We start from the raw sequence: 461,373 nt of genomic DNA on the forward strand, positions 1-461,373 counted from the left end.
TTGGTAAGTGGCACCCAATCGGGGCTATGGGAGCCGCCTTATTCTTTGGACTGGCTCAAAGCTTGAGTATTGTGGGATCAAGCTTACCATTCTTTAAAGACATACCATCTGTCTATCTATTAATTGCGCCTTATGTTCTAACAATTATCGCATTAACTGGATTCATCGGTCGCGCAGATGCACCTAAGGCATCTGGTCAGCCGTATATCAAAGGAAACAGATAAAAGTTTGACGGTCAGCTATTATAATGCTGACCGTTTTTTTCATGTCAGGGACAGAGTAAAGATAGTTAAGTTGGAACTTTTACAAAAAAAGTACCTGCAACTTGCATGAATTTTCCTTTGACATGTATATTTTAAGGAGATGTTTAAAAGATTACGTATCTACAAACAATAACTTAATTAAGAATGCATTCCATATCGAGGAGGATTAATTCATGTCTATTGCATCCGACACAGTTACAGAAAAAAGCGGATATAAGCTGCATATTGTCCATACGGATAAATATAAAACAAACACGCTCGTGTTGAAAATGAAAGCTCCACTGACTAAGGATTCCGTTACATACCGTGCTTTATTGCCATATGTGCTTCAAAGCAGTACAAGTAAATTCCCAACTACGCCCGAGCTTCGGTCTTATTTGGATGATCTATATGGAGCGGGCTTTTACGTCGATGTGGCAAAAAAAGGGGAATATCAAGTCGTGAGCTTTACCATTGATATCGTCAACGAAAAGTTCTTAAGCGACCCGACCCCCCTTCTGGAAAAAGCTTTTGCGTTGCTTTCTGAAGTGATCTTTCATCCCAAAACAAATGGAGGGGCTTTTGATGCCAAGACTGTTACCAATGAAATCAGGTCATTAAGGCAACGTATTCAGTCAATCTATGATGATAAAATGAGATACTCCGCTACTCGTCTTGTCGAGGAAATGTGTAAAAATGAGCCATATGCTTTGGAGGCCAGTGGCAATTTAGAAGACCTGGAGACCATTACTCCACAATCACTTTATGCTTTTTATGAAAAAATGCTGGCTCAGGATGATATCGATCTGTATGTCATTGGTGATATTGATGAATCAGAAGTGGAGAAGCTGGCTGACCGATATATTTCCCTTCCGGAACGGGTTCCGGCCCGACTTCAAAGAAATACAGGGGATAAAGTTGAGAAAGAACAAGAAATCATTGAGAGTGCTGATGTGAAACAAGGGAAGTTGAATATGGGGTATCGGACGCATATTTCATATGGAGATACCGACTATTATGCCCTCCAGCTGTTTAATGGGATTTTTGGCGGCTTTTCACATTCAAAACTTTTCATCAATGTCAGGGAAAAAGCAAGCCTGGCTTATTATGCTGCCTCAAGACTTGAAAGTCATAAGGGACTCCTAATGGTGATGGCTGGCATCGAAAATGCTAACTATAAGCAGGCGATAGATATCATTCATGAACAAATGAAGGAAATGAAGCAAGGGAATTTTTCGGAAGAAGAATTGGAGCAAACGAAAGCTGTCATTAAAAATCAACTTCTAGAAACCATTGATGTATCAAGGGGATTAGTTGAAATCCTCTATCATAATGTCCTATCGGGGAAAGATATCTCACTTGATGAATGGTTTGAAAAAACGGAACAGACAACCAAGGAAGATATTATCAAAGTTGGCCAAAAGATTGAGCTAGATACAATTTACTTCCTATCTGGAACGGAGGTGCAAAAATAATGGAAAAAATTGAATTCGCCCAATTAAAAGAAGAGCTCTATCATGAAAAAATGGAGAATGGATTAGAGGTATATATTCTTCCAAAAAAAGAGTTTAACAAATCATTCGCCACGTTTACGACAAAGTACGGTTCAGTTGACAGCCATTTCAAACCATTGAACCAAAAAGGATTTACAAAAGTTCCGGATGGTATTGCCCATTTCTTAGAGCATAAGTTATTTGAAAAAGAAGACGGAGACGTGTTTCAACAATTCTCTAAGCAGGGTGCGTCCGCCAATGCCTTCACATCGTTTACAAGGACGGCTTATCTTTTTTCGAGCACATCGGATTTTGAAAGGAACTTAAACACATTAATAGACTTCGTCCAAGAACCTTATTTCTCCGAGAAGACCGTCGAGAAGGAAAAAGGCATTATTGGGCAAGAAATTAATATGTATGATGACAACCCTGATTGGCGTTTATATTTTGGTACGATTGCGAACATGTACCATCACCATCCTGTGAAGATCGACATCGCAGGCACAGTCGAATCAATCGCAGATATTACGAAAGACATGCTTTATGATTGTTACAATACGTTCTATCATCCAAGCAACATGCTATTATTCGTTGTAGGACCAGTGGATGTGGAGAAAACGATGAAGCAGATACGGGATAATCAAAACGGTAAAGACTACCGGGAACAACCGGAAATCGAACGGAGATTCGAAAAGGAGCCCGATACAGTAGCTAAGGATAAGGACATTTTAAAAATGAATGTTCAAACACCGAAAGTGATGATTGGAATCAAGGCCAATAATGTTTTTCAAACAGGCGAACAACTTTTGAAGCGGGAACTGGCAACGAATATATACTTAGAAATGCTGTTCGGGAAAAGTTCATCCCTTCATGAAGGCCTGTATGAGGAGGGATTGATTGATCAAAGCTTCTCGTATGATTATACCCAGGAACAAGGGTTTGGTTTCGCTTTAATTGGTGGAGACACGGCCAATCCTGAAAAATTAACAAAGTCTTTGTTGGAAATCCTGGAGAATTCTAAAAAAGGTACTGGTTTAAGTGAAGAAAGTTTGCAAAGAACAATTAAGAAAAAAATTGGTTCTTTCCTTCGCTCACTGAATTCACCCGAATATATTGCCAACCAATTTACGCGGTATGCATTCAATGAGATGAAATTATTCGATGTGGTAGCAGTTTTGGAAAAACTTAAAATGGAAGACATCGAACAGATTGCCAAGGATCTAATCTCCGTTGAGCGGATGACGGTCTGTGAGGTACTTCCTAAATAACATATAGAGGGGGCATGAAAGTGGAAAAGCGTTTTGCCCTTATAACGGGAGCTAGCGGAGGAATCGGCAGGGAAATTGCTTTAAAACTTGCGGAAGAAAATTATTCACTTTATTTACATTACAATAGCAATGAGGAAGCCATTCATGATCTAATTGAACAACTTCGTCCATTTCAGGTCGAACTCATCCCGATTCAGGCAGATTTGTCTACCGGGGACGGTTACAAAAAATTGGTGGAAAATATATTTGCTCTTCATGCCATCGTCCTTAATAGCGGGAATAGTTATTATGGCCTCATATCAGACATGACTGAGCAGATTGTCAATGAAATGGTTCAGCTACATGTGACCAGCCCTTTTCAATTAACCAAGGAATTGTTGCCTAAATTAATGTATCAAGAAAAGGCGGCCATCGTCGCAGTTACATCCATCTGGGGTCAGACAGGTGCTTCATGTGAAGTGCTTTATTCGATGGTCAAGGGAGGGCAAAATGCCTTTATCAAGGCATTAAGCAAAGAAGTATCATTAAATGGACTTCGTGTAAACGCCGTCGCCCCTGGCGCGATTTCAACTTCCATGCTGGAATCTTTTAGTGCTGAGGATTTGGAAATCATTAAAGGGGACATCCCAATGGGCAGGATGGGGAGTGCCAAGGAAGTGGCGGAAGCCGTTTCCTATTTACTTTCCGATAAGGCTTCTTATATAACCGGGCAAATCCTTGGTGTAAATGGCGGTTGGTACACTTGAATAAAATTTTTAAAGATGCATAATTTCATCGTTTCCTTCACAAAATATACTTGTACTATTTTGAAGGAAAGGGTGACCACACATGTCTGTATTAGACAATTGGGATCAATGGAAAAATTTCTTGGGAGATCGTCTTAATGAGGGTGAACGCCAAGGGTTGAATGATGAGACAGTAAATAGCTTGGCTTTCGAAATCGGTGATTACTTAGCTAAGCAGGTTGAGCCCCAAAACGACCAAGAAAAAGTGCTAGCTGATCTTTGGTCCGTTGCGAGCGATGAGGAAAAACAAGCAATGGCAAATGTAATGGTCAAGTTAGTCGAGAACAACGGAACAAAGTAAATATGTAAAGATAAAGGCCCCGTTACCCTTGTAATGGGGCCTTTATCTTGGTTATATAAAATATTCCGCTATCCTTCAATGAAAATGGAGATTTTTTATAGGGTTTTTCCTTTTAACTTATCAAGAAATACTATATTATAGAATCTAGACAGTAATAATTTAAAAGTAAAGAAGATGAAATAGTATGACGGATAAGTAATACTCGATGGTTGGATAAAAGCTTCTAGGCTTAAGGAGTGTTATCGTGGAGAAAAAAGAATGGTATTTTGAATATGAAATTCAAGTTAACCGTCCAGGTTTATTAGGGGACATATCATCTTTGCTGGGTATGCTATCCATTAATATCATCACTATTAACGGTGTCGACCAAGGCAGGCGAGGTTTGCTTTTAAGGGCAAACGACAGCCGAAATATAGAGAGATTTGAGTCCATTCTCCATACGATGGATACGATAAAGGTCATTAAACTTAGAGAACCCAAATTACGCGATCGGCTTGCGGTCAGACATGGCCGTTATATACAACGTGATGCTGATGAAAAAAACACATTCAGATTTGTTCGTGATGAATTGGGCTTACTGGTGGACTTTATGGCCGAACTATTCAAACAAGAAGGTCACAAGTTAATCGGTATTCGAGGAATGCCCCGAGTCGGAAAGACCGAATCGATAGTTGCATCAAGCGTTTGTGCGAATAAAAGATGGTTGTTTGTGTCATCTACCCTTCTAAAGCAGACGATTCGCAGTCAACTTATCGAGGATGAGTACAATAATGATAATTTGTTTATTCTAGACGGAATTGTATCAACCCGTCGCGCCAATGAGAGACATTGGCAGCTTATCCGTGAAATAATGAGGCTTGATGCTGTCAAAGTCATTGAACATCCAGATGTGTTTGTTCAAAATACGGAGTATACGCTCGAAGACTTTGATTATATTATTGAACTAAGAAACAATCCAGAAGAAGAAATTACATATGAAGTTGTGGACCAAAAAGATCAGTTTTCTGGTTCGGAATTTGGATCCTTTGACTTTTAAAATGGCAGGTGTTTTATTTGACTGAATTAGGTAATCGATTAAAAGAAACTAGGGAAGCCAAAGGGCTTACCCTTGATGATTTACAGGAACTGACAAAGATTCAAAAGCGGTATCTTGTAGGGATTGAAGAGGGGAATTATAGTATGATGCCCGGAAAGTTTTATGTGCGGGCATTCATCAAGCAATATTGTGAAGCTGTAGGTCTGGACCCTGATGAAATCTTCGAGGAGTTCAAGAGCGACGTGCCATCTGTCTATAGCGAGGAACTGCCTGAACAGCTTTCAAGGGTTCAAACCCGTAAGACGATTCCGGCAAAAGACTCCAAATTTGTAGAGATGTTGCCTAAAATCCTAGGTGTGATCGTGGTAATTGGTGTCGCTATATTGATTTGGGTGTTGGTTTCCAATAGTATGAGTAAGTCCAATGACAATGATAAAAAGAGCGATAAACCGAATGAAGTGGTTGGATATAACGAAAGTAATGAGTTTAACGAAAAAGAAGAAAAAGTAGATAAAGACCAGAAAGAAGAAACAGATACAGCTGATAAAAAGGATAAAGACAATGCTGTAGAAGAAAAAGAAGAAGAAAAGATTGAGCAGGATTTGACTGTTGTCAGTTCTAGCGGTAAAAATAGTACGTATGAGTTAAAAGGTTCGGATACTTTCAAATTGAAAGTTTCCTCTAAAGGTTCGCCATGGGTAGGTATTACAAATGGTGAAGGGAAATTACTTTTCCAAGGGACAATCAAGGAAAATGAAAGTGAGGAAATAGATTTTACTGAAGAAAAAGAAGCTGTCATTAATATTGGTAGAGCAAACGAAACGGAAATTTTTGTCAATGATGAAAAGCTTGAGTATACTATTTCACCCAATGATATGACTACGCAATTGGTTACGATACAATTTACGAAAGCGGAATAGTCATCTCTTAGATGACTATTTTTCTCTTTTCTATATGGAAAATGTCCATGTTAAACCGGCATACATCAATGATTTTGAGGTAAATTATACATAGGTAAACTTGGCCATTGGCCACATTACAATGATGGAAAGCGCATTGCCTAAAAGCAAGCGTATATTTTGGAGGTTAAAAGTTTGAATCTGCCTAATAAGATTACAGTAGCAAGAATCTGTCTAATTCCAGTTTTTTTAATCATCATGCTCGTACCTTTTTCTTGGGGAACACTTACTTGGGGAGAGTATACATTGCCGGTGGCGCATCTAGCGGGGGCTATACTATTCATCATAGCTTCTACTACGGATTGGATTGATGGTCATTTTGCAAGAAAATATAATTTGGTTACTGATTTAGGGAAGTTTTTAGACCCGTTGGCCGATAAATTACTTGTTTCGGCAGCATTGATTGTTTTAGTTGACTTAAATTTAATGTATGGCCAGTCCTGGATTGCCATCGTCATTATCAGTCGGGAATTTGCCGTTACTGGTTTACGCCTGGTTTTAGCCGGTACGGGTGAAGTGGTCGCGGCCAACCAATTGGGTAAAATTAAAACATGGGCACAAATTGTCTCAATATCTGCTTTATTGCTTCATAACCTGCCCTTTGCTTTTATTTCGCTTCCATTTGCCAATATCGCTCTATGGATTGCGTTAATCTTTACAATATGGTCTGGCGCCGATTATTTTGTGAAAAACAAGCAAGCTTTCATTAATTCTAAGTAACGAAGGGGTCGTTGATATGGATGCAGAAATCATTGCAGTAGGCTCTGAACTTCTATTGGGGCAAATTAACAATACAAACGGAAGGTTTTTATCGCAACAGTTTGCTGAAATGGGTGTCAATGTTTTTTACCATACTGTCGTCGGAGATAATGACCGTCGTCTGCAACAAGCCATAGAGATTGCTGAGTCACGGGCTAACTTAATTGTCTTTACTGGTGGCCTTGGTCCAACGAAGGATGATTTAACGAAGGAGACAATTTCTCGCCACATTGGGAAAAAGCTCGTTTTTGATGAGGATGCACTACAATCCATAGAAGCGTACTTTCAAAATCGCGGTCGTCCAATGACTGAAAATAATAAGAAGCAGGCTCTTGTCTTGGAAGGCTGTGATGTATTGCCAAACGACCATGGCATGGCACCCGGAATGGTCTTGGCTAAATCGGGAATCACATATATGCTGCTTCCTGGTCCACCAAGCGAAATGGAACCGATGTTCTTAAACTACGGATATGAAGCAATCATGAAAAGGCTTGAAAAGCATGAACGAATTGATTCGAAGGTTCTTCGTTTCTACGGAATAGGGGAAGCGGAGCTGGAAACGGTGATAGAAGATCTTCTCGTAGACCAAACCAATCCAACCATTGCCCCACTTGCAGCTGAAGGGGAAGTGACTTTAAGGATTACAGCAAAAGAATCGTCTAAAGAAAAGTGTGAAGAGCTTATTTTGGGAGCGGAGAAGGAAATCCTTAGTCGGGTCGGTCAATATTATTATGGAAGTGATAATACATCGCTGATAAAAGAACTGGTTAAAGAATTAACGGTCCGTAAGCTAACGATCGCGGCGGCGGAAAGTTTGACCGGTGGAATGTTTCAAGAACAGTTAACGACCATACCAGGTGCTGGAAAAGTGTTCAAAGGCGGTATTGTCAGCTATACAAACGATGCAAAGGCGGATGTGCTAGGCGTAAGCGAAGGAACCATTTCAACTCATGGCGTCGTGAGCGGAGAGTGTGCCATGGAAATGGCCTCTAAGGTACGGGAGAAGCTTGATGCAGATGTAGGTATCAGTTTTACTGGAGTGGCAGGACCCGATGAACAAGAAGGGAAACCAGTGGGTACTGTATTCATTGGCATTTCCTTACGGGGTGGGGACACTCGCTTTGAAGAGTTGAATTTATCTGGAAGCAGGGCGCAAAACCGAGTAAGAAGTGTAAAATATGGTTGCCATTATTTATTACGGGGTTTATAAGCGACATAAAAGCAGAGCTCAAAAGGCTCTGTTTTTTATGTCTTAGAAGTTTTCATTTTGTCGAATTAGGGAAAAGAAGAAAACAGTTTATTCAATAAAAAGGCATTTTATTAGCGGATATCTTATAGAAAAAGATAAAATCACGTAGACAAAATACTTTTTCATGAAGATTTAACCAAAAGAAAAAAACGAATGAATGTTCGACTTTTTGCTTGGCAAAATAGCAAAAAGAGTATATAGTTAAGATAGATTTTGAGACAAGATATTGACCTTGTCCTCAAAGAATGGCTAACGTAAGAACATCTTTAATCGGACTGCCGATTATTTGAATATAGAGGAGGAACTTAAGTGAGTAGTGATCGTCAAGCGGCTTTAGATATGGCGTTAAAACAAATTGAGAAACAATTTGGTAAAGGTTCTGTAATGAAACTTGGAGAACAGTCCGATCGAAGAATCTCAACGATTTCGAGTGGGTCTCTAGCGTTGGATGTAGCATTGGGAGTAGGTGGCTATCCGAGAGGCCGTGTCATTGAGATATACGGACCGGAGAGTTCAGGTAAAACGACTGTTGCCTTGCATGCAATAGCAGAGGTGCAAAAGACTGGCGGAACAGCTGCATTTATTGATGCTGAGCATGCCTTGGATCCAGCATATTCTGAAAAACTTGGCGTGAATATTGATGAATTGTTGCTTTCACAGCCTGATACTGGTGAACAAGCCCTTGAGATTGCGGAAGCGTTAGTGAGAAGTGGTGCGGTGGATATTATTGTTATCGACTCCGTAGCAGCACTTGTTCCTAAAGCGGAAATCGAAGGAGAAATGGGAGATTCCCATATGGGTCTTCAAGCCCGTATGATGTCACAGGCCCTTAGAAAACTTTCTGGTGCTATCAATAAATCAAATACCATTGCGATTTTCATTAACCAGATTCGTGAAAAGATCGGGATTATGTTTGGGAATCCAGAAACGACTCCGGGTGGTCGTGCCTTGAAGTTCTATTCGACTGTTCGTCTTGAAGTGCGTCGTGCTGAACAATTAAAACAAGGTAATGAAATCGTTGGTAATAAAACAAAGATTAAAGTCGTTAAAAATAAAGTAGCTCCACCTTTCCGTCAAGCGGAAGTCGATATCATGTATGGTCAGGGAATCTCACAGGAAGGCGAAATCATTGATATGGGTGCAGACCTGGATATCGTCCTAAAAAGTGGTTCGTGGTATTCATACAATGATGAGCGTGTGGGACAAGGTAGGGAAAATGCGAAATTGTTCTTGAAAGAAAATCAGGACATCGCTAAGGAAATCTCACAAAAAATCAGGGACCATTATAATCTAGATGGAGAGTTTGAGCTCCCGAAAGAGGCTGAAGAGGAGCATCTTGAACTACTTGATTGATGGTAGGAAAGGACCTAAGCTAATTATGCTTAGGCCTTTTCTATATTCCTTAAGATCGTTGAAATGGAAAAATTGCAAAAATTAAAGCGGTTTTGCAGCCCTCAATTATGTTAAACTGATACATAATTGCTATGCATAGTAATAAAACGAGAATAAACCTTGATACATAAGGGACAAAGGCTTGACAATAAAAATTCTCAACTATACAATTAATATGTATATTTTACAATTTTTCAAACTAAAATTTTGAAAATTAAGAGCTGTATATTGAATTTATGTGCAATGTACTTGCCGACAGTTCAACATTTTATGTAAAAGTTCATAGCAAGGGGAGGTGAAACGATGGAACCCATGACAATCATCTTCACTTTGCTTGGCCTAATCGTCGGTGCAGTTGTTGGTTATTTTATTCACAAATCAAAATTTGAGAGTAAAATAGCAGGGGCAAAGGGCTCTGCTGAACATATCCTTGAGGATGCAAAACGTGAAGCGGAAGCGCTTAAAAAAGAAGCCTTGTTGGAAGCAAAAGATGAAATTCACAAGGTTCGTTCTGAGTCCGATCGGGAATCCCGTGAAAGAAGGAACGAATTACAAAAACAAGAAAATCGATTATTGCAAAGAGAAGAGAATCTTGATCGGAAGGATGAAACGTTGGATAAACGTGAAAGCCTTTTAGAGAGAAAAGAGGAGTCTCTTAACCAAAGACAACAGCATATTGAAGAGATGGAAAGCAAAGTGGACGAGACGGTACGTAAGCAACAAACGGAGCTTGAACGTGTCTCTGGTTTGACTCGTGAAGAAGCTAAATCGATCATTATAGATCGAACAGAAAATGAGCTTGCTCATGATGTAGCAGTTATGATTAAAGAAAGTGATACCCGCGCCAAAGAAGAAGCTGATAAAAAGGCGAAAGAAGTCTTATCTCTAGCCATTCAGCGTTGTGCGGCTGATCATGTTGCAGAAACCACCGTTTCTGTAGTGAATCTTCCAAATGATGAAATGAAGGGACGGATAATCGGACGTGAGGGCCGAAATATCCGAACACTTGAAACGCTAACGGGTATTGATCTTATCATTGATGATACTCCTGAGGCAGTCATCCTATCTGGATTTGATCCAATTCGACGGGAAACAGCACGTTTGGCTCTTGAAAAACTAGTTCAGGACGGACGGATTCATCCGGCTCGTATTGAAGAAATGGTTGATAAGGCAAGACGTGAGGTAGATGAACATATTCGTGAAATTGGTGAACAAACAACTTTCGAAGTGGGTGTTCACGGGCTTCATCCAGATCTTATCAAGATTCTTGGTCGTTTGAAGTTCCGTACAAGCTATGGTCAAAACGTACTGAAACATTCTATTGAAGTGGCCCAACTTTCAGGATTATTGGCAGCTGAGCTTGGTGAGGACGAAGTACTTGCCCGCCGTGCCGGTTTATTACATGATATTGGGAAAGCAATTGACCACGAAGTGGAAGGTAGTCACGTTGAAATCGGCGTTGAATTAGCGACTAAGTATAAGGAACATCCAACTGTCATCAACAGCATCGCTTCACATCATGGTGACACAGAGCCAACATCCATTATTTCGGTGCTTGTAGCGGCCGCTGATGCCTTATCGGCTGCAAGACCAGGTGCACGAAGTGAAACGCTGGAAAATTACATTAGAAGACTTGAAAAACTTGAAGAGATATCCGAATCCTATGATGGAGTGGAAAAATCCTTCGCGATTCAAGCCGGACGTGAAGTGCGGATTCTAGTGAAACCAGAACAAATAGATGATCTTTCGGCTCATAAACTTGCTCGTGACATCCGGAAACGGATTGAAGAAGAGCTTGATTACCCAGGTCATATAAAAGTAACAGTAATCCGTGAAACAAGAGCGGTAGAATATGCCAAATGATTTGGCTTGGAAAACGAAGTGGTGAAAACCACTTCGTTTTCATTTTTTGTATGAACTTTTTTGAGGATGTCTGTGCATTCAACAGTTATACCAAACAAGTGAAATGTATATAGGAAAGGGTTTTAGTATGAGATTGTTATTTATAGGAGATGTAGTGGGGGCACCGGGCCGTGGTATGGTTAAAGAATACCTCCCAAGACTTAAAGAAAAATATCAGCCGCACATCACGGTAATAAATGGTGAAAATGCTGCAGGAGGCCGAGGAATTACAGAAAAGATTTACCGCAGTTTTCTGGAGTGGGGCGCGCAGGCCGTAACAATGGGAAATCATACGTGGGATAATCGAGATATTTTTTCGTTTATTGATGAAGCGGAATATCTTGTTCGTCCAGCCAACTTTCCCATGGGTGCCCCGGGTGAGGGTCTGAAGTATATAGCGCTAGATCAACAGGAAGTCGCTATCATCAATCTACAGGCCCGGACATTCATGCCAGCATTGGATTGTCCTTTCCGAAAAGCGGAAGAGCTCGTTCTGGAAGCCCAAAAAAGGACACCTATCATTTTTGTCGACTTCCATGGTGAAGCTACAAGTGAAAAACAGGCGATGGGCTGGTACCTTGATGGGAAGGTGACTGCGGTGGTAGGCACACATACACATGTCCAAACAGCTGATAACCGGGTTTTACCACAAGGTACAGCTTATGTATCGGACGTAGGGATGACAGGGCCTTATGACGGCATTCTGGGAATGGATAGAGAGGCTGTTATCCATAAGTTCTTGACGAGCCTCCCTGTGCGATTTGAAGTACCTAAAGCTGGCCGTTCTTTATTAAGTGCTGTATTAATAGATATTGATGAAAAGTCAGGCAAGGCGGTAAACATTGAGCGAATACTGATAAACGAAGATAACCCGTTTTATAACTAACTTAAATGGACATCAGTCGTGGCTGATTGTCCATTTTTCTTTATAATAGCTACGTGATTTTTACGAGAAAGATTCAATGAGGGAAAAAGTTGAGTAAGGTCTCCTAATAGGGAATCTAAAATCTGTTGTTGGACAATCCTGGTTTTCTTTGTCATACAAGTTTTACTAGCTGAATATAGTAGCAGTGGAAAGTGTTATAACTATTGAGCCAAGTTATAATCGGCAGGGAAAACAAGGAGGACTAGGAATGGAAATATTAAAGGTTTCAGCAAAATCTAATCCTAATTCTGTAGCAGGCGCACTGGCGGGGGTTCTCAGAGAAAGAGGGACCGCAGAAATTCAAGCAATTGGTGCAGGTGCGTTAAATCAAGCCGTTAAGGCAGTAGCAATCGCAAGAGGATTTGTCGCACCTAGTGGAGTCGACTTGATTTGTATTCCTGCCTTTACGGATATTCTCATTGATGGCGAAGAGCGTACGGCAATTAAGCTAATCGTTGAACCAAGATAAATTCATAAGTTTATGCCTGTTTGTCGGATGGCGAGCAGGTTATTTTTTGTATGTGACGAATAAGAAAGGTAGAGAAGGGGGATTGGATGGGTGATTTTTGATGCGCATTGTGATGTTTTGATGAAATTGTTTATAGATCCGGATATTTCCTTTGTGGATAGCGATAAGTTACATATTACAAAGCGTGAACTTATGGATTCAGGTGGAAAGGTCCAATGCTTTGCGATATACATTCCTGAACAAGTCCACTCGGATATGAGATTTCAGGCTGCCTTGGCGATGGTGGAAATTTTTCACAAAAAAGTCCTGGCTGAACCTGAAATGAAATTTATAAGGTCGAAGAAAGATATCGATTCACTGGGGGAAAAAGAGATAGGAGCTTTGCTGACATTAGAAGGCTGTGATTGCATCGGGGATGATGTATTAAAGATGAAAACCCTCCTTCAATTGGGGGTTACTTCGGTAGGATTAACATGGAATTATGCCAATCTGGTAGCCGACGGAGTTTTAGAAAAAAGAGGAGGCGGGCTAACGCGATTTGGAACGAATGTGGTGGGATTATTGAATGTGCAGTCGATATGGTGCGATCTTTCCCACCTATCGGAATCTGGGTTTTGGGACACCATAGAAATAGCAGACTTTCCGATTGCTTCCCATTCGAACGCCTATCGTTTATGCCCACATCCAAGGAATCTGAAAGACAGCCAAATAAAGGCTCTCCTAAAAAAGAATGGGACTATTGGGGTGACATTTGTTCCTCAATTTTTATCACAAGGTAAATCCGCGTCCATAAAAGACGTTATCAATCATATTGAACATATTTGTAGTTTAGGTGGAGAAAAACAAATTGGTTTTGGATCGGATTTCGATGGCATAGAAGAGATGGTCGATGACTTGGTCTCTTATAGCAATTACCAAAATTTAATTGATGAACTTGATAGGCTCTATTCCACAGAATTCGTAAAAGGCATTCTTTTTGAAAATTTCATTCGTCATTATCCTCGATAAAAAAGGAGAGGGCGAAATGGTGTTTTTATTCTGATTTTGTAGATAGGATTGAATATTCTGAAAATATAAAAAATAAAAGCAAAAAGGTTGCAATTTATGTATTTAACCGATAGAATTGAAAGCGTTTAGTACACCTTTTCTGTCATAGAACGATTATTTACATATTGAACGTTCTGAAGAGAGGTACAGGTAAATAGCAGTTATATACGAACGTTCTAAAGGAGTGTAAGACATGATCAATCAACTTTCATGGAAAGTTGGCGGACAACAAGGTGAAGGTATTGAAAGTACAGGAGAAATATTCTGTATTGCCCTCAATCGCTTAGGTTATTACTTGTATGGCTACCGTCATTTCTCATCTCGAATAAAGGGAGGACACACGAATAATAAGATTCGTGTAAGTACTTCTGAAACTCGTGCTATCTCAGATGATTTAGACATCTTAGTTGCTTTCGATCAAGAAACAATAGACGTCAATTATAAAGAACTACACGAAGGCGGCATCATTATCGCTGATGCAAAATTTAAACCTGTCTGCCCTGAAGATACAAAGGCAGAGTTATATATAGTCCCATTTACGGAAATCGCATCTGAATTGGGTACTTCTTTAATGAAAAACATGGTGGCAATCGGAGCTACCTGTGCTGTACTTGGCATGGAAATCTCCGTGTTCAATGATGTTGTTGATGAAATCTTCGGCCGTAAAGGTGAAGAAATCGTTAAAAAGAACATGGATGCGATTACTGCTGGTTATAAAGCCATGGAAGTATTGCTTGGTGAAAAAGTGGGCGCTATGGAACTTGAAAAAGCGGATGGTCAAAAACGTTTATTCATGATTGGTAACGACGCAATCGCACTAGGTGCAGTTGCCGGTGGATGTCGATTTATGGCTGCTTATCCGATTACGCCAGCCTCGGAAATCATGGAGTATTTAATCAAGAAACTGCCTAAAGTGGGTGGTACCGTCATTCAGACGGAAGACGAAATCGCTGCAGCTACGATGGCAATCGGGGCTAACTACGGTGGTGTTCGTGCTATTACAGCTTCTGCCGGACCAGGTCTTTCATTGAAAATGGAAGCAATCGGTTTAGCGGGAATCACAGAAACTCCGATTGTTATTGTAGATACACAACGTGGCGGTCCTTCTACCGGACTTCCAACGAAACAAGAACAATCTGACTTAATGGCGATGATTTATGGGACGCACGGAGAAATACCGAAAATCGTCATGGCCCCAAGTACGGTTGAGGAAGCCTTTTATGATACGGCTGAAGCCTTCAATCTTGCTGAGGAATACCAATGTCCGGTTATCATTTTATCCGATTTACAGCTATCATTGGGTAAGCAGACCGTGCAACCGCTAGATTACAGTAAAGTGGAAATCAGACGTGGTAAACTTTTGGACACGGAAATAGAAGGCCCTCAAGAAAAAACATATTTCAAGCGCTATGAAGTAACAGAAGATGGAGTTTCTCCTCGTGTCGTTCCAGGCATGAAAAACGGAATTCACCATGTTACGGGTGTAGAGCATGATGAAACAGGGAAGCCTTCTGAATCAGCTGCAAATCGTGTAGCACAAATGGATAAGAGGATGCGTAAGCTTAGCAATTTAGCGAACACATTCAATACACCCGTTTACAAAAATGCACCACACGCAGAGGCTGACTTGTTAATCCTAGGGTTTAACTCTACCCGGGGAACGATAGATGAAGCTATCGGCCGTTTGGAAACGGATGGAATAAAAGTGAATCATGCGCAAGTTCGTTTGATTCATCCATTCCCTGCTGATGAAGTTCTTTCTTTAGTGCAATCAGCTAAGAAAGTAGTAGTAATTGAAAATAATGCGACTGGACAATTGGCTAATATTATCAAGATGAATGTCGGGCATGTAAATAAAATTAAAAGCATCCTAAAATATGACGGCAACCCATTCCTCCCGCATGAAATTCACACACAATGCAAGGAGATGTTCGAATATGGCAACATTTAAAGAATTTCGAAATGATGTAAAACCTAATTGGTGTCCTGGTTGTGGGGATTTCTCCGTTCAGGCTGCCATGCAGCGTGCAGCAGCCAACGTAGGCTTGGAACCGGAAAACTTAGCTGTGGTTTCTGGAATCGGCTGTTCAGGTCGGATTTCAGGCTATATCAAATCTTATGGTTTCCATGGCATTCATGGTCGTTCGCTACCGATTGCCCAAGGATTGAAAATGGCTAACCGCGAGTTGACGGTTATAGCTTCCGGTGGGGATGGCGATGGTTTTGCAATCGGGATGGGACATACCATACATGCAATACGTCGTAATATCGATATAACGTATATCGTTATGGATAACCAAATTTATGGTTTAACTAAAGGACAGACTTCCCCACGTTCAGCTGCTGGATTTAAAACGAAATCTACGCCTGAAGGATCAATTGAGCGGGCAGTCTCTCCGATGGAATTAGCTTTGTCGGCTGGAGCTACCTTTGTCGCCCAAAGTTTTTCAACGGATTTAAAAGACTTAACTGCAATCATTGAAGCTGGAATCAACCATAAAGGGTTCTCCTTTATTAATGTTTTCTCGCCATGCGTTACGTACAATAAAATCAATACGTATGATTGGTTCAAACAAAACTTAACAAAATTAAGCACGATTGAAGGATATGATTCCACAAATAAAGAGCAGGCCATGCATACGTTGATGAAGCATGACAGTCTTGTGACTGGGATTATTTATCAAGATTCAACACGGTCATCGTATCAGGAATTAATTCCAGGGTATGCCGATGAAGCGTTGAATAAAGCTGATTTAACTCTAGATCAGGCTCATTTTGATAAACTTGTTGAAGAATTTATGTAAGCGTGAAAAGGTTCACCCCAAATTTGGGGTGAACCTTTTTTGTGGTTAATAACCAAGCGTTCTAATGAGGAGACAGCACGCTAGAAGATGGTGCTACCTAAATAGTAGGGCTTAGAAGAAACCGTTATTGCATCCGCAGCGGTTTCCTCGGTTACAGCATCCGAAAGAGAAGGAATTACAACGATTTCTTCTACAACAACAGTTGTTGTTATTGTTGTTATTGTTGTTATGATGATGGTGGTGGTGATGGTGATTGTTGTTGTCGTTGTGGCGGTCGTCGCGGTCATTGTCGCGTCTTTGACAACCCCTCACCGCACGACAGAAATCTCTTTCGATTCTGCTATTATCGTCGTTATTACGATGATGATCGTGATTATTATTGTTATTTCCAGAACATGACATATAAGTCACTCCTTAAATTGTTTTTGTTGTACGAGATATCTTATTCAAGAGCGGACAGGATGTTATAGGACTATGTCCTATATAGTGAAAATGTACGATAGACCTAGACTGTCGATAGTAGTGAAAAAGTTTTGGGTAATAAATTCAGGGTTTATTTTTATTATTTTATTACCTTTTTTGTGAATTTTTTCTAACAAGTGCTTAAGGAGCGACAGAATGATTGTTTCTTCCTGGTAAAAGCTTTATACTATGTTAATGTGGATATATCACACTTAAAAGCAAATATTTACTGGTAATTTTAAAGGTGAATTGGACAAAAATCATTGTAAACATGATGGGTCTGGAAATAGTTAGGATGATAAATAAACTAACTATTTTGAAAGGAGATTAACATGAACGAGAAACAAAGATTAGAATTACAACAAGTACAGAATGAAAATCCAGCGGACAAAAAATCCGAAAAGGATTACAGTAAGTACTTTCAGGCAGTTTATATACCGCCTTCCTTGAAGGATGCTAAAAAACGAGGAAAAGAAAATGTAGAATATCATGATGACTTTGCTATTCCTGAACAATTCCGAGGAATGGGAGAAGGTAAGAAATTTCTTATTCGTACATACGGTTGCCAAATGAATGAGCACGATACTGAAGTCATGGCGGGTATCTTTACGGCACTCGGATATCAACCGACCACTACAGTCGACGATGCGAATGTCATTTTACTGAACACTTGCGCAATAAGGGAAAATGCGGAGAACAAAGTATTCGGGGAACTAGGGCATTTAAAATCACTTAAATTGGAAAAACCAGATTTACTGTTGGGCGTTTGCGGCTGTATGTCCCAGGAAGAATCGGTCGTTAAAAGAATCCTTGAGAAACATCATTTTGTCGATATGATCTTTGGTACACATAATATCCACCGACTACCACAAATCCTAAATGAGGCATATCTTTCAAAAGAGATGGTCATTGAAGTTTGGTCCAAAGAAGGGGATGTGATTGAAAATCTTCCTAAAGTACGTAAAGGGAAAACAAAAGCATGGGTCAATATTATGTACGGCTGTGATAAATTCTGTACGTATTGCATCGTGCCTTTTACACGAGGAAAAGAAAGGAGTCGCCGTCCCGAAGACATCATTCAGGAGGTTCGTCATCTTGCGGCACAGGGCTACAAGGAAGTCACCCTCCTCGGTCAAAATGTGAATGCATATGGAAAAGACTTTACAGACATGGAGTATCGCCTTGGTGACTTGATGGATGAAATCCGTAAGATAGATATCCCGCGAATTCGCTTTACTACTAGTCATCCCCGGGACTTCGATGATCATTTGATTGAAATTCTTGCTAAAGGCGGTAACTTAGTGGATCATATCCATCTTCCTGTTCAATCGGGAAGTACGGAAACGCTTAAAATCATGGCGCGTAAATACACGCGTGAACAATATTTAGAGCTTGTTAGAAAAATTAGGGAAGCAATTCCTAGTGCATCTTTAACGACGGATATTATTGTCGGTTATCCAAATGAAACGGAAGAACATTTCGAGGAAACGATGTCTTTATACCGGGAAGTTGGATTTGATGCTGCTTATACGTATATTTACTCTCCGCGAGAAGGAACGCCTGCAGCAAAAATGCAGGATAATGTCCCGATGGAAGTGAAAAAAGAACGTCTGCAACGCTTAAATGCCCTTGTGAACGAAACATGTGCTTTGAAAATGAAAGAGTACAATGGGCAAATTGTAGAAGTTCTCGTGGAAGGTGAAAGTAAGAAAAATCCAGATGTATTAGCAGGGTATACTACGAAAAATAAGCTAGTGAACTTCAAAGGACCAAAGTCCGCGATTGGCCAAATCGTCAAGGTGAAAATCACCGACACGAAAACATGGTCATTGAATGGGGATATGGTTGAAGAAGCGACAGCGATAGAGGTGGATTAAAATGACAAAATATACAAAAGACGATATCTTAACAAAAGCGGAAGAGCTAGCTGAAATGATTGCCAGCACGGAAGAAGTGGATTTCTTTAAACGGGCTGAGGCTCATATTAATGAAAACCAAAAGATACGTGAAATGATTGCCAGTATCAAAAGCTTACAAAAACAAGCTGTGAACTTCCAACATTATGGAAAAGAAAAAGCATACGGGCAAGTTCAGGCGAAAATCGATGCCCTTGAAAAGCAGTTGGATGAGCTTCCAATCGTCCAGGAGTTCAAGCAATCCCAAGTCGATGTCAACGACCTTCTTCAAATGGTTTCTTCGCAAGTATCCAATAAGGTGACGGATTTGATAATTGAATCAACTGAAGGTGATATCCTTCGTGGTGAGACAGGATCAAAGGTACAGGCTGGTGGCGGAGGTTGTTCATAATATTTTCGGAAAGCCCTTCTGGATGCAGAAGGGCTTTTTTATGTTTCAAAAACCCTTATACAGCGCCCATTCGTGACACATATCCCAAAACTGGTGCATAAAATAACCTAGATTTAAACATTACAGCAGTTTTCAGATATTAAAAATTCTACGCACACTAGACTTTTACCACGCATAGGATGAATGGAAACTGTATGAGGAGGGTTCGCTAGCATGTCACAATATAGAGAGATAATAACTAAAGCGGTGGTGGCCAAGGGACGTAAATTCACAAAGTCCTCACACACCATTTGCCCGGCTCATCATCCTTCTAGCATTCTAGGTTGTTGGATCATCAACCATAAATACGATGCCAAGAAAGTCGGCAAAAAGGTAGAAATTCACGGCAGCTACGAAATCAACGTTTGGTATTCATATAACCATAATTCAAAGACGGAAGTTGTCACTGAAAAAGTACAATATACCGACGTGATTTCGCTAAAATACCGTGATCCAGATTGTCATGATGACCATGAAATCGTAGCACAAGCTGTCCAACAGCCGAATTGTTTAGAAGCATCCATCTCCCCATGTGGACAAAAGATCATTGTTCATGTGGAAAGAGAATTCTTTGTGGAGGTCGTTGGCGAAACGAAAATTTGCGTCGCTGTAAGCCCAGATGGCCGCTGTGAAGATGACTGGGGCTCAGATTTTGATGATGATGAGTTCGAAGATTTAGATCCGGATTTCCTTGATGAATTCGAAGATGAGTAAAATACTTTAATATAGTCAATACCGGATGACATTCCCTTCATCCGGTCTTATTTACGTTAAAAGAAGGACAGGCCAAATTAGTAGAGTATTTTATTACCCGCATAAGCTCCTCGGCGTCCTAAATCCCCTTATAAAAAGGAAAAAAACAGTATATTATGCATGTTTTCTTGTAATAGCGAATACAGGAAAGGTGCTATCCCGTATGGTATAATAAATGACATATATAAATAACAGATTATAGTTTGGAAAGGTTTTGAAAGAATGGCTGGATATACACCAATGATTCAACAATATTTAAAAATCAAGGCAGAGTATCAGGATGCCTTTTTATTTTTCCGTTTAGGGGATTTTTATGAAATGTTTTTTGAGGATGCATTGAATGCCTCACAGGAACTGGAGATTACATTAACGAGCCGGGAGGGTGGCACGGAAAATCGAATTCCCATGTGTGGCATTCCCTATCACTCGGCTCCCAATTATATTGATATTTTGATAGAAAAAGGCTTTAAGGTAGCCATTTGTGAACAGACAGAGGATCCTAAACAAGCAAAAGGGGTAGTCCGCCGGGAAGTTGTCCAGCTGATTACACCGGGAACCAAAATGGATAGTAAAGGACTTCGGGAAAAAGAAAATAATTACATTGCATCCATCACGTCCTTTACAGATGGGCCATTCGGCTTTGCTTACAACGATTTGTCGACAGGTGAAAACAAGGTCACGTTGATTGAAAGTTTTGAAGAGGTATTGAATGAGTTTGCAAACCTTGGTGCCAGCGAAGTTGTCATTGCAACGGATTTTAACGATGAATGGAAAAAGCAATTGCAGGAAAGGGGTGCCGCAGCACTTTCCCTTGAGGATAACTTAGAGCAAAGTGAGTCGTTCGTTTCTTTGTTTCGACTGTTGAAAGAAGATAAGCAAGCTCAAACGACTGCGCGTTTATTGAATTATTTATACCGAACCCAAAAAAGAAGCCTAGATCACCTGCAGCCAGTATTTGCATATGAAACGTCCCATTATATGAAAATCGACTATTATAGCAAGCGTAATTTGGAGTTGACGGAAACCATCCGTTCCAAAGGAAAAAAAGGGTCGTTATTATGGCTTTTGGATGAGACGAAGACAGCGATGGGAGGCAGGATGCTTAAGCAATGGATTGATCGTCCACTCATCAATCGACTGCAAATCGAACGTAGACAAAACCTTGTGGAAATATTGAAGGATCACTACTTCGAACGTCAAGATTTGCGCGAGCGCTTGAAGGAAGTATATGATTTAGAGCGTCTTGCGGGCCGGGTGGCGTTTGGAAATGTCAATGCACGTGATTTAATCCAGTTGAAACGTTCACTCCAACAAGTACCCATCATTCGTGAAATCGTCCAATCCTTGGGCTCCAATGGCGATATAACAGCTCTCGCCGAAAAGCTGGATCCCTGTGAGGAAGTGACCGATTTACTTGAAACGGCATTAGTGGAAAATCCACCGTTATCCGTTAAGGAAGGGAACATTATCCAAGATGGTTTCCACTCGGAACTGGATACATATCGAGATGCCAGCCGAAACGGAAAAACGTGGATCGCTCAGCTGGAACGGGAGGAACGGGAACGTACCGGAATACGATCATTGAAAATCGGCTATAACCGAGTATTTGGTTATTATATTGAAGTGACTCGCGCCAATTTGCATTTACTTGAAGAGGGACGGTATGAACGGAAGCAAACCTTGACCAATGCTGAAAGATATATCACACCTGAACTAAAAGAAAAGGAAGCCTTGATTTTACAAGCCGAAGAGAAAAGCATCGGTCTTGAATATGATCTGTTCCTCAGCCTCCGTGAACAGGTGAAAAGCTATATCCCACGTTTACAAGAGCTTGCGAAAGGCATCAGTGAACTTGATGTTCTCCAATGCTTTGCAACAATCAGTGAAGAGCGTCATTATGTAAAGCCGGTCTTTTCTGAAAATCGTAAAATAGCCTTACAGGAAGGACGCCACCCTGTTGTCGAAAAAGTACTGCATTCTCAAGAGTATGTTCCAAATGACTGTTTTATGGATAGCGACCGTGAGCTACTTTTGATTACAGGACCTAATATGTCGGGTAAAAGTACGTATATGCGTCAGATTGCGTTGACATCCATTTTGGCCCAAATCGGTTGTTTTGTATCGGCGACCTCAGCGGAACTGCCGATTTTCGATAAAGTGTTCACTCGAATTGGTGCAGCGGATGATCTCATTTCGGGGCAAAGTACTTTCATGGTCGAGATGCTCGAAGCAAAAAATGCCATCATGAATGCTACGGAAAACAGCTTGATTTTATTCGATGAAATCGGACGAGGAACTTCCACTTACGATGGTATGGCGTTAGCGCAGGCAATCATTGAATATATTCATGGAGAAATCGGTGCAAAGACACTCTTTTCAACACATTATCATGAATTGACCGTGCTATCAGAGGAACTTCCTAAACTGAAAAATATCCACGTAAGTGCAATCGAACAGAATGGGAATGTCGTTTTCCTTCATAAAATAAAAGAGGGACCAGCCGATAAAAGTTATGGTATTCATGTTGCCAAGCTTGCCAACCTTCCAAAACAGTTAATTGACCGGGCAGCTGCCATTTTAGCGCAACTTGAAAGTGATAATGAACAAGTGACGCAAACACCTTCACAGTCAGCTGTTGTAGTAGATATAGATGTTCCTAAAGGATCTAAAGAAAAGGATGGTACGGTTGTAAATGAAGCGTCGCAACTTTCCTTTTTCGGAGAAGAAGTTCCAAGGGAAAAAACCAGTTCATCAGCTAAGGAAAAAAAAGTGCTTGATGATATCAAATCGCTCGATATCCTAGAAATGACACCACTAGATGCGATGAATATACTCTATAAATTGCATAAGAAATTGAAATAAATAATTGAAGCGAGGCGATAAAAGTGGGGAAAATCATACAGCTAGACGAGTCTTTATCGAATAAAATAGCAGCTGGCGAAGTGGTTGAACGTCCTGCCTCAGTCGTGAAAGAGCTAGTGGAGAACGCCATAGATGCCAACAGTACCATCATTGAAATTGAATTGGTGGAGGCCGGACTTGGGTCCATCAGGATCATAGACAATGGAGATGGAATGACGGCCGACGATGTAGAAGCGGCGTTTAAACGTCATGCCACAAGTAAAATAAAAGATGAAAATGACTTGTTTCGGATTCGGACGCTCGGGTTCCGTGGTGAAGCCATGCCAAGTATCGCATCAGTTTCCCATTTTGAAATGAAAAGCAGCACGGGAGAGGGGCCAGGAACCCGAATTCTGCTTGAAGGGGGGATCATTCGTGAATTGGAGGCTTCATCAAGCCGAAAAGGGACGGACATCACGGTCTCCGAGCTTTTCTATAATACACCGGCACGATTGAAGTATTTAAAAACGATTCATACGGAGCTAGGAAACATTACGGATGTCACGAACAGGCTGGCTTTGTCACACCCTGACGTTTCGATAAGCCTTACGCATAATGAGAAGCGTATTTTGCATACAAATGGTAATGGAGATGTCCGGCAAGTACTGGCCGCAATCTACGGAATGAATATCGCCAAAAAGATGATTCCGATAGAGACGAGGTCTTTGGACTTCACTATAACCGGATATATCGTAATGCCCGAGGTCACCCGTGCCTCCAGAAATTACATTTCGACGATGATTAACGGTAGATTTATAAAAAATTATGTTCTTGTTAAGGCAATCCTGGAGGGATACCACACACTCCTTCCTATTGGACGTTTCCCAATTGCTTTGTTGAATATTGAAATGGATCCAATCTTGGTCGATGTTAATGTACATCCGTCCAAATTAGAGGTGCGACTTAGTAAGGAACAAGAGTTATATGCCTTAGTATCGGAAACGATTAAATCAGCTTTCAAGAAACTTTCCTTGATTCCAAGCGGTTTCACGCCGTCACAAAAGAAAGAGGAGCCTAAAAGCGAGCAGACGTCTCTCAGCTTAGACCATGTCGTAGAAAGAGGAAGGCAAGTTCTTGAAGAAGCAAAAAAAGAAGCATCCCTACTAAAGAATACCTTGATACGAGAAAAACAACAGCAAGAAGTTCCAGTGGAATCTATCGATGATAACCAGGATATTGATACCATGCATGAATTAATATATAGCAGTGAAGATGGAATGCAAATGGGAGAGGCCTCTATCCCTGTCATACCTCCAGAAGAAAAAAGGTCCTTGTTCGAATCCGCTGAAGGGTATACAACATATACAGTCGAAGAGGATGAGGAAGAAATAGAGGAGGAAGATGCTTCAAGCCGCATACCTCCTATGTATCCAATTGGACAAATGCATGGCACCTATATTTTCGCCCAAAACGAAAAAGGTTTGTATATCATCGATCAGCATGCTGCACAGGAACGGATTAAATATGAATATTTCAAAGAAAAGGTTGGTCGTGTCGAAAATGAGCTACAGGATATGCTCGTTCCGATCACGTTAGAATTTTCGACCGATCAATCAATTCGAATCAATGAATACAAGGATGAGCTAGAAAAGGTCGGCGTCTTTTTAGAGGAATTCGGTTACAATTCCTTTATCGTCCGGTCCCATCCACAATGGTTCCCTAAAGGAATTGAACAGGAAATCCTTGAAGACATGATTGAACAATTATTGTCGATGAAAAAGGTGGACATAAAAAAACTGCGTGAAGCGGCGGCCATCATGATGAGCTGCAAAGCCTCCATTAAAGCCAACCGCCACCTCCGTAACGATGAAATACAAGCCCTTCTTGATGAATTAAGGAGAACAACCGATCCATTCACCTGTCCGCATGGAAGACCCATCATCATCTCCTATTCAATTTACGAAATGGAAAAGATGTTTAAAAGGGTGATGTGAAAATGAAAAGAGAACCCCTTGTTATTAAGGGGTTCTCTTTGGGATAGGTACCAACATAATACGTAATATGTATGCTAAGGGAGGAGTTTCTTTGCATTTTGAACCGATTGATGTAACGAAGCATAGAACATTCATTATTCGATTTCGTAGGGACTCTTTCATCATAAGCTTTGGTTCTGATAAGGATCTTGGAAACGTAGAGGAATATCTGGATTGGGTAAAAATAAAATCGAACCGATATCCAGGTGGATTTGTCTTGGTTATGGAAGATGATGTGCCCATCGGTCAACTTGAACTTACAATTAAAGAATATAAGGGTAGTAAAGTAGGCTACGTAAATCTTTATTATCTCATTCCTGAAAAACGTGGAATGGGGTTAGGGAAGGAACTTCACCGATATGCTCTTCATTTCTTTAAAAAATATGGGGTAAAGGAATATCATCTACGCGTTTCTCCTACTAATAGAAACGCATTGTCTTTTTATCGTAAAAATGGAATGCAGGAAGTAGGGTTTGAATTAGAGGGAAAAGTGATAAGAATGAAAGGGAACGTGTAAGTTAAAAAATATACCTCCAGGGTAAGTTCATGTTTCTCAGCTAGTTCATTATTATTAAGGTAAAAGATGTAGAAAAAATCCCCTTCTCATTTTGAGAAGGGGATAGTCGTAGTCAATCTTCAAACAACTCATCCATCAAGTCATCAATTTCTTTTTTTAACTTTCTTGTTCCTTCTTTGGAGACAGTAATTGTATCACCATCGATAATCAGCATATCTCCGACCTTGGCCCCTTTTGGAAGGGAGCTTTTCGGAAAATCCTTCATATCGCCACCATCGATTTCCACGACAGCTATTTTACCTTCAAAGCGATCAATTATTCCTTGCTTCATTTATTTCACCGTCTTTACAGTAAGTTTCGTACCTGTAGAAGTAAAAATAATGTTTCCAGATTTGTCTGTACGATAGATTTTAGCTTTTATGGAATTCAAGCGTTTTACAACGGTAGAAGTAGGATGCCCATAGCTATTTTTTCCTACACTTATTATAGCGTATTTTGGTTTTGCTTTCTTAATAAAAGCTGAACTAGAAGATGTTTTTGCCCCGTGGTGCCCAACTTTAAGGACATCCACGCTTGGTACTACCTTTTTGGCAAGCATGTCTTTTTCGGATTTTTCTTCAGCATCGCCAGTGAACAAGAACGATTTTTTATTATGTTTAAGCAATAGGACGGCACTCCAGTTATTTAAGTCTTTCTTATAGTCTTTGACTGGAGCAAGGAATTTCAATGACGTATTCTTTGCCTTCGTTGTGACTACTACCCCGGTCTTTGCTTTCTTGATTTTTAGCCCTTTCTTCTTAACCGCTTTTAAAAAGTCTTTGTAAGCTTGTGTGGTATGGGAAACTTTCGGTGCATACACAGCTTTGACTTTCAGGTTATTGATTACATAGGCCAGTCCACCGATATGATCGGCATCCGGATGAGTCGAGACAACCGCATTCAACGTTTTTACCTTTTGTTTTTTCAGATAGGCAACGACATCATCGCCTTTTCCTTTTCCACCAGCATCAATTAAAATGTTTTCATTACCGGTTTGAATCAGGATGGAATCGCCTTGGCCCACATTGATAAAGTGTACCTTCACATTGGAAGCAGCAGCTTCAGTTGACTGGATTCCAGTAAATAAAGTTAAACATAGAACAGCCACTAATATTACTTTAAGTTTTTTCATCATTATATCACCCTAGCATATCTTATCATGGTTATTAAGAGAAAGTGAGATAATAAATATTTTAAAATAGTATTTTTTTATTCGTATAGATATTTATATGTTATTTTATGCATAAATTAATTAAAATATACCATTAATATAAATATAAGGATAATATTTTAGTTATTTATGTGATTTTATATTATTTTATTAGAATAATACTAATAATATGGTAAAACTGATGGGTTTTGATAGTAGTAGGGGATACCGTACCATTGGTTCGGATCGTGCCATGATTGATGGGAATGGTTATTCCCATTTCTGTTATAGGTTACGGGTGGGCCAATGAAAGTCGAGGGCTGGACGGGTGACACCGTTTTATTCCATTGGTTTTCATCTATGGAATAAGTGTGGGCCATGATATCCGCTGGCGTTAATTTCAAGATATCCGATCCCAGAATGACTTCAGGGGTAGGTGCATTAAAAATAGCAAGTAAATGTGTTTGGTCCATGGTAGCCACTTCATAATGCCACCACCCTTGTGGGACGTTCGCAACTTGGCCGGGAGTAATGGGGTAGTTTTGAATGAGCTTTGTATATGGATTCAGAATTGATACTGTAGCGGCCCCGGAGATGCAATAAACTAGTTCGGCTGCTTTTTGATGGTAATGAGGTTCGATGATATTATTGGCACTTAAGAATATATCGAGTAAAGAAGTGTTCTCCAGGGTGTTCAACTGTGAGATGCCCAATACATTTATATAGTTCAGATTATCTTTTTTTACTAAAGTACTTTTAGTTACATCGAAGGTAAATTGAGTCGAAGGTGATGCATAATCCATAGGTATCCTTCCTTTACGATGGTGTGGGTTTTGAGCAGAATATGCGGTTTTTCTTTAGAATGTGCAAATACCCATGATAAAGATTGTAGTTAGAAACCAAAGTCTTTCAAAATAATATTCTTATAAAATATCATTTAACTGAATTTTCCCTATTGTCTTATTTAAGAATAAGCAGAATTTTCCCATTGCATGAATAGAAATTACAGTGATATAATAATTCCTGTGTTTTTAAAGTTAAAAAGATATAGGAAGTGTCTAAATTGTCTAACAATTCGAAAGAGAGCAAATTCGTCCCGTACGTTTCTGCTTCGAAATCTTTACCCGAATTAACTGTCACTGCAATTATTCTAGGTATAATTCTTGCCATCGTTTTTGGAGCAGCTAATGCATATTTAGGTCTCCTTATTGGATTGACGGTTTCCGCATCTATACCCGCGGCGGTAATTTCAATGGCAATCCTGAGAGGGATTTTTCGACGAGATTCCATCTTAGAAAACAACATTGTGCAAACGATGACAACAGCAGGTGAGGCCATTGGGGCCGGAGCCGTTTTTACTATCCCAGCATTATTTATGTGGGGGATGGATGTTAGTCAAGCGTTAATCCTATTCATTGTTTTAACTGGTGGATTCCTTGGGGTCTTCATGATGGTCCCCCTTCGTCAGCTTTTAATAGTAAGGGAGCACGAAACATTACCTTATCCTGAGGGTACGGCATGTGCCGAGGTATTGAAATCAGGAGAAAAAGGCGGTTCTAGCGCTAAATTAATCGGAGTCGGTTTAGTAATCGGTGGTGTGGTTAAAGCGCTTGGAGATGGATTCAAGCTATTTAAAACGGAAGTGGAAACAGGCATCACTGGTTTTAAAAATGCAGTAGTCGGCCTTGATGCATTTCCTTCCCTATTGGGTGTCGGGTATATCATCGGTCCACGTGTTGCGGGTCAAATGATCGGTGGGGGTCTATTGGCTTGGGTCGTCCTTATACCGGCCATTAGCTTCTTTGGTAGTGGTAGCTCTACACCTATATTCCCGTCAGAAGTTCCTATCGGTGAACTGGACGCTTGGGGAATTTGGGATAATTATATTCGGTACATCGGAGCTGGAGCAGTTGCGACTGGGGGCTTAATCACACTGATTAAGACATTGCCCACTCTATTCAGTTCTGCTTTTGCAACGCTGAGAGGCGTGCAAGCGAATAAAGGTCAGCTTAAAGCCGGGCTAATTCGTACTGAAAAAGACATTCCTGCTAAATTCGTGTGGTTAGGGATGCTTATTGTTCTTTTGATTATTGCCTTTGCACCTGTAACGGAAGTAGGTATCATAGGCGCAGTTGCAATCGGTATTTTTGGTTTCTTATTCGTTACGGTCGCTTCAAGGATTGTTGGGATTGTAGGAAGCTCTTCATCCCCTACATCTGGGATGACCATTGCGACACTACTAATTGTAGCGCTTATTTATAAGGCAACAGGCTTCACTGGCATGGATGGCATGATAGCTGTAGTAACGGTTGCTGCAATCGTTTGTACGGCACTTGCAGTGTCAGGTGACGTTTCTCAAGATTTGAAAACAGGTTATATTGTCGGTGGTACGCCATGGAAACAACAAGTTGCGATGATGATTGGTGTCGTTGCATCTGCAGCTGTCATTGGCTTTACCTTAGTGTTAATGGATAATGCTTATACAATGGGTTCTGCAGAACTTCCTGCACCTAAAGCGGCCTTGATGAAAATTCTTGCTGAAGGTGTTCTTGGAGGAGACTTACCTTGGACCCTTATCTTCATCGGAACGGCGATTGCCATTACTCTAGAGTTCTTCGGTTTGAATTCACTTAGTGTGGCAGTTGGGATTTACTTGCCAGTTCATACGAGTGCGCCAATCATGATCGGTGGATTTGTACGTTACTTCGTTGAACGTTTTGCTAAATCTAAAGAAGCACGTAAAGCAAGAGTAGATAGAGGAACATTGTTCGCGTCCGGTTTAATCGCCGGTGAATCATTGATTGGAGTGCTTATTGCAGTCTTAATTGCAGTGGGAGTAAAAGTTCCAGCCGTAGCGGTGATAGCGAGCAACCTAATACCATTCTTACTTTTCCTTGCTTTAGCTGGAGTACTTTGGTTTGTATCTAGCAAAAGGAATAAAGAAGATGTTTCGTAAAAAGAAAACATCAAAGAGGAACCTGTTAACTATGGTTCCTCTTTTGGAAAGTCGTGTCACCCTAGAAATGGATTCTTCTTCGGACTTAGGATTTTTGATTATCCAGAGAACTAACTTCATCGAGAGACTGACGATTCGTTTCTTGAAGCAAAGGGCATTTCGTAAAATCAAGCTAGATAAGTTTGGGAGATTTGCCATTGAACAAATGGCATATCGCAAGAATGTCCAAGCGATTTCGGAAGCGATGATTGAACACTTTGGGGAAGAAGCCGAACCGGCCTTACCACGACTTGTGAAATTTTTTGAAATCCTTGAAGTTCATGAATGGATCATTTGGGAAGAAGAAAAATAACAAACAAGCTGAAGCATGCAAATCGCGCTTCAGCTTGTTTTTTTGCTTTTTCATTAATGAGGGGTAGCGAAATCAATAGCTAAAGGTGATTCGAAAAAATTTCTTAATAACGTCAGAGAGTAGGTTGTAGGGCTGATCGTCATGTTTTGTATTTGTAAAAGGAGCGTATTCTGTAAATGTTAACGTATATGATTTTATTCTTGATGGGTTTGTATGGGAAATGTAATAGGGACGCTAAAGAGGGTGACACCAGGCCTGAATTTAAAGTCCGGCAAAATGCCCTCAGTCTATACTTATTGTATTGCCTTGCCATACTACGGGGGAGGGGACCATGTTCTATCATTTATTAATTCGTCAATAGATTCCTAATCTATCAATTGGTGGAATTGAAAAATCCAGTTTCCGTCTAAGGACAGAAACTGGATTTTTCTCAGCGTCTACTTATTTACAAATGATTAAGTTCAGTGTTGAACTTAATAGACCAAATTGTAAAGCGCTTTGATATGAGTAAGATAACGGATGTTACTAGCTTCCTTCATTAAAGTGGCAGGTAAGCCTTTAAGTTCAGTGTTGTTAGCCCCAACTGTTGCTACACCATCTTTACGACCTAAGCTGGCAAGTGTTCCAGAATTGATAGGTGCGAATTTTTCTAGTGTTTTACCTTCAAATGCTGCATATAGGTTGTAACCGACTAGTTCGCCCATTTGCCAAGCGTTTTGTGCTGTTGGTGCGTATGGACGTCCACCTTCTGGAGGGAAGGCAACGGCACTATCGCCAACAACGAATACGTCATTATGAGACTTGGATTGAAGATATTCATTGACAGTTGCTTTACCACGGTCCACTTCAAGACCTGATTCCCCAACGATAGGAAGAGCAGCGACCCCACCAGTCCAAACAAGTGTATTAGCCGTGATGGTTTGTCCATCTTTCAATTCGATAACATTGCCTTTGACACCTGTTACAGGAAGGCTAGTTAAGAATTCGACCCCACGTTTTTGTAGACTTGTCATTGCGCGTTCAATTAATGAATCCGGTAATACAGGAAGAATCTTTGGACCAGCCTCGATAAGCTTGATTTTCAAGTCTTTGTAGTCTACGCCAAATTGTTTTGCAATTTTAGGGAAATGATCTACGATTTCACCGATTAATTCAACGCCAGTTAATCCACCGCCGCCGATTACAATCGTTGCGTCCGCTTCATTTTTCGTAATGGAATATTCACGAATGCGATCTTCGATATGTTTGTAAACTTTGTTTGCATCATGTACAGATTTTAATACCATGCTGTTTTCTTCAAGTCCTGGAATGCCGAAGAATCCTGTTTGGCTTCCTAAAGCAACAACTAAAGCATCGTAAGTTAGAGTAGAACCATTAGCAAGTTTAACTTGTTTTTTATCCACTGAGAAAGATTCAGCTTTGGAAATGACAAGGTCGATGTCTTTTCCTTTGAAAAGTTTTTCTAACGGAATGGCAACAGCTTGTTCAGAAACTGATCCTCCTGCTAGACGATGAAGTTCTGTGATAATTTGGTGTGTTGGGTATTGGTTAACCACTGTAACTTGTGCTTCATCTTTATTTAAGTATTTTCGAACCGTTAATGCAGATAGTAATCCGCCGTATCCTGCACCTAAGATGACGATATGTTTTGACATTTGTTAATCCCCCGTCCTAACTGGTTGAATGATAATAATAGAATTAGTTTTGGTTCTTACGTTCTGCAGAGATTTCAAGGAACGCACTTGCGAAACGGAAAAGTTTTTGCGCTTGTGGATCTTTCATCATACGTAGTAAACCGAAAAGACCAATGACTTCCGTACTTTCTTCAGCCCGGTCCTTTGCTTCGATTGCATTGGCAGCAAGGCCCTTTACAGAAGATACAACTGGTGTTGCCATTTCTGAAATAGCACTGACTGTATCATTTTTCAATACTTCATCAGTTGCAACAGATTGAGCAAAATCATATGACTTTGTCAAAATATTAACCAATTCCGTTAATTTTGGTAATTGTTCTACTAAATTATTCAGTGATTGTTGAACCTCAGGGTTTAAAAGTTGATCTAGGATATCTCTTTGTTCCTGGCTTGCAGAGATATTAAGTGTTTCGTTTTCAGGTTTTGATTTTGAGACTACATCTGCCATATCTATTTCCCCTTTGCGTTGAACTTAATTTGCTAATTAGGATGCAAAGTCACATTACTATCGAAGTCAGAAACTATAACTTTGAAAATCTCTTTAAAAAGTTATCGCTACTAGAGGCCCATACTGATATGTAGTTCCTTTGATAGAACCTATTAACTTACTGAACTCACGTGTCTCTATCCTAACACTCCTAATCATACGTCTACCGACTGTTAATTTCAAATAGTTTTTTACAATATGAATATAACTTAAAGTTATTATTTATGTTCGTGTAAGCCAGGGAACATTTTTCGTGGTATCATCGGGAAACTTGAATATCTTCTATATTCTCCATTTTTATGGTTTTTTTGAGAATTCACCTTAGAAATAGGCTTCATTCCTATAAAATACCTATAATTTTCTTACTTTTTTGTGTTTCTTTTAGTTTTTACGAATAAACTCTCTAAAATCAGGGTATAAGATATTACTTGTATTGGAGATGATGCCTTTGATCAAACGTCGATTATTAAAAGTTCATGGAGAAATGATTCAGATTTCCTCCAGATATTCTAAAAAGCATAACAAATGGAATTGTACGGCCAAACTTCCCAATAGTTCGCTTATCGCATATTGTCGAGATAAAAACAGGATACGTGCAGAAACTGTGTCCATGAGTAGGTTAATAATTACTTATGATGATTATAAAATCATATAATCAGGATGAACGTACTTTATAAATAGTAAAAGGGCACTCAATCATTTTTTTGATTGGGTGCCCTGGCCTGCCCTTTTAATTAACGCTTTATCTTGAAATTCCTTAAATGTTCATTCCCATCATGAAAGGATGTTTGTTTTTCCATACATAAAAAGCGGGGATCACTGGAGTAAGGATACATGGCTATCTTTCATATATCATCATATTAATAATCTCATGCATTATCAGTATCCTTTTTTTAAAAGAATATTTTGTATGTTGCTATAGTGATATACGTAATTGAAAGATGATTAGAAATCCATACAAGTAGAAAAGCTATCTGTTAATGCTCAGATGGCTTTTTTAATAGAACTAACTATAAAAAAAATAAAATTCAATACATTTGTTTAAAAGAAAGGAGATTAGTGTAAAAAATAATAGGACAAATTAACGCAAGTAATAAAAACGAGAGGGTTGAAGGATTTTGGAACATTCTAAGAATACAGTTGCCGAGTTAATCATTCAACAATTACAACTCATGAATGTGAAAAGAATTTATGGAGTGGTGGGAGATACGATAATTGGACTGATTGATGCACTGGCGAATCAAGAAAATATTAAATTCATTGCTGTTAAGCATGAATCGGTAGCCGCTTTAATGGCTTCGGCGGAGGCCAAGTTAACAGGGGGATTGGGTGTGTGTACCGCGACCATGGGACCTGGGGTCACTAATTTGCTTAATGGACTTGGTGATGCCTATTCCGATAAAGCACCGGTGTTGGCCATAACAGGGCAGGCTCCAAGTGATAAAATAGGAACGGATTTTCAACAATATGTGAATCAACAGGAACTTGTGAAGCCGTTTGCTTCTTATAGTGTAAATTTGACCAGCCCGGATGCCATTATTGAAGTGATGCACAAAGCGGCCCAAAAATCGCTTGGCCAGAGAGGGGTTACTCACCTTTCCATACCAAAGGATTTTTTCGATAAAAAAACGGAAGTGCGGCCAAGGCGTTTACCTTTACTTGTTAAAAGTACTTCCTCGCTGGAAGAAGAAAGCAAGAATCGGATTCTTGAGGTAATGAAAACAGCGAGACAACCTATGATACTGGCTGGAGCCGGTGCCCGTGGTGCTTCAGAAGCGATTGAGATGCTTGCGGATACGTGGGGTGCTGCCATTCTTACTAGCCTTGGGGGTAAGGGCGCTTTCGAGGCAAACTCTCCAAATCTTTTACAGGGCATCGGGGAAGGCGGCAATCCATATGCGAAGAGCGCCTTCCTGGAGGCTGACGTCGTATTGCTTGCCGGTGTTACTTGGTGGCCCGAAGGATATGTGCCAACCGATGCGAAGATTATACAGATAGACAGTAATTTTGACAAGATCGAAAAAAGCATACCCGTAGAAATCGGTATTAAAGGTAATACTGAAGAGGTTATTCCTCAATTGAATCTTGGATTAAAAGGGCACAACAAGAATGATGAGTGGGTCGGTCGTTGCCGGGAAGTGAAAGAATTATGGTCAGCGCAATTGGAACAGGAAGGCAATAGCGAAGGTTCTCCTATACACCCAGCAAGGATTATTCGAGCGATTGAAAGGACGATAGATCCAGATGCGATCCTGGCAATCGATACTGGGGATGTAACTGTTTGGACGAATAGAATCTTGCGCCAACAAAACCAAAGGGTTCTATTTTCAGGATATTGGAGAACGATGGGGTTTGGTCTTCCAGCTGCAATGGCTGCCAAATTAGCCGAACCGGAAAAACAAGTAGTAGCCGTTGTCGGTGACGGAGGCCTTCAGATGACACTTGCTGACTTACTGACAGCCAAACGATACGGCATTAAGATTACCATCATCGTACTCAATAATGAATCACTACAAATGGAACGGGATAAAATTAAAGCTGAGGGAGGGGATGAAGTGGGCGTGGGTCTGACAAATCCTGATTTCGTAAAGGTAGCAGAAGCCTGTGGATGGAAGGGTGTGCATGTCGAAGAGGATAACTCCTTGGAAGCATCCATCACAGAAGCTTTGCAGTCAGAGTTACCCGCTTTAGTCGATATCCGTACAGCTCAAATCTTTTTCCCTGAAACAGAATGAAAGGACAATTACGTACAGGGAAAATATATAGTGGAAGGAAGTTAGTAAAAAGAGGCATTTGACCAATGGGTTAAGTGCTTCTTTTTTTGCCAAATATATATAGAAAGGACCCATTAAAAGGTACTGTATCAAAAATAAATGATTCACGCTTCCTACTGAATTACCCCCTTCTTTAAAATGACCTTTGACAAAAAGAAGAGAAAGGGTTAAATTCTAATAATCGTATATTCAAATAATCAGATATACAAAAATAAAAAAAGGAAGTGCTTTTTTATGAAGCGAAATTGGCTTATTGATGGAAGATACAAAGATTATTCTCTTCAATCTTTACAAAAAGATTTTATAGCTGGACTCGTAGTCGGTGTAATTGCCATTCCATTAGGCATGGCATTTGCTATAGCTTCAGGTGTAAAACCTGAATATGGGATATACACGACAATCATTGCCGGAGTATTGATTTCCCTATTAGGGGGTTCGAAATTTCAAATAGGTGGGCCAACAGGTGCGTTTATCCCGATTTTATTTGGGATTGTAATGACATATGGGTTTGAAAACTTATTAATTGCTGGATTTTTAGCAGGAATCATCCTAACCTTAATGGGGATTTTTAAATTAGGCTCATTAATTAAGTTTATTCCCAAACCTGTAACGATTGGGTTTACCGCTGGGATTGCTGTCATCATATTTGTGGGCCAGGTTCCGAACTTTCTGGGATTGTCTGGTGTGGAGAAACACGAAGAATTCATTAATAATGTAAAGGAAATATTCATGCATATTCAAAGCATGAACATGTACAGCGTATTAACCGCAGGTATTTGTTTAATGGCTGTTTTAGGCACACCTAGGTTCTTTCCAAAGATTCCAGGGCCACTAATCGGCATTATCTGTTCGACATTGGTTGCCACTTTCTTATTTCCGGGTCAAGTAGCAACGATTGGTTCAACATATGGGGAAATTCCAAATAATTTGCCACAGTTCAAATTTCCTGAGATTACTTTAGATCGCATTCAACTTTTAATTCGACCCGCGCTTGTCATAGCCATGCTAGGAGCAATAGAATCATTATTATCAGCAGTCGTGGCAGACGGGATGTCCGGTAGTAAGCATAATAGTAATAAGGAATTGATTGGTCAAGGCGTTGCTAATATAATTACGCCTCTATTCGGTGGAATCCCAGCGACAGGTGCAATCGCAAGAACGGCTACCAATATTAAAAACGGGGCTGTTTCCCCGGTATCCGGTGTGGTTCATGGCATAGTCGTCCTCTTGGTTTTAGTGCTGTTTGCACCGTACGCCTCAAAGGTGCCGTTGGCAAGTATGGCTCCGATATTGATGGTGGTTGCTTGGAATATGAGTGAGAGGCATCTTTTCTTTAATATGGTCAAAATCAAAACGACAGATTCACTCATTCTAGTTATAACATTCTTATTGACGGTATTTGAAAATTTAACCAGTGCCGTAGAAGTGGGGCTTATTTTAGCCGTCCTTTTATTTATAAAACGAATGAGTGATACAATAGTAACTGAAAAAGTATTGCCTAATCCCAATAATAAACATCAACAGGTTGATAGCCGAGTAGTTACATCTACGCATGATTGTCCACAGATTAGTATATATAATGTGGAAGGGCCCCTCTTTTTCGGTGCAGCCCAAACTTTTGAACAGTCTATTATTGGGACAACCCATTCCAAACCAAAGGTACTGCTTTTAAGAATGGGACAAGTCCCATTGTTGGATACCACTGGTGAGTCTTATCTTTCTAACATCGTTCATCATTTTTCTAAACACGGTCTCGTTTTGATTTCTGGAATCAAACCACAACCTAAAACGCTTCTGATCAAAACTGGCTTATATGAAGTAATTGGGAAAGATCATTTTTTTGATCATACAGGAGTAGCGATTGATTACGCTCTTGAACAGTTAAATAGGAATAAGTGTCTTGGCTGCAAGCACTTTGCCTTTAGAGAATGTTCGGCTTTATCAGGGGATCTCACCAAAGGTATTGAGGAAAGAAGACGGGCCTTTTCCAGTTAATTAAATTGAAGAGGAGAATTATCATTGAATCTTGAGATGCAACAATTTAAAGCGGAGTTTTTTAAGGCACTTGCACATCCCTTGAGAATAAAAATTCTCGAGTTATTGTCAGAAGGAGATAAAAACGTAAATGAAATCCAAAATCTCATTGGTAGTGAAGGATCCGCAGTTTCCCAGCAGCTAACCGTTTTACGAGCGAAAAATATTGTCGTAGGAACGAAAGATGGAAATCGCGTGGTCTATTCACTAAGAGACCCCATGATTGTGGAACTTCTTTCAATAGCACGTCAAATATTTAATAATCACTTGGTAGATACGATTTCAATGCTAGATAAAATAAGTGAAAATGAGGAAAAGAATAGAAATAAGTTGTAACTGAGGCTGGGGGATGTTGACATAGCAACGTAAAGATGAACTATGTCAACACCTTTATTTTTCCTTTTTATTTGCAGAAAATACTGAAAAAAACAAACGAAATTATGTTAATATATTTTAAGAAAGTGGTATAGGATAAATATGGGGAATAATAATTATAGTGAAGTTTTCTTTTACAAGCAAGGAAATTTGACGAAAACGTACTATTTCCCCAAGAATTATGAAAGTCTACATGGTATAGTACAATTATAATTAGATATTGTTATTTATTGTAAAACGAGATAGTAAAGGGACTATTGAAAGACAACTGCAATCAACATATATCCTCGGAGTTATCCCCTGATTACATTTAAGTTTAGGCATATAGGTGGCTAATGTAGTTTTTTATTAAAACGAACTGGAGTTGATAGGATGAGGAAAATCACTGGATACGGCAAAGCAACACAGGAAGCGGTCAATAACTTTGAGAGGTATGTCGGTTTCGAGATTCCGGCTGATTATAAACATTTCCTCCTTGAATATAACGGAGGGACCACTACCGTTCAAAATGGTAAGTTTTATGTAGAGGCATTGGACACACTTGTATCGTTAGACGTGTTATATGGGTTGGATATCGATAGTGAACAGCTTGATTTACAAAAGTTGCATGAAAATAATAAAGATGGTTTACATACAAATTGCATTATAATCGGCAACGATACCTGTGCAGGAAAAATCCTGTTGATAAACAATGATGAAGAACAAGGAATCTTCTTTTGGGATCAGGGGTGGTACGCAGATCCCTCCAGTCAGGATGAAAATATTTATAAAGTGGCAGAAAGTTTCAAATCCTTTATCGAGGGACTAAAAATCCCTGAGGAAATTTAATGGTGTAAAGTCACTCCTTGATTGGTTAAAAACCAGTCAAGGTTTTTTATCGTGACTGACAATTCCATTCTGCATGCTTTAAGCAATTCATGGCAGAAAATCAATCTTTAGTAGAAAATCGAACAGGTCATTTAAGTGCTTCTCGTGGACTTGCGGGGAGTGATCCTCTTGATTTTATTGTCTTGTAAATGATTTCATCTATTGAAACTTCAACAAATTTCTACGGGGTGTTATAGTACGTAAAGGTTTGAAAAAAATGAAATCAATTAATAAAGCATGATAGCCGAAAAAAGGGGCTGTCCCAAAAGGTGTAATTACCCCGTAATTGAATAAATAGTAAAAGGCAGAAACGTTGATTTAACAACATTTCCGCCTCTTTGTTTTTGCGAAATTACTGGAATAAGGACTTATTAGACAGCCCCTTTCACACTTGTTGAAGTCTAGAAAAAGGAATATTTAGAACGTTGTGTCATTATCTTATTTATTCATTTTGTGATTAAATATACCTATGATAATCGATATAAAATAAGTTTACTATATTCCTTTCTCTGTAATTATAGTAAAATTATAGTATAATATCCGATTTTCAACTTCAAGAGATGGGGTATATAGAATTTTATGAAAAATAAAAAGGTAAAAGCATTCATTATAATGATATTCCTATTGTTACTTGGATTTGTCCTACTTAATATGTTTACTTCTTATTTAAATATCAAAAATACTGTTCAAAGGTCTGTGGCCAATCAAAATCTCTTGGTTGCTAAGTCTGTTGCTAGTACGTTGGATATAGAAGCCTATAAACGCTTTCTTAAAAACCCAGTAAAGAGCCAAGAATATGAGGATATTAAAGCCTATTTAGAGAATGTCCGTGAAAATGTTGGCGTTGTACACATCTATACTTTAAAAGTGGAAAACCCCCAAGAGTCAAGGACCATGATTGCAGGTCTCCCAGAAAACGTTAAAAGAGAACCTGAAATTGGGGAACTATGCACGGTCCCCGAACGCCAGGTCAGACAGGCCTATAAGGGAGAAAACTTCATCACGGATATTCTGGATGACCCCATATATGGGAAGTATATGACTGTAGGAGTTCCCATAAAGGATAAGGAAGGCTCCGTAATAGGTTTTTTAGGAGTGGATGCGAGTGCTGAAGATATTCACGCAATAAGCGATGAGGTTATCAATAGCAGCATTTTTAATCTGATTTATTCGGGCGCTTTTGTCATTATCCTGGCCATTGCTTTTACAATCATGCAAAGATGGTATCGAAAAGAGTTGATACGAGAGGTAGGGGATACTGAGGATACGTACAGGGCGGAGTTTCAATCTCTTATGGCATCTGTTCGTTCCCTAAGGCATGACTTCTCCAATCACATTCAGGTCGTACACGGTCTTTTAAAACTTGGAGAAAAAGATAAAGCATTAGAATACTTAACAGGTCTCTCTAAGGAGATCCATACCATAGAATCCATGGAAATGAACGTTACACACCCTGGGTTATCGGTGCTGTTGGAAACGAAAAGGCTGTCTGCCCAAAACTATAATATTGATATAAGCCTTGATATTTCTCCAGATTCTTTCGATACGATTAAGACGATAGATTTAATTAAATTGTTATCAAATATAATAGATAATGCCATAGAAGCTACGATTGAAATACCTGAGCAAGAGCGGCGTATGAATATCATTTGTAAAAAGGATAAAGGAAAATATACATTCACCGTTACGAATTCAGGACAGATGATTAGTAGGGGGGACCTGGAAAAGATTTATATAAGTGGATTTTCCACTAAAAAGAAAGAAAAAGGAAAAGAGCGTGGTCAAGGTCTGTTTATCGTTAAGGATCTAGTAAGAAGATATAACGGTGAGATATCAGTAGATTCGAATGAAGTAGAAACGACTGTAACGGTCTTAATACCTGTGGAATGAAGTTTTTACAAAGAGACCGCCCAAAATGTGAGATGCTTTATTTTGTTAGGGATGTTTAGGGGCATGAACCCGTTTATGGGATCATGCCTTTAGTCATGTGGATTTACAGACAGTACTCCAAGCGTTGAACCAGAACCTTCGCTAACTTGTTAGGAGATATATTCGCCGATGTGAATAAATGAGTGAGGAATGGATATAATGGTTAGATGTTTAACTGCTTTTGTGGCGTTTTGTGATAAGATAAAAAAAAATCATATAAGGCAGTGAATAAAGTTGACACAACAAAAAGGAAAACTTCTAGTCATTATTGGACCGACGGCAGTAGGCAAGACGAAACTGAGCATTGAGTTGGCCAAGCGATTTAATGGAGAAATAATTAGTGGGGATTCCATGCAGGTTTATAAGGGAATGGATATTGGAACTGCAAAGATCACAAGAGAAGAGATGGAAGGCATTCCCCATTATCTACTTGATATAAAGGGGCCGGATGAACCATTCAGTGCAGCTGAGTTTCAGAAGCAGGCAAATGCTTGCATTGAGGATATTCAGGGCAGGGGCAAACTCCCTATCATAGTAGGAGGCACGGGTTTATATATTCAATCGGTAATCTATGATTATCATTTCTCTGAAGCGCCATCCGATCCTCTATATAGGGAACAGCTCGAAAAACAAGTCAACGAAGCAGGAATCGATCCTGTTTTTGACCAATTGCGGAGTGTGGACCCAGAAAGTGCTAAAAGAATACACCCTAATAATGTAAGAAGGGTGATTCGTGCACTTGAGATTTACCACTGTACAGGAAAAACAATGAGTGAGCAGATGAATCAACAACCCACGGAAATGAAATATGATACATGCATAATAGGACTGACAATGGATCGGGACAAGTTATATGAACGTATTGACCAACGAGTTGATGGAATGGTGGAAGCCGGATTGATTGAAGAGGTACAATCTTTTTATGATCAAGGATTGAGGGATTGCCAATCGATACAGGCAATTGGTTACAAAGAGATATACGACTACTTTGAAGACCGGGCTTCGGTGGAAGAAGCGATCGATTCTTTGAAGCAAAACTCACGCCGATATGCAAAACGTCAATTGACCTGGTTCCGAAATAAAATGGATGTAATCTGGTTTAATATGACGGACATCGAAGGGTTTACAAAAAAAATAAATGAAATATCTGGATTTGTAGCAGGAAAGCTTTTCAAAGAAGGCGAATACATAAATTTAGAGAGAAAAGAGGAGGACTAAATCATGAAGCAATCCGTAAATATTCAAGACCAATTTCTTAATCAATTACGAAAAGATGGGACGTATGTGACGGTTTTCTTATTAAATGGTTTCCAAATCAGGGGCCAGGTTAAAGGGTTTGATAATTTCACTGTGTTATTCGAATCCGAAGGTAAGCAGCAATTGGTATACAAACATGCTATATCCACATTCGCTCCACAGCGTAATGTTCAAATTGATTACGAAGTGAAGGAATAACCATATACATGATAGCAAAATGACAGGCGGCCCACAGGGCGGCCTGTTTTTTTGTGCTAAGAGCTTGTATCTTTTTCAAGGATTCGATTATTTTACTTGTTCGTTTTGAATATATATATATGGAAGGAAGAATCATTTCTCGGGAAAGCGCAGGAAATGACAAATGAATGAAAGAAATGATGAATAGGAGATAAATTGTCGAAAGCCCCTTTATAGACAAGAAAGCTAACTGAAAAACCCAATATTTACAAAAGTAAATTAGACGGAGATATTGGCGAAGGGAAAACATATAATGACCCGAAAGGTCCGTGTGTGTTCATGTTAAATGAATGGTTTAAAAGTTTAGGGTCCAAGATGGAGAGGTGAAGACATTGGAACAACCGATCCGTATGAAAAATAACGGGCAAATCAATATCGTTTTTAATGCGGAAAATAGAAAATCACTACAGAAAGATTTGCCGGTCAAAGAAGTGTTGGTCCAAGAAATTCCCCAACAACATGTGGCTTTGAAGGAAATAGAAGACGAACTGAAGGCACTGGTTGGAATGGATGAGATGAAACGCATGATAAAGGAAATATACGCTTGGATTTACATAAACAAACAACGTGAGACCAGAGGGCTGAAGACTGGTCAGCAAGCACTTCACATGATGTTTAAAGGGAATCCAGGAACAGGTAAGACTACCGTTGCCCGATTGATTGGTAAGTTGTTTCAAAAGATGAATGTCCTTTCTAAAGGGCATTTGATTGAAGCGGAACGCGCCGATTTGGTCGGTGAATATATTGGTCATACAGCCCAAAAAACACGTGATCTGATTAAAAAGGCAATAGGTGGCATATTATTTATCGATGAGGCCTACTCTTTGGGAAGAGGTGGAGAGAAGGATTTTGGCAAAGAAGCGATAGATACGCTTGTCAAGCATATGGAAGATCGCCAACACGAATTCATCTTAATCTTAGCAGGTTATTCTCGTGAAATGGACTATTTCCTAAGTCTTAATCCAGGGCTTTATTCGAGGTTTCCACTAGTCGTCGATTTTCCGGACTATACAATCGATCAGTTAATGGAGATAGCTGGCCTCATGTTGCAAGAGCGTGAATATATTATGAGCCGGGATGCCGAAAGGAAGTTAAAGGAACATTTAATTGTATTACGTTCCGATCGTGGCGTGGTATCGTTTTCTAATGGCCGTTATATCCGGAACGTACTTGAAAAATCGATAAGGGCGCAGGCCATGCGCCTATTAATAGAAGATACGTTTGAAAAGGTCGACCTGCTTACACTGACCAGTCAAGATCTCGTTTTCGAGGATGATGAGAAGGAGTGACAACAGAAAGGCCCGCCATTAAACGTGGCTGGCCTTTCGCATTTATATTTTCGGGACCCATTTTTTATTAGGAAGGTGCCAATTGTAGGTGTAAGATAGCACGCGGAATAAAGTGACGAAAATAAAGAGTGTGTATAAATGCCATGCTTGTGAGAAAAGTCCACTGCCTAGAGCCAAACCTGCGATGATTGCCCAAACGGCATAGATTTCTTTTCTAAAGACTAACGGTTTTCTCCCGGCAAGTACATCCCTGATTATTCCCCCACCACAACCGGTTAGTGCCGCGGACACGATAATGGCGCTAATTGGATGATTTAGTTCCACTGCATACATGGCACCTTGGATAGCAAACGCAGAGAGTCCAATGGCATCACTGAAGTTTCCCCATCTGTCCCAATGCCTTGATAGATTGGTAGGGAAAAGAAAAACGATGGTGATTGAGACCAGGGCGACGGTGAAATAGAGGCTTTGATCCCAAAGCGCAGATACAGGCACGCCGATTAAAAGGTTTCGAATCGCGCCTCCCCCGAAAGCCGTAACAATTCCTAAAATATATACTCCTAAAATATCATACTCTTCTTCCATTGCAATGATGGTTCCGCTTATGGCAAATGCAATTGTACCAATGAAGGTTAATACTTCCCACGTCATATCCTTTTCCCTCTATGTCATTTCAGATTTATGGTAAAGCCAAACTTGATTTTAGCATGTTACGGGTGATATTAATATGGTTACTGGCCCTGTTTTTAGGAAAATTTTATATGTGGCCATTTATTTGGTATGATGGATGAAAATTGTTTAGGTGGTGTGTGAATTGGAACAGGCAATAAGAGAAACCGCTGTATTGATTGGTTGTCAAACAACAGAGGATGAGGAGCATTTCCGCTATTCACTGGACGAGCTGGCGTCGTTAGCTAAGACAGCAAATGGCGAGGTATTGATGACCATTACACAAAAAAGAGAACGGGTTCATCCGTCTACATATATAGGCAAAGGGAAAATAGAAGAACTACAAAACCTGGAAGCAGAATTGGAGCCTGATTTATTCATTTTCAATGATGAATTATCACCGAGTCAAATCCGGAACCTTTCTAAATTCCTCGAGGCGAGGGTGATTGACAGGACTCAGCTTATACTGGACATTTTTGCTCAGCGAGCCAGGTCGAGGGAAGGTAAGCTCCAGGTGGAACTTGCCCAGCTCCAATATTTAATGCCCCGTTTAGCCGGGCAGGGTACAGCCATGTCCAGATTAGGAGGCGGAATCGGTACGCGGGGACCGGGAGAGACGAAGCTCGAAAGTGACCGCCGTCACATTCGTGGGAAAATTGACGAAATCAAGCAACAACTAAGTGGAATCGTGAAGCACCGTGAGAGGTATCGTGAAAGGAGAAAAAGAAATAAGGCCTTTCAGGTTGCTCTGGTTGGTTACACGAACGCTGGTAAATCAACCTTGTTCAATCGTTTGACAGAAGCAGATTCTTTTGAAGAAAACCTGTTGTTCGCCACTCTCGATCCAATGACGCGAAAAGCGATTCTTCCTAGCGGCTTTACTGTACTAATGACCGATACGGTCGGTTTCATTCAGGATTTGCCGACTTCCCTGATTGCAGCCTTTCGCTCGACATTAGAGGAAGTGAAGGAAGCGGACTTGTTGCTCCACGTTGTCGATTCGTCTAGCTCGGATTATTTTAATCATGAGAAAACGGTTCACAACCTATTAAATGACTTAGATGTCTCTTCCATTCCCCAGCTAACGTTGTATAATAAGAAGGATAGGGTTCACGTCGACTTTTTAAGGTCTTCCAGTAATGATTCGTTATTAATCAGTGCCTATGACCAAAAAGACCTGGAAACAATCATGGAAGAAATTGAAAAGTACGTCATTGAGAAAATGATACCGTATAATGTTTTCTTACCTTCCAGTGAGGGTAAACTACTATCACAGCTGAAAAATGAAACCATTTTGCGCACTCTCTCCTTTAATGAAGAATCGGAAAGATATGAATGCAAAGGTTTTTGTCTAGCTGATCATTCAATAATTGGACAGCTAGAGAAATACTCATTATAAAAGGGGAATTTGGATGTATCAGCAATTAAAGCATGGAGAAGTCTTAAAAACAATCGCCCAAGAAGTCGAAGCGATGATTTTTCCATTACATAAGCAAGTAGATGAAAGAATCGAGACCAATCAATTTCGCGTATTGCAAAGCTATCAGAAGCACCGTGTGAGTGATTCGCATTTTAACCCAACAACAGGATATGGATATGATGATATCGGACGTGATACGCTCGAATTAATATATGCCGATGTTTTTGGTGCGGAAGCAGGACTGGTTCGTGCTCAAATCATTTCAGGTACACACGCCATATCCACTGCCTTATTTGGGATTTTACGTCCAGGCGATGAATTGCTATACATAACTGGAAAACCATACGATACATTAGAAGAAATTGTCGGGATCAGGGGTTCTGGAATTGGGTCCTTACGCGATTTTCAAATAGGTTATGATGCGGTACCGTTAATGGAATCGGGAAGTGTGGATTTTGAAGCCGTCAGACATGCGATCAATCCGAAAACGAAAATGATAGGCATCCAACGCTCAAAGGGCTATGCGACTCGTCCTTCCTTTACAATCGATGAAATAAAGGAAATGATTTCTTTCGTCAAGGAAATCAATCCAGAAATCGTTGTTTTCGTGGATAATTGCTACGGCGAATTTGTGGAAACGGAAGAGCCTTGTCATGTCGGGGCAGATCTTATGGCGGGTTCTCTAATTAAAAATCCAGGTGGCGGAATTGTGAAGACTGGCGGATACATTGTCGGTAAAAAAGATTTAGTTGAAGCGTGTTCCTATCGTTTGACGTCCCCAGGTATTGGAGCGGAGGCAGGGGCTTCACTATATAGCCTACAGGAAATGTACCAAGGATTCTTCCTTGCGCCACATGTCGTCGGGCAAGCGATAAAAGGTGCGATGTTCACAGCAGCCTTTTTAGAAAAAATCGGGATGAATACATACCCTCGTTGGGATGCAAAACGTACCGATTTAATTCAGTCTGTCCAATTCGATGATAAAGATAAAATGGTAGCTTTTTGCCAGGCAATTCAATATGCATCCCCAATTAATTCACATGTTACTCCATACCCTGCTTATATGCCAGGGTATGAAGATGATGTAATCATGGCTGCAGGAACATTCATCCAAGGAGCTAGCATTGAACTGACGGCAGATGGACCGACAAGGCCTCCTTATGTTGCCTATGTTCAAGGTGGCTTAACATATGCCCATGTCAAAATGGCTGTATTGACCGCGGTGAACTCGTTAATGGAGAAAGAATTGATACATTTGTAACATGAGATGGTAGCCGTTAGTTTAAGAAATACACTTCGTGAGAACCCAGCATGTCTGGATTCTCATGAAGAAAAATAGTCATAATATTCAATGGGTTACAAATCATTCAATTTTTATGAATAATTTATGTCATAAAAGGTAACATGAACTTGACATATTAAATACCATATACTATGATTATATCAAGATAAACAAAGGAGGATGCAAAGAATGAGCGGCAACAACATTCGGCGTTCTATGCCTCTTTTTTCCATCGGAATTGTGATGCAGCTGACTGATTTGTCTGCACGTCAAATTCGATATTACGAAGAGCATCAATTAATTACTCCTATGAGAACAGACGGAAACCGGCGCGTTTTTTCTTTAAACGATATTGATAGACTCCTTGAGATTAAAGACTTGATCGAACAAGGCGTCAATCTCGCTGGCATTAAGAAGATATTTACTGTAAAAGAACAAAATTTACCGAAATCACAAGATCTTGAACAGGCGGAGAAAATAAGACGTGACTTAAGTGATGACGAACTGCGTAAGCTTTTACGAGCAGAGCTTCTCCAAGGCACTAGAAATCGCACATCTCTCCGACAAGGTGATATGTCGCGTTTTTTCAAATGAAATATCAATATGAACTATTATTTAGGGGGAATTGAAAATGGCAAAGTTTACACGTGAAGATATTACTCGTTTAGCAAAAGAAGAAAATGTAAAGTACATTCGTTTACAATTCACTGATATCCTAGGAACAATCAAAAATGTAGAAATTCCAGTTAGTCAATTGGAAAAAGCACTTGATAATAAAATGATGTTTGACGGATCTTCCATTGAAGGTTTCGTACGCATCGAAGAATCAGATATGTATTTGTACCCTGATTTAGATACATGGGTGGTTTTCCCTTGGACATCAGAAAAAGGTAAAGTTGCTCGTCTGATTTGCGATATCTACAATACAGATGGAACACCTTTTGATGGGGACCCTCGTGCTAACCTAAAACGAATTCTCGCTGAAGCAAGAGAAATGGGCTTCACGAACTTTAACTTAGGACCTGAACCTGAATTTTTCTTATTCAAACTAGATGCTCAAGGCGAACCAACTCTAGAATTAAATGATAAAGGTGGATACTTTGACCTTGCACCTACTGACTTAGGGGAAAACTGCCGTCGCGATATCGTTCTTGAACTGGAAGAAATGGGCTTTGAAATTGAAGCATCGCATCACGAAGTTGCCCCAGGACAACACGAAATCGATTGGAAATATGCAGACGCTGTATCAGCTTGTGATAACATCCAAACATTCAAATTGGTCGTTAAAACGATTGCCCGTAAACATGGTTTACATGCAACGTTCATGCCAAAACCATTGTTCGGTGTGAATGGTTCAGGTATGCACTGTAACGTATCTCTATTTAAGGGAAGCGAAAATGCTTTCTACGATAAAGAAGGTAAATTAGAATTAAGCAAAACAGCTGAACAATTTATCGCGGGTATCATCAAACATGCACCAAACTTTACAGCGGTAACTAACCCAACTGTTAACTCATACAAACGTTTAGTACCTGGTTATGAAGCACCTTGCTATGTTGCTTGGTCCGCTAAAAACCGTAGCCCATTAATCCGTATCCCGGCTTCACGTGGAGTAAGTACTCGTGTTGAGGTACGTAGTGTCGATCCAGCAGCAAACCCATACCTTGCACTTGCGGTCATCCTAAAAGCGGGTCTAGACGGAATCGCAAATAACCTGACTCCTCCAGCTCCAGTGGACCGTAACATCTATGTCATGAACAAAGAAGAACGTGAAGCGGAAGGCATCATCGATCTTCCATCTACTTTATACGCGGCATTAGAAACATTAAAAGCGGATAAAGTCATCAAGGATGCTCTAGGTGACCATTTACTTGAACACTTCATCGAAGCAAAAGAAATCGAGTGGGATATGTTCCGCACGCAAGTTCACCCTTGGGAACGCGAACAATATATGAGCACGTATTAATTCTTTGAACCCTTGACGCTCTAAGCGTTGAGGGTTTTTATTTTGTGGGTGAATACTTTATATTTATGTTTACTTTTTAAATACACAAAACACCCACACTCACGACAAAACTTTGTTTATATATGCACCGAAATTGTTCACTTAACCTTTAGCCCTACTACATCAGTATTCACTATCAATTTTATGTCGCAGTTCAACTCTCAACTTATAAGTTGAGAGTTGAACTTTAATCTTAGTGAAAGATGTTATTCGTTTTTTCTTCGGTGATGCCGATAATAGGGGTTTATTTTAACTATATTATTTTTCCTTCTATTCAACTAACCGAGCAGGATAGGTAAATAAGAATAGGAGGAAAAAAGGATAATAAATAGAATATCAATATCAATCATATAAGCAAGAAAGGTAGATTAGGCTCAATATTTCAACTCTATTTTTAAGATCGCCCCTCATTTTTATAACATTAAAGAAAATATAAAATGTGCAATTGATGAACATGTAACCTTAACAAATGGGGATTAAGCAAATATTTACTCAAACAAACCTTGGAATTGCTTTGTTATTCTGTTAAAGGGCGCTTATCTGTAATTATGATAAACACCTTTGTTGAAAAAAATGATTAAGTCCTTAACAGTAATTTCAAATAATTGGTATTAAGTTTAAGGAGGCTCTAGAGTGCTTAACTTAGAGATTAGAAGGCCAAGAACTGAGGATATAAAAGAGTTAAATCAATTTTTTAGAACAGTAATAACTGATATATTTATTAAAGAAGGTATAGGGGATAAGCTAGAGGACATAGAAAACGAAATTGAAGCTAAGAAAACCTACTTAGAAAGTGACTTGGAAAGTAATGGTGAAAAACGATTTTTTCTGATTGCTTTAGATGGAGATAAAATAATCGGTACAATTGAATACGGTGCAGCAAGCGATCTTATAAGTAAATGTACAGATAATGCTTTAAAAAATTAAACGAGGTGGGTACAGTATTTGAGGATCCTGACTACCAAAGGAAGGGTATAGGTAATTTACTATTAAATAAAATATATTTGACGCTGCATAATAAGGGTATAGAAGAATTTTGTTTAGATAGTGGATATATAAGTGCACAAAAAATCTGGAAAAAGAAATATGGAGATCCTGATTATTTCTTAGAGAATTATTGGGACGAATGCTATCATCACATGATTTGGAGACTCATGGTCGATGATTTATTAAAATAACCTACCTCCTTTTATTGTTTTCTTTTCAGTATTTTATGGAACTTTTATTAGACTAAATAAGCTATAAGAAGCTGTTTGGTTATTCCATAAAAGGGCGCTTTAATGGCACAACTGAACTTCTATTTTATCTGACGGGCTTTATTTTATTTATATTAACTTTGATACTTTCTAAGTATGTTTCACACGACTCCTTATAAAGTAAAGTTAAAATTAAGTGTCATCATGAATTAAAAAGGTCAAGTAAGTTTAGGATGAAAGGGATTGTATGAATAAATCACATTTTACTTTACCTTTATTGTTATAATTACCTATATAGATAATAAAAAGGAAGTGAGCTCAAATGGATAATGCTAAGTACATAGAAGTGGTTTTTGAGAATTGTGAATCAATTGTCATTCCAACAGAGCGTGTTTTAGGTCTAACATATGCTGAACTAACACCTTTAAAGGATGATCATGCCTTAGAAAATTCTTATCATAGCAGCCGTATAGATTTAGAAATTTCATATACGCACCAAACAGAACTTGAATACTCCCCAACGGATAATGATGATCTTCTTGGTGCATATATTAATAATCCTACAAGTAATAAGGTGGAAGACAGACCTAATATTCTAGGGCGATTATTTAATTACCATGACATTATGTATATCCAACTATTAGATACAGATGAAAAGCCCCTAAAAAATATTTATGTACCTTGGTACGAAGAGGATCAATATGATAATCGCTATATGAAGATACTTAAAGAAGAAGGCTCATTTACAATTGAAATTAAACCTGAATAGATATGTAAGCAATTTGTTCTAGATGCTATACAATAAGTAATGATTTACGTGCATATATTACTTATTGTATACATCATAATGAATAAATTACATATTATATCCGAAAAAACCGTTTTTTTAACGGGAGGTGCAAAGGGTGAACAAGCATAAAGCCCGAGAGACCAGGGTTGTATACAGTTCGGCAATTTTCTATTGGTTATCATCTGAAAGCTGGTGTTAATTTCACTGATATTAAATATTACTTTCTTCCATATAAGAGTCCCCAAAACAAGCCTTTGTTCTTTCAACTATGCTAATCAATATTCGTTGAATTACCCACAGACTGCAGCTAATAATTTTTGAATATCATAAATACTTTTATCTTTTTTGAATTGTTTCGATACAGCTGGTGTTTGTGCACCTGAAATCCATATTTTTAATTCTGCGTCTAAATCAAAGTGTCCAGCAGTTTCTACGCTGAAATGGGAAATGCTTTTAAAAGGTATGGAATGGTATTCTACCTTTTTGCCAGTAATTCCTTGCTTATCCACTAATATAAGGCGTTTGTCTGTAAATACAATCAAATCTCTTATTAATTTAAACGCAGCATCTACGTCCTCACCATTCGTTAGAATCTGTTCTAGTTCTTTTGATGCTTCATCTTTACTTATCGTTGAGGCATTACCGATTAATCCATCTAAGAATCCCATGCTATTTCCTCCTTAAAACTTGGTTTTACTCTAAAAATCCGTGTTTAATTTTTGACTTATATTTAAAATAGGTAAAAAAACCTAAATAAATAGTAGCACTATTGAATTAGTATTGTAAGCGGGCAATTTTGGTCATTTTATCTTTAATTGGCAGTGTTGTTGAGGGGAACCGTATAACTTCCTTTATTCTTGTATTACTTTGATTATAAATACAAATGATCTATTTCTGACTAGTAATGACTCATTCAGTGGTTTCATTTATATTATCCTGACCAATATAAAAATTAGTGTATTCGTTTAGTACAAGTTATCACCTTACTTCATAAGCTACACTGTAAGTACTAAAACTAATTAAAGGTGGGATTTTATAATGAGTTGTAATTGTAGAAAGTGCCGTGAACAAAGGGAAGAAGTGATTACTAGCCCAACTGAAACGGTTGTTAATACCAGAGTGAATCGGCGGGTAGTGAAGCATATACACCCTACTGAAGTTATCAATGTAAATAGAACCATTGTAAGAAATGAACATTATTATCCTGTAAGGGAACGGGAAGTATATGAAACAGTGGAAGAAAGTTTCAACTGCGGAAGCAATGTTAATAACTCTAATCGTTGCAGACCGTTTTGGAATAGATAATTAACATGTAGGGCACTCATCAGAAATGAGTGCCTTTTCCCTTTTCAAGAAGTAGTAAGCTTTCAAAGAGTAAATCATACTATTATGTAATAATAATTTTTAGGCTGTCATTCTAATATGGGCCACCCCTGTATTATTCAAGTTCTTTAGTCGTGTATCACTGCTTTGAGAGTAATCAAATGACAGATGTACAAGCATTTATAGGGGTTATACATATAATTAATAGGAGGTGATAATTATGGTGAAAATATATATTGATCCAGGTCACGGGGGGAAAGATTCAGGCACTGTAGGAAATGGATTGAAAGAAAAAGATCTTACATTAAAAATTGCTAAAAGAATCAGGGAGTTACTTGCACGGTATAAGAATGTATCGACAAAGATGAGTCGTACAGGAGACACCTTCCCGTCCTTATCGGCACGGACAAACGAAGCGAACGCCTGGGGAGCTGATTTCTTTTTGTCCATCCATATTAATGCCGGTGGTGGACAAGGATATGAAGATTATATTTATACATCCACTAATCAGGTTACTAAAAAGTACCAGGATAATATCCACACTGAAATCCTGAAACTTGTGGATTTGAAAGATCGTGGACAAAAAACAGGAAATTTACATGTGCTTCGGGAATCCACTATGCCTGCTTTATTGACTGAAAATGGCTTCATTGATAATGTTTCTGATGCCTCTAAGTTGAAAAAGAGTGCTTTTATTGAAAATTTGGCTCAAGGACATGTCAATGGAATCGTTAAATCATTCAATTTGAAAAGGAAAGAGGAGGTACCAAGTAACACTCACACGATTGTAAAGGGTGATACTCTTTATAGCATTGCCATAAAATATGGAACAAGTGTGTCTAAACTTTTAGCTCTGAACCCTAAGGTTAAACCCAATTACCTTGAAATCGGTCAAAAACTGCGAGTGAAATGATAGCTCTGGATGGTGAATGAAACATTATCAAGTACTTCGAGATACCACACTACACACCATATCTAATCCCTTCTCTTATTGAGATTAAAGAAGTTGATTAAGTGAATTGTAGAAATGGCTGTCACATATGTAGATAATCTGAAAATATCGTTGGTGAAATCAAAAAGGTGCCGAAATGTTTTATCTTGGGCAATCCCATTTATTGAGAATGGTTGTTTTATGCTTATTATTCGCTTTTTATTCCAATAAATATAATGGTCACTCCTATAAAGATGCATGAAACTTTAAAGAGGGAAAGCTTTTCGGTCATCCCGAATAAGCCAACAGCTGTTGTACTAATAAGTATTATAGGTCCAACAAGTGCGAGGGAACTATTCACAACCAACGCTTTTTCGATATCATTAAGTCTTAACATGAGTATAGCTGCGAATATTTCTATACTTCCCGAAAGCAAACGAAGTAAACCCATTATAAGAACGGCTTTTTCAAAAGCTATAAACATGATTTTCCCCTCCGAACTTTTGGCACGTTTATCTTATGAATCTATTTTAAAAAATAGGACAACTTTATCCTATCCCGGTGGTCGTTCCATTTGAAAATACCCATCGTTATGGACTTTATGAAGGGGGTCAGGTGGAAGTCAGGTGACACGGTATCTTTCTTGGCTAAACAGTACGATAGCCGACAGATACCAATATATATATATAATAAAAGTCGGTCAGAAATTACGTGTTAAGGAGTATGTCAACGGAGAGAAAAAGTAGGAAATCTTATGAGTGTTGTACCAAGCGCTATATCTTTCATATTGACGGTATGTCCTCAATAGCCTAGGATGTAATGGTATTCGTTAGAAGGAGGGCCCCATATGACTTATAAAACGCTATTGCTTACGCTTCTGTTCTCACAGGGGTTATTCTTCGGTGGTCTACCTATTTTTCTTCAACTCCTATTCTATTTGAACCCTTGGGTGATCATGGTTGTATGGGTTTGTATTGTAGTCTCTGTGTTGATGATCGTCTTATTGGTCAGGGGGGAAACAATAAAACTACCCCGATTGTATTGGCAGGTAGCGATAAGTGGTTATAGTTTCTCTTTGCTAGTTTTACTTTTCTTCCGACCTGAAGGACAGGAATATTCGTATAATATTATCCCGTTATCTACAATCAGCCCTTATTTAACTGGTGATTCGAATTGGCTTGTTTCTTTTTATAATCTAAGTGCAAATGTAGGATTATTCATTCCATTTGGATTGTACCTGCTATCCAGAAAGGGAAAAAAGATGACCGGTATTCCAAGATTTCTTATTCCCTTTTTCTCAATCTCAATCATAGAAATATGCCAGTATGTTTTTCAAAGAGGAAGTTTGGATATAGACGATCTGATCTTGAACCTTATTGGGGTATATTTGGGATATTTCTTGTATCGTTGGTTCGTGAAAGTGATAGATATTATCCCCGCAAAGCGGAATGCATGAAAAACAAAAAAAGCCAGCTTGTCCATGATAGGAGAAGCTGGCTTTACATTTGTTAACGTAAGCCTTTCATAAAGCCTTGAATCTTTGGTGATATTGCCAATAGGATAAATCCTAAAATCAATGAAGTGATTCCGATAGCCCCGAAATAGACCATTTCCGTGTCCGCAGAGTAAAATCTTACAATTTGAGCATTTAATGCTTGTGCTGCTGCATTGGCTAAGAACCATAAACTCATCATTTGTGCTGAGAACGCAGATGGAGCAAGTTTAGTCGTAGCTGACATACCAACAGGTGACAAGCATAGCTCTCCAATTACTACAAGGAAATAACTAAGTACAAGCCATAATGGGCTAACTAATGAACCGGCTCCTCCAAAATAAGAGGGAACCAAAATTACTAGGAATGATAAACCAGCAAAGAATAGGCCAATTGAAAACTTTTGAGGTATAGTTGGCTGACGTTTCCCTAATTTAACCCATAACCATGCGAATAAAGGAGCTAAAGTAATGATGAACAATGGGTTTAAAGATTGGAACCATGCTGGTGAAATGTGAAAACCTGCAAATTCTAACTGTGTCCGTTTATCAGCATAATTTGCTAAAATAGTTGAGCCTTGTTCTTGGATGGCCCAAAACATGACAGCTGCTATAAATAAAGGAATATAGGCTAGTAAACGTGAACGCTCAACAGCTGTTGTTTTCGGACTACGGTACATCACAATAAAATACATGGTAGGAATAAGAATTCCAAGAATACCAACAAGGCCGATAAAGCTATTAAGTGTTAAGAGACCATTTGAGATAGCGATTGCACAAATGATGGCAATAATTAAAATAGCTAGCCCAATCTTGGTGTAAACAGATTTCTTTTCATTCGGAGCCAAAGGATTGACAGGGGTTATTCCTGCAAGTCCCAGATTTTTTTTCTTTGTAGCCATGAAGACGATTAATCCAATAAACATACCAACGGCTGCAATACCGAATCCAAGGTGGAAATTGTACTTCATTCCAACTGTTCCGACAATAAGCGGAGCAATGAATGCACCCGTGTTTATTCCCATGTAGAATATGCTGAAACCAGAATCTCGACGGTTATCGTCTTCTGCATATAGCTCCCCAACAATACTGGATACATTTGGTTTTAAAAGACCTGTACCTATAACGATTAGTATCATGGAAACAAAGAACATGGAAATGCTGCCCGGTATGGCAAGTGCAATATGACCAAGCATAATCAATATACCGCCGTAAAAAACGGCTTTCGATGTTCCGAAAATCCTATCGGCTAACCAGCCACCAATAATTCCGGACATATATACTAACGATCCATAGATGGATACAATGGCTAGAGATGTTTTTTCATCAAGACCTAATCCACCTTTAGATACCTCATAATACATATAGTATACAAGAATGGCCTTCATACCATAATAGGAGAAGCGCTCCCAAAACTCCGTGAAGAAAAGAGTGAATAGTCCTTTAGGGTTTCCGAAAAAACCTTTTTGAGGAATGCTATCCAAAATTTTCTGTTTATTTATTGATGACATACATTCTCCTCCTTTTATTATAGTATAATAACTTTTCTTAGAGCAGTTGTAAAGAATATTTAGTGTATTTTAATAATAGTTCATAATAAGTGGTGTTTATATCCCGTTTTTGTGAAATACAGGACTATTGAAATGGCATAAATAGGTAATGAGGTATATATTAGAGCCCTTTAATCACGTTGGATTGAAAACGCACCGTTCATTTGATATATAATCCATTAAGTAAATGATTTGGGGTTTCGAATTGCAAGAACCTTCAATAAGTTATGAAAATCCAATTTTAAATGGTTGTGTAGAAAAAATGATGATGAATAAAGGTTGAAATATTAAAAAAGTATGGTAGGAAATAGTGTAAATAATTGAAAATAGGAATATTGTCATATCGACAAAAGAAGCCAAAATACTTATTCTAGTATAGAAAGCAATTTAATTGTTTTCTTTTTTACCATGTGGTGCCGCCAGATAATTGCAGTTATCTGGCGGCATTTATTATTATAACCAAATAATAATTTTCAACCATTCTTACTGGATGGTTTTCTTTGTGGTAGGGAGAACGGAAGATCAAACACTAAAGGCCACCCTTTTTAGGGCGGCCTTTTATAGTACCTATATAGGTAGAAGTATATAAGCAGCCGATAAGTTTATTGCCTGAGGAGCTTAAGTGATTTTCATTAGTCACAAGTCTGTTCTATTAATAAAAAAATTTCATAAATTTTAGAGAAAGGAGGTGGTTATTTTTGGAGCTAATTTGGATGTTAATTGTTGGTGGAATAATTGGATGGCTGGGAAGCCTGATTTTAGGAAGGGATATGCCGGGTGGAATTATTGGAAATATCATTGCTGGATTTGTTGGAGCATGGCTTGGTACTGCAATATTAGGGCCAATCGGACCTGAAACAGAAGGGTTTTACATTGTGCCTGCGTTACTGGGTGCCATAATTGTAGTGTTCATTGTATCCATTATCATGAGAAATACAAGATGGAGGTAGAAAGCAGAGGGTATACGATTGAATAAATTTTCCAGAATCACGTGTAGATGGTTTAGAGAAAGCTGATCTATATGTGTCCATTATTGCTTGAAAATGCTGTTCAACAATACTGGACAGTTTTTTTGCGTAAAAAAATAGAGGTTTCGATTAAAGGATCGATCAGTGTTTACTCAATCCGAATGATTATCAGAGTTTCTAAAGGATACGAAAGCTGTTTTAAGTGCGGCGTAATTACCGATACTGGCGTATCCGTAAAACCATCCCATAAAAATCCCGGTAGTCAAGTTATGCCGATGGCTTATGAATATAGAAATGATTAAACCAAGACATAACGCAATAGTGGGTACGTAACTTCGGGGGATAGGAAAGAGAAACTTTATAATTTGGGTCAAAATCATGATAGTTGGGATAGCCATTACAGCATCCCAAAAATTCGTATGTATCGTCGGAAAATCCATAGTAACACCACTTTCAAAAAGAAATGTCTATTGAACTTAATTTCACCGGATATAAAAGAATTATACCTTGTTATTTTGACTCGGTTTGTTATTCAATGCTCTCTAGTAAAATATTATAATATTGCTTCTGTCATATACATAGGATGTAATACATAGACTTAAAACAAATAAAAAAAGCGCAATTTGTGCGCTTTTAGTGAATTTGCCTATATAGCCCGATCACTCTTCCAAGAATGGTTACATCTCTTAGAATGATAGGTTCCATATTGGAGTTTTCCGGCTGAAGCCGTATGTAATCCGGTTCCTTAAAGAATCGTTTAACGGTGGCTTCATCATCTTCCGTCATGGCCACGACGATATCTCCGTTATTGGCATTGCTTTGTTGTTTTACAATGACATAATCTCCATCATGAATTCCTGCTTCAATCATACTTTCACCCATAATTTCAAGCATGAACACATGATCATCATGTGGAACCATACTTTCAGGAAGAGGGAAGTATTCCTCTATGTTCTCAATGGCAGTTATCGGCATACCTGCGGTTACTTTTCCGAGAAGTGGTACGTTAACTACGTTTGTTTTTGGAATGTTATTAGATTCTTCTATATTTAAAATCTCAATGGCCCTTGGTTTAGTCGGGTCGCGTCTGATTAAGCCTTTGCTTTCCAAACGAGATAAATGTCCATGTACAGTCGAACTTGATGCAAGTCCCACAGCTTCGCCAATCTCTCTAACGGAAGGTGGATAACCTTTTTGACGAACTTCATCTTTTATGAAATCAAGAATATCCTGCTGCCGTTTTGATAGTTTAGTCATATACGCACCTCTTCTCTATAATTCTTTGCTATATTATAGCATGGCTCTCCATGCTATACAAACATAAGTTCGAATTTGGTTGTTGACTGAAACAAACGTTCGTATTATAATTCAATTATCAACTAAAAACGAACGTACATTCGCTATGGAGGGATATTAATGAAGACATTTTGCAAAAATAATATCTATACGATTCTATTAGCAGGATTTGTATTTATCTTGTCTATTTTATTCTCTTTCACATTAGATAGTAATCAAAATAAGGATTTCCTTTCGATTGAAATTAACGAAGGTGATACTATATGGGAGATTTCAGAAGAATATGGTCAAACCGAATTGACAAAAAAAGAATTCATTGGTTGGATAGAAGAGTATAACGGTGTAAGGGCGGATACGATTAAGGCAGGTCAAATCATTGTCATACCAGTTGAAAGTGAAAAAGTAGTCCAAAGTTTGGCTAGTAAGCAGTAAAGGTAGGTTCATATGAAAGCAGTCATCTATTGTCGGGTAAGTACAGAAAAAGAAACACAGGAAACCTCGCTAGCTAGGCAGGAAGAGGAATTAGTAAAGTTAGCAGAACATAATGACATGGAAGTCGTTTCAATAATAAGAGAGCAGGCAAGTGGTTACGAACTGAACCGTGACGGGATATTTGACATGCTTGATCTTTTTAAGACAAAAGAAGCGGATGTTCTCCTGATTCAAGATGAAACTAGGTTGGGAAGAGGAAATGCTAAAATTGCCTTGTTTCATGTTGTACTTAAAGAAGGAGTGAAGATTTTCACACTTTCTCATGATGGTGAATTAGAGTTATCGGACTCTGATGCCATGGTTATCCAAATTGTTGGTATTGTAGAAGAATATCAACGCAAACTACATAACCTGAAAATTAAACGTGGTATGCTTAGGGCCGTTGAAAATGGCTACCGCCCCCAGAAAAACCTGAAGAACCAAAGAAACTCCACTGGCAGGGATCGTAAAGAAGTACCCATAGAAGAAATTGTGAAACTGCGTTCGAATGGATTAACTTTTGCCGAGATTGCGGCAACACTGAGAGGCTTTGGCTATGACGTGTCAAAAGCAACGGTACACCGCAGATTCTTGGAATACCAGCAAGGTACACCGGAGAATCAATCATAGAACTTGTAATTTCACTTTTTTTTTAATACCATGTCAATATCCGTATATATAAAGGAGAAAAATTATGCTATCAAAAGAAAAAATGGCCCGTATCAATGAACTTTCTAAAAAAGCTAAGGGAGAGGGCTTAACTGTAGAAGAGGCGAAAGAGCAAACTTCCTTACGAAGTGAGTATTTGGAGACATTTAGACGTTCAATGGCTGATACGTTAGAAAATGTTAAAGTTATCGATCCAGAAGGTAATGATGTCACGCCTCAAAAAATAAAAAATATTAAAGAAAAAAAAGGTTTACATTAACCAATAAGGACTGATGATGGCCCCATAATTAGGATTACTCATGAGGAATGTAAAGTGAAAAAAGAGAATGCATCGATGTATGTATTCTCTTTTTTGGTTTAACCTAACCTTGGTAAATCCTTAATTAGTAGAAAATTGAATTAGCTGTGCAAGAAATGGTTATTTTAGTTGTGATATTAAGTTAGTCAATATAATATAAAGAGGTACACTACAGGAAGGGATGTTTTACACATGTTAGATAAATTAGATGCACTTTCTATTAATACAATTCGTACATTATCGATCGATGCAATTGAAAAGGCTAATTCAGGTCATCCAGGCATGCCTATGGGTGCAGCTCCCATGGCATATAAGCTGTGGACTGATTATATGAATCATAACCCGAAAAATCCTGATTGGTTTAATAGAGACCGTTTTGTTTTATCGGCAGGACATGGTTCCATGCTATTATACAGTCTCCTGCATTTATCAGGTTACGGCTTGACAATGGATGACTTAAAGGGTTTCCGTCAATGGGGAAGTAAAACTCCTGGGCATCCTGAATACGGACATACTGCTGGAGTAGATGCCACTACTGGACCACTTGGCCAAGGGATTGCAATGGCTGTAGGTATGGCAATGGCAGAACGTCACTTGGCTGAAAGCTACAATCGTGATTCTTATAATGTGGTTGATCATTATACATATAGTATTTGTGGGGATGGAGACTTAATGGAAGGCGTTTCAGCTGAAGCAGCTTCTTTAGCAGGGCATCTTCAACTAGGAAGACTTGTCGTTTTATATGATTCAAACGATATTTCTCTTGATGGAGATCTTAGCCAATCATTCAGTGAAAGTGTAGCAGACCGTTTTAAATCATACGGCTGGCAGTATCTGAGAGTGGAAGACGGCAACGATTTACAACAAATCGCAAAAGCCATTGACGAAGCAAAGACTGATGAAGCTCGTCCAACTTTAATCGAAGTGAAGACAGTGATTGGTTATGGTTCTCCTAACCGCTCTGGTAAGTCTGCTGCTCACGGTGCTCCTCTAGGTGCTGATGAAATGAAGTTGACAAAAGAAGCTTACAAATGGACATTCGAAGAAGACTTTTATGTTCCGGATGAAGTATATGCACACTTTAATGAAGCTTGCGTAGAAGCTGGAAATAAAAAAGAACAAGAATGGAATGAATTATTTAATAAATATAAAGAAGCGTACCCTGAGCTCGCTGAACAGCTGGAGCTTTCTATAAAAGGTGAACTACCTGCAGACTGGGATCAAGAAATTCCAGTTTATGAAGAAGGCAAGACATTGGCTTCGCGTGCTTCCAGTGGAGAAGTATTGAATGCATTAGCGAAAAAACTACCTAGCCTTATTGGAGGTTCAGCTGATTTAGCAGGTTCAAATAATACATCCATCAAAGGTGCTACAGATCTATTGCCTGGAAATTATAGTGGACGTAATATTTGGTTTGGTGTACGTGAATTCGCTATGGGAGCAGCATTGAATGGGATGACGCTACATGGTGGCATCAAGGTTTACGGTGGAACATTCTTCGTATTCTCTGATTATCTACGTCCATCCATCCGAATGGCTGCCTTAATGGGACTTCCTGTAACATATGTATTCACTCACGACAGTATCGCTGTTGGTGAAGACGGACCGACACATGAGCCTATCGAACAATTAGCCTCATTACGTGCCATGCCTAATCTTGGTGTGATTCGTCCAGCTGATGGTAATGAAGTTGCAGCAGCTTGGAAGGTCGCTATTGAGTCTAAAGATAAACCAACGGCACTTGTGTTAACACGACAAGGGTTACCGACAATCAAAAACACATCAGAAACTGCTTATGAAGGTGTGTTAAAAGGTGCGTATGTTATATCAGACGCTAAAAAAGAAGTAGCGGATGCATTGCTACTGGCTACTGGTTCTGAAGTTCATCTAGCTGTCGAAGCACAGCAAGCATTGTCGGAGGAAGGAATTGAAGTTTCCGTTATCAGCATGCCATCGTGGGATCGTTTTGAAACTCAATCCAAGGATTACAAACAAAGTGTAATCAACCCGGCTGTCAAAAAACGTCTGGCTATCGAAATGGCTTCACCATTTGGCTGGGACCGTTATACAGGGGATGAAGGTGAAATTTTAGCCATTAATCATTTTGGCGCTTCAGCTCCAGGCGGTAAAATTATGAAAGAATTCGGCTTTACCGTTGAAAATGTAGTAGCTCGTGTGAAAGAGATGCTTGTTAAATAATTGAGTAAGACCTGACTGACACCTATTTATGAGGTGTCAGTTTTTCTTATATTTCAGGTAAATGAGGACTTATTTAAAAAAATCCCATTCGACAAAAAAAGATGAAAATTTCTCCAGCAAACAACATATCTTGTTGTTTTGTCAAGATATAATAAGAATAATTAATTATCGATTAAATGTGTCAAATGGGTAAAGGTTTATAAAGGGTCATGGCAAAAGACATTACGTTTTAATATCTATTCGTAAATTGAGATCCTAGGGAGGTATAGGCAAATGAGGACCTATCAGATTTTTTTGATTGAAGATGAATTCGCCCATCATTATTATGGTAGGGAAAAGCTTTTCTTCAATTTGTTTTTGGAGTATATTCAAGCAAAGGGTGGACTAAGGAGTATTTTGCAAAAACAAATCGAATATGTCACCAAGACAGTTCCCGTAATCCAATTGCAGGCTGTTATTGAACAGCGGTTAAAGAAAAAGATGAATTTTTGGTCGCAAAACGGTAAATACTATTTAGAAAAAACAAGTGGAACAAGCAAGGCGGCCTTAACTATTGAGGGTGAATCCATAATACTTAAATCTGAAGGTGACGTTGAAGCGGAGACTGCTTTCTTTGAATGTATTCGCAAATGCGAACCAGGTTTTCTAGCCATTGATTTTGAACATGAAAAGTATGGTTGGTTAAAACCGATTAAAGAAAGAAAATTTGTCTAAATGGGGGACTTTTCGCTAGCGGGTATTGTATAATAATATTTGGTCTAGTACACTGATGTTAGACAACATGAAGGAGGAAATAGTATGTGGGTTTACATTCTAGTTGGCGTACTAGCATTGATTTTGGGAATAGTGCTAGGATTTTTCATCGCTCGTAAATACATGATGGATTACTTAAAGAAAAATCCGCCAATTAACGAACAAATGTTGAAAATGATGATGATGCAAATGGGTATGAAACCGTCCCAAAAGAAAATTAATCAAATGATGAGTGCTATGAATAAACAACAAACCAAATAAACCTTGTTATAATCAGGTTTTTTGATGGATATCTGTACCAAAATGAAGTTCAAATGGACAGGATAAGTCACAGACTGAATCCTTCCTTGGATTTTTCTTTTTATTTGGTTAATCCTTCATATTTCTATTCTAATACCACCTATTCTGTTGAATGATTAACAGAGAGGTGGTATTTTTTATGGTTTTTGAAGATGTTTTAGAAGAATATTTGTATCACTGTTTGGCACGAGGGTACACACAGAAGACAATGATTAATAAGCGTCAGGAGTATAAGAATCTAAAAATATATCTTAAAGATAAAAGGGCAATCACTGAACTAGAAAGTATAACTACCTTCGACCTTCGTGCCTATTTTAGAATAAAGCAGCAGGCAGGCTTACAGCCACAAAGTATAGTTACGATGTATAAGATGATTGCAGCCTTCTTTAATTGGTGTGAGAAGGAAGGATATTTAACGGAAAATCCAATTAGCAAAGTAGTAACACCTAAAGTGCCAAAGAAGGTGTTGAATGGATTCACAGTAGAAGAAGTACAATGTATGATAGAAGCCTTTTCCTATAAGACGTATATAGAAGCTAGGAACAAGGCGATGATTGCCATGTTAGCTGATTGTGGGCTACGAGCAATGGAAATAAGAAGTTTAACAGTGGAGAATGTAAAAGAAAAGACTCTTTTAATCTATGGGAAGGGGAACAAAGAAAGAATTGTTTTCATAAGTCCTGCGCTAAAAAAGATTCTAATTAAATATGACCGAATGAGGAAGCAATATTTTAAGGACAAAGTCATTAAAGAGGACTGTTTCTTCCTGACATACCTTGGAACAGGGTTATCTCATGTATCATTGTATAATGTCATAAAGGAAGCTGGGAAGCGTGCAGGGGTAGAAGATAAGAGAGTATCACCACACACCTTCAGACACTTTTACAGCGTTCAGAGCCTTCTTAGTGGTAAATTAGACTTGCACTCACTAAGTTTACTTCTTGGTCATTCTGATATAACAACTACTCAAAGGTATTTATCATCAATGAACAATGAACAATTAATAGACAAGGCTACCTCGTCTAGTCCGTTAATGAATATGAAAGGTAGTTGAATTAGTTAAGATTTCTGATATATATGTTTTGGAGGAGTAGCTCACTGGAAAGAAAAGGTGATGTAATTAAGAAAATATTTCATCTTTTTTAGAAATGTGGTCCACTTACATCAAGCGTGTGATGGCATATAATTAGTTAAAAAGCTGTCCACTTTATTTTAAAAAGGGAAATCGTGTCATGGAAGTACGGAACAAAGTACCGAAAGTACGAATTACACATTACGCATAATAACACCTTAAAAAAAGCCTTCCTAATTTAAAAGGGAGGCTTTTTTTGTAGGGATAATGTAATTAGAGCTGTAATACAACCGCTAGCTATGCTATTGGGGGTATCACTAAACTCATGGTTTCGTCTTCGACTATTTTTACTTCTCCAAGTAAGATTTTAGTTAATTAGCGAAAAATGTTATTTTTATATAATAAATATTTACGGTAGTAAAATGTTAATCAAATAAATAATGCTTATAAATCAGTGTATTACTGTATCGTATAGTCAGAAAACTCTGAAATTTATCTTGAAATTTAATTTTAATATAGTAAAATGATGTTGAGAGATTTCTCTTTTTCTTCAAAACAACAAGGAGGATAGTGAAAGGAGAGGTTAATATGTTAAAAAATATTAACTCAGGAGATTCATGCTCATTATATAAAACTTGTAAAAAATGTGGTTTGAATAAGTGGTATAAATTATTCGAATCAAATGGAAGAAAACCAGGAAAAAGAAAATCTTACTGCTATTTATGTAAGCGTAAACCAAGAAATCTTTCCAATTATTCTTTTAATACTAAGAAGTTAAAAAGACAAGAAATAAATGTCCAGTTATTAATCCGAAAGGGTAAGAGAATTGATTCAATCATTTCTTACGAAGATGCAGTAAAAATGGTAGATGCAAAGATGGCAGGAATAGTAAATGGAGAATTAATCCATCAATTATACAGTGGAAAAGTTTTTAAACAAATGGTCCTTGAAAGAGACAGTTATACCTGTTTTTACTGTAAAGAATATGGACTTACAATAGACCATGTAATGCCTAAGTCAAAAGGAGGAATTACCTCTTTTGAAAATTGCGTATGTGCCTGTAAAAGATGTAATAGCCAAAAGGGAAGTCTTAAAGTTGAAGAATATAAATATTAATTTAGGAAGAAGCTAGGGGTGGGTTTAACGCCTACTATATTAAAATTATAGGAGATTGTTAAACAATTAGCTGTACAGGTGCTTTTCAATTAATAAGAATATCTCAAAGGAGGTAAAGTTCTTGGCGAAGAAAGAATATACACACTCAAAAGGATTTAATGTTACTTCATTAAAAGGTATTTCTGGGATTTACTTTTTTCTAAATCAATATAATGATATTACATATATTGGTAAGTGTGATGATGACTTTAAGAAAAGAATTAGTAGCCATTCATATGGGCATCATGGAAAGTTAAGCTCAGATATAGATTATATGAGTGTAATTATTGCAGACCCACTAATTTATCCACTGCATGTATTAGAACACTTATTAATCTGGTATTTCGACCCAATTGATAACAATGCTTTTTGGATATTTAATAGGTGCACCGATGAAGAATCTGTAAAGAAAGTAGCCAAAGAATATGGCATTCATATATCAGGGTCTTTAGAAGAGTTTATTCTTTCATTTGATAGTATTCTTATTGAAAGAGAGAAAGAGGAAGATTTGACATACAAAAGGTATGGGGAAGAAGAGTTATTGTCCTCGAAAAGAGTGTTGTGTAATGGAAATAAAAAATGTCTCTGTTTACCCTGCCTTGTAAAGCGCCAGAAGGGATATTACTAATGGTTAATGTATTCCATTTCCATTCCATCAGAATAATAAAAGGGAATTGGGTTTTCAAAAAAAGGTTTTTTAAGAATACATGTATTTTGTGTTAGGAGAAATAGGTGAGTTACTAGCACCTTAACTCACACCAACATGGTGTAAAATATCCTGACGATACGAGACGACTTTTAGTGCTTTTCATCCAATAAAAATAACTTAACAATATATATTTCTAAAGTGAATCTCGAAACGTGTATATCCTTTTTTTATGCCTCTACCCCCTATTCATATGAAAGTGAGTGAACTGGTGCAAGAGTTACTAAATTAAGAGTCAAAGAGAAGGAGGGAATTACAAGTCCTATCGATAATTGGTAAACAAATAAGATAGAATCTAAACGAAGGATACTCTGAGATGGCACATCACTTTCTCTGAATTATCCCATGCTACATACAAATGTATTAAATCTTTTGCAATACTCTGTTGAAAGTAATATAATATAAATTAATAAATGAATAGGCTATTTAACCATAAAGGGGACAGCCTACATTCAACCGCCTCATAAGGAGGTACACATATTCTGTAAATCTATGATGAATTCATAGGGATAGATATATTTTTATATCTATATTGGACAGGGTTAAGTGTGCTTACTAACGAGGTTAGTTGTGTGTAGATTGCTCCTTTTTTTGTTGTCTAAGGAGTCGCTCACACAAATAATACCAAGGGTGGGTTGAAAGTAAAAAATGCTACAGAAGCAAACAGCGGTAAAGCTGTTTTTAGCGGTGGAATGGCTAACTATTTGTTATAGAGAGGTTATAAGCCTATAGCAATTAACGAGAATAAGAGAATACAACAAGCGAGTGTATTCCTGTATGAGAAAACACCCGCTTTGTTTCATGATAGAGCGGTACAACCAAATGAAAAAGCAGGAACCTTTGCAAACTAAAATAGAAAGGGGCACATTGACGATGCAGGATTATATTCAAAAACAAAACGACAAGCTAGAGCAGTTTGTATTAGAAATTAACAATGCTAGACCAACAATGGAGCAGAATAGAGAAATTGCACAACTGCTATTCGACTTATATGTAACAGAGCAGAAGAAGAGGCTTATTCAATATAGGGACAAGGAAAGGCAAGCACAGTATAGGACAGAAGAAGCGGGAAAAGGTTATTTAAAGAATGCTCGTTATGTTATTACTACAGCCGAGTTAGTGAAGCATGTACAAGGTAAAGCGGTATATGGAATATTTGCAGGAAAAGAACTAAGCAAGTTCTTGTGCTTTGACATTGACTATGGCTCATGGGAAAAGAGCGAGAAGTGGGCGAGAAGAATCGTAAACAGCATGCTAAGACATGGCATTAAACGAGAACAAATACATGTCTCTTACAGTGGTAAAAAAGGCTTTCATATAGACATGTTCTTCGAGCAAGCTATGAGTATAAAGATAATGAAGGTTTTTTATGAGCATATAGTTAAGGATATTGAAGCAGACAAACACAAGATAGAGTTCAGACCAACAAATATGCAAGGTGTAAAGTTACCTTTGTGTGTTCATCAAGGAACATATACATTAACATATTTTGTACCAAACAATTCCTTTGACTTAGTAGGAGCAACTTTGGACGCTAAAAGTACTATTACGTACTTGCAGAAGGCAAAAGAGGACAGAATAAACGCTCACAACTTCATAGACATGTGCAAGAAGCTAACGCCAAAAGCTAATACTACTGCGGTTGAACATAAGCATATCGAGCAAAAAGAGAAGTTACTGACACATGCTAAAGCAAACGTTACTAACACGTTCCAGTCTGTTGAGGACAAGATAGAATATTGCAAACAGTTATTGCTCCGAAGGAAGCTAGCCTACAAAGGCACAAGACACAATGCAACTCTGCTCACAGGTCAATACCTTAAGGGATTGGGAAGGACTCAAGAGCAAACGACTGTAGAAGTCAAAGCATTCATAACGGAAGCTTATGCGAATGACAGAAGCAAGTTTGGTGAAGACACAACTCTTGAGTATGCACTGGGGGAAGCTGAAAGGCTTACAGGGATAATATATGAAAAAGACTACAGCTTAAGCAAAAAAGGTCGCAAAGAATGGGAATTATTTGAGAGCGAGTTGACATTTATTCTAGAGACAGTCAATAAGACCAGTGAGAAGCGAAAGTTCCCACTAATTCAATTGCTATTTGCCTTCCTGATGGAAAGTAAGAAGCATGCAAAGAAGAGCAATGGCTATGTGTTTTATACTGCATATAGTACATTGGCTAAGTATGGTTGCACAGTAGAAAGGCAAGCGTTAAAGAAACAAATAGACAAACTTGTGGAGTTAGGTGTACTGGAAATAGCAAAGGTGACAGAGCAAGTAGGGAAGCACAAGACACCATACTACTTCAAGGTCAACATTCCAAAGGCAGAAGGTGACAGTAATAGTTTAGTATTTACTGCTGAGAGTGTCGAAGAAGACAAAAAAATAGCCTCCGTAATAGTCGTTCTTTTCTCAGAAGAGAAAGCAAGAAAATTAGTGTCTAAGAAAGTATATTATAAGCGTTTAAAACCAATTTACAAGGCAATGTAAAGAAAACTTACTATATCTAAATCAGTAAATAATATTATGAGAGCAGGACGGTAGCGAGCATGTGGAAATAGCTTGCGTGTCTGCTCTGTTGGTGTTCATGGCACAACTTTCCCTAAGTCTGACATAATAACTTATTTATTCATAAAAGGGGGTATTGTGGAGTGTATACGGAACAGTACCCCCTGCCTTTAAAGCCTTTAATTATTCGAATAAGGCATACATACCATGCTACCGTGCATCATTCCGTACTCATTCTAATAGAGGAGGAGATGAAGACGCATAAAGCATAGGTATGGGAGGGGGAGTTTCCACATATTAAGGGAGCAATTTTTGGGGACTGGACATAGGTTGGTTCATCCACTCTCCACAGAATTATTGAGTGTTCGAGAAGCCTTTTACAGTTAATTTCGCAAGCAGCGGTTATTCGAAAAGTTTCCTAAACCTGACATAATAACTTATTTATTCATAAAAGGGGGTGTTAGGACTGAAAGGAGTAGCACAACCACATGCTCTTTGGGTGTTATGGTGGCAGGCTTGCAATACAAATACAGCAGCAATATATAGATATGTCGCAGAAGCTTTTCGGATGTATACAAGGGGACAAGCATAGACCACCTAGCAAGGGAAATGGTTAGAAAAGTACAGAAGAAATTAAAGGACTTAGGTTGAAAGTGGAATGTTAAAGAGTCGAAGTAATAGTTTGTGGGAGAGAACAAGCAGAAGCACTTAAAAATTGCAAGACTGAAGGTATTGCAACAGCTGAAGGATTGGAGTAGATAACATGTTGAGGAGGGGCTTTAAATTGAGAATTTTAATAAATTGGAGCGGATGTTTGAACAATTGGTCGGAATTCAAGTCATCGTAACACAATAACTAATAAAACCCGTCTTTTATATAGTCTGCTACAAGATTATCAGAATGTAATGCAAGGGGAATGTTTTTTTATAATATTAACCATCTTGCATTTGAGAACTGTAGATAGTAGGCACATACACACATAACAGCTTTTTTTATGAGAGTAGCGTCAAAAGGGTGCTGCTCTTTTATATATCTATATGGTATGATTTTCCTAATCATTAATTTTAAAGGAGCAGTCTATATGAAAATTGCATCAGTTGCTGCACAAAATTAAAAGCCAAATAGCCTATCATTACTATAGTGAGGTTACATACTATGAACTCTGTTGATATATAATTATATTATTTATGGAAGGAATGATAAAAAGTATCTAAAATTCACGATTTTTCGGTTCACTTTCCTGAGGTAGCTTTATTTAATGATAATATAAGTCTAAATAGGGCTTATGAAGAATTTAAAAGGCTGTTCTTTAAAGAAAATATTGAAGCTGAATATCAAATATGGGAGTTTAAAGTGGATTCTAAACAGTATCTTCTGTCTATTCGAGATAAGGAAGTAAACTTACACTCACATTCTCTTATAGAGAAAATGGAAGGTGAGGGTTCAACTAGAGAATTAACCTTAAAATATTTTCTCGCAAAATATGGAGATACTTTTGTTGGATATAGAAAAAAATAGCCGTTTACTCCTATTCGAGTTTTAGAAAAGGAAAATCTAAGGATAATCCGTTGGAGAAGAGATATCTCAGTGTTAAAGATTTACTTGATAAAACTGAATTACAAATAAATCAATTGAATGAAGCTAATTCACTAATTACGCAAAATCAACAAAGTAACATTGGATTAGACATTGGAGAAGGTTTTTCAACGGAAGAGTATATTGAACTAGAATCAATTGTAAAAGCTGAAACTGAAGACATTGAAATAACAGAAACTGAGAAAGAGCAAATTATTAAGTCTCGAATTGGTCAATCCACTTTTAAAAAGGCTCTTTTAGCAGTTGAAAAGAAATGCAGATTATGTGGTGTCACAGATGAACGTTTTCTAGTTGCTAGCCACATAAAACCATGGAGTGAATCTAATAATCATGAGCGGTTAGATGTTAATAATGGATTGTTACTTTGTCCAAATCATGATGCCTTATTTGATAAGGGATATATTAGTTTTGACAATGATGGAAGAATTTTAATTTCAGAAAGTTTGGATGAAGCAACTAAGGTTTTTCTAAATATCAATGAAACTATGAAGATTATTTTGAATGAGGACCAGCAGGAGTATATGAAATGGCATAAGGAGAATGTATATAAAACTTAACAATCACAGTTGAAATTTTTAACATTGGGAATAAAGAAATTAATTTAATGAAATAGGTGGTCTTATGGCAAGTGATAATGAAGTTCTATTACATTTCTTAAAATCATTGTTCTCAACACATCAAATGGATTCACTTATGAAGCACGATAGATTTAAAACTAAAGGGTGGAAGTCATTTGAAGTTATTAAAAAATATTTATTAGAAGATGATGACAAAGGCAAGCTATTTCTGTACACTCCAAAACAGTGTAACGACATGATTGTGAAAATAATTGCAAATCCTCATTTAAATTATATAGATACACTTATAGCTACAACAAACCCTAACAGCATAGAGAAATATAAAGATACTTTTGTGCTAGCATCGAGTGAAGTAGTATTCTGTGAGATTTTTAGTGGAGAAGCAAGGAATATAATCCAGAGTTTTTTTAAATCTAGAAAAAGTCTTATTGGAGTATGCCAGTTGAAAAACTGTAATGTAAGAGAGACGTTGGAGACAGCACACTTAGAAAAAGACAGGAAAGAGATATTTAAAGAGAGTGCGTTAGAATCTATAGTCGGAAAAGATGGGGATTTAATCAAATTTGATGTATATAAAACTATGAAAACATATTTGTTAGAGCATCGAGCTAAAAATAGCGTCCGTTTCCTTTGTAAAAAACATCATATAGAGTTAGATGCATTAAAGAAACGGAGTGACAAAAAAACATTAAAAATTTTTAAAAAGCTAATTATTAATGATATGGATGAAATAGAAAAAAAGAAATTACAATCCTCTATAGTACCAGCTTTTCCATTAGGATTAAGTTTTAAAGAACTAGATAGTAATTCAGTAATAATTAAGTGGAAAAAAGACCATACTCAGTTTAATTATAAACTAATGCAAGATGGAAAGGTGATTTATGATAGGGGATATCAAGAGGCTGGAATTAAGATTTTTGGTTTAAATTCTGGTCAAACCTATGAATTTTCCCTAGTTACTTATAATGAATTTGCGGAAAGTCCAGTATCTTACTTGAAAATCAGAACAAATAAATAGAAAGAATAATTTTCAAATAATCAACTAAATGATGGAAGAAGAGATTTCTTCGGCTCTTACTAGAACATTTACTTGACGAAACTAATATATATTTGTTTCTTTGTTAAGAATAGCCTGGGTATTGAGTATTTTATTCGAAATTGGAGTTGAGTAGCATGAGCAATAATAAAGACGAATATATAAAGATAAATATTAATTTTAATGAACTCAAAAGGGTAAAAACTTTTTCTGATGAAGATTGCTCTAATTTGGATTACTCAAGTTCATTTGTTTATCAACTAGCTCAAGAAATACAAAATAGTAATCCCTCTCCTTATCTTTTATCAGGTTATAGAGGTGCAGGTAAAACAACCTTAATTAAAAAAGTAGAGGAGGAACTAGTAAAGCTATCAAATAAAGAAAAAAAAACTAGCATTTTCGTATATCTAAGCATCCCTAAATATCAAGATATCTCTCTTATTCTTCGAAAAATAAGCAGAGCTTTGTACAAGTCACTTTTAGAATACGAAAATAAAAATAAAGGATTCCAATTTGAGGAAAATATTAAGTCTAAAGTAGAAATGTTATATATGAAAACATTCTATGAAGTAACTGATTCTCATAAATTAATAAATAAATTAGAAAAACAAGTTACAATTTCAAGTGACTTTAATTTACAAAAGTTCTTGAATTCTATTATTCCCCCAATTTTAGTATTCCTAGTTTCATTATCAAACATTAATATTCCTACATACTTAGATATCGTATTTAAATTAATTTCCTTAATTTGGTTAGCGTTAGCTATTAAAATTAATTATAAGCATTCGAATATTACGCAAAAAGAAAAAGAAGATGTTATTAAAAGATTATATGACAATGAAATTGCAGAAGTAGAATTAATTGAGGTATTGAAAGAAATAAATAATGAAATAAGTGTAGTCTTAGTACTTGATGAAATAGATAAAATTGAAAATGATGACGAGGTTAATACTCTAGTGAATGAGCTTAAGCCATTGATGTTATCAGAATATGTCTATACTTTATTGGTAACGGGTCAAAATTTATTTTATCAATATCATTTAGCAAGTAGTAAAGATAATGCTGTAATATCAAGCTTATTTTCAAAGGTCGTTCATGTACCCATTCTAGATGTAGATATATTCGTAATGCAAATTAGTAAAATTTTTGAAGGTGAAGAGACTGAAAATAAAGATTTAATAAATTACTATATTAAAAATAAGATTTTTGAAGCAAATAGAATTCCTAGAAGGTTGTTTAGTTTAATTCAACAGGATGTAAAATGGGAAGACAATAAAGCATATTTAAACATAAATACTAAACAGGCTTATTATTTAAAATGGAACTCTGAAGTTTTTGATATTATAAGTGATATTGAAGATGAACTAAAACACGAATATGAGTACACAGATGGAATAATAGATTTTCTACTTAATCAACTCTACAACTGGGTTAAAAAGATTATTTCATTCGGTACTTTTACAAAAGAAACTATTTTAATAAGTAGTATAGAAGAGAATCATCCATTAAAAGGATTTAAAGCCCTTGAAGACTATATAGATATATTGCTAAATAAACTACTCCAATCTAATAAAATTATAGAGGTTAAATCTAATTCAGAAGAAGTGATATATCAGATTAAGTACAATAGAGAATTGCTAGAAGGTATGAAAGGAAAAACCAACTCCTTTGAAAGTGAGCATAATTTAAATTACAGGGATAAAGTATACTCCCTAGAAGAAATGATAAATAAAATATATTCCAATATTCGGGATAAGGATAATGTAGATGAAAATATCAGTATTAAAGAAAAACTGACTAGTATAGCATTATTAAATAAAGAAGATTCAGCATTAAACCATAATAATATACAGTTACCAAAGTTTGTAGAAAATATATTAAGCTTATTAGAGGATAATTTTGATTTCAAGGCTGATTCAAAATATAAAAGTGGTCTTAATAGAGCGAATAGTTATAAGGGAATATTATTGGAAGAGTATGTTTTATATTTAGTTAAGAAATACCTGCCAAATGATTTTGATGTAACTAAAGGTAGTGAACATAGAATATCTAGCAATACCCGTATCTTTTTTCCAGATATTATTGCAGATGGCTTAGAAAGTACATTTTTATTCGAAATTCAATTAACAAAAAATAAGAAATTAGCTAGGTCAAGGCTTAGAGAAATGTTAAAAAATATCGATAATAGATTAGGACTAGCTTTAGCTAATGAAAATAATAAAATTTTGTGCATTCTATTATTTGTTGAGGAAGCTATTATTGATGAAGAGGAAGCATTGAAAGAACTTCTAGGGAGTTATTACAATCAAATTAAAAAATACGAAAATAGTTTAATGGTAAAATTAGTATCAGGTTATAGTTCTAAGCAAATCAGAAAGCATTTGGATGAATTAAGGGAGTTAAGTATGAAGGGGATTAAACAAAAAGAAAAGTTTAATTTAGAGTATTGAAATATTAATAACTGTTATTGGTTAGTGATACAAATGCTAGTCCCTTTTTGTCTAATACAAAGGAGACATATTAAAAGTATAGCTTTTCTCTATAATCGTTATCGTGTATTTATACGGTTACGATAATAAACATTTTACAAATACAGTAGTGACAAGAGTTTTCGTATGTTCGGATTGTTACTGTTATCGAAAAAAATAGAATTATGCTAGTTTAATTGAAACATGAAGCTAACCTAGTATAGGCTCTCCCTTATTGGATATTGGAGCGGGTGAAATGAACATGGTTTGAACCCAAAACATGGTTGCACAATAACTAATAAAACTGTGATTTCATTAAGAGCAACCATCCGTTATACTCCCCCGCTCTTTTAATACTAAGCTATTTGAAAAATGATAATAGTTCTAGCATTAGGATAAAGCTATGATTCCGGGTCTTGGCTTATCTTCTTGTATTTATCTATGGTTTGTAACTTAGTTTTAATATAACCCCTTTATTGTTTGCTACAATAAGTTATAGTGATTGTGAAGAAATGTAGTTCAAGTAACGGGCAGGTTAGTGCAAGAAATAACAATTAGCGATGATATAAAAAAAGACACTGAAGTGTCTTATGTAATTTTAAATCATGCTCACCGATAAACTGTAATTTTATGCTCTCTTAATCCTATATCCAACAACCATTATCTCATTGGCTCAGTGCATCTTGACAAGTGTCCTTTAAGTTAAGCGATATCTGAAAATATGTGATTAAATAATTCCAGTAGTTTTAAGGAATTTTATTTCCTTTTCATACGTATTACAAGTATATGGAATTTCGAATAAAGGTATATTTTGTAAATTGGCATAAACACGTTTTAATTCGTCATTCTTTACTTGTGACTCAAATTCCGAAACACCACCGAATTTAGCTACAGGCTTATAATGCTGTTCGCCTTGACACTCAATAAGACATTTAATGCTATTATCTGAATCGAGAACAGCAAAATCATAACGCAATAACTTCTTATGTCCTACACCATATAAATCTTGAAAGTCAACTTCAACTCTATATGCTACATTATGTTCTCTCAGTATTTTTATAGTTCGCCATTGAAATGATGAAATGTTATGACAGTTACAATAAGTATCACAATAATATCCTTCTTTCGCTCTACGTCCATAGGCATCAATTTTTATTTTAAAATCTGATGATTTAAATTGATATTCTTTACCACACAGGTAGCAACGACATTTATATAGTTTAAATACTTTACATATGCCAGCACCCTTTTTTCTTCTATCATATACAACATACCCTCCCTCATAATTTTCATTAATACATTCTAATATCTCTAATGATTCATGTGTGGTATTGGAATAATCAATATCATAACTTTCATCCTTTACCCTGGGATATGAAGCTAATCTCTTTTTCTTACGCTCTTGCTTTAACGCACAATTTGTATCTTCTCTCTCGCCAAATCCTTCACAATCTCTCCATTTCTTTCTTAATAAATTAGTCTCATTAACATAAACTACTTTTCCACATTTACACTGACATTTGTAGTTCTTAGAAGACTTATAACTTCGTATCAGTCTGTCAAAAGCATCTACAGATTCAAAATTATGCCACGTGCTTTTTTCCCCATTTATAAATTTTTGCTTTTCTTGTTCAAAACATATAATTTTTTCTTTAGCAACTTCTTCTTGGTATGCTTCAAAACCAGCTATTACAGTAAAACATCCATGTTTCTTTCCAATAGGCAATACGCTGTCCATGTATTTCAAGTCTCCCCCGTTTATACTATAGACACTAACGGTGTATCGAATACTTATGTATTTTCTAATTTGTCTGTATACTATCATAAAATTATTTTATCCATTGGTAAAGGCATATGAATCACAATATAGATTAAAAAAATTAAGAAACATTAGCAACCATTACATATGTAAGGGGCAGGATAGTGAAAGCATACAAATTCGATATTTTTATATGACTCTAGAAAGAATTTTTCTACTTATTTTGCCGATAAAACGTATATAATATTGATATATTACTCTTGAGGAGGCTCGCAGAAACTAATAGTTTTTCATTATTCAAGAAAGCTTTTTCTTACAACAAACACTTTGCCTGCTTCTGTATTATCACCTAAGTTTGGTGTTGATTTTCCATAAATTAATACTATAACAATATAAATTAATGTAATTAATCCTATTAACAGCATATTAAATCCTTTAAAAGGTTCGAAAATGTTGAATAAGCTACTAATAGAACGGCAACCCAAAAATATCCAAACGATACATAAAAATAAACTTAATATTTGATTTATCTTTGAAACAGAAAAAGGATATTCATCGAATATATGTATCATTTTGGGATGTTCCATATTAATAGCTGTTTTATATAAAGGACCGATTACCGTATCTTCGAGCATATCTACATGTCTTTCCCAATTATTTTGCCAAAACTTACTTCCCCTGTTTACTAAGTACCAACTAAAAGTAAAAATAAATCCTAGACAATTAACCAAAAAAATAGCCTCTTCAGGAATATTTTTCGCAGTTAAAAGAGCAAAATAGCCTGCAAAGGCTACACCTATAAAAGTCCAAAAATAAGTTGCTCGTTTCCAGTATAAATCTATCTCAAATTTACGTATATCTAACGCATATTCTAAAGCTTTTTTTCTATCTACTTTGAAGGTCCTATCGTATGCAGATGTATCTTTTATTAATTTTCTATATGATTTAGCCATATCTTCACCCGCCCATATTTTTTCTGCTAATAAGCAGTAAAGTGTTTTTAGTTTTTAAAGTAATATTAAGAGAGAAATTTTTCTTATCGAGTTTGTTTTTGTTTTCTGACAAAAAAATTTGCATCCAACGTATATTATGGAATTCTTCTGTCATTAGTAGGGGGTGTAAAATGATATCGGTTTTGAAAAGAAAATGATAGGTATGATTTTTGCCTTTTTGAGAAATTTTAAACTAATTTAAAGGATTTTAAAAAAACTTAGAATTAGGATGCAGTATCCTTCTTTTATTTTATTGAACTTATGCTCTACAATAGAGTAAGTATAAAACAGGGTTAATATGTCTTGATTGTATTTGTAGCAATTTTAAATAGAAAAGATGTATTTCTAGAGTTAAAAAGGGTGGGTCATAATGCTAATAAATAAAAGTAAGTTTTATTAATAGGGAAGAAAATTTAATAAATACCATAACAATCAACAATTATAAGGTATAGTTCTTTTTTTTGTCCAAAAATATATATTTTTTAGGTGAATTGGTAGATAATTGATGTAAATTAGCTAATAATGTTAAAATCATGTACCATAATAATTATATATCAATTTTACTAAATTTTTTATATTAGTGCGGAGGGTAATTATGCTCAAAACACCTTTTGGGACATATAACGGGGACAGTTGGGAAGAACATTGCCAAACTTTATTAAAAATGAAATATGAGAATGAAGGTTATCAAGAGATGACGGCTCATACACATGGTGATTTAGGAATTGAAGGATTCACGAGAACTGGAATCATTTTTCAATGCTATTGCCCTGATGATGAATATGATTCTTCTAAACTTTATAATCATCAACGGGATAAAGTGTCGGCGGATTTACAAAAACTAAAAAAATATCATAAACAGTTACTGAAGTTCTTTCAAGGCGTCAAAGTTAAAAAATGGATTTTTTTGACTCCCAAAATAACTAATAAAGAGCTCGTTGCACATTGCCATAAAAAAGCAATCGAATTTAGGAATGATGATACTCTAAATGATTTATTAGCTGGTTCTTTTGACGTACTGGTCCATGATGAACTTTTTTATGGTAAAGAAATTATTAAGGCAAAGCAAATTCTTAATGAAAAGATAAGTATTGACGTGCCTGTTCCTGACCAGGAGGAAGTTATCAACTGGAAAAAGTGTCAAACATCATCAATTGGAATTTTAGACAAAAAAATTGGGAAATTGTTTGAACATCTAGAAGAACATGATAAAAGAAAAAAAACCAATATATTTATCGATTATCAGGTTCGTAACTATATTAAAGGACAAGAAATTCTCACTCATATGCAGCAAACATATAGTTCAGCATATGAAAAACAGGTGAAAATCAAAAGCTCCATTGCAACTCATTTAGAGGCTGAAGTATTACTTACAGATTTGACTCCTAAAGAGTTGTTGAAAGAGACTCTAGAAAAATACAAGAATGCCTTAGTTGGAGAAAAGTTTCATGATATTTTTGAATTCTCGGTATATAACGACTTATGTCATGAAGCAATAGCAAGTTGGCTAATTGACTGTCCATTAGACTTTGGAGGGTGAATTAAAATGGATTTACCATTAGATGAGATAAAAGAAATTAGATTTAGTAAAAAAAGAATACCTATTTCACCTGAGCTTCGCCCTATTTATAGGATTTCGCTAATCATGTTAATTCTTTACTTATCCTCGACTCAACAAAAAGCTTCTCTATTAAAGTTACAATTATTCAATTGGGCTCTAAAGAATGAAAGTCGTTATGATAGGTTACTTCAATTAAAAAAAACCAAGGATTTTCCCATAGTCCGCTTTGACCCATTTTTAAATAGAGCCTTGAACTACGGTGTGGCAATGGGATTTCTTTCATTCAATAATAATACAGGGAAATTCTCTTTAACTGAAAAGGGAATAAAGTTTGTGCTTAAAATTACCAGTGAAGATATATTTGAGGAAGAAAAGAAATTTCTAGGAAGTATAAAAAAAAGCCTGTCCGATAATTATATTTTGACATTATTCAAAGAGAGGTACCCTTCATGAATCGAATAAATATAAATCGTTTGAAAATTACCATCGATACAGAAGATGGCGTGTTTGGAACTGAAATCCCTTTCTTAGATGGATTTAATATATTAAGAGCCAGAAATACAAGGGGAAAAAGCTCGACACTAAATGCAATCTTATACTCATTAGGGATTGAAGAATTGCTCGGTGGGAAAAATTCCAAAACTATGAAACCGGCACTTAAAGATAAGTTGATATATAAGGAAAAAGAAGTAGCTATCTTGGAGTCAAAAGTGCAACTTGAAATTTCCAACCAACAGGGAGAAATTATTACCCTAACTAGATGGATAAAGTCGTCTGGTATTGATGAAAAATTAATCAGGGTTCATTTTGGACCTGCAATAACAAAAGTCGAAGAATTAATTTCTAAAGATTTTTACGTACATATGAAGGGTTCAGCAGTTGAGGAAGCAGGATTCCATACTTTCTTAGCATCGTTTTTAGGATGGAGTTTACCTGAAGTATCAACGTTTGAAGGTGGAGACAGGTTATTATACATACAGACCCTCTTTCCCTTATTTTTTGTTGAACAAAACAAGGGGTGGGGTAGTTTTTATGTACCTATATCAGGAAGCTATGGGATAAGGGATTTATCAAAACGTGCTTTTGAATTTATGTTAAATATGGATATAACTAAAAACGCAAAGGAACGAGAAGAATTAATGGTTTTAAAAGCGCTATATGTAAATAGATGGTTAGGATTAAAGAATTCTTTACAAGAAATAGCAGAAACAATAAATGGTGAGGTTACTTCACTCCCAGATAAACCAATCCTATTAGAAGTAATATCTCTAAATGTGTATGATAAGAACCGAAGACTCATATCTATTGTAGATAGAATTTTTGAATTAGAGAGCTCAATAAAAGAAAGAGAAAATTACAGCGTGAAAAGAATATCTGATGTAGCTGGAAAATATGAAAAAAAGGTTAAAGAACAAGAACTTCTTGTGCTGACTTTACAGTCAGAAATAAATTCTATTAGGCAAGATTTACATTTGGAAAAAAATAATATGCAAACCATGAGCGAAAATTTAAAACACTTGGAACTTGATTTAAAAAGAAATCAAGAAGCAGAAAAACTCTATAAATTGGGGGCGGAAATTGACTCGACTTTATCACATGGAATTTGTCCAACTTGCCACCAACATGTTGAAGATACGCTCATGCCTCCAGAATCAAGTATTGAGCCTCTGGATTTATCTGAAAACATAACGTTTATTAAAGAACAAATTAATACCTTGATATTCGGTGTTAAACAATCAAAAATTGTAATACAATCAAAAGAAACCAAGTTAGATACGGTTACAGAATTTCTTAATAATGCCAGAAGAGAACTAAGGCAATATAAAGCTGAATTAATTGAGAATCCTAAGTTACCTACACACGGAAATTTAGAAAAACTGGTAGAATTAAAGGTGCTTTTGAGCAAATTACAAGAAGCAGGTAACTCGTTCGAAAAAATAGAAAAAAATTTTGAACAATTTAAAAATGAATGGAGGATGTATTTATCTCGATTAGAAAACTTACCAAAACATTACTTTTCAGAATTAGATAAGAAAAAATTATATTATTTTGAAAAAGAATTTTTGAAATTATTAAGAGATTTTAGTTTTTCTAGTATCAATACTGAGGAAATTTCTATTTCACATGATAAATATACTCCGATTGTTAGTGGTTTTGATATTAAATTTGATTCTTCAGCAAGTGACAATATCCGTTTAATATGGTCATATGTAATTGCTATGTACAAAACAAGTTTAAAGTTTGAAGGAAATCATCCAGGATTGATGGTTTTTGATGAGCCCGGACAACAACAAATGTCAGTTAAGAGTCAGAAACAACTTTTTCAGGTTATATCAGGAACAAAGGGACAATCGATTGTGGGTACTTCCCTTGAGCCAGATGAAATAAAAGAAATGACAAAGAGTTTGAATGTAAATATAATAGATTTAGGAGAAGACTATATTATAAAGCCAATATCTTAGAAAGTTTTTGAATGCCTAAATGCAGAGACACCATTTTATACTTCCTCCTATACAGAGGTGGGATAGAATGGTGTTTTTTTATTTAACTGTGAAATGATATTTTTAGAAGATATGATTCCGATAGAATCAAGTGTTTAAAGATTATGAAGCACTATGCTCTAATGTGGGAGTTGCTATTGAAGTACTTTAGATGCAAAAACAGTATCAAACCAAATACATCAACAGTTGAAGCTGTAGCACCTACTACAGTTAAAATTGATGATGTTGAATTGGAAGTCACCAACGAATCAAAGAAGGTTAACCCATTAGGCGTGTTCCAAGGCATCCGCTTATTAACTGAAGTTTATAGCAGGAAGTAATCGTTACTCAAAAAGAGTAGCTGTAAAATCACTCTGAGGGGGGCTCTCTTAATAGGGCTCTCCTTTTTTGTGTGTTTAGTGATTGACTGAATATAGCGCTATACACACCGTTACACATACTAATAAAACCTGTCTTTTATATTGTCAGTTACAACATTACCAGGATGTTAATGCAAGGGATTATTTTTGAATAATCTCGCTCATATATGATATACAGACAAACGTTATAAAGTTTTTAATGTGAGAAGCATTTAATGTTGCTGCTCTTTTTTTGTATTAGTATGGTATGATTTTCCTGTACGTTAATTTCAAGAAATAAACTGTTTTGAAGATATATCAGTATCTTTCCCAAAAGTAAAATCTATTATGTTTTTTTGACGAGAGAAGGGTATAAACAAAACACATGTTGTTTAAGTTATTAAACCAGCAAGATTTTGACGAGTATGTTATCTGTTAATTTTGACTTCCGAATGGTGAGGTTAATTAAGTAATTAATATGGTGAGAGGGAGAACAGCATGATTGATATTATTGAATTTAAGGGTATTTTAAAAGAAATGTTGAAGGTAGAAATAGAAGAAGATGACGATAAGTTAACAATAGATATTGACAGTAAGCAATTCAGTATTGAAAAATCCTATTTTTTAGAAATCATAGATAAACTAAACTCAAAAAATACAGATGATGAGACCTTGATTTATGATGACCGCTATTATGAAGTACTTACTAGGGGAGAGAATTTCTACTCACCGAGGTTAATGCCTAATGAAACTATTAAAAAAGAAGATATACCAAATGGGATTATATATGAATATAAAGCTTGTTCTGACGAATACATAATTTTTATTATTAACAAGATACATGAAACTGGTCTTATAAGTGAGTTTAAGAGGATGAGGAAAGGACCTGGTTCTTTGTCTATGGCTGTTCGAAGAAACTTTGAAGATTCAAATAATCAACTAATAGACCTAATTCGAGTGATGATACCACGATTTGAGACAGTTAGAGTATCTTCCTCACACATTAAGTCTAGGATAGATTTGGAAAGATTGTGTAATTCATTTTTGTTTCAAATGGGGTACAACTTGAATTATGCAGTTGTAGAAATTAGGTTTCTTGATGAATTTTTAAGGACTAATCGATTATTAGGATTAAGAAGAGCAAGTTTAGAAGAAATGGAGGCACCTAAGAGAAAGTATACTTCAGATTTAATATATCATTATCAAATGGCTCTCTCTGCTGAAAGTCCTATGTTACAGTTTTTGTCTTACTATCACGTTATGGAGCATTTTTTTGAAAAAATATATAATGAAGAAATAGTCAAGATGATTGAGAAAGAAATTACTAGTCCACAGTTTTCAGCAAAGAGGGAGAAGGATATAAAAAAACTCATGAATCTTATATCGAAAAAAATCAGGGAAAGAGGAGACAGTTATTCTTTTAATGAACAAGAAGCATTGATGATGACACTAACTAGATACATAAATATAGAAGAATTAAGAACTAAATTAGATGAGTATGATGAAAAGCTGGTCCGGCATTATAAAGATAATGAAGTACTCTTCTCGAAGAGTGATAGAGTTGATTTAAATCAGATTGAGACAAAAACTTTTTCGAAACTTTCTAAAAGAATCTATAAAACAAGGAATGCAATAGTTCATAGCAAAGATGGGGAGAAAGCAAAATTCACACCTTTTACTGATGATAAGTATTTAATAAACGAGATACCTTTAATGCGATTTATTGCGGAAGACATTATAATTGGAACTTCTACACTTATTTAAAGTGTTTTCCAGAAAAAAGAATAAATTTAATGCTAAACAATCAGAAGGTAATAAAACTTTGATTTTTATGAAGATATAAGTGTTTTTTTATTGAATCATAGATGGTATTTGGTATTTAAATGTCAAACATATATGTAAACCATTTGGGTATCAGGCAAAGTAATGGAGGAAGGGTAATGAAACCAATTTTTTTATTTAGAAGAAGTCTAAGGACGGAAACTAGTGAATCTTATTTAATCTATGATAATGAAGGTTTAATTGGAGAAATTAGTTTGCACTTTCAACGGGCAGTTGAGGCAATTCTAGTCCTTTCTACAGAAATAGGTGAACATGGTGTTCTTGATTTGCTAGAAGAAATTGAAGATTCAATAGTGTCTATGATACAACCAAGAGAGGATTTTATAGTTACTGTATACCAAGGTAAGGAAATTGGATATTATTCTGATAATGTTTTCCACGACCCTGATGAGCAACTAATTAACAAGAAAGATTTGGAAAAAATATCGAAATCTTTAAATAGTGTAATTAATCGTCAAAAGATTGCGAAAGGTCAAATTAGTGAGATTGCGGTTTGTGAGTATTTTAAGATTATGGGATATGAAGCAAACAAGGCAAACCCTGACTATGACCATATGAAAATTGATGTAATTGCTGAGGATGGAGAACAAAAAATTTATACTCAGGTCAAACATGGACAGATAAATAACTCTGAAATAAAAAAAGTTGTAGAAAATGTAAGCAAGCTAACTGATGTAAGCAAGAAAAAATCTGTATGTATTGTTGCAGATATGTTCCCTAAAGATTCAGAGTTTATTCGTGGGAAATTTCAAGAAACGTTTGGAATTTCAATTATATTTATACATAAGTATCAAATACTACAGGTTGTCCCTGAGTTTAAAAGAACCATTGGATAGTAAATAGTATACTCTTAGCAAAAAAATATAAAAAAGATGTGTAAAATTATTTATGGTTGTGTTGTTTACATAAAAGTCAAGCAAACCCTACATTTAGATGGTCAAAAATATATGATAAAGAACAGAATGATTGATAAAGGAAATGTAACTAAACTGCTTTACACCTCACAAATCATTTTGAGTTAGCCATACATTAGTGTATGGCTCTTTTTCATGAGAAAATGGTGTGAAAAACTTGTTGCTGATACACAAACCTCTATTTAAGCTGTCCACTTATCATTTACCTTCTAGTTATTTGTACTTGAAATAAAACATAAGAGTCCTCCCCTTCTTTGTGGTGGTAACAGAACTTAATAGTATTGACACCTATTATCCGATTCAGAAGAATCAAGATATCAACCGATGACAAAACATAGCTACATAAATCAAAAGTGAAAATAATATGAAATACTGTTATGAAAGGGTGCCTACTGTAGCACAAGACCTTACTATACAAAATGAGCAACTGGAGAAAGAAGGATGCGAGGTCATTAATCATGGACAACAAAAATTCGGATATGTACGAGTAGGCAGTAAAGACAAAAATGAAGCACGACAAATGGATAGCATGTATGCTCTTGGAATTGATGAAAGTGATATTCATATTGATTAGCAAAGTGGTAAAGACTTCAATAGACCTCAATACCAAGCAATTGCGTTTGCGTAAAGGAGATACATTATACATTCATTCATTAGATAGGCTAGGTCGTAACAAAGAGATGATTCTAAACGAGTGGAATGATATCACACAGAACATTAAAGCACATATTGTCGTAATTGATATGCCATTATTGGATACACGTAAGTACAATGATTCAATCGGTTCTTTTGTAGCTGACTTGGTATTACAAGTATTATCATGGGTTGCTGAAGAAGAGAGAGCTAAGATTAAGACTCGTCAAGCTGAAGGCATAGCTTCAGCAAAGGCACAGGGTAAACACCTAGGAAGACCTAAAACATCTATTACATCTGAATTTGAACAGGCTTATAAACAATGGAGAGCAAGAGATATCACTGCAGTTGAAGCAATGAAAAAATCAAATTTGACTAAGGCTACATTCTATCGCAAGGTTAAGGAATATGAAGCTGACTAAGGGGACTCTTAAGGGGTCTCTTTTCATTTGTAATTGATATAGGTAGGGGGTATAATTCCACATATTCACTGGGGTCTTAGGCAGGAAATGGGATAGGCAAGCTTATCCACACGTCATGATTTTTCCAAACCTCATTCAATTAATGAAATATTGATTTTATTAATTGAAGGTATAAAAAAATATGAAGTGATAATTGAAAATAAGCTTTACATAGTGTGTTTATTATTTTCAATATAGTACAATTGAAGAAACATACTATATTGAAGAGCGGTGAAATTATTGAAGAGTAACTTTGCTTTTTTTGAAGGCAAATGGGAAGTGCTAGGGAAATTAGGGGAAAGTGCTGAGCGTAATGTGTATCAAGACCCTCATACATCGATTATGAAACTTCGATTGTTTGGTGAAACAATTGCGAAGGCTGTATTAGCTTCTGATAATATTCGTGAAGCTTACAATACATCTCAAGTAGACCGCATAAATACAATGAGAAGAGAAGGACTTGCAGAGCCAGAAATATTAGATATTTTTGATATATTACGTCGTAAAGGGAACACCGCTTCACATGAAGCAAACTATGGCAAAACAGAAGAAGCGAAAAGCTTATTAGAACTTGCATATCAACTATCCATTTGGTTTATGGAAGTGTATGTTGATTGGAACTTTTCCGCTCCTAAATATATAGAATTGTTGCAACAAGTTGATACAACCAAAGAGCAACTTCAACAAAAGATTGAACGACTTGAAAAAGAAATTAAAGCTAAAGAGAAGCAACTTGTTGAACAATTAGATGTAATAACAGATGATACTATTTCAAAAGATGTACGTGTAAAGCGTAGAGAAAAATCACAGCTTCATGTAAAGAAACATCGTCTTTCAGAAGCACAGACACGCATTATTATTGATGAGAAATTACGCTCTGTTGGTTGGATTGTTGATACAGAAAAACTCAGCTTCAAAAAGAATAAAACAATGCCAGAGAAGAATAAAAATATGGCAATTGCTGAATGGAAAGTTGGCAGCAAATATGCTGACTACGCTCTATTTATTGGATTGCAATTAGTGGGCATTGTTGAAGCAAAAGCGAAGCACCGAGATATTCCAGCAGCTCTTGAAAGTCAAACGAAAACATATGCACGTTTAGTAGAAGAAAAGGAAGGAATCGAATTACTTCCTGCAAATGGAGAATATAAAGTACCGTTCTTATATGCATCCAATGGACGACCATACTTAAAACAATTACAAGACCAATCAGGTATCTGGTTCTGGGATTCACGTACACCACACAAACATGCACATGCATTAGAAGGATGGCACTCACCAGAGGACTTACGTTTACTTTTAGATGTAGATGATACAGAAGCTAATGCAAAACTCGCAGTAGAAGATATTACAAAGTTTGGTTTACGTTCTTATCAACAAACTGCGGTACTAGCTGTTGAAAAAGCATTAATCGAAGGACAGCGTAAAATGCTACTTGCGATGGCAACTGGTACAGGGAAAACACGTACAGCGATTTCACTTATGTATCGACTGATTAAAGCGAAAAAATGTCGCCGTATCTTATTTTTAGTTGACCGTAATTCACTTGGGCAGCAAGCAATTGACTCGCTAAAGGATACGGAAATTGAAGGCTTATCATTTGCTAGTATTTATGATGTAAAGTCGCTAGAAGATATGACACCAGATGTTGAAACAAAGATACAGGTTGCGACAGTACAGGGAATGGTCAGACGCTTATTTTATAATGATGGAGAAAAGTTGCCTTCTGTTGGACAATATGATTTTATCATTGTCGATGAAGCACATAGAGGTTATACAAGTGACCGCGAAATGTCAGATGATGAGTTGTTATTCCAAAATCAAAATGACTACGTGAGCCAATATCGCCGCGTTATTGATTATTTTGATGCAGCAGTTCTTGGACTTACAGCTACACCAGCACTTCATACAACGGATATTTTCGGACTGCCGATTTATAAATATTCTTATACAGAAGCAGTATTGGATGGTTATTTAGTAGACCATGAGCCGCCATATTTATTTGAATCAGAGTTAGCTAAAAGTGGAATTTCATTTAAAAAAGGTGAAGAAGTTGAAGTGTATGACCCTGAGCAAGGCGAAGTGATTCTCGAACGCTTAGAAGATGAATTGAAATTTAATGTCGAGCACTTTAATAAACAAGTCATTACTGAACCATTTAATCGTGCAGTCTTAAATAGATTAACAGACTATATTGACCCAGAAAGTCGAGAAAAAACGCTTATCTTTGCTGCAACGAATCAACATGCGGATTTAGTAGTACGTTTACTAAAAGAAGCATTTGCGAATCGCGGTGATGTAGTATCAGATGATGCGATTGTAAAAATTACAGGTTCTATTTATAATCCAAATGAAATGATTAAACGCTTTAAAAATGAGCATTTACCAAATATCGTTGTAACAGTGGATTTACTCACTACAGGAATAGATGTGCCTACCATTACAAACTTAGTCTTTTTACGACGTATAAAATCACGTATTTTATATGACCAAATGTTAGGTCGAGCAACACGTTTATGTCCTGACATCGGGAAAACACATTTCCGAGTTTATGATGCGGTTGGTATTTACAATCAACTACAAAAATATACAGATATGAAGCCTGTTGTGAAGCAGCAACATTTCACGATTACTGATTTACATGAATCATTTACGCAAGCTGAGACAGAAGATGAAGCAGAGCATTTCCGTAATCAACTCGTTGCGAAAATTCAGCGCAAAAAGCAAAAAATAGATGATGCGGGGCAACGTCGCTTTGAAGAATTATCAAAAGGTGTACCACTTGATAAATGGGCGCAAGAAATTCAACACTATCGACCAGAACAAGCTCAAACAAATAGTATTTTGTTTGAATATGTCGCAACGTATCGGACACCTAAAGAGCTTCAAATTATTTCAAAGCATGAAGATGAAGTAAAGGATGTAACCCGTGGATATGGAGAAGGAAATGAAAAGCCAGCAGATTATTTAGATGGTTTTGTCCAATATATTCGAGATAACATGAATGAAATCCCAGCACTTCAATTAATATGCACAAGACCAAAAGAATTAACACGTAAAGATTTACGAGAGATTGTAACTCTTTTAGATACAAAAGGTTTCAAACAATCACATTTACAATCTGCTTGGAAGCAGGCTAAGAATGAAGAAATTGCTGCGGATATTATAAGTTTTATTCGTCAAGCCGCATTAGGGGAAGCATTGGTTGACCATGAAACGCGCGTGAAAAACGCGATGCAAAAAGTTTATGCATTACACGATTGGACAATAAGACAACGTAAATGGCTTGACCGTATTGAAAAGCAGTTGCTACAAGTGCCTGTTTTAGCACCCACGCCAGAGGAGGCATTCTCAGAAGAGCCGTTTAAAAGTAATGGTGGCTATAACGTGTTGAAACGTGAATTTGGTGACGAGATTGATAAGATTGTCTATGCAATTAATGATAACTTGTATATTAGTTGATGAGGTGACTAGATGATTGAAGAAGTATGGCAACGTATTGTTGAAAATGAAGGGAATATATTTAAGCAAATTCGAGGGAAACAGTTTAAGTATACAGTTGTTGGAACATCTATTAAATTAACAACAACGAATCAAAATGTAGCAAAATCTGAATTTGAAAAAGCTGTACCTTACTTGCCGTTAAGTAATACTGTTCCAATTCAACATTTGCGAGCACCTTCTTATATTTATGCTATTTTTACAGATAAACGAATAATTGAATAATCAAAAAAGGAGTCTAGTTCTGTGGACTCCCTTTTACCATCGAGCATTTTAACGAAACTGAGGTATAATAACATAGATGAACAGACATTAGGAGGAACATAATGAATAACGCAGAGATTGTTTCGAAGCTTTGGAATTTAGCGTCAGTATTAAGAGATGACGGTATTACATATCATGAGTATGTGACTGAATTAACATATCTACTTTTCTTAAAAATGATGCAAGAACAAGAAACGGAATCCATTATTCCAGAAGGCAAGCGTTGGAGCGACCTAGTTAGTAAAGAAGGAATCGAATTAAATCGATTTTATCGTCAACTACTACTTGATTTAGGTAGTGAAGATATTGAAAATGAAAGATTGCGTATGATATATAATGGTGCTTCAACTAGTATTGATGAGCCAAAAAATCTTGAAAAGATTATTAAATCAATTGATGGTTTAGATTGGTACAATGCCAAAGAAGAAGGATTAGGAAATCTTTATGAGGGATTACTCGAGAAAAATGCCAGTGAGAAAAAATCAGGAGCAGGACAATACTTTACTCCGCGTGTATTAATTGATGTAATGGTTCAACTAATTGACCCAAAAGTAGGCGAGCGTTGTAATGACCCAGCAGCAGGGACATTAGGCTTTATGATTGCAGCTGACCATTATTTAAAAGCAAAAACAGATAATTATTTTGACCTTTCACCAGAAGAAGCGGAATTCCAGAAGAAAGAAGCCTTTACGGGGATGGAGCTTGTTAAAGATACACATCGTTTAGCATTAATGAATGCATTGCTGCATGATATGGAAGGACGTTTAGAGCAAGGTGATACGTTATCAACAAATGGTAAATGGATGAAAAACTTCAATGTTGTTTTAACAAATCCGCCATTTGGTACGAAAAAAGGTGGCGAACGTGCAACACGTGACGATTTAACATTTGAAACATCAAATAAACAATTAAACTTCTTACAGCTTATTTATAACTCGCTTTTAACAGACGGTACAGGGCGCGCAGCAGTAGTAGTACCAGATAACGTCTTATTTGAAAGTGGTATTGGTACACAAATTCGTCATGACTTAATGAATAAATGTAATCTACAAACAATCTTACGATTACCGACTGGTATTTTCTATGCTCAAGGTGTTAAAACAAATGTCTTGTTTTTTACAAGAGGAAAAACAGACCAAGACAATACAAAAGATGTTTGGGTTTATGACTTACGTACAAACATGTCTTCATTTGGAAAACGTAATCAATTAACAATGGCTCATTTTGAAAACTTCATGAAAGCCTATGTAACAGCAGACCGTTCTGAGGTTAAAGATGAGCGGTGGAACAAATTCACTAGAGAAGAAATTGCTAAAAAGAATGACAGCTTAGATATTGGACTTATAGCAGATGCATCAATATCTTCCTATGATAACCTGCCAGACCCAATTGAATCAGCTGAAGAAGCAATTGTAAAGCTGCAACAAGCAATTGATTTGTTAACCGACGTTGTTGAAGAACTTCGTGAAACAAAAGAAGTTAAGGTGAATTTCTAATGATTAAGAAAAAGAAAACAATTGAAGAGTTGTTAGAAGAGGCGTTAGTGCCAGAGGAAGAACAGCCTTATGAAGTTCCAGAAAATTGGGTTTGGTCAAGACTAGGACATGTTTTTTTGCATATAAACGAGCAAGTACAACCTACAGGGGAAGAATTCTATATTGGTTTAGAGCATTTGTATAAGGGCGGCGGAATTAAAGAAGTTATAAATTCCGAGGGAATTAAAAGTAAAAAGGTAGTTTTTAATAAGGGTGATGTTTTGTATGGTAAATTACGTCCTTATTTGAATAAACATGCTATAGCCAGTATCAATGGTGTAGCTTCAACGGATATATTAGTTTATAGAGGCAAAAATATCGTGACTAACCATTTGTTAAATGAATATTTAAGTTTGCCACAAGTTATAAGTTATGCAAATGAGAATAGTAATGGGATTAATTTACCAAGAGTGTCACCGACGGTTATGAATAGTATGCCTTTTCCTCTTCCCCCTCTCAACGAACAAAAGCGTATTGCTAATAAGGTAGAGCTGCTTTTAGGTAAAATTGAAGAAGCAAAGCAATTGATTGAAGAAGCAAAGGAATCGTTTGAACTTCGAAGAGCTGCTTTATTGGATAGAGCATTTCGTGGAGAGTTGACGAAGAAGTGGAGAGAAGAGAATGATGGTTATGACTCGGTTGAACCTCTTTTAAACAAGATAAGTGATGAAAAAGAGATAAAAAATAATATTAAAAATGAAAAAGCATTAAAATTCCCAATAGAAATGCAAAAGCCTTTTGATATACCGGAAAGTTGGGAATGGAGAACTCTTCATCAAATTTGTTCAGATATAGCTGATATTGACCACAAGATGCCTAAAGCAGTTGAAGAAGGTATAAAATTTATTTCTGCTAAAGATTTACTCGATGATGGGTCTTTAAACTTAACTGTTGATATTAAAAGAATTTCAATTGAAGACTATGTGAGATTGTCAAGGAAGATTAATCCTATTAAAGGAGATATTATATATTCGAGAATAGGAGCAAAATTAGGGAAAGCTAGAATTGTTGAAACGGATGAACAATTTCTTGTTTCATACTCGTGCTGTGTAATTAGACCCTTGGTTGTAGATACTAACTTCCTTAATACTTACCTAGACAGTGGATTTGTTTTAAAACAGGCGCTATCATATACGAGGTCAATAGGGGTACCAGACTTGGGTATGAAAGATATCAAGAATTTCTTAATTCCAATTCCTCCACTGTCTGAACAACAAAAAGTCTCTGAATTAGTTTTAATGTTTCTAGAAAAGGAAAAAGAAACCTACTCAGTACTTAAACAGTTAGAAAAAAGTATACTTATTTTAAAACAATCAATACTCTCCAAAGCATTTCGTGGTGAACTTGGCACCAATGACTCTAATGATGAAAACGCCGTCGAACTTTTAAAAGAAGTTCTCCAAGAACAGGCAAATAGATAAAATTGAAGACATCCATTCTGGATGTCTTTTTAAGTAACCTGAAACAAGTAGCTAAATCAATTAAATTACTTTGCAATTGCAATCATTTTCACCTCGATTTATACTGAAAATGTCAGGCGTCTAAGTTCGTAAATTGACCGTTACGTTGAACAGTAGAAAAACACTGATATATAAGGTAGCTCATCTAGAAAGAGCAACGCCCTTCTAAGGTGTCGGTCGGGAGTTCGAATCTTTATTTGTCATTGATATTACCATAATACTGTTGACATTTGCTTGGAATTTTGATTAACTTCATATCATAGGTATTTAATAATCGTATGGACAATTACATAATTAGCATTGACTAAAACTATGTAAACATTAATATACATGCCGGGTTGGCGGAAATGGCAGACGCGTATGACTCAAAATCGTGTTTCTCAATAAATATTAAAAGGAAACGCCTTTATATGAGCGTTTCCTTTTTGAGTTTTAACTTTTTGTTTGTGTGGAGAAATATATAAAGCTTGAAATATTAGCATTTATGAATAATTGATAAAATATAGTTAAGGGACTTATTTTCTGTTAGGAATCCTAGGAGGTTTTTTAACAGTGAAAGGTAGTATCAAGAAAGATAAGAAAACGGGTAAGTATTTTTATGTAATCGATATGGGCATTGACCCATTAACAGGGAAACGGACACAAAAAAAATAAAAGGAGTTTCAATACTAAGAAGGAAGCGGAGCATGCTCAGAACACATAGAAAGTTGTTTAATCATATATGGAAAATCACGGTGACGGGCTGGAAATGATGTGATATCTCAGTTTTTGAGCGTGTTATTGTCGGAGAAAAAGCCTTTGTCAATTATCCGCATTCTCCAGTAAAAGTCATCGTCATTCCAAGAAATGTAAAAGTTATGATTGCCTATTGAAAGGCTGTAACCCCTGAATTATGGTTTCAGCCTTTTTTTATATCTATAGATTTTGAAAAGAGAAGAATGATTAACCTGACTTTCATTATAAAATGTTTTTGCGTAGACTTTCAAAAGCATTTATGGTATATTTTTCTTCAATAGAATAGGTGCGATTATAGAATAGTAAAACGTTGATATAACAGGGTCCTTCATGATGATGATGCAAATGGGTATGAAACCGTCCCAAAAGAAAATTAATCAAATGATGAGTGCTATGAATAAACAACAAACCAAATAAATAGCATGAAAATCGCTATGCACTAATTTTTAATCGATTGATTATGGCTATTATAGGATGAGCAAATCATAAAATGCATTACAGAGTAATCTTTCATCATAAATTTTTGTTTGCTTTATCTTTCATCGCGATCCGAAACCTCTTTCTCTGACGAAATCTACCAGAGAAGGGGGTTTTTTGTGTGAGGGGACCAGGCCCATATAAAAATTGATTATTAAGTGTACAGAAAGGAAAGACGTGATAGATAGGAATCCCATTCATAATGGGCGTTAAATGTAAAAATAGGTTGCCCCAAGATAAAAGGGGCAACCTGTGTGTATGTGTCATTTTATATTATTGTGCAGTTAATCCGCCGTCAATTACGAATTCAGCTCCTGTAGAATAGCTGGATTCTTCGGAAGCTAGGAAAAGAACGAGATTGGAGACTTCTTCTGGCTGTGCCACGCGTTTAAGAGGAATATGTTTGGCAAATTCTTTGATGACTTCGACAGCATCGCCTTGGGTTACCATCGGTGTTTCAATCACACCTGGGTGTACTGAATTCACTCGGATTCCATAACGTGAAAAATCAATGGCGGCTGCTTTTGTCATTCCGCGAACGGCAAATTTTGTATCCGTATAACCAATCGCACCAGCCACTAACCCGTTCATTGAAGAAATATTGACGATTGATCCGTTTTCAGTTTTCTTCATGGATGAAACAACGGTTTTCATTCCTAAAAATACAGATACTTGGTTAATTTTGACGATTTTAAGGTACTGATCCAAGGTAATATCTTCAATGGAGTTATTAAGGCTTATTCCTGCATTGTTTACTAGAATGTTTACTGGGCCAAATGTGTTTTCAGTCTCGGTAACGACAGTCTGCCAATCGGATTCGCTAGAAACGTCTTGTTTAATAAATATGGCGTTTTCGCCTAGTTCTTTCGCAAGAGCTGCTCCGGCTTCTTCATTTAAGTCGGTTAAAACGACTTTTGCGCCTTCTTCAATAAATTTACGCGCATGAGTCGCACCCATGCCGGCTGCTGCGCCAGTGATAATTGCTACTTTATTTAATAATCTTTCCATAAATAACACCTCATTATTATTTTTTTGATAGTCGAACTATCATTTTATGCATTTTTATTTTATACTATTTAACAGAATATATCAAGCAATAGGAGAAAGGACCGATGAATCGTGAGTTCAAATACTAGAGAAAAAAATAAAAAGCATCGGACAGAACAAATAATCCTTGCAGCGGAGGAATTATTTTCAGAAAAAGGATTATATGATGTACAAATGCAAGATGTCGCTACAAAGGCAAATGTCGGTATAGCCACCTTATTTCGTTACTTTCCTAAAAAAGAAAATTTAATCGTTGAGGTTGCTGTATTCATTTTAAGTAATTTCCAAGACGACCTAAAAAAGATTGCCGATTCAGAAAAGAACGCATACGAAAAATTTGAAGAGTTATTCGAATATTTTTTAGAGATCGCGAATGGACCAGCTAGAAAAGTCACCTTATTTCGTGAGGCTTTTGAAAGCTATTCCTCATATAAAAACGAGCCTCTAGAGAATATTGATTCCTATATCGACATACAAAAAGAGTTATCGCGTGAAATTTTCAAAATCATAAAGCAAGGGGTTGAAGATGACTCTCTCCGTTCTGATATAAATATGGAGCTAGCCCTTCAAACAATAACTAATTGTTTTAGCATATTTTCAACGAGAATCACTTTGCATGAAAAGGTAGCTATACCATCTTCGGGTATTACCCCCATTGACCAACAACAGTTTTTAAAAGAGATGTTCCTCCACTATATAAGGGCTTAAATTGGTTGAAACACCCTAACTGATACTGGGATGACATATCGATTTGATTGAGTGGCCTATTACTAGTGTTGACCGAATAAATAAAACGTATTATATTTCCTATTTCAATGGGAAAACCCTGAAAAATTCAGGTAAGGTAAGGTTTGAACGATACAATAATTCGGATACGGTTACACATTCATAACCATTTTTATAAAGATAAGCTAGTGTTGTTTCTAAAGCACGAACTGTTTGGGGGCGGTCACTCCAATCATGGAGTAAAATGATATCTCCGGGTCGCAAGGATTTAATGATGTGGTTTGATATTTTATTAGCTGGAGGCCTAGCCCAGTCTTTTGGGTCCTGATGCCAAGACCAGAGTACCACTTTAAATCCTTTATTAACCGCAGTATTAATGATTGTGTCATTATGGAAACCACCTACAGGACGATAAAGAGAGGGTTTATATCGTGCAAGGTCCCATATAATCTTATCCGTATCATCTAATTCCGATGATAGTTTATGAGCAGTTATATTCCTATCATATGGATGAGTATAAGTATGGTTGGCAATTTCATGACCTTCCTTAATCTCTCTTTTTAAAACATCTGGGTAGCTCTTCACTTTATTACCCGCTACGAAAAAAGTAGCTTTTGCATTATATTTTGCTAAAAGATCCAGGATCTGAGGAGTATAGTCTGGATGGGGCCCATCATCAAATGTAATGGCAACGATTTTTTCTTGAGTATTCACTTCCCAAATAACATTTCCTGTTTTTTCGTAAACTGCTCTGCTGTCTGTTGCTGCCTGGGACTCGTTATACGAGGCAGGAAACAACAAAATAATGAGGGATAGGGCAATAAATAAAGTTTTCACAATAGTTTCCTCCAGGAAATACGGTTATACATGTTATTATGCGGAGTTTGTCTTTATTTATTAATGATTAGGAATGAGAAGAAGAGAGGTAAGCAATAAGTGCACGTCATTGAGGAATGAAGATGAATATACGTCATATACTGAAACCAGTATCACTTTAGTCAAGTACCCGTTTTATAATGTTTTTCATGATAGATGTTGAGTAATTGGTCAAGCTGTTGACTAAGTTCGATGGCAAGATGTGAACTTAACCCATTTCGCTCCACTATAGTAATAAGTTCACTTCGTTTTAATTCGATTTGTTCAAGACATTCATTACTTTTTAACATAGCTATTCCTTTCTAATCCGAATGCATTGGCGTTTTTTTAGATTTGTTGTAAAATATGTATGAATATAACAATTATAAAGCCTTGATGAATTGTTATCAAATAAGTTTTTCACTTATGGGTAAAGATCATTTTAATTAGCTTTTTCAGGTGTCACGAAAAATTATCAATTCCAAAAATGTATTTTTTTATATAATTTGATACAATGTTTATAGGTTGTCTTACATAGGAGTGGAAGTCTTGGATGAAATTAATATTTTCTTAGCATTTGGAGCTGGATTTTTGAGCTTTATTTCTCCATGCTGCTTGCCGTTATATCCTGCTTTTTTATCATACATCACAGGTATGAGCGTGGGAGAAATCAAGTCGGATAATACTATGCTGCAAAAAAGAAGCATGTTGCATACGTTGTTCTTTTTGCTAGGTTTCTCGTTGGTATTTATAGCGCTAGGATTCGGTACTACATATTTAGGTTCTTTCTTTTCGGATTATAAAGAGTTAATTCGTCAAATTGGTGCCATCTTAATAGTCCTTTTTGGGTTATTCATAGTGGGAATCTTCCAACCGAAGTACTTAATGAAGGATAGCCGGTTTGAATTTAAGAACAGGCCTGGTGGTTACTTGGGATCGATTCTTATTGGTCTTGCTTTTGCAGCTGGGTGGACGCCATGTGCGGGTCCCCTTTTAGGTACTGTCATGACGCTAGGGGTAACAAATCCTAGTGCCGCTATGAACTATATGATTGCTTATGTATTAGGATTTGCCATCCCATTCTTTGTTTTATCCTTTTTTGTAGGGAAATTAAAATGGATAAAAACCTACAGTCAGTACATTATGAAAATTGGCGGTTATTTAATGATTGTTATGGGGATTATCTTATTTTTTGATTGGATGACTAAAATCATTGCCGTTTTAACTACACTATTCGGTGGGTTTATTGGATTTTAGTGCATTTTCATGTAAAAAAATATATTTTTTGAATTGTATAGGCTTTTCATTGAGTCTTTGGTCTCTTTTTTTATTCCTTTAGTTATAAAATTCGTTGATTTTAGGACTTAAGTTAGATATTCTAGGAATATATAACTTTGAATATCTTTTATTTGTTCTGCTTGTTGTTTGAAATGAGGAGGAGCGGCTATGGCCCAATTATTAGTAGTTGATGATGCTAAATTTATGAGAATGACACTTTCAAATATATTGACTAAAGCAGGCCATGAAGTGGTTGGTGAAGGTGAAAATGGAAAAGAGGCGATTGAACTATATCGAAGACTGAATCCCGATTTAGTCATAATGGATATAACAATGCCGATAATGAGCGGGCTTGATGCAGTTAAGGAAATAAAAAAGGAGTTTTCCTCTGCAATGGTTATTATGTGCTCAGCTATGGGGCAGCAAAAAATGGTTGTGGAAGCCATTGAGGCTGGAGCAAAGGACTTTATTGTAAAGCCTTTTGATGAGAATCGAGTCTTGGATGCCGTTAATAGGGTATTGGATTAAATACTCGCCTTGTTAATCTGATTTAGGTACTATATACTTTGTTTAAGGTTATAATTATTATATAGTTTTCTTAGTGTGTACCTACTTACTATTAGCTAAAAAGGATGAGTTAAATGATATATATAACAACAGGAATGGCTATTTTGATGGCTTTAGTTGTTTTTAAGTTGCGTATGAAGGAAACGGAAAGACCGGTGAATGCGAAAAAGATTATACTACCGCCTCTTTTCATGAGTACAGGAGCTTTGATGTTTCTTTTTCCGATGTTTCAAGTAACACGTTCTGAACTTTTAGAAGCTCTTATAGCTGGTATGTTATTTTCTATCTTATTAATCAAGACTTCGAAATTCGAAGTGCGTGATGAACAAATATATATCCAGCGTTCCAAAGCATTTATTTTTATTTTAATCGGTATTATGGTAATTCGTTTGGTAGCTAAATTGATTTTGGGAAGCACGATTGAAATTGGAGTGCTTGGTGGGATGTTTTTCCTTCTTGCTTTCGGTATGATTGTTCCTTGGCGAGTTGTGATGCTTTACCAATATAAAAAAGTCAAAGCAGCTTCTTTTAGTGAAGGTAAGATGATTTGACTTTTACCCAGTGAAAACCGCATGTTGACACATGTGGTTTTTTTGTTTGGTAAAAACACTTAGTTGTTCTATTCAAAATTAGGTTAGAGGAGAAATTCATTAAAAATCATAGTAATTTCATGCGAATTATATTATATTAATATTATTGTTGTTTATTTAAGGAGGAAACGGTTTATGTTACAAATGATTGTGTTAGGGATTATTTGTGGTTTACTATTAGGATTTGTGCTTCAAAGAGGCCGTTTCTGTGTTGTTGGTGCATATCGTGATTTGCTTATAGCGAAAGACGGGCGAATGTTTTTAGCTACGTTCATTGTCATTGCGATACAAAGCGTTGGTGTGTATGTACTACGGGATACAGGAATCATTCAATTTGGTAATGATGGTTTTCCTTGGTTAGGAACCATCCTCGGAGGCTTTATATTCGGTATCGGGATGGTTCTTGCAGGAGGCTGTGCGACAGGAACATGGTACCGGGCAGGAGAGGGTATGATCGGTAGTTGGGTCGCACTCTTCGGTTATATGCTTGGAGCTGCAATGACGAAGTACGGCGTGTGGAAAGCTACAGGGGATCATCTGGTTTCTTATCGTACGAGTGATACGTATATTCATGAAACGTTGAATGTGTCACCTTGGTTATTGGTCATTGTTTTGATAATCATAGTTGGTATCTTGGTCATCAGGGAATTTAAAAAGCCTAAACTTCCTATGTTCAAGATGAAACCGAAAAAAACGGGATTGGCTCATATTTTATTTGAAAAACGCTGGCATCCCTTTGTCACTGCATTATTGGTAGGACTTATTGCCATCGTGGCTTGGCCTTTAAGTGCGATGACCGGGCGAATGTTCGGTTTAGGGATTACTACACCTTCTGCGAATATTTTAACGTTCCTTATCACAGGAGATGACGCGCTCATCGATTGGGGTACATTTTTAGTATTGGGCATTTTCTTGGGTGCTTTCATTGCAGCCAAAGGCAGCGGGGAATTCCGTTGGAGACTGCCTGATATGAAAACATTGCGTAATAATGCTTTTGGTGGAATGATTATGGGATTTGGCGCGAGTATCGCCGGCGGGTGTACCATAGGTAATGGACTGGTTAACTCAGCATTATTTGCGTGGCAAGGCTGGGTCGCGATTGTCTTTTTCTTATTAGGAACATGGGTAGCGGCTTATTTCACTATCATCCGTAAGCAAAAGAGTTCAAGTGCATCTAAGGCTGCCTGAGTTTTATCACATTAATTAGAGGAGTGGAGTAAAATGGCAAAGGTATTAGAGACATCAGGAATGGTTTGTCCGTTTCCATTAGTAGAGGCTAAAGAAGCAATTGCAGGTATGACAAAAGGGGAAGAATTGATCATCAATTTCGATTGCACCCAAGCAACGGAAAGTATCCCTCGCTGGGCTGCAACGGAAGGTCATGAAATTACGGAATTTGAACAAGTCGATGACGCTCAATGGCGTATAATCGTTAAAAAAGGGAATTAATAGAAAAAATGTGCCGGGGATTCCCTAGCACGTTTTTTTTTATTTTGAAGCTAAATCGTTGGCGTTAAGCAGTCGGAGTGGTAACATAACTTTAATCTAATATACTAAGGAGTTGTTAATGAAATGGTTGATGAAGTTGTATTGAATGATGTTTCGCTGCAGGTCACAAATTTTCATGCCGAATCTATAAAGAACCCTGAAAGCGGAGAACTTAGAAAGATTAGTTTTGATTTTAAAGTAACGAGCGAGGAGTATCATGATATCACAACGCTGCTCTATCAAATGGTTTTTGATTTAAAGATTCCTGAGACAAGAGAAGAATACCGGGCAGAAATCTTCAACTATTCAACATCGCTTACGAATTTATATGAAGAAAATGCTGTGGGAGACTTTTCCCTTACGTTAATCGAAGTAGATTCTCAAGATTGATTCCATTACCAGCCTTGTAAAGAAATGGGTTACTGTCTATAATAATGGTAACGATAAATTAATTTATACATATGAGGTGGTTCTTTGCTAGGAGGCTGGTTTTTATGGTTTATCCTTTTTTGGGTAGTCCTTTTAGTAACGTTGATGAGCATTGGTGGCTTTTTCATGTTTCGGAAGTTCTTAAAGAGATTCCCGAAAGAAGACGGGAAATCAGATATGGATTGGGAAGAGTATTACTTGGAACAAACGAACCACTTATGGTCACAACAGCAAAAGGATTTACTTGAAGATTTAGTAAGCCCTGTACCGGAACTTTTTCGTGATGTGGCCCGTCATAAAATCGCTGGTAAAATCGGTGAATTGGCTTTGAAAGAAAAGGCACCGGATATAACAGAAGATTTGGTGATTCGTGGGTATATCATTGCCACACCCAAACGAGATCATAAGTTTTTACAAAAAAAGTTGACGGAACGACAAGTGAATATGGATCCCTATCAGCATTTATTTAGCTGAAGGCAGGGTGGGCATACTCTTTAGAGTGTGCCTTTTTTATTATGGATTGTGGTAATAATTAGAACGTTTGTACTCTATCAAGGCTTTCTTTTTAATATTTGATATAATAGTAGTAAGAAAAACGAGGACGGAGTGAAACGATGAAATTTATCCATACGGCCGATTGGCATTTAGGGAAAATTGTTCACGGGGTCCATATGACGGATGACCAACGTCATGCCCTGCTACAATTTATTGAGATAATCGAAGAGGAAAAACCCGATGCGGTGGTCATTGCCGGTGATCTTTATGACCGTTCCGTACCACCGACTGAGGCGGTTGAGCTACTTGATGAGATTCTTTATACGATCAATGTAAAAATGAAAATCCCCATTGTGGCCATATCAGGGAACCACGATTCGGCTGAAAGGTTATCATTTGGCTCATCATGGTACCGCCATAGCCAGTTATACATTCACGGGAAACTGACAAAAACATGTGAACCAGTCCATATCAAGGGTGTTAATTTTTACTGTGTTCCTTATGCAGAACCAGGGACGGTTCGTCACGTTTTCGAGGATGAAAGCATCCATTCCCATCAAGAGGCGATGAGAAGGATAACAGGGGCTATAGAGGAAAAGCTTAATCCAAACGAGCCGAATGTATTGGTGGGACACGCTTTTGTATTGGGTGGTAAAACGAGCGATTCAGAACGGGTTCTGTCAGTGGGTGGATCTGGTTGTGTGACAGCCGATTTATTCGATGCATTCGATTATACGGCACTTGGGCATTTACATAGCCCGGATGCAATTCGACATCAAAAGGTTTATTACTCCGGATCACTTTTAAAGTATTCATTTTCTGAAGCTAAACAAAATAAGTCGCTATCCATCGTTGAAATGAGAGAAGATGGTAACTTTGAGATTCGCTATCGGTCCCTGACCCCTAAGTATGATATGAGGGAGATTTCAGGCACGATGGAAGAATTACTTGACGTTACTTTTTATCAAAACCAAAAAGTAGACGATTATTTGAAGATTACCTTGAATGACGAGGGATCGCTCATCGATCCCATTAACCGATTGCGTCAAGTTTACCCGAATGTGCTTCATCTGGAACGGAAATGGGATCTGACCGATTTGAGACGAAAAAAATCATATTCCTCCGTAAAAGATGAAAGGAAGTCTGAAATAGACTTGTTTGAGACGTTTTATCAGGAGATGACAGATAGAGAGTTCGATTCTCAAAAGCAGGAACTGATGGTTTCTGTCATTGAAGCTGTCAAGAAAGAGGAGGCTTTGAAATGAGACCTCATATTTTGACGATGCAAGCATTCGGTCCATATGCGGGTAAGGAAATCATTGATTTTAATACACTGGGAGAACGGACCATGTTTGTCATTTCAGGAAAGACCGGTGCCGGGAAAACGACCATTTTTGATGGGATTAGCTTTGCTATATATGGGAAAGCGAGCGGTGAAGACCGTAGTGGACAAGATTTACGAAGTCAATTTGCCGAGGATGACGTCTTGACGGAGGTTTCATTGCAATTCACTCTCCGTGGAAAAACATATTTGGTTACCCGATCTCCACAGCAGGAACGAAAGAAGAAATCAGGAGAGGGTACCACAACCGTTAGTGCGAAAGCAGAACTATATGAATTGGTACAAGGCGAGGGGAGAAAGTTACTGGGAGCCAATGTTCGCGAGGTTGAAGAGAAAATCAAAGTACTCATTGGGTTGGATGCGAACCAGTTTAGGCAAATCCTGATGATTCCGCAAAATGAATTCCGTAAACTATTAACATCTGATAGTAAAGATAAGGAACAGATTTTGCAAAAGTTATTCCATACCGAATTATATAAGAGAATAGAAGAAAGATTAAAAGAGGAAGCATCACTTCTTAAGAAACAAAGTGAAAAAAGCGCACAGCGTCGCATTGAATTAATGAAGGGCATCAAACCGGGTGATCATGCGGAGCTTCAATCTTTATTGGAAGCAGCTGAACCAAATGAACAACAAATTCTTCCTTTGCTTCATTCGGTGATATCAACGGCTACAGAAAAGCATCAACATTTAGGTGAGCTTCTAAAGGAAAAGCAGAATGCCCGTGATCAGGTCAACCAAGAGCTATCCAAAGCGGCCGATTTATTGAATAGATTTGCTGAGAAAGACAGATTACAAAATGAAAAAGCAGACTTAGAAAACAGGCGCCCGGAAATTATGGAGTTAAAAGAACAAATGAAAATGGCTCATAAAGCGGCCTCTCTAGAAAAACAAGAGCAATATTACTTGCGAATCGGTAAACAGGTAAAAGAGGTGACGTCTGAACTTCAAAATTTAACCAAGCAGGCCGAACTATTGTTAGAGGAGCGCCTGAAGAAACAGGAAGTTTATGAGCAAGAGCTTAAAAAGGAAGAGGATCGAGAACAGGCATTACGGAATGTACATCAGCTTGAACAAGTGAAAGAAGCCGTTTTGACTTATTCAAGTCTTAGAGAACAGGTTACTTTAGATGAAACAGAGTGGAAGAAAAGTAAGCAACTCCGTGAACATAATGTTTCAGAGCTTGCTAGAATCGAAACGGACATGGAGAAAATCAGCCTTGAAAAGGCGGAAGCCGAAAAAGTGGCGATCCTTTATGGAGAGAAAGAAAGGGAGTTTGAAAGAAATCAACAGCTTCTTTCAAAACTTAGAAAGCTACATGCTGTTTATTCAGAATGTAAATGCATGATGGATGTCTTGGAAAATAAAAAGTCTACATTTCAAAAGATGCTCGATCATCATCTCCAGGAAAAAGAAAAACTAGAGGAAATCAATCAAAACTGGCGTGCCGGCCAGGCTGGTATGCTAGCATCCATGCTTCATGATGGTGAAAACTGTCCCGTCTGTGGTTCGATTGATCACCCTGAGCCTGCACTCTTGCATGAGAATATGCCATCGGATGTAGAATTGAAACAGCAGGAAAATATAGTGAAAATGGCCGATAAACAAAAAAGTCAGGCTGAAAGTGAATTTTACCAGGCAGAATCGAAATTCCAGGCACTCACAGACACCAAGAATGAAAGATACACAGATTTACAAAATGACGTTCCGGAGTTCGCTTCCGAGCTTATCGACGAATACTTGAAGTCGTATGAGGAAAAAGGAAGAGAGTTACAAGGGCATTTACAATCATTAATGGATAAGAAGGATGCAGGAAGCGAATTGGAGAAACGATTGATTGCCTTAAAAGAGAAGGGTACTCAATTGAAAGAGAACTTGGCATCTTTAGAGAAAATGGAAGATACTACAAAGACCAGGTTTATTGAGAATTCAACAAAGCTTACAGGCCTAACGAATTCCCTACCAGAAGGAATTCGTACTGAAGTAGAATATGCAAGGGCATTTGAATTGGCAGTCAGAAGGCAGAAGCAGTTACAAAAATCATTGGAAGAGGCACAAAAAGCCCTTCAATTGGTCAAAGAAAAAGAATCGGGCATCCATGCGAAAAAGGAATCGTTCGCAGGAAATATAGATGCATTGAAGCTTGAATTAAATCAAGAGCGTGAAAAGCTGGTTGTGGAAATGTCCAACCAAGGATTTGCTACTTATAAGGAATATACTGCAGCCAAAAGGACTGAAGAAGTGCTTGAATCTATGGAAAAACAAGTACAATTATACGAACAAAATTGGCAAAGTGTGATTAGCTTGTTTCATGATCTGGAAATGAAGTTAAAAGATGTACCAAAACCGGACTTGGAGGGGTTAAGAAAGACCTTTGAATTCATTGACGGTGAATTGGAAAAGTTGCGACACACACAGAATGAACTACAGGCTGAACAAAGGAATAACCAGGAAATCGAGCAGAAATTGGCATATATTAGAGAAGAGCAGAAAAGCCTGGATGAAAAATATAGCATCGTTGGGCATCTTTCAGAGATTTCAAAAGGCCAAAATTCATTCCGAATTACGTTTGAACGGTATGTCTTGGCTGCCTTTTTAGATGATATTCTAAAAGAAGCCAATCTGAGACTGTTAAAGATGACGAGCGGTCGTTATCAGCTATTGCGAAAGCTTGACCCAACTCGCAGGAATATTCAAAGTGGGTTGGAGCTGTCAGTATATGACCAATATACCGGACAGGAAAGGCATGTCAAAACGCTTTCTGGCGGAGAGAGTTTTAAAGCCTCGCTTGCCCTTGCTCTTGGGCTTGCAGATATTGTCCAGCAGAATGCAGGAGGAATTTCCCTGGAAACGATGTTCATAGATGAAGGTTTCGGTACTCTCGATCCTGAATCACTGGATCATGCCATTGAAGCATTAATGGATATCCAGAGTAGTGGACGGTTAGTCGGCATCATTTCCCATGTTCCTGAATTGAAAGAACGAATCGATGCACAGCTTCAAGTCACATCCACTCAAAATGGAAGCACCACAACATTTAATTTTGCTGGCTAATAAAAAAGAATGGCTCTGGAAGCAAGTAGCTTCTGGAGCCATTCTTTTTTATTTAAAGCTATTCGATCTGAATACTATCTTGGTCTTTACCGGGGGAATACTTATGAATACGAATCACTAATGATGGGTGGGTAAACTCGGCAGTGATCCTTCGTGAACAGATGGAAAAAGGGAAAGAAATTTTTCGTTGTGTAGGTGATGTAATCGCTTTATCTTTATGAAATAGCTTTTGAAAAGGTTTGTGAGGCTTTTCAACGGTAATCAAAATTTCGTTATCTTTTAAACGCACTTTAATATCCTTTGCTTCATGGTTTTCCAATATTGCTTCCACCATATACTCGTCATCACTTTCGTAAATGTCAATTGTAAATAATTGATGGTCCAATTTACTTGTCTCCGGATTAAGAAAAAACTTTTTCACCCATTCATCAAAAACCTTTACCTCATTCATCTGTACATCATGTAGTTTATCTTGCATGTGGATACCCCCGGTTTTGCCTTTGTTTGTATTATATGTTGGAAGTATCGAAAATGGTGATAATTAGGAAAACTTTCTAACTTAACTAAAATATATGTGGATTAGATACAAACACAACGGTGATTTTCTTTCAGTGCAATGATTATTATTTTTACGCCATACGAAGTGAAGACCGATAAAATTGGTGCTGGCAAAACCATTAATCGATACAAGCAAAATTAATGCACGAAACTAAAGAGGATTTAGACTCGTTCATGAAGAAGATAACAGTATAAACAGAAAAATCGAGGAGAGCAGTTTGACCTGCTTTCCTTTTTTTCTTTAAGAAGCTAGGAGGAACTGGAATGGAACATGAATTTGTCATTGTAAGTGCGAACCGTACGGCTATAGGTAAAATGGGAGGACAACTAAAAGATGTACAAGCGGGTCATCTAGCGGCAACGGTCATTAAGGATGCAATCGAGAGAGCAGGTCTGGCACCCGAGCAGATAAATGAAGTGATTTTTGGTGAAGTGCGCCAGTCGACCGAATCTTCAAATCTAGCACGTGTTGCCGCGTTAAGAGCGGGTATCCCTCCTGAAGCTTCGGCTTATACAGTAAACCGCCTATGTGCTTCAGGCATACAGGCAGTGATTTCCGGTGTTCAGCATCTAGCTTTTAATCCGGATGATATTGTCGTGGCAGGTGGAGCGGAAAATATGAGTAGAGCCCCCATTTACCTCAGAAATTCACGATTTGGAGAAGGAAACCCTCATCTAGTTGATTCTAATCTTGAAAATGGACAGCAGCCAACCGAAGTGTATGGAAAAGATTTGGGGATGGGGATAACAGCAGAAAACGTAGCGGAAACCTACCAAATTTCCCGGGAAGCCCAGGACGCCTTTGCTGTAGAAAGCCAAAGAAGGGCAAGAAAGGCGATTGAGTCTGGTTCCTTCGAATCTCAAATCGTTCCGGTTGAAATAAAGACTAGGAAAAGGACAACAGTATTTCAAGTGGACGAGCACCCAAGAGAAACATCGATAGAAAAACTGTCCCATTTGAAGCCCGTCTTCAAAAGTGATGGAACAGTCACGGCTGGTAATGCCTGTGGCCGTAATGATGGTGCCAGTGCTTTAGTTTTGATGACCCGCGAAAAGGCTTTTAATCTTGATATCAAACCGATTGCCAAGATTGTAAACTGGTCTACAGCTGGTGTCGATCCACGTTATATGGGAATCGGTCCCGTTCCCGCGATCGAGAACCTATTGAAAAAGACTGGACTGGCAGTTGAAGATATCGGACTGTTCGAGTTGAATGAGGCATTCGCATCACAATCATTGGCTGTTATACGGGAAGCCAAGCTAGATCCTGGTAATGTCAATGTCAACGGTGGAGCCATTGCATTAGGCCATCCACTAGGGGCAACGGGGGCGATTATCATGACCAAATTAATTCACGAGATGCAACGGCGCCAAGAGAAATACGGAATGGCAACCCTATGTATTGGCGGTGGACAAGGGATGGCCATTTTATTGGAATTGGCTTAATAGGGATTTGAAAAACTCTTCACTAAGCTTAACTCATTAAAACACAGAACTTAGCCACCGATTATACCTGCATTCTCTCTTAATATGCTAGTAAACCCATCCTTATTGTAGAAGGTTGGGTTTTTTGATTTTCTGGTAAATGAGAAAAATTCAAAAATGAATTATCAGTTTATGGATGAATCCTTTAAAACAAAGGCTTTATAACGAGTAAGATTCAAAAATGAATTTGATCACTCAAAAAAATTAGCTGTTTCCCCAGTGTGTGATTTGGCATGAAACTTGCATTGTTATATGTGTAAACCATATGTAGAAGAATCGGATTTGAGAAAAATGGAGGGGTTAAAGGTGCGAAAAACAGTAAAACAACCATGGGAGCAATGGTATGCAGAAGGAATGTCGTCATTACTTCTACCGGAAATTTCCGTCTATACACTACTGGACCAATCAGCAAAGAAATTCCCTGATCATACAGCCATTATTTTTGAAGACCATCTCATGGATTATAAAAGCCTGAAATCACAGGTAGATAAACTTGCAGGTAAGTGGAAAGAAATGGGGTTCGTGAAAGGTGAAAGAATTGGCCTTATGATGGCCAACCATCCTTATTTCATCATCAGTTATTACGCTGCACAAGCGCTGGGACTCATTGTTGTTCAACTGAACCCTATGTATAAGCCTAGGGAACTGCTCCAAATATTAGTGGATTCTAATGCTCTATATATTGTGTATGACCAATTGGCCGCTACTACCATTGAAGAAACAAAAGCGATATATGATTTTTCAATCTGCATGAAGACGGACGATGACCAATTAGACGGCCTATCCCTACGTTCTTTGATAGAAAATGGAGAAAAAATCAAGGAAGTTGAAACGATAAATCCTCTTGAAGATATTGCGGTCATCCAGTATACGGGAGGGACGACGGGGAAAATGAAGGGAGCGATGCTTACCCATTACAATCTGACTTCCAATGTTATACAGAGCTCTGAAATGTATGGGGATTTGATGGTGCCCGGAAAGGAAGTCGTGCTGGCAGCGACACCGCTTTATCATGTTTACGCGATGACAAGTGCCATGAATCTCGGAATTTATATTGGAGCTGCCATTCTATTATTTCCTAAATTCGAGATTCAAAATGTACTAATGAATATTCAAAAGTACCGTCCGACTTTTTTTCCAGGCGTTCCAAAGATGTACAATGCGTTCGTCAATCATCCTGAAATTGAAAAATATGGACTGGATTGTCTGAAAAATTGTTCTTGTGGCTCAGCACCCATGCCAGTTGAAGTCATTAATCGATTCGAGAAGCTGACAGGTGCTTCTATAGGAGAAGGTTTTGGGTTATCAGAAGCCTCTCCTTCCACACATCGTAATCCGCCCTTAGGTAAAAGGAAAATCGGGAGTGTCGGCATTCCTTTTCCTAGAACCGATTGTATGATCGTAGACGCGGACAATAATGAAGTGCCATCCAAAGGGGTGGGAGAGCTGCTTATAAAAGGCCCACAAATTATGAAGGGATATTGGAATAACGAGGTGGAAACGAGAAAAGCTCTCCAAAATGGCTGGTTGTATACAGGCGATCTTGCTTCAGTGGATGAAGAGGGGTATTTCTACATTGTCGGCAGAAAAAAAGAAATGATCATTATTAGCGGGTTTAATATATATCCGCAAGAGGTGGAAGGTGTCCTTTATCAGCACCCGGATATTCAGGAGGCGGCTGTGGTGGGGATACCGCATAAAGAATTAGGAGAGGTCGTAAAGGCATTCATTGTTCCAATGAAGGATGCCAACATTGACCTTGAGGAAATTGAAGGATATTGCTATACCCAGCTGACACCCTATAAGGTTCCGAAGCAATTTGAAGTAAGGGAGGAACTGCCGCGAAACACCGTTGGCAAACTATTAAAAAGGTTGCTTATAAAAGAGGAACTGGAAAAGAGGACAAAGAAGGATTGAAGCGGATCCAGCTTTTTAATGGAGGTAGTGGAAGCAAGAATCAATAGCATTCCAGTGGAGGAAATCGGGAAGTCGGAAGATATGCTTTTTTCGAAGATGAATGTTCTTCATTCCTCAGTGGCCAGGTACTACTGCTATATGTGACTGGAGGTTCTAATGAGATTCCTAGTTTCGTAATGGAATTCAACCAAGAAAGGCATTAATTCGACCACACAGCCAGATAATTCAACCAAGAAAGGCATTAATTCGACCACACAGCCAGATAATTCAACCATGGTAGCAAGTAATTCGACCATCAGAAGCGATAATTCAACCACCAAGACTATAAGACTATTTATTCACAAAGAAACGAGGGGATTCACATGCGTTGGTTTGTTCTTTCTCTATTATTCCTCGGAGCGGTCATTAACTTTGCTGATAAATCAATAATCGGACTGGCCGCTGTGCCAATCATGAAGGAATTCGATCTTTCCTATGCCGAATGGGGACTTGTAGGAAGCAGTTATTATTGGCTCTATCCTGTAACGGGCATTTTTGGAGCCGCATGGGCTGATAAGCTCGGGGCCAAGAAAGTACTGGGGTTCATCATGCTGACATGGACTGTTTTACAATTTGGTGTTTTGGCCATTGCTGCTTTGCCACTATTAATTATTTATAGAATCTTACTTGGGGCATTCGAAGGGCCATATAGCCCTATTGCTTATAGCCATGCGGATAAGTGGTTCCCCCCGAAACAACGGGGATTAGCCAACTCGGTTGTAGTGGGAGGGGGAACGGTTGGTGCGATGATTGTTGCACCGCTTCTTGTTTCCATGATTACCATTTTTGGATGGAAAGTGGCCTTTGCTAGTCTTGGAGTAGCAAGCCTTGTCTGGTTCTTCTTATTTCAATTTTTAACGAAGGAAAATCCCGTTCAAGTATATGAGAAGGTCCAGAAGAAAAAGAAAGAAAAGATGGAGAAATTCAAACTGAAAGACTTTCTCGTGCTTTTAGCGTCTTCAACCGCTTTATTTACGACACTTGCATATTTCTCAACGTATATTCTGGTCGTCTGGTTTTCCGTTTGGTTACCGATTTATTTAGTGGAAGTCGTAAATATGACACCCGGACAGATGGGCACGAGCATAGCAATCATTGGAGTCATTTCCGTATGTATTTATATGGGTGTTTCCATGTTATCGGATTACTTATTCAAGAAAAATCAGAATTGGCGTTCATCCAGGGTCTTGGTTGTAGCTGGAGCAATGATCATGGGTTCACTATTCCTATCTTCCATCATGGTCTTTCAAAATCCAATTTGGGTGATTTTTGCAATGTGCTTGGCTAAAGGTCTCACCTATTCCATATTACCGATTGGACCAACGATCATGATCAATGAAATGCGTGAACGCGGCGGACTGATGACAAGTATCTTAACGTCTTCAGGCAATCTTGCAGGCATTGTAGCTCCTCTACTAACGGGTTATATCATTAGTTTAGCGGCGGGGAATAAAATACTAGGCTATAACTTGTCCATTTTGTTCATGGCTGCCCTTGTTCTGGTATTCGGCTTATTGTTTGCCATGTTCGTTAAGCCAACTAAGTCAAAAGATGGGCAGGAAATCAGACCAACAGAAGATTATGATTTGAAATCTTCATAAGAGTTACCCAGCATAAAAAATATAAAAGAGGAGCGGATGAGGAAATGAATAGAGATGTGAATAGAGAGGCTGTCATTGTTTCAGCAGTAAGAACGGCGATTGGGAAGCAAGGGGGCGCACTAGCGACAGTACCCGCACACGTATTTGGGGCAGAAGTGGTAAAAGAGGCATTGAAACGCGCAAATGTAGCTCCTGAAATGGTGGACGATGTCATCATGGGGAATGTTTTAAGCGGAGGAGGCAATATCGCTCGATTAACCGCCCTTCAGACAGGTCTTTCCATGCAATTACCGGGTTTAACGGTCGATCGCCAATGTGGGTCCGGAATCAATGCGGTCAATTTGGCTGCACAAGCAATCTGGGCGGGTGATGGGGACGTATATATCGCTGGAGGAGTTGAGAGCATGAGCCGGGCTCCTTATTTGATGGATCGTCCGGATAAACCATATAGCTCTTCTCCACCAAATTTCAGGAAATCTCAGTTATCTCCAAAAGAGGTAGGCAATCCACCGATGGGAATTACCGCCGAAAATTTAGTTGCAAAATATGAGATCAGCCGGGAAGAACAAGATGAGTTCGCCATTGAGAGCCAGAAAAAGATGGCGAGAGCGATGGAAGAGGGACGCTTTACTGAACAAATTGTTTCAGTGAACATCCCGGTTCGAAATGGAGAGCCGGTAGGATTCAAAGTAGATGAACATCCACGTCCGCAAGTAACCAAAGAAGCGCTAGCGAAACTTCCTCCTGCATTCCTTGAAGGTGGCTCCGTAACGGCCGGAAACAGTTCGGGTTTAAATGATGCGGCGTCTGCTCTTGTCATTATGTCTAGGGAGAAAGCAGATGAATTGGGAATTAAACCTCTAGCGGTGATTAGAGCACACGCGGTTGCTGGTGTCGATCCCAACATCATGGGAATCGGACCGGTTCCAGCAGTAAGAAAGGTCATGGAAAAATCAGGGCTCTCGCTAAACGATATGGATATTATCGAAATTAATGAGGCTTTTGCGTCGCAAGTAATTGCCTGTAATCGGGAATTGGAAATGGATCCAGCCAAAGTGAATGTGAATGGAGGGGCGATTTCTCACGGACATCCACTTGGTGCCACAGGTGCAATTCTGATCACGAAAGCGGCCCATGAATTGAAACAATCTGAAGGAAGATATGCTCTCATTACGGCGTGCATTGGTGGTGGGCAAGGAATTGCCACAATCTTAGAACGGGAAGGTTGATTTTTCTTAAATTCGGAAGGAAATTCACTAGCATTTTTTTAATAGAATTGTTCCATTTGCGAATCAGACGAATTAAAAAAATCCACTATTAGGAGGCATTTGAATTATGACCATTACTTTAACGAAAGAAATGGAACAAATGAAAGCAATGATTCGGAATTTTGTTGAAAAGGAAGTAGAGCCTCTAGCCCAACAAATTGAAGAAGAGGATCTCATCCCACAACATCTTGTTGAAATGTCCAAAGAACTTGGATTATTCGGGATTAGCATCCCGGAACAATACGGTGGAATTGGCTTGAATACAGTAGAAAAGGCGACTGTATTAGAGCAGTTAGGCAGAACGCACAATGGGTTTGTTTCGTTAATAAGTGCTCATACCGGTATTGGAAGCACGGGCCTGGTAAGGCTTGCATCTGAACAGTTGAAAAATAAATATCTGCCTGAAATGGCGGCGGGTAATAAAATAGCCGCTTTCGCTTTATCCGAACCTGGTGCAGGTTCGGATGCGACCAATTTGGCGACGACGGCAGAGAAAAAGGGCGATTATTGGGTGATGAATGGTACAAAGCATTTCATCACCAATGGACCGATTGCTGATGTTTACACAGTTTTTGCGTTAACGGATAAAGATAAGGGGGCCAAAGGCGGGATAACTGCCTTCTTGGTGGAAAGAAATTTCCCTGGGGTCACTGTCGGTAAAAAGGACAAGAAAATGGGATTAAGAGGTTCGTATACATCTCAGGTCATTTTTGAAAATTGTATCATTCCTGAAGAAAATGTCATTGGTGAAGTGGGCATGGGGTATATATCAGCTCTTAGAATATTAGGGGAAGGCCGTGTCGGACTTGCCGCAAGGGCGGTAGGATCATGCGGCAAATTAATCGAGCTATCTACCAAATATGCAAAAGAGCGGATTCAATTCGGTAAACCAATTGCAGATAATCAAGCCATACAATGGATGCTAGCGGACATGGCAACAGAAACAGAAGCCGCAAAGGCCTTGACAATGATGGCAGCACAAAAGATTGATGAGGGGAAAAAGGTGATCAAAGAAGCCTCCATGGCTAAACTGTTCGCTTCCGATGTTTTTAATAGAGTAGCGGATAAAGCGGTTCAAATTCACGGGGGTATGGGGTATATGGCAGAATATCCAGTGGAACGCTTTTATCGCGATGCTCGCATTACAAAGATCTATGAAGGAACAAACGAAGTTCAACGGCTCATCATTGCTAGAAATGTTTTGAATGAGTACTGAATGATGTACTTTAGTATCAAGTGAAGGATTTGGGCATACAAAGTTGCTTGGTAAGGAAGCGAACTGGACAGCTATATGAGAACTGTTCAGTTCCAGACGTTGAAGGTATGATATGAGCCTTTTTAGGACCTATGTGAAGCAAGTGTGACTTATATAAGAGGGGGGAAGAATAATTTGCCAACCAATGTGGAGGATATTCGCAACCAATTCGAGAGCAGTCCATTCTTTGCATATATTGGATTTGAAATCATTCGATTTGAAGAAGGAAATGTCCGTCTGAAATTAAATATCGAGGAACATATGCTTAATGTAAATGGAACGCTGCACGGGGGTATTCATGCGACCATGCTTGACACCATTCTTGGGATAGTGATACGTTCTCTGACTAAAGCACGTGTTGTGACGACGAGCTTAACTGTTCATTATCTCGGCAGCCTGTCAGCAGGAGAAATATTTGCGGAAGCCAAGGTTCTTCAGCAGGGATATAAAACCGCTTTTGCAGAAGGAGAAATAAAAGATTCTGCTGGAAATCTCATTGCAAAAGGTACAGGGGTATTCAAATTGATTCGAGATGAATGAAAATAGTGATTGGCGGTGGAAAAAGAAGAAGGAGTGAAGCCAATGAATAGAGTGTGGCAGAAATCTTATCCGGAACATACTCCCTTTGAGGTAGAAATTCCTTTAATGTCTCTATACGAAATATTGGACCATTCGGCACGACAATACCCATCCACCAAAGCTGTTGTTGATGGAGAAAGGGAACTTTCTTATTTGGAATTGAAGAGAAAAATTGATTGTTTTGCAGGTTCATTAAACAAGTGGGGATTTAAAAAAGAGGATAGAATCGCATTGATGTTACCCAATTGTATAGAATACATCATTGCCTATTATGCTATCCACCGTTTGGGAGGCGTGGTGGTACAAGTGAACCCGATGTATACGGCAAATGAACTAGCCTATATATTACGGGATTCCAATGCAACATGGTTGATTGGAAATGATGAACAAAAGAAAAAGATAGTACAAACTGGTTTGGCAGATAGGCTCACGATTATTTCAGCAAATAGATTGCAGGAAGACAGCTACTATTCATGGATTGCAGAAGAGGAAAATGAACTCCCTGAGCTGGATATTAATCCAAAAGAAGATATTGCGTTACTTCAATATACAGGAGGAACCACAGGAAGAGCCAAAGGGGTCATGCTCACTCATTTCAACCTGATTGCCAATGTCATACAAGATTTTACCTATACAGCAAATGCCCTTCAACTGCAAAAACCGGGTGAGCGTATGCTTGGATTGACGCCACTGTTTCATGTATTCGGTAATGGCAGGATGAACAGTGCCGTTTATGCGGGAGCAACGTACATCACTCTAGAGAGATTTGAAATAAACAAGGTCGTCGATTTGATTAGAAAACATAGACCGACCATTTTTCCAGGTGTTCCTACCATGTATATCGCTTTACTAAATCATCCGGATTTGACAGCGCAAGATCTCAGCAGTTTTAAATACTGCAGCTGTGGCTCGGCGCCCCTTCCAGTGGAAGTTATCCATCAATTTGAGCGTAAATTCGGTGTGTCAATATCAGAAGGCTTTGGCATGTCGGAAACTTCACCTACCACCCATCGAAACCCAGTAAAAGGTCAAAGAAAGATAGGAAGCATTGGTATTCCCTATCCTAACACTGATGCCAAAATCGTCGATATCGAAACGGGGAAAGCGGAGCTGCCGTACAATCAGGCAGGGGAACTAATCATTAAGGGTCCACAGGTGATGAAGGGGTATTGGGGAAATCTAGAGGAAACTTCCATGGCATTAAGGGAGGGTTGGTTATATACCGGAGACATAGCCACAATGGATGAAGAAGGGTATTTCTTTATTGTGGGCAGGAAAAAAGAGCTAATCATTGCAAGCGGCTATAATATTTATCCGATTGAAGTAGAGGAAGTCATTTATCAGCATCCCGGAGTGGAAGAAGCTTGCGTATTTGGCATTCCGGATACCTATCGCGGGGAAACCGTCAAAGCTATAATCGTGCTAAAGAAAGGGGTAATTGCAACAGAACAGGATATCATAAAGTTCTGCAATGAACGTTTGGCTAATTATAAGGTTCCACGAGTGATAGAGTTTAGGGAACTTATGCCGAAGTCAGCGGTCGGGAAAATTTTACGACGGGTTTTGGTTGAGGAAGAAGGCAAGAGGACAAATAGTTTAAGGACTTATCGTCGATAGGCCTTTACACTTTACGCACGATTCACAATCCTGAAAGATCTTGGTCAGTACTACATATTCTACATTAAGGACAAGACGATGTTCATCATTGTTTATGTCCTATTTTTTATTACTAAGAATATATTTAAGAATAGTGCCTGGAAACCTATAATTGGGAATAGAGGGACTTGTAAATATAATCTTAGCCATAATACTGGTATGAAGTTATAATTAGAGGAGAACAAGTTAAGCTTTTTCAAATCAATGTAAAAGCAAAGGAAAGTTTAATTTAGGAATTAAGGAAGTGTAGGATGAAAAAACATATACCTAATATGCTGACTTTGGGAAATTTATTATGTGGGTTCTTATCGATAGGATGTATTATTACTGGTGATCTTAGAAATGCGACAATATTGATCTTTATCGCGTTAATGCTGGACGCATTGGATGGCAGGGTAGCAAGGATCCTTGGGGTATCTAATGAAATGGGGAAAGAATTGGATTCACTTGCCGATATCGTATCTTTTGGAGTAGCCCCTGCCTTTTTAGCCATACATACATATTTCAACGACTTTGGACAAGTTGGGATGCTAATCGCCAGTTTGTTCCCTCTATTCGGTGCATACCGATTAGCTCGTTTCAACATTACCGACCAAGCGGAATCCGTAAAATACTTTAAAGGGGTTCCCATCACATTAGCAGGCGGAATTGTGGCTTTCTTCGTCTTGTTTTCCGGGTCCGTACCATTATGGATATTTATTATCCTATATTATGGACTGTGTATATTGATGGTAAGTACAATGAAAATCCCAAGCTTTAAAAAAGTTGGCAGACCGAAGAATAGTGTTCTTATTACGTTGTTTTTATTCTATTCATTTTATTTAGTGGCTAAATCTAAATTTGAATCTGTACCGATATCTTTCTATATTGCTTTAGGAACCTATATAGTGTTAATTGTGGTGAGATATATTAAAGAAAAAGAACCCAAGTTCCCAAACAAAAAGAAAGTTAAAAAGCAGAAAATCAAAGTGATTCGTAAGAAAAGAATGAAACAATAAAAAGGCGCTGTCCCAAAAGGCATGGATAATGACTTCTGGGGTAGCCCTTTTTTTGATGACTAGAAACCGTTTTGTCTTTCGTTTTATTCGAACTAAAAGTGATAACTTGGCTTGACATTATACCCCTACAGGTATATTATCGGGATATAAGTTGTTCCACAGTTCTTTGTTTGTCTATATAGATAGGTGGGTGGGTATAGATCATGGAATACGATAAAAGTGTCATCAATCGGTTAAGAAGAATTGAAGGCCAAATTAAAGGTGTGCTAGGCATGATGGAACAAGGTAAGGACTGTAGAGATATCGTCACTCAGTTATCAGCAGCTCGAAATGCCATTGATAGGACGATGGGAGTCATTGTTAGCGCAAATCTTGAACAATGTGTGAGGGAGAATGTCATGAAAGGCGAAGATACAGATAGCCTTGTCAAAGAAGCTGTTGAATTACTAATTAAAAGTAGATAATATTGTCCAATAAATAACCCAATTATATAGACTGGCCAGCTCTCCAATTGGGTTGACTACTATTATTTTTTAGCTTATTATATACCCCTGGGTGTATAATGGAATAAAGGTAACTTTTAAAAAATACCCAATAGGGTAATTTAAATTCAGGGGGAAATACTAATGACAGAACAGAAAAAAACGACAATTATTTTATTTAGTGGAGACTACGATAAGGCAATGGCTGCTTACATTATTGCGAATGGAGCGGCGGCTTACGATCATGAAGTGACCATTTTCCATACATTCTGGGGGTTGAATGCATTACGAAAAGATGAGCCATTGACACTGAAAAAAGGCTTCCTTGAAAAGATGTTTGGCAAAATGATGCCGCGTGGTGCAGATAAAATGGGATTATCCAACATGAACTTTGCAGGCATGGGTCCTAAAATGATCAAGCATGTCATGAAAAAGCATAATGCCATGTCCCTCCCTAGTTTAATCGAAATGGCCCAAGAACAAGAAGTGAAACTAATCGCTTGTACAATGACCATGGATTTACTGGGCTTGCAGCAAGAGGAATTACTAGAAGGCATTGAATATGCGGGTGTGGCTGCTTATTTAGCTGACGCAGAAGATGGTAACGTCAACTTATTTATCTAAGGTAAGGGAGGAATCAAGCTATATTGGGTACACTATTAAATATCCTCATGATTGCTGTAATTGTCTGGTTCTTGTATCAACGATTTATTCCGGCAAAAGGGATTAAACAGATTACTACGATCGAATTAAGAACACAATTGAATAATAAAAGTAAGCAATATATTGATGTCCGGACACCTAATGAGTTTAGGGGAAACCATATCAAGGGATTTAAAAACATTCCCTTATATGAACTGCAAAATAGAGTGAAAGAACTCTCTAAAGACCAAGAAGTTTTCGTAATCTGCCAAAGTGGTATGAGAAGCAGTAAGGCAAGTAAGTTATTAAAAAAAATGGGATTCGAAAAGATCACGAATGTTAAAGGCGGAATGAGTGCTTGGCACTAATAAAAGGAGGAAGTCTGCTATGAAGGAAATTTCAACACAGGAAGTCGAAACTCTTTTAAATCAAAAGGCACCAGTGAATATTATCGATGTACGTGAAGTGGATGAAGTGAAAACGGGTAAAATCCCATCTGCCATGCATATACCTTTAGGACTAATAGAATTCAAGATGCAAGATCTGGACAAGTCAAAAGAATATATCATGGTCTGCCGCTCTGGTGGTAGAAGTTCAAAGGCCGTAAAACTACTTGAGGATCATGGGTACCAAGTAATCAATATGACAGGCGGAATGCTTGCCTGGAACGGACCAACCGCGTAATTTTTTTGAATAGTTAAATACCCCATGCAGTATAAATTGAGGAGGAAGAAACATGATTAAAACAAATTCTGTATTAGATGCAAAAGGATTAGCATGTCCGATGCCCATTGTCAAAACCAAAAAGGCTTTAAATGCCTTGGAGTCCGGTGAAGTATTGGAAGTCCAAGCAACGGATAAAGGTTCAACGGCCGACATGAAAGCTTGGGCAGAGAGTACAGGTCATCAATATTTAGGTACAGTCGAAGAAGGAACTGTTCTGAAACATTACCTTCGTAAATCAAGCGGAGAAGAAAGTATCGAAAAGAAACACCCGAACGTTGTTTCGAATGAGGAGCTTCAACAAAAAATAGAGGCAAATCCAAATATTGTTGTGTTGGATGTAAGAGAATCGGCAGAATATGCTTTTGAACACATTCCAACGGCGAAATCCCTTCCCCTGGGTGATTTGGATGGCAGTCTAAGTGAACTGGATAAAGAATCCGAGATATACGTGATTTGCCGTACTGGGAGCAGGAGTGACCTAGTTGCACAAAAACTTACAGAATCAGGATTTAAGCAAGTAATCAATGTCATGCCTGGCATGAGCCAATGGAATGGTCCGACAGAAAAATCAGTGAATTAATAAAAAACTACTACTAATATGGAGGAATGAAGGATGACTAAAAAGGTAGCAATCATCGCTAGTAACGGTGGATTATTTGACGCATATAAAGTTTTTAATATTGCCACAGCAGCGGCAGCAACAGATCAAAAGGTTGCCATTTTCTTCACATTTGAAGGATTAAACTTAATCCACAAGGAAGGCAATAAACAACTTCCGATGCCAGAAGGCAAAGAACATTTTGCGGAAGGATTTGCAAAGGCCAATGTACCGGCCATTCCAGAATTACTTGCTATGGCTCAAGAATTGGGTGTTATATTTATCGGATGCCAAATGACAATGGATGTTATGGGACTAGTGAAAGAAGACTTCGTTGACGGAATTAAAGTCGGCGGCGCTGTAACATTCTTGGAATTCGCTAAAGATGCGGATGTTACTTTAACATTTTAATAGCTTAAAAAAAGAAAAAAATTTGAAACGGAATATACTATAGGGGGTATATAGAATGCCATACAATGAAATGACAGCTAAAGAAGTGGCAAAGAAAGTAATCAATAATGATGAGCTATTTATCTTTGACGTTCGTAATGAAAATGATTTTAACGATTGGAAAATTGAAGGAGCGGGTTTCGACTACTTTAATATGCCCTACTTCGAATTGCTAGATGGTGTGGATGAAGTCATGGATAAAATCCCTGCCAATAAGGAAGTTTTGGTGGTATGTGCAAAAGAAGGTTCATCCGTTATGGTAGCGGAAATGCTATCTGATGCAGGGCTAACGGTTTCTTACTTAAAGGGCGGAATGAAAGCATGGAGTGAACACCTAGAGCCATTGAAAATTGGCGATTTGAATGATGGTGGGGAAATCTATCAATTTGTCCGTCTTGGAAAAGGATGCTTGTCATACATGATCGTTTCCAACGGAGAAGCAGCCATTATTGACTCTACCAGGATGATTGATACCTACCTTGATTTTGCAGAAAGTATCGGTGCAAAGATCACACAAGTATTTGATACACACTTACATGCTGACCATATTTCAGGTGGTCGACAAATTGCTGAAAGCACGAATGCAACGTATTGGTTGCCACCAAAAGATGCAACCGAAGTTGTCTTTGGATATGAGCCTTTAGAGAATGGTAAGGTAGTTAAAATCGGTCACACGGCTATTGAAATCCAAGCTCTATATTCTCCAGGACATACAATTGGTTCTACTTCATTTGTTATCGATGAAAAATACCTTTTGACAGGGGACATACTATTCATCGATTCGATTGGTAGACCGGATCTAGCTGGATTGGCTGAGGATTGGGTTGGCGACTTGAGAGAAACCCTTTATACACGTTACAAAGAACTATCAGACGAATTGATTGTCCTTCCATCTCATTTCATGATCATTGAAGAACTGAACGAAGACGGCAGTGTCGCTAAGAAATTAGGATCGTTGTTTGAAGAAAATCATGGCCTGAATATTGCAGACGAAGCAGAATTCAGAGAGATGGTAACGGGAAACCTACCACCACAACCGAATGCTTACCAAGAAATCCGTCAAACGAACATGGGGAAAATCACGCCTGATGAGGAAAAACAACGTGAAATGGAAATTGGACCGAATCGTTGTGCGGTACGCTAAACCAGTTTAAAAAACTACGAATAGAGGAGATTTATCATGATGAAATCAGAAAAGGTATTAGATGCTAAGGGCTTGGCTTGTCCAATGCCGATCGTAAGAACAAAGAAAGCGATGAATGAATTGGAATCCGGTCAAGTGTTGGAAATACACGTAACAGATAAAGGCGCAAAAGCAGATTTAGCGGCTTGGTCAAAATCAGGCGGACATGAGCTAATTGAAATGGCAGAAGATAATGGCGTGTTGAAATTCTGGATTAGAAAAGGCTGATAAAGATAAGGGGACCAATTAGGTTCCCCTCTTCTAAAGGAGAGACTGACATGGACATTACTTTTATCATCACCATATTTTTAATTGGTTTCATTGGCTCCTATATTTCAGGAATGCTTGGCATAGGCGGGTCGATCATCAAGTACCCGATGCTTTTATACATTCCACCGATCTTCGGTTTAGCGGCATTCAGTGCCCACGAAGTTTCAGGTATCAGCGCCGTACAAGTATTATTCGCCTCCATCGGGGGTGTATGGGCTTACCGTAAGGGTGGTTATTTAAACAAGCCGCTTATCCTCTACATGGGTATCAGTGTATTAATAGGAAGTGTGATTGGGAGTTTCGGTTCGCAATCGATGTCGGAAGACGGTATCAATATCGTCTATGGCCTGCTCGCTTTAATAGCAGCTGTGATGATGTTCATACCGAAAAAGGGAATCGATGATATCCCATTAGACCAGGTCAAATTTAATAAATGGTTAGCGGCAGTACTTGCCTTAATAGTCGGTTTAGGTTCCGGGGTTGTCGGGGCAGCAGGGGGCTTCTTACTTGTTCCGATTATGCTCGTTGTCTTGAAAATACCGACGAGGGTAACCATTGCCTCTTCACTAGCCATTACCTTCATTTCCTCCATTGGGGCAACAGTCGGCAAGATCTCTACAGGCCAAGTCGACTATTACCCGGCAATCATCATGGTAGTTGCAAGTATCATCGCAGCTCCACTTGGTGCAATGGCAGGGAAGAAAATGAACACAAAAATCCTTCAAGTCATATTGGCACTATTAATATTAGCAACAGCAGTAAAGATTTGGATGGGGATTTTGGTGTAGGGTTGGTAAAAGGAGATTAGACCTTTACCTTGACAGGGTTGGGGTCGGGGGTTCGGGCCCCTCACAGGTCATCCGATTGGATAGGCTGGAATCCTTGATATATCAAGGGATTCAGCCTTTTTTTGTGTTAAGTGCTGTCGGTCAATTACGGTTACTATTGTGATTTGCTCACATTTTGCTCACGGGATTGTTCAACAGCTTTTTGGAATATATCGCCCAATTCATTGTCTACATTTGGAATGAGGTGAGCGTATGTCTCTAACGTGATTTTAGGATTGGCGTGTCCTAATCGATGAGCCACCTTTACAATATCTACTCCCTCTGAAATGAGGATCGATGCGTGCGTATGACGGATATCGTGAAATCGAATAGATGTCACATTAGCATTGGTAATCAGTCTTTTCATTACGCGTAACACGTTTCGAGGATCTTGTATGGTGCCTGTTTCCGTACATATGATTAGGTTTTGATCCTGATATTGATCTCCGAATCGATTTTTCCAGCTTTCCTGTAATTTTTGATGCCGGAGTAGTTCATTAAGAACGATATCCGGAATGGGTACGTATCGTTTAGAGTTTTTCGTTTTTGGAGTAGTTAAAATATATCCTTTATTAGGGACGTGTGCTAAAGAACGTTCAACTCGGATGGTCTTCTTGGTAAAGTCAACATCGGTCCATTTTAGACCTAAGACTTCCCCTCTCCTCATTCCAGTATATAGAGCAAGTAAGAAAGTTAAATAGTGCCGCTCTCCCTTGCAATGTTGAAGAAACGTGTCGATTTCTTCAAAAGACCAAATCGTCATCTCTTCTTTTTTTACAGAGGGTGGATCAGCATTGATGACTGGATTAATGATAATTTTTTTCCATTTCACTGCTTGATTAAATGATTGATGAAACATTTGATGCATCTTACGTATATAACTTGTACTATATCCTTCATCTAATTTGAGATTGTAAAAAGAATCAATATCTTCTGTTGTAATTTTTGAGAGTTCTTTATTTGCAAAAGGATTCTCTTCAATTAAGTGTTTGTCCATCAAATATTTTCTATTATACACAGTAGTATCCTTTATACGTTTTTGATAGTGTGATGTAAACCAATTTTCCAAATAGGAAGAAAAGACTTCTTTACTTGGTTCAACATACCCATTCTCATCGATTTCAACAAGAAGCTTACGAAGAGCGGCTTGTGCATATTTTTGGCGTGCGAAACCACCTTTGGTTTTTTGTCTGCGTTTGCCCGTCAGCGGATCTCTTCCCGTATCTACTGTATATGTCCAAGTGTTTCCTCGTTTCTTTATGCTACCTTTCATTATGCTTACCTCCGTATGTCTATAATTATGTGGATACAAAGGAAAGCAAGTGGTCTAGTACCATATTGACCACTTGCTTTCCTTTTTATAAGCCGCTCACTTGTTGTTGAGTAAGCCAATTAAAGAATTCATCTTTTCTAACTCGTTTGATTCTACCAATTCGAATCAATGGAAATGATGTTTGTTCCATTAATTCATAAGCTGTTGGTTTGGAAATCATTAGGATTTCTGAAATGTGTACCGCTGTCAAAATCATTGGATAATCTTCGATGTCTTTATGCATAATTTTTGCCTCTTCCTTAAGGATAATAGTTTTAAAGTTTCTAAATTATTAATTTCGGACACATTATATTCTGTAGGATTTTTAATTTTCAAGGTTTGAGGAGATTTTTTTAAATTTTTTTCGGGATAGTAATGAATTTTATTGTTATGATAGTTAGCGTTTTTTTTATGGAGAAAAAGCATAAATAACATTCTTTTTTCCTTAATTACTTATCGAAATAACAAGAGTAGGCTTCTCGATGATAGGCACTTTTCTCCTCAGAAATGCACCGGTTCGTTGATCGTTGTTAATTTGATTAGAGTTAACAATCATTGCTTAATTGTGTTTTATATCCAATAAAGTTTCCGATTTTTATTAACTGATTATGGGCATACAAAGGTGTCAATAATAAAGGGAGAAATCTATTTAAGTCTATTTTTGAGGTGATTAGATGGAGAGTGAATATACCATACAGGCTAGTTACGAAGAAAAAATAAGGGAATTAATAGAGAAAGGAGAAGTGGAGTTGCCAATTGCAGATTGTGACCTTCGGTTTTTTTTAGAGGATTCTTTAAAAATCTTAAATTTAAAATATAAAAAGCTGATTTCACTAAAGAATAGAAAAGCAAGTGTGAAAAATCTGATTATTAAAATTGTTAGCTGAATTAACAGGTCTTTATGAGTCTTAGTTGAATAAGAAATTTAAAATGAATATAAGGGATAGCTCAGTTGACCGTGATTGAGCTATTTTTTCGTACATCTGTTCGTAGGTGTTTGGTGTGATAAAATAAGAACTAATGTTCCTGGTGTAGTGGAGGTGACTTTGATGAAGGAGAAGGAATCATCATTTCAAAAAGGATTTCAAGAAGGCTATGAAGAGGGATTTCGAGAAGGACAACAATTGTTTAAAAATCAGATTATCAAACGAATAAAAGAGTATGATGTAGTGTTAAAAGAATTGATCTCTATAAACGTTGAAAAAGCGAGTCGTAAGTATGAACGATAAAGAACGAGAAGGTTGGACTGGTAGCAGTACTCAGAAATAGTGAAAAAGATCAAGAAGGCAAGGAGAGGAAATTGATGATTCGATATAATTTATCATTATCCGAAGAACAAATGAGAATAATTGTAGCTGCTCTTTTTAATTTAGGGTAACAGACAATGGGACCGACTAAATTTTTTAAGGATTTTATGACGTCATATACAGAAGCGTTCAAAGAAAGCGGAAAGGAACAGCTTTTTGAAATTCGTTCTCTTCTTCCGGATAGGATTGATGAATCTCAATTCTTCGGATTACTCTTTCACATATCACAGCTATTAACTCAACAAAAGACATATGGTATTCCAGTTGAGGTAGAAAACCTTTTAAATGATTTATTGGATATAAATCTTGAACTACGAGATATGAATTGTGAAGAAATGATGAATATTTTCGAAAAAAATCTTTCATCATTATTGAACAAGGATAGGAAGAATGAGTGATTTTAGTTGGAGCCTTAAACTCTACCTCATCTGTGCAGTTTTTTGGAAAGGGGCTTATTGATAAACCACACTGAATCATAATTGAGTTTACACGTAGTTCCATCATAAGTTTTGTAGTGTTTAATTACTTCGTGGGCTTTCTTTCCTCTATACAATACCAAAAGGCCCTAAAACGTCACTATTTTAACAATCTTCTCTACTAAGGGGAATTTCCCCGAACTAGCGAGAAAAGCGACTCTTTTGTCACGAAGGGTGGTTTTTCTTTTTTTTAGGCTATGTTAAAGCGTGTTGTCAAAACTAAAGTTGATGGTATGATAGGCTCTAAATTAACACCTAATAATGTACTTGTAACAGATGCGTGGAGAGCGTATAAAACGTATGCAAATGAAAAGGGGTTAGAACACTACCGCATTAAGTCAGATGATGGAAAACACGTTATCAAAGGTTTGTATCATATTCAAAATGTGAACGGACTCCATTCACGATTGAAAAATTGGATAAATCGTTTTAATGGGGTAGCGTCTAAATATCTTGATAATTACCTAGCTTGGTTCTTATTTGTAGATAGTCATAGTAATGAAAGTACAAAACACAATATCAAAGAATTTCTATTGACATCCTTTATTTTTGAAATGACAGAAACCTATCAAAGTTTACGTTTGTCGAAATTCAATGTGTAATGCTCGTTTGACTTTTAGGGCGTTCATCCAAATGCAAGGACTTACAGCGTTAGACGAAATAAAGTTACCAAACATCGCTTTGGGAATGTTTTTTAAAGGGTTATTTAAGCGTATAGCAAAATAAATAGTGAAATGCAATATGAGGGAGGAAATAGTGATTTTGAACAAAAGTAAAGTAAGTACAATTTTAGGTATTTTATCTATTCTTCCTGTCATAGTAAGTATTATTTTTTTTAATATACCCAGAGGACCTAATACTGATATTTACCTTAGAATTATTACTTTCAACATTTTATCAATTATCGGTTTTATACTTGCTGTAATCTCTTTGTTTATGTCAATATCGTCTAAACGCATAAGAAAATTATTAATAGGGTTGGTCGGGTTAACCTTAAATGTATTGATTTTATTTTTTACTTTTCTATTATTAGTTACAACAGGAATTTAAAGATATTAATTATTTTAAATTGGTAAAAATCGCCTTAATGTATACGCTATTCAAAAGAACGAAAATAACGTTCCTAAATAAAAGTTTGGGGACAGTTTAAAAAGGCACAAATGTTGATTTACAGCGTTTCGTGCCTTTTCTTGTGAACATTTTTTATACAGATGGCTCAAATGGTTGATGCGACTGTATTTGTGCTTGTTGGAAGTGTTCTCTATCTTGCATAAAATCGTGTATATTCCTTATTGTTATAAATCCATATTTTTCCTACTACACCCAAAATGGGAAACTACAATAAATCGATTCCCCAAAAAATTTAAAAACAACAATTAAATTTAACAGAGCCTTTTTTTAAACTAACGGGTAGCGATTATTCAATTAGAGCAATCGCTTTTTGTGCTGACGGACAGTTTAGCACAAGAAGATATGAAATATAGTAAAGTAGGATTGAAGTAGAAATGTTAAAATTAATAACTAACTTATAAGCACATTACATCTTAGGAGTTAAAATCTATGTTCAAAAGAAGTATATGGAAGTATTTATTTTTGACTGTTGTTTACGTTATAACAATTCTTGTTGTTGATGATAATCATAGATTTGAGGAAAATGCTCTAATCGGTTTTGGAATTTTTACATTCTTTTATTGGATTGGTGTTTGGTATTGGAAAAAAGAATAGAAATAAAAATTAACACTTCTTCAACTAAACCAGCTAATAGAAGCTATAGTAATCTTCCACAATCGGGCGCGTTTCCGGAACTCAGAAAAAGCTACTTCTTGCTAACTAATTTTGAACACTTCCACCGCTAAAAATGGAGGATCGAGATAAAATGAAGAAATTTCCCTCAAATCTAATATCTATTATGTTTTATACAATATTTGTAGTAAGCACGATAATTTCGTTATTTATTGTATATAAGAATATTGATAATTCATTTGCTTTTAAATTTGTTATTGGCTATGTTGTTTTTCTTATGTTATTTCTTTTTTATTTCATTGTGGCAACTGTAATCAATATGAGAAAATTAAAATGGTTTGATATTAGAAAAAGAATGTATAGATTTATTTCTGCTTTTGTTCTCCTTAGTGGGACGAGTATTATTTATTATTATTTTTTTAGACCGGAAGAAATAGATTATTATAGGATTTTTTCTAGTGCGTTAGGTTTATCTTTAGGGATAGCTTTTTTAGATTTAGCGTTCTTTAGAAAGAAAAATGTAGATTAACTTTTTATTCAGCTAAAGGGCGCGATTGCTTAATAAGAGCCGTCGCTGCCTGTGCTAACGAAGCAGGTTGAAGAAGGATGATATAATTATTTCTAGATAAATGAGAACTATCAGAAGGGAATATTGCAAATGGATAAAACTCAAGTAATGGTGCATTTCAGTTTGTTTGGTGATGAATTTCCAATAGATGAAGTAACGAAACGTTTAGGAATAACCCCTACTCTATCCTACAAAAAAGGTGACCTCATTCCTCGGCGTAACTCTTTGCATCCCCACTATCGAAAAGAAACAGCTTGGGATCTAAGTAGTGGTTACCAAGAGTCCTATGATGTTAAGGAACAAATGGATCAGGTTTTAGATCCAATAAAAAATCAAGTAGCCGTAATAAATCAGTTAAAAGAGGACTATAAACTGGAATGCAAATTCTTCATCGTAATAATAATGGAAAACGGGGATACGCCTGGTTTATATCTAGATAATGAACAAATTGAATTTGCAAGTAGGATAAAAGCCGAGTTTGACATTGATTTGTACGCAAACCCTTATGATGGTATAGAAGATTAAAATAAGCTAAGGCATTTTTTCTTTTTCAAGTAAACCAGCTAATAGAAGCTATAGTAATCTTCCACAATCGGGCACTATCCTTGAACAAGGATAAGCGCTCATTTTTCATTTAAGGGTCAGATTGTGGAGCAAGTCCTTTAAAGAAAATTAGATCTATATGTTAAATTTTAAAGGAGATTGTGAAATTATGTACTTAAAGTAACGGGGCAGGATTGTTGAACAAGAGTGGGTTCAATACTGTTGGGTATTAACTTTACTGAAATTGGTTCTTAACTTAATGTAAGAATCAAATCAGGGTGTCATTATTTCCCTTATAAATGCATTAAATAAGGCACAAGTATATCAATGCTTTGTGCCTTATCTCTCTATTTACTGTACATTCGTATCTTTTTCTTTTTTCTTCTTCGCATCGTGTTTAGAATTTAAATGCAAGCCTAGCTTTACAGCACCATATCCACTAAGGCCAAGAATGCCAACAGCACCTAACCCTTTTGCACCATTACGCAAAACGAATGCCACGAATTTTTTATGATCAGGGTTTCCATACCTTGCATCATCGTACCCATTTACAAGCCTCAATGGCACGTTTTTTCCATACCGTAACACGGTCTTTTCAGGGTCATAGTCAGGTCCATAATGCCAATCTATACTATTGAATTCATCTCTTAATTTAGAATAAATTTTATCCTTTATTTTCACCATCATTCCTCACTCCTTTAAGTATTTTTTCAAAACCGACATACCGTATCTATATTTAAAATTATACTACATAAAAAATAAGGAACATAGATAAGTAATTATTGAACTAACGGAGTGCTTTAATGCAATAATTATAAATTCTAAATAGGCCGACTTTATACAAGCTTATATTCATACTTTGTATAAAGTCGGCTTATCCTTTATTCAGAAAATATACTGTCATTTACGGCATTGATTAAATGCCAAATAACGCCTTGGCGAATGGAAAATTCCTAAGCAATTAAAAAAGGTCATTAGCGCTATTTCTTCTTTCTCCTAATTTGAAGGCTCCAGCCTTTATGACAACAATATTTAAAACACAATAAGGCAAACAGAGGGAAACGAGGTATTTAACCGATTATTTATGTGCGGTATATTTTTTCGGTAAAGTGAGCATAATAAGAATAGACATTTCGGTAATATACTTATCGAGGAATCCCTAGATAAGTATATTACCGAAAACAATACCCGTAAAAAGCTTGATATCAAGGGTTTTATCTATATTTGAATCGATTAATATATAAAGCGGATAAAATATTTCGGTAAAGTAAGTAGTTTTGGCGCATTTATTTCGGTAAAGTAAGCAGTGCTATTTAGACGGAAAAGATAGAAAATGAACAACAAAAAAACTGTTGTACATTTAAACAACAGTTTAGCTTGTCTTCTGTTCTGTAATTGAGTCCATTAATGACTCGATTTCAACATAAGGGCTTAGGCGATAGTCTATAGCGAGATGATTTTGCTTAAAGTCAAAATCGATTTTCCTTACGGATAGGAGAAAAATTGAGCGTTTTTCTTCATTATTATAGTAATGAATGTCTTGTTTAAAACGGTCTATTAACTCCATAGTCATCCGATCTTCCAAAAGAAGATCAATTTGTGAGAGGACATTTATATAAAGCGATTTGTTTTGTTCCTTGGATTTGAGCTGTAATTCGATAGCTTCACGGAATTCCTCATAGTTTTCGTTGTTTGGATTTATAAGGCTCATTTTATAACGGAGATTTTTAATATCCGTTGTTAAAGACTGAATTTCTTTGCTACAGAGTTTTTTCCAGTTATTCGAGGTTTTCTTAAATATATTCTTATGAGATTTTAATTCCCTAGCCCACCTCAAAGAGAAATCATTAATGACCTTCTGATGTAAAGAATCAAATCGTATTTTACATTTGCAGTTTGGACAAAAGTAAATCGATTCATTTTTCTTTGACTTTGCAGATGTCTGATTTTTTGTTTTCAGCTTCTCTCCACAATCCGTGCAAAAAACTAAGTTCCTTAATACAAACGGACTGTCCAGTCGATCCTTGTTTTTCTTGGAGTTTCTAAAGAATTGTGTAGTTTCCCATAAGCTGGATCCTATTAAGGGAAGATGATGATTGGAAAACAAGGACGTTTCTTCAATCGGTTTTTTCTTGCTATTAGAGTAACTCGTTCGGGAAAACCACACTAAATTACCCATATACCATAAATTATTTAAAATGTACCTTACCGAAGAGTCTGACCAATGACTGTATTTTGAAGGGGTGGGTACTTTTGAGCTTTCAAGTAATTTCGCTATTTTCTTTTCACTATATCCGAAACTGTACAAGTAAAATATGAGTTTTACAATAGCGGCATTTTCATCTGGTACTAAATCACCGGTAGCATCATCTGATTTAGTATATCCATATGGTAGACGCGCCCCTGGTCTTTCTGGTTGACCTGGAGTTTTAGACTTGTTAATCAGAGTTTCTTGATAATTATAGGCTCTATAAGATTTCTTAACGGATTCTTCATAATCTAACGTTAATCTCATTTGTACTAAAGGATTATTTTCATTCCACTCTTCATCAAGTTTAGTAGACAACAGTTTTAAATCCGGCTTTTTTTCTTTGACAGGCACAATAAATTCTAAATAGAAATCTGCGATAAGCCGAGTTACTCGGGATTCGTCATAGAAAATGACTGTATTTGCATTTGAATTACTTAGGATGAATTCTTTCATTTCATTCATTTTTTCGCGCTTTTTGGCCGTAGTATGATAAGCCGATGTAGCTGCTTCTACAAATATAACAACAGCCTGGTACCCCTTAGATTTTGCTTTTATAATGATTTCCCTTTCTTGTATTGAAAGAGAATGACCGGTATTTTGTTTCTCATCTGACCAACGAATATAGCCGGTAGCAAGCTTCACGGAATCTTTATATATATTCCACGGTAAATTGATTGGTTGAAGATCTGGTCTTTCTTCTTCAGTAATTACATATACTTCATTTTCATAATAAGAAAACTTAAGCCCTATACTCATATAACTCCTCATTCCCCTCAATATATTTACCAAATGTAGTATGGTAGATAATAGCATCAGAACTTATCTCTATTTTTGAGAATAAAAGATTGACCAAGTATTCTAGTTGATAATTTTGTAATTCATTAGTAAGCTGCTCTTTTACTATATTGACGAAGGAGTTGATGCCATTTCTTGCTTCATCAATTTTAATTAACTTTGTATGAATGTGCTTCATTTCTTCTTTAATCGTTTTTGATTGTTTGACCAGTAAATCGAGCCTCATTTTTTTATTAGTCTCAATTAAATCTGTCATCTCTTTATGAAGAGATTGTAATTGATTTTGTAGATAAGAAAGCTGTTGTTTAAACGTTTTTTCTTGAGCTAATAAATATTTAAAGACATCATTTTTTATTTCTTTAACATCGATTTGCTCCAATACATATGCTAGGTGATCTAAAATTAATTGATTATATTGAGCAACGTCTAAATGGATTCTAGGGTGCCTTTTTGTACATACGTAGTATCCGCTTTCGCCCAGTTTACTTGATCGAAAACTCATTGTTGTTTTACAAATACTACATATAGGTGGCAATAATCCAGTGTTACCGGATTTAGCGATAGCAGCTTGTAATTCTTGTTCAGATTTTAATAAACTATCTTGAACTTTTAAGTAATCTTCTAATGAAATGATAGGTTCTACGTGATGTAGCGGGACATATTGGTTTTGAATTTTTATATGACCTGCATAAAAAGGGTTTTTTAGACAGTTAAATAATTTCTGATAGTTGGTAAATGTTCTTTTATACTTCATAAATATTTGGATTAATTCATCAGGTAATTGGGTGTTCATTACTGAATAGAATAGAGATCTTATATTATTTTCTATACCAGGTTCCGGTGTGTATTTTTTAGTATTTCTTTGGCCGGTTACGTTATATCCCAATATGGATTTAGGAAATTGTAAAGCTGCTAAATTAGTTCTTCCTGAAATGTTCCTGCCTTCAGATTGAGGAAAGATACCGTATAATGCTTCTACAGATAATACCTTTGAAAAGGGCGCTTGACTTGAATCTGTAAAAATAACATTTACCTCAAATTTATATAAAACTTTCACAAGATCAACGTATTCGTAAAAATTACGAGCAAGACGATCACGATTTTGAACAATCACCGTTTTCACTTTTCCTTTTTTGATCCCCGTAATGAGCTTTTGGAATTGAGGTCGTTGCTCGGATGTAAGTTTATTTGCGGAAACATTATCATCGAGAAAGTATTGCACTTTCTCGGTATTAATATTATTTTGAGCAAAATAAATTTCGGCCAAACTTATTTGCTGGCTAATATTTTGCCCAGAGGATGAGACCCTACAATATAAAGCTATCTCTTCTTTATATAATTCCTTTAAATCTATATATTCCATTACATTTGCTCCTTTTTCATAATGTCTTTGTTATGGATTAGTAGAGCCCCTTTCATATGTGGAGTGAGTTCTAGCTGATCCATAATGATTTTCTCAATCAGTCTTTTTAGAAAGTAAATTGACTCTTCTTGTGCTTCTTCATCAAAAGAAATTTTAACAACAGGTTTATGGGACATAGCAAACATCCTTTCATCAATGAATTAGTATAATCATTGACGAAAGGATAAATACTTATACTATTTTTCTGCGCTATGAGGTTCTAAATCTAGTTCAAGTTGATAAGCTGATGAACAATCTAAATGATTATCTAGCGGGCTTATGAAAATGCCTGATTCACTTGCGGGCACCTGTAGTTCTTTCAGGAGTTGTAATAAATCAATCATTTTTTTCTTGTCCTTCATTTAGATAATATTTTGAGAAACGCTCAATTATATTTTTAGAAATGCCTACAATCTCGCAGTTTTCATAGATAGATTCAATCCACTTGAGTTCTTGTTGTTTTGTATCCATACTTTTCCCCTTTTATGCTCCATTTTATTTTCGAAGGGATTATATTCTATGAGATTTTGCTTTTTCAAGAGGGAAAGAGGTTTTTTAGAAAAATATTATTCTTTTTTTTATTAGTTTTCTATCAAATGATAGGCGGAATTTTTTAAATGGTTTACCTCAACTTTTCCTGACAATACTTCGTTGTGTGCATTAATGTTATTCTCTGAATTAAAATGCTTTACTAAAATATTCATTAGATGTAAATTTTATAGAGACGTTAGGAGGATATAAATGTATGAAATTTTGCCAAAGATAATAGATAATCTAACTTCCAATCAGCTTGAAGAAATCTTTACTAGTAACAATTTACCCCTTCAGGGTTTTAGAATTAAGGGTCCGTCAAGTCCAGCGAAAATAAAAAGAATGAAAACTTTACTTACCAATCATTCAAAATTAGAATCCTATTTAAAAAAGGTAGCTGAAATACATAGCTCAAATAAAAATAAAGATTACTCTTGGGCTTTAGCATCCACTGTTGATAAAAATTTGATTCAAAAGAAAATTGAGGGTTCAAATATTGGTGAAGTAGCGTACGCATTAATTCTGGCAAATAAAACAAGTTTATTGAAAGATTTACTTTTAAATGAAAATGATGATAATACACCAGCAGTTAAAACCGAAAATACGATTAAACAAGAAGAAAAAAAGAAAGAAGTAATTGAAAGCAAGAAAGATGAATCTATTGTTATTCAACTTAGAAAAATCATTGAGAGTTTAGAAGGGGAAAATAGAAACTTAAATAATTCCTTAAAAAAATTAAGAAATAAAACGGCAAATTTAAATCAAGAGAATGTCGATTTAAAAAATAGAAATAATGAATTGAAAGATGAACTAAAAAAAGTAAACGAAAATTATATCAAAGTAGACAAAATAATAAAAACTAAAAACGATGAGTTAACAATGAGTAAAGAAGAAGTTTTAAAGCTTAAGGTAAATGAAAATAACGCTAGATTGAAAATAGAGAAGTTAAATAAATTGAAGGTTTTATTTTATGGAGCAAATATATACAAGAAATATGTAGAAACGAATGCTTCCTCTCTAGAGAATTTGATTTATGATTATGTAGATTGTTTCGAAAATACAGAAGACTATACATTATATCAAAAGCTAATAATACTATCTTTTACATTAAATAAGACTGAAATTCAAGAGTTGCGAGAAAATGAGAGTTTCAACTACTTTGAAGATTTGTATAACGTAGTGTTTATTTCTTCCTTAGAACAATTGAATGAGTATATTACAAAAGTGAGGCGTTATTATGAGTGAAAGAAAATATTGGGATTTAAAGTTTCTAGGTAAACTTAAAAATAACGGAAGATTTTTATTCGCTAAAGAAAATTCAGCCATTCGATTCCAAATTGAAATTATATCTAATCCACCAGTAAGTTTACCTGAAGATGCTTTAAGATATTTAACTAGCTTTTCAGATGAACTAGAGAGTTTAGGCTTTATAGACGACATAAATTTATCAGATGATGAAAGATGCAATTATTTAATTGAATTTTTGGATGCACACTATATTATGTTTAAAATTAAGTCTAAACACAATGAAGATGATAGATCTTTCTATAATGCATATGATTTAGAAATCAAAAGAAAAGAATCAGAGAATGATAATACCTTCTTCCAAATACCATTTATACGAACTTATTCAGGGAAGACCAACGATACTCTAAACAAATTATTTAACAATGAATACCTACAGGGGAGTTTTTCAATCTCTAAAGAATTTGATGATTATCCATCATTTTTATTAATAGGGGAATATGATCATAATACGCCTGAAAACCTTTACACAGACGACAAGATTGAAAAGTTATATGCTTTTGGACCAATTGAGGGTATTCATTACTCTGAGGAGTTTGGATTTAAATTCATAACAGATAAACAAAAGACATATTATAAAGAAATAAATTTATATGAATTAGGGGAATATTATCGATCCAAAGATAGAGTGATGTTTATTACGCGTGAAAAAGATAATGAAATTAGGGGATTATTAAAATCACAGGGAAAAAAGATTAATACTCAAAATAGCAAACCTAAAATTGAAGATATAAATGAAATCGAATTCCTAGAAGTATTTCGAGAAGTTGCATTATCGAAAAAACTCTCTTATAAGCCTTCAGATTTAACTAATTTTCATACCGCTATGAAAACTCAAAGCTTTGTCATTTTAGCGGGTATGAGCGGCACAGGTAAATCGCGGATTGTACAATGCTATCACGAAGCCCTTAATAAATTTGCCAATAAGTCGAGTAAAAGTTCAACTACAAAGAAAAGTAAGCTGCTTTTCGTTCCTGTAAGACCATTCTGGCAGGATGACAGCGATCTACTTGGATATTTGGATAGCTCGCAAGGAATTTATCGACCTGGAGAATCCGGATTAGTTGATTTTATTAAAGAAGCTAATGAAAATCCTGATGAATGTTATATTGTCTGTTTAGATGAAATGAATTTAGCGAAAGTAGAGCATTACTTCTCTCAATTTTTATCTATATTGGAGAGAGATATAAATGACAGATACATTAATCTTTATAATGATAAAATAAATGGTCGCGTTTACAATCAAAATGATTATCCACCGAGAATAACCCTGGGTGAAAATCTATTTTTTGTTGGTACCGTTAATATTGACGAATCAACTTTCCAATTCTCTGATAAAGTTTTAGATAGAGCTAACATTATAACTCTTGCATTATGTCCGTTTAAAGATATTCGAGCAAATATTACAAATCAGTCCAGCACTAAAGAAAAGAAAGAAACACTGTTTGAGGAAGAAGAGATAACTAAAGAGCCTTTAAGAACGTATATTAGGTTAAAAAGTATGAAGAAGATTCATAATAACAATGTATTAACGGAAGATGAAGTAGAATTGCTGTGGGAATTCAACTTAAAAATGCAGAAAGCAAATAGGCAGATAGGTGTAGGATATAGAATATTAGAACAAATTGAAAACTATTTAGCTAATTTACCAAATTCAGCTAATTTAGACAGACGTAATGCCCTTGATTTACAAGTCACACAAAGAATCTTAACGAAACTTAGAGGGTCGCAGGGGCAACTAGGAGAATTAATCGGTAAATTTGAAAAAGAAAATTATGTAAAAGGCGAACTTTTTAAGACATTAGACGATTATTCTCGATTATCAGATTTCACTTTAGCGAAGTTGAAATTAGAAAGTTTGGCTAAGGAGCTAGAGGAATATGGACATACCATTTAAATTAACCTTCTTTTCGAACGATTCTCCTGGAGTGGAGTTTAATAAATTTTCAACTACCTTAGATAAAGCTTTGGAAAACCTTGAAGAGCATTGTTACTCTTGCAAAGAATTACAAGATTTAAGGGTCAAGCTTGAAGGTGAACAGGGCAGTGTAGAATTATGGATTGAAATAATGGATATGTTACCTGAACAGTCATTTAAAGATTCAGAAGTGGAATTAGGATATTTTCTACCTTCTGAAGATATTCGGGGGATTTATCTGAATTTCAAGTCTCCTTTTAATATAAAGAAATTAGACTATAGTTGTCTTTTACCCGGAATTTATAGGATTGTTGTAACAGTAAATAAAGATGATAAATACTTCGCTTTTTTAAAAGTTAATCCATCAAGAATTAATGAAGAACAATTGAATTTAATGAGAGAAGAAGTGGAGAACATAGTGAGCGGCCTTGCTAGGGAAGTTGCTACTAAACGTAGTTTAATGGTGACTACAAATAGTTATAATAATAACGACTTACTACAAAAATATCACTTCCTAATTGCTCAGTCAGAGACGTTAATTACCAATATAAAGTTAATTTTAAAAGAGCCTAGATATAAAATTATCAAACGATATGTATTTAAATCAGTAGGCCAACCTACAAGAAATGATGTAAAGACTATTCAGTTAAAGCAAAGTAAACATACTCAAGCTCATAAGTTTCCTAGCTATAATTATGAGTTGGATTATAATTTATCTATTAATAGCAATCTTAAAAAAATGTTAGAAGAGTTTTTGAAAAATACTTTTTTGGTAGAAAAATATTTAGATGAAAATAATAAGTTGTTATTTAATGAATTATTTCTGCAAAAAAAATATAAATCTCCATTAGATGAAATTGAAAGGAAAATGGAAATATTAAAGGAACATTCTGTTAAATTAAGACAGTTGAAAGCTAATCTTTTAATTGCTTTGAAAAAAGAATGGATTGAGAACATAGATGCTAATCTGAAGAACCAAGATAAACTACCTCGAGTCCCGTATTATAGAACGATATATTCTCTATATTTACAATTAACGAAAGATAATACATTCGAGATTAACCCTTTTGAATATTATATTTATTATTGGAAGGAGACATCAAAACTATACGAGATTTGGGGTTTTCTAAAGATATTACTGATGTTAAAAGACAACGAAGAATTAAATTTCGATGAAATATCAGGTTGGATTTTTGATAGTACGGATAGTTCAAGACATCCTTTGTTAGCGCCAAATACTAAAATATCGCTTAGCAATTCTAAGGGTCTGAAATTAATTTTATTTTATGATTCATTTATTCCTAAACCAGATGAGGAAATCGATCCTCCTGAAAATCGATTAATTTCAGTAGAAAATAGTAATCGTCCGGATTTTAGAATGGATATTTATTATGAAGGTTTATTTAGGGGAAGCATACTAGCTGACTTTAAATATAGATCTTTAGGAAAGTTAGGAAATCCGGATGTTTATATTAATAATAGATATACGGAATACGGTTACAAGGTATATAAACAGCTTATGGACTATACGTATACCAGATCATTTTATTTGAATAGAAATACTAAATCGATGTATTCAGACTTTGCTGTACGTAGAGTTTTAGGTATTTTTCCCAAAGATAACGAATCTATTTCTTTTAACAGAGATACGGTAACAAATATCATTAGATGTTCTCTTTCACCTGGGATGAAATTTGATAAAATTGAAAGTGAACTTTTAGAGATTATTAAAGATGTCGTAAATATTAGCTCGGTATCGAGCACATAATAGAACTTTGATTTCTAAGTGAAAGGTTGCCTCCAACTATGGAAATTTTATCCTAATGTTATGAATATCCCTGTAAAACACATTAAGAATAGTAAATCAATCAGCTTAAAGGTCAATAAAATAGATTTCGAATTATCCAATAGATTGTATAAGACAACGATTAAACATCAAAATTATGATATTAAAGTATCTGTTGTATTAACCTATTCTTGTTTTTCAAAAGAATTTATGAAGTTGTATTGAATACGTAGATTGCCGTCAATACTACAGGTTACTTTATTCATATAAAACCAAGGTTGGTGAAATTGTAAAAAAATTTTCTTTTCAGGTTATATGTATTTATAAGATATTAAGGGAACATTTTTATCAGGAATGTTCCTTTTTTAATGGTTTTGAAAATATAAAACGGGCGGTGTATTTTCTGTAATCATAGAATTTATTGCGACATTCATTCTTTAAATATGGTACAATTTAGGTAAATATATAGAGAATTTTAGGATGTAAGGATATGGAAGATTGTAGAACACAGTTCAACAAGTTTCAAGATATTATCAAACTTAAAGAAGAAAATGAGATGTGGGTTTATATTTCGAAATGTCTAAAGATGACGTTGACCCAATCGCGGTAAAAAAAAGTGGATTCTTAATGTTCTTGAAGGACATACAAAAGCTGTGAAGATAAAGTTACCTTGTGTAACCGTTACTTATTCGGCTGGGTACCACGTAGATATTACTGTTTATTCAACTAATAATAGCGATGAAAAAGTATATCTTGCAAAAGGAAAACCTTCTAGTAGTGTCAAGCCCTGCTTGTAGCGATTGGTGAGGTGTTTCCCTTAAAACACGGGTTATTAAGTCATTAAGTGACAATAATGATAAGTTTTCATCAGTATTTTTGGCCATTTTGCTCCTCTCATCCTTTAAATTTAACTACTAAGGAATCAGTATCTATTCTATTCTAACTCATTTTCGACACTACATTTCAGCATCCCTTCTTCCTTAATAAATTTGTAACGTATCTATCTCTAAGTTATCTTTTACCTTTTTGATACCAAAGGCTGCTATCCTTGATATATGATAAGGATTGTAGTCTTTTTTTGTAGTCTTACTGGATGCATTTGCTTGCATAAATTTTGAAAAGTATTTTGGGAAATATCAGCCATATCATCTTGGTTAGGCAGTTAGAAGAGAATAATTTTCTAACGTGATCGTAGGGCTGGAATGTCCTAGTCGAGCGGATATACTTTGAGGATAACTCATACCTCTTCAAAATCAAGATGAATGTGGGTGACGGATATCGTGAAACCGAATGGGGTAACATTAGCGGCCTATACTCAATTTTCTAAAAATCTTTTCTATGCTTGGCCATTCACTTATCCAAGATAAATATGTACCGTTGGGGCTCGTTGATCCCATTATTTCACTTGATGATTTTTGAAAATAAAAGATATCCTCTCTAACTGCCAACAAGACTTACATAAAGCAATGACTTTATCAAATGATACTGGATTATTAACTCCTACGTGCAGTATTTGTTAAAAGCAATTCCGCTCAGGAAAGTTAAAAGAATGTAACTATTATTTTTCACTCATATCCTTTTGAATTTTGTACTCGAGAACCCGTCACTTTTAAAGGGCTTCTTTCATTTGTATAGTAAACTGGGTGCTAAATGTTTAATCGTCTCGCTGGGATTGAGATACGTAATTTTCCTGATTTGAAAGCCTACCTTATTATCTTCTACGTTATTAATCCGTAGGAGTAAATCCTCTTTTAAATCCTCTTTCGTCATCTTTATCATATTCATCACCCCAATAATAGATGTGTTATTTTATGTTAGTAAAATCTCATAATCTTTAAACCGGAATGTTCGTTCACGAGGTAAAGGACCTTATGGTTTGTAGGAGAGAATATTCGTTTGTAGGATGTGCTCTTTTTGGTCAACATTATCGATTATAAAATAATGAAAGAAGCTCTTTCTCAAAAACTGCTCCATCGATATAAACGGATCTAACCTAACTTGTTGTAGCATCTCCATTATACAGTAGGCCCAAACAGGCCCAAACAATATTAAATTAATTCTTAGATATTACTAATTCTATGTAAGTATATGGTAAAATGACATATTATATCTATTTTTATAAAAGGGGTTTAAAAATGACATTTTCAGTTATTGATTTACTAAGCATTTTTTTTATAGCAATATTGTTTGTAGGAATGTTTAAGATACAAAAGGCATTATCACCGAAAAATTATTTTTCAATGAGTTCATTCATTCTTGAAAATACAGTAAGTTTAAGGAAAATAATTATTAGAGTTTTTCTTTTGGTCGCATTTGGTACCATTTTATCAAAATTTTTTGTTTCAGATTATGTAATCACTATGGGTGCAGGTTTTGGAGCATTTTTAATAATCTGGCCGGCATTATTACTTCCTAAAAATGATATACCTCAATTTTACCTTTTAGGTAAAATGGACAAAGCAATATATTATCTTTTGTTAATTATTTTCTTGATTTCATCAACCTTACTAGTTTATTCAGGAGTTTATATTTCTCCAATTTCTTTTGATGTTTTTGCCGACATATTCAAAGGGTGGCTTGTAACTTTGTTGTTGGGTGTGTTAGGAACAGGTGGAGAAAATTTTGGTGGAAGATATTTAGATAAGAAAATCACATTAAAAAATTATCCAGAGGATGATATTAAACCGTTTAATCCTTTTGACTCTTCGGATGAAGAGGTAATAAATAGTGGTGAAGCGAATAAAGAGGTAATAAATAGTGATGAAGCGGAAAAAAAGCATAACTATGAAACCCTTTAAACCAAAAGACTATGAATATTTTATAAATGACTTTAAAATGGTGAGTCATAAAATTTTTAAAGTGTACTCAACTTCTATTCTAGATTGCTCTATTAAGTACGGTATTAATCCGAATTTTCTATTCACAATTATTGTTGTTGAACAATTAAATAGGGGGAGTTATCTAATCAGGTTATTTGAGAAAATAGCTGCACTGTGTTGTTATTTTTATAAAATTGACCCAAGCATAGGGCTTGCTCAAATAAAGTTAAGTACAGCTCAGTTAATAATAAAACATCCTGTAAAAAACTTAGCTTGGAAGCTAACACAACCTACTTTTAACATTGAATGTCTATGCTTAATAATTCGAGAACGAGGATATATTGATTTCAACAATAAAAGAGATTTACAAAACTTTATTTCTTGGTATACAACTGGTAAGGAAGGTAATGAAAAGATTCCTAGTTTGAAGGTTTATTTTTCATTAATTGAATGGAGTCTTAAAACGAATTATTTAAAGAGGTTAAAAAGAGGATTGGAGGAAAAGTGAAATGTATTCTTTATACCATAACCCAAGTGATAATTGTATATATAAAAAATGGGGTTCAAGGGAAATGAAACTCGAATACGAATTTCCTAGCGAAATAAAAGATTCACCAAATGGAAAATGTTCTGCGTTTATTTCACCTAATGAATGGGAGACTCCTGGAGATATTTTCATAATGTCAAAGGAATCAGGTAAAATAAAAAAAATGGGATTAGAAACATATGATAATAGACCGAAAGACTTAATTTGGATTAATGATGAAAATATTGCATATATATATGGATCTGTATACGGCACCGTTGATGTCGGTGGGAATATTTATAAGATTGATATTAAGTCATTGAAAAGCATTCAATTAACAAGATACAATACAAAAATTCAAGTTAAAAGTTTTACCAATATTGTTAATGATGAAATATTTTATATTGGAGTTGAATACATTGATAAAGGATATAATAAATTTGTTGAATTCGAAGGTAAAATAAACTATGAAAAATCGGTGTTATAGCATTTCGAGAAAACAGATGGGACGGTTATGAACCTGTCCCAATTGGTAGTGATAAGAATTTAAAGGAATTTAGGTCTCAGTTATTTGTTTGATTTCTTATCTATTCTATTAATGTCCTCCCAAAAGCAAGTGGCGAACCAGTAGATTCAGGATGACCTTTTACCATTTGAATATTTATTTTTCCTTTTGGATCCAGCGTGAGGCTTGACATACAATTACTTTTCCCAGAAGCAGATTTATACCAATACCCCAATTTGTCACCATTAATAACTGCTTTAAAACCTATATGTATTTGAGATTAACTCATCTCACTTTGATTGAGTCCACCAAACGTCTCTTCTGTATTATTAATTGTTGCATCAGAAGCAACTTGGGCTATGTCAGAAACCGCCCTAGAGATTTCCACAGGAAATTTCCCTCTTTTAACTAACCAAGAACTACAGGTGCACCTACTAGTGGAATAATCACTTTTGACATTTTCTTAATGACATTTCCCCTAATTCTAATTTATCCTAATTTCCGTTAGGCTTCTCCATTTCTATCAAACAAATTATATGTAACTATTGTTATAAAGAACTTTCTAGGAACGCAAATACAAAATGGGAACTATTCAATCGTTTCAATCCCTAATTGCCGTTGGATATGTTGAGAAATCAAGAGCAGTAAATAGTTTGGGTGTGTTGTGAAAAGAGATGTCTTTTTTTCTTCATCTAATAATCTTCTTTCTTCAATTTCATAAAAAGCTTTAACACTCATAATTTCCTCTGATTTATGGGAAAATAGTTAATGTTTATCACTCAAATTTAAGCCTAAGTACTTCTAAGTTTCAACAATTATCTTTTGGTTTTAGAAAAGGGGCATTGAAATTAATCAAGATATAGTTCAATATAAACAGCTTTTTATCCATAAAATAAAATTTGTTAAGAAAGTAACGGATGCTTTAAATTCATAGGATTTTTCAACAATAGGGCGCTTTTCTTGAATAAGAAGGCGTCTTTTTCTACCTGAGAATTATCGATACAAATTTTTATATTTATTATTTAATAATTGTTAGATCCTTTTACTGTATAAACGATAAACTCACTAACATCTCTTGTGTTGCCACATACGTTCGCACACGTTGAAAGCGGAGACAATAAATAATTTATTGTTTATTTGAATGTAACTATGCTTTATAAGCTTAATTATAACAGACCACCTGCTAACCATATTGCTCACACATTTGCTCACATAATTATTTTTTCGAGTTAAATTCATTTATCTCATTTGTTTTTAAACTTGCTTAAAACCTTGATAAATCAACCTTTTTCGAACTTATTTAATTCAGTTGAACTAACTTAATTTAGTCTAACGAGATTGATTAGGAAGTTTCTTTATTTACTTTTGGCTGGTTAGTATTTATTAAGATCTCTAGTTCTGCTACTAGGAGAACCTGGATGACCATTTGTGCTGCATTTTCTGCTGAAGCGTCACAACTAATAACTTTCAATTGAGTACTCACCTTTGTTTAAATTTAATAAGTAGGAAAATAATCAGTGGTATTAAGAAACTATCTTATTCGTCTAATTATTTACATTTTCTTGTCTTGAATTTTTACAAACGAATTATATTCGTTAAAACTTAAAAAAAACAAGGTTCTAAAGAAAAAGTATGAATTTTTTTATAATAGTCATAGTTGATAAAAGATTAAGAATGTCCTAAGGGTATTAAGAAGTTTGCTTATAAAATACAGAAATAATCTGAAGAGTATTGCAACTTATAATGTTATAGGGAGCACGTAAGAAAGTCCTGAAAAATTAAATTTCATATACGGAACCAATGGAGCCGGTAAAACATCTATATCTGAGGAAAAGAGGAAGATTTTCCGAGCTGCTCAATTGAGTGGAAGAATGGAAAGATGTCTACTTTTGTACTTTGGGTAAGGATTCCGTTGATCATCAAACTTAGGTTGCGGATTTGAAAGTGAAATTCAAAAATATAAAGAAGCAGTTAGAGCTTTATCTGAAAAACATAAAAAAAAAGGAAAGGTTGGTAGAAGAATTTAAAGATATAATTGAGGGCTTTAGAAACTCAAAAGATAAATTTATGAAGAAATATATAGGAGCTTCAAGGAATATGGAGTGGAGGTTAAAGTCGATAGACGAACTGAAACAAAAAAGAAATCTTTATATGACCGGCCAATGGAGAAAATTGATTTCTATCAATCAATCCTATTTGATGAAGCATTACTTCCTAGTTTATATAAGAACTTATCATATTCGTTTTGGCTAGATAAATAAAATTATTACACCAATATTTTATTGTATATTATTGTAATTTAATGTAATCTATGGGTTAATAGACAATTACCTTCGTATTAAAAGGAGTGTCATTAGTGTCGGAAAAACAAATGACGGTTCAAGAAAAAACATCAGCGGATTCAAAATTAATCGGTTTTGACTATCAATATTATTATTTTTTATATCAATTGTTACAGTTAAAAACTGAGCAAATAGTAGGTTATGAGGTTAAAGATGATGTGCATATCGATAAACCAGATGGAGAACAAATTCTAATACAGTTAAAGCACTCAATTGAAACGAGGGCAGACGGGGGCATAGTTAACTTAACAGAAAAAGATGAAGATATATGGAAAACAATTTCGAATTGGATAAAAATTATTAATGATCCAGTTGAAAAGAGGACATCTTTAGAGGCACAAATAAATTTTATCAATAAAACTGAATTTCAATTGGTAACTAATAAATCTAACTCTACATCAAATCAGTTTATAAAAAAACTGGCTGAGTATCAAAATGGTAAGCTGACAGTGGGGGATTTGAAATCATACTTAAAAATACTTTGTAGTCCTAAAACTGGCAAGGATACTCCTAAAGTTGACAAATACATCTCTACACTAGAAAGTCAGGCGGAAGAATGGCTACAACAATTTTTAAATAAATTGAGAATAGAGCATAATAAGGATGATTTAATCCAATGTATTAAATTACGGATTAAAGAGAAAAATGTAAAACATTCGCGTATTGATGATGTGTTTGCTTCTATAGATTCTCACTTGAAAACTTTAATTTATGAAGATGTCAAGGCTCGTAGAAAGGTATTATTCACTTTTGATGAGTATGATAAACATTTTACTAGATTCTTTGAATGGGGAAGAAGTATAAAATTACCTATTATTTTAGGTGATAACAAAGTGTCCTTACCCAAAAATCCAGAAAAATATACTTTTATTAAACAATTAATTGATATAGAAATTATAAGCCAGCTAGATAACGATTTTGAAGACAGCTTGATTAGTGTTTTTACAAGTAAGTATGAAATGCACAATAATCTATTACGTTGGCTTCAACAGGATGAAATTACTGAAGACGTAATACGACAATTTGATGAGGAAACAATACTAATATGGACAAATATTTTTGGGAGCATTTACAATAAGTTAAAAAGAAAACTTCGTCGAATGCCAATTGAACAAATTGATCAGGATGAATTGTTGGACTTAGCGAGTCAATGTTATTTTGAAGCATTAAAATTAAATCTCTCAATAGATGAGACCTCGCTAAATACTAGTATGAGTAATGGACAGTTTTATCTATTATCTGATATTCCGGTTCTTGGATGGGATATTAGATGGAAAGAAAGGTACTTAAATGAGTAATTTGGAAGCTTGGGTTAAGGGGGAAGTATCCCACTTAAATAACAACTATGTTAATCTCTATAATAACGAAATAATAGGATGCATTGGAATATATTCTGTTACAAAGCATATGAAATCTATAAGTTCAGCAAAAGCACTTTTAATACTTCCTATGGTATTTCAAAACGATTTATTGAGATATATGGGTAGGTCTAATGTTGATGTAAAGAGTATTGAACAACTTATTTTAAGAAAACCGGATTTATTATCAAACTTTAATGAACGTTTCTACTCACTGTTACAAGTTTCTATTAATTCGATTTTAATATTAAATGCACTTAACTTTTTAACTATAAACTCAGATGGGAAAATCGAACTACTAGGTGAAAGAGATTTTATTCCTAGTTATGAAGAAGAGGTAATAGGTAAAAGAGCTTTTCAGATAATTAATGTGTCATATAAAGTTGCAAAATTACTACAGGATAAAGTTGAAAATTTATACCTTCAACTAAGGGTGAAATTATGAGGTTTCATATTAATAAACTTATACTGTGGCTAAAAAACGGTAATATACGGGAATTAAACTTTAAAAACAATAAGGTAAATGTTATTACTGGTGAAAGTGGAACTGGTAAATCAGAAATCATTAGTATTATTGATTATTGCTTTTTTGCTAGTAGCATTGATATAACTGAGGAAAAAATTAATGAAAATGTAAATTGGTATGGTATCAAATTTACTATCAATGATAAAGTGTATACTATTGCACGAGGCAGAATAAAACAAAGGAAACTGTCTTCTGAGTATTACTTTTCATCATTAGGAGATATACCAGAAATTCCTGAAAGTAATATGCAGGAAAAAGATATTAAAAAAATTATAGATAAAGAATTTAGCATTACCGATAAAACCGTTTTTTCGTTTGGTGGAAACAAAATATCACTGGGAAGTAAAATTTCCCCAAGATACTTTTTTATGTTTAATACACAATCTGGTGATGTAATTACGCATAGTGAAGTATTCTTTGATAAGCAAAATAACGACAAATATAGGGAAGCTCTAACTAGAATTTTTGATTTAGCGGTAGGAATAGAAAATGAAGAAAACCTGAGTCTAAAAGAAAAAATAGCAAATTTAAGCAAAGATATTAACTCTTTAAAAAGAAAGCAGTTGGTTTTTGATAAAGAAATTAATGTTTTTAATGATAATATTATCTCATTAGTACAAAAAGCCCAAAACTATAACTTAATAGAATACAAGTCTTTGGAATTCGATGAAGCCTTTTCGAAATTAAAAGAAATAACTAATAGTTATAAGGAAGAAAACATTGATATAAATTTAGATAAAATTAATAAGTTAAAGATAGATAAGAATACACTAATAAGAAAAGTAAGAAATTTAAAGAGATTCAAAAAAGAATACCAGGAGTATAGAAAGCTTGAAGCTGTTAATCTAGATAGTTTAAAACCGGTGGTAGCCATTAAAGAGGCATACTATAAACTTCTAGGGTCACCAGAGGTCGATTTAATTATTAATGCTTTAAATGAGGAATATTATGAAATAAAGAAAAATATTGAAGGTAAACCCCCATTCGATTTTAACATTGATAACAAAATAAAAGAGTATGAAAAAAGTATTCAAAAAATAAATACACAAATTAATGATATTCCTATTAACGAAATGAAAACAAGGAACGAAATAGATAAATTAATGTTCATTGGGGAGCTCAAAGCTAAACTATCCCTTTACGAATCCCAATGGGAAGATTCGAAAGACAAGATTCAACAAAAAAATAAATTGGAAACAAAATTGTCTTTGAAAGCTGAATTAGAAAAAGAGGTAATTGATTATACAGAAACAAAAGAGGCTATATTACGTCTTCTTGACGAAGTAATTCAAAATTATTTGGATCAGAGTGCAGATGCTATTCCAACCTATAAAGGATACAAATCTGCTTTTCAATATAAGGAAAAAAGTTTAAAGCTAAAAGCACCAAAAGCTTTATTACCTAGTAAGGTTGGGAGTAGTTCAAATCACCTATTTTTACATTTGTGTCTCTTTTTAGGTTTGCAAGAGTTAATTATAAGACAAAAATCACCATATGTTCCTTACTGGTTAATACTTGACCAACCAAGTCGGCCATATTTTGGAGAAGAGGAAAAAAAAGAACTAAAAGAATGGAAAGATGTTTTAAGTACGGACCGGTCAAAAATAAAAATTGCAATGCAACTGTTAAACGACTATATTGCATATATAAATAATGAATTGAGTATGGACTTTCAAATTATAGTATTAGAACATATTCCAAAGTCCATATGGGAGGAGACAAAATTACAAAATTTTTATCTTGTTGATAAAGAGTTCAGTAATGGGAATGCATTAATTAGATTTGATAAGAATGAAAATCCTTATTAAGCTAAGGGGCATTGATTGGGCTGCTGTGGAAGTTTTTTGGTTCCAATCACGGGGCAATTTAGCAAAAAAAGGAATTTGAATATCCAATGCGGTAATTAAAGTAACAACTCTGTAATTTGTACCCACTAACTCAGGAATAGACAGTTGCGAATCAATACTATTATCTATGAGATAAATTAATTAATTGGTGTGGATGATTATAAATTTTTTAAAAGAATCCAAAAATACGTACGAACTCTTTAGAAATACTAGAGTGATTCTAAAAAAAGAAGGGATTTGTTTAAGAAAGAACCAATTATTTTTCCTTTCAATTAATATCTCGGCTTTATCTTTATATTACTGAAAGTTCATTCTGAGGCTTTTTGGATTCAAAAAAACATTTGAACTTGAAGAAGTTCAGGAATAAATTTCATATATTGTTGTTTTTTGGAAAAACAAAAGAAAAAAGGTTATTATATTTTAAAGACATTTTCACAATGATTGACAAAGTAGAACCGGTATTTATGGATCTAATGACCAAAGATACTATCGAAAAAAGAGGTCAATCAATACTTAAAAGAATATCAAAATCCAACTGCCATATATAAATTACGTCATAACAAATTATTAACACATCAAGACTGCAAACACTTGAAGAAATCTTGTGGAACGAATTAGGTGCATCAGAGTTTATAAAAAGGAATCCGGTGATACACCAATTTCCAAGATAGTGAGACAAGTTGTGATCTAGATCAACAAGCTGAAAATGATGCCTTTTCAGATTTTCCTTAGAGTTTCTTAATGAAGGAAGACTGAACGTTCAGCAGCTTAGGTTTATCAAACTTATAGTCGATTATGTTGTGAAAAACTGGTACCTTGAAAAGAAAGTTTTATAGGAAGACCCATTCCTCTCTTTAGGAAGTGTAACCGAATTGTTTAGGTGATTTTGAGGAGTTTGAAGGGGCTTAATTCTATCTTAGTAAGAGACAAAAAACCTTTAGTTGTCTCTTTATTATAGATTTAAATACCGATTACTCATTAACAATTAATAGTATGGATATAGTATATGAAGAAAAAATTAATTAATATAAGATTAGTTCTTTCAATAAATCTAACATAATGAAATATAAAAAAGGGGCTATCTCATAAGTCTTTTTTCTAGTAAATAACACAAAATTGAAGAGGCAGAAATGTTGTTAAATCTCAACATTTCTGCCTCTTTCTATTTATTCAATTTAGGCGTAACTACCCCTTTTGGGATAGCCCCTTTTTTAGTGAAAAAGTTGATAACTATATCTCAACTGCTTCTTTTGCTAGACTATCATAATGAAGTTCCGTTAATCGAGATTGAAGAAAGTCATCATTTAGTAATTTCAAAAATAATTTTTTTGATTTTTTTGTTGACAATTTAATCCTTGAATTATCATCATTAAATTCAAATTTACCTTTTAATGTTGGATAGGTTTTAACAAATTCAATGATTGTATTCGAGGGAATTCTATTAAGAACTGGAGAATGAGAGCCAATTTTAGTAAGTTTACGTGCAAAAGTAATATCTTCTATCATTTCTCCAAGTGAATCAATATCTTCTATTAAATTTGCAGAGTCAATTTCACTTAATGTTTTAATTGCAGTGGCTTTTATAATCTCGTGAAAGCTAAAAAATTTCTCTAGCATATTAATATTTCTTATAAATAAATCATCATTTAATTGAAAGAGATCAAAATCTGGATATATTCTTAAAATGTCATCCGGCATTTCTTTAAATCGAGTTTCATTTCCCCATTTTATTAAAGGAATACCATTTCGATCTCTTTTATATAAATTTATTGGATAATTCCTTTTATAGGATATTAATGTATTGTCATTATAATGTACAAGGAATATAATTCCGGTAATATCATCTAAGCGATCATTATTAAACGAAAAAAGTGGGAAATCTTCTGTTCTTTGGAGTTCTTCTAAGATATTTAACCCTACTGGAATTTCATCTAAATTATATTCAAATAATACATTTTTTCTTTCGTCAAAATTTGAAATGGGTAAGACACTTAGTTCTTCATTGTTGATTATTCTTTCGTTAATATTAAAAATAAATTCATTTTTTAAATTAGTTTGGGCAGGACTTTCTATATCTGCTCTCTTTAAAATATCTCCTGCTGTATTCTTTAATACAAAAAATATTTCTGCTACAAATTCATCTTGATTGTCAATAAAGGTTTTAATAATATTTAATAACTCTGTTTTATTCATCTGATAGCCCTCACAAAATAAATATTTTCATCAATTTTTCTATAACTCACTCTTTGATCAACTTCAAGATCTTCCCTAGATATTAATATTATATTAGATCGATTTTCGATCCTGAATTTTGCATCAGCTTTGTAGATGCGATATCCAAGTATAGCTAATGTTGGATTTGAATAAAATAGATTTGTTTTTAAATAGATAATTCCAATAGCTAGAAGTAAGACTAACAAAACAACTAAATATCTTGGCTTGGTTAAATCAAATGCAATTAAAGGAATAATATAAGTTGACAAGAACGTTAAATGTTCATAATTTTTATTTTCAATATTATTAATTGTAATCGGAGTTTGCTCACTACCAGAAATTTTATATTTGAATCTAAAAACACAAAGAATACCAAAAATCAAAAAGCACAGTGCTACAATGGGAATCCAATTTAAAGCAAGAATTTTTTTAAACCCTATAAAACTACAATTATCTTCAAAACAAATTGGTATATTTATAGTGACTATAAGTATTAATAAAAAAAGTAGCCACAGTGATATTATGTAAAGTTCTATTTTATCCCAATTATTTCCGAGCAAAATTATCACCTCAATATTTTTAGAGCTTTACTAATTATATCAAACATATGATTATATTGGGTTAATAAACAACATTTATGATTGAATAGATTAAAATTACATTTTATGTTTTAAGGTAAAAATAATATTGTCCCTTTAATCCAAAACAATAAAGGGCTCTATTGAAATTCCTATTTATAGGTAATATATCCATTTTTGTTTTTGGTTTTATAGTATAATAGGCCAGTATATCCATAAAGAAAGGTGAGTATAATTGTCTGAAAAAATTCTTTAACGCACGATGCCATTATGAAAGCATTAGATTGGTCTTATGATAAAGCAATTAGTGGTGAGATTCCTAGAGTGAGCACCGCCGTATAGTTAGCTGACAGTTACTTAACAAAGGTTGGAACCGTAGACGAACTAATCCTATGGCATAACACTAAAAGTGCTACCGCTGGCTTCCTTACTGGATTAGGAGGTGTTATCACCTTACCTGTTGCAATACCGGCCAATATAACTAGTGTTATTTTAGTTCAAATGAGAATGGTTGCAGCTATTGCCCATAGGGTAGGATACGATTTAAAAGATGATCAAGTGTTAAATAAAAAAGTGTATTATTGAATATTGGACAAACAATACATTTTGTGGACCAGTGGGTAGATTGTTTTGAAGAAAGCTATAGATATTATCGATTAGTAGATAGAGTTTGTATCTAAAAAAGATATTTCAAGGGGGAAAAATGTCAATCGGAAAACTTACTATAAACCTTTTATCTAGTCATTTTTTTGGTGCTTGGAAGTACGGGCTCAAACTTTTTACAGAACCTGAAAAAAGAGTAAAGAATACAGCTTTATTATTAAACTGCTTTATATTTGGAGGAATATCTGATTTACTAGATTCTAGTTCTGAAGTGTCAGATGCCTCTGGATCCTTTTCATCTTTACCAATAGCCACCGTAACAAGTATGACAGCTTTACACGTTCAACAACAGAACTTGATAACGATAAATTCCTTTCCATATTACCAAGGTCCTTTACAACAAAAATCTCACTTACAGTGGATGAATTCTAGCCCGACGATTTCTTCTCGTGTTAATCCAATGCCTGTACAGCAGCCAATACATCCGTCTTACTTACAGTGGATGAATTCTAGCTCGATGATTTCTTCTCGTGTTAATCCAATGCCTGTACAGCAGCCAATACATCCGTCTTACTTACAGTGGATGAATTCTAGCTCGATGATTTCTTCTCGTGTTAATCCAATGCCTGTACAGCAGCCAATACATCCGTCTTACTTACAGTGGATGAATTCTAGCTCGATGATTTCTTCTCGTGTTAATCCAATGCCTGTACAGCAGCCAATACATCCGTCTCACTTACAGTGGATGAATTCTAGCCCGACGGTTTTTTCTCGTGTTAATCCAATGCCTGTACAGCAGCCAATACATCCATCTCACTTATAGCGGTTAGAATCACGTGTGATTATATCTAGATCCTACTTTAATTCAATTCAGAATCAACAACGCAGACCACCTGCTCACATAAAATTTTAAAGGGTATAGTGGAAAATTTCAGCCACTTCATCATCGATTAGACATTAGACGTAATTTTCTAACGTGATTGTAGGGCTGGAATGTCCTAATCGAGCGGATACTTTGATGATATCTACCCCTTCAGAAATCAAGATGGATACGTGTGTGTAATGGATATCGTGAAACCCAATGGGGTCACACATTAGGGGCCTTACTGATCGATTTCATCACACGTAACACGTTCCGTGGGTCTTGTATGGTACCGGTCTCCGTACAAATGACTAAGTTCCTGGTCCTGATAGTGTTCTCCAAGGCTTTTACGCGGTGTTTCTTGAACGTCTTTATGAGATTGCATTTTAACACCCTTTCGTCAATTGATTACTATAATCATTGACGAAAGGAGGGTTAAGTATAGTTCAAGTTGATATTCAATAGTGTCTCTAGATTGCTTATGTAAGGGTACTATTAATAAAGTTGGCTGATTGCTGGTTAAGAGAGAAGTAAATCAAGCATTCGTTTTCCCCTTCCTTCTTTGAAATGCCAACGCTCTCACATTTATCTAATATTAAGATGATTATGAGACCCCTGCCCTGATAAGACAAGGTCTCACTCGTATACCTTTTTGAATTTTGTTCTCGAAAATAGAACCCGTTACTTTTAAAGGCCTTTTTTCATTTATACAGTACTTTTCTGATATATTTTTTATAAAACTTATAAAAATAAACCCAAAACCTAATAGATTCTCTGAAATTATTTCATCAGAGATTTTATATATATAGTAGTTTACGAAAAATATTATTTGGGAATTTTCTCAAAACAAGGATTTTTGATCAGTAAACTCGAACATATTTTGTTGTATGTTTGAACAGATTGAACAAAAAATTATTTGTAATTAGGAGTGATTTTTTATGGCGGAAGAGAATAATAATAATGAGGAGAATGATAAAGAAGAGGACAAGGATCAGAAGAATGAGATGCAAGAAAATTTAGAAGAAGATGAAATTAGCGGAAATGAATTAGATCAAGAGAATCTTGGTGAAGAATTAACCCCATCTAAAATGCAAAAAGTTCTGGATTGGGGATATGACAAAGCACTAAATGGCTTACCCTATACTCCATCAGCTTTTGAATTAGCTGAAGACTATCTTTCTAAACATAAGAGTGTAGATAATGCTATTAAATCTTTAATAAACTGGCAGATTTCTAAGGCAGCTACTACGGGTTTTCTTACAGGATTGGGCGGGGTTATTACACTACCGGTAGCAATACCTGCAAATCTTGTATCTGTGTATTACGTTCAAATAAGAATGGTAGCAGCCATTGCACATATGAGGGGTTATGATCTTAAAAGTGATCAAGTAAAAACCCTAGTTTATTTAGCTTTAGTCGGTCAAGGGGCAAATGAAATTCTTAAAGAATTTGGTATTAACCTTGGAACAAAATTCCTTAATGTTGCAATTAAAAAGATACCCGGTGAAGTTATAAAGAAAATCAATCAAAGAGTTTGCTTTAGATTAGTCACTAAATCTGGGACAACAGGAGTGATTAATCTTGGAAAACTGTTACCAGTGGCAGGTGGGATAATAGGAGGAACTTTTGATGGTTTTTCAACAAATACGGTTGGTGTAGTAGCAAAAAGTAAACTTTTTGTGGAGAAAGGGTAAATTCTTTGTTTTCAACTTTTATTTGTTGTTCATTGTAAGACGAGCTCATCAGCCTCACTTTTTATCAGTTTCCATTATTGGTGTTCGGAAAATTTTTGAACTATTCTTTTTGCTTTATTAAGGGACACCTATAGTTGAACCTTCGTTCGCTTAAAAGGCATTTGAGGTAATACTTAATAAAACGTTACCATCGAAAGCTTTGATTATTAAGTGTCTAGTTGCCCAGTCTTAAACGAAATTCTGGTGTTTTTTTTCTTATCTTTCACAGCCATATTTACAGTGGACTGTATCACGTTCTGTCTAACAGGTGTGGTATTGTATTGTGTTCTTTTAGATACTGGGCAATAGCTACATAAACCATTGGAAATATATTTATTGTGATGTCAGTTATGATTCCTTGAGTAGTTAATAAACTTTCAGACATTAATAAAGTTAGGAAAAGTGTCGATAAACCCACCAATATCCTATTGTGTTACCAATTACACTACACAAACTGTGAAGCTGTTTCCTTTTGTGAGTAATTGTAATATGTATATGGCCTAGGTCTCCTAGTGGCCAATAATAATAAATCTAATGAGTAAACATAAACGATATGTTAGAAAACCGAAAAGCTTAAATTTTGTAATTTATAAAAAATAACTCCTTGTGAAAAGAATTTTCATTCGCTTAATGCTAAAGTGTTAATAAAAAGTAATAGATGCAGTTATTGTTGATATCTGGTTAAATCGACAAAAGTATAAGGGGAAATTTTAATGAATAATAAATAAATGAAGATTGGCGTGAGTAAAATTCCTAAGTATAACTTTAATTTTTTTAAAGAGATGTACCTCCTAGAATTAGATAATAAAGAAAAAATAAATACTCGAGTTTCAGTTCCACTCAGTGTAATACCTCTTCTTGTTGGTGGGGGATTGTATTTACTTACAGTTCAAAAAGATATTGTGGGAGAAGCGTGGCACACTTTTTTTATTGTTTTTTTTACTATCTTCTTTATATCTCTTATTGCGACTATATTTTATACTGTTAAAGCCTACTATCATTACGAATATCAATACATTCCATCTTTAAAAGATATATCCAAAGATTCTATACTCTTGGAGGATTACGTTGATCGACTTATTGACTATGAAGGTTTGACTGTGAAACCAGAGGAAAGAGATAGAAGGATAGAAGAAGCAATACAAAACGATCTTTGTGAGAAGTTCATCAAAGCAACAGATAGAAATATAGGGCTTAATGAACAAAAATTATTTTTTCTTAGACGTGTTGGAATTTTCTTAATGATATCTTTAATTACAGGGGCTTTATGCATTATACCTGCTACATTTGGAAAAGTAGAAGATGTACAGAAAGTTGAAGTAACGAATATGAAAAACCTAAAAGGGAAGTAAAAATATGTCTAACAATATAAAGAAGCAAATAGAACAAGAAAAAAAATAACCAATCACATCAGGATATGAAATATTTTAGAAATTATTAAAAAGAGACTATAATGTTCAAAATACTTGATTTTTCACGGACAAAAGTATTGAAACTAATATTCTATAAGGAGTTAATAAAATGAATAATAATGAACAGCCACAGGAACAATCAAAGCCGGTAAAAAGGCCACCAATACCACCTGCAACCTCACCTGTAAGAGATGTGATAGAAACTTTCGATAAAAAAAAGAATCCTTGAAATATTGATTGGAAAAATTGCAATGCAAAAAGGATGGTAATTAAATGAAAAAAGATAATAAGCAACCAGAAAAAAAAATGCCCAAACCTCCAACAACCTCCAGTGTGAGGTCAGTTTTAGAAAACGAAAACACCTTACTGGAAATCGTTGACATTCAAGAACAGAAAAAAGATTAAGCCAGCTATTAAGATGCCTTCTTTTTGTTTACTGTATATTTTAATGGGGGGAAATGTTCTTTGATAAGAATATAAGAGAAAAAAGTTATTTTAATATATGAAGAACAACAACCTATATACTAATAAACAAGGTACCACAAATGATGTTTTTGATTCTCTTTATTTTTTCTGTGAAGGCTTTATACGTGTAATGTTTTTGGACTGAAAGAAATTAATTCCGTAATTAAATGTTACTGATATTATTATGTTTAACCTTATTTCAAGTAACGAGTGCGTTGACTTAAATTGGAACCTTCATTCGGCGGCTTTTTTTCTTGTTATTCCAGATGCACAACCAACTACATAATTTGTACCTGTTTTAACAACTTAATTGTAGCAGACCACCTGCTAACCATTTTGCTCACTCATTTAATGCAATTAAACCAGTTTAATTTTATGAAACAAAATTGATTAGGAAGTTTCTTTATTTACTTTTGGCTGATTAGTATTTATTAAGATCTCTAGTTCTGCTACTAGGAGAACCTGGATGACCATTTGTGCTGCATTTTCTACTGAAGCGTCACAACGAATAACTTCAATTGAGTACTCTCCTTTGTTTGTATTTAAATAAGTAGGAAAATAATCATTGGAATAAGATCTATCTTATCGTCTATTTTTTCATCTTGAATTTTTACAAACGGATTATATTCGTTAAAAAAAACAAAACTTACAAAACAAATTGTTGCAAGAAAATTTAGAAGGTAGTAAAATCCCATACTGTTTAATCAAATAAATTTTATTTATATTAAACTTCTATGAGTATGTGAAAGATTACACTTAAACTAATGGGTGCGGTAGCAGAAGATTGGAGCTGTCTTTAAGGCAGCTTTTTCTTATGGAACTAAAGGGGAAGGTTCACTAGAATTGAGGTTGAAAATTTACTGATTGAACAAGCACTAAATATAGAATTACTTTCCACACTTTTATCTTTTTCAGCTTCAAGTAAACCAAATTACTCTGTACTTCTTTTGTTACTACCATTATTTACTGCAATGCTTAATCCAGATACATTATAATCTTCCATAAGCTTTTGAATGTTGATATTTTGTGTTTTCGTACTAACAACCCCAAATTAACTCCTATGTACAAACCTTTAAAATTCATCTCCATTGATCTGCCCGTTTGTTGAATAAGATCCACTGATAATTTACCATATATTGAAGGTTGTTGGTTTTTATTCTGAGAGCAACAATCTTTTAGAAAACAGCCTTTCAAAATTAAAAGACCAGCCTTATTGACTGGTCTGGGTTTAAATAAATTTTTTATTATCGGTCCTCTTCAAATGTTAAATAATTTTTTGGAAAGTAGCTTGGTAGTTATAATTCTACCGATAAATAAGACAGTGAATAATATATTAACAAATAACATTACTAACGCCATTAAGAAAAACAAAAATAACCAGTTGTTAAACTCATATGGGATAAATGAAGTGATAAAGGATAAAATTGAAATAAAAACAAATAATAGCAAAAAAAATAAAAGTTTATTCAAATTTTTAGAGATACTTCTTGCGATTAATACATTTGTAAGGATATCTTCGTTTTCCTTAATAATAATATCAGATAATGCTAAAATTTCATCTGGCTTCCTTGCTTTTATTATCTTATCCTTATTTTTTTCAAATTCCGAAATACCTAGATTATCTTTATAAAAATTAACCATAAATGTTGCTGAAGTAATAACAAGGCCTAACATACTTAGTGTTCCAGGTATAATTAATTTTAGCAAGTTTTAACTTAAATTCATTATGATTTGAGTGTTTTGGTTCCTTAATAGCAATATAAATGGTGTTAATAGTAACAAAATTATACCAATATTAATAACTCTTATATAATTCATTTTAAATTTCTTCTTTTTAATATTTATTTCATAAATATTTAATTTATTTGCATCGGTTTTATCCCAGAAGTTATTTGAGCTTAAGTGTATATTAGCTAGATGAATCTTATATAAGTTTACAATACTTCGTAAGTATTCTAGACCATCTGTTAACTTATTTATAAGTACATTGTCAAATTCTTCCTGACCCTTATTGGTCTGATTGTTAAGTTCAACATCAGATTTAACTCTCATAAAGTGAAATAATATCCTTTCAGTGAGTAAAGGGAAGCCTGATAGTTCTTTGAACTTTGTCGGCAATTCTTTTTTTATTAACTCAAATTGGGTTATTAAATCCTCTGCTTCATTAAAAATAGAGTTTATTTTTTGTTGTTGTTCAGAATTAACAGCAACATAATATGTTCCTTCTTTAATTTCTTTTAGAACAGGTGCCCAATGTTCTTCGAATGCCTTTTCACGTGTAATACTTACCAACTCCTATACCATTTTGTATCTAAGTTAGGATAAACCTTCCTGGTCAATTTTACAATAACTATCTTGGGGAATATGTATAGTAAAGTAAAGTTTAATAGTTAGTTCAGAAAGTGGTGTAACAAAGATTGTAGTGAAATACATTTAAACAAACGGAGTCGATACTTCAATAAGGGTTATCGATTTTTCTATTCAACTATAGGTTTAGGATAACTAACAATTCTTCTTTTGATAATTTGAAACTATTCACTTTTACAGAAGTACTATCTTGTATTCAATTCAGTAAGCCACCGGTAAATGATGTCTCCACTTTTATTAAATTCACCAAATTGCAAGGTCAATGAAATAGGCTTGTTAAACTAACAAGTGTGATGCTCTAATAGCGCAAAATCGCTTTTTCTTATTTAGCTTAGGCTGTTTTCGTAAATATTGTTGCTATACCATAAGGAAATAACTAAGAAAACTCACATTAGAAATTTATGAGTTTTATTTAAGGACTTTCTTCTTCAACTAAAGCACACTTTACTTTAAGAGAATTTCTACACAAACTTTAATTTTCGCTATTTTGTTTATAGTAATTATTTAGTTTTTTAATATAATCTATTTACGGGGGAATATACATTTTATCCCAAAATGATTTTCAGCCAAAAGGAGAGATTATTCGTGGACACAGTCAAAAGTACAAAGGACAATTGGAATGCAAAATTATATGATAATAAACATTCTTTTGTTTCAAACTACGGGAATAGCTTGGTTGAATTATTAGTTCCAAAACAAGGGGAGAAAGTTCTTGACCTTGGTTGTGGAACAGGAGATTTAGCAAATACATTATATGACTTTGGCGTAGAAATTGTAGGTGTAGACAAATCTGAAAATATGGTGGAGCAAGCTATCCGTAAATACCCACATATAAAGTTTTTGGTTCAAGATGCAACTGATTTGGATTATCATAAGGAATTTGATGCGGTCTTTTCTAATGCAACACTTCATTGGGTACAACCAGCCACCCAAGCATTACATAGAATTTATCAAAGCTTAAAACAAGGTGGAAGATTCGTTGCTGAATTCGGAGGAAAAGGAAACGTTCAAACAATAACAGGTGAAATCATCCAGCAACTTAAAGAATCAGGATTTGAATTTAAAAAGGAACAATTTCCTTGGTATTATCCAAGTATTGCTGAGTATTCAACTTTAATGGAAGACGTAGGCTTTAGAGTGACTTTTGCTCAACACTATGATAGACCAACTCAGTTGAATGGACAAAATGGATTAAAAAACTGGATTGAAATGTTCGGTAAACATTTGTTTAATGGTATCCCTGAACAAACAAAAAAAGAAATAGTTACAAAAGTTGAAAATAATTTAAAAGAAACTTTATATAAAGACGGTAATTGGATTGCAGATTATAAAAGAATACGAGTAATTGGAGTAAAATAATACTTAAAAAAAGGAAGGACTTGAATTGTTCCTTGCTTTTTTAAATTGTCCCAGTTCCTATTTTGCACACCAAAGAAACCATTCAAAACTGATTTTTTTACGCTGATCTTAACATCTCCACTGTGGAATGTTTTGAATTCCTGCAAGAACCTAAGAGTAGCTGTTTTACCCGTTCAGATTTGGCTATAGTTTTTGTTTGGTGATTATATTTGAACCAGACACCTTGGAACCTCTGCATAAATTTCTTGAGTTGAGTGTGATAGGCGTTTACGTCTTGGATATGGTAAATTGACTTCTTGACGTAAATTCCCTTTCGAATATTTACTATTTCGTGCTTTAGCCCTTTATCTGCTGCAAACTTTTTATAATTAGTTGCGTTATCAGAACACAACAAGGCCTTTTTATCTATAAATTGACCCAATACACTGTCAATTTCAGTACTTTTAATTCTTCCTGTGCCGGCCATTTCTGAAATTACTTGTCCATTTCGGTCCAGGGCTGCAAGCACGCATATTTGTTCATTAGAAATACCTCTTTTTGTAGCTGCTCCGCCTCGTTTACGGGCTTTCCGATGGGAGATATCCTTTTTACCTTTGTGACTTTCTAAAAAGTAAGTTTCATCACTCTCTACAATTCCTTTTAACGTACTGTGGCCTAACGTCCTAAGAGCATTAAGGATTTTATGTCGCCAGTAGAAAGCTGTTGAGATATGAATTTCTAATACATCAGTGATCTTAGGCAACGTATAGCCCTCAATCATCATCTTCAGATATTCCATCCATTTACTTGGATAATGAGTACCAGATAGGGGAGTGTTTGTCATATCATTGAATGCTTTTCCGCAGTCTTTACAGAGGTACCGTTGCCTTCCTCGATACTTACCATTCTTTTTAACTGAGACGCTGCCACAATATAAGCAAGCAAGGCCTTCGTAAAATCGACTTTCACGAATATCTTTAATTATCTTTCCTACGTCTCCTTGATCTGCCGGGAACAATAGAATTTTAATCGCATTATATAACTTAAATTGTTCTGATTTAGATAATACCGTAAATCCTTGAAATACATTTTCCCACACTTTTACCGCCTCCTAGAACGCAATTATAGCAAGGTCCTATAAGTATCGGTAAAAAAACAACAATCTATGGGAAAACAGCCTTAGCTTAAGAAGATTAACTGATAAAATAACAATAAACAAAATTTAAAAGGTGTTGTTAATTGAACAACGTATTGAATAAAGGGTGTTTAAATGTGATGAATTCCGGAAAATGATTTATCCAGCATTCATACAACACGAAGATAAAAGGAATGTATTGTGTTTAGTTTCCTACTCTGTTTCCTGAAGCTGGGTGGGATTTTCCTTTATCACGAGGAGAACCAAACGTAAAGCGATAAATAATGCAGAAAAGGATTTAGCTTACTCATTAGCAGGCATCTTATATGATAATGAAGATCTTCCTGAACCTATTCCTTTCAATGCAATCCCCTTTCCAAAGGGGATGGAATTAATCGATGTAGAGACATCGTTTGAGCAGTATGCCGACGGAATACAGGAACAATTAAAAGGACGCCATTGGCATATTTGCTATTACGTCGAAGAAAATGATGAATTTATAGAAGCCATTGGGTTTAAAAATGACCAAGGAATGTGGGATTTTTTTGAGGATTATTCCGAGGAAGAGGAAATTGAATCTTTCAATTCCTTCTACAATAAAAATCCTGAGTATGTTGATATTATTTTACTTTTTACCGCCAAATTACGATCCGAAGCAGAGGAGAAATTTAATCAATTTGTTGAAGATGTAATTTTAAAGCGTCGTGGTTATATATATCTTCTTCAAAGGTTGCTTTAGTTCAATAAGAATTTAAGAGCCTTTATAATGATTACCTAGTAATTATCGATACAAGCTTTTATATTTATTATTAAATAATTGTTAAATTCTCTGTTAAATACGATAAACTCACCAACATCTTTTATGTTGCCACATACAGTCCGCGCAAGTTGAAAGCGGAGACATTAAATAATTAATTAGAAGTTATGTGTTTTTATATTCCGATTGACTGTTTATTTGAATGTAACTATGCTTTATAAGCTTAAGTATAACAGACCACCTGCTAGCCATATTGCTCACACATTTGCTCACATAATTATTTTTTTGAGTTAAATTCATTTATCTCATTTGTTTTTAAACTTACTTAAAACCTTGATAAATCAACCTTTTTCGAACTTATTTAATTCAGTTGAACTAACTTAATTTAGTCCAATGAGATTGACAGGGTTGGGGTCGCTGGTTCGAACCCAGTCGGAATCATCATTTCTAGAAGCCGCAAGTCCTTGTGTATCAAGGGTTTGCGGCTTTTTGTTTATTTTCTGACACCTTGATTTTTAGCTGTTTTTTTATGCGTTGCACAGAAATTGCACAAACACTGCACAAAACATCCATTTACATCAATCGTGTCAAGGGTTCCAGCTTGTGTCGTTTTTTCTTTTTTGTCCATTATGTCCAATCGGCCGTTTTTCGCTGCATCTCCTCATTTGTATGTGAATAAATATCGAGCGTGATACTGACTCGTGCATGCCCTAATAGCTCACATACAACCTTTGGGTTTTCACCGGAACGCATTAACATGGTTGCGTGTGTATGACGAAGATTATGAAAATTAATATACGAAACGTCTGCTTTTTCCGTTAAGCTTTTATACATCCTCAGCAAATTCCTTGATTCGATATACGTTCCTTTTTTCGAAGGAAAGAAGAGATCCAAAGGATTATCGGTTTGGTGCTGTTTGTGTATGGTCAAAGCTTCTGTGAGGCTAGGAGACAGAAATATAGCTCGTTCTGAATGAGTGGTTTTCACTTCTTTCGGTTTCAGCCCATGCGCTTTTGTTCGTGCTAAAGCTTCAGCAACATGAATCACACCTTTTTCTAAAACAACGTTATTCCAGCTCAAGGCAAGGATTTCACCTCCTCTCATGCCAGTGAACAGTGCCACTAGAAAAAGAGCGAGGCAGTTTTCTGCTTCACAAACCTTTAGGAATCCTTTTGCTTCATCCAATGTCCATACTTGCCTGTGTTTCTTATGAATGGACGGCGGAGCGGCATCTTTAGAAGGATTGCTTTGAATTAGACCCCATTTTAACGCTTTTTGCAATGCTTTCGATAACAAGTTATGGATCTTCTTTACATAAGCATTTGACCGTCCTTCATTTAACTTTTGAGCATACAATTGGTCAATCATATAGGGAGGTTAGTAGAATAAAGTAACCAACTTCTGAATATACAGTACAAAGATAATCCATCTGAATGGGAGAGTTGTACTTGAGAATACTTGTAACTGGTTCAACAGGACAATTAGGATTGGCTTTGTTAAAGCAATTAAAAGGTTTAGATTATCAAGTAAAAATAACTTCGAGAAGAAAACCAGAAGGAGTAGACTTTACATGGGTTTACAGCGATTTATTATCTGGCGAAGGTTTAGAAGAAGCGGTAAAAGATGTTGATGTAATTATTCACGCAGCAACTAGTCCGATAAAAAATTCTAAAAGCATTGAGGTTGATGGGTTTGAAAAACTTTTAAGCAAGTTGCATCATATAAAACTTTTTATTTATCCATCAATTGTAGGTATTGAGGAAATCCCCTTCAAATATTATAAACTTAAATACAAGGCAGAAGAATTATTAAAAAATAGTTCTGTACCTTATACAATTGCTCGTGCAACTCAGTTTCATAGCTTTGTTGAGGATTTATTCTTATCAAAACCTTTCTTTAAAAGATATATAGTCCCTGGAAAGATTAAATTTCAAAGCGTGGATGTCAATGAATTCGCTAGACATTTAATCGATTTAGTTAATAAAGGCCCACAAGGAAAATTAGATGATTTCTGTGGTCCAGAGATAAGGACATTAAGAGAAATGGCGGAGTTAAAAATTAAGGTTAACAATGAAACCAATGATGTTTTGAGCATTCCTTTTTCAGGAAAACTATACAATTCTTTGATTGAAGGGAAAAATACAAATCCTATGCAAAAGAAAGGGATGATTACTTATGAGGAATATCTAAGGAATAAGCTGAATTAAATTTACTGAGTGAATTTATCAATAAGGTATCAAGTAAACAGCATTTTTTGAAAGGAATTGATGATACCGAACGATTTGATAATTACAGGAGGTTAAACAGTTGAAAGCAGCAATTTATAGTTCTTATGGTTTCCCTGAAGTAATGGAGATTAGGTATGTTGAGAAACCGTTCATCAAAGATGAAGATAGGGTATTAATTAAAGTGGTCTCCGCCTCTATAAATAAATATGAAACTCTATATCGAAAAGGTTATTTGCCAACAAGAATGGAGAATGGTCTTATAAAACAAAAACGCAAATTCTAGGAATAGACGTGCAGGTACCGTTGAAGCTGTGGGAAAAAATGTACAAAAGTTTAAAATTGGCGATCGTGTTTTTGAAAGTTGCGTCGGTTCCCATGCTGAATATGTCTGCCCAAAAGAAAATGTTCTAACATTTATGCCAAATAATGCAACGTTTGAAGAGGCAGCCGCAATACCATGCGCTGCACAGACCGCTCTACAAGCATTACGAGATGTAGGGAAGCTAAAAGCAGGCGATAAGGTTTTAAGCTATGGTGCATCGGGTGGAGTGGGGCATTATGCTGTTCAGCTTGCTGTGGATTTTGGCGCTGAAGTAAAAAAATATCGATTCCACTTTAATGGGAATCGGGTCAATTTAATTAAACCCATCAGCACCAATGTGTTGCCACATACATTCTAAACATTGTGAAGCGTTCGCTTGGTTAGAATTGGTTTAATAGTGAAATAAAATAAAAAGTAGAAGATTTAGAAGTTTTGGTATCGCATTTCTAATTTATTTATGGTGGAGCGAGGCACTCATTATAAAGTAATCACCACTTTACCTTGAGCGTGACCTTCTTGAAAATATTTGAATGCTTCCGTTATTTCACTTAACTTAAATCGTTTATCAATTATTGGTTTTACTTTTCCCATTTCAAGTAACTCTTTTATATCATTTAAGTCTTTTTGATTTGCTCTTTGTAACAGGCTACTTATTTTCTTGCTTCCAGTCAATGAAATAAAAGGTCCAAGAAATAATGTTTGATAAAGTTGAGACTCCGAACCTCCTACGTGAACAAATTTCCCATTTAGTTTTAGTACACGTTTATAAGCTGCAAGGGAATTAGAACCATTCACGCCTAGAACCAAATCATAACATTCCTTATCTTGTGCGAAATACTCTTCTGTATAATCAATGATATGATCTGCTCCTAGAAAACGCAATATTTCAACGTTTCGTGTACTACATACGCCCGTTACTTCAGCACCGAATGATTTAGCAATTTGTACCGCAAAAGTACCAACGCCTCCAGATGCGCCATAGATTAATACTTTATGCCCCGATTTAATTCCACCTTTATTACGTAGTCCTTGTAAGGCAGTTACGCCTGCCATAGGAGTCGCTGAAGCTTCCTCAAAGGAGATATTGGTTGGCTTTATGGCTAAAGCAAATTCGGGGACCGTTACATATTCAGCAAAACCACCCCAGCCACAACCAGAGAGGTCACCAAATACTTCATCACCTACTTTAAATAGTTTAACTTTTTCCCCAACAGCTTCAACTGTACCAGCTATGTCACCTCCGGGAATTGAGTATTTTGGTTTTGTTAGTCCAAAGGCAAAACGGGCTAAGAAGGGTTTACCTTTCAAAAGAACTAAGTTGCCAAAGTTTAAAGATGCTGAATGAACCTTAACTAATACTTGATTCTCGGTAGGGAAAGGTTTTTTTACCTCCTTTAATTCAAGTACATCGGGCGAACCATATTTATCACAAACTATCGCCTTCATAAAAATCCCCTCCAAATGCTAATATCTTTGATTAAATTTAATAATAACAAGGTGATAAAAACCGTTCATTGACTTAAGTTAATTTCTAGATACTTTATAAATTTTTTTAGCTGGTATCACAAAGGTTAAGTGTGATATATGGTTCAATGATATTTGGTGAGTCAGTCTTCGGTGCTTAGTTGCTACTTTGAAGCAGGATGATTACGGATGAAATCTATTTTATAATTTTTTTTAATTCGTTTTTTTATTCTACTTAACGACTCAGGAGTAATTCCAAGATAGCTAGCTAATTGATGTTGTGGTACACGGTCAATTAACTCGGGGCGTTTCCTTAAAACAGATTCGTATCGTTCTTCTGGAGAAGAACCAATAAATTCACCGAATTGTTCTTGTATTTCACCAACGTTTATTTCCATCATTTTGCGTATCATTATTTCAAGTTGTGGGTATTTGTTAAACATCGTATTTTCAGAATCAACATCACCAACAACTAATATGCAATCTTCAACACACACTAATGAATACTTAGATAAGTCATCTTGAGTCTTTTCGTTGATAATTGGAATAGCTTGATCTTCAGTAAAAAAATTTGATGTTACTTCTTTACCTGATTCATCTATAAAAAACTGCCTAACACACCCCATTAATACGAAATAACATTTAATGGCGGAAAGTTCTCCTTGTCTAAGAAGATATTGTCCTTTTTTATATTCATCAATTCGTAAACTTTCAGAGATTGCCCGCTGTTCATCTTCGCTGATTAAAGTAAAGTCAGACATATATTTTAAGAGTATATCAATCATATATTCTCTCCCTCTCTAATTGAAGCAATTTAAATGTATCTTAATCATTTCAACACCTTTATTAGATAGAAACAATAGAAATAGGTCTCTTTTACTATTCAACTAAAGGGATGCTTTAGTAAAGAAAGGATTTATAATAAAACATATAAAAATTAATCTAATAACATTCCAAAAGAAAAATTTAGGCATACTAAAAAGGGCCAGGTTCTACGATTGTAGGACCTAGCCAATTACTTAAATCCACAAGCATCAATGTGTTGCCACATACGGTATGTGGCAACATAGTATACACATAAAATACTTTTTATGTTGTGAAAGTTTAAGGGTAAAATGATTCTGATTCTTATTTTGAATAGAATAATGTGATGTTCAACAATCGGGAGCAATTCCTAAAAAGGGGTTATGCTTTCTTCAGCTAAAGGGCCAGATTGTTGAATAACATTCTTTTGTGAAAGGTAACCAAATGACGCTATGTTAACTTAAAAGGCACTAAATGTTAGGGTGATTAGATACTTTTGCAAGATATTTGCTTTGTTCACAATTTGTTGCCCTTTAGTAAACTAAAGAATATTTAGTTTTCAATACGATGTGACGATGAGGAACATCAAATAATAATTCTTGTAGTTTTTTTCAGACCAACCATCTGTGTACTGCTTTCCACACTTATGAAAATAACGGGTTTACAAGTAAAGCAACCAAATACGGTTCAGAAGTATATTCACTGCCAAGGCATTTTGCATTGCCTAAGTCTATAACCATCAATATGTTCTTTAAGTATTTGTGTAATGACCCCACTATTCTTTTCAATCGTAACTACGAATATTATACCGAACAGTTATCCACAAATCGATTATTTTAAGAATTATTAAACAACAAAAAAGATGTTGGTGAATCATTTAGATTCATCAACACCATAAATAATAGAATATAGATATTAAACAACTTTTACTTTCTGTTCGGATTTTGACAACACTAGATAGCCTACCGCTGCAAATGCTGATAAGAAGGCTACAACTATATAAGACCAGAACCAACCAAATTGATCAGCTAAAATTGGCATTAACCAATTGGAACCCATGTTTCCAATTAAATACGCTGTAACACCCACAAAACCAATTGCCGTCCCAGCTACATTCAAAGGAACAAAGTCAATTGTTAGAATGTTAACAATTAATTGTGGTCCATAAATTAAGGCTCCTAAAATCCCACAAACCACCAAGAATAATGCGTAATTTTTTACACCACCGCTAACTAAGCTCTCGTAGAAAAAGACAAACACCACCATGGCAAACAAGCCAATTGCTCCAATTTTAGCCATTTTATTTGGGTATTTAACAGCTAACCATGCAAATATAAGTGATCCCGGGATCGCAATCCATTCAAGAACTGAAACAGCCAATTGTGCTCTTGTATTCGATAAGTTCCCCACTTCGCTAAGATAAATTGGCATCCAATCTGCAATTCCAAAACGGAGAAAATATAAGGCCACGTTGACAGCAGATACTAGTAATATTAGTGGATTGGTAAAAACATATTTCCAAATTAATTGCCAATAGCTCAGTCCAACTTTTTCTTCTTCAGTTGCCACATTAGATTCCCCGGCATCCCCATACATGGTTCTTAAGGAATCGAGGCCTTCAGATTCAGGGCTATCTCCGCCATAACGCCAACATAAATATGCAAAAATCAGTACCAAAACTCCTGGAACTAAAAAAGCCATGAAAATATTTCCTGTTTCAGGAACGACTAGTCCCATACTGGTTAGGGCCACAATGATCAAAGGAAGTAAAGCTGATCCCACATTTTGTGAGATATTCCAACCCGCAATGGCTGCTCCACGAGATTTATTCGAGTAATAATTAGCAAGCATCATTTGAGAGGCAGGAGCTAAAGCACCTTGTACAACTCCACTCAATATTAGGAGAATGGCTAATACTGCAATCGATGTGTTGAAAAAGCCAATGAGAATGGCGATTAAGGCACTTGCTCCCAAACAGACCGAGAAAAGTTTTCTTATACTAACACGGTCTCCTAATGCTCCCATATAAAACTTAGCTAATCCATAAGAAATCGTTAAACAAGAAAGTAACAAAGCAATATCTGTTTTATCCCATCCATTTGTAGTCATGATACTATTTGACATTAACTTAAAATTATTCCGCACAAGATAAGCACATACATACCCTAGAAATGCAATTAGAAAAATTATTTTCCGCCGATAGAGATAACGTGCAAATTTCTCGGTATTTTGCTTTTGGTTAACTAATTCCATTACTGAAACCACTCCAATACAGTATATTATAAGTTCTAAAGTCTTGATTCTATTAGCATATTTTATTAAGCTGCTTGAAATATCTTCTAATGGCATACCTCCTGTTATAATGGAAGCGCTTAAAAAAAGGTAGGTAACACAAGTGTTTTACATAATAGTATTATCTTACTTTTTAACCCTTTAAACTATCAGCAGATTTCCTATTACCTGTCAGAAAATATCCTACACTGTGCGACTAATACTATTAAAATTGTGACAATGTGAAACTATGATTGTGATATAATAGTAAATACTAATTTAGGAATAAAACTCTAATTTGCGAATTGTTGTTGAGGAATTCGACCTAGAAAGGGATACTATGGGGAAATTATTTAAGGTTATTCCGGTTTTATTAATAATCACCTTATTAATAGGTTGTGGGTCAAACCTATCAACCTATAAAATTGATTTTTCAGAATATGAAAAGCAACCTACAGATAGTAAAGAGGAAAAACAAGATCCGATCCGGTTAGCCATTTCGAGTGTGCTTTCTCCAACGGATACGATTATATACTATCGTAAAATCGCAAATTTTATCGGTAAGAAACTTAAGCGACCAGCCATTTTAATTCAACGCAGAAGTTATAGTGAAATCAGCAACCTAATGATCAATGGGGGAGCTGATATAGCTCTACTTCCAACAGGAGCTTATATCACGTATAGAGAAAACGGAGGATTTGAAGGAATTGCAACGCAAGAAAGATTTGGGAGCCCTTACTATTATGGTTACATTGTTGCAAGTGTTGAAAGCGGTTTCTCGACAATTGATGATTTGGAAGGCAAAGATGTTGCATTTTATGATCCTTCAAGTTATTCTGGATATCTTTTTGTGGAAGAAGAGTTGGAAAATTTGGGGGAAGACATCAAAAGCTTTTTTGGGAGACATGTATACACATATAGCCATGAACGATCCCTTAGTGCCGTTTTAAATAATACCGTAGATGCTGCAGCTGTCAATTCCCTAGTTTTTGAAACGATGGAACGTGAAAACCCTAAAGAAGTCAAAATATTAAAAATTATCGGAAAATCGATGCCATTAGGTACTGGACCTGTTGTTATCAGAAGTAATTTAGCTAAGGAAGAAAAGGAAATGATTAAAGCGAGTTTTCTTACTATGCACGAACAGGATTCTATGAAGATGGCACTTCAAGGTTTATATATTGATCGCTTTATCCCATTCGACTCGGAATATTATGAGGTTCTTTATGAAATGGATAAATAACTTGAAAATAAACCAAAAGATACTTGGGGCTATCATGTTCTCCTCACTTTTTCTAGCTAGCATTTTTGGATGGATCATATGGGATTCACTTACAAATATGATGACGGAGGATCTCGCGAAACGTGGTGTCAATATCGCAAAAAATGTTGCAGAAACAAGCTCAGACTACATTCTATTTGACGATCAATATGCGGTGGATAATCTTATTAAAGAAACAAAAAAGGTAGATGAAGAAATTCGCTATATCTTAGTTTTTGATAGTCGTCGCATGCTTTATGCCCATACATTTCCGAATCCTGAGATTCTGCCAAAAGGAATATTAAAGGCACATACGCCCAGAGGGATTACCCAACAAGAGTATACAACTTTATCCTCAGACGAAGGTAATATCCACGATGTCATTGTTCCTATCGAAGAAGGAGAAGTAGGGTATGTTCGAGTGGGGATGTCAGAGGAAAAATCGTTGGAATATATATATTCTAGAATCGTTAAATTACTGATTGCCACATTGTTAGTATCAATTGGTGCCATGGGAATGGCTTATTTTGCTACCCGTATGATAACTAAACCAATCAATACTTTAGTAGATGTAGCTTTAGGCATATCGGCAGGTAACTTGTCCTTAAGAGCAGAAGGAACCAATAACGATGAGATTGGAAAACTGGCACAAGCTTTTAATGAAATGACTGATCATCTTATTAATTCTAATAATGAAGTGGACTATTTACTTAAGGAACTTCAACAAAAGGATTTATTGCGTGATAAGTTGATATCGAAGTTATTATCTGTTCAAGAGGATGAGAGAAAAAGAATTTCACGTGAACTTCATGATGAGACAAGTCAAGCTCTCACCTCATTAATGGTAACCATGCGAATTATGGCTAATGAGGCGAAAGATGGTGAACAACGTGAGTTACTTTATACAAGCAGAGATATAGCTGCAGGAATTTTAAAACAGATAAGGGATCTAGCCGTCGAATTACGGCCACCGATCCTTGATAAGATGGGGCTTGTTTCAGCGATAAAAAAATATGCGAGAAATTTTGAGGGAAAATACAAAATCCCAGTTCATTTATTTGTTCCTGATGATGACGTTACAATAGCTGAACATGTTACGTTGGCTCTATACCGAATTGTTCAAGAAAGCATGAGTAATGTGGTGAAACATACCAATGCTACTGAAATTATGATTGGCTTGGATATTAATAAACGATGGATCAATTTGACAATAAATGATAATGGTCAGGGAATTCATGAAGCAGATTTTGAAAAAGCTAAGCAACAAAATAGGATTGGTATACATGGAATGAAGGAAAGAGCAGAGTTGCAGGGTGGTACATTTTGTATCAGGACGAACAAGATGGGAGGGACAGAAATTTCCGTTTCTCTACCATTAAATTAGAAAGAAGTTGGTAAAGTTGAAACAGAGTTTCAAAAGGAAAATTAGTATTATGCTAGTTGATGATCATGCCATTCTTATATCAGGGTTAAAACTTTTATTGCAAAAACGGACTTCTTATCAAATTGTGGGAGTAGCTGATGATGGGCATAAGGCTCTTGAGCTTTATGATAAATTAGAGCCGGATATTTTGATCCTCGATATTTCTTTGCCCGGTATGGACGGACTACAGGTACTAATTAATATAAGGGCACGATATGAATATGCAAAAGTGATTGTCTTAACAATGTACGAAGATGAGGAATATGTATCGTTAATTATGGAAGCAGGTGCATCGGGTTACGTCCCGAAAGTAGCTGTAGATGAAGAATTGTATTCTGCTATTGATACAGTTATGGATGGCTATATATACTTACGCCCAAAGGAGATGACGTCAATGATAAAAAATAAGCAGAGTGAAGAAAAGATTCACAAGATGTATTCAACAATAAGCCCCCGCGAACAAGAAGTATTACAGCTGATTGTTAAGGGACATTCATTAACTGAAATTGCAGGGGAACTACTGATAAGTATAAAAACAGTAGACACACATAAAACAAGAATCTTCAATAAACTAAACATTACTAAAAAAAGTGAACTTGTTGAATTCGTTTTTAAACATAATCTGATTGATATATAGAGGCAGCTGAATGTCGGTGCCTGTTTTTCAGTACGCTAATGTTTATATATCGAGGGACAGAAACCATACCTCCAACGATTACTAGAACTTGTTTCTCTGGGTAACGCAATTTTGCTGCTAGGGCAGATGGTATCAAATCCACTATAAAAAACTACCTAACACATCACATTAATACGAAACAACATTTAATGGAAGTGGTATCTCCCTGCCTAAGAAGAGATTTTCTTTTGTTATATTTATTAATTCGTAAACTTTCAGAGAATGTCTGCTGTGTATTTTGGACACGCAAAAGTTAAATTTATAGCTGGATTCCTAATTTGATTTTCAATCGCTTGTGGGGTTTGGTACTCTAAACTACTATGAATCCTTTTTCTGTTATACCAACCCTCAATAAATTGGAACATCGCTAATTTTGCTGTATGGAAGTCTTGATATTGTACGTGATTCACTTCTTTCTTTTTATTTGGCATGAAAACATTCAATACAGGGGGGCACCCTTTTTGGCGGAAGGATTGCTTAATATTGAAATGTTGAGTAAATTCACCACATTGCGAAGCTGTCGCGGTACTGGAATAGTTTAATAAGTGAAAAATAGCTGTGTCAAAATCCAGGTTTGAGTGGATTTCGGCACAGCTTTTCTTTTGTAGATATGAATTATAGTTAAACAGGATCAGTTGCGAAATATCAAGGCTATGCAGAGGGAAATGAACAACTGAGGACTGCATTTTTACAGAAGAAAAAAAATCCTTACGTCTGCTTCAGATGAAAAACAAGTATTTGCAAAAGCACTGGCTGCTATTCTTAGTCTGTTTTAATACAATAGATTTTTACAATGAAGAGCAAAAATCAAAGCTTCTCAATATTGTAATTTAAGCGCGTGAGAAATTGCTTGAGTTGCTCTAATTCGCTATCTGAAAAATCGTCATAGAGATCATCCATAAATTGATCTTTAAACATTGTACAGCCTTCTAATAATGCTCGTCCTTTATCTGAAATCTTTACAAGTACTTCGCGATTGTTTTTTTCATTACGTTTGCGTTCGACATATTGCTGTTCTTCAAGCAACTTTAAATGGCGCGTAATGGCCGATTGATCGATAGCTAAGGATTGTTGCAGTACCTTTTGTGTAACACTATCCTTTTTAACTAAAGAAACTAAAATTTCATATCTAGTCAAACTAACTTCTGTTCTTTTTTCAAAAATTTGAGTGACGTGACGGTCTAACCTTTTCAACATCATAATCATTTGTTTCTTATCATCCAAACAAACTTCCATACTATTCCTCCTCACATTGGTTGCTCGTCGTTTTGCGCTCACTAAAACTTGTGTTCGAATTCGGCCCTATTATAAAAGCAATTTAGGTATCTAATGATGTACGCCAAAAACTGCTCTTTGTTACATTTAGCTTTTGGACGCTTTGCGATCCCTATATGATAGCATTTCCGTTCATTTGGATAAAGTGTAACAAATTTCAAACTTACGTGAATCAAGATATGATTAATGATTTAGTGATACGAATCAATAACACGTCATGTGAATACTTCCTCTAATTCACTTAGCTTGAAAAACGAATAATTTGTTCAAACGGTAAACGTGATGAATTACGTGCTGGCATAGCAGGCTTTCCGATAGCAATTAAAATCATCGGTAACTCATTGGCAGGTAGCTCATATTTTTTAGCGAATGCTGCTTTATCAAAGCCGCCCATTATTACTGTTTCATAGCCCATGTCCTTCGCTAAAAGTACTACTTGCATAGAAATTAAACCAACATCTAAATGTGCAATATTTGTTCGTTCAATTTCAGAAAAATTACTATATGCAGATTCAGAATTGGCAATCATCATATCAGCAATATCACGTGGCATATAACCTAGCTCAACATTTAAATCATTAATTTGTTTAGCGTTTTTATACATTTCATTATCGCCTAATACCGCAATAATCGCTGATGATGTTTCGATTTGTTCCTGATTAAATCCAGCAATGCGTAGTTCTTTCTTTTGCTCTTGATCATCAATAACAAGGAAGCGCCAAGGCTGTAAGTTACTTGATGATGGAGCTGATGTTGCTTGTTCTAAAATATGTTGAATTTGCTCACGAGGAATAGTAACACCAGGCTCGTATTTACGCACCGATTTACGTTCATCCATTAATTTTTCTAAAGCTGTTTTTTGTTGTATCATATTTTTCACCCTTTTTTGTTGGAATTTGAATCGGCTTTTATTATAGTTGATTAGTCAACAGTTGACAAGTCATTTATCGATTCGGGATTTTTGATAGGCGAATGATTGGACAATTGGCACGGAAGAAATTGGGGGTTCAATTCCCTTACAGGTCATCTGATGGGTAGCACGGAACCCTTGATATACCAAAAGTTTTAGTCTTTTTTTTCTGTTATTAATTATTTATATGTGAAGCCAAAAAGATAGCAACGGGTTGCCTGAGTTTGGGCAATAAATAGGGATTACCAGGAAAAAATAATGATGATAAAAATTAAATTGCTTAGATACTAATACATGGATTCTCCTTTGGGTTCAGCTATGTATTTTTTTATATGGAAACTTATCCTAAATAACACTGACGAAAATAATTATAACGGAGTATGTGAATATGTACGTGAGTTATTGGGTGAGTTGTACAGAGGAAAAGAAAAATAGAATAACATTATATGATAAGATACACTTGAATGTTTTTAAAGTTATTAAGTTATTAAAGTTATTATACTATTATAAGGAGTCCTAAAAGTGAAAAGGATAACAAGTTATTTAGCATTACTTTTAACGATTATGTTTATGGTTGGTTGCACGAACGAAGAAAATGCAACCATTACAGATGGGGAAACAGATTCACAAGAAGTAACCACAGTCGATACTAATGAAAATAGTAAAAAGGAAGAGACTAACAATACGGATGTTGACGGATCAATAGATGAAGAAACAAAAACCGAACCAAATGATGAACAGTTCTCAGGATACAAACGTATTGAAATTGATGGTGGTGATTTGTCTGGATATCGTGAAGCCAACGTCGTTGTTGATATTGGCTATGGAGACCGTGAATATTGGGCATTTACTAATGAATACGGGCAACTAGTACGTGTCATTGCTGATGAAATCACTTTACAAGATGACCGTAACGAACCTGTCACATCGTCTGGAAGATACTATTCGGATGAGGCGAAAGTTCCAGGTGTCGAAAGCGATGTTCTAGATGAAGGACATATCATCGCTGATTCTCTCGGAGGGGTATCGAATGCATATAATATTACCCCGCAAGATAGTACACTTAACCGCCATGGTGACCAAGCTTATATGGAGAACGCGATACGTAGTGCAGGTGGAGCCACTAATTTTGAGTCGATTATTACATATCCAAATTCGAATACGCAGATTCCTTCACATTATCAATATACCTATACTTTAAAAGGCAACAAGATTGTTGATTCATTTGACAATGGAAATCCTGATGAGGTAAATGCAGCACTCGGTTTAACAGGCAGCAAACCTTCTAATTCAGATAGATCAAATAAAAATTCAACGAGTTCCAATAAAAACGGTGATATTTCTAGTGTTGATACTAACGGAAATGGACAAGTTACGATTAAAGAAGCAAAAGAAGCAGGTTTCAGTATGCCCATAACGAGTGAACATTGGTTATACCCTTATATGCGTGATACCGATAATGACGGTATGGTAGGTGAGTAAGAGCCTATAAGGTAAAATAAAGATTATTCACTAACAGATTTTTTCATTTTTGCATTAATTTTATAAATAAACAGGGTTGTCCTAAAAGTCATTTGCCAGACTTTTGGGACAGCCCCGTTTTTTATTTTGCCTAATTGGCTGTATTTGAGCTTATAGAAGTATGCTGGTTAAGTACGTTCATTATAATGCGTTTAAAATTAACCCGATTGAAGCGTAGATAATGACGGTAAAGTAGATAACCATCATGTGTACTAAGGAAAATATAAACATTTTATTTGCCCAAACCTTCAGTTCGTTTTTACGTTGTCCGAATAAGCTGAGACCTAACCATATCAGGCCTAAAATAAGTGAAATTAAGGTGAGACCTAAGCTTAGTGGTAGAAATAAAAAGCTGGATAGCACCAATAAAATCAAATAGAAGTTGGTTTGAATATATGTCCGTTTCCTACTTTTGACAACGGGAAGCATTGGAATATTCGCTGCAGCATAATCTTTTTCCTTACGGATGGCAATCGCATAAAAGTGAGGCATTTGCCAAATCACCATGATTAAAAACAACGCCCAGCAAGCGGGATGCCAAATATCTGGAGCGACTGATGCCCAACCGATTAAAGGAGGCATGGCACCAGAAATACTCCCAACTTCCGTATTCCAAATAGTATGGCGTTTAGTCCACATTGTATAAGGGACAACGTAGAAAAATACCCCTAAAAATCCAAGTAAAGATGCTAATGGAGAGGTTAAGTATAATAAAGTTAACCCGATTAGTAGTAGTGAAATGGCAGCTACTAGAACTTTATTAATTGATATGGCACCTGTAACCGTTGGGCGAATTTTTGTACGAGCCATAATGGCATCAATATCACGATCGTAAATGTTATTGAACGCACCAGCTGCGGCTATAACGGCAGCTGTTCCTAAAAATGCAAAAACTATATTCCAAACGTTATCTACAAAACTGTATTGATACGTATATAAAGCGAGCATTAATCCTGCGATCATTGGAATAAGATTTGACTTGATAATTCCTGTTTTAACTACTTGAGCCCATAAGGTCATCTGTGATTGCTTTTTCATTGTATTTTGTAGCTCCTCTTTTATTCACAAGAACTAATATAACCTATAAGGTTAGCTAAATTCCATCATAATATTGCTTTTCTACAATCATTTTTAATTATATCATGTCTATATCTAATGAGATAAAAATATAGATGAACTTTATCCATTTCTTTGTTTTACAGCATTAATTGCTTGCTAGGGGATAGTGGGATGGAAATGATATGGGTTAGTTGATCCAACATGAAAAATCATTGCTTTTGTGTACAGCTACTGAAACATGCAATGGACTTCTCGAAAGAAGTGTACGAAATAAGGAGATTATAATGACTCATGACTCAACCATATTCTTCTGCTTGGAAAATATTGAGTGGCTCTGAATATCCAAAATTGAATGGATAAATACATTCCTTTGACAAATAATAATTGTGAGAAAGTAAGCGGGAATTTTATTTTACATTGGAGGAATATCATGGGTAAATTGGATGGTAAAGTAGCTATCATTACAGGGGCAGCACAAGGGATGGGTGCCATGCATGTTCGCAAATTCGTGGAAGAAGGCGCAAAAGTAGCAATTACGGATCTAAACTTTGAAGGTGTACAAAAACTAGCCAATGAATTGGGAGAAAATACAATCGCTCTTAAATTAGATGTTGCTAGTGAAGAGAACTGGGTAGAAGTGGTAGGAAAAACAGAAGAAACATTTGGTCCAATCAATGTTTTAGTAAACAACGCAGGCATTGGTATTTTCAAAACTTTAGAAGAATTAACCGTAAAAGACTTCGAATTAACATTTAAAGTAGATGAACTGGGAGTATTCTTGGGAATGCAAAAAGTACTTCCTTCTATGAAAAAAGCTGGCGTAGGTTCAATTGTTAACATTTCATCAGTAGATGGTTTAGTAAGTGCGCCAACGGCCATTGCTTATAGTGCTTCTAAACATGCTGTCACGGGTATGACAAAAGGGGCTGCTGCAGAGCTTGGACCCTATAATATCCGTGTGAATTCCGTACATCCTGGAATCATCAAAACACCTATGGCTGACCAACCAGATGTTGAAGAATATCTAAAGCAACTTGAACAAGATATTCCCCTAAGAAGAAGAGCAGAAGTAAAGGAAGTTTCTAATTTAGTTATGTACCTTGCATCCGATGATTCTAGCTATTCGACTGGAAGTCAATTCGTAGTAGATGGCGGAATGATCTCTGACCTATAAAAAGAGGGAATGGTTATGAGGAAATTTTCAAATGCAGTCTTTATATTTTACTAATTATTACTATTATTGGCGCAATTCTGTAGTGGAATTGTGCTTTCTTATGATTATAGATCTAATAATGGCATGTAGCTTGTCCTTGTCGAGTTAGAGAAAAGAATATATGATGACAAACAAATTATCACGACAGATTTTAATAAAAATTCAAAAGGGCTCGGAATTAAATACTTCCGAACTCTTTTACCTGCAAATTAAACGTCGTGTACGATGGGTTAATTTCTATGTGAAATGTTATATTACACAATTATGTTTTCTAGATAGATGATGAAAAATTAATTCTTGGGAAATCTTCGAAATCTCATTCATCTAGTTTATTAGGAAAAAGTTCTGTTGAATTTTAATAATCCAATTTCTTATGACTATAAGTTCAAGTTCCTTTTTTAACATAGAATCAATTTTAATTCCTGGATGGAAGAGAATATGGTGAAGTAGAGGAGACGATTTAATAGTAAGGTTTGTATGATTATTAATCTTTTTTAAGATAACGTTTATAATATACATGATTATAAACGATCCTTTTCATGAGAAAGGTAGATATCTTCGTGTCGTTAGAATCCTTAAAGTATTGAGGAGAGTCCCATAACTCTTTAAAAACTTCTGAAATTAAGTTTTCTGAATAGATCTTAGATCCAGTTAATTTTAAGGCAATACTCTTTAGCATTTCTTCATGATTAGAGTATAACTTACTAAAATACTCGGTATCTTTATCTAATATATGAGTAACAATTTCATTTTTTGTATCCAATATTACACCTCATTTCTGTGTTGCTATAGGTAATATGTACCCTGTTTTTACTGAAGGAAAACTTGAAATCATGAGAAGCAGAACTTTATATAGAACAAGGTTGTAGAATTTATGATATTTGCAGCTAAAAAGCCTACATGATTTCATAGAGTCATGTAGGCTTTTTCTTAGTTATAATTAAGTTTCATTTCAATTTTTAGGGATTAAAAAAAGATTAAACTAGTACAGACAGTTTGAAAGGAGTAATTATAAAGGAATAGTTATGTACGTTTACCTTTTCTATAAGATTGCTGCGGAACGACTAGGTGGAATAATCTTTTCTTTTTTTACCTATGACTTAATTCTTTTTTTACCAGAAAAACAAGTGATGTAACTCCAATTTAGGGTCGAATATGAGACAGCAATCAAATTTATGAATAGTAGCTAGAAACTACATAGCTTTATTTTTTCGACGAAGCAACAATAGTTCTATTGCTCCCGATCCAAGTAATACTCCTGAAACAATGAAGATAAGACCAAAAAAATGTGCTGGAACGATTGCTTCGTTCAAAAGAATAGCCGCACCGACTAATGAAAAAAAGGTGTTGAAGTTTAAGAAGATAGAGGATTCTGCGGCTCCAACCTTTCCAATGATGTAATTATAAGTCATATGACCTATTCCTGTAGCAAAAATAGCTGAGAAAAAGAAAGCTACCCAGATAGAAAACGAAGCAGATGAGATTGAAGCTAAACCATGTGGTTCCATCCAAAGACTTATGGCAAATAAAATAAATGATCCAATTAGCATCATGTAACCCGTTAATAGCCGCGGGTCCATCGTTTTCGAAGCTTTATAAATCAGGATAAAACTTAGCGCTTGTGAAAGAATGGAGAGTAAAATATCAAAATCTCCTAGATTAATAGAATGGATGCCACCACTTCCGGCCAAAACGGTAACACTCACGCCAAGAGCCCCACAAATAAACCCAAGAACTCGAATGAATGTAAGTTTTTTGCGAAAAATCACCATAGAAAAGATGGCTGTCAATAAAGGTCCCATTCCCAAAATCAATCCAGTATTCGTAGCTGAAGTTTTTGTTAACCCTTCTGCTAAAAAATAATGGTGAAAGACTACGCTCAAAAGGGCTCCCCCCAAAATGTAAAAAAGTTCAGATTTTTTTGGAAGACGAATGAGGCCAAGCATTCCCAAAATTAAAAAGACTATCAAAGAAGCCGTAAAAATTCTTAGAGAAGTTATGGTCACAGGTTGAATGTGTTCAACTAAAATTTTTATAACAGAAACGTTGAAACCCCAAATAATCATGATTCCAATAAGCAACATGTAAGTTTTAAAATAGCTCATACAAAAACAACCTTTCAAACTTATTCAACAATTGACCTATTATACAACCTTTTTCAAGAAAATACCAAAACTAAAAGAGATAGTTTTTAAAAACTGAGCATGAGTAAAGTATTTATGCCAATAATTTGTAGTGACTACTTTGAAATGGATGTTAGTCCCTATACTTCACATCGTATTAGTTTGGGTGTAGGTGAAATGATTCTTCAGTTTGAAGAGTGGCTATAAAAAAGCCTACAAGATCTCATAGGATCTTGTAGGCTTTTTCATTAGTTAAAATTTAATTTTTTCTTCCATTTTAAAGAAATTAAACTTGAAGAAATCGTAATGATAAAGAGGACAATAACAATAATGAATACAGTATAGTAAGAACCTGTTGAATCAAAAATGTAACTGAATAATGTTGTACCGAATGCCACACCTAATGTAGAGGCTGACATGATCGTTGTATAAATGGATGCGTAGTCTCGCCCGCCGAATACTTCGCGAATCACGACTGGAGGAAGTAAGGTAGACCCTGAGAATCCTATACCAAATAGTAAGGCACCAGTATATAGCATACCAATTCCGAATGAATCCGAAATAAGTAGTGCGACAACACCTAGCATACCCCCGCCAATACCAACAAATAGAGCTACTTTAATTCCCATTTTATCGTTTATGGCACCAAGCAGGAATTTACCACCTGTTTGACCAATCGTTACACAAGTTACACCTGTAGCAGCCATTGTAGCACTAAAGCCTACGGATTGTACAAAGTTTGGTACATGGAAGCTAACGGTTGAAGCCAGTCCGAAAAGCCCTGTGAATAAAACAACCAAATAGAATGCTGGGGATTTCATTGCAACACCTTTCAAGACACCTGATTCAGGTTTTTGTTGCGTATTAGTAGTATCGGTGTCGACTTCATCGGCACCATAAGCAGTCATATTTAGTTGTTCTGGTTTTGAACGAATAACGAATAGAGAGAATGGTAAAATAAGAATGGCTACAATAACACCTAATGTCATATATGTGGAGCGCCAGCCAATCGATTCAATCAAGGCACCGGTGATTTGAGCGAAGACCGCACCGCCAACCCCCATGAATGCCATAGCAAAACCTAAAGAGGTACCAACTTTTGCTTTAAACCAGTTGTTCATGATTAAAGGAATGGACCCGTAAATTAAGAATGTACTACCAATTCCTAATGCAATCCCTGAAATATAGAAAGGGAAGACAGAATGATAGGTACCCATTAATCCAAATGCTAGCGCATTTATAATACCAGCAATCGTTAAAATATAGCGGATATCAAATTTGTTCAATATCTTTCCTGCAAATGGTAGTAAAATGGTGACAGTTAAATACATTAGCGATGTATACAAGCTAATTTCAGAAACCCCAACTTGAAGATCTTCTGCTACTGCACGGTATAGTAAACCTGCACAGCTTACGATAATTCCGACACTTGCGGCGTAAATTGCAGCACTTGCCACCATAATCCACCAAGCATAGTGGATTTTCCCTTGTTTTTTCATGATGTCACCTCGTAAAAGTGGAGAAACAAGCACGTTGCTTCTCCACTTTGTATTATTTTATAAATTAAGCAGTTAAAAATTTGTATATTTATTGAATGGTAAATCCTCCATCGATTGGTACAGCGGCACCACTTATGAATTTCGCTTCATCTGATGCTAAAAATACAGCTAAATCAGCGACTTCTTCTACTTGACCAAATGTACGAGTCGGTACTAAATCTTTTGGAATTCCAGCTAAAACATCCTTAACTAAAGGTGTTTCGATGGTTCCTGGGCAAATAGCGTTAATTTTAATACCATGGCGTGCATATTCAGAAGATAAATGCTTGGTATACCCAATTACTCCATGCTTAGTAGCGGTATAAGCAGCTCCACCTTTACCTGCAACCAAACCTGCAACAGAAGCAATATTTACGATGGAACCAGTACCACGCTCAATCATGCTAGGTAAAACAGCATTCGAGAATTCGAATACACTTGTTAAGTTAATATTTAAGAAGAAGTTCCATTGATCTAATGTCGTATCTAATGATTTAGCATATTTATCAAATACACCTGCATTATTTACTAAGACATCAACTGGACCGAAAGTGTCTTCTGTTATTTCGACACAATTTTTGATATCCTCGGTTTTCATAACGTTCACAGATACAGCGATAGCTTCTCCGCCAAACGCTTTAATTTCTTCAGCAACAGTTTTTGCCCCTTCTAAATTCAAGTCAGCTACAACTACTTTTGCGCCTTCTTTTGCAAAACGGATAGCTTCTCCTTGCCCCATACCGGATGCTGCTCCTGTAATGATCGCGACTTTGTCTTTTAATCTCATATTGAAAACCCCCATATATTTTTTGTTCACAATTTGTTCATATATCAGTGACAATTACATTTTAAACGTATTTTGATATAATGAAAAATACCAATTAACTATTTCCTTATAACTTCAGGTTATTAAGGGGAGGAGGAAAATTATGGACCTAGTAAAGTTACGATACTTTTATACAACCGCACAATTAGAAAACGTGTCACTTGCAGCTAAAGAACTATCGATTTCGCAACCAGCGTTAAGTAAGGCGATCACTAATCTTGAAGCAGAGTTAGGGATGGATTTGTTTTTCCGTAGTGGCAAGCGCATTTCATTAAATGAAAATGGAAGGTTTTTATTCAAACGTGCGGAGCGTGTTTTCTCTGAGGTACATCATTTAGAGCGTGGATTAGAGGAAAGACGAGGCGAGGGAAGTGGGAACTTGTCGATTGTGACGACATTACCATATACTTTCACGAATATCTTAGATCAGTTTTTCAATAATTATTCCAATGTTAAATATCAACAAGTACCGTTATCAAAAGAAAATTTACAACAATTCACGGAAAATGGAAAATATGATGTATGTATTACCACTGAGCAAATCGAACATCCAAATGTAGAATGGGTCCCATTATTTGAAGAGGAAATTTTTCTAACTGTACCAAAATCATATAAAGAGAAGAAAGAAGGAACAATTAATTTGTTGGAATTTGACGAACTACCTTTTATCGGTTTAACCAATAAGTACACCTTTCGTCAATTTACCGACAGATTTTGTAAATCAATAGGATATACACCGACTTATCAAGTTGAAGTGGAAGAAGCAACAACCATTTTACAGCTTGTGAAAAATGGACATGGTGCAGCCTTTACACCTGAAACAGCTGTTAATTTATATGAAAGTAAACTTAAGCACTTGAAAATTGAAAATAAGAAGTTTACCCGTACCATCGGCTTATTAAAGCATCGATATTTATTCCCTACAAAAATTTCGGAGGCATTCGTTGCCCATTGTCATCGTTATTTTCAAGAATATAAAAAAGAATAAATGAGATCTGAGTTTGAAAAGAGGAATTATAGTAACGGAGTTTGTCGAGATTGAGATAAGAATTATATGGTGTATCAAAAAATAGTGGAGTGATATAGTAGGTTTCGTGAAGACTTTAAGTTTTAAAAAATTATAGTAAGAAATATAAGCGTAGTTCTTCAATAAAAGAGAAGACTAGATACATCGTACCTAGTCTTACATTCTTAAAATTAAGACTGAAAAACAATTAGCACATGTACTGGCGCTATAAGAAAAGGAAAATAAAATATCCATTTTTCTTTTCTATTAGTACCTTGTTTCTATATTATAGTGAGTGTAACTGAGGTAAAAAGGAAATCGTTTTCATTTTGATCGTTTCACCCTAGTTTCAAAGCGGTAAGATCTGTTTTGGTCGATCCACTTTCGATTCTTCTACTGATGGCAAAATATCACTAAATTGAGTTTCCCAATGCTCGAAGGACTCCCATTTCTTTGGAGGCAAAGGTCTCTCTTTATGCCAAGGACGCGGCTCCATAATGTCTAGTTCTTGAATATATTTATCCATATCTGTATACAATTCAATTACATGTTTATCAGGATCGAAATGATATGAGGCAATATTATGTCCAGCCGTATGACGACTAGGTCCCCAAATAGTAGGCATGTTATGTCGCATAAGAATATCGGAGCTAGCATATTGATGCCCGGGGTTTCGTAATTGAAAAGCAATATGATGCATATAAGACTTTTTCCCTTGAATGATATTCAAGGTATGATGATCTTCATTACAAGTTAGAAAGCTTGCTGCATCTAAGATTTGATCTGTCTTATGAAATCCAAGGATCCGATGATAAAAGTCAACGTTCTGAGGAGCATTTTTGACGCTAATGGATAGGTGGCCTAATTTATTCGGGATAATTCCGACTTCACTATAACCCGGTGAACTATATTCCATTTCATGATAGAGAAAAATCTTATTACCATCTGGATCTTTAAACTCGAGTTGTTCAACTACTCCAGGTTGTTTATCATGTATAAGTTCGCTAAAAATACCTTCTTCTCTTAAAAGATACTGCGCATCTTTTAACTCCATCTGTGCATTGACCTGCCAACCTATCCCTTCCATGAAGCTGTGTTGGCTAGGATGTATGACAATATGATGATGTTCGAAACCATTGCTAATATAAACCGTCCCATTTTCCGCCTGTTCAACGACTTTGCATCCTAGTACGTTTGTATAATAATCGACCATCGCTTTGACATTTTTCGAGAAGAACGTTACATAGCCTAGCCGGAAAACTGGAATCATGAAATCACTCCTTTTATTTTACAGGTATGGCATGTGAAATTTTATTTTCTTGCATGCCTAAGTCAATGACATTGTCTGTGCTTTTGATGGAAAGACGTAAAACATCGCCATCTTGCAAGTATCCATTGTCTTTTTGCGTATCGATAAAATAAGAGATTTTATCTTCATGAGGAATTGTATTATCAGAAATATATTGGATGATATTTGCATTTAGACGTAAGCATACGCCACCAGGCGTTCCTGTAAGCACAAGGTCTCCTGTTTTCAAATTGAAGATTTCGGACATTTCACTTAATGTTTCTGTTGGTTTGAAAAGTAATTGATCCGTTATTACATGTTGGCGGGTTTTCCCGTTTACTTCTAAGTGAAGAACAAGTTGATCTAGGTATTGAATCTCATCTTCTTCTAATAAATAAATGTACGGCCCTACTGGACAAAAACCTCGATAGCTTTTTCCTTTGAACCATTGTTGTTCTACAATTTGCACGTCTCGTGCAGACATATCATTGGCGATAACAAGGCCAGCAATGTAGTCTTTCAGATTATCCCCTGTAATCGTGGTTTGTTCTGTGATGTCTTTATTTATGATCAGACCAAGCTCAATCTCATAGTCCAATAATTTCACATGTGCAGGACAGAGTATATCAGCCGTTGCGGATGTTAATGTGCTAGACGCTTTTGTGAACAATAAATTGTACGGAGGCTTTTGTTTTGTAAAACCTGCTTCTTCGCGGTGTACGCTGTAGTTGGTTCCTTGACAAAAGATATTAGCATCTTCAGTGACTGGTGAAAGTAAAGTGATATCTTCATTAGTAACGATTTTTCCATTTGTTTTTGCATGTTGAATGGCTTCATACCCGTTAGTTAATAATTTGTTTAATGATTCGGCCTCATGTTCAATGATTCGAATGGCTTCTTCTAAAACACCCCAATGTATTTCAGATTCATATTCAAAACGTAATAATTTAATGCCCATATTAATATCCTCCTTAAAGTTATTACACTTATTGTAATGGTTAAGCTTTACATGGGACTAGAATAAGATTTATTGAAATCTAGAGTGAAATTAAATTTAAAAATGAAATTTGGTCTTGACATGTATTGAATCCAATAAAATATATTTGTTTTATGTCAATCCAATTCAAAAAGTTCAAGTCGATGGTGAGTGCGTGGGAGGAATTGGTGTTAGCGGAGGACATTACACGCATGATATGCAGGTTTGTGAGGCTATTCAAAAGACTTATATAAGGTTCTAATACTTATGCTTAAACTATAAATGAAAAAAATTCCATTGTCTATATTCATATGTTAGATTATATAACATACATTTTAATGTTTTATTGGAAATGGCTTGAAAATAGAGGATGAACTATGGTTAAATTAAATAATAGTATGTAAATGTTATATTTTATCCCAGTGTTATTGAAAGAAGTTTTCTATAAGATTATGAGTAGAAGATTATTTGGGAGATAGGTTTTCTTGAAATGTATATTTCTTGATTGAATTTATCAACGGGGCGGTATGTACAGGGGGTGGGATAACAAAAAAACTTGAATAATTAGAATTATTATTCATGATAAAGAATCAGCATGTCAGATAGTGTTGCATACTCCAATGATAAGGTGTTTTTATATGGACAAAACTACAATTGAAGAGCTCTGCCAGTCATATACTGATCTTTCAGGCTCAGATATTCAGATTGTTGCTAGCATAGCGAATACGCTACCTCTTTATGCTGAACTTAGTAATAAGTGTATATTTATTGATTGTATGACGAAATCTAGCAAACGGGCAATTGTTGTAGCCGAAGCTTTTCCGAGGACCCAGGAAGCAGTTTATAAAAAGTCCGTTGTAGGGGAATTCGTCTATGAAGTATTTGAGCCAGGCGTTCATTATAGTTTTAGTACTGGGAAAAAGTCAAATCGGAATCGAGCTATTACACAAGAAGGTAAAATTGTTGAACAAAGTGCGGTGCCCATACGTAATGATAATCATGAAGTGATTGCTATAATGATTATGGAAGAGGAACTTGCTGGTACTTTTAATAACCTGAATGAGCCGTCTGATATTTCATTTGGATCAAAAGCGCTCGGGAATCTTATGTCCGAAACTATTGATGATTATCCGATTGTACCAGATCTGTTGATGGAAATTTTTCTCGTTACAGACGCTGATCAACGTCTTGTATATGCTAATGCTGCCGGAGTTAGATTTATAAATGAAATGAGCCAAGCGGATCGCATTCAAAATGAGGAAATTTTAACATTGCTTCCTTTTTTAGATGAAGTTCTAGATAATCAAGAAGAAGTTATTGTTTCTGAGTTGACGGTGTTGTCAAAGAACATCGAAGTGAAAAAGGTGAAGCTGCACAGTAAAACAAATGAGCTGAAGGGTATTTTGATGATCATTCAGGATTTGACAGAACTGCGCACGAAAGAAAAAGAACTGATGATGAAGTCTGTTGTCATTAAGGAGATTCATCACCGAGTCAAAAATAATTTACAGACTGTTGCAAGTCTTTTACGGTTACAGATGCGCCAAGTATATCCACCTGAAAACAAAATCCATTTTGAGGAAACATTAAACCGGATTTTCAGTATTTCTTCCGTTTATGAATTGATCTTGGCCAATGAAAACGTGGATGAAGACGATGTTGACCTAATTGAATTAACGAAGAAGATTAGCTCATCAATGGTACGTAATGGGCTTCATAATAAAATAGGTTTGAATATTGAGTCCAATGGCAACAGAGTATTAACATCTTCCAGAAAAGCTGTTTCGGTTTCTTTGATTGTCAATGAACTTGTACAAAATTCATTGAAGCACGCATTTCCAGGAGAGTTATCCGGCATGATCCATATCGAGTTTTTTTCTCGTAAGAAGTTTGTTGAACTGCATATCCGCGACAACGGCGTCGGGATGTCAGAGGTTTCCTATTCGCTCGGGCTTGAAATTGTTCATAATCTCGTTGTGAATGATCTTGAGGGAGAATTCACGTATAAGACAGTTCAAAGTGGTACACATGCCACGATTAAGTTCCCACTGAGCCAGGAGGTAATGATTCATCATGAAAAAACGGATTCTAATTGCTGAAGATGAATCGATTATTCGAATGGATTTAAAAATGATGCTTCAGGATAATGGTTTTCAAGTGGTAGGAGAGGCTGGAGACGGAGACAGGGCGATTGAACTTGCTTTTGAGATGAAGCCAGACCTCATATTAATGGATATAAAAATGCCAAAAATGAATGGTTTGCAAGCAAGTAACATCATTGGTCGCCAACTTGATTTGCCAATTCTTCTTATTACAGCATATAGCCAACAGGAGTTCGTGGAGAAATCCAAACAGGATAATATTCTCGGGTACCTCGTAAAACCGATATCGGAATCAAATTTAATTCCTGCTATCACAGTAGCTCTTCATCAGGCTGACAAAGCAAAGGCGCTAAAGCAGTCAATTCAGTCAGCACAGGATGAAGTTCAAAAGCGAAAGCTAATTGAACGTGCGAAAGGTTTACTGATGGAGAGAAATAAGCTCTCTGAACAGGAAGCTTATACCTCCCTTCGAAGGGAGAGTATGTCCCGTCAGCTGACAATGGAGTCAATTGCACAGGAAACTATTCTAAAGTATTCCAATTAACAAGTACATAAGAAATTACTAAGCAAAGGCGCTTAAAGACTCACTTCTTTAAAGCGTCTTTTTGTTCTTGATAAGAGGCTAATATTTGTAAGAGATAAGAGAATATAGAATTGGATGATATTAATTATCAAGAAAACTGGAGGAAATATATATGGAGTTAATCGGGACGAGTGTAATATATGTTATCATGGCTTGTGCTCTTGTGGGAGCCATTGCCGCTATAAAAAACCCGGATCAAGGGCTCGGAAAAGAGTTCATGGACGGTATCCATACAGTAGGTCATATTTTTGTTCCGGCTGCTGGGATCATGGCATCCATTCCGTATTTGACGATTTTTATTGATAAACTCGTCGGACCATTTTTTAATCTTCTTGGTGCTGATCCGGCGATTGCAGCCACAGCCATTCTGGCATCTGACATGGGCGGATATCAACTGGCAAATGCATTGAAGGGATCATATGAAGGCTGGATCATGGCATTGATCGTTGGCTATATGGCCGGAGCCACCATTGTCTTCTCGATTCCGATGGGATTAGCGATGCTTGATAAACGAGATCATAAGTATATGGCACTTGGAATTATGTCAGGCGTATTGACGATTCCGATTGGCGCGTTAATTTCTAGTGTATTGGTCGTTTTATTTAATACAGACATCCGTACAGAAATCAGTACAACAGCTGATTCAACACATGAATTCGCACTGGCATATGGGCAGATTTTCCTCAATTTATTGCCTCTGCTCCTATTCGTGGTCGCTATAGCAGCCGGACTTAAATTTTTTCCGCGGATGATGATCAGTGGTTTTATGATTTTTGGGCGAGCGCTGGATGCATTAATTAAACTGGTGCTTGTTTTCTCGATTATTGAAATTTTCACAGGAATCTTTTCGACGGTTTTCGGAGGGTGGGGTTTCCATCCGATCATGGCTGATGAAAAAGATCAGTTCCGTGCCCTTGAAACAGCAGGTTATATCGGTATCATGCTTGCCGGAGCCTTCCCAATGGTATATTTACTCCGTAAATATGCAGCAAGACCGCTTGAATTAGGCGGCCGTAAACTTGGTTTATCTTCTACTGGAAGTGCTGGGATTTTGGCAACAGTAGCAAACATTCTAGCAATGTTCCAGCTCATTCGATACATGCCACCTAAAGACAAAGTTATCAATATCTCATTTGCGGTATGTGCAGCTTTTTTGCTAGGAGATCATTTATCGTTTACCGCTAACTTTCAGCCAAATCTAATTTTGCCGGTTCTTGCCGGAAAGTTCCTTGCTGGAGTATGTGCCATTGCCTTCGCTTTTTGGCTATCCGTACCAACTGCATTAAAACTCGAAGAACAGGACCGTAAGGAAGGTATAATTAAAAAAGGAGAGTATCTTAAAGAAGAGAATATTGAATTTCTCGATGAGAAGAAAGCTTAACGCTTATCTTTTTAAACAGCTGAGAATAACAAAAATGGTATGTCTGCTATAATCTTTACATTTAATAGAATATTTGATATATTGACACTAATAAAAAGTGAATGTTTCTGGCAAAGGCGCCTTTACAGTTCGACGAAAAATCGTCGGTTTTGTAAAGGCGCCTTTTTTACGAGGAAAGCGGGTGTCTAGATGGCCGGATTTCATTTAAAACAAGATACAATCATTAGCGCCGGTATAGATATCGGCACGAGCACAACCAAAATTATTATCAGTCGCTTTTCACTAATGAATACCGCCGGGAGTACAGATGTCCCACGCGTTGAAATTGTCGGTAAAGAAATTTTATACAAAAGTCCTATTTTTCGAACACCACTTAAAGATGCTTGGACCATTGATGTTTCTAGCGTGGAAAAAATCATACGGTCGCAATATGAGGAGGCAGGTATACATCCATCAGATATCGAAACAGGAGCCGTCATCATAACCGGTGAAGCCGCGACAAAACGAAATGCAAGCGAAATCGTTCATCACCTATCAGGTGAAGCGGGTGACTTTCTCGTGGCAACAGCTGGATCAGATCTAGAAGGTATCATCGCGGCGAAAGGTTCCGGTGCATATGACTATTCGGTGAAAACGGGAAAAGTGACAGCTAACATCGACATCGGTGGTGGTACAGCGAATATCGCTGTCTTTAAACGGGAGGAATTGCTGGGTACGTGTACATTGCATATTGGAGGAAGGCTCATTGAATTTTGTGATGGGTTGATCACATCGATTTCACCTCCTGTACAGAAGTTAATTCAACAGGAAGGATGGACTCTTAAAGTGGGGGATTCAATGCATCACCCTGATATTGATAAAGTGACGGAATTTATGACCGAGTCGATTTCGCGTATTCTAGCAAACGAACCAGTTTTAAAAGACGAAGTGCTCCTCCTTGGCCATCTGCCCAATTGGGAAACGAAGGTTGAAGATGTTATCTTTTCTGGTGGCATTTCTGAATGCATGTATAAGAAGGATTCTTCAAAACCCTCTGACATCTTGTACAGTGATATTGGAGTTAAGCTGGCAACGGCCTTGTTAAACAGTGGAGAACTTACTAAATGGAACAGGATCGATCCCAATGAGACTGTGCGGGCGACGGTAATCGGTGCTGGAACCCAAACGACCGAAATAAGCGGCGCAACGATTCAGGTTGCTTCAGATGAGCTACCCCTGAAAAATATGCCTGTATACAAATTCTCGTTTAAAGCTGGGTTTAAAAGCGGGCTTTCAAAATTCAAAGAGTCTTTTATAGAAGCGATAGAGGTATATGATTCATTTCAGGAAGGTCAAAATTTCGTCATTTATCTAGCGGATTTGCCATATATGAGCTTTAAAGATATTCAAGCATTGGCAAAAGGAATTATAAAAGTGATGGATATGCGTCATGATCCGGAACAGCCGATGGTAATTGTTTTACAAACCGATCACGCCAAAGTGCTTGGCCAGACATTGCACGCGATGAATGCCCGGCAAAGTGTCATTTGCATTGATCAGTTAAATGTCGAACATGGAAATTATATGGACATTGGTCGTCCTCGGCAATCCGAAGTTGTGCCTGTTGTCGTCAAAACATTAACGTTTCATTCATCATAAAGGAGACAGATAGAGTATGAAGTTAAAAACGATGCTTGGTGGTAAAGTATATCAATTCACTAGTTTAAAAGAAGTATTTGCAAAAGCAAATGAAGAAAAATCTGGGGACCGTCTTGCGGGGCTGGCAGCGGAAAATGTGCAAGAACGCATCGCCGCTAAAACAGTTATCAGTGACATTACGCTTGCTGATATTCGGAATCATCCATTTCTGCCTACTGATCAGGATGAAGTATCCGCCATTATTGAAGGCGACGTAAATGAAAAGGTTTATTCGCAAGTGAAGAATTGGAGTATTGCAGAATTACGGGAATACATTTTAAGCAATGAAACTGGAGACAGAGAGCTGAAGCGGCTTAGTAAAGGACTGAATAGTGAAATGATTGCAGCAGTCACAAAGCTCATGTCGAATCTAGACCTCGTCCATGCGGGAAACAAAATGGAGATTTTAACGACCTGTAATATTACCATCGGTCAAAAAGGTACTCTATCATCAAGGCTTCAGCCGAACCATCCGACCGACAATGTGGAAGGGATGCTTGCATCGCTTAAAGACGGTCTCTCGTATGGAATTGGTGATGCGCTAATTGGCATTAATCCAGTCAATGATTCTGTTGAAAGTGTGAAGCGACTTCTACACGCGACTAATGATTTTATACAAGAATGGAAGATTCCAACACAAAACTGTGTGCTTGCCCATATAAGTACGCAGATGAAAGCCATTCGACAAGGAGCGCCAGCGGATATGATTTTCCAAAGTATCGCAGGAACAGAAGCTGCAAACCGATCATTTGGCATTTCTGCTGAGCTGATTGCAGAAGCTAATGAGTTAGCAAAAAGAGAGGGAACGGGTACGGGGCCACAGCATATGTACTTTGAAACGGGTCAAGGCTCTGAATTATCTGCAGAAGCGCATTTTGGCATTGACCAACTAACGCTTGAATCACGCAATTATGGCTTTGCCCGCCACTATGATCCGTATATCGTCAACACTGTCGTCGGTTTTATTGGTCCAGAGTATTTATATAATAGTAAGCAGGTTATCCGTGCTGGTCTGGAAGATCACTTTATGGGTAAAATGCATGGCCTTCCTATGGGAGTAGACATTTGCTACACGAACCATATAAAAGCCGATCAAAATGACATTGAAGACCTAGGCGTTTTACTGACGGCAGCAGGTGTGAACTTCATAATAGCCACGCCAATGGGTGATGACTGCATGCTAAATTATCAATCTATGAGCTATCATGACGTAGCTACATTAAACCAGTTATTCGGGAAAACACCGGCACCGATTTTTCTTGAGTGGTTAGAGAAAATGGGGATCTATGAAAACGGACGCCTTGGCCCAAATGCGGGTGACATTTCTTTATTTTCGTAAAAAGGGGGAACTTAATCTTGGGAAATGAACAGCAGTTGAATCATATTAAGGGTCCAGACCCAAAAAATACTGAGTTGGTGAAGGAACTACAAAGGCAAACACCGGCACGCATTGCAGTAGGTCGGGCAGGATCAAGACCAAAAACGAGTACTTGGCTTCAATTTCGATTTGATCATGCAGCAGCAGTTGATGCTGTATACGGAGAAGTACCGGACGAGTTGCTAAAGGAACTAAATTTATTTCAAGTTCAGACACGAGTCAAGGATAAAGAAGAATACATACGCCGTCCAGATCTTGGTCGGAGATTGTCCGATGAAGCAATAGAGATCATTAAAAAGAAATGCAAGTCTTTACCTAGCGTGCAAATTGTCGTCTCTAATGGGTTGAGTGCAAAAGCAATTGAGGAGAACGTGGAAGATGTATATTTATCACTCGTTCAGTCATTAGGATATTTAGGTATTCAGACCGGGACGCCTTTTTATGTCGATAAAGGCCGTGTTGCCCTAATGGATGAAATCGGAGAAATACTTCAGCCGGATGTCCTGATTTTACTGATTGGTGAACGGCCGGGACTTGTTTCAGCTGAGTCGCTCAGCGCGTATTTATGCTATAAACCGCGTATCGGGACGATAGAATCAGAACGGATGGTCGTCTCGAATATTCATAAAGGTGGCATTCCCCCTGTTGAAGCAGGTGCCTATCTTGGAACGCTTATTCAAAAAATTCTAAAATACGAAGCGAGCGGCGTTTCACTCGTGAAAAAGGAGGGCTAAAAAAGGCAGTACATGAAAAATTCATGGAGTTGCGAGCTATTCAATTCATCTCAAATGTCTATAAAATAACTTGCAGAGATACTGTATATAAGCCATTAGCAAAGCTTTAAAGTTATTTTAATATCAAATATGCAGTGGAGATGAAGCAATCGAAATAAGCGAATGGTTGAAATAATAATAAACAAACTTTAGTTTGTTAGTGTCTATAGAGAAGCTATAGAGGGTAGTTCCCCTTCAGGTCTTCATAGAAAGAACCTAAATCCGTAATCTAATAAGGGTTTAGGTCTTTTTTGCATCAAAATGTAATTCTGAATTTTTGATTTTTCACCTAAACGTCAACTATCTTGAACATCAAAAGGTTCGAAGTTAAATTTCTTCACCAAAGTGTAAATCAAAAAAATGAAACAGAAGCACCTGAAAATTAGCTTCCTTTCTCCTAAGGGTTTGTACCTGGACATTTTATAAAGTATTCGATGGTTCCCAATTCATTTCCTTTAACATGATGCATCGTAAAGGTATTTTGAATATTTTGTTTCATTGCATGACATCGGTCCCTTTGGTACACTATGCAGAAGTGCTTAGCACTTTTTTGTTAGCATAATTGAGTTGTATGTTCTTTACATAAATTAAGAGCGTACTAGTAAGAGATTGGAGCTCTTTAAAGAATTGGGAAAGTAAAGTTTACAAAATCTCTATAAAATATTTTAAAAATTAATAGTGTTACTAATAATGAAAAATCATTCAATCCCTCATGAAGGATCGTGAGGGCTAGGCTAGTTTGTCTGGACTTTTTTTGGAGATACTCTATTAGTAATAATAGTAGGAGGAAGTAATGAATAACTACAAATTGACCATTCAATATGATGGTGGACGCTATCAGGGTTGGCAACGACTTGGCGATAGTGAAAATACGATTCAGGGAAAAATAGAAAGTGTGTTAACGGAAATGGTAGGAGAACCCATTGAAATCATTGGGTGTAGCAGGACCGATTCGGGTGTACACGCGTTTTCACAAATAGCCAATTTTAAGATGAGTTTGAATATGACTGAAACTGAAGTCATGAATTATTTGAATAGGTATTTACCACGGGATATCAGTATTGTGGAAGTTACATTGGTTCCTGAACGTTTTCATGCCCGTTATAATGTGAAGGATAAGACCTACTTGTATAAGATCTGGAACGAACCCTATACAAATCCGTTCATGCGAAAATACAGTATGCATGTTGAGGAAAACCTCAATATTCCAAGCATGATAGAAGGTAGTCAATACTTTATAGGCAGTCACGATTTTACGGCTTATTCGAATGCAAAGTCAAAGAAGAAGTCCATGGTCCGTGAAATATATTCTATTGATATAGAAGAAGTTGACGGCTTCATTGAAATTAGAGTGCGAGGTAATGGTTTCCTTTATAATATGGTTAGAAAGATTGTGGGAACGTTAATAGAAGTCGGATTGAATGAAATAGATGCTAAAAATATCCCAAGTATCATCGAGTCGAAAGAAAGAATCCAAACGGGCCGTATGGCAGACCCAGCTGGGTTGTACTTGGAAACGGTCGAGTTTTAAAACAGAACCAACAATATGGTTACACTTAAAAAAACCAACTGAAATAGAAGTTGGTTTTTTTTGAGTTATTTATTCATTTACTCTCTTCAATTGGAGATTATATCTCAAAGTTTCTTCGTCTGAATATAGTTTATATCCAAGACTATCACTGTAGCTAAGAAATACTTTATTAGGTAAATGCTTTTTGGATTCACTTGATATTAATATAGGCACTCCATCGATTATGAATTTCTCATCTTCTTTTGTTTGGTTATCAATTTTCAGTTCGTGTTCCACATAAATGGAACAGCTTCCAAGATAGATGGCTTCGATTCGTATCCCTTCGTTCTTTTTATAGTCCACTTTTCTTAATTGTTCTACTGCTTCTTTTTTTAGCTCAATATGCATTTAACAACACTCCAGTTGAAAATTATTTATCATGAATATCAATACAAAGAAAATTATAAAGACTGGTTAAACATTCTATTCATTCATATACCCAATTGTTTATAAACTAATGTGTCCATTAAATGTTAAATGAAGAGATATCTTATGTAAAAGCTGCCTAGATAAAATCCCCCTAGTTACCCATTAAAAAAAGGGCTAAAGAGTAAGTGGCAAAATAGTAGAGGCTGACAATTCTACTCTTTGGAGGATGTTAGCCTTCTACCTTCAGAATGAAAGGGGTTCATATACTTTAAAATATGAAAGAGCTATGTGTTATATGATAAAAGTAATGCTATAATAGGGTACTCAAGTAGATTGGGTAGCCTTTTACCTACATTGAAAGGGAATTATCCGAAACTTCTTCCTTTGTTTAATTCGGAAACACTATCGGAGGTGTGTTAATATGAATAAAAAATGGACTATTGAAAATATCCGTGACTATGTCACGAAGAATTCCGATAGTGAATTACTTTCTACTGAATATCTTGGGTACTCTCAAAAACTACAGTTTAAATGTTCATGCGGAAATATCTTTGAAAAATCTTTCACTAAATTTAAAGGGAGCAATCAGAGAAGTTGTTCAGATTGTTCAGCTCCTAAACCTTCACGTTGAATTTTAGGGAATAAATCACTAAGGAATATTCAAATCCTGCCGTAACCAAATCGGAAAAGTCGTTCAACATGCTGAGAAATCAGTAGTTGAGCGACTTTTTTTATTAATTTTGACTGTTGAACATACAAGCCTCTCATTCGAAATCTTGTAGAATTCAGGCTATTATAGGGCTGCCAATTCGAGGCCTTTTGAATGTACAATCATATATTTTATCCAGGCTGGCAGTATTTTTATGAACACTTGCTAATACAATATTAAAGGTATTTTATTTATGCATGATATTGGGGGCATAGTATGAATTGGAATGAAAACTCACAAGGTTCAAATATGGGAACAGCTACAGGAATGTTTGTTGCACGGTCTTTAGATGAAATTCGCTTTTGGTCTAGAATTATGAAGGAACACTCTTTATTTCTTAGATTGGGTTTTAGATGTGACGATACACAGTTAATTGAAGAAGCAAATCAGTATTATCAATTGTTTGAAAAAGTTGAGCAACAATCACATTCTTTTACAAATCAAACCGATCCAGAACAAATTAAAAGGTTTAATTCGGAAGTTCAACAGGCTGCGACAGGTATATTTGCCTTTAAGAGGAAAGTGTTAGGACTGATACTAACCGGTCAATTACCAGGAGCAAACAATTTCCCGCTTTTAGTGGACCATACAAGTCGAGAAGCAAATTATTTTAGAAAACGGTTAATTGAATTAAATGAAGGGAAGTTGAAACCACTTCCTGATGCAATAATCAAAGAGAATGTTTTTTTCTTAAGAATTATGGCCGATCATGCCAAATTCATTGGACATCTCCTTGATCCATCGGAAAGAAAGCTTGTGGATATGGCAAGGGAGTTTAGCAATGATTTTGATCAATTGTTGTTTCAGGCTACAGACTTAGAGTCTATGAAACCACAATCAAAGACCGGTCCTCTTTTAGATCAGTTTCTTGATCAGAATAGGGTATCTGTAGTTTCGCTTCGAGATTTCAAGAAAACAGCTCGGGATCTAATTGAGGAATGTAAAATTAAGAGCATTATCCATCCTTTATTAGCAGACCATGTTTTCCGTGAAGCTGAAAGATTTCTTGAAATTATTGACATGTTCGAAGCACATCTTACAAAGTAATTAACTGCGAAAAGATTGATGAAGCAAGTGCTATAGTGTTACAGGTCAATGCTCTGGATCAAACATTGATTATTAATAATACAGTATGTTAACTAACGGAACCATCTTTGAATTATCTAAATCAAAAAGCAAAAATCTTAAATCCAATTAATTTAAAATAAAATTAGTTTGACACGTAGGGCTAGGGCTTCATATTAAAAAGGGATAGTCTCTCAACTTTGAGAGGCTATCCCTTTTTTTGCATAATTAAGATTTTTATTGAAGTCTATTAGCTTGGTCGGGCATTCAAAAATATTACATGCCCTTTGGTCGAACTTTCAGGTATCGTTGAAAGTAGATGTAGGGAAACCAATGTATAGATTGCCATCAAAGTGTAATCATTCATTGCTACTACTATAGTAAATCAGATTTATCTGGATAGATATAGGAAATAAAATGGTTGAGATGTGGGCATTTATAAGGAAGTATTATGTTTAATTCCATCATAGTTAAAGGGTGCCCGACAAGGACACCCACATAAACCCTTAAGAGGGCATACCTATAATAGCTTTCGGTTCTAGGAATTCCTCAATTCCATAATCACCCCATTCACGACCGATTCCTGACTGTTTGAAACCGCCGAATGGAGCAGAGAAGTCTGTTTTTGGATTGTTGACCGTGATTTGGCCGGCCCGAATGTTTGAAGCCACTTTGAACAATTCATCTGGATTTTGACCGAATACATACCCGGCTAAACCATATTTTGTGTCATTGGCTATTTCGATGGCTTCATCGATGGTTTCATAAGTCAGTATGGACATGACAGGTCCAAAGATTTCTTCTTGGGCAATGGTCATATCGTTTTTTACATTAGTGAAAACGGTGATTTTTGAGAAATATCCTTTATCGAGTCCATCTGGTTTTCCTGGCCCACCAGCGACAAGAGTAGCTCCTTCTTCTGTACCTTTATTTATATAAGACTGAACAGTTTCCCATTGCTCTTTAGAAACTTGTGGTCCCATGAAGGTATTTTTATCTTGTGGATCGCCTACGGGAAAATCAGGAAGTGATTCTTTGACGGCTTCAATGAATTCATCATGCATCGATTTTGGAATGATGGTCCGTGTTGCTGCTGTACAAACTTGTCCGGTATTCATCGCAACATTTAAAATGGCTGTTCGTGCCGCATCTTTAACATTTGCGTCTTTTAAAACAACTAACGGAGATTTCCCTCCAAGTTCAAGTGATACTTTCTTTATATCTTGAGCCGCATTTTCCATGATTTTCGTACCCACGGGACCAGAACCGGTAAAGGAAACGAAATCAATACCTGGATGAGAACTGATGGCGTCCCCAATGGTTGAGCCGGCCCCATTTACTAAATTGAATACCCCTTTAGGTAATCCGGCTTTATCAAAAATCTCTGCTAGGATGATTGCCGCAAATGGTGTCATGGCGGCAGGTTTTAGTACGACCGTACTACCTGCAGCAAATGCACTTGCTAGTTTGGTAGAGGGTTGATTTGTCGGGAAATTCCAGGGGGTAATAAGACCGGCAACGCCAATTGCTTCTTTTTTGATTAAGGTGTTTCCTCTTTGTTCAGTAAACTCGAAGGTTTTAAGGAGTTCAGCCGCTTTTTTAAAATGCTGTAAGCCCATCTCGTACTGAATCTGTTCACTACGAGTAATAGGAGAACCTAACTCTTCGGTTATAACTTTAACAAGATCATCTTTCCGGTTTTCATATTCTTTAGCAATATTCTCTAAAAGTTTAATTCTGTCTTCTATATCCATTCTAGAGAAGGAGGGGAAGGCAGCACGTGCTGCTTCAACTGCACGATCGACATCCTCTTTAGTACCAGCACTAATTTTCCCGATGACTTCTTCTGTAGCTGGGTTAATAACTTCAATCGTTTCTGTACTTGTGGAATCCACCCATTCACCATTAATATATTGTTGTATATAGTTATGCATTATTCCAGCTCCTTTTCTTCATTTATATTAGGTTTTTCCCCTGTATAATGAAGAGTAAACGTTATAATTACTTGTAACTGGATAGGATAGTTGAAAATGGGTTTAGGTACCAATTAATCTTAAATGATGTATCATATGGAAATTTAAATTTAAAATTCATAAACCTAAAATTATGTTTTCAAGCGGTGATAGGCAAGGTTTGATAGTTTTACTGCTTCCAATAAAATAGGGGGTGTGAAATACAAAAAAGACCTCAAAAAATTGAGGTCATTTCATCATTTCCCTTATATTAGTAGGGATCATCACTACTTCGGTTTTTAAATCGACCGGCCTAAATGTTTCATCGATACATTCTTTCCAATACTCTACATGTTTTTTATCTATCCAGTGATCTGAATCGTTCACTTCGAGACCATTATCACCTTGGACAGAGTACCAATATAGATATTCCTCACCATTTAGAATCTCTCTAAATATCGTTTCTACATACATCTTTTCACCTTCAAGCGTTATCAGCACATCATTCATATTTTCATTAAGAAACGTTAACCATTCATCTACTTGTTCTGATTTTCCTTCCTTCACTCTAAATCTTGTAAGTTCTACATTCATGCATATCCTCCATAAAATTTGATAACTTATCTACGTTACATATTTTATATAGTTTTGAAATAAATAACAATGTTCAGTTCTACAGTGTATGATTATATATAAGGAACGATAGTATCTATCCATATAGTGTGATTTGAAGTTTTAACCGATTCCTTTCATTTTAATAATATAATAATACGTAGTTTCGTTTTAAATGTATCTTTATAGAACCTATAAGCACTCTTATTCAAATATTAATCTAATTAAGATATGATTATAGTAAAATTACTGTATACCTGTATAAATTAAGAAAAGAAACTACTTTAATGATAAGGAGAGCTAAAATGCGTCGTTCACCTATAGATTATTTACGCATAGCAGGAATCTTGGATGGTATTTCATTACTGACGTTATTACTTATTGCTATGCCACTAAAATATTTTGCTGATTTACCGCTTGCAGTGACGATTAATGGTAGTATACACGGGGGTATTTTCCTCTTGTATATTGGAAGCATTCTATATGCAGCTATTCGCATCCAGTGGTCGATTAGTTGGTCACTTGCCGCTGTATTTGTCGCTTTTATTCCATTTGGGAATTTTATCTTTGACGTTTATTTAAAAAAAGTGAAAGATCGCTACCCTGTTAAGCCTTTCCGAATGTCATGGATTATCTATAGCATTATATTCTTTTCATTTATAGACTTATTTGCTCAGCTTCCGGTCATGAGTACATTTGCGAAGTCAGTAGGGGCGAGTGCATTTATTGCAGGCATTGTGGTCGGTTTATATTCTTTTACGAACTCATTTGGCAATATCGCATCGGGAATATTAACGGATAAAATTGGTCCACTCTCGATGATGTTATTTGGACTGGCCGCTACGAGTGCATCATTATTTTCTTATCATTTCGTTGATGACCCTCTGACTTTGCTTATTGTTCGATCTCTACACGGCTTTTTGGGTGGCCTAATTGTACCCGCTGCATTTACGCTCCTAGCGAATACAACTGCGCATGATAAACAGGGGAGTAAGAGTGCGGTAACTGGATCATTCGTGGGGATTGCTGCCATTATAGGACCTGCTTTCAGTGGAATAATGGCGAGTAAAACATCCGTTCCGAATGTCTTCACCGTAATAGGCGCACTCGGTGTCTTATTACTTGTTTGCTCTTTTTTATTACGTCAAGTACACGTCAAGAAGCAAGAGAGAGAAGCGTCGCATTTCTCATTCAAGTGGAACCGGGATGTACAAAAAGCATTTATGGGTGCGTTCTTTTTGATGTTTTCCCAAGGGGCATTGGCTTATTTGCTGCCTTTGCATGTAGAAGCACTTGGCTATAGTTCCCGGATGTCCGGTACACTAATGAGCATGTTTGGAATTGTAGCGGTTTTCCTATTTATTTTACCGACAAATCGAGTGTTTAACCGGGTAGATCCTGTGTATACAATGCTTATTGGTGTGGCTGTTTTAGCCATTAGCCAAATGCTGATTGGGCAAATGACGACGACGTTGACATTATATCTTGTAATGATTCTATACGGGATTGGATTCTCAAGTTTATTCCCGTCTATTAATACACTCTTGATACAATCCACGACGCCTGAAACACGTGGACAGGCTTATGGATATTTTTATGCATTTTTCTCTATCGGTGTGGTTGTCGGTTCATCGGTTCTTGGTTTTTTACGGATTGGTATCGCTGGAGGGTTTATGCTCACGGGTGTAGTGCTCACAGGATTTTTTATAGTTGTCCTTTTCGATATTCGAAAAAGGGTAAAGAGCAAGAAAATTTCTGATTTTAGTATGAAATGATTAATGAAAAAGGAATGCAGGATTGTTTTACGTACTTTAGCTTATGACCTGTATTTCTATTGATGCTTCTAGACTTGTTCATTTTTTCGTGTGAATCTGATAAACTTGTAGCACTTATAGATTGAAAGGTGTAGGTATTATGATTAAGGAATTTAGGGAGTTTATTGCTAAAGGCAACGTACTTGATCTGGCTATTGCAGTAGTGATGGGGGCGGCATTTGGAAAAATCGTTTCGTCACTAGTTGAAAATATTATCATGCCGATTGTTGGGATTTTACTAGGGGGAATCAATCTTTCTTCACTGTCCATAACGGTGGGAAGTGCGGTCATTCAATATGGATCGTTTATTCAAGCCGTGATTGATTTCTTGATTATTGCGTTTGCTATTTTCATATTTATGAAGTTGGCAAATTCTATTTTTAGAAAAAAAGAGCAAGAAGAGGTCGTGGTGGAAGCACCAGCAACTGAACAATATTTAAAGGATATCCGTGACCTTTTGCAAAAAAATGTACGCGAGGATGACAGGAGATGAATCTCTTCATTTTCTGAGCACGGTAAGGTTATATAGAAAATAAATAGAATGATAAAGAACATGTCTGGAACAGTTTCGTTCCAGACATGTTCTTTATTTGTGTTCATAGAGGTTTCGGGTTTAAGAAATTATAGACGGTAATCACTTCAATCTTCTGGTCTGATTATTAAGCATCAGGAATAATCGTTACGGCGATTGCCCGAACGGGAGCATCTATTTCATCGCTTACAACCTGATAGTATTTAGTTATTAATTCATTTAATTCGTTTTGAAATAGCGTAAAGTTTTCCTCATCCATCTTTAATTCTACTAAAGAAAAGGTAGCGCCATCCTCTAGTTGTTTTTTTTCTTCTAGTTTTTTAAGATAACTTTGATATTGAGTCAGCAATGATAATTGATAATAGGAAAAATAATCAAGCTTCTTTTCACTAGAAACATTTTTCCATTCTTCCACACTAAGTCTGGCCTCGATTTCATTGAGTGCATAATATTTTTCGGAAACGGATTTAACCTTCTTTTCTTTAATCACTCGGATAACATCAGAATCTAGCATGGTCTGTATATGTCTATATAGGGTCGCTTGCGGAACGTTTTTAATGATCTTGACCATTTCCAATGGGGTTAATCCATTGTCTTTATTCCTCATCAACACCTGTGCAATTTTCATTCTTACGGGATGCATTAAAACGTCTACTTTATCAATCATTATATTCTCCTTGTATATTAACTTATGAATTATCTCATTCTTATTATAAATAATGAGAATGAGTATTGCAATTTATTCCTTTTGAGGTTAGCATTGTCATTATCAATAACGATAATGAGATTGGAAAATTGAAAGGAGTGTTGGAAATGAAATTGCATTATGGATTAGATGATTTTAAAGAGATTGATATCATGGCCATTCTGCCCATCATATTACCGGTTATCGCAATAGGTATCCTATTGGTTTCGATTGCATTACTTGATTTATATAAACATAGAAAGACAAGAGAGAACGTTCTCATTTGGACATTGATTATTTTGTTTGTTAATACATTTGGACCCATTTTGTACTTTGTATTAGGACGAAAGGATATGGAGAAACCATGAAATTAGAAATCAAGAATGTGACGAAAGCATTTAAAGGAAAAATCGCTGTAAATCATTTTTCGATGGAATTGCAATCGGGGGAATGTGTCGGGTTAATCGGGCCTAATGGTGCTGGTAAATCAACTTTGATTAAAGTGATTTCTGATATTATCGATCCAAATAAAGGTGAAGTCTTGTTGAATGGTATAAAAATATCAAAAATGAAAAAGAAGATTGGTTACTTACCACAGTACCCTAACTTTTTTCATTGGATGTCAGCGAATGAGACCCTTACGTTTATGGGAAAACTTTCAGGTTTGAATAAAAAAGAATTATCACATGCGATACCGGATATTTTGGGGAAAGTCGGCCTAATTGGCGAAGGAAACTCAAAGGTTGGTACATTCTCAGGAGGAATGAAACAACGACTTGGGATCGCACAAGCATTACTGCACAAGCCTTCGCTTATTGTCATGGATGAACCGGTATCCGCATTAGATCCCATCGGCCGAAGAGAAGTGTTAAACCTGATTGAGGAAATCAAAAAGGAGACAACCATTTTATTATCAACCCATATTTTGAGTGACGCGGAAGAAATATGCGAACGATTTGTCATTATAAAAAATGGCACAAAAATTGAAGATACGACAAATACCGAATTAATAAACCGCCACAGTGAAAATAAGGTCTATATCGAAATTGCAGCAAAAGATCAAATGTGGATTGATGTTGTAAAGAAATTACCCTATGTGAATGGAGTAGAGGTCATCGGACATAAAGTGAAAATAAACGTTGAAAATATAGAGGAAAACAAAAAGATGATACTGGAGAATGCAATCGCGCATGATGTGGACATCGTTAAATTCGAAATCCATCATGACACATTAGAAGAAATCTTCTTGAAACTGGTGGTACAGAAATGAATAACTTTCTTGTATTGGTAAAAAAGGAATTTGTTCAAATGATCCGCGAGTATAAAGTGGTTTGGCTACCGATTGTCTTTATTTTCCTTGGAGCTACACAGCCGGTGATCACTTATTACTTGCCATCCATTTTGGAAGCAATTGGAGGTGGTCAGGGAATTACCATTGACCCGAACCTGGCCAATCAAAAAGGAGGGGAAGTATTAGCTAGTACGTTAGGATCTCAATTTGATCAACTTGGGCTTATGGTACTTGTCATTTCAATGATGGGAATTATTCAATCAGACAAGGAAAATGGGATGCTATCCTTTATTTTAACACGGCCTGTGTCTGTTATTTCATATATCACTGGAAAGCTTGCTTCCTATTATCTGATAGCGGCTTTTAGTGTAGCCATTGGATACCTCACTTCATTTTTATACGTGAATTTTCTGTTTACAGATGTTCCATTTTCACAGATGATAAGTGGATTATTATTTTACCTTGTTTGGATTCTTTTCATTGTTGCCTTTACCACCATGATTAGTACAATTTTTTCGAGTCAAGGGATAATTGCATTGATTTCTATTGTAGTCCTAATAGGTTGTAGATTGATCGTCGGTTTGAGTCCACTAATTGACCAGTTTAATCCTGCTAGTATGAGTATACATGCCATGGAAACGCTAATCGTGGAATCAGTAAATTCTAACGTGCTAGGAAATCTGCTTGTTACTCTACTTTGGATTTTCCTGACACTCTTTGTCATGATTTATTGGATTGACAAAAAAAAGTTTAATCATTAATAAATACGGATTAATCTGCAATTAAGATTGACTAATAATGAGAGGTTCTTAAAGTAACATCCTATATACGTTCTATCTCTGTTTTTTTAATACCTAATACTCTGGGAGTTGTTTTCCTGGAGTTTTTTTATTTGTTCTTTTTTGAAATAGGCTCTGTTAAAGGTTGATGTTGAAAATTGATTAGTTTCAAAAAAAGTGGTTATACTAAGAACTAACATTCTTATTTGGAGGGTTCAAAAATGAGTAAAGCGTTTAGCAATTTATTAAAACATATCGATAAATTATCGCATACAGATAAAGAACGAGTGTTTCAATGGGTGAAACGCTATGTTGAACCTTCCTCAACTGTTGATGGTCGCTTAATCGATGAAATGCGAGAAGTTCGTTTTAAAGAAGGTTTTGAATGTCCTCATTGCACTTCAGAGCATATTAATCGATTTGGTAAAGTTAATGGTCGCCAACGATATCGCTGCAAGGCTTGTCGTAAAACGTTTATGGATACTACAAATACAATTCTTTATCGCACTCGAAAAAGTAATGAATGGATTACTTTTGTTGAATGTATGTTTAAAGGCTACTCATTGAGAAAATCAGCAGAAATTGTGGGCGTTACTTGGGTTACATTATTCTATTGGAGACATAAGTTGTTATCAGCTCTAAAACAAATGGAATTTGAACAATTTGATGGTATCGTTGAAGTAGACGAGACTTATTTTTTGTATTCTCAAAAAGGTCAACGTGGTATTAGTGAACGTAAACCGCGTAAGCGAGGCGGTAAATCAACACTAAGAGGGATTAGCAAGGATCAAGTATGTGTTCTAGTTGCTAGAGATCGAACAAAAGCAACGATTTCAAAGGTAGCCTGTCTTGGACGTGTTGTGAAAAGTAAAGTTGACAGTATGATAGGATCTAAACTAACACCAAATAATGTACTAGTAACAGATGCTTGGAGAGCTTATAAAACATATGCAAATGAAAAAGGGATAGAACACTACCGCATTAAATCTGATGATGGAAAGTATGTTATAAAAGGCTTGTATCACATACAAAATGTAAACGGACTCCATTCACGTTTGAAACATTGGATATATCGTTTTAAAGGTGTAGCGTCTAAATACCTCGATAATTACCTAGCTTGGTTCTTATTCGTAGATGCTCATAGTAATGAAAGTACAAAACATAATATCAAAGAATTTCTATTAACATCCTTTATTTTTGAAATGACAGAAACCTATCAAAGTTTACGTTTATCAAAATTTAAACTGTAATGCTCATTTAACTATTAGGGCTTTTACCCGACCGCGAGGACTTACAGTGTAACGATTTCGGAACTAAAATTATCTTAGAAATGAAACTTTTGTACATCCTAAATCGTACTAAATTATAGATATAGTATTGATGAAGATTGGAGGGAATAAGATGCAACTGATAATTCCGAAATGTATAAAGTGTAATACGGAAATTAAAGGTGATGAAGAAGTATTTGTACAACTTAAATATCCGAAAAGAAAAGGGTTTACTGAAATCAAAGCTTATTTAAATCTTGAGGGCAAGTTTATCTGCAAAGAATGTTCAACTAAGATTAACGTGTAAATATTTACAAATAAAAATTTTATTCCACGATTGATATAACAACAAAAAAATACAAAGTAGAACAATATAACTTTCCCAAATTAAAGTTTGGGGACAGTCCAAAAAGGCACAAACGTTGGTAAATTACCAGGTTTTCGTGCCTTTTCTTGTGAACATTCCCTAATGTAATAAATCCATATTTTTGTTACTGTACCCAAAATGGGGAACTACAATAAATCAGATTCCCCAAAAACAACAATTAAATTTAACAGAGCCTTGAAATAAAAAAAATTATTTTTAATAGTACTATGGAATTATTCAGGTGTATAGATGGGATCAAAGTCAGAAGGGTGAAGAAGTAACGGATAGCTCATACCAAGAATCATTTATGAAAATGGGGTCATTAAGGATTTAAACGTTCAGGAAAAAATACCCATTAAAATGGGTGATGTTTTCCATATCTCAACATTTCATAATGTTAGGTAATCTAACAAGTATATTGTGTAATTGAAAAACAAATGATACAATTTAGAAAATTCCGAAATGTGAAACTGACATTCCGAATTTCGGAATTGTATTAATTGGCTTACAAACTATCAATCTATGAGAAGCGTAATGGAATTATCGTTGAAATGGAGGAATAATCATGCATACAGTTGATTTGAATTGTGATTTAGGAGAAAGCTTTGGAGCCTATCGAATGGGAAATGATGAAGAAATTTTAAATTACGTTACTTCAGTGAATGTTGCGTGCGGCTTTCACGCTGGTGACCCATCAGTTATGAGAAAAACAGTTCAGCTAGCTTTAGAAAAAGATGTGAAAATTGGTGCCCATCCTGGTTTACAAGATTTAATGGGATTTGGGCGACGGAATATTAATATTTCCCCCCAGGAAGCTTATGATATTGTGGTGTATCAAATAGGTGCATTGAATGGTTTCTTACAATCCGAAGGAGGCCTGATGCAACATGTCAAACCACACGGGGCACTCTATAATATGGCGGCTCAAAACAAAAATCTGTCACTTGCCATTGCAGAAGCCGTATATAAAATTAATCCAGAATTTATATTATTCGGTTTGTCGGGAAGTGAATTGATTCGCGCTGGTCAATCTATTGGTTTACAGACTGCTAGTGAAGTGTTTGCTGATCGTACGTATCAAGATGATGGCTCATTGACATCTCGAAGGGAAAAGAATGCATTAATTGAAAGCGACGATGAAGCTGTAGCTCAAGTGATTAAAATGGTTAAGGAAGGAAAGGTCTTGTCCCAGCAAGGAACGGAAGTAGCAATAAAGGCAGATACGATTTGTATACATGGAGATGGAACTCACGCTTTAAGTTTTGCGAGTCATGTTAAAAAATCGTTGAATTTGTCTGAAATTACTGTTAGTTCGTTCGCTTAATAACAAACATCTAGGAGGTAGATTCTATTGGAGCCAATCAAAAATACATCGGTACATAAAATTCCAAATAAGCCAAAGACCAATAAGACTTTATTGTTGGGTGCAGCATTTCTTATGGCAACGTCAGCTATTGGACCAGGATTTTTAATGCAAACAACGGTTTATACTCAAAGTCTGGCAGCAAGTTTTGGATTCGTGATTCTTATTTCTGTTATTCTCGATATTTTTGCTCAAACTAATGTGTGGCGAATTATTGCTGTATCTGAAAAAAGAGGACAAGAGATTGCTAACATGGTTCTTCCTGGGCTAGGTTACGTTTTAGCGGCTCTCATCGTTCTGGGAGGTCTTGCATTTAATATAGGGAATATCGCTGGAGCTGGACTTGGTTTAAACGCGATGACAGGGATGTCTCCAACAACTGGAGCAGCTATTAGCGCTGTCATTGCTGTTTTAATTTTTGTGGTGAAAGAAGCAGGAAAAGCCATGGACCGATTTACACAGATTGCTGGCTTTGTAATGATCTGTTTGATGGTTTACGTAGCATGGACAACCTCTCCTCCAGTAGGGGAAGCGGTAGTGAAGACATTTGCTCCCGATAAGATAGATATTATTGCAATCGTTACGTTAGTTGGGGGATCTGTGGGTGGTTATATTACATTTGCAGGTGGACATCGTCTATTAGATGCGGGAGTCAAAGGTGTCGGTGCCCTTCCAGAAGTTACGAAAAGTTCCGTAGTAGGCATTTTAATTACCACCGTTATGAGAATTGCTTTATTTCTAGCTGTCTTGGGTGTTGTTTCAAAAGGTTTGCAAATTGATTCTGAAAACCCCGCAGCATCCGTATTTCAACTTGCCGCTGGAAATGCTGGCTATAAAATTTTTGGTGTTGTTATGTGGGGAGCTGCCATAACATCAGTAGTAGGTGCTGCTTATACCTCCGTTTCATTTATCAGAACATTCAGCCAAAGGATAGAGAAAAAAGCGAATTGGATTATTATTGGCTTTATCCTTCTTTCCACCATTTGCTTTTTATTAATAGGTAAACCGGTTAAAGTACTCCTTGTGGTAGGGGCAATTAACGGCCTCATTTTACCGATAGCTCTTGGAACACTATTAATCGCCGCTTATAGGAAGAATATTGTAGGTGACTATAAACATCCATTGTGGCTAACGATTTCCGGTGTGTTCGTTGTAGTTGTTATGGCATTAATGGGTGGGTATACATTAATTACCCAACTACCATCACTATTTTAATAGCATTCAATAAAAGAGCAAAATCCAATTACATAGGAGATGTCTAATATGATTGATTTTTCCAAAGCGAGCCCTGCAGAGTTACGCTCCATGATCCGTAATAATGAATGGACCAACCCGACTGCTGGGATGGCAAATGGTTATGCCCAAGCAAACCTAGCTATCTTAAAAAAGGAGCATGCATTCGATTTTTTGTTATTTTGTCAACGTAACCCTAAGTCTTGTCCATTACTGGATGTAACTGAAATAGGTTCTCCTGTTCCTAAGTTCGCTGCTCAAGCAGGAGATATCCGGACAGATATCCCTAAATATCGCATTTATAAATACGGTGAATGGGTAGAAGAAGTGACGGATATTTCGGATTATTGGGAAGATGATATGGTGGGATTCCTAATCGGTTGCAGCTTCACTTTCGAACATGCTTTGTTGAACAATGATATTTCGATTCGTCATATTGAGGAAGACTGCAATGTTCCTATGTATAAAACGAACATTCCTTGTATAGAAGCAGGGATTTTCCATGGGGAAATGGTAGTAAGCATGCGTCCGATTCCTCAAAAAGATGTCGTTCGAGCTGCTCAGGTTACCTCACGTTTTCCTGCCGTACATGGTGGACCAATCCATATTGGAAACCCAGAGGCGATTGGCATCGCCTCTATTGATCAACCGGATTTTGGCGATGCGGTAACCATTCATGATGGGGAAGTACCGGTTTTCTGGGCATGTGGCGTGACGCCTCAATCCATCGCGATGGAAACAAAACCAGCCATTATGATTACGCATGCACCAGGACATATGTTCATAACAGATATCCGGGATGAAAAGTTGGGTGTTTTATAATAAAGGAAAGAGATGAGTTCTATGCCGGAAAAGCTTTCAAGTAATACAAATGTTGTACTGTCTCCATTAGGCGATTCCGCAATCGTGATTACATTTGGAAATGAAATGAAGGGTAACGTTCATAAAAAAATAAAAATATTCAAGGATATGCTTGAAGAAGAACCATTTATAGGTTTCATAGAATGTGTACCGGCTTTTACAAACTTGACGGTCTATTATGATGCGTTGATGATTTATAACGAACAAAAGCAAAAAAGTAAAGAGGCAAGCATTTCCCCATATGAATTAGTCCAGACAATCATCGAAGCAAAATTACAGCAGGTGAAGAAGGATAAAGCCCTGGACCAACGGACGATTTGTCTGCCTGTTTGTTATGGAGGGGAATTTGGACCGGATCTGGAGCATGTTGCTCGCTTCAATCATTTAACCACAGATGAAGTCATTCATATCCATTCCAGTGGTGAATACTTAGCCTATATGATTGGTTTTGCACCTGGTTTTCCATTTTTGGGTGGGCTTTCTGAAAAAATCGCAACGCCTAGAAGGCGGTCACCTAGGATGAACATCCCAAAAGGTGCAGTTGGAATTGCAGGAATGCAAACGGGTGTATATCCCATCTCAACACCTGGAGGATGGCAATTAATTGGCCAAACACCATCTACATTATTTCTACCTAATGAATCACCGCCGAGCTTAATACAAGCAGGAGATAAGGTGAAATTCATTCCCATTTCTTCTGTGGAGTATAAAGAAATTGCTCGTAAGGAGGAGTTGAAATGAGTATGCGTGTCATGAAACCAGGATTGTTAACAAGCATCCAGGACCTTGGAAGGAAAGGATATCAGCAGCACGGAGTAATCGTAAGCGGAGCCATGGATCCTTACTCTCTTCGCATTGCCAATATGTTGGTTGGCAATGAAGAAGGGGAAGCCGTTCTCGAAATCACCTTATTGGGACCGACTCTTATAATAGAAAAAGATTGTTTAATTGCTATGACGGGTGGCAATTTATCACCGACCATTAATGGAGAAGCCGTGCCGATGTGGAGACCTATTTTTGTGAAAAAAGGAGCGGTTCTTGCATTCTCGGGATGTCGATCAGGCTGTCGCGCATATTTGTCTGTTGCGGGTGGATACTCCATTCCCTCCATCATGAATAGTAAAAGTACATATTTAAGGGCAGGAATGGGCGGATATAAGGGAAGGGCCTTACAAGTGGATGATGTGCTAGATTTTAATGAAGCTTCTCCTCATCATGCGAAGTACGGGTTAAACGTATTCTCAACAGTCAAATGGTTTGTTAACGCAAAGGATTTTATGCCCGAAAATAAGCCGGTTATCCGAGTTACAAATGGAAGCCAATACGGATTTTTTACGGAGTCCAGTAAAGTTCAATTCGAACAAGGGTCATTTAAAGTATCCAACCAGTCTGACAGAATGGGGTATCGAATTTCAGGGCCTTCGCTTGAATTAAAAGAAAAGCGGGAGCTGTTGTCAGAGGCGGTAACGAATGGCTCCATTCAAGTTCCACCGGATGGCAACCCTATCATCTTACTAGCCGATAGCCAAACCACCGGGGGATACCCCAAAATTGCTCAAATCATTACGGCTGATATCCCATTCATCGGGCAAGTTAAACCAGGGGATTCCATTCAGTTTGCTAAGGTTACTTTAAGAGATGCGGAACAGTCATACCTTCAAAAGGAACAACTTCTAAAAGAATTGAAGACTTCGATTGCATTAGCCCTGAAGGAGTTTAAATGAAGCGTTAAAATAGGTAGGGTTTAATTTCCATAAACGCCTTACTTAAGACATCTTTCGGGAATGGGGCTCTACTTATTTTTTTCCATGATTTATAATGAAATATAGGAGAGGTGAACAAACTCTTCCAATAAATAATGGATACTTAAAATAAGAATGGGGACATTGTATGCAAGCTCATAATAAAACGGTAGTCAAATCCATGCAAATTCTTACCCTTTTCCTGAATCATCCCAAACTGTCATTTAACGAAATGCTGGATTATTCCAACCTACCGAAAACTTCATTGCATCGTATGGCTGTATCATTAGAAGAAATGGGGTTTTTGACAAAAGATGATGATGGATATTATTCATTGGGCCTTATTTTCTTACAGCTTGGTCAACTAGTAAGTGAACGTTTAGATATTAGGAAAATCGCCTACCCCATTATGAAAGAACTTCGGGATGACGTTGAAGAGGCTGTGAATCTCATTATCAGGGATGCAGACGAAGCGATGTATATCGAAAAAGTTGATACGAAGCAGCCTGTTCGCCTATATACCTCCATTGGTAGGCGATCACCACTTTATGCAGGGGATTCCAGAATCATCCTTGCCTATTTACCTGAAGAAGAGCAGGAATCGTATATAAAAAAGGTAGAATTAAAGTCAATGGCCATAGGAACAATCACTGATAAAACAATCCTTCGTCAGGCTTTGGATGAGGCGAAGAAAAACGGGTATACCATCACTTCATCTGAACTTGAGAATTATACAAAATCCGTTAGTGCACCCATACTTAATGGGGATAATCAAATTGTCGCCGGTATTAGTGTAGCGGGTATTGAAGCACGATTTAAAGAAGATCGCTTACCCGAATTAATTGAAAAAGTCACGAATGCTGCTAAACAGATCTCTTGGAAATTGGGATGTAAAACTTCATAGTTTCATGTAGCCAAGACCTTCAGTAGGGGGAATAGAGGATGAAATCACTCTCTCGACCAGTAACAGCGATAAGCATCGCTTTCGTTGTAATCATATGGGGACTATGTTGGCCGGTCTATAAAGTGGCACTCGATTATTCACCACCACTGCTATATGCGGGAATGCGTACATTTTTAGGCGGACTGTTATTAGCCTTAACTCTTCTTCCCCAATGGAAGAAGATTCAGTGGAAGAAAAATTGGTACATCTATGTAATCGTTGCATTTTTCAATACAATCATATTCAATGGTGTCCAGACGATTGGTCTTCAATATTTAGCTTCGGGGTTGTTTTCGGTCATCGTTTATCTTCAGCCCGTTTTAGTCGTGTTAATAGCTTGGAAATGGTTGAAAGAATCATTATCCGCTATTAAAATCATGGGGTTGATGATTGGTTTTACTGGGGTGGTGCTTGTATGTCTGGATGGAATTTCCGGTGAAATCTCTTATGTTGGTATTATACTAGCACTTATTACTGCAACTGGATGGGCATTCGGTGTGGTCTATGTAAAGAAGACCAGTACGCAAGTGCATGGACTTTGGCTGGTGGCGCTGCAAAGCATCATTGGTGGCCTGTTTCTGACAGGCAGTGGTTTGGCAGTAGAAAATGCATCGTATATTGAGTGGAATTCAACGTACCTATTCTGTTTGATTTTTGGATCCATCTTTAGTATGGCATTAGCTACTGCAGTGTATTTCAAGTTAATGAGTTCTGGCGAAGCAAGCAAAGTCGGATCTTTTACATTTCTTGTTCCTTTAATAGCAGTAGGGATAGGGACAATATTCTTAGGTGAACCATTTACTATATCCCTCCTTGAAGGCATGGTCCTCATCTTACTTAGCATCTATTTAATTAATCGAAAGGGCGCATCGAAAGTTGTAAAAGTAAAAGGCAAAAATGTGGTGTAACAACATTTCTGCCTCTTACTTTTGTGTTAGGGGACTCGTTAATGTAGGTGTAAAGGGAGTTTTGGTTGTTACATGCTTTATCCACCTCGTTTGCCCCATTTCATCTAAAAACCAAATTATAAATGATTTTACCTATTGTAAAAATATGCCTTTTATTTTATGGTAAGTTTAGATAAAAGAAAAAAAGATTCATAGGGACAACCATGAATAATGTTCAAATGTTGGCATGATGAGCAAGAGTTGTATTCTAGTTCCAATATAATGTAAGCGTTTTCTTAATAAAAGACTATACGTGTAAGAAACTCTGATCTTTATCCCAGCCTATGGATGAGTTTCTATAGTGAAGAGATTTTACCGGATAAAGTGATAGTGAAGGCATTTGTGAGAAATGCCTACCATAGTATAGAAGGAGCGCGTATATTATTTTTTCCTGACTACATGTTTATCTTGACTGACTGGGTTATATATTACGCCTAGAAGGAAAAGCACCGAGAGAATCGCTTGCTACCAAATCATTACAGGGGGTGCAGGTATGAAGCTTTCAGAATTACTTGATAAGAACATTCGAGATTTCGGTGAGTATCCTTTGATATTCTCCGGAGGCAAACAATATACAAATGTAGAAACAATGAACTATGCCAATCAGTTGGCCAATGGTTTGCAAAATCATGGAGTGGATGACGGGGAAAGGGTAATAGTCATTATGCCGAATTCCCCGGAAGTGTTATTTGCCTATCAGGGAATCACAAGGGCGGGAGCTGTGATTGTACCTGTCATGTATACTTTACATCCAAAGGAAATCGCTTTTATTGCCGATAATTGCGGAGCCAAGTTGATAATTACCTCTTCTTTACTTCTTAATAAGATAGCACAGGCGATCGAGTTAATGGATGTGCATCCATCCGTACTTGTAGTTGATGCACCTACTTCCGAACAAGCCCATAATTTCTATGATTATCTGTCCCCATCACTTGATTGTGATACGAAGTTGATTGAAGTGATGCCTGAGGATACGGCTGTCATCCTTTACACGTCAGGGACAACCGGGAATCCTAAAGGAGTCAAGCTAACTCATAGAAACCTATGTTCCAATGCAGAAAACTCAGTAAAACACTCTAATGTAGAACGTGGAACGACACTTGGCATACTCCCACTTGCACATGTGTTTGGGCTTACCATTTCTCATACATGCTACATAGTGGGAAGTTCCATTGTGGTATTCGAACGCTTCGAACCGAAAGGAGTATTGGCAGCGATCGAAGCCCATGGAGTAAGAGCGTTTTCTGTAGTCCCTGCCATGATTCATGCTTTGGTAGCTTTCCCAAACGCCGATAAATATGACACAAGCAGTTTGGAATCGGTCAGCTCTGGTTCTGCACCATTGCCTATAGCATTACTAAATGCATTTGAAAAAAAATTCGGCGCTAAGGTGTATGAAGGATACGGATTATCTGAAGCGGCTCCTATCGTAACGGCACATACTAAAAATCGCCCGATTAAACCAGGATCCGTGGGGATTCCGATACCAGGGGTAACCATAAAGATTGTGAATGAAAAGAACGAAGACGTTCCAAGAGGAGAAATCGGTGAATTACTTGTCAGTGGAGATAATGTGACACCTGGCTATTTCCGGAATGATGAAGAAACCGCTCGTACTGTAAAGGAAGGCTGGTTATATACCGGTGATCTGGGACGCTTGGATGATGAAGGGTATCTATACATTGTCGATAGAAAAAAAGATCTTATCATTCGGGGCGGATTCAACATTTATTCAAGGGATGTGGAAGAAATCCTTAGTAAGCATTCAGGCATTTCTGAAGTTGCAGTTGTTGGTGTACCGGACGAGAGAATGGGTGAGGAATTAGTTGCCTGTGTCGTGAAAGATTCGTCCTCGTGCGTATTGGAAGAAGAATTGATTCTCTTTTGTCAGGACAACCTTTCCAAACATAAAACGCCAAAGAGAATCATATTTTTAGATAGTTTGCCACGAAATGGCGTAGGAAAGATTTTAAAGACCCATTTAAGAAAAATGGTGAATGTGGCGGATTTAACAGATTCTAAAAAAGGATGAGTTCCAATCTTGAGAGGGGGTTTCAATGATGAGAAAAACCATTACCGCAACTTCAAGAGGATTAATGATCGATTCATTTCCATATCGCCTATATCAAAAAGCCAAAAAGGTGGGAACATGGAATCCCGCTACCATTGATTATACAAAGGATGCTGAGGACTGGAAGATTTTATCGATAGGACAAAAAAATAGCATCCTTCGACTACTGTCACAATTTCAGGCTGGAGAAGAAGCCGTTACCCTCGATTTATTACCGCTCATCATGGCAATAGCAAAAGATGGACGGATTGAAGAGGAGATGTATCTGACCACTTTCCTATTTGAAGAAGCGAAACATACAGAATTCTTCAGGACGGTTTTGGATGCCATAGGTGAAAAAGGTGAATTGAACCCTATGTTAACTGACACATACAAGCAAGTTTTCCATGTTATATTACCCTCTGCCATGGAGCGTCTGATTACAGATCAGTCACCAGAGGCCGTTGCCGATGCAGCCACTGTATATAACATGTTTGTCGAAGGGGTTCTTGCTGAAACTGGTTATTTTTCTTTCTATAAGTCTCTAGAAACATCGAAATTAATGCCTGGTTTACTTGAGGGGGTCGGTAACTTGAAAAGAGACGAATCTCGCCATATAGGGTATGGAACATTTCTGTTGCAACGATTGATTTGCGAACATCCCCATATATATGATGATGTCGTCATGAAACGAATGGAGGAGCTCACTCCTTTGGCATTCAAGATTATAGATGAAGGGTTTCAAGAACCTGACCTGGAAGCCTTCGATAATGAGCCCGATGAATTCGTGAATTTTGCCATGAAGCAGCTAAAAGTCAGAATGGAAATTTTGTCACGGGCGAGAGGGAAGAAAATCGAAGACATTTACAAAACGACCGAAAGTGATGTTGGTGTTTATTGAGGGTGAATCAAACCAGTGCTATGTTGTAGTCCAAATGTTAAGGGTCGATATGGGACTAAAGAAAGCTCAACCATTTCAATCAATGGCTGGGCTTTTTCTCGTGCATAGCGATCCAAACTTTACTTGTGATTGCAGACTAAAAAAACACTTATTCCATTTATTTATAGGATTTTCGCTAGCACGGGCCCACACATGCTCTTTATATAATGAATACATTACAAAGAACTAACAAATTAATAGAGACGACCGTTAAGATAATAATGAATGGGATCATCCACCATGAATAGAGGAAATGGATATACACCGATGTATGTACACCATCAATAAGGAGTACTTAATTTTATGAAGATCTTACTAATTTCTTCAGGTTATAAAGGGATATACCCATATATTGAACAAGCAATAGAGAAAGCGTTTATGTTTTACGGCCACACTATTTATAAAATGAAACCAGTATATGAACAAGGAATAATGGAAAAAGTCATCGATTATAAACCTGATTTAATCCTAACGCTTGTGGGTTTTAGGATAGAGAAGACATTGATGGAGTGCCTCAAAAAAAGCGGCTCACCTTTATGTATTTGGATGACGGAAGATCCTTTTTATATGGATAAGACTATTGATATCATTAAGGATTATCACTATGTGTTTACGATAGATTTAGGAGCCTTGGAGTTTTATAGGAGGATGTTCCCCGATAAAAAAGTTCATCATCTCCCATTAGGAACAGACCCTTCCTTGTATAAGCCTTCCGATACTCCTATCCAATTTTCATATGACGTTTGCATCGTTGGGTATCCATATCCAGAGAGAATAGAATTAGCAAATAATATCCTGAATAAAACCCGATTTAGCCTGGTTCTTGTGGGAAATCGATGGAAAAGACATATGAGAAATCAGCCCAACGAAGGATTAACCATCATCAACAGGTGGGTAGTCCCGGAGACTGTAAGAAACCTATTTAACGGTTCAAAAATCATTTTGAATCCCCATCGCGCATTCGATTTTGAAAAAAACTCCAATTCATTGCGGATTGAAAATAAAAGCATAAATAATAGGACCTTCGATATCGCATCTTGCGGCGGATTTCAACTAATATCCAATCAGCTTGACTTAAAAAGTCATTTTGGCTCCGAGGAAATCGTTTCATACACGGACCATGCCAATTGTTTGGAATTGATTGATTGGTATATCAATAACGAGAGCGAAAGAAATCAATATAGCAAAAATGCTTATGAAAGGGTGCTGAATTGTCATACCTTTTTGCATAGAATCCAGTACATCCTTGAACAAATAATTTAAGTTAAAGGGCGGAAGTGAATGTTTACTTTAAAAGATAAAACAATCCTGATAACGGGTGGCACAGGTTCATTCGGGAGAAAGTTCGCGAGTAAGGTTTTGGAGATGGATGTTAAGAAAGTCATTATATTCAGTAGGGATGAATTAAAGCAATATGAAATGGCTCAGGAATATACAGATCCAAGGATTCGTTTTTTTATAGGGGATGTACGAGATAAAGAAAGGTTATTTCGGGCTTTTGATGGTGTCGATGTGGTCATACATGCCGCTGCTTTAAAACATGTGGGTATTTGTGAATATAATCCTTTTGAAGCTATTAAGACAAATATCCATGGTGCCCAAAATATTATTGAGACTGCCATTGATAGAGGAGTAGAGAGGGTAATCGCCTTAAGTACTGATAAAGCAGCTAGTCCTGTCAACCTCTATGGAGCGACAAAATTGGCGTCAGATAAATTGTTTGTTGCAGCAAATTCGTATGCCGGAAACAAGAAGACCCGTTTTAGTGTGGTTCGTTATGGGAATGTCGTGGGAAGTCGGGGAAGCGTCGTTCCATTTTTCAAAAAGATCAGATCGACAGGTATATTGCCGATTACAGACGAGCGCATGACGCGCTTCTGGATTACATTGACACAAGGTGTACAGTTTGTTCTTGATAACCTCAAAAGAATGAAGGGCGGAGAAATATTTGTACCAAAGATTCCAAGTATGAAAGTCACGGATTTAGCAAAAGCGATTGCACCAGAATGCGAAGTCGAAATTAAAGGGATTCGCCCTGGTGAAAAGTTACATGAAGCTATGATTACGGAAGATGATGCCCGGAGGACGTTGGAATTCGACACATATTATATTATCCAACCTGAATTTCCATGGTGGAAGGCGGGATCATCGAAAGGTGGTAAACCAGTGGCAGAAGGCTTTAGTTATGTAAGCAATACAAATGACCATTGGCTATCTGTCGAAGAATTGAAAAAGCTAGTACAAGAGTAAAGGCTGTTAACCAGCTTGCGGAAGGAGGAGAGGAAATAGATGGATAGACCAATAAGAGAGACGTTTCTTCCTTACGGTCGTCAATGGATTGATGAGGATGATATCAATTCAGTCATTCAAGTTTTAAAAGGAGATTATCTGACGACAGGTCCTTACATTTCCAAATTCGAAACGGAATTAGCAAACTATGTTGGATCAAAGTATGCTGTCACATTCTCTAATGGAACTGCTGCATTACATGGCGCATGCTTTGCAGCCGGTATTGGGGAAGGAGACGAAGTCATTACGACACCCATGACATTTGCAGCCAGTGCAAACTGTATATTATATCAAGGTGGATTGCCTGTATTTGCTGATATTGATGAAGAAACATACAATGTTGATCCAAATGAAATCGAAAAGAAAATAACTGAAAAAACAAAAGCGATTATCCCTGTTCACTTTACGGGGAATCCCGCACCATTGGATGAAATATACGCTATCGCTAAAAAACATGGTTTAGTTATTATTGAAGATGCAGCGCATGCACTCGGAGCAACTTATAAACAGAAAAAAATAGGATCGATTAGTGACATGACCATGTTTAGCTTTCATCCTGTCAAACATATTACTTCCGGTGAAGGCGGTATCATTACGACGAACGATAAAGGGTATTATGAAAAGCTATTACAATTTCGCTCACATGGGATCACTCGTGATCCCAATAAGATGATTGATGATCATGGCCCTTGGTATTATGAGATGCAATTTCTCGGTTTTAACTATCGTATGACCGATATTCAAGCAGCCCTTGCATCCAGTCAATTAAAGAAAGTAGATAAATTTCTGGAGTTACGGAATAAATATGTCACGATGTACAATGATGAACTAAAAAAAATAAAGGCGATCACTATCCCTCATCAAAATAAAGAGGCTAGTTCAAGTTGGCATTTGTACATGATCCGTCTACATTTAGATCAACTAACGGGAAATAGAAAAGAGGTTTACAGTGCACTTCAACAAGAAAATATCGGAGTGAATGTGCATTATATCCCTGTCTATTTGTTACCTTATTATCAAGGGCTGGGTTATAAACAAGGACTATGTCCACATGCTGAAAAGTTGTACGAGGAAGTCATTACCCTGCCCCTTTTCCCTGCGATGACAGAACAAGACGTAGCGGATGTCATCGATGCTGTGAAAAAAGTGATAAACCGTTATTCTAACTGAGAAGGTGAGCTTTTTGAAAGTAGTAGCGGTTATTCAAGCAAGAATGGGATCAACAAGGTTACCAGGAAAAGTGATGAGGAAGGTTCAAGGGAAACCTTTGCTGGAATATCAGGTGGAAAGAGTTAAACAGTCTAAATTCATAAATAAGATTGTGGTTGCAACAACCATCAAGGAATCAGATCAGCCAATTGTAGATCTTTTTGAAAGACTTTCAGTAGCCTATTTTCGAGGTTCCGAAGATGATGTATTGTCGAGATTTTTTGAAGCGGCCACTAAGCATCATGCTAAAATTGTAATCCGGCTTACGGCTGATTGCCCTTTAAATGACCACCATAAGGTTGACAAAGTCTTAGCAGAATACTTTCTTAATGCCGAGGAATATGATTATGCTTCAAATACGCTGGAAAGAACATACCCTCTTGGTTTCGATGTGGAAGTTTTCTCAATGGAGACACTGGAGAAGGCATATAAAGAAGCAAATGGTTCCGCTTACCGGGAGCATGTAACCCCCTATATCTATTACCATCCTGAATTGTTTAACCTGGCTTCCATTCATCATCATACCAATTTAAGTTCTTTCCGCTTAACAGTCGATACGGAGGATGATCTAGTGTTAATTACCAAATTACTTCATCATCTGCAAAAAAAAGAAGACTTTACCCTTGAAGATATTATGGACCTGTTACAGGAAAATCCCGATTGGGCCTCCCTTAATTCACATATTGAACAATTGAAAGTTTCAATGATAAAAATAGGCAATACGGAAACAGATGATCAATGATGCAGGCATATATCCGGGTTGACAGTTCTTTAGAGATTGGAACAGGTCATGTTATGAGATGTTTAACACTTGCAGGTAACTTACGTAAACGGGGGGTCACGGTCCGTTTTATCTGTAGGGAACATGATGGACATTCAGCTGATTTAATCGGAGAAAATGGATTTGAAGTTTTTCTGCTTCCTTTCGTCCAGATAAATAGAAAAATTAGAAATCAGTCGCGATATTCCAATTGGCTAGGTGCTCCTTTCAAAGTGGATGTTTCACAAACCAGGGAAATCTTAAAGATAGGACACGCGGATTTATTAATAATCGATCATTATGCTATAGATGAACAATGGGAACGTAACTTAAGGGATGTTTCAAAAAAAATCATAATTATTGATGATTTAGCAAACAGAAAGCATGATTGTGATGTATTGATCGATCAAAATTTTTATGAGGACTCTCAACGGCGTTATGAAACGCTAGTACCCTCGCATTGTAAAAAATTTTTAGGACCGAGTTACGCTTTATTGAGAGAAGAATTCCATGTGCAATGGAAAAAGCAAAACATACGTGAAGGCTCCTTGAAAAGGATCTTGATTTTCTTTGGAGGGATAGACCAAACCAATGAAACCGGAAGAGCCATAGAATCTTTTTTAAATCTAGGACGGGACGATATCCAGGTGGACGTGGTGGTAGGGAAATCTAATCCTCATATAAAAGCGTTGCAAACGATTTGCCAACCATATGATAATTTACATGTTTATTGTCAGGTTTCTAATATCGCCGAATTGATGGGTCAGGCGGATCTTTCCATCGGGGCTGGTGGTTCGACAACGTGGGAGCGGTGTTACTTAAGTTTACCATCAATAGTCTGGAGCGTTGCTGAGAATCAGGTGGAGATTTGCAAAGGACTAGGAAGAAAGAAACTCATCAAATATTTAGGTGAGAAGGAAGCCATAAAGGAAAGTTTTATAACGCAGCAATTGAGCGACATAGTAAGAAATGAAGCGGAACGACATGCAATGTCACAATTGTCGTATCAATTGATGAAAGATGTTTGGCCAAGACAACAAATGATGATAGAAGAATTAATAAGATTGGATGATTGATATGGGCTATAGATTAAGAGCATTCTCAACAGAAGACCAGGAGATCATTTTTAACTGGAGAAATATGCAGCATATAAGAATGAATATGTATGATGATCAATTAATCCCCTATGAAGACCATTGTCGATGGTTTGAATATGTATTGAATGACCAAATCCAATATTATCGCCTTTTTTTATATCACGATAAACCTATGGGTCTCATCTCTTTTAAGAATTTCAATCTAGAACACCAATCGTGTGACTGGGGCTTTTATATTGGTGAAAGCCATGCACCAAAAGGAGCCGGTACGGTAATGGGATATTTGGGATTAGAATATGCTTTTCTTCATTTGGGTTTGAAAAAAGTTTGTGGCGAAGTTTTATCTTTTAATGATAAAAGTGAAAGCTTCCATCGAAAGTTAGGATTTAAGCACGAGGGCGTTTCGAAGAATAAATTTATTCGAGATGGTAGGTCCATCGATGTACACAATTTTTCCATAACTAAAGAAGGATGGGATAAATATAAAAGAACATTGAAATCTGAATTTTATAATAGAGGAGTGAATGTATGAAAGATATCAACATTCAAGGAAGAATGATTGGACCGAGTCATCCTCCTTTTATAATAGCCGAGATGTCAGGTAATCATAATCATTCTTTGAACCGAGCATTGGAAATAGTCGAAGCCGCAGCGAAAGCCGGCGCGCATGCACTAAAAATACAGACCTATACGGCAGACACGATGACATTGAATATTGATAACGAAGAATTTAATATTGAAGATAAAAGTAGTTTATGGAATAAGAAAAACCTGTATAAACTTTATCAACAAGCTTATACACCTTGGGAGTGGCATGAGACAATTTTCAAAAGGTGTAGAGAATTAGGACTCATCCCCTTTAGCACGCCATTTGATCAAACTGCAGTGGACTTTCTTGAAGACTTAAATATCCCCATGTATAAAATTGCCTCATTCGAGAACAATGATATCCCTCTTATAAAAAAGGTGGCTTCAACTGGGAAACCCTTGATCATCTCTACAGGCATGGCAACGCTTGCAGAATTAGATGAAACGGTCCGTGCGGTTAGAGATGCAGGCTGTAAAGACCTGATCCTTTTAAAATGTACGAGTACTTATCCATCTACCCCTACAAATACAAATATATCGACGATTCCCCACATGAAAGGTCTTTTCGGATGTCAGGTTGGATTATCCGATCATACGCTAGGTATCGGTGTTTCAGTTGCAAGTGTTGCGATGGGAGCGACTGTTATTGAAAAACATTTCACTACATCGCGAGCTGATGGTGGTGTAGATGCGGCATTCTCTATGGAGCCGGAAGAAATGAAAGCTTTAGTAGTGGAGACGAATAGAGCTTGGCAATCTTTGGGCAGGGTGAGTTATGGTCCGACTGAAGAGGAAAAAAAATCCATGAAATTTAGACGATCCATCTATATTGTCAAAGATGTAAAAGCCGGAGAAGTTTTGACTAAGGATAATATAAGAGTCATAAGGCCGGGATATGGGTTAGCCCCTAAATATTATGAAAATTTGTTGGGAAAAAAAGCAGCCCAGGAATTGAAAGCAGGATCCCCACTGAATTGGGATAGTGTATAGAATCTTTGTTGACTGTCATTCAGTGGTGCAGGTTTTAACAGGAAAATTTTGAAAAAGGGGTGTGTGTTTTGCCAAAAGTTACTGTGATTTTAACGAGCTATAATAAACAAGAGTATATAGCGAATACCATTCGATCAATCTTAGATCAAACCTTTCATGACTTTGAATTGTTTATTATGGATGATAATTCAAATGATGAAACGATTAACGTTATTAAGCCATTTTTAGATGATGAAAGAGTGAGGTTTTTCAGGAGTGATATAAGTACAGTTGAAGAAAGGGTGGAGAAAACGAGATATGCTGTTTTAATCAATCAAGCATTGGAATTGGCAGAGGGAGAGTATGTTACGTACGCAACTGACGATAATGTATATCACAAACAGAAGATTGAGAAGATGGTTGAATACTTAGATCAACATCCTGAAGCTATGGTTGTCTATTCAGCATCAAAAACTGTTCATCTTAATGAAGCGGGAGAAATTACGAACCAGATTATTAGGCCAGCAAAATCTATTACATGGCTTGCTTCCTGCATGACGGACCATTGTTCGGTTATGCATCGAATGTCTATTCTACCTAAAATAAAAGAAACCTTTGAATCCTACTGGGATGAGAATCCCCATTTTTATCGAATAGGTGATGCAAGATTCTTTTGGAGAATCAATCATTTCTGGCCATTCTTCCCAGTCAATGAAATTCTTGATTTCAATTATATCACTCCGAAATCTATACATGCCCAAATATTCAATGATAACCCAAATGAGTTTTCAAAAATGTTGCCGGCTCAAAGAACGTGTAAAGAACTCAGAGACTCGATAAGAGCCCTTAAACGTAGGGAGAGGGAGTGAGATGAGTATCTATCTATCAAACTATTGGACATTATATAAGGAGTTTGTGGAAACATTCCATCACTTGAAATATAAAGGGATTCCGATTGTACTGTTAACTAATTTTTATCAACAAATTGATTCTGAACTAAGAAGTCAGATGGAAAGTGAAAGCTTTCTAGTGAATCTAAAAACCCAAAGATTAGATCAGGCGATGATTCAACCTTATTTTGAAAATTGGCTTGAAAAAATCAGAGACCCTTTAATAAAAAAGCCAAAGGAAGGAAAGGTCTTAATCAATCCAGACTATACTCGAATTCCTGAGCGAACGTATATGAATATGTTTGATCCTAAACAAACAATCATACTTTCCCGCTCAAAAGCTACTCAAATGTATGGGATTCCTATTGAAAGTGTTGGAAATTATGAGGAGAAAAATGATGAGGCTTCCGATGAAATTGTAAAAGAGGCAACGACTATTTTTGAAAAATTCAACCAGCATCCGGCATTTGGAAATGTTTTCTTTCAAAAATCCTTTATTAATCGAATTACGCAAATCGTTACGATGATTAATATGGTTTTTAACCTATTTGATAAAAAAAATATTTCCTCCATCATTGTGGGAACAACTGAAGATATTCAAAGCAGAGTGCTTTCAATTGTGGGATTAACAAAAGGAATCAAGAGCATCTGTTTACAACACGGGATTTTAATGGGAGAAGAAGCGTTTATGCCGGTTTTTACAACTGTAGTTGGTGTCTATGGTGAATATGAGAAAAACTGGTATTCGAACAGAGGGTTAGCCAATGATCGAATTGCTGAAATAGGACACCCTAAATTTGATGAAATTTATCACCAATCCCCAATAGATAAAGCAACCTTTATAAAAAAATATGAACTGGATCCCAATAAGCTTACATTATTGGTCATTACGGGCCCGCAGTTGGATTTTGTTAAATTCGAAATTTTAATTAAGAGTATTATGGATAATCAAAATTACCAAATTATTTTAAAGCCTCATCCGTGGGAAATAGGTAAAAAGAAGCATGGAATATATTTGAAACTTGCAGAGAAATATAAATCATTAAAAGTTTACACTGCGAGAGATAATAATCTATATGATTTAATTTCTCAGGTCGATGGAGTGGTGTCCTCTTTATCTACAGTGGTTTTAGAAAGTATATTATTTAATAAGCCTGTGTTTGTTTTTAACTTCTTAAATAGTAATCGGTTCTATGATTATTTCGATATATTGGGCAATTATATTCAGTCAAATCCCAATCGACTTACCGAAGTTATAAATAATCATTATATTTCTAGGCTCCACGAGAATGCTTATAACAATATAAGAAATCGTTTTTTATCGATGTCATATAATGATGGACGTTCCAGTGAAAAATTGGCGAATTTAATTAATCATTATTGTAAATAGGCAGGGTAATGGGATAGAGTCCTTTGCATATCAAACCTTTAAGATGATCCAAACAGTAGAAACACTCATTAAACTGAGTTTTTCTACTGTTTTTTTAGGTTAAGATGAAAATTATTGAGGTGATTAATAAAGCTTCAGCAGGTTCGGAGAATGGCAGTGCTGGTGATGTTTTTTCTACCGCTGTATTGAATTTATGTAAGATTAACTGGATTTGGCAAGATAAAGAAAGGGTCTAAATAGATATTAATAATGGATAGATTAGCTTATTTAGTAACCGAGAATAAATTGAAAAAAGGTTCGGAATGTGAAATTCCGAACACTTTTTGCGGTAATTTGTCATTTTAACTTATAGAACTCTCTAGTTTCTTCTACATTGCATATAGAGGTCGGCTATTTTAAAATTGCTTGTTAAACAGGATAAGCCGTTGCAATAAATATAACCGGTCCATTAATCTCAAATGTAAGACCTGGTGATAACTCTGGATCAACTTGTGCTGTCAATACATACGTGATAGACCCCAATCCAGGAGTTGAATCTATGCCTAACACGGAAGTTAAAAATCTATCATCCTCTCCCGATTCAAAACTTACACTCTCACGACCTTCCCAAACAATCGGTCCACCCACTCCTCTACGGATCCTCCAAATCACTGACAAATCAACGAAGTTTGGTGAAACAGCAGCTAAATTCAAAAAGCTCGGTGCACTCCACCCTATCTGTCCCTGTAAAACAACCACAGCATTTTCGGAGAGAGTGATAGTAAGAGTGGTAATAGTAGCTTCTTCATTAGTCACTGTTAGTAATCCAGGAGATGGGACAAATACGTCGACTGGTTCAGAAAATGCAAAACCAACAATACCCGTATCTCCAGTAGCGCCAGTAGGACCCGTAGCCCCGGTAGCGCCAGGAACTCCAGTATCTCCGGTAGCGCCCGTAGCCCCGGTAGCGCCCGTAGCCCCGGTAACGCCAGTAGGACCCGTAGCGCCAGTAGGACCCGTAGCCCCGGAAGCGCCAGTAGCCCCGGAAGCGCCAGTAGCCCCAACAGCCCCGGTAGCGCCAACAGAATCAGTAGCCCCAGCAGGACCCGTAGGACCCGTAGGACCCGTAGGACCAGCACCAGTAGGACCCGTAGGACCAGTAACTCCTACTAATGGGAATCCAATGCTTACATCAACGTTTTGTTGAACTCTTTGTCCACTTTTACATCTACATTTACCATGGCCGCAATCTTTACATTTTTTTCTTTTATCTTTACTCATTTTTTTCCTCCTTTTTCCAAGACTACATTATCTTATTAATGTAATTTCAAAAGGATTGGACAAAAGTATTATTGAAAATCAAATTATTTTAAAGGGGGAACTGAGGAAGGAGGGAGAGGTTAACAGTTACTATAATCATTTATAAAAGGAGATGATTTTGTATTAGATATGATTGATGTAATAAGGTGGGGAATTGGACTTAAACCCTTAATTATTAACGAAAGACTCAGTTCGTATAAATGCATTATTGTTCCATAGATCTCGGTAGAATACTATTTAAAAAAGCCCTGGAAATAAGAGTGTCCTATTTCCAGGGCTTTTCCTATGGTTAACTTATAAAAGTCTATTCAATCAACAAACACATTCCTTTTATGCCATTTAAAGTATGGTTTATTATCAGGATGAAGGGGGATTTTTATACCCTTACTTAACTGGTACGTATCATATGTTTCTTCAGTAATCTGCTCAGAAATATGTAGTCTGCCTTGACCGTCAAAGGAGATAAGGCCTTTTTCATACAAGGCATCATGATTGAAGCATAATAATAATCCATTATACGGGTTAAGGCGCTCATCATCGGTACTGTCCTTCCATGGTTTAGAGTGACTACTCTTTAGCAGGGCATCCATTTCTATTCCGCATAGCGGGCATTTATGGTTCCAAAGAGGCGTAACCAATTTTCTAAATTTTTTTTGACCACAGCGAATTTTCATTTTGGCTTCCGATTCTGTTTCAGCAAGAAGTGCTTGTAGCGGATTCCGCTCTTTAGCAATGACTTCATCGACAGAGAGTTCTAATTGATCTTCGTCCGAATTGAAGATGTTAAGCATACTCATATATTCTAAAAGTTTTAGTGTAAGTTCTTCATTACAAGGATATAGGTATCCTGAATTGCCGGTTGCATCCTCCTGGAATGCTGAATATTTAATAGGAAGATATGGAGCAATACCGTCAAAGTATTCACGTATATTCAGGGGGACCTCCAATTCACGATACTCGGTTTCAACTAGATAACCATTATCTGTCCATCTAGTATGATTTCGAATTTTTTGAGGTTTATTATCTTCTTGACATCCCTTCTTTACAATACTTATCGCGACAATCGATCCCTTTACGTAATGGAAAATCCGATCGCCACTTTTAACTTCTTGCATCAGTTTAGATGAGTGAGGTACTAAACCGGATTTATCGATTTGAGGGGACCAGATGATCCCTAAATGTTTTTCTTCTTGATAAGTAGTACCTTGCATGACAATAAAACTATTCAACGTCTTTCCTCCTACTTGCTACGATATGCGATTTAAATGAAAGAGCTGGTTTGCTTACTCTTTGGACATATTCTATGTAACTTATCATACCTTAATTATTTTAGAAATGTAACGATAACGTGTCAAATGACGAAGTATGAATGCGGGGTGAAAGAAATCATCTCGGAAACCATTTCAAATGTAATGTATGTATAGAAAGGGGATATAACTAATGCAGAAGTAAAAAAAGAGTAAGCATCAAACAGTTACAGTGTTTGATGCTTACTCCAGTTGGTTTTCTGTAATGCGCTTAATGGCATTCAAATCATTAGTTAAGAATTCGAACGGCTTTTACGAAAAGAGGTTTCCAGTATGAACCGTTGATGTTTGCATACGATACACCTTTGGAAGTTGAAGCATTAATCATTTGATTATTCCCCGCATAAATTCCTACGTGATTAATCACTCCATCATGATTAGTATCATAAAACACCAAATCACCCTTTTTCAATGAATATGAAGAAACAGGTACTCCCATTTGAGCTTGGCCAGTTGATGTGCGAGGCAAGGAGATCCCTGCTGCTTGGAATGCTTTCATGGTAAATGATGAGCAATCAAAGGCATCAGTGCGCGATGTGCTTGCAGCATATTGATACTTGGCCCCTAAGTATTTTTTAGCGGCGTTTAAAACGCGGTCCACTTCAGAAGAGGCAGAAGACACAGTCTTTGTAGCAGCTGTAGTTGCCTTTCCAGAAAGTTTAATAGTCTGTCCAATACGTAAAGTATTAGCATTTTTGATGCTAGGATTTAATGAAAGTATAGCTTTGACGGTCGTTTTATTTTTACTTGCAATTTTGGAGAGACTGTCCCCAGACTTAACTTTATATGTACTGCCCGATTTGTTTGCTGTACTGGTTGCACTAGATGTAGTGGCTTTTCCAGAAAGTTTTATGGACTGTCCAATACGTAAAGTATTAGCATTTTTGATGCTAGGATTTAATGCTAGCAAAGCTTTGACAGTCGTTTTATTTTTGCTTGCAATTTTGGAGAGACTGTCTCCTGACTTAACCTTATATGTACTGGTTGAACTGCTTTTTGCAGCTGTAGCACTAGTTGAAGTAGCTTTTCCAGAAACAATGATGGATTGTCCAATGCGAATTCGGTCTGAATTGGAAATGCTAGGATTCAATTTCAATAATGAATTTAGCGAAAGATTATACTTTTTAGCAATTCCACTTAACGTATCCCCAAGTTTAACCACGTGTTTCTTTGTTGAAGTTGTACTTTTCACCGTGGATTCATTTATCTTTAACACTTGTCCCGGGAAAATAAGGTTATTAGAAAGTTTATTTTGCGATTTTAATTTTTGAACGGTTGTATGATTTGCTTTAGCAATTTTATATAGACTATCACCTGATTTAACATGGTATGTACTAGCATATGCTGAATTGCTGGCAAATAGGGTACCTATGATAGAACCCGCGATAATGAAAGATTTTTTTGAACTATTCATAAAAAGGAAGATTCCTCCTGATATTCTATAATATTATTGCACTATTTTTATAGCGCAATAATATTATAAGGCAATTAACCCAATAAAATATTAAAAATAGAAAAAAATTCTGATTTAAACATTAAATTATCATTGCTTATATTACAGGGGTGTTACGAAGTGTTGGAATGTTGGAGTGTGTAAGTGAAGGGTGATCCCTATTACCTATAAGGTTTCAATAATTTAGAAAATATATATATTTCAAGTCAATGATTTATTTTTGTTAAAGTTACCCATAAAAGGATTGATTGCTACATTGTAATTTAGAAAAGGTAAAACGTAACAATAAACAAGATAGTTTTACATATTTTTAAATTATCTTGGAATGGTAAACTAAAACTCCCTTAAAAGTATGATTGGTATCTATAGTCTTCCAAAAGAGCGGCGTGATTAATGTTTAGCGATGAAAATCAATGAAGTTTTACTTCGGAAAAACCATATTGAAGTTAAATAAGGTAGAAGGGTAATGTATATTGGCGAACTTCCTATTGGAAACTATAGAATCTAGAGATAATACGTTAGTAAAAACTATATACATCGGCATCAATTGTCTGAAAAGAGTATAGTAGTAGAATGATTCCGACTATTTTAAAGCATATTGTAATAGTTAATACTTTCATTTAGAATGATACCCATTACTACGAATCATCATCATATAAATATCCTTGTATAATATCAGTGAAAAGGTCTGATAGTTTCTACCTGGCTGCCATAAAAAGCCGGACTACAAGGAAGCATGAATAAAAGAGATGAAACAGTTATAGGTAGCATTTTGTAAGTCACTATGTGATCACTTGCAGAAGGTCCCACTATTACTTTGTTTTTTTGAAGAAGCTTTTATTTTTCATGCTTTCTGTCCAGTGGCCGAAAGCATGAAAAATAAGGGCTTTTTATGTATGTATTCAACAGTAAAAGATAAAGGAAGAGGGTGTCGTATGTATTTCTTATTGAATATTCTAGGGGTATTGGTTGTCATGGGTATCGTATACTTGTGCTCACCTAATAGAAAAAACGTGAAGTGGAAAATCATTCTTACGTTGCTTGGCATTGAATTGGTTATTACATGGTTCATGTTGTCGACCACCATTGGAACATGGGTCATTAAACAGATTGCTACTTTCTTCACCTGGTTGATTGCTTGTGCAAATGAAGGGATTTCTTTCGTGTTTCCTTCTGTTATGGCAAACGAACAAGTGGATTTCTTTTTCAGTGCGTTGATGCCAATCATCTTCATTATTACGTTTTTTGATATTCTATCGTATTTCGGCATCCTGACCTGGATAATAGACAAAGTCGGTTGGCTCATTTCGAAAGTGTCAGGATTACCGAAACTGGAGAGCTTCTTTTCTATCCAGATGATGTTTCTTGGGAATACGGAGGCTCTCGCTGTTATCAGGATGCAATTAAGTTCTTTAAAGGATAAGCGTTTGCTGACCTTTGGAATTATGAGTATGAGCAGTATAAGCGGTTCGATTATAGGTGCGTATTTATCCATGGTTCCGGCTGAATTTGTATTCGTCGCTATTCCATTGAATTGTTTAAATGCCTTGCTTATAGCCAATATGTTAAATCCTGTTACTGTCAGTAAAGAGGAAGATGTCGTATATATTCCTACAAAAGAGGAACGTAAAGACTTCTTTTCAACCATTTCAAACAGTATGCTAGTTGGAGTCAAGATGGTGATCGTCATTATGGCCATGGTAATCGGCTATGTCGCATTAACGGCTAGCCTTAACGGTATTTTAGGGCTTGCGGTAGATGGGTTAACAATCCAAAAAATCTTCTCTGTCATCTTTAGTCCATTCGCTTTCTTGTTTGGATTAAATTGGGAAGATACGATGTATGTTGCTCAATTAATGGGAATCAAACTGGCAACGAATGAATTCGTAGCCTTGCTCGACTTGAAAACACAGATCAGCGGTTTGGCCCCGCATACAGTAGCTGTGGCCGTTACGTACCTGACATCATTTGCAAACTTTAGTACAGTCGGCATGATTTATGGAACGTTCAATTCGATTCTAGACGAGGAAAAATCGGGTATCATTGGAAGAAATGTTTGGAAGCTATTGCTTAGTGGAATGGCAGTCTCCATGCTTAGTGCCATGATTGTTGGGTTGTTTGTTTGGTAACGCTATGTATTATAGTTTTACTAGAAAACCTTAAATATTGTGATTTTAATACGTAAATTTAAAATAAATTTAGCCAAGTGATTTTTAGGAATCCTTGGCTATTTGGTATTTATAATTGGAAATCTGTTGTTTTTTGGAGAGAAACTTAATAAAAGAGAGACTATGAGTATAAAGGAAACGAATCATGATAACGAAACATGACGATTTAATGTTTTCAATATACTTTTACATGTGCCCTCACATACTCGTCCACATATGAATATATTACCCTGAAACAAAAGTAAAGTCCCTCATCGGCAATATACTATTTGAACAAAACGGGTTGGGAACTGATGTTAATCGTTTCTTTTCATTAACCGAATTTACTCTCCTCATTTCGTGTCTAACTTTTTTAGATTATAGAAAAAGAAGTGATAGTATTGATTTCTTCTATAAAGATTGCTTGTGTAATGCTTGTGTAATTAATGGAAAGTTTTTAGAGAAGGTGAAAGTGAACCCCTTTTTTCAAACCTAAGAGGTTTATTTGAGTTATCAAGAGCTTTGACAGAGCATAGTATTGTATCAGACGAAAAATTATGTTTAGACGAAGAAAAGACAAAGCTTCATGATGTACATGAGAGGAGTTAAAATGAATCAACCTGTCAGTAAGCGATCACTGAACTTAACCCTTGGTACAGTCCAGTTAGGACAGCAATATGGAATCGCTAATAAGATTGGTAAGCCCAATGAAGAAGAGGCAATAAATTTATTAACGTATGCTTTTTTAAATAGAGTAACGACTTTTGATACTGCTCCTGGTTATGGAGAAAGTGAAGGTCTATTAGGGAAATTCTTACAGGAACAAAAGAACCTTTTAAAAAACGTTCCGAAGATTTTTACAAAATTACCGGAAATTAAAGTGGAAGAAACTGCTTCATTTAAGAGAATTCACGATGAGGTAGAGCTAAATTTGAGACTATCCTTGAATAAATTGTCTCTTCCGGTCCTTGACGGCTATTTATTGCATAATGAAAATAATTTATTCTCGCATAATGGAAAGGTCATTAAAAGCATAGCATTATTAAAACAACAGGGTCTGATAAAAACCATCGGTGCTTCTGTTTACAGTTCGGAAGGTGTACGAAAGGTAATTGCCGCTGGTTGTTTTGATATGATTCAAGTACCTATCAATGTTTTTGATCAAGATTTGATCCATTCGGGGTTATTGGATGAACTTTCAAAACATCAAATAAAAATATATGCTCGCAGTGTTTACTTACAAGGATTATTATTATTACCGAGCAATGAGTTACCTGAACATTTAAAAGAAGCAAAAAAATGGATAGATTTACTTCGAGAAATTGCTTCTGAAAACAAAATCCCCCCTTATCAATTAGCCTTTTGCTTTGTAAGAGATTTGCCACAGATTGATAGTATTGTTGTTGGTTGTGAAACATTAACACAACTTAAACAAAATATTGAAATGGAGACAGTTCCCCAGTTACCAAGTTATGTGATGCTTCAATTAATGGAGTTATTTAAAAATGTCCCTAGAAATATAAAGAATCCTACGATGTGGAATTAGGAGGCTTCTACCCTATGAGTTTAGGAAAAATGTTTGACTTAAGCGGAAAAACGGCTGTTATAACAGGTGGAGCTGGGTATTTAGGAGCGGCTATTTCAGAAAGTTTAGCAGAAGCAGGGGCGACCGTTTTTATTGCAAGTAAAAATCAAGTGAAGTGTCAACTATTAGCAGACTCATTAAATCAATCCTATAATACCGGCAGTTCAGGTATTTTCATGGATGTCGGAGATAATAAATCAATCGCTGACTGCTTTTCTAAAATCAATAAAATGGGAAGAAACATTGATATTTTAATTAATAATGCGTATTTTGGCTCTGGTGGTACGTTAGAGAAGATAAGCGAAGAAGAATGGAACAGAGGAATAGATGGAACCATTAATAATGTTTTTAAATGCACAAAAAATGTATTGCCATATATGATTTCCAAAAAAAGTGGTGTAATCATAAACGTCGCCTCTATGTACGGGATTATTTCTCCTAACCCAGATTTATACGTTAACAACCCTTATCATAATCCCCCCCATTATGGAGCAGGAAAAGCCGCAATCATCCAATATACACGTTACCTTGCCTGCCATTATGGAAATGAAGGTATAAGAGTAAATTGTATTTCTCCAGGTGCATTTCCCAATAGTAACGTACAAAAAGATGAAACATTCGTAAATCGATTAATTGAAAAGAGTCCTCTAAGGCGAATCGGACACCCTGATGACTTAAAAGGAGTAATTGCCTTATTAGCGTCTGACGCGTCAAGCTATATAACAGGGCAAAATATTTCAATCGATGGCGGTTGGACTGCTTGGTAGGTCTCCCAATTTAATGGATAGTAGATTTATTAACCTTAAATCATGACCCTATCAATCTTACCAACTATGGCAGAAGATGAATTTCAAGGTGTATTTAGAAAATAAACAAAGATATTAAAAAATACTTGAAATAAAGGTGAAAAAATTGTCTGAAATTAAAATTATTGCTGAAATTGCAAATGCTCATCAAGGCAAACCAAACAATCTTGAACAGCTAATTACTGAGGCTTCAACTGCAGGTGCCGATGCAGTTAAATTTCAATGGTTTAAATACGATCATTTAGCCACACCAGATTATGAAGGGTATCAGGCTTATATCAATTTATTTATTAATGAAGCCAGGTGGAAAGATGCGTTAAATCTTGCTATCGAACATGATTTAGAAATCTGGGTCGATGTATTTGATGACTGGGGTATGGAATTAGCTAAGAAGTATAATTCGTATATTACTGGTTTTAAAATTCCACCAACCATCATTCAGTCAAAGTTTTTGATCGAAGAAATTTCCAAGTTAAATAAACCTATTTTACTAGGAATAGGTGGTTGGTACGATCATGAAATTGTAAAAACTCTAGAATTTATTAAGTTGAATACATCTTTACCAGTAATCTTAATGTACGGGTTTCAAGGTTATCCTACTAAAGAAGAAGATGTCCACTTAGCTCGATTAACGTATTTAAAGAATAGGTTTGATTGCGCTATTGGTTTTGCAGATCATGAGGATGGTGAAAATCCCTTAGCCGTTGATTTGCCAGTCCAAGCGTATTTCGCAGGTGCATGTGTAATTGAGAAACATATCACACTTGACAGGTCCTTAAAAGGTTTTGATTATTATTCTTCTCTAGAACCGAAAGAATTTCAAGAGATGGTTAATAAACTAAGGCTAGCTGAGATTGTGATGGGGGATGCCACGGTTAATGAATCACAGAGAAAATACCTGAAGGATTCTCTAAAGGTAGTTGCTAAACAGGATATTGAACAGGGTGAGGTGATATCTTTTAACAAGATTACTTATAAACGATCAAGTAATATTAATGGATATATGCCTTTGGATTTTGAAAGCAATTTACCGCTTTTAGCGAAAAATAATATCCTTAAGAATGAATCCATCTTACCTTCAAACGTTATAAAACCAAAGATCACAATTGTTGTAGTAGTACGGTTGAAATCAACTAGGTTACAGAGAAAAGCAATACTTCCTATAAATGGAGTAGAATCCGTTAAACGATGTTTATTAAATTGTTTGGCTTCTGAAAAAGTAGATCATATCGTACTTGCCACTTCTGATTTGGAGGAGGATTCCCCATTAACGAAGTTCACCTTAGATGGAAGAGTGACAACTGTTAAGGGAGACCCTGAAAATGTAGCAAACAGGATTTTAAATGCAGTAGAGTTGACAAAGGCGAACATTGTCCTTCGTGTTACTGGTGATTGTCCAGCTGTATCTCCAGAAATTATCGATTATTTAATAGATAGTCATATACAGAGTGGTGCGGATTTAACAATACCTACCAGCAATCATGCTATTGGGACAGGTGCTGATGTATACTCTGTAAATGCTCTAAGAAAGCTGTTAGCCCTTTCCTATCCACTAAACCATACAGAATATCTTTCATTTTACTTCATTAACAATCCTCATTTATTTAATGTTAATAAGGTAGAACTTCCTCATGAATATACCTTTCCACAATGGAGATTAACACTAGATGAAGAAAATGATTATAAGATGTTTAATGAATTGTATAAAGGATTGAATATAGGAGAGGAACCAGTTAAATTTTCTGAAATTAGAGAGTATTTAATAAAATATCCTGAAGTAGCTGATATAAATGCCCTTGTTCCTCTAAAATTTAGAGATAACTCAAACATTTTGAAGGAAATAAATGATTCCACGACTTTTAGATAATCATTTTTCCTTTTCTATTCAAAGGGGTTATACGTGTAGATACCCAAATTTATATGAGTATGGGGTATAATGAGACATTAAATTTTTTAGGGTGAATTAGTAAAAAATGTTAATTGTCTATTTGACCTGTGGTGAACATAATGGGACATTTAATGTGAATTTGTCGAAATAAACGGTTATAAAGTTTTAAGACTTCCGGCTTTTCAAATGAACTTAAACATTCCATATTGTACGTAACACTCTCAATAGTATGTCTAATTGATGGGTCAAGCGTATCCCTTCTATAGTACGGAGTGCTGCTGATAATTAGATAGAAATTGTAAAACAGGAAGGAGGAGGCATAAGCGTTGATTAACAACGCTTATGCCTCTTCCAATTGAGTCGATGTCGGCTAAATTCACCCCATTTATTTTAGATTTTCTAGGTATTTCTCCAAATCCTTATCAACTATGAAAACTTCGATCCGTTCACCCGTTTTGGTACTAATGTCACTGTGTGAAGAAAGGACTTTACAACCTGTTAGATCCTCGACAATTTTTTCATAATCCTGACTGTACATTTCACGTAGAAGAGAGCGCATTTTTTTTACAAGCTTCTTTCCAGAATCCTGACTGACGAGGTGTTTTTCTTCGACAGTCAAGACTCCTTTAAAACGAGTGATCAGCATGTCATTAATAATGTAGGTTTTAACTTCTTGTGGACCTCTGCCTATTAAATCACGCTGGAATTTAATGAATGCTGCACTAATTTCGGCTTCAATTTTCTTTTTTTGGTTTAACATAATGCCTCCGATTTTTTTCATCGATCGTATATGGGATTCATCATAATGCTGGATTGAAGTTTTTGTCAATACAAGTTTGTATATATATTAAAATATTAGAAATATATAGGATTAATGAGGAAATAATACTTTTTCTTATAAAAACGGAAGTATATGGTCAAATATGAATATATTTGCGAATATATGGAATTTTAATGAGGTTTACAAAGGTTTACTGATGAGCGTAGAATATGCTCATCAATAACAATTTGATATCGGCCAAATCTCAAGTAATTGAGAACGGAGGACCCACTATTTATGGGGTTAATTCTGCATTTGCAGAAGGGATGTGAACTCTTTCGCCATCCTACCCGTCAGCTAACTTCGTCGGCTAAAGCGAAGGAGGTCATAAGACCACCTTAATCCAGGAGGCTTTTTTGTTGTGTTTGTAGCAAAATAGCAACCTGTCATTTCAGTAGGTCTTTTTATTATGCCTATAATTACATGAAAAGGTTTCTTGGAAGACAGATCGCAAAGAGCGCTGAAAAGCTTGCTAGGCGATAAGTAGACCAATGAGTACTTTTTCTCCACTAATACTGTTTGCTTTTGCAAATATTCCTGTTTGGATTGTGAATCACTTTTTTCACTTTTGAAACTAGGATAGCCATGCAATGCGGACTATTGGAGAAGGGGTAAGCATTGGTCTATTTTTTGTGTTCTTTTGGTACCTATTTCTCCACTGATCGCGCCAGAGGTAAATTGTAAAGATTTAAAAAGGTGAAAGGAAGGTTTGGATGGATGCTATAACAATCTTTCTAATGGGTACACCCTTTTTACTTTTATATGGATTCATTCATTTTTGTAACAAAGTTATAACGAAAAAAGGAGAGTAGTATAACATGTTATTCATTCTTATTGTCGGGGCGGTTACCGTGTATTTAATTCATGCTTTATTATACCCAGAGAAATATTAATAGAACGATAACGGAGGAAATGTAAATGGATTTTTTACAAATCAGTGTGGTGTTGTTTTTGATGGTGATCCTAGCCGTACCATTGGCCAAATATTTAACGACAGTATATTCCCTTGAAACCACGAGGCAAGACCGTATGTTCGGGTGGTTAGAAAGAGGCATTCTTAAAATATCTGGTATTAAGAAATTCGATATGAATTGGAAGCAATATGCACAGGCATTACTTCTAAGTAACTTAGTCATGTTTGTCATCTCATACATGATTGTACGGCTTCAGGGAGTTTTACCGGGCAATCCAAGCGAGATAGCCAACATGGATCCGTTATTGGCATTCAATACGGCAGCAAGTTTTCTTACTAATACCAATTTACAGCATTATAGCGGAGAATCCGGACTTTCGTATTTATCACAAATGGTTGTCATTATATTCTTGATGTTCACGACACCAGCAACCGGTCTTTCCTTATGCATCGCTTTTTTCAGGGGGGTGACCGGTCAGAGGAGTTTAGGGAACTTTTATGTAGATTTAATTCGTTCCATCACTCGGGTGCTACTGCCTCTCTCCATTTTTGTCTGTTTGGTCCTGGTATCCCAGGGGGTGCCACAAACCCTTGGTTCTACGGTAATGGCTACTACGTTAGAGGGAGCCACCCAACATATTGCAAGAGGACCTGTGGCTGCATTGGAGTCAATAAAGCACCTTGGCACAAACGGTGGTGGATTCTTCGGTGTCAACTCGGCACATCCATTTGAGAACCCTAATGGATTTACGAATGTATTAGAGATTTTATCGATGTTTCTCATTCCTGCTGCCCTTCCATTAACATTCGGATATATGGCGAAAAATAACAAACAAGGATGGATCTTATTTTCAGCAATGGGACTCATGATGCTTGTCTTCCTAAATGTGAATTATGCTAGTGAACAAAATGGAAATCCCAAATTGGAGGCAATAGGCCTTTCACAAGAGAGTGGAAACTTGGAAGGGAAAGAAGTCCGATTTGGGGTGGCTCAGAGTGCCCTATTTACAACGGTGACTACAGCTGCCACTACAGGTTCAGTTAATAATATGCATGATACGCTGACGCCGCTCGGGAGTATAGCGCCACTGGCCATGATGATGCTGAACTGTGTATTTGGTGGTGATGGGGTAGGCACGATGAACATTCTTATGTATTCTATATTGGCTGTATTCATTGCTGGACTGATGGTCGGGCGTACACCAGAGTTTTTAGGTAAGAAAATTGAAGGGCCGGAAATGAAATTAATAGCCATGACAATCCTTCTACATCCGTTAATCATTTTGGTACCATCTGCTATTGCACTAACGGCACAGATGGGGACATCGGCCATTTCAAATCCAGGTTTCCATGGGCTCTCTCAAATTGTATATGAGTTTACTTCAGCTGCAGCCAATAACGGTTCTGGTTTCGAGGGCTTAGGGGATAATACACCTTTTTGGAACATTTCCACAGGTTTGGTCATGTTGTTTGGCCGTTATTTTTCCATGATAGCGATGATTGCTGTTGCTGGATCATTACTTGCTAAAAAACGTGTCCCAGAGACGATGGGTACATTTAAAACAGATAATCCTACATTCCTTGTCATTCTTTTATGTACGGTTTTAATTATTGGAGCTTTGACTTTCTTCCCAGTGATTACCCTAGGACCTGTCGCAGAATGGTTAACGATTAGATAAACGATGAAGAGGAGTAGTACAGATGAATACGATGCGTAATGGAAAAGTAAATAATGAAATGCTTTTTGAAGCAATAAAAGATGCTTTCAAAAAAATGAATCCCAGAGCCATGGCACGAAATCCAGTCATGTTTGTGGTGGAAATAGGATTTGTCTTGACCCTTTTTCTAACTATATTTCCCGATTTATTTGGTGGAATATCAGATAGGGGATATACCAGTGCAGTGACTTTCATTTTGCTCCTGACCATCCTGTTTGCCAACTTTGCTGAAGCATTAGCGGAAGGTCGTGGTAAAGCACAAGCGGATAGTCTGAAAAAGACAAAGCTTGATTCAAAAGCAAAGTTAATCCAAAAAGATGGATCTGTAAAGATAGTCGATGCCACGGAACTGCAAAAAGGTGACATGGTTTTAGTGGAGGCCAATGATTTAATTCCTAGTGATGGAGATGTCATTGAAGGGGTGGCTGCTGTTGACGAATCGGCAATAACTGGTGAATCTGCGAATGTCATAAAAGAACCGGGTGGAGACTTCAGTTCTGTTACTGGAGGAACAAAAGTAATGAGTGACTATATAAAAATAAAAGTTAGTAGTGATCCGGGGGAGTCATTCCTGGATCGAATGATTGACTTGGTAGAAGGAGCTAAACGGCAAAAAACACCGAATGAAATTGCACTTAGTACACTCCTTGTGAGTTTGACGCTTATCTTTTTGCTTGTTTGTGTGACACTCGTACCTATTGCTTCCTATATTAAAGTGACATTGCCAATCGCAACTTTGGTGGCATTATTGGTATGTTTGATCCCAACAACCATAGGGGGTCTTCTTTCAGCGATAGGCATAGCTGGAATGGACAGAGTGACACAATTCAATGTGATTGCCAAATCGGGCAAAGCTGTAGAAGCTGCAGGAGACATCAATACTATCATTCTCGATAAAACAGGCACGATCACACATGGTAACCGGATGGCTCATGCCTTGCTGCCAGTACAGGGTGTGAATCAGAAGGAACTTACTACATTCGCAGCCTATTCATCCTTACATGATGAGACACCGGAAGGCCGCTCTGTTGTCGAATTTGCCAAAAGATCAGGATTACTTGAAAAAGAATTAGAAAAAAGTGACTCGGAAGGCATTGACTTTACGGCAGAAACGAGGATGAGCGGGACAGATTTTTCCGATGGAAGAATCGTCAGAAAAGGTGCCGTCGATTCAATAAAGAACTATATAAAGCAAGAAGGCGGAAACATTCCCAGCGATTTGCAAGACATTAGTGATGAAGTAGCAAGCCAAGGGGGAACGCCCTTAGTAGTCGCAGAAGGAAATCGGATCCTAGGTGTCATTTATTTGAAAGATACCGTTAAAGCAGGTATGAAAGAGCGATTTGATGAATTGAGGAAAATGGGCATCAAAACCGTCATGTGTACCGGAGATAATCCTTTAACGGCCGCCACAATCGCGAAAGAAGCCGGGGTAGACGATTACATTGCCGAGGCAAAGCCGGAAGATAAAATTGCCGTAATTAAGCGTGAACAAGCGGAAGGCAAACTTGTCGCGATGACCGGGGATGGCACGAACGATGCCCCTGCATTGGCACAGGCAGATGTGGGGCTAGCAATGAATACAGGAACAAATGCAGCCAAAGAAGCAGCAAACATGGTGGATCTGGATTCAGATCCTACAAAAATCATTGAAGTAGTGGCGATTGGAAAACAGTTACTCATGACACGTGGAGCATTAACAACGTTCAGCATTGCCAATGATGTGGCTAAATACTTTGCGATCATACCAGCTATGTTCATGCTGGCTATCCCACAAATGAATACATTAAATATAATGGGATTAGCCACACCGCAAAGTGCGATATTATCAGCATTGATATTCAATGCCATTATTATCCCGCTCCTGATCCCGTTAGCCATGAAGGGTGTAAAATATGTTCCGATGAGCGCTTCAAGATTATTAACTAAGAATTTGTTCCTTTATGGATTAGGCGGAGTGGTCGTTCCTTTCATTGGCATTAAATGTATAGACCTAATACTTGAACTGTTTAAAGTAGCTTAAAATCAAATATAAGGGTGAGAATAGATGTTGAAAAATATACGTGTAGTTTTGGTGCTATTCATGATATGTGGTATGGCTTATCCGTTACTCATAACAGGACTTTCACAAGTGATGATGCCTGCACAAGCTGAAGGCAGCTTAATTAAAAATGAAAAAGGGAAAATCATCGGGTCAGAATTAATTGGTCAATCTTTTGAAGAGGCTGGCTATTTTCATGGCCGGGTTTCTTCTATAGAATACGACGCTGCAGGTTCAGGGTCGCCAAACTATTCACCATCTAATGAAGAAATGATCAAACGAACCAAAAATGAAATGTCTGAATTTCTAAAAGCGAATCCTTCTATTAAAAAAGAGGAAATACCTTCTGACTTGATGACAAACTCTGGGTCAGGTCTTGATCCAAATATTTCTCCAAGAGGAGCACTTGTTCAGGTTCCGCGTATCGCAAAAGAGAGGGATATATCTGAACAAAGTTTATATAATCTAGTCGAAGAAAATACGGAAAATCGTTCATTTGGACTTTTCGGCGAACCTCATATTAATGTGTTGAAATTAAATATTGCTTTGGATGATCTAAAATAATCGAGTTTAGGAGAGTTCTATTCACTCTCCTATTAATCTAGAAAGGAATCTGGGGGTAGTTATATGAACGAACACTTTCGAAGGAAAACACCAGATGAAATTCTACAATCTATTTCCGACATCAAAAAAGGCAGACTGAAGATTATACTCGGATCTGTTAGTGGGTCCGGAAAAACCTATCATTTGCTTATGGAAGGAAATGAGTTGAAAGGGCGTGGTATTGACGTAGTTATCGGGATTATTAGTGATGGGTGTAACCAAATGACAATGGAGCAAGTAGGTTGCCTAGAGGCAGTGCCCACAATTGAATGGAAGAGTAATGGACTTATTAGGAAAGATTTACATGTAGCTGAAATTCAAAAAAGAAATCCTGAAGTGGTTTTAGTTGACCAGTTAGCTCACAAAAACCGGCCGTCTGCTAAAAATCCGACTAGATTAGAAGATGTTATGGAATTAATAAAAAGTGATATCAGCGTTATCACAACAATAAATATTTATGAATTGAAAGGAGTAAAGAAAGTTGCTGAACACCTACTGAATCTCCCGCTTCATGTAAGTGAGATCCTACCCGAGAATACGTTGACGCTGGCTGACGAAGTACGCCTCTTGGATGTGACACCCGAAGCAATACTTAAACGTCTGCAAGAAGGAAAAATCATGGAAAACAACAAGAAAACAGAAGCCGATATGAAACTATATAATCGAGATAACTTAGCGGTTCTTAGGGAGCTGTCACTCCGTTTTTTGGCTGGAGAAGTGGAAGAAGATCTTACTGAACATAGAGAACAGGAAGGGTTAATGGGACCATCTGGTGCTTCTGAACGAATCTTGGTATGTGTACAATACCATTGGAATGGCTCCATTTTAATTCGAAGAGGCGATCAAATAGCCAAACGATTAGGCGGAGATTTAGTGGTGGTTAGCTTTATTCCAAGTCAGAAAGAGCTATCTAAAGAGGAGTCGTTATTTAAAAGTTCTATACAAAAACTTATCATAAAGCTAAATGGGAAGTTTGAAGAAAGAGCCATAAACGGGGGTGATATTGCTGAAGAAATCGTTGGGTATGCCATGAAGCACTATATAACCCGGATTATCCTGGGTCAATCCAAAAGGACGAGATGGGAAGAAATCATCCATGGTTCTATAGTCAATAAGATATTGGGCCAAACGAAAAACATTGATGTATGTGTTGTAGCGGATAGGACAAAAGGAGAAGGTGAAAGGGTATTGCCTGCCGTTCAGTCAAAAAAAAAGAAAAAGAATCCATACCGAAGACTCTCGCCTGAAGAAATAAAAGAAAAAATACAGGGAGTGAAAAGAGGAACATTAAAGGTGTATATTGGTTCTGCTCCTGGCGTAGGGAAAACATATACCATGCTGAGGGAGGCCAATCAATTAAAGAAAAGTGAAATTGATATTGTGATTGGATTATTGGAGACACATGGTCGTAAAGAAACGGCTTCCCAAGTTGACACGTTAGAAACAATACCCCGGAAACAGGTTCCGTATAAGAACGTCTTGTTAGAGGAAATGGATCTTGACAGAATCATCATCCGTAATCCTGAAGTTGTGCTTGTTGATGAATTGGCTCATACAAATGTGCCAGGAAGTAAGAACCAAAAACGTTATCAAGACGTTATTAACATATTGGAGTCTGGGATATCCGTTATTTCTACTATGAATATTCAACATGTAGAAAGCTTGAATGATAGTGTAGAGCAAATTACAGGGGTTCGCGTACGTGAAACGGTTCCTGACAGGATTCTACAATTGGCCGATGAGCTTGAATTAATTGATGTCTCCCCAAAGGCGCTTAGGCAGCGAATGCAAGAAGGGAATATTTATACCATGGATAAGGTGGAGCAGTCCTTGAATAATTTTTTTAAGACTCGAAATCTTATAGCCTTGAGAGAACTTGCACTCCGTGAATTAGCAGATGATGTAGACGATAGGTTAGAATCATTCAAGCGAAAAGAAGGGGTAAGGGGCCCTTGGAGAAAAGCAGAAGTAATCTTTGTTTGCGTTAACCTTAAACCAGACTCTGAGCGTTTGATTAGAAGGGGTTTCCGGATAGCCTATCGACTTAAAGCAAAGTGGTATGTAGTGTATGTGAAGGATCAACGAACATTACCTAATGACAAGCAAATTATATTGGATAAAATAAAGAACCTTACGAAACGATTAGGTGGCACTTTCGAAATGTATTCAACAACCAACAGGCGAATGGTGGTAAGTGAAGTCACTAAACAATTACAAGACAAAAAAGCTACACAAGTCATCATTGGACATTCAGCAAAAGAAAGGTGGCAAGAAATCATTCAAGGTTCGATTGTCGCACAACTTTTAAGAGAAGCAAGACACCTCGATGTTTTAATTGTGGCTGATTGAATGGACGTTCACGAGTGATGTATATTCATAGAATGGATTCCTGCATCAATGAGAACCTAATAAACATTAAACAGGCGGTGTGTTCCCAGACACTTTCTTTCTGATTGCTTGTGTTTGAATGAATATCGCTCCAATTAACTCTAGCTGATTCATGTCAAAATATTGAGTTATAGGGAATGTATATAGAGCTTCATTTGTATTTAAACGACTGAAAATTATCTGCTTAGGTAACTACGAGGCAGCTTTCTGTAATATATGAGTCTTCCGATGTCATAAACATGGCAGAATATTATTTTTAGAAGGATTCATACTTTGATTTAAAAATAAATATCACAAGAACGAAGTATAGAGAAACCCCAAACAATGCAGGTTTCTCTTATTCTGATTAAATGGACCAATAGCAAATCGATCTATATTTTCTTTTGCTTTCCCGTCTATTATTAACTCGCATAAAATCCATATCCTCTAGTTTATATCCGTTTTTGCTTTTAAAGCCTGCTTCCACCAGAGGCATCAATAACTTGCCCCGTGATCCATCGTGCTTCCTCAGATGCTACAAATGCAACGATATCGGCAACATCTTCAGTGGTGCCCACTCTAGAGAATGCAGAAAATGCCTCCGCTCCGGCCCGTCCTTCTGGGGTGGCGAGCATATCCTCGTTCATATCAGTAGCCGTAATTCCCGGGGCCACTGCATTCACAGTAATGCCTTTGGATGCAAAATGGGGAGCTAAGGCCAAAGTAAGTGTGTCTATGGCTCCCTTGGAAGCGGAATAAATGGTATGCATGGGACCAGCCACACGAGTAAAGCCAGAAGAAATGTTAATGATTCGTCCACCGTTCCGAATAAATGGGCTAGCTGCTTGAGTAATGAAGTACGGAGCTTTAAGGTTAACATTCATGACATCTTCAAACGTTTCAATCGATGTTTCTTCAAATGGAATGGCCGGTGAGATACCTGCGTTATTGATTAAGATATCTAAGTGTACAGTCCCCAACTCCGAGCGAGTAGCATCTTCAAATGCGGTCCAAAGCTTTTTTATACCGGAAATACCAGTGGTTAAATCTCCTTGCAGAGCCACAGCTTTTGAACCCAAGGACTTGACATCATCCACAACTTTTAAAGCAGCATCCTTATTATTGGCGTAATGAACACCTATAAATGCCGCTCCGCCAACAGCTAATTTTTTGGCTATTTCAGCCCCTATCCCACGACTTGCCCCTGTAACCAATGCAACTTTACCATTGAATTTTTCTTTATTCGTCGACATATCATCTACTCCTTTAAAGATAAATTGAATGCATAATCAATATTAAAAGATTATAATGATTCTGAATAGTACGATATTTGTGTGTCGTTACGATCAAAGGGGATATTAAGAAAGGCGGACAACAGTTAAATGTAGGCTTGTTTTTTAGCATGACGAATAGAGGTAATATGAACTTAGAGTAAAGGAAGAGGTGGAGTTCCATGATTGAATTAACAAGTGCTGACTTAACTTGCCCGTTCACTACAGCTCAGAAAGTATTGTCGGGTAAATGGTCCCTCGTAATTATCTTTCATCTAAAGAACGGACCCATACGATTCAACGAACTGTTAAGGAAATTTGACGGCCTAACACACTCGTCACTGACTAAACAACTGAGGCAGCTGGAAAACTTTCAACTTATTCACCGTGAGGTCTATCATCAAGTTCCGCCAAAAGTGGAATACTCCCTAACCGAATTGGGGGAAAAGCTCTTCCCAACGATTAATGAGCTCACGGAATGGGGAAGCAAGTATATCGATAATTGCAAGAGTGTTGAAAGATAACCGAAACCAGGCCACATTACGTTTGTAGTCGGTCGTTCATGACTTATTCGAATTCACTGGACGGATTAATTGGAATCATGGGCGGCATTATGTCACAAACCCCATAAAACCCCTTGATAATAAGGGGTTAGAAGGTTTATATGAATGATATACAAAACTAAGTCGGACATAACCTGAACCGCCGTATACCGAACGGTACGGACGGTGGTGTGAGAGGTCGGAGGCTAGGCGCTCCTCCTACTCGATTATTCAACTAATGTCCCTGTTTGAATAAGTACATTCACAAACACCTTTAGCTCCAAAAAAACTAGAGCATCGTATCCGTTAATAAACAGAAACTGAATAAACTAATATCTATTTGAATTATTTTTTAGAATAAGAGGAAAGACCCCGTCCGATAAGGTTTGCGGAAACAGGCTTTCTTCCCAATTCTCTTGCCCAAATTGATAGTTGTCCTATATGATGAATTTCGTGAACAATGCTATGTCTCATAACTTCGCCCCAAGTATCCGTTACAATTCTTCCATCTGGAAGGGTATCGTAAAATGATTTATTTTCCATACTTACATCCCAGTTATTCACAAATTTTTCCACTTCTAAATGAAATTCTGCGTCCAATTTTCGAACCTTATTCAAGCTTTTATAATTATGGAAACTCTCCTGAAAATCAGTTTTCCCCTGTAAGAGACGTATCCAGCTCCACTCGACATCAATAATATGGAAAAGTGTATGTAATATACTTCCCATTCCACCTGTTCGGTTTTGCAAAAGCTCATCTTCACTTAACTCTTCACACCAACGATACCAGTCTTCTCTTACCATCCAGTTATATCTGAAAAGTGTTTTCAATAAAAACCCTCCACAATAAGAAAATAATAAACTGATTTCACAAGCCCTCAATGGCTTCAGGGTGTTTTTGCTTTGATAAGTTCGTCACGGAATAATTTCAAAAATAGTACCTTGGTTAAAATCAGTCACTTTCATCGAGCTGTAAACCCCTAAATATAGTGTAGTTTGATCAAGATTCGTTCCCAAGCTCACATAATAAGCTGATTGGGAACCAAAATTATAATCGGTTTGAATCACGTCAAAATCATTTCGTTTACAATCTTCCCTTATACTAGTGTAAGCTAAAACCCCTCTAGCCGGAGATTGACTTTCTTCCTTCCGGGCAAGATCAGTAAACACAACATTTCCTGCTAAGGCGGGGATTTTAACCCCCATATAGGGTTGCACTCCTGTCAGTGCAGTTCCTCCAAATTTATCGGGTCGGGGATCTTTATGAAAATAACTAGTCACAGGTTCAAGACGATTTCCTGAAACTTTTAGTGCCTCATCATAATAAGCCATTGTTTTCTCTTCCAAAGTTGGATTCGCAGAGCAACCCTTTACAATTGGAGTAGGGAGGATACCTTCCCACGCTCGCCAGCCAAAGTTAATCAATCCTTCTTGGCCGGCTTCAGACTTCATGATGAAAGCTCGAGCAAGATGGGTAACCGGTATTGGTTTATACGGACCGAATGAAAAAATGGACTCTACCACATCCTGTCCGACATTTCCCACATATTTGATGTACTGATTATTAAATCTTTGAAATGAAATGCCAGGTATATTCCGTACGCCTTTAACAATCATAGTAAGTGTTTCCTGAATAGGTAGGGGAAGTTCATTGAACCGTGTGACGATGGGGGGATTTCGGATGAATGTATTCTTACCTACATCAATTTCAATTATTTTACCGGCGATTTCCATGTCGTTCTGGCTTAAATTGAATGGATCAAAGCCTGACCCACCATCCCCTGTGGTTAAAACGAGTTTTCCTGTTTCAGGTGAAAAGTTTAAGCTATTTACACCATTATGATTAGAAAATGGTCTTCTTATGTTTAGTAATGTCCGTCGTTGTTGAGGTTCACCATTCGAAGGTAAAACCCATTCTTCCAAAGTATCAATATGGTCATATTGAGTTTCTCTATCGTCCCACTTTAGGTTTAACGTCCTTAAATCGCACGGGTTAGGTGAAAAAGAATCAGGAAGAGCACCAGGGCCCTGTGCTCCAGCTACTGAATAATGAAGGTAAAACAGACCGTTATCATAAAATTGGGGATGAAAAGCTAGTCCTAGCAAACCGCGTTCATCATATCCACCTCTAGAAGCACCTAGTTTTACGATACGCAGGCGAATATCAATAAACGTCCGTATAACTCCGTCTCTTATATAAAAAATTTCCCCTACTTGGGTTGCGATGAATATTGTTTCTTTTGAGTCACCCGGGAGTATCGCTGTTTTCAAAACAGTCGGTAAATTTATCTTACTTACAATGGGCCGTAAACCAACCTTCACTCTTTTCAATAAATTTACACTCCTTCTTCGTTTTTCTTTTATAAAGATATGATTAGACCTGTTTTATTAATACCAAATAATGAAGGCATAATGTACTATGCCTTCATAAATCAGTTATCTATCGTTAAGTTGGATAGATAACCAGTGATTTTTAGATAAAACAGTGAATAATATAAGGTTAGGTTACTATTTGATGGAGGTGGGATTTCTGAAGAGGGTAAAAAGTATAGCCGTACAGTATTGGCAGCATCCTTTTTTTGAAATCAAACGTGACCTTACGGAATGGTTACCTACCACTAAACTAATACTCACCGCGATATTAAGTTCGTTTGCAGCCATATTTCAATCAGCAGGGGGATATATGCCCGGCATTGGTTTTGTCGTAAGTGCGATGACGACATTACCTATATGTTTAGCAACGATTGTATCGGTCAGATACGGATTTCTTTCTTATTCTGTGACAATCCTTCTGGTATTGTTTATCCAACCTAGCGAACTACTTATTTTTTCCTTCACAACGGGTATTCTAGGATGGGTACTTGGTGTTTCCTTCTATAAGTCGAAAACAAGGCTTATGGTTGTTTTCTTGTCGGGAGTTACCTTATTTATGGGAATCATAGCGATTCTTTTCATTTTCCGCTTTCCTGTGTTAGGCCCAGGCTTTGGTACGTCTTTTCATTTTCTATCCTTATTTCTCATAGCGGTTTTCAGTATTCTGTATGCATGGATAGCAACAGAAGCTAGTTCGTTTGTTCTGAAGCGATTGGCTCAAACCCTGCCTGATAAAGTGATCAAGCCGGTGAATGATGTTCAGGACAGGAAATTCAGAAAAAATGTAAAAGTGAAAAAATAGAGTCGTAGCTAACCTGCTTGGGCTCTATTTCCTGTGAAACTATAAGAAAAAAGGTTTATTTCTAAAAGAATTAGAATAGGGGTTAATCGAAGTTATAGACTCCTGGAGTACTTCATTTAACGAAGCAACAGATCCACCTACAAGTAAAGTGAGAAAGTAAATCACCAGGCGTTCGAGAGAAACAGAGCGTTCTAACAAGAGGAAACAGGGTTCCTTTATTAAAGGGACCCAGTTCGAAGAAGTAATCGTATTTGTTAGATGAAAGGTTTCTTATCATTATTCGAAATCATTGTACGTATATCCAGGGAATTTGACCACTTCCCATTTCTTTTTCCTTAATGCGTCCAACACTTCAGATCCCACATTTAAATTACTTTCCACAATTTCTTTAGGAACCAATGCCATCCACTGTGTTAATGAAATATCGGCATATTTGGGGCTTTTGAATACTTCTAGGTACGTAAGCGTCTCGCTGCCTGTATTTTGGATATAATGTCCAAAGCAGAACGGCATGTACCCAACATCTCCTGCTCTTACATCAAACGTACGAGCTGTTCCATCAGCTGCATACCCGGTCATCCGTCCTTGGCCAGTTAGGAAGTATTGCCATTCATCATTATTCGGATGCCAGTGTAATTCCCTCATGGCTCCCGGTAAGACTTCGACAAGAGCTACAGATATATTTTCCGACACAGGGAAATTGGTGGAATCCGCAACACGGACTGATCCCCCTGGAGATGTAACAGGTTCTTGACCAAGGAGGCTATGCGTAAAATTCCGGGTACCGAAAGGATCTGGAATCGCTACTTGATCGATTGGACCGGGAACTTCCCCTTGATAAATGTACTTTTCCTGCTTCGGGATATCTTTAAATGCACTTTCCGGTACACCAAAATTAGCAGATAGAACTTCTTTAGGGGTATGGGTGAACCAATCTGAGATTGCGAAGGTGTCTAAATCCGAGAAAGCCCCGTTATCAAACACCAATAAAAACTCACACCCTTCCTCCAAACCTTGAATCGAGTGGGGGATGCCAGGTGGGAAATACCATAGGTCGCCAACGCCAACGTCTGCAATGAAGTTTTTCCCATTCTGGTCTACAGCGGTTATCCTCGCTCTGCCTGCAAGCATAAAACTCCATTCGACTTCTTTATGCCAATGCAGTTCCCTTACGCCACCTGGCGTTAAACGCATATTAACTCCTGCAAGTGTCGTGGCGACAGGCAATTCACGTATTGTAATCTGTCTTGACCATCCACCGTGCTTTAAAACCATATTCGTGTCGGAGAAGGAAAACCGTAAATTCGGAACAGTTCCCTCATCCGTCACCGGGGGCACAAGCATATCCGGATTTTCCAATGCTCGTAAAATATCACGTGGTCCGAGATCTGTTGCACCAGCACCGTCAGCTCGAATCGGTTCAGGTATTCTATCCGCATACACTGTAAAATCAATCGGCTTCGTCAATGATTTACCTCCTTAATCCATCCCGTTTAATTGAAATTAAACAGTACTACATGTATATTACTCACATTACTTTTCAATGCCAGTAAGAACAGGTTGCATTTGGAAGTTAATACTTATATGACGTTTTCTCCCTTTATATTTCGTTTGATTCTTATTGTGTTGGCCATTTTTGTTTTAACGAACTTATAAAAGTTTGAACGTTTTTCTTATCTTTCATAATAGGAGAGTAAACATAGGAAAGCGTACGTGGAAACGTCTCATTTTTCACCTGTAAGATAGAAAGGGTATGATGCTGTACATCTCTTTCTATGACACTACGGGACAGGAGAGAGAGGCCCATTCCATTTTTTATAAGTGTTTCTTTAATTCCTTGGTTACTACTGATGGTCAGGAGCGACTTGACTTTCAGCCCGTTTGAACGGATAAGGTGGTTCAGGTATTCACGGGTACCCGATCCTACTTCTCGAGTGACCCATGCCTGATTTTGCAGGTCGGATATCGTTAGATCTTTTTTATTAGCTAGTTCATGTTTGTTGGAGGAAACGATAAATAATTCATCTTGCATGAAGGAGTGCACGGAAAGCTCCTTTTCATTGGTCTGGCCTTCAATCAAGCCTATATCCACTTTGTATAACTGGACGGATTGAACGATTTCTTCCGTATTTCCTATCATGACTTGAAGCTCGAGTTCGGGATAGTCATTTTGCAGATCGATGAGTAAAGAGGGGAGTATATACTCGCCAATTGTAAAACTAGCACCAATCTTTAATTCTCCTTTTATCGTGTTGTGACGCTCCTCGATGTCTCGTCTCGTTTGTTCGTAAATCGTGATCATCTGCTTTGCCCGCTCGTATAAAATTTCTCCGGTTGGGGTGATTTTTATATATTTTGGCGATCGCAGAAGCAATTTTGTCTGAAACTCTTGTTCCAGTTTTTTTATATGTAAACTAACATTGGGCTGTGACATTAGAAGTCTATCGGCAGTTTTTGTGAAATTTTTGACTTCGACAAGGGTTACAAACGTTTTTAATGCATCGTAATACAAATATATCCCACCTAATCATTAGTATTCCTAATAGTTTAAATAACATATATATATTTTACTAATGATTTTACATCTGGTAAAGTTTAACTAGAAATATATAGAATTGAAAAAATGTCGTTTCATTATTGTTATGCTTGTATACTAGAATAAAGGGTTATGCGACTATAACAATAATTATTTGAATATTCGTTATACATAAAATGATAGTTATTATTCTTTTGCGAGGTGGAAATCGTTGCAACTTCAGGTAATGAACAGTCCGTTTAACCAAGAACAAGTAGAACTTCTTAATCGTCTTTTGCCAACTTTGACAGAAACGCAAAAAGTTTGGCTGAACGGTTATTTGTCTGCGACGCAGTCTTTTTCTGCGATAACAGAGGCACCATCACAAGAACTTCTTGTTAAACAACAAGAAAAGACAATATCAAAAGAAGTGACCATTCTCTACGGGTCCCAGACAGGCAATGCCCAAAGGATTGCGGAGAACGCGGCTAAGAAGTTAGAGGAAAAAGGCTTTCAAGTAGCCGTTTCCTCCATGAGTGATTTCAAGCCGAATCAGTTGAAGAAAGTCAAAAACCTTCTTATTGCAGTTAGTACACATGGTGAAGGTGACCCGCCGGATAATGCTTTGACGTTTCATGAATTTGTGAATGGAAGACGTGCACCGAAACTGGATGATCTCCATTTTTCCGTGTTGTCGCTTGGTGATAGCTCGTATGAGTTTTTCTGCCAAACGGGCAAGGACTTCGATGAGCGTTTGGAAGAGCTTGGTGGCAAAAGGCTTTATCCTCGCGTTGATTGCGATTTGGATTATGATGAACCTGCAACGGAGTGGCTAGAAGGTGTTATTGCGAGCTTAAGTGAGGCCGGGGAAGCGGCTATTGTTGCTCCTGCTGAGCAATCAGTTGTTGGTGAATCCGTATATTCAAGAAAAAATCCATTCAAAGCCGAAGTTCTGGAAAACTTGAATTTGAATGGCCGAGGTTCAAATAAAGAAACATGTCATCTGGAGTTGTCGCTAGAAGGCTCTGGACTCACATTTGAGCCTGGTGATAGTCTTGGTGTATATCCAGAAAATGATCCTGCTCTTGTAGACCTTATTCTTGAGGAGATCGAGTGGGAGCCTGAAGAAAAGGTGACCGTAAACAAACAGGGAGATGTTCTTTCGCTTAAAGAAGCACTCAGCTCCCATTTGGAGATAACTGTTTTGACTAAATCGCTTCTTGAACAGGCGGCACAGCTTTCAAGCAATGAAAAATTACGGGAGCTAGTGTCACCAGGAAATGAAGAAAAACTAAAAGCCTACCGTCAAGGAAGAGATTTGCTTGATTTAATCCGCGACTTTGGTCAATGGGGGGAATCGGCACAGGAGTTCGTCTCCACTCTTCGGAAAATGCCGGCCCGTCTTTATTCGATTGCGAGCTCTTTATCCGCGAATCCAGATGAAGTCCATTTAACAATCGGAACAGTGCGGTACAATACGTATGGACGTGAACGAAATGGAGTTTGTTCTATATTATGTGCGGAACGGTTACAACCAGGTGACACCTTGCCAATCTACATTCAATCTAACCAAAATTTCAAGCTGCCGAGTAATCCAGACACCCCAATCATTATGGTAGGACCAGGTACAGGTGTTGCTCCATTCCGTTCGTTTATGCAAGAACGTGAGGAAGCGGGAATACAAGGTAAATCGTGGATGTTTTTCGGGGATCAGCATTTCGTAACGGATTTCCTTTATCAGACCGAATGGCAAAAGTGGCTGAAATCAGGTGTGTTATCTAAGATGGATGTTGCGTTTTCGCGTGACACCGACGAAAAAGTATATGTACAGAACCGCATGCTTGAACATAGTGGCGAGCTATTCAATTGGTTGCAAGAGGGTGCTGCTGTTTATATTTGCGGTGATGAGAAAAATATGGCACATGATGTCCATGAAACCCTTATAGGAATTATCCAAAAAGAAGGCAGCATGAGCCATGAGGAAGCGGTAAGCTATCTTAGCAACATGCAAAAAGAAAAACGCTATCAGCGAGATGTATACTGATTTCGGATGGAAAGGAGATAAAATAATATGGTGGATCCTTTATTAAAATCAATACTAAAAGCACCAGACGGCCCGCCTAGTGACGTCGAGGAGATAAAAGAAAGAAGTAATTACTTGCGTGGAACGCTCATGGAAGTGATGCAAGACCGAATAAGTGCCGGTATTCCCGATGATGATAATCGTTTGATGAAGCATCACGGCAGTTACTTGCAGGATGATCGAGATCTTCGAAATGAACGACAAAAACAAAAGCTTGAACCAGCTTATCAATTCATGCTCCGTGTACGCATGCCTGGAGGTGTGGCCCAGCCAGCTCAGTGGCTTGTCATGGATGAACTTGCCCAAAAATATGGAAACGGCACGTTAAAGCTGACAACACGTGAGACGTTTCAAATGCATGGCATTTTAAAATGGAATATGAAAAAGACGATACAGGATATTCATGCGTCCATGCTTGATACGATTGCAGCATGCGGTGATGTGAACCGAAACGTCATGTGCAACTCAAATCCCTATCAATCAGAGATACATACGGAAGTATATGAATGGTCAAAAAGGTTGAGTGACTACCTATTGCCTCGAACAAGAGCCTATCATGAAATTTGGCTTGATGAAGAGAAAGTGGTCGGGACACCGGAAGTAGAAGAAGTGGAACCGATGTATGGACCGCTCTATTTACCACGGAAGTTCAAAATTGGTATCGCTGTTCCGCCGTCGAATGATATCGATGTATATTCACAAGATTTAGGCTTCATTGCAATCGTTGAAGATGCTAAACTTGTAGGATTCAATGTAGCGATAGGCGGGGGCATGGGCATGACCCATGGCGACACTGCGACATATCCTCAGCTTGCCAAGGTAATCGGCTTTTGTACACCAGACCAAATTTTGGATGTGGCGGAAAAGGTCATTACGATTCAACGGGATTATGGGAACCGTTCCATCCGAAAAAATGCCCGCTTCAAGTATACGGTTGATCGACTTGGGGTTGAAACGGTCAAGGCTGAACTGGAAAACCGACTTGGCTGGAACCTGGCTGAAGCGAAGGAATACCATTTCGATCATAATGGGGACCGCTATGGCTGGGTGAAAGGCGTGCAAGGCAAGTGGCATTATACCCTGTTTGTCCAAAGTGGTCGTATTGCCGATTTTGATGATTACAAGCTGATGACCGGCTTGCGTGAAATCGCGAAAGTCCATACAGGGGATATCCGGTTAACAGCCAATCAAAATTTGATTATTGCCAACGTCTCTAGTCAAAAAAAGAAAGAAATCAATGAACTTATGGAACAATACGGTTTGACGGATGGCAAGCATTATTCAGCACTCCGTCGCAGCTCACTTGCATGCGTCGCTCTTCCCACATGCGGATTGGCGATGGCGGAAGCTGAGCGTTATTTACCGGATTTACTTGAGAAAATCGAGAGCATTGTTGATGAAAATGGTCTGCGGGATAAAGAGATTACCATCCGTATGACGGGCTGTCCTAACAGTTGTGCCCGTCCAGCCCTCGCAGAAATAGGCTTTATCGGGAAAGCCCCCGGCAAATACAATATGTATCTCGGAGCGGCCTTTGATGGCAGCCGACTCAGTAAAATGTATCGCGAAAATATTGGAGAAGAAGAAATATTAAGCGAATTGCGTGTACTGCTTTCACGTTATGCAAAAGAACGACAAGAAGGCGAACACTTTGGAAACTTCGTCGTCCGCACTGGTGTCATTAAAGCAACAACAGACGGTATGAATTTTCATGCATAATCATATATGTATTTGAGACAGGACTTGTGCCTGTCTCTTTTTTTGTATTTGTCGAAAAACCGATTGTTGAACAATAGGCATTTGAACTTGGTTCTCAATAAGCCCAATCATAAGGCGGTTAAAAAATTGAAATGGGTAAAGGTAGCGTTGAGTAGTTCGATTTTTATTGTAAAACTTTCCTTCCTCCGTATCTTGATAGAATTGGTATTTCTTATTTTGACTTCTGTGTTTATCTTTGTAGTTAGGGAATCGACCTTATATAAATATATTAAACGTACCTCCATAATTGATTGAATAATCCAAGATGAATTAAATTGGCTTTTTTGATTGGTGGCATAACTCAAAAGATTTGACCACTTTTAGCTAGTGTAGTAATATCAAGGTATTGTTAGGTGTCATAATATAGGGTCATAAATAAAGCGTAAAAAGGGGAAGAAAAACATGAAATATGGGTATGCAAGGGTAAGTACAGTCAGCCAGGATTTAGAAGCGCAGCTTCGGGCATTAGAAAAAGAAGGGTGTGAAAAAATCTATTCCGAGAAGTTCACAGGCACTAAATCCGATCGTCCGCAATTCCAAGAATTACTTTCTCTGCTGCAAGCTGGGGATACTCTGGTCGTTACCAAGCTAGACCGTTTTGCAAGATCAACGGTAGATGCTCTTAAGACCATAAAAAGTTTGTTTGAAAAAGGTGTCAAGGTACATATTTTAAATATGGGTCTAGTTGAGAACACCCCTACAGGAAAACTAATATTTAGCGTAATGAGTGCCTTTGCAGAATTTGAAAGAGATATGATTGTAGAGCGAACTCAAGAAGGGAAAGCAATTGCGAAATTGCGTGAGGATTTTAGAGAAGGCAGGCCTAAGAAATTTAGTAAACAACAGATAGAACATGCTCTACAGTTATTAGAGTCTAATTCCTATAAACAAGTAGAAAATATGACTGGCATTTCTAAAAGTACTCTTATAAGAGCTAAAAGAAAACAGAAGGCCCCTACTTAAATAATCGATATTTTGATTGAATACCTTGGTAGAGAATAAAGAAGGTTCTCTAAAAGTTGAATGACAACAAAAATCGAGGTAGATATTTTGCTGTCATGGTATGGATGATATTACACAACTTAAATCAAGCTTCCTTGGTACATTCCTTTTGTTAAAAGATATTAAAATGATTCCTTGTATAATAGAAGAAACTCGTCATAAGATTGAATTAGCTTTTTGGTATCTCATATTAGGATGCTTGAAATTCTTGTTTCATTTATCCGAACCATATAATTCCTTTATAAGTTATACCAACTTTAATAAAGTAAGGGGAGTTTATACAGAAAATACATTTTACTTTATCTTTAAAATTCGAATTTTCTTAAGTTTAATAAATTGTATTAGATAGTGATTATAGAGGCGATATGCAATAGTCAGTGTTAGGCAATTATTTATAATGGTATAATGTGGATATAAAGTAAATTAGATAGGGGTGTTTAAATGATCAATAAATTGAAAATAAAAAATTATAAATCTTATATAGATTTTGAATTAAATTTACACCCAGACCTGAATATTATTATCGGAGACAATGAGGCAGGGAAATCAACATTGCTAGAAGCGATTAATTTAGTATTAACAGGGCAATTGAATAATAGATTACTTCAAAATGAATTAAGTCCATATTTATTTAATATAGACACTGTAAAAAAGTATTTACAGAATTTAGCCACTAATGCCCAAGTTGAATTACCTAAAATAATCATTGAAGTATATTTTGATAATCCAAATAACGTATATAGCGAGTTGAAGGGAACAAATAATTTATTAAGAATTGATTCTCCGGGAGCTTCTATAAGTATTGAATTTGATTCGACATATCAAGCTGAATATGAAGCTTATATTCAAGACATTAGTACAATTAAAACATTACCGATTGAATATTACAAGGTCGTTTGGCGATCTTTCGGGGGTAATAGTTTAACTTCTAGAAGTATACCAGCTAGATCCACATTAATAGATACCTCTACTTCAAAATATCAAAACGGAACAGATATATACCTGCATAAAATTTTAAATGATTCCTTAGAGCCCTCACAGCGCACAGAATTAGCAGTTCATTATAGAAAACTCAAAGAAACTTTTTCAGAAAATCTATCGATAACAACAATAAATGAAAGTATAAATGAAAAGAAAGGTGATATTACTGATAAAAATTTAAACGTATCGGTTGATATTTCTAGCAAATCTAACTGGGATAAGATTATCACTGCTTATTTGGATGAAGTTCCATTCGAATACATAGGTAAAGGTGAACAAAATGCTATAAAAATGAAATTGGCGTTAGAATCTAGTTCAGAAATGGAAGCAGTGGTATTAATTGAAGAGCCAGAAAACCACTTATCGTTATCAAACTTAAATAAATTACTAAATATTATTAAGACTAAGAACGAGAATAAGCAATTAATAATTACAACGCATAGTAGCTTTATTTTAAATAAGTTAGACATTGGAAAAATGTTATTACTTTCAAACGACAAAGTTATAACGACATTCAATGAACTTGATAGAGAAACTAGAGATTTTTTTATGAAGTTACCTGGATATGATACTTTACGTTTAGTTCTAAGTCGAAAAGTTATTTTAGTAGAGGGACCATCAGATGATTTGATTGTACAAAGAGCTTATAAGAATAAGTATGGAAAATTACCTTTAGAAGATGGTGTAGATATTTTTTGTGTAGATGCCTTATCTTTTAAACGCTTTACAGAGATATCTGTTAACCTTCAAAAGGAAATTATCATAATTACAGATAATGATGGAGATATTCAGTCCAATATCACCGAAAAATATGAAGCATATTTGCATAATCCTTTTGTGAAAATATTTTATGGGGACGATGAATCTTTAAATACTCTTGAACCAAATATTATTAAAGCTAACGAAAGTAACTTGGATTTATTAAAAGAAATCTTTAACCATCCTAAGTTTAGTGATGATAGGTTACTAAGTTATATGTTGAATAATAAAACAAGTTGCGCACTTAAAATATTTGAAGCAGATAAAAATATTAATATGCCGAGGTATATACTAGATGCAATCGAAAAATAAAGTTATTGTTGCAGCTGCCGGATCTGGAAAAACAACTTATATAGTAAATAAAGCATTGGAAAACGCGCCTAGTAAAACTTTAATAGTTACATTCGCAAATAAGAATCGTGAAGAAATTGAGAAGAAGATTATCTCTCTTCATGGATATATACCAAGTTATATTGTTGTGAAAAGCTGGTACTCATTTTTGTTAGCAGATTTAATAAGGCCATATCAAAATGTTATTTATGAAGAACGAATAGAAGGAGTATATTTCCCCGCTAGTCCTATTAATAGATATGTTTCAAAAACTAATATTAAAGCGTTTTTTTTAAATACTAAGAATGAGGTTAATAAAGATAGAGTTTCCGAATTAGCGGAGTTAATTGCTCATAAAAGTGAGTATAAGAATATTACTCGTTTAAGTGAATTATACGATTATATTTTTATAGATGAAGTACAAGATATGGCTGGTTATGATTTGGAAATATTTAATTTTTTAATGTATTCCCCGATTAATACATTATTCGTAGGAGATGCAAGACAATCTACTTATACAACTAATAATACAACCAAGAATAAAAAGTATAGAGGGATAAATATTATTAATTACTTTATGGAACGACAGGATATTTGCTCAGTGGATCAGAGCTTGAATATAAGCCATAGATGTAACCAAATGATATGTGATTTTGCTGATAATTTATTCGCTGAAATGTCTAGAACAGTTTCTAAAAATCAAACATATACGGGACACGATGGGGTATTTATTATTCATCCTAACGATATTGAAGAATATATAAAAATATATCATCCACAATGTCTGAGTTATAATTCACAAACTTCCTTGCCTAACGCGATTAATTTTGGTGATTCAAAGGGACTAACATTTGATAGAGTGTTGATAAAGCCTACAAGTGATATGGAAAAATATATAAAAAGTGGCATACTTAATCTTAAGGAAATTACTTTATCTAAGTTTTATGTTGCTATAACTAGAGCAAGGTATAGTGTGGCGATTATTAGTAAAACCAAAAACATCGAAGTAAATGGTGTTTTCTACTATGCACCAAAAGAAACAATGAAGTAGTTATTAATAGGGAAAAACGATATTTATGAAAAATCTATAATAAGTCAAAACAAAGATTATTGTTAATGAATGGAGAATGGTTTTGGGAAAAACATCTATAGGGAAAATTTTAGAAGAACTTAGAGAAAATCAAAAACTACATAATTATGCTCCAAGAACATTAAATGATTATTATGTAAAATTAATTACAAGAGGGGCTACTAATAAAAAAGAAATAAATGAGATAAAAAAGCAGTATAAGAATAAAAATGGTCATTTCGAAATTGATGAGTACTTAAAGCCTTTTTTTAGTGCTATATTTCAAGGGTACGATAGTGGATTGGCGTTTTATACTAAGATTATTGTAAAGCCAAAAGATTTGACTTATCAGGAAATTCAAGAATCTAATGAAGCTGCAATAAAAGTGTTTAATGAAGAATGCATCGATGAAGAGCATATTCAGTCGATGATTTTAAAGTTTGATGAATTTGCAGATGTATCGATAAATATACTCTTTGAAAACATTAATCGTTATTTGCATGCTATTGTATTGAATACATACGAGTTAGATTATTTTAATCGAGTAAGTATTTTAAAAAGTGTAGAAGATATTTTCAAAAAGAATATTTTCCCTAATTCCATACAATCAATCTTGTTAAATAGTTTAGGATATGAATTAATAAAGATGGGTGCTTCTCCAGAAGAAATTGAAAAAGAATTTTCTAAAGTGGTTAAAAAACCAGTCGTATAAAGGCCGCGCAAAAAAAGGCTACAAAGCTGCTTCGCACTCCTCTAATTGATGCTGTATCATCGTAATTAGTAAAGGGCGTACTTTTACTTAATTATATTTATGGAGGAATCAGTAATGAAAAAATGTATAGTATGTTGTAATGAAGAGGGGTTAAACCCTATTTTCCAACGAGGTACATCGTGTGGTAATGAAGAAGATTATTCTGGTGATTTCATTTGTGAGGAATGTTTAGATGATAGTTTCTCTTATGACGTATGTGCCTTTTGTGAAGAAGGAGTATATTTGATTAAAGATCTAAAAGATAACTGTTGTGAAGAGCATAATGACGAGCTTCCAAAAATTCATGAAGATTCAGAGGATGATGAATCAGGATGGAGTAGTTTGGCAGAACATTTTAGAGATCCAAATCATTGGTGAAGTAAGATATATATATAAGGTAATTCTACTACATCTTTAATTGATATTTGAACCATCCTCCACACTCACCACAAATTGAGTGTGGAACATTTTACTCTTACCTTTGAGTAGCTGCATGTACATATATAATGTATATTTACATGTTTACATAATACAGGTTATAAACACTCACCAAGAATAAGGTGCTGTTCCAGGTGTCATGAAAATGACTTTTGGGACAGCACCTTTATAATAATACAATTTTTTCTTTAGAACCATTGGTAATGTAGTGAAGAGAAGAGAAGAGAAGAGAAGAGAAGGTTACTGCAACCGCCAAGTAGAAATGAACACTTGCTTACCTAAAAATACTGAATAAGAATGAACACTATTTTCAGTAATGCCGTGTCCTTTATTTGGAGAGGCGGGCATGATAGCCTATTTTGGCTGAGCCAGATAAACTTTTGGTGCATCTGGCTTCATGCTGATCATCTTGCCCGTAGAGGCTCCATGTTAAGTGATAATGTGCATGTTCTAATTTCCAGTAAATTTTTCATCTCAAATCAGCAAAAAGTGTTCAAATTTATCTGACAGTTACAGTTAGTTCTCTTGCATAGACATTAGTATGGCTATTATGACGATGCTTTTTGCAACCACCTCTGTATATTTACAGAAAAAGATACTCGGTTGAAGTTTTAAAAATAGTTATATCATGAACTAATTTATCATCACAAAAGAGCATCCATGCTCTTTTGTGATGATGCTAATTGTTAACTAATGCTAGTTCTTCAAAAGCTTTAATAGCTGCCTCGGCAACTTGAATGTCATTTGGTACGCTACTGCCACTTACGCCGACAGCACCAATGACTTTTCCATCTTTAACGAGTGGGATTCCTCCACCAAAAACGACTATTCTTCCATTATTGGTTGTATTTAAGCCAAATAGTTCAGCATTAGGCGTAGTGGCATTAGCTAATGCTGATGTTGGCATTTTTAATGCTACAGAAGTCCAAGCTTTGTTTTGAGCTATACTTATACTGGCTAGCCAAGCGTCATCCATACGATGAACAGCAAGTAAATTTCCACCTTCATCTACAATAGAGATTACCATAGATAGATTAAGGTTATTTGCTTTTTGTTCTGCTGCGGCAATTAAATGCTTTGCTAATTTTAAATTTAATTTATTCATGAGAATCCTCCTATTAATTCTTAAAATACAATGGATTGTTACACTAGTTCTTGATCAATCTTAAGGATGCTTTGTAACATTAGGTTACCGGCTTTTTCAATGTCATCAGCATGACTATATTCTTCTGGACAATGACTTTTTCCATCAATACTTTTAACGAAAATCATGACTGACTTTGCAATTGCTGACATATGTGCAGCATCATGTACGGCCATGCTCGAGAAAGTCATATATGGTTCAGACATTTCCTGTGCTGTTTTCTGGAGAATCTTAACAAGGTCGTAATCTAAAACAACGGGTTTTTGATTCAGGAAAACTTCCTGATAAACTTTTACTTTTCTTTTTTTAGCGATGGATTGCCAAATCTCTTGAATTGTTTTTATTGCTTTCTCTATTTGTTCTTCTGAACTTCCTCTTATTTCAAAGATAAAGTTAACTATTCCAGGGATAATGTTCGCTGTATTTGGAAATACATTCAATGTTCCGACTGTTCCGACTACACCATTGTCAATGTTATTACAATAACGTTCAATTGAAAGAATCATTTCTGCTGTAGCTGTTAGTGCATCTTTCCGATCTTCCATCATTGTTGTTCCAGAGTGATTGGATTCTCCAATCACTTTTACCTTACTTCGATACGTCCCAACCACTTTATCTATTACTGCCACGGCCATGTTGTTTCTTTCTAATCTCTTACCTTGTTCGATATGAAGTTCAATAAAAACCTTTTTACTTCTTCGCATTTCCTCCATTTTTGCAAATTGATTAAGATTCCCGCCAACTTTTTTAAGTTCCGAATGAAGTGAATTTCCTTTTGTGTCATAGATATTCTGTAATTTGTCAGCTGTTAAGCTCCCCACAAATGATCGACTACCAAAAGTGGATAGATTAAAATCGTTTGTTTCTTCTGCAGTAAAAGAGACAATTTCAACATCATGATTAAGCGTAATATTATGGTCAATCAATGTTTGTATTATTTCTTTTGCCATAAGAACACCTAAGGGTCCATCATATTCCCCTCCATTGGGAACAGAATCTAAATGGGAGCCGATAACAATGCTGCCTTTTTTCTTTTGATTTCCTTTTTTTATTCCCCATATATTGGCGGCACCATCTATGTTTACTTCTAATCCAATACTTTCCAATTCTTGGATAAATAAAGTTCGTACATCTTGGTCAGCTATAGAGAAACTAGGTCGTGTCACACCACCTTGAAGGTTTTTTCCATATTGTGCATATTTATGGATGTCAGACAATAATCTATTACTATTTATCTGAACATCTACTTTGTTTGTTAAATTCCTCAAGTGTTTCACCTGCAATTCTCCTAATCTATTTATCACCTATTACACCGTAGGAAGGGGCTTGTTCTGGTTGGATTGCTCTTGTTTTATAGTCTTCGGCTTGATGTTTATAAATATCCCATAGCTTTTTTAAATCTTTAAGAGGATGGTCGCTGTCATCGACACGTAAATCTATATAAGCAAAAGGGATATCCGGTAGATAAACAAGAAGGGAGATGGAGCGTTCTTGATCTAACTCACCCCCCATGTCAAAACCAACTTCGAGTGATGCTATTAAGCGATCGGCTAGAGAAAGATCTGTCCTTTTTATAAAGTAATTCCCCATCGCTGTTGGTATTACCGCAACACTTAAAAGATTTCCAATACATGCTACGTTTTTTGCATAAAATTCTCCGTGAATCCCGAGGGCTTTTTCACCAGTAAACACACTAGCTTCGCCATTAGAGTCTACGACAGCTAGTTGTCTAAACTCTGGAAAATCTGAGGCAATTTTCATTGTTCGAATTGCGGCATGTGCATTATAACCTTGCTCTAAAGTAGAAAGTCCAATGTCTGCTAGACGAGGGTCTGTTACATTTTGGGTTAGGACTATTCCTACATTCGATTTAATCCACGGACATCTGGCTCCAACAGCTGGACTACTTGAGGTAACGATAGCGCCTAAAGCGTTTGTAGACTCGCAACGTCCTGCAATTGAAAATGTGCTGGTTATTTTCATGGGAAATCCTCCTTCCAATAGAAGCAAAAAATGATTACTTCTCTTTTATTCGTAAGTTCTATAAAATTTTACTATTTTACTATTCTTGATCGCTAATTACGGCTTCAACATCAATTTCTACCAACATTTCTGGAAGTGCTAGACCTTGAACGACAAGGCCAGTACTAACTGGATACACACCTTTAAAGTGTTTGGCAATCACACTGTATACTTCTTTTCGATAAGAACGATCTGTTACATAGGTAGTTAGTTTACAAACATCTTCCATCTTTCCGCCAGCTTCTTCAAGAAGCTGCTTTATACAACGGCAGGCGTTTTCTGTTTGTTCTACAACATCATTTTCTCCATGGAAATTACCTTCTAAATCAAAAGCTGTTTGACCTCTCATATAAATATGATTTCCAGCACGGACGACCATACTAAATTCATTTGTTACATGGTGAGATTCTTCACCCATGTTGGAAGGATAAAATTTATTTGTCTCGAATTTATGGTATCGTTTAATTTCCATTTGATATTCTCCTTTCGGTTTTCAGAGGTTATAAGTTTTTATAGGATAATGTGTAAAAGTATCCCATCCAAGCAATTCTTGAGCTTGAGTATATTGACCTTCTTCTATTAGGTGACGGATACGTGATGAAGATATCATTTTATTATCTATACACTTAAGGGGAGGTAGAACTTCTACTCTAAAATAGCGTCGTAAAACATCATTATTGCCTTTTCGATCTTTACCGAACATAAAGTTAGGTCCTTCCCATATTTCAATTGGATGAAGTCGTTGTACTTCTTCAATAAATATGGGAACTTCCTGTCTAGTAAAAGCTTCGTTAAATTTTCCGATTATGACATGCTCAGCTCCTAAATGTTCAAGGAGCTGAAGTTTTTCTTCTAACGTAGTTAAAGGTGAACAATCGGTAAAATAGACTTTCGGAGGTGGATCAAAGGTATATACAACAAAGGGAACGTCAAGCTTTTTGGCGCGTTCTTTTGCTGTGTTTAATAGTAATTGGTGACCTTTATGGATACCATCTAGCGCACCAATAGTAAGAATGGATTTGGGAAGCTTGATATTGCCTGAATCATGAATTTCCACTGGACACCGTCTCCTTTCGGATACCCTTCGATTCCTAGGCGCTAGTCACGGGGATAGAGGGGGTTAAGTCTGCTGCTTTACGAACTAGTTCACGTTGTTTCTCCATATCGAAATTAGTGAAAGCTGCCAGTTGTTGTGCGAATGGAGGACTTTGAGCAAATAGTTCAAAGGTTGTTCTGTGACCTGCATAAGAGGAATTTAATAAGTCTCTAGCAAAGTACAATAATTTTCCTCTTTCTTGTGCATCCCAATCACCCACAGAATAATATTCATCGATATAATCTTTGATAAAGGGATCAGACATAGTATTGTAGTCCGGTGTAACGGCTAATTGGCCGCCTACTAGTTCTCTAGTTAAATGTGCCATGGCAGGGAATTGTGATAAGGCGAATACTCTACCGTTATATAGGAGTGATTGATTTGGCATCATTAATCCGCCAGGACTTTGTTCTGCATTTGCGACAGCTGCTGTTAGAAAAGCATTAATTCCTTCTCTGTAACCGATTAGTTGAGAGAGTTTTTCTTTTACTGCTTGCAATTGTGTGAGCCCTGTTTGTTCTACATTTAATGCAGCTGTCCCAATTAAATAATCAGCTCTACGTAACATTCTAAGCACATAGTTAAAAGCTGAGTAACGATGTAGCGTGGAACGGATATAGGCAGCAGATGCTAATGAGCGATGAAATAAGACATTTTCCCAAGGGATTTGGACGTGATCAAAAATGAGTAATGTGTCGATTTCTTCAAACTTTGTTGAGATTGGATAATCTATAGGTTTTTTATCTTGACCAAGAGAGGTACGACAAATATGTTTTAATCCAGGAGAGCCCATGTCGCAAATGAAGCCGCATGCAAAAGGTGCCATTGTATCCTCACCTGCATTCCAATCTAATATAGTTGGTTTGACGAATGCTTGATGGGCATAGGCCGCAGCAGTCTCAAATTTAGCACCTTTGACGATAATCCCTTTATCATTTTCTTCCACGACATGAAGGAGTGTACCGCCATTTTTTCCAGTAAATAATTTACTTCGATCCCCTTTTGGATCTGTATTGGCTGATACATGGAATAAATCTTTTCTTGCTACACGATCGATATGGTATTCAATATTTTTAGCGTAGGTCGGATCAATTTCATTCAATTTATCCTTAGCATCGTATAATGACCACATTTCGCCAATTGTTTCATCACCGACTCGATAAACAACTCCACCAAGGTCATCAAGAATGGTTTCCACATGTGTGCGGATTGCTGATAGATCATCTTTTGTCTTTGGAGCTTTGTAAGCCCGTGAAACTATTTCACCGTCTTCTAATGTAGTGGTTAAAATGTTTTTATGATGTGGCTCATATGCCATGTCATACATTCTGGCTTTTACATCAACAATTGGTTTAAATGCTGGATGTTCAGCTACGTTTGTAACCTTTTCACCGTCTATGTAGACTTCACGGCCGTCATGTATAGATTCTTTGTAATCTTTTCCTGTCATTAAAGTCATACTGTTTCCTCCTTCAATTTAAAAGTTTCTTGTTTTAGATGTGTAAATTCACCAAATTGACCTTTAAGGTAGAGTAATGGATTTTCTGTTATCGCCCTAGCTGAATGAACTTTTCCTAAAAAGACAGAATGTGTACCTCCAGTCATTTCTTTATACAATTGACATTCAATTTGAGCTACTACGTTAGGAAAAAGAGGATTCCCCAAATTGCCATATGAGTATACAAGGTCTTCAAACTTGTCGGTATGGGCTTTTGAGAATTTTAATGCTAAGTCGGCTTGTTGCTTTCCTAAAATATGAACATTAAACGATCCGGCCTCCATAATAGCTTTTTGAGTTCCGGTATTTTGATTGACACAAATGAGAAGCATGGGAGGATCCAATGATACGGAACAAACAGCGCTTGCTGTTAGACCATAATCTTTTTTATTATGTCGTACTGTAATAATAGAAACACCGGTAGCAAAATTACTTATTATGGGTTTGAAAGTTTCGGAAGTAACATTGCCTATTGATTGGTTAGCACTCATGTACATTTTTCACCACTCTTTCCATTTGTAATTATTTTAGGAATAATTCTCTAATTGTTCCTAAAATAAATATATAAAATTCTGAAAATACAGTCAATAAAAATCGTGTTAAGTTTTTTAATTTTTATATGTTAGAAAATTTAACAAAGTTATTTTCATGTTATAAAACATCACAAATTTGATTGACAAAGCAGTTTTGAAGAAGTATAAATAATTTAAGAATATTTCCTTTTATGTACCAATATTGGGATATTCAATCTACAAAGTATGCATTACCAGTATTTATGCTAGTAGTAAGGGAGGTTGTTTGTTTTCCTATTTTGTAAATGATGTTATAAAATATTACATGTTTAGAGTGACGCTAGTTAATACAACAGTTTGTGAAGAATTCTACTAATTTAGGGGGGATGAAAGAATGAATAAATCTTTTCTATTCACAACATTGATTGTATTCCTGTTAATTAGTGCCGGTTGCCAATCTATTAGCTCTTCAGCAGGAAAAAAGACTGAAAATTCAGTCAAAAATGAAGAAGAGCTTACTATCGCTTTCTCAACGTGGGTTGGGTATGCTCCATTCTATATTGCAGAGGAAAAAGGATTTTTTGAAAAAAATGGTGTGAATGTTAAGATAACGCGGATTGAAAGCTCATCAGATCGTTTGAGTGCGCTAGCAGCTAATAGAATACAAGGAATTGGTGGAACGATTGATTCTCAGGTAGTAGCTGCAGCACGTGATATCCCACTGGTGCAAGTAATTAGTACAGAAGAATCAAGTGGTGGTGATGGTATTGTTGCCAAGAAAGAGATTAAAAGTTTTAAAGATTTAAAAGGTAAGAAGGTCGCTGTACAGACAGATGGAGGAGCTAGTTTCTTTTGGTTTAATTATTTGCTGAAACAAGAAGGCATGAGCATGGGTGATATGGATATCCAAAGTATGAGTAGTGGCGATGCGGGTGCAGCGTTTATCGCAAATAAAGTAGATGCAGCTATTACTTGGGAACCGTGGTTAACGAATGTAAAGAATACAGATTTTGGCCATGTGTTAATGACTAGTTCAGAAACACCTGGAATCATTGCTAGTTCCTTTGCTCTTCAGCAAGATTATGTAGATGAAAATCCAGAGCAGGTAAAAGGTTTTGTGAAATCTTGGTTCGATGCCATTGAATACTTCAAGAAAAATGAAGAAGATGCTATTTCGATAATGGCAAAAGCCATGGGACAAACTGATGGGGAGTTTAAGGAAGCTTTAAGTGGCGTTACTTTATACGATAAAGAGAAAGCGCGCGAATACGTTGGTACAAAAGAAAATCCAGGTCAACTGTACGAATTAACAAAATTGGGCGCTGAATTATGGACAGAACAAAAGATTATTGATAAAGAGCCGAACATTGAAGATTTAATAGATTATTCTTTTATTGAATGAAGGAGGTGGTAGACATGCAAAGGAACAAGATCTTGGACATGGATACTGTCATATTAGAGGAATCTGTGAAGAAGAAAAAGAAGAAAAAGAAGAGATTCCGTTATTTTGAACCGCAGAAACCGATACCAAAAAGCTTATATTTCAAATTGACCATGAGTAGCTTCATCTTATTGCTAGGCATCTGGTCTTTATTAACCTATACAAGTATTGTAGATGCACTGTTTTTACCAACACCCACAAGCATTATAACCTCTGGTATTACTCTTTTTACACAATTTAACTTTATAAATGATATCTTCGTAACGTTTAGTAGGGTACTTGTAGGATTTGGATTAGCGTTACTAATTGGTGTCCCCCTTGGCATCTTCGTGGGAAGCTATAAAGTAGTAGAAGCCTTTTTAGAACCCATCATTTCATTTGTGCGTTATATGCCTGTTTCAGCATTTATACCCCTCTTCATCTTATGGATTGGTGTAGGTGAATTAGAAAAAATATCTGTCATCTTTTTTGGTAGTATCTTTTCCATTGTGTTAATGGTTGCAGTAGAAGTTAGTGGCGTTCGCCGTGAATTATTAGAAGCTGCTTATACATTGGGATCTTCTAATATAGGTGTTTTACGATCCGTCATATTGCCAGCCTCAATGCCCGGTATTTTAGATGCAATTCGCCTCGTCTTAGGATGGGCATGGTCCTATATCATAGTTGCTGAATTAATTGCGACGGCTTCAGGTATTGGTAGTGTCATCATTGAATCACAAAGGATGTTTCGAATTGGCAATATCATTTTTGGGATATTAACAATTGGTATGCTTGGACTACTATCGGATTTAATCTTGAAATTTTTTGGTAAAAAATTGTTTTCTTGGAATTACGGGAGGTGAGGAGCTATATGGAGATTTTAGTGGATGTAAAAGATGTTAGAAAAGTATATGAAGGAACTGGTAAGAAACCCGATGTCCTCGCTGTAGATACCATTAACTTAAAAATAATCAAAAATGAATTTATTACAATTTTAGGACCTTCTGGTTGTGGGAAATCGACATTGTTACGGATGATTGGAGGTTTAGAAGAACAAACAGAAGGTGCAATCTACTTGCAAGGGGAAGAAATTATTGGACCTTCTGCTAATCGAGGAATGGTGTTTCAGGCGTATTCCTTGTTTCCTTGGCTCAACATAGAAGAAAACATTCAATATGGTTTAAAGATCAAAGGAATGGATCCTCAGGGAAGAAAAGATATTACCAAACGATATATTGAGCTAGTAGGATTACAAGGTTTCGAGCATCACTATCCAAAACAATTATCAGGAGGGATGCAACAACGTGTGGCCATCGCTCGTGCCCTTGCAAATGATCCTGAAATTTTACTACTAGATGAACCATTTGGGGCACTTGATAATCAAACGAGATTGATTATGCAAGAGCTACTCCTTGAAATATGGGAGAAAACACATAAAACGATTCTATTCATTACACATGATGTAGAAGAAGCCATTTTTCTTGGTAGTCGTGTTATCACAATGACATCAAGACCAGGAAGAATTAAAGCAGATATTCCAATAAATTTAGAGCATCCTCGTTCTTATAAGATTAAAACAGAAGGAGAATTTCTTACTTTGAAAACACAACTGACAGAATTAATTCGAGATGAAAGTTTGAAAGCAATGGAATTAGAAGTTAAATAATAAGGGGGAATATATATGGTAACGAAAGAGGATTTTATGGTTGAGTTTAATCAAATTAAACAAGAGCTTAAGGAACATGCACACGTGAGGGCTTTGGAATTCTGGACAAGGGAAGATCTTACGCATGAGGAAGTATTTGAAGCTATTAGGGAGAGAGATTGGCTTGAAATGCAGTATGTTATATTCCTAGGAACAGAGATCATTAAGTACTGGAACGAGTTTGATAGAGAAATTGTTACAGCTTTATGCAGACATATGCTAGAGGAAGCCAATCATTATGAAATTCTTAGTCGTGTTTTAGAAAAACATGGTTATAAAGCGCCTGTTGCAACTTCAGAATTGAACAAAGGGTGGGAGGAAATACATTGGGCAGCCCTTGAGAAAGATGCAGTTTGTGCGATTGCTGTTTGGAATTGCTCAGAGACATCCACGACAACTACACATGATATCGTCATTGAAAGTTGCAGACGGATTGGTTTGGAGGATTTAGCGAAATGTTATGAAAAGATAAAAAAAGATGAAAATTTCCATGTGGGGTTAGGAGAAACCATCATTGCAAAGTACATGGTTACAGAAGAACAAATTATAAACGCAACGGAAGGAATTCGTAGTTTTCGAGATGAAATGATGAAGTTTTATAATGATATTTATGAAACCAATAATCAAACTGTTTGAGAATTTTTAAATACTAAGTAACTCTAAAGGGTTCCATCTGTTGAAACCCTTTAGGTATAAATAATATGAAAAGGAGAAATGTGTATGTCGAATGTTACGTATTTAAATCCCATAAAGTTTGAAAATATGGAAGCAGAACGGAAGCATCGGAAAGAAAGACTTGCAGGTGCTTTTCGACTGTTCTCAAAGTTTGGTTTTAGTGAAGGTGTGGCAGGACATATTACTGTACGAGATCCAGAATATACAGATCATTTTTGGGTAAATCCGTATGGTAAGCATTTCAGTGAGATTACTGTATCTAATTTGATTCTTGTAAATGAAAATGGTGATATTGTGGAAGGAGAAAAATCATTAAATGGAGCAGCATTTGCTATTCACTCTGAAATTCATAAAGCTAGACCAGATGTTATAGCTGCAGCACATGCGCACTCCTTATATGGAAAAACATGGGCTTCTTTTGGGAGATTATTAGATCCAATCTCTCAAGATGCTTGTCAGTTTTACAAAGATCACGCGGTCTTTGATGACTATACAGGATTAGTGTATGAAACGGAAGAAGGGAAGCGCATTGCAGAAACATTAGGTACGTATAAGGCGCTTATCCTGAGAAGCCATGGCTTACTTACAGTGGGGCAATCTGTTGATTCAGCAGCTTGGTGGTTTATTACAATGGAACGATTGTGTCAGTCGCAAATATTAGCAGAATCAGTTCAAAAGCCAATATTAATTGATGAAAAAAGTGCTTTAATAGCTGCTGAGCAGACGGGAACAGAGTATGAAGGATGGCTTAATTTCCAACCTTTATGGAACAAAATCGTAAAAGAGGAACCTGATTTATTGTTGTAAAGCAAGTTTTGTAAAAATGGTGTGTTTTTAATTTTTTAGTATATTTTGGTATAATAATTTAAATGAGAAGGCTTCTTTCTAAATGTATTTCAAGTAATATTGATATACATTCAAGAGAGGGTGCCTTTTTTAACTATAATGACTAAGTGAATGTTGATATACATAGTCATTAGAGGAAGGCAGGGAAAGAAAATTGATAACAAGAGCCGGGATAGTTGGTCCATCAAGTACAGTAAAAATGGTAGTGGAACTTGCAGAGGATTATAAGGACCGTTTACAGGTCATTCCTTTTATTTATAAGAATCCTGAAGAAACAACATCCATAATACAACAAAAACAAAGTGAAGTTGATATTTGGGTGCTTGGTGGACCAGTTCTTTATCCTTTTGTAAGAGCAAGTGGGTCTAACCAACCTTTTTTCTTTCTTCAATTGGATGGTGCGAGTTTGACAAAGGCAATGATTGAAATCGGTTATAGTGATCAGCGACATTTGCAAAATATGAGTATAGATATTATACCTAAACGTGATGTATATGAGACTTTTGAAGATCTTAATTTGTCGAGTCAATCTATTTATTCTCAGGAATTTCATGAGGGTATTTCTATAGAAGAGCTACTTGATTTTCATAAAAAATTATATAAGGAAAATAAAGTAGATACTTGTTTAACATGTTTGTATGCTATATTTGAAAATTTACAATCGGAAGATATACCTTCATATTGGATCACACCTACACGTACTAATATTCGTGAAACATTGACAAATGCGATTCAATATTGGGAAACAAAGTATTTTAAGGAATCTCAAATTTCCGTTATTTTGATTAAGGTTACTGATGGAGGTGAAAATGATATACTTACATTATCTTATAATCAGTATCGATTGAATTTACAATTACAGTCAGTCATTGTTAATTTTTCTGAATCTCTTTCAGGTTCAATTGTAAACCTTGGAATGGGTAGCTTTATCATTTTTTCAACGAGAGGCTCTTTACAGGAGTCATCAGAACATGTAGTAGATATATTGGATAAGGTCTCATTAGTAACCGACTATCCTACACATATTGGTATTGGATATGGTGATACAGCATTAGCAGCAGAGAAGCACGCAAGAATAGCCTTACTTAATGCGCAAAAGTATGCTTCTTTTTGTGCATTTCTTGTTGACGATCAAGGAATGATAGAGGGACCCCTTCAGGAACAGGAAAGCATCTCTTTTAGTTATAGAATAGAAGACCGAGAAATGAGTGGAAAACTTAAACTGTGTGGGGTGACAATTACTACATTTAATAAGATATTGTCAGTTCAAAAAAGAACCGGTAATCATTCTATAACAGCATCACTTCTTTCAGAATGGCTAAAAATGACGCCAAGAAATGCACGACGTATACTTAATAATTTGGTAGAACAAGATATGGCTGAAATAATTGGAGAAGAAGCTCCCATATCAAAAGGACGACCACGGAAGATATATAGGATTAATAGTATGTAAACTATAATTTTCAAAACTACTAGGCTACTTGAAGAAGTTGACCTTTATATTCTCTTCTTACCGCTTTCATATATAAGAGTGCCCCGGCAAGTCGCCGGGGGGATGTGTCTGGAAAAAAATATAAATAAAAGTAATAAATTAGAGATAGAAAAACTGCTTATCCCGTACGATGCGACAATTCCATGGTTTACGCTATCTTTAGGTTGGGATATTTTTAAAGAATAGCAGAGACATTCATATAGCAGTTACTTATAAATGGATATGTCGTTTGTCTAGACTCATATGGGTACAAATTCAGATTGCTGACTGTTTCTTGGCAGGCCGATGTCAGCCATGGTAAGTAACCCAGGTTTTCGAATCGCATCAATTTGTTTAGCTGTATTAATAACCATGGAGGCAGTAGCAGTATCACCGAATACTCCATTTGGTATGATTAATCTTTGTGTTTCGTTTCCTTCAATTATAATCTCATCCTCTTGGTTAATTCCTACAGACATGTTCAAGTCCAAGCAGATTTCCTTTCCGGTAGAGGTCAAAGCTCTTGATACTTGGTGTAACCCACTAACCGCCCCTTTTTTTAGAGACGTAAGTGGAACGGTTATATCTTCGGTGGCAATTGTTGGCTCAATGGTATTATTTATACTGTTAAGTTCCCAATCTAGCCCATATGCAATTAATCTAACAGATTCTTCAAGCCCAACATGCCCGATCTTATCCTGTTCAGCCAGTGCCTCAAATTCTCCTTTTGTCATACCGATTCCAACTTTTCTTTGTAAGGGGAGGCGGCGTTTCGAAACATCCACTTTACGATTGACAAGGACTCTGTTTACCGTTGTGACAACGGTTGAAAAACAGATCGCCATGGTATCCATGATGAAACCTGGATTAATGCCAGTCCCGATGACACTGAGCCCTTTGCTCTTTGCATATATATCTATCTCCTTTGCCAGCTCAGGATAGCGCTGCCACGGGAAAGAAAGCTGTTCACAGGTAGAAACCACTGAGAACCCATTATCTAAAAGTTCCTTGATTTGTGGCCAAACGTGGTTTGCATTGGAACCGGTCGCATGAAGGGCAATTGGGTGCTCTACACTGGTTTTTACTTCATGAATACTGGAGACCACATGTACATCCATTTTATTTTCATTTATGATCAGCCCAATATCCGTTCCAATCTTTTGGGGATCAATATCTACAGCACCAATAATCGATTGAGGATTTGTAAGATATGCACTACGCAGAATTTCCATGCCGATAGGACCCAAGCCAAATACGGAAAATTTCGAAATACCACTTACCATTTATTTATCATCCTTTCAAATGTTGTATAACCGAATGCTAACATTGAAGGGAACATAACAAAAATAGTAAATTTTTATATACATATAAACCTTGATTATAAAAGGGACAAGTTGTACTTACTTTAGTTCTTTATCCTTATAACTCACAACGAAGCGTTGGATTGGAGGGTATGTATGATTTGATTTATCAAGAAAGGTGTATGTTCGCTACTTTTCCAAACAGCTGATATTGAGCTAGACAGATTCATATTTTCGATGTTTAAGGCCTTCACCTTTTTAGTTCCTAACAAATCAATCATATCTTTGGGCATGAGGGCAACACCTAAATTATTTGAAACTAGGTTTGCAATCGTTAATAGCTCGGATCCTTCACATAATTTTTTTGGAGAAAACCCAGCAATCGAACATGCCTTTTCCAAAAGAAATTGAAGAGAGTGGGCTTGTACTGCATGATAATGAATAAAGGGTTCATTCTTTGCCTCAGTTAAATGTATGGATTCTTTTTGAGCTAACCGGTGTTCAAAAGAAACGACTAATTGCAATGGAGATTTGTTGAATTCAATCATATTCAGCCCTTCACTTGTCAAGGTATTGGCATGTATGGGTGTTCGGATAAAACCAATTTGATACTTTTGCTGTTTAACTAGCTTGACTGCTCTTGCGGAGGTGGTCTCTTGAAGATCCACTTCCACTTCAGGAAATTCAACACGTATCTTTTTCAATAAATTTGGTATATAAATACTTGCTGCTGATGGTATTGTGGCAATTTTCATCTTTGGTTTGGGGACAATCTTGTTTTCAACGATATTGCTAACTGTTTTTTCGATGTCATCGAAGGAAGGAGCGAGTTTCTTGTAGATATATTCCCCTTCTTCAGTCAATGTGATTTTTCTTGTTGTGCGATTTAAAAGCTTAAAACCTAATTGTTTTTCAAGTGATGAGATTTGTTGGCTTAAGCCAGGTTGGGAGATATGAAGGATCTTGGAGGCTTTACTGAAACTAAGGTGGTTTGAAACTTCAATAAAATAACGTAGGGATAGGAAATTGATAAAATCACTCCTTTTGTTTAAGTGGTATCAGAATAGCAGGATACAGGCAATAAGAAGGTATTTTATAATCAATAGTTATAAGTTTATAACAATAATATATTTCTCAAATGCAAGAGTCAATATTATCTTTAAAGAAGGATGTAAAAAACTGAAAATTTAGTCAAATATAAAGTTGGTTAAAAAAACGCGCGTTTTTGACTGTAAGGATATGGGTTAAATTCCCATATGTAAAATGAAGGAAATTAGAGTTGGTCACAGAATACTATTAATATCGTCGCATTTAAAGATGATGAAATTGAAAAAGGAGGGATTTTTGTGAAGGGATGTAAAAGCCTTTTTTTATTCGGAATGATCATGTCCTTACTACTTATTACTGCTTGCAGTAAGGGGAATGAAGGGGCCTCTGGAGACGAAAGACAAAACTTGAGTCTATTAACAGGTGGGACTGGTGGTACATATTACCCACTCGGTGGTCAGATCGGAAATATCATCACGGATAATACCAATGCGAATATTACACCACAAACCTCCGGGGCTTCTGCAGAAAACATGGAAACCTTAAGAGCTGGAGAAGCTGAGATAGCTTTCTCGCAAACGGATATTGCTGCATATGCAGTTGAGGCCAAAGAAATGTTCAAGGGGAACCCAATTGATAATATCCAGGCAATTAGCTCTTTATATCCAGAAACTGTACAGCTTGTAACAACAGCTAAAAGTGGGATTAAATCAGTGGAAGATTTAAAAGGAAAGAAAGTATCGGTCGGTGCCCCTGGATCAGGTGCATACATTAATGCCATGCAAATTCTAGCACTTCATGGGTTATCAGCTAAAGATATAAAAGCCCAAAACCTCTCCTTCGACGAGTCAACGGACGGAATACAAGCTGGGAATATTGATGCAGCATTTATAACAGCAGGTACTCCAACTGGTGCAGTAGAGGCACTTTCTGTTCAAAATGATATTGTTGTCCTACCAATTGCGGATGAAAAGATTAAAGAATTGGTTAAGAAATATCCATATTATGCGGAGGATACCATTCCGAGTGGCACGTATAAGATTAAATCAGATGTAAAGACCGTTGCCGTGAAAGCCATGTTGGTTGTAAGAAAAGACATGGACAAAGACTTGGTGTACGAAATGACTAAGGCTATTTATGACAATACAGACAAAATCACGCATGCAAAAGGAAAATTAATTACGGCAGAGACGGCACTTGAAGGATTAGGGGAAATGGAGTTGCATCCTGGTGCAGCTAAATATTTCGAAGAAAAGGGAATTACCAAATAAATGCTACGATAATCGATAGTTCGCTATCGATTTCGTTGTTTCTTGAAGTTTGGAGGTTTCGATGAGCAGCAATTTTTTTAAGAGATTCGTGTTTTTTATTATCCCTCTATTTCTGTTCAGTGCTTTACTTGGTTTCATACCATATAAACAAGTCCTTGCGTTTTCCTATCAAGATCAAGAAGAGTTGTTGGCTTATTTACCTTTGAAAAGAGAAAAGACGTTTCAAATAGAGTATACACATTCCATTCACCTCTCGGACGTTCTCGAAACCTATCAGCTATCAAGGGACTCCATTAAGCAAACCGAGCTGGCATATGAAGACTTTGCTGTAGGAATGCCTTCTAATGCAGAGGGAGAGGAAGTCTTTGAAGAAAAAGACGGTGTATATCATATCAAAAATATGAATCGAACATTTGAATATATTGATTTAAGAATAGGGCAGGTTGGAGCCAATCATCGCTTAATCTATAGAAAACAAACTGTATTATTATCACGATTTATTAAGCCGGGAACATGGATCAGAATTTCAACGAAAAAAATTTCCTTTTGGGAGCAATTGGATGGGGTGAATATCAATGGATGATGATAAAGGAAAAGTGCAGTACTTAACGGAGGAAGAGCAGCAGAAACTTTTAGAGAAATACGATCCTGAAGCAGGGACCAGGAAATTAAAAGGCATATTGGGGTATATTGCTTTTTTCGGTCTCTTAGCATTTTCTTTATTCCAATTGTATACAGCCATCTTTGGGGTTTTTACAGCACAAATTCAACGGACGATTCATTTAGGTTTCGCGCTATCTTTAATCTTTTTATTATTTCCTGCAAATCGGAAGAAACGCCAAAAAGGCAAGCTTCAAATAGCATGGTACGATATGATTCTAGCAGTATTAAGTATCGGAGTCGGAGCGTACTGGCCCTTGTTTTTCGACGATTTGGTCATGAATGTCGGTCGTTTAGGTACGTTGGATTTCACGGTTGGTTTACTGGCCATTTTACTGGTGTTAGAGGCAACGAGGCGTGCAGTAGGGATACCTATAACGACAATAGCGGTGCTATTCATTTTATATGGTCTATTTGGTCAATATATGCCTGGTTTCCTTTCGCATCGCGGTCTAACTTTCGAGCGGATGGTCCAAACGATGTTTTTCTCTACAGAGGGGATTTTAGGAACACCGCTGGCGATTTCATCTACCTTCATTTTCCTATTTTTACTATTTGGTGCCTTCCTTATACGAACCGGGGTTGGTCAATATTTCAATGATCTCTCAACTGCGATTGCAGGTAGAAGAGTCGGCGGACCTGCGAAGGTTGCCATTTTTTCAAGTGCATTACAAGGAACCATCAGCGGCAGCTCGGTAGCGAATGTTGTCACTTCAGGGTCATTTACGATTCCGATGATGAAAAATCTGGGTTACAAAAAGGAATTTGCTGGGGCAGTAGAGGCATCTGCTTCAACAGGTGGACAATTAATGCCACCGATAATGGGAGCGGCAGCGTTTCTAATGGTCGAGTTTATTGGGAATGGCATCACGTATTGGGATATAGCAAAAGCAGCCACCATTCCAGCCATTCTTTACTTTACAGGGATTTGGATCATGACCCATTTTGAAGCAAAAAGGCTTGGATTAAGGGGATTGACGAAAGAAGAAATGCCGAACAAGAGAGAAGTGATAAGAAAAGTTTATTTATTGATACCAATCGTTGCTATCGTTCTCCTACTGATGTCGAATATAACCGTTACACATGCCGCATTGTATTCCATTCTTATCTCGATTATTGTAGGGTTTATTAACAAAGATGTACGGATGAAATTTAGTGATATCATTCATGCCCTAGTAGATGGGGCCCGTACGGCATTGGCAGTAGCGGCTGCAACGGCTAGTGCGGGTATTATCGTAGGGATTGTCACAAAGACAGGGCTAGGTCTAAAGCTGGCGAATGGATTAATCGATTTGGCTGGTGGCTACTTAATACCAACACTTATGCTTACAATGGTCGCGGCCTTAGTATTGGGAATGGGGTCACCGACAACTGCTAACTATGTAATTACCTCTACCATTGCGGCACCCGCCATCATTTTACTGGGTGTACCGGATTTATCCGCACATCTATTCGTTTTCTACTTTGGCATTATTGCGGATATAACACCACCAGTGGCACTAGCCGCTTTCGCAGCAGCCGGGGTTTCTGGTGGAGATCCCTTAAAGACAGGGATCCAATCGTCTAAATTAGCGATAGCGGCCTTTATTATTCCTTACATTTTCGTACTATCCCCACAAATGCTGATGATTGATTCAACTTGGATGGAAGTGGTATGGGTCGTTTTTACGGCAATGACTGGAATGATTGCTATCGGGGCCGGGGTCATCGGTTATTGGATACGCGGAATGCATTGGTTAGAAAGATTCCCAGCCATTATTATCGGCTTACTATTAATCTATCCTGAAACCATTACGGATATCATTGGATTAGCTTCCTTTGCCGTCTTGCTTGCTTTCCAATATTTCAAGAAGCAAGACAAAAGGAACATGCCGACCATTTTAGATAATAATCATAATATTTAGGTAATGGACTGAAGACACTAGACGGTGGCTTTTACCCAACTACATCATTTATCAGTTAAGGAGGTGAGTGTGTAATATAAGGTGGAGCCACCGTCTTTAATTTATATAGTTTATAATTCTGATGTTTAACAAGTCTGAACTCGACTAGAGTTATCTCCATGATACACATAGGAACTGTCTCCAACTTTAGAATCTTAACCAGAAGAAAGGTATAGGTTTTTCTAAGTGAACAGGATTAATATCCGTTTTGAAAGGGGACTTTATATGACCTATTTTAAGAGTTTAATTATAGCTGTTTTCAGTATCTTTTTAGTTGTCTCTACCGTTATTGCAAGTGTGCCCGGGGTAGATAAGTCAATGAAGCAAGGAACAAAAAAGGGAATCGTTTCGGTTTCCCATCCCATAGCAGCGGAAGCTGGTAGAAAGATTTTAGAGCAAGGCGGAAATGCTGTTGATGCAGCAGCAGCCATTCAGCTGTCATTAAATGTAGTGGAACCGATGATGTCGGGAATTGGCGGCGGGAGTTTCATCATGATTTATAGTAAAGAGGAAGATAAAATTACGATGATTGATAGCCGTGAAACAGCTCCAAAAAACGTTACACCTAAACTTTTTCTAGATAAAAACGGAAAAGTTATACCTTTCAGTAAACGTCATATTACAGGAAAGGCGGTAGGGGTCCCTGGAACCTTAAAGGGAATGGAAATGGCTCTTGAGAACTATGGCACGATGAGTTTATCAGAAGTAATAAATCCTGCGATTAAACAAGCGGAAAAAGGAGTGAAAGTAAATTGGTCCGCAGCTCAATATATTGATGAAAATAAAGCGAAGCTTCTAAATAATCCTGCAGCTGCCAAAGTGTTCATTCCCGGGGGAGAGCCATTAAAAGAAGGTGATAAGCTCATACAACCGGATCTTGCCAAGACATTCAAAATTATTAAGAAACAAGGGCCGGATGCACTTTATTCAGGGGAAATCGGTGAAGCGCTTGTCAAGGAAGTTAAAAAACGAGAAGGCGTCATGACCACGGATGATTTGAAAAGGTATGAGGCGAAAGAAAGGGAACCGATTCGATCGAATTATAGGGGATTTGAAGTCGTTGGTGCCGCTTCGCCGAGTTCAGGTAGTTTGACGGTCCAACAAATTTTAGAATTGATGGAAGGGTATGATGTGAAGAAGATGGGAATTAATTCCCCTGAATATCTTCATTATTTAACGGAAGCCATGCATTTGGCATTTGCCGACCGTGCAGCATACATGGCTGATGAAGATTTTTATGAAGTTCCTAAAAAGGGGCTTTTAGATGAGGAGTATATAAAGGAAAGAAGAAAACTAATTAATCCTAATAGATCAACTGCAGAAGTAAAAGAAGGAGATCCATGGGAATATGAAGGAAAAGAACCTTCTTCCATGCCAACTGTGGTGGAGAATCATCCTGAAGGTCAAACCACCCATTTCTCGGTGATGGATAAGTGGGGGAATATGGTGTCATATACGACAACGATTGAACAAGTGTTCGGTACTGGCATAATGGTACCGGATTATGGTTTCATGCTAAATAATGAAATGACAGATTTCGATGCTACACCGGGGGGCGTTAATCAGGTAGAAGCAGGAAAACGCCCTAGAAGCAGTATGTCACCAACTTTTGTCTTAAAAGATGGCAAACCTTTTCTTGCCTTGGGCTCTCCTGGGGGAGCTACCATTATTGCGTCCGTGTCTGAGACCATCATGAATGTAATCGATCATGGGCTACCAATCCAAGAAGCCATCCTATCACCTCGTATATACTCTGCGAACTATCCCACTGTTCGATGGGAGCCGGGAATTGAACAAAATACAAAATTGGAGTTAATGGCAAAAGGTCATGTCTATGAAGAAAAACCTCAGCATATTGGAAATGTGCAGGCCGTCGTATTCGATTATGAAACGGGAAAAATGTATGGTGGGGCGGATAATACGAGAGAAGGAACAGTTCTTGGAGTAGATAAGGGATACTATAAGTCGAAAAAAGCTCCAGAAATTAAAGAAGAGAAGCCAGGTCCGTTCACATTAAAAGTAAATGGTGTACCTTTTCCGTATACAGCTAAACAAATGAAGATAATAGATGGTAAGCCTTATATTCAATCGGATAAATTGCTACTTGGTTTAGGCGTAATAGGCACAAAAGATTTAAAGACCTATAAACCAGATCAAAAATCATTCCTACCCGTTTTAAGGGTCGGAAAAGTAACAGGATTTAAAGTGGAGTGGAACGAAGAAGATAAAGTAGTATTATTGGAAAAGGATCCAACTGATTACGAGGATATAGACGATGATGGGTCCATCACAAACTAAGTTGATTAAAAGCCCTCCATTAAAGCCAGCCATGCTTTTATGGAGGGCTTTTTTATGCCCAATGATAAGGAATGGGCCCGGGAAACATGATCATATTTGTCCAATTTGAAAAGGAACAAGGAGCAATGAAACAAGGGGGACGATCACTAATTCGTTTTGTTTTTACCTTTGGTGGATAATGTATATAATACGGGTAACTACCAATTGAAGGGAGACTTATTATGAATGAATATAAAGTGACAGTGAAGAATGGTAGTATGGTAATTCTTACGGATGTTATTAAAGCTGAAGATGAAAGGGAAGTTCTGGGTACACTATTGATTAACAGTGAACTGTTCAATCAACCATTTACAGATATTAAGATTCTAGAGCGTTAACAAATAATACAGTAGGTGATAGTATGTGTGGACGGTTTACCCTTTTTACGGGCATTGAAGAAATCATTGATCGCTTTGATATACAAGCTGCTTTTAATGAAGAGTACCAGGCTAGCTATAATGTAGCTCCGACGCATTCCGTTCTATCTGTCATTAATGATGGTACTAAGAACCGGTTAGGGTATCTCCGATGGGGATTGATTCCGTCCTGGGCTAAAGATGAAAAAATTGGCTACAAGATGATAAATGCCAGGGCCGAGACAATTGCCGAGAAAGTAAGTTTCAAGAATGCTTATAAAAAGAAACGGTGCTTGATTCTTGCCGACTCCTTTTATGAGTGGAAGAAGGATCCTGAACGTAAAATACCAATGCGGATTAAACTTAAGAATAATGATCCATTTGGAATGGCAGGTCTATGGGAATCATGGAAATCACCGAAAGGTACGGTTTATTCTTGTTCAGTTATCACCACGACGTCAAATGAATTGATGACAAGCATTCATGATCGTATGCCTGTCATTCTTAATCCTGAAGATGAGAAGGTTTGGCTTGACCCGACCATTCAGGATACGAACTATCTCCAACAATTCCTAAAGTCTTTTGACGCCGAACAAATGGAAGCGTTTGAGGTATCATCGGATGTGAATTCTCCTAAAAACAATTCTTCCAACCTAATAGAACAGATTTGTTGAGAACTTTTATTATGTAAAACAATGTACGGCATATTTTGATAGAAATCGGTCCATAACAATTCTAGCCTATTGAATTTCTGAAAAGTTGTTATATGAAATAGTTGACAGAAAAAAATTATCTATGTGACAATCCGGTTTAAACCGGTAGTGTTTTCTGTTTCAATAAGATAAATGGGAGTGTAAATCATTACTACATTCATTATTCATATCTAGTTAATTCAACCTTAACTCTTGCAGTTAGGGTTTTGTTTTTGCCTATGTAGTAAAATTCAAATCAAGGATGTTCACTATTATTTAGATACCACACACATATTGAAATGAGTTGTATATGGGACAAGCCTTTAAAATACACTTAGGGAGAACCTCATTAGAATCTTCAAGTGTAACTCCTTTACTTTTGTTAGAGGATGGAAGAGGAGACGGGGCTATTTCCAGTGATGGTAAAATCATGGGCACCTATCTTCATGGCATCTTTCATAATCGTCTGTTTACTAGGTCTTTATTCAATCAAATTCGTCGGGAAAAAGGGTTGGATGAAGTAGAGGATAATGTGCAAAGTGATTCAAAGCGACGAGAGGAAGGTATGACCTCTTGGCTGCCCATTTGGAAGAAGATATTGATATGGATACAATCTATCAATGGCTGCAAATCGAAAATTAAAAATGACACCTTGAAGTATAGATGGTTACATACTCTAGCAGAAGAAAGTCTAGAGTATGTAATTTTGTAATGGAAAGAGCCCTGTTGCCTATACATAGATATAAAACGTTTTATTTTACTGATAGCTTATTGGTTCTTGGTTATGTAAAGGTTATGTAAAAGTAAGTTATGCAGTTTATCAAGTTCTTGGCTTATATGTAAAGTTTTTGGAGCGGTGAATCCATGGTTAAAAGCTGTATAGATTAATTCCTTCCTCAAAATTTCTATTTTTGTATGTAGTAGTTCCATACTTTCCAATGAAAATCCCTCAAGTTCTTATACTTTTTTGTCATGTATCTATTATTACATAAATTAGGATGACTTGCCGGTATTTTGCTTCAAATTGATTTCTACCATCAAAATGCATAAGATAAGGATTAAATTTCCTTTTTTCGGCCATATTAAGTGACAGACCTTTAGTTAATATGGTATGGTGTGTTTTCTACATACTTTATAGAATTAAAAGGATGAGGTGTTTTAATATGAATAAAACAGAATTAGTCACAACTGTAGCAGCACAAGCAGAATTAACAAAAGACGACGCTAAAAAAGTTGTGGATGCATTGTTTGAGACAATCACGACTACGCTAGCTAAAGAAGAAAAAATTCAATTAGTTGGATTTGGTACATTTGAAGTGCGCGATCGTGCAGCACGTACTGGTAGAAATCCGCAAACAGGTGAAGAAATACAAATTGCAGCTAGCAAAGTTCCTGCATTCAAAGCGGGTAAAGAATTAAAAGAAGCTGTAAAATAAGGGGTTCCCTTTATTTTCAAATCTCTGGAGTTAGTTAGTCTCCAGAGATTTTTTTGTTTTTTAATTGCTACATAAGTGGATTTTATTGATTTAGAGCATAAAAACAGGCCCTGATTTTCAGGGCCTGTTTATTAGTTTAATTAAAGTTTGTTTACGTTTGTTGCTTGAGGCCCACGTTGACCTGATTCTACTTCAAATTCAACTTCCTGGCCTTCTTCAAGAGATTTATACCCTTCCCCTTGAATAGCTGAGAAATGAACGAATACGTCGTCTCCATTTTCACGCTCGATAAATCCAAATCCTTTGTCACTATTAAACCATTTTACTTTTCCACGTTCCATTTAAGTACCTCCTAGCATGGTAAAACCTGCATTATTATCTTACATCATTATAATATCCATTTTAAAAGCATTTAAACTTAAAAAATAAAATTCACTGCCATTAATGGCAGTGAATTTTATTTTTATAAAGATATTTCCTTGGTAAACAAGTCGAGGGGAGGCACGTAAATATGCCTATTTGACCGGTAATAATAAGTTAGTTCAGGAGGCATAATAAGCATATGGATATCTTCAAATCATATTATGGAAACTTTACTTGCTTATTTATTTTGTGTTTTCCAGTCGAAGTTTATTTTCTCATCATCCCAAGGAATTCTTTTTTCATCCGGCCGAGATGGATTATATGATTTAGTCGTACAATATACAACAGTTGCTGATTTTTCACCAAGTACTCGATATCCGTGTGCTACTCCCTTTGGGATGAGCAAGATAATCGGATTGTTTTCCCCCATATAATAGACATTGGTTTCCCCTTTTGTACTGGAATGCTCCCTTAAGTCATATAGAACCACTTGGGCATTGCCGGAAGGGAAGAACCAGAGGTCATCCTGTTCTTCATGGTAGTGAAAGGCTTTGATGACCCCTGGATAGGAGGTTGACCAGGAAAGCTGGCCGAAATGAGTTAACAGGTGGTCGTCATCTCTAACAACTTCTGCAAAAAAGCCTCGATCATCACTGTGTTTGGTTAGTTTTTTTAAAATAACACCTTCAATTCCCATTTTTACCATCTTCCTTTGCTAAGAATTCATGTAATCCCTTTTTCCAATTTCGCATGTGGATCCCATTAGTGTTTATCTTTTTATGACTTAAGACAGAATACTTGGGTCTAGGAGTTGCCAGGCCATATTCTTCTGTAGAAACAGGGGTGACTACCGCATCTGATTGTAAGTATTTAACTATTTCCATAGCGAATTCATACCAGGTGCAAATTCCGGAATTGGTGACATGATAAATTCCGGCTGGCTTCGTCAATAATTGTTTAATGGCAGTTGCCAGGTCTTTTGTATAAGTGGGGCTTCCAAATTGGTCATCAACTACACGAATTTCCTTAGTGGAAGCAGCTAATTTTTTAATGGTGTTAACGAAATTTTTCCCATTATGACCGTATAACCATGAGGTTCTTATTATTGTGGATTCCTCATAAGCAAGGCGCATGAATTCTTCACCGAGTAACTTGCTTTTTCCGTAAATGGTATGGGGGTAGGTTTCGTCATCTTCTTTATATGGTTCGGTTTTTTTACCGTCAAATACATAATCTGTGCTGATATGGAGGAATTTCACCTTTTTCTCTTTTGCTTCACATGCTAGATAATAGGGGGCAATGCCATTGATTAAATAAGCATTATCAATATCCGTTTCACAAAGGTCCACCTGCGTATATGCTGCAGTATTGATAAGGAAATCTGGTTTGATCTGTTCGAGCGTTTCTTCAATTTGTTTGCGATTCGTAATATCCAGTTGTTGTTTGGTAAATGGATGTACTAAATAATCGTCCTTCAGTAATTGCATAAGCTCTTTTCCCAATTGTCCGCCGGAACCCGTAATGACGACCTTCTTCATATGGATGCACCAAAGTTATTGATATGCCATTGGACCGTATTTAGTAATGATTGATCGAAGGTTGAGGATTGTTTCCAACCCAATTCACTTTGTAACTTCGAAGAATCGATTGCATATCTTCGATCATGGCCTTTTCTGTCTTCAACAAATTCAATTAATTTATCTGATTTACCCATTATCTCTAAAATCCTCTTTACGACATCTATATTCTTCTTTTCATTTCCTCCACCAATATTATAAACCTCACCAGGCATGCCACTTTCAAGAATAAGAGAGATTGCTTTACAATGGTCTTGGACATACAGCCAATCTCTTATTTGCTGACCATCCCCATATATAGGGATTTGCTGATCTTGAAGGGCTTTTAAAACAATGGTTGGAATGAATTTTTCCTTATTCTGAAAAGGACCGTAGTTATTGCTGCACCTGGTTATCATTAATGGCAATTTAAATGTTTCATAGTAAGCGCGCACTAATAAATCCGAGCTTGCTTTTGTTGCGGAGTAGGGGTTGTTAGGTGATAGAGGAGACAATTCGGTAAATGGTTGCTGAACTGGGGTAAGAGTTCCATATACTTCGTCTGTTGAGATATGAATCATTCTTTTCGCTACCCCTGTTTTTAATTGTTGTAATAATTGATAGGTACCGACAATATTTGTTTGGACGAAATCATCAGCATTTTGAATGCTATTATCTACATGGGATTCAGCGGCAAAGTGGACAATGGCTTCATACTTTCGATCCATCGTGGCTTCCAAATCGCTCTTGTTTGAAATGCTACCTTTCACGAAACGTAACCTGGGGTTGGAGGTTAAGGCCTGTATTTCCTGTGGATGGCTTGCATAGGTCAGGGAATCTATTACAGTTATTTGATACGAAGTATGCTCAAGAAGATAATGAACAAAGTTGAGGCCGATGAAACCAGCACCACCTGTAACTAGAACATTCAAAGAATGGCCACCTTTCAATAAATAGTCTACGGTAAATTTTCTACTAACCTTAAGAGGTATTGCCCATATTCATTTTTTTCTAATGGCTTCGCCAATGCAAGAAGCTGTTGAGCTGATATGAATCCCTTACGAAAAGCAATTTCTTCTATACAAGCTATATGGACATTTTGCCTGCTTTGGATGGTTTGGATAAATAAAGAGGCATCAAGCAGTGATTCATGGGTGCCTGTATCCAACCAGCTGAAACCTCTGCCTAATAATCGGACTTTCAGTTGATTCTTTTTGAGGTAACATTCATTTACGGAAGTGATTTCATATTCTCCCCGTTCTGATTTTTTAATGCTCTTGGCAATATCGATAACGTTATTATCATAAAAGTATAGGCCAGTGATGGCATAGTTCGACTTGGGAACGGAAGGTTTTTCCTCTAAAGAAATCACTTTCAGATCCTTGTCGAATTCTATAACACCGAATCGTTCTGGGTCTTTCACATGATAGCCGAATATCGTTGCTCCATCTCCTGCGGTAACGACTTCTTCCAATGTTTTTGTGAAATTATGTCCATAAAAAATGTTATCCCCCAATATTAAACACACAGAATCTTTACCGATGAAATTTTCTCCTATAATAAACGCTTGTGCTATGCCTTCTGGTCTTTGTTGGACGATATAACTTAATTTAATTCCCAGTTGGGACCCATCTCCCAATAAGTGTTCATATTTAGAAATATCAGTGGGGGTTGAGATGATTAGAATATCCTTTATTCCAGCAAGCATAAGTACGGAAAGTGAATAATAAATCAATGGCTTATCGTAAACGGGTAAAAGCTGTTTGGAGACGGACTTAGTTAATGGATATAATCTTGTGCCGCTTCCTCCAGCTAATATAATGCCTTTCATTTCCTTTTCACATCCTAAAGAAGATAACATCTAGGTGGTCATGTCTTTCTACGGAAAATTGACTTAAATCATCTTATGCGCTTGCGTTTATGAGTATGAGTGGACAGGGAAGGCGGAAATTGCTTGAAAATTAAAGGCGGAGATGTGAATTCTATAATAAATCTAAAGCCTACTTACCGGGATGTAAGGTCATTTTATAAATTGAGTTTTTTCTCAAAATATGCTTTGTTTAATAGCATTTGAGGGTCTTGGGGACGGTATTTTAACGCCTTTTCGTTGTGTTGATACCCCAACTCATGTTGACCTGCTTTATCATAACAAACTGCTAGTTGTAGGTGAGGCAACCAAGTTGAACAAGAGTGGTTTTGAAAAGACAGCCCATCACTTTCTTTATTGGCCAAGGCACTTTCATACCAATAAATGGCTGATGGTATTTCGTTTTTTTGCAAGAAATAATAGGCTAATCTACAGCAAGTTTCCGGTTTTGGAGTGCCATAGGCAAGAGTGTTCAAAACCCAGGTCAATTCCTGTTCTTTCAAACCAAGTTGATTGTAGCAATCCGCTAATTTATTGCAGGCTCTAATATTATCTTCGACCCAGCCTTTTTTCGTGTTTAAAAAACGAAGGTAGTACTCAATTGCTTTCTCGACTTTTCCATGATCCAGCAGTTCATTTGCATAATAGAAAAGATCACGGGGGGAGAACTCTTTACCTGAGGAAGCTAAGTTTTCATAGATACGTAAGTTACGCTCGGCATCATGACTAAGCGGCAGATGTGAGACGGATACATCACTTGGAAATAAGTGGCCATAGACCTCTAAATACTCATGGACATTTCCAATCCATTTAAATCCTCTTTCGCGTTTAACTAAACGGTATCTTCTTAAGCTGGAGGTCACATTGTTTTCTTCATCAAAAGCGAGATTATAGTTCATTGAAACGGCATCGATTTGAGTGTCCATTGTGTTTTTTAGTTCTAGAAAGGCCTCTTGGTCTTTCTCTAAAAAAACATCATCTGCATCCAGCCATAAAATGTAGTCAGTTGTAGCTTGTTGAAATGCATAATTTCTTGCAGCGGCAAAATCCTCTATCCATGCAAAATCGAAAATCCGTTCTGTATATTTGGCAGCAATTTCTTTTGTACGATCGTTAGAACCGGTGTCCACAATATTGATTTCATCCACTATTTTACTCACAGACTCTAAACATCGTCCAATTACAGCTTCTTCATTTTTTACAATCATACATAAACTAATCGTAGTCAAAGCCTCATCTCCCCATCCTTCCATGGATAAATCAAATTCAATTACTGATTATGGATTTAATTACGGTAAACCCACCATTTATCATCTTTTTTTAGCATGTATGAGCATTTGATAAATAGTAGAGTAGTTGGATAAATGCTCCATGTGATATCCGAATTTTTCAGCTAGAAAACTAACTTCATTAAAGAAAAGTTGTGCTTTTGTATCGGGGGTAAAGTAATTATACGTTTGGGACTGAACGTCAAATAATGGAGATGGAAACAAACCGAGTACAGTTTTAGGGGTGAAAAAGCGCAAATGGGTCCGATCTAAAATCCCAGCATCCGTATAGTTCCAGTTTCCCTGCAATAAAGGAAGGAGAGCGTCTGCATGTGAAATATTAGGGATGCTGCAAATGAGTGAACCATTCGGCTTTAGGTAGATAGATAACTTTTCAATGACTTTCCATGGGTTTTCTAAGTGTTCTAATATATCTGCCAAAATAATCGTATCAAAGGTAGCGGTTGGATATGGAAGGTCCGTTGATTCAATATTTAGCGTATCGACACGTTCAAAATGATTCTTGGCGATGGAACCTACAAATTCATTCAATTCCACACCATATAATTTACAGGATTGTCGATTGAGTAACTCCATACCAGTAGCTCCAGCCCCGCATCCAATATCCAGAATCTTTTTTGATTCCAGTGGTACGAGATTAACAATTTCAGGTCTTGGATGAACGTAATAAGTTAGATCAACTTTCCACTTATCAAGAAATCTCTGCCGATTTAAATGATACAAATGTTGGATGTTGATATCTTGATTGGCTGTAAAGGTGGCATGGCCATGATGATGTACAAATGAATCATAGGCTATTCTCAATTGATAACCTTCTATTAATGTACGAAGACATAAATCGTCATCTTCAAAGGACCCATATTCAAACCGTTCGTCAAAACCACCGATTTTATCAAGCACTTCTTTTTTCACTAGTAAGCAAAATCCTACTAAACGCATGACTTGCTTAGACTTGCCAATATTTTTTTGACAGAAATCCGCTGAAAAATCATCGATACCGTCAATGTCGCTATAATCCACTGCAATTTGCTGTGGGCCACTTACATAATTACTCACGGGTCCGACCATGCCTATTTTTTCGTCACTATAAAGCAAGGTGAGCATGGATTGTAGCCAATTTTTTGTCACGATTGTATCATTATTTAAAAATAAAACCGTATCGCCCGTTGCAATATCAAGTCCTTGGTTACAGCCTTTTGCAAACCCAGCGTTCTTTTCATTGAAGATGGTCTTTAAAGAGGGAATACTTTTTAAATGGTCGACTGTCCCATCTGAAGAGCCATTATCAACGACGATAATTTCTATATCTTTGTCATCAGTATGTTCTTTAATGCTGGCAAGGCACTGTTTGGTTAAAGGTAATTCGTTATATGTGAGAATAACAATACTGGTTTTCAGTATTACCTCCACCTTTCATAGTTAATATTCAATTAAATATATGTGGGCGTTAAAGATTTAGTGAATCCTTCCAGGTGTTCGTTAAGCGATATAGGTGGAAAAGATAGAAATTTCTTAGGGCAAGATTCATGCATCAATCTGTAATCCATACTTGACAAATAGGTTTAATGAGTTTAGTATTTACTTACAATTACTAAGACTGCTGACCAGATTACTGGAGGCTTCCCATTCAAGAGGATTAATGGTTGAATGGAAAGTCTTTTGCATTTTTATGCCTTTGAATGATTAAATTCATATGGGAACAAAGGACGAATCAAAGGAGGAAAGAAATATTGGGAATATTGCTTGAAAAGACTTTAGAAAAGAAAAAGTTTCTAATTGATCAATTAATAAGTAAAGGCATTTATAAAAAAAATAATATACATCTATATGAATTAAGGTTATGTGAATTAGAAGAAGAGTATCTTAAAATTCACATCCAAGAAAATAAATAGATTATGGACGTGGAAATACATGTAGGTATTTTAAATATGTGATAAAAAAGGAGAGGGTTGTGTGGGGAATACGATAAGGAAGGGTATGGAAGAAAGACGAAAAAAGTTAATTAATAAACTGACCATCGTTTATCAAGATGAAAGCATGGAGCAACTGTTGAAGTTATCTTTAACTGAATTAGAAAATATGCATAGCAAACTTTTGTTAGAATACCATCCACATAATGATGTAGGTTCTCTTCGCTGGTCGAAAAAGAAATAAAGTCATTTTTGTAAACGCTTTCTTACTGTGCCTGGATAGGTAGCATCCATTAAGGATGCTGCTTTATTATTTGTTCGGAACGTTGTAATTTGCATTCTATTTCGGCTTTCCTTTGTTTTGAAAACCATGTATAGTTATTGTTATATAATTGAATATTTCGAAAGTTCAAATAGGAAGAAGGGGAAGCATGAACTTATCGATTTCTGAAATGTTCATCGGGCAGATTGCAAGGTTGCAACGTACATTTAGTATTTCAGACGTAAGGATATGTAGTGAATTAACAAATGACTATAGCCCGATTTATCAATTGAATAAAGAGGAGTGGAAAAGCAATTACGACCAACCAGTCATTCCCGGTCTCCTAACGGAAGGGTTGATCACCCAAGTGATTAGTGAAAAACTTCCGGGTAGTGCCTGTGTTTTATTACAAAAGGAATTAATCTTTTATCATCCTGTGCATGTTGGGGATTTGATTACGGCGGAACTTGAAGTAATCGACATTAATATCGATAGAAATTGGGTTACACAAAAGGTCACTTGCTATAATCAAACGGGAATCGAAGTGATTAAAGGACAAGTTGTGATTCTACTCTTAAAAAACGATCAAGTTGTTTTGTGATGTATATGGAAAAAGTGATAAATGAATTAAAAAGTTGGGGCTCAATAGAAGTGAACCTAAAAGGGAAAGTACTTGGTGCTAGTCCAGATTTTTTAGAACATTTTAGTGTTATGAAGGATGAGGTAATAGGTAAATCAATCATGAATATCATTCGAACCTCTCCGAAAAGTCCTCTAGAAAGTCGTGATTCGAGGAATGTCTTCTCTGGTGTCATTTTTGGCCAGGCGTGTTTTATTAGGATCACTAGAAAAGATCAAAATAACGTTTATCACGTCATCATACGGCAAGAAGAGTTAGAGCATGCCGATTTATCATTTTATGCAAATGCATTGGAAAAGTATAAAAATAGGAAAAAAATCAGTATTGAAACAAATAAGTATGATTTCGAAGGGATTATAGGAAATAGTCCTGCAATCGAACGGATTAAGGAACTTGCGGCTAGAATTGCAATAAGCAATTCAACTGTACTCATAACTGGGGAAACGGGAACAGGAAAAGAACTGTTTGCTCAAGCCATACACGGTTTGAGTACAAGAAAGGCCCACCCTTTCATACCCATAAATTGTGCTGCCATTCCGGACGAATTATTTGAATCTGAGGTCTTTGGGTACGAACCTGGTGCCTTTAGTGGAGCAAAAAAAGAAGGGAAGCCAGGGAAAATAGAATTAGCTCAGAACGGTACGCTTTTCTTGGATGAAATATCAGAGCTTCCTTACCAGGCCCAAGGAAAGCTTTTACGTGTTTTGCAGGAACGGGAAGTAGAAAGACTGGGTGGAACAGGGAGTAAAAATATCGATGTTCGCATTATTGCGGCAACGAATAGGGATTTAAAAACACTCATACAAGAAGGAAAGTTTCGTCAGGACTTATATTATCGTTTGTATGTGTTTGAATTGAAACTTCCATCATTGAGAGAGCGAAAGGAAGATATTCTTCCATTAGGCTATTATTTTATCAATCACTTCAATAAGATTTTAGGATGTGATGTAAGGGAGATAGATCCCACGCTTCAAGAATGGTTGACTTCCTATAATTGGCCTGGGAATGTCCGTGAGTATCAAGCATTTATAGAACGCGGGATGAATTTTGCTGAGGGGGCGACATTGAAAATGGATTCTTCACTTCTGGCTCCTCACATGAATGTACGAGACTCATATGACGGCTCAAAAGAAAACGCTTACTTTGGGAGTTTGGATGAAGTGGTAAGAAATGCTGAAGCATTGGCTATCCGGCGTACATTAAAGGAGTGTGGCGGAGATCGTTCTTTAGCCGCTCAAAAACTTAAGATTCATATTGCGAGCTTATACAGAAAAATATCGAAGTATAACCTGAAATAGCATGGGTATTAAATGGTTTTTACACAAAGGGGCTGTCTAATAAGTCCTTATTTCAGTGAATTTCGCAAAAACAGAGAGGCAGAAATGTTGTTAAATCAACGTTTCTGCCTTTTATTATTTATACAATTCCGGTGTAATTACACCTTTTGGGACAGCCCCTTTGTGTTTCAGTTTTGTGTTTCGCATTTCTGTTTTGCAAGTTTGCGAAAAGTAGTGAAACTGATAAAATACTTTTCTTTTAAAAGCCTCTAAAGCACAAATCCATCTTGGCACGCATCTTGCAATATAGAATAGCAACAAGGGGGAATTCTCTCTTCCGTTTAAGAGGGATATGTAGATTCGTTTTGAACAGTTGATGTTTTTCACCAGACTTACAATTCTGAAAAAAAGGGAGGAATAAGATGATGGATTTTACATTTACGGAAGAACAAGAGTATTTTCGAAAAATGTTGAAGGAATTCGCAAAAGAAGAATTGCTGCCACACTATACTAAGTGGGACCGAGAAGAAGTCACGCCAAGGCATTTGTGGAAGAAGCTTGGTGAATTAGGGGTAAATGGTTTACGCATCCCCATTGAGTATGGGGGTAGCGGAGCTGACTGCGTCACCACCGGGATTGCTGCTGAAGAGATAGGGCGTGGGGATTTCAATCTAACCTATGCAGTCATGCTGAATGCATTGATTGGCGAAATTATAACCAATCATGCTAGAGAAGAATTGAAAAACGAATGGTTACCCAAGATTGCAAGTGGGGAGAAGATTGTTGGCATTGCCATTACGGAGCCTTCAGCGGGTACAGATGCCGGGGGAATCAAAACAACTGCGGTACATAATGGAATTGGATATGTCCTTAATGGTGAAAAGTCGGGAATAAGTGTAGCGACTTGTGCAGATGCTTTCGTTTTATTCGCCAAGACAGAACCTGATTTGGGGAATCGAGGAATAAGTGCATTCATTGTTCCATCCGATCTTCCTGGAGTGGAATGCAAAGGGTACAAAGACATGGGGAATATACCAATTGGCAGGGGCTCCATTTATTTGAATGATGTTGAAGTGCCAGAGGAGTATATGATTGGACTTCAAAATAAAGGTTTTTCCCAAGTGATGAATGGGTTTGACCTAAGTCGTTTATTAATCGGGCTGCAATGTGTAGGGGCTGCTTCGCAAAGTCTTGATGAGACGATTGAACACGTTAAAGTAAGACAATCTTTTGGTAAACCATTGGCGACATATCAAGGGGTTTCATTCCCCATCGTGACTCATTTTACCCAATTGGAATTGGTGAGATGGCAGGCTTATCGTGGACTTTGGCTTCGTGACCAAGGATTGAAACATAGTAAAGAATCGGCTTCCGTAAAGTGGTTAGGCCCCAAATATAGTGTGGAAGCCATTCATGAGTGCCTATTGTTGAATGGGCACTATGCTTATACGAAGGAAATGCCCTTAGAACAACGTATGCGGGATGTGATTGGATTAGAGATTGGTGATGGAACTGCACAAGCCAATATGATGGTCATTGCAAAAGACATTATCGGAAAAGAATTCCGGTCTTATTAGGATAGTGGACGAAGGAATGGATCATTTAAATAGCTATTTTATCGGTCAAATCGCCAGAGTGCAAAAAACCTTTACAGAAGATGATGTGACACGGTGGAGCTCACTGACACATGATTACAATGATGTGTATGGTCTTGATATTTCTAAAAGGGATGGAAGGTCCTCGATGGTCCCAGGAATTTTAAGTGAGGGGCTCATTACGGAGGCAATCAGTAAGGAATTACCTGAAGGACCATGTGTCATCATTCAAAAAGAACTGGTGTTCATTCAACCGGTACAAATAGATAGCACGATTACTGCAGAAATAGAGATCATTGATGTCGATATACAGCGACATTGGATAACGATGAAAGTGAGATGTATGAATGAACAACGTATTGACGTCATCCAAGGGAAAATCATGATAAAGCTATTAAGTGAGGGAGGAATTAAACGATGGAATTAACTGATGTTTTATATGAAAAAATGGAGGGCATAGCAAAAGTTACGATTAACCGTCCTAAAGTCTACAATGCTTTTCGTGCAAGAACGATCCAGGAACTAATCTGGGCTTTCCGTGACGCATGGGATGATAACAGAATTGGGGCAGTAATTTTGACAGGGACCGGTGAAAAGGCGTTTTGTGTCGGTGGTGATCAAAAAGAAAAAGGAGAAGAAGGAGGGTATGATCATTCCGGTGGCTTAGGAGGTGGGATGGGATTAGAAATTGAAACCCTGCACCAAACCATTCGAAACATCCCAAAGCCTGTCATCGCGGCAGTGAATGGATATGCCATTGGAGGGGGGCATGTTCTACACGTCATCTGTGATTTGACAATTGCATCAGAAACGGCAAAATTCGGGCAAAGTGGCCCGAAAGTAGGGAGTTATGATGCAGGATTTGGTTCTGCGTATCTTGCCCGGATAGTCGGTGAAAAGAAAGCGAGGGAAATCTGGTATTTGTGTGAACAATATTCCGCACAGGAGTCAAAAGAGATGGGACTTGTGAATAAAATCGTCCCTGCAGATCAGTTGCAACATGCGGCAAAAGAATGGGCGATGAAGATTCTTGAGAAGAGTCCGACTGCATTGAAAATGCTTAAGTATTCCTTTAATGCTGATAGTGCAAACATCCAAGGGATATCCCAGTTATCGATGGGGAGTTTAGCAATGTTTTATAACACACCAGAATCAGAAGAAGGAAAAAATGCTTTTCTTGAAAAAAGGCCAGTGGATTTTAAACAATTCAGAAGATGATGAAGGGGATGAACTCTATTGAAATTCGATACGATTTTGAGTCAGGAATATGTGGAAAAATACCAATCTATTTGGCCAAATCGAACGATTCTGGATTATTTACATGATGTGATAGAGAACAATCCGGAGAAGACGGCAATCATTGATAAAAAAAGCCGTTATACGTATAAGGAGTTAGGAAAGCTGGTCGATCGGGTCGCTTTAGGTCTCATTCATATAGGAATGGGAAAGGGAGACATCATCTCTTTTCAACTACCAAATTGGAATGAATTCATTATTCTCCATTATGCCGTCACTCGGATAGGGGCGATAAGCAATCCCTTGATTCCCATTTATCGTGATAGGGAAATTGGATTCATGGTGGAGATGGCGGAATCTAAGATGATTGTGGTTCCGGATCGTTTCCGTGACTACTATTATCCTGACATGATTGAGAGGCTAGCTCATCGGTGGCCTTCATTAGAGCATGTTTTTGTGGTCGGTGAAGAAGTACCGAATGGAATGAAAGCGTTCTCTTCCCTACTTGAGGAACCATGGGAAGAGCGGATGGATGTTTCCATTCTAGATGCCATCAAGCATGATCCGAACGATATTACAGAAATCATCTTCACCTCGGGAACGACCGGGAGTCCAAAAGGGGTCATGCATACACATAATACGCTTTGTGTATCAACAAATTATTGGATTGACCATCTGCGTTTAACATCGGATGACGTGCTCTTCATGGCATCCACCTTTGCCCATCAAACGGGATTTGGGTATGGTGTGCGGTTACCTACCCATTTTGGAGGTACTGGTGTCTATCAAGACATTTGGAACCCGAATGAGTTTATTGAGTGGATCGAGAAGGAGAAGATAACGTTTACTGCGGGTGCAACACCCTTCCTGCAAGATACCGTTCAATTGGAAGGGATAGAAAGGGGTCATATTCAATCTCTTCGAGCCTTTGTAGCTTTAGGTGCCCCAATTCCTAGACAGCTTGTGAGAGAAGCGAAAGAAAAAGTCCCATTCAAAATATTGTCGGGATGGGGACAAACGGAAAATGGTTTAGTGACATTGACAAGACTAGATGATTCGGAAGAAAAGTTAACGAGTACGGATGGAGCCCCTTTTCCCCATATGGAACTCAAGATAATCGATTTTAAAGGAGAAAGTTGTCCTCCTAATGTAGAAGGTGATCTACTCGCAAGAGGCCCTGCGATGTTTGTCGGGTATCTCAAACGAATGGAAGACACCATAGCGGAACATAAGAATGGTTGGTTCATTACCGGTGACCGGGCGGTAATGGACGAGGATGGATATATCCGAATTTCCGGTAGAAATAAAGACATCATCATTCGAGGCGGAGAAAATATCCCGGTTGCATATGTAGAAAACGTATTATACGAACATCCCGATGTTTCAACCGTACAGGTTATTGCTGTACCTGATACACGCCTTCAGGAAAAAGCATGCGCTTGTATCAGCATGAAACCAGGGAAGGTTCCCATTACAATGGATTCAATGAAGGAATTTCTCTCGAAGAAAGGCTTAGCTAAACAATATTGGCCAGAACAGCTAGAAATTTTGACGGAATTCCCACGTACCCCAAGCGGGAAAATTCAGAAGTTTCGTCTGAGGGAAATGATAAATGAAAAGATTAGAGACAACATTTAAGGTCAGAGTAAATGATCGATTAAAAGAAAATGAAAAAATGGAGGGATTGATATGACTAAACGAGTCGCTTTTATCACGGGGGCAGGAAGTGGCATTGGCAGAGAAATCGCAAAAAAACTGGCTTCAAGAAATATGAGAGTGATTGTGGCAGATATCAATAGTCAGAATGCGGATGAAACGGTTACTTTAATCGAGCGGGAGGGGAATGAAGCTAAATCCGTTTATTGTGATGTAACGAATTTGGATAGTGTAAAAAAAGCTGTGGAAGATTCGGTGGGCCATTATAAAAAGATTGATGTATTGGTCAATAACGCAGGGTGGGACAAGGTAGAACCGTTCTTAAAAAGTGATCCAAGCACGTGGAAAAGACTCATCGATATTAATTTACTCGGCCAAATTCATACGTGTAAGGAAATTTTACCGCTTATGATAGAAAATAATTATGGGAAAGTAGTCAATATTGCTTCAGATGCTGCAAGGGTCGGCTCTAGCGGGGAAGCGGTCTATTCCGCAGCAAAGGGTGGTGTCATTGCTTTCACGAAGACAATTGCAAGAGAAATGGCCCGTTATAAGCTTAACATCAATTGCATTGCCCCAGGACCAGCGGACACTCCATTATTTCAAGAGATTGGTTCGTACAATGAAGGGATCACAGGGGCCTTGGTAAAGGCGATACCATTCCGTCGTTTGGCTCAACCGGAGGATATTGCGGGTGCTGTTGCGTATTTTGTTTCGGATGAAGCGGGATACGTCACAGGGCAAACCCTATCTGTCAATGGAGGATTAACGATGGCTTAACAAGCCCAATGAGTAAGGATTTTCCTTGTAGAGTTGAATGACCTATAAAGAATGCATGTTTCATAGAATGGAAGGAAACTAGATAGGGAATGACTTATGAAGGGAGTGGATTTTTTGGATTTTGAATTTTCAGACGATGTTACCTTATTAAAACAGGGTATCCGAGAGTTTATTGATAATGAGGTAGAGCCACATGCTATGTTAATTGAAGAAAGTGATGAAATTCCAGAAAGCATTTTACGGAAATCCAAAGAAATTGGTCTATTTGGTCTTAGTATTCCTGAGTCATATGGTGGACTGGGAATTGATATGGTGGGAAAATGTGCCATTCTGGAAGAGCTGGGGAGAACGCATAACGGCTATACCACTGTCATTGGCGGACATACGGGGATCGGTGGCGTCGGAATAGTAGAGATGGGAAATGATGCACAGAAACGAAAATATCTTCCCGATATGGCATCGGGTGAAAGAATCGGGGCTTTTGCTTTAACTGAACCCAGCGCAGGATCGCATGCTACCAATCTTAAAACGACCGCGATTAAAAGAGGTGATAAGTATATCTTGAATGGGAGCAAGCATTATATTACCAATGCGCCTATTGCGGACATTTTTACAGTCATGGCAGTTACGGACCCATCAAAAGGGGCAAAGGGCATCACTTCCTTTATTGTCGAAAAAGATTTTCCTGGATTCCACATAGGAAAAATCGAGAAGAAAATGGGTCTTCATGGATCGCATTCTTCAGAGATTTTTTTCGAAGATTGTGAGGTGCCTGTTGAAAATGTTTTGGGTGATGTAGGGCAAGGGTATGTTAATGCATTGAAAATTTTAGCAAATGGACGTGCGGGAATGGCAGCAAGAAACTTAGGTTCGTGTGATAAGTTACTTGAGATGTCGATTGAATTTGCTCATATGCGAATTCAATTCGACAAGCCAATCTTTGAGCAGCAAGTCATTCAACATTACTTGGCCGAGATGGCATTGGATACGGAAGCTCTCCGTTCAATGACTTATCGTGTAGCATGGATGGTAGATCAAAAAAGGAACGTTATTAAAGAAGCAGCCATGGTTAAATTATTAGGGTCGGAAACGTATAATCGGGTGGCAGACAAAGCTCTCCAAATACATGGAGGGATTGGCTATATATCTGAATATCCAATCGAACGTTTTTATCGGGATGCACGTATTACCAGGATTTATGAAGGGACTTCTGAAATTCAAAAAAATATCATAGCGGCACAGCTGCATAAGCAATACCAAAGAAAATCAGGGAGTCAAAGGATAGGGGTATAGAGCTATGGATCTTAACCTTAAGGGGAAAAATGTTTTAATAACGGGTGCAGCCAAAAGGATAGGTAAGGAAATTGCTTTAGCAGCGGCAAGAGCTGGTGCCAATATTGCTCTCCACTACCATGAATCACAGAAAGAGGCAGCAGAAACAGCAGAAAACATTAAAAAATGTGGAGTGAAACTTGTACTTGTACAGGCTGACCTTTCCAGGTTAGAGGAAGTCCAAGAAATGAAAGTGGTCACTAAACGTGAATTGGGAATCATTGATGGTGTCATTAATAATGCAGGATGGACACAATTTAAATCATTTTTTAAATATGAACCGGGTGAATGGAAAAAGGAAATGGAGGTCTGTTTTTACGGAGTCCTTCATTTGGCACATACATTTATGCCGGATATGATGGATAACAATCAGGGCAAATTCATTAATATCGTGGGAGACTCCGCCCGGACTGGTGATAAGAACCTAATCATATCAGGTGCAGCGAGAAGTGGGACTATCTCTTTTCTAAAATCCCTATCCCAAGAAGTAGGCAAGAGCAATGTTCAGTGTAATACCATTTCACTAGGATTAATCGATCAAGGTCAATCATTTGATACCGTCATGTTAGAAAAGCTAATCAAGCAATACCCGATGGGACGATTAGGAAAGGTGGATGACGTGATTGGAATTACCCTCTTTTTGTTGTCCAATTGGTCTGATTGGATAACCGGTCAGGTTATTCCTGTAAACGGAGGACATAGTATGATCGGTTAGAAAATATGCGGGTAACTCTGTATCCTTTAAAGGTGTTCATAAAAAGCAGGCTTCATCATTTTACTAGGGAAAAGAAAAGCTGTCGAGATTTTCTCGACAGCCTGACGAACTTGCTGGCATAGAAGTTCGTTTTTCTATTTAATGGAGTTATGATCCTGTTATTGTTACATGCTTTTAACTAGTAAATAAATAAAATAAGGTGCTCCCAAAATGGAGACAACGATACCTACTGGAAGTTCCATAGGGGCCAGGATGACTCTGCCTATCGTATCAGCGGATAACAGAAGAAGACCGCCCAATGCTGCCGTCATTGGCAGTAATCTCGTATGCCTTGGTCCCACTAATTTTCGGGCTATGTGTGGAGCAATCAAGCCTAAGAAAGTAATACCGCCACCAACGGATACACACGCGCCTGCTAAGGCCACTGAAATAAGCAATAATAGTCTGCGTTCTTTTTCGATAGGGAGACCAACCCCTATGGCAATTTGGTCACCTAATCCCATAACATCAAGTATTCTTGATTTATAGAAGGTTATCGGAATCAGGATGAGCAACCATGGTAATAAAGCCCAAACAAATGTCCAGTTCGTCCCCCAAATGGTCCCTGCCAGCCAAACGATGGTCTTCATGAAATCATTTGGCTCCATTTTCATCTGAAAAATGACCAAGCCTGCCCCAAATGCTGCATTTATACCGATACCGACCAACAATAACCTTACAGGTGTCACTCTTCCATTTTTCCACGATAGTACATAGATTAAGAAAGCGGCAAGAAATGCACCAAGTAAAGCGGTGAAAGGCATGATGAATATGGATGCCCAGCCCGTTAAGAAAGTAGTTCCCCGAAAGAAGAACATATACAATACAACGGCAAACCCTGCGCCTGAATTGATTCCGATAATCCCGGGGTCTGCTAAGGGATTTTGGGAAAGTCCTTGTAAAATGGCCCCTGAAATGGCAATTCCCATTCCGACAAGTATTGCCATGACTATACGCGGCAAACGAAATTCAAAAATGGTTAACTCGTTCTGAGGGGTGCCATCGCCCAATAGAGTTTTGATAACATCCCCTAAAGGAATTTTTATGTAGCCTGCATTAATGCTGATGAAAAAACCAAGTACGATTAAAAGGATGCTTGTAATAAGCAAAGACTTAAAGTGCTTCCCCTTTTTGTACATTACATTCCGCTCCCTTCTTTACGAGCTAAATATAGGAAGAAAGGGACACCTATGATGGCCGTTATGGCTCCAACAGGTGTTTCAAACGGCGGGTTAACCAAGCGTCCTAAGATATCCGAAATTAGCAATAAGGTTCCGCCCAAAACAGCAGAGCAAGGAATGATCAACCGATAATCATTTCCTACTAAAAATCGCACAATATGCGGGATGACCAATCCAATAAAGCTGATCATTCCGGCAATCGATACTGCTGCACCTGTTAATAATAACACCACAATCGTACCAATGAACTTTATCAGGGGAATGTTTTGCCCAAGCCCTCGTGCCACTTCCTCACCCAGGCTAAGGATGGATATGGAACGTGAAAGGAATAAAGCCAACAAAAGCCCTCCCAGAATAAAGGGTAGAGCAAATGAAATGTGCTGTGGTTGGACGCTCGAGATGCTCCCTACAAACCAAAAGCTAATATCTTTTGAGACGTTAAATTTGATACCAATCGCTGTGGAAAGGGAACTTAGTAAGGAAGCAATGGCTGAACCGGCCAACGCCAACTTGACTGGAGTACTTCCACCCCTGGAAAGCGATGTGATTCCGAAGACAATGGCAGCACCCAATCCTGCACCAGCAAAAGAAAACATCATTAAACCTATATAGGTCATGCCAGGCAGAAAAGCGAGGGCAATCGCTATTAAAAAGGAAGATCCTGCGGTTACTCCCATAATGGAAGGATCGGCCAATGGATTTCTTGTCATACCCTGCATAATGGCTCCAGATACGGCTAAGGCAGCTCCTACGCATACTGCAGCAATGGCCCGGGGAAATCTTAATTCTCTAATGATGACATGAGATGAATTATTCTGATCAAATTCAAATAAGGCATTAAACACATCGCGATAATTTAAATCTGCAGCTCCAAAATTAACGGACAAGATAATGGAAATGACCATACCGCCCAAACCTACTAGTAAGATAACCATACTCACAAAGAGATTCTTATTCGTATGAAGCAATGTGGTGTGTTCCTTTAGTTTTGAATCCATATTAACAACTACTCTCTAAAAAATGATTGACAATATTACCTTTCTATAATTAAATTAGTTGATAACAATTATCATTACCAAACAAATAATAGTCTATCATATCTCTAGGGGGATTCAAATGTATAATGTCATGAGTAAGAAAAAAATCATTCAATTACTAGGCGCCGGCCTATTAGCAATATCTTTAGCTGCATGTGGTGACGATGATGCAACTAAAGACGATGTTTCGACAAGTCAAACAGATGAAACATCAAGTAAAGAAGCAGTTAAATCAAAAACACTGACGGATGCCATGGGAAATGAAGTGGTCATTCCAGCTAATCCGAAACGTATCATCGCTTCATATCTTGAAGATAATTTGGTGGCTCTTGGTATCAAGCCAGCCGCTCAATGGAGTGTAAGTGATGGAGCAGAAGTTCAAGGATATCTACAAAGTGAACTAGAGGACGTTCCAACCATTCCATATGATCTTCCATTTGAATCCGTACAAAAAGTGGAACCGGATTTAATCATTATGGATTCTGCCACCATGGTTGAAGGCGGTAAATATGACCAATATAATAAAATTGCACCTACATATGTAATAGGAAACGAAGTTAATAATGACTGGCGAGATGAATTGAAACGCGTCGGGGAAGTATTCGGCAAAGAGAACGAAGCCAAAAAGGTTTTGACGGATTATGATAAAAAAGCAAAAGAAGCAAAGGGAACCCTTGAGGAAAAAGTGGGGAATCCTTCTGTAGCTGCAGTTTGGTTAGTTGGCGGGAAATTCTTCATTGTCAGCGATAACCTTTCAAGTGGAGCTGTCATGTACGGTGACTTAGGGTTAAAAGAACCGGATGTTGTGAAGGAAATCTCCGCTAACGCAACTGGGAACTGGAGTGAAATTTCTTTAGAGAAACTAGTTGAGTTGGATGCTGAACACCTATTTTTGATCAATAGTGATGACTCCGCTGGTTCAAAAGCTTTAAGCGATACGTTATGGAAAAGCGTACCTGCTGTCAAGGCTGGGAATGTTCATGAGTTCTCTCCTAATGAAAGCTGGTTGTATACAGGTGCCATTGCTAACGGGCAAATCATTGATAATATTTTAAAAAGTTTAGTAAAATAGTATAGTGTAATAAAGGCTATCACTTTTGCGAGGATAGCCTTTATTTTTTGCGGAAGTGTGTAATTGCTCTTCCTGTTTTTGTGAGTGAATATCTACTGAAAGAAGGTCATGATATGGGCCACTTATTAACAAAAGATTTGTATGTAGGCTACCAAGATCACATCATCGTCGATAATATGAATCTTCAATTCAAGAGTAATGAAATCACTACTATAATTGGGCCGAATGGATGCGGAAAATCTACATTGCTTAAGGCTATCACTAGAATCATTCCTCATATGAGAGGAAGTGTGTTGCTAGATGGTCAGTCGATAGCAAAGGAAAATACTAAAGAATTGGCAAGGAAAATGGCCATCCTGCCGCAAACCCAAGATGCTCCTGTTGGTTTAACTGTTCAGGAGCTCGTTTCTTACGGGCGTTTTCCATACCAAAAAGGGTTTGGTAAATTATCTTTAAGAGATTATGAAATAATAGATTGGGCCCTGGAGGCCACGAATACGGCAGAATTCAAATTTCGCCCCGTCGATTCTCTTTCCGGTGGACAGAGGCAACGTGTCTGGATTGCGATGGCATTAGCTCAGGAAACGGAAATCATCTTTTTGGATGAGCCGACAACATATTTGGATATGGCACATCAACTTGAGGTACTCGAGCTGTTGAAAGATTTGAATGAAAAGCAAAATCGGACGATTATAATGGTACTGCACGATCTAAACCATGCCTCGCGATTTTCACACAACATGATTGCATTAAAAGATGGTGTCCTTGTAAAAGAAGGGCTGAGTGAAGAAGTGATGAAAAAAGAAATACTGAAAGAAGTCTTCAATATTGATGCGGAGATCGTAGAGGATCCTCGTACAGGAAAACCATTATGCATGACGTATGATTTAATTCGGAATAAATGAGGTGATAGCATGTTTTTCGTCATCAAGCGTTTTTTTGCTTATTATAAACCCTATAAAGGACTATTCATCATTGACTTTTCAAGTGCCGTTTTCATCGCCCTTTTGGAATTGATATTCCCTTTGGCCGTAAACCAGGTTATTGATGAATTACTACCGAGCAATAACTGGAGGATCATCATCCTATCTTGTGTAGGGCTCCTTGGTATCTACTTGTTGAGTACAGGGTTGCACTATGTCGTAACATATTACGGACATAAACTTGGAATTAATATCGAAACGGACCTTCGGAAAAATTTATTTTCAAAACTTCAAAAACAATCTTTCACATTCTTTGATAATAATAAAACGGGTCATTTAGTTTCTAGGATGACGAGTGATTTAATGGATATAGGAGAAGTTGCCCATCATGGTCCTGAAGATTTATTCATTGCATTCATGACCATTTTTGGTGCATTCTTCGTCATGTTTCAAATCAATTGGCAGCTAGCGGTCATCGTATTTGCCGTTGTTCCTTTTTTAATCGTTTTGTCGGTATACTTCAGCCGTAAGATGACTAAGGCGTTCCATTCCATGTTTGGTGACATTGCAAATTACAATGCCCGTATTGAAAATAATATTAGTGGCATTCGTGTTGTTCAGTCTTTCACCAAGGAATCTCACGAAATAGAGTTATTTAACCGCTCAAACTCAGAATTCCGTCATACAAAATTGTTAGCCTATAAAATCATGTCATGGAGTACCTCGATAAATTTCCTTCTGATGAAATTGGTCGCCCTGACAGTATTGGGCTGTGGTGCGTGGTATGTGATTCACGGGAAAATGACGTACGGTGAATTTGTAGCCTTTATTATGTTATCCAATATTTTCGTAGCGCCGATTCAACAAATAAGCGCCATTATTGAAACGTTACCAAAGGGGTATGCAGGGTTCAAGAGGTACCTCGAATTGGTTGATATGCTGCCGGATATCCAAGACAGGGATGGGGCAGTAACCATCGAGGGGGTTAAAGGTGATGTGACATTTGAAAATGTTTCTTTTGGGTATGACTCAAATAGAAACATCCTAAACGATATTACCTTCAGTGTGCCAGCTGGGGAGACGATTGCCATGGTAGGACCATCTGGTGGTGGAAAGACCACGATAAGCAGTTTATTGCCTCGCTTCTATGATATTCAATCAGGTAGCATAAAAATTGATGGCATGGATATCAGGGATTTCACATTAAGTTCTTTACGAAAGCATATCGGAATCGTACAGCAAGATGTATTCCTTTTTGAAGGAACGATTCGTGAGAACATCATGTATGGGAACACGAATGCTACAGACAAACAATTGAACAAGGCAATCGAGGATGCTCAATTAATGAGTGTGATTGATAATTTGCCTGAGGGGTTGGATACGCTAATCGGGGAGCGCGGTGTGAAATTGTCAGGTGGGCAAAAGCAAAGGGTTTCAATAGCCCGTATCTTCCTGAAAAATCCTCCCATTTTAATACTTGATGAAGCCACCTCGGCATTGGATACCGAAACAGAGAAGGCCGTTCAAGAGGCATTGGAGCGTCTTTCTATAAATCGAACGACCATTATCATTGCACATAGGCTAGCGACGATTAAGCATGCTGATCGGATAATCGTCGTCCAAAACGGCCAAATAAGAGAACAAGGAACTCATGAAAAATTAATTCATCACGAAGGAGCATATAAGAAATTGATTCTTGCTCAAACCGTATAATATAGCGCTCTAAAAAAGGGTTCACCAGGATATTGGTGAATCCTTTTTTTTGATTGCAAAGAAAAAGCATTTTGTAGTAGAACATTTAAATGGGAATCACTTTGATTCCTGTTAAATATGCGGATTATTGAAAATAAACAGAAATTAAGGTTGTAATTTTGAATGCAGTATAATAAAATAACTTAAAACCAACTAAACTAATTGGAATATTTATATATTTTAGGAGGATAGCTCTTGCAACAGCAAATCATTGAAGTAACCAATGTAAATAAATCGTTTTTAACTAATAAACAAACAATTCATGTTCTTGATCAAGTCTCTTTCCATGTGGAAAAAGGGGAAATCGTCACGTTACTCGGAAAAAGCGGATGTGGAAAAAGTACACTTCTCAATATGGTTGGAGGCTTTGAAAAGCCGGATGAAGGAAGCGTGATTCTAGATGGTAAATCTATAAATCGCCCAACTAAAAAGTGTGTCATGCTGTTTCAACAAATCAATCTCCTTCCGTGGCGTTCGGTTCTGAAAAATGTCGAGCTTGGTCTTACCGGAGAAAAGCTATCTAATGAGGAAAAAAACGAACGGGTGATGGAAGCATTGAAGTTAGTAGGGCTTGAAGCACATCTGCATCAGTTTCCACATCAATTATCTGGCGGGATGCAACAGCGTGTTGCGATTGCACGTGCACTTGCCATTGCACCTGATGTCATTTTAATGGATGAGCCTTTCGCGGCACTGGACACATTCAACCGGTATCATTTACAAGACGAACTTCTTCGAATACAAGAAAAGAAGAAGACGACGATTTTACTTGTTACTCATGATATAGATGAAGCTGTCTATTTGTCGGACAGAATATTGATCATGGAGTCACACCCAGGGAGAATATTTAAAGATATTCCTATTAAGCTTGTAAAACCACGTGATCGGACACATGGGGATTTTCATTATTATCGAAAGAAGATTCTAGAAGAATTCAAGTTGAGTGGTAATCAATTCGTTCCGGAGTATAACATCTGAGAGGGAGTGGGGTTTTGAGCAAGAAAAGGTGGGGTGCTTCGATACTAATGGCTTTCATTTTGCTATTTACGACTTCATGTGCACAGCCTACACAGCAACCAGAAGGCAAACCAACTATTAAAATTGGCTATCTTCCCATTACTCATGCTGGTGTTCTCTATATGGATAACCACCTGTATGGTGGGGAGTTTGCAGAGTACAATATCGAGCTTGTTAAGTTCAGCTCCTGGCCCGATTTAATGGATGCCTTAAATACGGGTCGGGTGGAAGGTGCCTCTGTTTTAGTGGAGCTAGCTATGAAGGCGAAAGTGAAAGGTATTGATTTAAAAGCTGTTGCACTCGGTCATAAAGATGGGAATGTTATCATTTCATCGAAGGAGATTGAAAGTACAAAAGATTTAATAGGTAAAACATTTGCGATTCCTCATAAATACTCGACTCAGAATATTTTGTTGAATAAAATGCTTAAAAAAGAAGGATTGAACTATGAGGATGTGGACGTTGTCGAGATGCCTCCTGCTGAGATGCCGGCAGCACTGTCCGAAAATCGAATTTCGGGTTATGCAGTAGCCGAGCCGTTTGGAGCGATGGCCGTTCAACTTGATAAAGGGAAAGTGCTACACCAATCGGATGAAATATGGCCTAATTCGTATTGTTGTGTACTTGTTTTGAGGAATGACTTTATTCAATCCAACCAAACCGCCACCCAATCACTGGTGACACAATACGTAAAAACCAGTGAACAGGCAGAACATAAAGATAAAGATTTATTTAATTCATTTGATCAATATATGAAGGTAGAGAAAGAAGTACTCGACTTATCACTTGAATGGATATCATTTGATGGATTACGCATTGAAAAAGATGAATACAATAAGCTCCGCAATTCAGTGATCGAGATGGATTTATTTGAAAACCCGCCATCTTTTGAAGAATTCGTGGACAATACATATATTGATAAAGCGATGTGATTATGATGATGGAACTATTAAAAAAACTAATGAATTTTTTTATCGGAATGGTTGTATTAGTTCTACTATGGCAATTGATCATTTGGATAGGGGGGTATGAAGAAGCCCTCTTACCTACACCTTTAAGTGTTGGTAAAGCGATCGTTGCTCTCATAGTTAATGGAACGTTATTGGTCCACCTAAAAGTGAGCCTCGGGAGGTTTATTGCAGGTTATTTATTGGCGGTCATTCCAGCGGTTCTTTTAGGAATGTTCCTAGGTAGATCTCCTCGTCTCTGGAATATAGTGGATCCCATCGTACAAGTGCTGAGGCCGGTTTCACCGGTAGCCTGGTCCCCATTTATCGTCCTATGGTTTGGCATCGGAAACATGCCAGCAATTGCGATCATTTTCATAGCAGCGTTTTATCCTGTACTATTAACGACTGTAGCGGGGGTCAAGAAAATTGATCGTTCTTATTTGAAAATCGCGGAAAACCTAGAAATCAAGAAGCTGCAATTAATGATGAAGATTATTTTTCCAGCGGCTTTTCCTTCCGTCGTGAGTGGTCTTCACCTTGCGCTTGGTACGGCCTGGATTTTCTTGGTTGCAGGTGAAATGGTAGGTGCCCAATCAGGTCTTGGTTATTTAATCGTGGATGCAAGGAATACATTAAATCTTGATTATGTATTGGCTGGAATTGTCTTCATCGGTGTTTGCGGCTTTCTATTGGATCGATTGATTGGTTTGTTTGAGCGCTGGGTAGGCAAGCACTGGGGAAGCTTTTCAAATTAAACAGTGATTATAGTTCAAAAACTGAAAGAAATGTTAGCCTAGTGCTAAGCCTTTCTTTCAGTTTTTTTCATCTATAATACTCTTAGTGATGGTGGTGCTGCTCAATCTTTTCCTTTTCGTCATACGTACCTAAAGTTGTAGCTACTGTGGATACGCCTAGTATTAATACAGCCAACGACACGGTCACAATAATTGTGGAAGGAATGGCTTTCCTGAAAATGGGGTATTCTTCTTTATTCCATAGCCCGATTGCCATGATTACGCTCGCAATATAGATTGTTGTAAAAAATACAATACTTAGTTCTAGATAATTTGTTGTCATAAAGCTAAGCATTGCTCCCATCATCGCTCCCATAAATAGTGCCCCTAGGCTTTCGATGAATATTTTTACAGGCAACTTATAGGTTAATGCTATAACTAAAACCAAGCTTCCTATCATAGCGATTATGGTGGATAGCACCATGTCTGGAATCCATATAGCTACTAAAATTCCGATAATTGTACTCATGGTCATTGTCACAAACATAGCTAAACAACTAGCCATATGATTTTGTTTATAATGTTGTCGAAAGGTGAAGCCAGTTAACACCGTTAAAATTACAACAATACTAAGACTGACTAGTCCTATCATAAACTTCCTCCATTCAGTTTGTGTAAGAAGTGAAATAATGGTTTCTTAATGTGAACAGGTTGAAGAAGTAATCTTGACGGAACATGAATTTTGTTTTGCGGCACGCGGTACATCAAGCGCGGGGTTACGATCAAAGAAGCCAACAGGTTTCAATTGGAAATTTATATAGGCAGTAGGCATAACCGGCCAGTCTTCCGGACGTGTAATATGATGATGTCCCATTGTATACCATACAACGATATCCTCATTATCGATCGATCGATTTGCTTGAATATATTTGGGAAGCCCGTCTCCACCTTTATGTTGATTGGGGTAATTTCCTGTTGCATACAATTCATTACGGTTAAATTGTGTTACATGTAAATGATTTTTGATAAATCCTGCGCGCTTGATGACGCTTGCGCTTTCATGCGCAAATGGAAGGCAGTTCTCACCAGCCATAATTTTATAACCAACCGGCTGATTAACGACATTCTTTGAGTTTTTATTGATGATTTTCCATGTACGCTGGGTTGGCATATCTAAAATACGTACAGCTTCTTTTTCATGTTGGAATGTACGTGATACTGGATAAAATGCATTTGAATATGGATTGTTCGGACCTTCTGGTTCAGCAAGTGTTTCGGTTTCCACCACTGAATTTTTCACACCATCGAGCAATGTATCCAACCGGAAGTTAAAGAAATGTTGATGATGTACAGCGTTTAAGCCAGGGGCAATTTCCGTACCGTATTTTGATTGCCCGGTTTCGTTAAATGTACCGGTATTTAATATACCTGTTAGCTTAACTTCAACCTCAATCGTACCATCTTGATAGAAGCTCCAATAGAAACCATAATCATAATTTCCTACTGTACAGAAGAATGAAATGACTAAGCGCCGTGAGCGACGTACCTCTACATGGTCAGTACGCCAGTCTGTATGTTTCCATCCGATTCCATAATCTTCTTCGTGTAGGCAAATTGCATTTTTAATCGTACGAGGACTGCCAGCCCCATCCGTTAATACCGCGTCGAAATAATGAATGTGTCCTAAACAATCACAACCTAGCTCAAGCGAATTAGCTAATTGACCCATTCCATATTCTCCGGCATCAAAAGCATTTTGTGTGTTATGTGCAAAGGATGCATCTCCATAAGGAACGACCATTTCAGACAATGCTCCGCGATATAGGATGGGCCGGTCCTTTCCTTTATCATTGTAATTCACAGTGTAAAGCACAAGTCCTTCGCGAGGGGTAAACCCGTATCGGAAACTCCATTTTTGCCATTTGATTAAATTTCCTTCTACCGTAAAACTTGCACCTTCTGGCTGAATGATCTCTAGTGGCTTCAGGTCCGTTCTAAACTCTATTGAATCACTTGTTTCAGGATAATAGTTAGCATCAACAGTAGGTATCTCACGTACACCGTAGTCTTCGATACGATCAACTTCCATTTTATTCAAATCAACGTACGCGACAATTCCTGTTAATGGATAAGCGTACCCATTATCATCCGCGAATTTTTTCTGCCAACAGATAGCACGAGCGATCCGTTTACCCTCATTTTCAGGAATATTAAAGTATCCTGCCGACCATGGGTCTACCATGATTAAATCTGGGTTATCAATTCCCCGTTTAGATAAAGCTACTTTAAAGTCAGGGTCTGCCTTAACCAAATTCTCGCATTCTAAGAACTCATCAAGCATTATTCCCGGCTGTACACCTGGGATTTCTTCAAATCGAACAATGGACGATGTATTTAATGAGACAACGACTTCAAACGTTGTCTTTAATTCGTTATCTAGTAATACTATAAAAACTTCTCGTTCGAAGTCATCTCCATCAGTGTAATTTAATACTACTTCTTTTAAAGGCTCATGTAATGTTACTGTTGGGAAGCGCACCTTTTCGCTTAAATTCTTCTCGATTTTCACTATGCTCACAGCTTTTTGAATCTCTTCAACGGTAAGTGGTGCTAACGGGTGATTTACCTTTAAAGTTTTTTCTTTTAAAATATCCACATGTAACATCTCCTTTCGTATATAAATTTATTCTATAGTCAGAATATTTAGTTTACAATGTAAAAAACGGAACTAATAGTATCCAATAGTAGATTGAAAATCCCAAAGAAAATAGTCAGTATTTTTGACATGAATATAAAATTTCCTTAAAAATATATTTCTAGAGGGGTATAACCTATGGATACAGTATTTAAGCCTATTCAACCTGAGTGGAATCAAAGATTACAACATATCAACTTGCTCGAACCTACATTATTTTTAAAAAGTTCTGTTGCATATGTATACCAATTTAAAGTGTCATCAAATGTAGAACCAACCGTTTTATTACCCGGAATACCTGATGGGTGTGTCGATATTATCTTTAATATGGAGGGGGATCAGGACGATTGTTTCTTGATTCCAAGTCCCAAAATAAGGCAGGCCTATAGCTTTAAAACAAACACGACATACTTTGGCATTCGTTCACTTCCACTCCAGACATTGTTTTCTTTTGTATTATCTATGAAAGAAATCAACCAGTATATTCAGTTAGCCTTATTTGAGGTTGCCCCTTCCTTTTCCGTACTTTATAATCAACTCCTAGAAATTTCTACATTAAAGGAAAAACTACACACACTCGAATCATTTCTTCTAAGTAACTGTACTTCCCATTCACCTAATAGTGCTATTGTGAAATGTTGCATGGACATTAGCATACGTTCGAAAGGTAATATACACGTCAAGGATTTTGAAGCGCATACAGGGTACTCTGAGCGTTATTTGCGTACGCTTTTTCAAAATGAGGTCGGGATACCACCAAAACTTTTTTTGGAACTGTTGAATTTCCAATACACGCTTCAAGAAATCTATAGTGGCACATTTAATCTAGAAACGCATATTGTCGAAAGCGGTTCCTATGATACTTCTCATTTCTATAAGAAATTTAAAAAATTCACCCAAATGACGCCTTTCGAATATAGAAAGCTACTAAAAGAAGTTATTTCTTAAAGTGGTTCTTTCAAAGTGTTCTATTATTCTTTTTTTTATGTAAATGAAGTCTAGCTATACAGCACTTAAGTGTTGTAGAAGAAAGATAAATTGAATGTATAGCGGGAAAATAAAGGTTGGATTAAGCCAACGAGAGATTGGCTATTTGGGGAAGATAAGAGAACGTCCTGATACTTTTCAAGTGTTAGGACGTTCTCTTTTTTATGGTGATGGATAGGTGCTTACCTTTGAAATTCTTTCTCTACTGGAACAACTTTTATGTCCTGAACTAGTTCTCCCGTTTTTTTAGAATAATAGCCTATGCTCACTTCGTCGCCTGTTACAGGGTCGATTAGTTGTTTATAGCATTTTTGAAGATGGTGGCTTCCCCAAATGATAAGTGAATTGAAGACATCTTCTAATTCTTCGCCGCTTTTAGTCAATGTATAACGGTAACGAGGAGGGTGGTCCGTATAAAGTTCTGCTGTAACGAGACCTTCCTTTTCTAAGTACTTCAACCGTTCTGATAAAAGATTGGAAGAAATTCCATTTAGCGCTTTTTTTATTTCGTTAAACATGGTATGCCCGTTTAGTATTTCATGTACTACCAATAAGGTCCATCGATCACCGATGATATTAAGTGACTGTGCGATATTACAAGGCAAATCGTACCTAGTTTTCATAAGTATCCCTCCAATGTTTGATTTGATTTTACCATAGTTAGTTAAAAAACAACAAAGTTGCTTTTTTTAACTAAGTATAATAAAATAACCTTATAAAGATTTCCACTTAAAAAATACAAAGCGAGGGTTTTATCATGGGACTATTTTTAATTGAATCATCATTGAAAGATATCGTGTCAAGTAAAGAAGAACTGGATCAAAAGGTGTCAAAACTTCAAGCGGATTTAAAGGAGAGCAACGCTTCATTAGTGGAGCTTCAACTATCGAAAGATTTCTCCCGTTCATTCTTCATTATTGAAGGGGAAGACCAAAATGCTGCAACTGAGACATTAAAAGGTTCAAGTATTCCTGTGGAACTTGTGAAAGAAGTTCGCCTAGTTGGTAAGGAATTAGAAGATGTGAAGAAAAACAATGAAGTCGTCAATTATTTAGTTGAATGGAATATCCCGGAAAATCTTACGATGAATCAATACTTGGCAAGAAAGAAAAAGAATTCCGTACATTATCAAGAGGTGCCTGAAGTGGCATTCTCAAGAACGTATGTGTGTGAAGATATGACTAAATGTCTTTGCTTCTATGATGCACCTGATGAAGCTGCAATTAAGCGTGCTCGTGAAGCAGTACAAACACCAATTACTTCCATTACCGAAATTCATACAGAAACTAAATAATTTTATTTGAGAAACGAGGGACGCCTAAACTTTAAGTTTGGGTGTCCTTTTTTACTTAAAATTATAATCTGAAAATTTTGATTAGATGGTTGCAATTTTATATACAGTATAATAAAATAACCTTAAACCGACTAAACTAATATGAATAAGTGTTTTTCCAAAGTGTTTAAAAAATACAGGTTAATATAGTCGTCCGATCCTATACATAAAAGAACCATCATTAAAGTCATTACTTTTAAGGTTTTATACAAAGGCGGAATGAAAATAGGGGAGTTGTGGTCATGGAATCATGCGTAGTGGATAAAAAACCTATGATCGAACAATTAATTGAAAAGGAGTTAAGACCATTCGTAAAGAAGATAGATGCTGAGGCTTTTTATGCTGAAGGATTTTTGAAAAAGCTCGGTGAGGCCGGTCTGTTTTCTTCCACTAATAAAACGGAAAAAGAAATTTTATTAGATGAAATGTATGTAGTTAAAGAAACAGCTAAAGTATGCATGACAACAGCGTTTTGTCTCTGGTGTCATTTGGCTGCCTTAACCTATATCCGAAAAACCGATAATGTAGAAATGAAAACTAGGTTATTATCAGCTTTTGAAAACGGTGAAGTCCTAGGGGCAACAGGTTTATCCAATCCAATGAAGTATTACGCGGGGCTAGAAAAACTGAATTTGAGCGCGAAACCGACTGAAGGTGGCTATATTGTTAATGGTGTATTGGCGTCCGTTTCCAATCTTGGAGAGAACCATTGGTTTGGATTAATCGCAGGTGTTAGCGAAAATGAACGAATAATGGCCGTGGTTCCTTGTAAATTAGACGGCCTAAAGCTAAAAGAAAAGGTAGATTACCTGGGGATTAACGGGAGTTCTACATATGCATGTTCCTTTAATGATGTATTTATACCTAAAGAATGGGTATTGTCTGAAAATGCCGATTTGTTCGTGGGAAAAATTCGTCCGGCATTTATTGCCTATCAAATTCCTCTCGGCCTGGGCGTCACCCAATCATCTATCATGGCGATTGAAAAGGTATGTCAAAAGCAGAATGGCTGTAATCAATTCTTGAGAACCCAATCAAATGAACTGCAAGAAGAAGAGCGACACATACAGGAAAAGATTTTAACCTTATTCAATAATGATTCACTTGACTGGAAAGAGATTGCAGATATTCGCCTTAAAACCGCTTACCTAACCCTTAAGGCTGTTCAAACGAATATGCTTCATAATGGGAGTGCCGGTTATCTGAAAGACAGCGCACCATCGAGGAAACTTAGGGAAGCGTATTTCTTTGCAAACTTGACACCGACAGTTAAACATTTGGAAAAAGTCCTTACTGTATAACCTAACCCTCATGAGATTTTCTACTCATGGGGGTTTTTAGTGAAGAAAACAACTCTATTACATCTTAAATGGGTATAAAGGCCCGGCATTTTTTAAAAAGATAAAGGATCAGAACTAAAATAGTACAAGAAGATTAGTGTGGTAAATGGGAAAATGGGTTATTTTAATTTTGGGAATATTATCTAATTTATTCCCGAAAAGGGGGATGTTTCATTGAAAAAGTATTGGAAAAGTATATTTTGTGCGTTAGCCGTCCTTGTGCTATCGCTAACGAGTTTGCAACCTGCTTTAGCAGCGACGGATTTGAAAAAAGCGAAGACGATAAGCCTTGACAAAAACTATACGGGACAGCTATCTGTTACTAATTATGAACAGGTTTTCAAAGTCAAACTCAAGAAAAATGGAAATTTGAAAGTTTTTGTTAAAACGTATAAAAGTAGAAGTTGGTATGTTGAAGTCTTGGACAGCGAGGGCAGCCGACTTGATGACTATTACACAAAAACAACCAATGGTACCGAAACCAACGAAATCGGATTAAAGAAGGGTACATACTATATTGTCATCTCCGGAAATAAAGATAAGCCTTACAAGGTGCAAGCTAAGTTCAAAGCAAGCGAGTATTATGAAAGGGAAAGTAACAATACAGTAAAAACAGCAAACACGATAAAAACAGGTAAAAACTATTATGGTGCCCTACAAGAATTTACGGATAAAGATTATTTGAAGTTCACCGTGAAGAATAAAAGGAAAGTGTCAATCACTTATAACAATACACCCAAAGAACAAAGAGATATCTTGATAGTGAATGCGAAGGGGAAGGTCTATAAAACGGTACACACCGACTATCATGTTAAAAAACCTAGTACTAGTTCATTCAGCTTGTCTTTACCAAAGGGGAGTTATCATGTTCTGATTCAATATGGGAGCGGAGCATATAAAATAAAGGTGAAGTAAACAAACAAAAAAACGGTGCAGTCCAGCTAGTGGCTGCACCGTTTTTTCTTAAAACGGGTGTTTACATATCGTGACTACTGTTATGTTTTTGTCGAGAGTGCTGTCTGTTTTTCACTTTGTGAGAACCACTTAGAGGTTCAGGCTGACCTGATTTTTTTCCTTGATTCTTTTGCATGCCTTTTCCATCATTTTTACTCATATGATATCCCCTCCTACTTATTAAGATAATCAGTTCGTTGAAAGTTATTCACAAGCATATTTATAAAAGCATCGTACATCCTAAAGATGAAAACTTATTGAGGAGCTGAATTTGATGCAGGACAAACAAGATAAGCGGAGATCTTTTCAAGAAGCCCAGCAAAGCTACAAACAAGTAAATGATGCCTATTCTTCGATTGAAAAGACGGCACCGAATTATGGAACGGAACTGAAACATGTGAAACAGGAAGTGAATGAAGCTTATCAGCAAATTCAATCTGCTTTAGTCAACGCATCTGAACACCAGCGTGAACAATTGAAGCAGTATGAACAGGATATACAGGAAATCGTGAACGAAGTCAATTCAGATGACTATTGAAAAAGGAATCCTATAGGCCCAGATTTAGATGTGCGTTTACCTAATAAAATGGGCTTTTTGAAGATTAGCACCTTCAAAAAGCCTCTTTTATGGATTCCTTCTTATTTATTGATTCTTCTTGCGCTTTTTATTGTTTTGCCTTTGTACCTCGGTTAAGGGTGGTTCATTACCTAATTCATCATTGTAGCCCACGCCATTGCCTTGTGCTTTTGCTGCGTTCATTCCCGGTATTACATGATTTGCTTTTTGCTTTGCCATTAGATCACCTCCATTTCATAGAGTGTCATAAGGAACGATGATTATGTATTAACTTCAAATATGTTTTGTTGGAATAATTTATCAGCTTGTTTTTGCGAAAAGCTAAGAATAATGAAGCCTTTAATGGGCGTGCTATGGGCATCTTAATAAGAAGTAAGGGATTTCACATAAGCTAAACTTATCAAAAACAATAACTTTCTTGTTATTTACTTATGCTGAATTCTATATTACTATTAGGTAGAAGGAAGAGTTAGGGTGGGAGAAGAGAGATAAATTTCATCAAACTAACTTTTTTACTTATATCCATTGTAAACATGGTTTTAATGACCAGGTTTTACTTTTATGTGCAGAATTGTTCTGACAGTTTAATAGGGGGTAATATTCATGACAAAGAATGACGTATATCAAGCGCGTAAGTCTTTTGAAGTTGAAGGACAACGCTACAACTACTACAGCTTAGATGCTATTGAAAAAGCAGGGGACGGCAAAGTATCACGCCTACCATATTCCATTAAAGTCCTACTTGAAGCGGTACTTCGCCAAGTAGACGGAAGAGTTATTACAAAAGAACATGTTGCAAACCTTGCTAAATGGGGAACAAGCGAGCAACAAGATATAGATGTTCCATTCAAGCCTTCACGCGTTATCCTACAAGATTTCACTGGTGTACCAGTAGTCGTAGATTTAGCTTCTCTACGTAATGCATTCGCTGCACTTGGTGGAGATCCTGATAAAATTAACCCGGAAATTCCGGTTGACCTTGTAATTGACCACTCAGTACAAGTTGATAAAGCAGGAACTTCTGATTCTCTTGATGCCAATATGGATCTTGAATTTGAACGTAATGCAGAGCGTTACCAGTTCCTAAGCTGGGCTCAAAAATCATTCAACAACTACCGTGCTGTTCCACCAGCAACTGGTATCGTTCACCAAGTAAACCTTGAGTTCCTTGCGAACGTAGTCCATGCTGTTGAAACACCAAACGGAGACTTTGAAGTATTCCCTGACTCTGTATTCGGTACAGATTCACATACTACAATGATTAACGGTATCGGTGTTCTTGGATGGGGTGTCGGTGGTATTGAAGCTGAAGCAGGTATGCTTGGACAACCTTCATACTTCCCAGTTCCAAAAGTAGTTGGAGTAAAACTTACTGGTCAACTTCCTAACGGAACAACTGCTACTGACCTTGCATTGAAAGTTACTCAAGTTCTTCGTGCACACGGCGTAGTTGGTAAATTCGTTGAGTTCTACGGCCCAGGAGTTGGATACCTTCCACTTGCTGACCGTGCAACAATCGCTAACATGGCACCAGAATACGGTGCTACAGTTGGGTTCTTCCCGGTTGATGCTGAAGCAATCGATTACATGCGCTTAACAGGCCGTGATGAAAAACAAATTAAAGTGGTTGAAACATACTGCAAAGAAAATGGATTGTTCTATACTCCTGAAAACGAAGACCCAGCATACAATGATGTTGTGGAAATCGACCTTTCAGCTATTGAGCCAAACCTTGCAGGACCTAAACGTCCACAAGATTTAATTCCACTTTCTCAAATGAAAAAATCTTTCCTTGAAGCAATCAATGCACCTATGGGTAACCAAGGTTTTGGCATGACTGATGCTGAATTGGATAAAGAAGTAACAGTTAAATTTGCTGATGGCAAAGAAACTACTATGAAAACAGGTGCGATCGCTATTGCTGCAATCACAAGCTGTACAAATACTTCTAACCCATACGTAATGCTTGGAGCAGGTCTTATTGCTAAAAAAGCGGTTGAAAAAGGCTTGACTGTTCCTGATTATGTTAAAACATCATTAGCACCAGGTTCTAAAGTTGTTACTGGTTACCTTCGTGATGCAGGTCTTCAACCATACTTGGATCAATTAGGATTCAACATCGTTGGTTACGGATGTACAACATGTATCGGTAACTCAGGTCCATTAGCAGACGAAATCGAAGCAGCAGTTGCTGAAGCAGATCTTCTTGTAACATCTGTACTTTCTGGTAACCGTAACTTCGAAGGTCGTATTCACCCATTAGTGAAAGCAAACTACCTTGCTTCTCCAACATTGGTTGTTGCCTATGCACTTGCTGGTACTGTGGACTTCGATCTTAACAATGATTCTCTTGGTAAAGACAAAGACGGTAACGATGTTTACCTTGCTGATATCTGGCCATCACAAGAAGAAGTTAATGCAGCTGTTAAATCAACAGTTACACCGGAATTATTCCGTAAAGAATACGAAACTGTATTCAACGATAACAAACGTTGGAATGATATCGAAACAAGCAATGAAGCTATCTATGCTTTCGATTCTAAATCAACATATATTCAAAATCCTCCATTCTTTGAAGGATTATCACCTGAACCAGGTTCAGTTAACCCACTTACTGGATTGCGCGTAGTTGGTAAATTCGGTGATTCAGTTACAACTGACCATATCTCTCCTGCAGGTGCAATCGGTAAAGATACTCCAGCTGGTATCTACTTACGTGAAAACGGAGTGAAACCACGTGACTTTAACTCTTATGGTTCTCGTCGTGGTAACCACGAAGCGATGATGCGTGGAACATTCGCCAACATCCGTATCCGTAACCAAGTTGCTCCAGGTACAGAAGGTGGTTACACTACTTACTGGCCTACAGGCGATGTAATGGCTATCTATGATGCATGTATGAAATACAAAGCTGATGGAACAGGTCTTGCTGTCATTGCTGGTAAAGATTACGGTATGGGAAGTTCTCGTGACTGGGCTGCAAAAGGTACGAACCTTCTAGGCATTAAAACAGTTATCGCTGAAAGCTTCGAGCGTATTCACCGTTCTAACCTTGCATTGATGGGTGTTCTTCCTCTTCAATTCAAAGAAGGAGAAAACGCTGAGACTCTTGGCTTAACTGGTAAAGAAGCGATTGCTGTTAAGATCGACGAAACAGTTAAACCTCGCGATATGGTAACTGTTACAGCTACTGATGAAGCTGGCAACGTAAAAGAATTTGATGTATTGGTTCGTTTCGATTCTGAAATCGAAATCGACTACTACCGTCACGGTGGTATCCTTCAAATGGTATTACGTAACAAACTTAAAGGTTAATTAACTTTTAGAAGACGACAAACCTGCCTGTCAGGTTTGTCGTTTTTTTTTGTGTCAAAGTTATGAAATATAACAAGGGACTTCGATTTTACCTTTTCTGAGCATGATTTTATTGTTAAGATGATGTAAGAGGCTGACAGATATGGAATATGTACTATTTCTTTTGGCGAATGAATATTTTTATTGTAACGGAATTAGGGGGACGGGGTCATGTTAAAGAAAATTATTGCCTCGGTTGTCTTACTATCGCTGATAGCGGTGGCAATCGTTCAAGCAATGGATGATAAACCTGATAAAAATGAAGAAGGAAATTCGATGGGGGGGCTGAAAATTGGTGCCAAAGCACCTGATTTCACCTTAGAAACTTTGGATGGGAAACAGGTGAATTTATCTGACTATAAAGGAAAAAAAGTGATGTTGAATTTCTGGGCAACTTGGTGTCCTCCTTGTAAAAAAGAAATGCCAGATATGGAGAAATACTCAAAGCAGGCTGGGGAAGATGTCGTTATATTGGCTGTTAACATTGATCCAGAAAATGATGTGCAGGCATTTATTGATGATAATGGGATAACATTTACCATTCCATTGGACAGTCAAAGCGCTAAACAACCGGTAAACGATCAATATAAGGTTATGGCCATACCTACAACATACTTTATTGATAGTGAGGGCATTATTCGAAATAAAATGGTTAAAGCGATGCAATTTAATGAAATGGAACAAAACATCAATAGTATGAAATGACGGGATCAATAAGATTCCGTTTTTTTAGTAGGATTTAAAAAATGTGTCTAATTTGTCACAAGTTTTTAGAAAAATCAAAAAACATTGCAAAAAATAGATTACTCACCGCCAATTTGGGTTAAAGTATAGAAGACGCGTGAAATGAGTTTGGTGCGAACTAAAATGACTGATTATTCAGACTTTATATCAGACTGTCTGTATAGTCATAATTTTACGTTAATTTGGAAATGATGGAATATACACTATATAGTAAGAAGGTGAAAATATGAAGAAAAGAAAACGATCTTTTGAAGAACTGATTAATGAAAATAAAAAGGAATTGTTAATGGATACAAAGCTGATGGAGAGACTTGAAGAACGACTTGAACAAAAACATATGCAAAAGGCTGAATAATAGCATAGGGGTATGAAAAAGAAGGGCTAGCGATGAATATTTCATTGTTGGCTCTTTTTTACATGCAGTGGTAAAAACATTTGAATTCTCGGAAAACCACTCAAAAACTGGAACTCATGAATTTCATTTTTAAAACCATCCTAAAAATAGGAGGCGATTTATAATGAGTAACCCAAAAAAAGATTCACAACACTTTAGACCGAGCCATCTGGGTACACAACCGAGAACAGGTGGAGGAAATAAAGGAAAACAAATGCAAGATACTTCAGGAAAGCATGCCCAAGTCATTCAAACTAAAGGTGAGTAAGTAAGAATTCATGTCTTTAAAGGCTAGGTGGAGAAGGGAGTTATTCTTTCTCTACCTTTTCTATTTCAATAACCGAGAACGGAGACGCTATTCTTTAAAGGTATTCTGCAATTATGATAAGATGATGACAGTACGATTGAAAAGGAAGTGGGGAAACAAAATGTGGATAGCAGAAAATGAAATAGAGGTTCGGTATGCTGAAACGGACCAAATGGGAGTCGTGTATCATGCTAATTACTTTGTATGGATGGAACTTGGCAGGACGAAATTAATTAATGATTTAGGTTTCCGTTATGCAGATATGGAAGCGGAGAACATCCTTTCCCCCGTGATGGATATACAGGCTACTTACAAAATACCTGTACGTTACGGTGAAAAAGTACTGATCAAGACATGGATTGAAGAATATGATGGGCTCCGTGTCGTTTATGGATATGAAATCATGAACCAGGATAATAAAGTGGCGGCAACCGGCCAATCTGTGCATGTTTGCGTAAAAAAGGAAAACTTTAAACCTGTGTCCATCAGAAGGCTATTTCCAGCGTGGCATGAAGCCTATGAAAAAAATAAAAAGTGATATTTACATAACCGAGGTGAACAGTATGGCGTTCGGGATTAAGCGGGTCGACGTTATTAACTGGAAACGTCAAATCGACCAAGGAAAAATTGCGTTTTTGACTCACTATTGGCTTGATGATCGTTTTCCTGGTTGCAAGACAGTGACCAAAGTCGGCTGTAAGGACATGGATCGTTTAGCGGAGTGGGGAGATAAATATGGTTTGAGAAAAGAATGGATTCATCACAGGAAGGATGGTTATTCCCACTTTGACCTGTTGGGGGATCGGCAAAGAGACATTCTTAAAGCTGAGGATATCAAAGAAAGATTAGTCAAGTAAAAGGCGAAACAAGGGAAACTGACAGCAGCAGGGTTCCCTGCTGCATGGTCAAGCTCCTTTTTTGTATACGAATTCAGGCTCAGCAGATTTCTCATTGAAAGTGATCAATAAATCATGTCCATCGAAAAACCATGTATCTTTTTCTTCTACATAAAAGGTGATTGATCTCATTGTATCTGAAGCTGCTATGGCTTCAGGTTCTTCCTGAATGATGCCCAATGAAAATCCGCTTTGGACAGTACTTACCCCTCCGTATCGTGCATGAAAGCGCAGATAAGCCCCTTCAGGCAATTCTAACTCATCGATATACCATTTGGCAGCCCGGTCGGAAATTTGTAGTTTCAAAAAGTGAACCTCCTCCCTTTAATTGAACATGTTCATTATAAGATAAATGCAGTAAAGATGCGAATAAAGTATGTTGTGGAGGAAAATCAAGAATGAATATACCCTATACGATTTGTTTTATTACCCGAGTAAGATCAGGCAGGGTCGAAATTCTTATGCTTTTGCGTAATAATGAACCTAATAAACATAAATGGAATGGCGTTGGTGGAAAAATCGAGGAAGGAGAGACCATCAATGACTCGATGGCTCGAGAAATAATCGAAGAAACAGGGCTGAAAGTGAATAAACTGTGTTTCCGTGGTATCGTAACATGGAACGAGACGAGTGGAATGTACGTTTATCGGGCCGAAGACACAGGTGGAGAACTCATAGCTTGTGATGAAGGTGAACTTGCCTGGAAGCCCTACGAGTGGGTCATGGAGACTGATGAAGCTGTGTCGAATATTAAATATTATTTAAATGAAATTTTATTTGAGCAGTCTTTATACGAATTTGCTTTGACATATGAAAATGAACGACTACTTTCCTTTGAAAAAAAATCCTTACCTGATAATTATCCGCTACTACTTACTAAATAAAAGAGCATTTTTTATTTATGAATCATGCACTAAAATGAATTTTCCTGTACATATGTAGATGAATATAAAAGTAGGGGGAATGAAGAATTCCTAACATCACACATGGGAGTTAAGGGTGCGGAGAAGTGAGAGATGAAAAAACGGTGTTTTTATAGGGATGTATTTTTCGGAATCGAATTATGTAATGGATATTGATAAAGATGGCATGCTTTCCATGCAAAAAGAAAACATGCCTAAATCGTACCTGCGGATCATGCTATTTTTTGTTTTCTTTTTCTTCGGCCTCGGCTAGTTTCTTTAACAAGATGGGTGTAGGCATATGCATAATTTGCTCTAAAGGTAGGTTAAGTGTCTCAGAAAGCTTTATTGCGGTATCTGATGAGATTTGTAAAGGTTTCACGGTTTCTCTCCTAATCTTCTATTCAATATTTAATGGTAAAAAAGTGATGAAAAGCCCATCTAATGGGCTTTTTCTCTTGCTGAATTATAGCCATTTCACTTTCGGTTCCGTCTTATCGATAATTCGTTTAATATTGGCACGATGACGGTAAAAAATGAAAACGGTCAGTATACCGATCACGATGATAAGAGCCCAGTCGCCGAAATGGAATACAAGGCTGTATATGAGGGCCAGTAGGCAAGCAATCATTGATGATAGTGATACATATTTGGTTATGTATAAGGATATAAAAAATATGAGAACGGCAAAAAGGAAAAATAAAGGTTCATAAGCCAGTATGACACCAGCTGATGTTGCAACTGCTTTTCCACCCCGGAAATTCGCAAAGATGGGGAACATATGACCGATTACTGCACAAATTCCAGCTAGCAATTCAGGCATATCCGCACCTAGGAAGAATGGGAGGAGCGTGGCTAATGTACCTTTAAGTATGTCCATGATCGTTACGGTCAGCCCAGCCTTGACACCAAGCGTTCTGAAGGTGTTCGTGCCACCTAAGTTTTTACTGCCATGCTCCCGAATATCAATGTTGTAAAAGGTTTTTCCGATTAACAAACCTGATGGAATCGATCCGATTAAGTAGGCAGCCAGAATAATGATGATTGTAAGCATTCGATAACCCTTTCTTAAAGAAGAATATTCATATTTTATCGTGCATGAACAGGCTGAAAGTGATAGAAGGACCAAATCAGCCTCAAATACCTGATAAGTTTATCTTATTGTAACATTTTCATGATAAAATGGCATGGCTGTCTGGAAAAATCCTTATGAATTTTTTTGATATATCTTCGAATTCTATATTTGAATGGTTTATAAGAAGGGTTTACCGTTAATATAAGAAATGTAACGTGTGCTTCCATCCAAGTATCGGGATAACCATTCCTTTATGTCTGAAATGAAATTAATCGACGAAATATCTGTTCGGTAAGAATGAATTTTTGTATAATGGTTTTCTTAATAATGGTATTAAACTGCTTTTCTTTGTAAAATATTCTTAATGAGGCAAAACTATTCGTTAGTATTGTATTTTATATTAAAGGGGACTGATAAAAGTGATTGAAAATCCTAGTAGGGAAGAAATGGGCAAGATGTTAAAAAAATCGAAACGGATTGCTGTGGTAGGACTATCGAATAATCCTGATCGAACTTCATATATGGTTTCAAAAGCTATGCAGGATAATGGATATGAAATCATTCCGGTCAATCCTGCCGTATCCGAAGTGATGGGGGTTAAGGCGGTTGCATCACTAAAAGATATTGTTGGACATGTCGATATCGTCAATGTTTTTCGCCGCTCTGAATACCTACCGGAGATTGCAAAAGAATTCGCAGAAATTGATGCGGATATCTTTTGGGCACAACTAGGGGTTGAAAACGAAGAGGCATATAATTTTCTAAAAGAAAAAGGCTATACTGTTATTATGAATCGATGTATAAAAGTTGAACACGCTCTTACAAAATAAAGTAAAGAGCGGATTTTTCCGCTCTTTTTTTTATAAGTGGGGAATTAATTTTTTTGAAAAACATAGCTTGAATTGAAAACGAAACATAGTTATCGCAATTAAACTACATATAAAATTTAAGAGAAATAGTAAAACGCTATTTGCCAAATGAAAATTTACGGCTACAATTAGAACGGTGGATCAGATAGATTTTACAATAAAACGAACATGATAAATTCCGATCAAGAATATTAACGTTTAATAAAGGGACGAAAAAAATAGAACACTTGTTCTTTTTGTTCGAAACCATTATACTTTATGTAAGATAACGAACATATAAATTATTTGGTTTAAGGTTAAGAGTCATTTCATTGCAGTATGATTTGGCCCGGAAATTGTGTTTAGTAAGGAAAGGGGAATTTCTGTGGCAAAGAAAGTAAAGACAATCGAGTACAATGATGATGCAATTCAGGTACTGGAAGGACTCGAAGCGGTCAGAAAACGTCCCGGTATGTATATCGGCAGTACGGATGCACGTGGACTTCATCATTTAGTGTATGAGATTGTGGATAACTCCGTAGATGAGGTTTTGGCCGGTTATGGAGACCACATTAGTGTGAAAATACATAAAGATAATAGTGTAAGTGTAACGGATAAGGGTCGGGGGATGCCTACAGGTATGCATAAAACGGGGAAACCTACACCTGAAGTCATTTTGACGATTCTTCATGCCGGAGGTAAGTTCGGACAAGGTGGATATAAAACAAGTGGCGGTCTGCACGGGGTTGGTGCATCAGTTGTGAATGCATTGTCTGAATGGCTTGTCGTCACGATTAAAAGAGACGGGTTCATTTATGAACAACGTTTCTTCAACGGGGGTAAACCGGAAACCACCTTGGAGAAAATCGGCAAAACCAATCAATCCGGGACAAGAATTCATTTTAAGCCGGATCCTAAAATATTTTCGGTTACCACATTTAATTATGATACGCTCTCTGAAAGACTTCGTGAGTCTGCTTTTCTTTTAAAGGGCATGAAAATAGAGTTGATAGATGAACGGAAAAATGAGCATGAAATATTCCATTATGAAACTGGGATAGAAGCTTTTGTAGAATATTTAAATGAGGAAAAAGAGACGCTCCATAATGTTGTCAGTTTAGAAGGGGAACAGAATGGAATTGAGGTCGACCTGGCTTTTCAATTTAATGATGGATATTCAGAAAACATCCTAAGCTTTGTCAATAATGTCCGTACGAAAGATGGCGGGACCCATGAAATTGGGGCTAAGACAGCGATGACACGTTCATTTAATGATTACGCCAGAAAGATGGGGTTATTAAAGGAAAAAGATAAAAATCTTGAAGGATCGGATATACGAGAAGGATTATCTTCAATTATTTCTGTCCGCATTCCGGAAGAGCTCCTGCAATTTGAAGGTCAGACTAAAAGCAAGCTGGGTACCAGTGAAGCGCGGTCTGCTGTCGATTCAATCGTTTCAGAGCATTTAGCATACTTTTTTGAAGAAGATCCGACGACTACCACACTATTAGTGAAAAAGTCCATCAAAGCTTTCCAAGCTCGTGAAGCGGCCCGAAAAGCTCGGGAAGATGCTAGAAGCGGAAAGAAACGGAAAAAATCCGATGGTAATCTTTCGGGGAAATTGACGCCAGCCCAATCGAAAAATCCCGAGCGAAATGAATTATATCTTGTTGAAGGGGACTCTGCAGGAGGATCTGCCAAGCAAGGTCGGGATCGACGTTTTCAAGCGGTGCTACCGCTAAGGGGTAAAGTCATCAATACCGAAAAGGCTAAGCTTGCCGATATTTTCAAAAATGAAGAAATAAACACGATTATTCATGCCATAGGTGCAGGAGTGGGGGCGGAATTCAATACCCCTGATACCAACTATGATAAAGTCATCATCATGACTGATGCCGATACGGATGGAGCACATATTCAAGTATTACTGCTTACATTCTTTTATCGTTATATGAAGCCATTAATAGAGGCAGGAAAGGTATTTATCGCCTTGCCGCCATTATATAAAGTGAGTAAAGGCACGGGAAAGAAAGAGATTATAGAATATGCCTGGAGCGATGATGAACTTCAGGGTGCAATTGATAAAATAGGCAGAGGCTATATGATCCAGCGCTATAAGGGTCTTGGTGAGATGAATGCCGATCAGCTATGGGATACGACCATGAATCCGGAAACAAGAACATTGATTCGCGTCAAAATCGATGACGGGGCACGTGCTGAAAGACGTGTAACAACGTTAATGGGTGACAAAGTAGAGCCGCGCCGTAAATGGATTGAAGCCAATGTTGCTTTTGGTCTCGAAGAGGAATCGAATATTTTAGATAATGAAAATATGTCGATTGAAGAGGAGGTCAATAACGATGGTATTTGAAGAGTCATTTCGTGATTTGCCGCTAGAAGAGGTTATTGGAGATCGCTTCGGGCGTTATAGTAAATATATTATTCAGGATCGTGCATTACCAGATGCAAGAGATGGATTAAAACCGGTTCAGCGCCGGATTTTATATGCCATGTTTGTAGAAGGGAATACCCAGGAAAAAGGGTTTAGAAAATCTGCCAAAACGGTCGGTAATGTTATTGGTAACTATCACCCACACGGTGATTCCTCAGTTTATGAGGCCATGGTACGGATGAGTCAGGATTGGAAGTTGCGGAAGGTCATGGTTCAGATGCATGGAAACAACGGTAGTATCGATGGTGACCCACCGGCTGCAATGCGTTATACGGAAGCAAGGCTTTCAGCCATTGCCTCCGAGATGTTACGTGATATAGACAAGCGGACTGTTGATTTTGTCTCCAATTTTGACGATACATCCGAAGAACCTATCGTATTACCGGCAATGTTCCCGAACCTGCTCGTAAACGGTTCGACAGGTATATCTGCTGGTTATGCAACGGAGATTCCTCCACATCAATTAGGCGAAGTCATTGATGCAGCCATTATGAGGATCGATAACCCGAAAGCGACAGTCGCGGATTTGATGACAGTTATCAAAGGTCCCGATTTCCCAACAGGCGGTATCATTCAGGGAATCGAAGGCATTCGTAAAGCCTATGAAACCGGCAAAGGTAAAATCATCGTCCGTGGCTTGGCTGATGTGGAAACGATACGTGGAGGAAAGCAACAAATTGTCGTTACGGAAATCCCTTATGAAGTCAATAAAGCGAATCTTGTAAAGAAAATAGATGAGTTCCGGCTTGATCGTAAAGTTGAAGGAATTGCGGAGGTTCGTGATGAAACCGACCGTACGGGACTTCGAATCGTAATTGAATTGAGAAAAGAAGCAGATGCAAATGGTGTCTTGCATTATTTATATAAAAATTCCGATCTCCAGGTTTCTTATAATTTTAATATGGTGGCGATTTATAAAAAACGGCCGACATTGATGAGCCTGCCTAAAATGCTTGATGCATATATTGACCATCGTAAAGAGGTTATAATTAACCGATCTCGTTTTGAACTTCAAAAAGCACACGATAGGGCACATATTGTAGACGGCTTAATAAAGGCTCTATCCATTTTAGATGAAGTCATCGCTGTCATCCGAGGTTCTAAGGATAAAAGAGATGCTAAAGATAACCTGATTGCCAAGTTTACCTTTACCGAAGCTCAGTCCGAAGCCATTGTATCTTTACAGCTCTACCGTTTGACCAACACGGACATTACAGCTCTAAAAGCTGAAGCAGCAGAGTTAAACAGTAAGATTGAGGAATTGACTAAAATACTTGGTAGTGAGAAGGTTCTACTTCAAGTCATTAAAAAAGAATTACGATTTATTAAAAAAGGGTTTGATGACGGCCGACGTTCGAAAATCGAGAATGAGATTGAAGAAATCAAGATCAATCTTGAAGTCTTGATAGCAAGTGAGGACGTTATGGTCACTGTAACGAAAGAGGGCTATGTCAAGCGTACATCGCTACGATCTTATTCGGCATCCGGTGGGCTTGATTTTGGCATGAAGGATTCAGACCGCATGCTTCAGAAACTGGAAATGAATACGACAGACGTACTGCTGTTGTTCACTTCCAAAGGTAATTTCCTATATTGTCCAGTCCATCAGCTTCCAGATATTCGTTGGAAAGAAACGGGCCAACATATCGCGAATATCATCCCAATAGATCGGGATGAGCAAATCATTAAGGCCATTCCAATAAAAGATTTCAATCAGCCGGAGTATTTAGTGTTCATAACGAAAAATGGCATGGTGAAGAAGACCGAACTAGCTTCCTATAAAGCACAGCGTCATTCCAAAACCCTAGTAGGCATCAATTTAAAGGGTGATGATGAATTGGTTGATGTTCACCACACCGATGGCAAGGCTGATCTATTCATAGTCACCCACAATGGTTATGGCTTATGGTTTGATGAAGAAGAAGTGAGTGTTGTAGGCATCCGTGCTGCTGGTGTGAAGGGAATCAATTTAAAAGAAGATGATTATGTCATTGGCGGTAAGATATTAGCCAAGGATAGTAAGGAATCCATTTTGATCGTCACACAACGCGGGGCCATCAAGAAAATGAAATTGACGGAGTTCGAAAAAACAAGCCGTGCTAAACGTGGGGTTGTCGTATTAAGGGAACTTAAATCAAATCCTCATCGTGTCATTGGATTTGATACAGTCAATAAAACCGATAGTTTGTTCATTCTTTCTGAAAAAGGCAAAATTGAAACCGTTCATGCATCATCATTGAAAAATCATGATCGCTACACAAATGGTTCCTTTATTTTTGACGAAGCGGAAAGCGGAAAAGCAAAAGAATTATGGAAAATTTCATTAGAAGATGAATCTGTAAAAGATTCGTAACATCCATTCATTTTATAGTAGGGATGCTGACTTGGTCAGCATCCCTTTTCTGTATTTCTATGGTTGATATGTGTTCAAATCTAGGCTCATTCGTCCCCTTAATGTCCGTGTAGTCAAATAACACCATTTACATTTACCCCGATTCCTTTTTTACTCCCTAACTACTTAATATGTTCTTAATTCAAAAGTGAATGATTAAGTCAAAATTAAATCGTTGTAGTGTCCATGAGAAAATCTCATTAATTGGATGATTAATTCAAATTTGAATTTTAATGAAAACAGATTGCTAGCCTGGTAGTGTTTTTAATTTGGCACATTACTTGCATATGATTATTGTATCTTCTTGATTTTTGTGAATTAGGAAAGGGAGAAAAAATGGATAGATCTTATAACAAGAATTCTAATCTTGAAAAAAATTGAAATGACCTTCCTACATGCTCATCATATTTTTTAATCTTCGACTCGTATTTCTATTAAACTAAACTGCGGTTCATTTCAACAAAAGCCTATACATAGTGCTTTAAGTAAGAAACAACTCATGTGAAAAAGGTTCAATCGGCAGAAACCAATTTAAAAAAAGGGGGGGCTAACAGCATGGACTTTCGCTTTGATGCAGAGACTCTACTTTTGAAAGAAAATATCCAGCAATTTATTCAAGATGAAATCGAACCATTTGCCATGCAGATTGAAGAGGAAGACCGTATCCCTGATTCTCTCATTCAATTATCTAAAGAAATGGGCTTATTCGGTCTTAGTATCCCTGAGAGGTATGGTGGACTAGGTATCGGTATGGTCGAAAAATGTGCCTTATATGAGGAAATAGGAAAAACGCATAATGGTTATACGACGTTGATAGGAGCCCATACCGGTATCGGAACAGTCGGTATTGTGGAGATGGGGAATGAAGAACAAAAGCAAAAGTATCTTTCTGACATGGCAAGTGGAAATCGAATCGGAGCATTTGCTTTAACGGAACCAGCTGCAGGATCACATGCCACAAATTTAAAAATGACCGCGGTAAAATCAGGTGATAGATATATCCTGAATGGAACAAAGCACTATATCACGAATGCGGATGTGGCAGATATTTTCACCGTCATGGCTGTTACGGATAAGGAAAAAGGAGCAAAAGGAATCACTTCATTCATCGTAGAAAAGGGATTCCCAGGATTCCAAGTAGGTAGTATGGAAAGGAAAATGGGGCTACGAGGTTCCCATTCTGCAGAACTGATTTTTGAAAATTGCGAGGTTCCTTTGGATAATGTACTGGGGGAAGTTGGCCAAGGATATGTCAATGCCCTTAAAATCCTGGCAAACGGTCGAGCAGGACTCGCAGCACGCAATTTAGGTTCATGTCAGTACTTATTGGATTTATCCATTCATTATGCAATGGAACGGGAACAATTTGATGTACCGATTATTGAACACCAGGCTGTATCCCATATGATAGCTGAGATGGCAATGGAAATAGAGGCACTTCGTTCTTTTACCTATAGAGTGGCCTGGATGGTCGATCAGGGAGAGAAAATCATTAAGGAAGCGGCCATGCTGAAGCTTTTCGGTTCGGAAGTATATAATCGGGTGGCGGATAAAGCGGTCCAGATTCATGGAGGACTCGGATATATTAAGGATTTTCCTATCGAACGTTTCTTTCGGGATGCAAGAATTACTAGAATTTATGAAGGTACGTCGGAAATCCAGAAAAACATCATTACAGGGCAATTGAAGAAAGCGCATTCAAAATAATTTTAATGGAAGCTGGAGGGGTTGTAATGGATTTACGTTTATCGGATGAACAAAGAATGGTGCAAAAAACGATTCGTAAGTTTGTCGAAAATGAACTGATTCCACTGGAAAATGAAGTGCTCCGGAATGAAATAGCCGGAAAGCCCAGTTTACCTGCAGAGACATTACAGGAATTACAGGAAAAAGCAAAAAAGGCGGGGTTTTGGGGAATTAATACACCTGAAGAATATGGTGGGGCTGATTTAGGGCAAATGATGATGGCCATCGTGCTGATGGAAGTTTCGAAGACATTCGTTCCTTTCAGTTTCGGTGGATCAGCTGATAATATTCTGTATTATGGAAATGAAGAACAGAAGAAGAAATATCTGATTCCAACGATCAATGGGGAGAAGAAGTCTTGTTTTGCGATGACGGAACCAGGGGCTGGATCCGATACACGCAACATAAAAATGACGGCCATTAAGGATGGAGACGAGTGGGTGCTGAATGGCGAAAAAACGTTCATCACCGGTGGAAATGATGCAGATTTTGTCATGGTCATTGCGGTTACGGACAAAGAACGTCACCAGGCAACGGGGACGGAAGGCGTCACCTGTTTCATCGTGGATCGGGACATGGGATGGAAATCAGAATATATCAATACGATGGGCGAATGGGGACCTGCCGGTTTAGTGTTCGACAATGTACGGGTACCTGAGGAGAATATATTAGGGGAAATACATGGTGGCTACAAATTGGGTCTCGAGTGGATAGGTTTTGCAAGATGGATTGTTGGGGCAAGGGCAGTGGGTTCAGCTGAACGATTACTCCAAATGGCCATCGACTATGCAAAGGAGCGGGTAACTTTCGGGAAGCCTATTGCGGAACGTCAGGCCATTCAATGGCAGATTGCAGACTCTGCTGTTGAAATTGAAGCGGCAAGGTGGTTAGTCTTAAATGCAGCTTTCACACTTGATAATGGAGAAGACAATCGTCATCTAGCCTCGATGGCTAAACTTTATGGCTCGAATATGGGGAATCGAGTCGTCGATCGTGTTTTGCAAATCCATGGTGGCATGGGTTATACAAAAGAACTGCCTATTGAGCGTTGGTACCGTGAAGCAAGGCTCTGGAGAATATACGATGGTACAGATGAAATTCAGCGTATGATCATTTCAAGGAACTTAATTAAAGGACATGTTAAACTAGGACAATTTTTATAATAGATGAGGAGGAACAATCATGACAGGAAGATTTTTAGGAAAAACAGCATTAGTAACTGGTGGAAGCAGGGGGATTGGAAGGGCAATCGTTGAACTACTAGCAAGTGAAGGAGCAAAGGTAGGAATCATCGATATTAATGAAGAAGTCCTGAATGTAGCGGGAAATGAACTACGTGACCAAGGCTATACCATTTATACAAAAGTGGCAAATGTAGTCGAGGCAGAAGAGGTGGAAACTGCTGTCAAGGAAATAGCGGAAACATTCGGTTCGCTTGATATCCTTGTCAATAACGCGGGGGTCATTCGCGATAACCTAATATTCAAAATGACCGATTCGGATTGGCAGACAGTCATGGATGTACATTTGAAGGGTACGTTCAATTCAGTCCGTGCTGCTCAGAAATACATGGTTGAAAGAAAATATGGAAGAATCATCAATATTTCGTCCACTTCGGCTCTCGGCAATCGAGGACAATCGAATTATGCAGCTGCAAAGGCGGGGCTGCAAGGGTTAACGAAAACGTTAGCGATTGAGCTCGGTAAATATGGAATCACAGCTAATTCGGTAGCCCCTGGATTCATTGAAACGGAGATGACGAAAGAAACTGCACGTCGTGTGGGGGTCAGTTTTGAGCAGTTCGTTGAGGGAAGTGTGAAGAAGATTCCAGTTGCTAGAAGCGGGAAGCCAAGTGATATCGCAAATGCTGTTGCTTTTTTTGCTGATGAAGCTTCTTCCTTTGTTAATGGTCAAGTTCTTTACGTTGCAGGTGGTCCAAAAAATTAACTGATTAGGTGGGGAAGATATGTTTAAAGATTGTATCGAAAAACGTTCCAAACCGGTCAAAAATTCAGTCGAACGTGGGGCCGTGAAAAAATTCGCGGAAGCAATCGGTGACTTGCATCCTATTTTCATTGATGAAGAGATAGGAAAACAATCAAGGTACGGCACGAATATTGCCCCTCCTACATTCCCACGGGTCTTTGATTATGGAGTGATTGAAGGGTTGAACCTCCCTGCTAAAGGGTTAATTCACGGCGAGCAGATTTATCATTATAAGCGGCCCCTTCTGGTAGGGGAAGAAATCACGTGTTATACAGAAGTGAAGGATTATTATGAGAAGAGTGGAAAACAGGGGGATTTGGGGTTTCTAGCATTAAAAAATTATGGAACCGATGCAAATGGTGAGATAGTATTTTCTGCCGATCAATTGGTCATCATCAATGATACGGTAAGAAAGTCGGTGGGGAGCCGATGAGTCTGTTAAAAGAATTGAATCCTGGAGATTCTGTACAATCGATAAAGTTGGATCCTGTTTCACGCCTAGATCTCATTAAATACGCTGGTGCTTCCGGTGACTTCAATCCCATTCATACCATTGATGAAGAAGCTAAAAAGGCCGGTCTACCTGGAATCATTGCCCATGGAATGTGGACGATGGGAAACCTTGCAAAGTTATTCAGTGATTCTTATGACATCGGATTTATTGAAGAGTATAAAATACGATTCAAGAGTATGGTTTTTCTAGATGATGTCATCACGCTTCAAGCCTATTTAAAAGAGAAAAAGGAAGATACGTACCATTTTGTTGTAGTTGCCGTCAATCAAGTAGGCAAGGAAACAATCAGTGGGGAGGTCATATTCAAAGTATATTGAATGATAGGTAGTGATGAAGTTATTTCATCACTATTTTTTATTGGAATTTCGACATTATTAAAGGGGATTCGAAAGATATCGAGAATTGAATTAGAAAGAATTCTTTTGCGGTGGTGAATGTATTGAATCAACTGAAACAGGATTCCCAGATTAAATGGATCAAAGAATGGCCATTTCCTGCCATTATCCTTGATGATGAAGGCAAGATTAAAGAATGGAGCCAATATTTTAAGGAACAGATGCAGAATAGAAATACCCTTTCAGATTTATTTGATAGATGGATATTTTTTGATAATAATAGGCTGGCAACAGCATACCATGGCACCAATCGATATGTATTTATCTCAGTGATGCAATTGGAAAAAGGCGAGCATTTATATGTAGGGGGTCAAACTTCATATGTCGATGATGTAATGGAAGAATTCGGGGAAACCAAAAAAATGAACCGCGCATTGGATGCCATCATTGAGAATTCCTATGATGGCATTTATATCACCGATCCTGATGGAGTGACAATATATACAAACCCGGCTATTGAGAGAATTACGGGAATTCCTAAAGAGTATTATATCGGCAAATCAGTAAATCAGTTGATTAAGCGTGGAATACTGAATGCCTCGGTTACACATAAAGTGGTAAAGCAGAGGAGGACTGTATCAGTCGTACAGGATAACTTCGCCGGAAAAGAGACGCTGATCACGGGAAGCCCGGTGTTTAATGGTGAAGGGGAGATTGAACAGATCGTTACGAATATACGTGATTTATCCGATTTGAATGAACTGATGCATGAATTGACGAAAGTGAATGAATTGAACAATCAGTATAAGCAGGAAATCGAAAAGCTAAGAAAGATTACAAATCAAGATGGAGTCGTTTTTGTTAGTGAAAAGATGAGGAAGATTTACGAAATTGCTGAAAGGATTTCAGACATTGACGCGACAGTCCTTATATTAGGGGAAACGGGTGTGGGAAAGGACGTATTGGCCCGCAATATCTTTAACGGGAGCATCCGTTCAAAAAAAGGGGATTTCGTTAAGATAAACTGTGGGGCGATTCCTGCCGATTTATTGGAGTCTGAACTGTTTGGCTATGAGGGGGGAGCGTTTACCGGGGCTAATCACAAGGGGAAACCGGGGATGTTCGAAATAGCTGATAACGGAATATTATTTTTGGATGAAGTCGGTGAACTCCCACTTCAGCTTCAGGTAAAATTACTTCGTGTTCTTCAGGAAAGGGAAATACAAAGAATCGGAGGAACGAAACCGAAGAAAATCGATGTTCGTATTATCGCGGCCACAAATCGAAATCTATTGGATATGGTCAAAGCGGGAGAATTTCGCGAAGATTTATATTATCGCCTGAATGTCATCCCCATTGTGATTCCACCTCTTAGGGAAAGAAGAGAAGATATCCTCGCATTGTCTGATTTATTTTTAACCAAGGCCAACAATCAATATAAATTGACCAAAAAGTTAGATTCAGCGTTAAAAGATTATTTTTTTCATTATGATTGGCCGGGAAATGTCCGAGAACTGATTAATATAGTGGAAAGACTCGTCGTGTTAACGAATGGTTCCGTCATCTCGGTAAGCGACTTGCCTGTAGAATATCAGCAAGAAAACATGAGCCAAACCAACTCTCGTGATTCTCAGTCTCTAAAGGAAGCGGTGGAGGGAGCTGAAAAAGAAATATTGACAAAAGCGGCGCAAACTTATCAGACCACATATGAAATTGCTGAAGCTCTTGATTCAAGCCAGGCTACGATTGTCAGGAAACTAAAAAAATATGGCTTGAGAGTCAGTGAAAAGAATAGGTAAGCAAAGGGGGATTTCCGTAAGGGGAATACCCCTTTTCATTTCTTCCCTAGTAGTCATCTGGATAAAATCTATTTTTGCAAAGACAATCCATTCTAATTCAAAAGTGGTTCATTCAGTCAAAAGTGAATGATGGTCATGCCATGTGGATTCAATTATTTGAATCAAAAGTGAATCATACTTATTTCGTAAAGTGACTAGTATGGCTTTTTCATGATGGCATAGTACTTGCATTGTTATTAAGGAAATGCTTTACAAATGATCTATGGGGAATGTGAGGTGACTGTGGAACGTTTCCGACGATTGCACAGCGGTATTCAGGTGACAGATATGAAGATAGTATTCATGAAATCATAAAATGGGACGCAGACAACTAAAAAGGTAGATAAAAATTATGGGAAAATGGGAAGAAACGAGGTTACAGAAGAAGCGGGTAGCCTTTCACTAGATTAAGCGATGAAGTAATGAAAGCGCTAATAAAAAGTTGGCATTTAACAATTCGATAGGGTTATGGAGAAGAGTTCCTTATGGTTAGGGGTGTTGTATTAAAGTAAAGGATTACCTACGAACAATTCATTGGGATAAGGGAGGCAGGAAATGGAGATTTTAGTTCAGCAATTGTTTAATGGTTTAACGATCGGAAGCGTATATAGCCTAGTTGCCCTTGGGTTGACATTAGTTTATGGGATTCTTCATATCCCTAACTTTGCCCATGGTGCTCTCTATATGATAGGAGGGTATGTCACGTTGTCGATGATGACGTTATCTGGGCTGAATTACTGGATTGCTATGTTCGTGTCCGTCATTGTCGTGGGCCTTCTTGGGGTTTTATTGGAACGATTCGTATTCCGTTTGTTAAGGGATGCTCCACCGTTGCATGATAAAATTGCAGCCATTGGAATATTACTTTTTCTTGAAGCCTTTGCACAATTTGTCTGGGGAGCTGATTTTCAAACCATGCAATCTCCTTATGGACAAGTAGTCAATATCATGGGCTTGACGTTCACGATGCAACGTTTGTTGATTATTGTGGCGGCAATCGTGGTCATGTCGGTTCTCTATCTGTTCTTAAAGAAGACGTATACAGGTTCCACGATCATCGCGATGTCCCAAAGTCGTGAAGGGGCTTCGCTAGTCGGGATTAACATCAATAAAGTTGCCATGCTGACCTTCATGATTTCTGGGGGGCTAGCCGCCATTGCTTCTTCCCTTGCATCTCCCATCAATCTAGTTTTTCCAGGCATGGGTCATTTAGTGATATTAAAGGCTTTCGTGATTATCATCCTAGGAGGGATGGGAAGCGTTCCAGGTGCAATCGTTGGTGGATATATTCTTGGATTCAGTGAAAGCCTTGGCGCAACCTATATATCCAATGATTATAAGGATATCATAGCCTTCTTCCTTCTAGTAGTCATCTTAACGGTCAAACCGACGGGTCTTTTCGCAAAGGGGGAGAGGTAGTTTGAATATCTTATCAAAACGAAATGTCATCTTAATTTTGATCATCCTGGCCTTTTTATTTCCCATCATCGCGCAGAATGACTATTACGTTCATATGTTAACGGTGTCTTTCATCTGGGCAATCGCGGTATATGGAATTAATCTGTTAGCGGGCTATACGGGCTATCTTTCGCTTGCCCATGCTGGATACTTCGCCATTGGGGCGTACTCATTGGGGTTATTGACGGTAAAAGTGGGAATGAACTTTTGGTTGGCACTGGTCTTGTCTTGCCTAATTTCAGGGGCGCTTGGCTTTTTGGTCGGCTTAATAGCATTGAGAACAAAAGAACACTTTTTCGCAATTTATACTTTATGCGTCGGATATATCATCTACCTGGTCATCGATAAATGGGAAGGTCTTACAGAAGGAGTTAGAGGCTTGATTGGGATTCCGGCCCCTGGAAATATCGGACCCATCACTTTCGAGACGGCCGCTTCACAATATTATTTGGTGCTCATTTTCCTACTGGGCGTCATTTTGGTCATGTATCGTATTGTTCATTCGTTGACAGGGAGAACCTATATGGCCATCAGGAATAGTGAGGAACTTGCCCAAACGATAGGCATATCCACGATGAAGAATAAGTTGACCGCATTTGTTCTTTCTACATTTTTTGCAGGCTTGGCAGGTGCCTTATATGCTTCATTCGTGCGGTTTATCGGACCGGATATCGGGTCTACGGCCATAATGTTCGACTTGTTAATGTATCTACTGGTCGGCGGAATAGGAACTCTATCGGGACCTTTGGTTGGAACTTTGCTTCTCGTCATACTATCCCAGAATCTACAATTTCTCCAAGAGTATCGAATGTTGATCTTTGGACCTTTACTTACGTTGATCATAATTTTCTATCCACGCGGTATTTCGGGTGCATTCTTTGATTGGAAAATTAAACGAAGAGATAAGAAACAACTGATTATGAGAAAGGACGTTCCGGTTAATGCGGAGGAGGGATGAAGATGTTTATCGAAACGAAGAATTTAACAAAGAGTTTCGGGGGATTGGCAGCTGTAAAAAATGTGGATTTCACCATTGAAAAAGGAAAGATCAATGCGATTATCGGGCCTAATGGAGCCGGGAAGTCTACGTTTTTCAACTTGATCAGTGGCTTCCATCGTCCAAGTTCTGGAGCAGTCCTCTTCAAAGGGAAAGACATCACGAAGCTTCCTGCCAATGAAATAGCGGGACTTGGCATAGCAAGAACATTCCAAACGACTAGTCTTTTTGAACAATCCACCATCTTGGATAACGTGATTGTCGGACATAGGCTTCGCACTAAATCAAATTTGGTAGATGCTATCCTAAGGACGAAGAGGTTAAAACGGGAGGAAAAGACCTGTCGTGATAAAGCGATGGAAGTTTTGAGAATTGTCGGCTTAATGGATGCGGCAAATAAGATGGTCTCGAGTATTTCTCAAGAGGAAAAGAAGAGGACGGCGATTGCCCTTGCCCTTGCGACGGATCCGGAAATCATCTTTCTTGATGAACCGGCTGCCGGCATAAACCCTGATGAAACAGAAGGGCTTACAGAACTGATCAAGGAGTTAAATCAGTCAGGCTTCACGATTTGCTTGATCGAGCACAAGATGCATATGATCATGAACTTAGCTGACCATATCATGGTCCTGAATTACGGGGAAAAAATTGCTGAGGGCACTCCAAAAGAAATCAGGGGGAATGAGGCGGTTATTAAAGCCTATTTAGGAGGTAGTGCTAGTGCTTAAGTTAACTGATGTTACTGTATGTTATGGGAGCTTCACTGCGATTAAGCAAGTGAATATTGAAGTGGAAAAGGGAGAAATTGTCGTTCTATTGGGGGCGAACGGGGCAGGCAAAAGCACGACATTCCGTTCTATCAGCGGAATAAGCAAGCTGGCTCAGGGTGAAATTCATTTTGAGGAACTGGCTATCGGAGGTAGGGCTCCGGATAAGAATGTCCAAGCTGGAATCGTGCAATGTGCAGAAGGGCGGAAACTGTTTCCTCAGATGACTGTCCAGGAAAACTTGAAGATGGGAGCTTACGTACATCGAAAAAAAAAGATGGAAATCAAGTCCTCGTTGGAAAATGTCTATCATTTATTTCCTATTTTAAAAGAAAAACTCCATGATGAGGCCGGCAGCTTGAGTGGTGGACAACAACAGATGCTGGCCATTGGCAGGGCTTTGATGTCTAAACCGAAGCTTTTGATGCTAGATGAACCTTCTGTGGGCCTCGCTCCTTTGATTGTTGAACAGATGTTCCAAGTCATCGAAGAAATAAACCGGGAAGGAATAACCGTTCTACTAGCCGAACAGAATGCGAATGTGGCTCTTAGCATTGCAGATAAAGGATATGTTTTTGAAAATGGGGAAATTGTCGTTGAAGGGACCGCAAAAGAATTATTGTCTAACGATGAAGTACGGAAAGCCTATATCGGAGCATAAGAGTTTAAAAATGAATGGGGGATTTTTATGAAAAAGTTGAGTGTATTCTTTGTAATGATATTACTCGTCCTAACGGCACTAGTGGGGTGTAACAAGGGAGACAGCCCTGCATCAAGTGGGGGAGGAAAGGCCAGTAAAGGGAAGAATGTTATCAATATCGGTTTTAGCGGCCCTTTGAGTGGAGCAGCAGCCTTATATGGAAAACGAACGTTAAATGGTATGGAGATGGCTGTAAATGAAATCAACGATGCCGGTGGGTTCGAAGTGGAAGGGGAAAAATATACGCTCAATCTGGTTTCGTTGGATGATAAGTACTTACCGAATGAAACGGGTTCAAATGCTAAACGTTTAATCCAGGAATACAAAACTCCGATTATTTTCACTCCTCATAGCGGGGGGATACAGGCCCTACAGGTTTTTAACGAAAAAGAGAAATTCATCATCGGTGCCTATTCGAGTGAACCAGCTATCACGGAAAGCGGAAATTCATTAACAGTAAGGATCCCGCCAAATTATGAAGGGTATATTGAACCGTTTTCTACGTATGCAATGGAAAACTTCGGCAAAAAAATCGCGGCATTGCCACCATCTTCCCAGTACGGGAAAGACTGGGCGGAAAACCTACTACCACATTGGGAAAAGCAGGGTGGTAAAGTCGTGTATAATGCCTCAATTGATTTTTCTAAAGAAACGGATTTCTTCACGACTGTTACAAATGCTTTAAAAGAAAAGCCTGATGTCCTTTTCATCGGTGGGGCGTCGGAGCCTACGGCCAAGGTTGCAAAACAAGCAAGAGAACTAGGTTTTAAAGGCGGTTTCATTATCATGGACCAGGCGAAACTGGATCAAATGAAGCCAATTGCCGGTTCATACGAAACATTGGAAGGTTCGATTGGTGTGCTTCCGCTTATCGACTCCAATGAAGAAGCAGCACCGGCATTCATTGATAAATATAAAAAAATTTATAAGGAAGATGCCAGTTCTGAAGTGGGGTTGAATTACATTGCTATGTATGCCTTTGTGGAGGCAATGAAAGCGGCAGGAACAGTCGAGGATGTGAAAGCCATCCGTGAACATATGCAGGATGGGCTGACAAACACGGCACCTGAACAGAAAATTTACAATATACCTTCGATTGACGAAAATGGTGGATTCGCAGCAAAAGTCGTCGTCGGAGCGGTAGAAGATGGCAAAGTGGTACCCATCAGTGTAGAAGAGTAAAAGTGTCATGTGCTTTCACACTAGCTACCTTTAGGCCCCGAAAGCTAAAAAATAATGCATTCAACAAGTTTATAAAAATCTTTAATACTTTACCTTGCGAAAACTCTTAAAATGCTGTACTCTTATATTTGCTTTAAAAAAATGAATATTTCTTACTTCTTATCAAGAGAGACTGAGGGACTGGCCCGAAGATGTCTCGGCAGCAGACTTATTTAGAGTGCTGTGCCAAATCCAGCAGGCGATTGACCTGAAAGATAAGAGGAGTGTTTATAGATTAAAAGACCTCTTCTTGTAATAAAATGGAAGAGGTCTTTTTGTACTCATAGGATAGGAATCTGTTCTTGATGGTTTGTTACTATTTTATAATCATGCTTATATTAAAATGAAGGGATGCCGGAAAATTTAGAGAGTCCAAAAAGAGTATCCAATACCATGCAAAAATAATAAAGAGGTGTACATCATGAGTTTAGACAATAAAGGGAATCCATGGGCTTTAACGCCGTTTATCGTTTTTTTGATATTATTTATAGGTTCAGGTGTGATTACAAAAGATTTTTACACATTTCCAGTGATTGTTGCCATTGCCATTGCATCTGCTGTGGCACTGGCAATGAATCGAAAGGAATCATTCAATCACAAAGTAGAAATCTTTTGTAAAGGTGCCGGGGATTCAAATATTATGTTGATGGTTGTCATATTCCTATTGGCTGGGGCTTTTTCGGAAGTGGCAAATGGGATGGGAGCCGTAGCATCTACGGTGAATCTAGCACTTTCGATCGTTCCGCAAAATCTATTAATGGTGGGGTTATTTATTATCGCCTGCTTTATCTCATTATCTATGGGGACAAGTATGGGAACGATAGTGGCATTAGCACCAATTGGAGTAGGAATTAGTGAACAGACGGAGATTTCAGTTGCCCTTTCCATGGCTGCGGTCATTGGTGGCTCAATGTTCGGTGATAATCTTTCTTTCATTTCGGATACGACTATAGCAGCTGTACGTACACAGGGAACGAAAATGAAAGACAAATTCAAAGTGAACTTTTTTATTGTTTTACCTGCTGCGGTAATTACATGTGTTATCCTTGGTTTTCTGACGATGGGTGAACAAGCTACAATTTCTGGAGAAGCCTACAGTTGGGTCAAAATTCTACCTTACCTTTGTGTTCTAGTGGCAGCATTGGCGGGGATCAACGTATTCTTGGTTCTCTCTATCGGCATTGTCTTTGCTGGAATAATCGGTTTAGCGGATGGCAGTTATCATGCAATGGAGGTTATTCAAAAAGTAGGAGATGGAATGGCTGGGATGTATGAAATCTCCTTCTTAGCGATCTTGATTGCAGGCATGGTTTCGGTTATCAAACATAACGGCGGAATAGATTACCTACTGAACCTCGTGACGAAAAAAAGCAAATCAAAAAAAAGTGCTGAGTTCAGCATCGCGGGATTGGTTGCTTTAACGAATCTTTCAACGGCAAACAATACCATATCCATCATCATTGCTGGTCCACTTGCAAAAAATATTGCCGAAAAGTATGAAATTGATCCCAGGAAATCTGCCAGCTTACTAGATGTTTTCGCTTGTAGTATTCAAGGATTATTGCCATACGGGGCACAACTACTTTTAGCTGCCGGTGTTGCACACATCTCTCCTATCAGTATCCTACCCTATTCTTTCTATCCAGTCTTAATCGGGATTTCAGGAATCATAGCCATTTTAATAGGTTTTCCCGGGTTCTCGAAGAAGAAATAAAAATAGTATGGGTGGAAGAGTATCAATAAATCATGAATGTAAAATCATGAATGTTGGCCCTGGAGCATTGTCGCCAGGGCTTTTTTAGGGTAAGTGACTTCGAATGAAAAGTGTGGATGAAATCTTTAATTCTTTTATGTTCCAAAAAACTAATATCCTTCTTCAATAATATTAAAATAGTATAATTAAATACAATATACGGAGTCATCTTTATTCTTAAGTGTTTACTATTTTGCAAAAGCGGGAACTCTAAAGGTATTGTATTGAAATAATTAGAGGTGGGTTTGTTTAAAAATGGAGATAGTAGAAAAGTTTATTACTGAAACAAATGATTTATTATGGTCATCTATACTGATTATATTATTAATTGGAATGGGCATTTATTTTTCTTTTCGGACTAAATTCGTACAATTTAGAATGGTGAAAGAAATGATTAGGTTACTAGGGGAAGGTGCTACGGCAGATAAGAAAGGTGTATCATCGTTTCAGGCCTTTTGTATCAGCACGGCTTCCCGGGTAGGAACGGGGAATCTGGCAGGTGTGGCTATAGCCATCACAACGGGTGGTCCGGGAGCAGTTTTCTGGATGTGGTTAATCGCATTGATTGGATCTGCTTCTGCTTTCATTGAAAGCACACTTGCTCAAATTTACAAGGTCAAAGACGGAGAAGCATTCCGTGGTGGTCCAGCTTATTATATGGAAAAAGCATTAAATGCACGCTGGATGGGTATCACGTTTGCAGTTTTGATTTCATTGACGTTTGGACTTGCTTTCAATTCAGTTCAGGCCAATACGATTACAAGTGCGTTCCAAGCATCTTTTGGAGTTGAGAAATGGGTCACTGCACTTATTTTAGCAATCATTACGGCTGTAATCATTTTTGGTGGGATTAAGGTAGTAGCTAAAGTGTCCGAAGTCATTGTGCCTTTCATGGCAGGTGCTTATGTAATAATAGCATTAGTTGTCATCATTATGAATATAACCGAGTTACCTAGTGTTCTGGCTTTAATCTTTGATAGTGCATTTGATGGATTGAGGGAAATTGCTAGTGGTGCACTGGGTGCAGCCATGATGAACGGAATCAAGCGGGGATTGTTCTCTAATGAAGCTGGAATGGGGAGTGCTCCAAATGCTGGCGCTACGGCAGATGTCACCCATCCGGTAAAACAAGGTCTTATCCAGTCACTTGGCGTTTTTGTAGATACGCTTATCATATGTAGTTCTACGGCCTTTATCATCTTGTTTTCCGGCCTGTATTCGTCGAAGGAAACAGATGGAATTGTTCTAACGCAAAATGCCCTTAGTGAGAATTTGGGGTCTTGGGCTGGTATATTTTTAGCTATTATTGTACTTTTATTTGCATTTAGTTCAATTGTTGGAAACTACTATTATGGAGAATCCAATATCAGTTTTATTAATGAAAAAAAAGTTTGGATAAATATTTATCGTGCAGCAGTCGTTGGAATGGTCATATTCGGATCGATGGCCTCGCTCGAGTTTGTATGGAATCTAGCAGATTTGCTAATGGGATCAATGGCCATCATAAACCTGATAGCCATAGCCTTGCTAGGAAAAATAGCTTTCGCTGCCCTTGCTGATTATCAAAAGCAAAAGAAAGATGGTAAGAATCCCGTTTTCCATGTAAGTAACATTAAGGGATTGAAGAATGTTGAATGCTGGGGTGAACCAACCGATCACGTGGAAGAATCCAGTAAAAAGGTATTGAAATAGAATCTAGATTGATGAATAAAAAGGCTTCGATATTTTTTCGAGGTCTTTTTTTATACCTTTTGATAGCCCAATATAACCCCAGATCTTAATCCGGGTTATGTTCTTTCTAAATATTCTATTATACTGTGAATAAATACCTTAATAAAATGAAACAATTCATAAATCAATATTCCTATTTAATAGTTGGTAATATATAATATTGTTGGAAAATGTCGGTATTTAAGGGTATCTTTAATGATGTAGCTGAGATACTATAATATTATAAGGCTCTACCAATATTTTGAAGCTAAAACGCAACCTTGTAGTTATTTGGTGCTCAACTAAGTGAGTGGAGGAATAAAAATGAGTATGATCCTCGATAAGGAAAAAGTAGAAAACCCTACACAAATGGAAGATGCAATATTGATAGGCAAATTTCAAGATGGTGACGATGAGGCACTGAATCAATTAATTACGAAGTATAAAGGTCTTGTCAAAACTAAAGCAATGAAGTATTTTCTAACGGGTGGAGATAAGGAAGATGTTTTTCAAGAAGGCATGATTGGACTGTATAAGGCTATCCGGGATTATCGAGATTGCAAAAATTCGGCTTCCTTTAAGTCATTTGCTGAACTTTGCATTACTAGACAAATTATCACTGCCGTCAAAGCGGCCACTAGACAAAAGCATTCCCCATTGAATACCTATGTTTCACTGTTTAGACCTATTTACCAAGGGGAATCGGAGCAAGCTCTTATTGATGTCGTTCCTGAGCAAAAGCAGATGGATCCGGTTGCCATTTTAATAGGATTAGAAGAATTCAGTGAAATTGAACTGAAATTAACGGAACTCCTTAGTGACCTGGAAAGTACAGTCGTGGACTTGTATATGGGCGGGCAGACCTACTTGGAAATTTCACTAGAATTGAATGTTCAAGTAAAGACAATAGATAATGCACTCCAACGTGTAAAAAAGAAGTTGGATAAGTATCTGGAATCACGGTTGATGGTTGAATAGTGAATACAGTGAGCATCACTTTAAATTATAGATTTTCTTTATCATCATGATTACCGTCATTTAATTCATGGAGAATAATACTTGAAAGTGGAGTGTGTATGCGCAAGGTTAAGTCAGTAAAAATAGATGGCGAAAGTGTTTTTATGTTTAATAGTGCTATATATATATTCGAGACAGATTCAAGGTATACATTGGAATTGGATATAATAGTGAGTGAAATAGTATTAAAAAAATTCGGCAATAATGAAAATTTAATTATTGAAATAGAATTGGAAGATGGTAAAGAAATCAGTGCGATTATGCATCTGCGCGGTTTAGTGGGGGAAGGATTGCCCCAGCTTAACCTATATTGTGAGATATATGATCTAGAAGGCTATGAAGATTTTCAGATAGTACATGAGAATGAAACATCCTTCCCGAATGTTGAAGAGGGCATTACTCTGAAAGAAATAAGAAAAGTGGAAATGCCAAATGAAAGAATAAACCTTAAACTACTATTACCGATAGATCAGACGGAATGGTTAGCGAAGCAAGGAAAAAATCTAAATGGGGTATTGAAAGAAGCTATATATGACTACTGGAATAAAGAAAAGAAACGATAAGAACGAAAACTGGTTAAATGACCATTGAGATAATTGAAAATTAGGATAATATAAAATCCTATCGTTAAATATTTTTTTGTTGTCTTTTTTTATGAGTGAAAATCAGGATCATAAAAAAACATTGAGGGAAATGCATGCGCTTTTAAAGTGAAAACTCACCTTGTTTGTATGGTATGACCTTGTAACGGCATATCATTTTAATTAACTACTTATCTACTTAAAATGATAAAATTCGACAAAGTAGGGTACATGAATGATCGATATCTTCCATACTTCCTTAATGATAGTGAGGAAAGAGGAAGCCTATTTTGTTCTATTTATACAATGAAATTTTCAATATTGTTCAAATGCTTACACCGTTCACTTTGAACGGTGTTTTTTTGTTTTTTTAATGGGGAACAGCGTCAGCCTATGGTATATCATCCAGCAACAAACCTGCTATTTTTCGAGGTCGTTCATCTATTTTATATCCTACAATTTACCTCGATAGAATAAATGATATTTAACTAAGGAAAAAACTGTTAGTAACAAAAGATAAAGAGGATTCATGGAACTTTTTTAAATATTTTCCTTTTGTATGGAGAAGCTAAAAAGAATAAATTAGGTTAGAAAGGAAATAAGTATGGATCACTTACAAATGGCAAGGGCGATGTTCGGGACTAATATGGGCGTACATATTATATTTGCCACTCTAGGTGTGGGATTACCTATGATGATGCTGGCAGCGGAATTGATGTATCAAAAGACGAAAGATCTACAATATGTGGTCATGGCTAAACGCTGGACCAAAACACTAGGGATTCTGTTGGGAGTGGGAATCCCGACAGGTACAATTGCCGGTGTGCAGCTTTCTCTTTTATGGCCTGGATTTATGGAGGTCATAGGTAGAGTTATGGCCCTTCCGTTCCAAATTGAGATTTATGCTTTTATGGTTGAGGCACTATTCATGTCCATCTATGTATATGCAGCTGAAAAAATCAGGCCATGGGCAAGAATCTTGAGTTTATCCTTTGTCGCATTTGGTGCTTTGGCTTCAGCTGTTCTTATTGCAAATGTCCATGCTTTCGAGGGGACACCTGCTGGTTTCCGGTTCGAAAATGGTGAAATCGTCGATGTGGATCCGTGGGCAGCTTTTTTCAATCCGAGTTTCTTCGTAACAGCAGGACATACGGCGCTCACTGCTTATATGACAGGAGCGTTTGCGATTGCTGCTGTTGCTGGTTATAAAATGCTTAAAAATAAGTATGGATCCACCGAGTATAACTTTCACCAAAAGGCATTAAGGTTAAGCATTGTATTGGGGTTGGTCTTTTCATTTTTGACCGCACTTAATGGTCACTCGACGACCCAGCATTTATATCGGGAACAACCAGAAAAATTAGCAGCTGCGGAGGGCCTGTTCGAAACGAAGGATCATGCAGGTCTCACATTATTCGGTTGGACAGACCGAGAAGCGCGGGAAGTGAAATATGGCATAGAATTTCCTTGGGTACTGAGTATTTTGTCAGGAAATAGTTTTGATACGGTAGTTACCGGTCTGAATGATTTCCCAGAGGAATATTGGCCTCCGCTATATGTTCACACATTATTCAATGCAATGGTGATCATTGGGGGGGGATTAATAGTACTGTCCTTGTTCGCATTAGTGTGGAATAAGGTCTTGAAGAAAGCGCGATATCCAAGGTGGCTTTTATGGTTGTTTGTGGCTTCGGGACCATTGGCCGTACTATCCATCGAATGTGGTTGGATATTCGCATGTACGGGAAGGCAACCATGGACAATTTATCGAATGCTTACCACGGCAGATTCGGTAACCACCTATGAAAATCTGGGGTACCTATTCACATTATTCATTATCGTTTACATCATATTATGTGTGTCTGTTGTATTTACACTTACCTATTATTTCAAGCGTCATTCCATAACGGATGATCTTTATAAAGCTGAACAGAAGGATGTCCAGTTATTCGATTCCAATTCGTGAAAAGGAGGAATAGTGAATGAATGAAGCACTTCTAGCGATAACGCTTGTGTGGGGCTTTATTTTCTTGTATGCCATCATGGCGTCCATGGACTTTGGTGCAGGATTCTGGGCAATGATCTATATCAAGAAAGAGCATACGAATGCCACAAAGATAGCAAATAGTTATTTATCTCCGACTTGGGAAGTGACGAATACATTTGTTGTAGGCCTTGTTATTGCCATTTATAGCCTATTTCCAGGTGCTGTATTTTCTATTGGAGTAGCATTAATTGTCCCCGCCAGTTTAATTTTACTTCTTCTTTGCATTAGAAGTGCTTTTCTCGTCTTCTCTCACAGCCTGGACAAGTATGCAAAGATGTTGACTTATATATCTGGAATAACGGGTCTCATTATACCTGGCCTATTAATCAGTGTTTTACCGATTACCCATCTTGGATTTCTCGAGAATGTAGGGGGGAACGAGGAATTAAATTTAGTTAAACTTTTCACTAGCGCAAATGAATATGCCTTTTTAGGCTTTGGTATTTTAAGTACATTGTTTCTCTCATCTTTGCTTCTGTCTGATTATTCGAAACAGGCTGATGAGCTAAAGTCGTATAAGATCTACCGCCGTGACGCAATGATTACAGGTCCATTGGTGTTAATCATGGCATTTCTCGTAATGTTCACACTGAAAAAAGAAGCATCGTGGATTTACGAAGGAATGATGGAGAACTCCACACTGCTATTGGTCTCCCTTATCTTTTTTATCATTAGCGGTGTAGCTCTTTACCTGCCCTATTTTTCCAAACAAGAGGTAAAGGGGATGCCAAGGCTCGCCGTAATAGCGATTATCATCCAATATATGATAGGAAGCTATGTCTATGGGGTCGCCCATTTACCATATATCATCTATCCGAATGTCAGGATAATGGAAGCATTTACAGACCCCACTTCATTCAGGGCCGTGTTCGCTACCTATATTGTGGGATTTGCAATATTAGTTCCTGGTTTTTATTACTTCTGGTCCATTTTCATGAAAGATCAACGAAGAAAGTTCAAAAAGCGGAATATTTCGAATTAGTCAATTTGATATAAGAAAGGGAATTGCCATGAAAAAGTTAAAATTACTAAAATATTCGGTTTTAGTACTTTCAATCTTTTTAAGCTATCAAGCGGTCGAAGCACATGATAAAAATTTCCCAGAGGATGGGACCTATATCTCTTCGAAAAGGGATGTTACGGGGGATAAAAAAATTGACATAATCCAGGTCCAAGGCACACCTTTCGACAAAGGTAGCAAGTTCCTTAAAGAAATCGAGTTGCGAGTAGAAAGTAATCGCAAATCAATCAGTGTACCACTCGAAGCCGGGTATAAGCCGGAACTTTCACTGGTCGATTTGAATAAAGATGGGACACAAGATGTGCTTGTTACTGTCTTGACGGAAGGGATAGAGCGTACACTAAAGTGTTATGCTTATACATTCAAAGATGGAAAGGCCAAGGATTTGGATGTTCCGCCCTCCGTTCCAATCACCGCCCAATTTCTCGATGGGTACAAAGCGGAATTCAAAATTGAAGGGAAAAAGCCTGTGATTGTAGATGTCAGTTCAAGGAAGAGAGAGTATGAAGAGTTGGGGATTTATCAGGATGGCATGTTAAATGAGTCGACGGAGTTATTGGTTCATTCATACACTTCTTTGAAACCAAAGACTATCTTTGGAAAAGGGAAGGGATTATCGGGTGTCCAATATATAATGGGAATGGATGGGAGAGATCCATTGTTAGAAATCAAATCGGTTTGGTCATATAATAATGGGTGGAAATTGATGAAAACAGTGGTGAAACCCGTCAAGAAAAAGTAGATATTCACCAGGGATGGGCGACTGTCATAGTATAAGGTAAACCTGTATTTTTCAAAAGGAGTATGAAGGGATGCCAGAATTTCATCCGGAAAAATTAACGGTTAAGTTTATGCCACCCACGACCCCATGTCTCCCTGTAGACGGAAGGAAATATACACTGACTCATTCTGATGAAACAGGTGATCTATACCTTACCATCGGTACGCAATATGAGTGTTCTGCCTTGGATGCAAAAAAAAGAGATGAAGTGTTGGCTAATTGGGACGCATCTCTTGGTCAATATCTCTTAACGGTCAATGTGTTTGTAGATGGTTTGGAAAATGAGTATGATCAGGCAAAAGCCCGATATACAATTTTTCAGCAAAACCTGGATTTAGCTATTACGGCGATAATTAATGGAGATAAAGAATTTTATTGCTTTTTCCCATGGTTGATTGATTGCCCGATTCATGTTCAATTTCAATCCGGTTTCCCCGAATTCAATCAGCGTATCTTTTACGACACACCTCGATGCTATTGGATCAATTGAATTGTTCCCCACTTATCACTTTTCATGAGTTAAGTGGGGGATTCAATGTATAGATTCGAATCATCCACGATTATATATTAAAAAATTGACAAACTGATAATATTTGGTAAAATCTAATTAAATCCACTTGGTGAACAAACAAGTTTTTGTTTAATGGATTACATGTAAGCGGATACATAAGGAGTGATGGCCTTACGGAGTTAAAAGATAAAATCATTGAAACATCACTGAACCTTTTTGAACAAAATGGATACCACGGAGTTTCTGTGAACGAAATCGTGAAAGAATGCGGAACGAGCAAGGGGGGGTTTTATCATCATTTTTCCTCTAAAGATGAGCTCTTATTTGTCATTCATGATTGCTTTATATCCTATGTTTTAACGAAAGCACAGGAAGCCACCTCAGATAACATACACCCTTCGGCAAAAATGCAAAAGATCATCCTATCGTTTGTTAAAGTGTTTGACCTCTATAAACCACATATTTCGGTTTTCTATCAAGAAAGCATATATCTTAAACCACCTTATGTAGAAGCAATCAAAAAAAAACGTCACCAGTATAAAGAAATTGTATTCTCCGTTATTCAAGAAGGAATTGAAAAGGGAGAATTCCGTAGCGAGTTACCGGTGGAAATTACCGGGATGTCCATACTAGGCATGGTGAACTGGACCTACAAATGGTATAAACGGGACGGCGGAAAGACAATCGAAGAAATCGGACGAATCTATGTCGATTTAATTTTAAAGAGCCTATTAACGGAAGAATTCAAAAATGATGCAAGCATCCAACCTTATTTACTAAAGAATCAAATGGATATCGATTAAAGTTAAAGCGTTTACATTCGATACAGACCGACTAGTTGGTCTTACTATGAAAGGGGAATGAATAAATGGATTTCTCACTTACGAAAGAGCAGCAAATGATCAAGGAAATGGTAAGGGAATTCGCAGAAAAAGAGATTAAACCAATTGCTATAGAACTGGATGCGAAGTCCATGTTTGCAGAAGACGTTTTCAAAAAGATGGGAAAACTCGGGTTACTTGGTATTCCATTCCCGGAGGAATACGGGGGTTCAGGCGGTGACACGATTTCCTATGCGATTGCTGTTGAAGAAATTGGTAAAGCTTGTGGAGGGACAGGATTAAGCTATGCTGCGGCCGTTTCGCTAGGGGCGAGCCCAATTTATTACTTTGGTACCGAGGAGCAAAAGCAAAAATACCTAATCCCGATCACCACTGGTGAGACACTTGCAGCATTTGGTTTGACTGAACCGAATGCAGGTTCTGATGCGGGTGGTACGAGAACGACGGCTGTAGTGGAAGGTGATGAATATGTAATCAATGGCGAGAAGACCTGGATAACGAACGCAAGCTATTCAAGGACCATCACAGTTACAGCCGTTTCAGGGAAAGATAGCAGGGGGAAAAATATCATCTCGGCTTTCATCGTCCCAACAGATACACCGGGATTAACGATAAATAGTAATTACGAAAAAATGGGAGTGCGAGCTTCTAATACATGTGAAATCATTCTTGATAATGTACGGGTGCCAAAAAAGAATCTGTTGGGTGATCCGGAAAAGGGATTCAAACAATTCTTATTTACCTTGGATGGAGGAAGGATTTCCATCGCTGCATTAGCAGTCGGAATAGCACAGGCGGCGTTCGACAGGGCTTTGGCGTTTTCAAAAGAACGTGTTCAGTTCGGTAAAACGATTTCCAACTTCCAAGCGATTCAGTTCAAACTGGCTGATATGGCAATGGAAATAGAATTGGCGAGAAATATGGTCTATAAAGCTGCGTGGCTAAAGGATAATAAAAAGCCATTTGCGAAAGAAGCGGCATTTGCCAAGCTTTTTGCTAGTGAAACCTCATTCCGTACGAGCAACCAAGCGATTCAAATCCACGGAGGATCAGGGTACATGCGTGAATATGAAGTGGAGCGTTACTTAAGAGATGCGAAGCTGCTAGAGATTGGGGAAGGTACTTCCGAGATTCAAAGAATGGTAATAGCTAGACAATTGGGTTGCTGATCTTTGGGGAACCTGAAACTAGGTTCTTAGAGGAGTCCTGCAGATTTTATCACTTTTAATAAAAAGCGTTCATCTTACCTTTATTTGATAGGAGGAGTTTGATGTCAGATCTGCAAGATATTACGATTGGCAAACTGCTTGAAAAGACCGCTACTGAATACGGGAGTAATGAAGCGGTGGTATATCATGAACTAGGTTTACGATATACCTATAGTGAATTCGAAAAGGTTTGTCGTCAGGCAGCGCGCGGTTTTATGTCTCTTGGTATTGAGAAAGGTGAACATATTGCCATTTGGGCTACCAATAAGCCTGAATGGGTCGTTTCCCAATTTTCAACCGCCAAGATGGGTGGGGTGCTCGTCACGGTCAATACGAATTATCGGACGAGTGAACTGGAGTACCTCCTCCGACAATCGGATGCGACAACAATCATTTTGATGGATAAATATAGGGATCACTCCTATATCGAGACACTTTATGAGATTCTTCCCGAACTAAAGACTGCGGAGCCAGGTAAATTAAAATCTGAGAAACTACCAAAGTTAAAAAATATCATCATGCTGAGTGACATTCGTTATCCCGGTACTTTTTCATGGGAGGATGTCCTAAGGGGAAGTAATCGGATTTCAGAGGAAATGCTCGATAATCGGATGAAGGACCTGAAGCCGGAAGATGTAATCAACATGCAATATACATCGGGCACGACGGGATTCCCCAAGGGGGTCATGTTGACCCATTCAAATCTGGTCAATAATGGGTTGAATACTGCGTCTTGCATGAAACTCACAAACGAAGATCGGCTCTGTATCCCGGTCCCGATGTTCCACTGTTTTGGATGTTCCCTTGGGACGATGGCTTCAGTTACTGTTGGGGCTACGATGGTGCCTGTTATTGAATTCAATCCACGCACCGTACTTCAAACCGTGGAAGCAGAAAAATGTACTGCGCTTCACGGGGTACCGACGATGTTCATCGCGGAGTTGAACCTTGATGACTTCGATCAGTATGATTTGCGGTCATTGCGGACAGGAATCATGGCCGGTTCCACTTGTCCGATTGAAGTCATGAAACTTGTAGTGAATAAGATGGGGATTTCAGAAATCACGATCACGTATGGTCAAACGGAATCGTCACCAGGAATTACGATGACCCGTACAGATGATCCCATTGAACTTCGTGTTTCTTCCGTCGGTCGGGCGTTGCCGAATGTGGAAGTGAAAATCATAAATCCAGCTACCGGAGAGGAACTAGAGCGGGGCCAACAGGGTGAACTTTGTTCAAGAGGTTATCATGTCATGAAGGGGTATTACAAAAACCCAGAAGCAACGAAGGAGGCCATTGATCCGGAAGGGTGGCTTCATACCGGAGATTTAGCTGTAATGGATGAAAACGGGTACTGCAAGATAACCGGTCGCCTGAAAGATATGATAATTCGTGGGGGCGAAAATATTTACCCCCGGGAAATAGAAGAGTTTCTTTATCAGCACCCTTTAATAGTCGATGTGCAGGTCTTGGGCATTCCCGATAAGAAATATGGAGAAGAGGTAACGGCCTGGATAATCTTGAAAGAAGGAGAAAGCCTGACAGCAGAGGAACTAAGAGCATTCTGTAAAGGGAAAATTTCTCATCATAAGATCCCGCGTTACATTCATTTTACGGATGTCTATCCAATGACTGCATCCGGAAAAATCCAAAAGTATAAGTTACGGGAGCAGACTCTTGATTTATTAGCTGAACGGACTAAATAAGGAGGTAATGGGATGATTAAAAAGGTTCTTATTGCAAACAGAGGTGAAATTGCTTCGCGTGTCATTCGTACTTGTAAGGAATTGGGTATAGGGACTGTTGCCGTCTATTCAGAAGCTGATTCCGAATCTCCATATGTTTCATATGCAGATGAAGCTTATCTTTTAGGAGGGCCCCGCGTTCAGGAAAGCTATTTGAATGTCCCAAAAATCTTAGAAATTGCTAAAGAGGCTAAGGTTGATGCCATACATCCTGGTTATGGATTTCTTAGCGAAAATGCAGATTTTGCACGCTCATGCGAAGCAGCAGGTCTGATTTTCATCGGTCCCAATCCAGATGTCATTCAACAGATGGGCAATAAAGTAGAAGCCAGAAAAAAGATGGAACAAGCGGGGGTCCCGTTAGTCCCAGGTTTTTCGCGCCCATTAATCGATAGTGCTGAGGCAGCAGCTGTTGCCGAAAAGATTGGTTATCCTATTATGCTGAAAGCGTCAGCTGGAGGCGGGGGCATCGGTATGCAGATGATTACTAACGAGGAAGATCTCTCGAAAGCATTCGAAAGCAATCAAAAAAGGGCTCAGTTATTTTTTGGTAATGGGGATATGTTCATTGAAAAGTTAATTGAAAAACCGCGTCATATCGAGATTCAAGTGCTGGCTGACAAATTTGGGAATGCCGTTTATTTATGGGAGCGGGAGTGTTCGGTTCAAAGACGTCATCAAAAGGTCGTGGAAGAGGCCCCATCTTCTTTTCTGGATGAGGAAACAAGAAAGAAAATGGGTGAAGCGGCTATAAAAGCTGTAAAGAGCATCGGTTATCACAATGCTGGTACATTGGAATTTTTAGTTGATGCCAACAAGAAATTCTATTTCCTTGAAATGAATACACGACTTCAGGTGGAGCACCCGGTCACGGAGGAAATTACGGGTCTCGATCTTGTGGAACAGCAAATCAAAATCGCCAACGGAGAAAAACTCTCTTTTACACAAGAGGATGTTAAAAGACAGGGGCATGCCATAGAAGTGAGGATTTATGCAGAAGACCCTAAGACCTTCTATCCAGCACCAGGAACAATGACCGGTTTGTCCTTACCTGAAGGCGAAGGGATCCGTCATGAGCTTGCGGTTCAGGATAACTCGGTCGTTTCCCACTTTTATGACCCGATGATCGCCAAGTTGGTGGTTAGCGGAGCTTCTCGTGAGATTGCAATCGATAGATTAAAAGAAGCATTGAATTTATATAAAGTAGAAGGAATTAAAACGAATCTTCCGTTGCTCAAGGAAATCATTGAACATAAGGCTTTCCATAAAGGGGATACGACGACGGATTTCATCAATAAGTATATTAAAAAAATCACGGTATAAGTTGGGTGAGACCTACTGGGTCTTATACCTTTCATTAAGAAAACAGGAGGAATCAAAATGGGAGAATTAAAAGCGAGCATGGCAGGAAGCGTTTGGAAAATCGTAGCAGGTGAGGGACAAAGTGTTGCTGACGGACAGGATATCATCATTTTGGAATCTATGAAAATGGAAATTCCCATATCAGTAGAAAAGGGGGGCACGCTCAAAGAACTTAAAGTAAATGAGGGAGATTTTGTGAATGAAGGCGATGTTTTGGCCGTCATTGAATAAAGGGACGGAGGGATAGGATGAAATGGCCTGAAAGCGTAACTATTAAGGAAGTAGGCCCTAGGGATGGACTTCAGAATGAGAAGGTCATTATCCCGACCCAAAGAAAAATAGAGTGGATCGATCAGCTTTCCGAAACCGGTCTTACTTATATAGAAGCGACATCTTTTGTTCATCCTAAATGGATTCCTCAATTGGGGGATGCCTTAGAGGTAGGTAAAGGAATCAAGCGAAATCCAACTATCACATATGCGGCCCTCGTACCGAACCGAAAGGGGTTTGAGTCTGCCCTTGAAGCGAATATGGATGAAATATCGGTTTTCATGTCAGCCAGTGAAACCCATAATCTGAAGAATATTAATAAAACAATCTCTGACACATTCCCTGTTCTAAAGGAAGTCATTGATGTAGCAAAAGATTCAGGAAAGACGGTAAGAGGGTATGTTTCCACTGTGTTTGGGTGCCCTTATGAAGGACCAATTGATATCAATCAGATATTCAGGGTATGCGATCAATTATTCGAGTATGGGATCAATGAGCTATCACTAGGAGATACGATTGGCGTCGCCTCTCCTAGACAAGTGGATGTTTTCCTAGAGCAAGCGGTGAAACGGTATGACAAGGACAGTCTGGCCCTCCATTTCCATGATACTAGGGGGATGGCCCTTGCCAATGTCCTCAAATCTTTGGACTATGGAATTGACACGTTCGACTCGGCGCTAGGAGGACTTGGGGGATGCCCATATGCACCGGGTGCGAGTGGAAATGTGGCTACAGATGATCTAGTTCACATGCTTCATAATATGGGCATTGACACGGGAATCGACTCCAAAAAACTGATCCAGTCAGCCTCCATGATGCAAACCTGTTTGGAAAAGCCTTTACCTAGCCATCAGATGGCCATCTACAACGCACAATAAACGCACGAGAGGTGAAGTAATGTTATCGAATGTAAAGGTTAGCCATGAGGAAAATGGAATAGCCATTGTGACATTGAATAGGCCGGATGCAGCCAATGCGTTATCCAGGGAACTTCTTCATAATTTATATGAAACTCTGAATGAATTGAAAATGCTGTCCAATCTTCGGACAGTGATTTTAACAGGGGCTGGAAATAAGGCTTTTTGCGCAGGCGCAGATTTAAAGGAACGGGCTGGGATGAATGAGGCGGAAGTCAAGGAAACGCTTAAACTGATCGGTGACACGATATCGGCAGTTGAAAGTCTTCCGGTTCCTGTCATCGCTGCGATTAATGGATCCGCTTTTGGTGGAGGTCTCGAGTTAGCTCTAGCATGTGATATTCGTATTGCATCAAGCACAGCAAAGATGGGGCTAACGGAAACCTCACTTGGCATTATTCCGGGGGGCGGGGGGACCCAGCGTCTCCCTAGGATTGTTGGCATAGCGACAGCAAAAGAACTGATTTATACGGCAAGGAGACTGGATGCCGATACAGCAAAACAGATGGGCATCATCAGCCAGGTGGTCGATTCCGAGCACTTGCTTGAAGTAGCCAAAACACTGGCTAATGAAATTGCCGTTAACGCCCCTTTGGCCCTGCGAGCAGCCAAAATGTCGATCAATCAGGGAGTAGAAACCGATTTAAAGACGGGGCTGCAAATCGAACAGGACTGTTATCAGACGACGCTACAAACCGATGACCGGTTGGAGGGTCTGACGGCCTTCAAGGAAAAACGCAAACCGATATTTACTGGTCATTAACTTCAGTTGAAGGAGGAAGATAAATGGTAACAACCGATAAACTCAGTGAACAGGTTGAAAAAATAAGTAAGGGCGGTTTGGAGAAATACCATCAAAAAAATGCGGAAAAAGGGAAGCTGTTCGTCCGTGAAAGATTAGAGCTGTTATTTGACGATGGGATAGATATTGAGGATGCCTTTTTTGCCAATTGTACGAGTGAAGGCCTTCCGGCGGATGGAGTTGTCACAGGGATTGGAAAAATCAATGGACAGACCGTCTGTGTCATGGCCAATGATTCAACAGTGAAAGCCGGATCATGGGGATCAAGAACGGTTGAAAAAATCATCCGTATTCAAGAGACGGCCGATAAGTTACAGGTACCCCTTCTGTATTTAGTCGATTCAGCAGGTGCCCGTATCACGGATCAAGTCGAAATGTTCCCAGGACGCCGTGGGGCTGGGCGGATCTTTTATAATCAAGTGAAACTGTCCGGTAAAGTACCACAGATTTGCCTCCTGTTCGGACCTTCAGCCGCTGGCGGGGCATATATCCCGGCTTTTTGCGATATTGTTGTCATGGTTGAAGGCAATGCGTCGATGTACTTAGGTTCACCGAGAATGGCTGAAATGGTCATTGGAGAAAAAGTGACCGAGGAGGAAATGGGCGGAGCAAAAATGCATTGTTCCGTTTCAGGTTGTGGAGATGTTCTGGTACAGTCAGAACAAGAATCGATTGCCTTTGCCCGTCGATACTTAAGTTATTTTCCAGGGAATTATCAACAAAAGCCAAAAGCGTGCCAATCAGAATTGCCTGCTGATTTTGAAAAAACGATTGAAGACTTGATTCCGAAAAATCAGAATGCACCATTCAATATGTATGATTTAATCGACAGAATCATAGACCGTGACTCATTTTGTGAAATTAAGAAGTTATTCGCACCTGAATTGATTACAGGTCTCGCCCGATTGAATGGTCAATCAATCGGAATCATCGCTAACCAGCCAGGAGTCAAAGGGGGGGTATTATTCCATGATTCGGCTGATAAGGCAGCCAAGTTCATTAACTTATGTGATGCGTTCCATATCCCGCTACTGTTTCTTACGGATATTCCAGGTTTCATGATTGGTACCAAGGTGGAACAAGCGGGCATCATTCGACACGGCGCAAAAATGATTTCTGCCATGAGTGAAGCTACAGTACCAAAGATTTCTGTAGTGGTCCGAAAAGCTTATGGAGCCGGATTGTATGCAATGGCCGGTCCCGCTTTCGAACCGGATTGTGTATTAGCTTTACCGACCGCATTAATTGCCGTTATGGGTGCGGAAGCTGCTGTTAATGCAGTCTACGCGAATAAAATTAACGCATTGGAAGCAGAAGAACGGCCTGCTTTTATTCAACAAAAACGAGAAGAATATAATAAAGATATCGATATCTATCGTTTGGCTTCCGAGATGATTGTCGACGCAATCATCCAGCCTAATGATTTGCGTGATGAATTAAGTAATCGTTTTGAAGCATATGGCAGTAAACAGCTAACATTTACTGATCGGAAACACGGGGTGTATCCGGTTTAATTAATCACTATTAATAAAAGCACCTTTATTAATAGTGGTAATGCTCATTAAAATGTGATGTGAGAATACCTCCACTACTAGCTTGATAAGTGGGGGTATTCCCATGTATGGGAAATACCTCGCTTTACTATATATTCGTATTTAACGAATATAACATCATACAGTACCCTTCGGCCCAATGCTTTTGTTTCTATTATTTTCCAACATATAATCTCTACAATAATCTTCATATAATTTTCATAGGGACGATAAATAGGTATAAGACGTACTCATCCTACTGTTCTTAAATCATTTTATGAGGTGAAACATCTTGATTAATATATTTCAAGGTAAATCTATAAAAACATCGCTAATTAAGTTGTTATTTGTTTTAATAGCATGTTTGTTACTATTCAATCTGGCAACATTATACTATGATTCTTCCCAATCGGTTGAACAAACCTTTAAGGAAACAGGTATAAAAGACGCAACAAGAGTAGTTTCAAATATCGATCCAGTCCTCTACCAGAAATTTCTTGATGAGCCCAAAGTCAATGACACATACAATCAAATTAAAAATCAATTAAATGATTTTCGAATTAAGTCCGGTGTTCTGTATGTATATACATATGCAGTGGAAGACAACAAGGTCAAAATGATGATCAACGGTTTAGATTCTGGTGAAGGGTCACCCATTGGGGAAATTATAGAGACGATTACTTATGAAGAGTTATCACCTGTCTTGATGGGTGAAACGTTGAGTACAGATATCATTAAAGATGAAAAGTACGGAAACTATATGTCATCTTTCGCACCCATTAAAGACAAAGATGGAAAGGTCATAGGCATTCTCGGTGTCGATACGGAGGCCGAAACTATTAAATCGATTAAAAATGGCGTACTATCCAGCCTTTTACCGATTGTCATTGCAATTTCGATTATTTTTACTGTACTCATATTGGGAATCGTCTACTATTATCTTGGTAAGAAGCTTAATCCTCTCAAGCGACTATCAGATATTGCAAATGCTATTACGAAGGGGCAGCTTGAAGAGGCCTCGACATTAACGCGGGAAAATAGAATACAATCTACAGATGAAATAGGATTACTCTATACATCTTTTGAAAAAATGACGGAGACTTTATCTGGAATGATACAAAAAATGCATGGTCTATCATCATCATTACATGAGCAGAGCAGTAAATTGAATAATTCCTCTAACGAAGTAAATGAAGGGACAACTCAAGTGTCTGTCACGATGGATGAAATGGCGGTTGGTGCAGAGTCTCAAGCTAACTTAGCCTCTACACTTTCGGTGGATATGAGAGAGTTTTCCGAAATCATTGCCGCAACAAATAAGCAAGGTCAAGAAATTACCCAGTCAACAGAAGTAGTAATTAATGATTCACAGACTGGCATGAAATTAATGAGCTCATCAATTGAGAAAATGCAGGAAATCTATAATATTGTCTCGGAGTCAGTGAATCAGGTGAAAACTTTGGAATCGCAAAATAAAGAAGTAACCACGCTTGTTACGCTCATTAGCAATATAGCTGATCAAACGAATCTACTCGCTTTAAATGCAGCGATTGAAGCGGCTCGAGCAGGAGAGCAGGGGAAAGGTTTTGCGGTGGTAGCGGATGAAGTAAGGAAACTTGCAGAACAAGTTTCTGATTCTGTAAACGGCATCTCTACAATAGTCAGTAACGTTAATAATAACTCAAAAAACATGGTGGAAATCCTTACATCAGGCTTAGAGAAAGTGGATGAGGGAAGAGGAAACCTTCATAAGACAGGTGAAACTTTCGATGATATTTCTACGGAATTGTCCACTATGAATGTATTGGTTCATTCCATGGCAAAACAGTTAATCCTGTTGACAAATAAAGAAGAAAAAATGAAAGGGTCCATTGAAGAAGTTGCGGCCATATCTGAGGAAAATGCTGCTGGTATCGAGGAAGTATCAGCATCTGCTCAAGAAATTAACGCAATGACTGGAGAGATGAAACAGTTAGTTTCCAATTTGGCCGTTGCTTCTGAAGATTTAGAAGAAATGAGTAATCAATACTCAGTTTAAGAATTCAATAAGAGACTGTCCCTTAAATGAGACAGTCTCTTTCTTGTATGTCAACAATTTTACTACTGTAAAGCTACGAGTCAACTTTTTAGAATCAATAAAAATAATTATCCTTAAAATTGGAAATAATTAAATGTTAAATGTTGCAAAAAAGTGAAAACGAGAGTATTATAATTAGTAATTAAGGATTTACTAATTACTCATCCATTTATTTAAAAGAAAGAAAGTGAGAGCTGCCATGGTTCAGCAAGGTAAAAAGAAATATATCACTCCAGATGGATACACTGCAGACATTGCTATCTTTACGATAACGGCTAAAAAAACCGAGAAAAAAGCACCACCTGAAATGTTCTTGAAACTATTATTAATTAAACGAGCGACTACAGATAAGGAAGGAAATCCAAATGTTGAAGGCAATAAATGGGCCTTGCCCGGTGGCTTTGTAAATGCTAATGAAACGGCCTATGAAGCCGCACAAAGGGAGTTAAATGAAGAAACTGGAGTCTCAGGACTTCAAGTGAAACATTTTGGTATGTATGACCAACCGGGCCGTGATCCGAGAGGGTGGATCATCTCAAATGCTTTTTATGCAATTGTTCAGGAGAAATTTCTCCATCAAAGGAAGGCCAACGATGATGCCGCAGAGGTCGACTTATTTACGATTAAGGAAGTCTTACAACTGGATTTGGCTTTTGATCATTATAAAATCATTAATGAAGCGATTGAACTACTGAAAAAAGAAATGATGCAAACGACCATTGCAAAAAACTTCTTGCCGGATGAATTTACGCTTTCGGAGCTACAACGAGTTCTATTGACAGTACGGGATGATGCAAAAATCAGCGCAGATTCATTGTTTTTTTCTAAAGCTCCAAAGCTCCCATTCTTGGAAAAGGTTTTGGATGAAAAGGGATTACAGAAGAAAACGAAACGTAATTCATTTCGTCCCTCACAACTTTACCGATTTAATGCTGAGATAGTCACGGACTCGATTTATTATTGAGGAGGAATGAAAAATGGGTAAAAAAGCATTGATTAATATCGATTATACGAATGACTTTGTAGCCGATCATGGTGCATTGACTTGTGGTAAGCCTGGTCAGGAGATAGAAGATGCACTTGTCAGTATTACAAAAGAGTTTATTAGACAAGGCGATTATACAGTTTTTGCGATCGATCTTCATGAAAAAGGAGACGGTTATCATCCTGAAGCGGATTTGTTTCCCCCTCATAATATTCGGGGTACAATTGGTAGAGATTTATATGGAAAGCTTAAAGATGAATATGAAATCAATAAAAATCTAATAAATGTACATTATATGGATAAGACACGCTATTCGGCCTTTGCAGGCACGGACCTGCATATCAAACTCAGGGAGCGGGATATTTCAGATGTATACCTAGTCGGAGTATGCAGTGATATATGCATTCTTCACACAGCCATGGATGCTTACAATTTAGGTTATAATATTTTCATTTATGAAAATGCAATCGCTTCATTTAATCAGACAGGACACGATTGGGCACTTACCCATTTCGAAGGGGTCTTAGGCGCAACGATCATAAAGTAACGTCACAGAAAAAAAGGGAGGTACCGCTTCTCTTTTGGGAGGAACTATCATGGAAAACAAATATAATGACGATAGCTACGCGCTACACACTGATCTATACCAAATCAATATGGCTCAAACATATTGGGAGGATAATGCCCATAACAGAAAGGCAGTATTTGAAATTTTTTTTAGAAAGCTTCCTTTCAATAGTGGGTATGCAATTTTTGCGGGACTAGAAAAGATTGTCCATTATCTTCAGAACTTTAGCTTTTCAGAAAGCGATATTGAATACCTGAAAAAAGAATTGCATTACGAAGAGGACTTTTTGAATTATTTGCAGAATATTTCATTTACTGGGACGATACGTTGCATGAAGGAAGGCGAGCTTGTATTTGCCAACGAACCGATATTACGTGTAGAGGCACCTCTTGGTGAAGCACAACTCATTGAAACGGCGTTGCTGAACATTGTGAACTATCACACACTCGTTGCTACGAAAGCTTCACGAATTAAGCAGGTTATTGGCGATGAGTCTGCACTGGAATTCGGATCACGCCGTGCACAAGAAATGGACGCAGCCATTTGGGGAGCACGTGCTGCCTATATCGCCGGGTTTGATTCCACAAGCAACGTCCGTGCAGGAAAGCTATTCGGAATACCGGTATCAGGCACACATGCACATTCTATGATCCAAGCTTATAAAGACGAATACACAGCATTTCATAAATACGCAAGCTCTCATAAAGACTGTGTGTTCTTGGTCGATACCTATGATACATTGCGTTCAGGCATACCAAATGCCATCCGCGTTGCTAAAGAATTGGGGGACAAAATCAATTTCATCGGAGTCCGTCTTGATAGCGGGGATCTAGCTTACCTTTCAAAAGAAGCACGACGCATGCTTGATTCAGCTGGTTTCCCAGATGCAAAAGTTGTAGCATCGAATGATTTGGATGAATATACGATTATCAACCTGAAGCAACAAGGAGCGCGGATTGATATTTGGGGTATCGGTACAAAATTGATCACCGCTTTTGACCAACCTGCATTGGGTGCCGTTTATAAAATGGTTTCAATAGAAGATGAAAGCGGGAATATGAGAGATACCATCAAAATTTCTTCCAACCCTGAAAAGGTAACGACACCTGGTCTTAAACGGATCTATCGGATCATTAATAAGGTCAACCACCATGCAGAAGGTGATTACTTGGCGATGGAATTTGAAAAGCCACAGGAACAGGAAAAACTAAAAATGTTTCATCCCGTGCACACTTTCTTAAGTAAATTTGTCACAGATTTCGATGCAATTGACCTGCACGAAGACATTTTTGTAAATGGTACATTAACGTACGAATTGCCATCGATTGATGAAATTAAAGCTTTTACGTTAAGAAACATTCAAGTATTGTGGCCAGAATACTTAAGGGCCTTAAATCCGGAAGAATACCCCGTCGACCTGAGCCAGGAATGTTGGGATAATAAAATGAGAAATATAGATGAAGTGAAAGCCAATGTGGATAGAAAGCTTACAAAATAACGAATCTATTTGGGAAGAGGGGTTATACAGTGCGTCCATTACAAAAAGAAATCATAGAAAAATTACTTGTTCAACCAACGATCAATCCAGAAATTGAATTCCGGAAGAGCGTCGATCTTCTAAAGAACTACTTGAAGAAGAATTCATTTCTAAAAAGTTTCGTCCTTGGAATTTCAGGTGGTCAGGACTCAACCATAGCTGGCTACATGGCCCAAGTAGCGATCAATGAATTGAATCAAGAGTTGAAGACCACCGAGTATACATTTATCGCTGTCAGCCTCCCCTACGGTATCCAGGCTGACGAAGAAGATAGGCAGCTAGCTCTGAAATTTATCAAGCCAAGCATGACCGTAACCGTCAACATTAAGGGCGCGGTTGACGCATCTGTACGTGCAGTAGAGGAAGCGACAGGAAAAAAATTGACACACTTCCTAAGAGGCAATGCAAAGGCACGCGAGAGAATGAAGGTCCAATATGATTTAGCAGGACTGTATAAAGGTGTAGTCCTCGGTACAGATCATGCAGCAGAAGCCATCACGGGATTCTTTACCAAACATGGAGATGGTGCAGCTGATATCATTCCGCTTTACCGTTTGAATAAAAGACAGGGCAAAGAAATCCTGAAATTCGTGGGAGCACCTGAACGACTATATATGAAAATTCCAACAGCCGATTTAGAAGATGATAAACCATTGATTCCTGATGAAGTTGCCCTAGGGGTAAGTTATGATGAAATTGACGACTACCTAGAAGGTAAAGATATTAGGACAGAAGCGGCCGAAATCATTGAAGGCTGGTATACAAAAACGGAACACAAACGAAATGAAGCCATTAATGTGTATGATACATGGTGGAAATGATAGTAAAAGGTAGCCATACTAGATAATGACTCAATATAGAGCCCCAAAAAAACCGTACAACTCTTTTAACTAAGAGTGTGCGGTTTTTTTGACTCAGTCGGGATTACTGAAGAGGAATACTATGAAGATAAAAACTTCACATATAAGGAAGATGATTTATTGATTATTTCATAGTACAAAATGTCCATTTATTAACTTTAAAGCCATTTATAGAATCCTTAATGGTAAGCGATTAGAACAAGGAGCGATGATAAAATGAGTATCGATGTAAGCGTTTCCCCTCTGTATGCGATTTTTGGAATATTGGACATAGTTCTTCGGTTAATAGCTATACCTGCAATTATATACGGTATATATTTATTACGTAAAATATCAAAAAGATAGTTTTAAGAGTCGATTACTTAAAAAGCTGATCCCGATTCTTTTTAATATAATTATGAAGTTAAACAAAGAAAAGCAATATGATACAGCCTACCAATGTGATGCAGGTGGCAAATTATTACAAGATGAGCACAAAATATGAATGAAGCACAGCCCATAACAAGTGTTCAAACACCTATGTCGAAAATGGTTTGAGTTTAACCAAAAAAGTGGGTGATACAACTCATGAATACTTCTATACCGATGAAGTGTTGGATATGGAAGTTGTAAAGAAAAAAGGGTTTATATTAACCATAACTCAGAGCACGGAACATTTTAGCCCTAGATCCACATCCAGGAGACGATGAGGAGCCGTTGTCACAGAATGGGTATACGTATGGGAATAATTATCCGGTTATGAATGTGAATCCGAACGGTAATGTAGCTTGGATGGTAGTAGGCGCAATTACAGGAGGTTTAGTTGCGTGGTTAACTTATAAATTAGAAGCTTAACTTGAAATATGAAGATATACACGTAGTAGTTTAATAACGAAGGCACAGATGCTCGCTTATGTGCGATAAATAGAGGATTATTAAAAAAGGCAATAAAGTATGGGTATCTAACATCAAAAGAGGCAAACAAACTTTATATAGGATAACGAAGGATTTGAAAATAGAACCTTACTCCATGAGGATAGGTTCTATTTAGGTAAGGTTTGTGTGAATATAAGTTTCTAATAGTTAGAATATTTAAACTTCTACTGCTATCATAAATACATTTTGGTTTTGGTCGATAAAAAACAAGGGTTCTTTTATACTGAGTAACAAATTTTTATTAATTTAATATTATTCAAAAAAGACTCATATTTAACTTATAATTGAAAGGTGTGCAACGATGAAAATGGGTCTTTATTCTTTACAACCGCAGTTGGAAGCTTTTGTATCAATCGCACCACTCCTTAACGAGTTAATGCCTGAAGACATTACAATTGGTGTATGCGATACGGAAAAGTTTTTGTTAAGTGTACCGGGCAAGACTTTTTCCCTTGGTATCGAGCCGGGCTATCCACTTCAAAAAAATGATGCTATTACGGAAGCCATTAGAACTGGAAGAACTGTAAGAGTTTTTGTACCAGAAGAAGTTTTCGGTGTCCCGATTATTGCAAGTGCAATCCCTCTTTTTGATGAAAAGAGACAGGTGATTGGCGGAATTGGACTTGGTGCAAGTATGGAGCAATATCATGCATTGTTTGGAATTGCTTCTAAATTATCAAAAGCAGTCGAACAAGTAACCGGGACAATTGAAGAGCTTGCTGCCAGCACTATTGTTTTATCCGAGAGCATGCAGCATATTTCCAATCAATCGAGTTCTGTTTTGCAAAGTGTTAGTGAAATCGAGAAAGTGTCTAAGATGGTAAGGGAAGTCTCTGATCTTAGCAATATTCTAGGTTTGAATGCCTCAATCGAAGCAGCCAGGGCTGGAGAGTTTGGGCGAGGGTTTTCTGTAGTTGCAAATGAAATCAGAAAATTGGCGGGTAATTCCAGAAGTCATACAGAGGTAATAAAGAAATCGGTCAACAATATTGAAGATCTGATTAAAACCCTAAGTACCTCCATTACGTCCATAAATGAAGAAACAGAAAATCAATCGGCGGTAACAGAAGAAATTTCAGCAACCATGATGGACATCAGTTCTCATGCAAGTTATTTGGCAGAAATGGCACAGGATATGTTAAAGGGAAAATGATAAAATAAAAATCACTGCATTGAACTGTATCCAATTGATAGACATCCATTTAACAATTGGCGCTGCAGTTTTTTGTCTATTTTCTGCAGAAAAAACCACAGGTTGTTGAACGATATACCTGAAGAAAGATAGAAAAAAACCAAATATTAGTGGAAGGCTCTATTGAAGCGCTTCATAATGAAATTGAGTGTTTACATATGGAAACGATACATGAAAAAATTGACTGCTTTAATTCAAAATAAGGAAAAATCACCAAATAGGACAAGCACCAATAGTCTAAGAGTTAAGGTATAAATCCGTTGACTGACTCGAAAAGCTGGGAGTCCCTATAGTACGTATTATGATTTAGTGAAGTGTATGATTTGTTTCATTCCAAATGATGATGTAAAGGTGGAAATTAAGGCTATTCATGAGGAACATAAAATACAATTATTTAGAGGGGCAATAGGGAAAGCCACACCCAATATCCTAATTCTATAGCAGTCGCCCCCTAACGAAAAGTTCCTAACCGCTTTCTGGATGGTAAGATAAAGGAGGGAGAAAAATGCGTACATTTGATTACGAAGTGAGTGAATCCATAGAAAAGGATGAAGTATTGGATAGGATCTATAATCCTCCAATAGATCTTATATACTTTTTTAGAGATGATTCAAATAATGGTTTAACCTATACTTTTCTATTGAATACTGTGAACTTCCCTTTCTTTATTGTAATGAATGATGGCATGGGTTTTTATGAAGATTTTGAACACTTAAAACTATCCAAGCTGGTTCATTTAAATGATATAGAAAATATAAGCTTGAAAGTTTTCCAAGTACAAAGTAATAGGGATTTAAAGTTATTGATGCCTTATATACTTTTTTGTATTACCAATGGATGTTACGGGTTAGTATGTGATTGTCAACAGATGCATCTTCATAAGATTATTTCGTACAATATGGAGGATAATTATAAACTTAAAAACAATACTGATTTAGATCCAAACGCAACGATTTACTTACTCTCAGATGTCGGGATAAGGATTTATAGCAATGATATGGTTTTAGGTAATATAAGCAAAATAAATCTATTAATAAATGAAGCATTTAATTGAACGCTTATCTAACTTTACAACGAATCAACCGAAGATATCCAAATACGTTTCAAGTTATAAATAATAGTCCAAAAGATTTATGTTATTTCTTCCAAAACCGTTTTCAAATGGTATAATAGGTAACTGTAATGAGAATGATGTATTAGTAAACTGGTAGAAAAGCCATGTGTACGGGAGTAATAATATAATAGAAAAGGTGAGATAAGTGAAAGTTAATTTAAAGCATCCAGAAACGAATATGGTTAAAACAGTGAAAGTGGGTTTTAGCTGGACAGTATTTTTCTTTAGTTTTTTACCTCCTCTTTTTAGAGGAGATTGGAAATGGGGGATTATCATATTTTTAGCTGCATCTTTTACCTTCGGTTTTACTGGTCTTATATTCATGTTTATTTATAATAAAATTTATTTGAATGAGTTATTAGAAAAAGGATACGTAGCTGTGGATGATCTTTCTGAAACGATTTTAAAAGATAGAGGGTTTATTGCAAGTTAAGTAATGATATTCCTAGGATAAATTAAGTCACCATAGCGGTGGCTTTTTCTTATGCTAACAGTAATTTTCACTAGTTAGCCGGGGTTTTTCAAACTATTATTTATGATAGGTTCTACACCAGCGTGTCCCTATGAACCAAGAATAATTAGTTAATAAAATCGTATAATATCTTCCAAAATAGTCCTCGATAGAATACATAATAAAAATACAAGAGGTAATAAGATGTTTTATAGCATAGGGGATCCACACATCTAAGTTAAAATTTAGTAGATAATTAAATGTTCCATGGAGGAAACTGAATTAAAACTTACATTTCATACATATTTATCGATTCGAACGTACCCAACATTCATCCAGAATGATTACATTGGCAAGTCCAATTAACATATTTGTACAAACTATTTACTTGCATTTTACATACATAATAGTAGATAGATAATTAATAAGGTTTGGGGAGTAATAAATGAAATTCATTTTCAAACTTTTGAATAATATCGCTAAGTATCTACTAATATCATTCTTCTGGTGGCTAGTGATTATATATACATTAATAAAATAGGGGGGCGACAAGATGTTACATAGATAAGACGATGAAACGGATGTAATTTGATAGGAAGTTATTGTAGAAGAAAGGAAAAAATGAAAAAACGCGCTTTCAAGCGTGCACGTTTTCTCATTGTGGTGGAGATATATTCAGGCTTGTATCTTGTTATCTTTTTTTAGTCTGTTTCAAAATTCTTTTAATGAATAAGTATAAAAATGATAGAACAACGAAAATTAAGAAAAAGACGATGAAACCCCAGAGACCTATGGCAGCATCTTGAAATTCCATATTCCCTCTACTAGTTAACGCCTGTTGTATTTCAATTGCAAAAACCAACACCACCATGACGGTGAATGTATAAATGAAAGAAAGTATGGTAATGCCAAATCGTAGTCTTGATATGATGTTAGATAAAATTAGCACAAAGATGAATATGATAATCCCTATAATGCCCATTATCCAAAAGTGTAGATCTTTATCCGTAGCATTTAAGTTTAGTGTATCACTTACAAATATCAGGATGAAATCATGAATGTTATTGATGATCTCGGTTAAAACCAGAATAATTTCCTTCAAATAGTGCACCTCCAATTTCTAAATTATAGCAGGTTGTAATTTCATAGAGAAGGATTAAGGATATAAAAAGGGTACATCAAACAGATTTTAATAGGATTACCAAATTCAATTTATTTTATCATTGCTTAAATAGAGGGAAGGTGTAATATCTTAAATATGGGCAGGACGAACCGTTTTGATATGTATATTTTATAAATAACAACCAAGCTTTGGGGGAAGAAATATGAATCGTGAAAACCAACATATTTTAAATGTAATCGATTTTATAAAAACGGGACATAACACTTGTTTCGTGAAAGTGGTAGGATATGATGCGGATGCACAAGTGGAGTTTGAAGGAGAAATCAAGTTTGTTCGGGAGAGACCATTTGGAGATTTGATCCATCCAGAAAGGTCAAAGCTAACACCTTCCAGTAGAGAATTTGTTAGGGATAATTTGATTAATCGGTATAATAAAGGTGAATTTAACTGAGCAGAAAATATTGTGACCTTCTCATATTCAAGGATTTCTCCTGCAAGGGTGATATAAAGCCATTCTTTATTTAGGTGATTGTCTTGTACGCCTAAGAAACAGACATCAATATGTACTCTTGTCACCATTTCTCACTAATTATATAAGCAACTTGTCCACACACTCCGATAAGTACATGCATATAATTTAGTAAGGAGGAGATAGTTATGAGTACAAATTGCTGCTTTGTGAAAAAATGCTATGAGGAGAATGACCCTTATTCAGTCTGGGTTCCAAAAAGACCTTGTTCTTGTAAAAAGAATAAAAAAAGTTGTTATTACTACTAATATCATTTCATCATTAGGTGAATGAATATTTTTTAGGGCAGTTCTTGGACTGCCTTTTTACTTGGATTAAAAAAGACTATTTTGTAAGATTTTTTGCGAAGGAGCTAAAATTTTGTAGTGAAGAAAAAAGCACCTTACCTACGGGTATTGTGCTTTTATTTGTATTATTTATCCTTTAATAATTGCCTGCTTTGAAGGATAATTTCCCTATTTTTATTGATGGCTTCCACATTATTTAATTTAATATGATCGTTAAGGTTTTCATGATCTTCCATATATTCAAGTAGTAATTCCACAGACTTATCCAGCAATTTCTCCATCTGGATATCCCTTTCTTTGGCTAAACGAGTGAGTCGCATGTTTAAATGAGAAGCCAGCGTAGTATCAATTGGATCTCTACTTTCACTCATTTATATTCCCCCTTAAACTGTATTACTTCTATTATATGTTGGTAAGCATTGGATGGCAATGCAAATTATTATTGGTCTCTTCTACAATCAAAGGGGGGAGTTAGCCTTGAATGGACAGTTATCAATCTCTGATAGTATAGTTTCCAAAGAAGGCCAATAGTCAGGTTGAAATCAAACCGTGGAGGATCCAAAAGATTCGTTTAAAATAGAAATTCTATAGATAAAAACCACTCTGCTTTTTTAGCGGAGTGGCTAGAATGATATTTTATAAAATGAAATCCTTTAAAATATAAGCCATAAATCCTTAATTTTTACTTTTTGTGATAACAATTGCGGTCGCAAAAATGCGAGAAATTATAGTTATATTCATACTGTTGGCGTTAGGAAACCAAAATTTCAAACTCTATATAAAACCCCCTCAATACTCTCCAACACTCTTCTTACTAATCCGCTCCACAATCTCCATTAAATCATCTGGCCTATGGAATTCAATCGGTGAAACGCCTTTATCGAACTGAATCGTGTCGGCTTCTATCATTAATACATACTTCCCATTAATCTTGCCTAAATGAATGCTATCCCCGAAATCGGCTAGAAGTCCTTTAACGGAGGTACTGCCAAGCTTCATGCGCAGTTCGGCTTCTGGTGTATGTTCGACGATTTGGGCAGTTGCTTCGACGACCTGGTGGGTTTCTAAGCGTTCCTGGATTTCCCGTTTTTCACTTGATTCCCAGATTTCGAGGTCTTGCTCGAATTTCTGCAGTTCGTCGCTGTTTTCTTCGAATTGTGCAGATACATGTTCATGGACCATATGAATGACCTGGTTTTTCATAATTTCTGGCATGGATTCCCCATATTCTACGAACTTAAGGAAATCCTCGAAGTAGCGGGCATGTGAAGCCTGGTGGATTTTCAGTTCACCTTCTTCGACAATTCCTTCTTCGGGCATGAAGGGGTAGGAAGTAGCTGAACTATTGTTATGACTACATTTAAGGCACTGTAAATGTGTAGTGGTCACTAATTAGGTCACATTCCTATAATTTTGTCCAGCTTATCCGAGACTGATTTCTGCATATCGGGCAGGGCATGACTATAAGTATTGAGCGTTGTTTCAATATCTGCATGACCTAATCGTTCTGAAATAAGCTTTACATTTACATTTTGTTGAATCAAGATTGTAGCATGTGTATGTCTAAGGTCATGAAACCGAATTTTTGGTAGTCCTATCTTTTCAGTTAAATTATAGAACTCCTTGCGGAAATTTCTTGGTATCATGGGATTTCCGCTTTTCGTGCAGATAATTAGGTCAAGGTCACGATAGTTTGAGCCAAGTAATAGCTTTTCCTCCCAGATTTGTTTTCTGTGTGTCCTTAACTCGTCCACTAATTTACTGGGGATGTGAATGGAACGGACGCTTGCTTCATTCTTTGCACCAGATTTTATTTCAGCATTTTGTGTTAATGTTTGACGAACAAATATTGTTTGTGTATCAAAATCGACATCTTTCCAACGTAGTCCTAAAATCTCTCCTTGTCTCATTCCTGTAAAGATTGAAATTAGAAATCCGATGTAACAGCGAGTCAATCTATTAATATTAATAGATTCGCTGATGAATTGATTGACTTGTTTGAGCGACCAAATACTCATTTCTCTTTTCTTAATCTTTAGAAGAGTGATTCCATCAGCAGGGTTATGCTTAATTAGTTTCAAAACTTTTGCTTTCTTTAATGAAGTACTAACGATTCGGAAAATTAGATGGATAGTGTGTTCTGAATAGCTCGTTTCGTTTACTAATTCATTGATAAACTTTTGAATTTGTATTGGAGCAATCTGCTGTACCTTTAACTGACCAAGTTTTGGTTTTATGAAATTTCGATAATAGATAGAATGAATTTCAAAAGTAGTCTTTTGTAGTGTATTCTTCCTTTCCTGAAACCAATCCTCCATATAGCTTTCATAAGTCATTTTTGTCAGGTCATGAAACTCGTTTTCTAATACTTCTGCTCTTAGCTTTGTCATTTCTTCTAAAGCATTGCGTTTAGATTCAAAACCTCTTCTTCTAATTTGTTTTCGTTTGCCAGTCATGGGGTCTATACCACTATTAAATATGAAATCCCATTTTCCTGTTTGTTTATTTTTATTGATACTTCCTGTCACAGTAAGAACAACCTCCTTGGAAGTTACTCATTGTCTGTGAAGGTTTCCTTAGTTTTATTTTACCATATTTAAGCAACACGTAGGTAATTTCTGATGTTTAAAGACCAATTCCGTGATAGGGGGATGCTTTTCACCAAAACTTGGATTTCGTTTTCATATTCAATGAGTAGCACTTCCACCCCCACACTCGAAGTGCAATTTGTAATTAGGCTATTAGAGTATTGTTCTCTGGCCTGTTATGCTCCTTTTCTTGACCCTTCCTAGTCAAAGAAGTCCTTCTATTTGCAAGGACTTTTATGAATAGGAGAACTTTTAAATTATATTGGACAACTAGATTTGAGAACATTATATAAGTTTATTACTCCATTTGTAATTAGTTAATTCAAACTCACAATCCCTAAAGTGAGCTTTAGTTTTTTTGAGTTTATTTTCATTAGTGTCAATTACATGACCATAAAAACCTTCTCCTCTAGTTGCAATTTCTGCTACGTAAACAAGTGACTGTTTTAAGGCTAAATGTTTGCCTTTATCATTTGACGTTCTAGTTTGACACCTTTTTGTAATCTTTACCACTGAACCAATTGTTGTATAGTTTTTAATATTACAGACTGTACACATTACTTTTTTCCTCCTTTTAAATATCGATGCTAATTCTCTCTATTTTAACAGATGAAGAATTAGACGACTCTAGAAATTTGGTTTGACATGGGACATTCAAAAATATGCCGGGAAAATTGTAATTTAAGTGTTTGTATTAATATAAAATTATTAGAAAATTTTTTATTTTGTTGAATTTAAGTGGAAATTAATGCTGTAATTAAAGTAAATAAATGTTAATTTAATACAGAGAGGCGTTAAAAAATTATTTTGAAAATATTACTATCGAACTAAATTAAGAGATTGGTGATGCTTAAATGGATTGGGTCAATAACTTTTTAGTAGAACATGATGTACATAAAAAGGTAAAGATTAAAGTAAGAGGATATAGCATGAAATTTTCTGGTAATTTGTATCAATATACAGGCTTGGTAGAATATATGGCAGAAAAAATCCCTGAATTTTTGTATAGTTCCCAAAAAATACAAACTATGGGTGAAAGAAAGGCTTTATTAAATGCAATCAAGTATTTTGGAGAAAAAGACCCAAGCACAGACGGGAAATACGGTGAATTATTTTTATATATGTTGGTTGAAAGTATTTTAAAATGCTCAATGATAGCATATAAACAACGGTCATTGTCTAATTTTAAAGACCAAGTAAAAGGAGGAGATGGGATTTTTCTGGGGAATTATGAATATGAATCAGGTAAATTTGTCTCTGCCTGTCTAATTGGAGAGTCTAAAATTATGACAGGATTCTCAACTGCAATTGATGATGCCTTTGAGTCATTAAACAGATTTCATGATAAGCTCACATCTGGTCAGTTTAATACAGCGGAATTTATGGTAGCTAAAAATCATTTGGCTGATGATAATGAACTTGATATTGATAAATTATATAACTCACTAACACCTGGTACACAAGAATTTTCTAAAAATACATTAGTTCATCCAATTTTTATTATGTATAATACCAATCGGATAAATTCTATTGAGCAACAAGCAATCTGTCAGGAAGAAGCAGAGCAACTAATTAAAGATTACTTTTTAAAACGTGGAAAAGAACATTTTAATGTTATAGATGACAAACTTTATAATTGGCCTCATTTACAAAAGGTGATATTAGATTTTTTCATAATACCAGTAAATGATGTAGAGAAATTTAGAAATGAACTTTATTATCAAATACATGGAGTAAACTTTCCAAAGAAGAAGGATTGAAATTAATGTCTAATATGTATAATCAAGCCTATAATCACATTACTTTAAATAAATGCCTGGATTTGTTGATTAAGAAATACTTTTCTATCCTTTATAAAAAAAGAGATGTAGAAATAGATATGGAGGATATAAAAAAGGCTTCTTGGATTGCTACAATGTTAGCAGATAGTCCTATTAAAGAGCATAAGGAAAAAGCACAAGTATTTGCATCTTTATTATTCATATTAAATAAAGAGGATATTGATATAAATCAAATAAGCTATATTATTTTCTCTAGAGTAGGAAATCTAGTAGCAACAAGGTTTTTAAAAGAAATATTTCAAGATGATACTGAAAAATTCAAGTATAGCTTTAATACCTTTTTAGATATAGAGCTTGGCTATAAAAGACATTCAAATTCAATAATTATTGGAGAGCAAGAAATATTATCTACAGATTTCCAAAAGGAGTTATGGGATTCCCTAAAATTAGAAAAAAACTTGGCAATATCCGCTCCTACATCAAGTGGAAAATCGTTTATAATACAAAGTTATATAAAGAAGAAATTTAAGGAGTTAAATAAATACAATGTTTTGTACATAGTTCCTTCAAAGGCATTAATTAATCAGGTTTTTGATGGTTTTCGTGTAAGTTTAAATCAAGACGTAAATATAAAAACTGCATATATAGAGAAAGAGGAGTTAATTAGTAAGCAAAAAAATATATACATTCTTACACCTGAACGTTGTCTAAAGCTACTAGAAGTTAATGACAATAACTCGTTTTATCCAAACTTAGTATTTGTTGATGAGATACAGAATGTAGAAGATGAACAGGGAAGGGGTGTTCTATTAGAAAGTGTATTATACGAAATATCTAAAAAATGGTCTCAGTCAAAGTACGTGTCGGCAGGTCCTTATATAAAAGATAACAGTTCTTTATTCTATGAACTTTTCGACAAGGAGAGTGAATGTGTGGAGACAACGTTAGCTCCTGTTTTTCAAATAAAGACTCTTATCAACCAAGGTTTCAATGAGAATGTTCTATCATTAACTACAAAATCTTTTTCCAACCATTCAAAAGATATAAAAACTGATATTCATGTAAACCTCAATCTAAAAAATGAATTTAAATTAGGAATGGCGAATTTGTCATCAAAAATTGTGAAGATTTTAGGGAACGAGGGGCAAAGTATTATATATTCACCTAGAGCAGATTTTGCTGAAAAATGGGCTCTCGAGTTGATTAATTATAATAATATTTCTTCTAATAAGAATATAGATTATTTAATTGATTTTTTAGAGGATGAGATACATCCTAAATATTCTTTGATAAATTGTTTGAAATTTGGAATTGCATTTCATCACAGTAAACTACCCGATATTGTAAGAAAGGAAATTGAATATTTATTTGTCAATGGTGATATTTCTTATATTTACTGTACCTCAACCTTGCTACAAGGTGTGAATCTTCCTGCAAATAATTTGTTTATCATTTCCCCAAGAAAACGAAGTGAGCAATTAACCAACTTCGAATTTTGGAATCTAATAGGTAGAGCAGGAAGGATAAAAGACTCACTTGTTGGTAATATCTTTTATATTACTAGAAATCATCAAGAAGAATTGTTAGCAAAGGGGTATTTTAATGATGATAGTTTTCAAAAGGAGGTTATACCTGCTACAAATAGAGCTTTAAGTTCAATTGAATCTTTTATTTATGACTTGAATGCAGAAAAGCTAAAGAAAACGAACACTAATTATTATACTATAACACTTTTGAAACAAAAGTTCTTACGAGATAAAAAAGAATTTATGAGTTATTTGGAAGGGAAAAATATAACCAATCCCTTAACTGTTAGAGCTATTACAAATGGATTAAGTATGAAATTGCAGAATATTGAATTACCAAGTGATATTCTAAATCGTAATCCTACAATAGACCCGAATTTACAGGATAAACTATTCAAAGCTATAAAAAAAGAAGGTATAGAGAACTGGACAATAACATTTAATCAAAACTTTTATAAAAGAATTAAAAAAGAAAATATAGATAATTATCCATTTAATAAACTAAGCTTTTATTGGCAATTAGCCTTAATCTTAGAAAAACTTGAGGGGATTTTTGAGATAAAAAATGAAGCTTATTTTAAAAATAATATTTCATTATCAATTAGGAGTATGGCCTATTTTGGTTATAGATGGTTACAAAATAGGAGTCTTAAAGAAATTATTGATGATGATTTAAACTTCTATTCAAATATTGTTAAGAAGATAGATATTAATGATGATAGTAAAGTTAATCAAAGGATTAATGAAGTAATAAATATACATACAAAGATTGTTACATTTTTATTAGTAAAGTATATTAAGGTTTTAACTGATGTTTTAGAGTATATTATGACGGAAAAGGAAAAAGAAAAATATTCATTTACTTTATCACTTCCCATTATGCTTGAACTAGGAACTACTGAGCCTAAAGTCATTGAATTAATATCTTCGGGTATAAATAGGAGTGTAGCTTTAAAGTTATTTAATGAATTTAAAAAAGATAAGAACTTTCATGAGAAAGATGTCCTGAAATGGGTAGAGGACAATGGTCGAAACATTAATTTGAAACCACTTTATTTAAAATATTTAAGTGAATTAGGTTTTCTAAAATAGGGGTACTTTTCACCATATTTAATGTTTGTTTGATGTGTCATCCTTTTAGCACTTCCACTCTTACAACTGATGTAAAACAAGTACCATGTAAAACTTAAGAGAATCTCTTTACTAATAGTGTTTTTCTTGCTATTAATTTCAAAAAAACTAAAATAGGAACATAAATTGACAGGTCGTATAACACGATTTTAAGAAATTGTTGATAACTAGCATAATACCAATGGACAAGGGTTCAGACGTCCAAGCACGACTCAAAATCGTGTTCCTCACGGAGTGCCGGTTCGACCCCGGCCACCGGTATCAAATGGTCGAAAACCCAATTAAGTCAATGCTTTGAGCAATCAGAGTATTGGCTTTTTTGTTGTTTAAAGGACTAAAGTGGGTTACGAATCGTGTGGACAACAACTTCGATTATTAAATGCCTTTAAGAATTTAAATATCTTAAAGGGAGTGTTATTGTAAATGGCTAAGATTCGATTACAAAGAGGAAAATATGAGAAATCGGTTAAAGAGTTATATGACGATTTTCAGTTAGAAAATAAGGTGAAGAACTTATCAGAAATGACGATTCGTTTCTATGAGCAAAACCTAATTCATTTTCTTCGCTATTTAGAGGGAATAGGTATTAGCAATGTAGGCAAAATCGAAAAAAAGATTGTTGATAGATTTATTTTGTTTTTAAAGAAAAGGGAACTAAAGGCAACAACGATTAACACCTATATGAGGGCTACAAGAGCATTTCTTTATTTTGCTATGAAAGAGGGATTTCTTAGTCAATTTGATATTAGTCTTATTAAAGCAGATAAAGAACAAAAAGAACCTTATACAGAAGAAGAGATAATGAAATTGATTAAGAAGCCTGAAATAAGAGAATGTGGCTTTGTAGAGCATAGAAATTGGGTGTTAGTAAATTACCTATTGGAAACAGGAAACAGGTTAAACACTATTCTTAGTTTAAAAGTAGAAGACCTTGATTTGGAAAATGGTATGGTGGTTCTGACAACGACAAAGAACAGAAAGGCTCAATTCAATCCACTCAGTGAGTACATCATTAAAATATTAACTGAATATCTTCGGATGTACAGATTCAAAAAGGATGATTTTCTATTTATCAATGAATTAGGAGAACAGATGACAAGGAACTCTATGCAACATGCTATTGCTCGTTATAATAAACGTAGAGGAGTTATTAAAACATCCATACATGCTTTTAGACATACTTTTGCAAAACATTATGTAACGAGCGGTGGAGATGCCTTTAAACTTCAACGATTGCTTGGTCACTCTACATTGGATGTTACATTAAACTATGTTAATTTGTACTCTGAGGATTTGAAAAATGGATATGAAAAGCATAGTATATTGGCCAAGTATTCAGAAAGTCCAAGAAAGAAGAGAGGACGAAGAGTTTAAGGATTCCCCTTTCTACAAAAGAAAGTTGAAAAGAATTATTTTCCAACATTAAGATGCAAAGAAACACACCTACTATAAAATGGGTGTGTTTCTTGATGGGGGGGGTGCTTATCACCAAAACAATGGTTTCGTTTTCTGATTCAATGAGTAGCACTTCCACTCCCACACTCGAAGTGCTATTTGTAATGAGATAAGCAAATTAAAAGTTTTGTTCTCTAGCCTGTGAACTCCATTCCAACGCACTTTCCTTGATTACAATTTTAAATATGAAATACTAAAGCCCCTCCTAATGTGGAAGGGCTTTTACTATATATGATTCTAATTAAAAAAGGATTTTGAGCGGGCAGATAAGTATAATCTCTTATATCCGCTCAAAAACCAAACGAAAAACAGTAACAGAAGTATGCATTGAAGTTCAATACTATTTTAGATATTTGCTAGGAACTATTGTTTAGTAATATCAAAACTCTCATTTTATATTTTTTACCTATATTTAAGATATGTAGTTGACATTAGTTGGAATAAATGGTATTATAATATATAACCCTTCTATTTTCTTATGTGTATAGATATCCCACCTTAATTCAATTATAAATGAAAACAAGGTCTTTTGTCAACAGATTTGAAAAAAGAAGAAAAATATTTTTAGGAGGAATTTTAATGAGTGAAGAGTATTTTTGTAAAGAGTGCAATCATTATGTTAGTGAAGACGAATATTACCATCAAGGAAGGGTGTGCAAAAAATGCAGAAGTAAAAAGGATAAGGAGAAAATTGAAAATCTAAGTGACGTTGAATTTGCAGAGTATTTATTACATAGGTCCTGTATAAGGGTATTAGAGAGAGTGAGAAGTGATAAAAAAGAAGCATATAAAGGAGTTAAGTGTGACTGGGAAAAGCCTATAAAAATGAAGGAAGCCTTAATGAATAATATAGAGTTTTGGAGTAAATGGGCAGAACTAAGCAAGATATACAATGAAGGTGGGAGATTATCAAACTCACGACCAACAATTGACCGTATAGAATCAAATGTTGAAAAAGGAGGTCACTATACAATGGAGAATATACAAGTATTATCTCATGGAGAAAATTCATTCAAAGCTAATTCTATAAAGTGCAAAGTGATATTTATAAAGGATTTAAAGGTTGTAAGAATAACAGATTACGAATCTACGAAAGATGTTATGAAAGAATTGAAGATTCCTGGATACAATATTATAAATCTCTTTAAGGATAGTGGGAAGATACATAGCATAGGTAATGGATATTCAATTCTTCTACAAACTGTTAATGGAGCATTAAGAGAACAGGATTCTCCACTTTATAAAGCAGTTTATACTAAGCAAAAAATACTTGTAGATTATGTTACTGGAAAGGAATACATAGTAAGTAGTAAGCAATCTAGCTTTAATAGTTTTGGTATCTGGTTTGATGAAAGCCAAGCAATTACAGGATGAAAATAATACTGTAACTTAATTAAGAATGAGTAAAATTAACTGAAAGTTGAAGGGGTTTTCCTAAACATAAACTTTGAAAAAAACACGAGTATAGTAAGAACGAAATACATAACATAATTCAATAGTTACATCATGGAACTACCTCTTTAATCTTTTTAAGAGAAAAGAGGAACATCGTGATTAATAAAGAAGAGGAAATAATAAAAAAAATAAACGAGCTGTTTATTATGGCAAGGTATCAGTATTTAATTTTAGATAAAGAGGGTAATTACCATAATTTTAACAGTTATAAAAATGCAAAGGTATATCAACTAACTGATTATGTAGTTCAAAGGCATTTAGATGGAAAAGCAACATTAGGTGTTTTTTCTTCCGCTAATCAAACAAAGTTTATATGTTTTGATGTAGATGTCAAAGACCAAATTAAAGCTAAGTGGACTGTTTATAGATTAGTTAATGCACTAAAGGAACTAGGCATACATGAAGAATATATACATATTTCTACAAGTGGCAATAAAGGTTATCATGTGGAATTATATTTTAATAGTCCAATAAATAATGAATCGGCTTATGAGTTGTATCTTTTGACCATGAATAAATCGGAGTTGTCTAGTATTGATTATGGAGAGGTAGAATACAGACCTAACGCAATGAAACAAGGAGTAAAGCTGCCGTTAGGCATTAACTTTAAAAATCGCAAACGACGTTGTTGGTATGTAGATTATCACAAGGGTTTAAAGCCTATTCGAAATAAGCGGTATATTCTAAAGGTTAAACAAATAGATGTTGGGATTATTTTTAACATATTAGAGCGGGAAGTGGATGCTTTTGAGGAAAAAGAAGTAATAGAGGTAGAAGAAGTAAGAGGATTCATTGAAAGTAAGTATACACCGTTGAAAATATATAAGGAAAATATAGATGAACAGGAAACAATTGAAGCAATCGAAAAATTGTTACATACAGGGTTAACATTTACAGGTATGAGGCATAATTCAATTTTTAAATTAGCAAAATATTTTCGTTATCAATGCTATACGGAGGAAGAATGTTACAATGAATTGGTTGAATGGATGGGCGAACAAGATTCTAGGTGTTATACAACTAGTTGGGTAGATTGTATTAAAGACATTCAGTTAATTGTCAAGTACATATATGAAAACGAAGTTAGCTTAACCATAGAAGATAAGGATTTATTTGTCACATACAAAGAAATGAAACAAATAATAAAATTAAAAAGTAAAAATGAAAAGTTATTAGCTTATTGCTTACTCCTTCATAGTAAAAGGTATGCTAGGAAGAACGGTCATTTTTATATGGTATATAGGCAAATGAGCGAAGCAAGCGGTTTAACGGAGAAAACTCCAAGAAATTTGATTAATAAACTAGAGGAACATGGAATTGTTGAAATCATTGAACGTAATCGTCAAGTACGAGATGAGAATGGAAAGGTTATTAAGAAGGAGAAAAAACCTAACATTTATAAAATGAATATTGCGAGTGATATAGAAGATTCTTCTTTCAAGGTAGTATACAGTGGTTTAAACTATTCAGATTCATTTAATTCTTGTATCCTACACTTCTTCGATAGGGAGACTTTACAGAGAATACTACCTAGAAGACAATATGAGAGTGTTGTAAAGCAAATTAGTTAATATGTCATTGCTTACGCAACCATATATATTAATAATCTATTATAGGTAAAAACGTACAAGTGGAATCTTTGATTAGCTTTAAGTATAAGATTAAATAAAACACAAAACCTCGTATGGGTTAAACGTAATGCTAATCAAGGATTACACAAGCATATACTACATAAATGAGAGGGCATATTTCCAGGTACTTACTACTCTTCACGATAGGGAAGTTACTATTGGTTTAAGGTCATTTCACTATATATTTCATATGAGTTTCTTCTAGAATCATTGGTGTTATTGCTTGGTAATATTGCACTAGTGCTTCTATTTAATATATATCATTGCGTACGCAACCATATATATTAAATAACCTATTATAGGTAAAAACGTACAATCTATGTAAAAAAAGATATTATCAAGCAGTTTTCTATTATGAGCAGGGTTGGTCTGTCGAAATTAAGCTTATTATACACAAGGAGGATAATATAATGAAAGATTAAAAATTGAGTGATAGCCTAATTGAAGATAAAAAGCAGGAGATATTAGATTTTTTTAAAAGAAATTATCCAGTTACTTATGTAAGTGGACCTGCTAAAAAATATCAAACGAGATATGTTTTTTCAATAGATATAAAAGCTTGTACAAAAAGTATCAGTAATAAACCGACCGACTTAGTTATCCTATTTATTAATTGTATCTCAAATTACATTTTTCTATGACAGGGAGTATGAAATATGCTGGATTACAAAGCTATAATTACTTGTACAAAATGCAGAAATCTTGAAGGTTATTCTGAGAGGATGTTACCCATAGTAGCATTTGGAAATGCTAAAGCACCTTTTTTAATGCTTAGTCTTAATCCCTCATATAATGAGTATTCTAAAACTCCTCCTCCACTGAGTAGTTTGCCTAAAGGAATGTATAGAGACAAAATGAGTGATATGGAAATTCAACAAACATTAAATGAACAGGGAACGTACTTTGGTCGAGATTATTACAAGAAATGGTTTGATGTAGCGGAAAGTTTTTTAAATAAGCTAGTATCTAATAAGTATGGAGAACTATCCTTCGGTATCGGTAAAAACCAATCAAATACAACCAATGTAGATATTTGTAAATGTGCAACTACTACAAAATGGAGTCAATTAGAAAATGAATCAAAAAAGAGATATGTTTCTAATTGTCTGCCATTTTTAATGGAGCAAATTTTTGATGGCCAGGTAGAAGGAATTATTATTAATGGAGCAGGTATTTATAGAGAATTAAAAAAAATGTTCAAAAGTGAACAATTTCTTCTGCAGGCAAAAGTAACGTTTTTACAGGATTTGAGTATTCCTATAAATGAATCTACTAAAAAATGTGAAGTGTTTCGAGGGTTGATTGAAAAAGTAGATGGTCGAAAGATATTATTATTTGGAACTAGTCAACGAATTTCTAGTGACCATTACGGACAATTCGGAAATGACAATGACCGCTGTCGTGTTTCTAAGTATATACAGGATTTTATTGATACAATAAATATTTAATATTCAAATAAAGCACTTGTTAGATACAAGTGCTTTACTAACTATTTATTATTTTCTTTCTGATTTTAATACAATAAAGATTTCTTCTTCTTGATAATCGAAAACTTCTATTAATTGTTTTAAGATTTGTAAAAGGGTTTTTGTATTAGTGTTCCCCTCTATATAAGCTCCATGAAAAATCTCTATAGGTTTTCTTAGGTCAATTTGATTAAAACTAATATTATTTGTTAATAGGTTATTATACTGTGAACGTGATTGAATAATTTTTCTCATTTTGACTGAATCGTGGTCATTCAGTACATTTATAATACTTACAGAAAAATCTCTCCAAGAATCCACTTCAAATTTCTTATCTCCTAAGAGATATGCTTCAATCTTTTCACCTGTAAAATCTTTAAATTCATCTATAATAGGATAAATTAACTCGTTATCAATTTTTCTTTCGTATTTTATATTAGGATATTCCCATATCTCTTCAGCAATAATACTTAGATTTTCGGCTCGATTAAGAATTTCTTTTTCTCCCCAAGAATTAATGGTTCTTAGGTATTTATTTAACATTAGCTTGCTGTCATCGAATCCATTATTCATTTCCTTTTTTTCCTTAAACGTTCGATTACTCAATGAAGAATTATATGCTGTTAGTGTTAGGTTACCTATAGTATGAAGATATTTATCGTGAATTTCTTGATAATGTATACCTAACTCATCAATCCATTGAGGAGTGAGTTTTCTAGGCATAATGTGTTCGATGTTAATTGTGTTTTCAGAAATAAGTTCCTCAACTTTAACCTTTTCTTTGTGTCCATAATTTTCTAATCTCTCAAACAGATAGGTCTTGTTTTTAGCCTTAAAATTATAAACATCTCTATTTTTAAATGCTTCTTTAAATTCTACATCATTTGGAAACCTTTGATTGCCCTCTTTTTTTATTAAGAGGTACTGAAATATAGAGAAATAGTTTTTTGTATAATCATCAAAGCGTTTAATTTCTCTTCCTAGTGACATAAATGTCTTATTGAGCGTATTGGTTGGTATACTACAAATTAGACGTCTAAAGACATAACTCTCAATATTACCTAAAACAACCACAAGTTCCTCTTCATTTATAAGTCCACTTGAAAAATCATCATACAATTCGAGCAAGAATGGATAGACTGTGTAGTTTTCTAAGTTATTAAGCCTTCTCATAACTAGGTTAAACTTTTCATTCGAGGAATTTGCATTAATTATATAATTGTAATATTTCGAAAATGTTAGCAACTCACTTAGTAGTTCTACTAAATCAATGTTCTTTACTGATACATATCTCTTAAATTCCTTAAACAATTTATTAATATTAGGGATTTTACGTTCTTTTAATGTTAAATAGTGTCTAATGAATGAACTAACATCATAATTCGTATTTTTTTCTATATTATTCCAATATTTATTGTATAGAAATTCTTGTTGTGAAATTGCCTTCTTCATAAGTATAAAATTTCGAACTTTATCAGCTTCTGTCAAATCTAGACCTGTTGAGTTCAAGCTCTCAAAAATTAATTGAGGGTCATCATTTGGTTGTAATTCAATCTCAACAATCATTAGATGTTCAATTGCTCTAAACAGATTATCAATTGTGATTTCTTGTTTCAATATTCTATTATAAAAGTAGCGATAATTTTCAGTAATATTGGAGTCCTCAATTACTTGTAAAGATGAATCAAAAAGTTTTATGAAAGCTTGTTGGTCATCCTTAATAGGTTTTAATCTAATCTTTTTTTCTTTCTCATTAGACCACTTATTAATAAGATAAACTTCCATAATCTTTTCGGCTAAGTTAGGAGACTCGAAATGGACGCTCTCTTGAATAATCACGTTATGTATTGCAAGCAATAACAAAGTTACAGTAGTCAACCTTTGCTGACCGTCTATAATAAGAAATTCAGTATTAGTAGAGCGTCCGTATTGGTTATATAAATGTACAACAGAACCAAGAAAATGTGTTCTGTAGTCATCATTTACAATAGAAATTAAATCGTTGTACAACTGTTCACATTGTTCTTTCTTCCATTCATAGTTTCTTTGATATACAGGTATAACAAAGTTTTTATTAGCACCATCTAGAAACCTAATTAGAAACTCTTCTTGGGCTTTCATCTGTACCTCCATGAATAAATATTATTATAATTTTTTTACAGGTTTATAGTTTGAATTTTTTTTACTAGGAAACATAAGAGGATTATAACACGGCCTAGAGTTGTTCCATAATAGAAATAATACTTCATTGGAAAGGAAACAACGGATATAATCCACTAACAACCCTTTTTATAAGACATTTGTTCGAAGCTTATTAAACTCTAAACAGTGAAATGAATCTAATTTTATTCGAGAAATCGTTAAAGAGGTAATACTTATTATTATTATTATTATTATTGTTTTTGGGAAGTAATGTAAATGTTTAAATAGATAAAAGAGAGGTTTTATCTATCTAAATGATGAGTTTTTACACATAGAAGTGTTATACATCCCCAATTTGTTAAGTCTTAAAACCGTGTGAAAAGGGTTAATATAAAGTCAATAGAGGGGTTTTAACGTACGATTTCATACGTTGCATAAGCGATGAATAATAGATTTTGTGTTTATAAACTGTATAGCCACAATGCTAAGTATAGATGAATTGTCTTTATCTATTTTCTGAAGAAAATAATCAGATTTCATTATAATCCCTACTAAAGTAATATATGATAAAATTGTAGGGTTATTTTTTATGAGTTAAAGGATGATATTGAATCACAAATTGAATCTATATTAGAAACAGAGATTAATTTTGTTGATGACGAAAATTTAGATGAAATAAGCTATCATTATAGAAATTTTTGGGGGATATAATATGAATATATTTGAAGCACTAACTATGGGGAAAGGTAAAATAAATGAAGAAACCTTGAGTTCTATACTAGCATATTTTCTCGACCCTACAGAGTCACATGGGCTTGGATATGCCTTTTTAGATGAATTTTTGTTGAAGGTACTTAGCCCAAAGGATTATAGAGAAGTAATGCCAAGAATTGAATTAGTTGAAGTTCTACTTGAACAAAAATATGAAGTCGAGGATAATGAACGCTGGATTGATATAGAAGTAAGCTTATTTTCACGTAAAGAAAAAGCTGAGTTTAAGGAAGAGATTAGGATTTGCATTGAAAACAAGGTAAGAAAAGAATCTGCTGATATTAATCAGATTAAAGAGGAGTTTGAAGGAGTAAAGCAGAAGTTGGATGGGACAGGTTCGAAAATTGTCATGGTCTTTCTAACGCCCGATGAAGAGAACCAAGCATTAAATAGTCAATATAATTCTCTTGAAATGATTGAGGAATATCATGAACAGTTCTATAAGAAGAGGATAGTATGGGCAGAGAAGAAACAAATAAAAAATGGACCTGAAAACTCCCTGCATGGTTATTCAATAGTATCTATGTTCAATCAAACTTTAAGTAATGAGTGGAAAAATGGACCGTTTCATGAATACACGAAACATACAATGCGTGCATTTAATAAACATATTTTACTAAGAATGGGAGCATACATTGTTGGAAATGATGAAGTGCATAACTATGATGATATTATAACCGAAATATCAATAGGTGAAACAAAATACAGAATAACAGCCTTAAAAAGAGGGGGCATAAAATTATCACAAAAAACAACGCTAGATTTAATATATGAGGAGATAAAAGAGAACAAACAAGTAAGACAAATTTTTAAGAAAATTATTGAAGAGAGTAATATAACTATTAAAGATGTGGATAAAGCTAGTAATGAGAGGTTAGGAAGAAAGATAATAGAGAAATTTGGTGGAGAAACACTACTTGAAAGAATTGAAAAATTAATCTAATAATGTAAGGAATTTAGAAAAATATATAAACTTGCATAAGGCACTCACATTCCATATGAGGTTTTTCAATGTGTAAAATTCGATTTTTATCTATGAAAATGCTGTTTATTAACAGTATGTTTACGTGCATTTATTATGATAAAATTAAAATACACTTTTTTTTATATATTCAGTGAAATTATGTTTTTAGGGAATATCCTTAAAAAGGACACTCCAGAGAGTGTCTTTTTTGTTACTTTTATCGTTTTCCTGTTTTCAGCTGATTGAAGAAGAAAAGAACTTGTATCCTAATAGTTTACTTTCTGTTATTAAAATAAAGCTGTACCATCTTTTTAAAGAATAGTTTAGGGGATTGACTTATTAATATTAAATCTATATGTGTATAATAGTGGATAGGATTTAACTTAATTTTATTTATTTAAAAGAGGGAATGAAAAATGACACTAGATAAACAAAGCCCCAGAAAATCATTGAATAAAGCATTTCTAAAAGTGAAAATAAATAGAAATGAACTTGAAATGTTTAAGTCGAATTTATCTCAAATGATTGAGTTAATTAATGAAGAGGAAACAGAGGAGTTCCATAAAAACTTAATTTCTCAGTTTCTTAAAGATAGTCATTATGGTAATAAGTATTTTATAAATACTAAAGGCAGAAGTGACTTAGTAATACATAATGAAAATAGTTCAAAAAGTTCTGTTGGAGTTATCATAGAAGTTAAAAAACCACTAAATAAATCAGAAATGATTTCATTAAATAAAATTAATGTTAAAGCGTTCCAAGAATTATTACTATACTACCTTAGAGAGCGTATAACAAATAATAATATCGAATTAAAACAACTTATTGTTACCAATGTTTATGAATGGTTCATTTTTGATGCTAATTTATTTGAGAAAGTTTTTGCCAATGATAAGAAACTTGTAAGTGAATTTAAAGATTTTGAAGAAGGACGACTAAGTGGGAAAACTACAGATTTTTTTTATAAGAATATCGCAGAACCCGCAATTGAAAAAGTTATTAAAGAAGGAATACTTTATACACATTTTAGTATTTTGGACTATAAGAAATCGTTAAACAGTAATAATGAAAATAGCAAAATTGTTGTGTTGTACAAGTTACTATCGCCAGAAAATATACTTAAATTACCTTTTGTAAATGATAGTAATAATTTAAACCAAAATTTTTATTCTGAATTACTTCACATTATTGGATTATCAGAATATAAAAAGGGTTCTCAAAAATTAATAATGAGGAATCAAAAAAGTAAAAGAAATAATGGTTCACTTATTGAAAATGCTATATCCCAACTTGAAGACTTAGATAAAATTTCAAGACTAGAAAGACCATCCCGATTTGGTAAAGATTTCGAAGAACGTATTTTCAATGTTTCATTAGAATTAGTAATTACATGGATAAATAGGATTTTGTTTCTTAAGTTATTAGAAGGACAATTAATTAACTATCATAATGGCGAAAAATCATTTCTTTTTTTAAATTACACTAAGGTAAAGAGTTTTGAGGATTTAAATAACCTGTTTTTCAGTGTCTTAGCTAGGAAGGAAATAGAACGCAGTGATGATATGAAGAACCTCTTTCCAAATGTTCCTTATCTCAATAGTTCATTATTTGAGCCTTCGAAACTTGAACATTCATGTCTCTTCATAGGTCAATTAAGAACATTAGAGATACCAGTTTTTTCATCTACAGTTTTAAAAGATAATAACGGTAAGAAGAGAAGAAAAAACATTAATACTTTGGAATACTTGTTTGAATTTTTAAATTCATATGATTTCAGTTCGGATACAAAAGAGGAAGTTCAAGAGGAGAATAAAACTCTAATTAATGCTTCTGTTTTAGGATTAATATTTGAAAAAATCAATGGTTATAAAGAAGGTTCTTTTTTTACACCCGGATATATAACCATGTTTATGTCTAAAGAAGCTATAAGGAAAATGGTAATTCAGAAGTTCAATGAATTAAAAGGTTGGAAATGTGAAGATTTCAATCAACTATACAATATGATTGAAGATAAGCAGGAAGCTAACAATATTATTAATAATATAAAAATATGTGACCCAGCTGTTGGGTCGGGGCATTTTTTGGTATCTGCATTAAACGAAATATTAGCCATAAAAAGCGAACTGAAAATTTTATTAGACCAAGAAGGACGAACATTGCGAGACTATCACGTGGAAGTGGTGAATGATGATTTAATTGTTACAGATGAAGATGGTAAATTATTTACTTATAACCCAAAGAATAAAGAAAGTCAAAGGGTACAACAAACTTTATTTATTGAAAAGAAAAAAATTATAGAAAATTGTCTCTTTGGTGTAGATATAAATCCAAATTCTGTTAATATTTGCAGGCTTCGTCTCTGGATTGAATTACTTAAAAACGCTTATTATAGACCAAATAATGAATTAGAAACCTTACCAAATATTGATATTAATATTAAGTGCGGAAATTCATTAGTGAGTAGATATTCGCTAGATACTACCTTAGGTAAAATTACAAAGAAAAGTAAATTTAATGTTAAAGAGTACATTAATGCAGTAAACAATTATCGAAATGCTGAAAGTAAACAAGAAAAAAGGAAAATGGAAAATTTAATCGTAGATATTAAAAATAACTTTGAAAGTCAAATTGCATTTAATGATACTGAAAAGTTAATTGAATTAAGGCGAGAACTGAATTTTATAAATAATCAACTTGGTTTATTTGAAAAAACAAAAGAGGAAAAATTACTCGAAAATAACAAAGTTAAAAATATTAAACAAAAAATAAAACAACTAGAACAAAAAATATCTGAAATAAAAAGTAATAAGATTTATGAAAATGCTTTTGAATGGCGTTTTGAATTTCCTGAGGTATTAGATAATAAAGGGAATTTCAAGGGTTTTGATATAGTTATTGGAAATCCTCCATATATAAAATATCAAGACATTAAGAAACAAAATTCTAATGTAGCCGAACATATTTTTAATACTTATAAAACAACTACTGGTAATTTCGATATGTACATTCCTTTCTTTGAAAAAGGATGGGAAATATTAAAACCAGAGGGAGTTCTTTCATTTATTGCTCCAAGTGTTTGGATATATACAGAATATGGAAATAAGCTTAAAGAGCTTTTTCAAACTAACAGATATTTGTTTAAATTTATTGATTTTAAAAGTTTTCAGGTGTTTAAGGATGCGACTACATATACAGCATTACAGTTCCTAAGTAAGAAAAAGAATGATTACATTTTGTATGCTGAAGCTCCAAAGGGTGATATCTGGGACTTAAAGTTAAATCCTAATGATTATACAAAATTGGAAGAAAAATCTTGGAAAATGACTTCGTCTAAAGGTGAAAGTATTCAGAAAAAGGTTAATGCTATTAGTAGTTCTTTGGGGAGTGTAATAGACAAAATAGTTGTAGGTATTCAAACAAGTGCAAACAACATTTATCACTTAGAAAGAGTGAAAGATAATTATTATTTTTCCAAAGCATCTAATTCAGTAGTAGAAATAGAAGAACAACTGATTCGCTCCTTAATATCAGGTGACGAGGTTAAGAGATTTACTCAACCAACCACTTCGACTTTCTTATTATGCCCTTATCAAAGTATTGGTAATAATTATCCTACATTAATTGATAGACATACAATGGAAAGTGAATACCCTAATGCATGGAAATATTTAAAAGAACACGAGGTTTTCCTAAGGGCGAGAGAAGATAGGAAAATGGATAAGGATGAAATATGGTGGGGTTATAATTATCCTAAAAATCTGGATAAGCAACACAGACCAAAACTTTGTGTAGCACAAACAGTTCAAAACCTTAAATTGTTTTTTGATTATCAAGGTACATATTATCTTGACAACGTAAGGGTTAATGGCGTTTTAGTTGATGATGATGATTTAGAAACACTTTGGTTTTTGCTTGGAGTATTAAATTCATCAGTCTTAAATTACTATTTTCAAAAAACAGCAAAACCTAAAAATAATGGTTATTATGAAGCGAATAAACAATTTATTGAACCTCTTCCAATTCCTTTAGTTAATGAAGAAACAAAGAAATTAATAATTAACATCTCCAAAGAATTGACACACTTGCATACGGAATTGATAAGCATAACCAATAGAGTGGTTAGCAGAATCATGACTGATATAGGAAATGGAAAAGAGAATAAAAGAAGCTTTAAAAAATGGGGAGAAATGGATTTTGCTAAATTAAGCAAGGAAATAGAAAGAATTACGGGAAATGATATACCTCTTTCTGAGAGAAATGATTGGGAGGATTATATAAATAAAAATAAACAAAAAGTCAATGAACTTAGAAATCAAATAATAAAACTAGAAGATGACCTTAATTTAATAATTTATTCTTTCTATAATTTGGATGAAGATGAGATAAAATTAATTATGCATGAATAATTACAAAATCTCATTTCCAAATAAATTTATTAAATTAATGTTATTTGAGATATTTAAAAATGGTATAAAAACAAGACTAAAGCACAAGCACGATATGCTAATTTGAAAAACAATGGTTGAAAGGGAAGGTATCTCCTCACAAATCTAAATAGTGTATAAATAAAAAATTGAACGTTCTCTACTAGCAAGGGGACGTTTTTTTCTATTGGGAAAAATACAACTTATAATTTAACAAAAAAGCTCTTGATGAATGTTTCATTACCGATAGATTTAACGGTAATGAACAGGTGCAAAAGGAAATTTAGTCGTATCAAGGGTTTTAAGACTTTACTTTATTACCGTTAAACTGTGATTGAAAATATTATTTAGCAAGGTAAGTGGGATGAAAGGCATTTTTATTAATTAAAAACTAAGCATATGTGTATTAAGCTCTCGCAACATGTTAAATATTTTATTACGTGTGAAATTGAAAAACAGGTCAATAGACATGATTATAGCGTGTGAAAATGTTTCTTGCTTGCAGGGTGATGTTGTCATCTTGCTAATCAAAGAACCGATATGTTTTCAAAAGATAGATTTTATAATGGATTTTTTTGACAAAAGGAGGGTTTGAGCTTCTCTAAAAAGAATTATTGATATATGATTTTTGTTTTAGGATAAATTGTTTACGATACTTGTAAAAGGCATAACAAAAAGATATAAGGGGGCTATTATGAGCTTTTGGGATATAATTTCTATTTTTTCTTTTCTTTCTACTCTGATTCTACTTATTATTGGTTTTGTTTTTCATTTTGTGAAAAATGGAAAAGCAAAGAGAATGTTCTTAGCATCGGGAATTGTTTTTGCGGTAGCTATTGTCAGTTTTATTTTTACAATGGCATTGGACTTTTGGTATACTACTTTTATTTCAGCGTTTCTTTCTATGTTAGCTTTATTAGTCATTGCAATACTTTTTCTTTTTATGAAAAATGGAAAGGCAAAGAAAATGTTTAAAGTATCGGGAATAGTTTTTGCAGTAACTATTGTGAGTTTTATTCTTACAATGGCATTTGATGATAATACTGCAACTCAAACAGCCTCAACTTCTTCTCAGAAGGAAGAGTCAAATCAAGAAGCTAAGAAGAAGGCAGAAGCAGAAGCTAGAGTAGAAGCGGAGGCAAAGAAGAAGGCAGAAGTAGAAGCAAAGAAGATAGCGGAGGCAAAGAAGAAGGCAGAAGTAGAAGCAAAGAAGATAGCGGAAGCTAAGAAGAAGGCAGAAGTAGAAGCAAAGAAGATAGCGGAAGCTAAGAAGAAGGCAGAAGCAGAAGCTAGAGTAGAAGCGGAGGCAAAGAAGAAACAGGAAGAATTAGCAAAAGATTTTGAAATGGATATGGAAAATTTTGATGCTCTTTTGAATAAAAACCAAGAACTAATAAGTCCAATTATATCAGCAATGTTAAAAGAGGAAAATGATACAGATGAAGAGAGTTTTCCTAAACTGCTTACGAGTTTAAATGAAACTAGACTGTATATTAAAAATATGCAAGATTATTCTCAAATAGAGAAATATAAAGAAACAAACATTCATTTTAATGAAGGGTCTGCACACCTAATTGGTGCTTATGCTCATTTTAATAGTTTTTATGAATCGAATTATAATAATGGAGAATTATTTTATATAGGTTTAGACTCGTATAATAAGGCATTTGAAGAGTTTAAAATAGCAGGGTCAATGTATGCACAAGAAAAATAATTACAATGATAGTATTCAAATTTTAAAAAAATTGTAGGCACTCTAGATAGGGTGTCTTTTGTTTTAAAGAGTTGTACTTTAACAATTGACAAATTTATTTATTGGGATATTATCTTAATTAAAGGTATTTAATAATCGTATGGACAACAACATATTTCACATTGATTACTATGTTTCAAAACATTGATATAATAAGGGTTTATGAACATTTAGGAATCGGCACGACTCAAAATCGTGTTCCCTGATAAATATTAAAAGGAAACCCTTTAATACAAGTGTTTCCTTTTTTTGTTAATTGTATTTTTTTATGGAGTTAATCTGATATTGTACTTTTTTAATTTGAAATCATTCAAAAACCAAGTTGGAGAATAAACAACATAGAGAAAATATATATATATTTAAGACCAAGCCAGTGATTTTCAATGTCACTGACTTTTTTTGTGGTAAAATTTGTGAAATAAAGGAAACCTACACAAACTAAAGAGTATAACTTTTTGGTCACTAATGCGGTCACTAAAAGGGTAATAAACCCTATATTATCAGTATCTTTTTACACTTTCGAGCGGTCACATTATTGGTCACTAATTAGCAAATTCACCTCAATACTCTCCAACACTCTTCTTACTAATCCGCTCCACAATCTCCATTAAATCATCTGGCCTATGGAATTCAATCGGTGAAACGCCTTTATCGAACTGAATCGTGTCGGCTTCTATCATTAATACATACTTCCCATTAATCTTGCCTAAATGAATGCTTTCCCCGAAATCGGCTAGAAGTCCTTTAACGGAGGTACTACCAAGCTTCATGCGCAGTTCGGCTTCTGGTGTATGTTCGACGATTTGGGCAGTTGCTTCGACGACCTGGTGGGTTTCTAAGCGTTCCTGGATTTCCCGTTTTTCACTTGATTCCCAGATTTCGAGGTCTTGCTCGAATTTCTGCAGTTCGTCGCTGTTTTCTTCGAATTGTGCAGATACATGTTCATGGACCATATGGATGACCTGGTTTTTCATAATTTCTGGCATGGATTCCCCATATTCTACGAACTTAAGGAAATCCTCGAAGTAGCGGGCATGTGAAGCCTGGTGGATTTTCAGTTCACCTTCTTCGACAATTCCTTCTTCGGGCATGAAGGGGTACTGAATCGATTTCATATTTTTTGTGGTAATGGCCATTTCCACATGTCGAATTAATGTTCGTTCGTCGGAAATGGAAGCGACTTTTGGCTCGAAATCACATTTCAATAGAAAGATGAAAGGTTCATCAAGATATTGCGTCAACTTAGCCGAAGCAATAAGGAAAACCCCGCCACGTACAGCACTTGTATCTATATAAGATTGGGCAAAAAGTTCATTTTCCTTTTGAAACTCTTCTTTTGATCGTGCATATCGGACTCGATTGAATGCATTGTAATTTGGGTTTGAGTCGAGCGCATGACCTTCTTCTACTATAAATGAACCGATTTTCGTCGGAATTTGTTCAGTTTTAGGATGACGGTCCACTTTTCGTTTGGAGATTTTCATCAATTCACCATCTAGAAAATCCTTTAAAGGACTATCTTCATATTCCTGGGTATCAAGTGTTTGAAAGTGTTTAAAACGTTTGTCCGCCTGATCGCCTTTTCCTTCGACTTGTATTAAATAAAAAGACAGATAGGTAATCGCAAAATCCATGAAAGTCACCTACTCCATTATATATATTTCCTCTTTTAAGACTTAATAAGTATAGAGATGCCAGTCTCATCCGTCAATATTAATCTAGTCACCTTGAACATGGTATTAGGACATTATGCTCCGAAGGTGAGCCCTGTAATGAAGTAAATTTATATACATATTACTAGTGAAAGTTACCTTATAATTAAGAAATATCAAATGTCTAATATTTTGTGAGTATATTAATAGTGTATATAAATCTTGTAAGCTTTAATGAAAATAAGGATAGTATTCTTTAAAAATTATACTATTACAATAATAAAACCATTGACGGGTAAAAGGGTAATGCGTATAATTTGAAAGTCTGATAATTCAGGATTTGTTGAGTTTTGTCGAAATTTATCTTAACTAAACAATATTTTTAGCCATTCTATTATTTACTTATTGAATGTTTTTTATTTTTTATGGAGGAGAAAAGATGAACATTTTTAGAAAGAAGTCCATCGAGGACTTATTGAACACAGGTTCCAATAACAATGGTTTGAAGAGGGAGCTAGGTGCTTGGGATTTAACGATGCTAGGTATAGGCGCCATTATTGGGACAGGCATTTTTGTATTGACGGGTACTGGAGCGGTCCACGCCGGGCCTGCACTATCCCTTTCATTTGTCATTGCAGGTCTAGCTTGTTTATTTGCCGCTCTTTCATATGCTGAATTTGCATCCTCCGTTCCAGTTTCGGGTTCGACTTACACTTATGCTTACGCAACACTTGGTGAATTCGCTGCTTGGATTATCGGGTGGGACCTAATTCTTGAATATCTCTTGGCAGTTAGCGCGGTATCCGCCGGTTGGTCTGGTTATTTCCAATCGTTCTTACATGGAATCGGGATTAACTTACCAGAAGGGATTACTGCAGCACCTGGTTCTATTGAAGGCACCACAACGTATATGAACCTTCCGGCATTTTTAATCGTCATAGCAATCACGTTATTAATTTCCCGAGGTACCAAAGAAACCAAACGAGTGAATAACATCATGGTCATCATTAAATTGATTGTTGTAGCATTGTTCATCATTTCATCTATTTTCTATGTGAAGCCAGAGAATTGGCAACCATTTATGCCATTTGGAATAAGTGGTGTGTTTTCAACTGCCGCATTGATGTTCTTTGCGTTTATCGGATTCGATGCAGTAGCTTCCGCAGCTGAAGAAACGAAAAATCCCGGAAAAAACTTACCCCGAGGAATCATTGGTTCATTGATCATCTGTGTTGCTTTATATATGGTTGTTAGTTTAATCATGACTGGTGTGGTACCGTATGCACAATTCGGAACTGCGTTGGATCATCCAATTTCTTTGGTTTTACAAGTTGTAGGACAAAATTGGATTGCAGGATTCATTGATGTTGGAGCCTTTATTGGAATGACGACGGTCATCCTGGTTATGTTATTTGGACAATCCCGTATCATGTTTGCGATGTCTCGTGACGGTTTAATGCCGAAGCCATTATCTAAACTGCACAAGAAATATAAAACACCCTATGCCGTTACTTGGATGTTCGGAATCATTGCCGCGTTGCTTGGTGCATTTATTCCATTGAGTGATTTAGCTGAGTTGGTCAATATAGGAACACTAACGGCGTTTACTATGATATCCGCTGCAGTCATCGTATTACGAAAAATCAAACCAGATTTGAAACGTGCTTTTTATTGCCCATGGGTGCCTCTCGTACCAGGATTAGCAATCGTTTTCTGTGTGTTTCTGATGTTCCAATTAGGGAGCCATACATGGATTCGTTTCTTGATTTGGATGGTCCTCGGTATTATCGTGTACTTTGTATATTCACGAAAACACTCCAATCTGAATCAATAAATCGTAAAAACACTCTTACGGAGTGTTTTTTTTTTAGGGCAATACCAAAAATAGTCCTAAAGTAATGTGAAAATATGTTCAAAAATGAGGAAATTTTCATCAAAATAGCTTAATATTAACATAGAATATGACTTACTATCATAAATCGAAAGCAGATATCCGGAGGCAAGTCTTAATGAAAATCATATGGAAAAATAACCTTACCAATGATATTGATTATATGAAGTATAAGGATCAAGTTGGTATACAAATTAAAAACCATTCAGGTGTGTTAACCCAAATAGACATGATTCATTTAACTACAAAGGATCTCTGTGTTATTCGTTCATTACAGGACAATGTGAAGGAACATATTATTAAAATTGTAGACAATTTCTACAGAAACTTAGAAAAGGAACCCTCTTTAATGCAGGTGATTAATAAGCACAGTTCTGTTGATCGGTTGAAGACGACGTTACACCATCATATGTTTGAAATGTTTAGTGGTTGTATCGATGATGAATATATTAAACAGCGTTATATCATTGCACATGTCCATGTAAGGATTGGCTTGCAGCCAAAATGGTATCTGAGTGCATTTCAGGATTTGCTTCAGTCAATCATTCTCCAAGTGATGACTCATATCAAGGACATAGAACTATACCAGGACACGATTTTGGCTGTCACAAAAATCATGAATTTAGAACAACAAATCGTTCTAGAAGCATATGATCTTGAAAATGAGAGAATTCGCCAACAAATCCAGGGTGATAAGGAAATGATTAAACAACAAGTCAATCGGAATGCAGAAGAATTGTCTGCCATCAGTCAACAGACTAGTTCCGCCACTCAATTAATGGCGGATAAAGTAATGGATATCCAAGTTGTTACCCAAAAGGGATCCGATACCGCCATCAGGACAGAAGAGCAATCCAAAGAAGGGGTTGAACTTTTAAAGGGGCTCGAAAAAAGGATGGTTAAAACCCAAGAGCAAATAATTATTATCTCAAAGGATATGGAGCAGCTATCCAATACATCCAAGGAAATTGAAAGAATTGTATCAATCATTACTTCAATCGCAGAACAGACGAATCTTTTAGCTTTGAATGCAGCAATTGAGGCAGCTAGAGCAGGTGAACATGGTAAAGGCTTTGCGGTGGTGGCTGGTGAGGTTAGAAAGCTATCGGAAAACACGAAAAAGTCCGTTACTGAAGTGGCAAAATTGGTAAACGGAATAGGGGACTTTACAAATGTGATGAATACATCCATTGCTGTCGTGAGTGATGAAATTATTCAAGGTACGCAACAAGGAAAGGAAACTGGATTATTTTTTACTGATATTGCGGAGGCCATGCTGTCTGTCAAAGAGCAAAACATTAAAGTCGCCAAAGAAATGAACGAGCTTAACGAAATATTCGATGGAATCAGTAAAGCGTTCGATCAAGTGGCGGTATCCTCTGAGGAATTAACAACAATGACAATGAATTTATAAGATCATGATAGAAAAGATACGGAATCTGCTAGATTCATTCCTTTTTGACCAATAGCGTGTAAAAGGGAGGGAGTGAATCATGAAATGTATACCCCTCTAAAACGCTTTTTTAGAAAAGTATTCTTAATTCCTTCTTTTTTTGGGAATGAGTGAGTATAGGTGCTACCTAGTAAGGGGACTAAATTAAGAATAGAAAAGTCTCAAACATTAACTTGTAATAATTTCAGATTAATGTTATATTAATAAAGCGATGAGCTAATTTGTGTAAGCCGTAGAACATGCTTTTAGCTAAACGTCGGGATGTGGCCTGACGGTTTTGCGCCACAAACGCATCAAGACGCCTGCTGCGTGCAGGCGTCTTTTTCTATGCACTTTTCTATTTAATGGACTCTTTTTTAGCAGCTTGTACGTCTTCTTTGAAATCGGCTTGTATATCATCGGTGATCCCTTTTGTGGCATCCTTGAACTCACGAAGCGAAGTGCCGACAGCACGTCCAATTTGAGGAAGTTTACTTGGGCCAAAGACCATTAAAGCTAATAGAAGGATTATAATTAAACCAGGTATTCCAATATTTGAAAACATAGATAGTCACCCCTAAAAATATTGATATCTAATATTATAGACTTCACACCGTCAATTGCAAAGGTTAATTACTATTAATTGTAAGCCTTGTTTGCTTATAATCTAAACATATTGCCTCCATATTATTCTCTGCTTGCAAGCTAAATTGTTTGATTGTTCGATTCCCTCATCATAACTTTACCTTCCTACCATATTTTGTGTTACCATTAAATTACATGATGGATAAAAATATTGGATTGGAGGTGTTTATGTGTCCAGTACACTTATTTTTACCCCGCTCAGTCATGTGGGCTGGGGGTCATTGAAACAACTTATTCCTCAAGTGAAGAGGTATGACATCTCCAGTATTCTGATCATCACGGACCCGGTGCTTATAAAAATAGGGGTGACGAATAAGATTACTCTCCCATTGGAAGAAGCAGGGTATCAAGTTCAATTATATACAGAAGTGATTCCTGAACCCCCTTTAGAATCAGGAGAAAAACTGGTTAGCTATATAAAGGAGCATCCATTCGATCTTATCATTGGTCTAGGTGGTGGCAGTGCTCTGGATTTAGCGAAACTGGCTGCGGTTCTTGCTGTTCATGAAGGATCTGTGGCAGATTACCTGAACCTAACGGGAACACGGAAGATTACTGCAAAAGGGATTCCCAAAATATTAATCCCAACCACAGCGGGAACGGGTTCTGAAGTAACCAATATTGCCGTGCTTTCTCTTGGAAACACCAAGGATGTTGTGACCCATGACTTTTTATTGGCGGACGCTGCCATAGTGGATCCAGAACTGACCGTATCCGTGCCACCACATATAACAGCTGCAACAGGTATCGATGCCCTAACTCATGCAGTAGAAGCTTATGTTTCCGTCAATAGCAGCCCTACGACTGAAGCCTTATCATTACACGCTGTCAGGCTCATTAGCAAATCTCTTCGTACTGCCGTTCAGGATGGGCAAAATCAACAAGCAAGGACAGACATGAGCCAGGGAAGTTATATGGCCGGCCTTGCCTTTTTTAATGCTGGCGTAGCGGGAGTACATGCACTTGCCTATCCACTAGGTGGCCAATTTCACCTATCACATGGTGACTCCAATGCCGTCCTGCTTCCGTATGTTATGGGCTATATTAGAAAAAGTTGTACGAAAAAGATGGCTGACTTATTAAATGCCATGGGTGGAAGCTCAGTTTATTTATCCGAAGAAGAGGCATCCCTTAGATGTGTTGAAGAAATTAAAAGATTGGTGCAAGATATAGGGATCCCAACTACATTAGGTGATTTCGATATTCCTAAAAATGCAATAGACAAGCTGGTGGAAGATGGAGAAAAGCAAAAAAGGCTTTTAGCGAGAAGCCCCTTGCCACTTGGAAAAGAAGATATTCTAACCATCTATCAATCCGCCTTTAATGGCCGTATTACTGAACCTTTATAAAATTTATTGCATGAAATGTAGTGGATGGAAATTTTTGACCTTGCAACTTAAGATAACATTAGGTATTATAAATACATAAGCTGCGTTGTTCGTAATGATAATTAAGTTTTAACCTTTAAGCTGTAATAGGGAGTTTTATATCAAGGTTGGAATGTTATGCCTCGTCACTGACTTGGAAAACAGGAAAATTTTTGCAAACACCCACTTTGAGGAGTGGTGGTTTAAAACTTTCTTACTGAAATACGGCAATGGCGGCTTTATAACTTTTACAATTTGAGGCCAGTCCCTTATGGGGGCTGGTCTTTTGTATTTGTACCATTTAATTGGGCGAAGGTTAATAAACAGAGGCAATGTTATATAATAAAAGATCTTAGAGGCGTTATTATAGGGCAGTATTCAAAGAGTTAATTTCTATGTAAAATCTCATAAATGCTTTAAGTAACTCTTTTTTCCTACATAATTCAAAAGTGCTTTTATATAAAGCGATAGTTGGAGGTAAACTTGCGGATCGTTTTGGTTCAAAAGTCGTACTCGTCTCCTTTTTAATCCTGGGGTTCCAGACACTCACGATGTTGAGCTTTAAACCAAGCATGTTCATGCTTTATTTGCTCCTAGCCATAGCAGGGGGAACGACAACAGGTACACAAATCATTACGAATGCCTATGTATCACAGTATTACCCATATGAAATTGTCCCTTCAGGTCAACTTCTTGGCCTTTGCCATTCCTTGTATTATCGCAGCGATAGCGATTTATGGTTCATACAAGAAAAATTCAGCAATGCAGCACTAAGTTCAGTAAAGAAAGTAAGCTAACAGAGTATTGTATGATTAGTATCACTTTAGAGTAAAACGTAATGATAAAATATCCGGTCAGTGTTATGATTAACTCTATCATTTCATTTGGAGGATAAAACATGAACATAATCGTATTTGGGGCTTCAGGTAAAACAGGAAAATTGGTTGTGGAGCAAGCACTAAATTTACAGCACGAAGTAACAGCCTTTGTAAGGAACCCAACTAAGCTGCAATTGAATCATCCGAACTTGCATATCATTCAAGGGGATGCTCTAGAAGAAGAGACGGTACAAAAGGCCATATCGGGCAAAGATGTGGTCATATCATGCCTAGGCTCAAGCAGTGGGTTGGGAAAGACGACCGTTCTACATGAAATGACGCAGAATATTGTCAATGGAATGAAAGTCAACAATGTTTCAAGAATCATTTATATGGCGTCAGCGGGTATTGAAAAAGAAATCCCAGGATTAATTGGGAAGTTGACAATGAAGATGTTGGGGAATGTATTGGAAGATCATCGTAATGCAGTGGATGTTATTAAAGCAAACAATTTGACATGGACCGTGGCAAGACCGATGGGGTTATCTGATAATCCGCCTACTGGTTCGTATCGGGAAGAGCATCAAGGTGTACCAAAAGGAAGCCGTAGCATTTCCCGTGCAGATGTTGCCGATTTCATAACACGAGCACTCACGGATGATAAATATTTAAATCAATCTGTTGCTTTAGGGAACTAAAGGGGTTAATAGCCCTTTAGTTTTTTTAGTTTCTTGGTGCCCATAGGATGATGGATGCCCCGATTACACAAATGATAGCGCCAATCCAATCATATAAATCAGGTGTTTTCTTATCTATTCCCCATCCCCATAAAACCGATAATACGATAAAAACGCCACCATATGCTGCATATACACGTCCAAAAGTAGGGAATGTTTGAAATGTGGCAATAATGCCATATAAAATAAGTGCAATTCCTCCGGCCAATCCAAAATAAATGGATTTTCCTTCTCGTAGCCACATCCAGATAAGATATCCGCCACCAATCTCGGCCAGACCAGCCATAAGAAATATAGGGATGGTCACAATCATATGTATCCCTCACTTTCTTCATTGAATTCTATCATAACTTGTATAACGTTGGCAGACTTTGCTACCTATGTTTTAGGAGCATCAACTCCATCTCCTTTTCTTCGATCCATGGGTCATTCACTGAATTCTAACCAATGAATATTCAAATGAATTATTGGATTGCATTTCAAGTACAAAGGGTACTAGAACTAAAACGGAATCATAGTATCCTAGTTAAGGAGATGCAATCATGAAAACCAAATCATATGCTTATATGCTAGCCATATTGCATGCCAGCATTGTTGGCTTATCCTTTTTGTTTACAAAGATGGCAATCGCCGAATCGAACCCACTTGATACGTTGGCGTTCCGTTTCAGCATTTCTTTCGCCGTTATATTAGTTTTGGTCGCATTAAAAGTAATTAAGGTGAGCTATACAATTGAGTCAATCAAAAAACTGCTTCCATTATCATTAATGTTTCCCACCCTCTTCTTTGTCTTTCAAACTTTCGGACTTAAATATTCCCAATCCACGGATGCCGGAATCTTATCGGCTATCACCCCAATCATTACAGTCATCATTGCGGGATACTTTCTAAAGGAAAGAACCTCTCTTTATCAAAACATCTCTATTGTTTTATCGGTAGTAGGGGTCATTTTCATTTTCCTTATGAAAGGAAGTACGATGAATGCCTCTGATTTGCTCGGTATGGGATTAATCCTTCTATCTTGTTTAGCGACAGCAGGATATACGACGATGACACGGTCCTTGGCAAAGGAATATACGCCTGGTGAAATGTCCTTTTTCATGATGGGAACAGGTTTCATCCTTTTTAACCTGGCTGCAATCATATCTCATATGAGCAAGGGAACGATGCCGGAATTCATTTCACCATGGTCAAGTATGGAATTTGTCGGTTCTATCTTATATTTAGGAATCTTGGCTTCGTTGGTCACGTCGATGCTTTCGAACACGATATTATCAAAAATCAAGGCTTCTCAAATGAGTGTCTTTGCAAATCTATCGACAGTGGTGACCATTATTGCAGGAGCACTCTTTCTTAATGAAAAAATTACGATTTTCGATATAGTGGGTTCAGGTTTAATTATCCTGGGCGTGTTCGGTACCAACTATTTTGGGGAGAGGAAAGATCACCCTATTAAAATGAAACTTCATTTTGATGAGAAAGAGCATAGTGTAAAATGAAAAAATCAGCTTATCCTCAATAAAGGGATAAGCTGATTTTATTTCCACCATATTGTGTCAGGGAATTCCATTCCGCCAATGTGAACAGGCTCGCCGATTTTTGGGGTGGCTACTTGTACGGGTTTTTCCTTGGCAGCTTTTGTCACCCTTTCAATGGGGTCTGTCCAATCATGAAGAGATAAAGTGAAGCCTGCCCAATGAATGGGAATCATTAGTTTTCCTTTTACGTCGATAGTTGCTTGGACCGTTTCTTCAGGCATCATATGAATGGTGGACCATCGTTCATCATACTGTCCGCATTCCATTAATGTAAGATCGAAGGGACCGTATTTTTCGCCGATTTCTCTAAAATGTGTGCCGTACCCGCTATCACCGCTGAAAAAGACCTTATCTTCTTTTCCGTATATCACCCATGAACACCAAAGTGTAGAATTTCTATCATTTAAACTTCTCCCGGAAAAGTGTCTTGCTGGCGTACAGACTAAATGGAGTCCGTCGTAGAATACTTCATCCCACCAGTTGTGTTCCTGTATCTTTTCCTTCGATACACCCCACTTCACCAAATGGTCTCCTACCCCTAGGGGAACAATGAATTGACCGACCTTATCTTTTAATTTCTTTATGGAATAGTAATCTAAATGATCATAGTGGTCATGCGAGAGAATGACAGCATCAATCGGTGGAAGGTTTTCCAAATCGATTGGCAAGTCACCGCTAAATCTCTTGTTTCCAAACATCGGAAAAGGAGTAGGGGCTTTACCAAACATTGGATCCACCAATAAAGTTTTACCGTCCAACTCAAGCATGAAGGCTGAATGTCCATACCAGGTGATTTTATTGGCGTCTTTGTATGATCGGACCGTCGAATCAATCAAAATGGGAACGGCAGGTCGTCTGTTTGGATTTCCTTTCATATACTCCCGAAGTATGGAGCCAGTATGTTTAAGGCTCATCATCTGACTCGCAGGAATTTGATTGATGAATTGCCCATTCTTAAAATTTTCTTTCGTACTGAAGTTTTTGATTCTTTTCTTTGATGCACGTCTTCCTAGTGGAGGATAAAGACTTATAAAAAGTATCCCGGTTAATAGGATGGACATGAAAATTCTTAAAGTTTTCAGCATATATGTTCCTCCTGAATATTTAGGGATTTATTCTGAACTAATCATAACATAAAAATTGGTAATCACTCACTGGAGTGGTTCTGAATGAAACGCGTGAGGGTCGCTGTTCAAGTGCAAATGTAAACAGCAATCCCCACTTATACTTTCTCTTTGATTGCAGGGAAAAGAGGGAGACATCCTGAATATAATTTATATAAGAATTATAGAAGCTGAAAAAAGGGTAGGAGGATAAAAACAGTGTTGATGTTTTTCAGAGTCTTTGTATGGGCCGTATTTATTGCATTATTAGTTTATGTGGTTTTATCCTGGAGGTATAAAGATAAAATCAGCATGAAAATAGAAGCCATTCGAAAAACATGGTATGTCATTTTCATATTGGGGGCTTTAATATACTGGAGTTTTTATCCGACGAGCATTTTTGATGAGTGGAAGAATTTCCTCATTGTCGCCGTTCTGTTTGTGCTGATAGATATGTTCGTATTTTTGAGCATGTATATATCAAAAATTGGCGATAATGAGCTCTCCTATGCAACTAAAGCGGTTGCGGAAAGCGATAAGTTATTATCGGATAATCGGGAAAAGGTCAAAAATATGTTTTACCTTTTGAAAAAAGAAGGGATTCCGGAGTTTTATCAGACGAATGAGGAATACCTGGCCTACTTGCATATCATGCTTCAGGCTTATGCAGCCAAGGAAGGGATGAATGTCAAAATTATTCCTTTTAAAACGGAACAAGACAAGAACTTGATGTTAAAAGCTTACCCGACCTTGTCTGGAAGTACGATCCGTGCTACATTGGAAAGAGAAGATACGTATTACAATGATGAAGAGAAAATGGCGCTTCAGCCCGTTAATGTTTTGACATTTCCTTATATTTTAGAGATAAGATCGGAAAGCTTCGTGTCAGAAGTGGATTGTTTATTAATAGCATTATTGATCATGATGTTTGATATGGTCATAAAACAAAATTAAGGGGAGTTGGTTAAATGAGCATTTATGATAAAGCTGGAAGCAATGTTTCCGTCGCTGTAATTAAACCCCAGGTCAAAATTCCCGATGTGGCTTTAAGTCCACATACAAAAAAGGTGATGAAACAAAATGAACGTGTTATCCTGAACCATAAAGAAAAGACAACACGTTTGAACAAATTGAGGAATGTCCTCTAGAAAGAAGGAGGCTTGGGATTGATGATATTTTAAGGGCACCTGCATATACTATTTTATAATGATAAATAGGAAGGGTCCTTTAGATATGAACAAGAAACCTGTGAGAGTAGACATCCCAGCCCCTTCAGCATCGCCATCCGAAAACAGGATACATAAAAAAAATGCTGAATTGTTGAATGTTTTGCGTAAGTTGAAAACGAAACGTTGGTTTTTTATACGGTAAGGACAAAAAGTGTGGATGATTACAATCATCCACACTTTTTTGAATTAAGAATATTCAATATGTTTTTTGCCTTCTTTAGCAACATACATAGAATGGTCCGCTTTTTTCAGTAACGTAACCATGTCGTCCCCATGGACCGGGTAAACGCTTATCCCCATACTTGCAGAAATCAAATGTTCTTTCCCACCGACTTGAATAGGCATGGAAGATAATTGTTTTAAAAGGAGTTCGGCTGTCTGTTTTGTGCTTTTTATTCTATCCTCAGTGCGTAATAAAATAACAAATTCATCCCCACCAATTCGAGCGACATAACTATTGTCAGGTGAAGATTTCAAAAGACACTCCGCGGTCCTTTTAATGACACTATCTCCAAAATCATGACCAAAAGTATCATTGAAATATTTAAAATTGTCGAGATCGATATAAAGGAGGGACATTTCGTTATAAATTTCATCCTTATTATATTCAAAATAGTTATAAATGTAGTTACGGTTATAGAGACCAGTCAAAGAATCCCTGATTATTCCATTCTCGATGTTGACCGTTTGACTGATCAGCGATGCCAAGGAGCTAAGTAGCACTACATCATACTCTTTAAATTCATAAGGTTTAATATCGAATGCACATAATGTTCCGATGATTTTATCCTCATTTTTAATAGGAGCACCCATGTAGCATCCATTTTTAATCCTATCCAATATGGGGTGATTACATGTCAGGGTACTATTTTTTATATCGTTAATAACTACGGGTTCCATTTTATTCTCGACGACCAGGTTACAAAGAACTTCATTAAAGGGTATGGTATCGCCGGTCTTGATTAGATTTGCTTTCCGATTGAAGGACTTGACGATAAAGCTTTGGGATTGTTCGAAAACCGTGAGCACGAATGTATTGACTTTAATCGTATGAGCTAGTAATTCTAAGACTTCATTAGCGATGGAATCAAAATTCTTGTAGTAATTAATGTCGTGGTGAATCATTTTCTGAATCCCCTTTCCATAAGTCAGGTTGTTTGCTGGGTTCTATATGGGTGATTTATCATGGGTTGAATCTATTTATATAAATGACGGTATGTTCGTCGCGTTAGCTCATTGCTAATTCGAGGTTACTATCACGAAAAATGGATACAGTTTTGCTTGAAATTTGTTAGTATTAGTTTAAACCATCATTATAAATGTAGAAGTTACATAGCTTATTGTAGACAGAGTCACCATTCACTGTACATGTAATGGAAGTAATACCATTAATCTATCATACATGTCATATTTTATCACTATTTGCATCATAGCACTTCCTTTGTGCTTTCTCACAGTTCCGATAAAATGGCTTATCGTGCTGATTTTAAAAAAACTTTTGGAAAGGATAATAAATAAGAAGATTCAAAAGGGGATTATCATGGGAAAATTAGAAAATATACACCCACTTTCAATTGAACAGACAAAGCAAAAATTACTCCAAGATATCGACCGCTATGTAGAAAATAAAGATGTAATGCCGACCTTTGAAACATACCTTTCAGATCGGATGTCTTATATCGAACAGATTTGGATGAATGTTTGGTTAAATAAAGCGTCCAATGACGTTCCGAGAAAAGAAAAGAAAGTATTTTTAAAAGGCAGGGGATTCGTTACAGAAGGGACAGATCATAAGCATATCAACCATTTGTTTCGAAATGAGTTAAGGACGTATCACCCTTTTGATACAATATCCTGGCTGGAGGAGACCTTTTCCGAAAACGATCAAGATTGGGAACAGAGATATGTGAACGCAAGGGAAGTCTTCTTTAAAAGGCAAGAGGAACAAAAGCTAGCACATAAGCGGTGGCTGGTACAGGAAAAGCTTGAAAATGAAGCGTACACTTTTTTAGAAAATAACTCTCTGCTAGTTTATTTACATGTCCGTTATTATATATCAGGCAAAATTGCCACTGATCTTCTTAATAAGCCGAAATTTCAGTCTGTAGAACCGTATCTACTTGAAGAACGGTTGATTGAGGAGGGATCATTCGAATCTACCGATTACCTTATGGTGACTGATTTCTTCGATGAACTGACGGGGGATATTCATTCTACTTTTGAGTGGGGTAAAAGTCGTTACGAGTATGAAAATTATTTCTATCGTTATGAACGGTTGGTATTAGACTTTATCTTTGAATATATACCTAAAAAGGTTCTTGAGAACTTGACTACAGAAGTATTGAACAATTATTCAGAAACCTTAGGGGATATCGTCACCCCGGAGATCCTTAAAGAGTTACTTCAAGAGGATTTGACAGATTTGTCACAGGCTTGTTTCGACGAACTTCAAGAAGAATACCTATCTGACTTACTGAAGCTTGCCCAGATTCCCTTTGATGAATCAGTTCATCAAGAGATTTTTGAAAGGGACGAGGCAACCAGGGAACGAAAAAAAGCAGAAGCGCTGGCAGAAGCTGCTCGAAAGAAGGAAGAAGAGAAAAGAATCCTTGACGACATTTTTGGAAAGGCCTATACACCATCATTAGGACTAAAGGTCAAATACATTTTACACATTGGAGACACGAATACAGGAAAGACACACCAGGCCCTGGAGAAAATGAAAAAGGCCGAGAGCGGATTGTATCTTGCACCACTTAGGCTTCTTGCTCTGGAAGTGTTTGATAAGCTGAATGCAGACGGTGTGCTTTGCTCATTAAAAACGGGAGAAGAAGAAAAGCTGATAAATGGGGCACAGCATATCTCTTGTACGGTTGAGATGTTTCATGAGAAGGACTACTATGATGTAATTGTCATTGATGAAGCTCAAATGTTAGCGGACAAGGACCGTGGATTTTCTTGGTATAGAGCGATTACGAAAGCAAATGCAAAAGAAGTACACATTATAGGAAGTAGAAATATTCAAAAGATGCTGCTGAATTTACTTGATGAAACGGATTTGGAGATTTATGAATATAGTCGGGAAATACCGTTAGAAATAGAACCGAAAGAATTCGAATTGAAAAATACCAAGAAAGGGGACGCCCTTATTTGCTTTTCAAGAAGGCAAGTACTCGAAACGGCCTCACGTGTGCAAGCTAGTGGGCATAGGGTCAGCATGATTTATGGGAGTATGCCACCAGAAAACAGAAAAAGGCAAATTGAGCTTTTTAATCGGGGGGAGACATCCGTCGTTGTTTCAACTGACGCAATTGGGATGGGATTGAATTTACCGATTCGCCGTATCGTTTTTCTTGAAAATGAGAAATTTGACGGGACGAGAAGAAGAAGGCTGACTTCTCAAGAAGTAAAACAGATAGCAGGGCGTGCTGGAAGAAAAGGGATTTATGACACGGGTAAAGTAGCATTTACGGGCGACATAAAAATCATGAGGAAATTACTTGAACAGGTAGATGAGCCGGTTCAAACCTTTACGATTGCCCCGACCTCTTCGGTATTTGAACGGTTTCAGAAGTACTACAGGAATTTAGGGACATTCTTTGAGTTATGGGAAAAGTTCACTCCGCCAAATGGAACAAAAAAAGCATCACTTTCGGAAGAGCGGGAGCTTTATGAACTGATCCGTGAGACTGAAATCGAAGCTCGTTTTTCATTAATGGACCTATATGGTTTCCTGCATTTACCTTTTTCGGCAAAAGAACCTCGCCTTATTCGCCAATGGCTAGAAACCATAGAAGCAATTGCTGAGAGTAGCGAACTTCCCGATCCCTTTATAAGGACTAGGAACTTAGAGGAGTTGGAACTATCTTATAAAGCAATAGGTCTTCATCTTTTGTTTCTATATAGGATGGGTAAGAGAACCGAGGCTGTCTATTGGGAACGGGTGCGGGAAGAAATCAGTAATGGCGTTCATGATCAGTTGAAAGATGAAATAATCAATTATCAGAAAAAGTGTAAGCGCTGTGGAAAACAGCTTCCAGATACCTCGCGTTTTCAAATATGTGACGCTTGTTATCATAATGGCCATAGAAAAAATCGAAAATATTAAGGAAATAATAAAGAAAAACCCCGGATATGGTACACCTTTACATGGTGGCAGATATACGGGGTTTTTGAGTTGAATTCATTTTTTTCGATTGGACTTTGCAATCAAGGCAGCTTGATGCTTCATTCGATTATCCGCTTTTTTGTCATGAACAACCAAAATGGCATGAATTAGGCCTGGAACGTAGAAAAATAAGGTGAGAATCAAGTTAAGCAAGGCTTGAATTGGTTTACCGGCCAATAAGACGGCTAGAGGAGGAAAAAGAATGGCGATTAAATATAGAATATTGATCACTCTCCAAAATTAAAAGTAGATACCCCTAATATAACACTTAACCTATTTCGGTGCTATGAATGGGGTTGGGAATTTTCTATAGAGGTCCCACTGTCGCGTAAAGCCTTCGAATGAAAGTTCTTGATATGATTAGGGAATTGCCTGGGAAATGGGAAACCAAGATATTTGACCCATTAGAAAAAGATATGGACAACATATCCATAGGATAGGGATATATGAAACAGAGCCACTTGCGTTACTAGTTATTTCAATGAAGTGAGCAATCAGCCTCCATTCACTTTATTACGTATCTGTTCAAGGATTAATTCCAACTCTTCAACAGGAAGCTCTGCAAGGGAACTTTTAATTTTTTCTTCAACCCGTTTTCGGTCAAGCTCGCGGTATTGATCCCACCATTCCCTCAAACCATCCGTATTTTCCAATAAGTACTCGATGTCAATTTCTTCTTGCTCGTCGTCGGATAAATACCTCATGACGGCTCCTAATAATCGATTGAGTCGAGTTACCTCGTTTTCTTTCTCTTTCTTATCTATAGTTGATACTTTTTTCCCCTTATCGTTCTCACCGGAAACTTTTTGATTTGCCATGCACATTACCCTCCTGTTTTAAGACTAGTATTCCTAAAATAGCCAAGTTTAATAACTTTGAGGATGGAGGGATGCAAAGTATGAGAATTCAAGTGAAATGCCAATCAATAATTTTAGCATGAACCTCGTTAGAATATATTATTTGATCTTTCAACTCAAAGTATAGTTTAAATAATTTAACATCAATCATTAGGAAGAAAAAAACAAAATTAAAAAGGGATAGAGCACCCTATCCCTTTATATGAAGTTATGCTGCAAGTTTCCTGCATTCTTCTGCACACGTTAAGCAAGCCTGGGCACATTTCTGACAATGTTCATGATCATGCTTTTTACATTCATTCCCGCAACTTTCACAAATCTTAGCACAGGTAGCTGCCAATTCAGAAACGAATGGTGTATTTCTTCCTAATGCTTGTTCCAAGTATGAACACATATCCGCGCATTCTCGATCCAAGCGGATGCACTCGGCCATCATCTTTACGTTCTCTTCTTTTAAGCAAGCATCAAAACAATGGTTGCATGCAGTCATGCATTCGTGCAAAGTTTGAATGACTGACTGATAATTTTCGTGTGACATAAGTAAGTTCCTCCTTAATGGTTATCTCATATTATCTATATCTATTTCCTTAGAAACAATTTCTAAAACATGAATAGCCAAACAGATAAAGAACAGACATATTCGGACATAGCAAAAAATCCAGGTTGAGAAGAACAGGGCAAGCAAAGTCTTTTAACGGAATGAATAGGGAAGCTAGTGCATAAATTTAAAGAAAAGGAGGTTGCTTGCATGTATATTAAATTAAGCGTGGCTAGTGTTTCCGGAGCTGTCGTATATTTGATTTATAATTTAAACAAGACGCTTCGAAAAGGAATGGGTACGCTTGAGGAAACCAATAAAACCCTAGAAGAGGTAAGAAAGGCGGTTCATGGGTTAACAGATGAATCAAAACAATTAATCCATACCGCGAATCAAATTACAATTGATGTAAAAGGGAAAATGAGTAATGTAGATCCTTTATTGGAATCGGCCCAAGATGTTGGCGAAATGATTCATAATGTCACTAGTACCATAAAAGAAGGAAGCAGGACCGATTCAGAAATTCCTTCAAATCCGACTGCTCCTAATAACCAACCAGAGGGAGTACACATCAAAATCAAATAAAAGATTTCATATGAGGACCATGCACCCCGAGAATTACTAACATATACATCTAAACTACGGCAATATGCATGTACTGAATTTTTCGAGTTTAAGGGGGATTTTTTCATGGTTATGGAATATAGCGTCGCAGCAATCGCATTGGCTTTCATTTGGTTGGTTGTTTTCTTGATTGGTACATTACAAAAAGTGATGGTGACGTTAGGGGAGGCAAATAAAACATTGATTGATGTGAGAGGAGCAATACAGGACCTTTCATCCGAATCAAAACAACTTATTCATACAGCGAACGATATCACTGTGGATGTGAAAGGGAAGATTAAAACAGTGGAACCATTATTCGACTCGGCCCAAGACGTCGGGGAAGCCATTCATTCAGTGACGGATACGGTTAAAAAAGCTACAAATACCTATAATACAAAGCTTTCACCCAAAAAAAGCAATCCTACTAAACCCAAAAGTAATATTAGATAGCACAAAATCTTCTTCTTATTCTTTCTACATACATCTCATTTACCTCATAGAACAAAAAAGACACTTCCAAATTGGGTAGTGTCTTTCCTTTATTAATCTCATTATTTAATTGTCCAATCTTCTTCTATGGATTTAATTGAATGAATAACCCGTATTAGAATCTGAGACAAGAAAGTTTATTTGTAGCCACTCGATTAAGTGGATTAATTATTTCTCGCTTATACTACTCGAATCGTTACCATTGGCTTTGGAATCATTGCCATGTTTGACGCCCTTACTTACGTACGGCTTGGCACTCTTTTTCTTATTGGCTCCCGTTTTCCAACGATTCCAACCCTTCTTGCCCGTACCTGTTCCTGTTCCCTTACCTGTTCCACTCTTAGCTTTAGCCTTGCTCATGAAATCACTCCATTAATAGTCTATGCTTAGTTTAAACCACATTGCTTGATTAATACCCAAGTATGTTGAAATATACATCAAATAGCGGCATAAGTACAGGAAAAGGGACAAATATTTTTCAAAATCCTTTTAGATCAGTTTCTGGAAATAGGTTACGTGTACAAGCATTAAGCAAGATGATTGGGATTTTTGTATGAGCAAATTGTCCAAACAATCCATTATTAATAAACGTTTTGTTTGGATTTCGTCAACCAGAGGCTTATCCCGATTTTTTTACAGATGGTTAAGTAATGCATAAATGTAATTAAAACAGCACCTGTATTCATACCCAAGATAACGCCTTCCATATTAAGGACAGCTTGAGATCCAAGAATATACATGAGGGTAAAGGAAACAATATGAGCCCACACGGTATGGATGAATGCATCTTTGACGAGACCTAATCCAATGAGGTAGGCTTGCATCGGTATGATGAAAAAGTGGAAAAGGAAATAAGGGCAAAGCATTTTCAAATAAAGAGAAGCCGTTGTGGAAGAAAAGAAGAGTGCTGTCAGAGGTTCCGCAAATAAATAGATAATGAGCACGGCTGGGACTCCATACATAACCGTAAACCACATTGATTTTTGTAACAGGACTCTAAGCTTTTCTTTATCCTGATTTTTGTGAGCTTCCGATACAGTCGGAATAAGCATGATCATTAGAGAATGAGCAATAAATGCCGGAAAGAAACCTATAGTCATCGCGACACCCGTTAACATCCCAAAGTGCTCGGTTGCAAGAACGGCACCAAACCCCGCTGAAAGAAGCGCAGCATGAATAAGAAAGGGTTGAATGGCATTAGTGATTGCATGAAAGATTCTAAGTCCCATAGTTGGGAGGGATACCTCCAAAAGCTTTTGCCGGGCATGTTTACCTGTGGTCCTTAAATTCGTACCACGCCCCATGATCCGAACTTGAAGGATCAGTATGCTGATCAAGTATAAGAATACAAGAAATTCACTTCCTACCAATACGAAAAAGGCCATTAACAAAGACTTTTCCTGGTTAAATTGAAACAAGTTAAAGATGACGAGCAACAGGCCGAACTGAAAAATCTTCTTTAAAAAGTTTGAGATTGCAATTTTGCTCATTTGTTGTACACCCATAAAATAACCTCTTGCAATCGAGGAAAATGCGACGATAGGTATCAAACCGATCAGCATCCATTTTATATATGGGTGAAACCCGTCCATTATTGAAGAAAATGTAAGAATAAAAGGAAGGATGATACACATGATCAGCACGACCACAGTTGCCAATTTGAAGGCATGAAGCAGTAAATTATAATGTAATGCAGGTTTGTTTTCAGCGACAAACTTGGCAATCGAAACATGCAATTCAAAACTGGCAATTACATATATCAGAAAGAATACAGGCAAAATGGACATGTAAAGCCCCATGCCTTCCTCTTGTAGTTCCCTGGCGAGAATCATGTTTACAAAAAACTCGATACATTCACCAAAAAACGCTGCGACTATCAAGATGAGCGTTCCTTTATAAAAAGATTGCATGCTGTCACACTCCTCAAAAGGTGTTTGTATAAATATATGAGACAGGCACCGGAATATTCATGTTGAAGGATATGACATGGCACGCTATCCATACAATTCAAAATGACAGCTGTAGACATGGTGATAATAAAGTGTGTAAAAGTAACTTTGTTATGTCCTTTGTAATCTAACTAATATTTTGCTATCCTGTATTCAGAGGAGATGTTAAAAATGAAATTTTCAACGATTGACCATTCGAACCTAGACGAATTATGTATTGCATTTGAAAGCTGTTTGACCCAAAATCATATTTCATTCAAATATGTTGACATGACTGAAGAAAATGGAATTATCTCGTTCATATTCTGTAACAATCCCGAGTATGCCCGATCTGTTGAATTGGACGGAAAACAGTTTATCGGTTTAGAAACGGATTACATAGCAAATGAAATATTGGTGCCTATTTTACCTAGATTAAAAGAATTCTCACAAGAATGAACTCCTCTAAATTGAGGAGTTTTTATTTTGATCCGTTTTCTTATATAAGCAATCAGGCAAGAAAATTTTAATTACTCTAGTTCAAAAGAAGGGTAAAGTTAATGCTTATTGAATATATGTAATAGGATGGGTATTACCTGCTCTTTCATTAGCTCCATGTTATACATCTCATTTTTATATATCTTAATAGTAAATCTTGAGCGGTTACGTATTTCAATGGGGAGGTATTCATGCAAAAAAATATAGATGGTAAGCAAAACGAAACAAAAAGACCAAATAGCCAGTCGAGTGGTAACATGCCAACTCTTCCCTGGTCAAACAGAATAAATAACTTTTTGGTGCTTTGCATCTATGAATCAAACAACCAATATAATGATTTTCATAAAATGTATCACATTCATAAGGCTAAAGGCCGGACAGGTTTTCAAACATTTAAAGAAGGGTTTAGTACATCTTTTGTTATTTGGGAAGAGGCATACAAAAAAAATGAAGAGTTGTTTTTTAAACTAAGGATTACAGCACGAAATGAAACCGTTTCACAGATAGCACAGAATGTTGTGTTTTACCTTATAAGCAGATATGAGAAGTTGTCTTCAAAAAGCGAGGCTGTTTTTAATGATAAACAATTAATTGAAGATTCCATTTATCAAATGGAAAACAAATTAAAAACAGATACCTTTTTGGCTAAGGAGACTGTTTGGGTCAATTTTTATAGTTGGTTTAGAAATCAGATAAAGGATTGGATTATTGAGGAAATTGTCGATTTGTTAGGCAATAATCATTTGGCAAGACTGGATAATGATGAACTGAATAAATTATTCTATCAACAACTTACGAATAAATTCGCTAAGGACGCCGATTTTGTATTGAAATTAATTGATATCGTAAATGGCTATGTACAAGAATGGGTTAAATTAATCATCATTCATTTAAATCTGGAATCTTGTTCTGTAAAAAAAATAGAAGAGCTTCTTTGTATTAAGAAAGATGGTTTTCGAACACCCGATTTATTATTAACAAATATCAGGGATTTTTCTTCAAGCTTTACTATCCAAGACCATTTACTGGTAATGAATAGTGCTCCGTACCAATCTGTCAGAGACGCCATTTATAAAAAGAACTTTCAAAAAATCGGAAATGCTCCATGGCCATCAACACCTATTCTACGTGGAAACACAGAAGGATTTATACAAATTATCCCTATATTCAACCACTCTCTAAATATGGAACAGAGTATAGTCGACGAAGCATGGAACAGAGTACAATCATTGTCGGATGCGGATGTGGATGTATTCGATGCCCTTTGCAGCCTGTTTTTATCCAAGGCGAGAAACAATGAAGAAATTATAGAAATTCACCTGAGTGATTTACTATCCATAAGAGGCTTAAAACCTAAACTTGGTGGAGATGGGCGAAGAGGGGGATATGAAGCGAAACAACGAGAACAAGTTTTGAAATCGCTTACAAATATTCAAAGCATATGGATTAATATCCAAAAAGCGATCGTCTACGAAAAAGGTAAACCAGTTCATACAAGGTTGCAAGGCCGGACATTTATTTTTATCGACCGTAAGGGGGAAGAATACTCCATTTCGGAGGAAACATGTAAGAAAAAGATTACCTTTACAATTGATCGGGTTTTCGCGAAGTTCTTGAATGGATCTGGCAGGCAGGTTGCACTTCTTTCAATTAAAGCCCTGCAATATAACCCTTATAAACAACTGTGGGAGAAACGACTTACTAGATATTTAAGCTGGCGTTGGAGGACACAAGCAAGAAAAGGAACCTTTTTACAGCCAAATAAAACAAGTACGCTCTTGGAATCTATTGGGGAAGAGTTGAATATTCGAACTCCATCGCGTACAAGAGAACGTTTTGAAAAGGCTTTTGATAAGTTACTTGATGATGGAGTAATTGCATCATGGCATTATGAAAAGTGGGACGAGTCTATTGCGGATTTTAAAGGATGGGCGAATATTTGGTTGAATTCCATGATTTTAATAGAACCTCCGGAGATTATTATGGAACAATATCGTTCAATTGAGAAAAAAAAGACTATTGATGATTCGGAACAAAAACATTCTAACCAAAAGAATGTACAAATTGGTAAGCAAATAAGAAACACTAGAAAAATGCTCAATCTTACACTATATCAATTGGCAGAAGAACTAGAAATTTCTGCTCCTTACGTTAGTAATATTGAGAGGGGAATTAAAGTCCCATCAAAAAAAATTCGCATGAAAATGCTTAAATGGTTGGAAAAACATGAAACGGTTCATCATACATAGTGGTTAAAACGCCGAATTCCGCTCATTAAATTCCATTGAGCCAAAGAGTCCAATTCCTACACTACACTCTAATAAAAGGGAAGGAATTGGTCTATAGCCCCCCGAAGTAAGCAGGAGGGATTTGGCCCTAATGCAACTACTGTTTTCGGAGGGGTGAATGTTTCATATTGTCATATGTATTTAAACATATCGCTTCATTATTTATATTTGTATCCCTTATCATATCGTTACAACTAAACAATTATTTACTTATTGGTATATGGCTAATTACGTCTATTTTTATTTTTATAACCTTCGATAAATCTATGAAATCGTTTATTATCACAAGTATTCTATTTGGAGTTGGATTTTCCGCTTATTTATATGCAATTACTCATTGGACGATACAGTTTGAAACAAAGGAATTACGCATACTTTTCAGTAGAGTATCATTAATTCTAATTTTGGTCCCCTTATTCATTTTATCTTTCTTTTCCAAGTCTCCATTTATAGCATATTTGAAAAAACCACAATGGAATGAACTGATTTACTTTCCATTTATATGGTCCGGTTTTCACCGAACGAGTGTTAAGTTTTTTCTATTCATAGCATTAATCGTTAATACTATTGTCTTTACACCTTTCATTATTCAAAATGGTTGGTTCGCCATCAAAGAAATGTGGCTACTCACCATCATATTTTCAATAACAAATGCTGTATTAGAAGAACTTATTTGGAGAGGTAATCTGCTGAATCGGTTTTCAGAACTATTAGGTGAAAAATGGGCGGTCGTACTAACAAGTTTGGGTTTTGGATTGCAACATTATTCACTTGGAATTCCATGGGTTACTTGCATTGCATTTTCAATTGGAGGAATGTTTTATGGAGGGATTACTATCAAAGGCAGAAGTGTGATTCCTTCGATTCTTTGGCACTTTATTTTTAATATTCTTATGGTTTTAAGTGGTTTCCTATTGAACTAAGAAAAGGTACGAATTCACGTATCACCAAGGAACAGTAGAAAAAATTTAATAGAGTTTATATAGGAAATCCTTAAACGGGGTTTCCTTTTTTATTTCAAACTAAAAAGTTAAGCGTTTATCTTGTTCAGATGTCGGGGCTATCCCCACGCATAGTCGGGGTTATATAGAACGTAATTTTTTTAGTGTCTCCTTGTATCCCTTGCTGCATCAAGGTTAAATGAAAGGTTTTACATGAATTAACCTCCTAATGTTTATATGAATTTAGCGATAGTTAATTTTCTTATCTTTTTTTCTCTACATGTAAGATGAAAACAGAGAAATGATTTATACATTACGAGGTTGGGGGAGAATGTATGACAAATGAAAATCAAATAGATCTTTCAAATCAATCGCTTGATCCTTTATTTAATCCTAGGTCTGTAGCCATACTAGGTGCATCTGCGAATAAATATAAGATTGGTAATCTACAAGTGAAGACACTTTTGGATGGGGAATTTATCGGAGAGATTTATCCAATCAATCGCAAAGCGAAGGAGATTGAAGGATTAAAATGTTACCCTTCCTTATTGGATGTACCAAACGATATTGACTTGGCCATATTTTGTTTAAATGCCGAACAAGTACAGCAAGGGTTAGAAGAATGTGCAAAAAAGAATGTTAAAGCGGCCATCATTTTTTCTGCGGGCTTTTCTGAAACTGGACAGGAAGGCATTGAAAAGCAGAAGGTGCTCACAGAGATTGCCAAAAAGAATGGTATTCGAATAGTCGGTCCCAACTGCGTTGGGTTAGTTAATTTGTCTAATGGATTAATCGGGACGTTTTCACCTGCGATATTATCAGTTCCGTTGGATGGCCAACAAGGTGTGGGGTATGTCTCGCAAAGTGGGGCATTTGGTGTATTAACATATATGGCTGCTGCACAGAATGAACTAAGCTTTAACTACTTTGTGAGTGTCGGAAATGAAATGGAAACCGAGTTTTCGGATATCGTGGAATATATGATCCATGATCCAAAAATAAGCGTAATAAGTGGCTACTTGGAAGGATCTAAAAATCCAGAAAAGCTAAGAATTTTGGCTAAAGACGCACTGGACATAAATAAACCAATCATTGTCATGAAAACAGGCAGAAGTATAGCAGGAAGCAGAGCTGCTGCTTCTCACACTGGTTCACTCGCTGGTTCGGATCATGTTTATGATGCATTCTTTACGCAATCCGGTATTGTCAGAGCTGATGATTATGAAGATATCATCTCTTTTTCAAAGTTATTTCTTTCCAATAAGTTGCCTAAAGGAAGAAATACAGTAATCATCACAAGTTCTGGAGGAAGAGGCATTAATGAAGCAGACCGTTGTGAAGCAAATGGTCTTACCATCATGCCTCTAAGTGAAAAAACAAAGGAAAAAATCATGCTTAATATTCCTACTTATGCAAGCGCTTCCAACCCAGTTGATTTAACAGCTGCTGCCTCTGTATCCAATCCAGAATTATTTATCGCTCCATTAAGGGCTCTTATTGAAGATCCTGAAGTAGATAATATTATTTTCACTGAGTTTCCTAATTATTGGGATGCTGATCATCCTTTGTTAAAAGAGTTTATAGGTCTTTGTAAAGCTTCCGACAAATTCATATTCATTACCTCTTTCCCACTGGTAGGCATGTCCATTCCTCAAGGCACAGCAGAGCTTGTTAAAAATGGAATTCCTGTTGTACCGGGTAATTTAAATCCAATCAGAGGATTTGCTAAATTAGTCGAATACAGTGAATATTATCGAAAAAATAAGGAGTTACATGCATTTGAACAACTTGAAATTCCTAAGTTGATAGAGAAGCAAGATATAGAAAAACTATTGCCTACTGGCAAGACACTGAGTGAATCAGAAGCAAGCGCTATATTGGATCATTATCAAATTCCAACTACAAAGAGATCTTTAGCTACCACAGCTGAAGAAGCATCAAATTTTGCAACAAAAATGGGGTACCCAGTCGTTTTAAAAGTGGATTCCCCTGATATTCCACATAAAACAGAAGCAGATGCCATTCGATTGAATGTGAAAGACGAACAAGAAGTCGTAAAAGCTTTCACTGAAATAACCCGTAATGCACTGATGTATAAACCAGACGCTATAATCAATGGAATTTCCGTACAGGAAATGCTCCCCGAAGGTGTGGAAGTAATTATAGGAGCTAATAATGATCCGGTTTTTGGACCTGTTATCATGTTTGGTCTGGGAGGGATATTTGTAGAGGTCTTCAAAGATGTGTCACTTAGGGTTGCGCCAATTTCGAGAAAAGATGCTTATGAAATGATTGAAGAGATCAAGGGAAAAGCCATCCTTAAAGGAACGCGGGGAAAAGATCCGGTTCATATCGAATCCATTATTGATGTGTTACTAAAGGTTTCAGCCTTGGTCACTGATTATAAAGATTCCATCAAAGAGCTGGATATAAATCCTCTAATTGTTTATCGAGATGGAATTAAAGCAGCGGATGCGATGCTTGTTATCGGTAACGAATCTGAAGTGAAAACAACGATTAGGGGGTAGCAAACTATGGAGTTGGATTATTTAAAGGGTTTAACTGGAAATCAATTTGTATTTGAAGTCGAAAAAAGGCATATACGGCAATTTGCCGAAGCAATCGGTGATTTTAATCCTTTATATATGGATGAAGAGTATGCTGCAAAAACAATATATGGAGGCATTATTGCTCCTCCCACTTTCCCTATAGCAATAGGGCAAGATAGTGGAGAAAACTTGGATCTAAAGCTCGATCAAAGAAGAATGCTGCATGGTGAGCAGGAATTCATCTATGAACGCCCAATTCGTCCGGGGGATACACTATATTGCCAGATGAAGGTCTCTGATGTGTATGAACGTGAAGGAAAAAAAGGGCCTATGCAGTTCGTGGTTCTCGATACGGAAATCAGAGATGAAACGGGTAAATTGGTTGTGATAAGCCGTACGAATATTATCTATAGGCCCTTAAAAGCTAAATCATCTACAGTTTAAGTAGGGAATAATTGCTTATAAATAGTCGATTGGAGCAAAAGGAAGACTTCCAATGAGAGGAGTAAAGGGAAATGTTGAATTATGAAGGCTTACAAGAAGGACAAAGACTCAAGTCACTTACCAAGCCAAGTGTAACAAAAGTTCAATTAGTCAAATATGCAGGTGCTTCAGGGGACTTCAATCCGCTCCATACAGATGATGACTTTGCCAAAAAAGTAGGAATGCAAGGGGTGATTGCTCACGGAATGCTGGTCATGGGCTTTCTAGGGGAATATGTAATGAAATTGGCTGGGGATACCGCTATGCCAACGAACTTTAAAATGAGATTCGGTGCTATCACTGTACCCGGAGACCAAATTACCTGTTCAGCATTTGTGAAAAATGTGTATGAGATAGAGGGAAAACGCTTTGTCAAACTGGATCTTATTGCAGAAAAAGAACCAGAGCATGTTGTAGGATCAGGGCAAGTCGTCTTGCAATTTCAATAGGGGGTTGCTTTAGAAATCAAAAGGGAGGCTTTTTTATGGGAAGTATAAAAGATCGCTACGCCATTGTCGGAGTTGGGGAGAGTGAACGATCCAAGAATTCTGGAACAACGCCCCTTCATTTGGCATTGGATGCAGCACGGGCAGCATTGAATGATGCTGGTCTTCAAGCGAAAGATATTGATGGTTTCATGAGTTATTCCGAACATGATTCTTGCACTTCACATCAGTTAGCCACGTATTTAGGCGTTCGTCCGAAATATGTAAACGATATTATGGGTGGAGGAAGCAGCACGGAGATGTTAATTGCTGATGCTGTTGGTCTAATTGAAACAGGGCAATTAAATACGGTATTAATCTACCGCTCTATGAATGGGAGATCTGGCGTCCGAATGGGCGGGGGAGGTTGGGATGTGAATCTGCTCCAATCGGCCATTGAAGGTGGGAGCTTTATCATTCCTTACGGAGCGGGTAGCCCATCACAGTGGTTCGGACTTTTTGCGACTCGCCATATGCATGAAACCGGGTTGACCCAGGAGCATCTTGGACATGTCTGCACGAGCTTTTATGAGCATGCCCAAAGAAATCCAAAAGCATATTTTTACGGGAAACCGTTAACGATGGAAGAATACAAAAAAACACCATATTTGAGTTACCCATTCAATAAGCACGATTTCTGCATGGAATCAGATGAGGCTAATGCAATCATCGTCACTTCATCGGAGCGAGCTAAGAATGGAAAATCTAAACCAGTCTACATCATGGGGTTATCTGCAAGGCAATGTGTGTCACATGCCCATTATTGGAACAATTTAGATGAAGTCGCTTCTGACTATGTTGCACCTGAAGTATATAAAATGGCAGGAGTTAAACCCGAAGATATTCATGTTGCTTCCATTTATGACTGTTACAGCTGGGTGGTGCTACGTCAATTGGAGGCTTATGGATTCGCCCCACGAGGCGAAGTAGGGGATTTTGTAGCCGAAGGAAACTTGCGGATGGGTGGGAAATTACCATCGAATACTGCTGGAGGAATGTTATCAGAAGGCTATACACATGGGATGAACAACGTTTTGGAAATCGTTCGACAAGTCCGACATGAATATAAAGGGACAGATCGCCAGGTGGAAAATTGTGAAATAGGTATATGTACTGGCTGGGCTGGTCCTGATATCGCCGGAGCTATGATTCTTAGAAACTAGGAGGGAAAAAGATGGAATACCAAAAACCTATTCCGGTAAAAACCCAAGATAATACCCCATATTGGGATGGGGCAGATCGTCATGAACTGATTCTACAAAAGTGTAATAGCTGTCAGGAATATTCGCATCCTCCTGGACCAAGTTGTGCAAAATGCGGAAGTACGGAACTAAGTTGGGAAAGTCAAGGTAGTGACATAAACGGGAAAGTTTATTCGTATATCATTTCCTATCGTCCATTTCTACCAGGATTCCAAGATGATTTACCACTCATCATTGCAATTGTCGAATTAGATAAATTGCCTGATGTCAAATTAATCGGGAATATTCTGCAGTGTCCTACCGATGATGTTCATATCGGAATGCAGGTCAAGATGACTTGGGAGAAAATGACGGAAGAACGTTCTTTGCCACAATGGATTCAAGTATAGATCATTCAATTTAGACTGGTAAAAAAGGGGGAAAGAATCAATGGACTTTTCGTTTTCAGCAAAGGAAGAAGAATTCCGGCATGAATTAAGAATGTGGCTTGAACAAAATTTACCTGAAGGTTGGTTAAATGGATCTAGCCAGGTTTCTAAGGATGAAAGTGAATATGCCGCTTTCTTAAGGGATTGGCAAAGGAAATTATATGAAGGTGGCTGGGCTGGGATAGCTTGGCCGAAAAAATATGGTGGCCGGGAAGCTACGTTGATGGAGGAAATTGTTTATCAACAGGAAATGGTTCGTGTTAAAGCACCGCCTCTTGTAAACTATGTAGGTCTTAATATGGTGGCTCCAACACTTATGCAGATTGGTACGGAAGAACAAAAAGAAAAGTATATCCAGAGAATCCTCACAGGAGAAGAAGTTTGGTGTCAAGGATACTCCGAGCCAAACGCTGGATCAGATTTATCAGCTATCCAAACGAGTGCAGTAAAAGATGGAGACCGTTGGATCATTAATGGTCAAAAGGTATGGACAAGCTTTGGGCATCTAGCGGATCGCTGCTTTTTACTTGCTAGAACAAATCGTTTTGATAAGAAACATAAAGGGATTACGGTGTTCCTCTTGGACATGAAACAGCCAGGAGTGGAAACCCGACCTATCATTCAAATGGATGGGCAGCATGATTTTAATGAAGTGTATTTAAATGACGCGATTGCATATGATGCTGAAATTGTTGGAGAAGTGGATGAAGGATGGAAGGTTTCAATTGCTCTCCTTATGCATGAGAGAACGGGTATAGGAGCACAGGTTTTCACATTGGAACAGCAATTCAATGACCTCGTATCATTGACAAAAGAATGGAAAGAGGATGACAAGCCGTTAATGGCCGATCCACTTGTTAGAAAAACGATGATAGATTTATATACTCGTTCCCGTGGTTCTTTATTAAATTATTATCGGAATTTAACGAAAACAATAAAAAATGGTTATCCAGGAGCCGAGGGTTCCATGGATAAATTATTAGTAAGTGAACTCACAAAGGACTTACTTTCTGAATCAATATCCCTGCAAGGTCATCAGGGAGTTCTATGGAAAGAAGATGCCATTTCAGGTCAGTCATATTGGCAAGATAATTATCTCTATTCATTCGGCCAGACAATTGGTGGAGGGACGAGTGAAATACAAAAGAATACAATTGCTGAAAGAATTCTAGGCTTACCGAAGGATATGGGACGCTAAGTCTAAATAGGGGTGATGAAAAATGGATTTTTCTTTAAATCAAGAACAAGAGATGTTTCGGGGGTATGTCCGAAAGTATTTAGATGATGCAGGTCAAACAAAGGCAGCTCGTGATTTTATCAAGGGTGATACAGAATCATTACTAGCCCTGCAAAGAGGAATGGCCGAATTAGGCTGTACTAGTATTAATATATCAGAAGAATATGAAGGAATGGGATTAGGACCTTTGGATTTAATACCTGTTCTTGAAGAATCCGGTCGTTCATTAGTACCAGGACTTTATTTAGAAACGAGTGCATTAGCTGTCCCCTTATTAGAAAAGTTCGGTACGGAAGAACAAAAAGAAAACTATCTACCCAATATAGCGAATGGGACTCAATCATTTTCTCTTGCATGGTTAGAGAGGGGCGGAAGTTATGGTCCTTCTGGAATTAATCTATCTGGAAAAGTAGAAAATGATCAAGTGATATTAAATGGGGTAAAATCGCTTGTTCCAGATGCCGAGTTAGCCGATCATTTTATCGTAACGGTCCGCACAGATATAGGAAAAGGTACAGAAGGGATTTCGTTAGTTATTGTCAATCGTACCGATCCCAATCTAACTATTCAAAACCAAAAAAACATGGATGAGACGCGCAGCTTAGGAAAGCTTACATTTAGTAACGTTAAAATTCCAAGAAATCAAATCCTCGGAACTCTTCACAAAGGCTGGGATGTTCTCCAAGAGGGTTTACTTTCCTTCAATGCTGCACTTTCAGCTGTAATAGTGGGAGCTATGGAGAAAGTAGTGGAGATGGCTACCGAGTACGCAAAAATTCGTGAACAGTTTGGCCAACCAATTGGAAGATTCCAGGCGATCAAACACAGAATAGTAGATATGAAGACAGACTTGGAAACGGCAAGATCTTTGGCATATTATGCGAATTGGGCATTGGAAAGTCATGCATCCGATCGTGTTCAGGGCATTGCTTGCGCAAGAATCTTTGCTACGGATGCCTTTACCCGTATCTCCGCTGATAATATACAAATTCATGGAGGAATTGGTTTTACAGAAGAAATGGATTGCCAGCTATTTGTAAAACGGGCCCGATTCTATGAGAATTATTTAGGCCGTACAGATCAGTTTTATAAACAAGCCGCAACAGCATTAGGGTGGTATGACGAAAGTGCGGTAATCATGCCTGTTTGAAATATATACTCATTTTGAAAGGCGGAGTTGAACTTTGAAAATAGCAAATGAAATTAGGGATTTTCAAAACATGATCAACGGGAAATTAATTCAATCTTCTTCCGGAAGACAAATAGAAAGTATCAATCCATCTACGGGAAAGGTATGGGCCACTATTCCTAACAGTACAGTCGAAGATGCCGAATCGGCAGTAAGGGCAGCAAGGCGTGCTTTTAAGGGCTGGTCTACCCTACCAGCTATGGAGCGGGCAAACTATTTGAGGAAAATTGGTGATCTGATTGTCCAACATGGTAAAGAACTTTCGGAGTTAGAGACTAGAGATAATGGGTGGGTCATTAGGGAAACGAGTTACGGACTCATTCCGAGTTTAGCAAGTTACTGGTACGATGCAGCAGGAGCGACAGCTGTAGGAAGCAAGGGAGATACCGTCCAGTTGGGTTCATCAAGTGTTGGATATACATTACGGGAACCTTATGGGGTGGTTGTAGGAATACTTCCATGGAACTCACCTCTTTTTACTTTTACCGTTAAAGCAGCCTATGCCCTTGCTGCAGGGAATACCGTCATAATCAAACCATCTGAACTGGCCTCTGTCGCATCATTAAGGTACGGTGAATTAATTAATGAGGTTCTTCCCCCTGGTACTCTGAATGTTGTTTCAGGGGATGGAGTGGAAGTAGGTAATACATTGGTCAGTCATCCTAACGTGAATAGAGTCAGCCTAACTGGATCCGGGGCAACGGCCAGGGCAATTGCCCAATCAACGGCTAAAAATCCAAAGCCTATGACGTTTGAACTTGGTGGAAAATCAGCAAACATCGTCTTTGAGGATGCCGATCTTGAAAAAGCTGCACAAGGTGTTACACTCAATGGGATTTTCACTGGGAATGCAGGCCAACTATGTGTAGGTGGTTCCAGGATCCTTATTCAAAGATCGATTATTGATGAAATGGTGACCAAAATGAAAGAAGTGATCACCGAGTATATCCAACTAGGAGATCCGATGCATCCTGAAAGCGCCATGGGGCCAATTGCTAATGCCATACAATATGAAAAAGTGTGCTCGTATATAGAATTAGGTAAAAAAGAAGGGAGAGAAATTATCATCGGCGGTCGCCACGGAGGAAAGGATCTATTGCCGGATATGCCACATTTAGCGGAAGGTTACTGGATTGAGCCTACATTAATCAGGGTGGATAGGAACACCCTTCGAATTTGCCAGGAGGAAATATTCGGTCCGGTGGCGACCGTCATCCCTTTTGATACGGAAGATGAAGCGATTGCTATGGCCAATGATACTGAATTCGGTTTAGGAGCAGGCGTTTGGACGACCAACTTGAACCGGGCACACCGAATGATTCGGAAATTGGAGTCAGGAAATGTCTGGGTCAATACATACCGGACAGTAGGTCCTGAGTTGCCTTTCGGTGGACAAAAAAGTAGTGGATACGGTGTGGATTCTATTATGGAATTCACACGTGAGAAAACATGTTATATTGATATCGGTTAATCTTCGAAGGTAATTGAAGTGGTTGGAGAAAGGCGGTAATGTATGGAGCAAGGAGCTAAAGGCGTATTCTATGGTTGGTATGTTGTATTATGTGGGTTCTTTATAATGTTTGCCGCTTACTCTATAATAAATTCTTTACACAGCTTATTTATGGTTTCTGTTACTGAAGATTTAGGAATAAGTAGAACCACTTTTTCAATTGCTCTTTCCATAGCTGGTCTTGGCGTGGCAGTAGCTTCCCCCTTTATGGGAAAGCTACTGGCTAAGGGTAATATGAGATTGATCATGTCCATTTGTGTAGTGGTGGCGGGCTTGGGATTCATGTCATACTCATTAGCCAATTCAGCTCTATACTTTTGTATTGTTGGCTTTATGATAGGTATCTGTGTCGCGGGTTTTTCAAATATTCCCATTTCCATTATGGTAACGAACTGGTTTTATGAGAAAAAGGGAAAGGCCATGGGTTTTGCTTTTGCAGGATCAGGAATAGGCGCTGCGGTGCTTAGTCCTGTATTAACTACCATCATCACAAACTACGGATGGAGAACGGCCTATGTTATAGCGGGAATACTTCTCATTGTCTTAACATTGCCGTTTGTTTTACTATTTGCCAAGAAAAGTCCTTCCGAAAAAGGACTAGCCCCACTTGGTGCCGATAAAATGGAGTCAACTGAGAAAATAGAGACAGCGAAGAGCGGCTTAATGATGGGCGAAGCCAAGAAGACAGTAATGTTTTGGATTTTTGTACTAGGAATCGTTTGTTTTGCATTGGTAGCAGGGGGTGTACAGATGCATATTCCCGCTTATTTAATAGATATTGGTCATCCCGCCATCTTTGCCGGTACGATTTTTGGCCTGCTTTCCCTCGCAAACACAGTGGGGAAATTGATTTTAGGTACTGTATTGGATAAGTTCGGTACCGCTGGAGGAGCTATCTATGTAGGGATATGTATGACTATTGCTATGTTATCCCTCCTGTTGGCAAAAGGCCCTGCTTTCGCGTACTTATTTGCGATTGCTTTTGGATTCAGTGTCGTTATCTCGACATTAGGCCCTCCATTCATGACAAACGATATTTTTGGTAACAAGGATTTCGGAGCAATTTTTGGAGTCGTACAAGTCTTCTTTGTTGCAGCAGGTTCCTTAGGTGTCATTGTTTCCGGCTTAATCTATGATCTCACTGAAAGCTACCGTGTTGCATGGATTTTCTTTCTTGGTTTATTTATCTTCAGTATGATTTGCGTGCTAGTTGCTAATAGCATGAAAGGGAAAACAAAAGATAAATTTACAATGGAGTCAAATAAAGAAATCATATCATAAGGGGTAGTTTTGAGCTTTTTCATCACTATAAAACTGAATAATCAGTAAAATTAGGCTGAGGGGTGATTTAGCCCAAATTGAACAAAAAGTGAGGAGGTAGAAACGTTTAACAACATTTCCACCTCCTCACTTTTCCATTATTTTACTCGAAAAGGACTTAGACGGCCCCATTCGGTTTTATCATGTGCTTCATGCTTTTTTTAAAATCTTCCATCCCATAAGGCCACTCTATAAACGTTATAGAGATTTTCGTTGTTTATACATATATAGTTACTCTAAGAGAGTTTACCATTTTTATGCATCAACAAAATGGGGTTGAGAGTTGAGGGAAATAATGAACAGGCAATAAAGTAATAAAATATAAATGATTAAGAAACACTCAAACTCACTTGGAAATCTTAAGGCTCCTCAAAGAAAATCACAATGATAAATATCTGTTCCTCATTTATGTAAAAAGTTAAGCACCAATCTATCTATCTGGACTTCCTTCTAAATAATTCGATTTTCCCCCTATATCTTGGTTGTGACTAAAAGTGCGATACACATGCCAACATGCATTACCTAAGCAAGTTTTTATTATTACATACATTTGAAATATAACAGGTAATAAACAGTAAGCTTACACCTAGGCTTATTAAGGAAAGAGATCTTCATAAAAAAACACTTCTATAACACATGGATAGTTAACTATCATTTTTAACCCATTTTTATTAAACGCTTTTTGGTAAAAGTATTTTAATAGTTTTAATATTCTGTTAATTGTGAGATACTTATAATTAACACTACCCCATTCAGAGAATCTATGAATATTTTTTTAGAACTCATAAATTTTTCCACAACACAAAACTTCCATTACAAGATTCTTCTCTTTTAACTTTCCAAATTAGTATTATGGCTTCTTTTGCATGTGATTGTCCGATTAATGATTATGGTTTCTGACTTTGATGGGGTAGATAACCAAGTATGTCCTTAAGTTGTGAATAGGAGGCGATTAATGGGCTAATAACACGAACGACATGAGTTCATCATCAGGTAATCTTTGAAAAGATAAGCCTACATATAAAGTAGGCCATTTTAGGAGGAGAATTTATTTGAAACTTAGAAATAAGATTACAGTAATAACGACCACATTATTGCTTGCAATGTCTTCAACAGCCGCTTTTGCTGTGGAGCCAGGGCTGGATAAAATGCCAGACCCAGTGGACCCACAGTCATGGGTGAATCCGGAGGATATGATGTGGAATGATTATAATCCAATTCCGGGTATTGACTGGAATAACACCGATATTAAACCGGAAACAGAACTTAAAGGGGCCTTGATTTTGGTCGACTTTCCGGATCAGGATTTTATCTTGACAAAACCTAAGGGCTCAGAACTTGTCGGTAACCCACAAGTGGCTGCTGTTCCTCGTGAAGAACTAGGGGAGTGGTGGAAAAATTTCTTGAATGTTCCTAGCAAACTCAACAACTACCAGACAATAGATAGCTTTTGGAAAGAAAACTCTAATGGAAAATGGGGCGTAACCCTTGAATCATTTGGTCCATACCGTTTGGATAAAAATGAATTTCAATATGGGCTAGAAAGCAGTCATAACTCTAATACACTCCCAAGTAACTATACAAGCGGAAACCTTTTTCAGGATGGCATAAATGCCGCTGCCGCCGATATAGCCGCTTTGGGAGAAGAATATGACTTTGCATTCATCGTTCATGCCGGCTATGATGAGTCAACTGTATGGCAGGAACTCGGCGAAATGATGTTCCTGAATCCAGAATCGGTGCCTGATGCATTTGGTCCACCGGATTTACCTGGATTTGAAAACATGCCAAACTGGGCAAAAACTCGTTATGTACCATGGACTTCTTATTATGCAGCTAAAACGATATGGTCGGCTGCATCTAGTGCAACGATTAATGGGAAAAGGATTCGTGTTTCTACTCAAGGTGAAAGTGATGGAATGGGCACATTTGCTCACGAATTTGGTCATATCCGGGGCCTTGGCGACAACTATAATAATGCAGCTCTTGACCCTAGAACCTATTCGGGTTATTGGGAAACAATGAGCCGTGGATCATTTAATGGTCCCGGTGGAACACATACTCGCTGGATGATTCCTTCTACTCTTGGTGCTTCTTTACCAGCAGCGCATATGCTTCGTAATAAGATGAAGCAGGGATTTATTGAAGAAGATGAAGTCTTGCAGATAAACCGTGATGAATTAAAAGAATCTGGACCAGTATTTGCAGATATTATCGCGCGTCAAGCACCAATTGGCAGTGAATTTGGCCGGACCGGACTCTACGGTATCAACATCAGCATGAAAGATTTAACACCTACAGATTACCTTGCCGGTGACTGGCGTAATGATATTCTAAACAATAGATTGTACGATAACTATACCCTTGAAGTTGTAGACCGATTTGGCACGGATTCCTTTGCAGCAGACTCCGGTGTATTGATAGCCAAGACAAAAAATGCGGAGACTGCTCCGAATATTTGGGTAGTTGATTCACATCCTGAGGATATCAATCTGAAAGATTTTACAAGACCTGACGGCACAACAGCAATGGTTGGCAAAGGGGACCCCCGTCAAACTCTTGATGCTTTATTTAAAGCTGGGAGTGGGGCAAGTTTAGTTGCAGGAAAGTTCGATGGTTCAATTGATAAAGATACTATTGTCAGTGAGTATAACGATCCATACAACAAACTTCATTTCTATATTTTAGGGAATCATAAAGACAATGATGGCGTAGTTCGTTATCAAGTTGCCATCCGTAACACGGATGGTGCAGGTGCCTATAAACGCGGGGTAAATGTAAGCGCTGGAACTATAAAGCCTGCCGTCCAGGACAAAGTGGCAGTATATAATTTTAAAGTCACTAACACCGGCGAGGCAAAGGATCTTATTCGTGTCAACGCCTCTGCAGGTAATGATTGGACAGTTCAACTTGATAAAAACGTAGTGGCTGTGGAGCCTGGAGCAACCGTCAATGTACCGGTATACGTGAAAATTCCGAAGGGCAAGACTGCCCCGGCCACCCTTGCCTTTACGGCTACTTCAGAGACAGATCCTAATCAAAGTATTACCGATACGAATCTTTTGGCAAGCAATCTTAGCGCAACCGGTCTAAGTTCTATTATTGATAGCTTTGCCAAAGAGGGAGCCTTTAAAGCAGGTGCAGCGCAAGCTTTGAAACTTCATTTGGCGGGCGTTGACCAATTTGAAAAATCAGGATCTGCGGATAAGGTTGTCAAACAAATGATTGGTTTTAAAGTGCTGTTGGATCATCAAAAAAATACGAATGTGATCTCCGCGAAAGCGTATAACAGTTTGAAAGCGAATGCCGATGCAATGATTGAGGTCTGGCAGTAGGTTAGATTACATGTCAGGATATGCCTTCTGTGCCGGGGGCGGCCCGGCATAGGGGGTAACAAACTCAAAAACTTTTAAAACGTGAAGGTGGCAAATTATTGAAGAGAAAAGCCGGTTAGTGTACAAACCCATGTTAAAAAAGGGGAGGTCGTTACTTATAAAACAAGTGACGGAATCCTGATTACCCATCGGATTGTTAAGGGGCGGGGACGCAATACATAACAAAGGGCGATCACAACAATGCACCGGATTCCCCAATATATGGTGGGTATCTATACAGGGGTTACAATTCCCTATATCGGTTATATCGGTCACTTTGTCAATTCACGTGAGACTAGCGCTTTACTCCTTATTCTACCGGGGGTGTTGTTATTCTGCAATGCAGGTTTTACCATTTGGCAGACCCTAAGGGGAATTGGAAGTAAAGAAGAAAGCGAAGGAACAATATCATTTAGCCTATTTATCCAGTTCGAATCGGTTATAAAACTACAACTTAATAGCCGTTCAAAAATAAAATCCCTGAAAAAGGGGGAAAAAGCTTAAGGAGGAGTAAATATGGAATTGAAAAAGAAGTTAGGTATGGGAATTATGGCGGGAATAATGGGGGTATCTTTAATTGGGGGGGGAACTTTCGCGTACTTTAGTGACAGTGCAGATGCGAGCGGTACGTTTGCGGCGGGGACACTCGATTTATCTGTGCAACCCACAAAGATTATTGATATCAGCAACATCGCTCCTGGAGACTCGATGACGCGTGTTTTTGAACTGCATAATGACGGGACACTAGATATCAAAGACGTGACGTTGGGTACCCAGTATTCCGTGGTTGATACCAAAGGGGATAACACGGAGGATTTTGGCAAGTATATTGAAGTGGAATTTCTGTACAATATGGACCAATATAATGAAATCATTTACAAAACAACATTGGATAAGCTAAAGGGTATGAGCCCAAAAGCGGTGTCAGAAAAGATATTTAACGAAGCTCTTGATGGTGGCATCCTTAAGGTGGGCGATGAACATGATTTAGTAGTGAAGTTCAATTTCATTGATAACGAGGGAGATCAAAATCAATTCCAAGGGGATAAACTTAAACTATCATGGACTTTTTACGCCACACAAGGCAAAGGTAGAGACCTATAAGATAAAAAAAGCTGTGTCATGGCTGTTTACTTATTTTGATTGGGACACTTCTCTATCAAACTTAATTATAGATTTTCGCATTTATGAGATTCATAGGAAAAAACCAATAGAATGGATGGGACAGTTGGAGAACTGTCCCGTCTCATTTAAGAAAGTTTAGAATTGAGAAACCAAATTGGCATTTATTTGCTGCTTGAACTTTGCCCTATAAAGTTACGTTTTTACAATACCCAGTAAAATATCGGAGGCATTTTAAAGCTTATTAAGCTTTTTATTTGATGGGTAAACTCAAGTCTGATCAGTCAGCGACAATGACTTTGGAAAGTTATCAAAAGTAGGAGTGAAGATAATTGAGGAATAAAATCACAATTTTATCTATTTTATCATTGTTATGTTTACTTGGTGCCTGTTCGTCTTTAACCTCTGTCAATGATAACGATATACTTATTAAAACGAAAAGTGGAAATATCTCCAAAGATGATTTATATAAGGAAGTGGTAAATACCGAACGGGGAAAGGAATTGGTTCAGGAATTGGTTTATATGCAAATATTGAAAGGTAAATATGAGGTATCTGATAATGAAGTGAATCATCGATTAACAGAGATTAAAGAACAAGTCGGTGATAAAGATGAATTTACAATATTTCTACAAAAACAAGGATTTAATAATGAAAATGAACTAAAGGATTATATCGAACAATCACTTTATTTCTTAAAAGCAACAACAGAAGGGTTAAAAGTCTCGGATAAACAAATAAAAGATTACTATGAACAAAATAAAGATCAATATACAAAGGTGAGAACTAGCCATATTCTCGTGAAAAATGAGTCAGATGCTAAAATAGTAGATGAAGAACTCAAAAAAGGAAATGACTTTACTGAATTAGCAAAAAAACAATCGACAGACAAGGTGTCTGCATCACAAGGCGGAGATTTGGGTTATCTTTCCGGTCGAAGCCAGGAATTGGATCCGACTTTTCTTGCTGCGGCTATGAAGTTAAAAAAAGGTGAAGTGAGTGAGCCAGTCAAGACACTATTTGGTTATCACATAATTAAGGTAACAGATAGAAAGGAGAAACCATTAAGTGAAGTGGAAGACCAAATTAAACAAACACTTATGGAAAAAGACGCAAAACCGGTACAAGAGGTATTAAACAATTTGAATAAAGAAATTGAGATAAAAGAAGATGTATTTAAAGATGTATTTAAGAATGTAGAATCAAAAGAACCAAATATGTCCCATTAAGGTTAAAATGTTCAACTATAATTTTTCACTTCAGTTTACATAATGCATGTTATTGTACTATTCCATAACTGACGGGCGTATAGTTGTTATGAAATGGTTGTATTTTTTGTTATAAGTGTCTAATAAGAGGATTGTTACAATTGAACAAAACTGATCTAGTAAATACTGTAGCGACACCAGCAGAACCAACAATAGATGATGCTAAAAAGATGGTAGAAGAATACTTGAACAGATTTCTACTACCTGCGAAAGAGGAGAAAGTCCAGTTAGTTGGATTGGTACATTTGAAGTGCGTAACCGTGCAGCATGAATGGGGAGGAATCCGCAAACAGGAAAAAAACTACAAAGTGCGGATTCTAAAGTCCCAGCATTTAAGCAGATAAAGAATTAAAGGAAAGCTCTTAAATAAATTTATACTTGTTTAAAATCGTCTTGGGACTCATGTATCAAGGGGATTTTTTTTCATGTTATTTTAGGTACTTATAGGACAGCCCCCTGAAATTTTGAACAGGACCCATATTAGCATTCCATAGATAGATTAATTAAAACGTTTTTCGCCATTCGTCATCTTCTAATGCCACTCCATCAGTGCTGACGTAATTCACGATGAGTTCACCTCGAACAAGAGCGCGGTCGGTTTTAATGGATTGAATAATACTGTTAAAATCATTTTCATCTGAATCTTGTTTTTTACGGTGAATTGTAAGAAGGATAGATGGTGCAACATCATACTCTTTATAACTTTTTGGATGATTCGGGTCAATGTCTAATTCTCTTCCAATCTCCCTATCAAAAAGGACAACTAATTCACTAGAATCCCCTATTTTAGCCTGGATTTCTTCATAATTGTTACTATCAGTAATTTCTTTCATTTCCACTGATGACTTTACATCCCCAATTTTTTCTTCGATATAGGGCTTTATTTCTTTTTCTGAATCATCTCTCCATTTATTAGAAATAAAGGAATCCTCCATTTTTCCAGTATGCACGTTAGAATACACAAGAAATTCTGTACCATACTTTTCCTCTCTAACTTTAGCGGCGTATTCAAACTCATCAAAGTTACCCATGTTATCGTATAACACGTCGTATACATACGTTTTTTCTTTAAAATTTTCCACTAGATATTGTTCCGCTTGCACCCGGACTTTCTTTTCTTCATCAGGATCACCCTTCATACCTTGTGTGAAGGAATACATCAGGATGACTACTCCTGCTAATATTAATAGAAAAATTACAAGTAAAATCAATAAAATCTTTTTTGTGTTACTCACGATATGCCCCCTATTATCCATTCTCTTATTTCCATTATATTCTAATGTTTGAGATATACAAAAAGATATCCAAATTTACTGATTTATCTCTTGGAAAAATACTATTTCCTTGTTGCTGAGAATCTCTACATTAGAGCAGTCATTTGATACAATAGTTTAATCAGTTGTACATAAAGGAGTGTTAAGTCTTGGAAGCCTTCCAAAGGGATTTGAATCATAATCGTGACGAATATAGAAGGATTAAATGGGGAAAACATCGTGAACGGGTAACAGAATTATTTGATACCGTTTTTTCCAAACAAGCTTTTGTAGATAAAATAGGGATTATTGGAGCGGGCAATTGTGATGATCTGGATTTAAATCATCTATCAACAAAATGTAATTCGATTTATTTATTCGATATAGATAAAGAAAGCATGGTAAATGGAATCAAGAACTTTTCAGAAAGTACTCGCAATAAAATTCAGTTAGTTGCAATGGATGTGACCGGATTGGATAAAATAAATTTCGAACAAACACTGACTTACATGTTGGAGCTTGGTGAAAAGACTGAAGACATCATTCAATACGTATTGAATATGAAGGATAAGTTATCAGAAATCGTTCATAATGAATTCAATGATTATATTGGCCAATTTGACATATTCGCAACATCGGCCATTTATACTCAATTATTTTATAATTGGGCGTTAGATACTCTTGAAAAGAATAAACACCACTATGAACAATTTGATTTAGTAAGAATGAAAGATGGATTTTTGGATGTAAGAGATCAGATTGTGCTTAATTTGCAGGATGTAGCCTTCAAGTGTTGTACTGGAAATGGGTTCTACATAACCTGGTCCGATATCTTGAAGATGGAACCAGAATACATTGAGACTACCAATCAAGGAATTAACGCCATTTTTTCATTAGCTTCCAATGTCGGGTACGGGGCCGCATTAATTGCCATCCAGCATTATATGAGTAAAGTGGATCGGCAAGATTTTTCCTTGCGCCATTGGTTATGGGATTTCGATGAAAATAAGCAATATTTATCAATCGGGCTATTGGGAAAAGTGAAACAAGTTTAAGGAACATCAGAGGACAATAAGGATATTAGCACAGACCTGCATCAAAAAAATCAAAATCCTACTTTCATATAAAGAGATCCTTTCTACTAGAAATCGAATAGAAGGGATCTCTTTATTTTTGAAAAACCTTACTAGTTATCTGCCACATCCAAAATAGGAAATATATTATTTGTAAGATTTTTCATAAACTTTTTAAACCCTCCATATACACACCAGCGAAGTTTGAATCGTTAAACTAGTGATTACTGGTAAAAAGGAGGACGATGATGATGGACTCACGAGAATTAACATATTTCGAACATACTATAGAAAAGCTAAAGGAAGCTTATGAACAAGTTTCAAAAGATATTACAAAACAAGACCACTCCTATAAAGAGTTACAAAAATATATGATTGATTACAAAAGTGAAATCGATAAATTTGAGATATATGATTATAGCCAAACGTTAAATATGATTGACCGACGGGGTTTTGCTCAAGTTACCGAACGAGAGCAACTAGAGAAACTAATCGATTCCCCATACTTTGGTCGATTTAATTTTGTTTATGAAGGCGATGAACCAGATGAAGTGGAATCATTTTATATAGGCCGTTTTGGATTTAGTGATGAAGCCAGTAATAATCTCATCTATGATTGGCGTGCTCCGGTTTGTAATATGTACTATGAATTTGAAATAGGAAAAGCTTATTATGAGGCAAAAGAAAATCATTTTGACGGTGAAATTGTTTCAAAAAGGCAATTCAAAATCGAAAATTCCAAAATTGAGTATATGGTTGAAAGCTCATTAACAATTCAAGATGCTGTGTTACAAAAGACTTTAAGTGAGCATGCGAATGATAAAATGAAAACTATCGTGACCTCAATTCAACGGGAACAAAATAAAATTGTCCGTAATGATTCTGCCTATAATGTCATCATACAAGGTGTCGCGGGATCGGGGAAAACGGCAGTTGCTCTGCATCGTATTGCGTACCTTTTATACAAATTTCGAGATACCCTACAAGCAAATCGAATTTTTATACTATCCCCTAACAAAGTTTTCGGTGATTATATATCTTCAGTCCTACCGGAACTTGGCGAGCAGCCAATCCGTTCCTTTACTATAGATGATTTAACGGAACAGTTACTTCCTAACGACTTAACTTACGTATCGTTTGAACAAGAGGTAAAAGATATTTTAGCAGATCCCAAAAGTGGCTATGCAAAAAGAGCTTCGATCAAATCAACTTATGCTTTTGTAGAACAGTTAAATGCTTTTTTACAAAGATTGAACTCAACCTTATTTAAAAATGGTACCCTATCGGTTGCTGATTATGAATTCACAACAGAATATTTGCAGAATCGTTTCAGCAAATATGCAAAAGAACCCGTACTTATTCGCTTAGAAATGATAGCTGACGATGTAATGAATGTTCTCAAGACGAAGCGCCAAGGTGAACTAAAACTACCCAGTAAAAACGAAATCGTAAAACGATTAAAAAAACGGCTACTTATTAACTCCGCAATCGATATTTATAAAGTATTTATGTCGGAATTCAGTGAAGAAACATTCTATTTCAAAAAGCGGCACTTTGAATTTACCGATGTATATCCCTATCTTTATTGTCAGCTTTACTTTGAGGGTATAAAGACATTTGATATGATACAGCATTTTGTCCTAGACGAGATGCAAGATTATACACCCATTCAATATGCACTACTCGAAAAAGTATTTGAGTGTAAACGTACGATTATTGGTGATTTTAGTCAGGCACTTCTACCATACGAAACAATTTCAAAAGAAGGTTTCGAGCAAATTTTTTCAAACCTGGAATATGTTGAACTAACGACTAGTTACAGGTCATCTTTTGAAATCGCAATGTATGCGAAAAAATTCATGCGTAATTCGACAATTCATCCAATCGCTCGTCACGGAGAGGAACCAAAAGAAATCCCCTATAAAACAATGAATGAAATGATTTTGAGATTGCTTGGATCTATTAAAAATGATTTCAAATCTACAGCCATCATTTGTAAAACGGAATCAGACCTTGTTTTGTTAAAAGAACATGTAAACCATTTGCCGATTCACCTAGTAGATGCTCATACAGAAAAATTTGAAAAGGGGATTATTTTAACAACAATACAATATGCAAAGGGACTTGAATTTGACTCAGTAATAGTGCCATTCGTAAATGGAACGAATTATCGGAATGAATTCGATCGTGGGTTACTCTATATTTCAACGACAAGAGCAATGCATGAACTAACCATTTTAAAAGACGAAGTAAATCCGTCTCCTTTATTATAAGTCCTCTAATAATGCGATGATTGACTTTACGTCTTTCATCGCATTTTTTAAATTTATCTCAAGTTCATCTGTAACATGTAAAAATTCATCAGCAAACTTTGGTGAATTTAAAAGGGATTGAATATCCCGTGCGGTTTGCACTTCTTCAATACCTTCTATTAAATGATGTATGGCTGCAATGGAAAAATAAGCAGTACGGAGCGTACGAATAATTAATAGTTTCTGAATATCACGCTCTGAATATTGACGTCGGTTTTGGGAATTTCGTTTTACCGTAAATAAGCCATTTCTTTCCCAATTCCTAAGGGTTTCTTCCGTTAATTGCAGATTATTTGCTACTTCTTTATGAGTGTATGTCTCAGTATGGACTACTACCTTCGTTAAAATCTTTTCAACTATTTGGACAGCACGACAAGTATAAGAATACTCCGCTTCTAAAAATTGCAGATATTTATTTGCTTCTATTAATGCCTCGCTAAACAGCTCACTACCACTTAATCGGACAATTCGGGTAGCTTGTTTGCGCAGGTTATTTTGAATGAATTCTTGTCGAAAAGCATAGCGAGCGATTTGCATTTGAATTAGATGGATGTTTGAATATCTCCTGTATGTATTTGCTTCTCTGGGAACTGAAGAAATAAACCCCCAATCCTCATAAAGCCTTACAGTGTTAGGGTGAACTTTCACTTTTTTTGCTAATTCATTTGTTCGCATTAAATCACTCCTTCCTTTAGCTTTTCCATTATAGTTAACTTTTAAAAATACAACAACATTTCATATCCCTTAGTAAAAAACAATTGTTGGTAGTGTTTTTTTGTTGTTTTAGATAGTAGTAATTGAAAATAGATAAAAGGTATAAAAAACGGTCCAAAGAATTAACTTTTTGTCTAATGAATGTAACAGTCTATGCAAGTATAATAAAAAGAATAATCCGAAAATTAAATTTTATAGAAAGTCATGATGTTTTTTAGTAAGTATTCGAAGGGAGTAGTGCTCTATGAAAAAGCAAAAACTACTGATAAATGGTAAGAGGTTAAGTGACTCACTTGAAAAATTTGCAGATTTCGGACGTACTGAAAATAATGGAGTCACCCGCCTTTCGTTGACTGAAGAAGACCGTTTAGTCAGAGATTACTTTTGCTCTTGTTGTGAAGAATTAGGAATGTCGATTAAAGTTGATGATATGGGTAATATATACGCTACATTAGAAGGTTTGGAGAATAAACCGCCAATCGTCATGGGTTCACATATGGATACCGTGAAAAAAGGTGGGCGCTTTGATGGAATCCTAGGGGTGGCTGCTGGGTTGGAAGTGGTTCGTACCTTAGTAGATAATGATATCAAACCAAATGTTCCAATCACGATCGTCAATTTTACAAATGAAGAAGGAGCAAGATTCGAGCCTTCGATGATGGCCTCCGGGGTCCTTTCGGGGAAATTTGAAAAAACTACGATGATACAAAAAAACGATAGTGATGGAATTACTTTTGAAGATGCCCTGAACTCGATTGGGTATGCAGGAGACATTGAGTCCCGCCTAAAAGAGGCCACAGCCTTTTTAGAATTACATATTGAGCAAGGACCTATCCTTGAAAGAGAAGCTTTGAAGATTGGTGTAGTGGAATGTGTTCTTGGAATGGTCTGCTACGAAATAGAAGTGACTGGCGAATCAGACCATGCTGGAACCACTCCTATGAATATGAGAAAAGATGCCTTCTTTACGACAAATAGTCTAGTCACAGAAGCCATTCAAAAGTTAAATCTTCTTGATGAAGATTTAGTTTTTACCATAGGGCGGGTAAATGTGCATCCTAATATTCATACAGTCATTCCGAATAAAGTAGTTTTTACATTAGAAGCGAGACATAAGGATCAACAGGTTATTGAGCGTGTAGAAGAAATTATAAAAGGGCTAATACAGTCAGGCTCAAATGATGGGTGTGAAGTCACTGCCACAAAGCTATGGGGACGCGATACGGTTTGGTTTGATGAGTCACTTTGCGATTTATTAGAGCAATCTACTAATTCATTGGGGTATTCCTACAAAAGAATGGTAAGTGGAGCTGGGCATGATGCACAATTCATCGCAAGCTATATCCCTACCGCGATGGTTTTCGTTCCAAGTGTCAACGGAAAAAGCCACTGCGAAAACGAACTGACATCTTGGGAAGATTGTGAAAAAGGTGTGAATGTCATCTTAGAAACAGTCCTTGCGATACAAGCTAAATAGGCAGATTGAAAAAACACTACTAATATATTACGTGGTTTCCTAAAAGGGCAGATTTCATATGAAATCATGCCTTTTTTTATTGCAACTTACCATGTTGGTGAAATGTATTTCTAAAGATAATGGAGCCTTCCGGATTTAGCTAAATGAAGGGTCGGAATTCTATAATAGGAAAAAAATGGTTTTAAAATAGAGAGGATGGGTAATTTAAAAAAACAAATATATTTAGGGTGTTCAATGGCAAGAGGATGCGAAGGAGAGATGGAATTGTTCTTTTCTAAGGAGTTTTTACCAATAGGGAGTGTAGTTGGAGTCCAAGGTGATTCAAGGCGTTTGTTAATCATCGGTCGTCTGGTGTTTTCTGAAAATCATAATGTGGTTAAAGATTATACAGCTATTGAATATCCAAATGGTTATATCCATTCGAAAGAAAAATTCATTCTTTTTAACAAGGATGATATAGACGTTTTGTATCATTATGGGTATGTGGATGAAATGGAAGTAAAAGTTGATCAATTACTTAAAGAGGCGGAAACAAAGGGAGGCGATTCGAAAATTGAAGGAGGCCAAATAAGTGGGGGTATTTAAATTTAATAAAGACTTGCCTGATATGGTTTCTGGAAGCGTCCGAAAATTAGAAGATACGATATTAGCCGTTTATAAACCCATCGTTTTTTTTAGTAAGGAACTTGAGAATCATAGCGGTGAAGCTGTTACAGCGCTTAAGACAAAATTGAGTAATCATATCGAATTTTTTAACAAAGCTAGCGTTGGTTTACTGTATTTTGCTGATACTGTTATGAACTTTGTATCAATGATTTTGAGTACGGATGAATCAGGTTCAGTAGAGACTGTACCTCAGAACAACCGTGCAGTGCAGCAATACGAGTTTTCTTATGAAAATATGAGTAACGAAATTAAACTAAATGCCTACACATTAAAAACAGCAAAAAAAGAATTTTCTTCTAACTTAGCTAGCTTAAACGAGTTGTTAAAAGACTTTGAAAAATTATTGAATGATGTACTTTTTCATACGGAGTTTCCTTGGGGGGATGTTGCCGATGTGTGGGAGGAAGGAAAGGTGCAAATTACTTTCCTTTTATCCACGTTTTTAAAAAGTGTCGAAGAACTTAGCACTGACGCGGATGGAATTATTAAAGAGCTTGAACGAGTAGATAATCTCATTGCTCATAACCTAGGGAAGTGTGAATAACCAGGAAAGGATAAAGAACCTATGTATAAAGAGCCAGAAGTAACGAGTTTGATCAATTTACACACTAGCCGCGCAAATGCTACGGTATTATTAGCAAATTCCAAACTTGTAAGAAATACATATGCAAAGATTTGGGGTTTTATTGATTCAGGCAGTATAACGGAATTGGCTGGTACTATGATTATGTTTGACTTCTCTGATTTGAAAGCTGAAGTGGACCAATACATAAGTGATTTAGACGAGTTAAGGTTGAAGTCGGAGAACAAAAAACTTCAGTTAAAAGGCGATCAGATTGAAGAAGAACTATTAAAACTTACGAATATTATTTCTCAATGTCAGGAAATTTCACTTTATTATAATATGCTCAAAAGTGAAATATCTGAAATTGAATTAGATTTCGAAAATGCTGTCCGCTATTATCGTTCGCCGATGCGACAGGGATTAAATGATATTTCAATCATTTATAATTCCATGAAAAATATTAAAGGACCTATGGGGGACTTTGAAGAAGTATCAGTTTATATTCATGGAATCGAATCAAACGGGAACGAGTTTTTGGAAAGTGCTAAAAAGGCTTCTGTTGAGGGTGACGTAATCGTTCATGTGAAACGTAACGGAAAGAAAGAATATTATGTTGTGAAAATGAATGAATATGGCGAAAAGGAAGTGCTTGCACTAGACGATTTTCAATCCTTACAAAAGGAAGATGCCTTTAAATATCCTGAAGGACGTATTCATTTAGTTTATGATACAGAACAGTCAAATGAACATAGACAGGAAACCAGTGATGATTTAACTAGATTGCTCTCGGAAATGGGGCTTATAAACAAAACGACAAAACTTAATTTGTTTGGTCATAGTTATGGAGGCAGAAGATCTATGCAATTTGCAATGGATTATCCAGACTATGTACAGAGCATTACTACTATCGGCACACCTTATGACAAAAACAAACTAGCTAAAACGGGAAACAGTTTACCTTATGTTGCTGAAAAAATAGGGCAAGACCCACGGCAATTTACAGATTTTTTGGATTTCAATCCAGAAAATAAAAGGGAGGATAATGGAATTCTCCATAGCAATGTCTATACCGATCTATCTAAGGAAGAAATGAAAGAGGACTTACAAAATCTCAAATCTGCAAATCCTGAAGTATATACTAAACTTGAAAAGATGAATATAATAGCTTCTGCCGGTTATCGAATGGAGACGGTATATTATGAGGGTGGGTCTATGGAAGTTAAAACAGAAAGCGACGATGTAGTCTCATTGGAAAGTCAAAATGCAAACAATCTTGAATCATTGATTGATGAAAGACCGCAATATGAGGTAGAGGGTGTTAGCACAATAAAGAATCCAGGTCATGGTAATGAAATTAAAGATAAAGAATTCATTGAACTCATAAGACAAGTTAATACAGACAAATAATTAGGAGCTAAAATCTATGAAAAAGTGTTTCTTTAACGGAATCGTACTTTTAATCATTATTTTTCTCATTGGATGCGGACCGGATCTTTCAACAACAAAAAAACAAGAGGAAGTGAAGTACTTGCTTTATATAAAGGGATTCCCTGAAACGGATAATGAGTCACTTTCTCGATTTATGATCAATTTTTTCGCTCCGAATTATGGTAATCCTCTTTTTATGGAAGACGGCGTTAGCGTAAATGCCATAAGAAAAGGGTCTGAAGAGTTCTCCCCCATTCAATACTTTTCGTATGGTAAGGTATTCCGTGACTTTTACAAGCCCTTGTTAGGTTTAGAGGATGTGTCATCAACATTGAACTCATTACAAAATAAAAATATAAAGCAGGAGGTTTTTCTACCAGTAAAACCACTGCATGAATATAATCTCCCTTTAGTTGAATTGGAAAAAAAGAATAGATTACGAATTAAGACCATGGAAGGTGAGAAAACACTCAATTTGCCTGGCATTTTAAATCGATATAGTTTGACGGAGACCGATCGGCTCAGTTTTAATATAAGGGGATTAAGTAAGGAATCAATGGCAATTGAAATACAACAATTAAATAAAAAAGAAAGTGGGTCAATTTTTCTTTTCGTAAAAAGTGATTTTTCAACGGTAACCGCCAGTAAACTGGTACCAGATGAACTTCAAAACGTCGTTGATTCTGAAGAATTGAAAAACTTTGAAGATTTATTCGTTAAGACTGATCCATCAGGGGAATTCTTTAACATCCTGCATTCCGAAACGATATGGAATAAAAAGGAACATACTGTTTTTAGGATTCATGAAAAAGATGTTCTTCTTAGTGATGATGGGAAGTTTGTCTATTTAAATGGAACGAAAGAAAGCTTTAAAGATGGGATACAAAGGATACAGACTATAGAAAATTATAAAAAAGGAAATGAGAAATACGAAAAAGTATTTAAAATAGATTTTATGGATATAGCAAAAGAGCTTAATCTAAAAGCGGATAGTGTCAACTTTGCCCATATTAATTTTTTTTACGATGACTTAATCGTATTAAGTGTTGATTACGAAGCAAAAGTAGTTGGAACAGCAGGTTTTACGAATGTATTAATTGATCTTAACGAAGATAGCGATAATTCTAAGGCTTATCTGGTGGATTTGGGGGTCCAATAACACCTTAAAGTTGATATATCAATACCCATGTCAAACTTCGATAAGGTAAACTATATAGGCAATTATTTGGCTAACCGACATCGGTTGGCCTTTTATTAGTTGCGATGAAATCCTGTAAATCATAAGGACACCAAGATGCCTTTTTTAGTAGACTTTGCCTGTTTCATTTTTTCTCAATATTCCGTATACTTATATTATTAGGAGTTACAGAGAGAACGTAATGTATCTCAAAATGAAGGTGCATGAGCGGGGGGATTAACATTAAATTTTCCATGATATTGGTCTTTATCATCATGATTGCTGCCTTATTTGGTACCATGGCTTTGGGTGGAAAAAGCGATGAAAATTATTCAGGCGCTGTTAGAGGCAATTTAACCAGGCTAACTTGGATATATGCCGTCCTAGGGATTGTCTTAGCTCTAGGAGTGGGGATTTATATAGTCACTGTATAAAACTAAGGGAGCGTTTCTTCTAACCGAGAAACGCTCCCTTTAGTTTAAGTTGGTATATCCATGCTATTTGTTCATCCTAAATACACGGTAGCCTAAACTATTTCCATAAGTGAGGGTTAGACGATAATGTTCTTCCAGTATTCGGCTGTAGGCTTCATTAGAAGGCAGAGGCTTGACATGTTCCGCTTGAGCATTCTCTAATTCTTCTATAACCGTAATGGATTTTAGAATTTCCAGGTGTGAAAATCCTTCTTTTTCAAAAGCACTTATCCATTCAGATTGTGTCAAGATGGTTTTAAGTTGATAAAAATTCATGATTTCCTCTTTATGTTCACCAGGCAAAATACATTCCGCTGTCATATCTATAGAGATTAACGTGCCTCCAGGTTTAAGGACACGGTAGTATTCCCGAATGGATTTTTGAATGGTAGTGAATGATGTAGATGATTCAGCTATGATAAAATCAAAAAAATCTTTGGGGAAGGGCATTTTTTCAATGGAGCCCATAAATACATTCACCGGTAATTGAACTTGTTGTAATCTTTTCGTTGTCTTATTTACCATTTCCGGATGATTATCCATTGCATAAACCTGACAACCATAAGTTTCGGCTAGATATTGTGAAGTCTGGCCAAGTCCACATCCAGCCTCGAGGATCTTATCATTTTTATGAATGTCTTCATTTTTTAGAATACTTTTGGTTAGTTCAAAACCTCCTGGATGGGCCCCTTCCAATTCATAAAAGACCAAGGCATCTTGGTAAGAGTGTTTCATTCCTGTTGTCTCCTTTTTCCATGTAATTGATTCATAGTATGTCACGGAAGTTAAAGTGGATATGATAATTGCTTTTTATAGTAGGTGTTTATCTATGCAAGCTAGTCCCCTTCTGCATACCATGTAGAATCGAATATAAGGGAAGTGTTTATTAAAGTGGGATATAACAATCAAAACTATTTTCATAAGTGCAGCCAAGGAATTGGGAGACCGGTAGAAATCCGTACAAATAGAGGAACAATCCATAGGGGCATTATTCATAGGGTAACACCCAACAAAGTCTATATTCGCCCATTTAATAATGGAGGTAACCTTGGTGGATTTGGCTATGGTGGATATTATGGGGGATTCGGTTGGGGAGCGGCTTCTGGGTTCGCTTTTGGAGCAATCACCTCATTAATCTTCCTTGCATTCCTTTGGTAATAGAAAAAGATTCTTTAAAAACCTGTAAGGCAATGGCCACAGGTTTTTTTTCTATCTTTGTATTCCTAAGCGGAAAGGTACAATTAAATATTAAGGTACTAACAATAAGTATAATCACTCTAAACAATAGAATCCCCTTAATAAAAATTGTAAATGATCTATTATTAGGGGGATCATTTCATTCGAAACATTCTTTTATAACAGCTTCACATAAAACTACAGCCATTTCGCTAGAATTAGATGATGCGGCAATTTTTTGAAGGAGACAGAAACCATTGGAAAGGAAGACCTATTATCCCTTACTCACCCTAAACGCACGGTAACCAAGACTATTTCCATGAGTAAGCATAAGGCGATAATGCTCTTTGATGATATCATTTAAGGTTCCTTTGAAAACCGGAGAATCGCTCGAGCGTTGGTTGGCAGCTGAGTATCTTTTTAACTCTTCTAAAACTGTACTGGAATGAAGGATTTCCGTATGTTTGAACCCTTGTTCTTTAAAGGCACGTACCCATTCCAATTCAGTCGGAATATTTTTAAGTTTATAGAAATTCATCAATTCAACTTTCAAATTGGCATGCAATGCAATTTCCGCAGTCATATCAATTGAAAGCAAAATTCCGCCAGGTTTTAATACCCTATAATATTCTGCAATGGACTTGTTGATTTCCGTAAAACCTGTGGTGGACTCAGCTACAATATAGTCAAATGAATCGTTGGGAAACGGTAATTCTTCTAAGGAACTCATATACACTCGAATAGGCAAATTGGCTTTTTGAAATCGCTGTGCTGCCTTTTTAACCATCTGTGGATGATTATCCACCGCATAAATGTGGCATTTAAAGGTTTCTGCCAAGAAATGTGATGTTTGCCCTATCCCGCATCCTGCGTCGAGTATTGTGGTATTCGTATCAATTCTCTCATTCATCATGATGTTTGATGTCAAATCGAAACCGCCTGGATGAGCACTTTCAATCCCGTAGAAGGCTAAGGCATCTAGATATGTGTGATACATAACTTTTATCTCCCTTGGTGTAGTCATATACATATTTTATGCTTTAGAATGAAAGGGTGACTAAAACATTCATGTCCTAGGTTGAATATTAGTGGACGTATTAGGAGTTGCCTCAGAAATAAGGGGCGGTTTGTATGTGGAATCGGTGTTATCAAGTTCATTCCGCGAGCTTGCACTAAGGAAATGATCATTAGTTCTAGAATATATACTCGTTGTTTAATTCAAAATCACAGATATTCTCTATCTTTAAAGGTAAGAAATTGGTGTGAAGGCACTTGAAAGAAGGAACATAAATGAATAAGACAATTGGAATAGTGGCACATGTGGACGCTGGGAAAACAACATTTTCCGAACAGCTTCTTTTTTATACGAATAGCATTAAACATAGGGGGCGTGTTGATCATCAGGACGCATTCCTCGATAGCCATGATATCGAGCGGCAACGAGGAATTACGGTCTTTGCAGATCAAGCCATGTTTTCTTACCGAGATTCGAACTATAATCTCATCGATACGCCGGGCCATGTTGACTTTTCACCGGAGATGGAGCGGAGTATTCAGGTGATGGATTATGCAATCATCATCGTCAGTGCAGTGGAAGGCATAGAAGGTCATACGGAAACCGTTTGGGGGCTTCTCCAGAAGTATCAAGTGCCCACTTTTTTCTTTATCAATAAAATTGACCGTGTAGGAGCAGATGTGGATGCTGTAATGAAAGATATACAGTTGAATTTAACCCAGGACGTCTGTAATATCACAGACTCTTTCACAGATGGAGTGATGAAAGAGGAGCTTGTGGAATTTGTCGCTGAACGTAATGAACTCTTACTGGATCATTATATGGATCAAGGTTATAACCAGGATTTGTGGTTTAAGACGATGAAAGATTTGTTTCATGATAATAAAGTATTCCCACTTGCATGTGGGTCAGCACTGCATGGTGTCGGAGTAGAGAGTTTTATGAAAAAGGTTGACCAGTTAACGGCCACGGATTATCGCAGCCAAGGACCATTTGCTGGGCGTGTGTATAAGATTCGTCATGATGGTAACGGAACGAGAATAACATTTATCAAAGCATTAAGTGGAACATTAAGAGTACGAGATGAAATCGAATATGGAAAACCAGAAGATTCCGTCTTCGAAAAAATCACATCCATTCGCATCTATAATGGTAGTACATTTAAAAACGTAAATCAGGTTGCGGCAGGGGAACTCTTTGCAGTCACCGGTTTATCCTTGGCATCAGTTGGGGATGGTCTAGGACTGATTAAAGAAAGTTCCGTTTTTGACATGATACCGACATTAAAGTCAAAAGTTACATTTGAACCTACTGTGAATATCAAAGAAGCATTACAGTATTTTAAAATTATGGATGTTGAAGACCCCTCATTGGATGTGTCATGGGAAGAACGCTCTCAAGAAATACACGTTCATGTCATGGGGACCATACAGCTAGAAGTATTGGTGCAGTTGGTCAAGGACCGATTCCTATTAAATATCACTTTTGAAAAGCCTGAAATCCTCTATAAAGAAACAATCGGTACAGACGCTATTGGATATGGACATTTTGAGCCTTTAGGACATTATGCGGAAGTTCATCTTCAATTAGAGCCGGGAGAAAGAAATAGTGGGATTACGTTTGATAATAGATGTCATGCTGATGACCTTACTGTGGGAATACAGAACTTAATCCGCCATCATCTCTTTGAACGGGAACATCATGGCATACTTACAGGTTCTCCCCTTACGGATATACATGTAACACTACTTACTGGACGAGCTCACAATAAACATACATCAGGTGGGGACTTTAGAGAGGCTACATACCGGGCATTAAGGCAGGGATTGGAAAAGGCGGAAAATATCTTGCTTGAACCTGTTTACCTATTTAAGATCAGAGTAGACCTGGACCAGATGGGCCGTGTACTTTCTGATATTCAACAGGCACATGGGAGTTTCGATTCTCCAAAAACGGAAGGTGACAAAGCGATTTTAACGGGTCTCGTACCAGTTGCCACATTTATGGACTATAGTAGCCAACTGGCTTCTTTCACCCAAGGGAAAGGGAACATAAACTTGACCTTCGCTGGATATGACTTGTGTCATAATCCCAAAGAGGTCATCGAACGGACCGAATATAATAAAAATGCTGATCCTGATTACACCTCATCCTCCATTTTCTGTTCCAAAGGGCAAGGGTATACAGTAACGTGGGAAGAGGCCGAGGGAAATATGCATGGACTTCAATAAGAAAAATCATATGGAATTATACAGTTAAAATAAAAAGAAACCAGATGTCGCAGCTAAAATGCTTCATCTGATTTCTCTTCAATGGCAATGGCAGGGGTGCTTTTTGTAAGTGTATCAAGAATCTTTTCTACTTTATCACTATAAGAAAAGTCCCCGTAACAATATGGATAACGGAAATTTTCCTCATTGCCACCACAGTCGTAGAGTTCAGGGTTCTTTTCAACTTGCAGGGCAGAGAACTGTTTTGCTAGCTCCTCAGTATGTTTGCCGCCGGAATTTGCAACGTAATCAATATATCCAATCCCCATATTATAAGATTGGATGATGGTTGAGAAGTCAACGGCTTTTTCGTTCCCATATTCCATGATTCTCTGGAAATGTTTCACGCCATATTCGATGCTTTCATTAGGGTCGGTTATTGTATTGGGAGCGAGACCGGCGGATTCGGATGCTTGCATGGGATCTCCTCCTTTTCCTCGACTTTCTTGTTGCATCACGGCAATCAATGTTAGCGTTTGATCCTCAAGGCCATATTTCTTCAATTCAGATTGAATTTGGGTGCTATATTTTTCAACGATTGCAAACGAGTTCATCTTATTAAGCGGTGTTGATAGTTTTACTGAAAAAGGTGTCTGCAACACTTGTTTTATAAACAGAAATAAAAAAAGCATCATCGATATTATCAGAATGACCTTTGATTTTTTACGTAATCTTCTCATGTTTTCTCCCTATTATCACTTTATCTTCTCTTATTCTACCAAAAAGAATGAGTAATAACTATTTTAGTATTCTTTTAAACATCCACAGTATATAGAATGAGTCTAGTCGTAGAAAGTAACGTATCAGAATCTATTCGCCTTCAATCATTTTTTTAATTGAAGGGCACGAACGATTTATATTTACCGGATGAAAATATATGTTCATGAAATGAGTAAACCATTGTTTTTTACCGGTGTTTTGGTTGCTTTTTATATAAAGGAAGGCATATGATAAATAAGGAGTCTCAACTAGAAAAGATAATTTAAGATGAAAGAGGATTTTAAATGATTACATTGAAAAGTGAACGAGAAATACATTTGATGCATGAAGCGGGCAAGCTTCTTGCTGAGACGCATAGAGAAATCGCAAAAATGATCAAGCCGGGCGTAACGACTTGGGAAATTGAAGAATTCGTTGAAAAGTTCTTGGCTGATCATGGTGCAACACCGGAACAAAAAGGCTACCAAGGTTATAAATACGCGACGTGCGCATCTGTTAATGATGTAATCTGTCACGGTTTCCCACAGAAGAAGCCATTGAACGAGGGAGATATCGTAACGATCGACATGGTTGTAAGGCTTAACGGAGGATTAGCTGATTCAGCTTGGACCTATAGTGTGGGTGAAGTTTCCGAGGAAGCACAACGCTTGATGGATGTAACGAAAAATGCTCTTTATAAAGGGATCGAGGCTGCACAAGTAGGCAATCGTCTTGGAGATATCGGGCACGCCATCCAATCGTATGCTGAAGGAGAAAAATTCTCTGTCGTACGTGATTTCACAGGACATGGTATCGGTAAAACGATGCATGAAGATCCAACCGTGTTACATTACGGTAAACCTGGTAAAGGCGCTCGTTTAAAAGAAGGCATGGTCATCACAATCGAACCTATGTTGAATGCCGGAACATGGCATATGAAAGTGGACAAGGATGGCTGGACAGCAAGAACAACAGACGGCAAACTTTCCGCCCAATATGAACATACGATAGTGATTACAAAAGAAGGACCAATCATTCTTACAGAACAATAAGAGATAACAAAAGCGATGACCTAATTTTATGGTCATCGCTTTTGTTGTATCCTCGGTGTAAATTTATTCCAGTAAATACCTCGTCAGAATACTATGAATGAATTTGACAACTAAAATGGACGGAATACATAGTTTAAGTACTAAGGTAATTAGGCACGAAACCCTTTACTAATTTGTGGGTGCGCAGGATAATAAGAAGAAGCTGAACTATTTTGTGACAAACAATATATAAGGGGGGTTGACAGTGAAGAAAGGGGAAAAACTATCTACAACGGTTGAGTCTGTTGGATTAAGCCAGAGAGAATTCTTAACGATTTTTTTACTGCATTCTTTGACGGATAAAGCTAACTATCCACGTGCCATTCATCAAGACCTGAAAAATATGTTTACAGGGAAAGTCCATAGTTATGACTACTTATGTAAAATTTCTAATAATCTCGTCGAATCCGGCCATTTATCATTATATACGAGTAAAGGAAGAAATTATTATCAAATAACAGAAAAAGGGAAAGACCTTTATACATGGTACCAAGAAAATTTCCTGGAACGTTTTTCTGAAGTGAAAAAGGTCATTGACAGGTTTATGTTCGATTTAAAAGGTTCTGGTACGAATCCTCCGGTTGTGAATGAACTACCAGAAGAATACCGCTCTTATTTCTCGAAAATCATTTCTGTGAAGGATCTAGTTCGTTACGTTACTTTGAAGGCCGCTTTCACTAAAAGACCGATTTATATGGGGGAAATTGCCGACTTGTTAAAAAATCAATTCGGCTGGATTGCCTCCAATGGATACTTATATGATTTATCACACGAAATGGAGGAGAATGGGTTACTTGTTGGTAGATGGGAAAGTGAAAAACGAACGAAGCGTTATTTACGGATTACAGATGAAGGACAGCATCACTATAAACAAATTGCCGATTCTGCGGCTTACCAAGTGCAGGAAATCCAAAAGTACCTGGCAAGCGTAGTGACCTTTCTCGAAGAAAAATCCTAACATCTTTCAATCTCCATTTACTTCGTTAAGAACAACTAATGCCTAGTGACTGAAAAGATCAATCATCTCATGTATATGCTTAAGACGAATCGTTCAGGGGTAAAGTTTAATAAAACTGTTCTTAATTAAGGGGGAATCACAATGAAAGAAAAGCGCGATGAAATGAATAGTATATATACATTGATTAAGAGCCAGGTCGATAAACTTCCTATTTCAGAATCTAAAAAGAATAAAATGCTGGACCAACTCTTAAAAGTAAAAACGATGACGGTTGATGCTAGGGAGCCACGGATTGCTCTTGTCGGAAGGCGTGGTTCAGGAAAGTCCTCTCTTATTAATTCGATGTTCGGAGAAAAACGGCAATATGTCAGTTCTGTTAAGTCTGGAACGGGTAAAGGCAAATGGCTGTGGTACCCTAGTGAAAACAATCCAAAAATCCGTTTGCTTGACTCTCGCGGTTTGGGAGAAAGTGAGGCGCCTACAGAGGCGTTTGAAGAAGAAACACCAATGGATGAGTTAATTAATGCGGTTACTGGGGAACAGCCGGATGTGTTTCTTTTCTTGATTAAAGCGAAAGAAACCGATTCACGGATTGAAGAAGATTTAAAAGAGCTAAATAAGCTACGGAAAATCGTGAAAAATAAACATCACTATGATGTACCAGTAATCTGTGTGGTTACCCAAGTCGATGAATTGGATCCACCTCATTATAAACAAGTGCCATTTGATGCCCACCCTAAGAAAAAACAGCATATAGATGAAGCAGTTTCGTTGATGGAAAAGCGATTTAAAGAAAGCGACATCCCACTTTTGAATATCATTCCGATTTGTTCTTATATTGATTTTGATGAAAATGGCAATATCGATTACGACATGAGATGGAACATCGATGAGTTATCTACCTACTTGATCGAGGCCTTACCCAGTGAAGCGAAATTAATGACGGCTAAGGCCATGCAAAGTCACTTCGTCAAGAAGAAATTCGCACGGACAATCGTCAGCACATTTACCGCTATTGCCAGTTTAATCGGCGCTGAACCCATCCCATTTGCTGATTTTCCAATATTGACCGGTATTCAAGGACTGATGATTGTAGTGATTGGATTTATCGCGGATAAAGAAATTAACACAAAAACAGCAAGTGAATTCATCGCCGCTCTAGGCATTAATGTCGGATTAGGCCTCCTTGTTAGGGAAGGCGTGCGTGCCGCAGTCCGTTTGATACCCGGCGCAGGTCTAGCTGTTTCGGGTGCTGTAGCGGGAGCCGTAACATATGGCATTGGTCAGGCTGCCATTACTTATTTCATTGAAGACAAAAGCATGGAGCAAGCGAAAGAAGCATATAAGCATGCTAATAATGTATATGAAAAAGAAGAAATTATCCCTTAATCAATTCGATTAAGGGAATTCTCGAATCATATATATGACTAAAGTGATAAGATATAGGTGAGTTATAGTGATGGATGATACTCGCGAATACTTGTAAGAGTATTTGGTTACATATCTAGAAGGGATGATTGACATGTTTTATCAAACAGACGCGCAAAAAAAATATATAGAAGAATTAGAGCGAGCGATACAGTCCTTCCCGGATCGTTCCGAATCACTTGATGAGTCTAAAGGTTTTCCTTTTGACAACATTCAAGAATTAAAAGCATTCGGTTATCCAACATTAACGTTAGCTAAAGAGTTTGGAGGACAGGGCGGTTCCTTATATGATTTTCTCTTAGCCCAGGAGAAAATTGCAGAATATTGTGGACCAACCGCTTTAGGAATTGGTTGGCATGTTGGGACGGTTTTATCTTTAACGGAGAAAAGGCCGTGGAAAAAAGAGGTCATGGACGAATTTTTCGAAGAAATATCTAGAGGAGCCCTTGTCAATACGGCTGCATCAGAAGCCGGAACGGGTAGTCCCACACGTGGAGGACGTCCTGAAACGACTGCACGTAAGAAAGGCGATAAATGGATACTTAGTGGCCGTAAAACGTTTACGACGCTTTCCCCAGTCCTTGATATCTTTCTTGTTACCGCCTGGGTAACGGAAGAAGAACAGATGGGTACTTTTTTGGTCCATCGAGACGTTCCAGGAGTATCGATAGAAGAAACATGGGATATGATTTCCATGCAGGGAACAGGTAGTCATGATCTTGTCTTAGATGACGTTATCATTCCAGAAAAGTACTATGTCATGCAAAAAAATCCCGGTAAAAGAATACCGGATGCTTGGCTACTGCATATACCAGCTTGTTATCTGGGAATTGCGACCGCAGCAAGAAATTATGCAGTCGAATTTGCAAAGACGTATTCCCCAAATAGTCTACCCGGACCCATCCGCGACCTTCCGAATGTGCAAAGAACAATTGGGGAAATTGAATTGGCATTAATGGAAGCGCGACATTTTCTCTTTTCCATTGCGGAAAAATGGGAAATGCAACCCGAAAATCATGACGAATTATCAAAAGAATTAGGAGCGGTTAAATTATCGGTCGTCAACAAATCCATAACCATTGTCGACAAGGCGATGAGAGTCGTTGGAGCGAAGAGTCTGCAACGGTCTAATCCGCTGCAACGATATTACCGCGATGTACGTGCAGGACTTCATAATCCACCCATGGATGATGTTACGATTACCACACTTGCGAAATCAGCCCTTTATTAAGAAAAAAGCTATTTAGACACTGAAATGGACCATTCGTTTCAGTGTTTTTTACGTTTAGTTATAGGGAAGCTTTAAATTTCTTTAAGACAAAACTTGTGAGGGATTCTCAGAAGAAGAACCTCATTCTCTGCTTTCATGGGTACAAATTAATGGAGATATTTATCACTTCGTTTTAAGTAAATATTCAATCTAGCTTTTATAGTACGTGAAGGTCTATAGGCGTGTTTGAAGGGAAATATCGAATAATTCAGCCTTCTTGACTGTATACGGATTGACGGTATTTCAACAATCCAGTATCATCAAGTTGAATTACCATTTATAGGATGTGTGCATTGATAAACAACTAGTAATAAACTGTTTGATTTTTGATAGCGAAGGGGGAAAATGATATGAAGTCACTTACAGAAGGACAAATCATTTGGGAACCGACACAAAAGCGGATTGAGCAAACGGGATTGACACACTATGCAAACTGGTTGAAAGAAAAGAAAGGCTTGGAATTTCAAGATTATCAACAACTATGGAAATGGTCAGTTGATGAACTCGAGGAATTTTGGGCATCTGTGTGGGAATTTTGCGAAGTGATTGCAACTAGACCATATGATAGGGTTTTAGCGGATCAGACGATGCCAGGTGCTAAGTGGTTTGAAGGCTCGCGGTTAAATTATGCGGAGAATGCCCTATCGAAAGAACAAGAAGGCAAGACGGCCATTTTCTTTCGTTCCGAGCATATAGTCAATCAAGAAATCAGCTGGAAAGCGCTAAAAGAAAAAGTTGCCTCTGTTTCTCACTCATTAAGAAAACTAGGGGTGAAATCGGGTGATCGAGTTGTTGCATACATGCCCAATATCCCTGAAACCGTCATTGCGTTCTTGGCTACGGCCAGTATAGGTGCCATTTGGTCAAGCTGCTCACCTGACTTTGGGGCAAAAAGCGTCATTGATCGCTTCAAACAGATAGAACCCGTTGTTTTATTTGCTGTTGATGGATATCACTATAATGGAAAGTCGTTCGATAAAACATCCGTAGTTGCCCAGTTACAAAAAGAATTGATTACAGTTAAACATACCGTACTAGTTCCTTACATAGATAAAAAGAATCTAGAGCAAAAAATAGAAAATATCATTCCATGGAAAACACTTTTAATAGAATCATCAGAGTTGTCCTTTGAAAGCGTTGCATTCGACCACCCACTTTGGATTCTTTATTCTTCAGGTACCACGGGCATGCCGAAACCGATTGTTCAAGGACATGGAGGAATCATTCTAGAGCATTTAAAAGCCACGCGCCTGCATCAAGATATGACATCTGAAGATACGGTTTTCTGGTTCACAACGACTGGCTGGATGATGTGGAACCTGTTGATGGCCGGACTACTCAATGGGGCGACCATTGTCCTCTATGATGGCAGTCCTTCCTATCCTGACATGGATACACTTTGGAAATTGGCAGAAGATGCAGGTGTGACTTCATTTGGTACTAGTGCTCCTTTTCTTACCAGCTCGATGAAACTAGGCATTAAACCAATCGAAACATATGATCTATCAAAATTAAAATCTCTTTTTTCTACGGGGGCCCCCTTATCAAGTGATGCTTATAAGTGGGTGTATGAACATGTTAAAATGGATATTTGGCTTAGTTCATCCAGTGGAGGGACTGATGTATGCTCCGGCTTTGTGGGGGGTGTATCCATACTTCCCGTTAGGATTGGAGAAATACAGGGTCGCTCGTTAGGTGTCCATGTTGAAGCATTTGATGAACAAGGGAACTCACTAGTAAACGATGTCGGTGAACTAGTGATCACTAAACCGATGCCTTCCATGCCGCTATATTTTTGGAATGATCATGATGGTGCAAGATACTTCGATAGTTACTTCGATACGTATCCAGGCATCTGGAAGCATGGCGACTGGATTAAGATTGATGATAGAGGCAGCTGCATCATTTATGGACGTTCAGATTCTACCATCAACCGTTCAGGTGTACGCATGGGGACCAGTGATATTTACCGTGTCGTGGAAGCGATGGATGAAGTGATGGAGAGCCTGGTTATTGATAGGGAGGTACTTGGTCGAGGATCATCCTTGCTGCTATTCGTTGTCCTTAAGCAAGGGAACTCTCTCGATTCGAATCTGATGACAAAAATCAAAAATGAAATTAGGGAACATGTTTCCCCACGCTTTATTCCAGATGAGATTTATCTCGTCAATCAAATACCAAAAACGTTGAATGGTAAGAAGATGGAAGTGCTAATACGTAAACTACTATTAGGATTCGAATTCGATAAAGTAGTAAATCCCGATTCCATGAGCAATCCTGAATCACTGTCGTTTTTCAAACAGTTGGCAATCGAGTTAAACGAGGAGAGAATCTTTTAAGAAAGATGGGCGGGGTTCAAAAACTCCGTCTTTTATTCGTTTTCTTAATGCTATTTTAATCTATCATTTTGTTAAGCTCATACTGTTGACTGGTAAGGCTTTGCAGACGTAAGGGGTTTAAGTAATATGTTGGGCTCAAATTAGAAGAAAAAATCAAGGATAGTGGCTTTATGGCCATTAAAGAAGTACCCATTCAAAGTAACGTACAAGTTTATTTAAACGATATTGGTATTGGAAGGTTCAGACTAGATTAAGAGAAAGGACATCTACTTTGGAGATATGCATACATAGGGAGAGGAGTTAAGTGGATTTTGTAGAGTACATTCATGATTAATTGAATTCGTACCTGATAACAAGGGGTTTCATAATGTGATAAAAATTATTTATAGTTCTATACTTCATTAATGGGGACTTGGGGCAACTTTTCATATGAATTAACGTCTATCTAATAAAGGAGGGGATTCTATATGAAAAAATGGTTAGCATTATCATTCTTTGCGCTTAATCTAATGGGGTGTTCAAACAGTAATGAAATGGATGGGGAAAAGCCCCCAAAGGTTCAGATTGAACTGGCTAATGAAGCATATGAAACGAAACTAGGTACTTACTGTTGGAGCGATAACAAAGTAAATACTTGTGTAGATATGGCAGGACCAGTGGAACTATTAGCGGATAAAAAGCCTATTGAGGCACTACCAGGTGAGAAGGTTACCATAAAGATGGATTATGAACCTAAACCAAATGAAATGTATATAACACAGTTTAATGCGAATGAGAAAAATAAAGAAACAGACATTCATTTAAGGGATGATCAGTTTACTGTTCCTAAAGAAAAAGGGATTTACTATTATTCATATAGTGTGTGGTGGATGGATGGAGAGGATGCTACTGTGTCCAAAGGTGATGCTTTTTATGCATTTGTACTAAAAGTTAATTAGGAAGTGGATGTTGGTTGATGATACCTATATTCTAATAGTGAAAAACCCAAAACAATAAATACCTATTAGTGGTTTGGGTTTTTATTTTGGTAAGTATCGAAACTAGAAGAGTGAATACATTTCTAAAAAGCAACAGGAAGTGAATCAAGACTTTGGGATGAGAGTGAAAACTGCCACTCAACTTTCTCCTTAGGAATACTTAACCTTAAGTTGGGCATTCGTTTTAAAAGCGTAGTGAAGGCAATATCTCCTTCTATACGAGCAAGCGGAGACCCTAGACATACGTGTAGGCCATGTCCAAAGGCGAGGTGACGATCTATCTTACGTTTAATATCTAAATCTTCTGAGTCAGTAAAGACGTTCTCATCACGATTGGCGGCTTTCACCATCACAAGTAGTAAATCTCCTTTTTTGATTTGCTGCCCACCCAATCGTGTATCTTCTTTAGCAAAACGTGGTCCTACAATCGTTGATGGACCATTGAATCGCAATAGTTCTTCAACAGCTGAAGGAACTAAAGTTAAATCAGCCTTAAGCATTTCTAACTGTTCTGGATGTTCAAATAACATCATAGTGCCAGTTGCAATTAAGTTCGACGTTGTCTCATGACCAGCAAAAATAAGTAAAGTGATCATCGAAATCAATTCTGACTTATCAAGACGCTCACCTTGTTCTTCAATGGCAATCAACTGGCTAATTAAGTCATCGGAAGGATTCTTCCTTTTTTCTTCAACTAACATTTCAGTATATTCCCCGAACTCTTGTAAGTGCTTCCCAACTGTCGGGTCTTGTTTACCCAAACCTAGGCCATTAGCGATTACGGTGGACCAAACTTTAAGTTTTTCACGATCTTCATGGGGCACACCTAACATTTCTGAAATTACGTTTATCGGTAAGGGGTAAGCATAGTCTTTAACAATGTCCATCTCACCTTGAGACTGAACTTGATCCAGTAATTCATCGGCGATTTCTTGAACGCGAGAACGTAACCCTTCCATGTATCGAGGTGTAAAGGCTTTTGAAACTAACATACGTAATCTTCTATGATCTACACCAACAGCAAAGAGCATGGACTTCCCAGTGAAAAAGGTATCGGGCGACGATGAATCTACATCATTAGCCATTTTATCCCTAAAGCTTTTGTCATTCTCAATCGTTTTTGGGTCTACAGTATATATAGCGTGCTGTTTCAAAACTTGAATCGCTTCATCCATATGTACAACTAGCCATGCTTTACTATCTGTTTGGCCAAAAGGGTTTGGAATAGAAATGACAGATCCCGCTTTACGTATTTGCGCGAATATAGAAAATGGATTCTCTTTATTTTCTCCACTTAATAGATTTAGAACTTGCTCTGGCATCATTTGATCTGACTTATTCATGTTCTATCATCCTTCCTAATAAATATTGGTTATTAGTTCATACTCGTGTAAGTTGTCGTAAAGCAAAACTATTTCATTCAAAGAA

415 protein-coding genes, 1 other RNA gene, 8 pseudogenes and 3 riboswitches (1 of these 427 running past the window's edge) are annotated in these 461,373 nt (G+C 37.0%); of the genes and pseudogenes, 315 read left to right on the forward strand and 109 right to left on the reverse strand.

Annotated features, from left to right (window positions below):
- From AC503W_RS07695 to AC503W_RS07770, 16 genes are all read left to right on the forward strand, one after another.
- A protein-coding gene (locus AC503W_RS07695) for an ABC transporter permease (protein WP_402987978.1) crosses the window boundary here: on the forward strand, positions 1-224 show its final stretch. The gene continues 736 nt to the left of window position 1, outside the view; only the last 224 of its 960 coding nucleotides appear in the window; the start codon falls outside the window, past its left edge; it ends in the stop codon at positions 222-224.
- Positions 225-436: 212 nt separating this feature from the next.
- The gene (gene yfmF / locus AC503W_RS07700; RefSeq protein ID WP_494916634.1) at positions 437-1,717 is read left to right on the forward strand and encodes an EF-P 5-aminopentanol modification-associated protein YfmF; all 1,281 of its coding nucleotides are present in this window, start codon (positions 437-439) and stop codon (positions 1,715-1,717) included.
- Positions 1,717-3,003 (forward strand): EF-P 5-aminopentanol modification-associated protein YfmH, encoded by a 1,287-nt coding sequence (gene yfmH, locus AC503W_RS07705; RefSeq protein ID WP_494916636.1) that lies wholly within the window; start codon positions 1,717-1,719, stop codon positions 3,001-3,003. Before yfmF ends, yfmH begins: the two co-directional genes overlap by 1 nt.
- Positions 3,004-3,017: 14 nt before the next feature.
- On the forward strand, positions 3,018-3,749 hold the full coding sequence (gene ymfI / locus AC503W_RS07710) for an elongation factor P 5-aminopentanone reductase (protein WP_402987989.1): 732 nt from the start codon (positions 3,018-3,020) through the stop codon (positions 3,747-3,749).
- Positions 3,750-3,831: 82 nt separating this feature from the next.
- Positions 3,832-4,089: a DUF3243 domain-containing protein gene (locus AC503W_RS07715; RefSeq protein ID WP_402868451.1), complete on the forward strand. Its 258-nt coding sequence runs from the start codon at positions 3,832-3,834 to the stop codon at positions 4,087-4,089.
- 244 nt (positions 4,090-4,333) lie between these two features.
- Positions 4,334-5,125, forward strand: coding sequence for a DUF3388 domain-containing protein (locus AC503W_RS07720; RefSeq protein ID WP_402868453.1), 792 nt, complete (start codon positions 4,334-4,336; stop codon positions 5,123-5,125).
- A gap of 8 nt (positions 5,126-5,133) precedes the next feature.
- Positions 5,134-6,045: a helix-turn-helix domain-containing protein gene (locus AC503W_RS07725; protein ID WP_494916642.1), complete on the forward strand. Its 912-nt coding sequence runs from the start codon at positions 5,134-5,136 to the stop codon at positions 6,043-6,045.
- A gap of 174 nt (positions 6,046-6,219) precedes the next feature.
- Complete coding sequence (gene pgsA / locus AC503W_RS07730) at positions 6,220-6,804, forward strand: CDP-diacylglycerol--glycerol-3-phosphate 3-phosphatidyltransferase (RefSeq protein WP_402956357.1); 585 nt, start codon at positions 6,220-6,222, stop codon at positions 6,802-6,804.
- 16 nt (positions 6,805-6,820) lie between these two features.
- Positions 6,821-8,053, forward strand: a complete 1,233-nt coding sequence (locus AC503W_RS07735) for a competence/damage-inducible protein A (RefSeq protein WP_494916648.1) — start codon at positions 6,821-6,823, stop codon at positions 8,051-8,053.
- A 348-nt stretch (positions 8,054-8,401) separates the two neighbouring features.
- On the forward strand, positions 8,402-9,445 hold the full coding sequence (recA, locus tag AC503W_RS07740) for a recombinase RecA (RefSeq protein WP_402868461.1): 1,044 nt from the start codon (positions 8,402-8,404) through the stop codon (positions 9,443-9,445).
- Between the two features lie 342 nt (positions 9,446-9,787).
- Positions 9,788-11,347: a ribonuclease Y gene (gene rny / locus AC503W_RS07745; RefSeq protein ID WP_402868463.1), complete on the forward strand. Its 1,560-nt coding sequence runs from the start codon at positions 9,788-9,790 to the stop codon at positions 11,345-11,347.
- Positions 11,348-11,474: 127 nt separating this feature from the next.
- The gene (locus AC503W_RS07750) at positions 11,475-12,272 is read left to right on the forward strand and encodes a TIGR00282 family metallophosphoesterase (protein ID WP_402956361.1); all 798 of its coding nucleotides are present in this window, start codon (positions 11,475-11,477) and stop codon (positions 12,270-12,272) included.
- A 247-nt stretch (positions 12,273-12,519) separates the two neighbouring features.
- A complete protein-coding gene (spoVS, locus tag AC503W_RS07755; protein WP_191095538.1) occupies positions 12,520-12,780 on the forward strand; it encodes a stage V sporulation protein SpoVS in 261 nt (86 codons plus the stop codon).
- 90 nt (positions 12,781-12,870) lie between these two features.
- Positions 12,871-13,788: a dipeptidase gene (locus AC503W_RS07760; protein ID WP_494916651.1), complete on the forward strand. Its 918-nt coding sequence runs from the start codon at positions 12,871-12,873 to the stop codon at positions 13,786-13,788.
- 232 nt (positions 13,789-14,020) lie between these two features.
- Positions 14,021-15,778 carry a 2-oxoacid:acceptor oxidoreductase subunit alpha gene (locus AC503W_RS07765; protein WP_402956365.1) on the forward strand — a complete coding sequence of 586 codons (1,758 nt, stop codon included), beginning with the start codon at positions 14,021-14,023 and terminating at the stop codon, positions 15,776-15,778.
- The gene (locus tag AC503W_RS07770) at positions 15,765-16,631 is read left to right on the forward strand and encodes a 2-oxoacid:ferredoxin oxidoreductase subunit beta (protein WP_494916653.1); all 867 of its coding nucleotides are present in this window, start codon (positions 15,765-15,767) and stop codon (positions 16,629-16,631) included. The genes AC503W_RS07765 and AC503W_RS07770 overlap by 14 nt, the downstream gene beginning before the upstream one ends.
- Positions 16,632-16,711: 80 nt before the next feature.
- Here the strand turns inward: AC503W_RS07770 and AC503W_RS07775 are convergent, their stop codons facing one another.
- Positions 16,712-16,918 (reverse strand): hypothetical protein, encoded by a 207-nt coding sequence (locus tag AC503W_RS07775; protein ID WP_494916655.1) that lies wholly within the window; start codon positions 16,916-16,918, stop codon positions 16,712-16,714.
- 507 nt (positions 16,919-17,425) lie between these two features.
- Here AC503W_RS07775 and miaB point away from each other — a divergent pair.
- The 6 genes from miaB (at position 17,426) to AC503W_RS07805 (ending at position 25,583) form a co-directional block, all read left to right on the forward strand.
- On the forward strand, positions 17,426-18,970 hold the full coding sequence (gene miaB / locus AC503W_RS07780) for a tRNA (N6-isopentenyl adenosine(37)-C2)-methylthiotransferase MiaB (RefSeq protein ID WP_494916657.1): 1,545 nt from the start codon (positions 17,426-17,428) through the stop codon (positions 18,968-18,970).
- A gap of 1 nt (position 18,971) precedes the next feature.
- Positions 18,972-19,400: a YlbF/YmcA family competence regulator gene (locus AC503W_RS07785; protein WP_494916659.1), complete on the forward strand. Its 429-nt coding sequence runs from the start codon at positions 18,972-18,974 to the stop codon at positions 19,398-19,400.
- Positions 19,401-19,613: 213 nt separating this feature from the next.
- Complete coding sequence (locus AC503W_RS07790; protein ID WP_402868478.1) at positions 19,614-20,153, forward strand: outer spore coat protein CotE; 540 nt, start codon at positions 19,614-19,616, stop codon at positions 20,151-20,153.
- Between the two features lie 261 nt (positions 20,154-20,414).
- On the forward strand, positions 20,415-23,054 hold the full coding sequence (mutS, locus tag AC503W_RS07795) for a DNA mismatch repair protein MutS (RefSeq protein WP_427686362.1): 2,640 nt from the start codon (positions 20,415-20,417) through the stop codon (positions 23,052-23,054).
- Between the two features lie 23 nt (positions 23,055-23,077).
- The gene (gene mutL / locus AC503W_RS07800) at positions 23,078-25,027 is read left to right on the forward strand and encodes a DNA mismatch repair endonuclease MutL (protein ID WP_427686361.1); all 1,950 of its coding nucleotides are present in this window, start codon (positions 23,078-23,080) and stop codon (positions 25,025-25,027) included.
- 91 nt (positions 25,028-25,118) lie between these two features.
- Positions 25,119-25,583 (forward strand): GNAT family N-acetyltransferase, encoded by a 465-nt coding sequence (locus AC503W_RS07805; protein ID WP_402956377.1) that lies wholly within the window; start codon positions 25,119-25,121, stop codon positions 25,581-25,583.
- A 112-nt stretch (positions 25,584-25,695) separates the two neighbouring features.
- Here the strand turns inward: AC503W_RS07805 and AC503W_RS07810 are convergent, their stop codons facing one another.
- The 3 genes from AC503W_RS07810 to AC503W_RS07820 form a co-directional block, all read right to left on the reverse strand.
- Positions 25,696-25,914 carry a DUF3006 domain-containing protein gene (locus tag AC503W_RS07810; RefSeq protein ID WP_403123129.1) on the reverse strand — a complete coding sequence of 73 codons (219 nt, stop codon included), beginning with the start codon at positions 25,912-25,914 and terminating at the stop codon, positions 25,696-25,698.
- Positions 25,915-26,754 carry a ComEC/Rec2 family competence protein gene (locus AC503W_RS07815; RefSeq protein ID WP_402956381.1) on the reverse strand — a complete coding sequence of 280 codons (840 nt, stop codon included), beginning with the start codon at positions 26,752-26,754 and terminating at the stop codon, positions 25,915-25,917. It abuts the gene before it with no gap.
- Positions 26,755-26,954: 200 nt separating this feature from the next.
- Positions 26,955-27,575: a cupin domain-containing protein gene (locus tag AC503W_RS07820; protein ID WP_427686358.1), complete on the reverse strand. Its 621-nt coding sequence runs from the start codon at positions 27,573-27,575 to the stop codon at positions 26,955-26,957.
- Between the two features lie 260 nt (positions 27,576-27,835).
- Between AC503W_RS07820 and AC503W_RS07825 the strand changes: the two genes are divergently transcribed.
- Both AC503W_RS07825 and AC503W_RS07830 read left to right on the forward strand, forming a co-directional pair.
- Positions 27,836-29,728 carry an OPT family oligopeptide transporter gene (locus AC503W_RS07825; protein ID WP_427651436.1) on the forward strand — a complete coding sequence of 631 codons (1,893 nt, stop codon included), beginning with the start codon at positions 27,836-27,838 and terminating at the stop codon, positions 29,726-29,728.
- On the forward strand, positions 29,718-30,080 hold the full coding sequence (locus AC503W_RS07830) for a PqqD family protein (protein WP_427686356.1): 363 nt from the start codon (positions 29,718-29,720) through the stop codon (positions 30,078-30,080). The genes AC503W_RS07825 and AC503W_RS07830 overlap by 11 nt, the downstream gene beginning before the upstream one ends.
- Positions 30,081-30,553: 473 nt before the next feature.
- Here AC503W_RS07830 and AC503W_RS07835 read toward each other — a convergent pair whose 3' ends face one another.
- Complete coding sequence (locus tag AC503W_RS07835) at positions 30,554-31,735, reverse strand: NAD(P)/FAD-dependent oxidoreductase (RefSeq protein ID WP_402875257.1); 1,182 nt, start codon at positions 31,733-31,735, stop codon at positions 30,554-30,556.
- 43 nt (positions 31,736-31,778) lie between these two features.
- Complete coding sequence (locus tag AC503W_RS07840; protein ID WP_402875259.1) at positions 31,779-32,222, reverse strand: DUF1641 domain-containing protein; 444 nt, start codon at positions 32,220-32,222, stop codon at positions 31,779-31,781.
- A gap of 1,157 nt (positions 32,223-33,379) precedes the next feature.
- Between AC503W_RS07840 and AC503W_RS07845 the strand changes: the two genes are divergently transcribed.
- From AC503W_RS07845 to spoVK, 8 genes are all read left to right on the forward strand, one after another.
- A complete protein-coding gene (locus AC503W_RS07845) occupies positions 33,380-34,996 on the forward strand; it encodes a thiamine pyrophosphate-binding protein (RefSeq protein WP_427686354.1) in 1,617 nt (538 codons plus the stop codon).
- A gap of 273 nt (positions 34,997-35,269) precedes the next feature.
- Positions 35,270-37,030: a SulP family inorganic anion transporter gene (locus tag AC503W_RS07850; protein ID WP_427686352.1), complete on the forward strand. Its 1,761-nt coding sequence runs from the start codon at positions 35,270-35,272 to the stop codon at positions 37,028-37,030.
- A gap of 24 nt (positions 37,031-37,054) precedes the next feature.
- Positions 37,055-37,405: an ArsR/SmtB family transcription factor gene (locus AC503W_RS07855; RefSeq protein WP_402875268.1), complete on the forward strand. Its 351-nt coding sequence runs from the start codon at positions 37,055-37,057 to the stop codon at positions 37,403-37,405.
- Positions 37,406-37,816: 411 nt separating this feature from the next.
- Complete coding sequence (locus AC503W_RS07860) at positions 37,817-38,272, forward strand: SMI1/KNR4 family protein (protein WP_402875271.1); 456 nt, start codon at positions 37,817-37,819, stop codon at positions 38,270-38,272.
- Positions 38,273-38,890: 618 nt separating this feature from the next.
- On the forward strand, positions 38,891-40,201 hold the full coding sequence (locus AC503W_RS07865) for a sensor histidine kinase (RefSeq protein WP_407406269.1): 1,311 nt from the start codon (positions 38,891-38,893) through the stop codon (positions 40,199-40,201).
- Positions 40,202-40,474: 273 nt separating this feature from the next.
- A complete protein-coding gene (gene miaA / locus AC503W_RS07870) occupies positions 40,475-41,458 on the forward strand; it encodes a tRNA (adenosine(37)-N6)-dimethylallyltransferase MiaA (RefSeq protein ID WP_427686350.1) in 984 nt (327 codons plus the stop codon).
- A 3-nt stretch (positions 41,459-41,461) separates the two neighbouring features.
- Positions 41,462-41,695 carry an RNA chaperone Hfq gene (gene hfq, locus AC503W_RS07875; RefSeq protein ID WP_034313436.1) on the forward strand — a complete coding sequence of 78 codons (234 nt, stop codon included), beginning with the start codon at positions 41,462-41,464 and terminating at the stop codon, positions 41,693-41,695.
- Positions 41,696-42,066: 371 nt separating this feature from the next.
- Positions 42,067-43,023 (forward strand): stage V sporulation protein K, encoded by a 957-nt coding sequence (spoVK, locus tag AC503W_RS07880; protein ID WP_402875280.1) that lies wholly within the window; start codon positions 42,067-42,069, stop codon positions 43,021-43,023.
- A 42-nt stretch (positions 43,024-43,065) separates the two neighbouring features.
- Here spoVK and AC503W_RS07885 read toward each other — a convergent pair whose 3' ends face one another.
- Positions 43,066-43,674 carry a trimeric intracellular cation channel family protein gene (locus AC503W_RS07885; protein ID WP_402875283.1) on the reverse strand — a complete coding sequence of 203 codons (609 nt, stop codon included), beginning with the start codon at positions 43,672-43,674 and terminating at the stop codon, positions 43,066-43,068.
- A gap of 163 nt (positions 43,675-43,837) precedes the next feature.
- Between AC503W_RS07885 and hflX the strand changes: the two genes are divergently transcribed.
- The 6 genes and pseudogenes from hflX to AC503W_RS07915 all read left to right on the forward strand — a co-directional run bounded on the left by hflX (position 43,838) and on the right by AC503W_RS07915 (position 50,364).
- Complete coding sequence (gene hflX / locus AC503W_RS07890) at positions 43,838-45,091, forward strand: GTPase HflX (RefSeq protein WP_427686348.1); 1,254 nt, start codon at positions 43,838-43,840, stop codon at positions 45,089-45,091.
- A gap of 13 nt (positions 45,092-45,104) precedes the next feature.
- On the forward strand, positions 45,105-46,373 hold the full coding sequence (locus tag AC503W_RS07895) for a methionine gamma-lyase family protein (protein ID WP_427686346.1): 1,269 nt from the start codon (positions 45,105-45,107) through the stop codon (positions 46,371-46,373).
- A 210-nt stretch (positions 46,374-46,583) separates the two neighbouring features.
- Positions 46,584-46,988: a MerR family transcriptional regulator gene (locus tag AC503W_RS07900; RefSeq protein ID WP_402875291.1), complete on the forward strand. Its 405-nt coding sequence runs from the start codon at positions 46,584-46,586 to the stop codon at positions 46,986-46,988.
- Between the two features lie 37 nt (positions 46,989-47,025).
- Positions 47,026-48,360, forward strand: a complete 1,335-nt coding sequence (glnA, locus tag AC503W_RS07905; RefSeq protein WP_402875294.1) for a type I glutamate--ammonia ligase — start codon at positions 47,026-47,028, stop codon at positions 48,358-48,360.
- Positions 48,361-49,032: 672 nt separating this feature from the next.
- A pseudogene (locus AC503W_RS07910) lies at positions 49,033-49,577 on the forward strand (GNAT family N-acetyltransferase).
- A gap of 340 nt (positions 49,578-49,917) precedes the next feature.
- A complete protein-coding gene (locus AC503W_RS07915; protein ID WP_403123111.1) occupies positions 49,918-50,364 on the forward strand; it encodes a hypothetical protein in 447 nt (148 codons plus the stop codon).
- A gap of 311 nt (positions 50,365-50,675) precedes the next feature.
- Here the strand turns inward: AC503W_RS07915 and AC503W_RS07920 are convergent, their stop codons facing one another.
- Positions 50,676-51,053 (reverse strand): PH domain-containing protein, encoded by a 378-nt coding sequence (locus tag AC503W_RS07920; protein WP_427686344.1) that lies wholly within the window; start codon positions 51,051-51,053, stop codon positions 50,676-50,678.
- A 370-nt stretch (positions 51,054-51,423) separates the two neighbouring features.
- Here AC503W_RS07920 and AC503W_RS07925 point away from each other — a divergent pair, with 370 nt between their 5' ends.
- Together AC503W_RS07925 and AC503W_RS07930 are read left to right on the forward strand one after the other, a co-directional pair.
- Positions 51,424-51,690 (forward strand): CotD family spore coat protein, encoded by a 267-nt coding sequence (locus AC503W_RS07925; protein WP_427686342.1) that lies wholly within the window; start codon positions 51,424-51,426, stop codon positions 51,688-51,690.
- Positions 51,691-51,928: 238 nt separating this feature from the next.
- The gene (locus tag AC503W_RS07930; RefSeq protein WP_427686340.1) at positions 51,929-52,621 is read left to right on the forward strand and encodes an N-acetylmuramoyl-L-alanine amidase; all 693 of its coding nucleotides are present in this window, start codon (positions 51,929-51,931) and stop codon (positions 52,619-52,621) included.
- A 226-nt stretch (positions 52,622-52,847) separates the two neighbouring features.
- On the opposite strand, the gene AC503W_RS07935 is transcribed toward AC503W_RS07930, so the two are convergent.
- Positions 52,848-53,123, reverse strand: a complete 276-nt coding sequence (locus AC503W_RS07935) for a YqhV family protein (protein WP_402956403.1) — start codon at positions 53,121-53,123, stop codon at positions 52,848-52,850.
- Positions 53,124-53,486: 363 nt separating this feature from the next.
- On the opposite strand from AC503W_RS07935, the gene AC503W_RS07940 reads away from it, so the two are divergent.
- On the forward strand, positions 53,487-54,095 hold the full coding sequence (locus AC503W_RS07940) for a VanZ family protein (RefSeq protein ID WP_403123107.1): 609 nt from the start codon (positions 53,487-53,489) through the stop codon (positions 54,093-54,095).
- Positions 54,096-54,147: 52 nt separating this feature from the next.
- Here AC503W_RS07940 and AC503W_RS07945 read toward each other — a convergent pair whose 3' ends face one another.
- Positions 54,148-55,641, reverse strand: a complete 1,494-nt coding sequence (locus AC503W_RS07945; RefSeq protein ID WP_427686338.1) for a peptide MFS transporter — start codon at positions 55,639-55,641, stop codon at positions 54,148-54,150.
- Positions 55,642-56,393: 752 nt separating this feature from the next.
- On the opposite strand from AC503W_RS07945, the gene AC503W_RS07950 reads away from it, so the two are divergent.
- Entirely contained in the window at positions 56,394-56,630 is a 237-nt protein-coding gene (locus tag AC503W_RS07950; protein ID WP_402875429.1) for a GlsB/YeaQ/YmgE family stress response membrane protein, read from the forward strand.
- A gap of 170 nt (positions 56,631-56,800) precedes the next feature.
- Here the strand turns inward: AC503W_RS07950 and AC503W_RS07955 are convergent, their stop codons facing one another.
- Positions 56,801-57,088, reverse strand: a complete 288-nt coding sequence (locus AC503W_RS07955; protein ID WP_402956409.1) for a hypothetical protein — start codon at positions 57,086-57,088, stop codon at positions 56,801-56,803.
- 193 nt (positions 57,089-57,281) lie between these two features.
- Entirely contained in the window at positions 57,282-57,905 is a 624-nt protein-coding gene (lexA, locus tag AC503W_RS07960) for a transcriptional repressor LexA (protein ID WP_402875352.1), read from the reverse strand.
- A gap of 159 nt (positions 57,906-58,064) precedes the next feature.
- On the opposite strand from lexA, the gene yneA reads away from it, so the two are divergent.
- The 13 genes from yneA (at position 58,065) to AC503W_RS08025 (ending at position 73,735) form a co-directional block, all read left to right on the forward strand.
- The gene (gene yneA / locus AC503W_RS07965; protein ID WP_402875354.1) at positions 58,065-58,376 is read left to right on the forward strand and encodes a cell division suppressor protein YneA; all 312 of its coding nucleotides are present in this window, start codon (positions 58,065-58,067) and stop codon (positions 58,374-58,376) included.
- 12 nt (positions 58,377-58,388) lie between these two features.
- Entirely contained in the window at positions 58,389-59,045 is a 657-nt protein-coding gene (locus tag AC503W_RS07970) for a YneB family resolvase-like protein (RefSeq protein WP_427686336.1), read from the forward strand.
- Between the two features lie 64 nt (positions 59,046-59,109).
- Positions 59,110-59,343, forward strand: a complete 234-nt coding sequence (locus AC503W_RS07975; RefSeq protein WP_402875358.1) for a DUF896 domain-containing protein — start codon at positions 59,110-59,112, stop codon at positions 59,341-59,343.
- A 231-nt stretch (positions 59,344-59,574) separates the two neighbouring features.
- Positions 59,575-61,581, forward strand: coding sequence for a transketolase (gene tkt / locus AC503W_RS07980; RefSeq protein ID WP_427686334.1), 2,007 nt, complete (start codon positions 59,575-59,577; stop codon positions 61,579-61,581).
- Positions 61,582-61,854: 273 nt separating this feature from the next.
- Positions 61,855-62,295, forward strand: coding sequence for a sporulation inhibitor of replication protein SirA (gene sirA / locus AC503W_RS07985; RefSeq protein WP_402956413.1), 441 nt, complete (start codon positions 61,855-61,857; stop codon positions 62,293-62,295).
- A gap of 84 nt (positions 62,296-62,379) precedes the next feature.
- A complete protein-coding gene (locus AC503W_RS07990; protein ID WP_402875361.1) occupies positions 62,380-62,595 on the forward strand; it encodes a YneF family protein in 216 nt (71 codons plus the stop codon).
- A 178-nt stretch (positions 62,596-62,773) separates the two neighbouring features.
- The gene (locus AC503W_RS07995) at positions 62,774-63,688 is read left to right on the forward strand and encodes a tyrosine-type recombinase/integrase (RefSeq protein ID WP_494916676.1); all 915 of its coding nucleotides are present in this window, start codon (positions 62,774-62,776) and stop codon (positions 63,686-63,688) included.
- Positions 63,689-64,294: 606 nt separating this feature from the next.
- Entirely contained in the window at positions 64,295-64,822 is a 528-nt protein-coding gene (locus AC503W_RS08000; RefSeq protein WP_494916678.1) for an HNH endonuclease, read from the forward strand.
- Between the two features lie 121 nt (positions 64,823-64,943).
- Positions 64,944-65,489 carry a GIY-YIG nuclease family protein gene (locus AC503W_RS08005; protein ID WP_494916680.1) on the forward strand — a complete coding sequence of 182 codons (546 nt, stop codon included), beginning with the start codon at positions 64,944-64,946 and terminating at the stop codon, positions 65,487-65,489.
- 951 nt (positions 65,490-66,440) lie between these two features.
- The gene (locus AC503W_RS08010) at positions 66,441-68,057 is read left to right on the forward strand and encodes a TOTE conflict system archaeo-eukaryotic primase domain-containing protein (RefSeq protein ID WP_494916682.1); all 1,617 of its coding nucleotides are present in this window, start codon (positions 66,441-66,443) and stop codon (positions 68,055-68,057) included.
- Positions 68,058-69,643: 1,586 nt separating this feature from the next.
- Entirely contained in the window at positions 69,644-70,228 is a 585-nt protein-coding gene (locus AC503W_RS08015; RefSeq protein ID WP_494916684.1) for an HNH endonuclease, read from the forward strand.
- A gap of 64 nt (positions 70,229-70,292) precedes the next feature.
- The gene (locus tag AC503W_RS08020) at positions 70,293-71,267 is read left to right on the forward strand and encodes a fibronectin type III domain-containing protein (RefSeq protein WP_494916686.1); all 975 of its coding nucleotides are present in this window, start codon (positions 70,293-70,295) and stop codon (positions 71,265-71,267) included.
- Positions 71,268-71,422: 155 nt separating this feature from the next.
- Positions 71,423-73,735 (forward strand): hypothetical protein, encoded by a 2,313-nt coding sequence (locus tag AC503W_RS08025; protein WP_494916688.1) that lies wholly within the window; start codon positions 71,423-71,425, stop codon positions 73,733-73,735.
- 745 nt (positions 73,736-74,480) lie between these two features.
- Here AC503W_RS08025 and AC503W_RS08030 read toward each other — a convergent pair.
- Positions 74,481-75,491, reverse strand: a complete 1,011-nt coding sequence (locus tag AC503W_RS08030; RefSeq protein WP_494916690.1) for a hypothetical protein — start codon at positions 75,489-75,491, stop codon at positions 74,481-74,483.
- A gap of 314 nt (positions 75,492-75,805) precedes the next feature.
- Entirely contained in the window at positions 75,806-76,465 is a 660-nt protein-coding gene (locus AC503W_RS08035) for a RipA family octameric membrane protein (RefSeq protein ID WP_494916692.1), read from the reverse strand.
- A 634-nt stretch (positions 76,466-77,099) separates the two neighbouring features.
- Between AC503W_RS08035 and AC503W_RS08040 the strand changes: the two genes are divergently transcribed.
- From AC503W_RS08040 to AC503W_RS08100, 13 genes and pseudogenes are all read left to right on the forward strand, one after another.
- Entirely contained in the window at positions 77,100-78,044 is a 945-nt protein-coding gene (locus AC503W_RS08040) for a hypothetical protein (protein WP_494916694.1), read from the forward strand.
- A 6-nt stretch (positions 78,045-78,050) separates the two neighbouring features.
- Positions 78,051-78,518, forward strand: coding sequence for a hypothetical protein (locus AC503W_RS08045; RefSeq protein WP_494916696.1), 468 nt, complete (start codon positions 78,051-78,053; stop codon positions 78,516-78,518).
- Positions 78,515-80,527 (forward strand): coiled-coil domain-containing protein, encoded by a 2,013-nt coding sequence (locus AC503W_RS08050; RefSeq protein WP_494916698.1) that lies wholly within the window; start codon positions 78,515-78,517, stop codon positions 80,525-80,527. The genes AC503W_RS08045 and AC503W_RS08050 overlap by 4 nt, the downstream gene beginning before the upstream one ends.
- 176 nt (positions 80,528-80,703) lie before the next feature.
- Positions 80,704-80,886, forward strand: coding sequence for a hypothetical protein (locus AC503W_RS08055; protein ID WP_494916700.1), 183 nt, complete (start codon positions 80,704-80,706; stop codon positions 80,884-80,886).
- 516 nt (positions 80,887-81,402) lie between these two features.
- Positions 81,403-82,668: a hypothetical protein gene (locus tag AC503W_RS08060; RefSeq protein ID WP_494916702.1), complete on the forward strand. Its 1,266-nt coding sequence runs from the start codon at positions 81,403-81,405 to the stop codon at positions 82,666-82,668.
- A 176-nt stretch (positions 82,669-82,844) separates the two neighbouring features.
- Positions 82,845-83,582 carry a hypothetical protein gene (locus AC503W_RS08065; protein WP_494916704.1) on the forward strand — a complete coding sequence of 246 codons (738 nt, stop codon included), beginning with the start codon at positions 82,845-82,847 and terminating at the stop codon, positions 83,580-83,582.
- 598 nt (positions 83,583-84,180) lie between these two features.
- Positions 84,181-84,715 (forward strand): annotated as a pseudogene (locus tag AC503W_RS08070) (recombinase family protein).
- 279 nt (positions 84,716-84,994) lie between these two features.
- The gene (gene hsdR, locus AC503W_RS08075) at positions 84,995-88,216 is read left to right on the forward strand and encodes a type I restriction-modification system endonuclease (RefSeq protein ID WP_494916707.1); all 3,222 of its coding nucleotides are present in this window, start codon (positions 84,995-84,997) and stop codon (positions 88,214-88,216) included.
- 12 nt (positions 88,217-88,228) lie between these two features.
- Positions 88,229-88,480: a hypothetical protein gene (locus AC503W_RS08080; RefSeq protein WP_494916709.1), complete on the forward strand. Its 252-nt coding sequence runs from the start codon at positions 88,229-88,231 to the stop codon at positions 88,478-88,480.
- A 101-nt stretch (positions 88,481-88,581) separates the two neighbouring features.
- Entirely contained in the window at positions 88,582-90,015 is a 1,434-nt protein-coding gene (locus AC503W_RS08085) for a class I SAM-dependent DNA methyltransferase (RefSeq protein WP_494916713.1), read from the forward strand.
- A complete protein-coding gene (locus tag AC503W_RS08090) occupies positions 90,015-91,475 on the forward strand; it encodes a restriction endonuclease subunit S (RefSeq protein ID WP_494916716.1) in 1,461 nt (486 codons plus the stop codon). The genes AC503W_RS08085 and AC503W_RS08090 overlap by 1 nt, the downstream gene beginning before the upstream one ends.
- 591 nt (positions 91,476-92,066) lie before the next feature.
- Positions 92,067-92,205, forward strand: a pseudogene (locus AC503W_RS08095) (Arm DNA-binding domain-containing protein); the annotation flags it as partial.
- Between the two features lie 374 nt (positions 92,206-92,579).
- Positions 92,580-92,666, forward strand: a pseudogene (locus AC503W_RS08100) (YneF family protein); the annotation flags it as partial.
- 333 nt (positions 92,667-92,999) lie between these two features.
- Here AC503W_RS08100 and AC503W_RS08105 read toward each other — a convergent pair.
- Positions 93,000-93,734: a glucose 1-dehydrogenase gene (locus AC503W_RS08105; RefSeq protein ID WP_427686331.1), complete on the reverse strand. Its 735-nt coding sequence runs from the start codon at positions 93,732-93,734 to the stop codon at positions 93,000-93,002.
- A gap of 111 nt (positions 93,735-93,845) precedes the next feature.
- On the opposite strand from AC503W_RS08105, the gene AC503W_RS08110 reads away from it, so the two are divergent.
- The gene (locus tag AC503W_RS08110; protein WP_402875365.1) at positions 93,846-94,481 is read left to right on the forward strand and encodes a TetR/AcrR family transcriptional regulator; all 636 of its coding nucleotides are present in this window, start codon (positions 93,846-93,848) and stop codon (positions 94,479-94,481) included.
- A gap of 99 nt (positions 94,482-94,580) precedes the next feature.
- Here the strand turns inward: AC503W_RS08110 and AC503W_RS08115 are convergent, their stop codons facing one another.
- Together AC503W_RS08115 and AC503W_RS08120 are read right to left on the reverse strand one after the other, a co-directional pair.
- Positions 94,581-95,336, reverse strand: a complete 756-nt coding sequence (locus tag AC503W_RS08115; RefSeq protein ID WP_427686329.1) for a polysaccharide deacetylase family protein — start codon at positions 95,334-95,336, stop codon at positions 94,581-94,583.
- A 161-nt stretch (positions 95,337-95,497) separates the two neighbouring features.
- Positions 95,498-95,665 (reverse strand): Spo0E family sporulation regulatory protein-aspartic acid phosphatase, encoded by a 168-nt coding sequence (locus AC503W_RS08120; protein ID WP_402875367.1) that lies wholly within the window; start codon positions 95,663-95,665, stop codon positions 95,498-95,500.
- Between the two features lie 238 nt (positions 95,666-95,903).
- On the opposite strand from AC503W_RS08120, the gene AC503W_RS08125 reads away from it, so the two are divergent.
- The 9 genes from AC503W_RS08125 (at position 95,904) to AC503W_RS08165 (ending at position 104,597) form a co-directional block, all read left to right on the forward strand.
- Positions 95,904-96,611, forward strand: coding sequence for a cytochrome c biogenesis CcdA family protein (locus tag AC503W_RS08125; RefSeq protein ID WP_427686327.1), 708 nt, complete (start codon positions 95,904-95,906; stop codon positions 96,609-96,611).
- 189 nt (positions 96,612-96,800) lie between these two features.
- Positions 96,801-97,160, forward strand: a complete 360-nt coding sequence (locus AC503W_RS08130) for a response regulator (RefSeq protein ID WP_402875372.1) — start codon at positions 96,801-96,803, stop codon at positions 97,158-97,160.
- A 113-nt stretch (positions 97,161-97,273) separates the two neighbouring features.
- On the forward strand, positions 97,274-97,750 hold the full coding sequence (locus tag AC503W_RS08135; protein WP_402875374.1) for a CcdC family protein: 477 nt from the start codon (positions 97,274-97,276) through the stop codon (positions 97,748-97,750).
- Positions 97,751-97,924: 174 nt separating this feature from the next.
- Positions 97,925-98,977: a YeeE/YedE thiosulfate transporter family protein gene (locus tag AC503W_RS08140; protein ID WP_427686325.1), complete on the forward strand. Its 1,053-nt coding sequence runs from the start codon at positions 97,925-97,927 to the stop codon at positions 98,975-98,977.
- Positions 98,978-99,010: 33 nt separating this feature from the next.
- Complete coding sequence (locus AC503W_RS08145; protein WP_402991956.1) at positions 99,011-99,238, forward strand: sulfurtransferase TusA family protein; 228 nt, start codon at positions 99,011-99,013, stop codon at positions 99,236-99,238.
- 123 nt (positions 99,239-99,361) lie between these two features.
- Positions 99,362-99,667, forward strand: coding sequence for a DUF3219 family protein (locus AC503W_RS08150; protein ID WP_402956423.1), 306 nt, complete (start codon positions 99,362-99,364; stop codon positions 99,665-99,667).
- 84 nt (positions 99,668-99,751) lie between these two features.
- Complete coding sequence (locus AC503W_RS08155; protein WP_402956425.1) at positions 99,752-100,180, forward strand: DUF2621 domain-containing protein; 429 nt, start codon at positions 99,752-99,754, stop codon at positions 100,178-100,180.
- A gap of 140 nt (positions 100,181-100,320) precedes the next feature.
- Positions 100,321-101,466, forward strand: coding sequence for an exonuclease SbcCD subunit D (locus AC503W_RS08160; protein ID WP_402991953.1), 1,146 nt, complete (start codon positions 100,321-100,323; stop codon positions 101,464-101,466).
- On the forward strand, positions 101,463-104,597 hold the full coding sequence (locus AC503W_RS08165) for an AAA family ATPase (RefSeq protein ID WP_427686322.1): 3,135 nt from the start codon (positions 101,463-101,465) through the stop codon (positions 104,595-104,597). Before AC503W_RS08160 ends, AC503W_RS08165 begins: the two co-directional genes overlap by 4 nt.
- Positions 104,598-104,655: 58 nt before the next feature.
- Here AC503W_RS08165 and AC503W_RS08170 read toward each other — a convergent pair whose 3' ends face one another.
- A complete protein-coding gene (locus tag AC503W_RS08170; RefSeq protein WP_402875388.1) occupies positions 104,656-105,075 on the reverse strand; it encodes an Hsp20/alpha crystallin family protein in 420 nt (139 codons plus the stop codon).
- 344 nt (positions 105,076-105,419) lie between these two features.
- On the opposite strand from AC503W_RS08170, the gene AC503W_RS08175 reads away from it, so the two are divergent.
- The 17 genes from AC503W_RS08175 (at position 105,420) to AC503W_RS08255 (ending at position 121,092) form a co-directional block, all read left to right on the forward strand.
- Positions 105,420-106,601 carry a thiolase family protein gene (locus tag AC503W_RS08175; RefSeq protein WP_427686320.1) on the forward strand — a complete coding sequence of 394 codons (1,182 nt, stop codon included), beginning with the start codon at positions 105,420-105,422 and terminating at the stop codon, positions 106,599-106,601.
- Between the two features lie 345 nt (positions 106,602-106,946).
- Positions 106,947-108,557, forward strand: a complete 1,611-nt coding sequence (locus AC503W_RS08180; protein ID WP_402875392.1) for a long-chain-fatty-acid--CoA ligase — start codon at positions 106,947-106,949, stop codon at positions 108,555-108,557.
- A gap of 362 nt (positions 108,558-108,919) precedes the next feature.
- Entirely contained in the window at positions 108,920-110,197 is a 1,278-nt protein-coding gene (locus AC503W_RS08185; RefSeq protein WP_494916722.1) for an MFS transporter, read from the forward strand.
- Positions 110,198-110,253: 56 nt separating this feature from the next.
- Positions 110,254-111,426 carry a thiolase family protein gene (locus tag AC503W_RS08190; RefSeq protein WP_494917303.1) on the forward strand — a complete coding sequence of 391 codons (1,173 nt, stop codon included), beginning with the start codon at positions 110,254-110,256 and terminating at the stop codon, positions 111,424-111,426.
- A gap of 106 nt (positions 111,427-111,532) precedes the next feature.
- Positions 111,533-112,681: an acyl-CoA dehydrogenase family protein gene (locus AC503W_RS08195; protein WP_494916726.1), complete on the forward strand. Its 1,149-nt coding sequence runs from the start codon at positions 111,533-111,535 to the stop codon at positions 112,679-112,681.
- A gap of 174 nt (positions 112,682-112,855) precedes the next feature.
- Positions 112,856-113,260: a PaaI family thioesterase gene (locus AC503W_RS08200; protein ID WP_494916730.1), complete on the forward strand. Its 405-nt coding sequence runs from the start codon at positions 112,856-112,858 to the stop codon at positions 113,258-113,260.
- A gap of 42 nt (positions 113,261-113,302) precedes the next feature.
- Positions 113,303-114,916: a long-chain-fatty-acid--CoA ligase gene (locus AC503W_RS08205; RefSeq protein WP_494916732.1), complete on the forward strand. Its 1,614-nt coding sequence runs from the start codon at positions 113,303-113,305 to the stop codon at positions 114,914-114,916.
- Positions 114,917-115,206: 290 nt separating this feature from the next.
- Positions 115,207-115,953 carry a CDP-diacylglycerol--serine O-phosphatidyltransferase gene (gene pssA / locus AC503W_RS08210; RefSeq protein ID WP_494916734.1) on the forward strand — a complete coding sequence of 249 codons (747 nt, stop codon included), beginning with the start codon at positions 115,207-115,209 and terminating at the stop codon, positions 115,951-115,953.
- A 203-nt stretch (positions 115,954-116,156) separates the two neighbouring features.
- Positions 116,157-116,417 (forward strand): metal-sensitive transcriptional regulator, encoded by a 261-nt coding sequence (locus AC503W_RS08215; RefSeq protein WP_402875404.1) that lies wholly within the window; start codon positions 116,157-116,159, stop codon positions 116,415-116,417.
- 162 nt (positions 116,418-116,579) lie between these two features.
- The gene (locus tag AC503W_RS08220) at positions 116,580-117,059 is read left to right on the forward strand and encodes a DsrE/DsrF/DrsH-like family protein (protein ID WP_402991923.1); all 480 of its coding nucleotides are present in this window, start codon (positions 116,580-116,582) and stop codon (positions 117,057-117,059) included.
- Between the two features lie 20 nt (positions 117,060-117,079).
- Positions 117,080-117,445: a rhodanese-like domain-containing protein gene (locus AC503W_RS08225; RefSeq protein ID WP_494917305.1), complete on the forward strand. Its 366-nt coding sequence runs from the start codon at positions 117,080-117,082 to the stop codon at positions 117,443-117,445.
- 19 nt (positions 117,446-117,464) lie between these two features.
- The gene (locus AC503W_RS08230; protein WP_402875408.1) at positions 117,465-117,761 is read left to right on the forward strand and encodes a rhodanese-like domain-containing protein; all 297 of its coding nucleotides are present in this window, start codon (positions 117,465-117,467) and stop codon (positions 117,759-117,761) included.
- Positions 117,762-117,813: 52 nt separating this feature from the next.
- Positions 117,814-118,383 carry a sulfurtransferase TusA family protein gene (locus AC503W_RS08235; protein ID WP_494916737.1) on the forward strand — a complete coding sequence of 190 codons (570 nt, stop codon included), beginning with the start codon at positions 117,814-117,816 and terminating at the stop codon, positions 118,381-118,383.
- A 33-nt stretch (positions 118,384-118,416) separates the two neighbouring features.
- Positions 118,417-118,812: a DsrE/DsrF/DrsH-like family protein gene (locus AC503W_RS08240; protein ID WP_494916738.1), complete on the forward strand. Its 396-nt coding sequence runs from the start codon at positions 118,417-118,419 to the stop codon at positions 118,810-118,812.
- A gap of 55 nt (positions 118,813-118,867) precedes the next feature.
- Positions 118,868-119,995: an MBL fold metallo-hydrolase gene (locus tag AC503W_RS08245; protein WP_494916740.1), complete on the forward strand. Its 1,128-nt coding sequence runs from the start codon at positions 118,868-118,870 to the stop codon at positions 119,993-119,995.
- Between the two features lie 39 nt (positions 119,996-120,034).
- A complete protein-coding gene (locus AC503W_RS08250; RefSeq protein WP_494917307.1) occupies positions 120,035-120,262 on the forward strand; it encodes a sulfurtransferase TusA family protein in 228 nt (75 codons plus the stop codon).
- A gap of 50 nt (positions 120,263-120,312) precedes the next feature.
- The gene (locus AC503W_RS08255; protein WP_494916742.1) at positions 120,313-121,092 is read left to right on the forward strand and encodes a sulfite exporter TauE/SafE family protein; all 780 of its coding nucleotides are present in this window, start codon (positions 120,313-120,315) and stop codon (positions 121,090-121,092) included.
- A gap of 154 nt (positions 121,093-121,246) precedes the next feature.
- Here the strand turns inward: AC503W_RS08255 and AC503W_RS08260 are convergent, their stop codons facing one another.
- Together AC503W_RS08260 and AC503W_RS08265 are read right to left on the reverse strand one after the other, a co-directional pair.
- On the reverse strand, positions 121,247-122,404 hold the full coding sequence (locus AC503W_RS08260; protein WP_494916743.1) for a site-specific integrase: 1,158 nt from the start codon (positions 122,402-122,404) through the stop codon (positions 121,247-121,249).
- Positions 122,405-122,489: 85 nt separating this feature from the next.
- Positions 122,490-122,687, reverse strand: a complete 198-nt coding sequence (locus AC503W_RS08265; protein ID WP_494916745.1) for a helix-turn-helix domain-containing protein — start codon at positions 122,685-122,687, stop codon at positions 122,490-122,492.
- 430 nt (positions 122,688-123,117) lie between these two features.
- On the opposite strand from AC503W_RS08265, the gene AC503W_RS08270 reads away from it, so the two are divergent.
- The 7 genes and pseudogenes from AC503W_RS08270 to AC503W_RS08300 all read left to right on the forward strand — a co-directional run bounded on the left by AC503W_RS08270 (position 123,118) and on the right by AC503W_RS08300 (position 127,062).
- On the forward strand, positions 123,118-123,330 hold the full coding sequence (locus AC503W_RS08270; protein WP_494916747.1) for a hypothetical protein: 213 nt from the start codon (positions 123,118-123,120) through the stop codon (positions 123,328-123,330).
- 162 nt (positions 123,331-123,492) lie between these two features.
- Positions 123,493-123,672, forward strand: coding sequence for a hypothetical protein (locus tag AC503W_RS08275; protein WP_494916749.1), 180 nt, complete (start codon positions 123,493-123,495; stop codon positions 123,670-123,672).
- Between the two features lie 155 nt (positions 123,673-123,827).
- A complete protein-coding gene (locus tag AC503W_RS08280) occupies positions 123,828-124,148 on the forward strand; it encodes a hypothetical protein (RefSeq protein ID WP_494916750.1) in 321 nt (106 codons plus the stop codon).
- Positions 124,149-124,420: 272 nt separating this feature from the next.
- Positions 124,421-124,828, forward strand: a pseudogene (locus AC503W_RS08285) (IS1595 family transposase); the annotation flags it as partial.
- A 958-nt stretch (positions 124,829-125,786) separates the two neighbouring features.
- On the forward strand, positions 125,787-125,951 hold the full coding sequence (locus AC503W_RS08290; RefSeq protein ID WP_494916754.1) for a hypothetical protein: 165 nt from the start codon (positions 125,787-125,789) through the stop codon (positions 125,949-125,951).
- Between the two features lie 151 nt (positions 125,952-126,102).
- Complete coding sequence (locus tag AC503W_RS08295; RefSeq protein ID WP_494916757.1) at positions 126,103-126,498, forward strand: hypothetical protein; 396 nt, start codon at positions 126,103-126,105, stop codon at positions 126,496-126,498.
- A 129-nt stretch (positions 126,499-126,627) separates the two neighbouring features.
- Positions 126,628-127,062, forward strand: a complete 435-nt coding sequence (locus AC503W_RS08300) for a DUF4279 domain-containing protein (RefSeq protein ID WP_494916759.1) — start codon at positions 126,628-126,630, stop codon at positions 127,060-127,062.
- A 369-nt stretch (positions 127,063-127,431) separates the two neighbouring features.
- Here the strand turns inward: AC503W_RS08300 and AC503W_RS08305 are convergent, their stop codons facing one another.
- The 5 genes from AC503W_RS08305 to AC503W_RS08325 form a co-directional block, all read right to left on the reverse strand.
- Positions 127,432-127,767: a hypothetical protein gene (locus tag AC503W_RS08305; RefSeq protein ID WP_494916760.1), complete on the reverse strand. Its 336-nt coding sequence runs from the start codon at positions 127,765-127,767 to the stop codon at positions 127,432-127,434.
- Between the two features lie 685 nt (positions 127,768-128,452).
- Entirely contained in the window at positions 128,453-130,087 is a 1,635-nt protein-coding gene (locus tag AC503W_RS08310; RefSeq protein ID WP_494916762.1) for a recombinase family protein, read from the reverse strand.
- Entirely contained in the window at positions 130,071-131,489 is a 1,419-nt protein-coding gene (locus AC503W_RS08315) for a recombinase family protein (protein WP_494916764.1), read from the reverse strand. The genes AC503W_RS08310 and AC503W_RS08315 overlap by 17 nt, the downstream gene beginning before the upstream one ends.
- Entirely contained in the window at positions 131,489-131,665 is a 177-nt protein-coding gene (locus tag AC503W_RS08320) for a hypothetical protein (RefSeq protein WP_494916765.1), read from the reverse strand. The genes AC503W_RS08315 and AC503W_RS08320 overlap by 1 nt, the downstream gene beginning before the upstream one ends.
- 199 nt (positions 131,666-131,864) lie before the next feature.
- Entirely contained in the window at positions 131,865-131,999 is a 135-nt protein-coding gene (locus tag AC503W_RS08325; protein WP_494916767.1) for a hypothetical protein, read from the reverse strand.
- 270 nt (positions 132,000-132,269) lie between these two features.
- On the opposite strand from AC503W_RS08325, the gene AC503W_RS08330 reads away from it, so the two are divergent.
- From AC503W_RS08330 to AC503W_RS08340, 3 genes are read left to right on the forward strand one after another with little or no spacing between them, the layout of a single operon-like run.
- Positions 132,270-133,304: a hypothetical protein gene (locus tag AC503W_RS08330; protein ID WP_494916768.1), complete on the forward strand. Its 1,035-nt coding sequence runs from the start codon at positions 132,270-132,272 to the stop codon at positions 133,302-133,304.
- Positions 133,297-135,261, forward strand: coding sequence for an McrB family protein (locus tag AC503W_RS08335; protein WP_494916770.1), 1,965 nt, complete (start codon positions 133,297-133,299; stop codon positions 135,259-135,261). The genes AC503W_RS08330 and AC503W_RS08335 overlap by 8 nt, the downstream gene beginning before the upstream one ends.
- Positions 135,245-137,050 carry a hypothetical protein gene (locus AC503W_RS08340; protein WP_494916772.1) on the forward strand — a complete coding sequence of 602 codons (1,806 nt, stop codon included), beginning with the start codon at positions 135,245-135,247 and terminating at the stop codon, positions 137,048-137,050. The genes AC503W_RS08335 and AC503W_RS08340 overlap by 17 nt, the downstream gene beginning before the upstream one ends.
- Before the next feature lie 1,641 nt (positions 137,051-138,691).
- On the opposite strand, the gene AC503W_RS08345 is transcribed toward AC503W_RS08340, so the two are convergent.
- Positions 138,692-138,847: a hypothetical protein gene (locus AC503W_RS08345; RefSeq protein WP_494916774.1), complete on the reverse strand. Its 156-nt coding sequence runs from the start codon at positions 138,845-138,847 to the stop codon at positions 138,692-138,694.
- A 356-nt stretch (positions 138,848-139,203) separates the two neighbouring features.
- On the opposite strand from AC503W_RS08345, the gene AC503W_RS08350 reads away from it, so the two are divergent.
- The 3 genes from AC503W_RS08350 to AC503W_RS08360 are packed head-to-tail and all read left to right on the forward strand — an operon-like array spanning position 139,204 to position 140,900.
- Positions 139,204-139,866, forward strand: a complete 663-nt coding sequence (locus tag AC503W_RS08350) for a hypothetical protein (protein ID WP_494916775.1) — start codon at positions 139,204-139,206, stop codon at positions 139,864-139,866.
- Positions 139,826-140,395 (forward strand): hypothetical protein, encoded by a 570-nt coding sequence (locus AC503W_RS08355; protein ID WP_494916777.1) that lies wholly within the window; start codon positions 139,826-139,828, stop codon positions 140,393-140,395. The genes AC503W_RS08350 and AC503W_RS08355 overlap by 41 nt, the downstream gene beginning before the upstream one ends.
- A 1-nt stretch (position 140,396) precedes the next feature.
- Positions 140,397-140,900, forward strand: a complete 504-nt coding sequence (locus AC503W_RS08360) for a DUF4652 domain-containing protein (protein WP_494916779.1) — start codon at positions 140,397-140,399, stop codon at positions 140,898-140,900.
- 606 nt (positions 140,901-141,506) lie between these two features.
- Here the strand turns inward: AC503W_RS08360 and AC503W_RS08365 are convergent.
- Positions 141,507-141,656 carry a hypothetical protein gene (locus AC503W_RS08365; protein ID WP_494916781.1) on the reverse strand — a complete coding sequence of 50 codons (150 nt, stop codon included), beginning with the start codon at positions 141,654-141,656 and terminating at the stop codon, positions 141,507-141,509.
- 1,200 nt (positions 141,657-142,856) lie between these two features.
- Between AC503W_RS08365 and AC503W_RS08370 the strand changes: the two genes are divergently transcribed.
- The 4 genes from AC503W_RS08370 (at position 142,857) to AC503W_RS08385 (ending at position 146,952) form a co-directional block, all read left to right on the forward strand.
- A complete protein-coding gene (locus AC503W_RS08370) occupies positions 142,857-143,171 on the forward strand; it encodes a hypothetical protein (RefSeq protein ID WP_494916783.1) in 315 nt (104 codons plus the stop codon).
- A gap of 103 nt (positions 143,172-143,274) precedes the next feature.
- Positions 143,275-144,558, forward strand: coding sequence for a hypothetical protein (locus AC503W_RS08375; protein ID WP_494916785.1), 1,284 nt, complete (start codon positions 143,275-143,277; stop codon positions 144,556-144,558).
- Positions 144,551-145,063: a three component ABC system middle component gene (locus AC503W_RS08380; RefSeq protein ID WP_494916786.1), complete on the forward strand. Its 513-nt coding sequence runs from the start codon at positions 144,551-144,553 to the stop codon at positions 145,061-145,063. The genes AC503W_RS08375 and AC503W_RS08380 overlap by 8 nt, the downstream gene beginning before the upstream one ends.
- A complete protein-coding gene (locus tag AC503W_RS08385) occupies positions 145,060-146,952 on the forward strand; it encodes a DUF3732 domain-containing protein (RefSeq protein WP_494916787.1) in 1,893 nt (630 codons plus the stop codon). Before AC503W_RS08380 ends, AC503W_RS08385 begins: the two co-directional genes overlap by 4 nt.
- Positions 146,953-148,221: 1,269 nt before the next feature.
- Here AC503W_RS08385 and kwaB read toward each other — a convergent pair.
- Both kwaB and kwaA read right to left on the reverse strand, forming a co-directional pair.
- Positions 148,222-149,184, reverse strand: coding sequence for an anti-phage protein KwaB (kwaB, locus tag AC503W_RS08390; protein ID WP_494916789.1), 963 nt, complete (start codon positions 149,182-149,184; stop codon positions 148,222-148,224).
- Positions 149,181-149,765, reverse strand: coding sequence for an anti-phage protein KwaA (kwaA, locus tag AC503W_RS08395; protein ID WP_494916790.1), 585 nt, complete (start codon positions 149,763-149,765; stop codon positions 149,181-149,183). Before kwaA ends, kwaB begins: the two co-directional genes overlap by 4 nt.
- A 405-nt stretch (positions 149,766-150,170) precedes the next feature.
- Here kwaA and AC503W_RS08400 point away from each other — a divergent pair, with 405 nt between their 5' ends.
- Entirely contained in the window at positions 150,171-150,368 is a 198-nt protein-coding gene (locus AC503W_RS08400; protein ID WP_494917309.1) for a hypothetical protein, read from the forward strand.
- Between the two features lie 118 nt (positions 150,369-150,486).
- Positions 150,487-151,209 carry a hypothetical protein gene (locus tag AC503W_RS08405; RefSeq protein WP_494916792.1) on the forward strand — a complete coding sequence of 241 codons (723 nt, stop codon included), beginning with the start codon at positions 150,487-150,489 and terminating at the stop codon, positions 151,207-151,209.
- Between the two features lie 280 nt (positions 151,210-151,489).
- Here the strand turns inward: AC503W_RS08405 and AC503W_RS08410 are convergent, their stop codons facing one another.
- Positions 151,490-151,633: a hypothetical protein gene (locus tag AC503W_RS08410; RefSeq protein ID WP_494916794.1), complete on the reverse strand. Its 144-nt coding sequence runs from the start codon at positions 151,631-151,633 to the stop codon at positions 151,490-151,492.
- Between the two features lie 553 nt (positions 151,634-152,186).
- Here AC503W_RS08410 and AC503W_RS08415 point away from each other — a divergent pair.
- From AC503W_RS08415 to AC503W_RS08425, 3 genes are all read left to right on the forward strand, one after another.
- Positions 152,187-152,942 carry an EcsC family protein gene (locus AC503W_RS08415; RefSeq protein WP_494916795.1) on the forward strand — a complete coding sequence of 252 codons (756 nt, stop codon included), beginning with the start codon at positions 152,187-152,189 and terminating at the stop codon, positions 152,940-152,942.
- 767 nt (positions 152,943-153,709) lie between these two features.
- A complete protein-coding gene (locus tag AC503W_RS08420) occupies positions 153,710-154,333 on the forward strand; it encodes a hypothetical protein (protein WP_494916797.1) in 624 nt (207 codons plus the stop codon).
- Between the two features lie 333 nt (positions 154,334-154,666).
- Positions 154,667-154,798 (forward strand): hypothetical protein, encoded by a 132-nt coding sequence (locus AC503W_RS08425; RefSeq protein ID WP_494916799.1) that lies wholly within the window; start codon positions 154,667-154,669, stop codon positions 154,796-154,798.
- Positions 154,799-156,115: 1,317 nt separating this feature from the next.
- Here AC503W_RS08425 and AC503W_RS08430 read toward each other — a convergent pair.
- Both AC503W_RS08430 and AC503W_RS08435 read right to left on the reverse strand, forming a co-directional pair.
- Positions 156,116-156,532: a hypothetical protein gene (locus AC503W_RS08430; protein ID WP_494916801.1), complete on the reverse strand. Its 417-nt coding sequence runs from the start codon at positions 156,530-156,532 to the stop codon at positions 156,116-156,118.
- A 36-nt stretch (positions 156,533-156,568) separates the two neighbouring features.
- Positions 156,569-157,150 (reverse strand): hypothetical protein, encoded by a 582-nt coding sequence (locus AC503W_RS08435; RefSeq protein ID WP_494916802.1) that lies wholly within the window; start codon positions 157,148-157,150, stop codon positions 156,569-156,571.
- A 660-nt stretch (positions 157,151-157,810) separates the two neighbouring features.
- Between AC503W_RS08435 and AC503W_RS08440 the strand changes: the two genes are divergently transcribed.
- Positions 157,811-158,584: a class I SAM-dependent methyltransferase gene (locus AC503W_RS08440; RefSeq protein ID WP_494916804.1), complete on the forward strand. Its 774-nt coding sequence runs from the start codon at positions 157,811-157,813 to the stop codon at positions 158,582-158,584.
- Positions 158,585-158,681: 97 nt separating this feature from the next.
- Here the strand turns inward: AC503W_RS08440 and AC503W_RS08445 are convergent, their stop codons facing one another.
- A complete protein-coding gene (locus tag AC503W_RS08445; RefSeq protein WP_494916806.1) occupies positions 158,682-159,662 on the reverse strand; it encodes an IS1595 family transposase in 981 nt (326 codons plus the stop codon).
- A gap of 421 nt (positions 159,663-160,083) precedes the next feature.
- Here AC503W_RS08445 and AC503W_RS08450 point away from each other — a divergent pair, with 421 nt between their 5' ends.
- The gene (locus tag AC503W_RS08450; RefSeq protein ID WP_494916808.1) at positions 160,084-160,437 is read left to right on the forward strand and encodes a hypothetical protein; all 354 of its coding nucleotides are present in this window, start codon (positions 160,084-160,086) and stop codon (positions 160,435-160,437) included.
- Between the two features lie 645 nt (positions 160,438-161,082).
- On the opposite strand, the gene AC503W_RS08455 is transcribed toward AC503W_RS08450, so the two are convergent.
- Positions 161,083-161,751 carry a tyrosine-type recombinase/integrase gene (locus AC503W_RS08455; protein ID WP_494916810.1) on the reverse strand — a complete coding sequence of 223 codons (669 nt, stop codon included), beginning with the start codon at positions 161,749-161,751 and terminating at the stop codon, positions 161,083-161,085.
- Between the two features lie 152 nt (positions 161,752-161,903).
- Between AC503W_RS08455 and AC503W_RS08460 the strand changes: the two genes are divergently transcribed.
- The 3 genes and pseudogenes from AC503W_RS08460 to AC503W_RS08470 all read left to right on the forward strand — a co-directional run.
- Positions 161,904-162,662 carry an SDR family oxidoreductase gene (locus tag AC503W_RS08460; protein WP_494916811.1) on the forward strand — a complete coding sequence of 253 codons (759 nt, stop codon included), beginning with the start codon at positions 161,904-161,906 and terminating at the stop codon, positions 162,660-162,662.
- 100 nt (positions 162,663-162,762) lie between these two features.
- Entirely contained in the window at positions 162,763-162,966 is a 204-nt protein-coding gene (locus tag AC503W_RS08465) for a hypothetical protein (protein ID WP_494916813.1), read from the forward strand.
- Between the two features lie 22 nt (positions 162,967-162,988).
- Positions 162,989-163,363: pseudogene (locus AC503W_RS08470) on the forward strand (hypothetical protein); the annotation flags it as partial.
- 119 nt (positions 163,364-163,482) lie between these two features.
- On the opposite strand, the gene AC503W_RS08475 reads toward AC503W_RS08470, so the two are convergent.
- The 3 genes from AC503W_RS08475 to AC503W_RS08485 form a co-directional block, all read right to left on the reverse strand.
- A complete protein-coding gene (locus AC503W_RS08475; protein ID WP_494916815.1) occupies positions 163,483-164,451 on the reverse strand; it encodes an NAD(P)-dependent alcohol dehydrogenase in 969 nt (322 codons plus the stop codon).
- Between the two features lie 182 nt (positions 164,452-164,633).
- A complete protein-coding gene (locus tag AC503W_RS08480; RefSeq protein ID WP_494916816.1) occupies positions 164,634-165,254 on the reverse strand; it encodes a Crp/Fnr family transcriptional regulator in 621 nt (206 codons plus the stop codon).
- A 934-nt stretch (positions 165,255-166,188) separates the two neighbouring features.
- Positions 166,189-167,622, reverse strand: coding sequence for an MFS transporter (locus AC503W_RS08485; RefSeq protein ID WP_427651396.1), 1,434 nt, complete (start codon positions 167,620-167,622; stop codon positions 166,189-166,191).
- Between the two features lie 262 nt (positions 167,623-167,884).
- Between AC503W_RS08485 and AC503W_RS08490 the strand changes: the two genes are divergently transcribed.
- Genes AC503W_RS08490 through AC503W_RS08500 form a run of 3 tightly spaced genes read left to right on the forward strand, consistent with a single transcriptional unit; the run spans position 167,885 to position 170,865 of the window.
- On the forward strand, positions 167,885-168,787 hold the full coding sequence (locus tag AC503W_RS08490; RefSeq protein ID WP_494916819.1) for a substrate-binding domain-containing protein: 903 nt from the start codon (positions 167,885-167,887) through the stop codon (positions 168,785-168,787).
- A complete protein-coding gene (locus tag AC503W_RS08495; RefSeq protein WP_494916821.1) occupies positions 168,771-170,189 on the forward strand; it encodes a HAMP domain-containing sensor histidine kinase in 1,419 nt (472 codons plus the stop codon). Before AC503W_RS08490 ends, AC503W_RS08495 begins: the two co-directional genes overlap by 17 nt.
- Before the next feature lie 49 nt (positions 170,190-170,238).
- Positions 170,239-170,865, forward strand: coding sequence for a response regulator (locus AC503W_RS08500; protein ID WP_494916823.1), 627 nt, complete (start codon positions 170,239-170,241; stop codon positions 170,863-170,865).
- Positions 170,866-171,119: 254 nt separating this feature from the next.
- Here AC503W_RS08500 and AC503W_RS08505 read toward each other — a convergent pair whose 3' ends face one another.
- The 3 genes from AC503W_RS08505 to AC503W_RS08515 form a co-directional block, all read right to left on the reverse strand.
- The gene (locus tag AC503W_RS08505; protein ID WP_494916825.1) at positions 171,120-171,347 is read right to left on the reverse strand and encodes a hypothetical protein; all 228 of its coding nucleotides are present in this window, start codon (positions 171,345-171,347) and stop codon (positions 171,120-171,122) included.
- Positions 171,348-171,711: 364 nt separating this feature from the next.
- Complete coding sequence (locus tag AC503W_RS08510; protein ID WP_494916827.1) at positions 171,712-172,140, reverse strand: MarR family winged helix-turn-helix transcriptional regulator; 429 nt, start codon at positions 172,138-172,140, stop codon at positions 171,712-171,714.
- A gap of 280 nt (positions 172,141-172,420) precedes the next feature.
- Entirely contained in the window at positions 172,421-173,050 is a 630-nt protein-coding gene (locus AC503W_RS08515) for a nitroreductase family protein (RefSeq protein ID WP_402876088.1), read from the reverse strand.
- Between the two features lie 609 nt (positions 173,051-173,659).
- Between AC503W_RS08515 and AC503W_RS08520 the strand changes: the two genes are divergently transcribed.
- Entirely contained in the window at positions 173,660-174,571 is a 912-nt protein-coding gene (locus tag AC503W_RS08520; RefSeq protein ID WP_494916828.1) for a DNA/RNA non-specific endonuclease, read from the forward strand.
- A 180-nt stretch (positions 174,572-174,751) separates the two neighbouring features.
- Here the strand turns inward: AC503W_RS08520 and cyoE are convergent, their stop codons facing one another.
- Complete coding sequence (gene cyoE / locus AC503W_RS08525; RefSeq protein WP_494916832.1) at positions 174,752-175,648, reverse strand: heme o synthase; 897 nt, start codon at positions 175,646-175,648, stop codon at positions 174,752-174,754.
- A gap of 451 nt (positions 175,649-176,099) precedes the next feature.
- Between cyoE and AC503W_RS08530 the strand changes: the two genes are divergently transcribed.
- Positions 176,100-176,843: an SDR family NAD(P)-dependent oxidoreductase gene (locus AC503W_RS08530; RefSeq protein WP_402876091.1), complete on the forward strand. Its 744-nt coding sequence runs from the start codon at positions 176,100-176,102 to the stop codon at positions 176,841-176,843.
- 523 nt (positions 176,844-177,366) lie between these two features.
- On the opposite strand, the gene AC503W_RS08535 is transcribed toward AC503W_RS08530, so the two are convergent.
- The 4 genes from AC503W_RS08535 to AC503W_RS08550 all read right to left on the reverse strand — a co-directional run bounded on the left by AC503W_RS08535 (position 177,367) and on the right by AC503W_RS08550 (position 181,330).
- The gene (locus tag AC503W_RS08535; RefSeq protein ID WP_402876092.1) at positions 177,367-177,645 is read right to left on the reverse strand and encodes an RNA polymerase sigma factor; all 279 of its coding nucleotides are present in this window, start codon (positions 177,643-177,645) and stop codon (positions 177,367-177,369) included.
- A 430-nt stretch (positions 177,646-178,075) separates the two neighbouring features.
- Entirely contained in the window at positions 178,076-178,987 is a 912-nt protein-coding gene (locus AC503W_RS08540) for a DMT family transporter (RefSeq protein WP_494916835.1), read from the reverse strand.
- Between the two features lie 266 nt (positions 178,988-179,253).
- Positions 179,254-180,537, reverse strand: coding sequence for an MFS transporter (locus tag AC503W_RS08545; protein WP_427651545.1), 1,284 nt, complete (start codon positions 180,535-180,537; stop codon positions 179,254-179,256).
- Between the two features lie 55 nt (positions 180,538-180,592).
- Positions 180,593-181,330 (reverse strand): SDR family NAD(P)-dependent oxidoreductase, encoded by a 738-nt coding sequence (locus tag AC503W_RS08550; RefSeq protein ID WP_494916837.1) that lies wholly within the window; start codon positions 181,328-181,330, stop codon positions 180,593-180,595.
- A 142-nt stretch (positions 181,331-181,472) separates the two neighbouring features.
- Here AC503W_RS08550 and AC503W_RS08555 point away from each other — a divergent pair, with 142 nt between their 5' ends.
- On the forward strand, positions 181,473-182,357 hold the full coding sequence (locus AC503W_RS08555) for a LysR family transcriptional regulator (protein WP_494916839.1): 885 nt from the start codon (positions 181,473-181,475) through the stop codon (positions 182,355-182,357).
- A 367-nt stretch (positions 182,358-182,724) separates the two neighbouring features.
- On the opposite strand, the gene AC503W_RS08560 is transcribed toward AC503W_RS08555, so the two are convergent.
- Positions 182,725-183,645: a VOC family protein gene (locus tag AC503W_RS08560; RefSeq protein WP_494916840.1), complete on the reverse strand. Its 921-nt coding sequence runs from the start codon at positions 183,643-183,645 to the stop codon at positions 182,725-182,727.
- A 13-nt stretch (positions 183,646-183,658) separates the two neighbouring features.
- Complete coding sequence (locus AC503W_RS08565) at positions 183,659-184,621, reverse strand: fumarylacetoacetate hydrolase family protein (protein ID WP_494916842.1); 963 nt, start codon at positions 184,619-184,621, stop codon at positions 183,659-183,661.
- 145 nt (positions 184,622-184,766) lie between these two features.
- Between AC503W_RS08565 and AC503W_RS08570 the strand changes: the two genes are divergently transcribed.
- From AC503W_RS08570 to truA, 8 genes and pseudogenes are all read left to right on the forward strand, one after another.
- The gene (locus tag AC503W_RS08570; protein WP_494917312.1) at positions 184,767-184,901 is read left to right on the forward strand and encodes a heme-binding protein; all 135 of its coding nucleotides are present in this window, start codon (positions 184,767-184,769) and stop codon (positions 184,899-184,901) included.
- 376 nt (positions 184,902-185,277) lie between these two features.
- Positions 185,278-186,738, forward strand: a complete 1,461-nt coding sequence (locus AC503W_RS08575; protein WP_494916843.1) for a sensor histidine kinase — start codon at positions 185,278-185,280, stop codon at positions 186,736-186,738.
- A complete protein-coding gene (locus AC503W_RS08580; RefSeq protein ID WP_494916844.1) occupies positions 186,713-187,285 on the forward strand; it encodes an ANTAR domain-containing response regulator in 573 nt (190 codons plus the stop codon). Before AC503W_RS08575 ends, AC503W_RS08580 begins: the two co-directional genes overlap by 26 nt.
- 151 nt (positions 187,286-187,436) lie before the next feature.
- On the forward strand, positions 187,437-188,705 hold the full coding sequence (eutH, locus tag AC503W_RS08585) for an ethanolamine utilization protein EutH (RefSeq protein ID WP_494916845.1): 1,269 nt from the start codon (positions 187,437-187,439) through the stop codon (positions 188,703-188,705).
- A 189-nt stretch (positions 188,706-188,894) separates the two neighbouring features.
- Positions 188,895-190,343 carry an ethanolamine ammonia-lyase reactivating factor EutA gene (locus AC503W_RS08590; protein ID WP_494916847.1) on the forward strand — a complete coding sequence of 483 codons (1,449 nt, stop codon included), beginning with the start codon at positions 188,895-188,897 and terminating at the stop codon, positions 190,341-190,343.
- A gap of 16 nt (positions 190,344-190,359) precedes the next feature.
- Positions 190,360-191,721 carry an ethanolamine ammonia-lyase subunit EutB gene (locus tag AC503W_RS08595; protein ID WP_494916849.1) on the forward strand — a complete coding sequence of 454 codons (1,362 nt, stop codon included), beginning with the start codon at positions 190,360-190,362 and terminating at the stop codon, positions 191,719-191,721.
- Positions 191,722-191,747: 26 nt separating this feature from the next.
- Positions 191,748-192,494, forward strand: a pseudogene (gene eutC, locus AC503W_RS08600) (ethanolamine ammonia-lyase subunit EutC); the annotation flags it as partial.
- Positions 192,495-193,326: 832 nt separating this feature from the next.
- The gene (truA, locus tag AC503W_RS08605; protein WP_494916851.1) at positions 193,327-194,064 is read left to right on the forward strand and encodes a tRNA pseudouridine(38-40) synthase TruA; all 738 of its coding nucleotides are present in this window, start codon (positions 193,327-193,329) and stop codon (positions 194,062-194,064) included.
- 69 nt (positions 194,065-194,133) lie between these two features.
- Here truA and AC503W_RS08610 read toward each other — a convergent pair whose 3' ends face one another.
- A complete protein-coding gene (locus AC503W_RS08610) occupies positions 194,134-194,451 on the reverse strand; it encodes an iron-sulfur cluster biosynthesis family protein (protein ID WP_402872438.1) in 318 nt (105 codons plus the stop codon).
- 442 nt (positions 194,452-194,893) lie between these two features.
- Between AC503W_RS08610 and AC503W_RS08615 the strand changes: the two genes are divergently transcribed.
- Together AC503W_RS08615 and AC503W_RS08620 are read left to right on the forward strand one after the other, a co-directional pair.
- Positions 194,894-195,103, forward strand: coding sequence for a hypothetical protein (locus tag AC503W_RS08615; protein WP_402872441.1), 210 nt, complete (start codon positions 194,894-194,896; stop codon positions 195,101-195,103).
- 294 nt (positions 195,104-195,397) lie between these two features.
- On the forward strand, positions 195,398-196,228 hold the full coding sequence (locus AC503W_RS08620) for a DUF2935 domain-containing protein (protein ID WP_402872444.1): 831 nt from the start codon (positions 195,398-195,400) through the stop codon (positions 196,226-196,228).
- 524 nt (positions 196,229-196,752) lie between these two features.
- Here AC503W_RS08620 and AC503W_RS08625 read toward each other — a convergent pair.
- Positions 196,753-198,180 carry an aldehyde dehydrogenase family protein gene (locus tag AC503W_RS08625; protein WP_494916854.1) on the reverse strand — a complete coding sequence of 476 codons (1,428 nt, stop codon included), beginning with the start codon at positions 198,178-198,180 and terminating at the stop codon, positions 196,753-196,755.
- A gap of 267 nt (positions 198,181-198,447) precedes the next feature.
- On the reverse strand, positions 198,448-198,792 hold the full coding sequence (locus tag AC503W_RS08630) for a DUF6176 family protein (protein WP_402872450.1): 345 nt from the start codon (positions 198,790-198,792) through the stop codon (positions 198,448-198,450).
- Between the two features lie 323 nt (positions 198,793-199,115).
- On the opposite strand from AC503W_RS08630, the gene AC503W_RS08635 reads away from it, so the two are divergent.
- Complete coding sequence (locus AC503W_RS08635) at positions 199,116-200,585, forward strand: MFS transporter (RefSeq protein WP_494916856.1); 1,470 nt, start codon at positions 199,116-199,118, stop codon at positions 200,583-200,585.
- Between the two features lie 139 nt (positions 200,586-200,724).
- Positions 200,725-201,117 carry a large conductance mechanosensitive channel protein MscL gene (gene mscL / locus AC503W_RS08640; protein WP_402959683.1) on the forward strand — a complete coding sequence of 131 codons (393 nt, stop codon included), beginning with the start codon at positions 200,725-200,727 and terminating at the stop codon, positions 201,115-201,117.
- 166 nt (positions 201,118-201,283) lie between these two features.
- Here mscL and AC503W_RS08645 read toward each other — a convergent pair whose 3' ends face one another.
- Positions 201,284-201,823, reverse strand: a complete 540-nt coding sequence (locus AC503W_RS08645) for a helix-turn-helix domain-containing protein (RefSeq protein ID WP_494916859.1) — start codon at positions 201,821-201,823, stop codon at positions 201,284-201,286.
- A 146-nt stretch (positions 201,824-201,969) separates the two neighbouring features.
- Between AC503W_RS08645 and AC503W_RS08650 the strand changes: the two genes are divergently transcribed.
- The 23 genes from AC503W_RS08650 to AC503W_RS08760 all read left to right on the forward strand — a co-directional run bounded on the left by AC503W_RS08650 (position 201,970) and on the right by AC503W_RS08760 (position 224,817).
- Positions 201,970-202,209 carry a PLD nuclease N-terminal domain-containing protein gene (locus tag AC503W_RS08650; protein ID WP_402989670.1) on the forward strand — a complete coding sequence of 80 codons (240 nt, stop codon included), beginning with the start codon at positions 201,970-201,972 and terminating at the stop codon, positions 202,207-202,209.
- On the forward strand, positions 202,206-203,111 hold the full coding sequence (locus AC503W_RS08655; protein ID WP_494916866.1) for an ABC transporter ATP-binding protein: 906 nt from the start codon (positions 202,206-202,208) through the stop codon (positions 203,109-203,111). Before AC503W_RS08650 ends, AC503W_RS08655 begins: the two co-directional genes overlap by 4 nt.
- Positions 203,108-203,893, forward strand: a complete 786-nt coding sequence (locus tag AC503W_RS08660) for an ABC transporter permease (protein WP_494916868.1) — start codon at positions 203,108-203,110, stop codon at positions 203,891-203,893. The genes AC503W_RS08655 and AC503W_RS08660 overlap by 4 nt, the downstream gene beginning before the upstream one ends.
- Before the next feature lie 239 nt (positions 203,894-204,132).
- Positions 204,133-205,161, forward strand: a complete 1,029-nt coding sequence (locus AC503W_RS08665) for an IS1595 family transposase (protein WP_494916870.1) — start codon at positions 204,133-204,135, stop codon at positions 205,159-205,161.
- A gap of 151 nt (positions 205,162-205,312) precedes the next feature.
- Positions 205,313-205,486 (forward strand): Fe3+ hydroxamate ABC transporter substrate-binding protein, encoded by a 174-nt coding sequence (locus AC503W_RS08670; RefSeq protein WP_494916872.1) that lies wholly within the window; start codon positions 205,313-205,315, stop codon positions 205,484-205,486.
- A gap of 625 nt (positions 205,487-206,111) precedes the next feature.
- Positions 206,112-206,870: a 5-oxoprolinase subunit PxpA gene (gene pxpA, locus AC503W_RS08675; protein ID WP_494916874.1), complete on the forward strand. Its 759-nt coding sequence runs from the start codon at positions 206,112-206,114 to the stop codon at positions 206,868-206,870.
- Positions 206,871-206,984: 114 nt separating this feature from the next.
- Complete coding sequence (locus tag AC503W_RS08680; protein WP_402873167.1) at positions 206,985-208,124, forward strand: NRAMP family divalent metal transporter; 1,140 nt, start codon at positions 206,985-206,987, stop codon at positions 208,122-208,124.
- Positions 208,125-208,172: 48 nt separating this feature from the next.
- The gene (locus AC503W_RS08685) at positions 208,173-208,964 is read left to right on the forward strand and encodes a putative hydro-lyase (protein ID WP_494916878.1); all 792 of its coding nucleotides are present in this window, start codon (positions 208,173-208,175) and stop codon (positions 208,962-208,964) included.
- Between the two features lie 21 nt (positions 208,965-208,985).
- Positions 208,986-209,744, forward strand: coding sequence for a 5-oxoprolinase subunit PxpB (gene pxpB, locus AC503W_RS08690; protein ID WP_494916881.1), 759 nt, complete (start codon positions 208,986-208,988; stop codon positions 209,742-209,744).
- The gene (locus AC503W_RS08695) at positions 209,741-210,727 is read left to right on the forward strand and encodes a 5-oxoprolinase subunit C family protein (protein WP_494916883.1); all 987 of its coding nucleotides are present in this window, start codon (positions 209,741-209,743) and stop codon (positions 210,725-210,727) included. The genes pxpB and AC503W_RS08695 overlap by 4 nt, the downstream gene beginning before the upstream one ends.
- A 166-nt stretch (positions 210,728-210,893) precedes the next feature.
- Positions 210,894-211,649, forward strand: coding sequence for an IclR family transcriptional regulator (locus AC503W_RS08700; protein ID WP_494916885.1), 756 nt, complete (start codon positions 210,894-210,896; stop codon positions 211,647-211,649).
- A 38-nt stretch (positions 211,650-211,687) separates the two neighbouring features.
- A complete protein-coding gene (locus tag AC503W_RS08705; RefSeq protein WP_494916886.1) occupies positions 211,688-212,596 on the forward strand; it encodes a DMT family transporter in 909 nt (302 codons plus the stop codon).
- A gap of 532 nt (positions 212,597-213,128) precedes the next feature.
- On the forward strand, positions 213,129-214,667 hold the full coding sequence (locus tag AC503W_RS08710) for a class I adenylate-forming enzyme family protein (protein ID WP_494916888.1): 1,539 nt from the start codon (positions 213,129-213,131) through the stop codon (positions 214,665-214,667).
- Between the two features lie 28 nt (positions 214,668-214,695).
- Positions 214,696-215,586, forward strand: a complete 891-nt coding sequence (locus AC503W_RS08715) for a R2-like ligand-binding oxidase (protein WP_494917316.1) — start codon at positions 214,696-214,698, stop codon at positions 215,584-215,586.
- A 342-nt stretch (positions 215,587-215,928) separates the two neighbouring features.
- A complete protein-coding gene (locus AC503W_RS08720) occupies positions 215,929-216,888 on the forward strand; it encodes a CgeB family protein (RefSeq protein ID WP_494916889.1) in 960 nt (319 codons plus the stop codon).
- An 18-nt stretch (positions 216,889-216,906) separates the two neighbouring features.
- Positions 216,907-217,875 carry a UDP-N-acetylglucosamine 4,6-dehydratase (inverting) gene (pseB, locus tag AC503W_RS08725; protein ID WP_494916891.1) on the forward strand — a complete coding sequence of 323 codons (969 nt, stop codon included), beginning with the start codon at positions 216,907-216,909 and terminating at the stop codon, positions 217,873-217,875.
- 39 nt (positions 217,876-217,914) lie between these two features.
- Complete coding sequence (gene pseC, locus AC503W_RS08730) at positions 217,915-219,084, forward strand: UDP-4-amino-4,6-dideoxy-N-acetyl-beta-L-altrosamine transaminase (RefSeq protein ID WP_494916892.1); 1,170 nt, start codon at positions 217,915-217,917, stop codon at positions 219,082-219,084.
- A 13-nt stretch (positions 219,085-219,097) separates the two neighbouring features.
- On the forward strand, positions 219,098-219,865 hold the full coding sequence (locus tag AC503W_RS08735) for a cytidylyltransferase domain-containing protein (RefSeq protein ID WP_494916894.1): 768 nt from the start codon (positions 219,098-219,100) through the stop codon (positions 219,863-219,865).
- Positions 219,862-220,959, forward strand: a complete 1,098-nt coding sequence (pseG, locus tag AC503W_RS08740; protein ID WP_494916896.1) for a UDP-2,4-diacetamido-2,4,6-trideoxy-beta-L-altropyranose hydrolase — start codon at positions 219,862-219,864, stop codon at positions 220,957-220,959. Before AC503W_RS08735 ends, pseG begins: the two co-directional genes overlap by 4 nt.
- Position 220,960: 1 nt before the next feature.
- Positions 220,961-221,512: a UDP-4-amino-4,6-dideoxy-N-acetyl-beta-L-altrosamine N-acetyltransferase gene (gene pseH, locus AC503W_RS08745; RefSeq protein WP_494916898.1), complete on the forward strand. Its 552-nt coding sequence runs from the start codon at positions 220,961-220,963 to the stop codon at positions 221,510-221,512.
- A complete protein-coding gene (gene pseI / locus AC503W_RS08750) occupies positions 221,509-222,558 on the forward strand; it encodes a pseudaminic acid synthase (protein ID WP_494916900.1) in 1,050 nt (349 codons plus the stop codon). The genes pseH and pseI overlap by 4 nt, the downstream gene beginning before the upstream one ends.
- Before the next feature lie 68 nt (positions 222,559-222,626).
- Positions 222,627-223,406: a glycosyltransferase family 2 protein gene (locus AC503W_RS08755; protein ID WP_427686210.1), complete on the forward strand. Its 780-nt coding sequence runs from the start codon at positions 222,627-222,629 to the stop codon at positions 223,404-223,406.
- 1 nt (position 223,407) lies between these two features.
- Positions 223,408-224,817, forward strand: a complete 1,410-nt coding sequence (locus AC503W_RS08760) for a CDP-glycerol glycerophosphotransferase family protein (RefSeq protein ID WP_427686208.1) — start codon at positions 223,408-223,410, stop codon at positions 224,815-224,817.
- Between the two features lie 408 nt (positions 224,818-225,225).
- On the opposite strand, the gene AC503W_RS08765 is transcribed toward AC503W_RS08760, so the two are convergent.
- From AC503W_RS08765 to AC503W_RS08775, 3 genes are all read right to left on the reverse strand, one after another.
- Positions 225,226-226,077, reverse strand: coding sequence for a hypothetical protein (locus tag AC503W_RS08765; protein WP_494916902.1), 852 nt, complete (start codon positions 226,075-226,077; stop codon positions 225,226-225,228).
- A 347-nt stretch (positions 226,078-226,424) separates the two neighbouring features.
- Positions 226,425-227,345: an HNH endonuclease gene (locus tag AC503W_RS08770; protein ID WP_427686204.1), complete on the reverse strand. Its 921-nt coding sequence runs from the start codon at positions 227,343-227,345 to the stop codon at positions 226,425-226,427.
- A 307-nt stretch (positions 227,346-227,652) separates the two neighbouring features.
- A complete protein-coding gene (locus AC503W_RS08775) occupies positions 227,653-228,837 on the reverse strand; it encodes a C40 family peptidase (RefSeq protein WP_427686202.1) in 1,185 nt (394 codons plus the stop codon).
- Between the two features lie 684 nt (positions 228,838-229,521).
- Positions 229,522-229,623, forward strand: a riboswitch (purine riboswitch).
- Positions 229,624-229,811: 188 nt separating this feature from the next.
- Between AC503W_RS08775 and AC503W_RS08780 the strand changes: the two genes are divergently transcribed.
- The 4 genes from AC503W_RS08780 to AC503W_RS08795 all read left to right on the forward strand — a co-directional run bounded on the left by AC503W_RS08780 (position 229,812) and on the right by AC503W_RS08795 (position 235,281).
- Positions 229,812-231,005: a NupC/NupG family nucleoside CNT transporter gene (locus AC503W_RS08780; protein ID WP_427686200.1), complete on the forward strand. Its 1,194-nt coding sequence runs from the start codon at positions 229,812-229,814 to the stop codon at positions 231,003-231,005.
- 628 nt (positions 231,006-231,633) lie between these two features.
- Positions 231,634-232,569 carry an aldo/keto reductase gene (locus AC503W_RS08785; RefSeq protein ID WP_427686198.1) on the forward strand — a complete coding sequence of 312 codons (936 nt, stop codon included), beginning with the start codon at positions 231,634-231,636 and terminating at the stop codon, positions 232,567-232,569.
- 14 nt (positions 232,570-232,583) lie between these two features.
- Positions 232,584-233,375 (forward strand): SDR family NAD(P)-dependent oxidoreductase, encoded by a 792-nt coding sequence (locus tag AC503W_RS08790; RefSeq protein ID WP_427686196.1) that lies wholly within the window; start codon positions 232,584-232,586, stop codon positions 233,373-233,375.
- Between the two features lie 136 nt (positions 233,376-233,511).
- On the forward strand, positions 233,512-235,281 hold the full coding sequence (locus AC503W_RS08795) for an N-acetylneuraminate synthase family protein (RefSeq protein ID WP_427686194.1): 1,770 nt from the start codon (positions 233,512-233,514) through the stop codon (positions 235,279-235,281).
- 406 nt (positions 235,282-235,687) lie between these two features.
- Here AC503W_RS08795 and AC503W_RS08800 read toward each other — a convergent pair whose 3' ends face one another.
- Positions 235,688-236,062 (reverse strand): Na-translocating system protein MpsC family protein, encoded by a 375-nt coding sequence (locus tag AC503W_RS08800; protein ID WP_402872487.1) that lies wholly within the window; start codon positions 236,060-236,062, stop codon positions 235,688-235,690.
- 246 nt (positions 236,063-236,308) lie between these two features.
- Positions 236,309-236,449: riboswitch (cyclic di-AMP (ydaO/yuaA leader) on the forward strand.
- Between the two features lie 491 nt (positions 236,450-236,940).
- Here AC503W_RS08800 and AC503W_RS08805 point away from each other — a divergent pair.
- From AC503W_RS08805 to AC503W_RS08825, 5 genes are all read left to right on the forward strand, one after another.
- On the forward strand, positions 236,941-237,015 hold the full coding sequence (locus tag AC503W_RS08805) for a potassium-transporting ATPase subunit F (protein WP_427591906.1): 75 nt from the start codon (positions 236,941-236,943) through the stop codon (positions 237,013-237,015).
- Positions 237,016-237,040: 25 nt separating this feature from the next.
- Positions 237,041-238,714 (forward strand): potassium-transporting ATPase subunit KdpA, encoded by a 1,674-nt coding sequence (gene kdpA / locus AC503W_RS08810; RefSeq protein ID WP_427686192.1) that lies wholly within the window; start codon positions 237,041-237,043, stop codon positions 238,712-238,714.
- 22 nt (positions 238,715-238,736) lie between these two features.
- A complete protein-coding gene (kdpB, locus tag AC503W_RS08815) occupies positions 238,737-240,776 on the forward strand; it encodes a potassium-transporting ATPase subunit KdpB (RefSeq protein WP_427686190.1) in 2,040 nt (679 codons plus the stop codon).
- A 24-nt stretch (positions 240,777-240,800) separates the two neighbouring features.
- Positions 240,801-241,358: a potassium-transporting ATPase subunit KdpC gene (gene kdpC / locus AC503W_RS08820; protein WP_427686188.1), complete on the forward strand. Its 558-nt coding sequence runs from the start codon at positions 240,801-240,803 to the stop codon at positions 241,356-241,358.
- A 63-nt stretch (positions 241,359-241,421) separates the two neighbouring features.
- On the forward strand, positions 241,422-243,746 hold the full coding sequence (locus tag AC503W_RS08825) for a histidine kinase (protein ID WP_427686186.1): 2,325 nt from the start codon (positions 241,422-241,424) through the stop codon (positions 243,744-243,746).
- Between the two features lie 488 nt (positions 243,747-244,234).
- On the opposite strand, the gene AC503W_RS08830 is transcribed toward AC503W_RS08825, so the two are convergent.
- The gene (locus tag AC503W_RS08830) at positions 244,235-245,017 is read right to left on the reverse strand and encodes an SDR family oxidoreductase (protein ID WP_494916909.1); all 783 of its coding nucleotides are present in this window, start codon (positions 245,015-245,017) and stop codon (positions 244,235-244,237) included.
- A gap of 200 nt (positions 245,018-245,217) precedes the next feature.
- On the opposite strand from AC503W_RS08830, the gene AC503W_RS08835 reads away from it, so the two are divergent.
- Entirely contained in the window at positions 245,218-245,559 is a 342-nt protein-coding gene (locus tag AC503W_RS08835) for a winged helix-turn-helix transcriptional regulator (RefSeq protein ID WP_494916911.1), read from the forward strand.
- Between the two features lie 363 nt (positions 245,560-245,922).
- On the opposite strand, the gene AC503W_RS08840 is transcribed toward AC503W_RS08835, so the two are convergent.
- The gene (locus tag AC503W_RS08840; RefSeq protein ID WP_402872505.1) at positions 245,923-246,408 is read right to left on the reverse strand and encodes a DinB family protein; all 486 of its coding nucleotides are present in this window, start codon (positions 246,406-246,408) and stop codon (positions 245,923-245,925) included.
- A gap of 84 nt (positions 246,409-246,492) precedes the next feature.
- Entirely contained in the window at positions 246,493-247,908 is a 1,416-nt protein-coding gene (locus tag AC503W_RS08845; RefSeq protein WP_494916914.1) for a PQQ-dependent sugar dehydrogenase, read from the reverse strand.
- Positions 247,909-248,092: 184 nt separating this feature from the next.
- On the opposite strand from AC503W_RS08845, the gene AC503W_RS08850 reads away from it, so the two are divergent.
- Entirely contained in the window at positions 248,093-248,752 is a 660-nt protein-coding gene (locus tag AC503W_RS08850) for a YybS family protein (protein WP_494916916.1), read from the forward strand.
- Between the two features lie 276 nt (positions 248,753-249,028).
- Here the strand turns inward: AC503W_RS08850 and AC503W_RS08855 are convergent, their stop codons facing one another.
- Both AC503W_RS08855 and AC503W_RS08860 read right to left on the reverse strand, forming a co-directional pair.
- Positions 249,029-250,219: an oxalate decarboxylase family bicupin gene (locus AC503W_RS08855; protein ID WP_494916918.1), complete on the reverse strand. Its 1,191-nt coding sequence runs from the start codon at positions 250,217-250,219 to the stop codon at positions 249,029-249,031.
- Between the two features lie 151 nt (positions 250,220-250,370).
- The gene (locus AC503W_RS08860; RefSeq protein WP_402872517.1) at positions 250,371-251,264 is read right to left on the reverse strand and encodes a LysR family transcriptional regulator; all 894 of its coding nucleotides are present in this window, start codon (positions 251,262-251,264) and stop codon (positions 250,371-250,373) included.
- A 235-nt stretch (positions 251,265-251,499) separates the two neighbouring features.
- Here AC503W_RS08860 and AC503W_RS08865 point away from each other — a divergent pair, with 235 nt between their 5' ends.
- From AC503W_RS08865 to AC503W_RS08895, 7 genes are all read left to right on the forward strand, one after another.
- A complete protein-coding gene (locus tag AC503W_RS08865; protein WP_494916920.1) occupies positions 251,500-253,311 on the forward strand; it encodes an assimilatory sulfite reductase (NADPH) flavoprotein subunit in 1,812 nt (603 codons plus the stop codon).
- A 27-nt stretch (positions 253,312-253,338) separates the two neighbouring features.
- Positions 253,339-255,069 (forward strand): assimilatory sulfite reductase (NADPH) hemoprotein subunit, encoded by a 1,731-nt coding sequence (gene cysI, locus AC503W_RS08870; RefSeq protein WP_494916922.1) that lies wholly within the window; start codon positions 253,339-253,341, stop codon positions 255,067-255,069.
- 441 nt (positions 255,070-255,510) lie between these two features.
- Complete coding sequence (locus AC503W_RS08875; RefSeq protein WP_494916924.1) at positions 255,511-256,071, forward strand: recombinase family protein; 561 nt, start codon at positions 255,511-255,513, stop codon at positions 256,069-256,071.
- Positions 256,072-256,551: 480 nt separating this feature from the next.
- Positions 256,552-258,162, forward strand: coding sequence for an ATP-dependent nuclease (locus AC503W_RS08880; protein ID WP_494916926.1), 1,611 nt, complete (start codon positions 256,552-256,554; stop codon positions 258,160-258,162).
- Complete coding sequence (locus tag AC503W_RS08885) at positions 258,146-259,231, forward strand: UvrD-helicase domain-containing protein (protein WP_494916928.1); 1,086 nt, start codon at positions 258,146-258,148, stop codon at positions 259,229-259,231. The genes AC503W_RS08880 and AC503W_RS08885 overlap by 17 nt, the downstream gene beginning before the upstream one ends.
- An 82-nt stretch (positions 259,232-259,313) precedes the next feature.
- Positions 259,314-259,961 carry a hypothetical protein gene (locus AC503W_RS08890; protein WP_494916930.1) on the forward strand — a complete coding sequence of 216 codons (648 nt, stop codon included), beginning with the start codon at positions 259,314-259,316 and terminating at the stop codon, positions 259,959-259,961.
- 114 nt (positions 259,962-260,075) lie between these two features.
- The gene (locus AC503W_RS08895; protein WP_494916931.1) at positions 260,076-260,378 is read left to right on the forward strand and encodes a hypothetical protein; all 303 of its coding nucleotides are present in this window, start codon (positions 260,076-260,078) and stop codon (positions 260,376-260,378) included.
- A gap of 739 nt (positions 260,379-261,117) precedes the next feature.
- Here the strand turns inward: AC503W_RS08895 and AC503W_RS08900 are convergent.
- The 7 genes from AC503W_RS08900 to AC503W_RS08930 all read right to left on the reverse strand — a co-directional run bounded on the left by AC503W_RS08900 (position 261,118) and on the right by AC503W_RS08930 (position 266,689).
- On the reverse strand, positions 261,118-261,543 hold the full coding sequence (locus AC503W_RS08900; protein WP_494916933.1) for a GlcG/HbpS family heme-binding protein: 426 nt from the start codon (positions 261,541-261,543) through the stop codon (positions 261,118-261,120).
- Between the two features lie 38 nt (positions 261,544-261,581).
- Positions 261,582-262,859 carry a Zn-dependent hydrolase gene (locus AC503W_RS08905; protein WP_494916934.1) on the reverse strand — a complete coding sequence of 426 codons (1,278 nt, stop codon included), beginning with the start codon at positions 262,857-262,859 and terminating at the stop codon, positions 261,582-261,584.
- A 16-nt stretch (positions 262,860-262,875) separates the two neighbouring features.
- Positions 262,876-263,565, reverse strand: a complete 690-nt coding sequence (locus AC503W_RS08910) for a DUF1028 domain-containing protein (RefSeq protein WP_402989583.1) — start codon at positions 263,563-263,565, stop codon at positions 262,876-262,878.
- Between the two features lie 79 nt (positions 263,566-263,644).
- On the reverse strand, positions 263,645-264,076 hold the full coding sequence (locus AC503W_RS08915; protein ID WP_494916936.1) for a RidA family protein: 432 nt from the start codon (positions 264,074-264,076) through the stop codon (positions 263,645-263,647).
- A gap of 21 nt (positions 264,077-264,097) precedes the next feature.
- A complete protein-coding gene (locus AC503W_RS08920; RefSeq protein WP_494916937.1) occupies positions 264,098-264,661 on the reverse strand; it encodes an FAD synthetase in 564 nt (187 codons plus the stop codon).
- 34 nt (positions 264,662-264,695) lie between these two features.
- Positions 264,696-266,159 carry a 4-hydroxyphenylacetate 3-hydroxylase family protein gene (locus AC503W_RS08925; protein ID WP_494916939.1) on the reverse strand — a complete coding sequence of 488 codons (1,464 nt, stop codon included), beginning with the start codon at positions 266,157-266,159 and terminating at the stop codon, positions 264,696-264,698.
- Positions 266,156-266,689: a flavin reductase family protein gene (locus AC503W_RS08930; protein WP_494916942.1), complete on the reverse strand. Its 534-nt coding sequence runs from the start codon at positions 266,687-266,689 to the stop codon at positions 266,156-266,158. The genes AC503W_RS08925 and AC503W_RS08930 overlap by 4 nt, the downstream gene beginning before the upstream one ends.
- 415 nt (positions 266,690-267,104) lie before the next feature.
- On the opposite strand from AC503W_RS08930, the gene AC503W_RS08935 reads away from it, so the two are divergent.
- The 6 genes from AC503W_RS08935 (at position 267,105) to AC503W_RS08960 (ending at position 272,809) form a co-directional block, all read left to right on the forward strand.
- Positions 267,105-268,112 (forward strand): ABC transporter substrate-binding protein, encoded by a 1,008-nt coding sequence (locus AC503W_RS08935; RefSeq protein ID WP_494916944.1) that lies wholly within the window; start codon positions 267,105-267,107, stop codon positions 268,110-268,112.
- Between the two features lie 14 nt (positions 268,113-268,126).
- The gene (locus AC503W_RS08940; RefSeq protein ID WP_494916946.1) at positions 268,127-268,993 is read left to right on the forward strand and encodes an ABC transporter permease; all 867 of its coding nucleotides are present in this window, start codon (positions 268,127-268,129) and stop codon (positions 268,991-268,993) included.
- A gap of 8 nt (positions 268,994-269,001) precedes the next feature.
- A complete protein-coding gene (locus tag AC503W_RS08945; RefSeq protein WP_494916948.1) occupies positions 269,002-269,796 on the forward strand; it encodes an ABC transporter ATP-binding protein in 795 nt (264 codons plus the stop codon).
- Positions 269,797-269,811: 15 nt separating this feature from the next.
- Complete coding sequence (locus AC503W_RS08950; protein WP_494916949.1) at positions 269,812-270,471, forward strand: hypothetical protein; 660 nt, start codon at positions 269,812-269,814, stop codon at positions 270,469-270,471.
- An 84-nt stretch (positions 270,472-270,555) separates the two neighbouring features.
- The gene (locus AC503W_RS08955; protein ID WP_494916950.1) at positions 270,556-271,317 is read left to right on the forward strand and encodes a class II aldolase/adducin family protein; all 762 of its coding nucleotides are present in this window, start codon (positions 270,556-270,558) and stop codon (positions 271,315-271,317) included.
- A 193-nt stretch (positions 271,318-271,510) separates the two neighbouring features.
- Entirely contained in the window at positions 271,511-272,809 is a 1,299-nt protein-coding gene (locus AC503W_RS08960) for a helix-turn-helix domain-containing protein (RefSeq protein ID WP_494916952.1), read from the forward strand.
- 278 nt (positions 272,810-273,087) lie between these two features.
- On the opposite strand, the gene AC503W_RS08965 is transcribed toward AC503W_RS08960, so the two are convergent.
- The gene (locus AC503W_RS08965) at positions 273,088-274,110 is read right to left on the reverse strand and encodes an NAD(P)H-dependent amine dehydrogenase family protein (RefSeq protein WP_494916954.1); all 1,023 of its coding nucleotides are present in this window, start codon (positions 274,108-274,110) and stop codon (positions 273,088-273,090) included.
- Positions 274,111-274,253: 143 nt separating this feature from the next.
- Entirely contained in the window at positions 274,254-275,159 is a 906-nt protein-coding gene (locus AC503W_RS08970; RefSeq protein WP_494917319.1) for a LysR family transcriptional regulator, read from the reverse strand.
- Between the two features lie 315 nt (positions 275,160-275,474).
- Here AC503W_RS08970 and AC503W_RS08975 point away from each other — a divergent pair, with 315 nt between their 5' ends.
- The 6 genes from AC503W_RS08975 to AC503W_RS09000 all read left to right on the forward strand — a co-directional run bounded on the left by AC503W_RS08975 (position 275,475) and on the right by AC503W_RS09000 (position 283,146).
- Positions 275,475-276,446 (forward strand): TAXI family TRAP transporter solute-binding subunit, encoded by a 972-nt coding sequence (locus AC503W_RS08975; protein ID WP_427591860.1) that lies wholly within the window; start codon positions 275,475-275,477, stop codon positions 276,444-276,446.
- Between the two features lie 61 nt (positions 276,447-276,507).
- The gene (locus AC503W_RS08980; protein WP_402959164.1) at positions 276,508-277,029 is read left to right on the forward strand and encodes a DUF1850 domain-containing protein; all 522 of its coding nucleotides are present in this window, start codon (positions 276,508-276,510) and stop codon (positions 277,027-277,029) included.
- Positions 277,022-279,010 (forward strand): TRAP transporter permease, encoded by a 1,989-nt coding sequence (locus AC503W_RS08985; RefSeq protein WP_402872552.1) that lies wholly within the window; start codon positions 277,022-277,024, stop codon positions 279,008-279,010. Before AC503W_RS08980 ends, AC503W_RS08985 begins: the two co-directional genes overlap by 8 nt.
- 264 nt (positions 279,011-279,274) lie before the next feature.
- Positions 279,275-281,347, forward strand: coding sequence for a gamma-glutamyltransferase (gene ggt, locus AC503W_RS08990; protein WP_494916956.1), 2,073 nt, complete (start codon positions 279,275-279,277; stop codon positions 281,345-281,347).
- Between the two features lie 400 nt (positions 281,348-281,747).
- Complete coding sequence (locus tag AC503W_RS08995) at positions 281,748-282,416, forward strand: SOS response-associated peptidase (RefSeq protein ID WP_494916958.1); 669 nt, start codon at positions 281,748-281,750, stop codon at positions 282,414-282,416.
- Positions 282,417-282,744: 328 nt separating this feature from the next.
- Positions 282,745-283,146: a hypothetical protein gene (locus AC503W_RS09000; protein WP_494916960.1), complete on the forward strand. Its 402-nt coding sequence runs from the start codon at positions 282,745-282,747 to the stop codon at positions 283,144-283,146.
- 56 nt (positions 283,147-283,202) lie between these two features.
- Here the strand turns inward: AC503W_RS09000 and AC503W_RS09005 are convergent, their stop codons facing one another.
- Positions 283,203-283,364 carry a Spo0E family sporulation regulatory protein-aspartic acid phosphatase gene (locus AC503W_RS09005; protein WP_402989809.1) on the reverse strand — a complete coding sequence of 54 codons (162 nt, stop codon included), beginning with the start codon at positions 283,362-283,364 and terminating at the stop codon, positions 283,203-283,205.
- Between the two features lie 233 nt (positions 283,365-283,597).
- On the opposite strand from AC503W_RS09005, the gene AC503W_RS09010 reads away from it, so the two are divergent.
- Positions 283,598-283,870: an HU family DNA-binding protein gene (locus tag AC503W_RS09010; protein ID WP_402872569.1), complete on the forward strand. Its 273-nt coding sequence runs from the start codon at positions 283,598-283,600 to the stop codon at positions 283,868-283,870.
- 140 nt (positions 283,871-284,010) lie between these two features.
- Here the strand turns inward: AC503W_RS09010 and AC503W_RS09015 are convergent, their stop codons facing one another.
- The 7 genes from AC503W_RS09015 to AC503W_RS09045 all read right to left on the reverse strand — a co-directional run bounded on the left by AC503W_RS09015 (position 284,011) and on the right by AC503W_RS09045 (position 290,343).
- On the reverse strand, positions 284,011-284,211 hold the full coding sequence (locus tag AC503W_RS09015; protein ID WP_402872572.1) for a cold-shock protein: 201 nt from the start codon (positions 284,209-284,211) through the stop codon (positions 284,011-284,013).
- Between the two features lie 260 nt (positions 284,212-284,471).
- A complete protein-coding gene (locus AC503W_RS09020) occupies positions 284,472-284,930 on the reverse strand; it encodes a dTDP-4-dehydrorhamnose 3,5-epimerase family protein (protein WP_494916962.1) in 459 nt (152 codons plus the stop codon).
- Complete coding sequence (gene rfbD / locus AC503W_RS09025; RefSeq protein WP_494916964.1) at positions 284,920-285,771, reverse strand: dTDP-4-dehydrorhamnose reductase; 852 nt, start codon at positions 285,769-285,771, stop codon at positions 284,920-284,922. Before rfbD ends, AC503W_RS09020 begins: the two co-directional genes overlap by 11 nt.
- The gene (rfbB, locus tag AC503W_RS09030) at positions 285,768-286,721 is read right to left on the reverse strand and encodes a dTDP-glucose 4,6-dehydratase (RefSeq protein WP_494916965.1); all 954 of its coding nucleotides are present in this window, start codon (positions 286,719-286,721) and stop codon (positions 285,768-285,770) included. Before rfbB ends, rfbD begins: the two co-directional genes overlap by 4 nt.
- A 26-nt stretch (positions 286,722-286,747) precedes the next feature.
- Positions 286,748-287,620, reverse strand: a complete 873-nt coding sequence (rfbA, locus tag AC503W_RS09035; RefSeq protein ID WP_427687380.1) for a glucose-1-phosphate thymidylyltransferase RfbA — start codon at positions 287,618-287,620, stop codon at positions 286,748-286,750.
- A gap of 194 nt (positions 287,621-287,814) precedes the next feature.
- The gene (locus AC503W_RS09040) at positions 287,815-288,885 is read right to left on the reverse strand and encodes a tetratricopeptide repeat-containing glycosyltransferase family 2 protein (protein ID WP_494916967.1); all 1,071 of its coding nucleotides are present in this window, start codon (positions 288,883-288,885) and stop codon (positions 287,815-287,817) included.
- Positions 288,886-288,966: 81 nt separating this feature from the next.
- Positions 288,967-290,343: a glycosyltransferase gene (locus tag AC503W_RS09045; protein WP_494917322.1), complete on the reverse strand. Its 1,377-nt coding sequence runs from the start codon at positions 290,341-290,343 to the stop codon at positions 288,967-288,969.
- Positions 290,344-290,675: 332 nt separating this feature from the next.
- Between AC503W_RS09045 and fbpA the strand changes: the two genes are divergently transcribed.
- The 11 genes from fbpA to AC503W_RS09100 all read left to right on the forward strand — a co-directional run bounded on the left by fbpA (position 290,676) and on the right by AC503W_RS09100 (position 300,348).
- Positions 290,676-290,837, forward strand: coding sequence for a Fur-regulated basic protein FbpA (fbpA, locus tag AC503W_RS09050; protein ID WP_494916968.1), 162 nt, complete (start codon positions 290,676-290,678; stop codon positions 290,835-290,837).
- A 61-nt stretch (positions 290,838-290,898) separates the two neighbouring features.
- A complete protein-coding gene (locus tag AC503W_RS09055) occupies positions 290,899-291,099 on the forward strand; it encodes a Fur-regulated basic protein FbpA (protein ID WP_494916969.1) in 201 nt (66 codons plus the stop codon).
- Positions 291,100-291,286: 187 nt separating this feature from the next.
- A complete protein-coding gene (locus tag AC503W_RS09060) occupies positions 291,287-291,718 on the forward strand; it encodes a hotdog family protein (protein ID WP_402989540.1) in 432 nt (143 codons plus the stop codon).
- The gene (locus AC503W_RS09065) at positions 291,718-293,055 is read left to right on the forward strand and encodes a sigma-54 interaction domain-containing protein (protein WP_494916971.1); all 1,338 of its coding nucleotides are present in this window, start codon (positions 291,718-291,720) and stop codon (positions 293,053-293,055) included. Before AC503W_RS09060 ends, AC503W_RS09065 begins: the two co-directional genes overlap by 1 nt.
- A 401-nt stretch (positions 293,056-293,456) precedes the next feature.
- The gene (locus AC503W_RS09070; protein ID WP_494916972.1) at positions 293,457-294,611 is read left to right on the forward strand and encodes an acyl-CoA dehydrogenase family protein; all 1,155 of its coding nucleotides are present in this window, start codon (positions 293,457-293,459) and stop codon (positions 294,609-294,611) included.
- 16 nt (positions 294,612-294,627) lie between these two features.
- Complete coding sequence (locus AC503W_RS09075; protein ID WP_494916973.1) at positions 294,628-295,056, forward strand: hotdog family protein; 429 nt, start codon at positions 294,628-294,630, stop codon at positions 295,054-295,056.
- Positions 295,047-295,847: a 1,4-dihydroxy-2-naphthoyl-CoA synthase gene (gene menB, locus AC503W_RS09080; protein WP_402989529.1), complete on the forward strand. Its 801-nt coding sequence runs from the start codon at positions 295,047-295,049 to the stop codon at positions 295,845-295,847. The genes AC503W_RS09075 and menB overlap by 10 nt, the downstream gene beginning before the upstream one ends.
- Before the next feature lie 18 nt (positions 295,848-295,865).
- On the forward strand, positions 295,866-297,503 hold the full coding sequence (locus AC503W_RS09085; RefSeq protein ID WP_494916974.1) for an AMP-binding protein: 1,638 nt from the start codon (positions 295,866-295,868) through the stop codon (positions 297,501-297,503).
- A 51-nt stretch (positions 297,504-297,554) separates the two neighbouring features.
- Complete coding sequence (locus AC503W_RS09090; protein ID WP_402872605.1) at positions 297,555-298,301, forward strand: SDR family NAD(P)-dependent oxidoreductase; 747 nt, start codon at positions 297,555-297,557, stop codon at positions 298,299-298,301.
- A 114-nt stretch (positions 298,302-298,415) separates the two neighbouring features.
- A complete protein-coding gene (locus AC503W_RS09095; protein ID WP_402959146.1) occupies positions 298,416-299,594 on the forward strand; it encodes an acyl-CoA dehydrogenase family protein in 1,179 nt (392 codons plus the stop codon).
- Positions 299,595-299,598: 4 nt separating this feature from the next.
- On the forward strand, positions 299,599-300,348 hold the full coding sequence (locus AC503W_RS09100) for an SDR family NAD(P)-dependent oxidoreductase (protein ID WP_494916979.1): 750 nt from the start codon (positions 299,599-299,601) through the stop codon (positions 300,346-300,348).
- Positions 300,349-300,512: 164 nt separating this feature from the next.
- Here the strand turns inward: AC503W_RS09100 and AC503W_RS09105 are convergent, their stop codons facing one another.
- Together AC503W_RS09105 and AC503W_RS09110 are read right to left on the reverse strand one after the other, a co-directional pair.
- A complete protein-coding gene (locus AC503W_RS09105) occupies positions 300,513-301,526 on the reverse strand; it encodes a FecCD family ABC transporter permease (RefSeq protein WP_494916984.1) in 1,014 nt (337 codons plus the stop codon).
- Positions 301,526-302,566, reverse strand: coding sequence for a FecCD family ABC transporter permease (locus AC503W_RS09110; RefSeq protein WP_494916986.1), 1,041 nt, complete (start codon positions 302,564-302,566; stop codon positions 301,526-301,528). Before AC503W_RS09110 ends, AC503W_RS09105 begins: the two co-directional genes overlap by 1 nt.
- Before the next feature lie 118 nt (positions 302,567-302,684).
- Between AC503W_RS09110 and AC503W_RS09115 the strand changes: the two genes are divergently transcribed.
- The 6 genes from AC503W_RS09115 (at position 302,685) to AC503W_RS09140 (ending at position 309,074) form a co-directional block, all read left to right on the forward strand.
- Positions 302,685-303,677 carry an ABC transporter substrate-binding protein gene (locus tag AC503W_RS09115; protein ID WP_402959140.1) on the forward strand — a complete coding sequence of 331 codons (993 nt, stop codon included), beginning with the start codon at positions 302,685-302,687 and terminating at the stop codon, positions 303,675-303,677.
- Positions 303,678-303,790: 113 nt separating this feature from the next.
- Positions 303,791-304,582: an ABC transporter ATP-binding protein gene (locus AC503W_RS09120; RefSeq protein WP_402873187.1), complete on the forward strand. Its 792-nt coding sequence runs from the start codon at positions 303,791-303,793 to the stop codon at positions 304,580-304,582.
- A 9-nt stretch (positions 304,583-304,591) separates the two neighbouring features.
- Entirely contained in the window at positions 304,592-306,313 is a 1,722-nt protein-coding gene (locus AC503W_RS09125; protein WP_494916989.1) for an ABC transporter ATP-binding protein, read from the forward strand.
- Positions 306,314-306,547: 234 nt separating this feature from the next.
- Positions 306,548-307,330 carry an ABC transporter ATP-binding protein gene (locus AC503W_RS09130; RefSeq protein ID WP_494916991.1) on the forward strand — a complete coding sequence of 261 codons (783 nt, stop codon included), beginning with the start codon at positions 306,548-306,550 and terminating at the stop codon, positions 307,328-307,330.
- A 47-nt stretch (positions 307,331-307,377) separates the two neighbouring features.
- Positions 307,378-308,301, forward strand: a complete 924-nt coding sequence (locus tag AC503W_RS09135; RefSeq protein ID WP_402959206.1) for an ABC transporter substrate-binding protein — start codon at positions 307,378-307,380, stop codon at positions 308,299-308,301.
- An 8-nt stretch (positions 308,302-308,309) separates the two neighbouring features.
- Positions 308,310-309,074: an ABC transporter permease gene (locus AC503W_RS09140; RefSeq protein WP_407408724.1), complete on the forward strand. Its 765-nt coding sequence runs from the start codon at positions 308,310-308,312 to the stop codon at positions 309,072-309,074.
- Between the two features lie 82 nt (positions 309,075-309,156).
- Here AC503W_RS09140 and AC503W_RS09145 read toward each other — a convergent pair whose 3' ends face one another.
- A complete protein-coding gene (locus tag AC503W_RS09145; RefSeq protein ID WP_494916992.1) occupies positions 309,157-309,582 on the reverse strand; it encodes a hypothetical protein in 426 nt (141 codons plus the stop codon).
- Positions 309,583-309,750: 168 nt separating this feature from the next.
- Positions 309,751-311,709, reverse strand: coding sequence for a primary-amine oxidase (locus AC503W_RS09150; protein WP_494916994.1), 1,959 nt, complete (start codon positions 311,707-311,709; stop codon positions 309,751-309,753).
- 177 nt (positions 311,710-311,886) lie between these two features.
- On the opposite strand from AC503W_RS09150, the gene AC503W_RS09155 reads away from it, so the two are divergent.
- Positions 311,887-312,696: a helix-turn-helix domain-containing protein gene (locus tag AC503W_RS09155; RefSeq protein ID WP_494916995.1), complete on the forward strand. Its 810-nt coding sequence runs from the start codon at positions 311,887-311,889 to the stop codon at positions 312,694-312,696.
- Between the two features lie 221 nt (positions 312,697-312,917).
- Here AC503W_RS09155 and AC503W_RS09160 read toward each other — a convergent pair whose 3' ends face one another.
- The gene (locus AC503W_RS09160) at positions 312,918-313,358 is read right to left on the reverse strand and encodes a winged helix-turn-helix transcriptional regulator (RefSeq protein WP_402872632.1); all 441 of its coding nucleotides are present in this window, start codon (positions 313,356-313,358) and stop codon (positions 312,918-312,920) included.
- 134 nt (positions 313,359-313,492) lie between these two features.
- Here AC503W_RS09160 and AC503W_RS09165 point away from each other — a divergent pair, with 134 nt between their 5' ends.
- The 3 genes from AC503W_RS09165 (at position 313,493) to AC503W_RS09175 (ending at position 316,323) form a co-directional block, all read left to right on the forward strand.
- Complete coding sequence (locus AC503W_RS09165) at positions 313,493-314,029, forward strand: DUF4242 domain-containing protein (RefSeq protein WP_494916997.1); 537 nt, start codon at positions 313,493-313,495, stop codon at positions 314,027-314,029.
- A 281-nt stretch (positions 314,030-314,310) separates the two neighbouring features.
- Entirely contained in the window at positions 314,311-315,369 is a 1,059-nt protein-coding gene (locus AC503W_RS09170; RefSeq protein WP_402872636.1) for an acyl-CoA dehydrogenase family protein, read from the forward strand.
- 213 nt (positions 315,370-315,582) lie between these two features.
- The gene (locus tag AC503W_RS09175) at positions 315,583-316,323 is read left to right on the forward strand and encodes a hypothetical protein (RefSeq protein ID WP_403080154.1); all 741 of its coding nucleotides are present in this window, start codon (positions 315,583-315,585) and stop codon (positions 316,321-316,323) included.
- Positions 316,324-316,384: 61 nt separating this feature from the next.
- Here the strand turns inward: AC503W_RS09175 and AC503W_RS09180 are convergent, their stop codons facing one another.
- The gene (locus AC503W_RS09180) at positions 316,385-316,522 is read right to left on the reverse strand and encodes a small acid-soluble spore protein P (protein WP_402959128.1); all 138 of its coding nucleotides are present in this window, start codon (positions 316,520-316,522) and stop codon (positions 316,385-316,387) included.
- Positions 316,523-316,636: 114 nt separating this feature from the next.
- Between AC503W_RS09180 and AC503W_RS09185 the strand changes: the two genes are divergently transcribed.
- A complete protein-coding gene (locus AC503W_RS09185) occupies positions 316,637-316,900 on the forward strand; it encodes a hypothetical protein (protein ID WP_402872642.1) in 264 nt (87 codons plus the stop codon).
- Between the two features lie 105 nt (positions 316,901-317,005).
- Here the strand turns inward: AC503W_RS09185 and sspO are convergent, their stop codons facing one another.
- Entirely contained in the window at positions 317,006-317,158 is a 153-nt protein-coding gene (sspO, locus tag AC503W_RS09190) for a small acid-soluble spore protein SspO (RefSeq protein WP_402872644.1), read from the reverse strand.
- 384 nt (positions 317,159-317,542) lie between these two features.
- Between sspO and acnA the strand changes: the two genes are divergently transcribed.
- From acnA to AC503W_RS09220, 6 genes are all read left to right on the forward strand, one after another.
- A complete protein-coding gene (acnA, locus tag AC503W_RS09195; protein WP_402959126.1) occupies positions 317,543-320,254 on the forward strand; it encodes an aconitate hydratase AcnA in 2,712 nt (903 codons plus the stop codon).
- Between the two features lie 210 nt (positions 320,255-320,464).
- On the forward strand, positions 320,465-320,998 hold the full coding sequence (locus tag AC503W_RS09200; RefSeq protein ID WP_407408721.1) for a TlpA disulfide reductase family protein: 534 nt from the start codon (positions 320,465-320,467) through the stop codon (positions 320,996-320,998).
- Positions 320,999-321,263: 265 nt separating this feature from the next.
- On the forward strand, positions 321,264-321,392 hold the full coding sequence (locus tag AC503W_RS09205; protein ID WP_402872652.1) for an FbpB family small basic protein: 129 nt from the start codon (positions 321,264-321,266) through the stop codon (positions 321,390-321,392).
- A 163-nt stretch (positions 321,393-321,555) separates the two neighbouring features.
- Positions 321,556-321,699, forward strand: coding sequence for an acid-soluble spore protein N (locus AC503W_RS09210; protein ID WP_402872655.1), 144 nt, complete (start codon positions 321,556-321,558; stop codon positions 321,697-321,699).
- 160 nt (positions 321,700-321,859) lie between these two features.
- On the forward strand, positions 321,860-322,276 hold the full coding sequence (locus AC503W_RS09215) for an acyl-CoA thioesterase (protein ID WP_402872658.1): 417 nt from the start codon (positions 321,860-321,862) through the stop codon (positions 322,274-322,276).
- 25 nt (positions 322,277-322,301) lie between these two features.
- Positions 322,302-322,595, forward strand: coding sequence for a hypothetical protein (locus tag AC503W_RS09220; RefSeq protein WP_402989803.1), 294 nt, complete (start codon positions 322,302-322,304; stop codon positions 322,593-322,595).
- A 48-nt stretch (positions 322,596-322,643) separates the two neighbouring features.
- Here AC503W_RS09220 and AC503W_RS09225 read toward each other — a convergent pair whose 3' ends face one another.
- On the reverse strand, positions 322,644-322,940 hold the full coding sequence (locus AC503W_RS09225) for a HesB/YadR/YfhF family protein (RefSeq protein ID WP_402872660.1): 297 nt from the start codon (positions 322,938-322,940) through the stop codon (positions 322,644-322,646).
- Positions 322,941-323,032: 92 nt separating this feature from the next.
- On the opposite strand from AC503W_RS09225, the gene AC503W_RS09230 reads away from it, so the two are divergent.
- On the forward strand, positions 323,033-323,518 hold the full coding sequence (locus AC503W_RS09230; RefSeq protein ID WP_427687360.1) for an NUDIX hydrolase: 486 nt from the start codon (positions 323,033-323,035) through the stop codon (positions 323,516-323,518).
- Between the two features lie 256 nt (positions 323,519-323,774).
- Here the strand turns inward: AC503W_RS09230 and AC503W_RS09235 are convergent, their stop codons facing one another.
- Complete coding sequence (locus AC503W_RS09235) at positions 323,775-323,918, reverse strand: YycC family protein (RefSeq protein WP_402872669.1); 144 nt, start codon at positions 323,916-323,918, stop codon at positions 323,775-323,777.
- Positions 323,919-324,002: 84 nt separating this feature from the next.
- A complete protein-coding gene (plsY, locus tag AC503W_RS09240) occupies positions 324,003-324,590 on the reverse strand; it encodes a glycerol-3-phosphate 1-O-acyltransferase PlsY (protein ID WP_427687358.1) in 588 nt (195 codons plus the stop codon).
- Between the two features lie 467 nt (positions 324,591-325,057).
- On the opposite strand from plsY, the gene AC503W_RS09245 reads away from it, so the two are divergent.
- The 38 genes from AC503W_RS09245 (at position 325,058) to AC503W_RS09430 (ending at position 369,648) form a co-directional block, all read left to right on the forward strand.
- Positions 325,058-325,441 (forward strand): CoA-binding protein, encoded by a 384-nt coding sequence (locus AC503W_RS09245; protein ID WP_402873203.1) that lies wholly within the window; start codon positions 325,058-325,060, stop codon positions 325,439-325,441.
- A gap of 403 nt (positions 325,442-325,844) precedes the next feature.
- On the forward strand, positions 325,845-327,830 hold the full coding sequence (gene parE, locus AC503W_RS09250; RefSeq protein ID WP_402872675.1) for a DNA topoisomerase IV subunit B: 1,986 nt from the start codon (positions 325,845-325,847) through the stop codon (positions 327,828-327,830).
- On the forward strand, positions 327,820-330,264 hold the full coding sequence (gene parC, locus AC503W_RS09255) for a DNA topoisomerase IV subunit A (RefSeq protein WP_427687356.1): 2,445 nt from the start codon (positions 327,820-327,822) through the stop codon (positions 330,262-330,264). The genes parE and parC overlap by 11 nt, the downstream gene beginning before the upstream one ends.
- A gap of 594 nt (positions 330,265-330,858) precedes the next feature.
- The gene (locus tag AC503W_RS09260; protein ID WP_427687354.1) at positions 330,859-332,010 is read left to right on the forward strand and encodes an acyl-CoA dehydrogenase family protein; all 1,152 of its coding nucleotides are present in this window, start codon (positions 330,859-330,861) and stop codon (positions 332,008-332,010) included.
- 26 nt (positions 332,011-332,036) lie between these two features.
- Entirely contained in the window at positions 332,037-333,212 is a 1,176-nt protein-coding gene (locus tag AC503W_RS09265) for an acyl-CoA dehydrogenase family protein (protein WP_427687352.1), read from the forward strand.
- A gap of 19 nt (positions 333,213-333,231) precedes the next feature.
- On the forward strand, positions 333,232-333,996 hold the full coding sequence (locus AC503W_RS09270; RefSeq protein WP_402872686.1) for an SDR family oxidoreductase: 765 nt from the start codon (positions 333,232-333,234) through the stop codon (positions 333,994-333,996).
- A 19-nt stretch (positions 333,997-334,015) separates the two neighbouring features.
- Positions 334,016-334,468, forward strand: coding sequence for a MaoC family dehydratase N-terminal domain-containing protein (locus AC503W_RS09275; protein ID WP_427687350.1), 453 nt, complete (start codon positions 334,016-334,018; stop codon positions 334,466-334,468).
- Positions 334,465-334,866: a MaoC/PaaZ C-terminal domain-containing protein gene (locus AC503W_RS09280; RefSeq protein ID WP_402872690.1), complete on the forward strand. Its 402-nt coding sequence runs from the start codon at positions 334,465-334,467 to the stop codon at positions 334,864-334,866. The genes AC503W_RS09275 and AC503W_RS09280 overlap by 4 nt, the downstream gene beginning before the upstream one ends.
- 122 nt (positions 334,867-334,988) lie before the next feature.
- Positions 334,989-336,683: a sigma-54 interaction domain-containing protein gene (locus AC503W_RS09285; protein WP_402872693.1), complete on the forward strand. Its 1,695-nt coding sequence runs from the start codon at positions 334,989-334,991 to the stop codon at positions 336,681-336,683.
- A gap of 594 nt (positions 336,684-337,277) precedes the next feature.
- On the forward strand, positions 337,278-338,141 hold the full coding sequence (locus tag AC503W_RS09290; protein ID WP_402959118.1) for a branched-chain amino acid ABC transporter permease: 864 nt from the start codon (positions 337,278-337,280) through the stop codon (positions 338,139-338,141).
- 1 nt (position 338,142) lies between these two features.
- A complete protein-coding gene (locus AC503W_RS09295) occupies positions 338,143-339,138 on the forward strand; it encodes a branched-chain amino acid ABC transporter permease (RefSeq protein ID WP_427687348.1) in 996 nt (331 codons plus the stop codon).
- Positions 339,139-339,140: 2 nt separating this feature from the next.
- Positions 339,141-339,905 (forward strand): ABC transporter ATP-binding protein, encoded by a 765-nt coding sequence (locus AC503W_RS09300; protein ID WP_402989492.1) that lies wholly within the window; start codon positions 339,141-339,143, stop codon positions 339,903-339,905.
- Positions 339,898-340,605, forward strand: a complete 708-nt coding sequence (locus AC503W_RS09305; protein ID WP_427687346.1) for an ABC transporter ATP-binding protein — start codon at positions 339,898-339,900, stop codon at positions 340,603-340,605. The genes AC503W_RS09300 and AC503W_RS09305 overlap by 8 nt, the downstream gene beginning before the upstream one ends.
- Before the next feature lie 27 nt (positions 340,606-340,632).
- Positions 340,633-341,826 carry an ABC transporter substrate-binding protein gene (locus AC503W_RS09310; protein ID WP_427687344.1) on the forward strand — a complete coding sequence of 398 codons (1,194 nt, stop codon included), beginning with the start codon at positions 340,633-340,635 and terminating at the stop codon, positions 341,824-341,826.
- A gap of 156 nt (positions 341,827-341,982) precedes the next feature.
- Positions 341,983-342,087, forward strand: a riboswitch (SAM riboswitch).
- Positions 342,088-342,286: 199 nt separating this feature from the next.
- The gene (locus tag AC503W_RS09315; RefSeq protein ID WP_427687342.1) at positions 342,287-343,579 is read left to right on the forward strand and encodes a Na+/H+ antiporter NhaC family protein; all 1,293 of its coding nucleotides are present in this window, start codon (positions 342,287-342,289) and stop codon (positions 343,577-343,579) included.
- A 294-nt stretch (positions 343,580-343,873) separates the two neighbouring features.
- On the forward strand, positions 343,874-345,310 hold the full coding sequence (locus AC503W_RS09320) for an alanine/glycine:cation symporter family protein (protein WP_427687340.1): 1,437 nt from the start codon (positions 343,874-343,876) through the stop codon (positions 345,308-345,310).
- Positions 345,311-345,652: 342 nt separating this feature from the next.
- Entirely contained in the window at positions 345,653-346,306 is a 654-nt protein-coding gene (sigH, locus tag AC503W_RS09325) for an RNA polymerase sporulation sigma factor SigH (RefSeq protein WP_402872719.1), read from the forward strand.
- A 98-nt stretch (positions 346,307-346,404) separates the two neighbouring features.
- Complete coding sequence (locus tag AC503W_RS09330; protein ID WP_402872722.1) at positions 346,405-346,908, forward strand: hypothetical protein; 504 nt, start codon at positions 346,405-346,407, stop codon at positions 346,906-346,908.
- A 622-nt stretch (positions 346,909-347,530) separates the two neighbouring features.
- On the forward strand, positions 347,531-348,892 hold the full coding sequence (locus tag AC503W_RS09335; protein WP_402959106.1) for a cytochrome ubiquinol oxidase subunit I: 1,362 nt from the start codon (positions 347,531-347,533) through the stop codon (positions 348,890-348,892).
- A gap of 16 nt (positions 348,893-348,908) precedes the next feature.
- Positions 348,909-349,955 (forward strand): cytochrome d ubiquinol oxidase subunit II, encoded by a 1,047-nt coding sequence (locus AC503W_RS09340; RefSeq protein ID WP_427687338.1) that lies wholly within the window; start codon positions 348,909-348,911, stop codon positions 349,953-349,955.
- Positions 349,956-349,983: 28 nt separating this feature from the next.
- Positions 349,984-350,736 carry a YybI family spore inner coat protein gene (locus AC503W_RS09345; RefSeq protein WP_427687337.1) on the forward strand — a complete coding sequence of 251 codons (753 nt, stop codon included), beginning with the start codon at positions 349,984-349,986 and terminating at the stop codon, positions 350,734-350,736.
- A gap of 70 nt (positions 350,737-350,806) precedes the next feature.
- Positions 350,807-351,265, forward strand: coding sequence for a staygreen family protein (locus AC503W_RS09350; protein ID WP_402872733.1), 459 nt, complete (start codon positions 350,807-350,809; stop codon positions 351,263-351,265).
- A 146-nt stretch (positions 351,266-351,411) separates the two neighbouring features.
- Complete coding sequence (locus AC503W_RS09355) at positions 351,412-352,089, forward strand: TetR/AcrR family transcriptional regulator (RefSeq protein ID WP_427687335.1); 678 nt, start codon at positions 351,412-351,414, stop codon at positions 352,087-352,089.
- 65 nt (positions 352,090-352,154) lie between these two features.
- Positions 352,155-353,297, forward strand: a complete 1,143-nt coding sequence (locus AC503W_RS09360) for an acyl-CoA dehydrogenase (protein ID WP_402872737.1) — start codon at positions 352,155-352,157, stop codon at positions 353,295-353,297.
- 101 nt (positions 353,298-353,398) lie between these two features.
- The gene (locus AC503W_RS09365; protein WP_427591892.1) at positions 353,399-355,045 is read left to right on the forward strand and encodes an AMP-binding protein; all 1,647 of its coding nucleotides are present in this window, start codon (positions 353,399-353,401) and stop codon (positions 355,043-355,045) included.
- Between the two features lie 12 nt (positions 355,046-355,057).
- A complete protein-coding gene (locus AC503W_RS09370; protein ID WP_494917005.1) occupies positions 355,058-356,407 on the forward strand; it encodes an acetyl-CoA carboxylase biotin carboxylase subunit in 1,350 nt (449 codons plus the stop codon).
- A 57-nt stretch (positions 356,408-356,464) separates the two neighbouring features.
- Positions 356,465-356,677 carry an acetyl-CoA carboxylase biotin carboxyl carrier protein subunit gene (locus AC503W_RS09375; RefSeq protein ID WP_402872747.1) on the forward strand — a complete coding sequence of 71 codons (213 nt, stop codon included), beginning with the start codon at positions 356,465-356,467 and terminating at the stop codon, positions 356,675-356,677.
- A 17-nt stretch (positions 356,678-356,694) separates the two neighbouring features.
- A complete protein-coding gene (locus AC503W_RS09380; protein ID WP_494917007.1) occupies positions 356,695-357,594 on the forward strand; it encodes a hydroxymethylglutaryl-CoA lyase in 900 nt (299 codons plus the stop codon).
- Positions 357,595-357,613: 19 nt separating this feature from the next.
- Positions 357,614-358,396, forward strand: a complete 783-nt coding sequence (locus AC503W_RS09385) for an enoyl-CoA hydratase (protein WP_494917009.1) — start codon at positions 357,614-357,616, stop codon at positions 358,394-358,396.
- Positions 358,397-358,419: 23 nt separating this feature from the next.
- Positions 358,420-359,949 carry an acyl-CoA carboxylase subunit beta gene (locus AC503W_RS09390; protein WP_494917011.1) on the forward strand — a complete coding sequence of 510 codons (1,530 nt, stop codon included), beginning with the start codon at positions 358,420-358,422 and terminating at the stop codon, positions 359,947-359,949.
- A gap of 310 nt (positions 359,950-360,259) precedes the next feature.
- Positions 360,260-362,005 carry a methyl-accepting chemotaxis protein gene (locus AC503W_RS09395; protein ID WP_494917012.1) on the forward strand — a complete coding sequence of 582 codons (1,746 nt, stop codon included), beginning with the start codon at positions 360,260-360,262 and terminating at the stop codon, positions 362,003-362,005.
- Between the two features lie 238 nt (positions 362,006-362,243).
- Positions 362,244-363,008: an NUDIX domain-containing protein gene (locus AC503W_RS09400; protein ID WP_402989455.1), complete on the forward strand. Its 765-nt coding sequence runs from the start codon at positions 362,244-362,246 to the stop codon at positions 363,006-363,008.
- Positions 363,009-363,021: 13 nt separating this feature from the next.
- Positions 363,022-363,576, forward strand: a complete 555-nt coding sequence (locus AC503W_RS09405) for a cysteine hydrolase family protein (RefSeq protein WP_402989452.1) — start codon at positions 363,022-363,024, stop codon at positions 363,574-363,576.
- A gap of 49 nt (positions 363,577-363,625) precedes the next feature.
- Entirely contained in the window at positions 363,626-365,095 is a 1,470-nt protein-coding gene (locus tag AC503W_RS09410; RefSeq protein ID WP_402989449.1) for a nicotinate phosphoribosyltransferase, read from the forward strand.
- Positions 365,096-365,124: 29 nt separating this feature from the next.
- The gene (gene nadE / locus AC503W_RS09415) at positions 365,125-365,955 is read left to right on the forward strand and encodes an NAD(+) synthase (protein WP_427651264.1); all 831 of its coding nucleotides are present in this window, start codon (positions 365,125-365,127) and stop codon (positions 365,953-365,955) included.
- 1,255 nt (positions 365,956-367,210) lie between these two features.
- Entirely contained in the window at positions 367,211-368,062 is an 852-nt protein-coding gene (locus AC503W_RS09420) for a methyl-accepting chemotaxis protein (RefSeq protein WP_402989440.1), read from the forward strand.
- A gap of 544 nt (positions 368,063-368,606) precedes the next feature.
- The gene (locus AC503W_RS09425) at positions 368,607-369,155 is read left to right on the forward strand and encodes a hypothetical protein (protein ID WP_427591901.1); all 549 of its coding nucleotides are present in this window, start codon (positions 368,607-368,609) and stop codon (positions 369,153-369,155) included.
- 205 nt (positions 369,156-369,360) lie between these two features.
- Entirely contained in the window at positions 369,361-369,648 is a 288-nt protein-coding gene (locus AC503W_RS09430; protein WP_402872776.1) for a hypothetical protein, read from the forward strand.
- Positions 369,649-370,357: 709 nt separating this feature from the next.
- Here AC503W_RS09430 and AC503W_RS09435 read toward each other — a convergent pair.
- Entirely contained in the window at positions 370,358-370,777 is a 420-nt protein-coding gene (locus tag AC503W_RS09435; RefSeq protein ID WP_427591902.1) for a hypothetical protein, read from the reverse strand.
- A 214-nt stretch (positions 370,778-370,991) separates the two neighbouring features.
- On the opposite strand from AC503W_RS09435, the gene AC503W_RS09440 reads away from it, so the two are divergent.
- Positions 370,992-371,240, forward strand: a complete 249-nt coding sequence (locus AC503W_RS09440; RefSeq protein ID WP_402959074.1) for a hypothetical protein — start codon at positions 370,992-370,994, stop codon at positions 371,238-371,240.
- A gap of 490 nt (positions 371,241-371,730) precedes the next feature.
- Here the strand turns inward: AC503W_RS09440 and AC503W_RS09445 are convergent, their stop codons facing one another.
- The 4 genes and pseudogenes from AC503W_RS09445 to AC503W_RS09460 form a co-directional block, all read right to left on the reverse strand.
- Positions 371,731-371,976, reverse strand: coding sequence for a hypothetical protein (locus tag AC503W_RS09445; RefSeq protein WP_402872779.1), 246 nt, complete (start codon positions 371,974-371,976; stop codon positions 371,731-371,733).
- 418 nt (positions 371,977-372,394) lie between these two features.
- Positions 372,395-372,952, reverse strand: a pseudogene (locus AC503W_RS09450) (DUF3900 domain-containing protein); the annotation flags it as partial.
- A 50-nt stretch (positions 372,953-373,002) separates the two neighbouring features.
- Positions 373,003-374,133 carry a site-specific integrase gene (locus tag AC503W_RS09455; RefSeq protein WP_494917016.1) on the reverse strand — a complete coding sequence of 377 codons (1,131 nt, stop codon included), beginning with the start codon at positions 374,131-374,133 and terminating at the stop codon, positions 373,003-373,005.
- A gap of 345 nt (positions 374,134-374,478) precedes the next feature.
- Positions 374,479-374,751: a hypothetical protein gene (locus tag AC503W_RS09460; RefSeq protein WP_494917018.1), complete on the reverse strand. Its 273-nt coding sequence runs from the start codon at positions 374,749-374,751 to the stop codon at positions 374,479-374,481.
- 296 nt (positions 374,752-375,047) lie between these two features.
- Here AC503W_RS09460 and AC503W_RS09465 point away from each other — a divergent pair, with 296 nt between their 5' ends.
- From AC503W_RS09465 to AC503W_RS09490, 6 genes are all read left to right on the forward strand, one after another.
- The gene (locus AC503W_RS09465) at positions 375,048-375,953 is read left to right on the forward strand and encodes a HamA C-terminal domain-containing protein (protein WP_494917020.1); all 906 of its coding nucleotides are present in this window, start codon (positions 375,048-375,050) and stop codon (positions 375,951-375,953) included.
- Between the two features lie 5 nt (positions 375,954-375,958).
- Positions 375,959-378,592, forward strand: a complete 2,634-nt coding sequence (locus AC503W_RS09470) for a DEAD/DEAH box helicase (RefSeq protein ID WP_494917022.1) — start codon at positions 375,959-375,961, stop codon at positions 378,590-378,592.
- A gap of 462 nt (positions 378,593-379,054) precedes the next feature.
- Entirely contained in the window at positions 379,055-380,005 is a 951-nt protein-coding gene (locus AC503W_RS09475; protein WP_494917024.1) for a tyrosine-type recombinase/integrase, read from the forward strand.
- Between the two features lie 660 nt (positions 380,006-380,665).
- Positions 380,666-381,460: a hypothetical protein gene (locus AC503W_RS09480; protein ID WP_494917026.1), complete on the forward strand. Its 795-nt coding sequence runs from the start codon at positions 380,666-380,668 to the stop codon at positions 381,458-381,460.
- A gap of 176 nt (positions 381,461-381,636) precedes the next feature.
- A complete protein-coding gene (locus AC503W_RS09485) occupies positions 381,637-383,112 on the forward strand; it encodes a TOTE conflict system archaeo-eukaryotic primase domain-containing protein (RefSeq protein ID WP_494917028.1) in 1,476 nt (491 codons plus the stop codon).
- A 716-nt stretch (positions 383,113-383,828) separates the two neighbouring features.
- Positions 383,829-384,620, forward strand: coding sequence for a hypothetical protein (locus AC503W_RS09490; RefSeq protein WP_494917030.1), 792 nt, complete (start codon positions 383,829-383,831; stop codon positions 384,618-384,620).
- Positions 384,621-384,668: 48 nt separating this feature from the next.
- On the opposite strand, the gene AC503W_RS09495 is transcribed toward AC503W_RS09490, so the two are convergent.
- Complete coding sequence (locus AC503W_RS09495; RefSeq protein ID WP_494917032.1) at positions 384,669-386,759, reverse strand: DUF262 domain-containing protein; 2,091 nt, start codon at positions 386,757-386,759, stop codon at positions 384,669-384,671.
- A 733-nt stretch (positions 386,760-387,492) separates the two neighbouring features.
- Between AC503W_RS09495 and AC503W_RS09500 the strand changes: the two genes are divergently transcribed.
- The 3 genes from AC503W_RS09500 (at position 387,493) to AC503W_RS09510 (ending at position 394,653) form a co-directional block, all read left to right on the forward strand.
- Positions 387,493-388,494, forward strand: coding sequence for a PD-(D/E)XK nuclease family protein (locus tag AC503W_RS09500; protein WP_494917035.1), 1,002 nt, complete (start codon positions 387,493-387,495; stop codon positions 388,492-388,494).
- Between the two features lie 437 nt (positions 388,495-388,931).
- Positions 388,932-392,921, forward strand: a complete 3,990-nt coding sequence (locus AC503W_RS09505; RefSeq protein WP_494917038.1) for a DUF7149 domain-containing protein — start codon at positions 388,932-388,934, stop codon at positions 392,919-392,921.
- A gap of 712 nt (positions 392,922-393,633) precedes the next feature.
- On the forward strand, positions 393,634-394,653 hold the full coding sequence (locus tag AC503W_RS09510) for a hypothetical protein (RefSeq protein WP_494917040.1): 1,020 nt from the start codon (positions 393,634-393,636) through the stop codon (positions 394,651-394,653).
- A gap of 599 nt (positions 394,654-395,252) precedes the next feature.
- Here the strand turns inward: AC503W_RS09510 and AC503W_RS09515 are convergent.
- Positions 395,253-396,326, reverse strand: coding sequence for a DUF3900 domain-containing protein (locus AC503W_RS09515; RefSeq protein ID WP_403080131.1), 1,074 nt, complete (start codon positions 396,324-396,326; stop codon positions 395,253-395,255).
- Between the two features lie 457 nt (positions 396,327-396,783).
- Here AC503W_RS09515 and bcaP point away from each other — a divergent pair, with 457 nt between their 5' ends.
- The gene (gene bcaP, locus AC503W_RS09520) at positions 396,784-398,178 is read left to right on the forward strand and encodes a branched-chain amino acid transporter BcaP (RefSeq protein ID WP_402989426.1); all 1,395 of its coding nucleotides are present in this window, start codon (positions 396,784-396,786) and stop codon (positions 398,176-398,178) included.
- A gap of 175 nt (positions 398,179-398,353) precedes the next feature.
- Entirely contained in the window at positions 398,354-399,649 is a 1,296-nt protein-coding gene (locus tag AC503W_RS09525) for a protoglobin domain-containing protein (protein WP_427651241.1), read from the forward strand.
- A gap of 376 nt (positions 399,650-400,025) precedes the next feature.
- On the opposite strand, the gene tatA is transcribed toward AC503W_RS09525, so the two are convergent.
- The gene (tatA, locus tag AC503W_RS09530) at positions 400,026-400,232 is read right to left on the reverse strand and encodes a twin-arginine translocase TatA/TatE family subunit (RefSeq protein WP_402872789.1); all 207 of its coding nucleotides are present in this window, start codon (positions 400,230-400,232) and stop codon (positions 400,026-400,028) included.
- Positions 400,233-400,482: 250 nt separating this feature from the next.
- Here tatA and AC503W_RS09535 point away from each other — a divergent pair, with 250 nt between their 5' ends.
- From AC503W_RS09535 to AC503W_RS09550, 4 genes are all read left to right on the forward strand, one after another.
- Positions 400,483-401,661 carry an iron-containing alcohol dehydrogenase gene (locus AC503W_RS09535; protein WP_494917042.1) on the forward strand — a complete coding sequence of 393 codons (1,179 nt, stop codon included), beginning with the start codon at positions 400,483-400,485 and terminating at the stop codon, positions 401,659-401,661.
- Between the two features lie 74 nt (positions 401,662-401,735).
- Positions 401,736-401,923: non-coding RNA, 6S RNA (gene ssrS / locus AC503W_RS09540), on the forward strand.
- A gap of 205 nt (positions 401,924-402,128) precedes the next feature.
- Positions 402,129-402,476, forward strand: coding sequence for a hypothetical protein (locus AC503W_RS09545; protein WP_427651239.1), 348 nt, complete (start codon positions 402,129-402,131; stop codon positions 402,474-402,476).
- Between the two features lie 101 nt (positions 402,477-402,577).
- A complete protein-coding gene (locus AC503W_RS09550) occupies positions 402,578-403,195 on the forward strand; it encodes an NAD(P)-dependent oxidoreductase (protein WP_402872796.1) in 618 nt (205 codons plus the stop codon).
- A gap of 25 nt (positions 403,196-403,220) precedes the next feature.
- Here the strand turns inward: AC503W_RS09550 and AC503W_RS09555 are convergent, their stop codons facing one another.
- A complete protein-coding gene (locus tag AC503W_RS09555) occupies positions 403,221-403,547 on the reverse strand; it encodes a YnfA family protein (protein ID WP_427687307.1) in 327 nt (108 codons plus the stop codon).
- Between the two features lie 229 nt (positions 403,548-403,776).
- Between AC503W_RS09555 and AC503W_RS09560 the strand changes: the two genes are divergently transcribed.
- Entirely contained in the window at positions 403,777-404,733 is a 957-nt protein-coding gene (locus AC503W_RS09560; protein ID WP_402872801.1) for a DMT family transporter, read from the forward strand.
- Between the two features lie 38 nt (positions 404,734-404,771).
- Here the strand turns inward: AC503W_RS09560 and AC503W_RS09565 are convergent, their stop codons facing one another.
- Entirely contained in the window at positions 404,772-405,857 is a 1,086-nt protein-coding gene (locus AC503W_RS09565; RefSeq protein ID WP_402992045.1) for an MBL fold metallo-hydrolase, read from the reverse strand.
- A 243-nt stretch (positions 405,858-406,100) separates the two neighbouring features.
- Here AC503W_RS09565 and AC503W_RS09570 point away from each other — a divergent pair, with 243 nt between their 5' ends.
- Both AC503W_RS09570 and AC503W_RS09575 read left to right on the forward strand, forming a co-directional pair.
- Positions 406,101-406,829, forward strand: a complete 729-nt coding sequence (locus AC503W_RS09570; RefSeq protein WP_402873209.1) for a type II toxin-antitoxin system SpoIISA family toxin — start codon at positions 406,101-406,103, stop codon at positions 406,827-406,829.
- A 14-nt stretch (positions 406,830-406,843) separates the two neighbouring features.
- Complete coding sequence (locus tag AC503W_RS09575; protein ID WP_494917051.1) at positions 406,844-407,023, forward strand: hypothetical protein; 180 nt, start codon at positions 406,844-406,846, stop codon at positions 407,021-407,023.
- Between the two features lie 267 nt (positions 407,024-407,290).
- On the opposite strand, the gene AC503W_RS09580 is transcribed toward AC503W_RS09575, so the two are convergent.
- On the reverse strand, positions 407,291-408,229 hold the full coding sequence (locus AC503W_RS09580; RefSeq protein WP_494917053.1) for a sensor domain-containing diguanylate cyclase: 939 nt from the start codon (positions 408,227-408,229) through the stop codon (positions 407,291-407,293).
- 415 nt (positions 408,230-408,644) lie between these two features.
- Between AC503W_RS09580 and AC503W_RS09585 the strand changes: the two genes are divergently transcribed.
- A complete protein-coding gene (locus AC503W_RS09585) occupies positions 408,645-411,212 on the forward strand; it encodes a DEAD/DEAH box helicase (protein ID WP_494917055.1) in 2,568 nt (855 codons plus the stop codon).
- 75 nt (positions 411,213-411,287) lie between these two features.
- Here AC503W_RS09585 and AC503W_RS09590 read toward each other — a convergent pair whose 3' ends face one another.
- The 3 genes from AC503W_RS09590 to AC503W_RS09600 all read right to left on the reverse strand — a co-directional run bounded on the left by AC503W_RS09590 (position 411,288) and on the right by AC503W_RS09600 (position 412,667).
- Positions 411,288-411,494: a YqaE/Pmp3 family membrane protein gene (locus AC503W_RS09590; RefSeq protein ID WP_402873212.1), complete on the reverse strand. Its 207-nt coding sequence runs from the start codon at positions 411,492-411,494 to the stop codon at positions 411,288-411,290.
- Positions 411,495-411,766: 272 nt separating this feature from the next.
- The gene (locus tag AC503W_RS09595) at positions 411,767-412,090 is read right to left on the reverse strand and encodes a hypothetical protein (RefSeq protein WP_402959509.1); all 324 of its coding nucleotides are present in this window, start codon (positions 412,088-412,090) and stop codon (positions 411,767-411,769) included.
- A gap of 247 nt (positions 412,091-412,337) precedes the next feature.
- Complete coding sequence (locus AC503W_RS09600; protein ID WP_402959511.1) at positions 412,338-412,667, reverse strand: four-helix bundle copper-binding protein; 330 nt, start codon at positions 412,665-412,667, stop codon at positions 412,338-412,340.
- A 210-nt stretch (positions 412,668-412,877) separates the two neighbouring features.
- On the opposite strand from AC503W_RS09600, the gene AC503W_RS09605 reads away from it, so the two are divergent.
- Together AC503W_RS09605 and AC503W_RS09610 are read left to right on the forward strand one after the other, a co-directional pair.
- On the forward strand, positions 412,878-413,252 hold the full coding sequence (locus AC503W_RS09605; protein ID WP_494917057.1) for a DUF948 domain-containing protein: 375 nt from the start codon (positions 412,878-412,880) through the stop codon (positions 413,250-413,252).
- A gap of 105 nt (positions 413,253-413,357) precedes the next feature.
- Positions 413,358-413,723, forward strand: a complete 366-nt coding sequence (locus tag AC503W_RS09610; RefSeq protein WP_402872821.1) for a DUF948 domain-containing protein — start codon at positions 413,358-413,360, stop codon at positions 413,721-413,723.
- Positions 413,724-413,930: 207 nt separating this feature from the next.
- Here AC503W_RS09610 and AC503W_RS09615 read toward each other — a convergent pair whose 3' ends face one another.
- Positions 413,931-414,122, reverse strand: coding sequence for a DUF3934 family protein (locus tag AC503W_RS09615; protein ID WP_494917059.1), 192 nt, complete (start codon positions 414,120-414,122; stop codon positions 413,931-413,933).
- A gap of 221 nt (positions 414,123-414,343) precedes the next feature.
- Positions 414,344-415,672: a polysaccharide biosynthesis protein gene (locus AC503W_RS09620; RefSeq protein WP_494917061.1), complete on the reverse strand. Its 1,329-nt coding sequence runs from the start codon at positions 415,670-415,672 to the stop codon at positions 414,344-414,346.
- Between the two features lie 210 nt (positions 415,673-415,882).
- On the opposite strand from AC503W_RS09620, the gene AC503W_RS09625 reads away from it, so the two are divergent.
- The 16 genes from AC503W_RS09625 (at position 415,883) to AC503W_RS09700 (ending at position 435,928) form a co-directional block, all read left to right on the forward strand.
- On the forward strand, positions 415,883-416,149 hold the full coding sequence (locus AC503W_RS09625; RefSeq protein WP_494917063.1) for a hypothetical protein: 267 nt from the start codon (positions 415,883-415,885) through the stop codon (positions 416,147-416,149).
- A gap of 230 nt (positions 416,150-416,379) precedes the next feature.
- Complete coding sequence (locus AC503W_RS09630) at positions 416,380-418,437, forward strand: helix-turn-helix domain-containing protein (RefSeq protein WP_494917065.1); 2,058 nt, start codon at positions 416,380-416,382, stop codon at positions 418,435-418,437.
- A gap of 167 nt (positions 418,438-418,604) precedes the next feature.
- Positions 418,605-419,399 carry a CPBP family intramembrane glutamic endopeptidase gene (locus AC503W_RS09635; protein ID WP_494917069.1) on the forward strand — a complete coding sequence of 265 codons (795 nt, stop codon included), beginning with the start codon at positions 418,605-418,607 and terminating at the stop codon, positions 419,397-419,399.
- Positions 419,400-419,752: 353 nt separating this feature from the next.
- Entirely contained in the window at positions 419,753-421,945 is a 2,193-nt protein-coding gene (locus tag AC503W_RS09640; RefSeq protein WP_494917071.1) for an acetate--CoA ligase family protein, read from the forward strand.
- A 6-nt stretch (positions 421,946-421,951) separates the two neighbouring features.
- Positions 421,952-422,410 carry a MaoC family dehydratase N-terminal domain-containing protein gene (locus AC503W_RS09645; protein WP_494917073.1) on the forward strand — a complete coding sequence of 153 codons (459 nt, stop codon included), beginning with the start codon at positions 421,952-421,954 and terminating at the stop codon, positions 422,408-422,410.
- Positions 422,411-422,481: 71 nt separating this feature from the next.
- Positions 422,482-422,898 carry a MaoC/PaaZ C-terminal domain-containing protein gene (locus tag AC503W_RS09650; protein WP_494917075.1) on the forward strand — a complete coding sequence of 139 codons (417 nt, stop codon included), beginning with the start codon at positions 422,482-422,484 and terminating at the stop codon, positions 422,896-422,898.
- Positions 422,899-422,933: 35 nt separating this feature from the next.
- The gene (locus tag AC503W_RS09655; protein ID WP_494917077.1) at positions 422,934-424,097 is read left to right on the forward strand and encodes a thiolase C-terminal domain-containing protein; all 1,164 of its coding nucleotides are present in this window, start codon (positions 422,934-422,936) and stop codon (positions 424,095-424,097) included.
- Between the two features lie 11 nt (positions 424,098-424,108).
- A complete protein-coding gene (locus tag AC503W_RS09660) occupies positions 424,109-424,525 on the forward strand; it encodes a Zn-ribbon domain-containing OB-fold protein (protein ID WP_427687280.1) in 417 nt (138 codons plus the stop codon).
- 40 nt (positions 424,526-424,565) lie between these two features.
- The gene (locus AC503W_RS09665) at positions 424,566-425,762 is read left to right on the forward strand and encodes an acyl-CoA dehydrogenase family protein (RefSeq protein ID WP_427687278.1); all 1,197 of its coding nucleotides are present in this window, start codon (positions 424,566-424,568) and stop codon (positions 425,760-425,762) included.
- 22 nt (positions 425,763-425,784) lie between these two features.
- On the forward strand, positions 425,785-426,951 hold the full coding sequence (locus AC503W_RS09670; RefSeq protein WP_407407314.1) for an acyl-CoA dehydrogenase family protein: 1,167 nt from the start codon (positions 425,785-425,787) through the stop codon (positions 426,949-426,951).
- Between the two features lie 34 nt (positions 426,952-426,985).
- Positions 426,986-428,461 (forward strand): aldehyde dehydrogenase family protein, encoded by a 1,476-nt coding sequence (locus AC503W_RS09675; RefSeq protein ID WP_494917080.1) that lies wholly within the window; start codon positions 426,986-426,988, stop codon positions 428,459-428,461.
- A gap of 42 nt (positions 428,462-428,503) precedes the next feature.
- On the forward strand, positions 428,504-429,781 hold the full coding sequence (locus tag AC503W_RS09680; protein WP_427687272.1) for an MFS transporter: 1,278 nt from the start codon (positions 428,504-428,506) through the stop codon (positions 429,779-429,781).
- 1,091 nt (positions 429,782-430,872) lie between these two features.
- Positions 430,873-433,155 (forward strand): M6 family metalloprotease domain-containing protein, encoded by a 2,283-nt coding sequence (locus tag AC503W_RS09685; RefSeq protein ID WP_407407311.1) that lies wholly within the window; start codon positions 430,873-430,875, stop codon positions 433,153-433,155.
- Between the two features lie 555 nt (positions 433,156-433,710).
- Positions 433,711-434,298, forward strand: a complete 588-nt coding sequence (locus AC503W_RS09690) for a TasA family protein (protein ID WP_494917083.1) — start codon at positions 433,711-433,713, stop codon at positions 434,296-434,298.
- Between the two features lie 350 nt (positions 434,299-434,648).
- Complete coding sequence (locus AC503W_RS09695) at positions 434,649-435,545, forward strand: peptidylprolyl isomerase (RefSeq protein ID WP_402991672.1); 897 nt, start codon at positions 434,649-434,651, stop codon at positions 435,543-435,545.
- A 140-nt stretch (positions 435,546-435,685) separates the two neighbouring features.
- Entirely contained in the window at positions 435,686-435,928 is a 243-nt protein-coding gene (locus tag AC503W_RS09700; protein WP_402991675.1) for an HU family DNA-binding protein, read from the forward strand.
- 159 nt (positions 435,929-436,087) lie between these two features.
- On the opposite strand, the gene AC503W_RS09705 is transcribed toward AC503W_RS09700, so the two are convergent.
- Complete coding sequence (locus tag AC503W_RS09705) at positions 436,088-436,819, reverse strand: hypothetical protein (RefSeq protein ID WP_494917086.1); 732 nt, start codon at positions 436,817-436,819, stop codon at positions 436,088-436,090.
- 188 nt (positions 436,820-437,007) lie between these two features.
- Here AC503W_RS09705 and AC503W_RS09710 point away from each other — a divergent pair, with 188 nt between their 5' ends.
- Complete coding sequence (locus AC503W_RS09710; protein WP_494917087.1) at positions 437,008-437,892, forward strand: hypothetical protein; 885 nt, start codon at positions 437,008-437,010, stop codon at positions 437,890-437,892.
- 263 nt (positions 437,893-438,155) lie between these two features.
- Positions 438,156-440,183 carry a HelD family protein gene (locus tag AC503W_RS09715; protein ID WP_494917089.1) on the forward strand — a complete coding sequence of 676 codons (2,028 nt, stop codon included), beginning with the start codon at positions 438,156-438,158 and terminating at the stop codon, positions 440,181-440,183.
- On the opposite strand, the gene AC503W_RS09720 is transcribed toward AC503W_RS09715, so the two are convergent.
- Positions 440,178-440,897 carry a MerR family transcriptional regulator gene (locus AC503W_RS09720; protein ID WP_427591327.1) on the reverse strand — a complete coding sequence of 240 codons (720 nt, stop codon included), beginning with the start codon at positions 440,895-440,897 and terminating at the stop codon, positions 440,178-440,180. The two genes, AC503W_RS09715 and AC503W_RS09720, sit on opposite strands and share 6 nt — an antisense overlap.
- A gap of 283 nt (positions 440,898-441,180) precedes the next feature.
- On the opposite strand from AC503W_RS09720, the gene AC503W_RS09725 reads away from it, so the two are divergent.
- The 6 genes from AC503W_RS09725 to AC503W_RS09750 all read left to right on the forward strand — a co-directional run bounded on the left by AC503W_RS09725 (position 441,181) and on the right by AC503W_RS09750 (position 446,683).
- A complete protein-coding gene (locus AC503W_RS09725; protein WP_403080098.1) occupies positions 441,181-442,413 on the forward strand; it encodes a Zn-dependent hydrolase in 1,233 nt (410 codons plus the stop codon).
- A 195-nt stretch (positions 442,414-442,608) separates the two neighbouring features.
- On the forward strand, positions 442,609-442,998 hold the full coding sequence (locus AC503W_RS09730; protein ID WP_402959540.1) for a DUF4176 domain-containing protein: 390 nt from the start codon (positions 442,609-442,611) through the stop codon (positions 442,996-442,998).
- Positions 442,985-443,623, forward strand: a complete 639-nt coding sequence (locus AC503W_RS09735) for a hypothetical protein (RefSeq protein WP_427687258.1) — start codon at positions 442,985-442,987, stop codon at positions 443,621-443,623. The genes AC503W_RS09730 and AC503W_RS09735 overlap by 14 nt, the downstream gene beginning before the upstream one ends.
- A gap of 21 nt (positions 443,624-443,644) precedes the next feature.
- Entirely contained in the window at positions 443,645-445,051 is a 1,407-nt protein-coding gene (locus tag AC503W_RS09740) for an alpha/beta fold hydrolase (RefSeq protein WP_494917092.1), read from the forward strand.
- A 121-nt stretch (positions 445,052-445,172) separates the two neighbouring features.
- Positions 445,173-446,231, forward strand: a complete 1,059-nt coding sequence (locus AC503W_RS09745; protein WP_402991692.1) for a hypothetical protein — start codon at positions 445,173-445,175, stop codon at positions 446,229-446,231.
- A 242-nt stretch (positions 446,232-446,473) separates the two neighbouring features.
- Entirely contained in the window at positions 446,474-446,683 is a 210-nt protein-coding gene (locus tag AC503W_RS09750) for a hypothetical protein (protein WP_494917095.1), read from the forward strand.
- A gap of 63 nt (positions 446,684-446,746) precedes the next feature.
- Here AC503W_RS09750 and AC503W_RS09755 read toward each other — a convergent pair whose 3' ends face one another.
- Positions 446,747-447,457 (reverse strand): class I SAM-dependent methyltransferase, encoded by a 711-nt coding sequence (locus AC503W_RS09755; RefSeq protein WP_494917097.1) that lies wholly within the window; start codon positions 447,455-447,457, stop codon positions 446,747-446,749.
- Positions 447,458-447,613: 156 nt separating this feature from the next.
- Here AC503W_RS09755 and AC503W_RS09760 point away from each other — a divergent pair, with 156 nt between their 5' ends.
- Positions 447,614-447,880, forward strand: coding sequence for a hypothetical protein (locus AC503W_RS09760; RefSeq protein WP_402872900.1), 267 nt, complete (start codon positions 447,614-447,616; stop codon positions 447,878-447,880).
- Between the two features lie 292 nt (positions 447,881-448,172).
- On the opposite strand, the gene AC503W_RS09765 is transcribed toward AC503W_RS09760, so the two are convergent.
- Positions 448,173-448,895: a class I SAM-dependent methyltransferase gene (locus AC503W_RS09765; protein ID WP_402959553.1), complete on the reverse strand. Its 723-nt coding sequence runs from the start codon at positions 448,893-448,895 to the stop codon at positions 448,173-448,175.
- Between the two features lie 293 nt (positions 448,896-449,188).
- Between AC503W_RS09765 and AC503W_RS09770 the strand changes: the two genes are divergently transcribed.
- Entirely contained in the window at positions 449,189-451,144 is a 1,956-nt protein-coding gene (locus AC503W_RS09770) for a GTP-binding protein (RefSeq protein WP_402959555.1), read from the forward strand.
- 53 nt (positions 451,145-451,197) lie between these two features.
- Here AC503W_RS09770 and AC503W_RS09775 read toward each other — a convergent pair whose 3' ends face one another.
- The gene (locus tag AC503W_RS09775) at positions 451,198-451,863 is read right to left on the reverse strand and encodes a lysozyme family protein (protein ID WP_402872907.1); all 666 of its coding nucleotides are present in this window, start codon (positions 451,861-451,863) and stop codon (positions 451,198-451,200) included.
- A gap of 324 nt (positions 451,864-452,187) precedes the next feature.
- On the opposite strand from AC503W_RS09775, the gene map reads away from it, so the two are divergent.
- From map to AC503W_RS09805, 6 genes are all read left to right on the forward strand, one after another.
- Positions 452,188-452,934 carry a type I methionyl aminopeptidase gene (gene map, locus AC503W_RS09780; RefSeq protein WP_402872909.1) on the forward strand — a complete coding sequence of 249 codons (747 nt, stop codon included), beginning with the start codon at positions 452,188-452,190 and terminating at the stop codon, positions 452,932-452,934.
- A 244-nt stretch (positions 452,935-453,178) separates the two neighbouring features.
- Positions 453,179-453,931, forward strand: a complete 753-nt coding sequence (locus AC503W_RS09785; protein ID WP_402872911.1) for a PadR family transcriptional regulator — start codon at positions 453,179-453,181, stop codon at positions 453,929-453,931.
- Between the two features lie 141 nt (positions 453,932-454,072).
- A complete protein-coding gene (locus tag AC503W_RS09790) occupies positions 454,073-455,320 on the forward strand; it encodes a GTPase family protein (RefSeq protein WP_427651290.1) in 1,248 nt (415 codons plus the stop codon).
- 124 nt (positions 455,321-455,444) lie between these two features.
- Entirely contained in the window at positions 455,445-456,590 is a 1,146-nt protein-coding gene (locus AC503W_RS09795; protein WP_402991701.1) for an acyl-CoA dehydrogenase family protein, read from the forward strand.
- Positions 456,591-456,979: 389 nt separating this feature from the next.
- Entirely contained in the window at positions 456,980-458,968 is a 1,989-nt protein-coding gene (locus AC503W_RS09800) for an acetoacetate--CoA ligase (RefSeq protein ID WP_494917102.1), read from the forward strand.
- A gap of 467 nt (positions 458,969-459,435) precedes the next feature.
- On the forward strand, positions 459,436-459,906 hold the full coding sequence (locus AC503W_RS09805; protein ID WP_494917104.1) for a hypothetical protein: 471 nt from the start codon (positions 459,436-459,438) through the stop codon (positions 459,904-459,906).
- Positions 459,907-460,028: 122 nt separating this feature from the next.
- Here AC503W_RS09805 and AC503W_RS09810 read toward each other — a convergent pair whose 3' ends face one another.
- A complete protein-coding gene (locus AC503W_RS09810; RefSeq protein ID WP_494917106.1) occupies positions 460,029-461,288 on the reverse strand; it encodes a cytochrome P450 family protein in 1,260 nt (419 codons plus the stop codon).
- Positions 461,289-461,373 lie beyond the last annotated feature (85 nt).

Source organism: Peribacillus suis (assembly GCF_059384845.1).

Coding starts and splice junctions, on each gene's coding strand:
- AC503W_RS08995 (WP_494916958.1), top strand. CDS start 281,748: ATGTGTGGACGGTTTACCCTTTTTACGGGCATTGAAGAAATCATTGAT.
- AC503W_RS09515 (WP_403080131.1), bottom strand. CDS start 396,326: ATGGATTTTGCGATTACCTATCTGTCTTTTTATTTAATACAAGTCGAA.
- AC503W_RS09580 (WP_494917053.1), bottom strand. CDS start 408,229: ATGATTCACCACGACATTAATTACTACAAGAATTTTGATTCCATCGCT.
- AC503W_RS09210 (WP_402872655.1), top strand. CDS start 321,556: ATGAGTAACCCAAAAAAAGATTCACAACACTTTAGACCGAGCCATCTG.
- eutH (WP_494916845.1), top strand. CDS start 187,437: ATGGAGTTAATCGGGACGAGTGTAATATATGTTATCATGGCTTGTGCT.
- AC503W_RS07785 (WP_494916659.1), top strand. CDS start 18,972: ATGACAAAATATACAAAAGACGATATCTTAACAAAAGCGGAAGAGCTA.
- kdpC (WP_427686188.1), top strand. CDS start 240,801: ATGTTGAAAAATATACGTGTAGTTTTGGTGCTATTCATGATATGTGGT.
- AC503W_RS07750 (WP_402956361.1), top strand. CDS start 11,475: ATGAGATTGTTATTTATAGGAGATGTAGTGGGGGCACCGGGCCGTGGT.
- yfmF (WP_494916634.1), top strand. CDS start 437: ATGTCTATTGCATCCGACACAGTTACAGAAAAAAGCGGATATAAGCTG.
- AC503W_RS07975 (WP_402875358.1), top strand. CDS start 59,110: ATGCTATCAAAAGAAAAAATGGCCCGTATCAATGAACTTTCTAAAAAA.
- lexA (WP_402875352.1), bottom strand. CDS start 57,905: ATGACTAAACTATCAAAACGGCAGCAGGATATTCTTGATTTCATAAAA.
- AC503W_RS07915 (WP_403123111.1), top strand. CDS start 49,918: ATGGATAATGCTAAGTACATAGAAGTGGTTTTTGAGAATTGTGAATCA.
- AC503W_RS08665 (WP_494916870.1), top strand. CDS start 204,133: ATGAGTAAAGCGTTTAGCAATTTATTAAAACATATCGATAAATTATCG.
- AC503W_RS09605 (WP_494917057.1), top strand. CDS start 412,878: ATGTATATTAAATTAAGCGTGGCTAGTGTTTCCGGAGCTGTCGTATAT.
- AC503W_RS08425 (WP_494916799.1), top strand. CDS start 154,667: ATGAAAAAAGATAATAAGCAACCAGAAAAAAAAATGCCCAAACCTCCA.
- AC503W_RS08620 (WP_402872444.1), top strand. CDS start 195,398: ATGAATTGGAATGAAAACTCACAAGGTTCAAATATGGGAACAGCTACA.
- AC503W_RS09645 (WP_494917073.1), top strand. CDS start 421,952: ATGGAGTTGGATTATTTAAAGGGTTTAACTGGAAATCAATTTGTATTT.
- AC503W_RS07995 (WP_494916676.1), top strand. CDS start 62,774: ATGGTTTTTGAAGATGTTTTAGAAGAATATTTGTATCACTGTTTGGCA.
- AC503W_RS08515 (WP_402876088.1), bottom strand. CDS start 173,050: ATGATACAACAAAAAACAGCTTTAGAAAAATTAATGGATGAACGTAAA.
- AC503W_RS09405 (WP_402989452.1), top strand. CDS start 363,022: ATGGGTAAAAAAGCATTGATTAATATCGATTATACGAATGACTTTGTA.
- AC503W_RS07920 (WP_427686344.1), bottom strand. CDS start 51,053: ATGGGATTCTTAGATGGATTAATCGGTAATGCCTCAACGATAAGTAAA.
- AC503W_RS07735 (WP_494916648.1), top strand. CDS start 6,821: ATGGATGCAGAAATCATTGCAGTAGGCTCTGAACTTCTATTGGGGCAA.
- AC503W_RS09145 (WP_494916992.1), bottom strand. CDS start 309,582: ATGAGTACAATTATCGGAATTTTAGTAGCTATATGGATTCCAGACATG.
- acnA (WP_402959126.1), top strand. CDS start 317,543: ATGACAAAGAATGACGTATATCAAGCGCGTAAGTCTTTTGAAGTTGAA.
- AC503W_RS09715 (WP_494917089.1), top strand. CDS start 438,156: ATGATGATGGACTCACGAGAATTAACATATTTCGAACATACTATAGAA.
- AC503W_RS08775 (WP_427686202.1), bottom strand. CDS start 228,837: ATGAATAGTTCAAAAAAATCTTTCATTATCGCGGGTTCTATCATAGGT.
- AC503W_RS08025 (WP_494916688.1), top strand. CDS start 71,423: ATGAGCAATAATAAAGACGAATATATAAAGATAAATATTAATTTTAAT.
- AC503W_RS08710 (WP_494916888.1), top strand. CDS start 213,129: ATGAAGCTTTCAGAATTACTTGATAAGAACATTCGAGATTTCGGTGAG.
- rny (WP_402868463.1), top strand. CDS start 9,788: ATGGAACCCATGACAATCATCTTCACTTTGCTTGGCCTAATCGTCGGT.
- AC503W_RS08915 (WP_494916936.1), bottom strand. CDS start 264,076: ATGGAAATTAAACGATACCATAAATTCGAGACAAATAAATTTTATCCT.
- ggt (WP_494916956.1), top strand. CDS start 279,275: ATGACCTATTTTAAGAGTTTAATTATAGCTGTTTTCAGTATCTTTTTA.
- parC (WP_427687356.1), top strand. CDS start 327,820: ATGGTATTTGAAGAGTCATTTCGTGATTTGCCGCTAGAAGAGGTTATT.
- AC503W_RS09750 (WP_494917095.1), top strand. CDS start 446,474: ATGAGCGGGGGGATTAACATTAAATTTTCCATGATATTGGTCTTTATC.
- AC503W_RS09010 (WP_402872569.1), top strand. CDS start 283,598: ATGAATAAAACAGAATTAGTCACAACTGTAGCAGCACAAGCAGAATTA.
- AC503W_RS07790 (WP_402868478.1), top strand. CDS start 19,614: ATGTCACAATATAGAGAGATAATAACTAAAGCGGTGGTGGCCAAGGGA.
- AC503W_RS08475 (WP_494916815.1), bottom strand. CDS start 164,451: ATGAAGGCGATAGTTTGTGATAAATATGGTTCGCCCGATGTACTTGAA.
- AC503W_RS09380 (WP_494917007.1), top strand. CDS start 356,695: ATGAAATGGCCTGAAAGCGTAACTATTAAGGAAGTAGGCCCTAGGGAT.
- AC503W_RS09125 (WP_494916989.1), top strand. CDS start 304,592: ATGTTTTTCGTCATCAAGCGTTTTTTTGCTTATTATAAACCCTATAAA.
- AC503W_RS08485 (WP_427651396.1), bottom strand. CDS start 167,622: ATGCCATTAGAAGATATTTCAAGCAGCTTAATAAAATATGCTAATAGA.
- AC503W_RS08935 (WP_494916944.1), top strand. CDS start 267,105: ATGAATAAATCTTTTCTATTCACAACATTGATTGTATTCCTGTTAATT.
- AC503W_RS09215 (WP_402872658.1), top strand. CDS start 321,860: ATGTGGATAGCAGAAAATGAAATAGAGGTTCGGTATGCTGAAACGGAC.
- AC503W_RS09090 (WP_402872605.1), top strand. CDS start 297,555: ATGACTAAACGAGTCGCTTTTATCACGGGGGCAGGAAGTGGCATTGGC.
- AC503W_RS08290 (WP_494916754.1), top strand. CDS start 125,787: ATGTTCAAAAGAAGTATATGGAAGTATTTATTTTTGACTGTTGTTTAC.
- AC503W_RS08510 (WP_494916827.1), bottom strand. CDS start 172,140: ATGGAAGTTTGTTTGGATGATAAGAAACAAATGATTATGATGTTGAAA.
- AC503W_RS09795 (WP_402991701.1), top strand. CDS start 455,445: ATGATTGACATGTTTTATCAAACAGACGCGCAAAAAAAATATATAGAA.
- AC503W_RS09625 (WP_494917063.1), top strand. CDS start 415,883: ATGAAATTTTCAACGATTGACCATTCGAACCTAGACGAATTATGTATT.
- AC503W_RS09370 (WP_494917005.1), top strand. CDS start 355,058: ATGATTAAAAAGGTTCTTATTGCAAACAGAGGTGAAATTGCTTCGCGT.
- AC503W_RS07865 (WP_407406269.1), top strand. CDS start 38,891: ATGAAAAATAAAAAGGTAAAAGCATTCATTATAATGATATTCCTATTG.
- AC503W_RS08900 (WP_494916933.1), bottom strand. CDS start 261,543: ATGAATAAATTAAATTTAAAATTAGCAAAGCATTTAATTGCCGCAGCA.
- AC503W_RS08060 (WP_494916702.1), top strand. CDS start 81,403: ATGATTGATATTATTGAATTTAAGGGTATTTTAAAAGAAATGTTGAAG.
- AC503W_RS08170 (WP_402875388.1), bottom strand. CDS start 105,075: ATGCAAGATAAACTACATGATGTACAGATGAATGAGGTAAAGGTTTTT.
- AC503W_RS07940 (WP_403123107.1), top strand. CDS start 53,487: ATGACTTATAAAACGCTATTGCTTACGCTTCTGTTCTCACAGGGGTTA.
- AC503W_RS09790 (WP_427651290.1), top strand. CDS start 454,073: ATGAAAGAAAAGCGCGATGAAATGAATAGTATATATACATTGATTAAG.
- AC503W_RS09260 (WP_427687354.1), top strand. CDS start 330,859: ATGGACTTTCGCTTTGATGCAGAGACTCTACTTTTGAAAGAAAATATC.
- cyoE (WP_494916832.1), bottom strand. CDS start 175,648: ATGAAAAAGCAATCACAGATGACCTTATGGGCTCAAGTAGTTAAAACA.
- AC503W_RS08635 (WP_494916856.1), top strand. CDS start 199,116: ATGCGTCGTTCACCTATAGATTATTTACGCATAGCAGGAATCTTGGAT.
- AC503W_RS09410 (WP_402989449.1), top strand. CDS start 363,626: ATGGAAAACAAATATAATGACGATAGCTACGCGCTACACACTGATCTA.
- kdpA (WP_427686192.1), top strand. CDS start 237,041: ATGGATTTTTTACAAATCAGTGTGGTGTTGTTTTTGATGGTGATCCTA.
- AC503W_RS07935 (WP_402956403.1), bottom strand. CDS start 53,123: ATGTTTATAGCTTTTGAAAAAGCCGTTCTTATAATGGGTTTACTTCGT.
- AC503W_RS08480 (WP_494916816.1), bottom strand. CDS start 165,254: ATGATTGATATACTCTTAAAATATATGTCTGACTTTACTTTAATCAGC.
- AC503W_RS08610 (WP_402872438.1), bottom strand. CDS start 194,451: ATGCATATTGAGCTAAAAAAAGAAGCAGTAGAACAATTAAGAAAAGTG.
- AC503W_RS08250 (WP_494917307.1), top strand. CDS start 120,035: ATGAAATCAGAAAAGGTATTAGATGCTAAGGGCTTGGCTTGTCCAATG.
- AC503W_RS09020 (WP_494916962.1), bottom strand. CDS start 284,930: ATGGGAATTGAAGGTGTTATTTTAAAAAAACTAACCAAACACAGTGAT.
- AC503W_RS09270 (WP_402872686.1), top strand. CDS start 333,232: ATGACAGGAAGATTTTTAGGAAAAACAGCATTAGTAACTGGTGGAAGC.
- AC503W_RS08720 (WP_494916889.1), top strand. CDS start 215,929: ATGAAGATCTTACTAATTTCTTCAGGTTATAAAGGGATATACCCATAT.
- AC503W_RS08185 (WP_494916722.1), top strand. CDS start 108,920: ATGCGTTGGTTTGTTCTTTCTCTATTATTCCTCGGAGCGGTCATTAAC.
- AC503W_RS08715 (WP_494917316.1), top strand. CDS start 214,696: ATGAGAAAAACCATTACCGCAACTTCAAGAGGATTAATGATCGATTCA.
- AC503W_RS09570 (WP_402873209.1), top strand. CDS start 406,101: ATGTTTTTCAGAGTCTTTGTATGGGCCGTATTTATTGCATTATTAGTT.
- AC503W_RS09650 (WP_494917075.1), top strand. CDS start 422,482: ATGTTGAATTATGAAGGCTTACAAGAAGGACAAAGACTCAAGTCACTT.
- AC503W_RS09805 (WP_494917104.1), top strand. CDS start 459,436: ATGAAAAAATGGTTAGCATTATCATTCTTTGCGCTTAATCTAATGGGG.
- AC503W_RS08275 (WP_494916749.1), top strand. CDS start 123,493: ATGAAGGAGAAGGAATCATCATTTCAAAAAGGATTTCAAGAAGGCTAT.
- AC503W_RS09670 (WP_407407314.1), top strand. CDS start 425,785: ATGGATTTTTCTTTAAATCAAGAACAAGAGATGTTTCGGGGGTATGTC.
- AC503W_RS09550 (WP_402872796.1), top strand. CDS start 402,578: ATGAACATAATCGTATTTGGGGCTTCAGGTAAAACAGGAAAATTGGTT.
- AC503W_RS08630 (WP_402872450.1), bottom strand. CDS start 198,792: ATGAATGTAGAACTTACAAGATTTAGAGTGAAGGAAGGAAAATCAGAA.
- AC503W_RS09490 (WP_494917030.1), top strand. CDS start 383,829: ATGCTGGATTACAAAGCTATAATTACTTGTACAAAATGCAGAAATCTT.
- AC503W_RS08330 (WP_494916768.1), top strand. CDS start 132,270: ATGTATGAAATTTTGCCAAAGATAATAGATAATCTAACTTCCAATCAG.
- AC503W_RS08305 (WP_494916760.1), bottom strand. CDS start 127,767: ATGATGGTGAAAATAAAGGATAAAATTTATTCTAAATTAAGAGATGAA.
- AC503W_RS09640 (WP_494917071.1), top strand. CDS start 419,753: ATGACAAATGAAAATCAAATAGATCTTTCAAATCAATCGCTTGATCCT.
- map (WP_402872909.1), top strand. CDS start 452,188: ATGATTACATTGAAAAGTGAACGAGAAATACATTTGATGCATGAAGCG.
- AC503W_RS08230 (WP_402875408.1), top strand. CDS start 117,465: ATGAAGGAAATTTCAACACAGGAAGTCGAAACTCTTTTAAATCAAAAG.
- ymfI (WP_402987989.1), top strand. CDS start 3,018: ATGAAAGTGGAAAAGCGTTTTGCCCTTATAACGGGAGCTAGCGGAGGA.
- yfmH (WP_494916636.1), top strand. CDS start 1,717: ATGGAAAAAATTGAATTCGCCCAATTAAAAGAAGAGCTCTATCATGAA.
- AC503W_RS08685 (WP_494916878.1), top strand. CDS start 208,173: ATGATTGATTTTTCCAAAGCGAGCCCTGCAGAGTTACGCTCCATGATC.
- AC503W_RS07775 (WP_494916655.1), bottom strand. CDS start 16,918: ATGACCGCGACGACCGCCACAACGACAACAACAATCACCATCACCACC.
- AC503W_RS07830 (WP_427686356.1), top strand. CDS start 29,718: ATGTTTCGTAAAAAGAAAACATCAAAGAGGAACCTGTTAACTATGGTT.
- AC503W_RS08800 (WP_402872487.1), bottom strand. CDS start 236,062: ATGTTAAACCAAAAAAAGAAAATTGAAGCCGAAATTAGTGCAGCATTC.
- AC503W_RS08300 (WP_494916759.1), top strand. CDS start 126,628: ATGGATAAAACTCAAGTAATGGTGCATTTCAGTTTGTTTGGTGATGAA.
- pseB (WP_494916891.1), top strand. CDS start 216,907: ATGTTTACTTTAAAAGATAAAACAATCCTGATAACGGGTGGCACAGGT.
- AC503W_RS09165 (WP_494916997.1), top strand. CDS start 313,493: ATGGGACTATTTTTAATTGAATCATCATTGAAAGATATCGTGTCAAGT.
- AC503W_RS07820 (WP_427686358.1), bottom strand. CDS start 27,575: ATGGATTATGCATCACCTTCGACTCAATTTACCTTCGATGTAACTAAA.
- AC503W_RS08555 (WP_494916839.1), top strand. CDS start 181,473: ATGGACCTAGTAAAGTTACGATACTTTTATACAACCGCACAATTAGAA.
- AC503W_RS09655 (WP_494917077.1), top strand. CDS start 422,934: ATGGGAAGTATAAAAGATCGCTACGCCATTGTCGGAGTTGGGGAGAGT.
- mscL (WP_402959683.1), top strand. CDS start 200,725: ATGATTAAGGAATTTAGGGAGTTTATTGCTAAAGGCAACGTACTTGAT.
- AC503W_RS08050 (WP_494916698.1), top strand. CDS start 78,515: ATGAATCGAATAAATATAAATCGTTTGAAAATTACCATCGATACAGAA.
- bcaP (WP_402989426.1), top strand. CDS start 396,784: ATGAACATTTTTAGAAAGAAGTCCATCGAGGACTTATTGAACACAGGT.
- AC503W_RS08645 (WP_494916859.1), bottom strand. CDS start 201,823: ATGATTGATAAAGTAGACGTTTTAATGCATCCCGTAAGAATGAAAATT.
- AC503W_RS08080 (WP_494916709.1), top strand. CDS start 88,229: ATGATTGAAGAAGTATGGCAACGTATTGTTGAAAATGAAGGGAATATA.
- AC503W_RS08130 (WP_402875372.1), top strand. CDS start 96,801: ATGGCCCAATTATTAGTAGTTGATGATGCTAAATTTATGAGAATGACA.
- AC503W_RS09345 (WP_427687337.1), top strand. CDS start 349,984: ATGAAAAAGTTAAAATTACTAAAATATTCGGTTTTAGTACTTTCAATC.
- AC503W_RS08985 (WP_402872552.1), top strand. CDS start 277,022: ATGGATGATGATAAAGGAAAAGTGCAGTACTTAACGGAGGAAGAGCAG.
- AC503W_RS09510 (WP_494917040.1), top strand. CDS start 393,634: ATGAGCTTTTGGGATATAATTTCTATTTTTTCTTTTCTTTCTACTCTG.
- AC503W_RS08670 (WP_494916872.1), top strand. CDS start 205,313: ATGCAACTGATAATTCCGAAATGTATAAAGTGTAATACGGAAATTAAA.
- AC503W_RS09265 (WP_427687352.1), top strand. CDS start 332,037: ATGGATTTACGTTTATCGGATGAACAAAGAATGGTGCAAAAAACGATT.
- AC503W_RS08195 (WP_494916726.1), top strand. CDS start 111,533: ATGACCATTACTTTAACGAAAGAAATGGAACAAATGAAAGCAATGATT.
- AC503W_RS09595 (WP_402959509.1), bottom strand. CDS start 412,090: ATGGCAAATCAAAAAGTTTCCGGTGAGAACGATAAGGGGAAAAAAGTA.
- AC503W_RS09620 (WP_494917061.1), bottom strand. CDS start 415,672: ATGCAATCTTTTTATAAAGGAACGCTCATCTTGATAGTCGCAGCGTTT.
- AC503W_RS09115 (WP_402959140.1), top strand. CDS start 302,685: ATGTATAATGTCATGAGTAAGAAAAAAATCATTCAATTACTAGGCGCC.
- AC503W_RS08580 (WP_494916844.1), top strand. CDS start 186,713: ATGAAAAAACGGATTCTAATTGCTGAAGATGAATCGATTATTCGAATG.
- AC503W_RS09350 (WP_402872733.1), top strand. CDS start 350,807: ATGCCAGAATTTCATCCGGAAAAATTAACGGTTAAGTTTATGCCACCC.
- pseG (WP_494916896.1), top strand. CDS start 219,862: ATGATGCAGGCATATATCCGGGTTGACAGTTCTTTAGAGATTGGAACA.
- glnA (WP_402875294.1), top strand. CDS start 47,026: ATGGCAAAGTTTACACGTGAAGATATTACTCGTTTAGCAAAAGAAGAA.
- AC503W_RS09730 (WP_402959540.1), top strand. CDS start 442,609: ATGGGTAATTTAAAAAAACAAATATATTTAGGGTGTTCAATGGCAAGA.
- AC503W_RS08930 (WP_494916942.1), bottom strand. CDS start 266,689: ATGAGTGCTAACCAATCAATAGGCAATGTTACTTCCGAAACTTTCAAA.
- AC503W_RS08655 (WP_494916866.1), top strand. CDS start 202,206: ATGAAATTAGAAATCAAGAATGTGACGAAAGCATTTAAAGGAAAAATC.
- AC503W_RS09300 (WP_402989492.1), top strand. CDS start 339,141: ATGTTTATCGAAACGAAGAATTTAACAAAGAGTTTCGGGGGATTGGCA.
- AC503W_RS08430 (WP_494916801.1), bottom strand. CDS start 156,532: ATGTTAGGCCTTGTTATTACTTCAGCAACATTTATGGTTAATTTTTAT.
- pxpA (WP_494916874.1), top strand. CDS start 206,112: ATGCATACAGTTGATTTGAATTGTGATTTAGGAGAAAGCTTTGGAGCC.
- AC503W_RS09140 (WP_407408724.1), top strand. CDS start 308,310: ATGGAACTATTAAAAAAACTAATGAATTTTTTTATCGGAATGGTTGTA.
- AC503W_RS09800 (WP_494917102.1), top strand. CDS start 456,980: ATGAAGTCACTTACAGAAGGACAAATCATTTGGGAACCGACACAAAAG.
- AC503W_RS09660 (WP_427687280.1), top strand. CDS start 424,109: ATGGAATACCAAAAACCTATTCCGGTAAAAACCCAAGATAATACCCCA.
- hfq (WP_034313436.1), top strand. CDS start 41,462: ATGAAGCAATCCGTAAATATTCAAGACCAATTTCTTAATCAATTACGA.
- AC503W_RS08910 (WP_402989583.1), bottom strand. CDS start 263,565: ATGAAAATAACCAGCACATTTTCAATTGCAGGACGTTGCGAGTCTACA.
- AC503W_RS08325 (WP_494916767.1), bottom strand. CDS start 131,999: ATGGATACAAAACAACAAGAACTCAAGTGGATTGAATCTATCTATGAA.
- rfbA (WP_427687380.1), bottom strand. CDS start 287,620: ATGAAAGGCATTATATTAGCTGGAGGAAGCGGCACAAGATTATATCCA.
- AC503W_RS09565 (WP_402992045.1), bottom strand. CDS start 405,857: ATGCTGAAAACTTTAAGAATTTTCATGTCCATCCTATTAACCGGGATA.
- AC503W_RS08175 (WP_427686320.1), top strand. CDS start 105,420: ATGGAACATGAATTTGTCATTGTAAGTGCGAACCGTACGGCTATAGGT.
- AC503W_RS09360 (WP_402872737.1), top strand. CDS start 352,155: ATGGATTTCTCACTTACGAAAGAGCAGCAAATGATCAAGGAAATGGTA.
- AC503W_RS09720 (WP_427591327.1), bottom strand. CDS start 440,897: ATGCGAACAAATGAATTAGCAAAAAAAGTGAAAGTTCACCCTAACACT.
- AC503W_RS08145 (WP_402991956.1), top strand. CDS start 99,011: ATGGCAAAGGTATTAGAGACATCAGGAATGGTTTGTCCGTTTCCATTA.
- AC503W_RS08380 (WP_494916786.1), top strand. CDS start 144,551: ATGAGTAATTTGGAAGCTTGGGTTAAGGGGGAAGTATCCCACTTAAAT.
- AC503W_RS07885 (WP_402875283.1), bottom strand. CDS start 43,674: ATGACGTGGGAAGTATTAACCTTCATTGGTACAATTGCATTTGCCATA.
- AC503W_RS07925 (WP_427686342.1), top strand. CDS start 51,424: ATGAGTTGTAATTGTAGAAAGTGCCGTGAACAAAGGGAAGAAGTGATT.
- AC503W_RS09155 (WP_494916995.1), top strand. CDS start 311,887: ATGGATACAGTATTTAAGCCTATTCAACCTGAGTGGAATCAAAGATTA.
- AC503W_RS08705 (WP_494916886.1), top strand. CDS start 211,688: ATGAAATCACTCTCTCGACCAGTAACAGCGATAAGCATCGCTTTCGTT.
- AC503W_RS08780 (WP_427686200.1), top strand. CDS start 229,812: ATGTATTTCTTATTGAATATTCTAGGGGTATTGGTTGTCATGGGTATC.
- AC503W_RS08520 (WP_494916828.1), top strand. CDS start 173,660: ATGGTTGGTTGCACGAACGAAGAAAATGCAACCATTACAGATGGGGAA.
- AC503W_RS09060 (WP_402989540.1), top strand. CDS start 291,287: ATGAACTTATCGATTTCTGAAATGTTCATCGGGCAGATTGCAAGGTTG.
- AC503W_RS08345 (WP_494916774.1), bottom strand. CDS start 138,847: ATGATAAAGATGACGAAAGAGGATTTAAAAGAGGATTTACTCCTACGG.
- AC503W_RS09690 (WP_494917083.1), top strand. CDS start 433,711: ATGGAATTGAAAAAGAAGTTAGGTATGGGAATTATGGCGGGAATAATG.
- AC503W_RS08265 (WP_494916745.1), bottom strand. CDS start 122,687: ATGCATAAAGACATCGAAGATTATCCAATGATTTTGACAGCGGTACAC.
- AC503W_RS09740 (WP_494917092.1), top strand. CDS start 443,645: ATGTATAAAGAGCCAGAAGTAACGAGTTTGATCAATTTACACACTAGC.
- AC503W_RS08165 (WP_427686322.1), top strand. CDS start 101,463: ATGAGACCTCATATTTTGACGATGCAAGCATTCGGTCCATATGCGGGT.
- AC503W_RS09445 (WP_402872779.1), bottom strand. CDS start 371,976: ATGAGTGAAAGTAGAGATCCAATTGATACTACGCTGGCTTCTCATTTA.
- AC503W_RS09500 (WP_494917035.1), top strand. CDS start 387,493: ATGAATATATTTGAAGCACTAACTATGGGGAAAGGTAAAATAAATGAA.
- spoVS (WP_191095538.1), top strand. CDS start 12,520: ATGGAAATATTAAAGGTTTCAGCAAAATCTAATCCTAATTCTGTAGCA.
- AC503W_RS08560 (WP_494916840.1), bottom strand. CDS start 183,645: ATGATTCCAGTTTTCCGGCTAGGCTATGTAACGTTCTTCTCGAAAAAT.
- AC503W_RS09075 (WP_494916973.1), top strand. CDS start 294,628: ATGGATCATTTAAATAGCTATTTTATCGGTCAAATCGCCAGAGTGCAA.
- AC503W_RS09000 (WP_494916960.1), top strand. CDS start 282,745: ATGGGACAAGCCTTTAAAATACACTTAGGGAGAACCTCATTAGAATCT.
- AC503W_RS07970 (WP_427686336.1), top strand. CDS start 58,389: ATGAAAGCAGTCATCTATTGTCGGGTAAGTACAGAAAAAGAAACACAG.
- AC503W_RS08925 (WP_494916939.1), bottom strand. CDS start 266,159: ATGACTTTAATGACAGGAAAAGATTACAAAGAATCTATACATGACGGC.
- AC503W_RS07895 (WP_427686346.1), top strand. CDS start 45,105: ATGTATCAGCAATTAAAGCATGGAGAAGTCTTAAAAACAATCGCCCAA.
- AC503W_RS08575 (WP_494916843.1), top strand. CDS start 185,278: ATGGACAAAACTACAATTGAAGAGCTCTGCCAGTCATATACTGATCTT.
- AC503W_RS09600 (WP_402959511.1), bottom strand. CDS start 412,667: ATGTCACACGAAAATTATCAGTCAGTCATTCAAACTTTGCACGAATGC.
- AC503W_RS08660 (WP_494916868.1), top strand. CDS start 203,108: ATGAATAACTTTCTTGTATTGGTAAAAAAGGAATTTGTTCAAATGATC.
- truA (WP_494916851.1), top strand. CDS start 193,327: ATGAATAACTACAAATTGACCATTCAATATGATGGTGGACGCTATCAG.
- tkt (WP_427686334.1), top strand. CDS start 59,575: ATGTTAGATAAATTAGATGCACTTTCTATTAATACAATTCGTACATTA.
- AC503W_RS08310 (WP_494916762.1), bottom strand. CDS start 130,087: ATGAGTATAGGGCTTAAGTTTTCTTATTATGAAAATGAAGTATATGTA.
- pssA (WP_494916734.1), top strand. CDS start 115,207: ATGAAAAAACATATACCTAATATGCTGACTTTGGGAAATTTATTATGT.
- AC503W_RS09420 (WP_402989440.1), top strand. CDS start 367,211: ATGAAAATGGGTCTTTATTCTTTACAACCGCAGTTGGAAGCTTTTGTA.
- AC503W_RS08340 (WP_494916772.1), top strand. CDS start 135,245: ATGGACATACCATTTAAATTAACCTTCTTTTCGAACGATTCTCCTGGA.
- AC503W_RS09310 (WP_427687344.1), top strand. CDS start 340,633: ATGAAAAAGTTGAGTGTATTCTTTGTAATGATATTACTCGTCCTAACG.
- AC503W_RS09320 (WP_427687340.1), top strand. CDS start 343,874: ATGGAGATAGTAGAAAAGTTTATTACTGAAACAAATGATTTATTATGG.
- AC503W_RS07810 (WP_403123129.1), bottom strand. CDS start 25,914: ATGAAGCAAGGAATAATTGATCGCTTTGAAGGTAAAATAGCTGTCGTG.
- menB (WP_402989529.1), top strand. CDS start 295,047: ATGGAATTAACTGATGTTTTATATGAAAAAATGGAGGGCATAGCAAAA.
- AC503W_RS08000 (WP_494916678.1), top strand. CDS start 64,295: ATGTTAAAAAATATTAACTCAGGAGATTCATGCTCATTATATAAAACT.
- AC503W_RS08280 (WP_494916750.1), top strand. CDS start 123,828: ATGGGACCGACTAAATTTTTTAAGGATTTTATGACGTCATATACAGAA.
- AC503W_RS08625 (WP_494916854.1), bottom strand. CDS start 198,180: ATGCATAACTATATACAACAATATATTAATGGTGAATGGGTGGATTCC.
- AC503W_RS08940 (WP_494916946.1), top strand. CDS start 268,127: ATGCAAAGGAACAAGATCTTGGACATGGATACTGTCATATTAGAGGAA.
- AC503W_RS09280 (WP_402872690.1), top strand. CDS start 334,465: ATGAGTCTGTTAAAAGAATTGAATCCTGGAGATTCTGTACAATCGATA.
- AC503W_RS08980 (WP_402959164.1), top strand. CDS start 276,508: ATGAGCAGCAATTTTTTTAAGAGATTCGTGTTTTTTATTATCCCTCTA.
- AC503W_RS08565 (WP_494916842.1), bottom strand. CDS start 184,621: ATGGGCATTAAATTATTACGTTTTGAATATGAATCTGAAATACATTGG.
- kdpB (WP_427686190.1), top strand. CDS start 238,737: ATGAATACGATGCGTAATGGAAAAGTAAATAATGAAATGCTTTTTGAA.
- pxpB (WP_494916881.1), top strand. CDS start 208,986: ATGCCGGAAAAGCTTTCAAGTAATACAAATGTTGTACTGTCTCCATTA.
- AC503W_RS07900 (WP_402875291.1), top strand. CDS start 46,584: ATGAGCGGCAACAACATTCGGCGTTCTATGCCTCTTTTTTCCATCGGA.
- AC503W_RS08420 (WP_494916797.1), top strand. CDS start 153,710: ATGAAGATTGGCGTGAGTAAAATTCCTAAGTATAACTTTAATTTTTTT.
- AC503W_RS08385 (WP_494916787.1), top strand. CDS start 145,060: ATGAGGTTTCATATTAATAAACTTATACTGTGGCTAAAAAACGGTAAT.
- AC503W_RS09390 (WP_494917011.1), top strand. CDS start 358,420: ATGGTAACAACCGATAAACTCAGTGAACAGGTTGAAAAAATAAGTAAG.
- AC503W_RS09555 (WP_427687307.1), bottom strand. CDS start 403,547: ATGATTGTGACCATCCCTATATTTCTTATGGCTGGTCTGGCCGAGATT.
- AC503W_RS09725 (WP_403080098.1), top strand. CDS start 441,181: ATGAAAAAGCAAAAACTACTGATAAATGGTAAGAGGTTAAGTGACTCA.
- AC503W_RS09120 (WP_402873187.1), top strand. CDS start 303,791: ATGGGCCACTTATTAACAAAAGATTTGTATGTAGGCTACCAAGATCAC.
- AC503W_RS09560 (WP_402872801.1), top strand. CDS start 403,777: ATGAAAACCAAATCATATGCTTATATGCTAGCCATATTGCATGCCAGC.
- AC503W_RS08850 (WP_494916916.1), top strand. CDS start 248,093: ATGGAGGTGGGATTTCTGAAGAGGGTAAAAAGTATAGCCGTACAGTAT.
- pseI (WP_494916900.1), top strand. CDS start 221,509: ATGAAAGATATCAACATTCAAGGAAGAATGATTGGACCGAGTCATCCT.
- AC503W_RS09630 (WP_494917065.1), top strand. CDS start 416,380: ATGCAAAAAAATATAGATGGTAAGCAAAACGAAACAAAAAGACCAAAT.
- AC503W_RS08220 (WP_402991923.1), top strand. CDS start 116,580: ATGACAGAACAGAAAAAAACGACAATTATTTTATTTAGTGGAGACTAC.
- AC503W_RS09065 (WP_494916971.1), top strand. CDS start 291,718: ATGTATATGGAAAAAGTGATAAATGAATTAAAAAGTTGGGGCTCAATA.
- AC503W_RS08760 (WP_427686208.1), top strand. CDS start 223,408: ATGAGTATCTATCTATCAAACTATTGGACATTATATAAGGAGTTTGTG.
- AC503W_RS07850 (WP_427686352.1), top strand. CDS start 35,270: ATGAAGCGAAATTGGCTTATTGATGGAAGATACAAAGATTATTCTCTT.
- AC503W_RS09755 (WP_494917097.1), bottom strand. CDS start 447,457: ATGAAACACTCTTACCAAGATGCCTTGGTCTTTTATGAATTGGAAGGG.
- AC503W_RS08500 (WP_494916823.1), top strand. CDS start 170,239: ATGCTAGTTGATGATCATGCCATTCTTATATCAGGGTTAAAACTTTTA.
- AC503W_RS09505 (WP_494917038.1), top strand. CDS start 388,932: ATGACACTAGATAAACAAAGCCCCAGAAAATCATTGAATAAAGCATTT.
- AC503W_RS09610 (WP_402872821.1), top strand. CDS start 413,358: ATGGTTATGGAATATAGCGTCGCAGCAATCGCATTGGCTTTCATTTGG.
- sigH (WP_402872719.1), top strand. CDS start 345,653: ATGAGTATGATCCTCGATAAGGAAAAAGTAGAAAACCCTACACAAATG.
- AC503W_RS08410 (WP_494916794.1), bottom strand. CDS start 151,633: ATGCAATCTCATAAAGACGTTCAAGAAACACCGCGTAAAAGCCTTGGA.
- AC503W_RS08590 (WP_494916847.1), top strand. CDS start 188,895: ATGGCCGGATTTCATTTAAAACAAGATACAATCATTAGCGCCGGTATA.
- AC503W_RS08360 (WP_494916779.1), top strand. CDS start 140,397: ATGTATTCTTTATACCATAACCCAAGTGATAATTGTATATATAAAAAA.
- AC503W_RS08765 (WP_494916902.1), bottom strand. CDS start 226,077: ATGAGTAAAGATAAAAGAAAAAAATGTAAAGATTGCGGCCATGGTAAA.
- AC503W_RS09100 (WP_494916979.1), top strand. CDS start 299,599: ATGGATCTTAACCTTAAGGGGAAAAATGTTTTAATAACGGGTGCAGCC.
- AC503W_RS08105 (WP_427686331.1), bottom strand. CDS start 93,734: ATGGAAAGATTATTAAATAAAGTAGCAATTATCACTGGCGCAGCAGCC.
- AC503W_RS09615 (WP_494917059.1), bottom strand. CDS start 414,122: ATGAGCAAGGCTAAAGCTAAGAGTGGAACAGGTAAGGGAACAGGAACA.
- AC503W_RS08955 (WP_494916950.1), top strand. CDS start 270,556: ATGTCGAATGTTACGTATTTAAATCCCATAAAGTTTGAAAATATGGAA.
- AC503W_RS08120 (WP_402875367.1), bottom strand. CDS start 95,665: ATGTTAAAAAGTAATGAATGTCTTGAACAAATCGAATTAAAACGAAGT.
- AC503W_RS08215 (WP_402875404.1), top strand. CDS start 116,157: ATGGAATACGATAAAAGTGTCATCAATCGGTTAAGAAGAATTGAAGGC.
- AC503W_RS08010 (WP_494916682.1), top strand. CDS start 66,441: ATGCAGGATTATATTCAAAAACAAAACGACAAGCTAGAGCAGTTTGTA.
- AC503W_RS09315 (WP_427687342.1), top strand. CDS start 342,287: ATGAGTTTAGACAATAAAGGGAATCCATGGGCTTTAACGCCGTTTATC.
- AC503W_RS09575 (WP_494917051.1), top strand. CDS start 406,844: ATGAGCATTTATGATAAAGCTGGAAGCAATGTTTCCGTCGCTGTAATT.
- AC503W_RS08700 (WP_494916885.1), top strand. CDS start 210,894: ATGCAAGCTCATAATAAAACGGTAGTCAAATCCATGCAAATTCTTACC.
- AC503W_RS09160 (WP_402872632.1), bottom strand. CDS start 313,358: ATGAAAACTAGGTACGATTTGCCTTGTAATATCGCACAGTCACTTAAT.
- AC503W_RS09810 (WP_494917106.1), bottom strand. CDS start 461,288: ATGAATAAGTCAGATCAAATGATGCCAGAGCAAGTTCTAAATCTATTA.
- AC503W_RS08450 (WP_494916808.1), top strand. CDS start 160,084: ATGGAATTAATCGATGTAGAGACATCGTTTGAGCAGTATGCCGACGGA.
- AC503W_RS09775 (WP_402872907.1), bottom strand. CDS start 451,863: ATGAGAAGATTACGTAAAAAATCAAAGGTCATTCTGATAATATCGATG.
- pseC (WP_494916892.1), top strand. CDS start 217,915: ATGGATAGACCAATAAGAGAGACGTTTCTTCCTTACGGTCGTCAATGG.
- AC503W_RS07930 (WP_427686340.1), top strand. CDS start 51,929: ATGGTGAAAATATATATTGATCCAGGTCACGGGGGGAAAGATTCAGGC.
- AC503W_RS08830 (WP_494916909.1), bottom strand. CDS start 245,017: ATGTCGACGAATAAAGAAAAATTCAATGGTAAAGTTGCATTGGTTACA.
- cysI (WP_494916922.1), top strand. CDS start 253,339: ATGGTGGATCCTTTATTAAAATCAATACTAAAAGCACCAGACGGCCCG.
- AC503W_RS08335 (WP_494916770.1), top strand. CDS start 133,297: ATGAGTGAAAGAAAATATTGGGATTTAAAGTTTCTAGGTAAACTTAAA.
- AC503W_RS09290 (WP_402959118.1), top strand. CDS start 337,278: ATGGAGATTTTAGTTCAGCAATTGTTTAATGGTTTAACGATCGGAAGC.
- AC503W_RS08530 (WP_402876091.1), top strand. CDS start 176,100: ATGGGTAAATTGGATGGTAAAGTAGCTATCATTACAGGGGCAGCACAA.
- AC503W_RS08895 (WP_494916931.1), top strand. CDS start 260,076: ATGAAAAAATGTATAGTATGTTGTAATGAAGAGGGGTTAAACCCTATT.
- AC503W_RS09525 (WP_427651241.1), top strand. CDS start 398,354: ATGAAAATCATATGGAAAAATAACCTTACCAATGATATTGATTATATG.
- rfbD (WP_494916964.1), bottom strand. CDS start 285,771: ATGAAGAAGGTCGTCATTACGGGTTCCGGCGGACAATTGGGAAAAGAG.
- AC503W_RS08295 (WP_494916757.1), top strand. CDS start 126,103: ATGAAGAAATTTCCCTCAAATCTAATATCTATTATGTTTTATACAATA.
- AC503W_RS09460 (WP_494917018.1), bottom strand. CDS start 374,751: ATGTGTACAGTCTGTAATATTAAAAACTATACAACAATTGGTTCAGTG.
- AC503W_RS08245 (WP_494916740.1), top strand. CDS start 118,868: ATGCCATACAATGAAATGACAGCTAAAGAAGTGGCAAAGAAAGTAATC.
- AC503W_RS08490 (WP_494916819.1), top strand. CDS start 167,885: ATGGGGAAATTATTTAAGGTTATTCCGGTTTTATTAATAATCACCTTA.
- AC503W_RS07955 (WP_402956409.1), bottom strand. CDS start 57,088: ATGGATTTTCCGACGATACATACGAATTTTTGGGATGCTGTAATGGCT.
- AC503W_RS08135 (WP_402875374.1), top strand. CDS start 97,274: ATGATATATATAACAACAGGAATGGCTATTTTGATGGCTTTAGTTGTT.
- AC503W_RS09005 (WP_402989809.1), bottom strand. CDS start 283,364: ATGGAACTACTACATACAAAAATAGAAATTTTGAGGAAGGAATTAATC.
- AC503W_RS08695 (WP_494916883.1), top strand. CDS start 209,741: ATGAGTATGCGTGTCATGAAACCAGGATTGTTAACAAGCATCCAGGAC.
- plsY (WP_427687358.1), bottom strand. CDS start 324,590: ATGCTTACAATCATCATTATTCTGGCTGCCTACTTAATCGGATCGATT.
- AC503W_RS09475 (WP_494917024.1), top strand. CDS start 379,055: ATGGCTAAGATTCGATTACAAAGAGGAAAATATGAGAAATCGGTTAAA.
- AC503W_RS09340 (WP_427687338.1), top strand. CDS start 348,909: ATGAATGAAGCACTTCTAGCGATAACGCTTGTGTGGGGCTTTATTTTC.
- AC503W_RS09170 (WP_402872636.1), top strand. CDS start 314,311: ATGGAATCATGCGTAGTGGATAAAAAACCTATGATCGAACAATTAATT.
- AC503W_RS08255 (WP_494916742.1), top strand. CDS start 120,313: ATGGACATTACTTTTATCATCACCATATTTTTAATTGGTTTCATTGGC.
- AC503W_RS08235 (WP_494916737.1), top strand. CDS start 117,814: ATGATTAAAACAAATTCTGTATTAGATGCAAAAGGATTAGCATGTCCG.
- AC503W_RS07945 (WP_427686338.1), bottom strand. CDS start 55,641: ATGTCATCAATAAATAAACAGAAAATTTTGGATAGCATTCCTCAAAAA.
- AC503W_RS08205 (WP_494916732.1), top strand. CDS start 113,303: ATGAATAGAGTGTGGCAGAAATCTTATCCGGAACATACTCCCTTTGAG.
- AC503W_RS09105 (WP_494916984.1), bottom strand. CDS start 301,526: ATGTACAAAAAGGGGAAGCACTTTAAGTCTTTGCTTATTACAAGCATC.
- AC503W_RS09185 (WP_402872642.1), top strand. CDS start 316,637: ATGCAGGACAAACAAGATAAGCGGAGATCTTTTCAAGAAGCCCAGCAA.
- AC503W_RS09375 (WP_402872747.1), top strand. CDS start 356,465: ATGGGAGAATTAAAAGCGAGCATGGCAGGAAGCGTTTGGAAAATCGTA.
- AC503W_RS09200 (WP_407408721.1), top strand. CDS start 320,465: ATGTTAAAGAAAATTATTGCCTCGGTTGTCTTACTATCGCTGATAGCG.
- AC503W_RS08405 (WP_494916792.1), top strand. CDS start 150,487: ATGTCAATCGGAAAACTTACTATAAACCTTTTATCTAGTCATTTTTTT.
- AC503W_RS08315 (WP_494916764.1), bottom strand. CDS start 131,489: ATGGAATATATAGATTTAAAGGAATTATATAAAGAAGAGATAGCTTTA.
- AC503W_RS09765 (WP_402959553.1), bottom strand. CDS start 448,895: ATGTATCACACATATCTAGATGCCTTAGCCTTCTACGGGATTGAAAGT.
- AC503W_RS07770 (WP_494916653.1), top strand. CDS start 15,765: ATGGCAACATTTAAAGAATTTCGAAATGATGTAAAACCTAATTGGTGT.
- AC503W_RS09400 (WP_402989455.1), top strand. CDS start 362,244: ATGGTTCAGCAAGGTAAAAAGAAATATATCACTCCAGATGGATACACT.
- AC503W_RS08150 (WP_402956423.1), top strand. CDS start 99,362: ATGGTTGATGAAGTTGTATTGAATGATGTTTCGCTGCAGGTCACAAAT.
- AC503W_RS09480 (WP_494917026.1), top strand. CDS start 380,666: ATGAGTGAAGAGTATTTTTGTAAAGAGTGCAATCATTATGTTAGTGAA.
- AC503W_RS07990 (WP_402875361.1), top strand. CDS start 62,380: ATGTGGGTTTACATTCTAGTTGGCGTACTAGCATTGATTTTGGGAATA.
- AC503W_RS07715 (WP_402868451.1), top strand. CDS start 3,832: ATGTCTGTATTAGACAATTGGGATCAATGGAAAAATTTCTTGGGAGAT.
- AC503W_RS08040 (WP_494916694.1), top strand. CDS start 77,100: ATGCTCAAAACACCTTTTGGGACATATAACGGGGACAGTTGGGAAGAA.
- AC503W_RS08615 (WP_402872441.1), top strand. CDS start 194,894: ATGAATAAAAAATGGACTATTGAAAATATCCGTGACTATGTCACGAAG.
- AC503W_RS07835 (WP_402875257.1), bottom strand. CDS start 31,735: ATGTCAAAACATATCGTCATCTTAGGTGCAGGATACGGCGGATTACTA.
- AC503W_RS07840 (WP_402875259.1), bottom strand. CDS start 32,222: ATGGCAGATGTAGTCTCAAAATCAAAACCTGAAAACGAAACACTTAAT.
- AC503W_RS07815 (WP_402956381.1), bottom strand. CDS start 26,754: ATGAAAAAACTTAAAGTAATATTAGTGGCTGTTCTATGTTTAACTTTA.
- sirA (WP_402956413.1), top strand. CDS start 61,855: ATGAGGACCTATCAGATTTTTTTGATTGAAGATGAATTCGCCCATCAT.
- yneA (WP_402875354.1), top strand. CDS start 58,065: ATGAAGACATTTTGCAAAAATAATATCTATACGATTCTATTAGCAGGA.
- AC503W_RS09495 (WP_494917032.1), bottom strand. CDS start 386,759: ATGAAAGCCCAAGAAGAGTTTCTAATTAGGTTTCTAGATGGTGCTAAT.
- AC503W_RS08240 (WP_494916738.1), top strand. CDS start 118,417: ATGACTAAAAAGGTAGCAATCATCGCTAGTAACGGTGGATTATTTGAC.
- AC503W_RS08160 (WP_402991953.1), top strand. CDS start 100,321: ATGAAATTTATCCATACGGCCGATTGGCATTTAGGGAAAATTGTTCAC.
- AC503W_RS09205 (WP_402872652.1), top strand. CDS start 321,264: ATGAAGAAAAGAAAACGATCTTTTGAAGAACTGATTAATGAAAATAAA.
- AC503W_RS08595 (WP_494916849.1), top strand. CDS start 190,360: ATGAAGTTAAAAACGATGCTTGGTGGTAAAGTATATCAATTCACTAGT.
- AC503W_RS09465 (WP_494917020.1), top strand. CDS start 375,048: ATGGATTGGGTCAATAACTTTTTAGTAGAACATGATGTACATAAAAAG.
- AC503W_RS08320 (WP_494916765.1), bottom strand. CDS start 131,665: ATGTCCCATAAACCTGTTGTTAAAATTTCTTTTGATGAAGAAGCACAA.
- AC503W_RS09425 (WP_427591901.1), top strand. CDS start 368,607: ATGCGTACATTTGATTACGAAGTGAGTGAATCCATAGAAAAGGATGAA.
- AC503W_RS08140 (WP_427686325.1), top strand. CDS start 97,925: ATGTTACAAATGATTGTGTTAGGGATTATTTGTGGTTTACTATTAGGA.
- AC503W_RS07765 (WP_402956365.1), top strand. CDS start 14,021: ATGATCAATCAACTTTCATGGAAAGTTGGCGGACAACAAGGTGAAGGT.
- AC503W_RS09220 (WP_402989803.1), top strand. CDS start 322,302: ATGGCGTTCGGGATTAAGCGGGTCGACGTTATTAACTGGAAACGTCAA.
- AC503W_RS09680 (WP_427687272.1), top strand. CDS start 428,504: ATGGAGCAAGGAGCTAAAGGCGTATTCTATGGTTGGTATGTTGTATTA.
- AC503W_RS08875 (WP_494916924.1), top strand. CDS start 255,511: ATGAAATATGGGTATGCAAGGGTAAGTACAGTCAGCCAGGATTTAGAA.
- AC503W_RS09665 (WP_427687278.1), top strand. CDS start 424,566: ATGGACTTTTCGTTTTCAGCAAAGGAAGAAGAATTCCGGCATGAATTA.
- AC503W_RS09385 (WP_494917009.1), top strand. CDS start 357,614: ATGTTATCGAATGTAAAGGTTAGCCATGAGGAAAATGGAATAGCCATT.
- AC503W_RS08785 (WP_427686198.1), top strand. CDS start 231,634: ATGAATCAACCTGTCAGTAAGCGATCACTGAACTTAACCCTTGGTACA.
- pseH (WP_494916898.1), top strand. CDS start 220,961: ATGGGCTATAGATTAAGAGCATTCTCAACAGAAGACCAGGAGATCATT.
- AC503W_RS08495 (WP_494916821.1), top strand. CDS start 168,771: ATGAAATGGATAAATAACTTGAAAATAAACCAAAAGATACTTGGGGCT.
- AC503W_RS07950 (WP_402875429.1), top strand. CDS start 56,394: ATGTTAATTGTTGGTGGAATAATTGGATGGCTGGGAAGCCTGATTTTA.
- AC503W_RS08825 (WP_427686186.1), top strand. CDS start 241,422: ATGAACGAACACTTTCGAAGGAAAACACCAGATGAAATTCTACAATCT.
- AC503W_RS09470 (WP_494917022.1), top strand. CDS start 375,959: ATGTCTAATATGTATAATCAAGCCTATAATCACATTACTTTAAATAAA.
- AC503W_RS08650 (WP_402989670.1), top strand. CDS start 201,970: ATGAAATTGCATTATGGATTAGATGATTTTAAAGAGATTGATATCATG.
- AC503W_RS08090 (WP_494916716.1), top strand. CDS start 90,015: ATGATTAAGAAAAAGAAAACAATTGAAGAGTTGTTAGAAGAGGCGTTA.
- AC503W_RS08020 (WP_494916686.1), top strand. CDS start 70,293: ATGGCAAGTGATAATGAAGTTCTATTACATTTCTTAAAATCATTGTTC.
- AC503W_RS08030 (WP_494916690.1), bottom strand. CDS start 75,491: ATGGACAGCGTATTGCCTATTGGAAAGAAACATGGATGTTTTACTGTA.
- mutS (WP_427686362.1), top strand. CDS start 20,415: ATGGCTGGATATACACCAATGATTCAACAATATTTAAAAATCAAGGCA.
- AC503W_RS08065 (WP_494916704.1), top strand. CDS start 82,845: ATGAAACCAATTTTTTTATTTAGAAGAAGTCTAAGGACGGAAACTAGT.
- kwaB (WP_494916789.1), bottom strand. CDS start 149,184: ATGAATAAAACAGAGTTATTAAATATTATTAAAACCTTTATTGACAAT.
- AC503W_RS08950 (WP_494916949.1), top strand. CDS start 269,812: ATGGTAACGAAAGAGGATTTTATGGTTGAGTTTAATCAAATTAAACAA.
- AC503W_RS08415 (WP_494916795.1), top strand. CDS start 152,187: ATGGCGGAAGAGAATAATAATAATGAGGAGAATGATAAAGAAGAGGAC.
- AC503W_RS08085 (WP_494916713.1), top strand. CDS start 88,582: ATGAATAACGCAGAGATTGTTTCGAAGCTTTGGAATTTAGCGTCAGTA.
- AC503W_RS08035 (WP_494916692.1), bottom strand. CDS start 76,465: ATGGCTAAATCATATAGAAAATTAATAAAAGATACATCTGCATACGAT.
- AC503W_RS09770 (WP_402959555.1), top strand. CDS start 449,189: ATGAATAAGACAATTGGAATAGTGGCACATGTGGACGCTGGGAAAACA.
- AC503W_RS08270 (WP_494916747.1), top strand. CDS start 123,118: ATGGAGAGTGAATATACCATACAGGCTAGTTACGAAGAAAAAATAAGG.
- tatA (WP_402872789.1), bottom strand. CDS start 400,232: ATGTTTTCAAATATTGGAATACCTGGTTTAATTATAATCCTTCTATTA.
- miaB (WP_494916657.1), top strand. CDS start 17,426: ATGAACGAGAAACAAAGATTAGAATTACAACAAGTACAGAATGAAAAT.
- AC503W_RS09440 (WP_402959074.1), top strand. CDS start 370,992: ATGAATCGTGAAAACCAACATATTTTAAATGTAATCGATTTTATAAAA.
- AC503W_RS08350 (WP_494916775.1), top strand. CDS start 139,204: ATGACATTTTCAGTTATTGATTTACTAAGCATTTTTTTTATAGCAATA.
- AC503W_RS08045 (WP_494916696.1), top strand. CDS start 78,051: ATGGATTTACCATTAGATGAGATAAAAGAAATTAGATTTAGTAAAAAA.
- AC503W_RS08885 (WP_494916928.1), top strand. CDS start 258,146: ATGCAATCGAAAAATAAAGTTATTGTTGCAGCTGCCGGATCTGGAAAA.
- AC503W_RS09365 (WP_427591892.1), top strand. CDS start 353,399: ATGTCAGATCTGCAAGATATTACGATTGGCAAACTGCTTGAAAAGACC.
- AC503W_RS08790 (WP_427686196.1), top strand. CDS start 232,584: ATGAGTTTAGGAAAAATGTTTGACTTAAGCGGAAAAACGGCTGTTATA.
- AC503W_RS09180 (WP_402959128.1), bottom strand. CDS start 316,522: ATGAGTAAAAATGATGGAAAAGGCATGCAAAAGAATCAAGGAAAAAAA.
- AC503W_RS09335 (WP_402959106.1), top strand. CDS start 347,531: ATGGATCACTTACAAATGGCAAGGGCGATGTTCGGGACTAATATGGGC.
- AC503W_RS09015 (WP_402872572.1), bottom strand. CDS start 284,211: ATGGAACGTGGAAAAGTAAAATGGTTTAATAGTGACAAAGGATTTGGA.
- AC503W_RS09585 (WP_494917055.1), top strand. CDS start 408,645: ATGGGAAAATTAGAAAATATACACCCACTTTCAATTGAACAGACAAAG.
- AC503W_RS08965 (WP_494916954.1), bottom strand. CDS start 274,110: ATGGTAAGTGGTATTTCGAAATTTTCCGTATTTGGCTTGGGTCCTATC.
- AC503W_RS08550 (WP_494916837.1), bottom strand. CDS start 181,330: ATGAGATTAAAAGACAAAGTCGCGATCATTACAGGAGCAGCATCCGGT.
- AC503W_RS08260 (WP_494916743.1), bottom strand. CDS start 122,404: ATGAAAGGTAGCATAAAGAAACGAGGAAACACTTGGACATATACAGTA.
- AC503W_RS08945 (WP_494916948.1), top strand. CDS start 269,002: ATGGAGATTTTAGTGGATGTAAAAGATGTTAGAAAAGTATATGAAGGA.
- AC503W_RS09330 (WP_402872722.1), top strand. CDS start 346,405: ATGCGCAAGGTTAAGTCAGTAAAAATAGATGGCGAAAGTGTTTTTATG.
- AC503W_RS08880 (WP_494916926.1), top strand. CDS start 256,552: ATGATCAATAAATTGAAAATAAAAAATTATAAATCTTATATAGATTTT.
- AC503W_RS09230 (WP_427687360.1), top strand. CDS start 323,033: ATGAATATACCCTATACGATTTGTTTTATTACCCGAGTAAGATCAGGC.
- AC503W_RS08680 (WP_402873167.1), top strand. CDS start 206,985: ATGGCAACGTCAGCTATTGGACCAGGATTTTTAATGCAAACAACGGTT.
- AC503W_RS09135 (WP_402959206.1), top strand. CDS start 307,378: ATGGCTTTCATTTTGCTATTTACGACTTCATGTGCACAGCCTACACAG.
- AC503W_RS08365 (WP_494916781.1), bottom strand. CDS start 141,656: ATGAGTGTTAAAGCTTTTTATGAAATTGAAGAAAGAAGATTATTAGAT.
- AC503W_RS09245 (WP_402873203.1), top strand. CDS start 325,058: ATGGGCAAGATGTTAAAAAAATCGAAACGGATTGCTGTGGTAGGACTA.
- AC503W_RS08835 (WP_494916911.1), top strand. CDS start 245,218: ATGATTGAATTAACAAGTGCTGACTTAACTTGCCCGTTCACTACAGCT.
- sspO (WP_402872644.1), bottom strand. CDS start 317,158: ATGGCAAAGCAAAAAGCAAATCATGTAATACCGGGAATGAACGCAGCA.
- AC503W_RS07860 (WP_402875271.1), top strand. CDS start 37,817: ATGAGGAAAATCACTGGATACGGCAAAGCAACACAGGAAGCGGTCAAT.
- AC503W_RS09070 (WP_494916972.1), top strand. CDS start 293,457: ATGATGGATTTTACATTTACGGAAGAACAAGAGTATTTTCGAAAAATG.
- AC503W_RS08540 (WP_494916835.1), bottom strand. CDS start 178,987: ATGAGCTATTTTAAAACTTACATGTTGCTTATTGGAATCATGATTATT.
- AC503W_RS09110 (WP_494916986.1), bottom strand. CDS start 302,566: ATGGATTCAAAACTAAAGGAACACACCACATTGCTTCATACGAATAAG.
- AC503W_RS09275 (WP_427687350.1), top strand. CDS start 334,016: ATGTTTAAAGATTGTATCGAAAAACGTTCCAAACCGGTCAAAAATTCA.